Source organism: Delftia sp. DLF01 (genome assembly GCF_014852125.1).
In the GTDB taxonomy this organism is placed as follows: Bacteria; Pseudomonadota; Gammaproteobacteria; order Burkholderiales; family Burkholderiaceae_C; genus Comamonas; species Comamonas acidovorans.
On the sequence record NZ_JACVAZ010000001.1, the window covers coordinates 1,251,028 to 1,699,855 of the forward strand.

421 protein-coding genes, 5 tRNA genes, 2 pseudogenes and 3 riboswitches (2 of these 431 running past the window's edge) are annotated in these 448,828 nt (G+C 66.5%); of the genes and pseudogenes, 212 read left to right on the forward strand and 216 right to left on the reverse strand.

Annotated elements, in window-relative coordinates; all coding sequences use genetic code 11:
• From IB269_RS05435 to IB269_RS05450, 4 genes are all read left to right on the forward strand, one after another.
• Positions 1-450: the 3' end of a porin gene (locus tag IB269_RS05435; RefSeq protein WP_192366586.1), read on the forward strand. It extends 702 nt beyond the left edge of the window; 450 of the gene's 1,152 nt are visible here — the last part of the coding sequence; its start codon lies beyond the left edge, outside the window; it ends in the stop codon at positions 448-450.
• A gap of 10 nt (positions 451-460) precedes the next feature.
• Positions 461-1,519: a Gfo/Idh/MocA family protein gene (locus IB269_RS05440; protein ID WP_016451444.1), complete on the forward strand. Its 1,059-nt coding sequence runs from the start codon at positions 461-463 to the stop codon at positions 1,517-1,519.
• Between the two features lie 56 nt (positions 1,520-1,575).
• Positions 1,576-2,013 (forward strand): type II 3-dehydroquinate dehydratase, encoded by a 438-nt coding sequence (gene aroQ / locus IB269_RS05445; protein WP_016451445.1) that lies wholly within the window; start codon positions 1,576-1,578, stop codon positions 2,011-2,013.
• 84 nt (positions 2,014-2,097) lie between these two features.
• Entirely contained in the window at positions 2,098-3,351 is a 1,254-nt protein-coding gene (locus IB269_RS05450; RefSeq protein WP_192366587.1) for an MFS transporter, read from the forward strand.
• 6 nt (positions 3,352-3,357) lie between these two features.
• Here the strand turns inward: IB269_RS05450 and IB269_RS05455 are convergent, their stop codons facing one another.
• Entirely contained in the window at positions 3,358-4,014 is a 657-nt protein-coding gene (locus IB269_RS05455; RefSeq protein ID WP_012206234.1) for a GntR family transcriptional regulator, read from the reverse strand.
• A 188-nt stretch (positions 4,015-4,202) separates the two neighbouring features.
• Between IB269_RS05455 and IB269_RS05460 the strand changes: the two genes are divergently transcribed.
• From IB269_RS05460 to IB269_RS05470, 3 genes are read left to right on the forward strand one after another with little or no spacing between them, the layout of a single operon-like run.
• On the forward strand, positions 4,203-5,081 hold the full coding sequence (locus tag IB269_RS05460; RefSeq protein WP_192366588.1) for an NAD(P)-dependent oxidoreductase: 879 nt from the start codon (positions 4,203-4,205) through the stop codon (positions 5,079-5,081).
• Positions 5,082-5,128: 47 nt separating this feature from the next.
• Complete coding sequence (locus IB269_RS05465; RefSeq protein WP_097202018.1) at positions 5,129-6,115, forward strand: Bug family tripartite tricarboxylate transporter substrate binding protein; 987 nt, start codon at positions 5,129-5,131, stop codon at positions 6,113-6,115.
• A gap of 40 nt (positions 6,116-6,155) precedes the next feature.
• Positions 6,156-6,830 carry an RraA family protein gene (locus IB269_RS05470; protein ID WP_088164352.1) on the forward strand — a complete coding sequence of 225 codons (675 nt, stop codon included), beginning with the start codon at positions 6,156-6,158 and terminating at the stop codon, positions 6,828-6,830.
• Between the two features lie 55 nt (positions 6,831-6,885).
• Here IB269_RS05470 and IB269_RS05475 read toward each other — a convergent pair whose 3' ends face one another.
• Positions 6,886-7,224, reverse strand: a complete 339-nt coding sequence (locus tag IB269_RS05475; protein WP_192366589.1) for a DUF6616 family protein — start codon at positions 7,222-7,224, stop codon at positions 6,886-6,888.
• A gap of 145 nt (positions 7,225-7,369) precedes the next feature.
• On the opposite strand from IB269_RS05475, the gene IB269_RS05480 reads away from it, so the two are divergent.
• From IB269_RS05480 to IB269_RS05505, 6 genes are all read left to right on the forward strand, one after another.
• The gene (locus IB269_RS05480; protein WP_034395709.1) at positions 7,370-8,485 is read left to right on the forward strand and encodes a saccharopine dehydrogenase family protein; all 1,116 of its coding nucleotides are present in this window, start codon (positions 7,370-7,372) and stop codon (positions 8,483-8,485) included.
• Positions 8,482-9,057, forward strand: a complete 576-nt coding sequence (locus IB269_RS05485; protein WP_043821221.1) for a DUF4166 domain-containing protein — start codon at positions 8,482-8,484, stop codon at positions 9,055-9,057. The genes IB269_RS05480 and IB269_RS05485 overlap by 4 nt, the downstream gene beginning before the upstream one ends.
• On the forward strand, positions 9,054-9,443 hold the full coding sequence (locus tag IB269_RS05490) for a thiol-disulfide oxidoreductase DCC family protein (RefSeq protein ID WP_013801838.1): 390 nt from the start codon (positions 9,054-9,056) through the stop codon (positions 9,441-9,443). Before IB269_RS05485 ends, IB269_RS05490 begins: the two co-directional genes overlap by 4 nt.
• A gap of 116 nt (positions 9,444-9,559) precedes the next feature.
• Positions 9,560-11,047: a leucyl aminopeptidase family protein gene (locus IB269_RS05495; RefSeq protein WP_192366590.1), complete on the forward strand. Its 1,488-nt coding sequence runs from the start codon at positions 9,560-9,562 to the stop codon at positions 11,045-11,047.
• Between the two features lie 115 nt (positions 11,048-11,162).
• Positions 11,163-12,833 (forward strand): ABC transporter substrate-binding protein, encoded by a 1,671-nt coding sequence (locus IB269_RS05500; protein ID WP_192366591.1) that lies wholly within the window; start codon positions 11,163-11,165, stop codon positions 12,831-12,833.
• Positions 12,834-12,943: 110 nt separating this feature from the next.
• Positions 12,944-13,813, forward strand: coding sequence for a DMT family transporter (locus IB269_RS05505; protein WP_192366592.1), 870 nt, complete (start codon positions 12,944-12,946; stop codon positions 13,811-13,813).
• Between the two features lie 59 nt (positions 13,814-13,872).
• On the opposite strand, the gene IB269_RS05510 is transcribed toward IB269_RS05505, so the two are convergent.
• Complete coding sequence (locus tag IB269_RS05510) at positions 13,873-14,760, reverse strand: LysR substrate-binding domain-containing protein (RefSeq protein WP_034395721.1); 888 nt, start codon at positions 14,758-14,760, stop codon at positions 13,873-13,875.
• Between the two features lie 201 nt (positions 14,761-14,961).
• On the opposite strand from IB269_RS05510, the gene IB269_RS05515 reads away from it, so the two are divergent.
• Entirely contained in the window at positions 14,962-21,003 is a 6,042-nt protein-coding gene (locus tag IB269_RS05515) for a DUF4011 domain-containing protein (protein WP_192366593.1), read from the forward strand.
• Between the two features lie 138 nt (positions 21,004-21,141).
• Here the strand turns inward: IB269_RS05515 and ppk2 are convergent, their stop codons facing one another.
• Both ppk2 and corA read right to left on the reverse strand, forming a co-directional pair.
• Entirely contained in the window at positions 21,142-22,062 is a 921-nt protein-coding gene (ppk2, locus tag IB269_RS05520) for a polyphosphate kinase 2 (protein WP_034395727.1), read from the reverse strand.
• Between the two features lie 114 nt (positions 22,063-22,176).
• On the reverse strand, positions 22,177-23,151 hold the full coding sequence (gene corA / locus IB269_RS05525; protein ID WP_012206223.1) for a magnesium/cobalt transporter CorA: 975 nt from the start codon (positions 23,149-23,151) through the stop codon (positions 22,177-22,179).
• A gap of 182 nt (positions 23,152-23,333) precedes the next feature.
• Between corA and IB269_RS05530 the strand changes: the two genes are divergently transcribed.
• Positions 23,334-24,227, forward strand: coding sequence for an amino acid ABC transporter substrate-binding protein (locus tag IB269_RS05530; RefSeq protein ID WP_192366594.1), 894 nt, complete (start codon positions 23,334-23,336; stop codon positions 24,225-24,227).
• 31 nt (positions 24,228-24,258) lie between these two features.
• Here the strand turns inward: IB269_RS05530 and IB269_RS05535 are convergent, their stop codons facing one another.
• The 6 genes from IB269_RS05535 to IB269_RS05560 all read right to left on the reverse strand — a co-directional run bounded on the left by IB269_RS05535 (position 24,259) and on the right by IB269_RS05560 (position 30,272).
• Positions 24,259-25,626: an LLM class flavin-dependent oxidoreductase gene (locus tag IB269_RS05535; protein WP_192366595.1), complete on the reverse strand. Its 1,368-nt coding sequence runs from the start codon at positions 25,624-25,626 to the stop codon at positions 24,259-24,261.
• Between the two features lie 47 nt (positions 25,627-25,673).
• On the reverse strand, positions 25,674-26,399 hold the full coding sequence (locus IB269_RS05540) for an ABC transporter ATP-binding protein (protein ID WP_088164363.1): 726 nt from the start codon (positions 26,397-26,399) through the stop codon (positions 25,674-25,676).
• Complete coding sequence (locus tag IB269_RS05545) at positions 26,396-27,259, reverse strand: ABC transporter permease (protein WP_013801848.1); 864 nt, start codon at positions 27,257-27,259, stop codon at positions 26,396-26,398. The genes IB269_RS05540 and IB269_RS05545 overlap by 4 nt, the downstream gene beginning before the upstream one ends.
• A 19-nt stretch (positions 27,260-27,278) precedes the next feature.
• Positions 27,279-28,271: an ABC transporter substrate-binding protein gene (locus IB269_RS05550; protein WP_071956235.1), complete on the reverse strand. Its 993-nt coding sequence runs from the start codon at positions 28,269-28,271 to the stop codon at positions 27,279-27,281.
• A gap of 112 nt (positions 28,272-28,383) precedes the next feature.
• Entirely contained in the window at positions 28,384-28,689 is a 306-nt protein-coding gene (locus tag IB269_RS05555; protein ID WP_012206218.1) for an NIPSNAP family protein, read from the reverse strand.
• Between the two features lie 26 nt (positions 28,690-28,715).
• On the reverse strand, positions 28,716-30,272 hold the full coding sequence (locus tag IB269_RS05560) for a methyl-accepting chemotaxis protein (protein ID WP_192366596.1): 1,557 nt from the start codon (positions 30,270-30,272) through the stop codon (positions 28,716-28,718).
• Between the two features lie 206 nt (positions 30,273-30,478).
• Here IB269_RS05560 and IB269_RS05565 point away from each other — a divergent pair, with 206 nt between their 5' ends.
• Positions 30,479-30,742 (forward strand): VF530 family DNA-binding protein, encoded by a 264-nt coding sequence (locus tag IB269_RS05565; RefSeq protein WP_097202027.1) that lies wholly within the window; start codon positions 30,479-30,481, stop codon positions 30,740-30,742.
• A 103-nt stretch (positions 30,743-30,845) separates the two neighbouring features.
• Positions 30,846-31,346, forward strand: a complete 501-nt coding sequence (locus IB269_RS05570) for a hypothetical protein (RefSeq protein WP_192366597.1) — start codon at positions 30,846-30,848, stop codon at positions 31,344-31,346.
• Positions 31,347-31,381: 35 nt separating this feature from the next.
• Here IB269_RS05570 and IB269_RS05575 read toward each other — a convergent pair whose 3' ends face one another.
• A complete protein-coding gene (locus tag IB269_RS05575; protein WP_192366598.1) occupies positions 31,382-32,083 on the reverse strand; it encodes a pentapeptide repeat-containing protein in 702 nt (233 codons plus the stop codon).
• Between the two features lie 435 nt (positions 32,084-32,518).
• Between IB269_RS05575 and IB269_RS05580 the strand changes: the two genes are divergently transcribed.
• The 6 genes from IB269_RS05580 to IB269_RS05605 are packed head-to-tail and all read left to right on the forward strand — an operon-like array spanning position 32,519 to position 38,047.
• A complete protein-coding gene (locus IB269_RS05580) occupies positions 32,519-33,361 on the forward strand; it encodes an STAS domain-containing protein (RefSeq protein ID WP_063325645.1) in 843 nt (280 codons plus the stop codon).
• Between the two features lie 7 nt (positions 33,362-33,368).
• A complete protein-coding gene (locus tag IB269_RS05585) occupies positions 33,369-33,743 on the forward strand; it encodes an STAS domain-containing protein (protein ID WP_012206213.1) in 375 nt (124 codons plus the stop codon).
• Positions 33,733-34,137: an anti-sigma regulatory factor gene (locus IB269_RS05590; protein WP_225613965.1), complete on the forward strand. Its 405-nt coding sequence runs from the start codon at positions 33,733-33,735 to the stop codon at positions 34,135-34,137. Before IB269_RS05585 ends, IB269_RS05590 begins: the two co-directional genes overlap by 11 nt.
• Positions 34,138-34,184: 47 nt before the next feature.
• Positions 34,185-35,183, forward strand: a complete 999-nt coding sequence (locus tag IB269_RS05595) for an ATP-binding protein (protein WP_318652140.1) — start codon at positions 34,185-34,187, stop codon at positions 35,181-35,183.
• On the forward strand, positions 35,180-36,040 hold the full coding sequence (locus IB269_RS05600) for a sensor histidine kinase (RefSeq protein WP_012206210.1): 861 nt from the start codon (positions 35,180-35,182) through the stop codon (positions 36,038-36,040). Before IB269_RS05595 ends, IB269_RS05600 begins: the two co-directional genes overlap by 4 nt.
• A gap of 45 nt (positions 36,041-36,085) precedes the next feature.
• Positions 36,086-38,047 (forward strand): response regulator, encoded by a 1,962-nt coding sequence (locus IB269_RS05605; RefSeq protein ID WP_192366600.1) that lies wholly within the window; start codon positions 36,086-36,088, stop codon positions 38,045-38,047.
• Here IB269_RS05605 and IB269_RS05610 read toward each other — a convergent pair.
• On the reverse strand, positions 38,019-38,915 hold the full coding sequence (locus IB269_RS05610) for a LysR family transcriptional regulator (protein ID WP_192366601.1): 897 nt from the start codon (positions 38,913-38,915) through the stop codon (positions 38,019-38,021). The two genes, IB269_RS05605 and IB269_RS05610, sit on opposite strands and share 29 nt — an antisense overlap.
• A 140-nt stretch (positions 38,916-39,055) precedes the next feature.
• Here IB269_RS05610 and IB269_RS05615 point away from each other — a divergent pair, with 140 nt between their 5' ends.
• From IB269_RS05615 to IB269_RS05630, 4 genes are all read left to right on the forward strand, one after another.
• Positions 39,056-40,051, forward strand: coding sequence for an NAD(P)H-quinone oxidoreductase (locus tag IB269_RS05615; protein WP_097202034.1), 996 nt, complete (start codon positions 39,056-39,058; stop codon positions 40,049-40,051).
• Positions 40,052-40,216: 165 nt separating this feature from the next.
• A complete protein-coding gene (locus IB269_RS05620; RefSeq protein ID WP_043821188.1) occupies positions 40,217-40,522 on the forward strand; it encodes an antibiotic biosynthesis monooxygenase family protein in 306 nt (101 codons plus the stop codon).
• 208 nt (positions 40,523-40,730) lie between these two features.
• Positions 40,731-41,006 carry a type II toxin-antitoxin system ParD family antitoxin gene (locus IB269_RS05625; RefSeq protein WP_099733331.1) on the forward strand — a complete coding sequence of 92 codons (276 nt, stop codon included), beginning with the start codon at positions 40,731-40,733 and terminating at the stop codon, positions 41,004-41,006.
• The gene (locus IB269_RS05630) at positions 41,003-41,311 is read left to right on the forward strand and encodes a type II toxin-antitoxin system RelE/ParE family toxin (protein ID WP_192366602.1); all 309 of its coding nucleotides are present in this window, start codon (positions 41,003-41,005) and stop codon (positions 41,309-41,311) included. The genes IB269_RS05625 and IB269_RS05630 overlap by 4 nt, the downstream gene beginning before the upstream one ends.
• Positions 41,312-41,359: 48 nt before the next feature.
• Here IB269_RS05630 and IB269_RS05635 read toward each other — a convergent pair whose 3' ends face one another.
• A complete protein-coding gene (locus tag IB269_RS05635; protein ID WP_192366603.1) occupies positions 41,360-41,998 on the reverse strand; it encodes a LysE family translocator in 639 nt (212 codons plus the stop codon).
• Complete coding sequence (locus IB269_RS05640) at positions 41,995-43,356, reverse strand: MFS transporter (protein WP_192366604.1); 1,362 nt, start codon at positions 43,354-43,356, stop codon at positions 41,995-41,997. Before IB269_RS05640 ends, IB269_RS05635 begins: the two co-directional genes overlap by 4 nt.
• A gap of 90 nt (positions 43,357-43,446) precedes the next feature.
• Between IB269_RS05640 and IB269_RS05645 the strand changes: the two genes are divergently transcribed.
• The gene (locus IB269_RS05645; protein ID WP_012206203.1) at positions 43,447-44,382 is read left to right on the forward strand and encodes a LysR family transcriptional regulator; all 936 of its coding nucleotides are present in this window, start codon (positions 43,447-43,449) and stop codon (positions 44,380-44,382) included.
• Between the two features lie 2 nt (positions 44,383-44,384).
• On the opposite strand, the gene IB269_RS05650 is transcribed toward IB269_RS05645, so the two are convergent.
• The 7 genes from IB269_RS05650 to IB269_RS05680 all read right to left on the reverse strand — a co-directional run bounded on the left by IB269_RS05650 (position 44,385) and on the right by IB269_RS05680 (position 51,337).
• Complete coding sequence (locus IB269_RS05650; protein WP_097202038.1) at positions 44,385-44,759, reverse strand: cytochrome c; 375 nt, start codon at positions 44,757-44,759, stop codon at positions 44,385-44,387.
• A 159-nt stretch (positions 44,760-44,918) separates the two neighbouring features.
• Positions 44,919-45,326 (reverse strand): PRC-barrel domain-containing protein, encoded by a 408-nt coding sequence (locus IB269_RS05655; RefSeq protein ID WP_192366605.1) that lies wholly within the window; start codon positions 45,324-45,326, stop codon positions 44,919-44,921.
• A gap of 164 nt (positions 45,327-45,490) precedes the next feature.
• Positions 45,491-46,060: a manganese efflux pump MntP gene (gene mntP / locus IB269_RS05660; protein ID WP_192366606.1), complete on the reverse strand. Its 570-nt coding sequence runs from the start codon at positions 46,058-46,060 to the stop codon at positions 45,491-45,493.
• Positions 46,061-46,074: 14 nt separating this feature from the next.
• A riboswitch (yybP-ykoY riboswitch) is annotated at positions 46,075-46,258 on the reverse strand.
• An 86-nt stretch (positions 46,259-46,344) separates the two neighbouring features.
• The gene (locus tag IB269_RS05665; RefSeq protein ID WP_192366607.1) at positions 46,345-48,129 is read right to left on the reverse strand and encodes a putative bifunctional diguanylate cyclase/phosphodiesterase; all 1,785 of its coding nucleotides are present in this window, start codon (positions 48,127-48,129) and stop codon (positions 46,345-46,347) included.
• Between the two features lie 60 nt (positions 48,130-48,189).
• Positions 48,190-48,591, reverse strand: coding sequence for a BLUF domain-containing protein (locus IB269_RS05670; RefSeq protein WP_123693862.1), 402 nt, complete (start codon positions 48,589-48,591; stop codon positions 48,190-48,192).
• 249 nt (positions 48,592-48,840) lie between these two features.
• Positions 48,841-48,996 (reverse strand): hypothetical protein, encoded by a 156-nt coding sequence (locus tag IB269_RS05675; protein WP_012206197.1) that lies wholly within the window; start codon positions 48,994-48,996, stop codon positions 48,841-48,843.
• Positions 48,997-49,222: 226 nt separating this feature from the next.
• Positions 49,223-51,337 carry a metallophosphoesterase family protein gene (locus IB269_RS05680; protein ID WP_192366608.1) on the reverse strand — a complete coding sequence of 705 codons (2,115 nt, stop codon included), beginning with the start codon at positions 51,335-51,337 and terminating at the stop codon, positions 49,223-49,225.
• A gap of 188 nt (positions 51,338-51,525) precedes the next feature.
• Here IB269_RS05680 and IB269_RS05685 point away from each other — a divergent pair, with 188 nt between their 5' ends.
• Positions 51,526-52,605 carry a glycosyltransferase family 9 protein gene (locus tag IB269_RS05685; RefSeq protein ID WP_192366609.1) on the forward strand — a complete coding sequence of 360 codons (1,080 nt, stop codon included), beginning with the start codon at positions 51,526-51,528 and terminating at the stop codon, positions 52,603-52,605.
• A gap of 51 nt (positions 52,606-52,656) precedes the next feature.
• On the opposite strand, the gene IB269_RS05690 is transcribed toward IB269_RS05685, so the two are convergent.
• From IB269_RS05690 to IB269_RS05700, 3 genes are all read right to left on the reverse strand, one after another.
• The gene (locus IB269_RS05690) at positions 52,657-53,820 is read right to left on the reverse strand and encodes a GGDEF domain-containing protein (protein ID WP_192366610.1); all 1,164 of its coding nucleotides are present in this window, start codon (positions 53,818-53,820) and stop codon (positions 52,657-52,659) included.
• 330 nt (positions 53,821-54,150) lie between these two features.
• The gene (locus tag IB269_RS05695; protein WP_034395797.1) at positions 54,151-54,834 is read right to left on the reverse strand and encodes an energy-coupling factor ABC transporter permease; all 684 of its coding nucleotides are present in this window, start codon (positions 54,832-54,834) and stop codon (positions 54,151-54,153) included.
• A 164-nt stretch (positions 54,835-54,998) separates the two neighbouring features.
• Positions 54,999-55,937: a LysR family transcriptional regulator gene (locus tag IB269_RS05700; protein WP_192366611.1), complete on the reverse strand. Its 939-nt coding sequence runs from the start codon at positions 55,935-55,937 to the stop codon at positions 54,999-55,001.
• Positions 55,938-56,065: 128 nt separating this feature from the next.
• Here IB269_RS05700 and IB269_RS05705 point away from each other — a divergent pair, with 128 nt between their 5' ends.
• Positions 56,066-57,523, forward strand: a complete 1,458-nt coding sequence (locus IB269_RS05705; RefSeq protein ID WP_192366612.1) for an MFS transporter — start codon at positions 56,066-56,068, stop codon at positions 57,521-57,523.
• 6 nt (positions 57,524-57,529) lie between these two features.
• Here the strand turns inward: IB269_RS05705 and IB269_RS05710 are convergent, their stop codons facing one another.
• The 4 genes from IB269_RS05710 to IB269_RS05725 all read right to left on the reverse strand — a co-directional run bounded on the left by IB269_RS05710 (position 57,530) and on the right by IB269_RS05725 (position 61,337).
• A complete protein-coding gene (locus tag IB269_RS05710; RefSeq protein WP_013801876.1) occupies positions 57,530-58,330 on the reverse strand; it encodes an amino acid ABC transporter permease in 801 nt (266 codons plus the stop codon).
• Complete coding sequence (locus IB269_RS05715; protein ID WP_096916659.1) at positions 58,327-58,989, reverse strand: amino acid ABC transporter permease; 663 nt, start codon at positions 58,987-58,989, stop codon at positions 58,327-58,329. Before IB269_RS05715 ends, IB269_RS05710 begins: the two co-directional genes overlap by 4 nt.
• A 3-nt stretch (positions 58,990-58,992) precedes the next feature.
• On the reverse strand, positions 58,993-59,895 hold the full coding sequence (locus IB269_RS05720) for a glutamate ABC transporter substrate-binding protein (RefSeq protein ID WP_192366613.1): 903 nt from the start codon (positions 59,893-59,895) through the stop codon (positions 58,993-58,995).
• Between the two features lie 131 nt (positions 59,896-60,026).
• Positions 60,027-61,337 (reverse strand): flavin-dependent oxidoreductase, encoded by a 1,311-nt coding sequence (locus IB269_RS05725; RefSeq protein ID WP_192366614.1) that lies wholly within the window; start codon positions 61,335-61,337, stop codon positions 60,027-60,029.
• Positions 61,338-61,407: 70 nt separating this feature from the next.
• Between IB269_RS05725 and IB269_RS05730 the strand changes: the two genes are divergently transcribed.
• From IB269_RS05730 to IB269_RS05755, 6 genes are all read left to right on the forward strand, one after another.
• Entirely contained in the window at positions 61,408-62,013 is a 606-nt protein-coding gene (locus IB269_RS05730) for a TetR/AcrR family transcriptional regulator (protein ID WP_192366615.1), read from the forward strand.
• Positions 62,014-62,086: 73 nt separating this feature from the next.
• Positions 62,087-63,088, forward strand: coding sequence for an NADP-dependent oxidoreductase (locus IB269_RS05735; protein WP_192366616.1), 1,002 nt, complete (start codon positions 62,087-62,089; stop codon positions 63,086-63,088).
• A 30-nt stretch (positions 63,089-63,118) separates the two neighbouring features.
• Positions 63,119-63,823, forward strand: a complete 705-nt coding sequence (locus tag IB269_RS05740) for an SDR family oxidoreductase (RefSeq protein ID WP_046989091.1) — start codon at positions 63,119-63,121, stop codon at positions 63,821-63,823.
• Positions 63,824-63,989: 166 nt separating this feature from the next.
• Positions 63,990-64,313, forward strand: a complete 324-nt coding sequence (locus IB269_RS05745; protein ID WP_013801883.1) for an ArsR/SmtB family transcription factor — start codon at positions 63,990-63,992, stop codon at positions 64,311-64,313.
• A 40-nt stretch (positions 64,314-64,353) separates the two neighbouring features.
• Positions 64,354-64,857, forward strand: a complete 504-nt coding sequence (locus tag IB269_RS05750; protein WP_192366617.1) for an arsenate reductase ArsC — start codon at positions 64,354-64,356, stop codon at positions 64,855-64,857.
• Positions 64,858-64,959: 102 nt separating this feature from the next.
• Positions 64,960-66,246 (forward strand): arsenic transporter, encoded by a 1,287-nt coding sequence (locus tag IB269_RS05755; RefSeq protein ID WP_192366618.1) that lies wholly within the window; start codon positions 64,960-64,962, stop codon positions 66,244-66,246.
• 27 nt (positions 66,247-66,273) lie between these two features.
• Here the strand turns inward: IB269_RS05755 and IB269_RS05760 are convergent, their stop codons facing one another.
• Positions 66,274-66,654 (reverse strand): hypothetical protein, encoded by a 381-nt coding sequence (locus IB269_RS05760; protein WP_192366619.1) that lies wholly within the window; start codon positions 66,652-66,654, stop codon positions 66,274-66,276.
• Positions 66,655-67,282: 628 nt separating this feature from the next.
• Between IB269_RS05760 and IB269_RS05765 the strand changes: the two genes are divergently transcribed.
• Together IB269_RS05765 and IB269_RS05770 are read left to right on the forward strand one after the other, a co-directional pair.
• Positions 67,283-67,720: an acetyltransferase gene (locus IB269_RS05765; RefSeq protein ID WP_192366620.1), complete on the forward strand. Its 438-nt coding sequence runs from the start codon at positions 67,283-67,285 to the stop codon at positions 67,718-67,720.
• A gap of 174 nt (positions 67,721-67,894) precedes the next feature.
• Entirely contained in the window at positions 67,895-68,374 is a 480-nt protein-coding gene (locus tag IB269_RS05770; protein WP_192366621.1) for a GNAT family N-acetyltransferase, read from the forward strand.
• A 36-nt stretch (positions 68,375-68,410) separates the two neighbouring features.
• On the opposite strand, the gene IB269_RS05775 is transcribed toward IB269_RS05770, so the two are convergent.
• The 3 genes from IB269_RS05775 to IB269_RS05785 all read right to left on the reverse strand — a co-directional run bounded on the left by IB269_RS05775 (position 68,411) and on the right by IB269_RS05785 (position 70,724).
• Positions 68,411-68,851, reverse strand: coding sequence for a hypothetical protein (locus IB269_RS05775; protein ID WP_192366622.1), 441 nt, complete (start codon positions 68,849-68,851; stop codon positions 68,411-68,413).
• Positions 68,852-69,190: 339 nt separating this feature from the next.
• Complete coding sequence (locus IB269_RS05780; protein WP_192366623.1) at positions 69,191-70,300, reverse strand: alpha/beta hydrolase family esterase; 1,110 nt, start codon at positions 70,298-70,300, stop codon at positions 69,191-69,193.
• Positions 70,301-70,310: 10 nt separating this feature from the next.
• The gene (locus IB269_RS05785; RefSeq protein ID WP_192366624.1) at positions 70,311-70,724 is read right to left on the reverse strand and encodes a CopG family transcriptional regulator; all 414 of its coding nucleotides are present in this window, start codon (positions 70,722-70,724) and stop codon (positions 70,311-70,313) included.
• 206 nt (positions 70,725-70,930) lie between these two features.
• Here IB269_RS05785 and trhA point away from each other — a divergent pair, with 206 nt between their 5' ends.
• Positions 70,931-71,584: a PAQR family membrane homeostasis protein TrhA gene (gene trhA, locus IB269_RS05790; protein WP_192366625.1), complete on the forward strand. Its 654-nt coding sequence runs from the start codon at positions 70,931-70,933 to the stop codon at positions 71,582-71,584.
• Between the two features lie 259 nt (positions 71,585-71,843).
• Here the strand turns inward: trhA and IB269_RS05795 are convergent, their stop codons facing one another.
• The 9 genes from IB269_RS05795 to IB269_RS05835 all read right to left on the reverse strand — a co-directional run bounded on the left by IB269_RS05795 (position 71,844) and on the right by IB269_RS05835 (position 82,966).
• Positions 71,844-72,251: a GFA family protein gene (locus IB269_RS05795; RefSeq protein ID WP_192366626.1), complete on the reverse strand. Its 408-nt coding sequence runs from the start codon at positions 72,249-72,251 to the stop codon at positions 71,844-71,846.
• A 93-nt stretch (positions 72,252-72,344) separates the two neighbouring features.
• The gene (locus IB269_RS05800; RefSeq protein WP_223275358.1) at positions 72,345-72,680 is read right to left on the reverse strand and encodes a hypothetical protein; all 336 of its coding nucleotides are present in this window, start codon (positions 72,678-72,680) and stop codon (positions 72,345-72,347) included.
• Between the two features lie 199 nt (positions 72,681-72,879).
• A complete protein-coding gene (locus tag IB269_RS05805; protein ID WP_192366627.1) occupies positions 72,880-73,824 on the reverse strand; it encodes an FHA domain-containing protein in 945 nt (314 codons plus the stop codon).
• A 119-nt stretch (positions 73,825-73,943) separates the two neighbouring features.
• On the reverse strand, positions 73,944-76,187 hold the full coding sequence (locus tag IB269_RS05810; RefSeq protein WP_192366628.1) for a TOMM precursor leader peptide-binding protein: 2,244 nt from the start codon (positions 76,185-76,187) through the stop codon (positions 73,944-73,946).
• Positions 76,144-77,010, reverse strand: a complete 867-nt coding sequence (locus IB269_RS05815) for a class I SAM-dependent methyltransferase (RefSeq protein WP_318652141.1) — start codon at positions 77,008-77,010, stop codon at positions 76,144-76,146. Before IB269_RS05815 ends, IB269_RS05810 begins: the two co-directional genes overlap by 44 nt.
• Positions 76,985-77,770, reverse strand: a complete 786-nt coding sequence (locus tag IB269_RS05820; protein WP_013801906.1) for a BMA_0021/BMA_0022 family TOMM bacteriocin — start codon at positions 77,768-77,770, stop codon at positions 76,985-76,987. Before IB269_RS05820 ends, IB269_RS05815 begins: the two co-directional genes overlap by 26 nt.
• Positions 77,771-77,787: 17 nt before the next feature.
• The gene (locus IB269_RS05825) at positions 77,788-81,876 is read right to left on the reverse strand and encodes a TOMM system kinase/cyclase fusion protein (RefSeq protein WP_192366629.1); all 4,089 of its coding nucleotides are present in this window, start codon (positions 81,874-81,876) and stop codon (positions 77,788-77,790) included.
• A gap of 165 nt (positions 81,877-82,041) precedes the next feature.
• Positions 82,042-82,389 carry a low molecular weight protein tyrosine phosphatase family protein gene (locus IB269_RS05830; protein WP_192366630.1) on the reverse strand — a complete coding sequence of 116 codons (348 nt, stop codon included), beginning with the start codon at positions 82,387-82,389 and terminating at the stop codon, positions 82,042-82,044.
• 37 nt (positions 82,390-82,426) lie between these two features.
• The gene (locus IB269_RS05835) at positions 82,427-82,966 is read right to left on the reverse strand and encodes a DUF6886 family protein (protein WP_192366631.1); all 540 of its coding nucleotides are present in this window, start codon (positions 82,964-82,966) and stop codon (positions 82,427-82,429) included.
• Positions 82,967-83,076: 110 nt separating this feature from the next.
• Between IB269_RS05835 and IB269_RS05840 the strand changes: the two genes are divergently transcribed.
• Together IB269_RS05840 and IB269_RS05845 are read left to right on the forward strand one after the other, a co-directional pair.
• Positions 83,077-83,481, forward strand: coding sequence for a GFA family protein (locus IB269_RS05840; protein ID WP_013801910.1), 405 nt, complete (start codon positions 83,077-83,079; stop codon positions 83,479-83,481).
• Positions 83,482-83,492: 11 nt separating this feature from the next.
• Positions 83,493-84,635 (forward strand): DSD1 family PLP-dependent enzyme, encoded by a 1,143-nt coding sequence (locus IB269_RS05845; protein WP_192366632.1) that lies wholly within the window; start codon positions 83,493-83,495, stop codon positions 84,633-84,635.
• A gap of 76 nt (positions 84,636-84,711) precedes the next feature.
• Here IB269_RS05845 and IB269_RS05850 read toward each other — a convergent pair whose 3' ends face one another.
• A complete protein-coding gene (locus tag IB269_RS05850) occupies positions 84,712-85,719 on the reverse strand; it encodes a Bug family tripartite tricarboxylate transporter substrate binding protein (protein ID WP_013801912.1) in 1,008 nt (335 codons plus the stop codon).
• A gap of 204 nt (positions 85,720-85,923) precedes the next feature.
• Here IB269_RS05850 and IB269_RS05855 point away from each other — a divergent pair, with 204 nt between their 5' ends.
• The gene (locus IB269_RS05855) at positions 85,924-86,823 is read left to right on the forward strand and encodes a LysR family transcriptional regulator (protein WP_013801913.1); all 900 of its coding nucleotides are present in this window, start codon (positions 85,924-85,926) and stop codon (positions 86,821-86,823) included.
• A gap of 40 nt (positions 86,824-86,863) precedes the next feature.
• On the opposite strand, the gene IB269_RS05860 is transcribed toward IB269_RS05855, so the two are convergent.
• On the reverse strand, positions 86,864-87,646 hold the full coding sequence (locus IB269_RS05860) for an IclR family transcriptional regulator C-terminal domain-containing protein (RefSeq protein ID WP_012206162.1): 783 nt from the start codon (positions 87,644-87,646) through the stop codon (positions 86,864-86,866).
• Positions 87,647-87,816: 170 nt separating this feature from the next.
• Here IB269_RS05860 and pobA point away from each other — a divergent pair, with 170 nt between their 5' ends.
• Positions 87,817-88,992, forward strand: coding sequence for a 4-hydroxybenzoate 3-monooxygenase (gene pobA / locus IB269_RS05865; RefSeq protein ID WP_141831513.1), 1,176 nt, complete (start codon positions 87,817-87,819; stop codon positions 88,990-88,992).
• Positions 88,993-89,161: 169 nt separating this feature from the next.
• Here pobA and IB269_RS05870 read toward each other — a convergent pair whose 3' ends face one another.
• Together IB269_RS05870 and IB269_RS05875 are read right to left on the reverse strand one after the other, a co-directional pair.
• A complete protein-coding gene (locus IB269_RS05870) occupies positions 89,162-89,479 on the reverse strand; it encodes a hypothetical protein (protein WP_192366633.1) in 318 nt (105 codons plus the stop codon).
• Between the two features lie 38 nt (positions 89,480-89,517).
• Positions 89,518-91,893, reverse strand: a complete 2,376-nt coding sequence (locus IB269_RS05875; RefSeq protein ID WP_192366634.1) for a S8 family serine peptidase — start codon at positions 91,891-91,893, stop codon at positions 89,518-89,520.
• A 363-nt stretch (positions 91,894-92,256) separates the two neighbouring features.
• On the opposite strand from IB269_RS05875, the gene IB269_RS05880 reads away from it, so the two are divergent.
• On the forward strand, positions 92,257-93,039 hold the full coding sequence (locus tag IB269_RS05880; protein ID WP_043791151.1) for a 2OG-Fe dioxygenase family protein: 783 nt from the start codon (positions 92,257-92,259) through the stop codon (positions 93,037-93,039).
• Positions 93,040-93,138: 99 nt separating this feature from the next.
• Complete coding sequence (locus IB269_RS05885) at positions 93,139-93,576, forward strand: universal stress protein (RefSeq protein WP_012206159.1); 438 nt, start codon at positions 93,139-93,141, stop codon at positions 93,574-93,576.
• 90 nt (positions 93,577-93,666) lie between these two features.
• Here the strand turns inward: IB269_RS05885 and IB269_RS05890 are convergent, their stop codons facing one another.
• The 8 genes from IB269_RS05890 to rpoN form a co-directional block, all read right to left on the reverse strand.
• Complete coding sequence (locus IB269_RS05890) at positions 93,667-94,221, reverse strand: bacteriohemerythrin (RefSeq protein WP_224986183.1); 555 nt, start codon at positions 94,219-94,221, stop codon at positions 93,667-93,669.
• 110 nt (positions 94,222-94,331) lie between these two features.
• The gene (locus tag IB269_RS05895) at positions 94,332-95,315 is read right to left on the reverse strand and encodes a Bug family tripartite tricarboxylate transporter substrate binding protein (RefSeq protein WP_043825246.1); all 984 of its coding nucleotides are present in this window, start codon (positions 95,313-95,315) and stop codon (positions 94,332-94,334) included.
• Positions 95,316-95,569: 254 nt separating this feature from the next.
• Entirely contained in the window at positions 95,570-96,862 is a 1,293-nt protein-coding gene (locus tag IB269_RS05900) for a Zn-dependent hydrolase (protein WP_192366635.1), read from the reverse strand.
• Positions 96,863-96,929: 67 nt separating this feature from the next.
• Complete coding sequence (locus IB269_RS05905) at positions 96,930-100,793, reverse strand: ATP-binding protein (protein WP_318652142.1); 3,864 nt, start codon at positions 100,791-100,793, stop codon at positions 96,930-96,932.
• Positions 100,794-100,848: 55 nt separating this feature from the next.
• The gene (locus tag IB269_RS05910) at positions 100,849-101,061 is read right to left on the reverse strand and encodes a hypothetical protein (RefSeq protein ID WP_192366636.1); all 213 of its coding nucleotides are present in this window, start codon (positions 101,059-101,061) and stop codon (positions 100,849-100,851) included.
• A 1-nt stretch (position 101,062) separates the two neighbouring features.
• Positions 101,063-101,257: a hypothetical protein gene (locus tag IB269_RS05915; protein WP_012206153.1), complete on the reverse strand. Its 195-nt coding sequence runs from the start codon at positions 101,255-101,257 to the stop codon at positions 101,063-101,065.
• Between the two features lie 48 nt (positions 101,258-101,305).
• Positions 101,306-101,644 carry a hypothetical protein gene (locus IB269_RS05920; RefSeq protein ID WP_192366637.1) on the reverse strand — a complete coding sequence of 113 codons (339 nt, stop codon included), beginning with the start codon at positions 101,642-101,644 and terminating at the stop codon, positions 101,306-101,308.
• Between the two features lie 169 nt (positions 101,645-101,813).
• Positions 101,814-103,376, reverse strand: a complete 1,563-nt coding sequence (rpoN, locus tag IB269_RS05925) for an RNA polymerase factor sigma-54 (RefSeq protein ID WP_192366638.1) — start codon at positions 103,374-103,376, stop codon at positions 101,814-101,816.
• Positions 103,377-103,704: 328 nt separating this feature from the next.
• On the opposite strand from rpoN, the gene IB269_RS05930 reads away from it, so the two are divergent.
• Positions 103,705-105,288, forward strand: coding sequence for a hypothetical protein (locus IB269_RS05930; RefSeq protein WP_225613967.1), 1,584 nt, complete (start codon positions 103,705-103,707; stop codon positions 105,286-105,288).
• A gap of 18 nt (positions 105,289-105,306) precedes the next feature.
• Here IB269_RS05930 and IB269_RS05935 read toward each other — a convergent pair whose 3' ends face one another.
• The 22 genes from IB269_RS05935 to gcvT form a co-directional block, all read right to left on the reverse strand.
• Entirely contained in the window at positions 105,307-105,585 is a 279-nt protein-coding gene (locus IB269_RS05935; RefSeq protein ID WP_013801923.1) for a GlsB/YeaQ/YmgE family stress response membrane protein, read from the reverse strand.
• A 71-nt stretch (positions 105,586-105,656) separates the two neighbouring features.
• Positions 105,657-106,184 (reverse strand): hypothetical protein, encoded by a 528-nt coding sequence (locus IB269_RS05940; RefSeq protein WP_192366640.1) that lies wholly within the window; start codon positions 106,182-106,184, stop codon positions 105,657-105,659.
• A gap of 66 nt (positions 106,185-106,250) precedes the next feature.
• Positions 106,251-107,861: a sigma-54-dependent transcriptional regulator gene (locus IB269_RS05945; RefSeq protein ID WP_192366641.1), complete on the reverse strand. Its 1,611-nt coding sequence runs from the start codon at positions 107,859-107,861 to the stop codon at positions 106,251-106,253.
• A gap of 132 nt (positions 107,862-107,993) precedes the next feature.
• The gene (locus IB269_RS05950) at positions 107,994-109,064 is read right to left on the reverse strand and encodes a DNA topoisomerase IB (RefSeq protein WP_192366917.1); all 1,071 of its coding nucleotides are present in this window, start codon (positions 109,062-109,064) and stop codon (positions 107,994-107,996) included.
• Positions 109,065-109,138: 74 nt separating this feature from the next.
• The gene (locus IB269_RS05955; RefSeq protein WP_156516919.1) at positions 109,139-109,315 is read right to left on the reverse strand and encodes a hypothetical protein; all 177 of its coding nucleotides are present in this window, start codon (positions 109,313-109,315) and stop codon (positions 109,139-109,141) included.
• A 160-nt stretch (positions 109,316-109,475) separates the two neighbouring features.
• Complete coding sequence (locus IB269_RS05960) at positions 109,476-111,563, reverse strand: catalase (RefSeq protein WP_192366642.1); 2,088 nt, start codon at positions 111,561-111,563, stop codon at positions 109,476-109,478.
• A 152-nt stretch (positions 111,564-111,715) separates the two neighbouring features.
• A complete protein-coding gene (locus IB269_RS05965; RefSeq protein ID WP_012206144.1) occupies positions 111,716-111,928 on the reverse strand; it encodes a hypothetical protein in 213 nt (70 codons plus the stop codon).
• A gap of 215 nt (positions 111,929-112,143) precedes the next feature.
• Positions 112,144-113,121 carry a Ku protein gene (locus IB269_RS05970; protein ID WP_192366643.1) on the reverse strand — a complete coding sequence of 326 codons (978 nt, stop codon included), beginning with the start codon at positions 113,119-113,121 and terminating at the stop codon, positions 112,144-112,146.
• 34 nt (positions 113,122-113,155) lie between these two features.
• Positions 113,156-115,771: a DNA ligase D gene (gene ligD / locus IB269_RS05975; RefSeq protein ID WP_192366644.1), complete on the reverse strand. Its 2,616-nt coding sequence runs from the start codon at positions 115,769-115,771 to the stop codon at positions 113,156-113,158.
• A 141-nt stretch (positions 115,772-115,912) separates the two neighbouring features.
• Positions 115,913-116,911 (reverse strand): hypothetical protein, encoded by a 999-nt coding sequence (locus IB269_RS05980; RefSeq protein WP_063325598.1) that lies wholly within the window; start codon positions 116,909-116,911, stop codon positions 115,913-115,915.
• Positions 116,912-117,201: 290 nt separating this feature from the next.
• Positions 117,202-117,978 (reverse strand): SDR family NAD(P)-dependent oxidoreductase, encoded by a 777-nt coding sequence (locus IB269_RS05985; protein ID WP_192366645.1) that lies wholly within the window; start codon positions 117,976-117,978, stop codon positions 117,202-117,204.
• On the reverse strand, positions 117,975-118,886 hold the full coding sequence (pdxK, locus tag IB269_RS05990) for a pyridoxine/pyridoxal/pyridoxamine kinase (protein WP_192366646.1): 912 nt from the start codon (positions 118,884-118,886) through the stop codon (positions 117,975-117,977). Before pdxK ends, IB269_RS05985 begins: the two co-directional genes overlap by 4 nt.
• 169 nt (positions 118,887-119,055) lie before the next feature.
• Positions 119,056-119,757 carry an ABC transporter ATP-binding protein gene (locus IB269_RS05995; RefSeq protein ID WP_034398706.1) on the reverse strand — a complete coding sequence of 234 codons (702 nt, stop codon included), beginning with the start codon at positions 119,755-119,757 and terminating at the stop codon, positions 119,056-119,058.
• 8 nt (positions 119,758-119,765) lie between these two features.
• Positions 119,766-120,533: a high-affinity branched-chain amino acid ABC transporter ATP-binding protein LivG gene (livG, locus tag IB269_RS06000; RefSeq protein ID WP_034394891.1), complete on the reverse strand. Its 768-nt coding sequence runs from the start codon at positions 120,531-120,533 to the stop codon at positions 119,766-119,768.
• Between the two features lie 52 nt (positions 120,534-120,585).
• On the reverse strand, positions 120,586-121,824 hold the full coding sequence (locus tag IB269_RS06005; protein ID WP_043824703.1) for a high-affinity branched-chain amino acid ABC transporter permease LivM: 1,239 nt from the start codon (positions 121,822-121,824) through the stop codon (positions 120,586-120,588).
• A complete protein-coding gene (livH, locus tag IB269_RS06010) occupies positions 121,824-122,750 on the reverse strand; it encodes a high-affinity branched-chain amino acid ABC transporter permease LivH (RefSeq protein ID WP_012206135.1) in 927 nt (308 codons plus the stop codon). Before livH ends, IB269_RS06005 begins: the two co-directional genes overlap by 1 nt.
• Positions 122,751-122,847: 97 nt before the next feature.
• Positions 122,848-123,969 carry a branched-chain amino acid ABC transporter substrate-binding protein gene (locus tag IB269_RS06015; protein WP_013801936.1) on the reverse strand — a complete coding sequence of 374 codons (1,122 nt, stop codon included), beginning with the start codon at positions 123,967-123,969 and terminating at the stop codon, positions 122,848-122,850.
• A gap of 340 nt (positions 123,970-124,309) precedes the next feature.
• Positions 124,310-124,966 carry an RluA family pseudouridine synthase gene (locus tag IB269_RS06020; protein WP_192366918.1) on the reverse strand — a complete coding sequence of 219 codons (657 nt, stop codon included), beginning with the start codon at positions 124,964-124,966 and terminating at the stop codon, positions 124,310-124,312.
• 68 nt (positions 124,967-125,034) lie between these two features.
• On the reverse strand, positions 125,035-127,254 hold the full coding sequence (locus tag IB269_RS06025) for a PAS domain-containing sensor histidine kinase (RefSeq protein ID WP_043824706.1): 2,220 nt from the start codon (positions 127,252-127,254) through the stop codon (positions 125,035-125,037).
• 154 nt (positions 127,255-127,408) lie between these two features.
• On the reverse strand, positions 127,409-130,300 hold the full coding sequence (gene gcvP, locus IB269_RS06030) for an aminomethyl-transferring glycine dehydrogenase (protein WP_192366647.1): 2,892 nt from the start codon (positions 130,298-130,300) through the stop codon (positions 127,409-127,411).
• Positions 130,301-130,371: 71 nt separating this feature from the next.
• Positions 130,372-130,746 carry a glycine cleavage system protein GcvH gene (gene gcvH / locus IB269_RS06035; RefSeq protein WP_012206130.1) on the reverse strand — a complete coding sequence of 125 codons (375 nt, stop codon included), beginning with the start codon at positions 130,744-130,746 and terminating at the stop codon, positions 130,372-130,374.
• A 136-nt stretch (positions 130,747-130,882) separates the two neighbouring features.
• Positions 130,883-132,058 (reverse strand): glycine cleavage system aminomethyltransferase GcvT, encoded by a 1,176-nt coding sequence (gcvT, locus tag IB269_RS06040; RefSeq protein WP_192366648.1) that lies wholly within the window; start codon positions 132,056-132,058, stop codon positions 130,883-130,885.
• Between the two features lie 17 nt (positions 132,059-132,075).
• A riboswitch (glycine riboswitch) is annotated at positions 132,076-132,194 on the reverse strand.
• Between the two features lie 15 nt (positions 132,195-132,209).
• Positions 132,210-132,321, reverse strand: a riboswitch (glycine riboswitch).
• A gap of 169 nt (positions 132,322-132,490) precedes the next feature.
• Between gcvT and IB269_RS06045 the strand changes: the two genes are divergently transcribed.
• Complete coding sequence (locus IB269_RS06045) at positions 132,491-134,095, forward strand: fatty acid--CoA ligase (RefSeq protein WP_192366919.1); 1,605 nt, start codon at positions 132,491-132,493, stop codon at positions 134,093-134,095.
• A gap of 15 nt (positions 134,096-134,110) precedes the next feature.
• On the opposite strand, the gene IB269_RS06050 is transcribed toward IB269_RS06045, so the two are convergent.
• Entirely contained in the window at positions 134,111-135,028 is a 918-nt protein-coding gene (locus IB269_RS06050; protein ID WP_192366649.1) for a LysR family transcriptional regulator, read from the reverse strand.
• 98 nt (positions 135,029-135,126) lie between these two features.
• On the opposite strand from IB269_RS06050, the gene IB269_RS06055 reads away from it, so the two are divergent.
• Positions 135,127-135,618, forward strand: a complete 492-nt coding sequence (locus tag IB269_RS06055; RefSeq protein ID WP_047472921.1) for a DMT family transporter — start codon at positions 135,127-135,129, stop codon at positions 135,616-135,618.
• A 51-nt stretch (positions 135,619-135,669) separates the two neighbouring features.
• Here IB269_RS06055 and IB269_RS06060 read toward each other — a convergent pair whose 3' ends face one another.
• Positions 135,670-137,391, reverse strand: a complete 1,722-nt coding sequence (locus IB269_RS06060; protein ID WP_412523743.1) for an ATP-binding protein — start codon at positions 137,389-137,391, stop codon at positions 135,670-135,672.
• A gap of 367 nt (positions 137,392-137,758) precedes the next feature.
• On the opposite strand from IB269_RS06060, the gene IB269_RS06065 reads away from it, so the two are divergent.
• From IB269_RS06065 to IB269_RS06075, 3 genes are all read left to right on the forward strand, one after another.
• The gene (locus IB269_RS06065; protein WP_012206124.1) at positions 137,759-138,214 is read left to right on the forward strand and encodes an Lrp/AsnC family transcriptional regulator; all 456 of its coding nucleotides are present in this window, start codon (positions 137,759-137,761) and stop codon (positions 138,212-138,214) included.
• A gap of 5 nt (positions 138,215-138,219) precedes the next feature.
• Positions 138,220-138,987, forward strand: coding sequence for a DUF6597 domain-containing transcriptional factor (locus IB269_RS06070; protein WP_192366650.1), 768 nt, complete (start codon positions 138,220-138,222; stop codon positions 138,985-138,987).
• 85 nt (positions 138,988-139,072) lie between these two features.
• The gene (locus IB269_RS06075) at positions 139,073-139,435 is read left to right on the forward strand and encodes a VOC family protein (protein ID WP_043825497.1); all 363 of its coding nucleotides are present in this window, start codon (positions 139,073-139,075) and stop codon (positions 139,433-139,435) included.
• Between the two features lie 51 nt (positions 139,436-139,486).
• Here IB269_RS06075 and IB269_RS06080 read toward each other — a convergent pair whose 3' ends face one another.
• Together IB269_RS06080 and IB269_RS06085 are read right to left on the reverse strand one after the other, a co-directional pair.
• Positions 139,487-140,968 (reverse strand): amino acid permease, encoded by a 1,482-nt coding sequence (locus IB269_RS06080; protein ID WP_012206121.1) that lies wholly within the window; start codon positions 140,966-140,968, stop codon positions 139,487-139,489.
• A gap of 255 nt (positions 140,969-141,223) precedes the next feature.
• Positions 141,224-142,114: a LysR family transcriptional regulator gene (locus IB269_RS06085; RefSeq protein ID WP_192366651.1), complete on the reverse strand. Its 891-nt coding sequence runs from the start codon at positions 142,112-142,114 to the stop codon at positions 141,224-141,226.
• A gap of 93 nt (positions 142,115-142,207) precedes the next feature.
• On the opposite strand from IB269_RS06085, the gene IB269_RS06090 reads away from it, so the two are divergent.
• From IB269_RS06090 to IB269_RS06100, 3 genes are all read left to right on the forward strand, one after another.
• Positions 142,208-143,668: an MFS transporter gene (locus tag IB269_RS06090; protein ID WP_192366652.1), complete on the forward strand. Its 1,461-nt coding sequence runs from the start codon at positions 142,208-142,210 to the stop codon at positions 143,666-143,668.
• 60 nt (positions 143,669-143,728) lie between these two features.
• Complete coding sequence (locus IB269_RS06095; protein WP_192366653.1) at positions 143,729-144,541, forward strand: AraC family transcriptional regulator; 813 nt, start codon at positions 143,729-143,731, stop codon at positions 144,539-144,541.
• A gap of 76 nt (positions 144,542-144,617) precedes the next feature.
• Positions 144,618-145,004 (forward strand): cupin domain-containing protein, encoded by a 387-nt coding sequence (locus IB269_RS06100; protein WP_096916615.1) that lies wholly within the window; start codon positions 144,618-144,620, stop codon positions 145,002-145,004.
• Positions 145,005-145,071: 67 nt separating this feature from the next.
• On the opposite strand, the gene IB269_RS06105 is transcribed toward IB269_RS06100, so the two are convergent.
• The 4 genes from IB269_RS06105 to IB269_RS06120 all read right to left on the reverse strand — a co-directional run bounded on the left by IB269_RS06105 (position 145,072) and on the right by IB269_RS06120 (position 149,970).
• Positions 145,072-145,866, reverse strand: a complete 795-nt coding sequence (locus IB269_RS06105; protein WP_012206116.1) for an ABC transporter ATP-binding protein — start codon at positions 145,864-145,866, stop codon at positions 145,072-145,074.
• Between the two features lie 16 nt (positions 145,867-145,882).
• Positions 145,883-146,770: an ABC transporter permease gene (locus IB269_RS06110; RefSeq protein ID WP_034394853.1), complete on the reverse strand. Its 888-nt coding sequence runs from the start codon at positions 146,768-146,770 to the stop codon at positions 145,883-145,885.
• 123 nt (positions 146,771-146,893) lie between these two features.
• Positions 146,894-147,865: an ABC transporter substrate-binding protein gene (locus IB269_RS06115; RefSeq protein WP_012206114.1), complete on the reverse strand. Its 972-nt coding sequence runs from the start codon at positions 147,863-147,865 to the stop codon at positions 146,894-146,896.
• A 404-nt stretch (positions 147,866-148,269) separates the two neighbouring features.
• Positions 148,270-149,970, reverse strand: coding sequence for an electron transfer flavoprotein-ubiquinone oxidoreductase (locus tag IB269_RS06120; RefSeq protein ID WP_192366654.1), 1,701 nt, complete (start codon positions 149,968-149,970; stop codon positions 148,270-148,272).
• A 218-nt stretch (positions 149,971-150,188) separates the two neighbouring features.
• On the opposite strand from IB269_RS06120, the gene IB269_RS06125 reads away from it, so the two are divergent.
• Both IB269_RS06125 and IB269_RS06130 read left to right on the forward strand, forming a co-directional pair.
• Positions 150,189-150,608 (forward strand): acyl-CoA thioesterase, encoded by a 420-nt coding sequence (locus IB269_RS06125; protein ID WP_141831558.1) that lies wholly within the window; start codon positions 150,189-150,191, stop codon positions 150,606-150,608.
• Between the two features lie 148 nt (positions 150,609-150,756).
• Positions 150,757-151,338, forward strand: a complete 582-nt coding sequence (locus tag IB269_RS06130) for a GDSL-type esterase/lipase family protein (protein WP_013801954.1) — start codon at positions 150,757-150,759, stop codon at positions 151,336-151,338.
• A gap of 125 nt (positions 151,339-151,463) precedes the next feature.
• Here IB269_RS06130 and argC read toward each other — a convergent pair whose 3' ends face one another.
• Positions 151,464-152,450 (reverse strand): N-acetyl-gamma-glutamyl-phosphate reductase, encoded by a 987-nt coding sequence (gene argC / locus IB269_RS06135; RefSeq protein WP_192366655.1) that lies wholly within the window; start codon positions 152,448-152,450, stop codon positions 151,464-151,466.
• Positions 152,451-152,569: 119 nt separating this feature from the next.
• Here argC and IB269_RS06140 point away from each other — a divergent pair, with 119 nt between their 5' ends.
• Positions 152,570-153,454 (forward strand): LysR family transcriptional regulator, encoded by an 885-nt coding sequence (locus IB269_RS06140; RefSeq protein WP_017407463.1) that lies wholly within the window; start codon positions 152,570-152,572, stop codon positions 153,452-153,454.
• 54 nt (positions 153,455-153,508) lie between these two features.
• On the opposite strand, the gene IB269_RS06145 is transcribed toward IB269_RS06140, so the two are convergent.
• On the reverse strand, positions 153,509-154,468 hold the full coding sequence (locus IB269_RS06145) for a LysR family transcriptional regulator (RefSeq protein ID WP_013801970.1): 960 nt from the start codon (positions 154,466-154,468) through the stop codon (positions 153,509-153,511).
• A 125-nt stretch (positions 154,469-154,593) separates the two neighbouring features.
• On the opposite strand from IB269_RS06145, the gene IB269_RS06150 reads away from it, so the two are divergent.
• From IB269_RS06150 to IB269_RS06170, 5 genes are read left to right on the forward strand one after another with little or no spacing between them, the layout of a single operon-like run.
• Positions 154,594-155,445 (forward strand): aldo/keto reductase, encoded by an 852-nt coding sequence (locus tag IB269_RS06150; protein WP_099751594.1) that lies wholly within the window; start codon positions 154,594-154,596, stop codon positions 155,443-155,445.
• Between the two features lie 9 nt (positions 155,446-155,454).
• Positions 155,455-156,885 carry an MFS transporter gene (locus IB269_RS06155; protein ID WP_192366656.1) on the forward strand — a complete coding sequence of 477 codons (1,431 nt, stop codon included), beginning with the start codon at positions 155,455-155,457 and terminating at the stop codon, positions 156,883-156,885.
• The gene (locus IB269_RS06160; RefSeq protein WP_192366657.1) at positions 156,882-158,099 is read left to right on the forward strand and encodes a cupin domain-containing carboxymuconolactone decarboxylase family protein; all 1,218 of its coding nucleotides are present in this window, start codon (positions 156,882-156,884) and stop codon (positions 158,097-158,099) included. The genes IB269_RS06155 and IB269_RS06160 overlap by 4 nt, the downstream gene beginning before the upstream one ends.
• Positions 158,099-159,178, forward strand: coding sequence for an alpha/beta hydrolase (locus IB269_RS06165; protein ID WP_412523744.1), 1,080 nt, complete (start codon positions 158,099-158,101; stop codon positions 159,176-159,178). The genes IB269_RS06160 and IB269_RS06165 overlap by 1 nt, the downstream gene beginning before the upstream one ends.
• Before the next feature lie 55 nt (positions 159,179-159,233).
• On the forward strand, positions 159,234-160,334 hold the full coding sequence (locus tag IB269_RS06170) for an alpha/beta hydrolase (protein ID WP_192366659.1): 1,101 nt from the start codon (positions 159,234-159,236) through the stop codon (positions 160,332-160,334).
• A gap of 279 nt (positions 160,335-160,613) precedes the next feature.
• Here the strand turns inward: IB269_RS06170 and IB269_RS06175 are convergent, their stop codons facing one another.
• Entirely contained in the window at positions 160,614-161,030 is a 417-nt protein-coding gene (locus IB269_RS06175; protein WP_192366660.1) for a jacalin-like lectin, read from the reverse strand.
• 849 nt (positions 161,031-161,879) lie between these two features.
• Here IB269_RS06175 and IB269_RS06180 point away from each other — a divergent pair.
• Together IB269_RS06180 and IB269_RS29245 are read left to right on the forward strand one after the other, a co-directional pair.
• Positions 161,880-162,806: an NAD-dependent epimerase/dehydratase family protein gene (locus tag IB269_RS06180; RefSeq protein ID WP_192366661.1), complete on the forward strand. Its 927-nt coding sequence runs from the start codon at positions 161,880-161,882 to the stop codon at positions 162,804-162,806.
• Positions 162,803-163,529: pseudogene (locus IB269_RS29245) on the forward strand (type 1 glutamine amidotransferase domain-containing protein). Before IB269_RS06180 ends, IB269_RS29245 begins: the two are co-directional and overlap by 4 nt.
• 25 nt (positions 163,530-163,554) lie before the next feature.
• On the opposite strand, the gene IB269_RS06190 reads toward IB269_RS29245, so the two are convergent.
• The 3 genes from IB269_RS06190 to IB269_RS06205 form a co-directional block, all read right to left on the reverse strand.
• Positions 163,555-164,049, reverse strand: coding sequence for a MerR family transcriptional regulator (locus IB269_RS06190; RefSeq protein ID WP_065346639.1), 495 nt, complete (start codon positions 164,047-164,049; stop codon positions 163,555-163,557).
• Between the two features lie 391 nt (positions 164,050-164,440).
• Positions 164,441-164,848 carry a VOC family protein gene (locus tag IB269_RS06200; RefSeq protein WP_065346641.1) on the reverse strand — a complete coding sequence of 136 codons (408 nt, stop codon included), beginning with the start codon at positions 164,846-164,848 and terminating at the stop codon, positions 164,441-164,443.
• A complete protein-coding gene (locus IB269_RS06205) occupies positions 164,845-165,336 on the reverse strand; it encodes a helix-turn-helix domain-containing protein (protein WP_088165458.1) in 492 nt (163 codons plus the stop codon). The genes IB269_RS06200 and IB269_RS06205 overlap by 4 nt, the downstream gene beginning before the upstream one ends.
• A gap of 136 nt (positions 165,337-165,472) precedes the next feature.
• Here IB269_RS06205 and IB269_RS06210 point away from each other — a divergent pair, with 136 nt between their 5' ends.
• Complete coding sequence (locus tag IB269_RS06210) at positions 165,473-165,964, forward strand: hypothetical protein (protein ID WP_012206106.1); 492 nt, start codon at positions 165,473-165,475, stop codon at positions 165,962-165,964.
• An 86-nt stretch (positions 165,965-166,050) separates the two neighbouring features.
• On the opposite strand, the gene IB269_RS06215 is transcribed toward IB269_RS06210, so the two are convergent.
• From IB269_RS06215 to IB269_RS06235, 5 genes are all read right to left on the reverse strand, one after another.
• On the reverse strand, positions 166,051-166,659 hold the full coding sequence (locus IB269_RS06215; protein ID WP_192366663.1) for a DUF4337 domain-containing protein: 609 nt from the start codon (positions 166,657-166,659) through the stop codon (positions 166,051-166,053).
• 100 nt (positions 166,660-166,759) lie between these two features.
• Positions 166,760-166,939, reverse strand: coding sequence for a DUF2256 domain-containing protein (locus IB269_RS06220; protein ID WP_013801983.1), 180 nt, complete (start codon positions 166,937-166,939; stop codon positions 166,760-166,762).
• A 20-nt stretch (positions 166,940-166,959) separates the two neighbouring features.
• A complete protein-coding gene (locus IB269_RS06225) occupies positions 166,960-168,030 on the reverse strand; it encodes an NAD(P)/FAD-dependent oxidoreductase (protein WP_192366664.1) in 1,071 nt (356 codons plus the stop codon).
• Positions 168,027-168,659, reverse strand: a complete 633-nt coding sequence (locus IB269_RS06230) for a lipocalin family protein (protein ID WP_043821577.1) — start codon at positions 168,657-168,659, stop codon at positions 168,027-168,029. The genes IB269_RS06225 and IB269_RS06230 overlap by 4 nt, the downstream gene beginning before the upstream one ends.
• Positions 168,620-169,603, reverse strand: coding sequence for a MerR family transcriptional regulator (locus tag IB269_RS06235; RefSeq protein WP_225613972.1), 984 nt, complete (start codon positions 169,601-169,603; stop codon positions 168,620-168,622). The genes IB269_RS06230 and IB269_RS06235 overlap by 40 nt, the downstream gene beginning before the upstream one ends.
• Positions 169,604-169,862: 259 nt before the next feature.
• Here IB269_RS06235 and IB269_RS06240 point away from each other — a divergent pair, with 259 nt between their 5' ends.
• Positions 169,863-171,437 (forward strand): methyl-accepting chemotaxis protein, encoded by a 1,575-nt coding sequence (locus tag IB269_RS06240; RefSeq protein WP_192366666.1) that lies wholly within the window; start codon positions 169,863-169,865, stop codon positions 171,435-171,437.
• An 85-nt stretch (positions 171,438-171,522) separates the two neighbouring features.
• Here IB269_RS06240 and IB269_RS06245 read toward each other — a convergent pair whose 3' ends face one another.
• Positions 171,523-171,900 carry a hypothetical protein gene (locus IB269_RS06245; RefSeq protein ID WP_192366667.1) on the reverse strand — a complete coding sequence of 126 codons (378 nt, stop codon included), beginning with the start codon at positions 171,898-171,900 and terminating at the stop codon, positions 171,523-171,525.
• 548 nt (positions 171,901-172,448) lie between these two features.
• Between IB269_RS06245 and IB269_RS06250 the strand changes: the two genes are divergently transcribed.
• Genes IB269_RS06250 through IB269_RS06260 form a run of 3 tightly spaced genes read left to right on the forward strand, consistent with a single transcriptional unit; the run spans position 172,449 to position 177,026 of the window.
• On the forward strand, positions 172,449-173,756 hold the full coding sequence (locus tag IB269_RS06250) for a dicarboxylate/amino acid:cation symporter (RefSeq protein WP_043821572.1): 1,308 nt from the start codon (positions 172,449-172,451) through the stop codon (positions 173,754-173,756).
• A 46-nt stretch (positions 173,757-173,802) separates the two neighbouring features.
• Positions 173,803-175,683 carry a sensor histidine kinase gene (locus IB269_RS06255; protein ID WP_034394780.1) on the forward strand — a complete coding sequence of 627 codons (1,881 nt, stop codon included), beginning with the start codon at positions 173,803-173,805 and terminating at the stop codon, positions 175,681-175,683.
• Complete coding sequence (locus IB269_RS06260) at positions 175,680-177,026, forward strand: sigma-54-dependent transcriptional regulator (RefSeq protein ID WP_047216938.1); 1,347 nt, start codon at positions 175,680-175,682, stop codon at positions 177,024-177,026. The genes IB269_RS06255 and IB269_RS06260 overlap by 4 nt, the downstream gene beginning before the upstream one ends.
• Positions 177,027-177,073: 47 nt before the next feature.
• Here the strand turns inward: IB269_RS06260 and IB269_RS06265 are convergent, their stop codons facing one another.
• The 3 genes from IB269_RS06265 to IB269_RS06275 form a co-directional block, all read right to left on the reverse strand.
• Entirely contained in the window at positions 177,074-177,490 is a 417-nt protein-coding gene (locus IB269_RS06265) for a hypothetical protein (RefSeq protein ID WP_192366920.1), read from the reverse strand.
• Positions 177,491-177,666: 176 nt separating this feature from the next.
• Positions 177,667-178,824, reverse strand: coding sequence for an L-talarate/galactarate dehydratase (locus IB269_RS06270; RefSeq protein WP_192366668.1), 1,158 nt, complete (start codon positions 178,822-178,824; stop codon positions 177,667-177,669).
• A 43-nt stretch (positions 178,825-178,867) separates the two neighbouring features.
• Positions 178,868-179,836, reverse strand: a complete 969-nt coding sequence (locus IB269_RS06275) for a Bug family tripartite tricarboxylate transporter substrate binding protein (protein ID WP_192366669.1) — start codon at positions 179,834-179,836, stop codon at positions 178,868-178,870.
• A 229-nt stretch (positions 179,837-180,065) separates the two neighbouring features.
• On the opposite strand from IB269_RS06275, the gene IB269_RS06280 reads away from it, so the two are divergent.
• Positions 180,066-181,070 carry a LacI family DNA-binding transcriptional regulator gene (locus IB269_RS06280; RefSeq protein WP_192366670.1) on the forward strand — a complete coding sequence of 335 codons (1,005 nt, stop codon included), beginning with the start codon at positions 180,066-180,068 and terminating at the stop codon, positions 181,068-181,070.
• A gap of 4 nt (positions 181,071-181,074) precedes the next feature.
• On the opposite strand, the gene IB269_RS06285 is transcribed toward IB269_RS06280, so the two are convergent.
• Positions 181,075-181,869, reverse strand: coding sequence for an arylamine N-acetyltransferase family protein (locus IB269_RS06285; protein ID WP_192366671.1), 795 nt, complete (start codon positions 181,867-181,869; stop codon positions 181,075-181,077).
• Positions 181,870-181,965: 96 nt separating this feature from the next.
• Here IB269_RS06285 and IB269_RS06290 point away from each other — a divergent pair, with 96 nt between their 5' ends.
• On the forward strand, positions 181,966-183,459 hold the full coding sequence (locus tag IB269_RS06290; RefSeq protein ID WP_192366672.1) for a PLP-dependent aminotransferase family protein: 1,494 nt from the start codon (positions 181,966-181,968) through the stop codon (positions 183,457-183,459).
• Here the strand turns inward: IB269_RS06290 and IB269_RS06295 are convergent.
• Complete coding sequence (locus tag IB269_RS06295; RefSeq protein WP_013801997.1) at positions 183,428-184,009, reverse strand: peroxidase-related enzyme; 582 nt, start codon at positions 184,007-184,009, stop codon at positions 183,428-183,430. The genes IB269_RS06290 and IB269_RS06295 overlap by 32 nt on opposite strands.
• Positions 184,010-184,129: 120 nt before the next feature.
• The gene (locus tag IB269_RS06300; RefSeq protein WP_192366673.1) at positions 184,130-185,056 is read right to left on the reverse strand and encodes a LysR family transcriptional regulator; all 927 of its coding nucleotides are present in this window, start codon (positions 185,054-185,056) and stop codon (positions 184,130-184,132) included.
• Between the two features lie 133 nt (positions 185,057-185,189).
• On the opposite strand from IB269_RS06300, the gene IB269_RS06305 reads away from it, so the two are divergent.
• Positions 185,190-186,092: an alpha/beta fold hydrolase gene (locus IB269_RS06305; protein WP_192366674.1), complete on the forward strand. Its 903-nt coding sequence runs from the start codon at positions 185,190-185,192 to the stop codon at positions 186,090-186,092.
• 393 nt (positions 186,093-186,485) lie between these two features.
• A complete protein-coding gene (locus IB269_RS06310; RefSeq protein WP_192366675.1) occupies positions 186,486-188,039 on the forward strand; it encodes a YdgA family protein in 1,554 nt (517 codons plus the stop codon).
• Positions 188,040-188,079: 40 nt separating this feature from the next.
• On the opposite strand, the gene IB269_RS06315 is transcribed toward IB269_RS06310, so the two are convergent.
• Entirely contained in the window at positions 188,080-188,868 is a 789-nt protein-coding gene (locus IB269_RS06315; RefSeq protein ID WP_192366676.1) for an IclR family transcriptional regulator, read from the reverse strand.
• Positions 188,869-188,995: 127 nt separating this feature from the next.
• Here IB269_RS06315 and IB269_RS06320 point away from each other — a divergent pair, with 127 nt between their 5' ends.
• The 9 genes from IB269_RS06320 (at position 188,996) to IB269_RS06360 (ending at position 197,596) form a co-directional block, all read left to right on the forward strand.
• Positions 188,996-189,997 (forward strand): Bug family tripartite tricarboxylate transporter substrate binding protein, encoded by a 1,002-nt coding sequence (locus IB269_RS06320; RefSeq protein WP_013802001.1) that lies wholly within the window; start codon positions 188,996-188,998, stop codon positions 189,995-189,997.
• Positions 189,998-190,080: 83 nt separating this feature from the next.
• Positions 190,081-191,016, forward strand: coding sequence for an amidohydrolase family protein (locus IB269_RS06325; protein WP_192366677.1), 936 nt, complete (start codon positions 190,081-190,083; stop codon positions 191,014-191,016).
• On the forward strand, positions 191,013-192,011 hold the full coding sequence (locus IB269_RS06330) for a Bug family tripartite tricarboxylate transporter substrate binding protein (RefSeq protein ID WP_192366678.1): 999 nt from the start codon (positions 191,013-191,015) through the stop codon (positions 192,009-192,011). Before IB269_RS06325 ends, IB269_RS06330 begins: the two co-directional genes overlap by 4 nt.
• A 48-nt stretch (positions 192,012-192,059) precedes the next feature.
• On the forward strand, positions 192,060-192,746 hold the full coding sequence (locus IB269_RS06335; protein ID WP_047216950.1) for a diguanylate cyclase: 687 nt from the start codon (positions 192,060-192,062) through the stop codon (positions 192,744-192,746).
• Positions 192,743-193,675 carry an NAD(P)-dependent oxidoreductase gene (locus IB269_RS06340; RefSeq protein WP_192366679.1) on the forward strand — a complete coding sequence of 311 codons (933 nt, stop codon included), beginning with the start codon at positions 192,743-192,745 and terminating at the stop codon, positions 193,673-193,675. Before IB269_RS06335 ends, IB269_RS06340 begins: the two co-directional genes overlap by 4 nt.
• Before the next feature lie 70 nt (positions 193,676-193,745).
• Positions 193,746-194,750, forward strand: a complete 1,005-nt coding sequence (locus tag IB269_RS06345) for a Bug family tripartite tricarboxylate transporter substrate binding protein (protein ID WP_192366680.1) — start codon at positions 193,746-193,748, stop codon at positions 194,748-194,750.
• A gap of 39 nt (positions 194,751-194,789) precedes the next feature.
• The gene (locus tag IB269_RS06350; protein WP_192366681.1) at positions 194,790-195,746 is read left to right on the forward strand and encodes a tripartite tricarboxylate transporter substrate binding protein; all 957 of its coding nucleotides are present in this window, start codon (positions 194,790-194,792) and stop codon (positions 195,744-195,746) included.
• 4 nt (positions 195,747-195,750) lie between these two features.
• Positions 195,751-196,650 carry an amidohydrolase family protein gene (locus IB269_RS06355; protein ID WP_192366682.1) on the forward strand — a complete coding sequence of 300 codons (900 nt, stop codon included), beginning with the start codon at positions 195,751-195,753 and terminating at the stop codon, positions 196,648-196,650.
• 22 nt (positions 196,651-196,672) lie between these two features.
• The gene (locus tag IB269_RS06360; RefSeq protein ID WP_192366683.1) at positions 196,673-197,596 is read left to right on the forward strand and encodes an SMP-30/gluconolactonase/LRE family protein; all 924 of its coding nucleotides are present in this window, start codon (positions 196,673-196,675) and stop codon (positions 197,594-197,596) included.
• A 65-nt stretch (positions 197,597-197,661) separates the two neighbouring features.
• On the opposite strand, the gene IB269_RS06365 is transcribed toward IB269_RS06360, so the two are convergent.
• Positions 197,662-198,201 (reverse strand): PadR family transcriptional regulator, encoded by a 540-nt coding sequence (locus IB269_RS06365; RefSeq protein ID WP_016446262.1) that lies wholly within the window; start codon positions 198,199-198,201, stop codon positions 197,662-197,664.
• A gap of 160 nt (positions 198,202-198,361) precedes the next feature.
• Between IB269_RS06365 and IB269_RS06370 the strand changes: the two genes are divergently transcribed.
• Positions 198,362-200,383 carry an NADPH-dependent 2,4-dienoyl-CoA reductase gene (locus IB269_RS06370; RefSeq protein WP_192366684.1) on the forward strand — a complete coding sequence of 674 codons (2,022 nt, stop codon included), beginning with the start codon at positions 198,362-198,364 and terminating at the stop codon, positions 200,381-200,383.
• A 47-nt stretch (positions 200,384-200,430) separates the two neighbouring features.
• A complete protein-coding gene (locus IB269_RS06375; RefSeq protein WP_063325552.1) occupies positions 200,431-200,871 on the forward strand; it encodes a nuclear transport factor 2 family protein in 441 nt (146 codons plus the stop codon).
• Positions 200,872-200,937: 66 nt separating this feature from the next.
• Here IB269_RS06375 and IB269_RS06380 read toward each other — a convergent pair whose 3' ends face one another.
• The gene (locus IB269_RS06380; RefSeq protein ID WP_192366685.1) at positions 200,938-202,389 is read right to left on the reverse strand and encodes a catalase; all 1,452 of its coding nucleotides are present in this window, start codon (positions 202,387-202,389) and stop codon (positions 200,938-200,940) included.
• Positions 202,390-202,653: 264 nt separating this feature from the next.
• The gene (locus tag IB269_RS06385; RefSeq protein ID WP_012206070.1) at positions 202,654-203,196 is read right to left on the reverse strand and encodes a PAS and helix-turn-helix domain-containing protein; all 543 of its coding nucleotides are present in this window, start codon (positions 203,194-203,196) and stop codon (positions 202,654-202,656) included.
• Positions 203,197-203,269: 73 nt separating this feature from the next.
• Here IB269_RS06385 and IB269_RS06390 point away from each other — a divergent pair, with 73 nt between their 5' ends.
• From IB269_RS06390 to dnaE, 6 genes are all read left to right on the forward strand, one after another.
• Positions 203,270-203,977 (forward strand): CoA transferase subunit A, encoded by a 708-nt coding sequence (locus IB269_RS06390; protein WP_192366686.1) that lies wholly within the window; start codon positions 203,270-203,272, stop codon positions 203,975-203,977.
• A gap of 2 nt (positions 203,978-203,979) precedes the next feature.
• Positions 203,980-204,618, forward strand: coding sequence for a 3-oxoacid CoA-transferase subunit B (locus IB269_RS06395; RefSeq protein ID WP_012206068.1), 639 nt, complete (start codon positions 203,980-203,982; stop codon positions 204,616-204,618).
• 102 nt (positions 204,619-204,720) lie between these two features.
• On the forward strand, positions 204,721-206,085 hold the full coding sequence (locus IB269_RS06400; RefSeq protein ID WP_013802012.1) for an HD-GYP domain-containing protein: 1,365 nt from the start codon (positions 204,721-204,723) through the stop codon (positions 206,083-206,085).
• 90 nt (positions 206,086-206,175) lie between these two features.
• Positions 206,176-207,060, forward strand: a complete 885-nt coding sequence (gene imuA, locus IB269_RS06405; protein WP_192366687.1) for a translesion DNA synthesis-associated protein ImuA — start codon at positions 206,176-206,178, stop codon at positions 207,058-207,060.
• Positions 207,061-207,066: 6 nt separating this feature from the next.
• A complete protein-coding gene (locus IB269_RS06410; RefSeq protein WP_192366688.1) occupies positions 207,067-208,575 on the forward strand; it encodes a Y-family DNA polymerase in 1,509 nt (502 codons plus the stop codon).
• Positions 208,568-211,954 carry a DNA polymerase III subunit alpha gene (gene dnaE / locus IB269_RS06415; RefSeq protein ID WP_192366689.1) on the forward strand — a complete coding sequence of 1,129 codons (3,387 nt, stop codon included), beginning with the start codon at positions 208,568-208,570 and terminating at the stop codon, positions 211,952-211,954. Before IB269_RS06410 ends, dnaE begins: the two co-directional genes overlap by 8 nt.
• Positions 211,955-211,977: 23 nt before the next feature.
• On the opposite strand, the gene tsaA is transcribed toward dnaE, so the two are convergent.
• The 8 genes from tsaA to IB269_RS06455 form a co-directional block, all read right to left on the reverse strand.
• Positions 211,978-212,478: a tRNA (N6-threonylcarbamoyladenosine(37)-N6)-methyltransferase TrmO gene (tsaA, locus tag IB269_RS06420; protein WP_043821536.1), complete on the reverse strand. Its 501-nt coding sequence runs from the start codon at positions 212,476-212,478 to the stop codon at positions 211,978-211,980.
• A complete protein-coding gene (locus tag IB269_RS06425) occupies positions 212,475-212,837 on the reverse strand; it encodes a winged helix-turn-helix domain-containing protein (protein ID WP_013802017.1) in 363 nt (120 codons plus the stop codon). The genes tsaA and IB269_RS06425 overlap by 4 nt, the downstream gene beginning before the upstream one ends.
• A 352-nt stretch (positions 212,838-213,189) precedes the next feature.
• Positions 213,190-215,463 carry an AsmA family protein gene (locus IB269_RS06430; RefSeq protein WP_192366690.1) on the reverse strand — a complete coding sequence of 758 codons (2,274 nt, stop codon included), beginning with the start codon at positions 215,461-215,463 and terminating at the stop codon, positions 213,190-213,192.
• A 147-nt stretch (positions 215,464-215,610) separates the two neighbouring features.
• Positions 215,611-216,957 (reverse strand): MFS transporter, encoded by a 1,347-nt coding sequence (locus tag IB269_RS06435; protein WP_013802019.1) that lies wholly within the window; start codon positions 216,955-216,957, stop codon positions 215,611-215,613.
• A 37-nt stretch (positions 216,958-216,994) separates the two neighbouring features.
• Entirely contained in the window at positions 216,995-218,314 is a 1,320-nt protein-coding gene (locus IB269_RS06440; protein ID WP_071956142.1) for an MFS transporter, read from the reverse strand.
• 121 nt (positions 218,315-218,435) lie between these two features.
• Positions 218,436-219,314, reverse strand: coding sequence for an SMP-30/gluconolactonase/LRE family protein (locus tag IB269_RS06445; protein WP_192366691.1), 879 nt, complete (start codon positions 219,312-219,314; stop codon positions 218,436-218,438).
• A 46-nt stretch (positions 219,315-219,360) separates the two neighbouring features.
• Positions 219,361-220,293 (reverse strand): 3-keto-5-aminohexanoate cleavage protein, encoded by a 933-nt coding sequence (locus IB269_RS06450; protein WP_096916568.1) that lies wholly within the window; start codon positions 220,291-220,293, stop codon positions 219,361-219,363.
• A gap of 66 nt (positions 220,294-220,359) precedes the next feature.
• The gene (locus tag IB269_RS06455) at positions 220,360-221,154 is read right to left on the reverse strand and encodes an SDR family oxidoreductase (RefSeq protein ID WP_071956140.1); all 795 of its coding nucleotides are present in this window, start codon (positions 221,152-221,154) and stop codon (positions 220,360-220,362) included.
• A gap of 137 nt (positions 221,155-221,291) precedes the next feature.
• Here IB269_RS06455 and IB269_RS06460 point away from each other — a divergent pair, with 137 nt between their 5' ends.
• From IB269_RS06460 to IB269_RS06495, 8 genes are all read left to right on the forward strand, one after another.
• Positions 221,292-222,047 carry a GntR family transcriptional regulator gene (locus IB269_RS06460; protein WP_192366692.1) on the forward strand — a complete coding sequence of 252 codons (756 nt, stop codon included), beginning with the start codon at positions 221,292-221,294 and terminating at the stop codon, positions 222,045-222,047.
• A 64-nt stretch (positions 222,048-222,111) separates the two neighbouring features.
• On the forward strand, positions 222,112-222,339 hold the full coding sequence (locus IB269_RS06465) for an AbrB/MazE/SpoVT family DNA-binding domain-containing protein (RefSeq protein WP_012206056.1): 228 nt from the start codon (positions 222,112-222,114) through the stop codon (positions 222,337-222,339).
• On the forward strand, positions 222,336-222,752 hold the full coding sequence (locus IB269_RS06470) for a putative toxin-antitoxin system toxin component, PIN family (RefSeq protein WP_012206055.1): 417 nt from the start codon (positions 222,336-222,338) through the stop codon (positions 222,750-222,752). The genes IB269_RS06465 and IB269_RS06470 overlap by 4 nt, the downstream gene beginning before the upstream one ends.
• 12 nt (positions 222,753-222,764) lie before the next feature.
• Positions 222,765-223,682 (forward strand): pseudouridine synthase, encoded by a 918-nt coding sequence (locus IB269_RS06475; RefSeq protein ID WP_192366693.1) that lies wholly within the window; start codon positions 222,765-222,767, stop codon positions 223,680-223,682.
• A gap of 105 nt (positions 223,683-223,787) precedes the next feature.
• On the forward strand, positions 223,788-224,336 hold the full coding sequence (locus tag IB269_RS06480; RefSeq protein WP_013802028.1) for a TetR/AcrR family transcriptional regulator: 549 nt from the start codon (positions 223,788-223,790) through the stop codon (positions 224,334-224,336).
• A 1-nt stretch (position 224,337) separates the two neighbouring features.
• Positions 224,338-226,113: an MFS transporter gene (locus IB269_RS06485; RefSeq protein WP_012206052.1), complete on the forward strand. Its 1,776-nt coding sequence runs from the start codon at positions 224,338-224,340 to the stop codon at positions 226,111-226,113.
• Positions 226,114-226,142: 29 nt separating this feature from the next.
• Complete coding sequence (locus tag IB269_RS06490) at positions 226,143-227,324, forward strand: HlyD family secretion protein (RefSeq protein WP_192366694.1); 1,182 nt, start codon at positions 226,143-226,145, stop codon at positions 227,322-227,324.
• Positions 227,321-228,775 (forward strand): efflux transporter outer membrane subunit, encoded by a 1,455-nt coding sequence (locus IB269_RS06495; RefSeq protein WP_192366695.1) that lies wholly within the window; start codon positions 227,321-227,323, stop codon positions 228,773-228,775. Before IB269_RS06490 ends, IB269_RS06495 begins: the two co-directional genes overlap by 4 nt.
• Here IB269_RS06495 and IB269_RS06500 read toward each other — a convergent pair whose 3' ends face one another.
• The 3 genes from IB269_RS06500 to dsrO form a co-directional block, all read right to left on the reverse strand.
• Entirely contained in the window at positions 228,776-231,976 is a 3,201-nt protein-coding gene (locus IB269_RS06500) for a tetrathionate reductase subunit A (protein ID WP_192366696.1), read from the reverse strand. It lies immediately after the preceding gene.
• Between the two features lie 78 nt (positions 231,977-232,054).
• A complete protein-coding gene (nrfD, locus tag IB269_RS06505; RefSeq protein WP_192366697.1) occupies positions 232,055-233,098 on the reverse strand; it encodes an NrfD/PsrC family molybdoenzyme membrane anchor subunit in 1,044 nt (347 codons plus the stop codon).
• A gap of 16 nt (positions 233,099-233,114) precedes the next feature.
• Positions 233,115-233,960, reverse strand: coding sequence for a sulfate reduction electron transfer complex DsrMKJOP subunit DsrO (dsrO, locus tag IB269_RS06510; protein ID WP_012206047.1), 846 nt, complete (start codon positions 233,958-233,960; stop codon positions 233,115-233,117).
• A gap of 333 nt (positions 233,961-234,293) precedes the next feature.
• Between dsrO and IB269_RS06515 the strand changes: the two genes are divergently transcribed.
• Entirely contained in the window at positions 234,294-234,758 is a 465-nt protein-coding gene (locus IB269_RS06515; RefSeq protein WP_012206046.1) for a hypothetical protein, read from the forward strand.
• Here IB269_RS06515 and IB269_RS06520 read toward each other — a convergent pair.
• From IB269_RS06520 to IB269_RS06530, 3 genes are read right to left on the reverse strand one after another with little or no spacing between them, the layout of a single operon-like run.
• Entirely contained in the window at positions 234,743-235,144 is a 402-nt protein-coding gene (locus IB269_RS06520; RefSeq protein WP_192366698.1) for a hypothetical protein, read from the reverse strand. The genes IB269_RS06515 and IB269_RS06520 overlap by 16 nt on opposite strands.
• Positions 235,145-235,155: 11 nt before the next feature.
• Positions 235,156-235,962 (reverse strand): thiol:disulfide interchange protein DsbG, encoded by an 807-nt coding sequence (gene dsbG, locus IB269_RS06525; protein WP_192366699.1) that lies wholly within the window; start codon positions 235,960-235,962, stop codon positions 235,156-235,158.
• Complete coding sequence (locus IB269_RS06530) at positions 235,959-236,957, reverse strand: TlpA disulfide reductase family protein (RefSeq protein WP_192366700.1); 999 nt, start codon at positions 236,955-236,957, stop codon at positions 235,959-235,961. The genes dsbG and IB269_RS06530 overlap by 4 nt, the downstream gene beginning before the upstream one ends.
• Before the next feature lie 317 nt (positions 236,958-237,274).
• On the opposite strand from IB269_RS06530, the gene IB269_RS06535 reads away from it, so the two are divergent.
• The 7 genes from IB269_RS06535 to IB269_RS06565 all read left to right on the forward strand — a co-directional run bounded on the left by IB269_RS06535 (position 237,275) and on the right by IB269_RS06565 (position 243,516).
• Positions 237,275-237,937: a response regulator transcription factor gene (locus IB269_RS06535; RefSeq protein WP_012206042.1), complete on the forward strand. Its 663-nt coding sequence runs from the start codon at positions 237,275-237,277 to the stop codon at positions 237,935-237,937.
• On the forward strand, positions 237,934-239,478 hold the full coding sequence (locus IB269_RS06540) for an ATP-binding protein (RefSeq protein ID WP_192366701.1): 1,545 nt from the start codon (positions 237,934-237,936) through the stop codon (positions 239,476-239,478). The genes IB269_RS06535 and IB269_RS06540 overlap by 4 nt, the downstream gene beginning before the upstream one ends.
• 168 nt (positions 239,479-239,646) lie before the next feature.
• Positions 239,647-240,414, forward strand: a complete 768-nt coding sequence (locus IB269_RS06545; RefSeq protein ID WP_192366921.1) for a c-type cytochrome — start codon at positions 239,647-239,649, stop codon at positions 240,412-240,414.
• 17 nt (positions 240,415-240,431) lie between these two features.
• Entirely contained in the window at positions 240,432-241,463 is a 1,032-nt protein-coding gene (locus IB269_RS06550) for a c-type cytochrome (RefSeq protein ID WP_192366702.1), read from the forward strand.
• Between the two features lie 303 nt (positions 241,464-241,766).
• Positions 241,767-242,372, forward strand: coding sequence for a DUF2325 domain-containing protein (locus tag IB269_RS06555; RefSeq protein WP_063325936.1), 606 nt, complete (start codon positions 241,767-241,769; stop codon positions 242,370-242,372).
• Positions 242,369-242,872 carry a ferric iron uptake transcriptional regulator gene (gene fur / locus IB269_RS06560; RefSeq protein WP_012206037.1) on the forward strand — a complete coding sequence of 168 codons (504 nt, stop codon included), beginning with the start codon at positions 242,369-242,371 and terminating at the stop codon, positions 242,870-242,872. Before IB269_RS06555 ends, fur begins: the two co-directional genes overlap by 4 nt.
• Positions 242,869-243,516, forward strand: coding sequence for a nitroreductase (locus tag IB269_RS06565; protein WP_065347680.1), 648 nt, complete (start codon positions 242,869-242,871; stop codon positions 243,514-243,516). Before fur ends, IB269_RS06565 begins: the two co-directional genes overlap by 4 nt.
• Before the next feature lie 67 nt (positions 243,517-243,583).
• Here the strand turns inward: IB269_RS06565 and IB269_RS06570 are convergent, their stop codons facing one another.
• From IB269_RS06570 to IB269_RS06580, 3 genes are all read right to left on the reverse strand, one after another.
• A complete protein-coding gene (locus IB269_RS06570; RefSeq protein ID WP_192366703.1) occupies positions 243,584-244,471 on the reverse strand; it encodes a class I SAM-dependent methyltransferase in 888 nt (295 codons plus the stop codon).
• A gap of 147 nt (positions 244,472-244,618) precedes the next feature.
• Positions 244,619-245,236, reverse strand: coding sequence for a cysteine hydrolase family protein (locus IB269_RS06575; RefSeq protein WP_192366704.1), 618 nt, complete (start codon positions 245,234-245,236; stop codon positions 244,619-244,621).
• Positions 245,237-245,463: 227 nt separating this feature from the next.
• On the reverse strand, positions 245,464-245,970 hold the full coding sequence (locus tag IB269_RS06580) for a hypothetical protein (RefSeq protein ID WP_012206033.1): 507 nt from the start codon (positions 245,968-245,970) through the stop codon (positions 245,464-245,466).
• Positions 245,971-246,103: 133 nt separating this feature from the next.
• Here IB269_RS06580 and IB269_RS06585 point away from each other — a divergent pair, with 133 nt between their 5' ends.
• The 3 genes from IB269_RS06585 to IB269_RS06595 all read left to right on the forward strand — a co-directional run bounded on the left by IB269_RS06585 (position 246,104) and on the right by IB269_RS06595 (position 248,480).
• The gene (locus IB269_RS06585; RefSeq protein WP_192366705.1) at positions 246,104-246,466 is read left to right on the forward strand and encodes a hypothetical protein; all 363 of its coding nucleotides are present in this window, start codon (positions 246,104-246,106) and stop codon (positions 246,464-246,466) included.
• Positions 246,467-246,646: 180 nt separating this feature from the next.
• Positions 246,647-247,984, forward strand: coding sequence for a hemolysin family protein (locus IB269_RS06590; RefSeq protein WP_192366706.1), 1,338 nt, complete (start codon positions 246,647-246,649; stop codon positions 247,982-247,984).
• Positions 247,971-248,480: a hypothetical protein gene (locus IB269_RS06595; RefSeq protein ID WP_192366707.1), complete on the forward strand. Its 510-nt coding sequence runs from the start codon at positions 247,971-247,973 to the stop codon at positions 248,478-248,480. Before IB269_RS06590 ends, IB269_RS06595 begins: the two co-directional genes overlap by 14 nt.
• Before the next feature lie 143 nt (positions 248,481-248,623).
• On the opposite strand, the gene azu is transcribed toward IB269_RS06595, so the two are convergent.
• A complete protein-coding gene (gene azu / locus IB269_RS06600) occupies positions 248,624-249,082 on the reverse strand; it encodes an azurin (RefSeq protein ID WP_012206029.1) in 459 nt (152 codons plus the stop codon).
• A gap of 328 nt (positions 249,083-249,410) precedes the next feature.
• Between azu and IB269_RS06605 the strand changes: the two genes are divergently transcribed.
• Positions 249,411-249,701 carry a hypothetical protein gene (locus tag IB269_RS06605; RefSeq protein WP_043821386.1) on the forward strand — a complete coding sequence of 97 codons (291 nt, stop codon included), beginning with the start codon at positions 249,411-249,413 and terminating at the stop codon, positions 249,699-249,701.
• Between the two features lie 43 nt (positions 249,702-249,744).
• On the opposite strand, the gene IB269_RS06610 is transcribed toward IB269_RS06605, so the two are convergent.
• Complete coding sequence (locus tag IB269_RS06610) at positions 249,745-250,461, reverse strand: alanyl-tRNA editing protein (RefSeq protein WP_192366708.1); 717 nt, start codon at positions 250,459-250,461, stop codon at positions 249,745-249,747.
• 392 nt (positions 250,462-250,853) lie between these two features.
• Here IB269_RS06610 and IB269_RS06615 point away from each other — a divergent pair, with 392 nt between their 5' ends.
• The 8 genes from IB269_RS06615 (at position 250,854) to IB269_RS06650 (ending at position 266,555) form a co-directional block, all read left to right on the forward strand.
• On the forward strand, positions 250,854-253,796 hold the full coding sequence (locus tag IB269_RS06615) for a DUF4132 domain-containing protein (RefSeq protein WP_192366709.1): 2,943 nt from the start codon (positions 250,854-250,856) through the stop codon (positions 253,794-253,796).
• A gap of 70 nt (positions 253,797-253,866) precedes the next feature.
• On the forward strand, positions 253,867-256,854 hold the full coding sequence (locus tag IB269_RS06620; RefSeq protein WP_192366710.1) for a DUF4132 domain-containing protein: 2,988 nt from the start codon (positions 253,867-253,869) through the stop codon (positions 256,852-256,854).
• A gap of 23 nt (positions 256,855-256,877) precedes the next feature.
• The gene (locus tag IB269_RS06625; protein ID WP_192366711.1) at positions 256,878-259,805 is read left to right on the forward strand and encodes a DUF4132 domain-containing protein; all 2,928 of its coding nucleotides are present in this window, start codon (positions 256,878-256,880) and stop codon (positions 259,803-259,805) included.
• Positions 259,805-260,929 carry an ATP-binding protein gene (locus IB269_RS06630; RefSeq protein ID WP_192366712.1) on the forward strand — a complete coding sequence of 375 codons (1,125 nt, stop codon included), beginning with the start codon at positions 259,805-259,807 and terminating at the stop codon, positions 260,927-260,929. Before IB269_RS06625 ends, IB269_RS06630 begins: the two co-directional genes overlap by 1 nt.
• Positions 260,919-263,333: a DUF5682 family protein gene (locus IB269_RS06635; RefSeq protein ID WP_192366713.1), complete on the forward strand. Its 2,415-nt coding sequence runs from the start codon at positions 260,919-260,921 to the stop codon at positions 263,331-263,333. Before IB269_RS06630 ends, IB269_RS06635 begins: the two co-directional genes overlap by 11 nt.
• 32 nt (positions 263,334-263,365) lie before the next feature.
• Positions 263,366-264,559, forward strand: a complete 1,194-nt coding sequence (locus tag IB269_RS06640) for a VWA domain-containing protein (RefSeq protein WP_192366714.1) — start codon at positions 263,366-263,368, stop codon at positions 264,557-264,559.
• Positions 264,556-266,244 carry an SWIM zinc finger family protein gene (locus tag IB269_RS06645; RefSeq protein WP_192366715.1) on the forward strand — a complete coding sequence of 563 codons (1,689 nt, stop codon included), beginning with the start codon at positions 264,556-264,558 and terminating at the stop codon, positions 266,242-266,244. Before IB269_RS06640 ends, IB269_RS06645 begins: the two co-directional genes overlap by 4 nt.
• On the forward strand, positions 266,241-266,555 hold the full coding sequence (locus IB269_RS06650) for a hypothetical protein (protein ID WP_192366716.1): 315 nt from the start codon (positions 266,241-266,243) through the stop codon (positions 266,553-266,555). Before IB269_RS06645 ends, IB269_RS06650 begins: the two co-directional genes overlap by 4 nt.
• Here the strand turns inward: IB269_RS06650 and IB269_RS06655 are convergent.
• Entirely contained in the window at positions 266,540-267,367 is an 828-nt protein-coding gene (locus IB269_RS06655) for an isocitrate lyase/PEP mutase family protein (protein ID WP_192366717.1), read from the reverse strand. The two genes, IB269_RS06650 and IB269_RS06655, sit on opposite strands and share 16 nt — an antisense overlap.
• A 19-nt stretch (positions 267,368-267,386) precedes the next feature.
• Positions 267,387-268,556, reverse strand: coding sequence for a hypothetical protein (locus IB269_RS06660; RefSeq protein ID WP_192366718.1), 1,170 nt, complete (start codon positions 268,554-268,556; stop codon positions 267,387-267,389).
• A 100-nt stretch (positions 268,557-268,656) separates the two neighbouring features.
• On the opposite strand from IB269_RS06660, the gene IB269_RS06665 reads away from it, so the two are divergent.
• Entirely contained in the window at positions 268,657-268,983 is a 327-nt protein-coding gene (locus IB269_RS06665) for a hypothetical protein (protein ID WP_225614050.1), read from the forward strand.
• 38 nt (positions 268,984-269,021) lie between these two features.
• Positions 269,022-269,987: a hypothetical protein gene (locus tag IB269_RS06670; protein ID WP_192366720.1), complete on the forward strand. Its 966-nt coding sequence runs from the start codon at positions 269,022-269,024 to the stop codon at positions 269,985-269,987.
• A 33-nt stretch (positions 269,988-270,020) separates the two neighbouring features.
• On the opposite strand, the gene IB269_RS06675 is transcribed toward IB269_RS06670, so the two are convergent.
• Positions 270,021-270,413 (reverse strand): hypothetical protein, encoded by a 393-nt coding sequence (locus IB269_RS06675; RefSeq protein WP_225613974.1) that lies wholly within the window; start codon positions 270,411-270,413, stop codon positions 270,021-270,023.
• 283 nt (positions 270,414-270,696) lie between these two features.
• Between IB269_RS06675 and IB269_RS06680 the strand changes: the two genes are divergently transcribed.
• The gene (locus IB269_RS06680) at positions 270,697-271,026 is read left to right on the forward strand and encodes a hypothetical protein (protein WP_071956109.1); all 330 of its coding nucleotides are present in this window, start codon (positions 270,697-270,699) and stop codon (positions 271,024-271,026) included.
• 110 nt (positions 271,027-271,136) lie between these two features.
• Here IB269_RS06680 and IB269_RS06685 read toward each other — a convergent pair whose 3' ends face one another.
• The 8 genes from IB269_RS06685 to IB269_RS06720 form a co-directional block, all read right to left on the reverse strand.
• Positions 271,137-272,309: a DUF1501 domain-containing protein gene (locus IB269_RS06685; protein WP_192366922.1), complete on the reverse strand. Its 1,173-nt coding sequence runs from the start codon at positions 272,307-272,309 to the stop codon at positions 271,137-271,139.
• 56 nt (positions 272,310-272,365) lie between these two features.
• Positions 272,366-273,736, reverse strand: coding sequence for a DUF1800 domain-containing protein (locus IB269_RS06690; RefSeq protein ID WP_192366721.1), 1,371 nt, complete (start codon positions 273,734-273,736; stop codon positions 272,366-272,368).
• A gap of 48 nt (positions 273,737-273,784) precedes the next feature.
• Positions 273,785-274,342 carry a periplasmic heavy metal sensor gene (locus IB269_RS06695; RefSeq protein ID WP_225613975.1) on the reverse strand — a complete coding sequence of 186 codons (558 nt, stop codon included), beginning with the start codon at positions 274,340-274,342 and terminating at the stop codon, positions 273,785-273,787.
• Positions 274,343-274,344: 2 nt separating this feature from the next.
• Positions 274,345-274,872, reverse strand: coding sequence for a hypothetical protein (locus IB269_RS06700; RefSeq protein ID WP_192366723.1), 528 nt, complete (start codon positions 274,870-274,872; stop codon positions 274,345-274,347).
• Complete coding sequence (locus tag IB269_RS06705; protein ID WP_043821370.1) at positions 274,869-275,477, reverse strand: RNA polymerase sigma factor; 609 nt, start codon at positions 275,475-275,477, stop codon at positions 274,869-274,871. The genes IB269_RS06700 and IB269_RS06705 overlap by 4 nt, the downstream gene beginning before the upstream one ends.
• A gap of 42 nt (positions 275,478-275,519) precedes the next feature.
• Positions 275,520-275,783: a hypothetical protein gene (locus tag IB269_RS06710; RefSeq protein ID WP_192366724.1), complete on the reverse strand. Its 264-nt coding sequence runs from the start codon at positions 275,781-275,783 to the stop codon at positions 275,520-275,522.
• A gap of 209 nt (positions 275,784-275,992) precedes the next feature.
• Positions 275,993-276,066: transfer RNA gene (locus IB269_RS06715), tRNA-Gly, on the reverse strand.
• Between the two features lie 1,208 nt (positions 276,067-277,274).
• The gene (locus IB269_RS06720) at positions 277,275-277,526 is read right to left on the reverse strand and encodes a DUF333 domain-containing protein (protein ID WP_192366725.1); all 252 of its coding nucleotides are present in this window, start codon (positions 277,524-277,526) and stop codon (positions 277,275-277,277) included.
• 134 nt (positions 277,527-277,660) lie between these two features.
• Between IB269_RS06720 and IB269_RS06725 the strand changes: the two genes are divergently transcribed.
• The 3 genes from IB269_RS06725 to IB269_RS06735 all read left to right on the forward strand — a co-directional run bounded on the left by IB269_RS06725 (position 277,661) and on the right by IB269_RS06735 (position 279,766).
• Positions 277,661-277,948, forward strand: coding sequence for an H-NS histone family protein (locus IB269_RS06725; protein WP_012205896.1), 288 nt, complete (start codon positions 277,661-277,663; stop codon positions 277,946-277,948).
• A gap of 177 nt (positions 277,949-278,125) precedes the next feature.
• Positions 278,126-278,263, forward strand: a complete 138-nt coding sequence (locus tag IB269_RS06730; RefSeq protein WP_192366935.1) for a hypothetical protein — start codon at positions 278,126-278,128, stop codon at positions 278,261-278,263.
• A gap of 714 nt (positions 278,264-278,977) precedes the next feature.
• Positions 278,978-279,766, forward strand: a complete 789-nt coding sequence (locus IB269_RS06735; protein ID WP_013802150.1) for a class I SAM-dependent methyltransferase — start codon at positions 278,978-278,980, stop codon at positions 279,764-279,766.
• A gap of 60 nt (positions 279,767-279,826) precedes the next feature.
• Here the strand turns inward: IB269_RS06735 and IB269_RS06740 are convergent, their stop codons facing one another.
• From IB269_RS06740 to IB269_RS06755, 4 genes are all read right to left on the reverse strand, one after another.
• The gene (locus IB269_RS06740) at positions 279,827-280,108 is read right to left on the reverse strand and encodes a hypothetical protein (RefSeq protein WP_012205894.1); all 282 of its coding nucleotides are present in this window, start codon (positions 280,106-280,108) and stop codon (positions 279,827-279,829) included.
• Positions 280,109-280,259: 151 nt separating this feature from the next.
• A complete protein-coding gene (locus tag IB269_RS06745) occupies positions 280,260-280,526 on the reverse strand; it encodes a hypothetical protein (RefSeq protein ID WP_192366726.1) in 267 nt (88 codons plus the stop codon).
• On the reverse strand, positions 280,523-280,705 hold the full coding sequence (locus tag IB269_RS06750; protein ID WP_225613976.1) for a hypothetical protein: 183 nt from the start codon (positions 280,703-280,705) through the stop codon (positions 280,523-280,525). The genes IB269_RS06745 and IB269_RS06750 overlap by 4 nt, the downstream gene beginning before the upstream one ends.
• 161 nt (positions 280,706-280,866) lie before the next feature.
• Positions 280,867-281,277, reverse strand: a complete 411-nt coding sequence (locus IB269_RS06755) for a hypothetical protein (protein WP_013802153.1) — start codon at positions 281,275-281,277, stop codon at positions 280,867-280,869.
• 820 nt (positions 281,278-282,097) lie between these two features.
• On the opposite strand from IB269_RS06755, the gene IB269_RS06765 reads away from it, so the two are divergent.
• Both IB269_RS06765 and cyoE read left to right on the forward strand, forming a co-directional pair.
• Positions 282,098-283,297 (forward strand): COX15/CtaA family protein, encoded by a 1,200-nt coding sequence (locus tag IB269_RS06765; protein ID WP_192366728.1) that lies wholly within the window; start codon positions 282,098-282,100, stop codon positions 283,295-283,297.
• Positions 283,294-284,199: a heme o synthase gene (gene cyoE, locus IB269_RS06770; RefSeq protein WP_192366729.1), complete on the forward strand. Its 906-nt coding sequence runs from the start codon at positions 283,294-283,296 to the stop codon at positions 284,197-284,199. Before IB269_RS06765 ends, cyoE begins: the two co-directional genes overlap by 4 nt.
• Before the next feature lie 74 nt (positions 284,200-284,273).
• On the opposite strand, the gene IB269_RS06775 is transcribed toward cyoE, so the two are convergent.
• The 7 genes from IB269_RS06775 to cyoA all read right to left on the reverse strand — a co-directional run bounded on the left by IB269_RS06775 (position 284,274) and on the right by cyoA (position 291,241).
• Positions 284,274-284,810, reverse strand: a complete 537-nt coding sequence (locus tag IB269_RS06775; RefSeq protein WP_013802156.1) for a response regulator transcription factor — start codon at positions 284,808-284,810, stop codon at positions 284,274-284,276.
• Between the two features lie 29 nt (positions 284,811-284,839).
• Positions 284,840-286,141, reverse strand: coding sequence for an ATP-binding protein (locus IB269_RS06780; protein WP_013802157.1), 1,302 nt, complete (start codon positions 286,139-286,141; stop codon positions 284,840-284,842).
• A 129-nt stretch (positions 286,142-286,270) separates the two neighbouring features.
• Positions 286,271-286,984, reverse strand: coding sequence for an SURF1 family protein (locus IB269_RS06785; protein WP_065346354.1), 714 nt, complete (start codon positions 286,982-286,984; stop codon positions 286,271-286,273).
• Positions 286,985-287,055: 71 nt separating this feature from the next.
• Positions 287,056-287,496, reverse strand: a complete 441-nt coding sequence (cyoD, locus tag IB269_RS06790) for a cytochrome o ubiquinol oxidase subunit IV (RefSeq protein WP_012205885.1) — start codon at positions 287,494-287,496, stop codon at positions 287,056-287,058.
• Positions 287,497-288,129: a cytochrome o ubiquinol oxidase subunit III gene (cyoC, locus tag IB269_RS06795; protein ID WP_012205884.1), complete on the reverse strand. Its 633-nt coding sequence runs from the start codon at positions 288,127-288,129 to the stop codon at positions 287,497-287,499.
• Positions 288,122-290,128: a cytochrome o ubiquinol oxidase subunit I gene (cyoB, locus tag IB269_RS06800; protein WP_013802159.1), complete on the reverse strand. Its 2,007-nt coding sequence runs from the start codon at positions 290,126-290,128 to the stop codon at positions 288,122-288,124. The genes cyoC and cyoB overlap by 8 nt, the downstream gene beginning before the upstream one ends.
• Positions 290,129-290,194: 66 nt before the next feature.
• Entirely contained in the window at positions 290,195-291,241 is a 1,047-nt protein-coding gene (gene cyoA / locus IB269_RS06805) for a ubiquinol oxidase subunit II (RefSeq protein WP_012205882.1), read from the reverse strand.
• 298 nt (positions 291,242-291,539) lie between these two features.
• Here cyoA and IB269_RS06810 point away from each other — a divergent pair, with 298 nt between their 5' ends.
• A complete protein-coding gene (locus IB269_RS06810; protein ID WP_013802160.1) occupies positions 291,540-292,877 on the forward strand; it encodes an MFS transporter in 1,338 nt (445 codons plus the stop codon).
• 57 nt (positions 292,878-292,934) lie between these two features.
• Here the strand turns inward: IB269_RS06810 and IB269_RS29010 are convergent, their stop codons facing one another.
• Positions 292,935-293,168: a hypothetical protein gene (locus IB269_RS29010; protein WP_017403895.1), complete on the reverse strand. Its 234-nt coding sequence runs from the start codon at positions 293,166-293,168 to the stop codon at positions 292,935-292,937.
• 192 nt (positions 293,169-293,360) lie between these two features.
• Positions 293,361-293,561, reverse strand: a complete 201-nt coding sequence (locus tag IB269_RS06820; protein WP_192366730.1) for a hypothetical protein — start codon at positions 293,559-293,561, stop codon at positions 293,361-293,363.
• A 168-nt stretch (positions 293,562-293,729) separates the two neighbouring features.
• Between IB269_RS06820 and alaS the strand changes: the two genes are divergently transcribed.
• From alaS to IB269_RS06835, 3 genes are all read left to right on the forward strand, one after another.
• Positions 293,730-296,354: an alanine--tRNA ligase gene (alaS, locus tag IB269_RS06825; RefSeq protein ID WP_034394377.1), complete on the forward strand. Its 2,625-nt coding sequence runs from the start codon at positions 293,730-293,732 to the stop codon at positions 296,352-296,354.
• A gap of 88 nt (positions 296,355-296,442) precedes the next feature.
• The gene (locus IB269_RS06830) at positions 296,443-297,534 is read left to right on the forward strand and encodes an ABC transporter substrate-binding protein (RefSeq protein ID WP_013802163.1); all 1,092 of its coding nucleotides are present in this window, start codon (positions 296,443-296,445) and stop codon (positions 297,532-297,534) included.
• A gap of 9 nt (positions 297,535-297,543) precedes the next feature.
• Positions 297,544-298,794: a GGDEF domain-containing protein gene (locus IB269_RS06835; protein WP_012205877.1), complete on the forward strand. Its 1,251-nt coding sequence runs from the start codon at positions 297,544-297,546 to the stop codon at positions 298,792-298,794.
• 22 nt (positions 298,795-298,816) lie between these two features.
• Here the strand turns inward: IB269_RS06835 and IB269_RS06840 are convergent, their stop codons facing one another.
• The 5 genes from IB269_RS06840 to IB269_RS06860 all read right to left on the reverse strand — a co-directional run bounded on the left by IB269_RS06840 (position 298,817) and on the right by IB269_RS06860 (position 303,888).
• On the reverse strand, positions 298,817-299,839 hold the full coding sequence (locus IB269_RS06840; protein WP_013802165.1) for a GGDEF domain-containing protein: 1,023 nt from the start codon (positions 299,837-299,839) through the stop codon (positions 298,817-298,819).
• Between the two features lie 34 nt (positions 299,840-299,873).
• Positions 299,874-300,629 carry a tRNA (guanosine(46)-N7)-methyltransferase TrmB gene (trmB, locus tag IB269_RS06845; protein ID WP_373765413.1) on the reverse strand — a complete coding sequence of 252 codons (756 nt, stop codon included), beginning with the start codon at positions 300,627-300,629 and terminating at the stop codon, positions 299,874-299,876.
• Between the two features lie 64 nt (positions 300,630-300,693).
• Entirely contained in the window at positions 300,694-301,632 is a 939-nt protein-coding gene (gene gluQRS, locus IB269_RS06850; RefSeq protein ID WP_192366731.1) for a tRNA glutamyl-Q(34) synthetase GluQRS, read from the reverse strand.
• A 55-nt stretch (positions 301,633-301,687) separates the two neighbouring features.
• Positions 301,688-302,815 carry an NAD(P)/FAD-dependent oxidoreductase gene (locus tag IB269_RS06855; RefSeq protein WP_071956090.1) on the reverse strand — a complete coding sequence of 376 codons (1,128 nt, stop codon included), beginning with the start codon at positions 302,813-302,815 and terminating at the stop codon, positions 301,688-301,690.
• A 134-nt stretch (positions 302,816-302,949) separates the two neighbouring features.
• Positions 302,950-303,888 (reverse strand): LysR family transcriptional regulator, encoded by a 939-nt coding sequence (locus IB269_RS06860; protein ID WP_034394359.1) that lies wholly within the window; start codon positions 303,886-303,888, stop codon positions 302,950-302,952.
• Between the two features lie 133 nt (positions 303,889-304,021).
• Here IB269_RS06860 and IB269_RS06865 point away from each other — a divergent pair, with 133 nt between their 5' ends.
• The 3 genes from IB269_RS06865 to IB269_RS06875 all read left to right on the forward strand — a co-directional run bounded on the left by IB269_RS06865 (position 304,022) and on the right by IB269_RS06875 (position 305,890).
• Positions 304,022-304,723: a pirin family protein gene (locus tag IB269_RS06865; RefSeq protein ID WP_034394356.1), complete on the forward strand. Its 702-nt coding sequence runs from the start codon at positions 304,022-304,024 to the stop codon at positions 304,721-304,723.
• A gap of 44 nt (positions 304,724-304,767) precedes the next feature.
• Positions 304,768-305,175, forward strand: coding sequence for a DoxX family protein (locus tag IB269_RS06870; protein ID WP_192366732.1), 408 nt, complete (start codon positions 304,768-304,770; stop codon positions 305,173-305,175).
• Positions 305,176-305,335: 160 nt separating this feature from the next.
• The gene (locus IB269_RS06875; RefSeq protein WP_043822976.1) at positions 305,336-305,890 is read left to right on the forward strand and encodes a flavodoxin family protein; all 555 of its coding nucleotides are present in this window, start codon (positions 305,336-305,338) and stop codon (positions 305,888-305,890) included.
• On the opposite strand, the gene IB269_RS06880 is transcribed toward IB269_RS06875, so the two are convergent.
• The 4 genes from IB269_RS06880 to IB269_RS06895 form a co-directional block, all read right to left on the reverse strand.
• Positions 305,887-306,678 (reverse strand): sulfurtransferase, encoded by a 792-nt coding sequence (locus IB269_RS06880; RefSeq protein WP_192366733.1) that lies wholly within the window; start codon positions 306,676-306,678, stop codon positions 305,887-305,889. The genes IB269_RS06875 and IB269_RS06880 overlap by 4 nt on opposite strands.
• Positions 306,679-306,743: 65 nt before the next feature.
• Positions 306,744-307,613, reverse strand: coding sequence for a MinD/ParA family protein (locus IB269_RS06885; RefSeq protein ID WP_013802173.1), 870 nt, complete (start codon positions 307,611-307,613; stop codon positions 306,744-306,746).
• The gene (locus tag IB269_RS06890; RefSeq protein ID WP_225613977.1) at positions 307,600-308,463 is read right to left on the reverse strand and encodes a GGDEF domain-containing protein; all 864 of its coding nucleotides are present in this window, start codon (positions 308,461-308,463) and stop codon (positions 307,600-307,602) included. Before IB269_RS06890 ends, IB269_RS06885 begins: the two co-directional genes overlap by 14 nt.
• Positions 308,414-310,159 (reverse strand): SulP family inorganic anion transporter, encoded by a 1,746-nt coding sequence (locus IB269_RS06895; protein WP_192366734.1) that lies wholly within the window; start codon positions 310,157-310,159, stop codon positions 308,414-308,416. The genes IB269_RS06890 and IB269_RS06895 overlap by 50 nt, the downstream gene beginning before the upstream one ends.
• A 150-nt stretch (positions 310,160-310,309) precedes the next feature.
• Here IB269_RS06895 and IB269_RS06900 point away from each other — a divergent pair, with 150 nt between their 5' ends.
• The 5 genes from IB269_RS06900 to IB269_RS06920 all read left to right on the forward strand — a co-directional run bounded on the left by IB269_RS06900 (position 310,310) and on the right by IB269_RS06920 (position 315,132).
• On the forward strand, positions 310,310-310,780 hold the full coding sequence (locus IB269_RS06900; protein WP_013802176.1) for a BON domain-containing protein: 471 nt from the start codon (positions 310,310-310,312) through the stop codon (positions 310,778-310,780).
• A 100-nt stretch (positions 310,781-310,880) separates the two neighbouring features.
• Positions 310,881-312,110: a PLP-dependent transferase gene (locus IB269_RS06905; protein ID WP_013802177.1), complete on the forward strand. Its 1,230-nt coding sequence runs from the start codon at positions 310,881-310,883 to the stop codon at positions 312,108-312,110.
• Positions 312,111-312,208: 98 nt separating this feature from the next.
• Positions 312,209-313,960 (forward strand): alkaline phosphatase D family protein, encoded by a 1,752-nt coding sequence (locus tag IB269_RS06910; RefSeq protein WP_192366735.1) that lies wholly within the window; start codon positions 312,209-312,211, stop codon positions 313,958-313,960.
• Between the two features lie 112 nt (positions 313,961-314,072).
• Positions 314,073-314,882, forward strand: coding sequence for a DUF2189 domain-containing protein (locus tag IB269_RS06915; protein WP_088164523.1), 810 nt, complete (start codon positions 314,073-314,075; stop codon positions 314,880-314,882).
• 64 nt (positions 314,883-314,946) lie between these two features.
• Entirely contained in the window at positions 314,947-315,132 is a 186-nt protein-coding gene (locus tag IB269_RS06920; RefSeq protein ID WP_084027362.1) for a hypothetical protein, read from the forward strand.
• A 19-nt stretch (positions 315,133-315,151) separates the two neighbouring features.
• On the opposite strand, the gene IB269_RS06925 is transcribed toward IB269_RS06920, so the two are convergent.
• On the reverse strand, positions 315,152-315,817 hold the full coding sequence (locus IB269_RS06925; RefSeq protein WP_034398647.1) for an arylesterase: 666 nt from the start codon (positions 315,815-315,817) through the stop codon (positions 315,152-315,154).
• A 16-nt stretch (positions 315,818-315,833) separates the two neighbouring features.
• Between IB269_RS06925 and IB269_RS06930 the strand changes: the two genes are divergently transcribed.
• A complete protein-coding gene (locus IB269_RS06930; RefSeq protein ID WP_013802182.1) occupies positions 315,834-316,544 on the forward strand; it encodes an ABC transporter ATP-binding protein in 711 nt (236 codons plus the stop codon).
• Between the two features lie 24 nt (positions 316,545-316,568).
• Here the strand turns inward: IB269_RS06930 and sstT are convergent, their stop codons facing one another.
• On the reverse strand, positions 316,569-317,792 hold the full coding sequence (gene sstT, locus IB269_RS06935; RefSeq protein ID WP_013802183.1) for a serine/threonine transporter SstT: 1,224 nt from the start codon (positions 317,790-317,792) through the stop codon (positions 316,569-316,571).
• A gap of 217 nt (positions 317,793-318,009) precedes the next feature.
• On the opposite strand from sstT, the gene rlmB reads away from it, so the two are divergent.
• A complete protein-coding gene (gene rlmB, locus IB269_RS06940) occupies positions 318,010-318,801 on the forward strand; it encodes a 23S rRNA (guanosine(2251)-2'-O)-methyltransferase RlmB (protein ID WP_012205857.1) in 792 nt (263 codons plus the stop codon).
• Here rlmB and IB269_RS06945 read toward each other — a convergent pair.
• From IB269_RS06945 to IB269_RS06965, 5 genes are all read right to left on the reverse strand, one after another.
• Entirely contained in the window at positions 318,798-319,199 is a 402-nt protein-coding gene (locus IB269_RS06945; RefSeq protein ID WP_192366736.1) for a DUF1428 domain-containing protein, read from the reverse strand. The two genes, rlmB and IB269_RS06945, sit on opposite strands and share 4 nt — an antisense overlap.
• Before the next feature lie 25 nt (positions 319,200-319,224).
• Positions 319,225-319,701 carry an SRPBCC family protein gene (locus tag IB269_RS06950; protein WP_034394293.1) on the reverse strand — a complete coding sequence of 159 codons (477 nt, stop codon included), beginning with the start codon at positions 319,699-319,701 and terminating at the stop codon, positions 319,225-319,227.
• A gap of 8 nt (positions 319,702-319,709) precedes the next feature.
• A complete protein-coding gene (locus tag IB269_RS06955; protein ID WP_013802186.1) occupies positions 319,710-320,093 on the reverse strand; it encodes a VOC family protein in 384 nt (127 codons plus the stop codon).
• Between the two features lie 49 nt (positions 320,094-320,142).
• The gene (locus IB269_RS06960; protein ID WP_034394280.1) at positions 320,143-320,565 is read right to left on the reverse strand and encodes a VOC family protein; all 423 of its coding nucleotides are present in this window, start codon (positions 320,563-320,565) and stop codon (positions 320,143-320,145) included.
• A 68-nt stretch (positions 320,566-320,633) separates the two neighbouring features.
• Positions 320,634-321,137 (reverse strand): VOC family protein, encoded by a 504-nt coding sequence (locus IB269_RS06965; protein ID WP_192366737.1) that lies wholly within the window; start codon positions 321,135-321,137, stop codon positions 320,634-320,636.
• Positions 321,138-321,360: 223 nt separating this feature from the next.
• On the opposite strand from IB269_RS06965, the gene IB269_RS06970 reads away from it, so the two are divergent.
• Entirely contained in the window at positions 321,361-321,999 is a 639-nt protein-coding gene (locus IB269_RS06970; protein WP_192366738.1) for a TetR/AcrR family transcriptional regulator, read from the forward strand.
• Positions 321,999-322,844: an NAD-dependent deacylase gene (locus IB269_RS06975; protein ID WP_192366739.1), complete on the forward strand. Its 846-nt coding sequence runs from the start codon at positions 321,999-322,001 to the stop codon at positions 322,842-322,844. The genes IB269_RS06970 and IB269_RS06975 overlap by 1 nt, the downstream gene beginning before the upstream one ends.
• Positions 322,845-322,887: 43 nt before the next feature.
• Here the strand turns inward: IB269_RS06975 and IB269_RS06980 are convergent, their stop codons facing one another.
• The 3 genes from IB269_RS06980 to IB269_RS06990 are packed head-to-tail and all read right to left on the reverse strand — an operon-like array spanning position 322,888 to position 325,131.
• Positions 322,888-323,868, reverse strand: coding sequence for an aldo/keto reductase (locus IB269_RS06980; RefSeq protein WP_192366740.1), 981 nt, complete (start codon positions 323,866-323,868; stop codon positions 322,888-322,890).
• 46 nt (positions 323,869-323,914) lie between these two features.
• A complete protein-coding gene (locus tag IB269_RS06985; protein ID WP_192366741.1) occupies positions 323,915-324,523 on the reverse strand; it encodes a chromate transporter in 609 nt (202 codons plus the stop codon).
• A complete protein-coding gene (locus tag IB269_RS06990; protein WP_192366742.1) occupies positions 324,520-325,131 on the reverse strand; it encodes a chromate transporter in 612 nt (203 codons plus the stop codon). The genes IB269_RS06985 and IB269_RS06990 overlap by 4 nt, the downstream gene beginning before the upstream one ends.
• 285 nt (positions 325,132-325,416) lie before the next feature.
• Here IB269_RS06990 and IB269_RS06995 point away from each other — a divergent pair, with 285 nt between their 5' ends.
• Positions 325,417-327,237: an ABC transporter ATP-binding protein/permease gene (locus IB269_RS06995; RefSeq protein WP_192366743.1), complete on the forward strand. Its 1,821-nt coding sequence runs from the start codon at positions 325,417-325,419 to the stop codon at positions 327,235-327,237.
• A gap of 28 nt (positions 327,238-327,265) precedes the next feature.
• Here the strand turns inward: IB269_RS06995 and IB269_RS07000 are convergent, their stop codons facing one another.
• Both IB269_RS07000 and IB269_RS07005 read right to left on the reverse strand, forming a co-directional pair.
• A complete protein-coding gene (locus IB269_RS07000; protein WP_192366744.1) occupies positions 327,266-328,690 on the reverse strand; it encodes a dihydrolipoyl dehydrogenase in 1,425 nt (474 codons plus the stop codon).
• 237 nt (positions 328,691-328,927) lie between these two features.
• The gene (locus IB269_RS07005) at positions 328,928-329,422 is read right to left on the reverse strand and encodes a hypothetical protein (RefSeq protein ID WP_192366745.1); all 495 of its coding nucleotides are present in this window, start codon (positions 329,420-329,422) and stop codon (positions 328,928-328,930) included.
• Positions 329,423-329,716: 294 nt separating this feature from the next.
• Between IB269_RS07005 and IB269_RS07010 the strand changes: the two genes are divergently transcribed.
• Together IB269_RS07010 and IB269_RS07015 are read left to right on the forward strand one after the other, a co-directional pair.
• Positions 329,717-330,931, forward strand: a complete 1,215-nt coding sequence (locus IB269_RS07010; RefSeq protein WP_192366746.1) for an HAF repeat-containing protein — start codon at positions 329,717-329,719, stop codon at positions 330,929-330,931.
• 38 nt (positions 330,932-330,969) lie between these two features.
• Positions 330,970-331,167, forward strand: a complete 198-nt coding sequence (locus IB269_RS07015; protein WP_148078937.1) for a hypothetical protein — start codon at positions 330,970-330,972, stop codon at positions 331,165-331,167.
• 135 nt (positions 331,168-331,302) lie between these two features.
• Here IB269_RS07015 and IB269_RS07020 read toward each other — a convergent pair whose 3' ends face one another.
• Entirely contained in the window at positions 331,303-332,205 is a 903-nt protein-coding gene (locus tag IB269_RS07020) for a LysR family transcriptional regulator (protein WP_192366747.1), read from the reverse strand.
• Between the two features lie 134 nt (positions 332,206-332,339).
• Here IB269_RS07020 and IB269_RS07025 point away from each other — a divergent pair, with 134 nt between their 5' ends.
• Entirely contained in the window at positions 332,340-333,323 is a 984-nt protein-coding gene (locus IB269_RS07025) for a tripartite tricarboxylate transporter substrate binding protein (protein WP_192366748.1), read from the forward strand.
• A gap of 10 nt (positions 333,324-333,333) precedes the next feature.
• Positions 333,334-334,512 carry a M20 aminoacylase family protein gene (locus IB269_RS07030; protein ID WP_192366749.1) on the forward strand — a complete coding sequence of 393 codons (1,179 nt, stop codon included), beginning with the start codon at positions 333,334-333,336 and terminating at the stop codon, positions 334,510-334,512.
• A gap of 21 nt (positions 334,513-334,533) precedes the next feature.
• Here the strand turns inward: IB269_RS07030 and IB269_RS07035 are convergent, their stop codons facing one another.
• Complete coding sequence (locus IB269_RS07035) at positions 334,534-335,133, reverse strand: IMPACT family protein (protein WP_013802201.1); 600 nt, start codon at positions 335,131-335,133, stop codon at positions 334,534-334,536.
• A 196-nt stretch (positions 335,134-335,329) separates the two neighbouring features.
• Here IB269_RS07035 and IB269_RS07040 point away from each other — a divergent pair, with 196 nt between their 5' ends.
• The 6 genes from IB269_RS07040 to IB269_RS07065 all read left to right on the forward strand — a co-directional run bounded on the left by IB269_RS07040 (position 335,330) and on the right by IB269_RS07065 (position 342,296).
• A complete protein-coding gene (locus tag IB269_RS07040; RefSeq protein WP_012205835.1) occupies positions 335,330-335,500 on the forward strand; it encodes a hypothetical protein in 171 nt (56 codons plus the stop codon).
• A gap of 224 nt (positions 335,501-335,724) precedes the next feature.
• Positions 335,725-336,591: a helix-turn-helix transcriptional regulator gene (locus IB269_RS07045; protein ID WP_063325428.1), complete on the forward strand. Its 867-nt coding sequence runs from the start codon at positions 335,725-335,727 to the stop codon at positions 336,589-336,591.
• A gap of 101 nt (positions 336,592-336,692) precedes the next feature.
• Positions 336,693-338,429, forward strand: coding sequence for an FAD-dependent monooxygenase (locus tag IB269_RS07050; RefSeq protein ID WP_192366750.1), 1,737 nt, complete (start codon positions 336,693-336,695; stop codon positions 338,427-338,429).
• Positions 338,426-338,665: a hypothetical protein gene (locus tag IB269_RS07055; RefSeq protein ID WP_013802204.1), complete on the forward strand. Its 240-nt coding sequence runs from the start codon at positions 338,426-338,428 to the stop codon at positions 338,663-338,665. The genes IB269_RS07050 and IB269_RS07055 overlap by 4 nt, the downstream gene beginning before the upstream one ends.
• A gap of 67 nt (positions 338,666-338,732) precedes the next feature.
• Complete coding sequence (locus IB269_RS07060) at positions 338,733-339,725, forward strand: AraC family transcriptional regulator (RefSeq protein ID WP_043822934.1); 993 nt, start codon at positions 338,733-338,735, stop codon at positions 339,723-339,725.
• A 75-nt stretch (positions 339,726-339,800) separates the two neighbouring features.
• Complete coding sequence (locus IB269_RS07065) at positions 339,801-342,296, forward strand: YgiQ family radical SAM protein (RefSeq protein WP_192366751.1); 2,496 nt, start codon at positions 339,801-339,803, stop codon at positions 342,294-342,296.
• A 13-nt stretch (positions 342,297-342,309) separates the two neighbouring features.
• Here the strand turns inward: IB269_RS07065 and IB269_RS07070 are convergent, their stop codons facing one another.
• The 3 genes from IB269_RS07070 to IB269_RS07080 form a co-directional block, all read right to left on the reverse strand.
• The gene (locus IB269_RS07070; protein WP_013802207.1) at positions 342,310-344,772 is read right to left on the reverse strand and encodes an EAL domain-containing protein; all 2,463 of its coding nucleotides are present in this window, start codon (positions 344,770-344,772) and stop codon (positions 342,310-342,312) included.
• Between the two features lie 332 nt (positions 344,773-345,104).
• Positions 345,105-346,103 carry a CoA transferase gene (locus IB269_RS07075; RefSeq protein ID WP_192366752.1) on the reverse strand — a complete coding sequence of 333 codons (999 nt, stop codon included), beginning with the start codon at positions 346,101-346,103 and terminating at the stop codon, positions 345,105-345,107.
• A gap of 193 nt (positions 346,104-346,296) precedes the next feature.
• Entirely contained in the window at positions 346,297-347,493 is a 1,197-nt protein-coding gene (locus IB269_RS07080) for an amino acid aminotransferase (protein ID WP_012205827.1), read from the reverse strand.
• Between the two features lie 128 nt (positions 347,494-347,621).
• On the opposite strand from IB269_RS07080, the gene uvrB reads away from it, so the two are divergent.
• The 17 genes from uvrB to IB269_RS07165 all read left to right on the forward strand — a co-directional run bounded on the left by uvrB (position 347,622) and on the right by IB269_RS07165 (position 359,304).
• Positions 347,622-349,709, forward strand: coding sequence for an excinuclease ABC subunit UvrB (gene uvrB, locus IB269_RS07085; RefSeq protein ID WP_043782068.1), 2,088 nt, complete (start codon positions 347,622-347,624; stop codon positions 349,707-349,709).
• Between the two features lie 225 nt (positions 349,710-349,934).
• The gene (gene iscR, locus IB269_RS07090) at positions 349,935-350,471 is read left to right on the forward strand and encodes a Fe-S cluster assembly transcriptional regulator IscR (protein WP_012205825.1); all 537 of its coding nucleotides are present in this window, start codon (positions 349,935-349,937) and stop codon (positions 350,469-350,471) included.
• Positions 350,472-350,605: 134 nt separating this feature from the next.
• Positions 350,606-351,826, forward strand: a complete 1,221-nt coding sequence (locus IB269_RS07095) for an IscS subfamily cysteine desulfurase (protein WP_012205824.1) — start codon at positions 350,606-350,608, stop codon at positions 351,824-351,826.
• 43 nt (positions 351,827-351,869) lie between these two features.
• The gene (gene iscU / locus IB269_RS07100; protein WP_012205823.1) at positions 351,870-352,268 is read left to right on the forward strand and encodes a Fe-S cluster assembly scaffold IscU; all 399 of its coding nucleotides are present in this window, start codon (positions 351,870-351,872) and stop codon (positions 352,266-352,268) included.
• Position 352,269: 1 nt separating this feature from the next.
• Positions 352,270-352,593, forward strand: a complete 324-nt coding sequence (gene iscA, locus IB269_RS07105; RefSeq protein ID WP_012205822.1) for an iron-sulfur cluster assembly protein IscA — start codon at positions 352,270-352,272, stop codon at positions 352,591-352,593.
• 117 nt (positions 352,594-352,710) lie between these two features.
• Positions 352,711-353,229, forward strand: a complete 519-nt coding sequence (gene hscB, locus IB269_RS07110; protein ID WP_012205821.1) for a Fe-S protein assembly co-chaperone HscB — start codon at positions 352,711-352,713, stop codon at positions 353,227-353,229.
• Between the two features lie 84 nt (positions 353,230-353,313).
• On the forward strand, positions 353,314-355,182 hold the full coding sequence (gene hscA, locus IB269_RS07115) for a Fe-S protein assembly chaperone HscA (RefSeq protein WP_192366753.1): 1,869 nt from the start codon (positions 353,314-353,316) through the stop codon (positions 355,180-355,182).
• 25 nt (positions 355,183-355,207) lie between these two features.
• On the forward strand, positions 355,208-355,546 hold the full coding sequence (gene fdx, locus IB269_RS07120; protein WP_013802212.1) for an ISC system 2Fe-2S type ferredoxin: 339 nt from the start codon (positions 355,208-355,210) through the stop codon (positions 355,544-355,546).
• 10 nt (positions 355,547-355,556) lie between these two features.
• Positions 355,557-356,273 (forward strand): DNA polymerase III subunit epsilon, encoded by a 717-nt coding sequence (gene dnaQ, locus IB269_RS07125; RefSeq protein WP_034394212.1) that lies wholly within the window; start codon positions 355,557-355,559, stop codon positions 356,271-356,273.
• A gap of 42 nt (positions 356,274-356,315) precedes the next feature.
• Positions 356,316-356,390 (forward strand) — tRNA-Val (locus IB269_RS07130).
• Between the two features lie 37 nt (positions 356,391-356,427).
• Positions 356,428-356,502, forward strand: a tRNA-Val gene (locus IB269_RS07135).
• Between the two features lie 38 nt (positions 356,503-356,540).
• A tRNA-Val gene (locus IB269_RS07140) sits at positions 356,541-356,615 on the forward strand.
• 38 nt (positions 356,616-356,653) lie between these two features.
• A tRNA-Val gene (locus IB269_RS07145) sits at positions 356,654-356,728 on the forward strand.
• A 159-nt stretch (positions 356,729-356,887) separates the two neighbouring features.
• Positions 356,888-357,988, forward strand: a complete 1,101-nt coding sequence (locus tag IB269_RS07150; RefSeq protein ID WP_192366754.1) for an NAD(P)/FAD-dependent oxidoreductase — start codon at positions 356,888-356,890, stop codon at positions 357,986-357,988.
• A 202-nt stretch (positions 357,989-358,190) separates the two neighbouring features.
• Positions 358,191-358,502 carry a DUF883 domain-containing protein gene (locus tag IB269_RS07155; RefSeq protein ID WP_012205816.1) on the forward strand — a complete coding sequence of 104 codons (312 nt, stop codon included), beginning with the start codon at positions 358,191-358,193 and terminating at the stop codon, positions 358,500-358,502.
• Between the two features lie 8 nt (positions 358,503-358,510).
• Positions 358,511-358,930 carry a phage holin family protein gene (locus IB269_RS07160; RefSeq protein WP_192366755.1) on the forward strand — a complete coding sequence of 140 codons (420 nt, stop codon included), beginning with the start codon at positions 358,511-358,513 and terminating at the stop codon, positions 358,928-358,930.
• A gap of 2 nt (positions 358,931-358,932) precedes the next feature.
• The gene (locus IB269_RS07165; protein ID WP_192366756.1) at positions 358,933-359,304 is read left to right on the forward strand and encodes a hypothetical protein; all 372 of its coding nucleotides are present in this window, start codon (positions 358,933-358,935) and stop codon (positions 359,302-359,304) included.
• 157 nt (positions 359,305-359,461) lie between these two features.
• Here the strand turns inward: IB269_RS07165 and IB269_RS07170 are convergent, their stop codons facing one another.
• On the reverse strand, positions 359,462-360,508 hold the full coding sequence (locus IB269_RS07170) for a quinone-dependent dihydroorotate dehydrogenase (RefSeq protein ID WP_013802216.1): 1,047 nt from the start codon (positions 360,506-360,508) through the stop codon (positions 359,462-359,464).
• A 34-nt stretch (positions 360,509-360,542) separates the two neighbouring features.
• On the opposite strand from IB269_RS07170, the gene rpiA reads away from it, so the two are divergent.
• Positions 360,543-361,235 carry a ribose-5-phosphate isomerase RpiA gene (gene rpiA / locus IB269_RS07175; RefSeq protein WP_192366757.1) on the forward strand — a complete coding sequence of 231 codons (693 nt, stop codon included), beginning with the start codon at positions 360,543-360,545 and terminating at the stop codon, positions 361,233-361,235.
• A 21-nt stretch (positions 361,236-361,256) separates the two neighbouring features.
• On the opposite strand, the gene IB269_RS07180 is transcribed toward rpiA, so the two are convergent.
• From IB269_RS07180 to IB269_RS07205, 6 genes are all read right to left on the reverse strand, one after another.
• Complete coding sequence (locus IB269_RS07180; RefSeq protein WP_225614057.1) at positions 361,257-361,631, reverse strand: hypothetical protein; 375 nt, start codon at positions 361,629-361,631, stop codon at positions 361,257-361,259.
• A gap of 40 nt (positions 361,632-361,671) precedes the next feature.
• Entirely contained in the window at positions 361,672-362,376 is a 705-nt protein-coding gene (locus tag IB269_RS07185) for a glutaredoxin family protein (RefSeq protein WP_192366759.1), read from the reverse strand.
• 207 nt (positions 362,377-362,583) lie between these two features.
• Entirely contained in the window at positions 362,584-364,632 is a 2,049-nt protein-coding gene (locus IB269_RS07190; RefSeq protein WP_192366760.1) for a M3 family metallopeptidase, read from the reverse strand.
• Positions 364,633-364,707: 75 nt separating this feature from the next.
• Positions 364,708-365,562 carry a bifunctional methylenetetrahydrofolate dehydrogenase/methenyltetrahydrofolate cyclohydrolase FolD gene (gene folD / locus IB269_RS07195; protein ID WP_012205808.1) on the reverse strand — a complete coding sequence of 285 codons (855 nt, stop codon included), beginning with the start codon at positions 365,560-365,562 and terminating at the stop codon, positions 364,708-364,710.
• An 84-nt stretch (positions 365,563-365,646) separates the two neighbouring features.
• Positions 365,647-366,297, reverse strand: a complete 651-nt coding sequence (locus IB269_RS07200; RefSeq protein ID WP_012205807.1) for a response regulator transcription factor — start codon at positions 366,295-366,297, stop codon at positions 365,647-365,649.
• On the reverse strand, positions 366,294-368,867 hold the full coding sequence (locus tag IB269_RS07205; RefSeq protein WP_012205806.1) for a PAS domain-containing sensor histidine kinase: 2,574 nt from the start codon (positions 368,865-368,867) through the stop codon (positions 366,294-366,296). The genes IB269_RS07200 and IB269_RS07205 overlap by 4 nt, the downstream gene beginning before the upstream one ends.
• A 320-nt stretch (positions 368,868-369,187) precedes the next feature.
• Between IB269_RS07205 and aceE the strand changes: the two genes are divergently transcribed.
• From aceE to lpdA, 3 genes are read left to right on the forward strand one after another with little or no spacing between them, the layout of a single operon-like run.
• Positions 369,188-371,905 carry a pyruvate dehydrogenase (acetyl-transferring), homodimeric type gene (gene aceE / locus IB269_RS07210; RefSeq protein WP_013802222.1) on the forward strand — a complete coding sequence of 906 codons (2,718 nt, stop codon included), beginning with the start codon at positions 369,188-369,190 and terminating at the stop codon, positions 371,903-371,905.
• A 19-nt stretch (positions 371,906-371,924) separates the two neighbouring features.
• Positions 371,925-373,610: a dihydrolipoyllysine-residue acetyltransferase gene (aceF, locus tag IB269_RS07215; protein WP_192366761.1), complete on the forward strand. Its 1,686-nt coding sequence runs from the start codon at positions 371,925-371,927 to the stop codon at positions 373,608-373,610.
• 15 nt (positions 373,611-373,625) lie between these two features.
• Entirely contained in the window at positions 373,626-375,470 is a 1,845-nt protein-coding gene (lpdA, locus tag IB269_RS07220; protein ID WP_099733502.1) for a dihydrolipoyl dehydrogenase, read from the forward strand.
• Between the two features lie 147 nt (positions 375,471-375,617).
• Here the strand turns inward: lpdA and IB269_RS07225 are convergent, their stop codons facing one another.
• Positions 375,618-376,547, reverse strand: a complete 930-nt coding sequence (locus IB269_RS07225; protein WP_192366762.1) for a LysR family transcriptional regulator — start codon at positions 376,545-376,547, stop codon at positions 375,618-375,620.
• 65 nt (positions 376,548-376,612) lie between these two features.
• Between IB269_RS07225 and IB269_RS07230 the strand changes: the two genes are divergently transcribed.
• Positions 376,613-377,230, forward strand: a complete 618-nt coding sequence (locus IB269_RS07230) for a LysE family translocator (protein ID WP_192366763.1) — start codon at positions 376,613-376,615, stop codon at positions 377,228-377,230.
• Positions 377,231-377,418: 188 nt separating this feature from the next.
• Here IB269_RS07230 and IB269_RS07235 read toward each other — a convergent pair whose 3' ends face one another.
• On the reverse strand, positions 377,419-378,114 hold the full coding sequence (locus IB269_RS07235) for a hypothetical protein (protein WP_192366764.1): 696 nt from the start codon (positions 378,112-378,114) through the stop codon (positions 377,419-377,421).
• A gap of 133 nt (positions 378,115-378,247) precedes the next feature.
• On the opposite strand from IB269_RS07235, the gene IB269_RS07240 reads away from it, so the two are divergent.
• Complete coding sequence (locus tag IB269_RS07240) at positions 378,248-379,513, forward strand: CynX/NimT family MFS transporter (protein ID WP_192366765.1); 1,266 nt, start codon at positions 378,248-378,250, stop codon at positions 379,511-379,513.
• Here IB269_RS07240 and IB269_RS07245 read toward each other — a convergent pair whose 3' ends face one another.
• Positions 379,514-380,539, reverse strand: coding sequence for an FUSC family protein (locus IB269_RS07245; RefSeq protein ID WP_012205798.1), 1,026 nt, complete (start codon positions 380,537-380,539; stop codon positions 379,514-379,516).
• 193 nt (positions 380,540-380,732) lie between these two features.
• Positions 380,733-381,221, reverse strand: a complete 489-nt coding sequence (locus IB269_RS07250; protein WP_034394174.1) for an EVE domain-containing protein — start codon at positions 381,219-381,221, stop codon at positions 380,733-380,735.
• 129 nt (positions 381,222-381,350) lie between these two features.
• Here IB269_RS07250 and yghU point away from each other — a divergent pair, with 129 nt between their 5' ends.
• Entirely contained in the window at positions 381,351-382,190 is an 840-nt protein-coding gene (gene yghU, locus IB269_RS07255) for a glutathione-dependent disulfide-bond oxidoreductase (protein ID WP_097202243.1), read from the forward strand.
• 7 nt (positions 382,191-382,197) lie between these two features.
• On the opposite strand, the gene IB269_RS07260 is transcribed toward yghU, so the two are convergent.
• From IB269_RS07260 to IB269_RS07270, 3 genes are all read right to left on the reverse strand, one after another.
• Positions 382,198-382,875: a hypothetical protein gene (locus IB269_RS07260; RefSeq protein ID WP_097202244.1), complete on the reverse strand. Its 678-nt coding sequence runs from the start codon at positions 382,873-382,875 to the stop codon at positions 382,198-382,200.
• Positions 382,876-382,950: 75 nt separating this feature from the next.
• The gene (locus IB269_RS07265; RefSeq protein ID WP_012205794.1) at positions 382,951-383,208 is read right to left on the reverse strand and encodes a GlsB/YeaQ/YmgE family stress response membrane protein; all 258 of its coding nucleotides are present in this window, start codon (positions 383,206-383,208) and stop codon (positions 382,951-382,953) included.
• A 162-nt stretch (positions 383,209-383,370) separates the two neighbouring features.
• A complete protein-coding gene (locus tag IB269_RS07270) occupies positions 383,371-384,006 on the reverse strand; it encodes a C40 family peptidase (protein ID WP_012205793.1) in 636 nt (211 codons plus the stop codon).
• Between the two features lie 195 nt (positions 384,007-384,201).
• Here IB269_RS07270 and IB269_RS07275 point away from each other — a divergent pair, with 195 nt between their 5' ends.
• The 5 genes from IB269_RS07275 to IB269_RS07295 all read left to right on the forward strand — a co-directional run bounded on the left by IB269_RS07275 (position 384,202) and on the right by IB269_RS07295 (position 390,557).
• Entirely contained in the window at positions 384,202-384,804 is a 603-nt protein-coding gene (locus tag IB269_RS07275) for an isochorismatase family protein (protein WP_063325974.1), read from the forward strand.
• Positions 384,805-384,993: 189 nt separating this feature from the next.
• Positions 384,994-385,665, forward strand: a complete 672-nt coding sequence (locus tag IB269_RS07280; RefSeq protein ID WP_099733507.1) for an outer membrane protein — start codon at positions 384,994-384,996, stop codon at positions 385,663-385,665.
• 115 nt (positions 385,666-385,780) lie between these two features.
• Positions 385,781-387,667, forward strand: coding sequence for a propionate--CoA ligase (locus tag IB269_RS07285; RefSeq protein ID WP_192366766.1), 1,887 nt, complete (start codon positions 385,781-385,783; stop codon positions 387,665-387,667).
• A gap of 166 nt (positions 387,668-387,833) precedes the next feature.
• Positions 387,834-389,222 carry a phosphomannomutase/phosphoglucomutase gene (locus IB269_RS07290; protein ID WP_065346582.1) on the forward strand — a complete coding sequence of 463 codons (1,389 nt, stop codon included), beginning with the start codon at positions 387,834-387,836 and terminating at the stop codon, positions 389,220-389,222.
• 15 nt (positions 389,223-389,237) lie between these two features.
• Positions 389,238-390,557, forward strand: coding sequence for a 3-deoxy-D-manno-octulosonic acid transferase (locus IB269_RS07295; RefSeq protein ID WP_192366767.1), 1,320 nt, complete (start codon positions 389,238-389,240; stop codon positions 390,555-390,557).
• 58 nt (positions 390,558-390,615) lie between these two features.
• Here the strand turns inward: IB269_RS07295 and IB269_RS07300 are convergent, their stop codons facing one another.
• The 11 genes from IB269_RS07300 to IB269_RS07350 form a co-directional block, all read right to left on the reverse strand.
• Entirely contained in the window at positions 390,616-391,029 is a 414-nt protein-coding gene (locus IB269_RS07300) for a type II toxin-antitoxin system VapC family toxin (protein ID WP_097202247.1), read from the reverse strand.
• An 11-nt stretch (positions 391,030-391,040) separates the two neighbouring features.
• Entirely contained in the window at positions 391,041-391,301 is a 261-nt protein-coding gene (locus IB269_RS07305) for a type II toxin-antitoxin system Phd/YefM family antitoxin (RefSeq protein ID WP_097202248.1), read from the reverse strand.
• Positions 391,302-391,392: 91 nt separating this feature from the next.
• Positions 391,393-392,814: a sensor histidine kinase gene (locus IB269_RS07310; RefSeq protein ID WP_097202249.1), complete on the reverse strand. Its 1,422-nt coding sequence runs from the start codon at positions 392,812-392,814 to the stop codon at positions 391,393-391,395.
• Positions 392,815-392,816: 2 nt separating this feature from the next.
• Positions 392,817-393,494: a response regulator gene (locus tag IB269_RS07315; RefSeq protein ID WP_013802240.1), complete on the reverse strand. Its 678-nt coding sequence runs from the start codon at positions 393,492-393,494 to the stop codon at positions 392,817-392,819.
• Between the two features lie 370 nt (positions 393,495-393,864).
• On the reverse strand, positions 393,865-395,340 hold the full coding sequence (locus IB269_RS07320; protein ID WP_071956050.1) for a TolC family outer membrane protein: 1,476 nt from the start codon (positions 395,338-395,340) through the stop codon (positions 393,865-393,867).
• 90 nt (positions 395,341-395,430) lie between these two features.
• Positions 395,431-395,778 carry a rhodanese-like domain-containing protein gene (locus IB269_RS07325; protein WP_012205782.1) on the reverse strand — a complete coding sequence of 116 codons (348 nt, stop codon included), beginning with the start codon at positions 395,776-395,778 and terminating at the stop codon, positions 395,431-395,433.
• 77 nt (positions 395,779-395,855) lie between these two features.
• A complete protein-coding gene (locus IB269_RS07330) occupies positions 395,856-396,566 on the reverse strand; it encodes a protein-L-isoaspartate O-methyltransferase family protein (protein WP_099733511.1) in 711 nt (236 codons plus the stop codon).
• Positions 396,567-396,609: 43 nt separating this feature from the next.
• On the reverse strand, positions 396,610-399,837 hold the full coding sequence (locus tag IB269_RS07335) for an efflux RND transporter permease subunit (protein ID WP_123693539.1): 3,228 nt from the start codon (positions 399,835-399,837) through the stop codon (positions 396,610-396,612).
• A 2-nt stretch (positions 399,838-399,839) separates the two neighbouring features.
• Positions 399,840-401,081, reverse strand: coding sequence for an efflux RND transporter periplasmic adaptor subunit (locus IB269_RS07340; protein ID WP_192366768.1), 1,242 nt, complete (start codon positions 401,079-401,081; stop codon positions 399,840-399,842).
• Positions 401,078-401,776 carry a TetR/AcrR family transcriptional regulator gene (locus IB269_RS07345; protein WP_013802244.1) on the reverse strand — a complete coding sequence of 233 codons (699 nt, stop codon included), beginning with the start codon at positions 401,774-401,776 and terminating at the stop codon, positions 401,078-401,080. Before IB269_RS07345 ends, IB269_RS07340 begins: the two co-directional genes overlap by 4 nt.
• 403 nt (positions 401,777-402,179) lie before the next feature.
• Positions 402,180-403,148, reverse strand: coding sequence for a DNA-methyltransferase (locus IB269_RS07350; RefSeq protein ID WP_225613981.1), 969 nt, complete (start codon positions 403,146-403,148; stop codon positions 402,180-402,182).
• Positions 403,149-403,218: 70 nt separating this feature from the next.
• Between IB269_RS07350 and IB269_RS07355 the strand changes: the two genes are divergently transcribed.
• On the forward strand, positions 403,219-403,890 hold the full coding sequence (locus IB269_RS07355; RefSeq protein ID WP_225613982.1) for a hypothetical protein: 672 nt from the start codon (positions 403,219-403,221) through the stop codon (positions 403,888-403,890).
• A gap of 729 nt (positions 403,891-404,619) precedes the next feature.
• Here the strand turns inward: IB269_RS07355 and IB269_RS07360 are convergent.
• A complete protein-coding gene (locus IB269_RS07360) occupies positions 404,620-405,129 on the reverse strand; it encodes a hypothetical protein (protein ID WP_192366769.1) in 510 nt (169 codons plus the stop codon).
• Between the two features lie 138 nt (positions 405,130-405,267).
• Here IB269_RS07360 and IB269_RS07365 point away from each other — a divergent pair, with 138 nt between their 5' ends.
• On the forward strand, positions 405,268-405,615 hold the full coding sequence (locus tag IB269_RS07365; RefSeq protein ID WP_192366770.1) for a helix-turn-helix domain-containing protein: 348 nt from the start codon (positions 405,268-405,270) through the stop codon (positions 405,613-405,615).
• Positions 405,616-405,620: 5 nt separating this feature from the next.
• On the opposite strand, the gene mobV is transcribed toward IB269_RS07365, so the two are convergent.
• Positions 405,621-406,619: a MobV family relaxase gene (gene mobV, locus IB269_RS07370; RefSeq protein WP_192366771.1), complete on the reverse strand. Its 999-nt coding sequence runs from the start codon at positions 406,617-406,619 to the stop codon at positions 405,621-405,623.
• 334 nt (positions 406,620-406,953) lie between these two features.
• Entirely contained in the window at positions 406,954-408,195 is a 1,242-nt protein-coding gene (locus tag IB269_RS07375) for a site-specific integrase (protein WP_192366772.1), read from the reverse strand.
• A gap of 109 nt (positions 408,196-408,304) precedes the next feature.
• Between IB269_RS07375 and msrA the strand changes: the two genes are divergently transcribed.
• The 5 genes from msrA (at position 408,305) to IB269_RS07400 (ending at position 412,833) form a co-directional block, all read left to right on the forward strand.
• Complete coding sequence (gene msrA / locus IB269_RS07380; protein WP_192366773.1) at positions 408,305-408,838, forward strand: peptide-methionine (S)-S-oxide reductase MsrA; 534 nt, start codon at positions 408,305-408,307, stop codon at positions 408,836-408,838.
• A 114-nt stretch (positions 408,839-408,952) separates the two neighbouring features.
• Complete coding sequence (locus tag IB269_RS07385; RefSeq protein WP_225613983.1) at positions 408,953-409,450, forward strand: Fur family transcriptional regulator; 498 nt, start codon at positions 408,953-408,955, stop codon at positions 409,448-409,450.
• A 51-nt stretch (positions 409,451-409,501) separates the two neighbouring features.
• Positions 409,502-409,816 carry a hypothetical protein gene (locus IB269_RS07390; RefSeq protein WP_192366774.1) on the forward strand — a complete coding sequence of 105 codons (315 nt, stop codon included), beginning with the start codon at positions 409,502-409,504 and terminating at the stop codon, positions 409,814-409,816.
• A 122-nt stretch (positions 409,817-409,938) separates the two neighbouring features.
• Complete coding sequence (locus IB269_RS07395) at positions 409,939-410,394, forward strand: hypothetical protein (protein ID WP_063325987.1); 456 nt, start codon at positions 409,939-409,941, stop codon at positions 410,392-410,394.
• A gap of 240 nt (positions 410,395-410,634) precedes the next feature.
• Positions 410,635-412,833: a TonB-dependent receptor domain-containing protein gene (locus tag IB269_RS07400; protein WP_192366775.1), complete on the forward strand. Its 2,199-nt coding sequence runs from the start codon at positions 410,635-410,637 to the stop codon at positions 412,831-412,833.
• Between the two features lie 46 nt (positions 412,834-412,879).
• Here the strand turns inward: IB269_RS07400 and IB269_RS07405 are convergent, their stop codons facing one another.
• Together IB269_RS07405 and IB269_RS07410 are read right to left on the reverse strand one after the other, a co-directional pair.
• Positions 412,880-413,941 (reverse strand): tyrosine-type recombinase/integrase, encoded by a 1,062-nt coding sequence (locus tag IB269_RS07405; protein ID WP_192366776.1) that lies wholly within the window; start codon positions 413,939-413,941, stop codon positions 412,880-412,882.
• A gap of 282 nt (positions 413,942-414,223) precedes the next feature.
• Entirely contained in the window at positions 414,224-415,093 is an 870-nt protein-coding gene (locus tag IB269_RS07410; protein WP_192366777.1) for a pirin family protein, read from the reverse strand.
• Between the two features lie 178 nt (positions 415,094-415,271).
• On the opposite strand from IB269_RS07410, the pseudogene IB269_RS07415 reads away from it, so the two are divergent.
• Positions 415,272-415,403, forward strand: a pseudogene (locus IB269_RS07415) (LysR family transcriptional regulator); the annotation flags it as partial.
• 80 nt (positions 415,404-415,483) lie between these two features.
• Complete coding sequence (locus tag IB269_RS07420; protein ID WP_063325991.1) at positions 415,484-416,437, forward strand: AEC family transporter; 954 nt, start codon at positions 415,484-415,486, stop codon at positions 416,435-416,437.
• A gap of 37 nt (positions 416,438-416,474) precedes the next feature.
• On the opposite strand, the gene pdxH is transcribed toward IB269_RS07420, so the two are convergent.
• Positions 416,475-417,122: a pyridoxamine 5'-phosphate oxidase gene (gene pdxH, locus IB269_RS07425; protein ID WP_043796748.1), complete on the reverse strand. Its 648-nt coding sequence runs from the start codon at positions 417,120-417,122 to the stop codon at positions 416,475-416,477.
• 52 nt (positions 417,123-417,174) lie between these two features.
• Between pdxH and IB269_RS07430 the strand changes: the two genes are divergently transcribed.
• The gene (locus IB269_RS07430) at positions 417,175-417,747 is read left to right on the forward strand and encodes an NTP transferase domain-containing protein (protein WP_063325992.1); all 573 of its coding nucleotides are present in this window, start codon (positions 417,175-417,177) and stop codon (positions 417,745-417,747) included.
• Positions 417,748-417,749: 2 nt separating this feature from the next.
• Here IB269_RS07430 and IB269_RS07435 read toward each other — a convergent pair whose 3' ends face one another.
• A complete protein-coding gene (locus IB269_RS07435; RefSeq protein WP_192366778.1) occupies positions 417,750-418,313 on the reverse strand; it encodes a MarR family winged helix-turn-helix transcriptional regulator in 564 nt (187 codons plus the stop codon).
• 243 nt (positions 418,314-418,556) lie between these two features.
• Here IB269_RS07435 and IB269_RS07440 point away from each other — a divergent pair, with 243 nt between their 5' ends.
• From IB269_RS07440 to IB269_RS07460, 5 genes are read left to right on the forward strand one after another with little or no spacing between them, the layout of a single operon-like run.
• The gene (locus IB269_RS07440; protein ID WP_016451723.1) at positions 418,557-419,540 is read left to right on the forward strand and encodes a Bug family tripartite tricarboxylate transporter substrate binding protein; all 984 of its coding nucleotides are present in this window, start codon (positions 418,557-418,559) and stop codon (positions 419,538-419,540) included.
• A 1-nt stretch (position 419,541) separates the two neighbouring features.
• Entirely contained in the window at positions 419,542-421,836 is a 2,295-nt protein-coding gene (locus IB269_RS07445) for a xanthine dehydrogenase family protein molybdopterin-binding subunit (RefSeq protein WP_016447073.1), read from the forward strand.
• Positions 421,829-422,725 carry an FAD binding domain-containing protein gene (locus tag IB269_RS07450; protein ID WP_192366779.1) on the forward strand — a complete coding sequence of 299 codons (897 nt, stop codon included), beginning with the start codon at positions 421,829-421,831 and terminating at the stop codon, positions 422,723-422,725. Before IB269_RS07445 ends, IB269_RS07450 begins: the two co-directional genes overlap by 8 nt.
• Positions 422,722-423,228: a (2Fe-2S)-binding protein gene (locus tag IB269_RS07455; RefSeq protein ID WP_043820455.1), complete on the forward strand. Its 507-nt coding sequence runs from the start codon at positions 422,722-422,724 to the stop codon at positions 423,226-423,228. Before IB269_RS07450 ends, IB269_RS07455 begins: the two co-directional genes overlap by 4 nt.
• Positions 423,218-423,994, forward strand: a complete 777-nt coding sequence (locus IB269_RS07460) for a CoxG family protein (RefSeq protein WP_192366780.1) — start codon at positions 423,218-423,220, stop codon at positions 423,992-423,994. Before IB269_RS07455 ends, IB269_RS07460 begins: the two co-directional genes overlap by 11 nt.
• Before the next feature lie 21 nt (positions 423,995-424,015).
• On the opposite strand, the gene IB269_RS07465 is transcribed toward IB269_RS07460, so the two are convergent.
• A complete protein-coding gene (locus tag IB269_RS07465) occupies positions 424,016-424,654 on the reverse strand; it encodes a superoxide dismutase family protein (RefSeq protein WP_013802272.1) in 639 nt (212 codons plus the stop codon).
• Positions 424,655-424,789: 135 nt separating this feature from the next.
• On the reverse strand, positions 424,790-425,416 hold the full coding sequence (locus tag IB269_RS07470) for a gamma-glutamylcyclotransferase (RefSeq protein WP_013802273.1): 627 nt from the start codon (positions 425,414-425,416) through the stop codon (positions 424,790-424,792).
• A gap of 239 nt (positions 425,417-425,655) precedes the next feature.
• Here IB269_RS07470 and IB269_RS07475 point away from each other — a divergent pair, with 239 nt between their 5' ends.
• Positions 425,656-426,180: an OmpA family protein gene (locus IB269_RS07475; RefSeq protein WP_192366781.1), complete on the forward strand. Its 525-nt coding sequence runs from the start codon at positions 425,656-425,658 to the stop codon at positions 426,178-426,180.
• 87 nt (positions 426,181-426,267) lie between these two features.
• Here IB269_RS07475 and gloA read toward each other — a convergent pair whose 3' ends face one another.
• A complete protein-coding gene (gene gloA, locus IB269_RS07480) occupies positions 426,268-426,717 on the reverse strand; it encodes a lactoylglutathione lyase (protein WP_043796127.1) in 450 nt (149 codons plus the stop codon).
• Positions 426,718-427,049: 332 nt separating this feature from the next.
• Between gloA and IB269_RS07485 the strand changes: the two genes are divergently transcribed.
• The 3 genes from IB269_RS07485 (at position 427,050) to IB269_RS07495 (ending at position 431,526) form a co-directional block, all read left to right on the forward strand.
• Complete coding sequence (locus tag IB269_RS07485) at positions 427,050-427,706, forward strand: response regulator transcription factor (protein ID WP_013802276.1); 657 nt, start codon at positions 427,050-427,052, stop codon at positions 427,704-427,706.
• 114 nt (positions 427,707-427,820) lie between these two features.
• Positions 427,821-430,766: an ATP-binding protein gene (locus IB269_RS07490; RefSeq protein ID WP_225613984.1), complete on the forward strand. Its 2,946-nt coding sequence runs from the start codon at positions 427,821-427,823 to the stop codon at positions 430,764-430,766.
• A gap of 64 nt (positions 430,767-430,830) precedes the next feature.
• Positions 430,831-431,526: a response regulator gene (locus tag IB269_RS07495; RefSeq protein WP_081816131.1), complete on the forward strand. Its 696-nt coding sequence runs from the start codon at positions 430,831-430,833 to the stop codon at positions 431,524-431,526.
• 11 nt (positions 431,527-431,537) lie between these two features.
• On the opposite strand, the gene IB269_RS07500 is transcribed toward IB269_RS07495, so the two are convergent.
• Positions 431,538-432,326 (reverse strand): Hpt domain-containing protein, encoded by a 789-nt coding sequence (locus IB269_RS07500; protein WP_225613985.1) that lies wholly within the window; start codon positions 432,324-432,326, stop codon positions 431,538-431,540.
• 258 nt (positions 432,327-432,584) lie between these two features.
• On the reverse strand, positions 432,585-432,860 hold the full coding sequence (locus tag IB269_RS07505) for an H-NS family nucleoid-associated regulatory protein (RefSeq protein ID WP_013802280.1): 276 nt from the start codon (positions 432,858-432,860) through the stop codon (positions 432,585-432,587).
• A gap of 616 nt (positions 432,861-433,476) precedes the next feature.
• On the opposite strand from IB269_RS07505, the gene IB269_RS29300 reads away from it, so the two are divergent.
• The 5 genes from IB269_RS29300 to IB269_RS07530 all read left to right on the forward strand — a co-directional run bounded on the left by IB269_RS29300 (position 433,477) and on the right by IB269_RS07530 (position 439,713).
• Complete coding sequence (locus IB269_RS29300; RefSeq protein ID WP_225970968.1) at positions 433,477-433,653, forward strand: hypothetical protein; 177 nt, start codon at positions 433,477-433,479, stop codon at positions 433,651-433,653.
• Positions 433,654-434,281: 628 nt separating this feature from the next.
• Entirely contained in the window at positions 434,282-434,869 is a 588-nt protein-coding gene (locus IB269_RS07515) for a (2Fe-2S)-binding protein (protein ID WP_013802282.1), read from the forward strand.
• Positions 434,866-437,166, forward strand: a complete 2,301-nt coding sequence (locus IB269_RS07520) for a xanthine dehydrogenase family protein molybdopterin-binding subunit (RefSeq protein WP_192366782.1) — start codon at positions 434,866-434,868, stop codon at positions 437,164-437,166. The genes IB269_RS07515 and IB269_RS07520 overlap by 4 nt, the downstream gene beginning before the upstream one ends.
• A 17-nt stretch (positions 437,167-437,183) precedes the next feature.
• Complete coding sequence (locus IB269_RS07525) at positions 437,184-438,515, forward strand: c-type cytochrome (protein ID WP_192366783.1); 1,332 nt, start codon at positions 437,184-437,186, stop codon at positions 438,513-438,515.
• Positions 438,516-438,597: 82 nt separating this feature from the next.
• Positions 438,598-439,713 (forward strand): acyl-CoA dehydrogenase family protein, encoded by a 1,116-nt coding sequence (locus tag IB269_RS07530; protein ID WP_192366784.1) that lies wholly within the window; start codon positions 438,598-438,600, stop codon positions 439,711-439,713.
• A 4-nt stretch (positions 439,714-439,717) separates the two neighbouring features.
• Here IB269_RS07530 and IB269_RS07535 read toward each other — a convergent pair whose 3' ends face one another.
• Positions 439,718-440,344 (reverse strand): TetR/AcrR family transcriptional regulator, encoded by a 627-nt coding sequence (locus IB269_RS07535; protein ID WP_192366785.1) that lies wholly within the window; start codon positions 440,342-440,344, stop codon positions 439,718-439,720.
• Between the two features lie 142 nt (positions 440,345-440,486).
• Between IB269_RS07535 and IB269_RS07540 the strand changes: the two genes are divergently transcribed.
• The 3 genes from IB269_RS07540 to IB269_RS07550 are packed head-to-tail and all read left to right on the forward strand — an operon-like array spanning position 440,487 to position 443,461.
• Entirely contained in the window at positions 440,487-441,542 is a 1,056-nt protein-coding gene (locus IB269_RS07540) for a sugar phosphate isomerase/epimerase family protein (RefSeq protein ID WP_192366786.1), read from the forward strand.
• 39 nt (positions 441,543-441,581) lie between these two features.
• Positions 441,582-442,478: an alpha/beta fold hydrolase gene (locus tag IB269_RS07545; protein WP_192366787.1), complete on the forward strand. Its 897-nt coding sequence runs from the start codon at positions 441,582-441,584 to the stop codon at positions 442,476-442,478.
• 2 nt (positions 442,479-442,480) lie between these two features.
• Positions 442,481-443,461 (forward strand): alpha/beta hydrolase, encoded by a 981-nt coding sequence (locus IB269_RS07550; RefSeq protein ID WP_192366788.1) that lies wholly within the window; start codon positions 442,481-442,483, stop codon positions 443,459-443,461.
• Between the two features lie 17 nt (positions 443,462-443,478).
• On the opposite strand, the gene IB269_RS07555 is transcribed toward IB269_RS07550, so the two are convergent.
• From IB269_RS07555 to IB269_RS07565, 3 genes are all read right to left on the reverse strand, one after another.
• Entirely contained in the window at positions 443,479-443,688 is a 210-nt protein-coding gene (locus IB269_RS07555; protein WP_013802290.1) for a DUF4287 domain-containing protein, read from the reverse strand.
• 67 nt (positions 443,689-443,755) lie between these two features.
• On the reverse strand, positions 443,756-444,667 hold the full coding sequence (locus tag IB269_RS07560; RefSeq protein ID WP_192366789.1) for a bestrophin family protein: 912 nt from the start codon (positions 444,665-444,667) through the stop codon (positions 443,756-443,758).
• A gap of 150 nt (positions 444,668-444,817) precedes the next feature.
• Complete coding sequence (locus IB269_RS07565) at positions 444,818-445,720, reverse strand: nitroreductase (RefSeq protein WP_192366790.1); 903 nt, start codon at positions 445,718-445,720, stop codon at positions 444,818-444,820.
• A 276-nt stretch (positions 445,721-445,996) separates the two neighbouring features.
• Here IB269_RS07565 and IB269_RS07570 point away from each other — a divergent pair, with 276 nt between their 5' ends.
• From IB269_RS07570 to IB269_RS07580, 3 genes are all read left to right on the forward strand, one after another.
• The gene (locus IB269_RS07570; RefSeq protein WP_012205745.1) at positions 445,997-446,413 is read left to right on the forward strand and encodes a hypothetical protein; all 417 of its coding nucleotides are present in this window, start codon (positions 445,997-445,999) and stop codon (positions 446,411-446,413) included.
• A 102-nt stretch (positions 446,414-446,515) separates the two neighbouring features.
• Positions 446,516-447,667, forward strand: a complete 1,152-nt coding sequence (locus IB269_RS07575) for an efflux RND transporter periplasmic adaptor subunit (RefSeq protein WP_192366791.1) — start codon at positions 446,516-446,518, stop codon at positions 447,665-447,667.
• Positions 447,667-448,828 carry the 5' end (the start) of an efflux RND transporter permease subunit gene (locus IB269_RS07580; RefSeq protein WP_192366792.1) on the forward strand. 1,955 nt of this gene lie beyond the right edge of the window, so only the first 1,162 of its 3,117 coding nucleotides appear in the window; the start codon lies at positions 447,667-447,669; its stop codon lies beyond the right edge, outside the window. The genes IB269_RS07575 and IB269_RS07580 overlap by 1 nt, the downstream gene beginning before the upstream one ends.

A 448,828-nucleotide genomic window follows, 5' to 3' on the forward strand; every position in this document is an offset into this window, starting at 1 on the left:
TACGACTACGGCAAGGGCAAGGTCCAGCTGGCCTTTGTGCGGTCCAACAACAGCACGGCAGGCTCGGCGGGCAACAACACGGGCACGGTGCTGGGCAATGTGGGCGGGCTGGTTGCGGGCACGAATGCCGATGTGCGCCGCTTCTACCGCGTCTGGCAGCTGTCGGCCGACTACCGCGTGACGCCGCAGCTGCGCGTGGGCGCACTGTGGGGCCGCATACAGGATGGCTCGGACAGCGGGCGCGGCGCATCGGGCGGCGCGGTCGCGGCCTACTACGACCTGTCCAAGCGCACCATGCTCTACGCGGTGGCCGAGCAGTTGAAGAACGACCGCAATGCGGGCTTTCGGCTGGCGGCCTCGGGCGGCATGAAGCCCAACTTCACATCGGCCGACGACGTCAACGGCCGCACCATCAAGGGCGTGCAGCTGGGCGTGCTGCACCGCTTCTGAGGGGCATGCCATGGCACAGCTGCACCCGCTTCGCATTGCCGTGGCCGGCGCCGGCGCGATCGGCCAGGCGCATATCGCCGCCATCGGGGCCCAGGCGGATTGCCGCCTGTCCGCCATCGTGGACCCGGCGCCCGCAGCCCGGGAGCTTGCCCAAAGGGCCGGAGTGCCGCTGTGGCGCGACCTGGGCGAGCTGATCGCCCATGACCGGCCCGACGCCGTGGTGCTGGCCACGCCCAACCGCCTGCATGCCCCGCAGGCGGCGCAGTGCATGCATGCGCGCCTGCCCATCCTGCTGGAAAAGCCCGTCACCTCCACCGTGGCCGAGGCGCAGCGCCTGGCCGCGCTGGCCGAGCGCAGCGGCGCCCGGGTGCTGGTGGGCCACCACCGCGCCCACAGCCCGATCATGGCGCGGGCCGCAGCCCTCATCGCCCAGGGGCGGCTGGGCCGCCTGGTGGCCGTGACCGGCGCGGCCCTGTTCTACAAGCCGGACGCCTATTTCGAGGAAGGCCCCTGGCGCCGCGAGGCCGGGGGCGGCCCCATCCTGCTCAACATGATCCACGAGGTCCACAACCTGCGCATGCTGTGCGGCGACATCGTGGCCGTGCAGGCCTTCGCCTCGCATGCCACGCGCGGTTTTGCCGTGGAAGACACGGTGGCCATCAACCTGCGCTTTGCCAGCGGTGCGCTGGGCAGCTTTGTGCTTTCGGACACGGCCGCCAGCGCGCGCAGCTGGGAGCAGACCTCGCAGGAGAACAAGGCCTATGCCAGCTATGAGGACGAAGACTGCTATCTGGTGGCGGGCACCATGGGCTCGCTGGCCATACCGAGCATGCGGCTGAAGACCTATGCATCGGCCGGCCAGCGCTCCTGGAATGAGCCCTTCGACCTGGATGTGGCCGCCGTGGAGCGCGAAGACCCGCTGGTGCGCCAGATGGCGCATTTCGCGCAGGTGGCGCGCGGCCTGGCACAGCCGCTGGTCAGCGTGCACGACGGCCTGCGCAACCTGCAGATCACTGAGGCCATTGCAGAGGCTGCCCGCATGGGCGCCGCCATCGACACCACGGCGTGACCCGGGCACCACCGGCGCGCCATCCTCCATCCATGACATCAAGCCACGGAGCCTCCATGAAAAAGATCCTGATGCTGCACGGCATCAACCACAACATGTTCGGCCAGCGCGACCCTGCCCAATACGGCACGGTCACGCTGGCCGAGATCGACGCCTCGCTGCGCAGCCTGGGCAGCCAGCTGGGCTGCGAGGTGGACAGCTTCCAGACCAATTGCGAAGGCGCCATGTGCGATCGCATCCACCAGGGCTTTCGGGACGGCGTCGATGGCGTGCTCATCAACGCCGGCGCCTGGACGCACTACAGCTACGGCATCCGCGACGCGCTGGCCATGCTCACCGTGCCCGTGGTGGAGATCCACATGAGCAACATCCATGCGCGCGAGCCCTTCCGCCACCACTCGGTGTTTGCCGATATCGCCCGGGGCCAGATCTGCGGCTTCGGCGCGGACAGCTATCTGCTGGGCCTGCGGGCCGTGCTGTCCGCCGTCGCATAGGATGCATGGCGCACAACTGGCCATGTATCGTCCTTCGAACTCCCTCGCTCGACGCGCTGCATGCCGTGACCAGGCTTCATTGAGATGAACTTCGCCGATCCCGGCCCGCGCCGCTCCGTTTCCTTTCTTCTGCTGCTGCCGCTGCTGCTGGCCGCGCAGCCGGTCGCCACCGATGGCTATCTGCCGGCGTTGCCCGAGATCGCGCGCGACCTGGGCTCGGCCAGCAGCAGCCTGACCGTGTTCATGCTGGCCTTCGGTGTCGCCCAGCTGGTGTGCGGGCCGCTGGCCGACCGCTTCGGGCGCCGGCCCGTGCTGCTGACGGGTTTGGCCTGCTACACGGCAGCGGCGGCCGGCTGTGCGCTGGCAGGCAGCGCGGACGCACTGGTGGCCTGGCGCGCCGTGCAGGGCGCGGCCATGGCGGCCATCCTGGTGTGCGCACGGGCTGCGGTGCGCGACCTGTATCCGGCCCATGAAGGACCGCGCATCATGGCCCGCGGCCTCACAGGCCTGGGACTGGTGGCCCTGGTGGCGCCGATTGCCGGTGCATGGGGAGTCCAGGCCAGCGGCTGGCGCTGGGTGCTGGTGGCGATGGGCGTCTACTCGCTGGCTTTGCTGGCACTGTGCTGGCGCACTTTCAGCGAGACGCGGCAAGCGCCTGCGGAGTCTGCCCCGGTCATCGCATCCGTATCCGTATCCGTATCCGCTGGCGGTGTGCGCCAGGTGATCGCCGACCCCGGCTTTTGCGCCTGGACGGCACTGGCCGCAGCCACCTACGGCGGCATCTTCTGCTTTTTGCTGCTGTCGCCGATGGTGTACGTCGACCTGTTCGGCCTGTCGCCCGTGCTCTACGGCTGGATTCCAGCGGGCGGCTCGCTGGTCTACATCCTCGGCATCACATGGTGCCGGCGCCTGCTGTCGCGCCGCGGGCCGGTGCGTACGGTGCAACTGGGCGCTACGCTCAGCCTGCTGGGGCCGTGCATCCAGATCGCCGGCTGCGTGCTGGCGCCGAACTCGCCCTTTCCACTGCTGCTGGGGCACGCGGTGTATGCACTGGGCCATGGCCTGCACCAGCCTTGCGGCCAGGCGGGCGCGGTGGGTGGCCTGCCGCCGCAGCTGGCCGGGCGGGCCGTGTCGTGTTCGGGCTTCGCGATCATGTGCGTGGCCTTCTGCGCCGGCCAGTCGGCGGCGCAATTTGTCGATCCGACCATGCGCCACGGTGCCTGGCCGATGGTGTTGCCCATGGCGCTGGCAGGCGTTGTGCTGGTCCTCATCGCCTTTGTCTGGCTGCCGTGGCTGTACCGGGTGCGGTCAGCGCAAAGGGTTCAGCCCCGGTCATGACACCGTTTATGCATCCGCGCGGTATTCCCCCCGATGCTTCATGAACCGGTGGTAGGACATGCGCAGGTGCAGCTGCATCACCTGGCGTGCCAGCTCCCCATCCCTGGCACGTATGGCGATCACCAGGTCGCAGTGGTGGTGCAGGCTTTGCACCAGCTCTTCGGGCGTGTAGATGTAGAACGACCGCTTGATGATCGGCATGTCGATCATCGTCGCCAGCATGGTCTTGAGGCGCGGCGAGCCCGATGCCTCGATCAGCGCGTGGTGAAAATCCCGGTTGGCTGACTGCACCTCGCCAATGCCGTCGTGGCCAGCGGCAATGCCGGCCTCCATGCGCTGGTTGCTGGCCTCCAGCTCATCGGCCAGCCCCTCGCCGCCGCGTGTGGCCGCGAGGAATGAGGCGTACGGCTCCAGCAGCATGCGCAGCTGGAAGGTTTCCTCCACATCCCAGTCGCTCCACTCCGACACGCGGATACCCTGGCCCGCGCCATCGGTGGCCAGGCCATCTTCCACCAGGCGGTGCAGCGCGTTGCGCACCGGCGTGCGGCTCAGCCCCAGGTCGCGGGCAATGGGCTCTTCCTTGAGCTGTTCGCCGGGTCGGTAATGGCCGCCGATGAGCCGCTGCCGCAGAACCTCGTACGCCTTGTCTTTCACGTTTTGCACTGTGTTTGCACCAGGTGGGTGGGGATGGTGTGCCGATTCTAGGTGACGACGGAGGGGCTCGCTGCGCCGCGCTTCATTCGGAAAAATACAAAACAAGTACAAAAATACGCAGTTCTACGGGAAATCTCTATGAGTGGATCTGGGATGCACTCCATAGACTGCGCTTAATGTTTTAAATTTGTACTTTTATGAAGTTCGCAATACTGGGTGGTGGAATGGTCGGCACCTGCTACATGCAGGCCTTTGTGGAGCAGGGGCACAGCCTGGTGGGCCTGTGCGACCTGCAGCCCAACGCTGCGGTGGCCGACGCCGTGCAGGCCGCTGGTGCGCAGTTGCATACCGCGCCCGGTGCCTGGCTGGCCGAGGCCGACGTGGTGGTGAGCGCCGTGTTCGGCACCGTGGCGCGCAGCCTGTTCGAGGCCTGCCTGCCCCATCTGCGCGATGGCGTGGTGTATGTGGACATGACCACGGCCGACCCGCAGGAGATGCGCGAATGCGGCGAGCTGGCCCGGCGCGTCGCCCGGGGCAGGGCGGTGCACTTCGTGGACGTGGCCATCACCGGCGCGGTCAACCTGGGCGGCAGCAAGACGCCGCTGCTCGTGGCCGGTGGCAAGGCCGGTTTTGTACAGGAATTGTTCTTGCCCCTTGGCGGCTCCGTTCGCGTGGTGGGCGGACAGCCGGGCGATGCCGCCGCGCTCAAGCTCCTGCGCAGCATCTACACCAAGGGGACCGAGGCGCTGGCCGTGGAGTGCCTGGTGACGGCCCAGCAGATGGGCCTGCGCGAGCAGCTGCATGCCGTGCTGCAGGACATCGACGAGACACCGCTGCGCACGCTGATGGAGTCCATGGTGCGCACGCACATCCCGCACTCCGCACGCCGCCGCAACGAGGTGGCCGAGGCCCGGCAGCAGATGGCCCGCAACGGCCTGGCGCCCATCGCCTCGCCCGCCGTCGAGGCGCTGTTCGCCGCCACGGCCCGGGCGCATGCGGCGCAGCCGTTCACCGGCACCTCCACCGACGAGGCCATCGATTGGCTGGGCAGCCACGTGCTCGCCAGCCAAGCCTGATCAACGTACCCCTGCGCCAACCGACACCACCAAAGGAGACATCCGTAATGACGACCTCGACCCGACGCCGCCTGGCCCTCGCCGGCCTGCTGGCACTGACCGCTGCCGCCATGGCCCCGGCCCATGCCCAGGGCACCTATCCGCAGCGGCCCATCAGGTTCATCGTGCCCTTTCCGGCCGGTGGCGGCACCGACAACCTCACGCGGCTGGTCGGCACCAAGCTCACCGAGGCCCATGGGTGGGCCATCGTGGTGGAGAACAAGCCCGGTGCCGGTGGCAACCTGGCTCTGGACCAGGTGGCCAAGGCCCCCGCCGACGGCCTGACCCTGGTGATGGCGCAGACCGACAACGTGGTGCTCAACCCGCTGCTGTACTCCAAGCTCACCTACAACCCCGACAAGGACCTGCGCGCCGTGGCCCTGGTCGCAGCCGGCCCGGCCGTGCTCGTGGTGAATGCCGATTCGCCGTACAAGTCCCTGGACGACATCGTCCAGGCGGCGAAGAAGGACCCCGGGCGCCTGAGCTTTGCCACGCCGGGCACCGGCACCATTTCGCACCTCATCAGCGAGGCCTGGCAGAAAAGCTCGAATGTGAAGTTCACCCACGTGCCGTTTCGCGGCATGGCGCAGGCCATGCCCGACCTGCTGGGCGGGCGCATCGACATGTACATGGGATCCGTTCCCACGCTGCTGTCGCACATCCAGTCGGGCAAGGTGCGCGCCATCGGCGTGACCACCGCGAGCCGCTCCAAGCTGCTGCCCGACGTGCCGACCTACACCGAATCCGGCATCAAGGGCGTGGAGCTGGCCAGCGTGTGGGGTGTGATGGCCCCGGCCGGCACCTCCGACGCCATCGTCAAGCAGCTCAACGAAGCCATCAACAAGGTGGTGAACGCACCCGACACGGCCAGGAAGATCGCCGACTCCGGCGCCGAGCTCATCACCGGCACACCGCAGGACATGGCCAGGCTCTACGCCAGCGACCGCGCACGCCTGGCACCCATCGTCAAGAGCTCTGGCACCACGCTGGATTGAGCGGCACGGCTTTCATTCCATCCACTCTGAGTACCTCACCATGATCGGTCTTCAAATTCTGAAGCGGCAACGCGCTGTCAGCCTTGATATTGCCAGGCGCTATCTCGACGTGCCTGTTGCCAACGTCAGCGACTGCATGGCCCGCATGACGGCTGGCGGCGCGCGGTTGCGCCCCATGCACGGCGGCGGGCGCATGGCCGGCCCTGCGTTGACCATCAAGACACGCCCGGGCGACAACCTCATGCTCCACAAGGCACTTCAACTGGCCAGCCCAGGTGACGTGATCGTGGTGGATGCGGGCGGCGACCTCACCAACGCACTCATCGGAGAAATCATGGTGGGAGACGCCATGCGTCGCCAGCTGGGCGGCATCGTGATCAATGGCGCGATCCGGGACGCGGCATGGATTCGTGCTGGCAGCTTCCCGGTATTCGCCGCGGGCGTCACGCACCGCGGACCCTACAAGGACGGCCCGGGCGAAATCAATGTGCCTATCGCCATCGATGGCATGGTGATCGAGCCCGGTGACCTCATGATTGGCGATGACGATGGCTTGCTGTGCGTACCGTATGCGCAGGCGCAGGCCTTGCTGGATGCAGCACACGGAAAGCAGGTCGTTGAGGCCAGGATGGTGGCCGACATCGCTGCCGGTACCTACAGCGCGCCATGGATAGACGAGACGCTCAAGCGTCTGGGGTGCCCGATTCAGCCGTAGGGCCGGCGCTGCATCACCCATCCGGCACCCATCCGGCACCCATCGCTCGTCCGCCTCAGGCCTCGGCCAGCGCCTTCAGATGGCTTTCCAGGCCACCCGTGCCGCTGGCCGCGTTCACATGGTCGAAGTAGCCGTACCAGCCGCTGGCCTTGATGCCCGCCAGCAGGGCATCGCGGGCGGCGGTATCGGGAAAGCGCCAGATGCCCAGGAAGCGGTGCGGGCTGGCCTGGTCCAGGCCGCGCTCGGTCTCGTCCAGGGCCAGCACCTGCACACCCATGGCAGCCAGCCCGCCCATGGCGCTGGAAACCCCTTCCAGAAACTGCTGGCGCTGCGCGGCGGGCAGGGCCAGCCAGGCGGGGTTGGGGGAATAGAGCTCGACCAGATAGTGGGACATGGTGTTTCCTGGGGTTGAGGCGCTGTGCGCCAGGTGTGGTGTCGGCATATTGTATGGCGGCTAATCATATATTTTCCTGATGAAACACCTTGGAGGGAAATGCTGCCACCGCCGTCCTGGCGACCGGTCGGCCCTACACTGGCGCATGCACGAATTCAGGGTGATGGTTGTCGGGGGATATGGCTTTTTCGGCAGCCGGCTGGTGCGCCGGCTGGCACGGCAGAAGGCGCTGCACATCGTGGTGGTGGGCCGCTCGGGCGCCAAGGCACAGGCCTTGGTCGATGCGCTTTTGCCCGATGCCCATGCCGGGCTGTCCGCCGTGGCGGTGGACGCCATGGACCCGGGGCTGCAGGCCCGGCTCCAGGAGCATGGCATCCATCTCCTCATCCATACCTCAGGCCCTTTCCAGGGGCAGGACCATCGCGTGGCACAGGCCTGCGCCCATGCGGGTGTGCACTACGTGGACTTGGCCGATGGCCGCGACTTCGTCGGCGGCATCACCGCCCTGCAAGCCGCTGCGCTGGCCCGGGGCGTGCTGCTGACCAGCGGGGCCAGTTCCGTCCCCGCACTGTCCACGGCGGTGGCCGATCGGCTGGCAGGCGGCATGGCCTGCGTGGATTCCATCGACATAGGCATCAGCCCCGGCAACCGCACGGAGCGCGGCCTGTCCACGGTGGCCGGCATCCTGAGCTACTGCGGCAAGCGCCTCGCGTCCGCTGGCCCGCAGCCGGTGTTCGGCTGGTCGGGCAGCTGGCGCCACCGCTATCCCGAGCCTGTGGGGGCGCGGCTGCTGTCGCCCTGCGATGTGCCTGATCTGGTACTGCTGGCACCCCGGTATGCGGGCAAGCCTGGCGTGCGTTTTGGCGCGGGGCTGGAGTTGGCATTTCTGCACAGGGGCATGAATGCCATGGCCTGGCTGGCGCGCCTGGGCCTGGTGCGCGACTGGTCGGTGCACGCCGCGTGGCTCAAGCGCGCGGCGGACTGCTTCAAGGACTGGGGCAGCGATGCGGGTGCCATGCATGTGTGCGTGCGTGGGCGGGACGCACAGGGCTTCGTGCAGGAGCGCGTCTGGGTGCTGGTCGCCGGGTCGGGCGACGGCCCCTATGTGCCCACGCTGGCCGCCTCGGCCCTGGCGCGGAAGCTGGCGGCAGGCCAACTGCCCGCCGTGGGCGCCATGCCCTGCATGGGCCTGCTGACCCTGGAGGATTTCGAGCAGGAGGCCCGTGGCCTGGACATCCGCATGAGGGAGATCCATCCATGAGCCGGAGGCTGTCCATGTACGAGCAGGCCATGGGCGAGCGCTTTGCCCGGCTGGACCCCGCCGTGCAGGCCTTCCACCGCCTGACGGGCCGCCATGAGCTCCATGGCTGGGTCCGCACCCAGGCGCCGCAGTCCCTGGCGGCCCGGCTGCTGGCGCTGTGTCTGGGCACGCCGCTGCGCGCCAGCGAGGGGCCCATCCGCTTCGCGCTGCATGCCCAGCCCCAGCGTGAGGTCTGGACCCGCCACTTTCCCGCGCAGACCATGCGTTCCAGCCTGCGCCTGCAGGACGGGCAGATCATCGAATCCCTGGGCGCAGCGCGGCTGAGCTTCGGGTTGGAGGCCGATGGCAATCGGCTGGTGATGCGCCTGCGCAAGTTGCGCTTTCTGGGCATGGCCTGCCCGGCCTGGCTGGAGCCGCGCATCGTGGCCGAGGAGCGCGGCGAGGGGGATCGCCTGCATTTCCACATCGAGGCAGCCGTGCCCTGGGTGGGCGTGGTCGCCAGCTACAGCGGGCATCTGCAATTGCCCACGGTGCGGCAAGACACTTCAGTGCCCAAGGAGGGCGAATCATGATTGTGGTGTTCGACGGCCAATGCCTGCTGTGCAATGGCTGGGTGCAGTTTCTGCTGAGGCACGACAGGCGCGGCAGGTTCCGCTTTGCCTCCATCCAGGGCGAGGCCGGCGGCAGGATGCTGGCCGATGCAGGCCTGCGGGTCGAAGGTCTGCAGACGCTGCTGCTGGTGGATGGGGACCGTTCCTGGCAGCACACGGACGCCATCCTGCGCGTGCTCCATGGCCTGGGCTGGCCCTGGCGGCTGGCATGGGCGGCGTGGCTGATTCCCCGCCCCCTGCGCGATGGGCTGTACCGCTGGCTGGCCCGCAACCGCTACCGCTGGTTTGGCCGCAGCGCGCAGTGCATGGTGCCCGATCCGCAGGTGGCCGCGCGCTTTCTGGACTGAGCGGCTGCGGCCCGCCTGCACGCAGACGTCCACCAATCATTTCTGCTTTGCATATGCGGCAGGCGTGTTTGCGCCAAGCGGAGTCGGCCCTTAGGCTGGCGCGCTTTGCCAGCACCATGTCCAGCCCTGCCACAAGCTCCCCTTCCCAATCCGGCGCATTCGCCACTTCCCCCCAACCCGCCACGGCGTTGCACCGCGCAACGCCCGTCACGCTGGCGGCCGTGCTGGAGCAACTGCCCTCGGCCCAGGCCCGATGGGCGCGCGCCGCAGGCTTTGATGCGCAGCCGGGCCGCATCCTGCTGTTGCCCGGCATGCAGGCTGAAGTGCAGAGGGAAGGGCAGGGCGATGGCACTGCCCTCGCTGGCGTGCTGGTCGGCGTGGACCCGGATCAGCCGCTGTGGCAGCTGGCCGGCCTGCCGGCTGTGCTGCCGGCCGGCACCTATGCGCTCGCCGATGCGGATGAGGCTCAGAGGCCGCATCTGCTGCTGGGCTGGGCACTGGGCGCGCTGCCATCGACCCGCCAGGCGCGGCAGTCGGATGCGGCAACCGCTCCATCACTCGCTCTATCACTCGCTCGGTTGGTGGCAAGCCCCGATGAGCAGGCCGCCGTCGCACCAATGGCCGCAGCCATTGGCGAGGTGCGGCGGCTGGTCAACCTGCCTGCCAACCAGCTGGGTCCCGAACAGCTGGCCCAGGCCGTGGCCGACCTGGCCGCGCGCCATGGCGCGCGCTACCGGCAATGGGTGGGCGACGAACTGCCTGCCGCAGGCTTTGCCCTGGTGCACGCCGTGGGTCGGGCGGCGGCCCAGGCGCCGCGCGTGGCCGAGCTGACCTGGGGCGATGCCGCGCTGCCCCATGTGGTGCTCATCGGCAAGGGCGTGTGCTTTGACTCCGGCGGGCTGGACCTCAAGCCCGCCGCAGGCATGCGCTGGATGAAGAAGGACATGGGCGGCGCCGCACACGCCCTGGCCCTGGCCGATCTGCTGATGCAGGCGGGCCTGCCCATCCACCTGAAGCTGCTGGTGCCTGCGGTGGAGAACGCCGTGGGTGCCGGTGCGCTGCGGCCCGGCGACATCATCGAGGCCGGTGACGGCCGGCGCGTGGAGATCGAGAACACCGATGCCGAGGGCCGGCTCCTGCTGGCCGATGCGCTGCACCACGCCATTCGCAGCGCGCCCACGCCGCCCGCGCTGCTGATCGACCTGGCCACGCTCACGGGCGCTGCGCGCATGGCGCTGGGGCCGGACCTGCCCGCGCTGTTCAGCAACCATGACGGCTGGGCCGATGCCCTGCTGGCCCAGGGCCGCGCGCAGGCCGACCCGCTGTGGCGCCTGCCCCTGTGGGCGCCGTACCGCCGCATGCTCCGCTCCGACCAGGCCGACCTGCTCAACGCCGCCAGCACGCCGCAGGGCGGCGCCATCACGGCTGCGCTGTTCCTGGAGAGCTTTGTGCCGCCCGAGCTGCCCTGGCTGCACCTGGACCTGTTCGCCTGGAATCTGGAGGAGCGCCCCGGCCGGCCCAGGGGCGGCGAGGCCCAGGGCCTGCGCGCGCTGTACGCCCTGCTGTCGCAGCGCTTTGCATCTGCGCGCAGCGCATTTGCATAGGCGCAATCGGGCTTTGCGGCGGGCTGGTGGCTCCACACAATCGGCCGTCTGGTGCAGCCGGCGCGGCACCCGCCGCCGCCTTCCTGCGATCTTGTTCCGGCTGCCAGGACACTTCATGACCCAAAGACGCTTCCTGCCTCGCCTTTCCCTGCTGCGCACCCACTTGCGCACCCTGCGAACTTCCGCACTGCTTACCGCCCTGGCCGCAGCCCTGCTGTGCGCACCGCCCGCCCAGGCCGAAACCCTGCGCTGGGCGCGCTCCACCGACGCATCCACGCTGGACCCGCACGCGCTGAACAACGGCCCCAACCACAACCTGCTGCACCAGATCTACGAGCCGCTGATCATCCGCACGGCCGATGGCAAGCTGCTGCCCACCCTGGCCACGTCCTGGGCGCTGACTGCCGACCCCTCGGTCTGGGAGTTCAAGCTGCGCAAGGGCGTGAAGTTCCATGACGGCAGCCTGTTCACGGCCGACGACGTGCTGTTCTCGCTGCGCCGCGCGCGCTCGGCCACCTCGGACATGCGCTCGCTGCTGACCTCGATCACCGACGTGACCAAGGTCGATGCCTTCACCGTGCACATCAGGACCAACGGGCCCAACCCGCTGCTGCCGGCCAGCCTCATCAACATCCAGATCCTGAGCGCCGCCTGGGCCAAGGCCCATGGCGCCGAGCAACCGCAGAACGCGCTGGCCAAGGAAGAGAACTACGCCACGCGCAACGCCAACGGCACGGGGCCCTACGTCATCGCCTCGCGCGAGCAGGACACGCGCACCGTGCTGCGGCAGTTTCCCGGCTACTGGGGCAAGGGGCTGTTCCCGCTGGAGATCGACGAACTGGTCTATCTGCCGATCAAGTCCCAGGCCACGCGCGTGGCGGCGCTGCTGTCGGGCGAGGTGGACTTCGTGCAGGACCTGCCCATCCAGGACATTGCGCGCCTGAGCGCCGACCCGCGCTTTCGCATCAACCAGGCCGCCGAGAACCGCACCATCTTCCTGGGCCTGAACGTGGGCACCGCCCCGCTGGCGCATTCCGATGTGAAGGACAAGAACCCGCTGGCCGACCTGCGCGTGCGCCAGGCCTTCCAGCTGGCCATAGACCGCCAGGCCATACAGCGCGCCGTGATGCGCGGCCTGTCCGTGCCCACCAACATCATTGCGCCGCCCTTTGTGCACGGCTACGAGAAATCCTTTGGTGCCGTGGGCAAGGCCGACCTTGTACAGGCCAGGAAACTGCTGGCCGAGGCCGGCTATCCCAACGGCTTCGGCATCACCCTGCATTGCACGAACGACCGCTACCTGAACGACGAGGCCATCTGCCAGGCCATCGCCGGCTTTCTGGGCCGCATCGGCGTGAAGACCGCCGTGTCGTCCCGGCCGCTGGCCATCCAGACGGCGGCCATCAACAACCAGGAAACGGATTTCTACCTCTACGGCTGGGGCGTGCCCACCTATGACTCGGCCTATGTCTTCGACTACCTGGTGCACACGCGCGGCAAGAATGGCCGGGGCAACACCAATGCCACGCGCTACAGCAATGCCGAGCTGGACAGCCAGATCGTCTCCCTGGCCTCCGAGGGCGATGCGCGCAAGCGCGATGCCACCATCCACTCCATCTGGAGCACGGTGCAAAAGGAGCTGATCTACCTGCCGCTGCACGACCAGATCCAGACCTATGCCATGGTGCGCAAGTTCGACATCCCGGTGAATCCGTCGAACACGCCGTACTTCAAGCTGTTCAAGCAGCCCGGTGCGCGCCAGGCTGCGGTGGCCGGCGCGCAGTGATGCCCGCGCATTCATGAGCGCGATTGCGCAATCGCCGCACAGGTCTCAGCAATGCCTGCGGCCATCGCTCCTACGCTTGCACCCTTGTCAATGCAGGAGTGCAGGCGGATATGGACTGGATGGTGTTGGGGCTGCTGGCCGGCCTGGTGTTGGGGGCATATGACTTTCTGACCAAGCTGGCGCTGGGGGAAAAGTCCGTGCTGGAGGTGGTGTTCTGGTGCTCGGCGCTGGGCGCGCTGCTGTGGCTGCCTTTCGTGGCGATGGGCGATTCCTCGTCCGCCGCGCTGGACCTGCGCCAGCAGATGCTGCTGCTGCCCAAGTCGCTGATGATGGTGGCCACCTGGGTGCTGTCGTACTACTCGGTGAAGGCCTTGCCGCTGTCCATCTCTGCGGGCGTGCGTGCCAGCGGGCCGCTGTGGACGGCGCTGGGCGCGGTGCTCCTGCTGTCCGAGCAACTGGGCTGGTGGCAATGGCTGGGGCTGGCGGTGTCCATGGCCTCGTACTACCTGTTCTCCCTGGTCGGCCGGAAGGAGGGCATAGGCTTTGGCCGCAATCTCTGGGTGCTGTGCATGCTGGCGGCCACGCTGCTGTCTTCGGCCAATGCCCTGTACGACAAGCACATTCTGGCCACGCTGCGCATGGACCTGGTGGCCGTCCAGGCCTGGTCTGCGCTGCAGCGCGGCGCCCTGGCTTTGCTGCTGTTGCCCTGGATCTGGCGCGGGCTGGAGCTGCGCAGCCTGCTGGGGCGCAACTGGGCCGTGCCCGCCATTGCGCTGGCCTATGTGCTGGCCGAGTCCATCTACCTGGCCGCCGTGCAGATGGAGGGCGCGCAGATTGCCGTGATCTCGGTGCTGCGCCGCGCCAATCTGGTCATGGTGTTTGCGCTGTCGGCACGGTTCTTTGCCGAACGCCATCTGCGGCCCAAGACGGCGGCCATGGCGGGCGTGCTGCTGGGCATTGCGCTGACCATGGCGCGCTGAGGATGTGAGGGCGTGAACGTGTGAACGTGCGAAGCGTGAACGCGGGCGGCGGCGGCCGGCTATCCGGCCTCGGCCGCCACCGCACGAATCCAGTCCATGACGGCTGCGCCATGGCGCGAGACCATGGCGCGCTCGGAAGCCAGCAGGAAATAGCTCTGGCTGCAGGGGATGGCCGTGTCCGAGACGCGCACCAGGCTGCGCTCGGCCAGCAGGCGCTGGACCAGGGAGCGGCGGCCCAGCGCAATGCCTTGCAGGTTCAGCGCCGCGTCCAGCATGAAGCCCGTGTCCGAATAGCTGAGCTGGCGCTGGGCTGACGAGATGCGCAGGCCCGCGGCCTGCAGCCAGGGCTCCCAGGGTTGGCGGCTGTGCGAGAGCAGGTTGGCCCGCCGGAACAGCCCGGCCAGATCCAGGCCTTCGAACTGCTCCAGGTAGCGTGGCGCGGCCACGGCAAACCATTCGTCGTCCAGCAGGCGTTCGCAGTGGAATGCCAGAGGTGCCTGAGGAGCCTGGTGTGCAAAGCGGATGGCGATGTCCGCCTCGCCCTGCTGGAGGTTGACGGTGCGCGTGGTCGGATCGATGGCGATGGAAACGTCCGGGTGGCTGCGCTGAAAGGCCGTGAGCGACGGCACCAGCCGCAGCCGTGCGAACGAGGGCAGGGCGCTGATGCGCACCACGTCGCGCCCCTGCACCAGGCTGCCGAAGGTGGTCTCCAGCGCCTGCAGCGGGGCGCGGGTCTGCTGGTGCAGCCAGGCTCCCTCGGCGCTGAGCGTGACCACGCGCGTGGTGCGGTGGAACAGCGGGGTGCCCAGCAGCTTTTCCAGTTCGCGGATGCGGTGGCTGACGGCGCTGTCCGAAAGGTTCAGTTCTTCGGCCGCCTGCTTGAAGCTCTGGCTTCGCGCCACGGCATCGAAGGCGGCGATGAGGTGAAGGGGCGGGATGTTGCGCATGGCTGGCCGGCATCGTACTGGAGCCGGGCGCGCCGGTGGCCGGCGCCTTCATCCATGCTCTCATTTTTTGCAAACAGTGACCCCTGAAAACCGCCCATCTCGGACACGGCGCCCCATTCGCAGCGGACAATCGTCGGGCCAGGAATATGACGGGATTTCGACAGTTCCCGCCGCCTGCTGGCCAGCCAAGGACTACCGCGCATGACAGAAGACCCCCGCCGAGATTCCCCCGCAGATGCCGCCACCGCCGCCGCCCAGGCGCCGCAGACGGCCCCGCAGCTGCGCATCGGCACCGTCGCCAAGCTCAATCTCGCCGACTTCCAGAACGCCGTGCCCGCGCTGCTGGAGCTGGCCATCGTCAACGAGGGCGAGCTGCCGCTGCAGGCGCTGAGCCTGCACCTGGCCTCGGAGCCTGCCTTCATCAAGCCGCGCACCTGGCGCCTGGAGTCGGTGGCCGCGCACAGCACCTATGCGCTGACCGACCTGGATGTGGCGCTGGACGGCGCCTTGCTCTCGCGCCTGACCGAGGCCGAGCCCGCCGTGCTGCGGCTGGAGCTGCGCAGCGGCCAGCCGGCAGAGACGGTGCTGGCCCGGCACGAACACCCGCTGGAACTGCTGGCACGCAACCAGTGGGGCGGCCTGGGGCATTTGCCCGAGATGGTGGCGGCCTTCGTGCAACCCAACGATCCGGCCGTGGACCGCATCCTCAAGGGCGCGGCGCAGGCGCTGGAGTCGGCGGGCAAGTCCGGCGCCATCAACGGCTATGAACAGGGGCCGCAGCGGGCCTGGGAACTGGCCTCGGCCATCTGGACTTCCGTGCTCCAGAAGAAACTCAACTACGCGCTGCCGCCGGCCAGCTTCGAGCATGCGGGCCAGAAGATACGCGGCGCGTCCCAGGTGCTGAATGCGGGCCTGGCCACCTGCCTGGACCTGACGCTGCTGTTCGCCTCCTGCCTGGAGCAGGCGCACCTGAACCCGCTGCTGGTCTTCACGCGCGGCCATGCCTTCGTGGGCCTGTGGCTGGGCAGGCAGGAATTCTCGACCGCCGTGGTCGATGACATCACGGCCGTGCGCAAGCGGCTCAAGCTGCAAGAGCTGGTGGTCTTCGAGACCACTCTGGCCGCGCAGGGCCAGGCCGTGGCCTTCAGCCAGGCCATTGCCCAGGGCGCGCGCCAGCTGGCCGAAGAGCATGAGGACCAGTTCGAGCTGCTGGTGGACGTGCGGCGCGCGCGCATGCAGCGCATCCGCCCGCTGGCGCTGGCCCAGCCGCAGGACGCCGCGCCCGAGGCCGGGGAAGGCCAGGCCGAGCCCCGACTCACCGTGGAGCCGCCGCCCGAGCTCCTGGCGCAGGCGCAGACACGCGAAGTGCCCACCTCCCAGCTCGATCCCAAGGACAGGCTGGCGCGCTGGCAGCGCCGGCTGCTGGACCTGTCGCTGCGCAATGCGCTGCTCAACTTCAAGCCCGGCAAGAAATCGCTGCTGCTGCAGGTGGCCGCGCCCGCGCTGGAGGACACGCTGGCCCGGGGCCAGGTGCTCAAGCTGCTGCCCAGCCCCGAGCTCATGCAGGGCAAGGACCCGCGCAGCCAGCCATTGCACGAGGCGCGCAGCCTGGAAGACCTGCGCGGCGCGCACGCCGAAGAGGCGCTGCAGCGGCGCGAGGTCTTCATCGACCTGGAGCCGCTGGAGCTGGACAGCCGCTTTGTGGAGCTGTTCCGCGGCGCGCGCAATGCACTGCAGGAAGGCGGCGCCAACACCTTGTTCGTGGCCCTGGGCTTTCTGGTCTGGAGCCGGCCCGACAAGCCCGATGTGCGCGTGCGCGCGCCGCTGATCCTGCTGCCCGTCACGCTGGAGCGCAAGAGCGCGCGCTCGGGCTTCACGCTGCAGGCGCATGAGGACGAGCCGCGTTTCAACCCCACGCTGGTCGAGATGCTGCGCCAGGACTTCCAGCTGGAGCTGGGCGTGCCCGCAGGCGACCTGCCGCGCGACGAGGCCGGGCTGGACATCACCGGCATCTGGGCCCGCGTGCGCGAGGCCATCAAGGACGTGCGCGGCTGGGAGGTCAGCGAGGACGTGGTGCTGTCCATGTTCTCCTTCGCCAAGTACCTGATGTGGAAGGACCTGGCCGAGCGCGCCGACCAACTGCGCAGCTCGCCCGTGGTCGCCCACCTGATCGACACGCCGCGCGAGCCCTATCGCTCGGAGATCGCCTTTCCCGACACGCGGCGGCTGGACCAGGAGTTCGCGCCGCAGCAGGTCTTCAGCCCGCTGCCGGCCGATTCATCGCAGCTGTCGGCCGTGATGGCCGCTGCGCGCGGCAAGGACTTCGTGCTCATCGGCCCGCCAGGCACGGGCAAGAGCCAGACCATTGCCAACCTGATCGCGCAGTGCCTGGCCGAGGACAAGCGCGTGCTCTTCGTGGCCGAGAAAATCGCCGCGCTGGACGTGGTCTACCGCCGCCTGCGCGAAGTGGGCCTGGGCGAGTTCTGCCTGGAGCTGCACTCCAACAAGAGCCGCAAGCTCGATGTGCTGGGCCAGCTGCAGAAATCCTGGGACTCGCATGGCCAGGTGGATGCCGAGGCCTGGGCCGCCAAGGCCAGCCAGCTCGGCCGCCTGCGCGAGCAGCTGTCGGCCTATGTGGAGCGCCTGCACCGGCGCCACGCCAACGGCTGGACCATCTACCGCGCCATTGGCGCCGTGGCCGGTGGCGAGGCGCTGCCGCGCCTGGGATTTCACTGGCCCACGCCCCAGGCCCATGACGAAGCGGGCCTGGCCCTTTTGCGCGAGACTGCGGGCCGCCTGCAGGCCAATGCCCAGGCCGTGGGCACGCAGCATCTGAAGGACGGGCCGCTGGCCACGGTGCAGGCCAGCGACTGGTCCGTGCGCTGGCAGCAGCAGATGGTGGATGCCGCCCAGGCGCTGCACGATGCAGGCCAGGGCTTTGCCGAGGCGGCGCAGCAGCTGGGCCGGCTGCTGCGCATCGAGTGGCCGGCGCTGGGGCGCCAGGCGCGCTCGGCGCTGGGCGTGATCGCGCGCGCGCTGCCTGCGGCCGCAGGCAGCAACCTGGCTTTCTGCGTGCTGCCTGACGGCGCTCGCATTGGCGAATCCCTGCAATCGGGCCTGCAGCTGCTGGCGCAGCACGGTGATCTGTCCGCACAGATTCCGGCGCCCTGGCCGGCCGAGCTGCAGGCGCGCCTGGCCCAGGCGCTGGACCTGCTGGCGCAGCGCCGGCGCCTGCAGGCCGGGCTGGGCACGCCCTGGCCCGTGGCCCTGGGCGACGAGCTGGAGCGCGGCCTGCAGTGCATCGACGAGATCGCGGCGCTGCGCCAGGGCCTGTCCGTCAAGTACGGCGCGGGCGTGGGCCAGCTCAATGTCTCGCAGCTGCAGCGCGAATGGGCCAGGGCCGGCAAGTCCTTGTGGCCGCTGTCCTGGCTGGGCCGGCGCAAGGTGCGCGCGGCGCTGGAGGCCACCATCGAAGGCGCAGGCGAGCCGCGCGTGGCCGATGACCTGGCCGCCCTGGTGCGCATCCGGGGCCTGCGCGAGGAACTGGACCAGATCCAGCCCGGCGCCGCAGCCGACGGCCTGTGGGCCGGACACCGCACGCGCACCGACCATGCGCGCAGCGCCTTGAAGGCCAATGCGGCCCTGCTGGCCGCGCGCGCGCAGAAATCCTTCTCGCTCGATGGACTGGAGGCCGTGGCCGAAGGCCATGGCGGCGAGCGCTGGGCTGCCGAAGTGCAGCGCCTGCAGGCCCTGTACCAGATCGACCGCCAGCTCGATGGCTACCTGCTGCTGGCCGATGCCAGCCACGGCCTGTGGCGCGGCCTGGAAACCGATGCCCAGGCCTTGCAGGACGCGCTGGCCTTCGAGCGCGAGCGCCTGCAACTGACGCGGCGCGGCGGCCTGATGGCATCGCACGCCGCCGTGGCCCAGGGCCGCTGTGGCGCGGCACTGCAGCAGGCCCATGCACAGCTGGCGGCCCGCAGCGCCATCGAGGAACAGCTGCTGGCGCTGGACGAGCTGCGCTTGCGCTGCCCCGGCGTCTGGGACGGCCTGGACACGCGCCCGCAAGCCGTGGAGCATGCGCTGCGCCTGCAGGGATCGCTGCAGGCAGGGCTGACCGGGCTGGGCTGGCAGGAGGCCGAGTTGGCCCAGGCACGCCAGGCCCTGCACCAGGTGCTGGCCTTGCGCAGCGCCGAGCTGGGCGAGGGCGCCGCGATCGGCATGGCCTGCCAGCAGTTGCTGGACAGCCTGGCCGGCCTGCACGCGGCCATAGACCCCTTCAGCGCAGCGGCAGCCCATGGCGAGCCGCAGCAGCGTGCCCTGGCCCAGCGCACGGCCGAGCAGCTGGCGGCCACGGCGGGCGGCGTGCTGGCCGGGCAGGGCGGCCTGCATGCCTGGTGCGCCTGGCGCAATGCCCAGGCCGCGGCCCGCGCGGGCGGGCTGGGTGCGCTGGCCGACGCCATCGAGTCCGGCAGCCTGGAGCCGGCCCAGGCACCCAAGGCCTTCGAGGTCAACTACGCGCGCTGGTGGCTGGCGCTGGCCGTGGACGAGGACGAGGTGCTCAAGCGCTTCGTCTCTGCCGAGCATGAGCGGCGCATTGCCGACTTCCGCGCGCTGGACGATGAATTCACCTCCGTCACGCGCCAGTGGATACGTGCGCGGCTGTGCGCGGGCCTGCCGTCGGCCGACAGCATCCAGCGCAACAGCGAGTGGGGCATCCTGCGGCGCGAGATCACCAAGAAGCGCCAGCACCTGCCGCTGCGCCAGTTGCTGGAGCAGATCCCCTCGGCCGTGCTGCGCCTGACGCCCTGCCTGCTGATGAGCCCGCTGTCCATTGCCCAGTACCTGAGCGCCGAGACCAGCAACTTCGACATCGTCATCTTCGACGAGGCCTCGCAGATCCCCGTCTGGGACGCCATCGGCGCCATGGCGCGTGCCAGGCAGGTGGTCATGGTGGGCGACCCCAAGCAGCTGCCGCCCACCAGCTTCTTCGGCCGTGCCGACACCTCCGACACCTTCGACGACGACACGCAGGGCGTGGAAGGCGACATGGAAAGCATCCTGGACGAATGCCTGGGCGCCAGCCTGCCCACGCGCAACCTGTCCTGGCACTACCGCTCGCGCCATGAAAGCCTGATCGCGTTCAGCAACCACCGCTACTACGGCGGCGGGCTGGTGACCTTTCCCTCGCCCGTCACCGATGACCGCGCCGTCAGCTTCCACGCCGTGCAGGGCCGCTATGAAAAAGGTGGCGCCCGCATCAACCAGCCCGAGGCCAAGGCCCTGGTGGCCGACCTGGTGGCGCGGCTGAAGTCGCCGGGGTTTGCGCAGTCGGGTGCCACCATCGGCGTGGTCACCTTCAACTCCGAGCAGCAAAGCCTGATCGAGGATTTGCTGGACGAGGAGCGGCGCAAGGACCCGGGGCTGGAGCCGTTTTTCTCCGATGCGCTGCTGGAGCCCGTCTTCGTCAAGAACCTGGAAAGCGTGCAGGGCGACGAGCGGGACATCATGTACTTTTCCATCACCTACGGGCCCGATATCTCGGGCGCCGTGTCCATGAACTTCGGCCCGCTCAACCGCGATGGCGGCGAGCGGCGGCTGAACGTGGCGGTGACGCGGGCGCGGCAGGAGCTTCGCATCTTCTCCAGCCTGCGTGGCGAGCAGATGGACCTGTCGCGCACCCAGGCGGCGGGCGTGCGCGATCTCAAGCACTTCCTGGAATTTGCCGAGCGCGGCCCGCGCGCGCTGGCCGAGTCGCACCATGGCAGCCAGGGCGATTTCGACAGCCCGTTCGAGGCCAGCGTGGCCCAGGCGCTGGAGCGCAAGGGCTGGCGCGTGCACACGCAGATCGGCGCATCCTCATTCCGCGTGGACCTGGGCGTGGTGCACCCGGACCATGCGGGCAGCTACCTGGCGGGCGTGGAGTGCGACGGCGCCACCTACCACCGCTCGGCCACGGCACGCGACCGCGACAAGCTGCGCGAGCAGGTGCTGCGCGGCCTGGGCTGGCAGATACTGCGCATCTGGTCCACGGACTGGTGGGTCAACCCGGGCGGCACGCTGGAACGCATCCACGCGGGTCTGACCGCGCTGCTGGAGCAGGACCGGCGCAAGCGTGCGGCCGAGGTTGTCGAGGTTGCCGAGGTGCCGCAGGCGGCTGCAGTCGCCGAGGCAGAGCCAGCGCCAGAGACGCCTGAGGCGTCCGAGGCATCCGTGGAGGACGGCGAGGCGCATAAGGTCTGAAAGTCGGCCGTGCGCATGAAATGGGCACTTGCTGAAGCCAGAGACACCAAGGAAGGGCCGCCCCCGCACCGAGGGTGTCGTCCCCCTCCCCCGCAAAGCGGGTAGAGAGGGGGAAGGCGCGAAGCGCCTCAGGGGGTGTCAGTACTTGTCCGGAACGTACATGTGCTGGGGAACGGGGTTGCGTGTGTATTCGGGATTGCGCGTGCGCTCTGGCAGCACGATGGCCGGGTGCTCTATCTCTTCGTAGGGCAGCTGGGTCAGCAGGTGGGAGATGCAGTTGAGCCGGGCCTTCTTCTTGTCCACGGCCTGCACCAGCCACCAGGGCGCCTCGGCGATGTGGGTGCGCTCCAGCATGGCTTCCTTGGCCTTGGTGTAGTCCTCCCAGCGGCGGCGGCTCTCGAAGTCCATGGGACTGAGCTTCCACTGCTTGAGCGGGTCGTGCACGCGGCCCAGAAAGCGCAGGTGCTGCTCGTCGTCGGTGATGGAGAACCAGTACTTCACCAGCGTGATGCCCGAGCGCACCAGCATCTTCTCGAACTCGGGCACGGAGCGGAAGAACTCCTCGTACTCCTCGTCGGAGCAAAAGCCCATCACGCGCTCCACGCCCGCGCGGTTGTACCAGCTGCGGTCAAAGAGAACGATCTCGCCGCCCGCAGGCAGGTGGGAGACATAGCGCTGGAAGTACCACTGCGTGCGCTCGCGGTCGTTGGGCGCGGGCAGGGCGGCCACGCGGCATACGCGCGGGTTCAGGCGCTGGGTGATGCGCTTGATCACGCCGCCCTTGCCGGCCGCATCGCGGCCCTCGAAGAGGATGACCACCTTTTTCCTGTGGTGCTGCACCCAGTCCTGCAGCTTGACCAGCTCGCCCTGCAGGCGCAGCAGTTCGCGAAAGTAGGTCTGGCGGCTCACGGTGTCGGCACTGTCCAGATCGTCGCCACCGCTGCCCAGTCGGGCGTCGTCTATCTCCATCTCCAGTTCTTCGTCGTAGCTGTCGAGCAGATCGCGTTCGATGCGCTGCATCAGCGAATCATGGTGGTCGGGCAGAAGTTCGTCGTACATGGTGGGGAATCCGGGCGTCCAGGAGTTGGCGCCTGGGATGGTGGCGTGGATGTGTGACGCGGCTGTGACGGTGCGGCTGGGTGAATACCCTGGCACCGCTCGCCTTCCCGCCGCCTACAGCCACCCCGCCTTGCGGAACTTGTAGTAGAGCAGGCCGCAAACACCCAGCACGAACAGCAGTGCGGCCGGATAGCCGTATTGCCACTTCAGTTCGGGCATGTTCTCGAAGTTCATGCCCCAGACGCCGAAGAAGGCCGTGCAGATGGCGAAGATACTGGCCCAGGCTGCCAGCCGCTTGGTGACTTCGTTTTCCTCGATGGACACCATGGACAGGTTCACCTGGATGGCCGTGCCCACGGTGTCGCGCATGGTGTCGATCTGGGCGTTGATGCGGCCCAGGTGATCCATCACATCGCGGAAGTAGTCCCTGGAGCCCACGCAGATCTGGGGGACGCGCCCGCCGTTGAGCTTGCCCACGGCTTCCAGCAGGGGGGCCACGGCGTGCTTGAGGTCCATGGCGCGGCCCTTGAGTTCATACAGCTGCTTGATGTTGTCGCGCGCCGCGCCCTTGGTGAAGATCTGCTGCTCGATCTGCTCCAGCTCCACCTCCAGCGCGTCGATGATGGGAAAGTAGCGGTCCACCACCGCATCCATCAGCGCATACAGCACAAAGCCCGAGCCGTGGCGCAGCAGCTCGGGCTCGCTCTCGCAGCGCTCGCGCACGCCCAGGAAACCGCGCTTGCTGCGGTTGCGCACCGACAGCACGTAGTTGGAGCCCACGAACACATCGACCTCGCCGTGGTTGAAGTGGCCGGGCCGCTCGGGCTCGGGCTCCAGCAGGTGCATCACGGCAAACAGCGAGCTGCCGTACTCCTCCAGCTTGGGCCGCTGGTGGCCGTGCAGCGCATCTTCCACGGCCAGGGCGTGCAGGCCGAACTCCTGGCGCATCTCCTCCAGCTCGGCCGGCGTGGCGTCCGCCAGCGCCACCCAGACGAAGCAGCCGGGCCGCTCTATGTAGTTGCTGATGTCGGCGACGGGAATGTCCGCCAGCTTGGCCCCGTTTTCGTAGGCGACGCAGTTGATCAGCATGGGAGTTCCCTCGGTAATTCTGGTGCTGGTGATCCTGCCATAACGGGGGATGGGGAAAAGCCAGAGGCCAAGGTGCCGGCAAAACCGCCAGCAGCTCAGGTTTGCGCATCTGGTAACAATACGTGTATAACCTGTCACGACACTGCTGGGCGCCGCCCGGCGCTTGCGAGCCAAGGACTCAGATGATCTTTCGCCAGTGGGGAATCGCGTTGGGTGCGTTGGGCCTGTCGGCCTTGAGCGGTGTATCTGCAGCCGGTGTGCTGGACAAGGTCCAGGCCGGTGGCGCGCTGGTGATTGCGCACCGGGAATCGTCGGTCCCCTTCTCCTACATCGACACGCGCAGCGGCAAGCCCGTCGGTTACGCGCTGGATCTGTGCCTTCGCCTGGCCGAGGCGGTGCGCAAGCAGACAGGCAGGAAGGACATGAAGGTGGAGTTCCTGATGGTCACGCCCGCCAATCGCATGGCCGCGATCGAGCAGGGCAAGGCCGACATGGAGTGCGGTTCGACCACGAACAACGCGCAGCGGCGCCAGACCGTGGCGTTCACGGTTCCCCATTTCATCACCGGCGCCCGGATGCTCGTGAAGGCCGAAAGCACCATCAACGCGATGGAAGATCTCAAGGGCAAAAAGCTGGTCTCCACCAAGGGCACCAGCCCGATGGCCCTGGTGACGCAGGCCAACAGGCAGCGCCTCATGGGCATCACCATTGTGGAGGCCCCCGATCACGCGAGGGCCCTGGAGATGGTGGAGAAGGGCGAAGCCGACGCGTTCGTGATGGATGACGTGCTTCTCAACGGGCTGGCCGCTGCACGGCCCGATCCACGCGCCCTGAAGGTGGTGGGCAAGTTCCTGTCCACCGAACCCCTGGCCATCATGCTGCCGAAGGCCGATACCGCGTTCAAGAAACTGGTCGATGAAGAGATGAAGCGGATCATCACCAGCCGCGAAATCCACCCCATCTACGAGAAGTGGTTCCTGCAGCCGATTCCACCCAGCTCCACGAATCTGAACCTGCCGATCAGCTACCTGCTGCGCGACTTCTGGAAGTACCCCACGGCGGACATTCTGCTGTAGGCCTGTCTGTGCAGCCGCAGCGCCGCATCGGTCAAGCCGCAAGCGCTTGCTCCCTTGGGCGCGCGGCTGGGGCATCACCTGCCCCCGTCGCCGCCAGCTCCCCCAGCCCGAAATGCCCGCGCAGCGTGCGGCTTTCGTATTCCTCGCGGAACAGGCCGCGCTTGCGCAGGATCGGCACGACTTCGCTGGTGAACAGCTGGAACTGCTGGTTGAGTATGGGCGGCATGACGTTGAAGCCGTCGGCCGCGCCGTGCCTGAACCAGTCTTCGATGATGTCGGCCACCTGTTCGGGCGTGCCGGCCACGGCCAGGTGGCCGCGGGCGCCGGCCAGGCGCTTGAGCAGGCCGCGCAGGGTGAGGCCGTCGCGCAGGCTGGTTTCCACGTAGCCCACGGCGCGGCTGCGGGAGGCTTCGACCTTGTCGGGATCGGGGAAGTCGTCGCGCGTGAGCAGGCGGTCCAGCGGCACGGCCGAGAAGTCGTGGCCGCCAAAGCGTGCGGACAGGCGGGCCAGGCCAACCTCGATGCTGGTCAGGCTGTCGAGCTCTTCCCAGACCTGGCGCGCCTCGTATTCGGTGGAGCCTATGGCGGCGCTGATGCCGGGCAGGATCACGATGTCCTGCGGGCGGCGGCCCAGCTGCTGCGCCTGTCCCTTGATGTCGGCATAGAAGGCCTGGGCCGATTCCCGCGAGCCGTGGGCCGTGAAGATGGCCTCGGCCCATTGCGCGGCAAAGGCACGGCCCGATTCGGACTGGCCTGCCTGCACGAAGACGGGCCGGCCCTGCGGGCTGCCGGGCACGTTGAGCGGGCCGCGCGTGCGGATGTATTTGCCCTCGAAGTGGACGGGCCGGATCTGCGATGCATCGAGGAACTGGCCGGCCGCCGTGTCGTCCAGCAGGGCGCTGGCCGGAAAGCTGCGCCACAGCGCATCGACGGCGGACACGAATTCCTCGGCGATGCGGTAGCGGTCGCCGTGGTCCACGTTGTCGGCCAGTCCGAAGTTCAGGCCCGCGTTGGGCGCCCAGGAAGTGACGATGTTCCAGCCCGCCCGCCCCTTGGACAGATGGTCCAGCGAGGCGAACTGGCGCGCCAGCGTATAGGCATGGCTGTAGGTGGTGGAGGCGGTGCCGATCAGGCCGATGCGCTCGGTGCGCAGCGCCAGTGCCGTCAGCAGCACCAGCGGGTCCAGCAGGCCCGAGGTGATCTGCTGGCCGTTCTCGGGCCCGACCAGGCTGTCGGCCAGGAAGACGGCGTCGAATTTGGCGGCCTCGGCGATGCGTGCGGCATCGACGTACAGCTCCAGGTCGGTGAGCGCCTTGCGGTTGGCGCCGGGATGGCGCCAGGCGCCTTCATGGTGGCCGCGCGTCATGAGGAACAGGTTCAGGTGCAGTTGCCGAGACATGGGAGCAGTCCTTTGTTGTGTGGGTTGTTTCGCGGGCGGGGCCGGCGTCAGGCGATCTCTGTCTCGACGCCCAGGCTGCGCAGCAAGGTGGCGCGCAGCTGCATGAAGGCAGGATGGTCGGGGCGGCGGGGATGGGGCAGGTCCACGGCGTGGTCCTCGGCGATGCGGCCGTCCCTGAGCACCAGGATGCGGTCGGCCAGCAGCAGGGATTCGTCCACGTCGTGCGTGACGAGGATGACCGTGGGCCGTATGCGCTCGACCAGGCGCAGCAGCAGGCCGTGCATGCGCATGCGCGTGAGCGCGTCCAGCGCGCCGAAGGGTTCGTCGGCCAGCAGCACGTGCGGGTCGCGCAGCAGGCTGCGGGCCAGCGATGCGCGCTGCTTTTGCCCGCCCGACAGCGTGGCGGGCCAGGCGCCAGCCTTGTCCTGCAGGCCCACGTCGGCCAAGATCTGCTCGGCTGCAGGCCGCACGGCGCGCGCATCCAGCCCCAGCGTGAGGTTGTCCAGCACCGACAGCCAGGGCAGCAGGCGAGCATCCTGGAACAGCACGGAGACATTGCCCTGCGCACTGGCCGCGCCGCTGGACTGCGCATGGCCGTCCAGCCCGGCGAGCGCGCGCAGCAAGGTGGTCTTGCCCGAGCCGGACTCGCCCAGCAGGGCCACGAACTGGCCCGGGGCAATGTCCAGGTCGATGGCGTCCAGCACGTTCTTGCCGCCAAAGCTGCGCGTGAAGCGCTGCAGCCGCACGGCGCCCGGGGTGGGGTGATGGCTCATGATCCCAGCGACCTCCGGTAGGACAGCACATGCGCCTCGATGCGGCGCACCACGGCGTCGGACAGCAGTCCCAGCAGGGCGTAGATGAGGATGCCCACCACGATCACATCGGTCTGCCCCCAGTCGCGGGCGCGGTTCATGAGGTAGCCGATGCCGGTCTGCGTGTTGATCAGCTCCAGCACCACCAGCGCCGTCCAGCACAGCGACACGGCAATGCGCAGGCCCACGAAGAAGCCCGGCAGTGCGCCCGGCAGCGCCACCTTGCGGATGAATTCGGCGCGCGACAGGCCCAGGGTCTGGGCCAGCTCCACATGGCCGATGTCGATGCCGCGCAGGGCCGCGTGGGTATTGATGTAGACGGGCACCAGCACGGCCGTGAAGATCAGAAAGATCTTCATGGACTCGCCAATGCCCAGCCAGATGATGGCCAGGGGAATCAGCGCCAGCGTGGGCACGGCGCGCTTGATCTGCACCAGGCCGTCGAGCAGGGCCTCGCCCGTGCGCGTCAGGCCCGAGGCCAGGGCCAGCAGCACGCCAGCCACCACGCCCAGCAGCAACCCGCTGTAGGCACGGCCTGCCGATGCCAGCAGGTGGGGCAGCAGGCTGCCGTCTGCCACCATGCCGTAGCCGGCGACCAGGGCCTGCGAGGGCGCGGTCAGCGTCTCCGGCGACAGCCAGCCCAGGCGCGAGGCCGCCTCCCACAGCACCAGCAGCAAGCCGGGGCCCACCAGCAGCGCGCCCTGCGACAGGCGCGCGGGCACCAGTTGCACGGCGGCCCGGGTGGCGGGCGCGGATTGAGCGGTGGCTGCGGTGGCCGGTGCCAGACCGGCCGCGTTGATGTCCAGTTGCGCTTGCGTCATCGTGTGTTTTCTGGCCGGTTCATCGGTTGGCCACGATCACGCGGTCGTAGGTGGACACGAAGGAGCCGGCCGCATCCAGCCGCTGCGGCAGGCTGCCGGCGGCGTGCAGGATGTCGATCAGCTTCTGGTGGTGGGGTTGCGCCTCGGCGGCAGTCTGGAACAGCAGGTCGGACTGCGATGCCAGGATGGCCGCCGTGCTCTCCGCATCGATGCGCTGGAACTGCGTGTAGTAGTGGCGGCCCCATTCCTGCTCGTGGCCATTGCTCCACTTGCCTGCGCGCACGAAGGCGCCCAGGAAATCGACGATGGCCTGGGACTTGGCCGGGTCGGCCAGCACGTCGGGCCGTGCGTAGATGTACGAGGTGGCGGGCAGCAGCGCGCGCTCCTGCGGATCGGGCACGGGCCGCGCGCCGATCTGCTTGCCCAGGCGCGTGACATGGGGCTCCATGAGCACGGCCACGTCCACCGCCTTGGCGCGCAGCGCGTCGTTGAGTTCGGCCACGCGCAGGTTGACCAGCTTCACGTCGGCCAGCGTCAGGCCCGCGCGTGTCAATGCCTCGATCAGGAAGACCTGGCGGCCCGAGCCTTCCACATAGCTCAGGCGCTTGCCGCGCAGGTCGGCCAGGCGCTCTATGCCTGCATCGGCACGCTGCACCAGGCGGTACTGGGCGCGCTCGCGCGTGAAGGTGGCGATGATGGGCAACTGCACACCGGCGGCGCGCGCCTGGATGGGCGGCGTGTCGCCCACATAGGCAATGTCCAGCGCGCCTGCGCGTATGGCCTCGAAGATGGCCGGGCCGCCCGCGAAGTTGGGCAGCTCCAGCTGAAAGCCCAGGCGCTTGCGCTCACCGCTGGCATCCAGCAGGTGGCGCAGCAGCTCGCTCTGGTCGGCGACGACCAATCGGGTCCTGGGGTCGGCCGCAGCACGTGCGGCGGTGGTGGAAGCCAGGGCGGCAGCGGCCAGCAGAGAAGGGCCGGCCAGCAGGAAACGACGCTTGTTCACGCGCTCCATCCTCAAAAGATTGCAATGGGATGGATGCTAGTTAGCGTGCTTCAGTTGTGAAAATACCGATTCCGTATTTGCAAACGCGCGCCACGCACATGGGCGTGGCGCGGGGGGAGGTTCAGCCGAACACCGGGCGCATGAAGCTGCGCTCGTAGCTCAGGATGCAGCGCGTGTCCTCCGCGTAGCGGAAGGCGGCCTGGCACTCGGGGTCCTGCATGGACTTGATGCGGTACTCCTCGTACAGCGCCATGCTGGGGAAGCTGAACATGGCCAGCGCCACATTGTTGGCGCCTTCGGACGGCAGGAAGTAGCCGTGGTGCTTGCCGCCGAATTTCTCGACCAGCGGAATCCAGGTCTTGCCGTACTCCTCGAATTCCTTGGCCTTGAACGGGTCGATGATGTAGCGCAGGTAGCAGGTGATCATGTCTGAAAAGAGAAGGGAAGCGAAGCCTAGAGTTTGAACGATGCCGTCAGGCGGGAGAGCTTCTCCGACTCCTGCTGCAGCACCTGCGTGGCGGCCGAGGACTGCTCCACTAGTGCGGCGTTCTGCTGGGTCACGCGGTCCATGTCGGTCACGGCATGGCCCACCTGCTCGATGCCGGTGCTTTGCTCGCGGCTGGCCGAGGCGATCTCGGTCACGATGCCTGTGATGTTGCGCACCGTGGTGACCACTTCGCGCATGGTCTGCCCGGCCTGGTCCACCAAGGTGGCGCCGGCATCCACACGCTCCACCGAGGCCTGGATCAGCGTCTTGATCTCGCGCGCGGCCGAGGCGCTGCGCTGCGCCAGGGTGCGCACCTCGCCCGCCACGACCGCGAAGCCGCGCCCCTGGTCGCCAGCGCGCGCAGCCTCCACGGCCGCGTTCAGCGCGAGGATGTTGGTCTGGAAGGCGATGCCGTCGATCACGCCGATGATGTCCACCACGCGGCGCGACGAGGTGTTGATCTCGCCCATCGTGCTCACCACCTGGTCCACCACGGTGCCGCCGCGCTCGGCCACCGCGCAGGCGCCCGAGGCGATCTGGCTGGCCTGCTGCGCGTTTTCCGCGTTCTGGTGCACGGTCGCGGTCAACTGCTCCATGGACGCCGCCGTTTCCTCCAGCGAGCTGGCCTGCTGCTCCGTGCGCTGCGACAGGTCCAGGCTGCCCGTGGCAATCTCGCCGGCCGAGCGGTGGATGATGCCCGCCGTGTCATGGATGCGCGTCACCAGTTGGCGCAGCTGCTCGCTCATGCGCTGCACCGCCGCTATCACGCTGCCTTCCGGTGCGTGCGATGCCCCCTCCAGCCCGGTTTGCGACAGATCCCCGGCGGCGATGCGGTTGGCGATCGCTGCCGCCACGGCCGGCTCTCCGCCGATGGCATGGAGCACGCTGCGCGTGACCATCCAGGCAATCAACGACAGCAGTGCGCCCAGCACCGCCAGCGCCGCCACCGACTTGATGATGGTGGCGATGAAGGCCTGCTGGATGTCGTCCACATAGTCACCCGCGATCAGGTCCCAGTTCCAGGAAGTGGATCGCTTGGCATAGGCCAGCTTCTCGCTGGGCTCCTTCGCGCCGGGACGGGGCCACCAGTAGGTGAGGTAGCCGTTGCCCTGGGCAGAAGCGCCCACGGCGGCAATGCTGCGGTAGAGGTAGCTGCCCTTGGCGTCCTGGAAGCCGGCCATGTTCTTGCCGTTGATGCCCGGGCTTGCGGGGTTGTTCAGCACCACGGAATCCGTCGTGATGCTGGTGATGTAGCCCGCACCACCGGCATAGCGCAGCTGCCCCACGCGGGCAATGGCCGTGGCCTTGGCGTCTTCTTCAGGCAGCTTGCCGGCCTTGGCCTCTGCCGCAATGGCGGCAATCAGGCTGTCTGCCGAATCGACAAAGTCCCGCAGCGCCTGCTGCCGGGCCTCATAGGCCTTGCTGCGTGCCTGGTAGGCGTTGAACAGGGTCAGCGCAAGCAGCGCCAGCAGGCAGAAAACCAGCGGAGCCAGCAGTTTCTGGCGAAGGGACAGGGCAGGCATGGAAACGGGTTCGAAGAAGAGGCAGGGACGCCGTGAATGCTACAGAAACTTCCTCTTTGGTTTCATGTGTTTACAAATTTTTCCGCGCTCGCACAGTGCCGGCGCGGTCCCGTTTCTGCGGAACCTGTCCTGCCGCTGCCAACCTCGGCACGGGCGCGTGCACCGCATTGCCAGGCTTGCGGTCCATCACAAGGGAGAATCACCCCATGCAAGAAACTCCGCCCCCCGCCGCCCAGCCCCGCAATCCGCTGCACGGCGTCACGCTCGAAGCCATCGTCCGTGCACTGGAGGCCCGCTATGGCTGGCCCGACCTGGCACGGCAGGTTCCGGTGCGCTGCTTCACGCTGGACCCCAGCGTCAGCTCCAGCCTCAAATTCCTGCGCAAGACGCCCTGGGCGCGCGAGAAGGTGGAAGCGCTCTATCTGGACATGCTGCGCAAGGACAGGCGCAGGCCCGCTTCCACAGACTGAAGGCGCAAGCCGGATGCCACCGGACAAGATGTCCAGTGCGCAGGCACAGGCTGTGCCTATCATCGGCACCGTCTCCGATCCCGCAACCCTTTCAGACACCACCATGACCCAGAGCCAGAACCCTGTCGCCGTGATTGCCTCCGCCATGAAGACGCACGGCATCGTGCCTGCGGATTTCGACATCGCCTCCATCGAGGACGAGTACGCCTTGATGGCGGCACTGCGCCAGCACACCAAGGCCGCCCAGGTCAAATTGTTCGATGGCGGCATTGGCGAAGACAACGAGGCCGACGAAGACTACGTGGCCCTGCTCAAGCGCTTCGCCAAGGCTTGCGGTGGCGCCATCGGCTATGAGGGCATCGAATCCGGCATGGAGGGCGACACCGTCACGCTGCGCTTCCGATCGGGCGGCGAGGAGCACAGCTGGTCCTTCGAGCAGGACGGTGACCGCGTCAGCGAGGAGTTCCTGGACTTCATCATTGACCACTCCAAGTCCTGCACGGCGGGGGAGTTCATCAATCTGCTCGACGAGAACTCGCTGCTGACAGGCTTTGTGCCCAAAGACATCTCCAGGCTGCTGTACGAGCACGACATCGTTTACTGAGTGCGGATGGCGGTGGCGGCGCGCCCGCCTCGACTTCACATCACGCGCACGCCCAGCCCGCCCACCAGCTCGGCAGCCTGCTCATGCGAGATCAGGCTGCCCTTGAAATGCTGGCTGAGCGAGGCAATCGTCAAGCCGCGCAAGTCCGCCGAGCGCAGGTCCGCGCCATCGAACCGGGCATTCTTGAGATGGGCATCGCGCAGGCTTGCCTTGTGGAAAACGGCATCGCGGAAGTCGCAGCCGGCCAGATCGGCATCGCTGAAGTTCAGGCCCTCCAGCGTTTTCTTGCGGAAGGACATGCCGCGCAGATCGGCACCAATCAGCAGGGACTCATGAAAATCAATGCCCAGGGTTTGCGCACCGCCAAACCTGGCACCGGTCAGCTTGACTTCAAGAAAGCGCGCTGAGGCCAGCTTGGCCAATTCCCAGTTGGTGTTGTTCAGGTCGCTCTGGCAAAACAGGGCGTCCGTCAGGTTTGTCAGCCGAAAATCGGCGCGGCCCGCCTTGCAATGCAGCCAGCGGGTGCCGGCCAGTTGGCAGCTTTCAAAGCAGGTGTCGGCAAAACTGCACTCCACAAATTGCGCGCCCTGCAAATCGAGTTGATAGAGATTCAATCCATCGAATTCGCATTGCTCGAAACCCAGGCCATGAGAGGCTTCTTGTTTCAATAGCTCCGACAAACGGTCCTCATCAAAAATCTGATTGACGATGGTTTTTGTGGAAGGCTTTTTTTGCATGGTCAATATCAGGCATGGCGTATTTCAGAAAGGCTGGGCAGTGTATGGCCTTGCCGCGCCCAGGTGTGAAATGTCCTTGGGATTTTCCAAGGGCATGCATTGCGCAGTTTGACGGATGAGAAAACCTGTGAGCACACGGGTTGCGGGCTGCTTCCGGTGCCGGCTCCGCCCTCCAGGAAGGGCGGAACCGGCGTGCCCGCGTCCCCCGTGGCTGCGTACCGTGGGCTTGCTGACCAGGTCGCGGCTTGGCGGACATGCATCTGTCGAAAAACCCTTACAGGAAGATGCTATTTGATATTACAAAATGTGTCTCTCGTGGCGAGGGTGCCAGTAAATAATCTGCAGAAAACATGGTTGGCACGCCAGCTGTATTTTCACCAATGCAGTTCTCTGGCAGCCTCAACGAATAATTTATTTGAAATCCAGCAAATATCTATGACCGGAATTATCCAGCAAACACTCCAAAATGATATTGATGCCTTGATCCATGATTGGATGGCCCAGGCCAGCGTGGGTGATTCCACGCTCGGGAAGAATGCTGAAAAAGATGCGCGCGGGATTATCAACGCCATTGTGGGCGCCTTCGCTTCCGGCGCCGATCCGCAAAGGTTTTCGGACGAGGGCTGGAATCCCGCGCGGCGCCTGCTGGCCGAGCTGTCCCGCACCCGCGCCGCCCAGGGCCAGCGTGCCGGTGAAACCAGCCAGTTCATCCTGTCGCTGAAAAAGCCGCTGTTCGCACACATCCAGCGCGGGCTGTCGGGCGATCCTGCTGCGGCCATCCAGGAAATCTGGAGGGCCACCGTGCTGGTGGACAACATGGCCCAGCACACGGTCAGCAGCTTCCAGCAGGCACGCGAGGAGATCATCATCCGCCAGCAGGAAGAATTGCTGGAGCTGTCCACCCCCGTCGTCAAGCTGTGGGAGGGGGTGCTGGCCATTCCGCTGATCGGCACGCTGGACAGCAACCGCACCCAGGTGGTGATGGAGTCCTTGCTGCAAAGCCTGGTGTCGACCGAGTCGGAGCTGGCCATCATCGACATCACCGGCGTGCCCACGGTGGACACGCTGGTGGCCCAGCACCTGCTGCGCACCGTGACGGCCATTCGCCTGATGGGTGCGGACTGCATCATCAGCGGCATCCGGCCCCAGATTGCCCAGACCATCGTGCACCTGGGCATCGACATGCGCGACATCACCACCAAGGCCACGCTGGCCGAGGCGCTCAAGCTGGCCATGGGCAAGACCGGCTGGCGCATCACCCGCCAGACACAGGAGTGAGCCATCCATGGACCGCATTCCAATCCTGCGCATGGGCGATGTGCTGCTGGTTTCCATCCAGATCGACATGCAGGACCAGACGGCGCTGGCGCTCCAGGACGACCTGGCCGAGCGCATCGCGAGCACGGGCGCCAGCGGCGTCATGATCGATATCTCGGCGCTGGAGGTGGTGGACTCCTTCGTCGGGCGCATGCTGGTGACCATCTCGGGCATTGCCCGCATCCTGTCTGCCGCCACCGTCGTGGTGGGCATGCAGCCTGCCGTTGCAATCACCCTGGTGGAGTTGGGCCTGTCCCTTGGCGGGGTCAGGACGGCGATGACCGTCGAGAGGGGAATGGCCCTTTTGCGGGCCCAGCAGTCGGGAGCCACCCTTGGAACATGATCGCAGCGGCCAAATGCCGTTACAAAACGAGCAGCAGATTGTTGCCACCCGCCAAACGGTGCGCTCGCTTTGCCAGATGCTGAAGTTCTCGCTGGTCGATCAGACAAAGATGATTACCGCTGCAAGCGAGCTGTCCCGCAATACGCTGATTCATGGAAAAGGTGGCCACATGAACTGGGCCATCATCGACGTCAATGGAAAACAGGCCTTGCAATTGATTTTTGAAGACACAGGGCCTGGAATCAAGGATCTGAAAATGGCCATGACCGATGGTTTCACCACCGGCATGGGAATGGGCCTGGGCCTGCCGGGAAGCAAGCGGCTGGTGAATGATTTCAAGATAGAAACCGAGCTGGGCCAGGGCACACGAGTGAGTATCACCAAGTGGAAGTAATCCGGGGCTGGACCCATCGTTCATTTCCAATAGGCGATGCGAGCCGTGTGGGTGAGGTCAGGCGCCATGTGGTTGCACTGGCCTCCGACATGGGCTGGGGAGACGAGGACATGGGCCGTTCGGGGCTGGTGGCGACCGAGCTGGCCACCAACCTGGTGCGGCATGCCCGGGATGCTGAAATCTGGATAGCCGCGCGGCCGCCCCTGCATGACATCGAAATCATCTGTGTCGACCGCGGCCCGGGCATCGAGGACATCGCCACCGCCATGCAGGACGGGGTGAGCACCGGCTCGGGCTCGCCGGGCACGGGCCTGGGGGCCATCTCCAGGGTGGCCGACGACTTCTTCGTCGTCTCCGAAGCCACCGGCACGGTGAGTCTGGCGCGGCTGCGCGAAGGCCGCAGGGCGCCGTCGGCACTGTCGCTGCGCATGGGCGCCGTTTGCCTGGCCGTTGCGCCCGAGACCATCAGCGGCGACGCCTGGGCGGTCAGGTCGGGCGCGGGGCTGGCCGAGGTGCTGGTGGCCGATGGCCTGGGCCATGGACCGCTGGCGGGCGAGGCGGCCCGTGCGGCGGTCGATGTCTTTGCGTCGCAGAACGGGAACGGGAACGGGAACGAGAACCGGAACGGCGGTGCCGATGCCGCCATGCCGCTGGACGAGTTCGTGGCCCAGGCCCATGCAGCGCTGCGCGGCACGCGCGGGGCGGCCCTGTTGGCGGTGCGCTTCGGCGCACAGGCCGTGCACAGCTGCGGTGCGGGAAACATCAGTGGCAGGCTTTTCAATGGCGTGGCCAGCCTTTCCCTGAGCAGCCAGCACGGCACGGCAGGTGTACAGATCTCGCGGCCCAGGGTGGCCGACTGCTCCAGCCTTGACCATGGCGTTCTGGTGCTGCACTCCGACGGCGTGTCTGCCCGCTGGAAGCATGAGGACTATGCGGGCCTGCTGGGCCGGGACCCCGGTCTGCTGGCCGCCTGCCTTCTCTGGCACAACACCCGCAGCAGGGATGACGCCACCGTGGTCGTCCTCAAGGCCGAGGAAGAGCAATGAACGAAGACGATCTCAAAGCTGAACTGGAACTGTGCCGCGCCGAGATCAGGTCCTTGCGCGAGGAGCTGGACGAGACCAATCGCGGCGTGGTCGCGCTCTACGGCGAGCTGGATGTGCAGGCCGAGAAGCTGCGCAAGGCCACCGAACTCAAGAGCCATTTCCTCTCCTACATGAGCCATGAGTTCCGCACGCCCATAGGCGCCATCCGCAGCAACGCGCGCCTGCTGCTGGACCATGTGGATGGACCGCTCACCACCGAGCAGACCCGGCAGGTCGGCTTCATCCAGGAAACCGCCGCCGAGTTTTCCGAGATGGTCAACGACCTGCTCGACCTGGCCAAGATCGAGGCGGGCCGCCTGGAAATCTCGCCGGGCTGGTTCGAGATGATGGATTTGTTTGCCGCCTTGCGCGGCATGTTCAAGGCCATGGCGGACAACGTGGAGTTGAGCCTGGTGTTCGAAGAGCCCGGTGATCTGCCGCGCTTCTACACCGACAACCGCAAGCTCTCGCAGATCCTCAGAAACTTCATCTCCAATGCGCTGAAATTCACGCCGCAGGGTGAGATCAAGGTGTCGGCAGAGCTGGTGGGGGACATGCTGGTGAAATTTTCGGTGGCGGATACCGGCATAGGCATCGCCTCGGAATTCCACGACGCGATTTTCAATGACTTCACCCAGGTCGATTCACCCATCCAGAAGCGCCTGCGGGGCACGGGCCTGGGCTTGGCCCTGTCCAAGCAGCTGGCACAGCTTCTGGGGGGCTGGGTGGAAGTGCAAAGCGCCCTGGGCGAGGGCTCGACCTTTTCCGTGATCGTTCCCGCGCATCTTCCGGTCGATACCAAGGATCTGAAGGCCTGATACGGCCAAGCCGGTCTTCATCCCATCAAAAACAACAGGAACATCATGCCCAAGAACACGACTGGAATGATTCTTCCCTCATTCGACCGAAGCCTGCACACCATTCTTGTCGTTGACGACAACCCTGCCACGCGCTACTCCACGGCACGGGTCATCAGGGCGGCGGGATTCCAGACGGTCGAGGCGGAAACCGGGGAAAAGGCCATTGCCCTGTCGGAGACCGGCGTGGCCGCCGTGGTGCTGGATGTGCACTTGCCCGATATCTCGGGCTTCGACGTATGCCGCACCATCCGCGGTGCGCGGCACACCAGCCTGATTCCCGTGGTGCACCTGTCGGCCGAGTATGTGCAAAGCAACCACCAGGTGGCGGGCCTCAACGCCGGGGCCGACGCCTACATGGTGCACCCCGTGGAGCCGCAGCTGCTGATTGCCACGCTGCATGCCCTGATCCGCGCACGCCTGGCGGAAGACGGGCTGCGCCGCAGCGAGTCACGCTTTCGCGCCATCTATGATCAGGCACCGGCGGCCATGATGCTGGTCAGCGCCGACGGCCTGATCAGCGATGCCAACTCCCAGGCGCAGGCACTGCTGCAGCGCGGCATTGACGACGTGGCGGGCAAGCCGCTGATCGGCTTTGTTCCGCAGGCCGTTCGGGAAAAAGCTGCGCAGCAATTGGCAGAAGACCCCGAAAAGTCCTGGCGCGGCGAGTTCCCTATCCTCCCGGCAGACGGGCAGGAGCGCCTGATCTCCTGGAAGTTCTCCGATCCCATCGAGCCCGGCATCCGCCTGGCCGTGGCCCAGGACCTGACGGAGTCCCTGGAGTTCGAGAGGCAGCGCCAGCAGATGCTGGAGCAGGAGCAGGCGGCGCGCGTGGCCGCAGAGCGCATCAGCCGCACCAAGGATGATTTTGTCGCCGTGCTCTCGCATGAACTGCGCACGCCGCTGTCCCTGCTCAACGGGGGCACGCATTTGCTCAAGCGCGCCAACCTCAGCGAGGCCATGCTCAAGAAGGGCATAGATGCCATCGAGAAAGGCGTGAAGGCACAAAGCCGCATCATTGCGGACATCCTGGATATCTCGCGCCTGACGACGGGAAAACTCAATCTGCACCGCGAGGAGGTCAATGTCTGCTCATTGGCCGTGCAAAGCCTGGAGCCGTTGCGCGACAACGCCGCCGACAAGAACATCACCCTGCAGTTCGAGGCGCCGTCCGATGACATCATGGCGTGGATCGATGTCACGCGATTCCAGCAAATCCTGTGGAACCTGGTCTCCAACGCCATCAAGTTCTCCAATGCGCGCAGCGTGGTGAAGGTGGGCCTTGAAATCAGGGACGAAAGCCTGGTGATGAGCGTGGCGGACGAGGGCGTGGGCATCGCGCCTGAATTCCTTCCCCATGTCTTCGAGCGCTTCTCGCAGGCCTCTGCCCCCGCCACCCGTGGCCATTCCGGCCTGGGATTGGGGCTGTCCATCGTCAAGCACCTGGTGGAGCTGCATGGGGGCACCGTGCGCGCCCACAGCGAAGGCGTGGGCCGTGGCGTCACCATGCGGGTGGAGATTCCGCTGCACGAGGCAAGCGCCTCCCCGGCCGACCCGATGAATGTGCATCTTGAAAATGGCGAATCCCTGAAAGGCAAGGACATCGTCATCGTTGAAGACAATGCGGACACCAGCGAAATGCTGAAAGTGGTGCTGACCGACCAGGGCGCTACCGTCAGGAGTGCCGAGAACTTCGACCAGGCCATGGCCCTGGTCCAGGCGCAGTGGCCCAGCCTCATCGTCAGCGACATAGGGCTGCCGGGAAAGGACGGGTTCCAGCTGGTCAAGGCGCTGCGCGAAGCGGAGGCCGCGCACTTTGGCGGAACAAGACAGGTGAAGATCGTGGCGCTCAGCGCCTTTGCCCGGGAGCAGGACCGCACCCAGGCGCTGCAGGCAGGCTTTGACCACTATCTGGAAAAGCCGCTGCAGCCGCACCTCCTCATCCGGGTGCTGCTGGAGCAGGGCTGATCGTCTGGCCCAGCGCCTGGGCCAGGAACTCGGCCGTGACGCGCACCCTGGCCGTGCGCTGCAGGTCGGGGTGCATGACCTGCCAGACCTCGTAGTCGTCCGAGCGCTGGCGCTGGGGCCAGATGCGCAGCAGGCCTTCGCGCTCGCCCATGCTCACGGGCATTTCGCCCAGGCCGATGCCGGCCGCCACGGCCTTGCGCACCAGCAGGCTGGAGTTGGCGGCCATGGCAATCCGGGCCTGGCGTGCGGGCACATCGACCATGGTGGGAACGGGCCGCTGTTCCAGAAAGGGGCCATAGACCACGAGGTGGTGGCCGCGCAACTCGTCCTCTGCCGACGGCTGGCCAAAGCGCGCCACATAGGCTGCGCTCGCAAACAGTCCCACGGGCCAGGCGACCACGCGGCGCACCACCAGCTCGGGTGCCTCGGGGCGAACGTTGCGAAACGCGATATCGGCCTGGCGGCGGCCCAGGTTCAGCATGTGCGTGGACACCTCCAGATCCACGCGGATGCCGGGCCAGCGCTGCTGCAGGCGTTCTATGGCGGGCAGCAGGAATTCGGTGGCAATCGAGTCGGTGCTGGTCACGCGCACCAGGCCGGCCGGGCTGTCGTCCAGCCCCTCGATGCGCGTGCGCAGGTCCAGCGCCGCGCCTTCCATGCGCCGCGCGGCGCCCAGCGCGGCCTCGCCAGCGGCGGTGAGCAGGTAGCCATCCCTGGCGCGCAAAAACAGCTTGCTGCCCAGCTCGGCCTCCAGCGCGTTCAGGCGCCGGCCCACGGTGGCCTGGTCCACGCCCAGGCTGCGCGCGGCGGCGCGCAGGGAGGGCGCGCGCGTCAGGGCGAGGAAGATGCGGGTGTCATCCCAGTTCATGGCGGTTTTGGTGATGCAGATTTGCAGCACTGTAGAGCGAAATCGCTGCGTTTGAGCGGCTTGGAGCAGTCGTAAGCTTTGGGTATCGGACCTTCAACCCTTTTTTGAATACTCATTGCGCAATGAAAGACAGCACAAGCATGCAAGCCATTGTTTTCGACGACTTCGGCGGCCCCGAAGTGCTCGTGGCCCGCGACGTGGCCCGGCCCGAAGTCCGGCCCCATGACCTTCTGGTGCGCAACGCCGCGATTGGCGTGAACCGGGCCGATGTATCCCACCGCAAGGGCGCCTATGGCCGCGCCCACTTTGGCGAATCCGACCTCATGGGCCTGGAGATCGCCGGCACCGTGGTGGAGGTGGGCGCGCAGGTGCAGGGCTTTGCCGTAGGCGACCGCGTCATGGGCATCGTGGGCGGCGGCGCTTATGCCGAGCTGTCGCGCATCGACTATCGCATGGCCATGCATGTGCCCGAGAGCCTGTCGCTGACCGACGCCGGCGCGGTGGCCGAAGTCTTCGTCACCGCGCATGAGGCGCTGTTCCACCTGGCCAGCCTGCAGCCCGGCGAATCGGTGCTGATCCACGCGGCGGGCAGCGGCGTGGGCTCGGCGGCCGTGCAGCTGGCGCATGCGGCCGGCGCGCGCGTGTTTGCCACGGCCAGTGGCGACAAGCGGGACGCCGTCACGGGCCTTGGCGCCGATGTGTTCATCGACTACCGCAGCGAAGACTTCCAGGCCGTGGTGGCCGACAGGACGGGCGGCAAGGGCGTGGATGTGGTGGTCGATTTCATTGGCGCCCCCTACCTGGAGCGCAATATGCGCTCGCTGGGCATGGGCGGGCGCATGGTCTGCGTGGGCCTGCTGGGCGGCGCGCTGGCGGCGGCCGTGCCCATGGATGTGCTGCTGTACAAGCACCTGCGGATCTTCGGGACGGTGATGAAGTCGCGCCCGCCCGAAGTCAAGCAGGCCATGGTCCAGCGCTTCGCCCAGCGCTGGCTGCCCGCGCTGGCGGCCGGCACCATTCGCCCGGTGATCGACAGCACCTACCCGCTGGCCGAGGCCGCGCAGGCGCACCGGCGCATGGAATCGGGCCAGAGCGTGGGCAAGCTGCTGCTGATCCCTGAGCAGGCCGGGCAGTAAGGCGCCTGCCCGGCGCGCGCACCCCCTGGGCAGGAATCCTCAAGTTCTGCAATATTCCAAGTCTCCGGATGCGCGCAGCCCTGCGCGCATCCAGTCTCTCAACCAGGAGCGATGACCTCGGCCGCCCTCCGTGCCGACATCGAGCCGCCTCTCCAGGAGATATCCATGATTGTTGAAATTGCCGAACTGAGGGTCGATCCCGCCAGGCACGAGGAATTCGGCCAGGCCCTGACCCAGGCCGTGGCCGACGTGCTGTCCAAGGCCGGTGGATACCGTGGGCACAGCATTCTTGCCTGCATGGAAACGCCCGGCCGCTACGTGCTGCAGGTGAACTGGGAGACCCTGGAAGACCACACCGTGGGCTTTCGCGAGTCACCCGCCTTCGCGCAGTGGCGCGCCATCATCGGCCCGTACTTTGCGCAGGCACCGCATGTGGAGCATTTCGTGGTGAGGGATGCGCGGGCGAACTGAGCCTGGCATCTGCGGCCGCGCCGCCCGCCCTTCGTGGGCGTGGCGGGCTTGGCGGGCGCTGGGGGCGGGCTTGCATTCGCCTCATCCTCTTGCATACGCAGCGTTTCAGGGCTGGTATGGCACATCGGCAGCAATGTATTGATTTGATAACTGTTGATAAATGCGCTAGGCTTTGTTGCAGTTTCCAACCCCACGAGGAGGGCGCAGCATGATTTCTGCAGATTTGGGCAAGCAACTCGAAGGCTATGTCCAGCAGCTTGTCGACACCGGGCGGTACGGATCCAAGAGCGAAGTGTTGCGTGAGGGGGTTCGGCTGGTGCAGGACAGGGAAACCAGGCTGACTGCGCTCGACGCGTCCATCAGGCGCGGATTGGCTGATGCGGACGCGGGGCGCACAAAGCCAGCTGGTGTTGTGTTCGACAGACTGGAAGCCAAATACCGCGCAATGGCCGAACAGGCCGACAAGAACAACCAGTCCGCATGATTGTTGAATTCACGGGCAATGCGGAATGCGACCTGGAGCACATCGCTGACTACATAGCTCAGGACAATCCGCGCCGCGCACTGTCATTCGTGCAGGAGTTGCGTGACAAATGCGAAGCCCTGGCACGCAGGCCATTCGCTTCTCCCCTGGTACCCCGGTATGAAGACCACGGCATTCGTCGGCGCGTGCATGGCAACTATCTGATCTTCTACCGCGTGGCCGAGGAAGAAGAGCGGACCATCATTCTTCACATCCTGCACGGCGCAATGGACTACGCCGCTGTTTTGTTCGAAGAGGGTGAGTAGTAGTAGCAGTAGCGGGCCAGCCCGTGCGAGCAAGGGCTGCGCATGCACTCAGCCCAGCTTGTGCCGTGTCCTGAGCAGTCCCACGCCCAGCGCGATGAAGGTGCCGCCCACGATGCGGTTGAACAGCTTGGCGTGTGCCACCAGGTGGCCCTTGATCAGGGAGATGAGCAGCACGTAGCAGGCGTGCGAGATCAGGGCGCAGACCGCGAAGGTGGTGGTCAGCACCAGGTACTGCGTGAGCAGCGGCTCGCCCGGGACGACGAACTGGGGAAACAGCGCCGAGAAGAACAGGATGGCCTTGGGATTGGTCAGCGACACGCCCATGCCCTGGGCCACCAGTTGCCAGTTCCTGCGCTCGCGCCGCTGGGTGGGGGCCAGGCCCGCATCGCTGCCCAGCAAGCCGTCATTGCTGCGCCAGCGCTTGACGCCCAGCCAGATCAGGTACATGGCGCCCGCCACCTTCATGGCCAGAAATGCATGGGCCGACATGGCGAGGATGGTCCCCATGCCGATCATCGCCAGCCCGGACACCACAAAGATGCCGACCGAGCTGCCCAGCGAGCTCAGTGCCGTTCGCCTTGCGCCCACGTCCACCGAGTTGGAGATGGCCAGCAACACGGCGGGGCCGGGGGTGAAGCACATCAGCAGCGAGACGCCGCAGAAAACAAGCCAGTGGGCGATGGTCATGATCGGGGGGAGGTCGGTGGGGGAAGACAGCCAACATTCTCGGGCAATTGGGGGGTCTTCGCGGCCTTGGCGTTGCCAATGGCACCGGCCCGTGCAAACAGCTGCATGGCCCAGCCCGCGCAGGCCGCCGCACAGGCCCAGACCAGCCCCCAGCCCTGGGCCGACAGCAGATGCGGTATGGCCAGGGGCACCAGAAAGCAGACCGCAAACACGGAGGTATTGGCCATGCCCAGCGCCGTGCCCGCGCGGGCTGCGCCGGCCATCCCGGCCAGCTGCGTGTAGGCCACGCCATGCCAGGCGGACACGCAGATGCCGCAGATGCCCAGCATCACCATGAGAGCCCCACCCATCGCAGCAGACCCGGCCGGGTGGCCGGCCCAGCTCAGAACCGCAAGGCCCGTGAACAGCGCCAGGGTGAGCTGGCAGCAGGCGCGCAGAAAGGCGGGCCTGTTCCGGTGCCTGTCGGTCCAGCGGCCGCTCCAGATCCGCAAGGCCATGGAAGCCAGTTGCACGACCGACATGAGGGCCGCTGCCGCGCCCAGCCCCAACTGGGCATGGTCATGCAGGAATACCGTACCGAAGGACAGCACGGCGAACTGCGGGGCGCACAGGATGCCGATGCCAGCGGCCATGCGCCAGGCCTGCAGATCGCGCAATGGGCCGGGTGTGGTGGTTGCGGCGTGGTGCGGCGCGGCGGCCTTGCTTCGAAGCGGTGACTGCGGCGGCTCCTGAATCCACAGCGCGGCGAATGCGGCAGCCCCAAGGCACAGCGCAGCCAGCACGCCATAGACGGCGGCAAAGCCTGCATGCGTGGCCAGGCCGGTCAACAAGGGCGCGCCGATGGCGCCACCCAGCGGCACGGCGGTCTGGCGGATGCTCATGGCCAGGCCGCGCTCGCCTTCGGCAAACCAGCCCATGACTGCCCGGCCGCTGGCGCCGTTCACGCTGCCGCCCAGCAGTCCCACCAGCACCAGGCCACCAGCCAGCAACCCAAACGGCGGGATATGGGCCGGCGATGGCGAAGCCCATAGCGCCATGGCCGCCAGGGCCACGGCCGTGCCGCACAGGCCGAGCAGCAGCACCGGCCGGTCACCCCAGCGGTCCGTCAGCAATCCCCAGGGCAATTCACTGAGCGCAATGCCCAGGCCCATCAGCCCCAGCGCCAAGCCCAGCGTCCGGGTGTCCAGCTGGTAGCCCGAACGCATGAGGATGGCCGTCATGGGAATCCCGCTGAAAGCCACGGAAAACGCGGCATTGGCGATGACGCCTGCCGCCAGCACCTTCCATCGGGGGCGGGGCGGGGAGGGCAAGGGCAGGGGGCCCGGATCGGCGCCGGGTGCAGGAGAAGAGGAGGTCATGGGCGGCAGTATGTTGGGCCTCGACCATCCTGAAAATCACATAATTTCGTATCTACAATCCATTTTTTCAGCACGATTGGGGGCTTGGCAATGACACGCGTTCTCTATGACCTGGATGTGCTGCGCACCTTTTGCACCGGCGTCGAACTGGGCAGCTTTGCCCGGGCGGCGGACCGGCTGGGCCGCTCCACATCCGCCGTCAGCGCCCAGCTCAAGAAGCTGGAGTCCCAGTGCGGCACGCCCTTGCTGCGCAAGTCCGGCCGGGGGCTGGTGCTGACGGAGGCGGGGGAAACCTTGCGCGGCTACGCGCTGCGCCTGCTGGAACTCAACGACCGCGCCGTGGCGGCCGTGCGCGGCAGCGAGCTGCGCGGCCTGGTGCGCCTGGGCCTGCAGGAAGACCTGGGCGAAAGCGTGCTGCCCCATGTGCTGGGGCAGTTCGCACGTGCCCACCCGCACGTGCGCATCGAGGCCAGCGTGGCCCGCAGCGATGAGCTGCGCGAACGCATGGCCCTGGGCCAGTTCGACCTGGCGCTGCTCTGGGATGTGGGCATGAACCATGCCTGCGTGCATGGCGAGCACATCATGCGGCTGCCGCTTCAGTGGATTGGCCCGGCATCGCTGGATGCGGCCGAGGCCGGCTGGGCGCGCGGCCTCAACGGCGGGGCGCAGGGCGATGAGGCGCTGCCCCTGGCCATGCTTGAGGCGCCTTGCCCCCTGCGGGACATCGTGACGGCCGCCCTGGACAAAAAGGGCCTGGCCTGGCGCCACGCCTTCAACAGCGCCAGCCTGACCGCCGTCTGGGCCGCCACGGCGGCCGGCCTGGGCCTGTCCGTGCGCACGCCGTTCGGCCTGCCCGCCCACGTCAGGCCGCTGGATGCGCAGGCCCTTGGCCTGCCGGCCCTGCCGTCCATGGACCTGATCCTGGGCCGCGCCGCGCTGGATGCCCCGGAGCCCGTGGACCGCCTTGCGCGCATCCTGGTCGATGCAGTGCGCGAGCATGTGCGCAGGCAGGAAATCGCAATTTGAATTTATTTCTTCGTGATCAGGCCACTGAAATATTCATTCAGGTCACGAAAATCCTTCACCGTCCAGGCATGGGGCGGTACTTTCACGCCGTTTTCCCGCAAGGTCCGGGGAATCAAATCTCCATTCGGGCGAAGAATGACGGACGAGACAATCACGCCCGGATAATCATGCAGCCTTTTTCTGAAGGCGGCGGTCGTCAGGTCGGGCGTGGGAGGGTTGCTCTTGTTGGCCAGCGGGCCCGTGCCCCTGGCGTCTGCCCCGTGGCACATGGCGCATCTCGATGAATAGAGCTGCTTCCCATTGCTGTTGTCCGCAAAGCAGGGCGATGCCTGAATGACCAACGATATTCCCAATGACGCGGCGAGGAGTATTTTCATTTGCTCGTGGATTTTTTGTATGAATCTGATCCGCCGCGATCATATTGCCTTCCACGGCCACGCTGGGCGCTTGCCTGGCTGCCAGCCACGCGCCCACGAAAAAGCCCTGCAGTGCAGGGCTTGTGAAACTTGTGAATGAGGCGACAGGGCGCGCCTGGCTTACTTCTTCGCGTATTCGAACTTGGGCAGCGCCTTCAGCGCGTCCTTGGTGGCGCCGGGCAGGGTGATCTTGTTGTTTTCCACGCGGAACTGGTTCACGGGAATGGCCACGTCATGCTTGCCCATGCCCAGGAAGCCGCCTGCGCCGATGATGGCGTACGACACGGCCTTGTCGGGTGCGACGATCACATCGTCGATCTTGCCCACGGCCTTGCCTTCCTCGTTGTAGACGCTCTTGCCCAGCACGGACTTCTTCAGGCTCCAGCCCGTGGCCACGGCCTGGACTTCAGTGGCCGCCACGCCCAGCGTGGTGGTGCCCGCCACGGGCTGGGCCCAGCTGGTGGAAGCTGCACCTGTGATCAGTGCGGCGGCGATCAAACCCATCTTCAGCGTCTTGTGACCTGTCATAGAGAACTCCTGGAAAACAAAATTTGAAGCCCTCATTAGGAGCGCTGCCCAAGCGCACGGAGATCGGAAAAGCAAGCAAAGGCCTGTCAGCCAATCGAGCGGCGCGGCGAGGAGCTTGCCTACAAGCTCCCGCAACCGTGCGCTGGCGGGGTGCCGGCCCCCAATCAGATGGCGCTCAGATGCTCATACAGAATCACCGAGCCGATGCCGATCAGCAGCACACCGCCAACGGCCTCCGCCCAGCGGCCCGCAATGCTGCCCAGCAGGCGGCCGACCATGACGCCCACGGTCACCATGGCGAAGGTGGCAAAGCCGATGGCCAGGGCCACGGTGGTGATGCTCACATCCAGGAAGGCCAGGCCCACGCCCACGGCCATGGCGTCGATGCTGGTGGCGAATCCGGTGGCCACCAGCAGCCAGAAGCCGTGCCGGGCGGGCTTGGCCTCTTCTTCGCCGTCAGCGGCCTTGAGGGCGCCCAGCAGCATGCGGCCGCCCAGAACCAGCAGCAGCACGAAGGCAATCCAGTGGTCCCATGCCTTGACGTAGTCGGAAGCCGCATAGCCCAGCGCCCAGCCGGCCAGCGGCGTCAGGGCTTCGATGACGCCGAAGATGGCGCCTGTGCGCAGGGCTTCGGACCAACGGGGTTTGAGCAGGGCGGAGCCCTTGCCCACGGCAGCGGCAAAGGCGTCGGTGGACATGGCAAAGGCCAGGAGCAGGATGGATGCGGCGTTCATCTGGGAGGGGTTCTTCACGGCCGGGCAAGCGCACAACGGCACTTCACCGCTGCCCGACCTTGTGACCTGTGTCGCGGTGAAATGCCGATGGTCTCGCCAACCGAAGAACGGATGCCTGCGCCACAGCATGCAGGATGCCGAGTGTGTTGACGCAGGCGCTTGCAGGTTGCAAGCAGGCTACTCCCCAAGGGATGCGTGATTCTAGGAGCGCAGGGCGTGATCGGGGCCTATGCCCCCATCGGCATGCGGCTCTCTGGAAATGATTCGTATCTTCGTGGCTGCCGCTATTTTCCGTTGGCGTACCGATTGCGCTCTTCAACGAATTTCCTGATTTCCGACGCCTCAATGGGCCTGCTGAAATAGTAGCCCTGTATTTCATCGAAACCCAGGGAAACCAGTAAATCAAAGACTTCGGCGCTGTCAACGCCCTCTGCCACCAGGCGATAGCCAAGATCCGAGGCCATGGTCATGATGGATTTCAATACGGACAGGGCCCGTTCATTGGTATCGATGTCGCAGACCATGGACCGGTCTATCTTCAATATCTCGGCAGGCAGATTCTTGAGCGATGCAAGATTGGAATATGCGGCGCCAAAATCATCCAGTGCAACCTTGATGCCGAGTTTCCTGATCTGTTGAAGCGCCTGAACCGTGCCATGGCCTGTCAGCACATCGCTTTCTGTGCACTCGATCACGATGTTTTTCAGCGGAACGCCGTGCTGGTTGCACATGGCGTTCAGGTAGTCCGGAAAATCGACCTCATCCAGATTGCGCGGGGAGATGTTGATGGAGACCTGAAGATCGAGTTTCTCGGCTTTCCAGGCCGCCACCTGCGCCAGCGCCGTTTTGATCACGAACCGTGTCAGGCTGTGGATCAACGGCGTGGCTTCAACCAGGGGAATGAATTCGCTGGGCGGGATTTCTCCCATTTGTGGATGCTTCCAGCGTATGAGCGCCTCCAGCCCCTTGCAACTGAAACTGTGGTTGTCGAATTTGGGCTGGTACACCAGCCGCAGCTGCCCATTGCCCAGCGCATGTCCGAAGTCCCGCAGGAGCCGATAGGATCGTTGCTGGAGACTGTCCTCATTCTCCTCATAGCGGTGAAACGATCGAGCGTTGTATCCGGCCTGCTGCACGCACACCATCGCCTTGCGAATGACATCGTCCACCTCGTCCTGGTTCAGGTAGAACCGCACCACGCCTGCCCTGGGTTGAAGTTCGAACCGCAGATCGGCGCTGGTGATGGGTTTTTGCAGGTACTCCAGCAATTGGTTGACCAATGCCTCCTCATCTTCTTGCCTGCCGGCGCTGATCACCCAGGCAAACCTGGCCAGGCCCACGTGGTAGACGGTTGCGTGCGGCCCCGTCATGTCCGTGACTGCCTTGGCAATGTCGCGCATGAGCTGCTCGACATAGTTCAAGCCCAGCGCATTGCTCATTTCCAGCAGGCTGGCGTGGTTGAGCACCTCCATCAATACCAGACCGCGTGCCGATCCCGGGGCCAGAATGCAAAGGCTCTTCAGGTCCAGCTTGAGTTGCGTGCGATTTGGCAGGCCCGTGACTTCGTTTGTTTTTCCAATTCTGTGATGGTAGTGAAGTTGAGCCTGAACGATGGCGGCCATGGCTTGCAGTTGCTGGCCTTGCTCTTCGGAGAATGTCCTGGGCTGGGTATCGATGATGCACAGGCTGCCGATGGCGTGGCCGGATTCCATTATCAAAGGCACACCTGCATAGAACCTGATATTGGGCTTGTGGGTGACCAGGGGATTTTCTGAAAATCTGCTGTCCAGGTGCGTATCGGGAATCACCATGATTCCTTCGTTTCTGATGGTGTGGTCACAGAAGGCATCCGTGCGAAGGCTGCCATCCATATCCACACCCACCGGTGCCTTGAACCATTGCCTGTGCTCGTCCAGAACCGTGATGATGGCAATTGGAGCCATGAACATGCGGCTGGTGAGCTCGGTGATGCGCTGAAATTCCTTTCTGGCATTCAGGTCCAGGATTTCAGCGGTCTGCAGTCCGAGCAGTTGCTCTTTCTCGGATTCGGTAGTCCAACGGGTAAGCATCGATTTCCTGCCTCAGTGAACCCATACTATAAAACTGCCGCGCCTTTGGGGGCAAAGGGATTACTGGGCGTCCAGCAGCGGTAAAAGCTCCTGCAGTTTTTCCAGTGCGCCTGGACCTTGAAGCTCGGAGATGGTGCCCAGCGGCTCCGAGTCTTCCACGATCACATAGGCCATGGACCACTTGGCAAAACGCCTTTGATCAATGCGTGCCTGCGGAAACAGGGGCGTGAAGTTGATGTGTCTTTCATCGCGCGAGATGGACTCCACCAGCAGCGCCAGTTGCTCTGGCGGCCCTTCGACATACTGGAAGAAGCGTTCACCGTCGAAAACCAGCATGCCCGTGATCCCGGCCGACCAGTTGAAGGTGCGCGCCGCCTTGATGATCGCCGCGATGCATGTGGTGTCAGCCCCTGGGGCCAGCTGGCTGTGATAAAGGAAACATTCGAGAGAATTTTCTTGCATACCCTCCGCCTTTCTGAGTTGTTGGGCGGCGATGGTATGCGTTGCGCGAGGGGGGGTCACGTAGGTGCGCAACCCGTTGTTGCATATGTAACCAAACTGCTTGCGCCCTGGGCCTGGGCGGATGCGGGGCCCAAGGACAACAAGCCCCCACAAGCGCTGGCGGGCAGGGCTTGCGGGAGCTTGTGCAAGAGGAGCAGGGTGCTCCAGGCCTGGATTGACGTGGCCGGCCTCACAGGCGCGGCATCGCCTTCACTGCTGCTGCTTTTGCGGCAAGGGCTGGCCTATCTGTCGCTGGTTGGCCTTGGTCTGCTGCTGGGTGTAGTTGCCATCGCTGATGGGCTGGCCCATCTGCATGGGGACATACGAACGGTGATGGGACCCTGCCATGGGAATGAGCTGCTTCATGGGGAGAACTCCTGATCCGGCGGGTGGCGGCTGGGGCCGATGTCGCCGGTCTTTAGGGGTTGCGGGAGGAATGCAGCAAGTGTGTGGCGGGCCGTGAAATCCGGGTGTAGGAAAGATCGGAAGCCGTGTAGTCAAGCCTGCGCAAATGCAAGAAAGCGCTGACCTGCACGAAGGGGCAGGGCACCCCTTGGCACAGATCAGCGCTGTACAGGCCGCGCCTTGTTTGTCAGAACTTCAGGCTGTCGCTGCCTTCGGCGCGCAGCGTCCTGGCGTCGAAGTCCACCGAGAAATGGTCGCTGGGCTTGCCCGAGCCCAGGCCCTTGAGGATGGAGAACACCTGCTTGAAGCTGTACTGGAAGGGCTGGCCCACGGGCGTGCTGTCGGCCAGCTTGTCGCCTGTTTTCTGGGGCGCCGAGGTCAGGGCAGGGAAGGCGCTCATCAGCAGGCGGTACTGCTCCACGCGCTGCTTGCCCATGTCGTTCAGCGACAGGCCGCCCGCGTAGACGGTGCGGTGGAAGTCGCCGTAGAAGGTATAGGCCGACACATTGGCCAGCGCGTTGAAGTCCACGCCCGCGGCCTGGGCCTTGGCGCGGGCGGCGTTCTCGGCCACGCTCCAGTCGGCGGCCCACTGCGCGGCATTGCCGGCCACGGGGCTGCCTTGCAGGCAGCCGGCGCTGGGCTTGAACGGCACGGCAACGCCTTGCGCGGCCAGGCCGGCGAGCTGGGCGTAGGTGACCTTGGTGTCCAGCTGGGCCATGGTCAGCATCTGCTGCAGGTTGAGCTGGCTGACCAGGTCCTTCATGTCGCAGGCCCAGTACTCGTCCAGGAAGCGCAGGCGCGACAGCTCGCCGAAGTAGCGGCTGGTGAAGTCGCCATAGCTGGTGCTGGACAGAATGGCCTTGTCCCAGCGGCGCTTGGCGTCCTCGGGCTTGCTGCTGCCTTCCACGTACTTCCATTCCATCTCGTACAGCGGAAAGAGCTCGTTGAAGCGCGGCACGTTGTTCAGCGCCACGGTCTGCACGTCCACCTTGCGCGGCGTGTCAAAGCGCACGATCTTGTAGGCCGCGCCGTAGACGGCCAGCGACGGCGACTGCACGTTCACCAGGTACTTGCCGCTCTTGCTCAGGTAGTCGTTGGTGCCGTTGAAGTGCATATGGCCGCCGATGTGCAGCGGCAGGCCCGTGGCGGCCACCGCCTCGGCCGTGGCCTGCTCGGGCACGCGCGCCGTCTGGAAGGCGCCGGGCTTGAAGGCGGCCTTGATGGCATCGGTCTGGTTGGCGTAGAAGTCCATGGTCGGGTAGTGCGAGAAGGCCACCAGCTGCTTGCCCTGCGCCTTGGCGCGCGCGCTCACCGATTCGATCCACGCCATCACGCTCTTCTTGTGCGTGGTCATCTTGTTCCAGCCCGCATTGCCGGCGCCGGTGAAGCCCTTGGGCGAGTTGGGCTTGGCGGGGTCCAGCTTGTCCGGCACGAAGACGTTGGCGTCCACCGACAGCAGCCACAGGCCCTTGACGGGCTCGACCAGGTAGCTCACATCGGCAATGCTGGTGCAATTGGTGTAGCCGGCCTGCTTGAACCTGCCGCCTTCGCCTTCCTTGCAGATCTCGTAGCTGCGCTGGCCCAGCTGGGCCTGTCTGGCGGCCTCGGCATAGCTGTACTTGTCCTGCGCGTAGGTGCTGTAGGGAGTCTCCCAGTACACGTCCTTCTCATTGGGCATCAGGCCGTAGGGGGCCAGGTCGCGCAGCAGCGAGGCATAGCCTTGCTCCATCAACTGGTCGGTACAGACCACGTTGGCTTCGGCGTTCAGGCAGCCCTGGTAGTTCTTGGCGTAGACCTTGACCGTGCTGCCGTTGGCAGCCATGAAGTCGTCCTTGCCCTTTTCGTCATCGTCGTAGGGGGCGACAGGGTCATGGTTGCCGGGCGCGATGAAAAAGCGCATGCCCTTTTTCTCGTACTCGGCCAGCACGGCGCGAAAGCCGTTCACGTTCAGCGGCTGGCCGTCGTCGGAGAAGTCGCCGGGAAAGGCCACCAGCTTCACGCCCTTGGCCAGCGAATCGTCCAGCGCGGCGCGGAAGGCGAAGTAGTTCTCGTTGAACAGCCGCGTGGAAGTCAGCTGCGCATACATGGTGCGGATGGTGGCGAACATGCCATTGGCCGTGGGCACGCCCTTGAAGCTGCTGTTCTTGAGGTCGCCGTACACGTCCTGGAAGTGCACATCGGCCATGAAGGCCACGGCCTGGCTGTTCGTTCCCCCATCTGCCCTATCGCCATCGCTGCCACCACAACCCGCCAGGGCCAGCGCTGCGGCACCGGCCACCATTCCCAATTTCCAGACTTGCATTCTTCGTGTTGCGCGGGGCGCTCTGATTGACAAAGTCCGGCATTGTCTGCAGCCCATGTTTCATGGGTGTGACACGGCAACCCAGCCAGGCGTGGTAGACGGCGTCCGGCTTTTGCAGGGGGTGGGCGCGCAGCGGGCACGCCGATTGCTACGTATCCATGGCCTGCAACCACAGGCGGAGAGTGCCCATGAATTCCATGAATCACCCCTTGCTGAGGCTGGCCGATTCAACCCCCGCCCTCAGGCCCGGCAAATACACGGATTACCGTAGGTCGGCCGTCTTGCCGCAGCTGCGCAGAATCGGCGTGTTCCGCGCGCGCCGCTTCGGGGATCTGCTGTGCGCCACGCCCGTTCTGCGTGCATTGGCTGCGGCCTGGCCCAAGGCACGCATCACCCTGGTGGGGCTGCCCGAGGCCGAAGGCCTGGCGCAAAGGCTGTCTTCGGTCGATGACTTCGAGCTGTTTCCCGGCTGGCCCGGTCTGCCCGGCGTGCCCTCGGCCAAGGCCGATGAATACAGCTTCTTCCAGCGCCGCATGCGTTCGCGCCGCTTTGACCTGGTGGTGCAACTGCACGACTCGGGCCGCAACACCAATGCCCTGGTCGCCAACTTTGGCGCGCGCCGCAACGCCGGCTTTGCGGACCCCGATGACTGGGTGCCCGAGGCGGATGCGCTGCGCTTTGTGCCCTGGCCCGGGCAGGGCAGCGAAGTGCTGGGCCTGCTGGCCCTGACCGACTACATGGGCCTGCCGCGCCGCGGTCTCAAGCTGGATCTGCCGTTGAATGCCGATGACCGCGCCCGCGTCCGCCCGCTGCTGCCCGCAAGCCGCCGCTACGCCATCGTGCACCCGGGCGCGCGGCTGGCTGTACGCCGCTGGTCCGCCAGCGGCTTCGCGGCCGTGGCCGACCGGCTGGCACAGGCGGGGCTGGAAGTGGTGCTCACCGGCAGCGAGGACGAGCGCGCCCTGGTGGCATCGGTGGCCGCGCAAATGCGCCACCCCGCGCTGGACCTGAGCGGCCGCACCGACATCTGGATGCTGGGCGCGGCGCTGGCATCGGCCAGCGTGGCCGTGTGCAACAACACCACCGTCTCCATGATGGCTGCTGCCCTGGGCACGCGCAGCGTGGTCGCCTCGCAAGCCGGCGAAGTGGACCGGGGTCCGCCGCTGGACCCGCAGCGCCACCGGGTCTTCACCCCCGGCAGCGATGCGCATGCCGCCGAACTGCTGGCGCAAGCAGCGCTGGCGCTGGCGGATGAAGAGCTGGCGTGAGGCGTGCCCAGGGCCAGGGCCAGGGCCAGGGCCAGGGCACCCTCGGCGCCCTCAGTGCGGCCGCCCGGGCGCAAGCGGGACCAGTTCCATCCGGTCCCGTCCCTTGCGCTTGGAGATGTAGAGGGCTTCGTCGGCCTGCTTGAGCCAGTGGGACAGCTCCACCCCGGGCTGGTCGAACAGGGTGGCACCGATGCTCAGCGACACCGGCTCCGGCGTCTCGAACATGGTCCGCGCCTGCTGCGCGAAGGCCTGGCGCAAGTCCTGGCCCAGCGCCTGCGCTGCCGCGTGGTCGACGCTGCGCAGCACGATCACGAACTCGTCCCCGCCCAGCCGTGCGGCCAGTGCGCCGCGCGGCAGCGCGCTGCGGATGAGGTCGCTCAGGGTCAGCAGCAGGCGGTCGCCGGCATCGTGGCCGTGCAGGTCGTTGACCTGCTTGAAGTGGTCGATATCGATCAACAGCAGGGCGCAGGGGCTGGCCGCTGAGGCCTGCTCCAGCAGCTGGGGTGCGCGCAGATAGAGCGCGCGGCGGTTGTCCAGGGCGGTGAGCGGGTCGCGGGCGGCGATCTGCGCGATGCGTTCCTCGCGGCGATGGCGCTCCGTGCCGGTCATGGACATGGCGAGCAGCATGATCGCCATCACGCCTTCCACCAGCGAGACCAGGATCACCGTGCCGTGGAAATTGGCCAGGTTGATGAAGGTGTCCAGCGCCACGGCCGAGGCGGCCTTGGCGAAATAGAACAGGCCGTGGGCCAGCAGAACGAAGCGCAGCTGCGCCGCGCCCACGCCCAGCGTGCCGCCGTGCGGGCGCAGCAGCAGGCCGGCGCGCAGGCTGATGACGGCGATCAGCAGCGACTGGATGCCCAGCATTCCCCTGGACCACCACGGTCCGCTGGGCATGAACAGCATTGCCAGCCAGACGACGGCCACCAGCCACCACAGGCGCGGCAGCCGGGTGTGCGTGAACGCTGCAACGCCGGCCAGGAACAGCCAGTGCGCGCAGATCAGCAAGCCGTTGGGAAACCAGATGCCCAGCAGCACATGGCCGCTGGAGCGCAGCAGGGCCAGCACACAGCCCACGGCGATGATGGCAAACCCCCCGCTCCACAGCAGCAGCGAGCGTTCGCGCACGCTGCCCCATTCCGCAGCCAGATACAGCGCCGAGGCGGCGGCCATGGCCGTGGTGAGAACGAGCAGGGTGAAGGGATCGAGAACCATGGACGATGAAGATATCGGCGCAGGCAGGCCCCGTGCAATAGCTGCCAGGCAAGGCGCAATGCGGCGCAGGTCGGGGCCGTCGCATTGAAATGGAGCGGAGCGCGCGGGCCGAATTGTCGCAGGATGCGGGCCTTCAGGCCCTTGCTGCGCGGCAGTCCGTTGGGTGGAAGTCACGGATCGGGCGGCCCGTGAACGGGAGCCCGTTGTCTGATTTCCGGCCTGATTTCCGTGATGCAGTCGCCGTGGTGCTGGTCAGCGCGGATGCGGCTGGAGTCTTGAACAGCCCGCCACAGCGGAGCACCGAGGGTGCGGTGACCGGGAGGCCGGCTGTCAGATGGCCGCTGCGTGCAGGCGGGTATTGAAAAGCGGCCCTTGCGTGAAGGCGGCCAGACGCTTGGCCAGCCACAGCACGGCCAGGTCCACCAGGGGCTCCACCAGCACCACGCACATGTAGGCGGCACCAAAGCTTGCGACTTCGGTCATGGTGGCCAGGCTGGCGCCATGGCCGTAGATGGCCCAGAAGGCGACCCACAGCACGATGCCGCCCTGGTAGGTGGTGGACAGGGCCAGGGCCTGCCGGTAGCTGATGTCCACATAGGCCGTGCCGGCCGGAATCAGCCGGCGCGCCAGCTGGCTCACCGCATACAGCGGCACCAGCAAGGTGGTGACGTTCATGCCGTACTGCGGCAGGTCGAAGGGTGCAAAGAACAGGCCCTGGACCAGCAGGCCGCACGCCAGGCCAATGGCCGCAGCACCCGCGCCGAACATCAGCAGCAAGGTCGAGCCCAGAATCAGATGGACCTCGGATACGCCGACCGGCTCATGCGGAAACACCTCGAAGAAGCTGAACACCAGCGCGGTGGTGATCACACTGCGCACCAGCAGCGCGAGCGCGCCGCCGTTGTCGCGCAGGCTTTGCCGTGCCAGGGCGGCGGTCAGGCCGAAGGCCGCTGCGGCAGTGACGTAACTGAGGGCGATTTTCTCGGGGCTGACGACGCCGGGTTCGATGTGCATGGGAGGTCCTGAACAGGCAAGGTCCGTTGGAGAGCCGGCGGGCACCGACTGCGCAGCGGCAAAGGCACCGAGCATAGCCGGGGACGGTGTGCTGCGCCATGTTCATTTCACGCTGTAGTCACGCTGCCGCACTTCGGATAGCCATCGGTTTCACGCGCTCGCTCTCACGCCGGGCTTTCGGCCGCTTTTTCGCATGGCCAGGAATCGCTGTGCTGTTCCGCGCAGGTCTCCCGTACGCACCCGCGCAGCCACCGGTGCGCCGGATCGGCATGCAGCCTCGGGTGCCACAGGAGTGAAACCGTGATCTCCGGCACAGGGACCGGAAGGGGGAAGCTGTGCATTCCGGCACGCAGGTTCCCCGTGTGCCGTTCGGGAACACTGGCGATCAGGTCGGAGGCCCGGGCCAAGGCCAGCGCCGCTGAAAAGCCGCCAACGATCGCAACGATCTGCCGTTGCAGGTCGAGAGAACTCAAGGCTTCATCGATGGGCCCCTTGTCCTGCCCTCGCCGGGACACCAGGATATGCCTGCCGGCAGCATAGCGCGCGGGCGTGATCTCGCCCTGGCTCAGCGGGTGCCCCATTCGCACGACGCCAATGAAACGGTCTCGGAACAACGCCTGCGCACGCACCTCCGGACCTATCGTGCTCCCGACTACGCCGGTCTCCAGATCGACCGTGCCGTCGCGAAGCGGGCCGCTCCCTTTGTTTGACTTCTGCACAAAGCAAAGGCGAACGCCAGGCGCTTGCTCGCCGACGCGGGCAATCAGGTCCGGTCCGAAATTCTCCACAAAGCCTTCGCTGGTCCGCAGTGTGAACGTTCGGACCAGCTGCTGGAGGTTGGGCTGCTTGGCAGGGCGCAGAACCGCTTCCGTGTCCTGCACGAGCTGGCTGACCCGCTCGCGGAGTTCGAGCGCCCGAGGTGTGGGAACGAGGCCGCGCCCGGCCCGGACCAGCAGCGGATCGCCCGTCGTCTCCCGCAAACGCGCCAACGCCCGGCTCATCGCTGACGGGCTCAGCCGCAACCGTTGGGCGGCGCGCGCCACGTTGCCTTCCGCAAGCAACACATCCAGGGTGACAAGCAGGTTGAGATCGGGTCTTGACATGGATCGACCGTAGCACGGCGTGAGGTGACATGGCGCCAGACGCATGAATAAAGTGAAAGTGGTGCGCCTTCCGCCATGCCGGGCAGGGAACTACGCTTCCGGTAGCTCAATTTCGGGAGTCATCAACGATGAAAATCACACCAGAATCAGCCACGACAGCAAGAGATGGGATAGCCGCTGACAGTGCAGAGCAGACGCCTTCGATTCGGTGGGTGCTAGCCAGCCTTTCGCTATCGATGTTGCTGTCATCGCTGGGCACCAGCATCGCCAATGTGGGGTTGCCGACCTTGGCTCAGGCGTTCGGCGCCTCTTTCCAGCAGGTCCAGTGGGTCGTCCTCGCCTATCTGCTGGCCATCACCGCCCTGATCGTCAGCGTCGGGCGGCTCGGCGACGTCATGGGCCGCCGACGGCTGCTGCTGGTCGGCATCTTCCTGTTCACGCTGGCCTCGGTCCTTTGCGGCCTGGCGCCCACGCTCCGGCTGCTGATTGCCGCCCGGGCGGTGCAGGGTCTTGGCGCGGCCATCATGATGGCCCTCACCATGGCGTTTGTCGCCGGGACGGTGCCGAAGGAAAGGACCGGCAGCGCCATGGGACTGCTCGGAACGATGTCCGCAATGGGCACCGCTCTCGGTCCATCGCTGGGCGGCGTTCTGATCGCCGGACTCGGTTGGCAGGCGATCTTTCTCGTCAACGTACCGCTGGGTATCGTGGCATGGGTTCTCGCGCACCGTTTCCTGCCCGCCGATTGCCGGGGGGAGAAGACGGGGCGGGCCCGCTTCGACAGTCTGGGCACCTTGCTGCTGGCTGTGACGCTTGTGGCGTACGCACTGGCCATGACGCTGGGGCGCGGAAGTTTCGGTCCGCTCAACGGGGCTCTTGTGTTGACCACTGCCTTGGGGGCCGTGCTCTTCGTGCTTGCCGAGGCGAGAGCCGCATCGCCCTTGATTCGATTGGCGATGTTCCGTGATCCAGGCTTCAGCGCAAGCCTTGCCATGAATGCGCTCGTCTCGACGGTGATGATGTCGACGCTGGTGGTGGGGCCGTTCTACCTCGCCCGTGCGCTCGGGCTCAACGAAGCCCTTGTTGGCATCGTGATGGCGGTGGGCCCGTTGATCGCCATATTGAGCGGAGTCCCCTCTGGCCGTGCCGTCGATTGTTGGGGCGCGCCATCCATGGCCATCGTCGGGCTCATCGCCATGGCTGCGGGGGCATTTGCACTGTCCGTGCTTGCGGCGATGTTCGGCGTGGCGGGATACGTTGCTGCCATCGTCGTCCTGACCCCTGGATATCAGCTCTTCCAGGCGGCCAACAACACCGCCGTCATGGCGAATGTCCATCCAGACCAGCGTGGCGTCATCTCGGGCATGCTCAGCCTGTCGCGCAACCTCGGGCTCATCACCGGGGCATCCATGATGGGGACCGTTTTCGCGCTCGCTTCAAAGTCGCCCGACATCGCAACGGCGCATCCCGAGGCCGTTGCCAACGCGATGCGGATCACGTTCGCAGTCTCGGCCGTTCTGATCGTCGTTGCCCTGGCCATGGCAATGGCAGTTGCAAGCCGTGCTCTCGCGACAAGCCGTTCGTGACAAGGCTCAGTGCACCGGCCGGCTCAGCCGCCTGCTCGCCCTCGATATCGCGTAGTTCACCAGACAGTACAGCACCGCCACCACCAGGTACACAGGCACCAGCGCGTGGTAGTTGGCGATGAGCACCTTGGCGTTCTGCATGAGCTCGCCATAGGTGACGATGTAGCCGAAGGTGGTGTCCTTGACCACGATGACCAGCTGCGCGACCAGGGCCGGGACGATGTAGCGCAGGGCCTGCGGGAAGACGACGAACCGGAAGACCTGGACCTCGGTCAGCCCCAGGCTTCGCGCGGCATCGGTCTGGCCGCGAGGGACGGCCAGCACGCCTGCGCGGTAGACCTCGGCCACCACGGCGGCGGTGCTCAGGCCTATGGGCAGGGTCAGCATCCAGTAGGTGCCGAGCTTGATGCCGGCTGCGGGAAGCACCAGAAAGCACACATAGATCAGCAGCAGCGTGGGCGTGCCGCGCAGGAATTCGATGACGGCGATGCTGGGCCAGCGCACGATGCGGGGCCGCGCCAGGCGCCCCGCCAGCAGCACCAGCCCAAGGCTCAGCGCAATGACGGCGGCCATGGCCGAGGACGCCAGCGTGCCGAGCAGGCCCTTGGCCAGAAAGGCCCAGGTGGTGGGCCAGGCGAAGAATTCCCAGAACCGGGCCTCGAGCTGGCCTGCGGAATGAAAACGCCACACGACGCCCGCAGCCAGCGCAATCAGCCCGGCCGCGGCGATCAGGCTGACCACCTGCGTGATCTTCCTGGCCTGCGGGCTGGGCGCGCCAAACAGAATGTCTTCCAGAGAACGGCTCATCGCAGTATCCGCAGCTTCTTTTCCAGGATGGCGCCCACCCAGGCAATGAGCAATCCGGTGGCCACGTACAGGGCGGCGGCCACCGCGAAGGCTGCCATGCCGGCGGCGGAGTCGTTGGCGATCTTGGACACGAGCGCAGTGAGCTCCCGGCCCGCCAGCGGCACCTGGGACGCCAGCGAGGTAGACAGCATCAGCGCAATGAGCAGCGACGTCATCGGCTGCACCACCGAGCGCAGCGCCTGCGGCAGCACCACGGCCGAGATGATCTGCATGGGCCGCATGCCCAGGCTGAGCGCGGCCTCGATCTGGCTGCCGGCAATGGTGTTGATGCCCGCGCGCAGATAGTCCGCCGTGAACGCGGAGCAGACCAGGGTCAGGGCCAGGATCACGCTGGGCTCATAGTCGATCACGACATTGAGATCGGGCAGCGCGAACACGATGAAGATCAGCAGCGCCACGCTGGGAATGTTGCGGAAGATCTCGACGTAGCCCGTCAGCACGAAGCGCAGCGGCGGCAGCGGAAGAAGCCTGAGCACCGTCACGACCACGCCCAGCAGGAAGCCGGGCAGGAACGAGAAGGCGGTGAGCTTCCAGGTCAGCAAGAGGGCCTGCCAGAAGGCAGGCCCGTGGTCGGCGAGGAGCCGGGAGATGTCACCCATCGTTCAGGGCAGGGCGGGCGGCGTGGGAAGGGCCGTGCTGCCGGTGCGCTGTCCGATGGAGACGGTCCACAGCTTGGCCCAGGTGCCATCGGCTTCGATTTTCTTCAGGAAGGCGTTGATGAAGGCCACGCCGTCCGAGCCCTTGGGCAGGCCGATGCCGTAGGAATCCTGGGCACCAAAGGGCGCGCCTGCCAGCCGCGCGTCGCCGGTGCCCAGGCTCAGGGTGTTGAGCAGCAGGGTGTAGTCGGTCACATAGGCATCCACACGGCCCTGGCGCAGGGAGTCCAGCGCTTCCTGGTGGGTCTGGAACTCCTGCACGACCGCCTTGGGCGCGTGCTGCGCCAGGATGGCGGGGCCCGTGGAGCCGGCCTGCGTGGCCACCTTCTTGCCTGCCAGGTCGCTGTACGACTGCACGGTCTTGTTGCTTGCCTTGACCAGCACCCCGGCCTGCGAGGTGTAGTAGGGGCCGGCAAACGAGATCTTCTCGGCGCGTGCGGGGGTGATGGAGTAGGTGGCGATCACCATGTCCGCCTGGTTGTTGATGAGCACCTGCTCGCGCGTGGACGAGGTCACCTGTGCGAACTGGTACTTGGACGCATCGCCCAGGATGTAGCGCGTGAGCAGCTGGGCCAGGCCTGCGTCGAAGCCGCGGATCTTGCCGTCCTTCTCGTTGAGCAGGGAGAACAGATTCGAGGTCTGGGTGCTGCCCAGGCGCAGCGTGCCGGTCTGCTTGATCTTGCTGGCCCAGGTGCTGGAGGCGATGGTCGCGGCGTCGGCGACGGGGCCTTGCGCCACCAGGGCGTCAAACGCCGCTGTGTTCAGGGGCGCGCCCTGCGCAAAAAGCGATCCACTGCCCACGATCGCCAGCGTCACCACGGTGGATTTCAGAATGGATTTGATGGGCATGTGGTCTTCCTGCTTGGTCTGTGATGTAAATCTGGGGATGGCTGCCAGGGGCAAGGGCCGATTATGGCGACTCGCGGCCCTTGCTGCCGCACAAGGGCTCAGTCCCCGGTCACGCGCCGGTCATGCGCGGCTCACGTGCTGACCATGCGCCGACCGGGCGCGATGGTGGGGGCTGCGGCATTGAGCGTCTCGATCGCATAGCCGGCTGCTGCCTTGTAGCGGGCCATGAAGCCCTCGCGCTCCTCGCGCGGCAGCACCTCGTCGATATGGTCGAAGACGCCGCCGCAGCGCTCGTCCACCAGCCCCAGCAGGCCGAAGGGGCCGGCCCCGCGGTTGCGCAGAACCAGGGCCGAGATGTCCTTGCACAGCCTGTCGTCATAGGCGCGCAGCGCCTGCGGACCCACGCCGTGGTCCAGCAGCTGCGCGCCCAGCACGCGCGCGTCCACGATGGCCTGGCTGGCGCCGTTGGAGCCCACGGGGTACATCACATGCGCCGCATCACCCAGCAAGGCCACGCGGCCGTCCACCCAGGTGGGCACGGGGTCGCGGTCGATCATGGGGTACTCGAAGACATCCGTGGCGCCGCGCAGCATGGCCGGCACGTCCAGCCAGCCGTAGTCCCAGCCCTCGAAGTGGTGGATGAATTCCTCCAGCGCCACGCGCCGGTTCCAGTCGCCTTGCTGCCAGCCGCCGTCGTTGTCCACCGTGATCTCGGCGATCCAGTTGATGGTGGCCAGGCCCGTGACGGGGTCCGGCGGCGTGATGGGGTACAGCACCACGCGATGGCGCAGCGAGCCCACGCCCACGAAGGACGCACCGGTGCGCACCGGCACGCCCGGCGTGGTGCCGCGCCACATGATGGCGCCGCCCCACTGGATGGGCGGCTGCGCGGGGTGCATCTGCGCGCGCACGGCCGAGTGCAGGCCATCGGCCGCCACCAGCAGCGAGCCCTGCACCTCCAGCCGCTGGCCATCGCGGGTGTCGATGAGGGCGGTCACACCCTCGGCATCCTGCCGGTAGCCCACCACGCGCCGGCCCAGTTGCACGGCGTCGTCGCCCAGGCGCTCCCGCACGGCGTTGAACAGCATCATCTGCAACTGCCCGCGGTGCACCGCGTACTGCGGCCAGTGGTAGCCCGCCTGCAGCCCGCGCGGCTCGGCATATACCTCGTTGCCGTTGCGGCCCACCAGCGCCCATTCCCGCGCCTGCAGGCCGATGGTGTCCAGCACATCGTTGCCGAAACCCAGGTCATGCAGTTCCCGCACCGCGTTCGGCTGCAGGTTGATGCCCACGCCCAGCGGCTGCAGCTGCGCCACCGACTCGAACACGATGCAGGGCACGCCGATCTGGTGCAGCGTGAGGGCAGTGGCCATGCCACCGATGCCGCCGCCGGCAATGAGCACGGGGCGGGATGGATTGTTGTGTGAAGCAGCAGCAGACATGCCGGGATTGTCCATGCAATGGCTGCGGGCGGTTGTCCCATCTGCGGCGCGTGCATGGCGCAAACAATGTATGATGACCATCATGCGAAACACAAATTCCAGCGCCCGGGCTTCCGCCAAGGAGGCCACGCATGAGCGCATCGTGTCCGTGGCGGCGCGTGCCATCCGCCGCAGCGGCTATGGCGGCACCGGGGTGGCGGACATCATGAAGGAGGCGGGCCTGACGCACGGCGCCTTCTACGCCCATTTCGCCTCGCGCGATGCCATGCTGGCCGAAGCGGCGGGCAAGGCCTGCGCCGAGTCCTGTGCCGCCGTCGCCGACGTGGTGGCCAAGGCGCCGCCCGGCATGGTGCTGCAGGCCATGCTGGCCGCCTACCTTTCCAAGGAACATGTCCAGCGCGCCGAGGTGGGCTGCCCCCTGGCGGCCCTGGGTTCCGAGACCTCGCGCCAGGCGCCGGAGGTGCGCCGCGTGGCCACGGGCCACATCAAGGAAATGGTCGATCTCATCGCCCGCCAATCGCCGGACTGGGGACAGCCCGGTGCCCATGAGCGCGCGCTCGTCACCTTGTCCACCATGGTCGGCAGCCTGCTGCTGGCTCGGGCGGTGGACGATCCGGCCCTGTCCGACAGCCTTCGCGAAGCAGCACTCAAGCACCTGACGCCGGCCAGCCAGTGATGGCGCATGCCCTGTGCATGTGCCTGGATTTTTTTCGCCATTACATATGATGACCATCATATAAAGGAAAGCCATGAAGGCATTCATTCTGGAAAGCCATGGAGCGAACCGCGCCTTGCAGCTGGCAGACGTACCCGAGCCGCAGCTGCGTGACGACGAAGTCCTGGTCCAGGTCCATGCCGCAGGCGTGAACCAGCTGGACTCCAAGATCAAGGATGGCCAGTTCAAGCTCATCCTGCCCTATCGCCTGCCCCTGATCCTGGGCCACGACGTGGCCGGCGTGGTGGTCAAGGCCGGCCCGCGCGTGCGGCAGTTCAAGCCCGGCGACGAGGTCTATGCACGCACGGACGATTTCCGGATCGGTACGTTCGCGGAGTTCGTGCCGGTCAAGGAGTCGTCGCTGGCGCCAAAACCGAAGGGGCTCACGATGGAAGAGGCCGCCTCCATCCCCCTGGTGGGCCTGACGGCTTGGCAGGCACTGGTGGAGACAGCGAAGCTGTCGAAGGGGCAAAGGGTCTTCATCCAGGCCGGCTCCGGCGGCGTGGGCACGTTCGCCATCCAGCTGGCCAGGCACCTGGGCGCCACTGTGGCCACCACCACGAGCGCGGCCAACTTCGAGCTGGTCAGGAGCCTGGGTGCGGATGTCGTCATCGACTACCGCACGCAGGACTTCGAGGACGTCCTGCACGACTACGACGTGGTGCTCAACAGCCAGGACGGCAAGACGCTTGGCAAATCCCTGCGTGTGCTCAAGGGCGGCGCGAAGCTGGTCTCCATCTCCGGCCCGCCCGATCCCGCGTTTGGCAGAAACATCGCGGCGCCTGCATTCGTGCGGCTGGTGATGCGGCTGCTCAGCTCCGGCATCAGGCGCCGGGCGCGAGGCCGTGGCATTGACTACTCCTTCCTCTTCATGCGGGCCAACGGCGGCCAGCTGCGCGAGATCACCCGCCTCATCGAAGCGGGCGCCATCCGCCCGGTCGTGGACAAGGTCTTCGCATTCGAGTCCACCAACGAGGCCCTTGCCTATGCCGAAGCCGGCCATGCCAAGGGCAAGGTCGTCATCAAGATCCGTTGAATCTGTTTTTCCCCACCCCTGGAGTGCTCCATGAAAATTGAAAACGCTGTTGTTCTCGTCACCGGCGCCAATCGCGGCATCGGCCTGGCTTTCGCGCGCGAGCTGCTCGCCCGTGGCGCCCGCAAGGTCTACGCCGGCGCGCGCGACCCCGCCACGGTCACCCAGCCCGGCGTGCATGCCCTGCAGCTGGACGTGAACCGCCCGCAGGACGTGGCCGCCGCCGCCGCGCAGGCGTCGGACGTCACGCTGGTGATCAACAACGCCGGCATCGCCCAGCCCGGCGGCTTCATGGCGCCCGACAGCGAAGAGGTCGCCAGGCGCATCTTCGAGACCAACTTCTTCGCCGTGCTGCGCATGAGCCAGGCCTTCGCGCCGGTTCTCAAGGCCAACGGCGGCGGGGCCTTGCTCAATGTGCTGTCGGTGGCTTCCTGGGTCAATGGCGGGGAACTGGCCGCCTATTCGGCCAGCAAGTCGGCCGCCTGGTCGCTCACCAACGCCCTGCGCAGCGAGCTTGCAGGGCAGAAGACACAGGTGCTGGGCCTGCACATGGCCTATGTCGACACCGACCTCACGCGCGGGCTTGACGCGCCGAAGTCCAGCCCCGAGGACATCGTCAGCCGCGCGCTGGACGGACTGGAGGCCGGGCTCGATGAAGTGCTGGCCGACGAGCTCACCCAGCAGGTCAAGCGCGGCATGACGGCGGCCCGGCCAAGCTATCTGCCGCAGGGCGCCTGAGATCGGACCGTGCCCGGTTGCCTGCGCTTTTTCGGCAACCGGGCGCGGCGGTCAGTCATGGGTGCCCATCCGCATGGGGTGGCGTGGGTTGGCATGGGCTGGCACGATCGGTCAGCGCCGGCTGGCCTATATTTCCATATTTGTTGAAATATCGTATGATTCGCCCATGGATGAATCTGAAGTCGTCGAATCCCTGGCCGCGCTTGCCCACCCCTTGCGCCTGCGCATCTTCCGCGCGCTCGTCGTGGCCGGGCCCGAGGGGCTGACGCCGGGCGTCATGGCAGAAAGCCTGGGCGCCGCCAACACCACGCTGTCTTTCCATCTCAAGGAGCTGACCCGCTCGGGCCTGGTGACGCAGGAGCGGGCCAGCCGCAACCTGGTGTACCGCGCCGCCTATGAGCGCATGAACGGCCTGCTTGGCTTCCTGACGCAGAACTGCTGTGCAGGTGCGTCATGCGAGGTGGCCGACATGTCCTGCAAGTCCTGCTGACGCTGCTCCCCCGGTTTCCCCGCCCCGAACACTTCCTGCCATGACTTCCGACAAACCCCTGAACGTCCTGTTTCTGTGCACGCACAACTCTGCCCGGAGCATCCTGGCGGAAGGCCTTCTGAATCACCTCGGCGGCCGGCGCTTCAAGGCCTACTCCGCAGGCAGCAGCCCCCGCGACAACCAGCAGCCCCATCCGCTGGCGATTGCGGCGCTGGAGCAGGCGGGCGTGTGCACCGAAGGCCTGCGCAGCAAAAGCTGGGACGAGTTCGGCGCGCCTGATGCGCCCCCTATGGACCTGGTCATCACCGTCTGCGACAGCGCCGCCGGCGAGGCATGCCCCTATTGGCCGGGCCAGCCCGCCACCGCGCACTGGGGCTACGCGGACCCGTCGCGGGCCGAAGGCAGCGACGAAGGCCGGCAGGCCGCATTCCGCCAGACCCTGCTGGCCATGCGGCAGCGCCTGGAGCGGCTCGTCAACCTGCCGCCATCGTCCCTGGCCAGGCACGCGCTGCAGCAGTCTGCCCGCGACCTGGCCCGTGACTGAAGCCTGTCACTGACACCTGCTACCGACACCTGCCACCGACGCCCGCCACCGAAACCGCCGCGGCTCCCGCTGCCGCCTGCACATCCTCGAAGAAAACAGCACATGCTTGCGGCCCTCCTGATCTTTGCAGCCACCCTTGTCCTGGTCATCTGGCAGCCCGCAGGCCTGGGCATCGGCTGGAGCGCGTCGCTCGGCGCCATCGTGGCACTGGCCCTGGGGGTGGTGCACTGGGCCGATGTCGCCGTCGTCTGGGGCATCGTCTGGAACGCAACGGCCACCTTCGTGGCGGTCATCATCATCAGCCTGCTGCTGGACGAAGCCGGGTTCTTCGCTTGGGCTGCACTGCACGTGGCCCGCTGGGGCCGCGCAAGCGGCAGGCGCCTGTTTGCCTTCATCGTGCTGCTGGGCGCCGTGGTGTCTGCGGTCTTTGCCAACGATGGCGCCGCGCTCATCCTGACGCCCATCGTGATGGCCATGCTGGTGGCCCTGGGCTTTTCTGCCGCAAGCACCCTGGCCTTCGTCATGGCGGCAGGGTTCATCGCGGACACGGCCAGCCTGCCGCTGGTGGTGTCCAACCTGGTCAACATCGTCTCGGCGGACTTCTTCGGCATCGGCTTCAACGACTATGCATCGGTCATGGTGCCGGTGAACCTGGTTGCCGTGGCCGCCAGCCTGGGCGTGCTGTTCCTGTTCTTCCGCAAGGATCTGCCCCGCACCTACGCCTTGGAGCGCCTGCAGCAGCCATCGGCCGCCATCCGGGACCTGGCCACCTTCCGCGCAGGCTGGGTCGTGCTGGCGCTGTTGATGCTGGGCTTCTTCGGGCTGGAGCCGCTGGGCGTTCCCGTCAGCGCGGTGGCCGCAGCCTGTGCGCTGCTCTTGCTGGCCGTCGCCGCCCATGGCCGGGTCATCAGCGCAGGCCGGGTCCTGAAGGGCGCGCCTTGGCAGATCGTCGTGTTCTCACTGGGCATGTACCTGGTGGTCTATGGCTTGCGCAACGCTGGGCTGACCGGCGCCCTGGCCAGGGTGCTGGAAGTCTTTGCAGGCGGCGGCGTGTGGGGCGCCGCAATAGGCACCGGCTTTCTGTCGGCGGGCCTGTCTTCCGTGATGAACAACATGCCCACGGTGCTGGTGGGCGCCCTGTCCATCGAGCACTCCGGGGCCACGGGTCTGGTGAAGGAAGCCATGGTCTATGCCAATGTGATCGGCTGTGACCTCGGCCCCAAGATCACGCCCATCGGCAGTCTGGCCACCTTGCTCTGGCTCCATGTGCTGGCCCGCAAGGGCATGACGATTGCCTGGGGCTACTACCTGCGCGTCGGCATCGTCCTGACCCTTCCGGTCCTTGCCATCACGCTTGTCGCGCTTGCCTTGCGGCTGAGTGTGGTCTGAACGCCGGCCGGCCGGCGCGCTGGCGCATCAGCTGCTGCCGTCCTGCGCAGGCATCGGCACATTGGCGCGGCGTTCAAACAGGTGGGCCATGGCCTTTGCCGCCGCCTCGGCCGCTTCAGCGCGGCGCATCTCGGCCGCGTCTTCAAACCCGCAGCCCATGGCCTGGGCCTCGGTGCCGGCGTAGTCGGCCAGCGTCTCGGCGCTGTCGCGGATGCTTTGCAGGGCGCGGGCCACCACGTCCATGTGGCGATGGCCCTTGGGGGTCTCCAGCCAGGCCAGGGCGAGCTGGGCGATGGCGGAGATTTCTGCACAGCCTTGCTGCACTAGATGGTCCACCTGGGTGAGGGCGTTGGACAGTTGCCGCGTGGTGTGGCTGTCCGTGGTGGGGGAGGGCTGGGTGGGGTTCATGCCATGTCCCTCCGCAGTTGGCCGGGCACAAAGGGCTGGCATGAGGGAGGGGCTGCGCCAAAAGACGGCGCGCAGGCGAGAGAAACGGCGTTCATTGTTCCGTGCTCCATTGCGGATCGAATCCACAGGCCATTGCATCTGCATTGACTGATGGATTCGGTGTACCAAGCCTCGCTTTCGGAGAGGCTGTGCCGCTATACGACGGATGTTTTGAAGCATCAGCCCCGGGACAGGGGGCCGGGGCGGATGATAGCGCGGGTGGGGGAGGGGGCGAGACGTTTTTGGGGAGGCAGCTCGTAGTGGTGGAGTTGTCTGCTGCCGGCCCTAAGTCACCATTCGCGCAGTTGGTGTCGATGACAGCGATGCAGCGATTGCTGGCACTCATGCCCGTATCGTCAGCTTTCGATCACGGCCGCAATCAGTCATCCGAGCACCAAGGGTCAACCCAGCCCAGCGACGGAAGTAGCCGACGATGATCCAGGGGACTCCTAGAGGTCCGCTACTGCAGTCCATGAATAGCCACTGCCGGCACAAAGCCGGCGTTCAGCGCATTCCACAGGAGCCGAGGCGACTTCGCAGCTGTGTACCGTCATACTTCACGCAACGCTGAATCATTTGCAAAGTTGCCATGTACACACTCCGCGCATCACGTCCTGAAGATGGTGCCGCCCTGGTTGACCTTTGGCGGCGTTCCGTAGACGCCACCCATCACTTTCTCAGTCCCGATGATCGAAAGGCCATTGATGCCGAAGTGGTTGAGTTTCTACCTCATGCGCCGGTGACTGTTGCTGTCGATGAACATGACCAGCCCCATGGCTTCATGCTGATCGATGGGACGCACATGGAGGCGCTGTTCATCGATCCGGATGTCCGTGGCACCGGCATCGGCCGCCAGTTGTTGCAGCATGGATTGGCGCTGCACGGGGCATTGAGCACAGACGTCAACATGCAGAACTCCCAGGCGGTTGGCTTCTATCAACGGATGGGGTTCGTTGAAACTGGACGTTCGGCGGTGGATTCGCAGGGACGCCCTTATCCTCTTATTCACCTGCGATACCAAGGCTAGCTGGAAGCAGGCCGCTGCGGCTTGGCGAGCCAGCCGCAGCTCGCATGGGGCCTGCCTTGCAGCAGCAATCCCTTACTGTGGACTGCTGCCCCCTTGGTTGACGCTCAGATACACGGTCGGCAACCACCGTTTTGGTACGCTTTGAATTTGATGGATAGACAACCAGATACAGGCATGATTTTGAAATTTAAGCGGCTCACTGAAGTTGATCCTGCTCATATTGTTTCGCTGAACAACAATCCAGATGTGCTACGACAAATGCCGCTTGGAAGTGCGAATTTCGACCTGGCGAAAGCAAATGAATGGGCTCGGAAAAAAGATGCCCAGTGGCAGCAATACGGCTATGGGCCATGGGCGTTTGAAATTGATCAGCAATTTGCCGGCTGGGGCGGCTTGCAGTACGAGGAAGGTGATGCCGACCTCGCTTTGGTGCTTCACCCCAAATTCTGGGGAAGTGGCAAGGCCATCTATCAAGAGATAGTGAAACGTGCATTCACTGGCTTGGGGCTGAACTCCATCACAATTTTGCTGCCACCTTCAAGAACCAGAATAAAAGGAGTTCTCAAGCTGGGATTTCGGCCAGATGGCGTATTGGATATCGAGGGGACCCGTTTTTTGCGCTATCGCCTGCATGCACCCGGCAAACCCGCTTGACCAGATATTTGAGCAGCGCGTCTTGATCCCACGCGGTCATACCTTGGCGAGGAAGGCCGCCGCATCACCCGCTTCACACTTCCAGTCTGCGAAGACCCCAACCAGATTGCATTCCACGCAGTGGCAAGCGATGTAGTACCAGCGCACGTCGTGTGTGCCCTCGTACACGGAGACGCCGGACATCAGTTCGAACGTCTCGTTCTCGCACACGCACTCGTGTGCCTCAGGGGTGGCCTCTTCAACATATTCCGCGCTGTCGCCCATCAGGTGTTCCTGCCCGCAGTCGGTGCAGGTGCGGATGGCCACGCCGGCTTCTTCATCTGTCTGCAGCGCAAAAGTCCGGCACCCGCAATCGCATTTGGACGAGGCAAACCGGACGGCCTCATGGCGATTCGCAACGCTGTAGCTGCGCAGCTCGGCTTGGGTGTCGCCGGAAGTTGTCCCGTACCAGAACTCGCCCTTCTTCGTCAGTGCCATTGATACTGTTCCATTCTTCAAGTTGGGCTTCCCGGCAGACCTGACGCCAAGCTTTCCCGATCTTCTGGATTTTGCCTGAAGGCACGGTGAATCGTCGTCAAGGGGCCGGGCCGAGGTGGTCGCCGACAAGGGCTGCGGAAATCCCTGGATGCCGATTCTTGGAGATTACAGCCAGAGACCATCAAGTTCAGCTGTTGATCGCCGCCGATACTCGATGTTGAAGCTCCTGCGTCAGCTCTCAGCCTGAGACCATTGTTCGGAAACCTGCAGCTGCCGGCTGCTCCGCAGCGGTTGCTGCCGCCCAGGGCCTCCTCGCGAGCTCGCTGCCGGTGCCTCGCGTCAGCAGCCGTGAGCACGCTTGTGCGAAAGGAAGAAGCGCAGCATCTCGGCGCTGGCGTCGATTCCTCCTGGCGTGGTGTAGCTGCCCTCTGAGCTGCCGCCGGACCATGCGTGGCCTGCGCCATGCAGTTGCCAGTGCTCAATGGCGGTACTTCCGTCGGCCGCGACATAGGCAGAGCGGGTGAATCGCTGGCGGTTCGGTGCATGGCCCTGGATGACGCGAGGTGCGCCTTGGGGACTTTGCGCGATGCGTGCAGCATTCACCACGGCCGCGCCGTTGTCGTGGTGCACCGTCGTGTCGGCATCGCCGTGAAACACGATCACTGGACACACGCTGGGACCGCTGGCCGAGCCTGATGCTGCGCCTCTTCGCATCGCCTCGAGGGCTGATGGCAGATTGGACGCAGCACCGGCGGGCAAGCCCGAATGCACACCCACGGCGGCGAACAGTTCAGGATAGGTGCGTCCCAATATGTCCGCCATTGCGCCTCCAGCCGATAGTCCGGCGACATAGACACGCGATGCGTCCGCGCCATGGTCAGCCACCATCTGGCGTGTGAGGCCCGCCAGCAGTGCTGGCTCGCCCCGGCCCCGCTGCTGATGCTGGGCCTTGAACCAGTTCCAGCATTTTTGCGAGTTCGCATGCTGTGTTTGTTCAGGATAGAGCACCAATACACCAGCCCTGCGTGCCTGGTCATTCATGCGCGTGCCGGCGGCGAAGTCTTCCGGCCCTTGGGTGCAACCGTGCAGCATGAGGACGAGCGGCCGAGGCCCCGCTTCAAGTGCACTGCCTGGCGGCACATACAGCCGATAGGCCAGCTGCCGGCCTCCGTGCGAGTAGCTGCCGCGCAGCCATTGCTCGTCGCCGGAGGTGTCTGCCTGCGATGAGCCCGCAGGCACGGCGAGTTCGGGAGCATCGTCGATGAAACGGGCTTCGGCATCGACGATCCAGCCTTCTTCCCTAGGACTGGTTGCGGCGGTCTTGCCGTGGGGCGCGGGCGCGCTTTCGCCTCGCAACGTGCGCTGAATCAGCTCGGTTGCTTGCAGCAAATTGCCAGTGCGCGTCAGGCGTGTAGCCTCGCCCAGCATGTCGTGAAAAAGCTGTTTCATGGAATGGTTCTCAGGTAATGCGGCCGGCCAGAGCGGCACGAACGGCGGGGCTGGCCTGGAGCGCTCCCAGCACCGTGATGGATTCGATGGTTTCTGCGGCCAGCTGCGCAGGCACGTCCTGCGCGATGCTGGCCAAGCCCAGCACCCGGATCTGCAGCTTTTCCCCGGCAGCCTGCACCCGCATGAGATCGGCCTGGGAGAAATGCTGCATACCCAGGACCAGCATCTTGCGGGCGACGACCTGCTGCAACGCGTCCGCGTGGCTGCGCAGGTGATTGCGTATCGCTGTACGGATCAAATCACTGCGGTTTGCGTAGAAGCCTTCGGCGACCAGCAGGTCGATTTGGCCCAGGTCGACGTAGCCCAGATTGATGGTGAGCTTCTCGGATTCGCTCACGCGAGGGGTGGAGGTGGTTGTGGCCATGGAACATCCTTATGCCATCCATATGGATGGTTTGAGGATGGTTTCAAGGCCTGATGTTTCAATTTGGCGCTGCACGTCGTGTGGTGTCCGGTGGACGGGCTCTCCAGCGTGTCCGTTGCCATCATTGCCCTGTCACGTCTGGGCCGTAGGGTGGCCTAGCCGGGCCACCGCGCCCGGCGTTGCTCAGCCATGCGCCAGGAGGCTCCATGCAAGATTTGCAGGCAGGCTCGCCGCACGGCCCTTGCGTTTGGGGCCAGCCCGGCGAACGGTTCAATACCTGGAGTCATCTGGCAGCCCTGCCCGTGGGCCTGGCGGCCAGTGTGGTTCTCATCTGCGAAACGGTGGCCGGCGGCGATGCGCGCAAGATTGTGGGCGCTGTGGTGTTTGGCCTGTCTCTGGCGGCGCTGTTTGGCGCATCGGCCCTCTTTCATGGCTGTACCGGGGTGCGCAAGCGTTTCTGGCAGCGCGTCGACCACGCCTGCATTTACCTGCTGATTGCCGGCAGCCACACGCCCTTTGCCTTGATGGCGCCCCCTGGCTTGTGGGCTTGGCTGCTGCTTGGCGGCGTATGGGGACTCGCATTCCAGGGTGTGATACGTGCACTGGGTTTCGATTCGCCGCCGCGCCTGTCCCTGTACATCAGCCTTGGCTGGCTCAGCTTGGGGGGCGCGGTGCCGGTGGCCTTTGGCCATGGTGCGCAGACCCTGGCCTGGCTGCTCGCCGGCGGACTGCTCTATTCGGCAGGAACGGTGTTCTACCGTCGTCTGGCGAGCATGCGCCACGCGCACGGCATCTGGCATCTGTTCGTGGTTGCCGGCAGCGCCTGCCATACCGTCGCGGTGGCCGGTTTGCTCGCCTGACCGCCTGCCATTCATGGCTTCGACACCCCGCTGGCCGTTTTCTCGCACATTCAACAGCGGAAAGATCAAGGGGATGCCTGCATCAGCGGGTTAACAAGCACTTTGTGTGGGCAGCCATCCTCGATCCGCTTTGGCCGCAATGGCCGGTTCCGGCAGTCGCTGACATTCGCTTTGGAACGGCGAACGACCGTCCCCAGCCTGAAGCAGCCAACCCAAGCGGGCGTCGCAAACAGCCGCTCCTGGCCGAACCAGCCCCCGATCACCCCATCCCAAAATCCACCCACCCCATCCCCACCCCCCGATTCACATGCCGCTGCCCACCCACCACCAACTCCGAATCCAGCGTGGCCAAAGCAACAGAGATCCAGGAGCCCTCTGCGTAATGCGCGCTGTGCCACGTCAGCGATGAGCCGCATTGCTGGCAAAAGCAGCGCGTGATGCCGGGCGATGAGGCAAAGGAGCGCAATTGCTCCTGGCCCTGAGTGAAGACAAGGTCCTTGACCGGCACGCTGCCGTAGGTGGCGAATGCGGCGCCGTGGGCCTTCTGGCAGATGCGGCAGTGGCAGTGCGACACGGCCTTGGGGCTGGACCGCAGTTCATAGGCGATGGCGCCGCACAGGCAGCTGCCGGTCAGGGCAAGAGGGGGGCTATCCGGGGCGTTGCTCATGGTCAGTCGGGCGCAAAAAAGGCGCATGCAATTGTGCATGCGCCCCAATGCCGCGACAGGGACGCGCGGCAACCCCAGGAGTCATCCGTTTCGTCAGTCGCCGATGACCTGCAGCCCGCTGCCGTCCCCATGCGCCTGCAGGCACATTCTTCCGAGGTCGTTGAGAAAGCGCAGCACGGGCATCTCTCCCACGCAGGCGGGGATGGCGGCCATGATGTCGTTGTGCAGTTCCAGCAGCTGGTCGGAGGCCACGAACATGGCGGCGGATTCGCCGTAGTAGTGCCGCCAGAAGTCCTGCAGCAGGCCGTGGCGGGCCTTGCCTACGACCAGGGGATAGCCGTTTTCCCAGACCTGTGCGTCCATGGAAAGGCTGGCCAGGCCAGGGTCAACAGGCCGCGCGCTGGCGGGGATCAACAGTACACGTCGCATGTCCATGCTCATTTGCGTCTTCCAGGTGCGCCAGTGGACTCGGGCAACCCGGTCCGGGAGGAGGGTGAGAGGGTTCGCACCGCAGGCGGCAAGAACCGGTTCCCACTTTATTCACGTGTGCACAACAAGAAAATTACAGCTGATTACATGCGGCGAGCGATGCGCCGTGTGCCTGCCGTTCTCCGTTCCAGTTCGCCGTTCAGGTGCTGCGCGCCCCGCCTTCGATCTCGAACGGAAAGTCCCCGAAGCGCAGGCTGCCGCGCCGCCGCTCCACCAGGGCGGGCGAGGCAGCGCATTCGGGCAGGGCGCTGAGGATCTGGTGCTTGGCGCGGAAGATCTGGATGTTCACGTACGAGGGCTCCACGCCCAGCATGCGTGAGAGTGCATCCAGTTCTATCCAGCCCTGGCTTGCGGGGGCCAGGCCTTTTTCTGCGTCCTGCTGGCGCACGCGGGCCAGGGTGACCAGGGTGTAGTGGTGTATGCGTTCGCCCAGCGCAATGGGCTTGCCGTCGCTCATGACGGTCAGGCTGGCGTGCTCTTCGTTCTGGCTGACGGTGAAGCGAAAGGACACCTCCGGCGGCTTGGGCGCACGCGGGTCGAAGCTGCTTTCCCGCGTGGATTCCAGGTCGTCGCATTGCACGAATTCCCAGCTGCCTGCGGAGGTGTGGACCATGGCACCGTCCACCAGGGGCTCGGTGCCGTCGCCGGACTCCTGCAGCCAGCGGCCGTCCTCGAAGAAGACGTTGGCTTCGGGCTCCTGCGCGTCGGGCAGCAGGGTGCCGCGCGGGTTCAGGGCCAGGGGTCCGTCCTGGGGCAGTCCCGGGCCGGGGCTCAGGCAGGTGATGGGAGGTCCCAGGTCTTCCACGGTCCAGGCCGCTTCTGCGCCTTCGCCCATGCTGAGCTTGGCGCCCACCGCCAAAACGGTCCAGCGGCCGGCGACCAGGCGCACGCCGTTGAGCATGGTGCCGTTGCGGCTCTGGTCCACGATTTCCCAGGTCTGCCGGTTCCAGCGGAACAGTGCGTGGACCTGGGAGACGTCGGGCGCCTTCATGACGGTCTGGCAGACCGAGGGGTGGCGGCCGAAGGTATGCAGGGGCCGCAGCACGACGATGCGGCCGTCGAGTTGGTTACGAAAGAGGGCCATCGCCTCGAATTCTCCTTGGGGCTTGTGTGAACAGGGGGTGGGCTGGGGGCGCATTGGCCCGGAGCCGGCAGCCTGTTGCCAAGCTGAGAGAGTACATGCCCGCTGCGCGTTTCAGTTTGTCAAACGTACAGAGCCTGCGGATTCAGTTCGGATTCCTGCAGCGGCCGGCTGCGCCAGCCCAGGGCCACGGGTACGTTGCGCAGCCGTGGATTGCCCAGTTCCGGCCAGATATGGCACAGGCCGGGAATCACGACTTTGACGGTGTGCACAGGGATGTCGGGGCGCGAGTGGTCGTAGACGATGGTTTCCAGGCCCAGGCCGCGTGCGATGTCCACGCAGCGCGCAATGACCTGGGCAATGTCCGGCGGCGTGGTGTCCGGCGTGTGCCCAGACAGTGGCGCAGGCTGTTGCGGCGGCGCATCGGCGCTGTCCGCAGGGTGCAGGAAGGCCTGCAGTGGCTCGGGCACGGCAAAGCTTTTGCCGGCCGCGATCAGCTGGCTGATTTCGGTGAGGGCGCGTTCGCAGGCCAGTGCGCGGTCCAGGCTGCAGCCAAAGCCCACGGCCCATTGGCCGGTGTCAGCGTGGCGGCCCACGGAGACGACCACGGGTATGCCGAAGTCATGCGTGATGTCCAGCAGCCAGTACGACCATTGCGGGCCGCAACTGCGGTCCAGGCGCTGGCGCGTGGCCTGGTCGATGCCTTGCAGCGCAATGGCGGGCCTGCGGATCTGGCCGTACCACCAGATGGCGGCGGCGTCGCGTTCCACCAGTTCCATGAAGCCTTGGAGGATGGCCTCTTCCCGCGTGTTGCCTGCGGCGCAGCCGTTGGAGGTCCAGCCCACGTGGTGCAGGCTTTGCGCGGGCGCATGGGCCAGGCAGAAGGCCAGCGGCAGGTAGCGGCGCGCATCGGCAGTCAGGGACCAGGCGGGAGCCCACCACAGGGGTTCGCCCTGGCCGGCGCTGGCGGGCACGGCATGCGGCGGCTTGTCGGTGGCAAAGCCGGCGGTTTGCCGCTCGCTGAAGCGGGCCAGTTCCGTGGGCGCGATGCAGGGCGCGTCCAGCTCGGCGGCGGGGGCGACGATTACGGCTTCGTCGCCCTGGTGGAAGGCGGCGTAGCGTTCCACCGCTTCGCACATGGCGCTGGCGCGGGCCTGCATGGCCGACAGGCCCTTGCCCAGACACAGCTGTGTTCCTGAGCCGGCCAGGCTGGTGCTGCCGGGGGCCGGTGTTCTGAAGATTTCGCTGCGGTAGACGGTGAGTGCTTCGTCGGTCTCGGCCGTCAGCGGCGTGACCCGGGCAATCACGCCGGTCAGCGGGCTGACGTGCTGCGACAGGCGCTGCACCGTGGTCTCGGCCGGCACGCTGCGCCAGCCGCCATCGGCGCGCGCGGCATGCGTGCCGGGAACTGGCGCAATGCGTTCACGCTGGCGCAGGGCCATCAGCCCTGGCGTGCCGCAGTGCGGGCATTGCGGGCGGGCGGCCACCGGGTGGGGCTGGTCAGGCTCCAGCGTCCACACGGTTTGCGCCGCATCGGTGTGCGCCAGCAGGCGCTGCACCGTGGGCAGCAGGGCCTGCAGCCGCGTGGCGATGAGGTCGGCGCCGGCGCGCACGGGCGGGCAGCGGTCGCTGTCCTGAGGCTGGCCGTGCTTGCCGCCGCGTGCGGGATGGTTGCGTTGCCAGCGGTGTGCGAGGCAATGCCAGCAGGCCGCTGCCTGGGGTTTGAAAAGCGGTCCCGCCATGGCCTGCTCGCCTGTTGGCCGCACCAGCAGCCAGGGCCGGCCTGCGGCACGCTGGTTGGCGTCAATGGCGCCCAGGCGCGGGTCCAGATAGTCGTCGCAGAAAACGATGGTGAGCGGGGCGGGGGTGGGGGCGGGGGCGGGGGCGGGTGCCTGCGTGGCCACGGCCCCGGCAACGGCCGCAGCCCAGCGGCAGGCAGCTGTGCTGTCCAGCGCTGCAGTCAGCATGACGATGTCGATCTGCTCCGATGCCTGCAGGCGCACGGGCGGGGCCGAGAAATCCGGTTGCAGATAACCGTGGCCGTTCACGTCGCTGTGATGCACCGGCTGGACCAGGCCCTGGCGCAGCAGGGCGCCCAGGGCGTGCAGCATCTGTGCAAGCGGCGCATCGGGCGCTGCGGCGCAGTGCTGCATGAGGCTGTTGCCGGCCTGCAGCGGGGCGTTCAGCGCCAGCACGGCGGCGGAGCCCAGGGCCAGGGTGTCGCGTTCGCTGGCCAGCAAAAGGCGGTCGCCCTGCTGCACGGGCGGCAGGAATTTCTCGTGCCAGCGAAAGGCGTGGGCGAACAGGTCCGGGGCCGTGGGCTCAGGCAAGAGACGGTGCTCCGAGTTCAAGGCGGACGACGGCATAGGGGTGCTGGCCGGTGGTGGCGTGGAAGGCGGTCTCGAACAGCTGGTGCTGCTGCGAGAAGCGGGCATACAGGTGCTCTTGCAGGCTGATGCGGATGGCGGGGTGGATGCGCTCTATCTGCGCGCCGTCCGCAAAGCCCGAGACGACGGGCAGGCGCATTCCGCCCACCTGCATGGGCAGCCGCGCAAGGGCCGGGTGCACATGGTCGAGCACGACGGTGCACGGCGGGCTGCCCGGCGCGGCAAAGCGCTGGGCCAGCTGCTGCAGCATGGCCTCCAGCGCAGCCTGGGGAAGATAGGGGCAGACGCCTTCCAGCAGCACCAGAACGGGCTGGTTGCCGGGCAGGGCGGCGGTGTCCAGCCACGAGGTGTCGAGGATGGAGCAGGCGAGGTTGGCTTCAGTGCCTGCAATGTATTGCGCGCGCAGGGCGATGGCGTCGGGCAGGTCCACGTTCAGCCAGCGTGCGGTGCCGGCCTCGGGGGCCAGGCGGTTGCGCCGCGTGCACAGGCCTGCACCCAGCGCAATGCACAGGCCGGACGGATGGGCGGTCAGAAATTCGGTGGTGAGCCGGTCGAACAGCTGCGAGCGCAGCACCACGCTGCGTACAAAGGCGGGGTCGGCCGCATGGGCCTCGCTGGCCTGGGGCAGGGCGGCGGCAATGCGGCGCGCCTCGGGGTCGGAAAAAGGCGGCAGGTCCGGCAGTTCCGTGGAAGCTGCCGGACCTGCCGCCCGGGCACGTGCCGCCAGCGTCAGCAGCAAGGTGGCCGTGGCCCCTTGCAGCTGCGCCGGTGCCGTATCAGCAGGTGAAGGGGTAGGCGTCACCGGTGTTGTTGTAGGAGGTGAGGGCGATGGCCCACAGGTCCTGCTCGGCGGGTGCCACCGGGTAGTTCAGCACGATGCCGTTCTTGATGGCCGTGCCGTCTGCGCGCTGCAGGTTCCATTCGCCGCGTGCCGCATCCCAGGTGAAGGCCTGCTCGGTCTCGAAACGCACCTGGAAGTTGAACGGGTTGTTGTAGCCCAGCCATTGGCTCAGCACGGGGGCCTTGTCCTTGCCGTCGTCACGCGTCAGCTCTGCGTGGAACTCAGGAGACTGCCAGGCCAGGGCGATGGCGCGCAGCACCACGCCGCCAAAGGCCAGCAGCGAGTCCGGGCCGCCGCCGGGGATGCCCAGGCCCGTGGGCAGGGCGGCCCTGAGCGTGCCGTTGCTCGGTTCCTCGAACGAGGTGCTGACGCCCATGAAGTTGGGGAACAGCTGGTAGTAGGCGGCCAGCGCCTCGGAGGCGTGGGTCTGGGGCGCCTGGGGCAGGACGATGACGAATTCGTCGTCAGGACCGATCCAGCCGGCCGTGAGCACGGGCTTCCATTCGGCGCGCTGGGTGGGGTCGTCGCTCAGGCGCAGCGACACATCGACCTGGGGCCACTGGGTCGGCAGGCTGAAGTCGCGGTGCAGCATGGGCTGGATGTCGCGCTGCCCCAGCAGATCACGGCGGTAGGCGTCATCCTGCCAGGAGCGGGCGATGGCCCGCAGGTAGGCAAGGCGGAATGCGAGCAACGGTTCAGTATTCTGCAGCTGGGTGGTCATGTGACTTCATCCTCGGTTCAAGAAAAATGCGCCTGGCCGGGCCGGGGCCCGGACAGGTGCACGGACAGTTCAGGCCGCAGCGCGGCCAGCTCACTCAGGCGCGCGGCCACGTCCGGCCTGGCGGGTGCCAGGGCCTGCGACAGGGCCAGCGCCTCGGTTTCGGTGCGGTACTTGCCGGCGGTGCGCGCAGTCCCTGCCGCCTGGGCCAGGCTGTCCTGCACGGCTGCGTGGTCGGCGCCCATGGCCAGCAGGAAGCGGGCCTTCTTCAGGTGCAGCTCGCTGCTGTGCAGCCGTTCGTCCAGCACGTCGGCCAGGCGCAGGCATTCGTCGATCTTGTCCAGGGCTTCGGTCCAGCGCCCGCTGGCCGCCAGCATTTCGGCGACGAAGGAGCGGTAGTAGGTCTGGCAGTAGCGGCAGCCCATGTCCCAGAGCAACTGCGCCGTGCCGCTGGCGCGTTCAATGCCCTCGGCGCTGGCGCTGCCTGCGCTGTCACCCAGCGCCCAGCAGCGGATGATGTCCGCATAGCCCGAGAACGCGGGCAGGCCGTAGCGGGCCGTGATGTCCAGCAGCTCGCCCGTGGTGGCCAAGGCGCTTTCCTTGTCGCCACGTGCCTGGTGGACCAGGGCCTGGTAGAGCAGGGCCATGCTCAGGGAGGGGATGTGCGAGACCTCGTGCGCCAGGCGCACGGCGTCGTTCGCATCGGCCAGCGCGGCCTGGTCGAAGCCGGCGAACCAGCGCACCAGGGCGCGCCCGCAGGTGGCCCAGACGCGCGTGTCGAAGCCGAACTCGGCCGCATGGTGGGCATGGGCCACGGGGTCGTAGCGGGTGATGGCGTCGGTCAGCGCTTCTTCGGCCTGCTCGAATCGGCCGTCGGAGTAGTGGGCCAGGCCCAGGTAGGTCTGGGCGGCCACCAGCACGCCCGTGTCCTGCTGGCGCACGGCCTGCTCCAGCAGGCGGTGGCTGAGCTGGCGCACTTCCTCGCGGTTGCTGGCCACGTGGTGGTAGGTGATCAGCATCCACAGGTGCTGCACCTGCTTGTAGTCGGCCACCGCGTTGGCGCCGGGGCCGGCCAGCAGCTCCTGCGACAGCGCGATGCTTTCCACCACCTGGGCATGGGCCCAGCCGTGCTTGTTCATCAGCGCCTGGGTCACGTAGCTGTTGACGTCCAGCCGCGCCTCGCGCTGGGCCACGCCCTGGAGCTGGTGCAGCCAGTCGTCGATGTGGCGCGCGTAGGCAATGGTTTCATCGTTGAGCGAGCGCAGCTGCGTGATGCGCAACTGCCGCACCGCAAGCGCCACGGCCTGGGCATGGTCGCCCGCGTCTGCCCAGTGCTGGGCCACGCCTGCGGGTTCTGCGGCAACGCGCTGGGGCTGGTGCTGCATCAGGGCCAGGGCCACGTCGCGGTGCAGCAGCCGGCGCTGCGATGCCAGCATGCATTCGTAGGCCGTGTCGCGGATCAGCGCGTGGCGGAACATGAAGGCGCCGGCGCCCGCACGTTCATCGGCAATGACCAGGCCGGCCTGGCCCAGCTGCGCCAGTTCCTGCTCGACCTCGCCTTGCGGGCGTTCCACGCAGGCGCACAGCAGGCCGAAGTCGAAGTGCCGGCCCATGGTGGCGGCCAGTTGCAGCAGCGGCTTGAGCGGGCCGATGCGGTCAAAGCGGCTGACCAGCGAGTCGCGCAGGGTCAGCGGAATGGCGGCCGGCAGCCCGGCATGGCGAAAGTCCCAGACGCCGTCCTGCTCCACCAGGTGGGCATCCAGCAGCATGCGCGCCATTTCCTGGATGAACAGCGGCACGCCGTCGGTGCGCTCCACCACGTGGCGGATCACGGCGGGGCTGAGCCTGCGCGGCGCCAGCGTCTGGCGGGCCAGCTCGGTGGCCTGCGCGTCTTCCAGGCGCCGCACGTCCACGCACTCGGCCTGCAGCCCTTCGGGCGGCTGCCACTGCGGCCGCGCCGTGAGCACCAGCAGCACGCGCCGCCCGGGCAGGCGCGCTACCAGTTGCTCCAGCAGTTCGATGCTGGTGGGGTCGGCCCAGTGCACGTCCTCGACGACCAGCAGCAAGGGCTCGGCTTCGGACATGTGCAGCAGCCATTGCGCGGTGGACTGCAGCAGCAGCGCCCTTTGCATGACGGCCGAGATGCGGCTGGGCTCGCAGTCGCCCAGGGGCAGCGAGAGCCAGGCGCACAGAATGGGCAGGGCGGCCTCGGCATCGCAGCCTGCGGCGCGCAGGGCTTCGCGCATCTGCTCGCGGTGGTCCTGCGGGGGATCGGCCGCCTCCAGCCGCTGCCGTATCAGGCCCAGGAAAGGGGTCAGCGCGGTGTTGCGGTGCTCGGGCTGGCATTGCAGCACCACGGTGTTCGCGCCCTGTGTCCTGGCGTGGACGAGCAGCATGTCGGCCAGGCAGGATTTGCCGATGCCCGGCTCGCCGCGAATCCACAGCGCATTGCCCCCGGCTTCGCGGGCCCGCGCCCATGCGTCGTTCAGGCGCTGCAGTTCGGGTTCGCGGCCTATGCACTGCAAGGCCGCGTCGGACACAGGCCCTGGCAGTGGCTCGGCCGGCTGTTCCAGCTCCAGGCGATAGGTCTGCATGCCCGTGGGCTGGCCGGGCAGGCGCAGGCTGCCGGCTTTCTCGAAGCGCGCATGGCGGGCCAGCAGGCGATGGCTGCTTTCGCTGGCCAGCAGGGTGCCCGCATCGGCGATGGCCTCCAGCCGCATGGCCACGTTGACGGCATGGCCCGAGGGTGCTTCGCCGCCGACCACCACGGCCATGCCGGTGTGCAGGCCCATGCGGATTCCGAGGTGCAGTCCGTGGACCTGCTCGATGGCGGCCGCGCGGCTGCGGCTGAGCGTCAGCAGCTCCTGCGCCGTCATGCCGGCCTGGCGGGCATCGGTGTCGCTGGTGTGCGGGTAGCCGAAGAGCACCAGCATGCGGTCGCCCAGCGTGCCCGCCAGCATGCCTCCGCGCCGGGTGGCAACGTCGGAGAACAGCGTGAGTTCCTCGCGCTGCAGCAGTTCGATGTCTTCGATGTTCAGCCCCTGCGAGGGCTGGCCTGCGGTGCGTGCCGCGCTGTCCATGCCGTGGGTGTCGCTGCCCGGCCACAGGGAGACGCTGCAGCACAGCACGGTGAGCTGGCGCACTTCGGAGAACACGCGTGTGGTGGCCACGGTGCGTGTCAGGTCCGCCTGCTGCACCTGGGCGGCGGCGGGCAACTGGCCCACCAGATCGTCCAGCCGCACGCGCATGAGGTCCCTGAGCAGGGCCGCCGCCGAGTCGCTACGCTCCGCGGGCCGCTTCTTGAGCGCCTTGCGCAGCAAGGTGGCGATGGGGTGGGTGGAGATGGCCGGCGGCAGCTGCACTTCCTGCGGGCTGAGCTGGCGGTGCACGATCTCGGCCACCGAGGCGCCCTGCACGGCGGGCGCGCCCGTCAGGCATTCGAGGAACATCAGTCCCCAGGCATACAGGTCGGTGCGGGCGCTGGGCGGCTCGCCGCGCAGCTGCTCGGGCGCGCTGTAGGCCGGCGTGCCCAGGCACTCGTCGCCCATGGTGAGCTGCGAGACCTGCGGGCCGGCAAACTGCGGAATGACGGTGCCGATGCCGAAGTCCAGCACCATGGCGTGCCGCACGGCGCCCGTGGAGGTGACCATCACGTTGTCGGGCTTGAGGTCGCGGTGCACGATGCCGGCGGCATGCGCGCAGTCCAGCGCATCGAGCACCTCGGCCATGAGGCGGCCGGCCTCGGCGGCAGTCAGCACGCCCTGGCGGCGGATCAGGCTTTTGAGGGTTTCACCCGGCACATATTCGAAGACGCCGTAGACGCAGTCGCCTTGCTCGCCCTTGTCCAGCAACTGGACGATGTGCGGATGGTGCAGGGACGCGCACAGCATGGTCTCGCGGTGGAAGCGCTCCACCTGGCGGCCGCCTTCCTGCAGCCTGACGACCTTGATGGCCACCGATGCACCCGTGCGCCGGTGGCGCGCGCGGTATACGGTGCCGTAGCCACCCGATCCCAAGGTTTCCAGCAGTTCGTAATCGGGTATTTCCAGGGGGGCTGGCGCCACCGGGGTCACCGCAGCTTGCGTGGGGTTGGTGATGGCATCGTGCATTTCAGCCTCGGTTGGGGGTCCTCCTGGAGGGTATCCAGTCGTCCATTTGTCATACGGCAGACCGTGCTTTTGATACCGTTCGTTACTATAGCGTACGTCCGAATGCAATTGACTGTTTTTGCCTACGTGCTTGCCTATGGTTGCCGTCGCCGTGGCGTCCGGCGCTCAGTCCAGTTGCAGCAGTGCGCTGACGGCGGTCTGCAGCGTGTCCACCAGCTCCGGGTCCATGTAGCGGTACTCGTCAGGGATATCGAGCACATGCACGCGCTTTTGCGCCAGCAGCCGGCCGAAATCGGCCTTGAGGCGGGACTGGTGCCTTTCCTCCATCACGAGAATCACGTCGGCCCAGGCCACATCGTCGGCCGACACGCGGTGGCGGGCGCCCGCACTGGCGCCGCCCGAGCGCACCTGCAAGGCAGGGTGCCTGCGCCAGACCTGCTCTGCCGTGGGACTGCGCCACTGGTTGCGGCTGCAGACGAAGAGGACCTTGAGGCGGTTGTCATTGCGGGGCATGTTGGAAAGAGGCGTTGGTCTTTGAATGCAAGTGCTCTCAGGCCCAGCTGGCCGCATTGCGCAGCCGTATGCCGCTGGCATGCAGCGAGCTGTCCCAAACGCCGCGCAGCGGCTGCAGCGAATCGACGATGCGCAGCTCGGTGCCGCATTCCGCTAGCGCTTGCGGCAGATCGACCAGCAGGTCCCGGCGCAGGGGCTGCACGGCCTGCCGGCTGACGTACATGCCGGCGTCCTCCAGGCTTTCGAACGTATCGGCTGGCAGCTCGTACCGGTGGATCCGGGCTGCTTGCAGGCGCGCGGCCCAGGCGGTCTCCACATAGGCCACGGCCAGCGCTCCATCGGGCAGGGCGTTCAGCCATTGCGACCGGTCTTCGCTGGTGCTGTGCTCGTGCGGCCATATGACGATGCGCGGGCATTCGCGCGGAAACAGGTACAGCCGCTGATGCGTCTGGGCGATGGCCCACACCAGGGGGCCGTTGAGCCACTCCTGCCCCTGGCGGCGGGGTGCCGCCTTCAGGACCGGGCGGGGCTGGAATTGCCGGATATCTTCGTCTTCGCTGAAGTGAAAAAGCTGCATGGCGCGCAGTGTAGGGCGCCGCGGTTTGCAGGTGCTGCGCCATCGCCTATGATGCGCGGCACCTGTGAATAATCACAGCTACTTGCAACCCACGGAAAGGTCCACGCACCATGAACGGTCATTGTCTTTGCGGCGCAGTCAGCTTTGTCTCTCCCCAGGCCCGGGAAATCGGGGCCTGCCACTGTGGATACTGCCGGCGCTGGGGCGGTGGCCCCATGCTCGCGGTGCATTGCGGGCCCGATGTGAAGTTCGAGGGCGGCGAGCACATCGGCACCTATGCCTCCTCCGAATGGGCCGAGCGCGCCTTCTGCAGGCAATGCGGCACGCACCTGTACTACCGGCTGCACGCCACGGGCGAGTACTTCGTGCCGGCCGGCGCCTTCGAGTCGCAGGACTTCGAGCTGGCCACGCAGATCTACATCGACAAGAAGCCCGGCTACTACGACTTCGCCAACCAGACGCCGACCATGACCGAGGCCGAGGTCATCGCCCAATACGCGCCCCCGCAGGAATGAGGCACAGCCCCATGCCCCTGCACGATGACTCCAGCGGCCTGGCAATGGAGCCTGCCGCACGGCCTGGCGATCCGCTCGACCGGGTCGATACACCCAGCCTGGCGCTGGACCTGACGGCCTTCGACGCCAACCTGCGCACCATGCAGGACTGGGCCGACCGCCACGGCGTGGCGCTGCGCCCGCATGCCAAGGCGCACAAGTGCCCGCAGATCGCGCTGCGCCAGCTGGCGCTGGGCGCGCGCGGCATCTGCTGCCAGAAGGTGAGCGAGGCCGTGCCCTTTGTGGCGGCCGGCGTGCGCGACATCCTGATCAGCAACGAGGTGGTGGGACCCGCCAAGCACGCGCTGCTGGCCCGGCTGGCGCGCACGGCGCGCATGGCCGTGTGCGTGGACAACGCGGCCAACCTGGTGCAGTTGTCCGAGGCCATGTCGCAGGCGGGCGTGGAGATCGACGTGCTGGTGGAGGTGGACGTGGGCCAGGGCCGCTGCGGCGTCACGGGTGCCGAGGCCGTGCTGGCCCTGGCGCGGCAGGCGCACGACCTGCCGGGCGTGAATTTCGCGGGCCTGCAGGCCTACCACGGCGCGGTGCAGCACCGGCGCAGCCGCGAAGAGCGTGCGCAGGTCTGCCGGGAGGCGGCGCGCCAGGCGGCGGCATGCGCGCAACTGCTGCGCGACAACGGCATGGCCTGCCGCACCATCACGGGCGGCGGCACGGGCAGCGTGGAGTTCGACGCGGCCAGCGGCGTCTACACCGAGCTGCAGCCGGGCTCCTATGCCTTCATGGATGGCGACTACGGCGCCAACGAGTGGGACGGGGCGCTGGCCTTTCGCAGTAGCCTGTTCCTGCTGTCCACGGTGATGAGCACGCCCGCGCCGGACCGCGTCATCCTGGACGTGGGACTGAAGTCCACCTCGGCCGAATGCGGGCCGCCTGCCGTGTACGGCACGCCGGGCCTGCGCTGCGTGGCCATCAACGACGAGCACAGCGTGGTGCGCGTGGAGCCGGGCGCCCAGGCGCCGGCGCTGGGCAGCGTGCTGCAGCTGCTGCCCTCGCACGTGGACCCGACATTCAACCTGCACGACGAGCTGGTGGTGCTGCACGACGGCGTGGTGCACGCGCTGTGGCCGATTGCGGCGCGCGGGCTGTCGCGCTGACGACGGCATGAAAGAAGCCGCCGGCCTTGCGGCGCGGCGGCTTTTTTTGCGTCTGCGGCCTGCTGTGGCCTGTGGCTTACAGCTCGATCTTGGCGCGGCGGATCACGTCGCCAAAGCGCTTGTTCTCTTCGACGATGAAGGCCTTGAACTCTTCGGGCGTGGGAAAGTAGTTCTCGTAGCCGAAGGTCTGGAACTTGGGCTGGATGTCGGGTTCGCGCAGGACTTTCATGGTGTCCTGGCGGATCTTCTCGACCACGGCGGGCGGCGTGGACTTGGAGACGGCAAAGGCATTCCAGCCGGTCACCACGGCATCGGCCGGGCCGCCCGATTCGGCCACGGTGGGCACATCCTCGTAGCCCTTGAGGCGGTGGGGTGCCAGCACGGCCAGGAAGCGCAGCTTGCCCGAACGCATCAGCGGGCCGGCCGTGCCCGAGGAGCCCAGCGCAAAGGCCAGCTCGCCCGTGGCCACGCTGGTGTACAGCTGGCTGGTTTCCTTGTAGATGACGTGTTCCATCTTGGTGCCCGTCAGCGACTCCAGCAGGGCCGAGCCCAGGTGCACCGGATTGCCCACGGACCACGAGCCGTAGTTCAGCTTGCCGGGGCGCGCCTTGGCGTCGGCAATCAGGTCGGCCACGGTCTTGTAGGGGCTGTTGACCGGCACGCAGACGAAGAAGAAGGTGCGAAACAGCGGCAGGACGACTTCGAAGTCCTTGTCGATGTTGTAGGGCAGCTTCTTGAACAGGTGGGGATAGGCGGCCAGGTGGACGTTGTCCAGCTGGATGATGTCCGTGCCGTCGGTGGCGCCGCGCTTGAAGGCCTCGATGGCGATGAAGCCGTTGCCGCCGGGGCGGTTTTCCACGATGACGGGCTGGTTCCACAAGCGCGCCAGCTTGTCGGCCACCAGGCGCGAAGTGCCGTCCGGCCCGCCGCCCACGGGGAACGGATTGATGATGCGCACCTGCTTGGTGGGCCAGTTGGCGGCGGCACCCGATTGGGCACGCGCAGGCGCCAGCGCGCCCAGGGCCAGGGCGCCAAGGGCGAGGCCCGCCTGGCGGCGATTGATGCTGAAGGCGCTGTCTTTCATGGTTTGTCTCCGAGTCGCTGTTGGGCTTGCTGGGTGGCTTGGCCCTATGCCGGGAATGCACGGGCCGCTCTTGTTTTCTACGCTCTCTTGCGGGAGCGGCTGGATCATCCAGTCGCCGCATTGTGTCAGTTCGCCGCAAAGCACCTAGCCATGGCTGCCGCTAGCAGCTATAGCAAAATGGCATAAGTGAGGAGACGATAGAACATGAATTTGCAGCAGATAGAGACCTTTGTGCATGTGGCCGAGACCGGCAGCTTCAGCAAGGCGGCCGTGCTGCTGGAGACGGCCCAGCCCGCACTGAGCCGCCAGGTGCGGGCGCTGGAGACCGAGCTGCGCGAAACCCTGCTGATCCGTACCGGCCGCGGCGTGACGCTGACCGACGCGGGCCGCCGCCTGCTGGAGCACGGCCACGCCATCATGCAGCGTGTGGCGCTGGCCAAGGAGGATCTGGGCAGCCAGCGCGACGAGCCCGTGGGCCGCATCGTGGTGGGCCTGCCGCCCAGCCTGGCGCGGCGCTTGACGCTGCCGCTGATCGACCTGTTCAGCAAGGACATGCCCAAGGCCCGCCTGGCCGTGGTCGAGGGCTTTTCCATGAACATTGCCGAATGGCTGACCTCGGGCCGCATGGACCTGGGCCTGGTCTATACGCCCGAGCCGCATCCGCACATCGAGGTCACGCCCGTGCTGGAGGAGCGCCTGTGCCTGATCGGCCCGGCGCGCACCCTGGGCGGGCGCAGCGGCGTGCGCTTTGACGAGCTGTCGCAGTTCCCGCTGATCATGCCGCAGCACGGCCAGATCTTCCGCAAGCTGATGGAAGCGCAGGCCACGCTGTCCCAGGTCAAGCTCAACGTGGTCTGGGAAGTGTCCAGCGTGCCGGCCATCCTGGACCTGGTGCGCGGCGGCTACGGCTACGCCGCGCTGACCGACAGCGCCATGCGCAGCCACCTGACCGATGCCGAGCTGGTGGGCATTCCCATCGAGTCGCCCCATGTGGTGAGCACGCTGTGCCTGGCGCAGTCGGCCAAGAAAAAGGCCACGCCGCTGATCCGCAAGACCTCGCTGGCCCTGCGCGAACTGAGCCAGCAGGTGTGCGCGCCGCTCTGAGCGGCTGCAGCGACGGCGGCAGGCCGCAGGTCAGCAGGCCTCAGAGCAGCGGCCGCAGCTCCCGCGCCGCCTCCTGCAGCAGCGGCAGCAGCTCGGCCGCCATGTCGGCGGGCGCCATGCGCTGGGGCGATGTCACGATGTTGAGCGCGGCCACCGTGCGGCCCTCCATGTTGCGCAGCGGCACGGCCAGGGCCTGCACGGCCAGCTCATGCTCTTCCAGGGCCAGGCAGAAATCCTGGCGGCGCACTTCGTCCAGCACGCCTTCGAGCGCTGCGCTGTCCGTCACCGTGTGGGCGGTCAGGCGCCGCAGATCGTGCGATGCCAGCCATTGCCTGAGCTCGGCCGCAGGCAGGGCGGCCAGCAGCACGCGGCCCGTGGAGGTGGCATGGGCGGGCAGGCGGCTGCCAAGGTGCAGGCCGTGGGCCATGAGGCGCTGGCCGCGCTCGTGCAGGGCGCTGCGCGCGACGATGACCACCTCGTGGCCATCGCGCACCACGCAGGAAAACGACAGCTGGGTCTGCGCCGCCAGCCGGTAGAGCACGGGCTGGACGATGCGCGGCAGCCGCGCCGAGGCCAGGTAGCTGCCCGACAGCCGCAGCACCTTGGGCGCCAGCCAGAAATGGCTGCCGTCCGTCTCCAGGTAACCCAGGTGCGTCAAGGTCAGCAGATGGCGGCGCGCGGCCGTGCGCGTGATGCCAGAGCGCTCGGCCGCCATGGTGGCGTTCAGGCGCTGGCGCTCGGTGTCGAAGCTCTCCAGCACGGCCAGGCCCTTGGCCAGGCCGGCGATGAAGTCATCCGGGTCGATGGGAAAGGGCTGGTTCATGGGCGGGGAGGGCGGGCATGCAGGTAGTGCGCGATTGTCGCGCAGTTTGCGCGATCACCGCGCAACGCGTGCTGCAGCCCCTCGTCTTTGCGCTGCCTCAAAACTAATCTTGGGCGCAGGCCATGGCATGAACCGGCCATGACATCGAACAACGCAACGGAGACAAATCAATGCGCACCCAAGTCGCCATCATCGGTGCAGGCCCTGCCGGCCTGCTTCTCGGCCAGCTGCTGTACCGCGCAGGCATAGACAACGTCATCATCGAGCAGCGCAGCGCCGGCTACGTGCTGGGCCGCATCCGTGCCGGCGTGCTCGAGCAGGTCACGGTGGACCTGCTGGAGCAGGCCGGTGCCGACGCCCGCATGCGCGCAGAAGGCCTGCCGCACGACGGCATCGAGCTGCTGTTCGGCGGCCAGCGCCACCGCATCGACCTGCACGGCCTGACCGGCGGCAAGCGCGTCATGGTCTACGGCCAGACCGAGGTCACGCGCGACCTGATGGAAGTGCGTGCCGCCGAGGGCCTGACCACGGTCTACGAGGCCAGCAACGTGCAGCCCGTGGGCTTCGATGGCGACAGCCCCGTCGTGCGCTATGAGAAGGACGGCCAGGTCCATGAGCTGCAATGCGACTTCATCGCCGGCTGCGACGGCTTTCACGGCATCTGCCGCGCCAGCGTGCCCCAGGACAAGGTGCGCACCTTCGAGAAGGTCTACCCCTTCGGCTGGCTGGGCCTGCTGTCGGACACGCCGCCCGTCTCGCACGAACTGATCTACGCCCAGACCGAGCGCGGCTTCGCACTGTGCAGCCAGCGCAGCGCCACGCGCAGCCGCTACTACCTGCAGGTGCCGCTGACCGAAAAGGTCGAGGACTGGAGTGATGAAGCCTTCTGGAACGAACTGCGCCTGCGCCTGGACCCCGAGGCACGCGAGCGCCTGGTGACCGGCCCCTCGCTGGAAAAGAGCATTGCCCCGCTGCGCAGCTTCGTGACCGAGCCCATGCGCTTCGGCCGCCTGTTCCTTGCCGGTGACGCGGCCCACATCGTGCCGCCCACGGGCGCCAAGGGCCTGAACCTGGCCGCCTCGGACGTGGGCTACCTGTCCAGCGCCTTCGCGCAGTACTACCGCGACAAGGCGCCCGAAGGCATCGACGGCTACTCCGAGCAATGCCTGCGCCGCGTCTGGAAGGCCGAGCGTTTTTCGTGGTGGATGACCTCGCTCATGCACCGCTTTCCCGACGCGGGCGGCTTCGACACCAAGGTGCAGGAGGCGGAACTGGACTACATCGTCAACTCCCGTGCAGGCTCGACCTCGCTGGCGGAGAACTATGTGGGGCTGCCGCTGGTGTGATTCAGCAACGTTGGGTTGCTCAGAACTTTGCTATATGGTGAACGGTTCGGAAGCTAGCGAGAGTAGTCGGAAGCATCTGCCTCGCATAGCTCGAATTTTGAACGCACAGCCTATGTCAGGACGGAATAACACTTGCTGCAAGTGTTATTCCCGAATTACACAGGATTTGTTATTCCATGGTTCCATATGAAACGTCTTCGCGATCACCCCATTCTTTGCAAGCCTGTTTGCCAAAAATAGTAACGGATTTATCCTGCATCTGTGCGGCTAGAAGCATGACGTAGATGGATTTGCCTTGCGCCGTTCCCAGGTTGATTGCCCATTGATTATTATTGCCGCAGGCAGGTGAGCCTGTTTTTATTCCCGCAGTAAAAAATAGGTAATTATCCGCGTTCACGATCAAGGTAGTTACCTTGCCGGAGGATGTTCCAGCTGTTGCTGCAACGGCCTGGGTTATAAAGAAAATAGCGGCGAGGGTCTTTTTCATTTTATTCCTTTGTATTGATTGGGTTTTGCAGGCTGCATTTAATCCAGCAACAGCATGAATAGCGGAGCTATAAGTTTTTTTGTTTCATTGCCAATTTGGTAGCTGACAATTAAGCTTGTGCCCATATAGCTGTAAAAACCATGAATCATGATATGGTAATTTCCTGGCGAAGGTGATGGAAAATTGCATTGTTCATTGTTTCCACTAACCCAAGGGCGGCAGTCCCAAGTATCCAAAGTTGGCTGTTGTGCATATCTGACATAAAGATCCAAATCGCCGGAGCCACCACGTGTTTCAATTCGCAAATTCTTGGCGCCGGGTGGAATTGAAGCCGAATAGTACGCAGTCGAGTTTTGTGCGCCTGAGAGATTGGAGATTGTGATTGGAGTTACATATTTCAAAGAACCAGTGGCAGCCGGGTCAAAGGTTGCAGTAATAGTGACGCTGCTATCGGCCGTAATGGCGCAGATGCCGGTGCCAGAGCAGTTTCCGCCACTCCATCCGGAAAAAATGCTGCCAGATGCAGGAGATGCCGTGAAATTCAATATGGTGCCCCTGGGAACCGTGAAGGTGCACACGGCCTGATTGCAGGATTGTATATTGCTGGATATGGATCCCTGTCCTTGGCCCGCTTTCGCCAAGGTGATTTGCACATTCGTTTCCACGAATTTGGCAGCTACGCTAACAGTACTATTCATCATGACAATGCAAGTACCCGGTTGGCCAGTGCAAAACTGTGTCCATCCTGCGAAAGCGTATCCGGTATTGGGTGTCGCTGTGAGGGAGACATATGAGCCATGGGGGAAGCTTGCTGCGCAAGAACTGCCGCAATCTATCCCTGCTGGAGAGCTTGTAATTCTTCCCCCTCCCAATGTCTGTACGTCCAGGACATGGTATTGGGTGCTGCCACCCGTGATGCCGAGAGCGGCAGCCAGGTTGATGCGTGGCTTGATGATGCCGTTGCGGGGGTCAGCCACAGGTGTTCCTGTGTTTTTGAATGTGTTCAGTATTTCTGTGACAGTCGCACTGGGATTTTTCTGCTTCAGGATGGCCCAGCCGCCCGCAACATGGGGTGCTGCCATCGAAGTTCCATCACGGAATCCATAGGTATTGTCGAGAAGGGATGAATATACTTGAGAGCCGGGAGCCAACAGGCTGAGGAAATGGGCTGAATTGGAGTAGCAAGCGACAGAGTCTAATGCTGATGTTCCAAGGTAATTTCCTTCGCAGTTGTTGCCGGAGCCTGATCTGGCCCAGCTGGCTCCAACGCTGACTGCTGTTGAGATGCAGGCAGGTGCAGACACTCCTCCTGGATAACCGTTGTTCCCTGAGGCAACCACTGTGGCAATGCCCGCACTGGCTAATTGATCGATGATGGCCTTGACGCTGGATTGCTGGGAATCGCAGAACCCGGTGTAGTATCCTCCCCCTAGACTTACATTGACGGAGGCAATTTTGTAAATGCCTCTAAGGCTATATACGCGTTCGAGGGCTTTGATTTGATCTGCGCTGTGCGATGCGGTGCAAGGAGCAGATTTTCCTAGTCCGGCGCAAACGGAAAAATCATTGATTCTGGAGAAAACCTGTATTGCAATGATCTTTGCATCCTTCGCGACTCCAGAGAAACCACTGGTTCCAGAACCTGCAACAATGCCTGCAACATGGGTTCCGTGATCGCAGCCTTCCAAGCTGCAAGGCAGGGCAGAGTCGATGGCCGTTGACTGCGTAACCCCTCCCGGACACAGCGATTGTACGGAGCTGCCAGAGGTCGAAGAGTAACAGGCCTCGGAAACGACTTTGCCTTGAAGAAAGGGATGGCTTTTGAGAACGCCTGAATCCAGAACCGCCACGGTCTGGCCGGCGCCGCTATATCCGGATGCCCAAGCGGTATTTCCACCAATGTGGGGGACGCTGCTATACACGCTAGGGATGGCGAGCTGGTCCCGTTCAATGCTGATGACTTCGGGGGAGTTGGCCAGATCGGCCAATTCACCGGGAGTCACGGTCAGACCCATGAAGGGAATGGTCTCGAAACGGCTCACGGCGTCAGGCGTTGCCGCCAGCGAGGGAAGGCGTTGCAGCATCGACGATTGCATCAGAGCAATTTCGTCACGCTGTTGAGCCACCGCTGAGGCTGACAGCCAAGCTTCTCGAGAAAACGGTACACGCAAGCCCACGATAACCTTTACGTGGCCTGCTTGTGCTGCAGTTTCTTGGAGCCCGCTCAGAGTGGCTATCGTCGATTCATCATTACGTTGAGCAACGGGAGTGTCAGCCTGCGATGCAAGCAGTACGCGTTCCTGGGCACTGGCAGCCAGCGAGAGTGTCAAGGCCAGGCTAAAAACGGAAAAGATCCTGGCGCTGATGACGGCGAATGTTTTTCCCTTGGGATTTCTGTTGGCTGCTGTGTTCACAATGCCCTTTCTTGAGGACGGAGAAGGTACTGAAGATTTTACGGTCCGCTACTTATCCCGATTGTAGGTGACAAAATGTTTCTTGCGATGGGCTTGTGGCTTCGCTGTCTGGTTCGACAATGGCTGCGAACGGTGACCTCGAAGCCAGCCAGGTGTGCAAGACGTCATCCAATCTTTGCGGTGCAGCTGCTGCCTTTAATCTGCCTGCGTTAGGTATATCCGGTTGATGTATTGCAGCGATTGATGGGAAAAAGAAGGTGGCCTTCGATCTTAGGATGGGTGCGATCCGGTGCCCATAGCTCTGTGTAAAATTGCGCTGTAGATCGCCGCGCGGGCCGCGCACCAAGAGTAAGCTTGCCGGCCATGGCGCACATCACGTTTCCCCCTCCCTATATCGCCCCCCAGAATGCAGCGCAGTCGCTGCGCGACGCAGGCTATGCGGTGCTGCGCCCCGATGAATTCGCGGCCTGGGCAGGCGTGTCATTGACCGAGCTGCATGCGCTCGATGCCGACTGGGCCCAGCTGCCGCCCGATGCCTTCCTGAAGGACGGCGGGCGCTACCGGCGCCGCCGCCATTCCTGCTTCATCGCCGGGCAGGACGGGCTGCAGCAGGTGGAGCACCGCGCGCACTGGCAGCCGGTGGAATACAACGCCCTGCATGGCGGCATGCTGCGCATGTTCGATCCCATGCGCGACGCCACGGCGCAAAGCGCCACCTGGAGCCGGCTGCTGCTGGCGCTGGCCGGCCTGTCCGACCAGGTGTTCTGCGCCCAGGGCGATGATGTGCAGCACGAGCGCTGGTTCATCGAGTCCCACCAGTTCCGCATCGACACCACGGACGGCATTGGCCGGCCCACCCCCGAAGGCGCGCACCGCGACGGCGTGGACCTGGTGGCCGTGATCCTGGTCGGGCGCGAGGGCGTGAAGGGCGGCGAGACACGCATCTTCGAGGCCACGGGCCCCAGCGGGCAGCGCTTCACGCTGACCGAGCCCTGGTCGGTGATGCTGCTGGACGATGCCCGCATGATCCACGAGACCACGCCCATCCAGCCCGAGCAGCCGGGCGGCGTGCGCGATACCCTGGTGCTGACCTATCGCCGCCAGGGTTTCCAGGGCTCGGAGCTGACGCGTCGCCGCAAGGATTGATGCAGCTCAAGACGCTGGCGCATGATGGGCGCACACTTTGGTTCATCGACCCGGCCGCCCCCGATTGTTGACGGCGGCCAAGCACAAAGGAGAAAACGCATGTTCAAGCACATCCTGGTTCCCGTGGACGGCTCCAACAGCTCGATGCTGGCGGTACACAAGGGCGTGGAGCTGGCCAAGGCCTTTGGCAGCACGCTGACGGCGGTCTACGTGGTGGACCCCTATCCGTTCACGGGCGTGGGCGCCGACTTCGCCTACGGCCAGTCGCAGTACCTGAGCGCGGCCACGGCCGAGGCCAACACTACGCTGGACGCCGTCAAGAAGATTACCGACGAGGCCGGCATCACCGCCACCACCGTGGTGGGCGAAGGCCATGCGGTGCACGAAGGCATCGTGCGCGTGCTCGAGAGCACGGGCGCCGACCTGATCATCATGGGCTCGCAAGGCCGCCGTGGCCTGGAAAAGCTGATGCTGGGCAGCGTGACCCAGCGCGTGCTGGGCGCCGTGCGCGTGCCGGTGCTGGTGGTGCGCGAGTAATCACCGGGCCGCTCGGCCCTTTGCCGGGTGAAACGTCAACGGCTCCCTCGGGAGCCGTTTTTGTTGGTGCGCTGCAGGGGGAGAGGGCGCTCAGCGATTGAGCAGCCGTGCCAGCCAGCCCTTTTTCTTGCGCTGCAGTTCCAGCTCCTGCAGCACTTCGTTCTTGAGCCTTTCCTTCTCGGCGGCAGGACTGGACTCGCGCGCCATGCGCAGATAGGCCTTGGCCGAGTCCACGTAGCCGGTGTCTTCGTTGCGGATGTGGTTGAACAGCCAGCGCGAGAGCATGCCGTGCAGCTCGGCGGCCACGTCCTCGCCTGCATCGAAGCGGGTCTGCATCTCGATCACGCGGCGCGTGAACAGCTCGTGCACCTTCTTGTGCGGGCCGGCGAACATGTAGCCGGCGCTCTCGATCAGGCTTTCCTCGAACACGAAGTGCGAGACGGTGTAGTCGATCATCTCGCCGATGACATCGCCCAGGGCCTCACGGTCGGGCGACGAGCGCAGCTCGTAGAGCTTGTTGATGTAATCGACGATGCGGCGGTGCTGCCGGTCGATTTCTGCAATCCCGGTGTCCAGCTCGGGGACCCAGACCAGCAATGCCATGACGTTCTCCAGGAATTCGGTGATTTCCAGAGAAGTATTCACGGGACTGTCACATAGCTCCTTGATGCAGATCAGGCTGATCTGCATCAATGAAATGCGGCGTTGGCCATTGCAGGCGGTGCCGGGCATGCAGCCCTGGCACCGCAGGCATGTCACTCGATCTTGGCGCCCGAGGACTCGACGATCTGCTTGGACTGCTTGAAGTCGGCCTGGAACATCTTGTCGAAGTCGGCCACGCTCATGGACTGGGGCTCGGCGCCCTGGGTCTGGATGGCGTCGCGCACTTCGGGCATGGCCAGCAGCTTGTTCACTTCGGCGTTGACCTTGGTCACGACGGCCGTGGGCGTGCCCTTGGGCATGAACAGGCCGTACCAGGTGCTCACGTCAAAGCCCTTGAGGCCCGATTCGGCCAGCGTGGGCGTGTCGGGCAGCGAGGACGAGCGCTTGGCCGATGTGACGGCGATGGCGCGCAGCTTGCCGGCCTTGATCTGGCCGATGGCCGAGGGCACGGAGGACACCAGCAGGTCCACGTTGCCGGCCAGCGCATCCATCAGGGCCGGGTTGGAGCCCTTGTAGGGCACGTGCACCAGTTGGATGCCTGCGGCCTTCTCCAGCAGCACGCCCGAGATGTGGATGCTGGTGCCATTGCCCGGCGAGCCGTAGGTCACCTTGCCCGGGTGCTGCTTGGCAGCGGCCACGATGTCGGCCAGGGTCTTGTAGGGCGAGTTCACGCTGGTGGCGATCACGATGGGCGTGTAGGCCACGTGGGCCACGGGCACCAGGTCCTTGACGGGGTTCCAGGGCAGGTTCTTGTAGAGATAGGGGCCCAGGACCACGTTGTCCTTCTGGCCCATGACCATGTCGTAGCCCGTGGGCGCTGCCTTGGCGGCCTCGGTGATGCCGATGGTGCCGCCTGCGCCCGCGCGGTTGTCGGGCACCACGGTCCACTTGCTGACTTCGGTGAGCTTGTTGGACACCACGCGCGCGAGGATGTCGGTGCCGCCGCCGGGCGGGAAGGGCACGATCATGCGCACGGGCTTGTTCGGATAGTCGGCAGCCGCACCTTGGGCGGCTGCGGAAAAGCTCAGGCCCATGGCGGCGGCCACGGCGGTGCAGGTGATCAGTTGGCGGAACATGAAAGAAGAAACTCCAGGGTCTGATGGGGCGGTGCAACCCTCTCGCAGCGGACCGGCAGTGCCGGGCCGCCCATGCGGTGGGTTGTCGATGATCGGGGAGGGTGGTTCCGCCATCTTGCATTGGGAAACCCGCTATTTGGGCGGATTTCCGCAATCTGTGCCACAGGGGCTTCCACCAAGGAGCAGCTTGTGCCTGCTCCAGAGGGAAGCGGGCTATTTTATGCCGCCTTGGTGCCTGGCCGCAGGCCAGGCGCTCAGCCCTGCGCCAATTGCGCGTCCAGCACGCGCACTGTCTCGTACAGCACCCGGGTGCCGTCCAGCAGCTGGGCGGGTTCTATCCATTCCTCGGGCGCGTGGCTGCGGCCGTGGAGGCAGGGGATGAAGATCATGCCCATGGGGCCGGTGGGCGCCATGTAGACGGCGTCATGGCCGGCGCCACTGGGCATGCGCATGTGGGCGTAGCCCAGGTTTGCGCAGGCCTGCTCCACGCCCTGCATGACGGGCGCGGAGCAGTCCGTGGGCTGGGAGCGGCTCACGTCGGCCATCTCGGCACGCACGCGCAAGGCGGCCAGGCCGGGCAGGACTTCGGCCAGCAGTTCCTCGGGGAAGCGCTCCAGCACGCCGGCGTGGTCGCTGCGCACTTCCATCATCATCTCGACCAGGCCGGGCACGGCGTTGGAGGCATTGGGCGTAAGCGAGAGCCGGCCCACGGTGGCCACCACATAGTGGGGTTGGCCATTGAGCGCAGCGGCCTTGCGGTTGGCCGCATCGATGATGCGCGCCGCGCCCACCAGCGCGTCCTGGCGTATGTCCATGGGCGTGGTGCCTGCGTGGTCGGCCTGGCCGCGCACGGTGAAGCTCACGCGGCGGATGCCCACGATGTTCGTCACCACGCCGATGGGCAGGCCGCGCTGCTCCAGCACCGGGCCCTGCTCTATGTGAAGCTCCACAAAGGCGGCCGTGCCTCCGGCGCTGCGCAGCGGGCGGTCCAGCGCCTCGGGCCGCGCGCCGATGCGGCGCATGCCTTCGGCAAGGGTTTCGCCCTCGGGGTTGCGGGCGGACAGCATGGCGGCGTCCAGCTTGCCCGACAGCGCGCGGCTGCCTATGCAGGAGATGCCGTAGTCGCTGGGTTCTTCGGACAGGAAGTCGATCACCTCGAACGGGTGCTGCAGGGCGATGCCGTTTTCGTGCAGGCAGTGCGCGACCTCGATGCCGGCCAGCACGCCGATGATGCCGTCGAAGCGCCCGCCCATCATCACGGTGTCGCAGTGCGATCCGGTGGAGATGGGCGCGCGTTGCACCGGGCCTGGGGCAGCCGGCAGGCGGCCCACCAGGTTGCCGCCCTCGTCCAGATGGACCTGCATGCCGGCTGCCTCGAACTGCCCGCGCAGCCAGGCACGGGCCTGGACGAATTCAGGGGAGAAGGCGCGGCGCGTCCACGGCACGTCGGGCAGGGTGAAGGTGGACAAGGTCTCCACGCGGCGCCACAGGCGCTCGGCGTTGATGGGAGGAAGGTTGGGGGCGGAGGAAGCGGGCAGGGCGGTCATCGGTCTCGGTGGCGTCTGGGGCAGCTGGGATCGGGCAGCCCGAATTCTCGCGCGAAAAAAGCAGTCCTCACGGCAGGGGGCGCAGGCCCGCCAGCAGACGCTCGAGCGTGTCGAAGCTCACGGGTTTGACCAAGTGGTGGTCCATGCCGGCTTCCCGCGATCGTCTCAGGTCCTCCTCCTGACCCCAGCCCGTGAGCGCGATCAGCACGACCTGGTCGCGGCCGTGCTCTGCACGGATGCGGCGGGCGACCTCCAGGCCGTCCATGCCGGGCAGGCCGATGTCCAGCAGCACCACTTCGGGCCTGAACGCCGCGTGCATGGCCAGGGCCCCGGGGCCGTCGCGGGCAATCTCGACTTCGGCGCCCAGCAGCCTGAGCAGCATGGCCAGGGTGTCGGCCGCGTCGATGTTGTCGTCGACCACCAGGATGCGGCCGAAGGCCGTTGCATCCTCGGGCTGGGCATTCGGTGCCTGTCCCGCCAGGGGCTGCGCCTGGGTGGGCAGGGGCAGGTGCAGCCTGAATTCGCTGCCCTGGCCCTTGCCTTCGCTGAGCGCCTGCACGCTGCCGCCGTGCATCTCGACCAGGCTGCGCACCAGGGTCAGCCCGATGCCCAGGCCGCCCTGTCCACGGCGGCCGTTGCGGTCCACCTGCATGAACAGATCAAACACCTTGCCCAGCAGGGCGGGCGGGATGCCTATGCCGTTGTCGCGTACCGAGACCACGGCCTGCGCACCATCGGTCCAGGCGGACAGAACGATGTGGCCGCCGGAGTGCGAGTACTTGGCGGCATTGTTGAGCAGGTTGGAGACCATCTGCGCCAGCCGCATCGGGTCGGCCAGCAGCGATACGGGCGCGGCGGGCAGTTCCAGGCGCAACTGGTGGCTGCCTGCCTCCAGGACCGCGCCGCTGGCCGCCACCACGCCTTGCAGCACATCGTTCAGGTCCACCAGTTCCTTGCGCAACTGGACCTTGCCCGTGGTGATGCGCGAGACCTCCAGCAAGTCGTCCACCATGCGGATCATGTGGTTGACCTGGCGCTCCAGCATCTCGTGGCTGTGGCGCACGCTGTCGTCGCCGTTGGCGGTGCGCTTGAGGATTTGCAGGCCGTGGCTGATGGGCGCCAGTGGATTGCGCAGCTCATGCGCCAGCGTGGCCAGGAATTCGTCCTTGCGTCGGTCGGCTTCCTTGAGGTGGTACTCGGCCTGTTTGAGTTCGGTGATGTCCTGGATGACGGAGCAGGTGCCTATGAGCTGGCCGTCGTCATCGCGCAGCGGCGCGCAGCTGACGCGCATCCACCATTCGCGGCCATCGTCGTCGGTGTGCAGCATCTCCAGACCCGGCATGACCACTTCGCCGCGCAGCGCGCGCTTGCCGGGCCAGTTCTCGGGGGCAATGGGCTGGCCCTTGTCATCCCATCCCTTCCAGCGCGGCATGCGGTCCGCCAGGGTGGAAGGAATGGCGCGCGGCACGAAGCGGTCCATGAGCGCATTGCTCAATACCATGGTGCCGCTCATGTCGGAGACGCCCACGCCCGCAGGCATCTGGTCGATGATGGCGCGCAGCTTTTTCTCGTTGGCCTGCACGGCGACGTGGACCTGTTCGCGCACACGCACCAGCTGCAGCAGCGATGCGATGCGCGCCAGCAGCTCGCGCGCCGAAAAGGGCTTGACCAGGTAGTCGTCCGCGCCTGCGCGCAGGCCTTCGACCTGGGCCTCCTGGCCGGCCCGCGCGGATAGCATGATGACGGGAATGGCACGCGTGGTCTCGTCACTGCGCAGCGCATGCAGCAGCTCGAAGCCGTCGAGCACGGGCATCATCACGTCGGCCAGCACCAGGTCGGGCCGCTGGCGGTGGATGCTGGCCAGCGCGGCGCGGCCATCGCCCACGATCTCCACGTCATACAGCGGCTCCAGCAATTGGCCGATGTAGCTGCGCATGTCGGCGTTGTCATCGGCGCAGACGATGCGGGCACGCGGGGGCAGGGCACCACCGTGCATGTCCCGCTGCATGGGCCTGGCTTCGTCGCTGGCAGCCGGGGCGGGCTCGCCGGGCAGCCAGCGCAGGGCCTCATCCACCTGCGGGTGCGATGCAGGCGGGCGCGCGGGCCGGTGTTCGGCCGGAAGATGCGCATGCCCCCTGGGCAGGCGCACGGTGAAGCGGCTGCCTTCGCCCTCCGTGCTGCTGACCGTGACGGTGCCGCCATGCAGCCGCGCCAGCTCCTGCACCATGGCCAGGCCGATGCCCGTGCCCTCGTGTGTGCGGGCCGGCTTGCCGGGGATGCGGTGAAAACGCTGGAAGAGATGGGGCAGGTGCTGGGGCGCAATGCCCGATCCGGTGTCGGTGACGGACAGCTCCACCGCACCATCGGCCCCGCCCGCGCCGTGCGCATCATGCACATCGCGCAGCGCCACTGCGATTTCGCCTTGCAGCGTGAACTTGAAGGCGTTGGACAGCAGGTTGAGCACGATTTTTTCGTACATGTCGCGGTCCACATGGACCGGTCCGTCCAGCGGCGGGCAATCCACGCGCAGCCGCAGGCCGGCTTGCTCCACGGCCGAGCGGAACATGCTGGCCAGCTCGGCCGTGGTGCGGGCCAGGTCCGTGGGCTCGTAGCTGGCCTGCATGCGCCCGGCCTCGATGCGCGAGAAGTCCAGCAGGGCGTTGACCAGTTTTTGCAGGCGCAGCGCGTTGCGGTGGATCATCTGCGTCTGCCCGGCCGGCACCTGGCCGCCGTGCTCGCGCAGGGCATCTTCCAGCGGGCCCAGGATCAGGGTCAGCGGGGTGCGCAGCTCGTGGCTGACGTTGGAGAAGAACACGGTCTTGGCGTGGTCCACCTCGGCCAGGGCCTTGGCGCGCCGCGCTTCCTGCTCGTAGGCCTGGGCGTGCGCGACCACGCTGCCCGTGTGGCTTGCCACCATGTCGAGGAAGGCGCAATAGTCCTCATCCAGCGGACGGCGCGGGCTGACGCCCAGCACCATCACGCCCGATACCTGGCCGTCGCCCGACCAGCGCACAGGCACGATGCGCGCCAGACGCGAGGCCTCGGGCCAGGGGCCGCCGGGCAGGGACAGGCCCAGGGGCGCCAGTTCCACATTGGCGGGCTGGCCCGGCTGGGCCACCTGATGCGCCTGATGCGCCTGGTCCGTTAGGTCCGCTCGGTCCGATGGATCGGATTGCACGGCCCGGTCCAGCGGCCAGCGCGAGGGGTCGGCCGCCAGCTCCATATCCAGATCCATGCCCGTGGCGCAGAGCATCCTGAAGGCCGGGCCGCTGGCGCCTGCGCTGCCCGCGGCAGGGGTGTCCACGCATTCGTAGATGATGGCGAAGGGCACGTCGTAGGGGTTCTCGTCCAGCACGGCGCAGACTTTCTGGGCGGCATCCCTGGCGTTGTGCATGTCCAGCGTGCGTATGCCCAGGCGGTGCAGCGTCTCCAGGCGCCTGCGGCTGACGATTTTTTCCGTGGTCTCGGTGCAGGGGCAGAACACTCCCTGCACGGTGACGCCGTCATCGGCCAGGATGGGGCCGTAGGTGAAGGTCACGAAGACCTCTTCCTGCGGCAGGTCGCGGTCGAAGAAGTAGCGGGCGTCGGTGGACCAGGTGGCCTCGCCGGTACGCATCACGCCTTCCAGCATGGGGCCGATATCGCTCCAGATCTCGCTCCAGCAGTGCGCGCCGGCCTGGCCCAGCGCCTGGGGGTGCTTGCTGGTTCCCAGGAAGGGGATATAGCCATCGTTGTAGATCAGGCGGAAGTCTTCGCCCCACCAGATGGTGATGGGAAAGCGCGAGCCCAGCGCCAGGCTCACGGCGTTGCGCAGGGTCTGCGGCCAGCCGTCCGGCGATCCCAGGGGCGTGGCCGCCCAGTCGTGGGAACGCACGCGTGCCGGCATTTCGCCGCGCTGCGGCAGGAATCGAAAACTGTCTTCTGAGTTCACACTTTCTCCCACGGCAATTGCGGGTCTCGGGTCTCGGGCCTGGCCGCAGTCGCGGCTATTTTGACTTGGACTGGCCCGCTTGCCTGCCCCGGCCCGAGCCCGACAGCTTGCCGCCGCCGCTTTGCCTGTTCACGGTGGCCCAGGCGCGCTTTTCAGCTTCTTCGTGGCCCACGCCGCGCCTCACACCGTGCGTTTCGTAGCTGTCTTCGATATGCCGAGCCTGGCGCTTTTGCTTATCGGTATAGGCCGATTTGTCACCTTGTGGCATGTCACTCTCCCTTGCGCGTCTGTTCCTGCTCCGGGGACGGTGGCAGCTCGATGGGCGGCGCCGTGGTGGGCGGGTCGATGGGCTCGGGCCCGCGCGGGCGGCCGGGCTGGCGGTTGGGATCATCGGGGGCCACGGGGTCGTTGGGCGTGGTCGGCACCTGGGGAATATTGGGTGCGTGAGGCAGAGGGTGGTTCATGGTGCGTGTCCTTTTGGGGGTGTGTGGTGATGAGCGGTGGATGCCGGCTCAGCGCGCAGGCGTGGAGGTGGGGGCAGGGGCCGTGGCCGGATCAGCCTGCTGCGGCGCGGCGGAAGGCGCGGGCGGCGACACGGGCTGTGTCGCGGGAGACGGTGAGGGCGACGGTGAGGGCAACGATGAGGGCGAAGGCGTTCCAGTCGCTCCAGTGGCGCTGGGCGCATCCAGCCGGCCCTTGGGGGCCATGAAGTTGAACATCAGCACCAGGATCAGTGCGACGGCGGCGGTGAGTGCGCCTATGCGCAGGGGCCAGCGTCCGTCGCGGATGTGGTTGTTCTCGCTGCGCTGGCGTTCGAGGGGGGCATGCATTCGGCGGGGTGAGTTGTCCATGGCGGGCTCCTTCAGTCCATGAGCTTTCACCTTAGGCCGGGCGGCGGCCTGCAACTGTCGGACAAGGCATGCCCTGCGGGAGCGACAAGCCGCTGCACGGCGGTGGGGCTTGGCAGGACGGGCCGGACAGGCTTTTGGACAGGCACGCCGCTTGCCACAAAGCCAGGTTTCAGGCGTGGCGCCTGCGCCGGTCGGCCGGTTCTATGCGCAGCAGCTGGCGGTATTTGGTGACGGTGCGGCGCGCCACGACCAGGCCCTGGGCACCGAGCTGGCGTGCGATTTCAACATCCGACAGCGGCCGGGCATCGGACTCGGCCGCGATGATGTCGCCGATCAGCTCGCGGATGGCCGTGGCCGAGCAGGCATTGCCGCTGGCGCTGAGCATGGGGCGCGAGAAGAAATGCTTGAGTTCGAACACGCCCGTGGGCGTGGCCATGTATTTGTTGTTGGTCACGCGCGAGACGGTGGACTCGTGCACGCCCACTTCCTCGGCAATCTCGCGCAGCACCAGCGGCTTCATGGCCATGGCACCGAACTCCAGGAACAGCTGCTGCTTGCGCACGATGGCCTGCGCCACGTCGAGGATGGTGGAAAAGCGTTGCTCCACGTTGCGCACCGTCCAGCGCGCATCCTGCAGGTGGTCGGCCAGTTGGTTCTGGCCGCTGCGGCGGTGGCGCTGAAACAGCTGCTCGTAGACGCGGTTCAGGCGCACGCGCGGCACGACCGCGGGGTTGAGGTGCACGTTCCAGCCGTTCTGGCCCCGGCGCACGATCACGTCGGGAACGATGTAGTCCACGTGGGAGGAGCCGAAGTTCCAGCCCGGCCTGGGGTTCAGCCGACGTATGCAGTCCAGCGCCTGCGTGATCTGCGCGGGCGGCACCTGCAGCGCCCGGGCCAGCCGGGGCACGTCGCGGGCGGCCAGCGCTTCCATGTGGTCCTGCACCATGGCCTGGGCCAGCTGGCGCAGGTGGGCATCGCCGATCTGCGGGCATTGCAGCAACAGGCATTCGCCCACGCTGCGAGCGGCCACGCCGGCCGGGTCCAGCGATTGCACCAGGCGCAGGGCAATGAGCATTTCCTGCGCGTCAGGTGCGGGGCTGAGGGCCAGCAGGCCGGCCAGTTCCTGCAGCTCGGTGCGCAGATAGCCGTCGTCGTCCAGCGACTCCACGATGGCGCGGGCCATGCACAGGTCGCGCGGCGTCATCGCCATCACGTTGAGCTGGCCGTGCAGGTGCATGGCCAGCGTGGTCTCGCAGGCCGCCAGATCCATGGCCGTGCCTTCTCCATCCGCCCCCTGGCGCGCGCCGGTATGCATGTCGGCCAGCCACAGGTCGCGGTCGTCGGCGGGTTCGGTGGCGGGGCCCGGCAGGTGGTCGGCCGGGTCGGGCGGGTGCTGCGTGCCGGGGAGATCGCGGTCCATGTCCAGACCGATGCCCATGCCGAAGCCTTCATCCATGCCCGTATCGGAGGTCAGGCCTGCCTCCGGGGCCAGCCTGCCCATGCCGCCTTCCCGGTCCTCTTCACCCAGCTCCTTGCCGTCGAGCAGCCCCTGTTCATACTCGCCGTCCTGCGCATCCTGCGGGTCTTCCAGGAACGGGTTGTCCTCCAGCTTGCTGCGCACCACTGCGGCAAAGTCCAGCGAGGACATCTGCAGCATCCGCACTGCAAGCTGCAGGCGGGGAGAAAGCGTCTGGGACTGGCGTATGTCCGCCCTGAGGTGCATGGAACCCATTTCATCTCCTTGGTGCGATGACCCGAAGACGCAAGCTCCATGCCGCCATGCGGGCGGCGAATCGTCTGGATACACTTTGGGCACGAAACCTGCTGTGGTCTCCCTGCGCAGGCGGCACGGGGCCCAGGGTTTTGCCGCCGCTGCGGGGGATCGGTTCTGGAACAGCGGGGCCGGTCATGGCGTCCACGGCAGAAATTGCCGTTTGGGCGCAAGGTTTTCTGCAAACTTTGCCATGTACCAGTCCACCAGCTTCCATACGGTCCCGCCCCCGGGGGCCCAGAATTCCGTTCCACGGGAGGCGCCGCGTGATGCCCTGCCCGAAGATCCCATGTCCATACGCCTGAGGTTGGTCCTGCTGCTGCTGGCCTTGCTGGTCTTTGTGCTGGCGGCCTCGTCCTGGCTGCTGTTGCGCGCCTACCAATCCGAGCATGCGGCGCAGGAGCAGGCCGCGCGCGTCAGCAGCATGGCTGTGGCCCGTCTGCTGGACAAGGAGCCGCGCACGGCCGGCGCCGACCAGGTGCTGGCGGCCTTGCGGCCCTTGCTGGACTCCGGCTGGCCCGGCTTTCTGGTGGACAGCACAGGCCGCGCCCTGCCGGCCGGGCCCGGCGCGGCAGCCGACCTGCCTGCCTTGCCCGCCGATTTCAGCGAGCGGCTGGCGGCCAGCCTGGCGCAGGCTGCGCCCGGCGCGAAAAGTGCGGGGCAAGGCGCAGAGCAAAGCGCTGGGGAGGGCGCAGGGCAGGGCGCTTCGCAGGGCTGGCTGGATCTGCCAGATGCGCAGGGCGGGCCGCTGCGGGCCTTCTTCAGCAAGTCCGCCCAGGGATGGACCTGGGTGAGCTGGCTCCCCTGTTCTGCGCTGGACCCCGCATGCTCCCGGCCCCTGAAGGGGGTGATCTGGGTGGCCATCGTTTTGTTTGCGGTGGCGGGCCTGGGACTGGCGCGGCTGGCGCTGCGGGGCAGCGCGGCCCTGGTGTTGCCGGCAATGGGCGGCAAGGCGCAAGACCATGGGCAGGGCCAGGGCGGCGGTGATGCCGGCCTGTCCGAAGGCGCTGCGGTGGACGCTGCCCGCCTCGAAGAGGCCGCTGCCCGTCTCCAGAGCGAACGCCTGCAGGTGGTGGGGCGGCTGGCAGGCCGGTTTTCCCATGAGTTCAACAACCAGCTGGGCATTCTGAGCAACAGCGCCTATCTGATAGAGCGGCGCTCCGAAGACCCGGGCCTGCGCCTGCCCGCCCAGGCCATGCTGCGCTCGGTGGACACGGCCAGCCGCCTCACGCAGCAACTGTTGCGTTTTGGGGCGCACCATTGCACGCATGCGCTGGTGGTGGACCTGTACCGCTGGCTGCCCGGCCTGCAGGGCACGCTGGCCGTGGTGCTGGGCAAGCGCATGGCGCTGGAGGTGGCGGAGCCTGCCGAGGCCAGTCAGCCCGGCCAGCCGGCGCCGCGATTGGGCGTGCATGTGGACCCGGATGAGCTGGAGCTGGCGCTGATCAGCATTTTTCTCGCCATCCGCGAAGCGATGACCGATGGCGCGCAGGTGCACATGGCCGCCCGGCCCCTGTCCGAGCACCAGGACCAGGAGCAGGCCGCAGCTTCTCGCGGAGATGCGCTGGTGGAGATCCGCATCGAGGCCCTGGCCCACGGGGCGGGCGCCGCCAGCACCGGCTCCGGTACCGGCGAGGCGGGCGCGCCACGGCTGGAACGTGTGGAAAGGCAGGACCCGCCGCCTGTCTTCACTCCATTGAACGATGCCGATGCGGACGCCACCTGCGGCCTGAGCCTGGCGCGCCGCCTGTGCCTGGAGCGCGGTGGCGTGGTGCGGGCCGAGGGTGAGCATGGCCGCTGCCTGGCGGTCTCACTGGTGCTGCCGCGCGTGGCCATGGCGGCGCAGGACTGCCTGGCGCAAAGGCTGGACTGACAGGCTGCCTGGCCGCTTTCAGCGCGGCACGCTCCGCTTGCACAGGTTGAAGATGGCCAGCAGCGCAACGGCGCAGGCCAGAGAGACGAAGATGGACATGGAGGTGGCCGGCGCCTCCGTCTGCGCATTCATGGCCGAAGGCCCCAGCATCGGCGCCAGCAGCCAGCCGCCCAGTAGTGCGCCTATGGCGCCTATGACCACGTTGAGCAAAATGCCTTGCTCGGCCTGGGTGTTCGTGACCATGCTGGTAATCCAGCCGATCAGGCCACCCACCATCAGCCAGATGAGGAAGTCCATGGCATCGCCCTTGAAAAAAAGTTACGGTTGGTGGTCAAGGGCAATCGGCGTGCCCGGCTCCTGCAGGCCGTTCAGAGCCTTGGCTTGTCAGGGGCGGTGTCCTGGTCCGCGGCAGGGCGAATCTCTGCACGCTCCGCCTCATGGCCCGAAGGCGTCTGGGCATCCAGGCCCCGGTCGGGCGACTCGCTGACCTGGGGCAGGTCGGCGGCGTGCTCTATCAATTCCTCGATGATGAAGCGGCCATAGAGTTGGGCGCGCTCGGCGCCGGCGGCCTTCAGGGCATCGGCGGCCGTGCGTGCGGCCTCGTCGCTGTCCACGCGCACCACCAGCCAGTGGTAGCCGCGTTCGGCCAGGGCCTGGTGGGCCTTGACCAGGTTGAGCTCCTGGCCCACGGCGGCAACGGGGCTGGCCTGGCGCAGGTCTTCATCGATCTGGGCCAGCATTTCCCGGTCGGAATAGCGCTGGATGTCCTGGGCGGGCAGGTCCAGCGCCTGCAGCGCGGCCACGCCGTCATCGGCCTGCGCAGCTGTGGGAAACGAGACCACCATGTGGCCCACGGGCTTGAAGACACCGTAGGCGCGGGGAGGAGAGGAGTCCATGGGCTTGTCCTTGGTTGCACGAAGGTGCAATCAAGGTGGCAAGCCGCGTGCCTGCAAGTTTGGGTGTCAGCCGTGCTCGGCGTCCGTCTCGCCCTTTTTGCCGCCCGCATAGTCCCTGAGCCGGTTGTACAGGGTCTTGAGGCTGATGCCGAGCACGGCCGCCGTGCGTTCCTTCTGGTACTTGCACTGCTTGAGCGTGGCCTGGATGAGCAGCCGCTCGGCCTGCGCCATGGTCATGCCGATGGGCAGCTGTATGGTGGCCGGCTCGGTGTCGGGCAGGTCGTAGGTGGCGGCTGCATGCGCGTGGTCGGCGGGCGCATGCGCTGTGATTGCGGGGGTGATGGGCGTGGTCGATGGCGCTGTCAGTGGAGCGGTCATTGGCGCGCTCATTGGCATGGACCCCGCCTGCGGCATATGTGGCATTTGCGGCAGGTGCAGGGAGTGGTCGGCCGGATGCTGGGCAATGACCACGGGCGGCCGGGGCAGCCATTCCTGGCTCACCAGCGGGCCGGGCTCCATCACATAGGCGCGCTGCACGGCATTGCGCAATTCGCGCACGTTGCCGGGCCAGCTGTATTGCGCAAGCTGCTTGAGGGCCGATGCCGTGAATTGCTTGGCCTGGCCCTCGCGCTGGGAGATGGCGTCCATGAAATGCTGCGCAAGCAGCGGAACGTCGGTCAGGCGCTCGCGCAGCGGCGGCAGCTCGATGGGGAAGACGTTCAGGCGGTACAGCAGGTCTTCGCGCAGCTTGCCGCTGGCCACGGCCTCGTAGGGGCAGCGGTTGGTGGCGGCGATCACGCGCACATCGGTCTGCAGCGTCTGGGTGGAGCCCACGCGCATGAAGCGGCCGGTCTCCAGCACGCGAAGCAGCTTGACCTGCAGCTCCATCGACATTTCCGTGATTTCGTCCAGAAACAGCGTGCCCGTGGCCGCGCGCTCGAAAAAGCCCTGGTGCTGGCGGTCGGCGCCGGTGAAGCTGCCCTTTTCGTGGCCAAAGATCTCGCTTTCGATCAGGTGCGGAGAAATGGCCCCGCAGTTGACCGCCAGGAAGGGCCGGCTGCGCCGCTGGCTCAGCTCATGCAGGGTCTGTGCCACGACTTCCTTGCCGGTGCCGCTTTCGCCCGTCAGAAAGACCGTGACCGAGGTACCCGCCACGCGCTCCATCTGCTGGTACAGCCGCTGCATGGGGGCCGAGCCGCCCCACAGCCGGCCAAAGCGCCCTTCCTGCGCGCAGTAGCCGGCGCCTGGCCTGTCTTGCGGGGTGATCTGGTCGAAGGCCGCGCCCGTGAGGGTGCTGGTGCCCGTCTCCGGCAGGCCGGCCGTGGGGATCAGAAAGCGCGAAAGAATATCCTCCAGCCGCCCGATGCCCACGGGCTTGACCAGATAGTCCATGGCGCCGCGGCGCAGGGCCTCGATGGAGGAGTCCAGGCTGGCGTGGCCGGTCACCAGCACGATCTGCGAGTCCTGCGGCACCTGCTGGTCACCGAAAAGGTCCATGCCGTTGCCATCGGGCAGCTGCAGGTCCAGCAGCACCAGGCTGGGCGGCTGCATGGCCATCTGCCGGCGCGCGTCGCGCAGGGTGTGGGCCACGGCGACCGAGAAGCGGTCCACGCCCACGAGTTCGCGCATGGTCGCTGCGGAATCCGCATCGTCATCGACGATCAGCACGTGGTTCATCGCATGGCCTCCAGGGGTCCTCGCCGCAACGCGTTTTGACAAAATTTCATGATCTGCCAGTTTAAGGGCGAGCATGCGGGCGTCTTTGTCAGTCCACAGGCACAGTGTTTGCCGGGCGTGCGGGAGGCGGGATCAGGGAGGCGGCTGGCGGCTGGCGCGCCGCCCGCTGCGGGGCTGCAGCAGCCCCAGGAACAGGCATTCCTTTGCGCTCAGTCCGCGCGGGCGCCTGTCCGGTGCGGTGGGAATGTCCTGCCCAGGTTGCTCGCACAGGGCCAGCACCTGGGGATGGATGTAGAACTTGCGGCAAACCGCACAGGTATTGCCCAGGCGCCGGGCGACCTGCGTGACCAGAGCGTTCAGCGCCGCCGCACTGGTGCCTGCGCCTTCTTGCGACGCTGCCTTGCCTGCAGTCAGCGCCAGTTCCAGCGCAAGTTCCAGCGCGTACACGCTGGCATGCCAGGTGCGGAAATCCTTGGCGCTGAAATCCGGGCTGTCTGCGGCATCTCCGACATCTGCGGCATCAGCCCCATGGGCCGCAGCTTTGCCGCAAATCCTGCGGATGTAGTCGTTCACATGCTCGGATCGCACATGGTGGACTTCGCCTTCATCGTCGATGAACTGGAACAGCCGCTGGCCCGGCAGCTCCTGGCAGCGCTTGACGATGCGGGCCACGGCGCGGTCGGACACGCGGGCCTGCTGCAGCACGCCGCTCTTGCCCTTGAAGCTCAGCGTCAGCTCACCCGCATGCACCTGGGCATGGCGGTTTCTGAGCGTGGTGAGGCCGTAGGAGCCATTGCTCTCGGAATACTCGTCATTGCCTATGCGCAGGGCCGTGCAGTCCAGCAGCCAGACGATGGCGGCCACCACGGTGTCCAGCTGCGGCCGGCCAGGCTTGAGGTCGCGCGCCACCGCCCGACGGATGGCGGGCAGGTGGCGGCCAAAGGCGCGCATGCGGTCGAACTTGACCTGCTTGCGCTGTTCCTGCCACTGCGGGTGGTAGCGGTACTGCTTGCGGCCCCGGGCATCGCGGCCCGTGGCCTGCAGGTGGCCCTGGGGATCGGGGCAGATCCAGACATCCACATAGGCCGGTGGAATGGCGAGTTTGCGGATGCGCGCCAGCGCCTGGGCATCGCGCACGGGCTTGCCGTCCTGTGCCACGTAGGAAAAGCCCTTGCCGCGCCGCACGCGGCGCCAGCCGGGCATGCGGTCGTTCACATAGGTCAGGGCAGGGCCGGGGCCGTCTGCGTTCGCTGCCCTGCCCCTGGCTGGCGCGGAGCTCAGTGCACCCCCTGCGGCGGCGGTGGCGGCGGGGCAATGGGCGGGTCGGAGTAGGGCGAAGGTGCAGGGGCCGGTGGCGGGTCGCCCACGGGGGGAACCAGCGGCTCGGTGGGCGGCGGGTTGACCGGGGGCGCAACAGGCGGGGTGACAGGGGGTGCAGGTACCGAAGTGATCATGGGAAGTTGCTCCTGTAGGGGTGGCAGGCCGGGCCGGCCTTGGTGTTGCCATGGCAAGCGCCATGCCTGGACCCGGGGTAAATGGCCCGGGTACAAGGTTGGTTGAAGTCCGGCGCGATGCCATCTGGTGGCAATGATGTGGCGCACGCCGGGACGGGGGTCAGGCCAGCGTTCTCAGCTTCGCTTCGCGGGCCCAGAAGCGCTTCTTGGCGCCTTCGATGAAGGGTTCGGGCTTGTCGATGGGAAACACGCCCTCGTCCGGCGTGATGCCGGCCGTCTTCATGATGTGCTGCGTGGCCTTGCAGGCGGCAATGGCCTTGAGGTGGCCGAAGGCGTCGCGGAACCAGTCCTGCGCGGCTGCCTCATGGGCCAGCGCCTGGCCGCGCTCCAGCGTGATGATGGACACCACGGCATCGAACTGCGCGGATGGCGATCCGGCCAGCTGGCCGTCGGCCGGCAGGTGGCTGCCGTCGTCCAGCGTGGCGCCGCCGATCTTGGGCGCAATGATCTTCACGCTGGCCTTTTGCGCCACCAGCGCCTTGTGGAAGGCGGCAACGTGCCGGGCGCTGGAGCCTTCGTCCACCAGGATGGCAACGCAGCGGCCCTGCAAGGTGGGCTTCATGCGATCGATGATGCGCGTGGCCGGGCTGGGCGGCAGCTTTTGCGGGGGCACGGCAGGCTTGGCGGCAGGCGGCAACTGGGGCAGGCCCAGGCCGTCGGCCACGCGCTGTGCCAGGTCGGCGTCTATCACCTGCAGGTGGCCGACCACGGCCAGGCGCACATGCGGCGTCTGTACCTTGGACAGCTCGAACACCAGGGCGCTGGCGATGTGGGCCTGCTCCTGCGCGCTCTGGCTTTGGTAGAACATGCGCGCCTGGCTGTAGTGGTCGGCAAAGCTCTCGGGGCGGATGCGGCCCTTGGTACCCTCCTGCGCGGGCTGGGCAAAGTGCCGCAAGCCGCGGGCTGCCGAGGCGCGCGGGCTGTCGGCCTGCAGGCTGGAGGGCTCATAGGCCACGCGGCCCTTGGGCACCTCGGTCTGCATGTGGCCGTCGCGCTGGTGGTGGGCGAACGGGCATTTGGGCGCGTTGATGGGCAGCTGCGTGAAGTTGGGGCCGCCCAGGCGCGACAGCTGGGTGTCCAGGTACGAGAACAGGCGGCCCTGCAGCAGCGGGTCGTTGCTGAAATCGATGCCGGGCGGGATATTGGCCGGGCAGAAGGCCACCTGCTCGGTCTCGGCGAAGAAGTTGTCGGGCCAGCGGTCCAGCACGAAGCGGCCGATCTTGCGCAGCGGAATTTCCTCTTCGGGGATGAGCTTGGTGGGGTCCAGGTGGTCGTAGGGCAGGGCGTCTGCCTGCTCCTGCGAGAACAGCTGCACGCACAGCTCCCAGGCCGGGTAGTCGCCCGCCTCGATGGCCTCGAACAGGTCGCGGCGGTGGTAGTCGTTGTCTGCAGCCTGCAGCTTGAGGGCCTCGTCCCAGACCGTGGACTGGATGCCCAGCTCGGGCCGCCAGTGGAATTTCACGAAGGTGCTTTCACCCTGGGCATTGACCAGCCGGAAGCTGTGCACGCCAAAGCCCTCGATCATGCGCAGGCTGCGTGCAATGGTGCGGTCGCTCATGATCCACATGACCATGTGCATGGACTCGGGCATGAGGGAGATGAAGTCCCAGAACGTGTCGTGCGCCGTGGCGGCCTGCGGAAAGCCCCGGTCGGGTTCCATCTTCACGGCATGGACCAGGTCGGGAAACTTCATGGCGTCCTGGATGAAGAAGACCGGGATGTTGTTGCCCACCAGGTCCCAGTTGCCCTCTTCGGTATAGAACTTGATGGCAAAGCCGCGCACATCGCGCGGGGTGTCCACCGAGCCCGCTCCACCGGCCACGGTGGAGAAGCGCACGAAGATCGGCACTTGCTTGCCGGTTTCGGTCAGGACCTTGGCGGTGGTGTATTGCTCCAGCGAATCTGTCAGCTGGAAATAACCGTGGGCGCCTGTGCCGCGTGCATGGACGATTCGCTCTGGAATGCGCTCATGGTCGAAATGCGTGATTTTCTCGCGCAGGATGAAATCTTCCAGCAGCGTAGGGCCTTTTTCCCAGGCGGTGAGGGAGTTCTGATTATCAGGAACCGGAATGCCTTGCTGCGTGGTCAATCCGGGGTGCTGTCCGTCGGCCTGTTGCTGTAATTCTCCGCCATGGCCTGTGGGGGATTGCTTGGACGATTTCTTTTCACCAGGGGATTTCTTAGCCACGATTTACTCCTTGAAAGAAAGAGGATGGCCTGTTGTATGAGGCAATAATTATTGGAAGAGGCGATTGGCTGAACCAAAGGGCATCGTCAGCAAAGCTCTGGAGATAAAAAAAGGGCCCAGGGGGCCCTTTGCCAGTTCACGCTATCGGCAGCTTAACGCTGCTGATGGCTGCCCTGCTTTTGCTGTTCCCCTGGTTGGTTGCGCTGGGGATTGCTCTGTTGCTGCTGTTGGTTGGGATTGTTCGGGTTGTTGGGATTGCTTTGCTGCTGCTGCCCCGGATTGTTCTGCTGCTGCTGCTGCTTGTTCTTGTCGTTTTGCTGGTTGCTGGCCGTGTTGCCTTGAGGGTTGTTGGTCTGTTGCGTCATTTCCGTACTCCTTAAGTAAACAGCGATGCCGTCATCACTGCAATTTCATTGTGCGACCGTGAAAATGGCCGGCTTGTAGGATATTTGGAAGATTACTTTTGGTAAAGCATTGGAATTTGCTATGGAGTAGCTTTGTTCCATTTTGTCGGTACAAATGGATGTATTTCTTATAATGAAATTGTTTTGTAAAAAATGCAGCCAGGCCAAATATTGGGTTATTTGGCGGCGGGGCGTTTTGCAGGGGTCCTGGCCGGGGTTTTTGTGGATTTTGTCGATTTTCTGGACGCTGGCGTCTTTGCATTTTTTACCGTTGACGCGGTATTTTTTTCCTTGGCAGCGTTGGCGGATGGTCCGCCTGCGCCCTTGCCCAGGCTGTTCTTGAGCAGGGCCGTCAGGTCCAGCACGGCCGCGTTGGCCGGCGCGGCGGGTGGGGTCTCCTGTTTTTCCACGTTTTGGACATCGCCCGCATGCGCCTTGGCCTGCACGAGTTGATGGATTTCCTCGCTGAAGGAGTTGCGGAACTGGTCGGCGTCCCAGGCCTGGCTCATGTCCTTGATGAGGGCCATGGCCATGGTCATCTCGGCGCTCTTGATGCCGGCTGCCTTGGCGTCCAGCGGCGGAAGGTCCAGCTGCTCGAAGGAGCGGATCTCGCCGCCCCAGCGCAGCAGGTTGAGCACCAGCGCCCGGCCGCAGGGGATCAGGATGGCCAGGTGCTGCTTGGTCTGGATGACCACCTTGGCCACACCCACCTTGTTGCTCTTGCGCAGGGCCTCGCGCAGCAGGGCGTAGACCTTCTCGCCACGGTGCAGGGGGGCGGTGTAGTAGGGGCGTTCCAGGTAGATGAAGGGGATGTCCTGGGCATCGACAAAGGCCTCGATCTCGATGGTCTGCGTGGTCTTGGGAAAGGCGGCGGCAATCTCTTCAGCGCTCAGCACCACGTAGCGGCCTTCTTCGAATTCCACGCCCTTGACGATGTCGGCCGTGGCCACTTCCTTGCCCGTGACCTTGTTGATGCGCTTGTAGCCCACGGGCTGCATGTTGCGCTTGTCCAGCCAATCGAAGTCGATGTCCGAGCTGGCCGTGGCCGCGTACAGGCCGATGGGAATGTGCACCAGGCCAAAGCTGATGGCGCCCTTCCACATGCTGCGCGCGGAGGTGGACGGGCTGGATTTGGGGGAGGCGGCTTTCTTCATGGCGGTGCTTTCTTCGATCCCTGCAGGACGGTGCTCAACGCTGCGCCTCGAAGCCCAGCGCCTTCATGGCGCGGCCCAGGCCCACGGCGGCCGTGCCGTAGTGCTCCCAGGGGGAGTTGCCCAGGCGCAGGCGCTGGTCTACCGAGCGAATGGTCCAGTGCGCGCCGCCCGTGAGCCTGTCCAGCTCGTTCCAGGCCACGGGCACGGAGATGCCCATGCCCGGCCGCGCCCGGGCCGTCCACGCGCAGGCCGTGGTGGCGCCGAAGCCGTTGCGCAGGTAGTCCACAAAAATCTTTCCCACGCGGTTGCGCGGCCCGCTTTTGGCCACGAAGCGCTGGGGCACGGCATGGGCCAGGTGCTGGACCACGGCCTGCGAGAAGGCCTTGACGGTGTCCCAGTCCAGCAGCCGCTTGATGGGCACGACCACGTGCAGGCCCTTGCCGCCGCTGGTCTTGAGGAAGGCCGGCAGCTCCAGCTCCTGCAGCAGCACATGCAGCAGGCTGGCGGCCTCCTGCACCTGCTGCCAGGGCACGCCTTCGCCCGGGTCCAGGTCGAAGGTCATGCGGTCGGGCCGGTCGATGCGGTCCTTGCGCGCGTTCCAGGTGTGCCATTCGATGGTGTTCATCTGCGCAGCCGCCACCAGGCCTTCGCGCCGGGACACCTCCATCAGCGGGGCATGGCCGGGGTCCAGTTCCGGCGACAGGGCGGCGATGCCCTGCAGCGGCGCCTGGTCGAGGTGCTTTTGGAAGAACAGCTCGCCCTCGATGCCGTCCGGCGCCCGCACCATGGCCACGGGCCGGGACTTGAGGTGGGTGATCATGAAGGGCGCCACCGTGGCGTAGTAGCGCGCCAGATCCATCTTGGTGATGCCGGTGGAGGGATCGATGACCCGCTCGGGATGGGTGATGGTCATCGAGGCGGGCAGTCGCGCCGCCCTGGCATGGCGGGTTTGCGTTCGTGCAGCGCCAGGCGTGGCTGCAGCGCTGGCGGAAGATGCGGTCGATGGCACGTGCTGTGGCTCCTCTTTGACAATGCTGCGTGCAGGCTTGTCCGCACGCAGGCCCTGGAATACGGCATGGCGGACCTGGCCGTCCTCGGTCCACTGCGCGAACGAGACCTCGGCCAGCAGCGTGGGGCGCACCCAGTGCACCCCGCTGCCAAGGCCCCGGCTGTCCGCCAGCGGCGAGGTGCCGGTGGCAAGGCGCTCCAGGCGCTGGCGCAGGTCGGCCAGGGTGCGCCTGTTGAACCCCGTGCCCACCTTGCCTGCCGCGCGCAGCTGGCCGTCCTCGCCATGCACGGCCAGGACCAGGGCGCCCAGGCCCGTGCGCGTGCCCTGGGGATCGGTGTAGCCCGCGATCACGAATTCCTGGCGCAGGCCGCACTTGAGCTTGATCCAGTCCGCACTGCGCCGCGAGGCATAGGCACTGCCGCGCCGCTTGCCGATCACGCCCTCCAGGCCCAGCTGGCAGGCGGCGGCCACCAGGTCGGCGGGCGGGGCGTCAAAGGCCTCGCTGAAGCGAAGGCGGTCCGAAGGCGCCTTGTGCAGCAGGGCCTGCAACTGCTGGCGGCGCTGCTCCACGGGCTGGGGCCGCAGGTCCTGGCCGTCCTGCCACAGCAGGTCAAACGCGAAGAACACCAGGTGGTCGGTGCGCTCGCCGTCAAAGGCGTTTTGCAGGGACTGGAAGTCAGGGCGGCTGTCGCTGTCCAGCATCAGCACCTCGCCATCCACCCAGCCCGATTGCAGGGGCAGTGCGGCAAAGGCGCGGGCCAGGGCGGGCATTTTGGCGGTCCAGTCCTTGCCGTTGCGTGTGAAAAGGCGAACGGCGCCGTCCTCGATGCGCGCCAGCAGCCGGTAGCCGTCGAACTTGCTCTCGAAGATCCATTGCCCGGCATCTGCAGGGGCATGGTCCACCAAGGTTGCCAGCTGCGGGGCGATGCTCTGCGGCATGGACGCGGTGACGTGCGTAGCGACGGGCGTGGTGACGGGCGCTGTGGCGGTGGGCAGGGGAAGGCCGGCCACGCTGTCGGGCATGTCCTCGACCACGTTGAATTCGCTGGCAGCACGTTCCAGGCCGTCGTGCTCCTTGATCAGCAGCCAGGCGGGCTTTTTGGCGTCGTCCTTGCCGCGCATGCGCACCAGGGTCCAACGGCCCTGCAGCTTGTGGCCGCGCAGTTCGAACTTGAGCTTGCCCTTGCGATAGCCTTCGGCCGCATCGCCCTCGGGCAGCCAGGTGCCACGGTCCCAGATGATGACCTTGCCCGCGCCGTACTGTCCCGGTGGAATCTGGCCCTCGAAGCGGTTGTAGGCCATGGGGTGGTCTTCCACCTGGACGGCCATGCGCTTGTCGGCCGGGTCGTAGCTGGGGCCCTTGGGCACCGCCCAGCTTTTCATGCTGCCGTCCAGCTCCAGCCGAAAGTCGTAGTGCAGGTGGCTGGCCCAGTGCTTTTGAATGACGAATTGCAGGGCGCCCGCGCCGGGCTGCCCTGCAATCGCCTCACTGGAAGATTCTGCCGAAGGTTCCGGTGTGCGCGTGAAGTCGCGCTTTTGCCGGTACAGCGCGAGCGAGGCCTGGGGTGTCGCCGCCTTGGCCGCCCCTTTGGTGGGGCGGGCTGGGCGGGATGCCTGGGACTTGCTGCGCGTGGCCGGCATGGCGGCATCCGTCAGTGGATGAGCGCAATCAGGATGATGATGGGAATGGGAACGCCCAGGAGAAAAAGCAGTATGGATCGCATGGCAAGCCTCCGTTGAATGGATTGAATTGGATTGATTCGGTTTCAGTGCTGGGGATTATCAAAAGGCATCGCGTTGACGACCACCCCAGGTGGCGCACAGGCTGCCCACAAAAGCGCCCAGCATCAGCGAAACAAACAGCCAGAGCATGGAATGGGCCGTGGCCTTGCGTGCCTCTTCGGCTGCCTGCTTGGCCTTTTGCTTGGCTTCTTCAGCCTTTTGCTCGGCCTGCTTTATCTGCATTTGCACGGAATCAAAGGTGCTTCGCACTTTCTTTTGCGCATCTTCCACGGACATATCGGAGTTGCGCGCAATCAGCTGGGCCAGGTATTGCTCGTCGGCGGGAGACAGCTGGCCGGTGCGCAGCGACTGGGCAAAGATCACGCCGGCCTCGCGGGTGGCGCTGGCCAGGTCGGCGGGGGTGGCATTGCTGGTGGAGGTAGCGGCGCCGGAGTTGCGGAACAGGCTGCCGGTCCAGTAGGCCAGGCCCTGGGGCGAGGCATCGGCGCCCGAGGCACCGGCCATGGCTGCGGCACCGCCTGCAGCTGCACCGCCCGCGGCGCCGATCGCGCCGCCCACCACGCTGGAGGCGCTGGTGGCCACGGTCTGCGCGGCCTTGAAGGCGCCGGAGACGGCACCGCCTGCAGCGGCGCCCATCAGGGCCACCATGGCCAGCGTGGCCAGTGCCCAGGACAGAAAGCCGTGGGCCGTGTCGCGGAAGTAGACCTCGTCCGTGTGCACGCCTTGCCAGCGTGTGCGCAGCCGCCCGGCCAGATAGCCGCCCACGCCGGCCGAGGCCAGCTGCGTGAAGGCGATCCAGGCCACGGCCGTCAGGCCCAGGGCGCCGGCATCCAGGCCTTCACCGGACCATACCGACACCGACGACAGGCCCAGGCCCGTGCCCAGAATGAACAGCAGCAGCGACAGCGATGCCGCCGCCATGGCGCCGGCAAATATCGCGGCCCATGAAACGCCGCTGCGTGAGGTATCTACGGTGGCGACCGTGTTGACCACTGGCGCTTCAGCCAGGGGCGCGGATTCGGAATAGGCAATGGACATGGCCGACTTTCTTGGAGTTGAGTGCCCCATTCTTGCCAGTCGCAATAGACGCCGCTGTAGGAGGATTGGAAATGCAGGACTGGCAAACGCAGATGAAAAACGTCATCCTTTGCCAGATGACGATTTTCAAGCGAATGCTCAGGCTGGATATGGAAAATGCTGCCTGCAATCGGTAATTCTTGCAGAACATTTTCCAGGGCGGGTATTCGGATTATTCAGGTCAGTGCGGCGATGCCTTTTTCCATTGCCGGATATTCATCGCCGCATTGAAGCTGCCCTCCGGAAAATGCTCAGGGCTGGCGCACGTCGGCCACCACCTGCTCGCCAAAATCGGCACGCTGCAGCCAGCCCAGCACCAGCGCTGCCGCCTGCTCGGGCGTGGACAGCTTGCCGCCCTCCTTGAGTTGGGCGAAGTTGCCTGCATCGGGGAAGGCGGCGGTATCCGCGCTGCGCAACTGCACCTGCATGTCGGTGTCGATGACGCCGGGCGCCAGCGAGCAGATGCGCGCGCCGTGGGGCTTGAGCGCCTCGTCCAGCGCCACGCTGCGGCTGAAATGGTCCATGCCGGCCTTGGCCGCGCAGTAGGAGGCCTGCGAGGCAATGGCGCGCCGGCCCAGGCCCGAAGAAATGTTGAGCACCTTGCGCGGCACGGCTGTCCAGCCCTCGGTGGCGGCCAGGAAGGCAGCCGTCAGCAGCATGGGCGCCTCCAGCCCCACGCGCATGGCCTGGGCAATGTCGGCGGGCTGCAGCTGCGACAGCGGCGCAATCTGCGGAATCACGCCCGCGTTGTTGATCAGGGTGACGCTGGCGTAGCGCGCGGCGTCCAGGCCGGCCAGCCAGTCGCCCAGCCTGCGGGCCGCGGCCTCGGGCTCGCCCAGGTCCACGCTCCACTGCTGCAGCGGCGCGCCCGCCGTGGCGGCCGCCTGGGCCAGGTCTTCGCTGGTGGAGCGCGACAGCGTGAGCAGTTCATGGCCGGCATCGAGCAGTTGCCGGGCCATGGCCAGGCCCATGCCGCGCGAGGCGCCGGTAAGAATCGTCAGGGAAAGAAGAGGCGATGCATTGTTCATGCGGGCGATGGTATCGCTTGTGCCCGTGCTGCCGGCCCGGCCGCTGCCTGGCCGGCGACAGGGTCCGATGGCAGCAGCAGCTCGGCGCTGTGCGCCTGCCGGGTGCGCTCCAGCGCCTGCACGATGCGTTCGCAGGCACGCTCGGCCGCCTCGTGAAGGCTGGCGCCCTGCAGCCAGTGGCCGGTGAGCGCGGCACTGAACAGATCGCCCGTTCCCTTGGGCACCGCATTCACCCGCGCGTGGGTGATCACATGCACGTCATCGCGCGTGACCAGGGCCACGCGCATGCGCTGGGCGGGCTCGCCGTCCAGCTCGGGCGATGCGCTGGTCACGGCCACCCACTGCGTGCGTCCCTTGAGCAGGCTGCGCGCGGCCTGGACCACATCGTCCATGCCGCGCACAGGGCGCGCGGTCAGCCGCTCCAGCTCGAAATGGTTGGGCGTCAGCCCGTCGGCCAGCGGCAGCAGGTGGCGCTGGTAGGCCTCGACCATGGCGGGGTCCACATAGATGCCGCTGTCGTGGTCGCCGATCACCGGGTCCACCACCACGCGCAGGCCGGGCCGCTGCGCCAGCAGGCCGGCAACCCAGTCCGCCAGCAGCGTGGCCTGGGCCGGCCCGCCCAGGTAGCCGGCCAGCACGGCCTGCAACTGCCGCAGCCCGCCGCGCGCACCCAGGTCCTGCAGATAGCCCGCAAACCACTCGGCGGCAATTGCTCCGCCGTGGATGCTGGGATAGTGCGGCGTGTTGCTGAACACCACCGTGGGCACGGCCGCCGCCGCCAGCCCCAGCGCCTGCAGCGTGGGCATGGCCACGTTGTTGCCAACGCGGCCGTAGACGACCTGGGACTGCACGGACACCACGTCGATGGCCAGGGGTTGCAGCATGTCTTGGGGGGCGGGGGCGTTCATGGGCGTGTATGTAGGCAAGTGCTGATCGAGACGGCTTTTATAAGGCCTGTGTGCCGGCCCCGGGCCCCACAATCGGCCGCGCATGACCAGACCACTGTGCGATCTGCGCGTGAAAAGAAAAAGGCCCGCCAAAGGGCGGGCCCGTGGAGCGCCAGGCGCCTGTGCGTTGTCAGGCGCCCAGGTAGGCGCGGCGCACTGCGTCGTTGGTCAGCAGGTTGGCGCCGGTGTCTTCCAGCACCACCTTGCCGGTTTCCAGCACATAGCCGCGGTCGGCGATCTGCAGGGCGCGGTTGGCGTTCTGCTCGACCAGGAAGACCGTGACGCCGGCCGTGCGGATGGTCTGGATGATCTCGAAGATCTGCGCAATGATCAGCGGCGCCAGGCCCAGCGTGGGCTCGTCCAGCAGCAGCAGGCGGGGCTTGCTCATCAGCGCGCGGCCGATGGCCAGCATCTGCTGCTCGCCGCCCGACATGGTGCCGGCGCGCTGGTGGGCGCGCTCACGCAGGCGCGGGAAGAGGCCGAACACATGTTCGATGCCGGCCTCGATCTGCGGCTTGTCCAGGAAGAATCCGCCCATCTTCAGGTTGTCCGTGACCGTGAGGTCCGAGAAGATGCGCCGTCCCTCGGGCGAGACCGCGATGCCCTTGCGCATGATGTGGTGCGAGGGCAGCTGGGTGATGTCCTCGCCCTCGAACGAGATGCGGCCCGAGCTGGCGCGCGGGTTGCCACACACCGTCATCAGCAGCGAGGTCTTGCCGGCGCCGTTGGAGCCGATCAGCGAGACGATTTCGCCCTGGTTGACGTGCAGGCTCACGCTGTCGACCGCGCAGATGGCGCCGTAGTGGGTGGAGATGTTCTCCAGTTGCAGCATGGCAGGCATCAGGCTTCTCCCAGGTAGGCCTTGATGACCCGTTCATCGTTGCGGATGGCATCCGGCAGGCCCATGGCGATGGGCTTGCCGTACTCCATGACGAGGATGCGCTCGGACACGCCCATGACCAGGCCCATGTCGTGCTCGATCAGCAGCACGGCAATGCCGTACTGGCGGCGCAGCTGGTCGATCAGGCCCTGCAGGTCCTTCTTCTCCTGCGGGTTCAGGCCGGCGGCGGGTTCGTCGAGCATGAGCACGCGCGGCTTGGTGATCATGCAGCGCGCGATCTCCAGGCGGCGCTGGTGGCCGTATGCCAGGTTGCCGGCCTCGCGGTTGACGAACTCGCGCAGGCCCATGACGTCCAGCCAGTGCAGGGCGCTCTCGATCTTTTCCTCTTCGCTGCGGCGGTAGCTTGCCGTGTTGAACAGGCCCGACAGCAGGTTGACGCCCGAGCTGCGGTGCTGTGCCACCAGCAGGTTTTCCAGCACCGTCATGGACTTGAACAGCCGCACGTTCTGGAAGGTGCGCACCACGCCGTGGTTGGCCACGTGGTGGCTGCTGCGGCCCTCGATGGCGCTGCCGTCCAGCGTGACGGAGCCGCTGCTGGGCTGGTAGAAACCGCTGATGCAGTTGAACACCGTGGTCTTGCCGGCGCCGTTGGGGCCGATGATGGCAAACACTTCCTGCGGGCGCACGTTGAAGCCCACATGGTCCACGGCCAGCAGGCCGCCGAAGCGCATGCACAGGTCTTTGACTTCTAGCAAATACTCGCTCATCGCCGGCCCTTGCTGCTATCTGTTGTCCCAAAAATCATGGTGTCGGCATGCCTCATGAGCGCACCTCCACATGGTGGCGGCGCATGGGCAGCAGGCCCTGCGGGCGCCAGATCATCATCAGCACCATCACCAGGCCGAAGATCAGCATGCGGTACTCGGAGAACTCGCGCGCCAGCTCGGGCAGCACCGTCAGCAAGATGGCCGCGATGATCACGCCCAGCTGCGAGCCCATGCCGCCCAGCACCACGATGGACAGGATCAGCGCCGATTCGATGAAGGTGAACGATTCGGGGTTGACGATGCCCTGGCGCGCCGCGAAGAAGGCGCCGCCCAGGCCGGCGAACATGGCGCCCAGCGTGAAGGCGGACAGCTTGATCTTCATGGGGTTCAGGCCCAGGGAGCGGCAGGCGATCTCGTCCTCGCGCAGCGCCTCCCAGGCGCGACCTATGGGCATGCGCACCAGGCGGTTGGAGATGCACAGCGTGATCACGGCCAGCAGCAGCGCCATCAGGTACAGGAAGATCACCATGTGCAGCGAGCTGAACTCCAGCCCCAGGAACTGGTGGAAGGTCGTGCCGCCCTCGGTGGAGGGATTGCGCGTCATCTCCAGGCCCAGCACCGTGGGCTTGGGGATGCTGGAGATGCCGTCCGGCCCGCCCGTGATGCTGGTCAGGTTGACCAGCATCAGGCGGATGATTTCGCCGAAGCCCAGCGTCACGATGGCCAGGTAGTCACCGCGCAGCCGCAGCACCGGAAAGCCGAGCACGAAGCCGAACATCGCGGCGGCGGCGCCAGCCAGCGGCAGCGCTTCCCAGAAGGACCAGCCGGCCCAGTGGAACAGCAGCGCATAGGTGTAGGCGCCCACGGCGTAGAAGCCCACGAAGCCCAGGTCCAGCAGGCCGGCAAAGCCCACGACGATGTTCAGGCCCAGGCCCAGCATCACGTAGATCATTGCCAGCGTGGCGATGTCCACCGCGTTGCGGCCCGCGAAGAAGGGCCAGGACACGGCGATCAGCAGGGCGGCCAGGATCAGGCCGTTGCGGTGGCTGGGGCGTGCGTGTGGCAGCGAGGGCAGCGAGACCTTGGGCATCTTCGCCGCGATCAGCGGGCGCAGCAGCTGCACCAGGAAGACCAGGGCGCAGGCCCAGGCCACCACCGTCCAGTCGGGGTTGATGATGGTGCGGGTGCCGGCGCGCTCCAGGTGCAGGCCGAAGATGGGCGTGACGACCACGGCGGTCATCACCGTGGCGATCAGGGCGTCGCGCAGGTTCAAGGTGGGTTTGGCTTTCATCAGACCTTCTCCACTTCAGGCTTGCCCAGCAGGCCCGTGGGGCGGAACAGCAGGATCAGCACCAGCAGGCCGAAGGCCACGATGTCCTTGTACTCGGACGAGATGTAGGCTGCCGCAAAGGTCTCGGCCACGCCCAGCAGCACGCCGCCCAGCATGGCGCCGGGAATGGAGCCGATGCCGCCCAGCACCGCCGCCGTGAAGGCCTTGATGCCGGCCAGAAAGCCGATGAACGGGTTGAGCTTGCCCACGGCCAGCGCGATCAGCACGCCGCCCACGGCCGCCAGCATGGCGCCCAGCACGAAGGTGAACGAGATCACGCGGTTGGTGTCGATGCCCAGCAGGCTGGCCATGTGCATGTCCTGGGCGCAGGCGCGCGAGGCACGGCCCATGCGGGAATGGCGGATGTACAGCGTCAGCAGCACCATGAGCACGATGGCGACCACGATGATCAGGATGCGCGAGTAGGGCACATAGATCTCGAAGCCACCTTCGGCGCCGAAGCGCAGCGCGCCCGGCAGCAGCGAGGGCACGGCCATGTCGCGCGCGCCCTGGCCCAGGGCCACCCAGTTCTGCAGGAAGATGGACATGCCGATGGCCGAGATCAGGGCCACCAGGCGGGGGCTGCGGCGCAGCGGCTTGTAGGCCACCTGTTCCACCACCAGGCCGTAGACGCCGGTGACGAAGACCGACACCACCAACATCAGGCCGATGATGGCCCACACGGGCAGGCCGCTTGTCGTGCCGATGGCCGACAGCGTGACCAGGCCGATGTAGGCACCGATCATGTAGATGTCGCCGTGGGCGAAGTTGATCATCCCGATGATGCCGTAGACCATTGTGTAGCCGATGGCGATCAGGGCATAGATGGCGCCCAGGGACAGTCCGTTGAACAGCTGCTGTATCAGCTGAGGTAAGAGTTCTGACATGGTGTAATGCCGCCCCAAAACAGGAAAAGGCCTAAAAGGCCAGGATGCAGACAACCGGGACACGCGCAAGCGTGCCCCGGCCAGTCAACGAGGGGGATTACTTGGCAGCGACCGACTTGCTGCCGTCCTTGTGCCATTCGAACACCTGGAAGTCGAAGGACTTCAGGTCGCCCTGCTTGTTCCAGCCCACCGAGCCCAGAACGGTCTCGAAGTTGGACTTGTGCAGGTGGTCAGCCACCTTGGCGGGGCTGTCGCCCACGGCCTTGATGCTGTCCAGCAGCACTTGCGTGGCGGCAAAGGCGGTCAGCTGGAAGGCGCCCGAAGGATTGCGCTTCTTGTCCTTGAAGGCCTTGACCACGGCGGCGTTCTTGGGGTTGGCCGAGAAGTCTGCAGGCAGGGTCACCAGCATGCCTTCGACGGCGTTGCCGGCGATGGCATTGACTTCGGGGTTGCCCACGCCTTCGGGGCCCATCATGCGGACCTTCAGGCCCTGCTCGGAAGCCTGGCGCAGCAGCAGGCCCATTTCAGGGTGGTAGCCACCGTAGTAGATGAAGTCCACACCGGCGCTCTTGAGCTTGGTGATGACGGCGGAGTAGTCGCTGTCGCCGGCGTTGATGCCTTCGAACAGGGCCACTTCCACGCCGGCCTTCTTCAGGTCGTCGCGCACGGAGGAGGCAATGCCCTGGCCATACGACTGCTTGTCGTGCAGCACGGCAACCTTCTTGGGCTTGGCCTTGTCCAGGATGAACTTGGCGGCGGCCGGGCCCTGCTGGTCATCGCGGCCGATGGTGCGGAAGATGAAGTGGTAGTTCTTGCCGTCGGTCAGGGCCGGGGAAGTGGCCGAGGGGGTCACGACGACCACGCCTTCGTTGTTGTAGATCGGGGCGGCGGCAATCGATGCGCCCGAGCAGACGGGGCCGATCACGTAGCCGATCTTGGCGTTGACCACGCGGTTGGCGGCCACGGGGCCTTGCTTGGGTTCGCAGGCGTCATCGACGGACACCAGCTCGATCTTCTTGCCATTGACGCCGCCAGCCGCATTGGCCATTTCCACGGCGGTGTTCACGCCTTCCTTGACCATGTCGCCGTACTGCGTCAGCGGGCCGGTGGTGGGAACCACCATGGCGATCTTGATTTGCGCATGCGCTGTGGAGAACAAGGCGGCACCAGCCAAACCCAGGGCGGCGACGACGGTGTGCATGCGGAACGGAATGCTCATGAGTACTTCCTTCAACTTTGGGTAAAGCGTTCTGAAAAACGCGGTGGCTCCTGTAGGGGCGATCCGCGCAAAGAAGCACAGATTAATCTCCTGGTTACCAATGGCAACAGGGTATCCCGGGGCTGGCGCGCATGCAGGCTTTTCGCTAAGGGCTGGATGCCCTCGCAGGCCGCTTGTCAACGCCGGTTTTGGGCGACGAAAACGCCTGATGCCGACGGTGCACCCAGACGGTGCTGCATGAAACCAATATGACCGACTGCAAGAAGGGGAAACACGTACACGGAATGTTGCATTGCAGCAACGCGCCAGACGGCGCCGGTTTGCGTGTTTCTGCGGTGGATCAAAACGGCACGGCGGATTCGAAACGCAGCGTTTGGCCCGACAGGGGATGGGCCAGCTCCAGCTGGTGCGCATGCAGCAGCAGGCGCGGCGACAGGGCCTGCACGGCGGCATCGGCATAGAGCGCATCGCCCAGGATGGGATGGCCCAGCGCCGCCATGTGCACGCGCAACTGGTGGGTGCGGCCCGTCACGGGCTGCAGCTGCACCCGCGTGGTGGGTGTGCCCTGGCCTTCGGTGGCTGCGGGCATGGCGCGCCACAGGGTCTGGCTGGGCTTGCCCTGCAGGGCGTCGATGATGCGCAAGGGGCGCCGCTCCCAGTCGGCGGCTATCGGCAGGTCGATGCTTTGCCAGGCGTCGGCCTGCTGCGCGGCAGGGCGGCCGGCGATCACGGCCACATAGCGCTTGTGCACGCGTCGCTGCGCAAAGGCTTCGCTCAGGAGGCGCTGGCTGGCCAGGCTGCGCGCCATGACCACCAGGCCCGAGGTGGCCTGGTCCAGCCGGTGCACGACCAGCGCATCGGGCCAGCGCTGCAAGGCGCGGCCGCTCAGGCAGTCCTGCTTGTCGGGGCCGCGCCCGGGCACGCACAGCAGGCCGGAGGGCTTGTCCAGCACCAGCAGCTCGGCGTCCTCGTACAGGCAGGAGACACCTGCATCGATATCTGCATCGGCATCGGCGGCAGTACCAGCACCGGGGCACTCCTGCAGCCGTTCAGCGCTTGAGCCGCTCACCGTTCATTCAGGAGCCTGTGCACGGTGGCGCACAGCTCCTCCACATCATTGGGCTTGTGCACCAGGGCCCGGGCGCCAGCGGCCATGGCGGCCTGCTCGATCTCGGCGGTGATGTAGCCCGAGGCCAGGGCGATGGGCAGCAGGGGCTGGATGGACAGCGCCTCGTACACCAGGTCGATGCCGCTGTAGCCGGGCATGTTGTAGTCGGTGACCAGCAGGTCGTAGTCCTGGGGGGCGGCGCGCAGCGCCTCGGTGGCCTCGTGCGGATCGGTGAAGCCGCTGACCTGGTAGCCACGACGGCGCAGCAGGCGCTGCACGAGGAAGACCAGGGCCTGGTCGTCGTCCACGTACATCACATGCTGCTGTGCGGCCTGCGGGTCGGGCAGCAGGGCGAACTGCGGGCCGGTCGGGGTTTCTGCGGCTGCCAGCGGCTCCGGCAGGCTGGGCGGCGTTTCGGCCACGGGCGCCTGGGCAGGTGCGTACTCGGCGGGCGCCAGGGCGTCGGCCGGGGGAAAGTACAGCGTGAAGCGGCTGCCTTGTCCTGGGATGCTGTACACGTCCACGGCGCCGCCGTGGTTGCGCATGACGCCGTGCACCACGGGCAGGCCCAGGCCCGTTCCCTGGCCCACGGGCTTGGTGGTGAAGAAGGGCTCGAAGATGCGCTGCAGCGTGCGCGCATCCATGCCGGGGCCGTTGTCCTGCACGGACAGCGCCACGTAGCTGACGGGCGGCAGGCCCAGGCGCTCGCACAGGCGCTGGTCGGGGCGCACCAGGTCGGCGTCCATCTGGATCAGGCCGCGCCGCTCACCCAGGGCGTGCATGGCGTTGGTGCACAGGTTGAACAGGGCCTGCTCCACCTGCATGGCGTCGGCCAGCATGGGGGGCAGCTGCGGCGGCACATGCACCTGCAGCTCCACGGCGGGCGGCAGGGTCACGCGCAGCAGCCGCGCCGTGTCGCCCATGACTTCGCGCGCCTGCACGGGCTTGCGCTGGGGCGGCTCGTTGCGGCTGAAGGTCAGGATCTGGCGCACCAGGTCGCGCGCGCGGCGGCCGGCCTTCTCGATCTCCTGCAGGCTTTCGATGGCTGCGGCATTGCCGCCGCAGTCGGCCTTGGCCAGCTCCACGTTGCCCAGGATGGCGCCCACGATGTTGTTGAAGTCGTGCGCAATGCCGCCGGCCATGGTGCCCAGGGCCTGCATCTTGTGCGATTCGCGCAGCTGGTCTTCCAGCTCGTTGCGCTGGGCCTCGGCCTTCTTGCGGCTGGTGAGGTCGCGCGCGAACACGGTGGTGGTCTCGCCGCCGCTGTGGTGCTCGAAGGAGACACTGACCTCGACCGGAATCTCGCGGCCGCTGGCCGTGCGCGCCGTCATCTCGCCCAGCACGGCCTGCGTGGTCAGCGGTGCAAAGGACAGGGCCTGTGCCGCATCGGGCAGGAAACGCTCCAGCGGACTGCCCAGCGCGTCGTGCGGCGGGCACAGGAACAGGGCGGCGGCCGTGGGATTGAAGACGGTGATGCGCTGGTCCGAGTCCAGGCAGATGATGGCGTCCAGCGCCGAGTTGATGACCGATTCCAGCCGCCGCTCGCTCAGGAACAGCTGGTGGTTGCGCTGCTGCAGCGCCAGGCGCTCGGCCAGCAGCGGGCCCTGGTCCACCACGGCGCACAGGTACTGGGCAATGGGCGGGCCGCTTTGCTGGGGGATGGCGATGCAGGCCACGTGCAGGTCGGCGCGCAGCTGGTGCTGCTCGGTGATTTCGAAGCAGACCTCGTGGGCCTCGGTGCGGCCCAGCTCGCGTGCTGCGGAGAAGGTCTCGCGCACGCGCTCGGCGTCGTCCGGGTGCACGAAGGGCGCGAAGTTCACCAGCAGCCGGTCATGCTCGGAGGGCTGGAAGGCGCTGTGCGCCATGGCGTTGGCCTGCACCACCATGTCGTGCTCGTCCACCACCAGCAGGGGCAGGGGAATGCTGGCGAACAGGGCCTCGAAGCGCTCGGAGGCGCTTTCGGCCACGGCCTGGCTGTAGTCCAGCACGCGGTTCTGGATTTCCAGTTCGCGCTGGTAGTTGCGCAGCTCGGCCACCAGGGCCTGCAGCGGGTCGTCTTCGGGCTGGAAGAGGGGGAAGCGTTCGACGGGGGGCAGGTCGGCGCCGGGCGCCAGCAGCGCATGCAGGGGCAGGTGCTCGTCGTCGCGAGGCGGATCGGAATGGTCTGGGCTGCTCATCGCGGGCTGGCGCTGGGGAAAGCGGCACATGCCGCACAAATCCTGGTGGCCCGCGCCCGGCGTCCGGCAGATTACCGGAGCCCGGCGCGGGCAGGGCCGCAGTGTACGCGCGCCAGGCGGGGCGCCACAAGCGCCCCTTTCGGTGGCAGGTGCTTCAGCTCAGGTAAGCGTCCACGGGGATGCAGCTGCAGTACAGGTTGCGGTCGCCGTAGACGTTGTCCACGCGGCCCACCGGGCACCAGTACTTGGACTGGCGCAGGGCAGCCACCGGGTAGGCAGCGGCCTCGCGGCTGTAGGGGTGGGCCCATTCCGAGGCCAGCAGCGTCTCGGCCGTGTGCGGCGCGTTCTTGAGCGGGTTGTCGTCCTGGGGCAGGCGGCCCTGCTCGATGGCGCGGATTTCCTCGCGGATGGCGATCATCGCGTCCACGAAGCGGTCCAGCTCGTACAGGCTTTCGCTTTCGGTGGGCTCCACCATCAGCGTGTTGGGCACGGGGAAGGACAGCGTGGGCGCATGGAAGCCGTAGTCGATCAGCCGCTTGGCCACGTCCTCGGCCATGACGCCCGTGCTTTCCTTGAACTGGCGCAGGTCCAGGATGCACTCGTGCGCCACATGGCCGTGCTCGCCCGCGTACAGCGTGGGGTAGTGGTCGCGCAGCCGGGCGCTGATGTAGTTGGCGCTGAGGATGGCGGTCTCGGTGGCCAGGGTCAGGCCCTGGGCGCCCATCATGCGGATGTACATCCAGCTGATGGGCAGCACGGCCGCATTGCCCAGCGGTGCGGCACTGATGGCACCCGTGCCGCCCGCAAGGCCCGCCGTGGCATGGCCGGGCAGGAAGGGGACGAGGTCCTCGACCACGCAGACGGGGCCCACGCCCGGGCCGCCGCCGCCGTGCGGAATGCAGAAGGTCTTGTGCAGGTTCAGGTGGCTGACATCGCCGCCGAAGCTGCCCGGCGCGGCCAGGCCCACCAGGGCGTTCATGTTGGCGCCGTCCACGTAGACGCGCCCGCCGTGGTCATGCACCAGCTTGCACAGCTCCTTGACCTGGGTCTCGAACACGCCGTGCGTGCTGGGGTAGGTGATCATGATGCAGGCCAGGTTGGCACTGTGCTGCTCGCACTTGGCCGCCAGGTCCGCCATATCGACGTTGCCGTTGGCATCGCAGGCGGTGACCACCACCTGCATGCCCACCATCTGCGCGCTGGCGGGGTTGGTGCCGTGGGCGCTGCTGGGAATCAGGCAGACGTTGCGGTGCGACTGGCCCCGGCTCGCATGCCAGCCCTTGATGGCCAGCAGGCCCGCGTACTCGCCCTGGCTGCCGGCATTGGGCTGCAGGCTGATGCCGGCGTAGCCCGTGGCCTGGCACAGCCAGTCGCGCAACTGCTTGTCCAGTTCCGCATAGCCCTGCTGCTGGTCGGCCGGGGCAAAGGGGTGCACCTGGGCGAACTCGGGCCAGGTGATGGGAATCATCTCGCTGGTGGCGTTGAGCTTCATGGTGCAGGAGCCCAGCGGAATCATGCTGCGGTCCAGCGCCAGGTCCTTGTCCGACAGCTGGCGGATGTAGCGCAGCATGGCGGTCTCGGAGCGGTGGGTGTTGAACACCGGGTGCGTGAGGAAATCGCTGCTGCGGCGCAGGCCGTCAGGGATCAGCGGCTCCACGCCCTTTTCGAAGGCGGCGAAGCTGGGCAGGGCCTGGCCGTCCCGGGCGAAGATCTTCCACAGCAGCTCGACATCGGCGCGCGTGGTGGTCTCGTCCAGCGAGATGCACAGGTATTCCTTGAAATACACGCGCAGGTTGGCGCCCAGGGACACGGCACGCTCCACGATGGCCTGTGTGGCCGCACCCGTGTGCAGGCTCAGCGTGTCGAAGCTGGGCACCTCGCGCAGCGGCGCGCCCAGCTCGGCCAGGCCGCGCGCCAGGATGGCCGTGTACGAGGCCACGCGGCGGGCGATGCGCTCCAGGCCCTCGGGGCCGTGGTAGACGGCGTACATGCTGGCCACCACGGCGGGCAGCACCTGGGCCGTGCAGATGTTGGAGGTGGCCTTTTCGCGGCGGATGTGCTGCTCGCGCGTCTGCAGTGCCAGGCGGTAGGCGGGCTTGCCATGCACGTCCACGCTCACGCCGACCAGGCGGCCGGGCAGGGAGCGCTTGAACTCGTCGCGGCAGGCCATGAAGGCGGCGTGCGGGCCGCCTGCGCCCATGGGCATGCCAAAGCGCTGGGTGGTGCCCACCACGATGTCGGCACCCCATTCGCCGGGCGGCGTGATCAGGGTCAGCGCCAGCAGGTCGGTGGCCACGATGAGGGCGGCCTGCTTGCCGTGGGCCTTTTCCACGTCGGCGCGCAGATCGTCAATGCGGCCGCTGGTGGCGGGGTACTGGGCCAGCACGGCGAAGTAGTCGCCGTCCATCAGCTGGTTCCATTCCTCCAGCGAGTTGGCCAGCAGCACCTCGATGCCCAGCGGCGCGGCGCGCGTCTGGATGACTTCGATAGTCTGGGGGTGGGCATCGCCCGCCACCACGAAACGGTTGCTCTTGCTTTTGACGGAGCGCTTGGCCAGCGTCATGGCCTCGGCGGCCGCCGTGGCCTCGTCCAGCATGGAGGCGTTGGCAATCGGCATGGCCGTCAGGTCGCAGACCATGGTCTGGAAGTTGACCAGGGCCTCCATGCGGCCTTGCGAGATCTCGGCCTGGTAGGGCGTGTAGGCCGTGTACCAGGCGGGGTTCTCCAGAATGTTGCGCAGGATGACGCCGGGCGTGTGCGTGCCGTAGTAGCCCTGGCCGATGAAGCTTTTGAGCAGCTGGTTGCGGCCTGCCAGCGCCTTGAGTTCGGCCAGCGCCTGTGCCTCGGTGGCCGCTGGCGGCAGCGCCATGGGCTGGTGGCGCCGGATGGAGGGCGGGACGATGGCGTCGATCAGCGCATCGCGCGATGCCGCGCCAATGGCGCTGAGCATGTGGGCCTCGTTTTCGGGCGCAATGCCGATATGGCGGGCCACGAATTCGGTGGCGTTCTCGAGGGCGGCAAGGGGCTGGGTGGAGGACATCAGCATGGAGGGACCTGTCTCAAAAGCTGAAAAGCGCCAGGGCGGGCCCTGGCGCCCGTCCTGGCCGGAAAGTGGCGTCAGTTGCTCTGTGCGAAGGCCGTGTAGGCGGCTTCGTCGAGCAGCGCGGCCAGCTGGCCTGCGTCGCTGAGCTTGACCTTGAAGAACCAGCCTTCGCCCAGCGGATCGCTGTTGGCCAGGGAGGGGTCGTCGCGCAGGGCTTCGTTGACTTCGACGATCTCGCCGCTGACGGGCATGTAGACATCGGCAGCGGCCTTGACGGACTCGACCACGCCGGCCACATCGCCTTGGTTGAAGCTGGTGCCCACGGCGGGCAGATCGACGAACACCACGTCGCCCAGCGCATCCTGTGCGTGCAGGGTGATGCCGACGATGGCCGCGTCAGGGTTGGCGGCGTTGATCCATTCGTGGTCCTTGGAATACTGGATGCTCATGGCTTGCTCCGATAGAAACTGAAAAAGAAACCTGTGAAAGGCGGTTTGAGAAAGGTCAGTGCGCACTGTAGCGGCATGCGATGGCAGGAAAAACGAATCCGCCGAACTCGATCCACGCCAAGCGCGCAGGCTGTCCTCAACCGCGGTGATAGCGGGGCGCCACGAAGGGCGTGGCCTGCACCTGCATGGGCACGGCCTTGCCGCGCACCATGGCCTGCAGCGTGGTGCCGATGGCGGCGCTGCCCGGCTCCACATAGGCCAGTGCCACGGGCTGGTTCAGCGTGGGCGACAGCAGGCCGCTGGTGACCTGGCCGACCTTGCGGCCGCTGGCATCCAGCAGCTCCGTGCCTTCGCGCACGGGTACGCGCTCCAGGGCCACCAGGCCCACGCGCTTGCGCGTGAGCAGCTCGGGCGACTGCAGCTGGGCCAGCACGGTGGCCGCGCCGGGAAAGCCGCCTTCGCGCTCGCCACCAATGCGGCGGACCTTCTGCACGGCCCAGTTCAGGGCGGCCTCGGCCGGGGTGGTGGTCGTGTCCAGATCGTTGCCGTACAGGCACAGGCCGGCTTCCAGGCGCAGCGAATTGCGCGCGCCCAGGCCCACGGGCCTGACTTCGGGCTGGGCCAGCAGGGCACGGGCAAAGGCTTCGGCGTGGCTGGCGGGCAGGGAGATCTCTAAGCCGTCCTCGCCGGTATAGCCGCTGCGCGTGATGTACAGCTCGGCGCCTTCCCAGTCGAAGTAGCCGCCCGTCATGAACACCAGCCCGGCCGTGTCGGGCAGCAGGCGCTCCATGGCGGCTGCTGCCTGCGGGCCCTGCAGCGCCAGCAGGCCCCGGTCGAACTGGGGCTCGATTTCACAGCGCTGGCCGATGCGGGCCTGGATGTGCGCCAGGTCTTCATGCTTGCAGGCGCCGTTGACGATCAGGAACAGGTCGTCCTCGCGGCGCACGAACATCAGGTCGTCCAGAATGCCGCCCGCATCATTGAGCAGCAGGCCGTAGCGCTGGCGGTGTTCGCCCAGGCCCAGCACCTCCATGGGCAGCAGCGATTCCAGCGCCGCGCCGGCATCCGGGCCGCGCAGGCTGATCTGGCCCATGTGCGAGACATCGAACAGGCCTGCCGCCTCGCGCGTGTGCAGGTGCTCGGCCATCAGCCCCTGCGGGTATTGCACGGGCATGGAGTAGCCTGCAAACGGCACCATGCGCGCGCCCAGTTCCTGGTGCAGGTCGAACAGCGGGGTCTTGAGCAGATCGGTGGTGGAGGCAGCGGTCAAGGAGGGACTCTCTTTTCGGCAAGGGGCAAGGCACAACGCCATCCCGGAATCCCGGGATGTCCTGCCCTGCTGTCCGCTTTACCTGAGAGATTCACCCGCACCTTCCATGCGTGGGGCTTGCTCCTTCGGTGGATGGGGCACACCGCCGTGCCCTGCATCTCTCTCCAGCTAGGAACGCCTGCGGCCGTGGCGGCAGGCGGTGCCAGTCCTTTTGCCTGAGCGTTCGGGACGAACCCTGCGCCTTCGGCGGTGCCGCTGCCTGTGACCATCGCGGCCGGGCGGGCACTCTCTCCTGACCGGCGCATTCTAGCTGCGGCCAGCGTCCGCGCGGCTTCGGGATTTCCGCGGGCCGACTGCCGGTCCATGCGCTTGCCTGCATGGATGCATTTGCAAATTGCATAACTGTCTAAAAAATCTCCTACATTGAGATGCATCGATATATGAAATCTCGTGAGCGAGAAGGAAGAAGCGCACATGCAGCAGACGCTGGGAGACACATTGGCCTGGCCGGCACGTTACCTGCCGAACAAGGAAGCCCTGGTCGCGTGGGAGGGCGGCGAGCGCCGCGCCTGGACCTACGCCCAGCTCGATGCCGAAGTCAACCGCCACGCCCATGGCCTGGCCGAGCTGGGCATAGGCCATGGCGACGTGGTCGCGGCCTTTCTCTACAACACGCCGGCCTTTGCCTTCACCATGCTGGCGGCCGCGCGCCTGGGCGCCATCTTCAACCCCATCAACTACCGGCTGGCGGCGCAGGAGCTGGCCTTCATCCTCAAGGACGGTGCTGCGCGCGCCCTGGTGTTCGAGCACGAGGGCGGCGAGGTGGCCGCACGCGCCCAGGCCCTGCTCAAGGCCGAAGGCGGCGGCACTGGCACGGGCATCGAGCACTGGATCTTTGCCGACGATGCGCCGGCCGACCCGCTGCCGGTCTGGGCCACGCAGCGCCTGTCCGCCCTGGCCAGGGGCCGCAGCAGCGTGCCGCCCCAGGCCCATGTGCGCGAGAGCGACCCCTGCATCCTCATGTACACCAGCGGCACCACGGGCCGGCCCAAGGGCGTGCTGCATACGCACCGCAGCAAGCTGGCGCACAACGCCCTCATGCACCAGACCATGCAGTTCACGCGCGACGACGTGGGCCTGGCCATGGCGCCGCTCAACCACACGGCCGAGCTGCACACCAGCTTTTTGCCGCGCCTGCAGGCCGGGGCCACCCAGGTGCTGCTGCGGCGCTTTGATGTGACCGAGGCCTGGCGCCTGATCCGCGAAGAGCGCGTGAGCTTCTTCTTCGCGGCGCCCACCATGGTCACCATGCTGCTGGCCGACCCCATTGCCTCGCCTGAGCAGGCGCCCGCGCTGCGGCTGGTGGAGTACGGCGGCGCCTCCATGGCGCCCCACCTGATCCGTGAATGGACGCGCAAGGTCGGCAGCGACCTGGTCCAGGTCTACGGCACCACCGAGATGGGGCCCTGCATGTCCATCCTCCTGCCGGGCGAGCAACTCTCGCACGCGGGCTCGGCCGGGCTGCCCTCCATGGGCCATGACCTCATCGTGGCCCGCCTGCGCGAAGACAACGCCCCCACCGATCCGGCCGAGGCCTGCCTGCCCGGCGAGGTGGGCGAGATCCTGGTGCGCGGCCCCTGCATGATGGCCGGCTACCTCAACCGCCACGACGCCAACACCCGCGCCCTGGCGCACGGCTGGTACCACACGGGCGACCTGGGCCACATCGACGACGACGGCTACCTCTGGATCCGCGACCGCATCGACTACATGATCAATTCGGGCGCCGAAAACGTCTATCCGCGTGAGGTGGAAGACGCGCTGGTCGAGCATGCCGACGTGCTCGAGGTCGCCGTCATCGGCGAGGCCGACGAGCGCTGGGGCCAGATCGTCGCCGCCCACGTGGTTGCCAAGCCTGGCGCCACGCCCACGGCCGAGGCGCTGGACGCCTTCCTGGTCCACGGCGACCGCCTGGCCGCCTACAAGCGCCCGCGCCGCTACCACTTCCGCGAGGCCCTGCCCAAGACGGCCAGCGGGAAGATACAGAAGCAGTTGCTGAGGGGGGTGGTGGCAGCCTGAGGCTGCGGCCTGCGTTTACTTCTGCGCAGTACAGCACTGCGCCATCGAGTTGCGCAGCCACCGGTGCATGGCATCCCCCTGCTTGCGCACATGCCAGGCCTGCTGGTAGGCAAACCGGGGCAGCTCCAGCGGCGGAGCGAAACGGCGCAGCGTTTTGTGGCGGCGCAGGTCGCCAATGGCACGGCTGCCCACGGTCAGCACGAGGTCGGTGCCTGCCAGCACCTCCAGCGCCGCGCTCCAGTGGGGCAGGGCCAGCACCACGCGGCGGCTCAGGCCTTGGGCGGCAAGCGCCCGTTCGATTTCCTCGCTGGCGTCGGGCCGCATGGCCAGCATGACGTGCGGGCGCTGCAGCCAGTCCTGCAGTGACAGCCCGCCGCGTGCCGGCAGCACGGCCTGGTCGGCCACGCTCACGAACTGTTCCTGGAACAGATCCTGCACCTCGATGCCCTCGGGCAGGTCGGGTGCGTCGGGGAAGGGCCCCAGGGCCAGGTCCAGTTCGCCATCGGCCAGTTGGGTCAGCATCACCTCGCGCGTGGACTGGCTGATGGCCAGGTCCAGCCCGGGTGCGTGCTGGCGCAGATGCCGCATCAGCGGCGGCAGCACGATGCGCGATGCGTAGTCCGACAGCGCCAGCCGCAGCCGTCCGCGTGCGTGGGCCGGGTCGAACTCCGCCTGTGCCAGCAAGCCGTTGAGGCTGCCCAGCGCATCCGCCAGCGGTTGCACCAGGCCTTGCGCGCGTGCCGTCAGCGCCATGCGGCCACCGCGCCGCACCAGCAACGGGTCGCCCAGATGCTCGCGCAGCTGCGCCAGCGAATGGCTCATGGCCGGCTGGCTCTTGTGCAACCGCACGGCCGCACGCGTCACATGTTTTTCGGCCAGCAGGGCGTGCAGGGCCAGCAGCAGGTTGAGGTCGATCCGGCGCAGTTCATCCATGCCATGAATATAGAACGTGCAGGCAAACGATTTCCATTCATCCAGCAGATGCGAGAGCATTCAGGCATGGATTCACGAACAGGAAAAGGATGCTTTGCATGACAGGACGGAACACGATTTTGGCCATGGCCCCCGTGGGCATGGCACTGCTGGCTGGCGCCATCCTGCCGTTCCAGGCGGCGAGCAACGCCATGGTCGGGCGGGTGCTGGGCCATCCGCTGTGGGGCGCGCTGACTTCGCTGGCCGTGAGCGTGATGGTCGTCGTGCCCGCGCTCTGGGCCATGCGCGCGCCCACTCCCGCGGTGGCGCAGGCAGTCGCGGGGCCGTGGTGGCTATGGATAGGCGGCGTGCTGGGTGCCATCTATGTGGCCAGTGCGGCGGCCGTGACACCCAAGCTGGGCGCGGGCGGTTTTCTGGTCTGCGTGGTGGCGGGGCAGATCGTGGTTTCGGTGCTGGTGGACCATTTCGGCCTGATGGGCCTGGGCGCCAGGCCGGTCAATTGGTCGCGGCTGGCAGGGGTGGCGCTGATCCTGGGCGGCGTGTTCCTGGTGGTGCAGGGCGGGACGGCCCGTGCAGCGGCGGCCCCATGAGCGCCGCGAGCACGCCCTGCTTCAGCGGCGAAGGCCCCGGCCTTGCCCGCGTCAGGCGGGCATGCCCGGCGGCACGGCGGCCGGCCTTGCCGCTGGTGGACGTTCCTGGCGGGCATCTGCCGTGCCGGGCAGGAACCGGCCCAGCCGGATGACAAAGCAGGCCCCGCCTCCGGCAGCCGGCTGAAAGAACGCGTCGCCTGCGTGCAGCCTGGCGATGCGCCTCACCACGGACAGGCCCAGGCCATGCCCGTTGACGTGCCGGGTGGCGCTTGCGCGTTCATAGGGCTCGAAAACCTGTCCTGCCGCTTCGGGCGCAAGGCCCGGTCCCTGGTCGCTGACGGAAATCAGCAGGTCACCGGACGCATCGCAGCGGGCGGCCAGTGTGATGTCGCCCGCCTTGGCATATTTGATGGCGTTGCCGACAAGGTTGGAGATGGCGATGCGCACCAGGACAGGGTCGCATTGCCATTGCTGCGGGCCGTGTTCCAGATCCAGTTTCAGGCGATGCCGCCGGGACCAGCCGACGAGCTCTGCAGACTCCTCCAGGAGTTCATCCAATGGCGTCTGCTCCAGTTGCAGCCGGAACGCGCCCGCGTCCAGCCGGTCGTTGATCAGGCAGGTGTCCACCAGGGTCATCAGCCGGCGCGAGGCCCTGCGTATCTGCGACGCCTGCTCGATGAGGGAGTCCGCGTCCGTCGTCGGGAACGTCTGCAGCTCGGTCGCGGCGCCGTCCACGATGGTGAGCGGGGTGCGGAACTCGTGGTTGATCATGTTGAAGAACTGGCGCTGTTCCAGCCGCATCTCCCGCTCGCTGTGCAAGGCAGTCTGCAAGGCCTGCTGGGCCGTTTGCAGCTGTGCGGTGCGCTGCAGGACCTTGGATTCCAGCTCGCGCTCGGCCGCCTGGGCGCGTGACAGGGCCTGCATCCGCTCACTGCGCAGGGCACGCTCCGCCACCCGCGTGCGATTGGTCACCGCCATTCCCAGCAGGATGGCCTCGGAAACACGCCCGGCAAACCAGAGCATCTGGGCCGATGGCAGAGCAACATCCGGCAGCAGGCCCTGGGTTCTCAGCAGGTTCAGGATGCCCAGGGCGGAAGGCACCGCAAACGCCAGCGCGCCCGGCAGGTATTGCCACTGCCTTCGAACCACCAGCAGGTACAGCACGAAGACCGCACCGAACGATGTGGACACCAGGGCCGTGAACACCACGGCACGCGAGATCTGCGGATAGCCACCCAACAGTGCCATGCCCAGTGCGATGGCATTCAGCCAGGCCACCACGCTGAAGAGGTGCGCAGCCCAGATCCAATGGCGGCGGAACTCGAACAATTGGCTGAAAAACACCGTCGCCACCACACAGAAGCTGCAGTAGGCGATGGACAGCGCATGCTGGGGCTGGTCGGCGCCGGGCAGCCACAGGCCTTCGGGCCGGTAACGGAAAGCAGCGTAGGCAAAGCCGGCTGCCAGGAGCGCGGCGCAAAGAATGTAGAGCCTTTCCCTGAGCCAGCACCACAGGATCAGGCTCATCAGCGTGATGGCCAGGGCCGAGCCCATGTACGCGTAAAGCAGCATGGCGGCCGGCGCCATGCTCCTGCCGGGAAAGACCGCAATGCCTTGGGCGGCCTGGGGGTTGGGCAGCAAGCGGGTGAGCAGTGCCAGAAGCGCTGCGGCTGCCAGGGCCTGCACCAGGGTCTGCACCAGCCATTGCGTTGCAGCACCCGTTTGCCAGTGCTTCCGGCCGCCTTCGGTGGGGTTGTCTTGCGTGTGGATCAAGGGTCCGATTGGTTGATGTGGCGTGCGCCCATATATGTCCGCCGTGCAGGCTTGCGGGGGGCCATTGTGCACCGGCGGCCATTGCGGGAAAGCGGTGTCTGCCGTCTGCCAGGTGCCCCAATGCAACAGGCCGCCCCGCTGCGGATAAGCGGGGCGGCCTGTAACGGGCTCCTGGTCTGGATCACGCATCCGGGCGCTGGCGGTAGTCGGCGGGGCTGGGTGAATGGTTTTGCTGCGCCGGTAAGCGTGCTCCCATGCAGACAAGTGTGCGCGTTTGGCCTCAGAAAATGCTGCTTTATTTCTTCAAAACAGGCGTTGCTACAGAAAAATATTCTGCACCTGCCTGTTTTGCAGTAGATTGCCGGCCATGGACATCCTCGACAGAAAGATTCTTTCCGCCCTGCAGGCCAACGCGCGCGCCAGCCTGCAGGAAATCGGCGCCGCCGTGGGCCTGAGCGCCTCGCCCTGCTGGGCGCGCATCAAGAAGCTGGAAGAGGCGGGGGTGATCGAGGGCTATACCGTGCGCCTGAACCCGCTGGCGCTGGGCCTGGGCGATACGGTGCTGGTGCAGGTCACGCTGGACAGCCATTCGGACAACACGCTGGAGAAATTCGGCGAGATGCTGGCGACCATTCCCGAGGTGGTGGAGGCGCACCTGGTCTCGGGCGAGTACGACTACCTGCTGCGCGTCGTCGTCAAGGACACGCGCGACTACGAGCGCCTGCTGCGCGAGAAGCTCTACAAGATCAAGGGCATACGCCACAGCCAGTCCAGCTTTGTGCTGCGCACGCTGAAGAAGGCCGACCTGCCGCTGGGGGTCTGAAATCCATGCCCTCTGGCCAGGCGCCGCCGCCCGCCCCCTACCGCGAACACTCCCCGCCGCCCGCCCTGCAGCCGCACTTCCAGTGCCTGTGGAGCAGCACCGTGGCCCCGGACTATGCCGGTGGCTTTCTCGTGGTGCCCGATGGCTGCGTGGACATCGTCTGCAAGGGCGGGCGGCTGCTGGCCGTGGGGCCTGACAGGGTAGCGGCACGGCCCGCGCTGGTGCCGGGGTCCGAGGTATGGGGGGCGCGCTTCGGCCCCGGTGCGGCCAGCGCCTGGCTGGGCCTGCCCATGGACGAGATCGTGGGGCAGGCGGTGGAACTGGGCGATCTGCTGGGGCCGCGCGCGCGGGAGTGGGTGCATCGCATCAACGATGCGCAGCCGGGCGCAGGGCAGGCCGTGTTCATCCATGGACTGGTGCAAATGGGCCGCGACGCCCCAGCGCCGGACCGGCAGGCCATGCAACTATTCAGTGTGGCGGCTGCAGCCGGGCGGGATGAATCCGGTGTGCTGGCCGCCATGCGCGCGCAGCTGGACATGCCGGAGCGCAGCCTGCGCCGCTTGTGTCACGCGCAGTTTGGCTACGGCCCCAAGACCCTGGAGCGCGTGCTGCGCTTTCAGCGCCTGCTGGCCCTGGCACGGTCGGACCGGCAGGCAGGTCTTGCGGCGCTGGCGGCGGACGCCGACTATGCGGACCAGGCGCATCTGTCGCGCGAGGTGAGGGCGCTGTGCGGCATCACGCCCCGCGCTGCCCTGCAGCAACTGCTGGATTGAGTGGCCCGTCTGGCCGTTTTGTTCAAGATGCCGTGCCCCTGCGTGGCCGATGATGGCGGCCTACCGACATTCAATGGAGCATCACATGGGCATCAGGGGCAAGAACCACCAGATCGACAACATCGAGTTCAACGTGGCCGACATCGCACGCAGCAAGGCGTTCTACGGCGAGGCCTTCGGCTGGACCTTCACCGACTACGGCCCGAGCTACACCGAGTTCAGCGATGGCCGGCTGACGGGCGGCTTCACCACCGGCGAGGAGGTGCGGCCCGGCGGCCCGCTGGTCATCCTCTACGCCGACGATCTGGCCGAGGCACAGCGCCGCGTGGAAGCAGCCGGGGCCGGGGCCGTGATCAGCCGCGCGGTGTTCGCGTTCCCGGGTGGCCGCAGGTTCCACTTCACCGATCCGGACGGCTACGAGCTGGCCGTGTGGTCGGCAGAGGCCTGAAAGCCAACAGCCCGCATCTGCGGGCTGTTTTCATGGGGACTGGGCCGGGCGTCAGTCGACGTTGGAACCCAGCTGCATGTCCTTGTACTTCACGATGTGCGTGCCCTTGACCAAGCGGTAGCCGCCCCAGATCAGCAGGAACAGCGGCAGGCCGATGTAGGTGGCGACCACGCCGGTCCAGTCGATGCGGTCGGCCATGAAGGCCTCGTAGTTCTGGCCCAGCGTGATCACCATGCACAGCACGAAGGCGAAGATGGGGCCGAACGGGAACCAGGATGCGCGGTAGGGCAGCTGGTTCAGGTCCAGGCCCTGGGCCTCGAAGCCCTTGCGAAAGCGGTAGTGGCTGATGGCAATGCCCAGCCAGGCGATGAAGCCCGTCATGCCCGACAGATTCAGCAGCCAGATGTAGACCAGCTGGGGGCTGAAGATGTTGGTCAGGAAGCACAGCGCCGCCACCACGGTGGTGGCCAGCAGGGCCATCGTGGGCACGCCGCGCTTGTTGACGTACGAGAACATGCGCGGCGCCATGCGCTGGCAGGCCAGCGTGTAGAGCATGCGCGTGGAGGCGTACATGCCCGAATTGCCGGCCGACAGCACCGAGGTCAGCACCACGGCGTTCATCACGGCGGCGGCCGAAAGCAGGCCCGCGCGCTCGAAGACCAGGGTGAAGGGGCTCACGCTGATGTCGCCCAGATCATTCTTGAGCAGGTGCGGATCGGTGTAGGGGATCAGCAGGCTGATGACCAGGATGGCGAAGACGTAGAACAGCAAAATGCGCCAGAACACCTGGCGCACGGCGCGGGGCACGTTCTTGGCGGGGTTCTCGGATTCGCCGGCGGCAATGCCGATGAGCTCCGTGCCCTGGAAGGAGAAGCCCACGATCATGGCCACGCCGATCAGCGCCGAGAAACCGCCCGCAAAGGGCGCGTCGCCCTGGCTCCACAAGGCAAAGTTGCCCCAGACGCCTTCAGGCGCGCCGCCCCGCACGATGCCCAGGATCATGAGCACGCCCACGCCGATGAAGAGGATGACGGTGGTCACCTTGATGGCGGCGAACCAGTACTCGGCCTCGCCGAAGCCTTTGACCGAGATGGCGTTGAGGCCGAACATGATGGCCAGGAACAGGGCGCTCCACAGCATGCCGTTGCCGTCGGGGAACCAGTAGGCCATGACCAGCTGGGCGGCCACCAGGTCCACGGCAATGGTGACGGCCCAGTTGTACCAGTAGTTCCAGCCCAGCGCGAAGCCGAAGCCTTCGTCCACATAGCGCGCGCCGTAGGTGGCGAACGAGCCCGAGACGGGCAGGTTGGCGGCCATTTCGCCGAGGCTGGTCATGAGGAAGTAGACCATCAGGCCCACGATCATGTAGGCCAGCAGGGCGCCGCCAGGGCCGGCCTGCGAGATGGTGGCGCCCGAGGCAACGAAGAGGCCGGTGCCGATGGAGCCGCCGATGGCGATCATGGACAGATGCCGCGCCTTGAGTTCGCGCCTGAGCGCGGTGGGAGCGGCATTCTTGGAGTTGTCTGCTGCCATGGATGTGTCGATTGGTGGATCAGATCCCGCGCGGCCGCTGGCCGGCGCGGGGGCAGGAATGCAAAACAGGAAAAACAAAAGAGCCGCTGTGTCGCGGCCCCATCAAGGTGCATGCACCACGAAAAGGCGTGATTGTCCGAGAACGCTGCCATCGTGGAAAGGCAGGAGTTTAATCCCCCTTCACCCACATAAGCGGAACTGAATCCGAACCCGCTGTGTGCATGGCGCCACGCCGTCTGCGGCCCGCCTGCCTGCCTACCACTGTGTCTGCGCCAGCAGCAGCTGGGCCAGTGCCTTGATGCGCGGCGAGGCCTGGCGCGTGCGCGGGTAGACCAGGGACAGTTCGCGGGCGCGGCCCTCGTGCTGGGGCAGCAGCCGCACCAGCCGGCCCGCCTGCAGGTGCTCGCGCACCGCGAACTCCATGACCTGGGCCACGCCCAGGCCGCCCAGCGAGCCTTCCACCAGCGGGTCGCCGCTGTCGAAGGTCACGGTCTGTGGCGCAGGCCAGTCCAGCATCTCGCCATTGCCCGCCAGGAACTGCCAGGGCACGCGCCGGCCCAGGTAGTGGTTGTAGACGGCCATGCAGCTGTGCTGCGCCAGCTCCTGCAGCGTATGCGGCGTGCCGCGCGCCGCCAGGTAGGCGGGCGAGGCCACGGTCACCCAGCGCAGTGGCGGCAGGGCGCGGGCAATCATGCGGCTGTCTGCCAGCGGGCCTATGCGCACGGCCGCGTCAAAGCCTTCTTCCACCATGTCCACCATGCGGTCGGTGAAGCTGGTGTCGATCTGCAGCTGCGGATGCTCGCGCAGCAACTGCCCCAGCAGCGGCACCAGCACGATGCGGCCCAGCATGGACGGCGCCGTCATGCGCAGCACGCCGCTGGGCGCGCAGCGCCGGTCGCTGACCAGCTGGCGCGCCTCTTCCAGCCCGGCGATCAGCGGGGCGCAGCGGTCCACCAGCGCGCAGCCATCTGGCGTGAGCGAGACGCTGCGCGTATTGCGATGCAGCAGCCGCGTGCCCAGGTCTTTCTCCAACTGCGCCACGGCGCGCGAGATGCGGGGCTGGCTGGTGCCCAGCAGCGTGGCTGCCTGGGTGAAGCTGCGGCTTTCGGCCACCTTGATGAGCAGGTGCACGGCGTTGAGATCCATGGCATGTCTCCAGATTCGATTAATGCAGTTTTGCATAAGAAAAATGAAAATCTGCTGTTTATCTTCACAAGTGCATTAATTAGGATCGGCGCCATGCCAATGACCGATTCCCCCGGCGCCCTGCGCCACCCGCGCGCCGCCCTGGCGCTGCTGTCCCTGTCCCAGCTGCTGATTGCGCTGGATGCCACCATCGTCTTCGTCGCGCTCGACGCCATGGGCCAGCAGTTGCAGATGGACGCGCACCATCTGCAATGGGTGGTCAGTGCCTACAGCGTGGCCTTTGGCGGCTGCCTGCTGCTGGGCGGGCGCTGCGCGGACCTGCTGGGCAAGCGGCGCATGTATGTGGCGGGCATGGCGCTGTTCGGCCTGGCCTCCCTGGTCGGCGGCTTTGCCTCGCAGCCCTGGCAACTGGTGCTGGGCCGCGCAGGGCAGGGCGTGGCCGGGGCGCTGCTGTTTCCGGCCACGCTGTCGCTGATCAACACCTTGTATGCGGCAGGGCCCGAGCGCAACCGCGCCCTGGCCGTGTGGAGCATGGCGTCGGCCGGCGGGCTGGCGGCCGGCGCGCTGCTGGGCGGCGTGCTCACGCAGACGCTGGGCTGGAACTGGGTGCTGTGGGTGCTGGTGCCCGTGGCCTGGCCGTGTGCCATGGCGGCGCTGCGCTTTCTGCCGCCCTCGGCCCAGACCGGGCGCGCCGCGCCGGGCCAGGGCTTTGATCTGGCTGGCTGCCTGAGCGTGACCGTGGGCAGCAGCCTGCTGGTGACGGCCCTGGTGCAAGGCCCTGAATGGGGCTTTGCCAGCGCCGCCACGCTGGGGACGCTGGCCGTGGCCATGGCGGCGCTGGCCCTGTTCTGGCGCATCGAGGCCCGCATCGCCTCGCCGCTGATGCCGCTGTCCCTGCTGCGCGTGCCCAGCCTGCGCGCGGCCATGCTGCTGACCATGATCTTCATGAGCAGCTTTGGCGTGCAGTACTACTTCCTGGCGCTGTATTTCCAGCAGATCTTCGGCTGGAGCCCGCTGCAGGCCGGCATGGCCTTTTTGCTGCCCACGGCGGTCTGCACGCTGGGCATCCGCTGGGCCGAACACTGGCTGCACCGCTCCACACCGCGCGCCGTGCTCATGGGCGGCTGGGCCGCAGGCACCATCGGCCTGGCCTACATGGCCTGGGCGCTGCCGCTGGGTGGCAGCTATGTCTGGCTGGTGCCCGGCTTCGTGGTGCTCAGCCTGGGCCAGGGCGCGTGCTGGACCGCCATGTGGGTGGTGGCCGGCCAGGGCGTGGCGGCTGCGCAGCAGGGCGTGGCCTCGGGCATTGCGGCCACGGCCCAGCAAGTGGGCGCGGCACTGGGGTTGGCCCTGCTGGTCATGGTGGCCACGGCGCCGCTGGCCGGCATCACGGCGCCCGATGCGCTGCGCGAGGCCACGGCCCGGGGGCTGCAGCAGGCCGAATGGGGTGCTGCACTGATCGCGCTGCTGGGGTGGGTGGTGTCTGCGGGCATGCGCCGCGCACCGGCAAGCCAGGCCGTGCCGGGCGCGGAGCAGCCGGCCTGCTCGCCTTGAGGTCACTGGCCCGCAGTTACCATCTGCGGCTGCTTTGCACACCCCTCACCACCAACCCACATGGCAGAAACGAGCATCTCCAGCGACTGGGTCCGGCATTCGCAGCTGGGCGTTGGCCTGGAGCGCATCGAGGCCTACTTCGGCGGGCACGGCTATGCGCCCCACAGGCACGACACCTATGCACTGGGCCTGACGCTGTCCGGCGTGCAGAGCTTTGTCTACCGCCGCAGCCAGCGGCACAGCCTGCCGGGCGGTGCCATGGTGCTGCATCCCGATGAATTGCATGACGGCCACGCGGGCACCGACGCAGGTTTTCGCTACCGCATGGTCTATGTGGAGCCGGCCCTGATCCAGCAGGTGCTGGGCGGCAGGCCCTTGCCCTTTGTCGAGGGCGGGCTGTCTGCCGATCCGCGGCTCAAGGCCGCGCTGCTGCCGCTGCTGCAGGGCCTGGATGAAGACCTGGAGCCGCTGGCGCGCGACGACGCCATCTACGACCTGGCATGGGCGCTGGACGCCGTGGCGGGCCGGCGCAACGTCCGGCGCCTGCCCGACCTGGGGGCCGTGGAACGCGCCCGCGCCTGCATCCACGACGCGCTGGAGCAGGGCGTGACCCTGGAGGACCTGGCTCGGGCCAGTGGCCTGGACCGCTGTCGGCTGTGCCGTGACTTCCGCGCGCTCTACGGCACCAGCCCCTACCGCTACCTGACCATGCGCCGGCTGGACACCGTGCGGCGCCTGCTGCTGGCCGGGCAGCCCGTGGCCGATGCCGCACTGCAGGCCGGCTTCTTCGACCAGAGCCACATGGCGCGCCAGTTCGCCATGGCCTATGGCGTGCCGCCCGCACGCTGGCTCAGGCGCCTGGGCGCAGCCTGAGCTGCACGATCGTGCAAGACCGGAGGGATGGCGCTTCCTAGCATGGAGGCTTCACACGCTTTCATAAGGTCTGCCCATGACGTTCCCCGTTGAAAACCGCCCCTACGAGGCCATCAACTTCCCCGAGAAATTCAGCCGCTTCACCGGCCAGTGGAGCCCCCGCGTCGTCGCCGAGATGAACGACTACCAGTTCAAGATCGTGCGCGTGCAGGGCGAGTTCATCTGGCACTCGCATGCAGAAACGGATGAAGCCTTCCTGGTGCTGGACGGCGAGCTGCGCATCGACTTCCGTGATGGCCATGTGCTGCTGCGCCAGGGCGAGCTGTACGTGGTCCCCAAAGGCACGGAGCACAGGCCCAGCGCCGAGCGGGAAGCCCGCCTCATGCTGATCGAGCCGCGCGGGGTGCTGAACACCGGGGAGGAAGGCGGCGAGAGGACGGCGATGAACGACGTGTGGGTATAGCCAGCCCGTAGCCATCCCATGAACAAGGGGCGCCGCAGCGCCCCTTGTTCCCGGAAGTGCGGAGCGCTCAGCCCAGCAGCAGCGCGTCGTCGGCCAGCTTTTCGCCGCGCACCTTCTCGAACATGTGCAGCAGGTCTGGCACGTCCATGCGCGCACGCTCCTCGCCGCTGACGTCGAGCACGACCTGGCCCTGGTGCAGCATCACCGTGCGCTCGCCCACGTCCAGCGCCTGGCGCATGCTGTGGGTGACCATCATGGTGGTGAGCTTGGCCTCGGAGACGATGCGCGCCGTCAGCTGCAGCACGAAGTCGGCCGTGCGCGGGTCGAGCGCGGCGGTGTGCTCGTCCAGCAGCAGGATGCGCGAAGGCTGCAGCGCCGCCATCAGCAGGCTCACGGCCTGGCGCTGGCCGCCAGAGAGCAGGCCGATGCGGTCGGTCAGGCGGTTTTCCAGACCCAGGCCCAGGATGGACAGGCGCTCGCGGAAGTTGTCGCGCATCTCGGCCTTGACGGCGCGGCTCAGGCGGCGGAAGGTGCCGCGGCGCTGGGCCAGGGCCATGTTTTCCTCGATGGTCAGGTCCTCGCAGGTGCCCGCCATGGGGTCCTGGAAGACGCGGGCCACGCGCTCGGAGCGGGCCCACACGGGCAGGCGCGTCATGTCCTGGCCGGCGATCTCGATGCGGCCCTTGTCCACGGACAGGTCGCCCGAGACGGCGTTCAGGAAGGTGGACTTGCCGGCGCCGTTGGAGCCGATGACGGTGACGAACTGGCCGTCGGGAATGTCCAGCGACATGCCGCGCAGCGCCCGCGTTTCGATGGGCGTGCCGGGGTTGAAGGTGATTTCGAGTTGTTGTGCGCTCAGCATGAGGGTTCTCCGGCGATCAGGACTTGCGCTGTGCAAACTTGCGCTTCAGTTGGGGGATCACCAGGGCGACGGTCACCAGCAGGGCGGTGACGAGGTTCAGATCCTGGGCCTTGAGGCCGATGAAATCGCTGTTGAGGGCCGCTGCAATGAAGAAGCGGTACACGATGGCGCCCACCACCACGGCCAGCGTGGCCCAGACGATGCGGCGCGAAGGCAGGATGGACTCGCCCACGATCACGGCAGCCAGGCCGATGACGATGGTGCCGATGCCCATGGAAATGTCCGAGCCGCCCTGGGTCTGCACGAACAGCGCGCCGGCCAGGCCGACCAGGCCGTTGGAGATCGCCATGCCCAGCAGGATCATGGCGCCGGTGTTCACGCCCTGCGAGCGTGCCATGCGGGCGTTGGAGCCCGTGGCGCGGATGGCCAGGCCCCGCTCGGTGGCGAAGAACCAGTCCAGGCCCAGCTTGGCGAGCACGACGATCACGAACAGGATCACCGGGCGCATCACATAGTCAGCCACGCTGTCGGGCTGCAGCAGGGTGAACAGCGTGGTCTCGTTGATCAGCGGCACGTTGGGGCCGCCCATGATGCGCAGGTTGACCGAATACAGGCCGATCATCATCAGGATGGAGGCCAGCAGATCCATGATCTTCAGGCGCACATTGAGCCAGCCCGTGATCAGGCCCGCGACGGCGCCAGCGGCCGTGCCGGCCAGCGTGGCCAGCCAGGGATTGGTGCCCGTGGAAATCAGGATGGCGCAGACGGCGCCGCCCAGCGGAAAGCTGCCGTCCACCGTGAGGTCGGGAAAGCGCAGCAGTCTGAACGAGATGAAGACGCCCAGCGCCACCAGGCTGAAGATCAGGCCGATCTCGACGGCACCGAGCAATGAGAAAAGAGACATAGGAGGAGCGACAGGCGCGTGGGACAGAAAACGACTTAAAAAAAGGGCAGGGCCATGTTGCCATGGCGCCTGCCACCGTGGGCGCACTGCCCGGGTTGGTCCCGGGCAGGCAAACCCCGGGTATTACTTGATCACCTGGGCGGCCGACTTGACCAGCGCGTCGGACAGCTTGACGCCTTGCTTCTCGGCGGCGCCGGGATTCACGAACAGCTCCATCTTGGTGCTGACTTCGGTCTTCATGTCGCCGGGCTTTTCGCCCTTGAGGATGCGCACCACCATGCGGCCGGTCTGCTCGCCCAGATCGCGGTAGTTGATGCCCAGGGCAGCCACGGCGCCGCGCTTGACGGAGTCGGTGTCCGAGGCCACCAGCGGGATCTTGGCGTCCTGGCCGACCTTGACCAGCGACTCGTAGGCCGAGACCACGTTGTTGTCGGTGTTGGTATAGATCACATCGACCTTGCCGACCAGGCTGCGCGCGGCGCTGCTGACGTCCACGGAACGGGGTGCGGCGGCTTCCACCAGGGTCATGCCCAGCTTGGGCAGCAGGGCCTTGAGTTCCTTGACCACCACGGCGGAGTTGGCCTCGCCGGGGTTGTAGACCATGCCCACGCGCTTGGCGTTGGGCACGACCTGCTTGACCAGATCCATCTGCTTGTCCAGGGCCAGCAGATCGGACACGCCGGTCACGTTGTTCTTGGACGGCTCCCAGCTGGGCACCAGCTTGGCGGCCACGGGGTCGGTCACGGCGGAGAACACCACGGGCACGGTCTTGGTCGATGCGACCACGGCCTGGGCCGAGGGCGTGGCGATGGCCACGATGGCGTCAGGCTTGTCGCCCACGAACTTGCGTGCGATCTGCGCGGCCGTGCCGGTGTTGCCCTGGGCACTTTGGTACTGCCACTTGAGGTTCTTGCCGGCTTCGTAGCCAGCTTCCTTGAGCGCGGCCTGCACGCCGTCGCGCACGGCGTCGAGTGCAGGGTGCTCGACGATGGCGGTCACTGCGACCGACTTCTCGTCAGCGGCGTGGGCGCCGCCCGCGATGGCGGAAATTGCCAGGGCCAGCGCGCCCAGGGGCGCCCAAGACAAGTGCTTCATACGTGTATCTCCAACGTGCTTGTGTTTGTTCCTGTTTGCTCAGCAGAAGGCCGCACAGGACGGTCGCGGCGCTTCGCGGCAAAGTCTACTGCAGCCGCCCTGTACGCCTTGGCGTTTGGACGACCCGGTTTTCACCTATAGGTTTGTATCTAAAAATTGGCATGAAATCTGCGGGGAATGCCCTAGGTGCAACTTTTTCATGCGTGTTGGACAGGTTTGGCGGTGCAGGTTTGCGTCTTCAGGGGCTTGTTTTTGGCTTTGTCGTGCATTTTTATTGCGTGCAAGCGCCTTTCGGATGGCCTTCTATGCTTTCTGGGCCTGCATGGCTTTGACGGCGCTCAAAGAAAAAGCCTGCGCAAGCAGGCTTGGGCAGGCTTCAGAGGAGGGCCGGTGTGGCGTGCGGATCACATGCCCGCGTAGTTCGGCCCGCCGCCGCCTTCGGGTGTGACCCAGACGATGTTCTGCGTGGGGTCCTTGATGTCGCAGGTCTTGCAGTGCACGCAGTTCTGGGCGTTGATCTGCAGGCGCTTGCCGCCCTGGGCCGTGTCGTCCACGAACTCATAGACGCCGGCCGGGCAGTAGCGCTGCTCGGGGCCTGCGTACTTGGCCAGGTTGATGGCCACGGGCACCGAGGCGTCCTTGAGCGTCAGGTGGGCGGGCTGGTCTTCGGCGTGGTTGGTGTTGCTGATGAAGACGCTGGACAGGCGGTCGAAGGTCAGCTTGCCATCGGGCTTGGGGTAGTCGATGGGCTTGCACTCGGCCGCAGGCTTCAGGTAGGCGTGGTCGGGCTTGTCGCGGTGCAGCGTCCAGGGGATGTTGCCCTTGAGCACGAACTGCTCGATGCCGTTCATCAGCGTGGCCGTGGTCAGGCCCTTCTTGAACCAGGCCTTGAAGTTGCGCGACTTGTTCAGCTCTTCGTACAGCCAGCTGTTCTCGAAGGCCTCTACATAGGCGCCCAGCTCGTCGCCCTGGCGGCCCGCGACGATGGCGTCATAGGCGGCCTCGGCGGCCAGCATGCCGGTCTTGATGGCGGCATGGCTGCCCTTGATGCGGCTGACGTTCAGGAAACCTGCGTCGCAGCCCACGAGCGCGCCGCCCGGGAACACGAACTTGGGCAGGGACAGCAGGCCGCCGGCCGTGATGGCGCGCGCGCCGTAGCCCAGGCGCTTGGCCGGCTTGATGCCCTTGGACTCGTCGCCTTCCAGGTAGTAGCGGATGTTGGGATGGGTCTTCCAGCGCTGGAATTCCTCGAAGGGGCTCAGGTAGGGATTGGCATAGTCCAGGCCCGTGATGAAGCCCAGCGTGACCTTGTTGTCGTCCAGGTGGTAGAGGAAGGCGCCGCCGTAGGTCTTGCTGTCCATGGGCCAGCCGGCCGTGTGCATCACGAAGCCGGGCTTGTGGCGTGCCGGGTCGATTTCCCACAGCTCCTTGATGCCCAGGCCGTAGCTTTGCGGGTCCTTGCCGGCGTCCAGCTGGTACTTGGCAATGATCTGCTTGCCCAGGTGGCCGCGTGAGCCTTCGGCAAAGATCGTGTACTTGGCGTGCAGCTCCATGCCCAGCTGGAACTCGCCCGTGGGTTCGCCGTCCTTGCCGATGCCCATGTTGCCGGTGGCCACGCCCTTGACCGAGCCGTCGTCGTTGTAGAGCACCTCGGCGGCAGCAAAGCCCGGGAAGATTTCAACGCCCAGTGCCTCGGCCTGCTCGCCCAGCCACTTGACCACGTAGCCCAGGCGAACGATGTAGTTGCCATGGTTCTGGAAGCAGGCCGGCAGCAGGAAGTTGGGCGTGCGCAGGGCGGATTTCTCGCCCAGGAAGACCATGGCGTCATCGGTGACGGGCTGGGTCAGGGGTGCGCCCTTTTCCTTCCAGTCAGGGATCAGCTCGGTCAGCGCACGCGGGTCCATGATGGCGCCCGAGAGGATGTGGGCACCGGGCTCCGAGCCCTTTTCCAGCACGACGACGGAGACATCCTGGCCTTTTTCGGTCGCCAGCTGCTTGAGGCGGATGGCCGTGGCCAGGCCGCCGGGGCCGCCGCCAACCACCACCACGTCGTATTCCATGGCTTCGCGCGGCCCGTACTGGGCCAGGATTTCTTCGTTCGTCATCGGGGTGTCTCGCTTGGATATTGAAAAAACAGGATGTTCGGCAGACCGAACGTTCGTTCGGCTGCAGCGCAAATGCCGCAATGCGGTGGATTCTATGACGTGCGTGGACCCCGTCGTTGCTGATAGGTGACAGCGCGGGAATCCGCCCTGCTGCACAGTGACCGGGGGCTGCGGGGCATGGTGCCTTGCGGTGGCGCTACAACAAGGAGACTGCAGGCATGCGCATAGAGATTCCAGAATATAAAAAATGGGTTCACGAGATGCGATTCAAAGTGCGCTGGGGCGACATGGACGCCATGGGCCATGTCAACAACGCCATGTACTTCCGCTATCTTGAGACTGCCCGCATCGACTGGATGGTTGAAGCGGGCATGGCGCCTACGCCGGGCGGGCAGGGGCCGGTCATCGTCAATGCGTTCTGCAACTTCCACCAGCAGCTGGCCTATCCCGACGAAGTGCTGCTCAAGATGTACGTCAGCGACCCCGGCCGCACCACCTTCGAGACCTGGGGAACCATGGAACGCATCTCCGAGCCCGGCGTCATCTGCGCGGCCGGCGGCGGCACCGTGATCTGGGTGGACTTTCCCAGGCAGAAGGCCATCGAGTTGCCGGGCTGGGTGCGGGAGATGGTGGGATAGCGGCCCTGGCGCCCTTCAGATGATGTGCCTGGGCACTGCACGCCAGGCCGTGGCGCCCGGAGTGCCTGCGGGCGAGGGAGCCTCGCGGATCATCGGGTGAACGACACATGCCGTGTCGTCCATGCCCGCATTCCCCAGGAGGTTCGATATGGATTGGTTGCAAAAGCTGCTGTGCCGGCTGTTTGGCTATCGCTGCCCGTTGAGCATCGAGCTCAACGGCGACAGCATTCTCAACGGCTACGGCGTGGACATCACGCCGGTGCAGCGCATCCAGGCGGCACGCCCCTGGTGGACGCTGGATGACAGGTGCATCAACGGCCTGCGGCTGCAAAAACTCATGCTGACGTTTGCCGATGTGCCGCACAACAGCCGCGTCACGGTCATCGCCCTGGGCGCCAATGACGGCTTCGGCCTGGTCCCGCCAGACGAGTACCGGGCCGACCTGCTGGAGGCCGTGCGCATCAGCCGGGAATGTGGCTCCACTCCCGTGTTCACGGGCCTGCCCGGCATGCCGCTGGGGCGCTTTCCCGTTGAATGGACGGACAACCTGGACGCCCTGAACGCGGTGATGCACGACATCGCCACGCAACAGGGCATACCGCACGCCGGCTGGGATGCCGATTTTCGCGGTGACGAGGACCTGAACCCGGATGGCGTGCACCGCACCCAGGCCGCCAGCGACAGGTTGGCGCAACTGCTGATCCAGACGATTGACGGGCTACCGCGCTGAGCCTGCAGAGCCGGGCCGCCGAGCAGCACAGTTCAGGCCGACTGGCGCAGGACCCGCTTCGGTCTGGCTGGCAGCAAGGCGGCGGCCAGCTCGCCGCGCTCGGCAGGGCGCGCATGCCCCTTTGCTCAGAGTGGGAGGGGAATTCGCGACGGATTCGTTGAGCCGTGGAGCAGTGGCTGCAGCATCGGCTGCAGCCCGAGCATCAGATCAAGGTTCTGCACCGCCGCGCCGGCGGCGCCCTTGCCCAGGTTGTCGAACACGGCGGTCAGCAGCACCTGCTGCTCCTGCGGCTGTCCGAACACCGCGAGCCGCATCCGGTTGCTGCCATTGAGCGCGCGCGGATCGAGCCGCTGCGCATCGGCGTCCTCCTCCAGGGGTTGCAGCTCGATGCAGGGCTGGCCCTGGTACCGCGCCTGCAGCGCAGCGTGCAGGCTGCGGGCGGTCACACCAGCGGGCAGCAGCCGCAGATGCAGGGCGATGGTCAGCACGATGCCTTGCCGGTAGTGGCCATAGGCCGGCACGAACACCGGCGCATGGGCCAGGCCGGCATGCTGCTGGATCTCGGGCACGTGCTTGTGGTGCAGACCCAGGCCATAGACCTGCAGGGGCACGGCAGTCGCGGCGGCAGCGCCCTCATGGTCCAGCAGCCCTGCGCGGCCCCGTCCCGAATAGCCCGATACCGCGTGAATGGCCAGCGGGTAGTCGGGGGGCAGCAGGCCCGCGTCGATCAAGGGCCTGAGCAGTGCCAGCGCACCTGTCGGATAGCAGCCGGGATTGCTGACGCGCCGGGCATGGGCGATGCGTTCAGCCTGGCCTGCCTCCAGTTCCGGCAGGCCATAGACCCAGCCCGGCGCGGTGCGATGCGCAGAACTCGCATCGATCACGCGCACGCCGGGCCGGCGCACCAGCGCCACGGCCTCGCGCGCAGCCTCGTCCGGCAGGCACAGCAAGGCGATGTCGCAGTCGTTGAGCGCCTCGGCCCGGTGCGCCGTGCTTTTGCGCAGGTCGGCCGGCAGCTGCAGCAGGCGCAGGTCGGTCCGATCCGCCAGCCATTCGCGCACCTGCAGGCCGGTGGTGCCTTGGTCGCCATCGATGAAAACAAGAGAGGTCATGGGTTGCTCCGATTGGGTGTGGAGCGCATGTTGCAGCGCCTGCCGCATGCAGGCCAGTTGAATCTGACAAACTACGGATTCATGATTCCTGAATTGCTGGCAACCTGGGACACCGCACCATGCGCGAAATCAATCTGGACCGTCTGCGCACCCTGCTGACGGTGGCCGACCTGGGCTCATTCGCTGCCGCCGCCAAGGTGCTGCACCTGGCGCCGCCCACGGTGACGCTGCATGTGGCGCAGCTCGAAGAGCGTCTGGGAACTCGTCTATTGCACCGCGCACCGGCCGGCGTCACCGCCACATCGGCGGGCAGCCTGCTGATAGACAAGGCGCGCCAGCTCCTGGCCGAGGCTGACGATCTCCTGCAGACCGTGCAGCGCCAGATCGCCACGCGCGGGGGCCGCGTGCGCCTGGGCGCCTCCACCGGCGCACTCGCGCACCTGTTGCCCCAGGCGCTGGAAACCCTGGCCGCCCGGCATCCCGAGATCGATGTGCAAGTGGCGGTGATGACCAGCGAGGAAGCCCTGGCGCGCCTGGCCGCCGGCAGCCTGGACATCGGCATCGTCGCTCTGCCGCAGCCCGTGCTGCGCGGGCTGCAGGTGCAGGCCTGGCGCCAGGACCCCGTGCTGGCCTTCATCCCGGCCGCCTGGAAGCCGCCGCGGCACATCACGCCCGCGTGGCTTGCGGCCCGTCCGCTGATCGCCAACGACCGTGGCACCCGGCTGTCGCGCCAGACCGCCGAATGGTTTGCCGCAGGCGGCGCCCGGCCGCAGGCACGGATCGAGCTGAACTACAACGACGCAATGAAGAGCCTGGTGGCGGCGGGCTACGGCGCCGCGCTGCTGCCCCATGAGGCCGGCGCACCGCAGCCTGACCCCCGCATCACCACGCGGCCCCTGCGGCCAGCACTGTCAAGGGCGTTGGGCATCGCGCATCGCAAAAGGCCGGATGACGATGCGACGACGGTGACGATTGAGGTTTTGATGGGGATGCGGGGGCGTTGAAGGGGGAGGGGGCGCCGTGCGTTCGGGGCAATGGCTGATGTTGCTTGCGCCGCATCAAGCGCGGCCTGGTCGCCCGACTTTGCCCCGGAGCTCGCTGGGGTTGAGTACGTACTCGGGGCTGTCCACCAGACGTTGAACGGCCAAATCGATGAATGCACGGGCTCGTACTGGCTGGGACGACCTGCTTCCGAAGTAGACGAAGTAGCTGGCGTAGTCCGGCATGTGGTCCACGAGGATCGGGATCAGCTTGCCGGAGCGGATAAACGGTGCCGCGGTGACGCCCGCGAGCTGGGCCAGCACCTTGCCGGCCAGGACGGCTTGCAGCTCAAACAGCTCGTCGTTGCTGCAGATCGTCGGGGCGACTGGCTGGTCGGCGGCCTGGCCGTCGATCTTCACCCGCCACGGCAGCACTTTCCCCGTGCTCGGATGCCGATAGGCGCTGCAGCGGTGTGTGGCCAGGTCAGCCAACGACTCGGGCACACCGTGCTTCGCGAAGTAAGAAGGTGCACCGCAGATGGGCAACTGAACCGGGAACAGCCGTCGTGCAATCACGCCCTCATGGGGCGACGGGCCGAGGCGAAAGCCCACGTCCACGCGATCCTCCACCCAGTTGCCGATACGGTCGTCCAGCAGGACGTCGGGCTGGATCCCTGGATGCATATCGCAAAACTCGTCGACCAGGCGCCAAAGAATCGGCTGGAACGTGGTGCGAGGTCCCGTGATGCGCAGCGGGCCCGCAAATTCATCCCGTGCCGACTTGGCGGACTGCAGCGCTCTGTGCATTCCCGTCACGGCCGGCCGCACGTCTTCGAACAGCCGCTGTCCTGCATCGGTCAGCGACATCACACGCGTTGTCCGATGGAACAGGCGCACGTCCAGATGGGCTTCCAGCTGGGCCAATGCCTTGCTTGCCGCCTGGGGGCTGATGCCAAGGTCTGCTGCAGCTTTGCGCAGGCTGCCAAGTTCCGCTGCCTTGATGAAGGTCGTGATGGATCGAAGCTCGTTGATCGCCATGAGTGGCCTCCTCGCGGCTTTCATTGTCATTGAATTGATGCTAATTCAACAACTCAAATGCATCTATTCAGATGCCAGTCCCTTGCCTAAAGTTCGTGCCATCGAACCTCTACAAGGCAAAGCTCATGCAACACGTCGTTCTGAACAACGGTCTTCACATGCCCATGGTCGGGTATGGCGTCTTCCAGATCGCCGATGCCAATGAGTGCCAGCGCAGCGTCGTCGATGCCATCGAAGCCGGCTACCGGCTGATCGACACCGCCGCCTCCTACATGAACGAAGAAGCGGTCGGCAAGGGATTGCGCTCCAGTGGCGTGCCGCGTGACCAGCTCTTCGTCACCAGCAAGCTCTGGGTGCAGGAGGCCGGCTACGAGCGTACGCAGCAAGCCATCGACAAGTCCCTGCGTCGGCTGCAGCTCAGCTACCTCGACCTGTACCTGATTCACCAGCCCTTCGGCGACGTCCACGGTTCGTGGCGCGCGATGGAGGACGCCTACCGCGCGGGCAAGCTGCGCGCCATCGGCGTCAGCAACTTCCAACCGGACCGCCTGATGGACATCAAGGCGTTCAACGAGATTGCACCGGCGGTCAACCAAGTCGAAGTGAATCCCTTCCAGCAGCAGTTGGAAGCCGTGCCGTTCATGAGAGAGATGGGTGTGCAGGCCGAGGCCTGGGCTCCGTTTGCCGAAGGCCGCAACGGCCTCTTCCAGAACGAAGTGCTGCTCGGCATCGCCCGGCACTACGGCAAGTCGGTCGGCCAGGTGGTGCTGCGCTGGCTGGTACAGCGCGGGATCGTCGCGCTCGCCAAGTCCGTCCGCAAGGAGCGCATGGCAGAGAACATCGCCATCTTCGACTTCGCACTCAGCGACGCCCACATGGCAAGCATCGCCACGCTCGACACCAACACGAGCAGCTTTTTCTCTCACCGCGACCCGGCCATCGTCAAGTGGATGTCCGAGCGCAGGCTGGACATCTGAGTGACCGCGATGAACGCCGCGCAATCCTGCCCCATCCGCAACGAGAACAAGGTCCTGGCCATCATCGTTGCCAGCTACCTGATGATCGTCGTGGACATCTCCATTGTCATCACGGGTCTGCCCCGCATCCAGGCAAGTCTGGGCTTCACTTCGGCGCAACTGTCCTGGGTGACCAATGCCTATACGCTGGCTTTCGGTGGCTTGCTGCTCCTGGGTGCCCGCGCTGGCGACATCCTGGGCCGCCGGCGGATGTTCATCCTGGGGCTGGCGCTGTTCACACTCGCCTCCGTCTCCATCGGCCTGGCGCCTGGCGCAAGCTGGTTGCTGGTCTCCCGCGCAATTCAAGGTGTAGGCGCCGCCGTCCTTGCGCCGTCCACGCTCGCACTGCTGTCCACGCATTTCGCGGAGGGACCGGGCCGCACCCGGGCGCTCTCGCTGTACGCGGCGGCGGCCGGTGTCGGCGCAACCCTGGGCCTAGTCCTGGGCGGCCTGTTCGCTGATTTGGTGTCGTGGCGCGCAGGCTTTTTCATCAACCTGCCGATAGGGTTGCTGCTGATCGCCGCTGCGCGTGGCCACATTGCCGAGACTCGGAAGCAGGAAGGCCAGTTCGACGTGGGCGGCGCCATCAGCTCGACCATAGGGATGACGGCGCTGGTCTACGGCCTGGTTCGAGCAGCCGAAGCTGGCTGGCACGATGGCCTCGCACAGGGGGCCCTGGTCGGCGGCATGCTGATGATCCTGCTCTTCATCGGCATTGAGCGCCGGGTCCGGCAACCCATCCTGCCGCTGCGCCTGCTCACCAGCCCGCAGCGAGCCGGTGCGTACATCACGCGCATGCTCTTCCTGGGCGGCGCCGTTGGCTTCTGGTTCTTCTGTACGCAGTTCCTGCAGGGCGTGCTGCATCTGCGGCCCATGCAAGCCGGCATTGCCTTCCTGCCCGTGACGCTGCCCAACTTTGCCTCGGCCATGGCCGTGCCCGGGCTGGCCCGCCGCTTCGGCAACGAGACGCTGCTTCTCGCCGGCCTGCTGCTCGGGGTGGTGGGCCTTGCCTGGTTGGGTCAAGCGCATGCGCTATCGAGCTATTGGACGGGCATCGCCCCGCCCATGGTCCTGATCGGACTGGGCCAGGGCTTGTTGCTGGCTCCGCTGACCGCGGCCGGTGTGGCGGGAGTGGCGCGTGAGGACGCCGGTGCTGCCTCCGGCCTGGTCAACGTGGCTCACCAGTTGGGGGGAGCACTGGGGCTTGGACTGCTGGTTCTTGTCTTCGCCAGCGCTGGTTCGTCCATCGAGCAACAAGACAGTGCTGCCCTCGCGCATCGCATTGCTGCCGTCATGGACGTGGCCGCTGTGCTGCTCGGCCTGGCGCTGATCGTCTCGTGGTTCTTTATCGTCAAGCCGCACCGCCGCCATCAGGCGAAACAACAGGAGGCGCTCTCGTGAAATCACTGCTTTCAATGGCCTTGAGCGGTGCGGTGACAGCCGCTGCGGCGCAGTCAGCCGGTCCTGGCGCAATGCCGCCCGTCGTCGAAGTTCGCCCCGCGTCTGCGCAGCAGGTCAGCGTTGGATCGGCCGAGACGTTCACCGGCGACGTCCGCATCAGCTCACCCTTTCAGGCGCTGCTCCCCGGAACGGCCGGTGGAGCGACCGTCACGTTCACGGCCCGTGCGCGGACGGCCTGGCATACCCATCCGCTCGGTCAGACGCTGATCGTCACCGAGGGACAGGGCCTTGTGCAACAACAAGGCCAGCCGGCGCTCATCATTCGCCCTGGCGATGTCGTGACCATCCCGCCCAACGTGCGCCACTGGCATGGCGCCGGGCCTCAAGGCTCCATGACCCACATCGCCATCGCCGAGAAAGAAAACGGCAGCGCCGTCGCCTGGCAGGACAAACTCTGCGAGCAGGACTACCAGGCCGCCGTGGTGAGCGCAGGCCTTTCCGCGATGGCCGGCCAGAGGGCACAGCAGCCGCAGAAGCCACAGAAGCCACAGCAGGTCGTGCAGCCTGCGTCCGATTCGCTGAGCCCCAGGCAACGCGCCATTCCGCTCATCGCCGCCTTCACGGCAATCAGTGACATGCCCCGGCTGGGCATGGCACTGAACCAGGGGCTGGACGCGGGCATGACAGTCAGCGAGGCCAAGGAGGTCCTGGTGCAGCTCTATGCCTACGCGGGCTTCCCCAGAAGTCTCAATGCGCTCGGCGAACTGCTCAAGGTCGTCGAGCTGCGCAAGCAGCGCGGCCTGCAGGACGCTCCGGGTCACGACCCCAGCCGAGCCGTGTCCACCGGCCGTGAGTTGGTGCTGGCCGGCCAGGCCAATCAGGCCAAGATTTCAGGTGGACCGGTCCAGGGCCCGGTGTTCGAGTTCGCGCCGATCATCAATCAGTTTCTGCAGGCGCACCTGTTTGGCGACATTTTCGAGCGCGACAACCTCGATTGGCGCAGCCGCGAGCTGGCCACGGTCGGAGCGCTGGCTGCGACACCGGGCGCAGAGAACCAGCTGCGGTCCCACATGCGAGCCAGCCTGCGCGTGGGTCTGACCGCATCGCAACTGCGGCAGCTGAGCCAAGCGCTGGCGCAAGAGGTCGGCCCCGAGGTGGCAGCCCGCGCCAATGACGCACTCGTGCAGGCCCTCGACGCTGCATCCAAAGGCTGATGATGAGCATCACCCGCATCTTCCGCGCAGGAGCACTTGTCTTGGCTGTATCGCTGGCAGGTTGCGCCTCTCGTTCGGACAGTTCGCCGAGGCCCCTGGTCATTCAGCGCCAGGGCAGCTTCGCGGTCGGTGGCGTTGTGAAGACGGTGCCCGGCGTCTACGACAACGACAAGCCGACAAGCGCAGGGCAAAGCTTCCACGGCGATCACCTCTACGCCTTCTATCAGGTCCCGCAGAATCCGAGGCCTTTGCCCATCGTGATGCTGCACGGCGCCTTCCAGTCGGCTCGGAGCTGGGAAACGACGTCGGATGGCCGCGAGGGCTTCCAGAACCTGTTCCTGCGCCGCGGCTTCCCGGTCTACCTTGTCGATCAGCCGCGCCGAGGCAGGGCCGGCAACAGCACCGTCGCCACGACGACCGAGCCGACGCCCTACGACCAACTGTTCTTCGACCAGTTCCGTTTTGGCAAGTGGCCGAGCTATTTCGACAACGTGCAGTTCGACCGCCAGCCGGAGACACTGAACCAGTTCCTGCGCTCGGTGACGCCGAACACTGGCGCCTATGACGCCAACGTGATCGCCGAGGCGATGGCTGCGCTCTTCACCAAGACAGGCCCGGCCATCCTCTTCACGCACTCGCAGGGCGGCGGACCTGGCTGGCTGACAGCCATCAAGAGCGCCAACGTCAAGGGCGTCGTGGCGTTCGAGCCGGGCAGCGGCTTCATCTTCCCGCCGGGAGAACTGCCGGCCGACATGCCCAGCGCTGCGGGAACCCTGGCGCCGGAGGCTGTATCGGCACAAGACTTCCAAAAGCTCACCCGCATCCCCATCGTCATTTACTACGGCGACAACTTCCCGACTGAGCCCACCACCGAGCGCGGCCAGGACAACTGGCGCGTCCGGCTCGCCATGGCTCGCCTTTGGGTGGACGCCGTCAACAGGCACGGCGGAGATGCGCAGCTCGTGCATCTGCCTGAGGTGGGCATACGCGGGAACACCCACTTCATCATGTCCGACCTGAACAACGTCCAGATCGCGGACCTGGTGTCTTCCTTCCTCACCAGGAAGAGGCTCGATTGACCCTTTCGCCTGGTTCGCAAGAACCGCACAGATGTCTCAGTAGATCGGACGACCCATGACCCACGTATCCATTGACACGAAGCGCCGCGAGTTCCTGGGCACTTCGGCCATCGCAATTTCTGCAGCAGCCCTCGGAGCTACAGCCATGACCCTTCCCTCGCCGTCAACAGCGGCCGATTACAAGAAGAACCCCTTCACGCTCGTCTATGGCGACGCCATCACGCAGAACCTGCCTGGCAAGGTGAACATCCACCCGGTGAAGTACAAACTCGGTGGCTTGGACATCGTGGCCAATGTCTATACGCCGGCGAACTTCGACCCGTCAAGGAAGTACCCCGCTGTCGTCGTTGCACACCCCAACGGTGGTGTGAAAGAACAGACCGCCGGTCTGTATGCCCAACGCTTGGCTGAGCACGGCTACGTGGCGATCACGGCCGATGCAGCCTATCAAGGCGGCAGCGGCGGCCTGCCGCGTTCAGTGGACACGCCGATGAACCGCATCGAGGACATTCATGGCATGGCGGACTTCATCACCACCTACGCGGGCGTCGATTCAGATCGTCTCGGCCTCCTCGGCATCTGCGGTGGCGGCGGCTATTCGCTGGCAGCGGCGAAGACGGACAAGCGCTTCAAGTCCGTCGCAACGCTGAGCATGTTCAATTCCGGCAGGGTCCGCCGCAACGGTTTCGCAGACTCGCAGCTATCCACGATCCAGCAGCGCCTGAAGCAGGCCTCGGATGCCCGTGCTCAGCAGGCGGCCGGTGGCAAGATCCTCTACTCGGGCGATGCGGACATGACGGACGAGCAGATCGCAGCGCTGCCCTTCGAGATGTACCGACAGGGCTATGAGTACTACTGGCGCACGCATGCCCATCCCGGCTCGACCTTCAAGTACACGACGAGCAGCCTGCTGGACCTGATGCGCTGGGACGCCACTGACCAGATCGAACTGATCGAGCAACCCTTGTTGATGATTGCCGGCAGCAAGGCGGACAGCCTCTACATGACCGAGGAGGCGTTCGCCAAGGCCAGCGGTGCCAAGGACAAGGAGCTGTTCAAGATCCAGGGCGCAACCCACATTGAAACCTATTGGGTCCCTGAATACGTTGAGGCCGTGGTGGCCAAGCTGGTCCCGTTCTACGGGAAGAACATTTGACAGGGCGGGGTGAAACACTCCGATGCAACACGGGCGCGTGAAAGCGGCTGAGTCCAATGACAGTGAACGCCAATGCAGCCTGGCGGCTACTGGAGGGCCGTTCTCGCGGCTCATGGATGGGGGCCATCAACCCCTTGCTGTGGGTCAAGGCTTTGCTGATTAATGCCTGCTTAACAGCAGGGATCAATAGAACCGGTGAGCGGACTGGAATAAACATCAGCTTTATCCCGGTCCGTTTCGGTGCCTTGTTGAGGAGATGGCACCATCACCGGCTTGACACTACGCTGGAATGAAAACGCCTATCGCGTCAACATTTGTGCCGGAACGACCAAAGAATCCACCTGCTGCTTCAGTAGGAATGGGGCCGAAGGGTTTCCCTCCGTCGCCTCCGTAAGGGCCGTAGGACTTCTTGTTGGTGGTAATGGTCAGGGAATCAATTCGACTTCCGCTTCGCCCTTGTATCGTAACGATGTGCTCGTTGCTGCCAAACTCGATCACAGTTTCTTCGCCGCCCCCGCCACCATGACGTGCACCAGTGAGTTGTGTTCCGTCTGTAAGAAGCCATGTGGTTTGGATTGCATCGACCCTGGCTCCATGCCTGATCGAAATCCTCACAATTCGAACCACTTGGGTCAGATCATCGGAAAATTCGTCTCCACCCTGGCCGCCGACTTGTTGACTTTTCTTGTAAGGCATATAAATCTCCGTTGTCAATCGCCCTTGGTTTTTTGGCTTCTACGGGGCGATGTTCATAGAAGCATAAGGCTCGAAAGCCAGAAGCTGGATTCAATGATTGGCTGAATGGCGACAATGGCCGTGGGACGCTTTCAGTGCAAATGAGGTGCGGTCGACAAGAACAAGCTCTGACGTTCATTGACCAAAAGATCTCTCCGAAATGCACAAAGTCAACATGATTTGATTTCTGGATCTCAATAGCGGCACATCCAGTTTTCTTCCTGGCAGTGCGATCGTCATGGCAATATTTGCCACTTCCATCATCAGAAGTCTTCAGGTCATTCATTGCTGGCGTTTCATTCTGTCACATTGGATAAGCGGCGTCCATCGGAAGTTGTCAATTCAATCATTGGATTGAGAATGGCTTCTTCTTTTCAATGGGCGCGGTGCATTCTGATCGCGTCAAATGGCAGCAGTGCACACATTGCTGCCATTCCAGTCGTTACGGCCATTCGAGTCATTGCAGCCATTGCAGCCATTGATGTTGGTGAGCGGTGGCAGTCTCGATAAAACCGACAACTTCGGACCACAGATGAGCAACCGCAAAGGGGCAAGTCCGCCATCGCGGCTCATGCACAGGCGCTGCCGGCCCGAACCGGCCTTCACCAGGTGCACCACAGCAGGTCGCAGTGTCCAGACCCCAGGCTCCCCGGCATGATGGAGATGCCGGGGTTTCGCAGACAGCCAGCGAGCCGTCGGGTTTGTCTTTGACCTGGTATCAGGGATCTGTAGTTTGCCGCTTGACCTTCAACTCAAGTTGAAGCTTAAGCTCCTTATCCTCTCATCACAGAAGATGCTGCAAGGATCGATATGCAAACCATTTTGGGCGCCAATGGCCAGATCGCTGTGGAGCTGGCGCGCGAGCTCCACAGCAACTACACGCAGAACCTGCGCCTGGTCAGCCGCAAGCCGCGCAAGGTGAACGATACGGACGAGCTGGTGTCCGCCGACCTGATGAATCCCGCGCAAACCCTGGAGGCCGTGCGTGGCAGCGAGGTCGTGTACTTCACCGCTGGCCTGCCACCAGACACCGAGTTATGGGAGCGGCAATTTCCTGCCATGCTGCGCAACGCACTCGATGCCACGCGGGCAGCGGGGGCCAAATTTGTCTACTTCGACAACACCTACATGTACCCGCAAACCGCGCAGCGGCAGACCGAGGAAACCGCATTTGCCCCGGTGGGCCGAAAGGGGCGCGTGCGCGCCTTGATGGCCGAGATGGTGCTGGCCGAGATGCAGCGCGGCGATATCCCCGTCGCCATTGCCCGCGCGCCAGAGTTCTACGGCCCCGGCAAAACCCAAAGCATTACCAACACCCTGGTGATCGGCCCGCTCAAGGCGGGCCAGAAGGCCAAAGTGCCGGTCCGTGACGACAAGCTGCGCACCCTGATCTGGACGCCCGATGCAAGCCGCGCCATGGCAGCCATTGGCAATGCGCAAGATGCGTATGGCCAGACCTGGCATCTGCCTTGCTGGGACGAGCGGCTGACCTATCAGGCCTTTGTGAACTTGGCGGCTGCAACCTTTGGGGTTGAGCCGCGCTACAAGGTACTGAGCCACCTGGCCATGGTGGTTGCTGGCTGGGTCTCCAAGCCCGTGCGCGAACTGCGTGAACTGCTGCCACGCTACGCGCACGACAATGTGTTTGATTCGTCCAAGTTCAAGCGCCGCTTTCCCGACTTTGCTGTCACCAGCTACGCACAGGGCCTCAAGCACATCGCGCAGGAGTCTTCATGAGTACGCCACGTATCTTGCATGTCGTCACCAATGTCGCTCATTACGACGACCCTGCGCACGCCACAGGGCTGTGGCTGTCGGAGCTGACCCATGCATGGGATGTGTTTGCTGCGCAAGGGTACCCGCAGCAACTGGTGAGCCCGCTGGGTGGCGCCGTACCGCTGGAGCCGCGCGCACTCCAATGGCCGTTCTTCGATGCTTCGGCCAAAGCCTGGCTCGATGATCCCGCGCGCATGGCCCTGCTGGCGAACACTGCGGCACCTGCCGATATCGTCGCGAACGATTTCGATGCCATCTACTTCACTGGAGGGCATGCGGTGATGTGGGATTTTCCCGATAGTGCGGGGCTGCAGCGCATCACACGCAGATAGTGCGGGGCTGCAGCGCATCACACGCAGCATCTGGGAGCGAAGTGGCATCGTTGCATCGGTTTGCCACGGCTACTGCGGCCTGCTCAATACGCAGCTCAGCGACGGCTCTTTGCTGGTCGCGGGCAAACGGGTCACGGGTTTTTCATGGACGGAAGAAATCCTGGCCGGAGTGGCCCGGTCCATGCCCTACAACGCCGAGCAGGAAATGAAGATGCGCGGTGCGCGCTATCAAAAAGCCTTGCTGCCTTTTATCTCGTATGTGGTGGCCGATGGCCGCCTCATCACCGGGCAAAACCCGGGGTCGGCCAAAGCGACTGCAAAGCAGGTGGTGCAGGCTTTGGCAAGGCGCTAGGGCCGCGTTCCAAACTGGCGCAGGCCTATGCCACGCTTGCCCGCTTCTTGTGTCCTGTGCGCATGAGCTTGCCCATTTTTTCTTCGGCCGCTGCTTCAGAGGCCAGGGATTCGGATTGCTGGGCCAGTACATGGGAGAGCACGCGGCGTGCGTTGTCGTGGCAATCCATGTTGTCTGGCCGCGCTTCAATATCGGTCAACAAAGCCTGCAACTGCTTTTTGCTGGTTTGCAGCTTTTTCTCCATGGCCTTGATATCGGCAATTTTTTGGCGCAGCGCGCCCACGACGGCCTCATGGTCCCAGCCTTGCAGGCCGGGCGGCAAGAGTGCACGAATTTCATCCAGGCTGAAGCCCACGCCTTGCGCCATCGCAATCAGCTCCAGCATCTGCACCATCTCAGGCGGATAGCTGCGGTAGCCATTCGCGCCACGCTCAGCCGCTTGCAGCAGGCCGCTTTGCTCATAAAAACGAATGCGTGATGTGGACAGGCCTGTGCGTTTGCTCAGTTCACCAATGTTCATGCGCAACCTTCGACAAGGGCTCCTTGACCTTCAACAAGGCTTGAAGCTTATCGTACTCGCAAGCCCTTCGTTGCGGCGGCAATTTGCGGCGAGCGCGACGCGCCCTTGTCGAAGAATGCGTGCTGGCGGCCATTCAAGGGCCAAGACACCTACCTCGCATCGCCTGGCTTCCTTGTTCCACTGCGTCGCATGCAGATGTACGGCAGCACGAAGAGGTACAGACCGCTCAACAGCAAGAGAAAGAGCGGGGGCAGCGGCGAGTAGCTGACCCAGGAGGGAGGTTCCCCCTGCGCCCGGACAATGAAGTTGGCGATGACGGTGACCGTGAAGGCGACGGACAGCCAGCGGTGGATTTGCCGGATCCGATGGTTCCAGTTCAAGGCGGCCTCCCTTAGCGGCGCGCCTGGATCATCTTCCACCCGTTCCCCGACGGATCGCGGAAGCCTGCGTCCACGGTGCCGTACCGTGCCACGGGTTCCTGCGTGAATTCCACCCCGCTTGCGAGCATTCGGTCGTAGGCCGCGCGGCAGTCATCCACGGTCAGTACGAGGGGCGGCATGGCGCCTTTGGCCACAATCGCGCGCACTGCCTGCGCCGTTGCTGCGTCGAGCACGGGCGGGCCGGGTGTGAACAGGCCGAGCTGGAACGACGGTTGTTCCGGGTGCTGCACCGTGAGCCAGCGATAGTCGCCGTTTGCCACGTCCGTGTGGACGCGGAACCCGAGTTTGTCGACATAGAACGCGAGTGCTTCGTCTTGATCGCGCACATACAAACCAACCACTTCAACGCCTCGAATCATGGGATCTCCTGTTGTTCGGGTTCGTTTGTATCGCTTGTTGCCCGGCGTCGCTTCTCCGAAACTGCGGTCGTGAGGTCGGGGCGGTGCGCGGCGCTGACGATGCAGGCGGGCACGCGGCCCAGCTCGCGCATCGTCGCCCGGGCGCGCACCCGGACTGCGCTGGGACTGTCGCCTGTGATATCGCGGAAGGTGCGTCCGAAGGTGCCCAGGCTTGCCCAGCCTGTATCAAAGGCGATGTCGGTGATGGCCAGATCGGTTTCGCGCAGCAGCGTCATTGCCCGCTCGATGCGCCGCGTGAGCAAGTACCGGTGCGGCGGACTGCCGAAGGCCTGCTTGAACGACCGGGCGAAGTGCGCTTCGGACACGCCACTGACCTGCGCCAGTCGCCCGACAGGCCAGGCCTCGTGCGATGCGGCGTCAATGCTGTCCTTCGCGCGCAGCAGCCGGCGCAACAGTTCAGGATCCTGGTGTGCAAGGTCGTTGTTCATGCCGTCTCCGGTGCCATCGGGAAGCATTTTCGTCTCTTGGGAGTCCACGGTTTGGGAATAGACCCCTGCGCACGAACTGTATGGATGGACAGTAGAATTTCGGGCTCGATAGTTTCCACAAGGGAAGGGTCTGGACATGTCCGCAGAACTCGAACAAGAAGTCGTCTCAATCTTCGAAGACCGCCTTTGGCATCACAACGGCTGGGAGGCCCGCGTCATCAAGAATGAAGACGACGATGGCTGGGCCGTTGCCATGACCCAGGACGGCCAGGTGGAGCCAAGCCTGGTCGGCCCGTGGACCATGGGCCGCGACAAGAAAAATCCCAAGCCGCTGGACGTTTCCGCCTTCAACACGCTCGTGAAGACGGCGCACGAGGTGATGCGCCGGCATGAGCAGCATCTGGCAGCGCAGTTGCACAAGGATGTGCAGATCGTGGTGGGCGGGTCACGCGTGACCGTCTCTCTGGATATCGAGCCCGATGAGGACAATCCCAGCGCCACGCTCACCGCCACTGCTGCCGACGGCAGCGAGCTGGCCAAGGTGGGAGTCAGGCCGGACCATCAGCTCACCCGGACGTCTGCGCAAGCCTGGGCAGAGGCAGGCTACCCCCGTCCCAGCGAGGACTGAGCCGCGGGCAAGGCCGGGGAATCAGGGGGCTGCTTCACAGCTGCCTTCCAAGGCGGATATGCGGCTTTGCGGCTTTGCCACACGCTCTAGATGTGCAGCATGGCCAGCCCGCCCACGCCAAGGCCTAGCGCTGCCACGCCGAGCATGGCGTATTCCAGCCATTTCTTCTTGGTCAGCAGCGCGATGGCTGCAAGGGCAATGGCGACCTGCAGCGCGGTGGTGGCCTGCGCCCAGCGGTGATGCAGATGCATCTGCATCTCTGACTTCTCGTCCCATTGCCGGGCCTCGGCTTCCAGGCGGTCGGCATCGCGCTTGATGTCGTCCTTTTCCTTTTCGTAGCGCTCCACCTTGGCCTGGTAGGCCGCCCGCCTGTCCTCCGTGGTCGCCAGATCACGCGCGAACTCGGACAGCGATTGCTTGGTGCTCTTGGCCTGGAAGAAGGCCCACTGGTTGGCCGCTTCGGTCTTCTTGATGGCTGCGTCGTTCTTGTACAGCCCGGCATTGGCCTGGGTGGCGCCGCCCATGTACGCGAAGATGGCTCCCACCGTGGCGATGACTGCCGTGCACATGGCGATCTGGTTGGTCAGGCTGCCGCCGCCGATGCCGTGGTGGGCGGTTTGGCCATGCTCGCCATGGGCAGCATGTTCGAGTTCGTGATCGTGTGGGCCGTGGACGTGAAAGCCGCCGGAAGACATAGGTGCCAATTCCTTGATGCAATGGGGTGGCGCATTATGGGGCCGGCCTGGCGGCAATCCAGGGCTCCAGGATGTGCGGGGCGCATGGCCCGCTTGGAGGTCAGCGCCTTGGCTGACGGCCTGCAGATGGGGGAGTGGGATCAGGCGGCAGTCGCGCGGTGCGGCAGCGCTGCGAGCAGTATTTGACCTCGTCCCAATCACGTGCCCATTTTTTGCGCCATGTGAACGCAAGACCGCAGCACGCACACAGCTTGGAGGGCAGGTGGGGCTTCTTGTGCATGGCGCGGGCGTTCCTGCAGTTCAGCGCGTCAGCGTGGCCAGGGCGCGCCGGGCCAGCGCCCGTCCGCTGAGCCAGGCGCCTTCGACGCCTGCGCCGCACATCCAGTCGCCGCACAGGCCCAGGCCCGCAGGCGCGTCCCACCAGCAGCGGTTGACCAGGTGCGGCGCCGGCAGCGCATAGCGCCAACGGTGGGCAGTGACGCGCAGGCCGCCGGGCAGAGAGTCGGACAGAGAGCCGGCCAGTGGCCCGGCCAGGGCCCCGAATGCCTGCAGCAGTTGCCGGGCCACGGATTCGGCGTCCGACTCGATGTGATCCTGGCTCCACCGTGCACTGGCATGCAGCACCCAGGTCTGAGGTCCTTGCGGCACTTGCGGCCCCTGTCGCCCTGGCTTGGCGCTGTCGCGTGCCACCCAGCACAGCGGGCCATCCGTGATTTCTGCCGCATCCCAGTCCAGCGGCAGGGGGGCGTCGGTGCGCAGCATGGCCACCCAGCAAGGCTGCATGCGCGCGCTGGCAGCCAGTGCCGCCGCATAGGGCGAGACCGGCTCCAGCAAGGCTGCCGCCTGCGGTGCAGGCACTGCCAAAACCAGGGCGCAGTATTCCGATCCGATCTGCCCGTGTTCGGCACAGTGCACAGTCCAGCAGGCAGATTCGTACTGCAACTGCTGAACCGTGGCTTGCAGGTGCAGCCGTGCGCCATGCCCCTGTTGTGCAAGCCGCTGGACAAGAAACGCTGCGGGAGAGGTCATGCGCGGCACGCCCACCCAGCGGTCGGGGCCTGCATCTGCTGGCACCACGTCTTTGCCCTGCAGGCGCACTGTGCGCGGACGCCAGGCGGCGACAACGCCGTGCTGCTCCCACTGGCGCACCTCCTGCACAAACTCCGGGTCCTGGGCCGCAAACGATGGAGCGCCGTGATCGCACTGCCACGCACCCTGCGGATCCTGCGCGCGCCGCGTGCTCATGCGCCCGGATGGGCCTCGGCTTTTCTCGAAGATATCCACGCGGCAGCCAGCATCGGCCAGCAGCTGTGCACATGCCAAACCCGCCATTCCCGCGCCGATCACCGCGACGGGGGGCGCGCCGTTCACAAGGCCTCCTGGCTGTGCGCTTCCTGGTGGCGCTCATGGCTGACCCAGATCAGCGCGCCGGTATCGACGCCCAGTTCCGCGGCCTTGGCGACGATGGATTGCAGCGTCTGCGGGGGCAGTTTCGGCTCTCTGGCCAGTATCCAGCAGTACTGCGTGTCCGGCCCGAGGACCAGCGCCCAGCGGTAGTCAGGGTCCAGGGCGGCCACATGGTAGCCGCCGTAGAACGGGCCGAAGAAGGAGACCTTGAGCGAAGCCGTGTCCGGCTTGCCCGTGAACAAGGCCTTGCCGACGGCACGCTGCCACTGGCCCCGGGGCACGGAAAACCCCCGGTTCACCACCTTCACGCTGCCGTCTGCCTGCGGCGTGTACTCGGCGGTCACATCGGTCATGCCCCGCTCGAAACCATGGTCCAGCCGAGCCAGTTCGTACCACAGGCCCTGGTAGCGCTGCAGGTCGAACGGTGAGACGGGCGTGACCGAGCCGGGCGGGCGCATGCTGGCGCAACCGCTGGCCAGCAGGCCGGCGCCAAGGGCCGCTGCCAGCAGGGTGCGCCGCCTGGCGGTGAAGACGGGGCGGGGGGCGGGAAAGTTCATGCGTATGTCCTTGATGTTCTTGTCGTCTGCCGCCATCGGGCGACCAGCGGTTGCAGATCCGTGAGATGGCGCACCGGCGTGATGCCCGCGACCGGGCTGGAATAAAGCGCCGGGCATGCTCCACCGGCCCACAACTCGATGGCCGGCGGCAGGTGGCTGCGCAGCTCGCCCAGGCAAGCCTGCGCCATCGCTCCGTTGTGTGCGCTGCTGAAGCTCAGCCCCACGATGTCGGCGCGATGCGCCCGCGCGGCCTGTGCCACGTCGCCGATGGGCGTCTGGGTGCCCAGCGATACGCAGTTGCAGCCTTCCAGGGCCAGCAGGGCTTCGACCATGAGCAGCCCAAGTCCATGCATCTCCTGCGGCAGCGTGGTCAGCAACACCTTGGGCGCGGACGGCGGGGAAGGGGGGGCGAGCGAGGCGATCGCCTGCCTCAAGACGCCGGTGAGCACCTCGGTGTACAGGTGCTCTTCGAACACTTCAAAACGCCCCTGTGCCCAGAAATCGCCGACCGCCGTGGTCAGCGGGGCCACGAGCGTGGTCACGAAACCGGCCAGGCCCATGCGCGACTGGGCCAGGCTCAGGCAATGCCTGAGCTGGCCGGGATCATGGGCGGCAATGGCGTTGAGCATGGGGGCGAAGCGGTCAGAGTCTGCTGCGTTCTCTGAATTTGTCCTGGACAAATCCTTGCCCGGCGAGGTGTCGGAGCGGGCCAGCAGCGTCTGCAGGCCGTCCAGATCCACGCCCATCAGCTTGCTGGGGCGCAGTCCCGTATCCATGAGCCGCCGGATCAGGGTCAGTTGTCGAACCTGGTCTGCCGGGTAGCGGCGATCGCCTGCCGAATCCCGTTCAGGCCTTGGAAAACCGTAGCGTCTTTCCCAGACACGCAGGGTGTCCTTGGCAAGTCCGGTCTCGCGTTCGACGGCCGAGATGGGCAGCCCGGGGCCAGGCGCCAAAGGCAAGGGGTCAGAAAGTGGCGTCATTGATCTGAAGGGGACAAAACGTCCGGCCATGGCCGGGATGTTTTGAGGGATTTTGCGAATTGTCTAGGACAAAAATATGTTTTGTCCAATATATTACATAGAGAAACAAAGCGCAGGCCCGCTGGCCGCCACCCGGCAGCCGCTGGCGCGAGTGCTTTGTAGATCCCGGCCAGGAGATGACTGCCCCAGGCGCAGGCGAGGCTTCACACCATGATCGCCGCGCCCTTGTGCAGTCTTTCCGGCCACGCAGTTCGTACCGATGATCATCATGAATTTGTCCAACTGGCCACTGGCCCGCCGTCTCGCAGCTGCCTTCGCATGCGTCATCGCCATTTTTCTTCTTGTCATCGCGCTGGCCGTGAGCAGCCAGTCCCGGCTCAAGGAGGCCCAGCAATGGAACGAGCACACCTTCAAGGTCATGTCTCAGGGACAGCGCATGCTCACGGGCATGGTCAACATGGAGACGGCCTCGCGGGGCTATCTCCTGTCGGGTGACTCCCGTTTTCTTGCCCCCTGGGATGAAGGACTCAAGGAGTTCGAGGCCTCCTGGCAGGAGGCCGTACGCCTGACCGAGGACAACCCCGCCCAGCAGCGCCGCCTGGACGGTATCCGGCTGCGCCACCGTGAATTCGTGCAGGCGGTGCAGCCGCTGCAGGCTCTGCGGCGGCAAGTTCAGGATGGCACGGCGACGGTCGAGGATCTGGTTCGCGAGTTCTCCCTGGGGCGCGAGAAGGCGGCCATGGATGGGCTGCGCGCACTGCAGGCGGACCTGGTGCGAGAGGAGGAGCAGCTCATGGCCGAGCGCCTGACGCGCACCGAGTCGCTGGCGGCAATGACGCTGGCGTTCGAGCTGGGCGGCGCGCTGGTGGCCGTCGTGCTGGCCGCTCTGCTGGGGACCTGGGTCACGCGCTCCATCACCGGCCCCATCGGCCGGGCCATCCAGGTGGCACGCGCGGTGGCATGCGGGGATCTGACGCAGCGGGTGGAGGCCACCACCCACGATGAAGTGGGGACCCTGCTGCGCAGCCTCGGCGAGATGAGTGATGCGCTATCGCAGGTCGTGGCTGTCGTGCGCAGCGGCAGCGAATCCGTGGCAAGTGCAAGCACGCAGATTGCCCAGGGCAACACCGACCTGTCCTCGCGAACCGAAAGCCAGGCCAGCGCGCTTGAACAGACGGCGGCCTCCATGGAGCAGCTCGGAGCCACCGTGACCCAGAACGCGGATGGCGCGGGCAAGGCCAACGCGCTCGCGCAGCAGGCCAGCGGCGTGGCCGGGCAGGCGGGCGAGGTGGTCACCCAGGTCGTGGACACGATGAAGGGCATCAGTGAAAGTTCGCGCCGCATCGCCGACATCATCAACGTCATCGACGGCATCGCGTTCCAGACCAACATCCTGGCGCTGAACGCTGCGGTGGAGGCTGCGCGTGCCGGAGAACAAGGCCGCGGCTTCGCTGTAGTGGCCTCCGAGGTCCGCAGCCTGGCCGGCCGCAGCGCGGCGGCGGCCAAGGAGATCAAGGCCCTGATCTCCGACAGCGTCGAGCGGGTCGAACAGGGCTCTGTGCTGGCCGACCGTGCGGGGGGCACCATGGCTGAAGTGGTGACGAGCATACGCAGCGTCACCGACCTCATGGGCGAGATCAGCGCGGCTTCTGCCGAACAACGCAGCGGCGTGGCACAAGTGGGCGAGGCGGTCATGCAGATGGACCAGGCGACGCAGCAAAACGCGGCCCTGGTGGAGGAAATGGCGGCGGCAGCCACGAGCCTGCGCCAGCAGGCGCATGACCTTGTGCAGTCCGTGAGTGTTTTTCGCCTGGGGCCCCAGACGCAGGGTTGAGGCAGGGTTGGCGCTCGGTTGATGCACCGGTGAAGACACGGTGCGGGACCCTGGGAGAGCGGGCCCCTCTATAGGCGCCGGAGCATCAGCTGCTGCTGCCGTCCTGCCCGGGCACCGGCCGGCGTTCAAACAGTTGCGCCATGGCTTGGGCGGCTGCCTCGGCCGCTTCGGCGCGGCGCATCTCGGCCGCGTCTTCGAACCCGCAGCCCATGGCCTGGGCCTCGGTGCCGGCGTAGTCGGCCAGCGTCTCGGCGCTGTCGCGGATGCTTTGCAGGGCGCGAGCCACCACGTCCATGTGGCGATGGCCCTTGGGCGTCTCCAGCCATGCCAGGGCGAGCTGGGCGATGGCGGAAATCTCTGCACAGCCTTGCTGCACTAGATGGTCCACCTGGGTGAGGGCATTGGACAGCTGCCGGGTGCTGTGGCTGTCCTTGGCGGGAGTGGGCTGGGTGGTGGGGTTCATGCCTTGGCCCTCCGTGTGGAAGGGGCGGCGCCAAGAGAGGGCGCGCAGGCGAGTGCGAGGAAAACGGTGTTCATGCTTGATGCTCCATTGCAAAGCGAATTCACTGGCCTTTGCGATTGCATTGATCCGTGAATTGCATTGACAGACCTCGCTTTCGAAGAGGTTGTGCCGCTGTGTGACGGAGGTGTTTTGAAGCACCGGCCCCGTGACATGGGGCCGGTGCGGATGATAGCGCCGGCCGGGAGGGTCGGAGGCGGCAGGCCCGGCCATCCGGTTTTCCGAACGATGCAGGCGTTCCATCGTTCGGATTTCCGTGCCACCTTATGCATAAAAGTAAGGTCGATATAGGCGAATCAAGCAGTTAGCGCGGGGTGCAGGTGCCGGATGCGGCTGGCACGGTCTGTGCACTGTCAGGCGCAGGCCACGTGCATCGTGGTTGTGTATGCAGGGAGACAAGCCCGTCTTCGCTGTGGCATCCGGCCCGTGGCCGGCAGCCGTGGTGGCCGGGCTCGCTTGCAAGACCGAAATACGTCCAACGAAAAATCCGCATGAAATTCAACCGCTTGACCACCATGGTGCTCGTGGCCATGGTCCTCGGCGTGCTGGTGGGCTATGCCTGCAACAGCTACGCACCCACGCCCGAGGCCGCCAAGGAAATCGCCAGCTACTTCGGCATCCTCACCGATGTCTTCCTGCGCATGATCAAGATGATCATCGCGCCCCTGGTGTTCGCCACCCTGGTGTCGGGCCTGGCCAACATGGGCGACGCCAAGGCCGTGGGCCGCATCGGCGGCCGCGCGCTGGGCTGGTTCATCGTGGCCTCGTTCTGCTCGCTGGCCATCGGCCTGATCTATGCGAACGTGCTGCAGCCCGGCCATGGCCTGAGCGTGGCCCTGCCGTCGTCGGCCGAGGGCCTGAACCTCAAGACCTCGGCGCTGAACCTCAAGGACTTCATCGCCCACGTGTTCCCCAAGAACATCTTCGAGGCCATGGCGACCAACGAGGTGCTGCAGATCCTGGTGTTCGCGCTGTTCTTCGGCATTGCGCTGGGCAATCTGCACAACCAGGCCGCGCGCTCCATGGTGGGCCTGATGGACGAAGTGGTCCACATCATGCTCAAGGTCACCGACTACGTGATGCGCTTCGCCCCCGTGGGCGTGTTCGGCGCCGTGGCCGGCACCATCACCATCCATGGCCTGGGCATGCTGTCGGTGTTCGGCAAGTTCATGCTGTGCTTCTACCTGGCCCTGGCCACGCTGTGGGTGCTGCTGATCGTGGCCGGCTACTGCGTGCTGGGCCGTGACATCTTCCGCCTGCTGAACCTGATCCGCGGCCCGCTGCTGGTGGGCTTTTCCACGGCCAGCAGCGAATCGACCTATCCCAAGCTGATGGAGCAGCTGGAGAAGTTCGGCATCAAGCCGCGCATCATCGGCTTCGTGCTGCCGCTGGGCTACTCGTTCAACCTGGACGGCTCGATGGTCTACACCACCTTCCTGGCCATCTTCATCGCCCAGGCCTACGGCATCGACATGACGCTGACGGCCCAGATCACCATGCTGCTGGTGCTGATGGTCTCCAGCAAGGGCATTGCCGGCGTGCCGCGCGCATCGCTGGTGGTGGTGGCCGCCGTGCTGCCCATGTTCGGCCTGCCCGAGGCGGGCATCCTGCTGATCCTGGGCATCGACCACTTCCTGGACATGGGCCGCACCCTGACCAATGTGCTGGGCAATGCGATCGCCACGGCCGTGGTGGCCAAGTGGGAAGGCGCCGTCGATCCGACCGCGGCCACGGATGACGACGAGTCCCTGCTGCCCACGGACCATTCCGAGCAAGGGCGGCCCGCTGTCTCGGCCTGAGGCCCAGGCGGCGCGGGGGGGCACTGATAACATCGGTGCCTTCACCATGCCCGCCCGCCGCCCCCTGCGCCAGCTCATCCTGCTTTTGCTGTGGCTTGCCCTGAGCGGGCTGAGCGGCTGGGGTGCGTACCTGCTGGCGCAGCGGCTGGGCATCGCCGATCTGCGTGCCACGGGCATGCACCGGCTGGAGCTGTACGGCGCCAGCCTGCAGCGCGAGATCGGCAAATATGCCTTCCTGCCCGACGTGCTGGCACTGGAAGGCAATGTGCAAAGGCTGCTGGCCGAGCCCGGCGACGAGCAGCTCACCAACCGCGTCAACGCCTACCTGGAGCAGCTCAACGACCGCGCGGGCACGCTGACCGCCTACCTGGTCGATGCGCGCGGCCACGTCGTGGCCTCCAGCAACTGGCGGCGCACCGACAGCTACATGGGCGAGGACCTGAGCTTTCGCCCCTACTACCGCACGGCCATGGCCACGGGCAGCGCGCGCTTCTTCGGCATAGGCACCACGCGCGGCGAGCCCGGCTACTACCTGGCCTCCACCCTGGGCGACGACACCCACACGCTGGGCGTGGCCGTGGTCAAGGTCAGCCTGGACCAGCTGGAACAATCGTGGTCCACGGTGGAGGCGCCCGTGCTGGTGGGCGACGAGAACGGCGTCGTCATCCTGGGCACGGTCTCCGACTGGAAATTCACCACCTTGCGCACGCTGGACGAGGGCACGCGCGCCGCCTTCGACCACACGCGCCAGTACAACCGCCGCGCGCTGGAGCCGCTGGGCCTGCAGGTGCTGCGCGACCTGGGCCAGGGCGCGCGCCTGGTGCGCATTGCCCGCCATGGCGAGGAATCGCCGGGCTCGGTCTATCCGGTCAGCGGCCGCTTCCTGGCCCAGTCGCGCCAGCTGCCGGGCACGCCCTGGACGATCACCGTGCTCTCGCACCTGGAGCAGGTCGACCAGCTGGCCCAGAGCCGCGCGCTGGCCGCGGCCGTGGGCGCGGCCTTTGTGCTGCTGCTGGCCATGATGGTCAACGAGCGCCGCCGCCACCTGCGCGACCGGCTGGCCGCGCGCGAGGCTCTGCAGGCCGCGCACGACGAGCTCGAGCGCAAGGTGGAGCAGCGCACGGCCGACCTGTCGGCCGCCAACGAGGCGCTGCAGGCCGAGGTGGCCGAGCGCACCCACGCCGAGGCCACGCTGCGCGCCGCCCAGGACGAACTGGTGCAGGCCGGCAAGCTGGCCGTGATAGGCCAGCTGTCCACGGGCGTCGCCCATGAACTCAACCAGCCGCTGACGGCGCTGCGCACTCTGGCCGGCAACAGCCAGCGCTTTCTGGAGCGCGGCGATACCGAAACCACGCGCGTGAACCTGGAGCGCATGGCGCAGCTGGCCGACCGCATGGGCCGCATCACCGGCCAGCTGCGCAACTTCGCGCGCAAGTCCAGCGGCGCCAGCCAGGCCGTGCCGCTGGCGCATGCGCTGGACAATGCGCTGGCCGTGCTGGAGTCGCGCGTGGCCGAGACCGGCGCCCGCATCCTGCGCGATGACGGCGTGCCCGAGGCCGTGGCCTGGTGCGACCGCAACCGCATCGAGCAGGTGCTGATCAACCTGATCAACAACTCCCTGGACGCCATGCGCGGCCAGCCTGCGCCCTGCCTGGAGCTGGCCTGCGCCGTGGCCGATGGCCGCGCCCAGGTGACCGTGCGCGACCACGGCCCGGGCCTGAGCGAAGCGGCGCAGGCCCATCTGTTCCAGCCGTTCTTCACCACCAAGGAAGAGGGCGTGGGCCTGGGCCTGGGGCTGGCGCTGTCGGCCGGCATCGTGCGTGAATGCGGCGGCACGCTGACGGGCAGCAACCATCCGGGCGGCGGCGCCGTCTTCACGCTGAGCCTGGCCCTGGCTCCCTCCACACCCTCTGCCGACACACCATGACCGACGCCCTCAAAGTCCTGATCATCGAGGACGACCCCGACATCGTGCTCGGCTGCGAGCAGGCGCTGCAGCTCGAAGGCATCGCCTGCGAAAGCGTGGGCAGCGCCGAGCAGGCGCGCCGGCGCCTGTCGCGCGACTTCGCGGGCATCGTGGTCAGCGACATCCGCCTGCCGCGCATGGACGGCATGGCCTTCCTGCGCGAACTGGTGGCCATGGACCCGGAACTGCCCGTGGTGCTGATCACCGGCCACGGCGACATCTCCATGGCCGTGCAGGCCATGAAGGACGGCGCCCAGGACTTCATCCAGAAACCCTTCGCCCCCGAAACCCTGGTCGGCGCCGTGCGCCGCGCCCTGGAGCGCCGGCGCCTGGTGCTGGAAGTGCGGGCGCTGCGCCAGCAGCTGGACCAACGCGACAGCCTGGAGCACCGGCTGATAGGCCGCGCGCCCAACATGCGCCAGCTGCGCCAGATGCTCACGGGGCTGGCGCAGAGCGCGGCCGATGTGCTGATCCAGGGCGAGACCGGCACGGGCAAGGAACTGGTGGCGCGCTGTCTGCACGAAGCCAGCGCACGGCGCGATGGCAACTTCGTGGCCGTCAACTGCGGCGGCCTGCCCGACACGCTGTTCGACAGCGAAATGTTCGGCAGCGAGGCCGGCGCCTATACCGGCGCGGGCAAGAAGCGCATCGGCAAGCTGGAGCACGCCAGCGGCGGCACGCTGTTCCTGGACGAGATCGAGAGCATGCCCCTGCCCATGCAGATCAAGCTGCTGCGCGTGCTGCAGGAGCGTGTGCTGGAGCGCCTGGGCTCCAACACCCTGATCCCCATCGACTGCCGCGTGATCGCGGCCACCAAGGTGGATCTGCTGGAGTTGAGCCGGCAAGGGCTGTTCCGCGCCGACCTCTACTACCGCCTGAACGTGGCCACCGTCTCGCTGCCGCCGCTGCGCGAGCGGCGCGAGGACGTGCCGCTGCTGTTCGAGCACTTCGCGCTGCAGGGCGCCGCGCGCCACCAGCGGCCCGTGCCCGAGCTGACCACCGCGCGCGTGCAGCAGTTGCTGGGCTATGACTGGCCCGGCAACGTGCGCGAGCTGCGCAACGTGGCCGAGCGCACGGTGCTGGGCATCGAGACCGGCTCGCCCCCCTTCGGCCAGCCGGCCGGCACCACCGCGCAGGACGCCGCGCCCCGGCCGCTGTCCGCCGCTGTCGAGGCCTTCGAGCGCGCCCTCATCGCCGACGCCCTGCGCCGCCACGCCGGCAGCCTGGCGCGCACGGCCGAAGCCCTGTCCATGCCCAAGACCACGCTGCACGACAAGATCCGCAAGTACGGGTTGGATGGGTAGGGGCTGGTTGCCCGCCCCCAGCCCGGATTTTCGGGAAACGGCCTGGCCTACCTGGATTCGTAGGACGGGCGCAGTGCCGCAATCGCCTTTTGAATCGCAGCACGCACGGCGGGCCGGTCGATCACCTCGCCACAGTGCAGCACGGGCAATGGCTTGCCCTGTCCGGGACGGGTTTCGTCGCGCATGACGGCCATATCGCCGTTGGCGCCCTTGGTGTTCTCCCGCTGCACCTGCTCGGCAATGCCTGCCAGCACATCGATATCCCCGTGCATGCGCTGCACGACAACGGATGCCCAGGCATCTCCTTGGTCCTTGAGATAGGGCTCGGCCTGCTGTGTCAGGCAGCTTGCGATGGCATAGCTTTCAACGTCGCGCTGCACTTGCGTGCGAGCGCCACCTGCGGGATTCGTGTCTGGGGTGCAGCCGGCGATGGCTGGAACCAAAAGAAGCAAGGCCGCGCGCATCAAGTCAGCTCCCAAATTTCGTCTGTTGAGGTTGTGAGGGTCGACTGGCCCGGCCCGGCATGCGCAGCCGGTGTCTTGGTCTGGCTGTCCACAGTCCACTCCATTTAGCCAATCAATATATGTGAAAGGCCTGAGGTACCGGGTGTACCCAGGCCCTCAGCCGTTCGCAGCCGCCCTCAACCCCGCTCCCCGAACTCCACGCTTTCGCGCGTCCAGCGCCGCGCCTGCTCGCTCAGGCTCAGTCCCAGGCCCGGGCGCGTGGGTACGATCATGCGGCCATTGGCGATTTCCAGGCGTTCGTTGAACAGCGGCTCCAGCCAGTCGAAGTGTTCCACCCAGGGCTCGTTGGCGCAGATGGCGGCCAGGTGCACGTGCAGCTCCATGGCGAAGTGGGGCGCCAGGCTCAGATGGGCCAGTTCGGCCTGGGCGGCGATCTGCAGGAAGGGCGTGATGCCGCCCACGCGCGGCGCGTCGGGCATGAGGAAGTCGGCGCTGCGGTGGCGTATGAGATCGCCGTGCTCGGCGGCGCTGGTCAGCATCTCGCCGGTGGCGATCGGCGTGTCGAAGCGCGCGGCCAGCGCGGCATGGCCTTCGTGGTCGTAGGCGTCCAGCGGCTCCTCGATCCAGACCAGGTTGAATTCCTCGAAGACACGGCACATGCGCTGGGCCGTGGGGCGGTCCCATTGCTGGTTGGCGTCGACCATGATGGGCGCGGCATCGCCCAGGTGGGCGCGCATGGCCTCCACACGCCGTATGTCCAGCGCGCAGTCGGGCTGGCCCACCTTGAGCTTGATGCCGCCTATGCCGCGCTCCAGCGAGGCGCTGGCGTTGCGCTTGAGTTCATCCAGCGGCGTGTGCAGAAAGCCTCCCGAGGTGTTGTAGCAGCGCACGGATTCGCGCTGCGAGCCCAGCAGCTTGGACAGCGACAGGCCCGCGCGGCGCGCCTTGATGTCGTACAGCGCCACGTCGAAGGCCGCGATGGCCTGCACGGCCAGCCCGCTGCGGCCCACGGAGGCGCCGGCCCAGCACATGCGCGTCCACAGCCGTGTGATGTCGCTGGGGTCTTCGCCCAGCAGTTGGGGTGCGATTTCGCTGGCATGGGCGAACTGGCCGGGGCCGCCTGCGCGCTTGGCGTAGCTCAGGCCCAGGCCCCGGTGGCCGTCGCGGGTCTGGATCTCGGCGAACAGCATGGCGACCTCGGTCATGGGCTTTTGGCGGCCCGTGAGCACCTTGGCATCGCTGATGGGCCGGGCCAGGGGGAGGTAGCAGGACGACAGGCGTATCCACTGGATGCGGTCCTGGCTGGTGGTTTCGGAGAGCGCGGAAGAAGTCATGGCTGCGGGAGTGCGGTGGTTGGAAAAAGGACAGGGGCAGGCATCAGTCGATGCTGATCTTTGCGGCCTCGATGACCGTCTTCCAGCGCGCGTATTCCTGGCGCTGGAACTCGGCGAACTGCTGGGGCGTGCCGGCCACCATCTCGTAGCCGATGGAGACGAACTGCTCGCGCACCCGGGGATCGTTGAGCGCCTCGACAAAGGCCGCATGGGCCTTGTCGCGCAGCGCAGGCGGCAGGCCCTTGGGCGCGACGATGGCCTGCCAGGAGGCGACCTCCACGTTCTTCACCCCGGCCTCGGCCAGCGTGGGCAGGTCCGGCAGCACGGCCGAGCGGCGCGGGCTGGTCACGGCCAGGGCGCGCATCTTGCCGGCCCGGATGTGCTGGATCACGGCATTGATGTTCTGGAACGAGGCATCGACCTGGCCGCCGATCAGGTCGGCATGGGCCGGTGCGCCGCCCTTGTAGGGGATGTGCACGCCCTGGGTGCCCGTTTGCTGCCAGAACAGTTCGGCCGTCAGGTGGTCGCTGGAGCCGTGGCCGGCCGAGGCAAAGCTCATCTTGCCCGGATGGGCCTTGAGGTGGGCGACCACGTCGGCCACGCTTTTGTGCGGCGAGGCGGCAGGCACGACCAGCACGTTGGGCGACTGCACGGCCACGGTGATCAGGTCGAAGTCCTTGAGCGCGTCGTAGGGCAGGTTCTTGATCAGGTGGGGCACGATGACCAGCGGGCCCAGCGAGGTGACGAGAAAGGTCTGCCCGTCCGCCGCCGCGCGCTGCACGAAGGCTGCGCCGATGGTGCCCGTGGCGCCGGCCTTGTTCTCCACCACGAAGGACTGCCTGAGCTTCTCGCCCAGCCTGGGCGCCACGGCGCGCGCGACCTGGTCGGTGGAGCCGCCGGCGGGGAAAGGCACGACCAGGGTGACCGGCCTGTCTGGCCAGGCCTGGGCCGATGCAGAAAAGGCGGCGAGCGCGGCCAGGGCCAGCGCCATGGCACGAAGAATGTGATTCATCTTGTCTCCTGATTTGTGAATGACATCGTTGTCATTTCCGAGGAAATGAAAAAGCGCTGATGCCATTTTTTTGATGCAAGGATTTGCGCTTTCAGCAAAATGATATCGTTGTCATTTTGGCTGTCAATCACGATTTCTGCGATGCAGGGCAGGCTTGGCGCCCGTGCGTGGAGGGCGGTCTGCTATCTTCAGGCCCGTCCCCGATACCAGCCCGCGATCGCGCTTGCCCATGAACACACCCACACCATCCAGGCCCGCCACGCTGCACGACGTGGCCGAGGCGGCCGGCGTCTCGCTGATCACGGCCTCGCGCGCACTGGGCAATCCTTCCATCGTTTCTGAGAAGACGCGCGAGCGCGTGCGCCAGGCCGTGGAGGCCACGGGCTACATCCCCAACCTGCTGGCCGGCGGGCTCAAGTCCCGCCGCAGCCGCATGGTGGCCGGTGTGGTGCCCGCGCTGTCGGTGTCGCAATTCCTGCCCACGGTGCAGTCATTGACGGCCACGCTGGCGCAGGAGGGCTATCAGCTGCTGCTGGGCCAGACCTTCTACGACGAGCAGCGGGAGGAGGAAGTGCTCAACGCCATGATCGGGCGCCAGCCCGACGGCATTGTGATGATGGGCCTGGTGCAGTCCGACAAGGCGCGCGAGCGGCTGCGCAGGACCGGCATTCCCGTGGTGGAAACCTGGGACTTCAGCGACCGGCCGCTGGACATGGTGGTGGGCTTTTCCCACCTCAAGGTGGGCAGCGCGCTGGCCGGCTATTTCCTCTCGCGCGGCCTGCAGCGCGTGGGCATGGCCACGGGCAGCGACCACCGGGCCCAGCAGCGGCGCGAGGGCTTTCTCGCAGCCTGGGGCCGCGAGGTGCCCACGGTCACCGTGTCCGCACCCGGCAGCCTGGAGCTTGGCCGGCAGGCGCTGGGCCAGTTGCTGGCGCAGCAGCCTGATCTGCAGGCCGTGGTCTGCAGCTCGGACATGCTGGCCCACGGCATTTTGGTGGAAGCCCAGGCGCGCGGCCTGCGCGTGCCCGTGGACCTGGCCGTCTCGGGCTTCGGCAATGCCGATTTCGCGGCCCATCTGCTGCCGTCGCTGACCACCGTGCATGTGGACGGACCGGGCATAGGCCGCCTGGCCGCCGAACTCGTGCTGGCACGCTGCAAGGGCCACAGTGCCGGGCGCTCGGCGTTCGACCTGGGGTTCGAGCTGATCGAGCGGGATTCGACCCGCCGAGCTTAGAGAGTCAGCACACGGCAGCCGCCTGGCGCTCGGTCGCCAGCCCGAACAGGCTGCCCAGCACGTGCTGGATTTCATCAGGCGCCAGCTGCCTGGTCTCGGTGCCGCTGGCCGTGATGGTCTTGAGCGCGTCGCCCACCAGGATCATGCGGCCGGCCGGCTGGTGCAGCACCACCACCCGCTTTTGCACGAAGATGGCGTCCGGGTGCGTGGAGTTCAGGTAGTTGGCGGGGGCGAAATCCACCCATTCCTGGGGCGACAGGTTGAAGGCGTACTGGTTGGCCCATTCACCGTCCACGCGGGCCTGCAGCAGGTATTCGCCCTGGTCGTCCAGGCTCAGGCGGAAGGTGTCGCCGTCCTGGCGGACCTCGGTGTCCAGCACGTCCAGGGCCATGGGGGCGCGTATGCCGTAGCTGCCAAAGCCCAGGTCGCACAGCCAGCGCCGTCCCTCGACCTCGGCCACCAGGGCCATGTGGGTGCGGGGGCGGCGGGCAGGGTAGAACATGGGCCGCGCCGCCACAAAGCGGTAGGCAATGCCCAGGGCCTGCAGCGCCATGGCGAACAGGCCGTTCACCTCGTAGCAGTAGCCGCCCCGGGCGCCGCCGAGGATCTTGCCCGCAATGTCTTCGGGCACCAGAGAGACGATCTTGCCGGCCTGCACGTCCAGGTTCTCGAAAGGCACGGAAAACAGCTGCTGGCGCATCAGCGCATGCAGGGTGGCGGCATTCGCCTGGGCGGAGTCCCCGGTACTGAAGCCGATGCGGCGGAAGTAGGCCTGGAGATCGAAATTGCTGGCTTGCATGGGTTTCCTCGGGTTGCTTGATGGCTGCAACGATAAATCGGGGCCACCAATGCCTGTATAAGCAGAATCCAAGAAAACTGACCTGTACAGATTGGCATGCCCACCACCAACGAACCCTTGCCCCAGTACCGCCGCATTGCCCAGGCCCTGCGCCAGACGCTGGCCTGTGGCGCACTGCGCCCCGGCGACAGGCTGATCTCCGCCCGCAGCCTGGCCGAGCGCGAACAGGTCAGCCTGCCGACCGCATTGGAGGCGCTGCGCTGCCTGGAGGCGGAGGGTCTGATCGTGGCGCGCCCGCGCTCGGGCTACTTCGTGCGGCAGGCAACCGGCGGCGCGGCGCTGCAGGCGTCCCGCCCGTCGTCGCGCCCCGTGCCCGTGACCCTGTCGGCCCTGGCGCGCTCGCTGTTCAGCAGTCCCGACACGCGCCTGATCCCGCTGGGTGCGGCATTGCCCGATCCGGCCTGGCTGCCCACGGCCCGGCTGCAGCGCGCGCTGCAGACCGCCGGGCGCCGCCTGGACGCGCACGGGCAGACCTACAGCATGCCGCCGGGCCGCGCCGACCTGCGCGGCCAGATCGCGGCCCGGGCCGCGCAATGGGGTGCGCGCTTCGGCCCCGATGACCTGGTCCTGACGGCAGGCGCCACCCAGGCCGTGCGGCTGGCCCTGCGCGCCGTGTGCAAGCCCGGCGATGTCGTGGCCGTGGAGCGGCCCGCCTATTTCGGCAGCCTGCTGCTGCTGGAGGACCTGGGCCTGAAGGCGCTGGAGATTGCCACCGATCCCCGCGAAGGCCTGCTGCTGGAGCCGTTGGCCGAGGCCATTGCCCGCCACCGGCCGGCTGCCGTGCTGGCATCGCCCACCGTGCAGAACCCGCTGGGCGCCAGCATGCCGGTGGAGCGCAAGCAGGCCCTGGTGGCGCTGCTGGAGCGGGCGGGCATTCCCTTGATCGAAGACGATGTCTATGGCGACCTTGCCGGCGACGGCCAGCGCCCGCCGGCCTGCAAGGCCTTCGACGGCAGCGGCAACGTGCTGTATTGCGGCTCCGTGTCCAAGACCCTGGCGCCGGGCTGGCGCGTGGGCTGGATTGCGGCGGGCCGCTTCCATGCCCAGGTGCTGCAGGTACGCCTGGCGGGCGACTGGGCCGGTGCGCCGCTGCTGGAAGCCGCCGTGAGCGAGGTGCTGGCCAGCGGCGACTACGACCGGCACCTGCGCCGTCTCAAGTCCCGCGTGCAGGCCGGGGTGCAGGCCGTCACGGCCAGGGTCGAGGCCAGCTTTCCGCCCGGCACCCGCGTCTCGGCCCCGCGCGCGGGCTTTCTGCTGTGGGTGGAGTTGCCGCGCCAGGTGAATGCACTGGAGGTGCACCGCCGCGCGCTGGAGCTGGGCATTGGCGTCAGCCCCGGCCCGCTGTTCTCATCGCGCTCGGACCTGACCAACCACCTGCGCCTGAACTGCGCCAACGAGCCCACGCCGCGCCTGCTGGGGGCCGTGGGGCAGGTGGGGGAGATATGCCGGGGTTTGGTCGAGGGTGCTGCGGCGCGCCAGGAGGCACAGGCCGGCCAGCCTACTTCTTCTCGCGCGGCACGCGCCCCATGAGGAAGAACTCGGGATTGGGCTGCATGCCGGCAAAGCTGGCCATGCGGTTGGACAGGCCGAAGAAGGCGGTGATGGCGGCGATGTCCCAGATGTCCTCGTCGTCGAAGCCATGGGGGTACAGCGCCTCGAAGTCGGCCTCGCAGATTTCATGGCTGCGTTCGCAGACCTTCATGGCGAAGTCCAGCATGGCGCGCTGGCGGGCGCTGATGTCGGCCTTGCGGTAGTTGACCGCCACCTGGTCGGCTACGTAGGGCTGCTTTTCGTAGATGCGCAGGATGGCGCCGTGGGCCACCACGCAGTACAGGCACTGGTTGGCCGCGCTGGTGGTGGTGACGATCATCTCGCGCTCGCCCTTGGTCAGGCTGCCTTCTTCCTTGAGCATGAGCGCATCGTGGTAGGCGAAGAAGGCGCGCCACTCGGCAGGGCGGCGCGCAAAGGCCAGGAAGACGTTGGGAATGAAGCCTGCCTTTTCCTGCACTTCAAGGATGCGGGTGCGGATGTCCTCGGGCAGGCTGGACAGTTCGGGCTGGGGGTAGCGGGCGGTGGCCATGTGTCTTGTCTCCTGGGTGTGGTGGTTGTCGTTGCGGGCCATGTTCGCATGGCCTGCGCTGCGCGGGGTGAACGCGCATGACAGCCTGTCTGCCGCCGAGGTTGCAGATTGCGCCCGGGCTCAGGCGGGCGCCATCTCCGGCTCAGGCCGTTGTGCAAACCAGTCGCCCAGAAAGCCGGTGAGCGCGCGGATTCTGGCCGACATCTCGCTGCGCGTGGCGTGCACCAGGTAGATGTCGGCCGCAGGCAGCTGCCATTGGGGCAGGACCTCGCGCAGCGCGCCTGCGGCCAGCGGCGCGGCCACGTCCCACAGCGAGCGCTGCAGGATGCCGTGGCCGTCCAGCGCCCAGGCCAGGGCCGCAGCGCCGTCGTTGGTACTCATCACGCCGTTGACCTTGATGTTGTGCTCGCTCAGGCCCTGGCGCGTGCGCCGGCTCAGGCGCCAGCTGCCATAGGTTTCGTCGCTTTCGCGGATCACGATGCAGCGGTGGGCCTGCAGGTCGGCGGGCTGGCGCGGCTCGCCATGGGCATCCAGGTAGGAGGGCGCGGCGCACAGCACGCGGCGGTTGGGCAGCAGCAGGCGGGCGGTGAGGGCGGAGTCGGGCAGGGCGCCAAAGCGCACCACGGCGTCAAAGCCCTGCTCGACCAGGTTGACGGGCCTGTCCGTCAGCTGCAGTTGCACCTGCACCTCGGGATAGGCGCGCGCAAACGCCGACAGCGCGGGCGCCAGCCGCTGGCGGCCAAAGCCCAGCGTGCAGGCGATGGACAGCGGGCCGCGCGCCGTGGCGCGCGTGCCCGAGATGCTGCGCTCCAGCGCCTCCAGGTCGGCCAGGATGCGCGCGCCGTCCAGCAGGTAGGCTTCGCCCTCGGGCGTCAGGTGGATGCGCCGTGTCGTGCGCTGCAGCAGGCGCACGCCCAGGCGCCGCTCCAGCAGGGACAGGCGGCGGCTGACGGCGGGCGGTGTCACCCCCATCTGCTGGGCCGCAGCGGCCAGGCTGCCTTCGCGGATCAGCAGCGAGAAGAAACGCAGGTCGGAAAAGCCGTCCATGGTGGATGCGGTGGATGGTTGATTCGTAAATTGAACTGATGGATCAATGCAGTATTTTGCTATTTATGCAGCCTGGTTTACTGATTAGCATGGCAGGCTGACAGTCATGAACAACGTAGAAGGAATCTCCGGGATGCACACAGATCCATGGATGCCGGGCCTGCGCCAGCAGCGCATCACGGTCGATGACGGGGTGGAGATCAACGCCTGGGTGGGCGGCCAGGGGCCGGCACTGCTGCTGGTGCACGGCCACCCGCAGACCAGCGCCATCTGGCACCGCGTCGCGCCCCGGCTGGCGCAGCAGTTCACCGTGGTGCTGGCCGACCTGCGCGGCTATGGCGACTCCTCGCGCCCGGCCGGCGACCCCGAGCATGTCAACTACAGCAAGCGCACCATGGCCCGCGACCTGCTGCGGCTGATGGCCCGGCTGGGCCATGAGCATTTCAGCGTGCTGGCGCATGACCGGGGCGCGCGCGTGGCGCACCGGCTGGCCATGGACTATCCCGCCAGCGTGCAGCGTCTGGTGCTGCTGGACATTGCGCCCACGCTGGCCATGTACGAGCAGACCGGCGAGGCCTTTGCGCGCGCCTACTGGCACTGGTTCTTCCTGATCCAGCCCGCGCCACTGCCCGAGCGCCTGATCGAGGCCGATCCCGCCGCCTATGTGCGCGAGATCATGGGCCGGCGCAGCGCCGGCCTGGCGCCCTTCGATCCCCGGGCGCTGGCCGAGTACCAGCGCTGCCTGGCGCTGCCGGGCAGCGCGCACGGCATGTGCGAGGACTACCGCGCCTCGGCCGGCATCGACCTGGACCATGACCGCGAAGACCGCCAGCTCGGGCGCAGGCTGCCCATGCCGCTGCTGGTGCTCTGGGGCGAGGAGGGCGTGGTGCACCGCTGCTTCGATCCGCTGCGCGAGTGGCAGCTCGTGGCCGACGATGTACGCGGCCGGCCGCTGGCCTGCGGGCACTACATCGCTGAAGAGGCGCCCGATGCGCTGCTGGGCGCGGCCTTGCCATTTCTGCTGCAGGCCGGGTGAGTGCCGTCATTGAAGGCACTCGATACGGCATTCGGGCAAGCCGGCAAAGAGGGGAAAGGTGCATTCACGCCATATCCGTGACGCCATATGCATGACGCCATAGCGTTTTCCTCCGAATTCAATTGGCATGCCAATCATGTGCGGCAATGGTAAGCAATTGAAAAATCCGGGTGCCCGTCTTGCGCGGGCAATGCCGGGGGTGCAGATCCTGAAAACCGCTGCAGGCAAGGCCCGGCAAGCCCTGGGCAAGGGCCTGCGTCCATGCGTGCCTGCGACAGGAGGCATGGCTGCGTCAATGCGCAGCCCATTGCCGATCTGTGGTGAAACGCCGAACTGATACAGTCGCGCGGCCCGCCCGAGGGGGAGGGTCTTATTCATCACGGGATATTCACAATGAGCAACAAGAAAACCGTAGTGGCCGCTGCCGTGGCATTGGCCGTCGTGGGCTATGGAGGAACCACCTGGTATACCGGCCAGCGGGCCGAGGCCGGCTACAAGGAGGCCGTGGCCGAATTGCGCAAGGTGCTGGGCGAGAAAGTCGTCGTGACCGACGAGTACCACAAGGGATTCCTCTCCTCCCAGGCCAAGCTGGTGCTGCAGTGGCCTGCGGCGCAAGCCCAGGCCGCCGAGGCGGCTGAAACGGCTGACGCGGCAAAAGCAGCCGACACAGCTGAAGCGCCCGCCGCCGCAGAACCGGTCGCTGCGTCCAAGCCCGTGCGCCTGGTGGTGGACACCACGGTGCGCCACGGCCCGCTGGCCGGTGGCCGACTGGCGGCAGCGGTTTCCGAGACGCGCTTTGCGCTCGACGGCCTGGACGAAAAGAGCACGCAGATGCTGGCCAAGGCCGCAGCCCCCACGCTGACCAGCGTGCACCACTTCACGGGCGGCCAGGATGTGCGCCTGCTGCTGCCCGCCGGCGAGCTGGGCGACCAGGAAGTCACCATGCGCTGGCAGGAAATGGTGCTGGACACGGCCCTGGGCGGTGGCAGCGTCAAGGGCACCTGGCGCTGGCCCGAGGTGGCCCTGCTGGGCCTGCCCAGCCGCGACAAGTCCATGGGCGTGGAAGAGGAAGAGGGCGAGGAGGAGGAATCCGACAACGACGAGGCCCTTCCCACCCAGCCGGCCGCAGTGCCCGTGGAGCGCACCAGCATCATGCTCACGGGCCTGGAGAGCAGCTTCGAGAACAAGGTCATCGACGGCCTGTGGGGCCTGGGCCCCGGCAAGGCCAGCGTGCGCATCGCCCGCTTCGGCATGAGCAGCACGCCCGCCGAAGGCGGCGAGGCCAAGACGCTGCTGGACCTCAAGAACGTGGACGGCAGCTCGGTCATCGAGTCCGACAAGACCACGCTGGGCATGACCACCCAGGTCAAGGGCACGGGCCGCATCGGCCCCATCGATTTCGAGTCCGTGGGCTACGAGGAAAAGATCCAGCGCCTGGACATCGAGGCGCTGCGCGGCTTCCAGCGCGTCATGGTCGAGGGCTACCGCAAGGAGGGCCTGGCCAAGGCGCTGGAATCGCTGGAAGAGCAGGGCATGGGCGTGCTGATGCAGAACGCCCCGCGCCTGGTCGCGGCCCTGCCGGCCTACTCCATGAAGCTGCAGGCCACCTACCAGGGCCAGACCGGCCACCTGGAGTACGGCGCCGAAGTGCAAAGCGCGCCCACGCAGGAGCAGGTCGCCCAGGCCGGCTGGATGCCGGCGCTGCTCAAGACCTCGGCACTGCAGGCCAATGCCAGCCTGCCCAAGGCCTGGCTGGAGCCGCTGATCAAGGCATCGGGCAAGCCCGATGTCTCGGCAGAGGACGTGGAGGGCATGCTGGGCATGGCCCAGGCCACGGGCTATGCCCGCCTGGAAGGCGACAAGCTGGTCAGCGCGCTCAAGATGCAGGCCGGCCAGGTCACGCTCAACGGCAAGCCCATCGCCCTGCCCATGGGCGCGCTGCAGTAAGCGGCCATCCACCTTCCGGGCGTCGCCCCGGAAGGGGTTCTCAGGGGTGCCACTGGCTGGCGCGCACCACAGGGGCCTGTGTGCTGGCGCTGCCCGCCAGCGCATAGGACAGCTGGTTGGCCGCCGCCACCACGGTCTGCGCCATGGCTTCCAGCCGGGACTCGGGCAGGCGCGATGCCGGCCCCGAGATGCACACCGATCCCATCAGCCGCCAGTGCATGCCGAACACCGGCGCCGACACCGTGGCCACGCCCTGTTCGCGCTCGCCGATGGACCAGTGGTAGCCGCGCTGGCGGATCTGCTCGTACACCGACCCCGGCTCGCCTGAAAACGCCAGGATCACGCGCCCCGGCGAGCCCTGGTCCAGCGGCAGCCCCTCGCCCATGCGCGCATGGTGGCGCAGGGCCTGCGGCCCTTCCACGCGCACGAGGCAGGTGCGCACATTGCCTTCGCGCACATAGAAGGCCGCGCTCTCGCCGCTGGCCTGCGTGAGCGCGCGCAGCGCGGGCTCCAGCACGTTCTGCACATCGAAGCCCGCCTGGTAGCGCGCACCCAGCCAGCCTGCCGCCGGGCCCAGGCGCCAGTCCCCATCGTCCCTTTGCACCATGAAGCCCGACTGCGCCAGCGTGCGCGCCAGCCGCAGCACCGTGGTCTTGTGCAGCGCGCAGCGCCGGCTCAGTTCCGCCAGGGACAGGTGCGACTCCCCGAGGGCGAAGGCGCCAAGCAGCTGCAAGGCACGTGTGACGGCGATGACGCCGCCGTCCTTGGCCGCGCTGGCCCTGTCATCGGGTGGCTGCGCCGGGGAAGGGGTGCTGAGGGGCTTGTTCATGGTGCAAGGCATGCAATTGGTTGCGCTGTATGAAACGGCATTGTATGGGTTGAAACGTTTTCATAAAGTTCGTCCCACGCACCGCAGCCATGCGGGCGTTGGACACAACAAACGGAGACAAACCGCCATGCCGATTCCCTCGCTTTCGCGTTGCCTCAACGCACGCCTTCTTGCCGCCCTGGTGGGCGTTGCCGCCATCGTGCCCATGGGTGCTGCCCAGGCCCAAGACACCTATCCCCGCAAGCCCATCCGCCTAGTGGTGCCGTTCCCGCCCGGTGGCGGCACGGACATGATCGCGCGCACCGTGGCCCAGCGGCTGGCGGACCACAACAAGTGGACCGTGGTGGTGGACAACCGGCCTGGCGCCGGCGGCAACCTGGGCGTGGATGCCGTGGCCAAGGCCGCGCCGGACGGCCATACCCTGGTCATGGGCCAGACCAGCAACCTGGCCATCAACCCCTCGCTGTACGCCAAGCTGCCCTATGACCCGCTGAAGGACCTGGTGCCCGTGGCGCTGGTGTCCTCGGCGCCCATCGTCATGGCCGCGCCCGCCAACTCGCCCTACAAGACCTTTGACGACCTGGTCAAGGCCGCCAAGGCCAAGCCCGACGGCCTCACGCTGGGCTACTCGGGCAACGGCACGGTGGCGCACCTGGCCGGCGAACTGGCCGAGAACGCGGCCGGCATCAAGCTGCGCCATGTGCCCTACAAGGGCGCAGCCCAGGCCATGACCGACCTGGTGGGCGGGCAGATCGATTTCTACATGTCGGCCGTGCCCACGCTGCTGGGCCAGGTGCGCAACGGCAAGCTGCGCGCGGTGATGGTCACCTCGCTCAAGCGCTCCGACCAGCTGCCGCAGACGCCCACGCTGGCCGAGTCGGGCTACAAGGACTTCGAGGCCGTCACCTGGTTCGGCGTGCTGGCCCCGGCCGGGACGCCCCAGGCCATCGTGCAGCAGCTGAACAAGGCCATCAACGACGCGCTGCTGGTGCCCGAGGTGGCCGAGAAGCTGCGCTCCGAAGGCGGCGAGGTGCTGGGCGGCTCGCCCGAGAAGTTCGCCGCGCTGCTGCGCGCCGAGGTGCCGCGCTGGGCACGCATCGTCAAGGACTCGGGCGCCAGCCTGGACTGAGCCCGGGGGCAGGGGCGCCAGCCCTTTCGCTTCCTTCTCGCTCCCACCTCCCTTCCTTTCCTTTCCTCCATCGAGATCTCGCCATGGACTGCGACAGCCTTGCCGTGCCCGTCCGTTTCTCGCAGGGCAGCGCCCGGCCCCGTGCCGTGCTGCCCCCGGATGCCTGCGACTGCCATGTGCATGTCTATGACGGCCGCTACCCGGCAACCCCGGGCGCGCGGCTGCTGCCGCCCGACGCCTCGGCCGGCGACTACCGCGCGCTGCAGCGGCGCCTGGGCACCTCGCGCTGCGTGCTGGTCACGCCGTCCACCTACGGCAGCGACAACCGCTGCATGTTGGACGGGCTGGCCGCCCTCGGCCCGCAGGCGCGGGGCGTGGCCGTGATCGATGGCAGCGAAAGCGATGACCAGCTGCAGCGCCTGCACGGCCTGGGCGTGCGCGGCGTGCGGCTGAACCTGTCGCTGGGCGTGACGGGCACGGCCGAGCTGCTGGTGCCGCTGGCCCGCCGCATCGCGCCGCTGGGCTGGCACCTGCAGCTGCTGATGGCGCCGGACCTGCTGGCGTCGCTGGCCGGCGTGCTGCGGCAATTGCCGGTGCCGCTGGTGTTCGACCACTTCGGCCGCATCGCCCCGGTGCAGGCGGGGCGCCATGCGGGCCATGCGTTGCTGCTGGAGTTGCTGGAGGGCGGCAGGGCCTGGGTCAAGTTGTCCGGCGGCTACATCGTCAGCGCGCTGCAGTCGGTCGAAGACCCGGCGCTGGATGCCCTGGCCGCCAGCTATCTGCGCTGCGCGCCCGAGCGCGTGCTCTGGGGCAGCGACTGGCCGCATGTCAGCGCCTTGGCAGGCATGCAGCCCCTGCCCGATGACGCCCGCCAGGTCGACCGCCTGGCCGACTGGACCTCCCATGCCGGCGGTGCCGCCACGCTGCAGCGCGTGCTGGTGGACAACCCCCGGGCGCTGTACGGCTTCGAGACGGCAGCGCCGACATCGCTTTGCACACAAGCAGGAGACAAATCATGAACACCTTCCATCCCGCGCGCCGCGCACTGCTGGCCGCAGGCGGCGCCGCCCTGCTGGGGCCGCTGTGCAGCCCCGCCGTCCAGGCGCAGCCCGCATGGCCGGCAGGCAAGCTCATCACCTGGGTTGTGCCCTATCCGCCCGGCGGCAGCACCGATGTGCTGGGCCGCCAGGTGGCACTGCACCTGGGCAAGGCCCTGGGCAGCACCGTGATCGTGGACAACCGCGCGGGCGCCACGGGCACCATCGGCGCGGCCTACGTGGCCAAGGCGGCGCCGGACGGCCACACGCTGCTGGGCACCTCCATTGGCCCGCAGGCTATCGCGCCCCACCTCATGGGCAAGCTGCCCTATGACCCAATTGCGGGTTTCGAGCCCGTCATCACCATCGGCACCATCCCCCATTTGCTGGTGGTGGGCGCGGCCCAGCCCTTCCAGTCGGTGGCCGATCTGCTGGCCGCCGCCAAGGCGCAGCCGGGCCAGCTGGCCTTTGCCTCGGGCGGCAGCGGAACCATCTTGCAGATGCAGGGCGAGCTACTGCAAAGAAAGGGCGGCGTGCGCTTCATCCATGCGCCCTACAAGGGCGACACGCCCGCGCTGCAGGACACGCTGGCGGGCCAGGTGCAGTTCATGTTCGCCCCCGTGGCCGCCGCGCTGCCCCATGTGCAGGGCGGCAAGCTGCGCGCGCTGGCCGTGACCTCGGCGGCGCGCCTGAAGGCCCTGCCTGACGTGCCCACCATGGCCGAGGCCGGCATCGGCGACTTCGTGGTCGAGCAGTGGCAGGCCGTCTTTGCGCCGGCCAGGACGCCGGCCGCCATCGTGCAGCGGCTGAACCAGGAGATCGGCCAGGCGCTCAAGGACCCGGCCGTCGTGGCACTGGCCGAGCGGCTGGGCGTGACCCTGGTCGGCGGCACGCCGCGGCAATTGGGCGAGCTGCAGAAATCCGACTCCGCCAAGTGGGCCCAACTCATCCGCGAGGCCGGCATCAAGGCCGACTGACGCGCGCGCATCTTCCTGTTTTCCTTCACCTCATCTCACTGGACCATCATGAGCCAACTCCCAGAAATCATCCGTGACATAGAGCGCGTGGACGCCCAAGTCGTGCAACGCGCAGCAGGCTTTCAGGCCGCCATCCTGGCCGACGTGGCGGGCCGCCGCGGCACCATGCATGCGCGCGTGGCGCCCGTGCACCAGGGCATGAAGGTGGCCGGCCCGGCCTTCACCGTCGAGGTGCGCCCCGGCGACAACCTCATGATCCACGCCGCCATTGCGCTGGCCCGGCCCGGCGACGTGCTGGTCATCGACGGCAAGGGCGACCAGACGGCCGCGCTCATGGGCACGCTGATGCTCAGCGCCTGCAAGAAGCTGGGCCTGGCCGGCGTCATCGTGGACGGCGCCATCCGCGACCGGCTGGAGCTGCTGGAGCTGGACTTCCCCGTGTTCAGCGCAGGCTTCAATCCCGCAGGCCCGACCAAGTTCGTGCCGGGCCGCATCAACCACGCCATCTCCGCTGGTGGCACGACGGTTCACCCGGGCGACCTGGTGGTGGGCGATGCCGATGGCGTGGTCGTCATCGAGCGCGCCAAGGCACCCGCCATGCTGGAGCTGGCCGTGAAGAAGGTGGCGGACGAGGCCGCCCGCATCGAGGCCATTGCGCGCGGCGACACGGCATCGAAGTGGCTGCCCGCGGCCCTGCGCGCGGCCGGCGTGCTCAAGGAAGGGGAATCGCTGTGAGCACCATCATCGTCACCGGCGCCGATCTGGCGCAACAGGCGCTGGACCTGCTGGCGCAGCACGAGATCGTCTATGCGGGCAAGACGCCCACCGAAGAGGACCTGGTCGCGCTGTGCCGCGCCCATGATCCCGTGGCCATCATCGTGCGCTACGGCAAGGTGGGCGCGTCCGTGATGGACGCGGCGCCCTCGCTGCGCGTGATCTCCAAGCACGGCAGCGGCACGGACACCATCGACAAGGAGGCCGCCGCCGAACGCGGCATTGCCGTGGTGGCTGCGGCCGGCGCCAACGCGGCGGCCGTGGCCGAGCAGGCACTGGCCCTGCTGCTGGCCTGCGCCAAGTCGGTGGTGGCGCTGGATGCCCGCATGCACGCAGGCCACTGGGACAAGGCCACGCACAAGAGCCTGGAGCTGGGCGGGCGCACCGTGGGCCTGGTGGGGCTGGGCGCCATCGGGCTGCGCTTTGCGCGCATGGCCGATGCGCTGGGCATGCGCGTGATCGGCTTCGATCCCTTCGCAAAGAACCTGCCCGCCTACGTGCAGCCCGTGGACCTGGAGACCATCTGGCGCGAGTCCGACGCGATTTCGCTGCACTGCCCGCTGACCGAGGAAAACCGGGGCATGCTCGGCGCCTCCACGCTGGCGGCCTGCAGGCGCGGCGTGATCGTGGTCAACACCGCACGCGGCGGCCTGATCGACGAGGCCGCGCTGCTGGCCGCCGTGCGCTCGGGCCAGGTGGCGGCCGCAGGGCTGGACAGCTTTGCGGTGGAGCCCATGGTGGCCGGCCACCCGTTCCAGGGCGAAAAGAACTTCGTGCTCAGCCCCCATATCGGCGGCGTGACCGGCGATGCCTACGTGAACATGGGCGTGGGCGCGGCCCGCAATGTGCTGGAGGTGCTGGCCCGCGTGCCTGCGGCGGCCGGCGCCTGAGCCAGGGCAGGGGCGCCGTGCGCGCCCTTGGCCCATGCATGTGCATGCATGTGATTTGAGGAGACAAGCGATGTCGAGGAATTTCCAAGAGGTCCGCCGCCTGGCCTTGCGCGGCGGCCTGCTGGCCGCCGTGGGGCTGGCCGCGCTGGGCGCCCAGCCCGCGCTGGCGCAGAAGGACTATCCGGCCAAGCCCGTGCGGCTGGTCGTGGGCTTTGCGGCGGGCGGCCCCACCGACGTGGTGGCGCGCGCCTTTGCCGACCATGCGGGCAAGGCGCTGGGCCAGCCCTTCGTGGTGGACAACAAGCCCGGGGCCAACACCATCGTGGCCGCGCAGGCCGTGGCCGGTGCGCCGGCCGATGGCTACACCCTGCTGTTCGGCGCCACCAACCACAGCATGATCCCGGCGCTGTACCAGGGCCGCGTGAAGTTCGACGTGGTGCGCTCGTTCCGGCCGCTGTGCACGGTGGCCAGCAGCCCCACGGTGCTGGTCGTGGGGCCGGGCATGCCGGCGCGCAGCCTGCAGGAGTACATGGACCAGGCGCGCAGCCGGCCCGGCAGCGTCACGGCCGGCACGGCGGGCATGGGCAGTTCGGGCCATTTCGCTACCGAGATGTTTGCGCGGGCCAAGGGCCTGAAGCTCAACCACGTGCCCTACAAGGGCGCGGCGCCCGTGGTCACGGATCTCATGGGCGGCCAGCTCGATAGCTCCTTCGCCACGCTGGGCTCGGTGCTGCCCCAGGTGCGCAGCGGCAAGCTCACGGCGCTGGCCGTGGCCTCGCCCAAACGCGCGTCCCTGCTGCCCCAGGTGCCGACCTTTGCAGAAGCGGGCGGCGGCGCCTACTCGGCCGACGTCTGGTACGGCGTGCTCGCGCCGGCCGGCATTCCCGACGGCGTGGCCCAGGCGCTGGAGCGCGTGGCCGTGGAGTTTGCCAAGAGTGCATCGGCCGCGGACAAGCTGCATGGCCTGGGCATGGATGCCGAGTCGAGTTGCGGCAGCGCCTTCGCGCAGCGCGTGGCCAGCGAAGCGGCCTCCTATGCGCAGATCGCCCGCGAACTGAACCTGAAGGCGGATTGATTCGGCCGCCACCCCCTCGAAAAAATCTGGAGACAAGCCATGAAATTCCTTGCCGGAACCCTGATCGCGGCCTGCGCCCTGGCCGCCGCCGTGGCCCAGGCCGCCTTTCCCGAGCGTCCCATCACCCTGGTCGTGCCCTATGCGCCCGGCGGCGGCGCTGACGCGGCCGCGCGCCTGCTGGCCACGCGCATGGGCGCGCGGCTGGGCACCAGCATCATCGTGGACAACCGGCCCGGCGCCAGCGGCACGATTGGCGCGAGCCAAGTGGCCAAGGCGCGCGCCGACGGCTACACGGTGCTCTACGACGCCACGCCGTTTTCCATCAACCCGCATCTGTTTGCCAAGCTGCCCTATGCGCGCAGCGCGCTGCAGCCGCTGTCGCTGGTGCTGCTCATGCCCAATGTGGTCGTGGTCAAGGCCGACTCGCCCGTGCGCAGCGTGGCCGACCTGGCGGCCAGGGCCAAGGCGCAGCCGGGCAAGATCAACTTCGCCTCGGGCGGCAGCGGCACGGTGCAGCGCCTGGCGGCCGAGCTGTTCCGCCAGCGGCTGGAGCTGGACATGGTCCATGTGCCCTACAAGAGCGGCGGGCCGGCCATTGCCGATGTGATGGGTGGGCAGGTGGACTTCATGTTCGGCACCATGGCGGCCACCTATCCGCTGGTCACGGGCGGCAAGCTGCGCGCCCTGGCCGTGGCCGCGCCCCAGCGCTCGGCCCGCCTGCCCGATGTGCCCACCGTGTCCGAGACCGTGATTCCCGGCTACGAGGCCTATGAGTGGAACGGCATCTTCCTGCCCACGGGCACGCCCGAGCCCGTGGCCGCGCGCCTGCACCAGGCGCTGTCCGAGGTGCTGCAGGAAGCCGAGGTGCGCCAGCGCCTGAGCGACCTGGGCGCTCAGCCCATGGGAACGACGCCGGCCGAGTTCGCCGCCTTCCTCCAGAAGGAAGACGCCAAGTGGGGCGAGGTGGTGCGCAAGGGCGCCATCGTGCTGGACTGAGCGCATGGGCATGACCGACATCGCCATGGCCGTGCCGCACTCGGCCGGCACGAGCCGGCCTGCGCGCACGCTGCCGCCCCTGGCTTGCGACAGCCACATGCACATCTTCGATGCGCGCTTTGCGCCGTCGCCGCACTGGCCGCGCACGCCGCCGCAGGCCGACGTGGCCATGTACCGTCAATTGCAGCGGCGCCTGGGCACCTCGCGCGCCGTGGTGGTCACGCCCTCGACCTATGGCACGGACAACGCCTGCACGCTGGATGCGCTGGGGCTCCTGGGCGATGATGCGCGCGGCGTGGCTGTGGTCGCCCACGACGTGGCCGATGCCGAGCTGGACCGGCTGGCCGCGCACCGTGTCTGCGGGCTGCGCGTGAACTTTGTCTCGCCGCAGTCCTGGGGCGAGACCACGGCCCACATGCTGGTCACGCTGGCGCACCGGGTTGCACGGCTGGGCTGGCATGTGCAGGTCTTTGTGCAGCCTGAGCAACTGGTGGCGCTGGCTCCCGTGCTGGGCGCGCTGCCCGTGCCCCTGGTCGTGGACCACCTGGGCCGCATCGACCCGGCTGAAGGCATGGAGGGCGTGGAGGGCGCGGCCCATGCCGCGCTGCGCCGGCTGCTCGATGGCGGCAACACCTGGGTCAAGCTCTCCGGCGCCTATATGCGTTCATCAGTGGGCGGCCCTTCCTATGCCGACACGCTGCCGCTGGGCCGCGACCTGGTGCGCGCCGCACCCGAGCGCCTGGTCTGGGGCAGCGACTGGCCGCACACCACCGAGGTGCCGGGCTCCGTCAACGATGCCGACCTGGTCGATCTGCTCCAGGCCTGGGCGGGCACGGACGAGGCCATGGACCGCATCCTGGTGGACAACCCCGCAAGGCTGTATGGCTTCGACGGCGCGGCCTGACACTCCAAGAAAGACAAGCACCATGTTCCTGCTGCAAGCCCCCCAGGTCTGCGAACTCGAATCGTTCACCACCATGCCCGACGCCCTGCGCCGCCCCGAGCGCAGCGACTGGGCCGATGCCAACCGCGGTGGCGCCGTCACCGACTCCTTCCTCGAGGGGCCGGTGTTCGACGGCGCCGGCAACCTCTATGTGGCCGACATTCCCTGGGGCCGCGTGTTCCGCATCGATCCGCAAGGCGCCTGGACGTTGGTGGCCGAGTACGACGGCGAGCCCAACGGCATGAAGTTCCTTGACGAGCGCACGCTGCTGATCACCGACTACAAGAACGGCCTGATGTGCCTGGAGGTGGCCACGGGGCGCGTCAGCCCCTATCTGCAGCGGCGCAACAGCGAGCGCTTCAAGGGCGTGAACGACCTGGTCTTCGATGCCGAGGGCAACCTCTACTTCACCGACCAGGGCCAGAGCGGCCTGCACGACCCCAGCGGCCGCCTGTACCGCCTGCGGCCGGACGGCCGGCTGGATCTGCTGCTGGCCAACGTGCCCAGCCCCAACGGCGTGGCGCTGTCGCCCGACGGCCGCGTGCTGTACCTGGCCGTGACGCGCGGCAACTGCGTCTGGCGCGTGCCCCTGCTGCCCGATGGCAGCGTGGCCAAGGTGGGGCAGTTCTTCACCTCCTACGGCCCCAGCGGCCCCGACGGGCTGGCCGTGGATGACCAGGGCCGGCTGCTGGTGGCCAACCCGGGCCTGGGCCTGGTGTGGGTGCTCAACCACCGCGCCGAGCCCGTGCAGGTGCTGCGTGGCGTGCCGGGAAGCTCGCTCACCAACCTGGCCTTTGGCGGCGCGGACCGCCGCACGCTGCATGTGACGGACTCCACGCACGGGCGCATTCTGCGTGCCCGGCTGGAGGCGCCGGGGCTGGCGCTGCACGGCTTGAACAAGGGCTGAGGCGGCCGTCGCGACCGTCTCAGCCGTCGCACCGTCTCAGCCGTCTCAGTCGTCGCAACCGTTGCTCAGGGCCTGGCCGGCATGTCCAGGATCTCCCGGGCTTCCTGCAGCAGGCCTATCCACAGCTGCTCCTGCTGTATGCCGGCCTTGAGCACCAGGTGCTGCAGCCGCCGCTCGCGCGTGGGCGGCTTGTCCAGGAAATCGCGCTGCTCCAGCCGCTGGTAGACGTCCAGCTGCGCCTGGTGCAGTGCCAGCAGCCGCTGCACTTCGTCCTGCAGTCCGCAGGGGCCCACCACCGCCTCGGCACGCAGGCGGACCATCCATTCCTCGCGCAGCGGCTTGGGGTCTTCCTGCTCGGCCACCCAGCGCTTGAGCTCCTTGCGGCCCGTGGGCAGGATGCGGTACTGGCGCTTGCGGCCCCGGCCGGATTCGGCGGGCAGGGCCTCGATCCATTGCGCCTCTTCCAGCCGGGCGAGTTCGCGGTAGATCTGCTGGTGCGTGGCATTCCAGAAATAGCCGATGGAGCGGTCGAAGCGCTCGGCAAGTTCCGAGCCCGAGCAGGGGTGCTCGACCAGGGCGGTGAGAAGGGCGTGTGGCAGGGACATCGGCAACAAAGGGACTGGCGCTGGGCGCCATCTTACGGGCCTGCATGGAGGTGTGGCCAAGCGCTGCAGTCATTTCTGCAATTTTTTGCGCAACCAGTTGCATAAATAAAGAAGGCTGACTACATTCATGCAATCAGTTGCATAAAAAAGCGAGACAGGCATGACCCACTACCCCCACCTGAATGCCGAACTGGACCTGGGCTTCACCACGCTCAGAAACCGCGTGCTCATGGGCTCCATGCATGTGGGCCTGGAGGAGGCGCCCAACGGCTTCGAGCGCATGGCCGCCTTCTACGCAGAGCGCGCGCGCGGCGAGGTGGGCTTGATCGTCACGGGCGGCATCGCCCCCAATGAGCGCGGCCGGCCCATGAAGGGCGGCGCCATGATGGTCAATGAGCATGAGGCGGACCAGCACCGCATCGTCACGCAGGCCGTCCATGCCGAGGGCGGCAAGATCGCCATGCAGATCCTGCACTTCGGCCGCTATGCCTACCAGCCCGGGCTGGTGGCGCCCAGCGCGCTGCAGGCGCCCATCAACCCCTTCGTGCCGCATGCGCTGACGGGCGACGAGGTGGAGCAGACCATCGAGGACTTCGTGCGCTGCGCAGCCCTGGCCCGCCATGCGGGCTACGACGGCGTGGAGATCATGGGCTCGGAGGGCTATCTGATCAACGAGTTCATTGCGGCGCGCACCAACCACCGCGATGACGAATGGGGCGGCAGCTACGCGGGCCGCATGCGCTTTGCGGTGGAGATCGTGCGGCGCACGCGCCAGCGCGTGGGGCGGGACTTCATCATCATCTACCGCCTGTCCATGCTGGACCTGGTGGAAGGCGGCTCCACGCTGGAGGAAGTGATCGCGCTGGCCCAGGCCATCGAGGCCGCAGGCGCCACGCTGCTGAACACGGGCATAGGCTGGCACGAGGCGCGTATCCCCACCATCGCCACCAAGGTGCCGCGCGCCGCCTATGCCTGGGTCACGCAGCGCGTGATGGGGCAGGTGGGCATCCCGCTGATCACCTCCAACCGCATCAACACGCCCGAAGTGGCCGAGCGCCTGCTGGCCGAGGGCTATGCCGACATGGTCTCCATGGCCCGGCCGCTGCTGGCCGATGGCGACTTCGTGCGCAAGGCGCGCCAGGGCCGGGCCGACGAGATCAACACCTGCATCGCCTGCAACCAGGCCTGCCTGGACCATACCTTTGGCGGCAAGATCACCTCCTGCCTGGTCAACCCGCGCGCCTGCCATGAGACCGAGCTGGTGATTGCGCCCGCGCCCGCCGCCAAGCGCATCGCCGTGGTGGGCGCCGGCCCGGCGGGCCTGAGCTTCGCCGTCACCGCCGCGCAGCGCGGCCATGCGGTGACGCTGTTCGATGCGGCCAGCGAGATCGGCGGGCAGTTCAACATTGCCAAGAAGGTGCCCGGCAAGGAGGAGTTCCACGAGACGCTGCGCTACTTTCGCCGCCAGCTGGAGCTGGGCGGCGTGGACCTTCGCCTGGGCCACCGCGTGGAGGCAGCCCAGCTCATCGAGGGCGGCTATGACGAGATCGTGCTGGCCACGGGCATACGGCCGCGCGTTCCCGCCATTGACGGCGTGGACCATTCCAAGGTGCTCGGCTACCTGGACGTGCTGCAGGGCGACAGGCCCGTGGGCGAGCGCGTGGCCATCATCGGCGCGGGCGGCATAGGTTTCGATGTGGCCGAGTACCTGACCCATGCCGGCGACAGCGGCGCCTTGGCGCCCCGCAAGTTCTATGCGGAGTGGGGCATAGACACGGACTACGCCCAGGCTGGCGGCCTGGTGCAGCCGCAGGCCCAGCCCTCGCCGCGCCGCGTGCACCTGCTGCAGCGCAAGTCCACCAAGGTGGGCGACCAGCTGGGCAAGACCACGGGCTGGATACACCGCACCTCGCTGAAGGCACGCAGCGTGGCCATGGGCTCGGGCGTGGCCTATGAGCGCATCGACGACACCGGCCTGCACATCACCGTGGACGGCCAGCCGCAACTGCTGGAGGTGGACAACGTCGTGCTCTGCGCGGGCCAGGAGCCGCAGCGCGAGCTGCATGCGGCCCTGAGCGCGGCGGGCTGCAGCGTGCACCTGATCGGCGGCGCCGACGTGGCGGCCGAACTCGACGCCAAGCGCGCCATCGTGCAAGGCACCACGCTGGCGGCCAGCCTTTGAGGGCGCCGCCCGATTCCGTTTTCCACCTCAACCACCAGGAGACAAGCATGTCCCAGCCCCCGAAGAACGCCCATCCCGCAGTCGCCCGCTCCCTGGAGCTGTGGCATCGCATGGTTGCCGCCAGCGACCTGGGCGAGCTGCACACCATCGTCCATCCCGATGCAGTGTTCCGCTCGCCCATGGCGAACACGCCCTATGCCTCGGCACCCGCGCTGATGCTGGCGCTGTCCACCGTGGTCCAGGTGTTCGAGAACTTCACCTACCACCGCCAGATGGCCAGCGATGACGGCCTGGACGTGGTGCTGGAGTTCAGCGCCAGCGTGGGCGGCAAGAACCTCAAGGGCATCGACTTCATCCGTTTCGACGAGCAGGGGCTGATCCGGGAATTCGAGGTCATGGTGCGCCCCATGAGCGGCCTGCAGGCCCTGGGCACGGAGATGGGCAAGCGGCTGGGCGACAAGCTTCCCGCCTTCAAGGCCGTGGCCTGAGGGCAGGGCGCGCCATGAAAAACGCCCCCGAAGTTTCGGGGGCGTTTTGCCGTGGGCGTCAGCCGGTCAGAGCGTGCCGGCCTTCTGGCGGGCGATGGCATCGGCCACGCCCTTGCCGTAGGCCGGGTCGGCCTGGGTGCAGTGCGCTATGTGCTTTTGCACGATGTGGTCGGACACGCCGGCGATGTTGCGCGCCGTGTTCTCGAACAGGCGCTGCTGCGCATCGGGCGTGAGCAGGCGGAACAGGTCGCCGGGCTGGGTGAAGTAGTCGGCATCGTCCTCGCGGTAGTTCCAGCGGTCGGCCGCGCCGTGCAGGGCCAGCGGCGGCTCGGCGAAGGCGGGCTGCTCCTGCCACTCGCCCTTGGTGTTGGGCTCGTAGGCGATGGTGCCGCCGTAGTTGCCGTCCACGCGCATGGCGCCATCGCGGTGGTAGGCGTGGTAGGGGCAGCGCGGCGCGTTCACGGGGATCTGGTGGTGGTTCACGCCCAGGCGGTAGCGCGCGGCATCGCCATACGAGAACAGGCGCGACTGCAGCATGCGGTCGGGCGAGGGGCCGATGCCCGGCACCAGGTTGGCCGGCGTGAACGAGGCCTGCTCCACATCGGCGTGGTAGTTGCGCGGGTTGCGGTTGAGCTCCATCACGCCCACTTCGATCAGCGGGTAGTCCTTCTTGCTCCAGACCTTGGTCAGGTCGAAGGGGTGGAAGCGGTAGGTCTCGGCTTCATGCTCGGGCATGATCTGCACGCACAGCTTCCAGCGCGGGAACTCGCCGCGCTCGATGGCTTCGAGCAGGTCGCGCTGGCTGCTTTCACGGTCGGAGGCGACGACGGAGGCTGCCTCGGAATCGGTGAAGTTCTCGATGCCCTGCTGGCAGACCCAGTGGAACTTGACCCAGTGGCGCTCGTTGCTGGCGTTGATGAAGCTGTAGGTGTGCGAGCCGAAGCCGTGCATGTGGCGGTAGCCGCGCGGAATGCCCCGGTCGCTCATGACGATGGTGATCTGGTGCAGCGCCTCGGGCAGGCCGGTCCAGAAGTCCCAGTTGTTCTCGGGCGAGCGCAGGTTGGTGTAGGGATCGCGCTTGACGGCCTTGTTCAGGTCGGGGAACTTGAGCGGGTCGCGGAAGAAGAACACCGGCGTGTTGTTGCCCACCAGGTCCCAGTTGCCTTCTTCGGTATAGAGCTTGACGGCGAAGCCGCGGATATCGCGCTCTGCGTCGGCCGCGCCGCGTTCGCCGGCCACGGTGGAAAAGCGCGCGAACACTTCGGTCTGCTTGCCGATGTCGGAGAACACCTTGGCGCGGGTGTAGCGCGTGATGTCACCCGTCACGGTGAAGGTGCCGAAGGCGCCCGAGCCCTTGGCGTGCATGCGGCGCTCGGGAATCACTTCGCGGTTGAAGTGGGCCATTTTTTCCAGATGCCACAGGTCCTGCAGCAGCATCGGGCCACGCGGGCCGGCCGTGAGCGAGTCCTGGTTGTTGGCAACCGGGGCGCCTGCGGCGGTGGTGAGCTTGTGGGTCATGGTCTCTCCTTGATCGAGGGGTGGTAGCGGCGCCGGCTTGCACGCAGGCAGCGCGGCGCTTGGAAAATCAATAGCTGCGTGCTATCGAATTGCTTTTATTGTTGTTTCGTTCTATGGATGCGGCAAGGCTTTGGCGATTGGCAAATCTCAACTGCGCCATAGCCAAAAAATTTCACCGCCCCCCGCATGCGCCGTGCCGGGCATGCTTTTTGCCAAGGCATTGTGTTGCGCGGGCGGATACGGCCCGTGTAGGCCGTCGCCCTGTCAGCCCGAGACCAGCTTGTGGACCAGATCGGCGGCCGTGGAGGCGCCGTACTTGCGCATCAGCCGTGCGCGGTAGATCTCCACCGTGCGGTGGCTGATGGCCAGGGCGCGGCCGATTTCCTTGGAGGTAAGTCCCTCCAGCAGGCGGGCGGCCACCTCGCGCTCGCGCCCCGTGAGCTCGGCCTTGACGGGACGGTGGGCGCTGAGGTCCTCGAAGCTCCAGATGCCCGAGGCATGCGGGTCGCTGCGGTCCAGCGTGCGGCCCGTGACATGGCACCAGAACGTTTCGCCGTTGGCGCGCTTCATGATGCGGTTGTCCGAGTAGAAACCCCGTGCGTTGAGAATGGGCGCGATGCGCGCGCCCAGCCGCTCGTACTCGTCGGCGCTGGGGTAGAGGATCTGGAAGGTCTGGCCGATCAGCACCTCGCGCGAGGCCTCGAACATCTCGCAGACCTGGCGGTTGCAGTCGATCATGGTGCGGTTGCGCGAGATCACGAGGCCGACGGGGGCGGCTTCGAACGCCAGCCGGTAATCTATATCCATGGGCAAATCTTTACGAAAAACTACCTATGCAAGTACGTAGTATCGTAGCGCATCCAATCTGAAGGAGACATGTGTGAAAAAGCTCTACCCCTCCGCGGAGCAGGCGCTCCAGGGCGTCGTGGCCGACGGGCAATTGCTGGCTGTAGGCGGCTTCGGCCTGTGCGGCATTCCCGAGGCCCTGATCGACGCGCTGCGTGACAGCGGCGCCAAGGGCCTGACGGTGATTTCCAACAACGCGGGCGTGGACGGCTTTGGCCTCGGCAAGCTGCTGGAGACGCACCAGATCAAGAAGATGATCTCGTCGTATGTGGGCGAGAACAAGGAGTTCGAGCGCCAGTACCTGGCCGGCGAGCTGGAGCTGGAATTCACGCCCCAGGGCACGCTGGCCGAGAAGCTGCGTGCAGGCGGCGCCGGCATTCCCGCCTTCTTCACCAAGACCGGCGTGGGCACCATGGTGGCCGAGGGCAAGGAGCTGCGCGAATTCGACGGCGAGACCTATGTGATGGAGCGCTCGCTCGTGCCCGATGTCTCCCTGGTCAAGGCCCACCGTGCCGACAAGAGCGGCAACCTGCAGTTCCGCCTGACGGCGCGCAACTTCAACCCTGCCGCCGCCACGGCCGGCAAGGTCTGCATCGTGGAAGTGGAAGAGGTGGTCGAGGTCGGCGAGATCGCACCGGACGACATCCACCTGCCCGGCATCTACGTGCACCGCATCGTGCACAACCCGAATCCCGAAAAGCGCATCGAAAAGCGCACCATCACAGAAAAACAAGGAGCCTGACCATGCCGTGGACCCAAGACCAGATGGCCGCCCGCGCGGCCCAAGAACTCGAAGACGGCTTCTACGTCAACCTGGGCATCGGCATTCCCACCCTGGTGGCCAACCACACGGGTGACAAGGAAGTGTGGCTGCAGTCCGAGAACGGCATGCTGGGCATCGGCCCCTTCCCGACCGAGGATGCCGTGGACGCCGACCTGATCAATGCCGGCAAGCAGACCGTGACGACGATTGCCGGCTCGTCCATCTTCGGCAGCGACCAGTCGTTCGCCATGATCCGTGGCGGCAAGATCAACCTGTCCATCCTGGGCGCCATGCAGGTGTCCGAGAAGGGCGACCTGGCCAACTGGATGATTCCCGGCAAGATGGTCAAGGGCATGGGCGGCGCCATGGACCTGGTGGCGGGCGTCAAGCGCGTCATCGTGCTCATGGAACATGTGGCAAAGAAGAAGGACGGCACGACCGACCTCAAAATTCTTCCCGCCTGCACCCTGCCTTTGACCGGCGTGGGCGTGGTGGACCGTATCATCACCGACCTGGGAGTGATGGACGTGACGCCGCAGGGCTTGAAGCTCGTGGAACTGGCCCCCGAAGTGAGCTTCGAGGACATCCAGTCCAAGACCGGCGTGACGCTGATTCGCTGATGTTGCCGTGCACGGCCTGCCTTGGCAGGCCTGCGCAACGAGAGCCCGCCTTGCGCGGGCTCTTTTGCTTATATTTCAGATTTCGAGCCAATGGGAGCCTCTATGACGGATGTCGCGGCCGTGCGCAATCCACCGACAGCGCAGGGATGGAAGGACGAGGGCGTGCATTTCCTGCGCGCCGTCACCGACATGGCCGAGCATTGCAACGTGGTCACCGGCGAGCCCATCTTCAACGACAAGGGCGTCAAGCTCGTGGACAAGGGTGCGCGCATCGACGGCAACATGTACGAGCGCCTGGTCAAGCACAAGCTGCGCGACCCCATCGACAAGCACCTGGGCGTGGACAACCGCGTGGACGTGCTGGCCATCGAGGCCCAGGCCATGGTGCAGTGCGAGACCGTGGACCTGATGCGCCGCCTGGTGCAGTCGCTGGGCGGCACGGACCGGCTGCTGGCGCCGCTGCGCCTGATGGTGCTGCCGCCGCAGATCGCCTTCAAGCTCACGGTCATGCGCGAGCAGCGGCCCGAGCTGTTCGCCCACAGCCTGCAGATGATGCTGGTGGCCATCTACCTGGCGCTGCAAAGCGAATGGAGCGAGCGTGAATGCGGCCCGCTGGCCACGGCGGCCCTGCTGCACGACGTGGGCATGCTCTACATGGACCCGGCCTGGACCGACCCCAACTACCGGCTCACGGGCGCCGAGCGCAAGCACCTGGTGGCGCACTCGGTCACGGGCATGCTCATCATGCGGGGCGCGGGCGCGTATTCGCAGGACGTGGAAATGGCCGTGCTCGAGCACCACGAGCGCATGGACGGCACGGGCTATCCGCGCGGCGTGCATGGCGAAGCCATCTCCAAAATGGGCCGTATCCTGTTGCTGGCCGAGGTGGTCTCGGCCTTCTTCGACAAATTCCAGGACCTGCCCGGCCAGCGCCTGTCGCTGATGCTGCGCATGAACCACCGCCGCTATCCGGCCGATCTGGTCGGCATCCTGCTGCCGCTGCTGTACGACGAGATCTCGCCGGGCACGCCGCTGCCGCCGCTGCAGGCCGAGGTCACGCACAGCGTGGCAGCGCTGTCGGCCGCCTTCCAGATGTGGGACACGTTCAGCCAGGCCTTCCCCGAGCGCTGGCAGGCCATGCCCGACCACCAGGCGGCCGTCTACATCGACTCCAGCATCGGCGGCCTGCAAAAGCAGCTGGCCGAGGCCGGCCTACATCCCAGCCAGCAAACCGACCTGCTGGCCTACCTCAAGGACGATGTGCAGGGCATGAGCGAGCTGGCCCTGCTCAGCCGCGAGGCGCTGTGGCAACTGCAGGCCATCGTCAACGCCTGCCTGCGCCGCTGGCCTGCCATCAACGCCCGCACCCACGCCGTGGACACAGCGGTCGCGCAATGGTGCGAAGCCTGCATGCAGATCGACGCCACACCCCCAGCGGGCGGCGCAGCGAGAGCGCCAGCGCACTGAGACAGCCGGGCTTGCCCGGCTTTTTTACATCCGTGGATCTCTCGGAAATCAAGAGTGCTGTATATTCATACAGTATTTGAGATTTTCCCCATGACCACGCCCCACGCCTCCCAACCTGCGCAGCCCGCCCCCATGGCGGGCGCGGCGCGTGTGCTGCCTCAGTTGCAGGGCGTTTGGCGTGGCGATGGCTGGCAGCAGGCGCTGCAGCAGCGGGTCCAGCCTTCGGGCCATGCGCTGCTGGATGCGCAATTGCCGGGCGGGGGCTGGCCGCTGGGTGCCATGGTCGAGCTGCTGCAACCCGCGCATGGCCATGCCGAGTGGCCGCTGCTGCTGCCGGGCCTGGCGGCCCTGATGCAGCGCAGCGCGGGCCAGGTGGTGCTGGTGGCGCCGCCTTGCAGGCCTTTTGCACCGGGACTGGAAGCTGCGGGCGTGGCGGCGCACCGGCTGTGCTGCGTGGAGGCCGACACCCCCCCCGGCACCCCCCCCGGCGCCCACCCGGCAGGCGATGGGGCAGGGCTGGCCTGGGTCTGTGAGCAGGCACTGCGCTGCCGCGACGTGCTGGCCGTGCTGGCCTGGCTGCCAGCCGGTCTGCCCATGGCCACGCTGCGCCGGCTGCAATGGGCGGCCGCTGCGCAGGGGCGCATTCTGTGGCTGTGGCGCGAGGCCTCGGCCGCCCTGCAGACGGTGGCCTCGCCCGCGCCGCTGCGGCTGCGCGTGGAGACAGAGTTGGGGGAGCCGGGCGAAGGCGGCACGCCAGCCTGCCTGCGCGTGCAGTTGCTCAAGCGCCGGGGGCCTGCGCTGGAGCATCCCTTGAAGCTGCCCCTGCACCACTGGGCCTGGCAGGACGTGCTGCAGGCCCAGGTCCAGCGGCGCACCCGGCAGGCGGACGAGGCGCAGCGCTGGCTTCATGGACACGGGCAACTGCTGCCCGCCGAGGCGCCCGCCCTGCAGGCGGCAGCGCACACCCTGGGGTGAGATGCCATGGCACAGCCGAATCAAGCACTGCACTGGATTGCCTGGCCGCTGCATGTCGCGCAGGGCGATGGCCAGGGCAACGGCGACAGTGATGGCGAACGCAGTGCTTGCGCGCAGCAGGCCTGGTGGGCCCTGCGCTGGACGCCGCGCGTGGCCCTCTGGTACGGGGCAGGGCAGGCCGTGGCGTTGATGGAGGTGGGCAGCGTGGAGCGCCTGTGGGGCGGTCGCCAGGCCATGCTGCTGGGCCTGCTGCGCGCGCTGCGCGAACAGCAGCCCGAGGACGGTCAGGCGGGCGGCCCCCGGATGCCGTCCTGGGCCCGGGGCGCCACGGCATGGCAGGCGCTGGCGCGTCTGCGCTGGCGCATGCAGGGCGCGGATTCGCGCCAGCCCTGGCCGCCTGCCGACGCACTGCCCATCTGGACACTGCCCGCACTGGAGCCGCATGCGCCGGCCCTGGAGCGCATGGGCTGCCGCCGCTGGGGCGAACTGCGCGCCCTGCCGCGCGCGGGCCTGGCGCGGCGCATCGGGCTGCCGGCCCTGCTGGCGCTGGACCAGGCCTATGGCAGCAGCCCCCATGCGCTGGACTGGCTGGAGCTGCCCGAGCACTTTGCATTGCGCGCCGACCTGGGCTATCCGGCCAGCGACGCCCAGGCCCTGCTGCAGGCCGCCCGGCCCCTGCTGCGTGCGCTGCAGGCCTGGCTGCAGGCCCGCCACCAGGGTGTGCTGGGCCTGCAGCTGCGCTGGCACCACGATCTGCGGCGCGTGGACGGCACGGAGCTGCCGGCCTGGGAAGCGCTGGACATCCGCACGGCCCGGCCCGCCCAGGCGCTGGAGCACATGGAGCGCCTGCTGCGCGAACGCCTGGCCCGCACGCCCTGGCGCGCGCCTGCGGACATGCTGGAGCTGGTGGCGCTGGACACCGCGCCTTTCGCTGCCGATGCCGGCAGTTGCCTGCCACCGGCCGCGCCCGGCCCGGCGCCGCTGGGCGAGGCGGCAGGCGCGACAGATGGGGCAGACGCGGCCAGCGGCATGGCCTGGCATGAATGGGTGGAGCGTGTCTCGGCCCGCCGTGGTGCGCAGGGCGTGCGGGTGGCGCAGCTGCAATCGGACCACCGGCCCGAGGCCATGCAGCGCTGGACCCCGGCCTGCGAGGCCCTGCAGACCCCGCAGGCCCCGCGGCGGCCCGCGCACGCGCGCAAGGCGGCCAACCCCTGGCAGGGCCTGCTGCCGCCCTGGCTGCTTGATCCGCCCCAGCCGCTGCTCCTGCAGGGCAGCCGCCCCTGCTGGCAGGGGCCGCTGCAATTGCTGGCCGGCCCCTATCGGCTGGAGGCCGGCTGGTGGGGAGAGCCGCAGGCCGATGCGGCGCTGGCTGTGCGTGACTATTTCGTGGCGAGCAACGCGGCTGTCGGCCATGTCTGGATCTACCGCGAGCGCACGCCTGCATCGGAGCGGCTGCCAGGCATGCCGGCCCTGCTGTCGCCCGCCGCCTGGTTTGCGCAAGGCATCTATGGCTGAGCAGGACATCCTGCTGGAGCCGCCGCCCCCGCAGCTGCAGCGGCTGCAGCCCCCGCCCCAGGCCACCGGGCCGGTGTCCGGCATGGCATCGGGCCCGGGCCTGCCCGGCTATGCGGAGCTGCACTGCCTGTCGAACTTCAGCTTTCTGCGCGGCGCCTCTTCGCCCGCCCAACTGGTGCAGCGCGCCAAGGCCCTGGGCTACCAGGCGCTGGCCCTGACCGACGAATGCTCGGTGGCCGGCGCCGTGCGCGCCTTCGAGGCCGCACGCGACTGCGAGATGGCCCTGATCCATGGCAGCGAATTCGCCTGGGGGCCGCTGCGCGTGGTGGCGCTGGCGCGCGATCTGAACGGCTGGGGCAACCTCTGCGAATTCATCAGCGCGGCGCGCGCCCGTGCCGAAAAGGGCCGGTACCTGGTCGATGCCGACAGCCCCTGGCATCTGCTGCGTGAAGGCTGCGAATGCATCGTTGTGCCGCAGCGTGCGCAGCTTTTGCCCGGCGATGTGCCCGCCATGGCCGAGGCCGTGCAGGCCGCCGTGGCGCAGCTGGGGCAGGGCTGCTGGCTGGGCGTGGAGCTGCTGCTGGCGCCCGACGACAGCCTGTGGCTGCAAAGCCTGCAGGACGTGGCAGGGTTGCTGGGCCTGTCCTGCGTGGCCTGCGGCGACGTGCACATGCATGCGCGCTCGCGCAAGCCGCTGCAGGACCTGGTGACGGCGCTGCGCCTGGGCTGCGCGGTGGCCGAGTGCGGCTTCGAGCTGCACCCCAATGCCGAGCGACATCTGCGCTCGCGGTTTCGGCTGGGCGGCATCTATCCGCGCGCCATGCTGGATGCAACCTTGCAGATTGCCGCGCGCTGCGATTTCAAGCTCAGTGAGATCAGCTACCACTATCCGCAGGAAAGCGTGCTGCCCGGCATGGACGCGCGCCAGACATTGGCCTGGCATACCTGGCAGGGAGCGGCGGGGCGCTATCCCGAAGGCATTCCCGAATCGGTCGCCAAGCAGTTGAAGGATGAGCTGGAGCTGATCGCCGAATGCCGCTACGAGATGTACTTTCTCACCGTGCACGACATCGTGCGCTATGCGCGCAGCGAAGGCATCCTGTGCCAGGGGCGCGGTTCGGCCGCGAACTCGGCCGTCTGCTATTGCCTGGGCATCACGGCCGTGGACCCGAACAAGACCACGCTGCTGATGGCGCGCTTCATCAGCCGCGAGCGCAGCGAGCCCCCAGATATCGACGTGGACTTCGAGCACGCGCGGCGCGAGACCGTCATCCAGTACATCTACGAAAAATACGGCCGCGGCCGTGCGGCGCTGACGGCCGTGGTCAGCTGTTGGCGTACGCGTGGCGCACTGCGCGACGCGGGCAAGGCCCTGGGCGTGGATGCGGCGCTGATCGACGCCATGGCCCGGCAGCACCACTGGTTCAGCGATGCCGAGGACGAAGCGGCCGAGCCGGAGCCCGAACCCGATGACCCCGCCCTGGGCTGGGTGCGCTCCAAGCTGCTGCGCCTGGCCCGGCTGCGCGAGCGGCTGGGCGACGACTGCCCGCAACTGTCGCCCCAGCGTGCGCGGCTGTGGCTGGAGCTGGCCTTGCAACTGCGCGACAGCCCGCGCCACCTGAGCCAGCACGTGGGCGGCTTTGTGCTGACCGACGGGCCGCTGACGCGGCTGGTGCCCGTGGAGCCGGCCGCCATGCAGGGCCGCTCGGTCATCCAGTGGGACAAGGACGATCTGGACACCATGAATCTGCTCAAGGTCGATGTGCTGGCCCTGGGCATGCTCACCGTGCTGCGCGGCAGCCTGCACGCGCGCGCCGCGCTGCGCGGCCCGCGCTGGGAGCTGGCCGACATTCCCAAGGAGGACGCCGCCACCTACGACATGATCTGCCGCGCCGACACCGTGGGCACCTTCCAGATCGAGAGCCGGGCGCAGATGAGCATGCTGCCCCGGCTGCGGCCGCGCGTGTTCTACGACCTGGTGGTCGAGGTCGCCATCGTGCGGCCCGGGCCCATACAGGGCGGCATGGTCCATCCCTATCTGCAGGCGCGCGAGCGTCGGCGGCAGGGCGGCGAGCTGGTCCTGGAAAAGCCCGCGCTCGAGAAGGCGCTCAAGCGCACGCTGGGCGTGCCCATCTTCCAGGAGCAGGTGATGCAGATCGCCATGATCGCGGCAGATTTCTCGGCGGGCGATGCCGACGAGCTGCGCCGCTCCATGGCGGCCTGGCGGCGCAAGGGGGGCGTGCACCGCTTCGAGCGCCCATTGATCGACGGCATGCTGGCCAACGGCTACAGCGCCGAATTTGCCCAGGCCATCTTCCGCCAGATGCTGGGCTTTGGCGAATACGGCTTCCCAGAAAGCCATGCCTACAGCTTCGCCATGCTGGCCTATGCCAGCGCCTGGCTCAAGCGCCATGAGCCGGCCTGTTTCCTGATGGCCTTGCTCAATGCCCAGCCCATGGGTTTCTACACCCCCTCGCAGCTGATCCAGGACGCGCGCCGCCACGGCGTGCGCGTGCTGCCCGTCGATGTGCGCCACAGCGACTGGGATTGCACGCTGGAGGCGCCGCACGAGCGCATTGCCGGCGTCGAGCTGCCGCAGCCGGCCGTGCGCCTGGGACTGTGCATGGTGGCGCAGTTGCCAAGGACTTCGGGCGAGCGCGTGGCGCAGGTCCGCGCGCAGGCGCCGTTCAGGAGCACCGAGGACCTGGCCCTGCGCGCCCGGCTGCAGCGCGCCGAGCTGCAGGCCCTTGCGGCGGCCGATGCGCTGCAGGGCCTGTCAGGCCACCGCCGCCAGCAGATGTGGGATGCGGCGGCCCTGCAGGTGCAGCCCCCGCTGTTCGCGGGCGTGCCTGTGCATGAGGCGCCCGTGCAGCTGGCCGCCGCGCCCGAGGGCGAGGAAATCCTGTTCGACTACGCGGCCACGGGCCTGAGCCTGCGCCGCCATCCGCTGGCCCTGCTGCGTGACCGCCTGCGCCGCCACGGGCTGCGCACGGCGCTGGAGCTGCGCGACACGCTGGCGGGCATGCGCGTGCGGGCCTGCGGCATCGTCACCGTGCGCCAGCGCCCGCCCACGGCCAAGGGCACGGTCTTCATCACGCTGGAGGACGAGACGGGCACGGTCAACCTGGTGGTCTGGCCCGATACCGTCACGCGCTGGGGCGAGCCCTTGCTGGGCGCGCGGCTGCTGGCGGTGGAGGGCATCTGGCAAAGCAGCTCGGATTGGGGCGGCGGCAAGGACCCCGGCGAGCCAGCGCCTGCAGAGCAGGCCAGCCAGGAGGTGCCCGCCGTGCGCCATCTCATCGTGCACCGCGCCCGTGACATGAGCCGCTGGCTGGGCCGCCTGGGCGGCGCCGGCGTGGCGAGCCGCAATTTCCACTGAGGGCTGTTGCTGCCGCTGCAGGCTCAGGCCATGCGGTCGTCCGCGCGGATGTCGGGCATCTGGTCGATACGCTTGCCGAACCAGCCTATGCGCTCGGTCTGGCGCACATCCAGCCTGGGCACGTAGGGCTTGATGTCGAGCACGGGCGTGCCGTCCAGCATGTCGTTGCCCAGGAAATGCAGCAGCAGTCCTTCGCGCCGCACCAGGCGCACGATGGACAGGCCCAGCCGGTTGGGCCGCGCCGGGGCGCGCGTGGCGAACACGCCGTGGCTGCTGTCGTCCATGAAGGGCACGACTTCCAGCTTTTCCACGGCCTGGTGCAGGTGGGTGATGAGGATCAGGTAGTCAAAGCCTTCGATGTCGCGCAGCCCGGCCTCGAACTCGGGCAGCAGCTCCACGCGGCCGGCCTCGTCGGCCGCGCCCGCCGTCTGTATGGGCATGCCCACCGGGTCGGTGAAGCGGCTGCGCACATGGCCGATGGGGCGGCAGGCGACGGCCTGCGCCGTGGAGCCGGTCGCGCTCATGCGCTCGTTCCCTGGGGATTGAGCAGGCGTGTCAGCGCGGCGATATCGGCCGCCGCCGCCATGCGCGCCGTGGTCTCTATGGAGCGGTAATGCCTGACGATGGCTTCGCCCGTGGAGGTGAGCGAGGCGCCGCCGCCATGGGCGCCGCCGGCGCTGGTGTTGACGGCCGGTGTCTGCAGCGCGCGGTTCATCTCGTCGACCAGCACCCAGGCGCGCCGGTAGGACATGCCCAGCGAACGGGCCGCGGCCGAGATGGAGCCCGCCTCGGCAATGGCTTCGAGCAACTGCACCTTGCCGGGACCGATGGCAATGGTGCTGTCGTTGTATACGCGCAGGCGGAACTGGACTTTGGAGGACATGGGAAAAGGACTTGGCACAGGAGAAAAGCGAACGTCAAGGTTAAGCGAAATCAACGGCTTGCGCCGTCACAGGGGCTAAGGGGAAATACGCAATGCATGGATCGCTACAGCGAAGGGGTGCTCTGGCAGGGCGTTCCTGCACACGGGCCGTCGGGGCCGGCGCGCTGGCGCTGCCGCCAGGGCGCCCGCTGCCTGCGCATCGTCTGCGAGTGCATTGGCGAGGCTCTTGACCTGCCGGCGCCGCGTCTCGATGCCTGTGTGCTGCGGCGCTATTTCGTCACATTGCCACCGGGTTTGCTAGCCTTTTTGCGCCAATGCAGCGCGGCGCTTGCCGCGCATCCTGGCCACGCGTTTACTTCTTGCTGCTTTCTGCCAGCAGGCGCTGGCATTGCGCATCTTCCTCGGCGGCCGGCACCGTCAGCGGCACCAGCGCCAGGGCGGCGGGTGCCACCACGGCGGCGGCCACGGCCGCGCCCGCGCGCAGCAGCAGCGGGCCGGGCTCCACCCCTACCTTGGGCTGGGCGAAACTGCCGCGCACATACAGGGGCGTGCGCAGAGAGAAGAACTTCCACTTCAGCGACTCGGGCACGATGCGCAGGTCCATGGTCTCCTGCGCCAGGCTGATCTGTCCGGTGGCCTCGATGATGGCCTCGGGCGTGGCCAGCTTGACGTTGCGGGTGCGCGCAATGCCCTGCTTCACGGTCAGGTCGGCAACGGCGCAGTTGAGCTGCACTTCCTTGTCGGCGCCGAACAGCTTGGTGACGATGACGCTGCCCAGGTTCAGCGCGGCCAGGTCCAGGAGCTGCTTGCTGAAGCGGCCATCGCGCACATACAGACGGATGTCGCCCGAGCTGGTGCCCAGCCACTCGGCAATGGACTGGCCCCGGCCCTCCAGGCCCAGCGCGCCATCCATGCTGCCCAGGCTTTTCTTCATCAGTTCGATCTCGGGGAACAGGGCCGACAGCTGCAGCCCCTGGACCTTGCCCTGGAGGCTGGCCGTGGGCGGCTTGGCGCCGCTGTCCACCACGGCCTCGATGTCCAGCCGGCCCTTGGCCATGCCGAAGCGCAGCGGGGACAGGCGCAGCACGCCGTTGTCCATGACGGCATGCACGCTGAAGTCCTCGATGGGCAGGGCCTGGGGGCGCTCGATGCGGTCGCTCTTGAAGCGCACATCCATGTCCATGGCGTTCCATTTGCTGGTGTCAAAGCGCTGCGTGGGCAGGGCCTTGCCGCTGGCCGCCTGCCGGGTCTTCTGGCCCTGCTTGGTGGACGGTGCTCCCACCACCGGCCCCAGGTCGGCCAGGCGCAGCTTGCGCGAGGCCAGATCGCCGCTGAGCTTGGGGCGCGGCTTGCCCGATGCGTAGTGCAGCGTACCGCGCAGATCGCTCTGGCCCACGCGGCCATCGAATTCCTCGTAATCCCAGACGGCGCGCCCCGGCTCCAGGCTGCCGACCAGATGGCCATTGGTGTCGAAGGGCGGTGTGCGCGGCAGCAGCAGACCCGTCAGAGGGAACAGGTCGGCCATGCTGGAGCCGCGCAGGCGCACCTGCAGGTCCATGCCCTTGAGCGCCCTGGGATTGTCGAGAATGCCCTCGGCCCGGGCGCGCAGGCTGCCCGCATGGGCCCACAGCTTCACGGGAAAGCGTGCCTGTTCGCTTTGCAGGTCCAGCACGGGGCCGATGAGGCCCTGGGCCTCGACCGTGGCCTTGGCGATGCGGCCGGTCAGGCCGACGCGCATGCCATACGGAAAGTCTGGACTGGGCGGCTGCACAAGGCTGTCCAGACGTGCGCGCACCGCCATCTGGCGCACGCCATCGCTCCAGCCCACCAGGCCGCCGCGCAGGCTCAATTGCGCTACCTGAAAACGCCAGCGCTGCCCTGTGTGCTCGGGGCGCTTGAAGGTCCAGTTGTTGCTGCCATCCTTGCGCCGGGCAAAGACCAGGTCAGGGCCTTCCAGTTGCAGATGGTCCAGCAGCACATGCCGGCCCAGCAGCGGCCACAGCCGCAGGCTGGCCGTGGCGCGCGCGGCCGTGGCCATGGTGTCGGCGTCGCGCGGGGGTGGGGCCATTTTCTCGTCGGCCAGGACGATGCTGTCGCTGTCGATCTTGGGCGCGGAAGGGCTGGCCTGCGAGTCCTTGTCCTTGCCTTCATCCTTGTCCTTCGCCTTTCCCTTGGGCTGTTCCTTGGCTTTCTCCTCGGGCAGGCGGCCCTTGTTCAACTGGTCGGGCGGCGCAGGCAGGGCGGGCAGCTCGGCACTGCCCTTGGCCGGCTCCTGCTCAACCTCCCAGCCCTCGGGCTGGCCCAGGGTCAACTGCTCGGCCTGGACGGTAACGCCAGGAATCCAGTGACGCCAGCCCTGGTCCAGGGGCTGTGGCCAGGTCCAGCGCAGGCGCAGGTCGCCTTCAATGGCGAAGTGGCGGCCGGTGCTTTCGCTGACGCGTTCGTTGACCCAGGGCTTGGCCCGGTTCCAGTCGAAGGTGGCGATCAGGACCACAACCACGGCGAGCAGCAGCACCAGGGCCGACACCGTCCACAAAAGGGCGCGCAGCCAGCGGCGGCGGGCTGGGCGGTGGGGTGCTGGTGTGGCAGGGCTGTGGTTCGCTGTGTCGGTCGCTGTGTCTGTCATGGCGCAGGGGGCCGCTAAATGGGGTTCGGTCCATCCTATCGCCATGAAAACGCTTGCCAAGGCCCGGGACGCGCTGGCGGGCAGCCGGCAGGCCCGCATACAGGAGATTGACCTACAGCGCGGCCTGCGGCGGGGAAGGGGCCGTCATCACGGCGTCTCCTGGCCCTGGCGCAGCCGGGTGGATGCCAGGGCGGCCACCACCAGCAGGCCCGCCATGATGAACAGGCCGTTGCGCGTGCTGCCCGTGGCCTGTTCGATCATCCCCATCACCGTGGGGCCGATGAAGCCGCCCACCAGGCCGCAGGTATTGACCAGGGCTATGCCGCCCGCCAGCCCCGCGCCCGCCAGCCGCGAGGCTGGAAACAGGAAGACCACGGACTGCACCACGAAGAACATCAGCGCCGTCAGGCTGAAACCCAGCAGGCCCAGGGCTGGCGAGGCCTTGCCCGCCAGCGCGGCCACCAGCAGGCCGGCGGCCATGGTGGCCAGGCCCGCCAGCAGCATGCGCCGGCAGCGCTGCGGGTGGGTGGCAAAGCGCGGCAGCCAGGCCGCACCGATGGCGGCTGCGATCCAGGGCACGGAGTTGAGCGTGCCGATCTGCAGCGGCGAGAGCTGGCCGTAGGTGCCGATGATGCCCGGCAGGAAGAAGATCACCGTGTAGATGCTGATCTGGTGGCAGAAGTAGACAAGGATGGCCAGCCAGATCTGGCGGTCGCGCAGGCAGTCCCTGAGCGAGTGGCCCACCTGGCCGGCGCTGGCCTGCTGGTCCTGCTCGGCCTGCAGGCGTTGCAGTACCTCGCGCGATTCGGCGGCCGTCAGCCAGGGCGCGCTGGCCGGGCCGTCTGGCAGCTTCTTCCAGACCACCCAGGCCAGGGCCACGGCGGGCAGGCCCTCGATCACGAACATCCACTGCCAGCCATGCCAGCCCAGGAAGCCGTCCATCTGCAGCAGCGCGCCGCCCACGGGGCCGCTGAGGATGTTGGCAATGCACACGCCCAGCAGGAAGTAGCCGATGGCGCGGGCCCGTTCCTCGCGGCCGAACCAGTAGGTCAGGTAGAGCATCACGCCGGGGAACAGCCCCGCCTCGGCGGCGCCCAGCAGCACGCGCATCACGTAGAACGAGGTCTCTCCGGTGATGAAGGCCATGCCGGCCGACAGCAGGCCCCAGGTCACCATGATGCGGGTGATCCAAAAGCGCGCGCCCACCCTGTGCATGATGAGGTTGCTGGGCACTTCCAGCAGGGCGTAGCTCAGGAAGAACAGCCCCGCGCCCAGGCCGTAGGCGGCCGCCGAGATGCCCAGGTCCACCTCGATGTGCGACTTGGCCAGCGCAATGTTGGTGCGGTCTATGAAGCTGATCACATAGGACAGCACCAGCAGCGGCATCAGCCTGCGGAAGATGCGGGCGTTGAGCAGCGACTGCCTGTCGCCGGCGGCAGGCTGCGGCCGTGCGGGCGGCGCGTGAACAGGGGAGGGCGATGGGTGATGGACCATGGCAAATCCTTGGAAAGATGGGTGGAGGAAAGCGGAGTCAGGCGGTGGCGGTGGAGGCGGCGTTGCCGCGCGTGCCCAGCTGCAGGGCCACGCCGCCCAGCGCGCAGCCGGCCATGACCAGGAAGCACAGGGCATAGCCGCCGGGGCTGGTCCAGCCGCCGCCCAGGGCGATCAGGCTGCCCATCAGCACGGGCGCGATGCCGCCGCCCACGAACATGGCGGTGGTGATGATTCCGTTGGCCGTGGAGGTGGCCGCAGGCTGGGCGCAGTCCGAGGCCACCGCGTAGTAGATGGGCCAGACCGCATTGGCGACCAGGCCGAACAGCAGCTGCATCACCACGACCAGGGCCATGGTGTCGGCGAAGTAGAAGGCGCCCACGCTGGCGGCCATCCACAGGCCGCAGATCACCAGGGTGACGCGGCGCCCGATCACGTCCGACAGAGCCGGCCAGACCAGCTGGCCCACGATGCCGGTGAGCGTGAACACCACGCTCATGCCTGCCGATTCGGCCAGCGACAGGCCCATGATGTTGTAGAGGTAGGCGGGCAGCACCACGTTGATGCCCATGTAGACCACCTGCGTGAGCAGGGTGTTGCCAGCCGTCAGGGCGATGCTGCGGTTGGCCAGCGTGCTGCGCAGGGTGCGCCAGGCCTGGCCTTTTTCCACCTGCGCCGCCACGCTGGCCTGCGGCGGGGTCATGCCCCGGGCGGCGATGTCGGCATACAGCAGTTCCATCTTCTGCGGCGTGGAGTAGCGCGCCCAGAACCACATCAGCGGGATGGCGACGACCAGCGCGACAAAGAACACATAGCGCCAGTTCTCCTCGCCGAAGGCGTACAGCACAAAGCCGGCGACCAGGCCGCTGAGCATGGCGCCCACCGGATAGCCCGTGTGGTGGGCGCCCAGCGCGAAGCCGCGCCGCTCCACCGGCCACCACTCGGCGGTGTTGCTCACGCCCACGGGCTCGCCCCAGCCGGCGCCCAGGTTGACGCCGACGCGCAGCGCCACGAAGCCCGCCAGGCTGCCGCTGAGCGCCTTGAAGCCCGAGGCGAACGACAGCGCCGTATAGCCCAGCACCAGCGGCACCTGAAAGCGTGCGCGCTTCCAGCCCGCGCCGTAGCGGTCGCTCCAGATTGCGCCGGGAATGTCCAGCACGGCCAGGGCCAGCATCACGATGGTGGCCACCGTGCCCCATTCGTCGGCCGACAGGCCGAAGTGCCGGGAGATGGTCGGCCCCAGCCGCAGCACGATCTCGCGGTCGTAGGCATTCAGTACCCAGATCAGCCAGCAGACCAGCAGGGATACCCATGAATAGCGGTGGATCTGGCGCAGCGAAGCGCGCGGGGCCTGGGCCATGACAGTCTCCCGGGCACCAGCGGTGGGTGCCGTTTCATTGTTGTGTGGATGAAGGCGCCGCTTCGCGGGGCGGGCGGCGTTGCGGTGCGAAGGCTCCGGGCCTGCATGCCCGGCTCCGTGCTCAGGCGCCGAAGCGCTGCTCGGGCAGGCCACGCACGCCCAGCCCCTTGACGGCGAACAGCGCGCCACGGGACTGGCCGTCGCCCGGGAAACGCGGCAACGGCGGCTTGCCCATGGAGGTGACGTAAAGCGTGTCGAGCCCGGGCCCGCCGAACATCACGCTGGTCACCTTGCGCACCGGCATCTCTATCACCCGGTCCACCCGGCCGTCCGGCGTGTAGCGCACCAGCTGGCCCGCGTACACCAGGGCCTGCCACAGGCAGCCTTCGGCATCGACCGTGGCCCCGTCGGCCGCGCCGCCATCGCTGGTGTCGACCGGGGCAAAGGTCCGGCGGCCGCTGGCATGGCCCGTGGCCGTGTCGTAGTCGTAGGCCCGGATCTCGCCGCTCCACGTGTCCGAGAAATAGAGCGTCGTGCCGTCCGGGCTCCAGCACGGGCCGTTCGAGCAGATGATGCCCTCGTCCAGCACATGCAGGCTCAGGTCCGTGTCCAGCCGGTACAGCCGCGCCGAAGGCTGCTCCTCCAGGGTGTCCATGGAGCCGAAGACGAAGCGGCCCTGCCGGTCCACCTTGCCGTCGTTGAGCCGGTTGCCGGGAAGGTGGGACTCGGGGGCGACGACCAGCTCCAGCTCGCCGCTTTCCAGGTCCAGCGTGTGCACGCCGCCGTGCAGCGCCACCAGGGCCGAGCGGCCGTCGCGGCGCAGTGCCATGGAGCCAATCTTCTGGCCGACTTCCCAGGCGCGCAGTTCCCGCCCGTCGGCCGTGCAGCGGAAGATGCGGCCGTCGAAGCTGTCTATCCAGTACAGGCGCTGCAGCCCGACGTCCCACAGCGGGCCTTCGCCCAGCGTGGTCTTGAGGTCGGCGACGATATCGATCTGCATGGGAGTCTCCTGTTCGGTGGCATGGGGGCTGGCCCGGGAAGGCGATTCAGAAGGCGACGTTGGCCGCACCCTTGAGGCCCAGCATCCGGCGCGCCTCGTCAGGCGTGGCGACGTCGACATTCAGCGCCTCGAGCACGGTGCGGATGCGGCGCACCTGCTCGGCGCTGGAGGTGGCCAGCTGGCCCGGGCCTATCCACAGAGAGTCTTCCAGCCCCACGCGCACATGCGAGCCCATGGCCGCGCCCATGGTGGCCAGCGGCAGCTGGTTGCGCCCGGCGCCCAGGATGGACCACTGGTAGTTGCTGCCCAGCAGGCGGTCGGCCGTGCGCCGCATGTGCATCAGGTCCTCCGGGTGGCCGCCGATGCCGCCCAGGATGCCGAACACCGACTGCACGAACACGGGCCCCTGCACCAGCCCCCGGTCCACGAAATGCGCCAGGTTGTGCAGGTGGCTGATGTCGTAGCACTCGAACTCGAAGCGCGTGCCCTGGGCCTGGCCCAGCCGCAGGATGCCTTCGATATCGGCAAAGGTGTTCTTGAAGACCAGGTTGCGGCTGTTTTCCAGGTGCTCGCGCTCCCAGGCGTGCTCCAGGTCCTTGAAGCGCTCCAGCATGGGGAACAGGCCGAAGTTCATCGAGCCCATGTTCAGCGAGGCCAGCTCGGGCTGGAACTCGGTCACGGGCCGCATGCGCTCTGGCACCGTCATGTGCGGGCTGCCGCCCGTGGTGATGTTGACGATGGCATCGCTCTCGGCCCGGATCGCCTTGAGAAAGGGGCGGAACAGCTCAGGGTCCTGCGAGGGGCGCCCGTCGCGCGGATCGCGGGCATGCAGGTGCACGATGGCGGCGCCGGCCTCGGCGGCATCGATGGCGGCGCGCGCAATCTGCTCGGCCGTCACGGGCAGGTGGGGCGACATGCTGGGCGTGTGGATGGCGCCCGTGGGCGCGCAGGTGATGATGGCTTTGGTGCGGGTGGCCATGGAAGGTCCTTGAGAACGGTGAAAAAGGCGAGAGGAGTAGAGGGGGAGAGGAGGACGAGAGGGCGCTCAGCTCAGCGCCTGGGTCAGCCCATCGACGGCCAGCTCCTGGCCCGTGACATGGCCGGCCAGCGGGCTGGCGGCAAACACGGCCATGTTGGCAATGTCGCGCGCCGTGGCCATGCGGCCCAGCGCGGCCTGGTGCGTGTAGCTGCGCGTGACGTCTTCCAGCGGCAGGCCGCGCGCCTGCGCCTTGGCGGCAATCACATCGCGGATGCGCGGGCCGTCCACGGCGCCCGGCAGGATGGCGTTCACCCGGATGCCGTCGGCGCCCAGCTCCAGTGCCAGCGACTTGGTGAAGCCGATCACCGCCCACTTGGACGCCGAATAGGCCGTGCGGCCCGGCATGCCCAGGTGGCCTGCCGCCGAAGACAGGTTGACGATGGCCGCCTGCCGGCCCTCGCGTGCCGATTGCCGAAGCCGGGGCACGGCCAGCCGCGTGCACAGGAAGGCGCCGGTGATGTTCACATCCAGCGTGCGCTGCCAGTCGGCCAGCTCCAGCGTCTCCACCGCGCCCGTGGGGCCGGCCACCCCGGCGTTGTTGACGAGGATGTCCAGGCCGCCCAGCTCGTTGTCCACGGCTTTGAACAGGGCCTGCACCTGCAAGGCATCCGACACATCGGCAAGACGGCCGCTGGCGCCGGGCAGGGCGGCAGCCAGCGCATCCAGGCTGGCCTGGGCCACGTCACAGACCATGACGCGCGCGCCGGCCTCGGCAAAGGCGCGGCTGATTTCCAGGCCGATTCCGGCGGCGCCCGCCGTCACCAGGACGCGCTGGCCGGCCAGAAGATCGTTTTTCCACATGCGGGGACTCCTTGGGAACTCAAACAAAGGTGAAGGGATTCGGGTTGGGTTTGGATTTTGTATCTGTGATCACAGATCAAATATGGTGAATACCCTATGCGGCATGACAGCGGCGGCGCCGCGCTACCATCGCCGCCATGGCCATCAACGAACTAGTCACCCCACTCAAACGGCAGACCCTCAGCAGCGATGTCTATGCACAGCTCAGGGAATTGCTGATCACGGGCCAGATGATTCCGGGCGAGCAGATCTCGCTGCGCACCACGGCCAGCGCGCTGGGCGTCAGCGTCATGCCCGTGCGCGAGGCCGTGCACCGGCTGGTGGCCGAGCAGGCGCTGGAACTCACGCCCAACCGCGCGCTGCGCGTGCCCTTGATGACGGAAAGCGCCTTCCGCGAGATCACGCGCATCCGCGTCAACCTCGAAGGCCTGGCCACGGAGCAGGCGGCCCGGCAACTGCCCGCCGCCGAGCTGGAACGCATCGCCGCACTGCAGGACCGCTTTGCGGCCGAGATGGCCAGCGCCTCGCCGGACGGCGCGCGGCTCATCGCCTTCAACAAGGATTTCCACTTCGCCGTCTACAGCGCGGCCGGCATGCCCATGCTGCTGCAGATGATCGAGGCGCTGTGGCTGCGCATAGGTCCCATCCTCAACCACGACATGCGCTCGGGCTCGCGCCGCGTGAGCGAACAGGTGGCGGTCGGCCACCATGCGCGCCTGGTCGAGGCCCTGCGGCGCGGTGATGCGCCAGCCGCGAAGGAGGCGCTGCGCGGCGACATCGAAAGCGCGGCCGACTACATCGTTTCGGCGGGCGTGCTGGTGACGGCGGACAGCGGGTTGAACGGCGTGAGTGGACTGAGCGGGCCAGCCTCGCCAGGTGAAGAAGCCCGGTGAGACACAGAGGAATGAGGTAAGGAAGTAAGATTTCCGTGTTTTCTCTCATTTGCAGGAGCCGGCCATGCTTGCCAAATTGACGTCGAAGAACCAGATCACCCTGCCCAAGGCCGTGGTGTCCGAGGTGGAGGCCGCAGAGTATTTCGAGGTGGCCGTGGAAAACGGCCGCATCGTGCTCACGCCCGTGCACGTGCAGCGTGTCCAGCGCGCACAGGCCGTCCGCGACAAGCTGCAGCAGATGGGCATCACCGAAGAGGATGTGCAGGAGGCGACCTCCTGGGCGCGCAAATGATGCGTGTCGTCCTGGACACCAACGTCGTGCTCTCGGCATTGCTGTTCACGTCCGGCCGTCTTGCGTGGATACGCCGGGCCTGGCAGCACCAGCAGCTGAAGCCCCTGGTCTGCAGGGAAACGGCCAGCGAATTGCTGCGTGTGCTCGCCTACCCGAAGTTCAAGCTGTCAACGGCCGAGCAACAGGCCTTGCTGGAGGATTTCCTGCCCTGGGCCGATGTCGTCACACTGCCGCAGCCCTGGCCTGCATTGCCGCTGTGCCGGGACGACAAGGACCAGGTGTTCCTGGTGCTGGCGCATGTGGGCCGGGCCCAGGCGCTCATCACCGGCGACGGCGACCTTCTGGCGCTGCGAGACAGCTTTCCCGGCTTGATCGTGACGCCCGATGAGTGGGCAGCGCTGCACAAGCGCTGAGGGCAGGAATCCATGCACAACGCCCACGACCCCAAGGTTCTTCCCATACGCGACGGCGTCAGCCCCAGCTGCGTGGTGCTGCCCAGCCAGGGCGGCGGGTTGCTGATCGATTTTCTGGCCGAGCGCCTGCCGGCCGTGGCGCGCGAAGACTGGCTGCGGCGCCTGGCGCTGCGCGAGGTGGTGGACGAGCATGGCCGCGCCGCCGATGCAGGCACGGCCTTTGCGCCGGGCCTGCGCTACTACTACTACCGCGAGCTGCAGGCCGAGCCGCCCATTCCCTTCGAGGCCGAGGTCCTCCACCGCGACGCGCATCTGCTGGTGGCCGACAAGCCGCATTTCCTGCCCGTGGTGCCGGCCGGCAAGTACCTGCAGCAGACGCTGCTGGTGCGGCTCAAGCGCGAGTTCGACCTGCCCGAGCTGTCGCCCATCCACCGCATCGACCGCGACACGGCGGGTCTGGTGGTGTTTTCGGTGCAGCGCGCCACGCGCGGCATCTACCAGGCGTTGTTCCGCGACCGCGCCATCCACAAGGCCTACGAGGCCGTGGCCCCCTGGCGCGAGGACGTGGTTTTCCCGCGCACGCATGAAAGCCGCATGGAGGAAAGCGGGCATTTCTTCCGCATGCACGAGGTGGCCGGCGCGCCCAACACCCGCACCCACATGCAGGTGCTGGAGCAGCGCGGCCCCTGGGCGCGCTACCGGCTGGAGCCCGAAAGCGGCAAGCGCCACCAGCTGCGCGTGCACATGGCCGCCCTGGGCCTGCCGCTGTGGGGCGACGGCTTCTATCCCGAAGTGCATGACATGCCCGAGGGCGACTACTCGCGCCCGCTGCAGCTGCTGGCGCGCAGCCTGGCGTTCACCGATCCTCTGGACGGCCAGTCGCGGCGCTTTGACAGCCGCCGCCAGCTGCTGCCGCTGACCGACCTGTAGAGGCTTTTCCACTACCGGAAACCGTTGGTTTTTTGCCCATGGCCCCGCCATGGGATAGGCCGGTTGCGGACATTTAACGGACAACTTTGTCCGATAATTGTCCGCATGACTTCCAAAAGACCCAGTGCCGATATCCGCCGCGCCCAGTTGCTGGACGCGGCCGATGCCGTGTTTTCCGAGCATGGCGTGACCGCGCCGCTGGACCTGGTGGTCGAGCGCGCCGAGGTCGGCCGCGCCACGCTGTACCGGCAGTTTCCTGACCGGCGTGCGCTGATGCTGGCGCTGCTGGAGCGTTCGCTGGACAACATGCGCCTCGCGGCCGAGGCCATGGCCGAGGATGACGATGCCTTCTACAAGCTGCTGTCGCGCCTGGCCGAGCGCATTGCGGTCTCGGCCCCCATCACCGATTACTGGCGCACGGTGGAGCGCGGCGACGAGGTCATCGCCCAGGCCCGCGTTGCCATGTGGCAGATCTTTCGGCCGGCCATGGACCGGGCCGTGGCCTGTGGCCATTGCCGCCAGCCGCTGACGCAGGCCGAGCTGTCCCTGGTCTTCGGCATGCTGGGCGCCTCGCTGCGCGGCGAGACGCCGCAGCAGCGGCGCACCCTGGCGCGCAAGGCGCTGCAGATCGTCTGGCAAGGCCTGAAGGCCTGACATGGCCACCACACCCACTCCACCGGGGCCCGTGCTGCCCCCGTCGCCCCCCGTCGTCTACCTCAAGCCCCCGCCGGACTGGGAAGAGCATGAAAAGCCCAGCCTGCCGGGCTCGCCGTCCATGCCGCTGCACCAGCCGGCCGTGCGCGCCGCCTATGGCCTGATCGCCGTGCTGGTGGCGTTGACGGGCGGCCTGGGCAATGCACTGTTCACGGCCAACCTGCCCACCATCCAGGGCCAGATGGGGCTGACGTCTTCCGAGGCCGCCTGGCTGACCGGCGCCTACGTCATGCTCAACATGACGGCCAACCTGCTGGTCTACAAGTTCCGCCAGCAGTTCGGCATGCGGCTGTTCGCCGAGATCGGCCTGGGCCTGTATGCGCTGCTGACGCTGCTGCACCTGGTGCTGGGCAGCTACACCAGCCTGCTCATGCTGCGCGCGGCCAGCGGCCTGGCGGGCGCCACCTGCAGCACGCTGGGCACGCTCTACATGCTGCAGGCTGCGCCGCGCAAGCATGTGCTGAAGATGCTGGTCATCGGCGTGGGCCTGGGACAGATCGCCACGCCGCTGGCATGGATCCTGTCGCCGGGCCTGCTGTTCAACAGCGAGTGGCACAACCTCTACCTGTTCGAGGCCGGCCTGGCCCTGATCTCGTTCGCGGGCGTGGTGGTGCTCAAGCTGCCGCCGGGCGTGCACATCCGCAGCTTCGAGCGGCTGGACTTCCTGACCTTCTTCCTCATGGTGCCCGGCGTGGGCCTGCTGATCGCCGTGCTGGTGCAGGGCTACAACCACTGGTGGCTGGACACGCCCTGGCTGGCCTGGATGCTGATCGGCTCCATCGTCCTGCTGAGCGTGGCGCTGTACATCGAGCATCACCGCCGCAACCCCATGCTGCAGACGCGCTGGTTCGTGCTGGCGCCCACGGTGCGCTTCGTGATCGGTGCGTTGCTGCTGCGCTTTCTGACCACCGAGCAGACCTATGGCGTGATCGGCATGCAGCGAATGCTGGGCATGACGGTGGACCAGATGCAGCCGCTGTTCATCGTCATCCTGCTGGGCACCATCGCGGGCATTGCCGTGTCGGCGCTGACCTTCGGGCTGGAGAACATGGGCAAGCAGATCGTGGGCTCCATCGTGCTGTTCGCGCTGGCGGCCTGGCTGGACCACAGCCGCACCAGCCTGGCCCGGCCCGAGGACTTCTTCGGCAGCCAGTTCCTCATGGCCGTGGGCGCGGGCCTGTTCATGGGGCCGCTGATGCTGATCGGCGTGGTGCAGGGCCTGAAGTTCGGCGCGCACTACATGCTGACGGCCATCGTCACCATCTCCATGACGCAGGCCATGGGCGCGCTCATGGGCTCGGCCCTGCTGAGCACCTACCAGATGCACCGCGAGCAGGTGTATTCGGCCGCCATCGTGGCCGATGTCGATCCCACCGACCCCATCGTGGCCGACCGCCTGCGCCTGCAGCAGCAAAGCCTGGCCCGCGTCATTGCCGACCCGGCCCTGCGTGCGGCCCAGGGCACGGCCCAGCTGGCGCAGGCCGCACGCCGCGAGGCCAATGTGCGCGCCTACAACGACGTGTTCGCGCTCACGGCCGGCGTGGCCGTGCTCTACCTGCTGTGGATGCTGGCCCTGGCCGGCCGCGCACGCCAGCGCGCCTTCGTGGAGCGCATGCGCGCCGCCGCTGCCGATGCCTCGGCCATGCGCGGCACCGATGCCGCCGCGCCGCAGGACGCGCCGGGCCAGCCGCCCACCCAACCCGTCGCCCGCGCCTGAAACCGTTCGCCCAGAGAAAAGACAACAACATGAGTGACTCCGAAAATACCAATGGCGGCACGGCCGCCTCTGCCTCGCCTGCGCCGGCTCCCGCTGCGGCGCCTTCACCTTCGCCATCGCCCAAGCTCATCAAGCCCTCGCTGCGCAGCGTGCTGGTGATGCTGGTGGTCGCACTGGCCGGCGTGCTGCTGGTGCTGCGTGCCTGGAACCTGTTCCCCTTCGCGGGCACCGTGGTCAGCACCGACAACGCCTATGTGCGCGGCGCCGTCACCGTGCTTGCGCCCCAGGTCAGCGGCTATGTGACCGAGGTGCTGGTGCAGGACTACGAGAACGTCAAGGCCGGCCAGCCCCTGGTGCGCATCGACGCCCGCACCTACGAAGCCGCCCAGGCCCAGGCGCAGGCCCAGCTGGCCAATGCCCGCGCACAGCTGGCCAATGCCGACCAGACCCAGGCCCAGAACCGCGCCACGCTGGGCGCCAGCCGCGCCGGCCTGGCGGCGGCGCAGGCCGAATCCGACCGCGCCGCAGCCGAGCTGCAGCGCGTGCAGGCGCTGTCCGAGCGCGGCTCCGTCTCGCTCAACGAGCGTGACAAGGTGCGTGCCACCGCGCGCCTGGCGGCCACCAACGTGGCCAAGGCCCAGGCCGACATCGAGATCAACGCCCAGAAGATCAAGGCCACGACGGTGAACCGCGCCTCGCTCGAAGCCCAGGTCCAGATGGCCGAGGCTCAGCTGCGCCAGGCCCAGATCAACCTGGACAACACCGTGGTGCACGCGCCCGGCGATGGCCAGGTCAGCGAGGTGGGTGTGCGCCGGGGCCAGTACGTCACGGCCGGCTCCCAGCTCATGTACGTGGTGCCGCACACGCTGTGGGTGGTGGCCAACTTCAAGGAGACCCAGACCGCCCAGGTGCGCATAGGCCAGGCAGTGCGCTTCAGCGTCGATGCGCTGGGCGGCGCCCACCTCACGGGCCGCGTGCTGGAGATCGCGCCGGCCACGGGCTCGGAATTCAGCGTGCTCAAGGCCGACAACGCCACGGGCAACTTCACCAAGGTGGTGCAGCGCCTGCCGGTCAAGATTGCAATCGATCCCGACCAGGAGCTGGCCGCGCGGCTGCGCGCGGGCATGTCGGTGGTGGTGCGGCTGGATACGGCGCAGCCTGAGCCCCAACCCGCACAGCAACCCGTACCCCAACCGGAGGCCCGCCCATGACCGCCCGCGCACTGGCCATGGCCATCGCCTGCGCCACCGCGCTGGCCGGCTGCAGCGTGCCGCCGCTGAACACCGCGCCCGAAGCGGCCCGGCCCGCCATGCCCGCCCAGTGGAGCGGGGCAGGGCAGGAGCCGGCCGCCGCCGTCCAGGCATCGTGGTGGCAGGCCTTTGGCGATCCGCTGCTCACGCGCTGGGTGGAACTGGCCCAGTCCCGCAACAACGATGTGCTGCTGGCCCTGTCGCGCGTGGATGAGGCGCGGGCCAACCTGGATGTGGCAGGCGCTGCGGGCCTGCCACAGCTCTCGGCCACGGCCGGCGCCTCCACGGGCCGCAGCCTGGGCGCGCGGGGCCTGGCGCACACGCGCTCGGTTCAGCCCGGCCTGCAGGCCAGCTGGGAGCCTGATCTGTGGGGCCGCATCGCCCACCTGGAAAAGGCCGCCGCCCTGCGCCTGCAGGCCAGCGAGGCCGACCGCGACGCCGTGGCCCTGGCCGTGGCCGCCACCACGGCCCAGGCCTATGTGGGCCTGCGCTCGCTGCAATCGCAGCTGCAAGTGGCCCAGGCCACGGCCCGCTCGCGCGAACAGGCCCTGCGCCTGGCTGACGATCAGGCGCGCGTCGGCTACACCTCGCAGCTGCAGCTCACCCAGGCGCAGGCCGAGCTGCAATCCGTGCAGCAGGCCGTGGAGCAGCTGGAGCTGTCGCTGGCGCGCCAGCGCACGGCGCTCCTGCTGCTGGCCGGCGGCGAGGGTGACGAGCAGGCAGCCGCGCTCATGGCAACAACCGACGGCCAGTCCGCTGCGCTGGGCGCACCGCCGCCCGCGCCGGCCGCCGGCCTGCCTTCTGCCTTGCTGCAGCGCCGCCCCGACATTGCACGGGCGCAGCTGCAGTTGGCGGCCGCCGACGAAAGCCTGGCCGTGCAGCGCACCGCCTTCCTGCCCCAGGTCTCGCTGACGGCCAGCGCCGGCAGCCTGCTGGTCAACGCCCTGCAATACCACCCGGCCACGGTCTGGGCCCTGGGCGGCAGCGTGCTCGCGCCGCTGTTCACGGGCGGCCGGCTGCAAGGGCAGTTCGACGCCGTGACCGCCCAGCGCGACCAGGCCGCCTATGCCTACCGTGGCGTGGTGATCAAGGCCCTGGCCGATGTGGAAAACGCCCTGGTCGGCACCCGGCGCCTGCAGTCGCAGTGGCAGCACGCCAGCGAGCGCGAGGCGGTGCTGCAGCGCTCCCTGGGCTTTGCCAAGGACCGCTACGAGGCCGGCTACGCCAGCTACCTGGAAGAGCTGGACGCACAGCGCAATCTCTACCAGGCCCAGCAGGAAGTCATACGCCTGCGCCAGAGCCAGCTGGAAAACGCCATTGCGCTGTACCAGGCGCTGGGCGGCGGCTGGCAGGCCGCCACCACACCAGGCGCTACACCCGTCACTTCACCCGTCGCCAGCCCCGCCCGCTGATCAGACCTTCTCGATGCGCGCAGGCAGGCCCTGGCGCACCGTGGCGCCGGACACCCAGTCCACCCACACGTTTTTGCAGCCGGGCCGCGTGGGATCGGCAAAGCCCAGGTCATTGAGGTTCACGCCATTGGCATGCTCGGCGTTCACCGGCATGGGCTTGCCGTCGATGCTGTGGCGGCCCGCGCCCAGTTCGCGGTGGCCGTAGCCGTGCTCGATGGCCACGGTGCCCGGCATCACGCCGTCGCGCACCATGGCCACGGCCGTCACCGCGCCGCCCGGCGTGCGGATGCGCACCGTGTCGCCGTTGGCGATGCCCAGCCGCTCGGCGTCATCGCGGTGCAGGGACACCGGGTTGTGCGGATGCACCTGGCGCAGCCGCGAGACGGCAATCGACATGGAACTCATCAGGTTGGACTTGTAGGAGGTCAGCAGCAGCGGCCATTGCTGCTCGCCGAAATGCGTGCGCATGGCGCTGCCGTCGGCCAGCCGTGCCGGATACCAGGTGGGGCAGCCGCTGTAGCGCTCGCCCGTCATGGCGTGGCGCATGCGGGCCAGCTCCTCGCTCCAGACTTGCAGGGCAGGCGCGTGGGCCTTGCGGGTGTGGCCGTCCTTCCAGGCGTCCTCGATGCGGTCGAAGCGCCCGCCGCGCGTCAGCAGCATGGCCACCTGACGCCATTCATCGTCCTTCAGGCGCTGGCGCAGCGCGGGCACCAGCCTGTCCACGCCGGTGATGGCGATGTCGTCATCGCTGGCCGCCGGCACGGGCTTGCCGCCTGCCCAGGCCACGTTGGCCAGGGCATGGATGAAGAAGTCCTCGGCCGAGCGCAGCGCATGGGGCTGGCCCTGGGCGTCCTTGATGGCGGCCTCGCCAAAGCCGGGCAGGCCCAGCCGTTCTGCCACGGCGAAGAGAAAGCTCTCCACATTCACGGGCTGGCCGCCGGCCGTGCGCGCCACGGCGGGCTGCACCACGGGCCAGCGCACGGTGGAGCTTTTGGCCACCACGTCGGCCCAGGGCGCCGAGATGCCCCAGCTCTCGTAGGTCACGGTATCGGGCACGATGAAATCGGCCAGCGCGCTGGTCTCGTTGATGAAGGGGTCGATGGAGACGATCAGCGGCAGCTTCTTCGGGTCCTTGAGATCGTCCACCAGCGCATTGCGAAAGCCCGCAATGCCGTAGACGGGGTTGCTCATGTGGTTGATCCAGGCCTTGGCGCGATAGGGGTAGCCGGCCAGCGCGCTGGCCAGCATCTCGCTGGACAGGCCGCCCACGGCCGGGTACCACGGGGCCTGGGCGGCGGGGTAGTCCTTCGCGCCCTCGGGCTGGCCCTCGCGCTTGCGCTGGAATTCCGCGCTTTTCTCGTAGGGCTGGCGGTGGCGTGACAGCGCCAGGCCGCGCGGCTTGACCTTGCCGTCGAAGTTGGCGAAGTCGTAGCGCGGGCCCGGGCCGAAGGGGCCGAACGGGCCGGCATCCAGCACCAGGCCGCCTTGCACGTTGAGGTTGCCCACCAGGGTGTTGAGCATGCTGATGGCGTAGGCGGTGTAGAAACCCGCGCCGCTCATGGTGCCGCCGTGCGCATCGGCCACGGCGCGCTTGCCATGGCTGGTGAACTCGCGCGCCAGCGCCTCGATCTCGCCGCGCGCCACGCCGCACAGCGCCGCGTACTCGTCCAGTGTCTTGAGGCTGGCCTGCTCATGCAGCTTGGCCAGCGAGGAGCAGACCGACAGCTCGGGGGCCTGGTCCGCGCCTTCGGCCTTCAGGCCGGGCACGGCCACGCGGGTGCGCACCATCAGCTGTGCAGGCTCGGCCTGGGTGTGCGGCGCCAGGCTGCCATCGGAACGCTGCACCACGAACACATCCTGGGCCGGCTTGCCGTCTTCGGCTGGCGCGGGCAGGGCCCAGCCCAGGTCGGCGCCGCGCAGAAAGCTGCCGTGGCGCGGGTGGCCGGGCTCGTTGACCAGCAGGTGCGTGGCATTGCTCCAGGACGCCTCGCCCGCCGCCTGCATGGCGGCCGGGCCGGGTTGGGCGAGAAAGCCCGTGTCATGGCGCGCCTCGTCCAGGATGACGCGGATCAGCGCCATGGCCAGGGCCAGGTCGCTGGCCGGCTTGACGGCCAGCCAGCGGTTGCCGCTGCCCGCAGCCAGGCTGGACGAGGTCGGCAGCACGGGCGAGACCACCACGTAGCGGAAACGGTTGTCCTCGCGCGAGCGGGCCTCGGCCAGTTCGCGGCCCTGGCGCTGGAAGGGGTTGCCGGACTGCGCGGGCGCCGCGCCGATGAACAGCCCGAAGCTGGCATGGCTCCAGTCCGGCTTGCCGTGCGGCATGCCGGGCAGGTCGCCCAGGGCCGCTGCCGCGCCCACGCGAAAACTCTGGCCGCAGTAGGCGCCGTGGTTGCTGACGTTCACGGTGCCGAAGGACGGCCCTGCAAAGCGGCGCAGCAGCTGGGCGCGGCCTTCGTTGGAGGCGTCGGTCACCAGCAACTGGTTGGAGCGCGGGCCGAACTCGGGGTTGTCGGCGTCCAGCGGCGTCTTGGTGTCCCAGATGGCGCGCAGGCCCTCGACCTGGCCTTCGCCGAACAGATCGCCGCCCTCGCAGACTTCCTGCACCAGCTGCTCGAAGGAAATGCTCTGCCAGCGACCGCTGCCGCGCGGGCCCACGCGCTTGAGCGGGGTGAGCACGCGGTGCGGCGCACTCTGGTGCTCCAGCATGGACGAGCCGCGCGCGCAGGACGTGGCCCGGCCCTCCAGGCCCAGCTCCTTGCCCAGTTTGGCGTAGACCTCGCGCACGGGTTCTTCCATGGCGGCTGGCCGCGTGGTGGCCAGCGGGTGGTAGGGGTTGCCTGCCACGCGCAGGATGCGGTTGCTGGCGGTATCGACACGCACGCGCACGCCGCACTGCGTCCAGCAGCCCAGGCAGCTGGAGGGGCTGACCACCTGGCCGGGCTGGGTGGTGAGCGCGCCCGTGGCCGGGTCGATGCGGAACTCCGGCGTCAGCGAATTGCCGCGCGTGGCGCTGGCCGTGGGCGTGCCCGAGCTGCCTGTCACCAGGCCTTTGGCGCCACGTGCCAGCGTCTCGCCGTAGCCGGCCGCAAAGGCGGCCAGCCCACCGGCGGTGAGTCCGCCGCGCAGCAGCAGGCGGCGGCGTGTGGCCTCGGCATCCAGGGAATCTTGGGGAGCTTGGGGGAGTTTCTTCTTGTCGGTCATGAAAGGCTTTCTGTGGCGCGGCCGGCCGGTGGCGGGCCGCGCTCCGTGAATGGGTGAGGGGTCGTCAGGGCGGCGGTGTCAGACGGCGCGGGCCGCGGCCGAACGCGCGGGAAACAGCTCCAGCGCCCAGGTGGCCAGCGTCACCAGCGCGATACACAGGCCGGCCACGCCCAGCATGCCCAGCAGGCCGTCGCCGCCCAGCGGCATGTGGTAGATGTACAGGCCCGCGCCGTACTTGGGCACGCCTTGCACGCCCATGAACAGCGCCCAGCGGAAGGCCCAGGCCGCGGCGGCCAGGCCCAGCCCCAGGGCCAGCGTGTAGCGCGGGCAGGCCATGCGATGCCCACCCCGCACCAGGGCCCACAGCAGGGCGGCACCGGCCCCGGCCGAGCCCAGCATGCTCAGGCGCCAGACCGGAAACTGCTGCCACAGCTGCAGCGCCGCCTGGAAGGAGCGGCCCTGGCCCAGCCAGCCGGCAACGGCCCAGACCGCCACCATGGCCAGCAGGCACAGCGCCAGCGCCAGGCCCAGCACGCGCAAGGCCTGCAGGGCGCCGGCATCGGGGCGGTGGCGGGCGGGCAGAAAGCGCGCCGTCACCAGCATGCAGCCCACCGTGGCCAGCCAGCCCGTGAGCGCCAGGTTCAGCGGCACCCACAGCGTGTTCCACAGCGGGCGCGAGCGCACGGCCATCAGCTCGGCGCCGGTATAGGCGGTGATGGTCAGCGCCGACACGGCCAGCAGCGGCGCCAGCCAGCGCAGCCACTGCGGCCGGCCCAGCCACCAGGCCAGCACGAAGGCCAGCGCCAGCCCCACGAAGACCGGCAGCAGCAGGGCGCCCACCGACATCCACGACCACGGCGTGAAGTGCGCATAGAAATGCCAGAAGCGCGCAGGCTGGTGCAGGTCGGCCAGCAGCGACACGGGCGCCGCGATGGCGCTCACGGCCAGCACCAGCACGGCGGCCGGCAGCAGGCGCGCCATGGCGCTGCCGCGAGGCGCCCAGGCGCAGGCGGCGGCCAGCAGGGCGGCGCCCGTGGCAATGCCGGCCAGGAAGAAGTACTGCACGGCCCAGGGCAGCCAGGCCGATTCGTAGGCGGGGGTCAGGAGTTCGACGATGTGCATGGGGTGCTCCTTGCGTTCAGTGGGAAGTGACCAGCCGCACGCTGGCCTGCCCGTCCACGCCGTCGACGAAGGCGTCGGGCAATCCCAGGTAGTACACATGCGGGTCCGTGCCCATGGCGGGCTTGAGCACCTTGAGGTCCTTGGCGTGCTCGCGCATGCGCTGGCGGATCTCGCTGCCCTCGTCGTTGAGGTCGCCGATCACGCGGGCGCCGCCCACGCAGCTTTCCACGCAGGCCGGCAGCAGGCCGGCTTCCAGGCGGTGCTCGCAGAAGGTGCACTTGTCGGCGGTCTGCGTCTCGTGGTTGATGAAGCGCGCGTCATAGGGGCAGGCCTGCACGCAGTAGCCGCAGCCCACGCAGCGCTCGTTGTCCACCAGCACGATGCCGTCGCTGCGCTGGAAGGTGGCCTGCACCGGGCAGACCGGCACGCAGGGCGGGTTGTCGCAGTGGTTGCACAGGCGCGGCAGGTTGAGCATGGCCGGCGGCAGGTCCTCGTTGCCCGCATGCTGCACCTCGTACTGCAGCACCGTGGTGCGGAACTGGCCCAGCGGCGGCAGGTTCTCCATGGAGCAGCTCACGGTGCAGGCCTGGCAGCCTATGCAGCGGCGCAGGTCCACCAGCATGCCGTAGCGCCTGCCGGCCTCGCCGGGGCGGCGCGGCGGTTGAAAACCGGGGGTGCCGGGCGCGGCCGCCGCCACGGGCAGGGCCACGGCCGCCATGGCGGCGGCCAGCAGATCCTGCAGGAAGCCGCGCTTGCCTGCGGCGGGCTGTGCATGGGCGGCGGTGCGGGCGGGGATGTCCTGGGAGGAGGGCTTGCAGCTGCAGTCGTTGCAGCCGCTGCCGGCGCGGGATGTTTTTGGCATGGCCTGTCTTTCATCGTCCTGCGGCCACGGATCGTGGTCGCTCAAACTCAATAAAGCATTAAAAATATGCTTTTTATATTGAATTTAATATATGAAATTCAGGGCCTTGGTGGCTTGATGTGAGTCAAGCAATGGGCTTGCAAAGTGCCACCGACTGCCTGCCATGGACAGGCGCCCAAGGCAGTCCATAGCGTGTGGCGCGGGGATTAAGACGGGGTTAACAGGGTGACTGCATTCCTCGGGAATGCGGGGCGCGTATCGGAAATCACCCTCTTGTTTCCGTGCGCGGCCCCGGTCTACGCTGCTTGTGTCGCCACTGCCAAGGAGTTCTCCATGAACCATGCCCTGAACAGCCTTGCTTCGGAACTGGACCTTGCCGCCGAAGCCGGCGAGCACCTGAGGCTGCAATTCACACAGGCCTGCGTGGACCGCATCGCGCACCTGCTGGAAGACCCGGACGTCATCCGCTGCGCACAAGGCCTTCGCCGCTACCTGGACGGCCAGATCGACAGGCAGGAGCTGGACCGCCTGGCCCGCGAGGCCGCCAGCCTGGCCAACCACCACCAGGGATCACGCTCCCTCGACGGCTGCGGCCATGCCGCCGTGTCCGCCACCTATGCCACGGCCCATGGGCTGGCGGGCCGGGCGCTGCAGGCGGCCGACTATGCGGCCTACGCCATGGTCTATGGCGAGGGCGGCCACGGCGCCGTCACGGACCGCGAGTCCTTCGAGCCTGAATACCAATGGCAGGCCCGCTGCCTTGCCTCGCTGGCGCAGGCCGCTCAGCAGCGCACGTAGCACCAGGCCGACTGCTGCAGCAGGGCCAGTGACTCGATGCCGCCCTGCGGCAGCACGCGCATGCCGGCAGGCGCCTCGCGGCCCAGCTTCCTGAGCGTGTTCGGGCAGACCAGCGCATGGGCCAGGGCCTCTGCATCCAGATGCTGCGGCGTGCCCGGCGCGGCGTCCAGCAGTGCCTCGACGGCCGGGCCGTTGATGACGATGCGGACCTCGGCACCGGGCCGGTCCTGGCGCAGGTTGGCCAGATTGCTGCGTGCACGGGCCAGGGCGCCCGGTGTGGGCGCATGCAGCACGATGCGCAGCGGCGGCGTATCCGGCCGGGCGGGGAACAGGTCGCTCCAGTCGCTGGAGGCGGTGGAAGCGGCGGGAGAACGGCTTGTGCTCATGGTCGTCCTCGTCATTTCCTGCCACGCGGCCCCATGACCTCTTCCAGCAGGCCCGGCGGCAGGCCGGTGCGTACCTGCACCACTCCCTTGTCATCCTTCCAGACCAGGGCCGGCGTGGCACGCAGGCCCCAGGTGGACATCAGCGAGGCATGGTTGGCCAGCACCTGCCGCGTGGCCTGCGGCACCGGGGCCAGCGGCGTGGCGCCCGCGCCCTCTGCGCTGGCGCGGCCGGCCTTGGCATAGGCGCGTGCGTGCTCGGCCAGAGCCTGCTCGGGCTGGCGCGCGGTCAGCAAGGCGGCGGCCTTGCCCTCGCTGCTGGGCTTGAGGATGCCGACCAGAATGTGGCGCAACTGCACTTGGCCGCTCTCCACCCAGGGCCGGGCATCGTTCCACAGCTGGTTGCAATAGGGACAGTTGGGGTCGGTGAACACATAGACCGTGCGCGGCGCGTCGGCGCGGCCATCCGGTATGGACTGGGCGCGCTGCACATCGCTCCACAGTTGCTCGCCCATGGGCTTTTGCACGGCGGCCTGCAGGGCCTGGGCGTTCACGTCGCGGCCCTGGGCGTCGATCACCGTGCCCAGCACCCAGTGCTTGCCGTCAGGCATGCGGTAGATGGGCACGGGCTGGCGGTCGCGGTAGGCGGCCCAGGCCTTGAGTCCGCCCACGGCCGGCAGCGGGCCCACCAGGGTCAGTCCCTGCTGGGCCAGAAACTCCTCCGATGGCAGCTCGGACGCCGCAGCCGGCAGGGCCAAGGCTGCCGACAGGGCCAGGGCTCCTGCCAGTGCAGGCAGGGAAAACAGGGGGGAAGCGCTCATGAACATTCCTTCAGATGCTGGGCCAGGCTGGCGCGCGACAGCTCGCCCATGCGCATGCCGCACAGCCTGCCGTCGGCGCCATAGAAATAGGTGGAAGGCAGGCCCCGCTGGCGCCAGTGCCCGCCGGCCTGCTGCTGCGGGTCGAACAGCACCTGGGCCAGCGGCAGCGGGGCTGCTGCCTGCTCGCGCCGCAGGTAGCCCATCACGGCCTCGGCTGACTCGCCCTGGTTGATCCAGATGAAGCGCACATCGGGCCGCTGCTGCTGGGCCTGGGCCAGCACCGGCATCTCGCGCCGGCAGGGCGGGCACCAGGTGGCCCAGAGGTTGATGACCATGGGCTTGCCATCGGCCTGCTGCAACTGCTGCAGCGAGACCGGCTGCGCCTGCCCGTTGACCAGGGTGAAGGCCGGCAGGGCCGGTGCATCTGCGGACGGCAGCGCCTGCAGCAAGCTGCCCAGCACCAGCAGGGCCGCCCCCGCGCCCAGCGCCAGCCCTGTGGCGCGGCGCAGCACCGGGGAGCGGCGGCTGCGCCACAGCATGTACAGCAGCGCGGCCAGCAGGCCGGCCCACAGGTTCCATCCCCCGTCGCGGATATCGATGATGCGGCCTGCGAAGGCCGGCATCCCGCTCCAATCCCAGGGGGCCGGCGCGACCTCGGTCCACCACTGCGCGACATAGGCCAGGCGCGCCACCAGCAGGCCGGCCAGGGTGCTTTGCCACAGCAGCGCATCCACGGCCTGGCCCGTGCGCCTTTCGTTCCTGCGCGCCAGCCACTGCGCCAGCAGCCAGGCCAGCATGGCCACCACCACGCCCGTCGGCAGGGCCAGCGGCCCCAGCGCCAGGCTGGCAGGCAGGTGCAGCCAGGCGCCCAGCGCCGATAGCGCTGACGGCCCGCCAGGCTCTGCCGCTCCGGCAAGAACAGGCGAAGGCGCCAGCAGCAGACCAGCAAGCAAGGGCAGGAAGGACGAAAGAAGAGGGGATGACCGGAGGTGCATGGAAGGGAGTTTCAGCCATGCAGGCTGACAGGTCGTGGATGCTGGCAGCGGGGAATTAACGGGGGGTTAACGGGTGGGTAACGGGTGGGCAACGGCCCTTGCGCCATCAGACCCGGCACAGTGCGGGCTGCCACGATGGCGCCTGCCCGGAGGTTGCCGGCAAGGCTGCAATCATCGGGCCGCATTCTTGTACGCGTGCCTGCGAGATTCGGCATGCTGGCGCACACCTCGCTACAAATCTGCGATGCTCAGTCGCTTTTCGTTCCCGACTTGGATACAGATGGCGGGGCCTGGCGCCAGGCCCTGCGGACAACAACATGCATGTTCTCTTGGTGGAAGACAACGCGCTGGTGGCCAGCGGCGTGCGAGCCGGCCTGCAGCTGCAGGGCTTCGGCGTGGATACCGTGGCCTCGGCCGGGCAGGCGGATGCGGCCATCCGTTCCTCGCATTTCGATGCCTGCGTGCTGGACCTGGGCCTGCCTGACGAGGATGGCCTTTCGCTGCTGGCGCGCTGGCGCGGCCAGGGCCTGCAGGTGCCCGTGCTGGTGTTGACGGCGCGCGATGCCGTGTCACAGCGCATCGAGGGCCTGCAGACCGGCGCCGACGATTACCTGGTCAAGCCCTTTGACCTGCACGAACTGGCGGCGCGCCTGCATGCGCTGCTGCGCCGCGCGGCCGGCCGCAGCGTGGACTGGATCGAGCTGGGCGAGGTGCGCATCAACCCCGCTGCCGGCCATATCCAGCGCCAGGGCCGCACGGTGGAGCTGTCGCGCCGCGAGTGGTCGCTGCTGCGCGCGCTGCTGCAGTCGCCGGGCCGCATCCTGAGCACCGAGCAACTGCGCGACAGCCTCTACGGCTACAGCCAGGATGTGGAGAGCAATGCCGTCAACGTGCATGTGCACCACCTGCGCCGCAAGCTGGGCCATGAACTGGTGGAGACGGTGCGCGGCGAGGGTTATCGCCTGGGCTTGCACCCATGATGCGCAGCCTGCGCGTGCGCCTGCTGGCATGTCTGTGCCTGGCGCTGTGCACGCTGTGGGGCGGGGTGGCGGCCTGGATGTTCTCGGACATGCGCAACGAATTGCGCACCGTGCTCGATGACCGGCTGATCGCCTCGGCGCGCATGGTGGCAGGCATCGTCCACCAGTTCCGGCCTGCCCGGGAGCTGCCGCAGGACTGGAGCCCCATGCTCAACGTGATCGCGCGCGACGGCGTGGCCTGCGAGGTCAGCCTGGTGCGCGGCGAGGTCCAGCCCGTGCGGCCCGAATCGGCCCTGCCGCAGGTGCTGGCCAAGACCGAGGGCAGTCCCGTGTTTCCGCAGAGCATGCCGCTGGGCTTCTCGACCATCATCAAGGGCGGCAAGCCCTGGCGCACCTATGTGCTGGAGGACCACGGCGTGCGCATCGCCACGGCCGACCGCATCGATGTGCGCGAGGGCCTGATCCACGGCTTTGCCTACACCATCGTCCTGCCCTTCGTGCTGGCGCTGCTGGCCAGCATGGGGCTGATGTGGTGGGCCGTGACCCAGGGCCTCAGGCCGCTGGAGGCCCTGCGGCGCGAACTGGCACGCCGCCCGCCCGGCGACGACTCGCCCGTGGCCCAGGGCCTGCAGACGCGCGAGCTGGCGCCGCTGGTGGGCACGCTCAACCAGCTGCTGCACCGCGTGCGCGCCGCCATCGACCGCGAGCGCCGCTGGAGCGACGACGCCGCCCATGAGCTGCGCACGCCGCTCACCGCCATCAAGACCCATGTGCAGGTGGCGCAGATGGCGCTGGCGGCGCCCGGCATGCCTGCCGGCCTTCTGGCGGCGCCGCCCGGCTCCATGGCCCGCGATTCGCTGGCCCAGGCGGGCGAGGGCGTGGAGCACCTGCAGCACACGCTGGAGCAATTGCTGCTGCTGGCGCGGCTGGAGCAGCATGAACCTGGCGCTGCCTCCGTGCTGGCCTGCGGCGATGCGCCTGCCGATGCGCTGCAGGCGCTGGACAAGGCCTGGCAACTGGCTGTGAATGCCGTGAGCGCCCAGGCCCCAGCGCCCGCGCTGCGCACATGGCTGGACAACGGCCAGCCCGTGCAGGACTGGCCGCTGGCCATCTCCGAGCCCTTGCTGGTCTCGGCCCTGCGCAATCTGCTGGAAAACGCCCTGCGCCATGCGCCGCAGCATCCCGTGGAGCTGGCCGTGCGCCCCATTGGCGCCATGCCGGGCAAGACGCAGCAGCCGGGCACAGGCTATGTGGAGTTCACCGTGGCCGACCACGGCCCGGGGCTCAGCGCCGAGGAATGCGAAGAGGCCACGCGGCGCTTTTGGCGCAAGCGTCCCCAGGAGCATGGCAGCGGCCTGGGACTGCCCATCGTGCAGCGCATCGCCGAATGCGCAGGCGGCTGCCTGCTGCTGCAGCCGCGCAGCCTGTGGCGGCCCGAGGAAGGCCAGGCCAGCGGCTTGGTCGCGCGCCTGTACCTGCCGCTGGCGGGCGGTCCGGGCCCGCAGGCCCCTGCCGCCGGCCCATTAGCGCTGGCCCATTAACGCCGGCTTAATCTCGGTTCCGTATCGTGCGGGCCTGGCTGGCCAGCCCTGCGGGCATTGCGCCTTGCGGGGCGGCGGCCGGTATCCCTATTCGATCCTGTCCGCCGCAGCCGTGCGCTCCTGGGTGCGTGGCGCGGACGCATGGCAGGGCAAATGCCTCTTCCCACGATGATCCGCATGAACAAACAGACCCTGTCCCGGTCGTGCATCGCCATCGGCATCTGCATGCTGATGGGCAGCGCCTGGGCGCAAGACGCCGCGCCCAAGGCACCAGCGCCCGCAGCAGCGCCCACAGCTGCGGTGCAAGGCAGTGCAGCAGCCGGCCAGAAAATCGCCCAGTCGGGCACGCCCCAGGGTGCGGCGGCATGCGCCACCTGCCACGGCGCCAAGGGCGAGGGCATGGCGGGCTTTCCGGCCCTGGCCGGCCAGCACGCCGGCTATCTGGCGCGCCAGCTCCAGCACCTGGCCGACGGCAGCCGCCAGGCCCCCGTGATGGCGCCCATGGCCAAGGCCCTGTCGGCCCAGGACCGCGCCGACGTCTCGGCCTATTACGCCAGCCTGCCGCTGCCCATCCAGCCCGTGCGCGGCCCCCTGCCCAAGGGCAAGGACGATGACGGCGCCTGGCTGGTCGAGCGTGGCCGCTGGGCGGACGGCATTCCCGCCTGTGCCCAATGCCACGGCCCGGGCGGCGTGGGCGTGGGCGCCGATTTCCCGGCCATCGGCCACCTGACGGCCGACTACATGCAAAGCCAGGTCGCCGCCTGGAACAAGGGCCAGCGCGAGGCCGGCCCGCTGGGCCTCATGGGCAAGGTCGCGCAAAAGCTCTCGCCCGCGGACATCCAGGCCGTGGCGGCCTACTACGCCCGCCTGCATGGCACCAGCACCAGCTCCAGCACCAGCACCGCAGCCACGGCCTCCGCGCCAGCCAAACCCTGATGGACCGGGAGCCGAACATGTCCGACACACAACCCACCCGCGCCTCTCAAAACTCCAATACCGCCGAGTACGTCGTCGTCGCCTGCCTGTTCGCCGGCCTGGCGGGCGCGCTCGCCTATGGCATGTACATCAGCCAGCCAGACATGCCACCTGCGCCGGCCCGCGCGGGCGCGGTCCCCGCTGCGGCTGCCACCGCTGCCAGGGCCGATGCAAATGCGAATGCCCAGGTCACTTCCCAGGCCGTGAAAGTGGCTGCCGACGGCGGCGCCTTCACACCCCCCGGTGCCCGCGACATTCCCGACACGCCCATGGGCGAGTGGATTCGCCGTGGCGAGGCCATCTTCCTGCGCACGCCGGCCAACGCCGTGGGCTTTTCGGGCAACACCCTCAACTGCGTGAACTGCCATCTGGACGCAGGCCGGCTCAAGGGCGCCGCACCCATGTGGGGTGCCTACCCGCTGTACCCGGCCTACCGCAAAAAGACCAACCACGTGGACACCTTTGCCGAGCGCGTGCGCGGCTGCTTCATGTACAGCATGAACGGCAAGGCCCCCGACGACGGCCACGACATCCTCGTGGCGCTGGAGGCCTACGCCTACTGGATGGCCCAGAAGGCGCCCACGGGCGAGAAGCTGCCGGGCGCGGGCTTCACCAAGGTGGGCAAGGCCGCGCAGGAGCCCAGCTTCGAGCGCGGCGCCAAGGTCTACGAGGCCAAGTGCGCGCTGTGTCACGGCGCGCAGGGCCAGGGCCAGGAAGCGGGCGGCGTGACCGTGTTCCCGCCGCTGTGGGGCAAGCAGTCCTACAACTGGGGCGCGGGCACGCACGAGGTGGACAAGGCCGCCAGCTTCATCAAGGGCAACATGCCCTACGGCAATCCCACGCTGGACGACCAGGAAGCCTGGGACGTGGCCACCTACATCAACAGCATGGAGCGCCCCCAGGACCCGCGCTTCACCGGCAACGTGGCCGACACGCGCAAGCAGTTCCACGACACTCCGTTCTCGCTGTACGGCACCGAGGTCAACGGCCGGCTGCTCAAGGGTCTTTGAGCAGGTCGGACAGGCAACGGCGGGCCGGGCGCAGGCCTGCGTTGCCGTACATGGCAGGGCGCTGACGGCCACCCTGCAAGCGCATCTGCGCCGGTGCGGCCTTTGCACCAGACGGCGTACGGTCATCGGTTTGACGGCCGGCATTTCATGATTTAATAAGAATCATTCTCACTGATTTGCCAGCGCATCCGGCTTGCACCGCAGCACACCGCCTTGCCGGCAAGCCAGGCCCGTGCCGCACAGGGCCATGCGCAAAGGCCTTCGCGCGACCACCGCGCAATGCTCAGGTTTGCCGAGGAAACCATGACCCAGACCTTGGACGACATTCAGCAACTGGCGCATGAGCACCAGGTGCTGCTGCGTGGCTACGGCCACGCCCAGTTGCGCAGCAGCGAGCTGCTGTGCCTTCAAGCCCAGGAAATAGAGAGGCTGCAAAGGCTGGTGATCCGCCAGCGCGCGGCCTTGATGGCCAAGGAAACCCAGCTGCTGTGGGCGCGCGAGGAGCGCGAGGCGCTGGAAAAGGCCATTCCCGGCCTCTCGCGCCGCGTCACGCTGGCACGGCGCGTGGAGTCGCTGCTGGTGCGCGTGCAGGACCTGTTGCGCGAGCGCGCACGCTGGCAGCGCCAGACGGCCGCGCCCGTGGCCCAGCCCGCCATGCCTGCGCGGGAGCCCGAGCAGGACGCCGAAGCCTTCGAGGCCAGCCTGCGCGAGGCCGATCTGGTGATCTGCCAGACCGGCTGCCTGAGCCACGGCGAGTACTGGCGCGTACAGGACCATTGCCAGCGCACGGGCAAGACCTGCGTGTTGGTCGAGCAGCCCGATGCGCTGCGCATCGTCCGCATACACCGGGGTGCCGAAGGCGGCGACAACCCCGCCATGACACTGACACACGGAGACACCACCGCATGACACGCAGCAAGATGCCCCTGAGCCCGGGCGGCGAACCCGAACTGCGCAGCGTCGGCCTGAAGGCCACGCTGCCGCGCATGCAGGTGCTGGAAATCTTCAGGCAGAGCGCATCGCGCCACCTGCATGCCGAGGACGTGTTCCGCCTGCTGGCCGAGCGGCGTGCCGAAGTGGGCCTGGCCACCGTCTACCGCGTGCTGTCGCAGCTGGAGGCCGCAGGCCTGCTGCTGCGCCAGACCTTTGAAAGCGGCAAGGCGGTGTTCGAGCTCAATGAGGGGCCGCACCATGACCACCTGATCTGCCTGCAGTGCGGGCGCGTGGATGAATTCAGCAACGACCACATCGAGGCGCTGCAGCACCAGGTGGCCCAGGCCCACGGCTACCGCCTGGCCGACCACCGCCTGGCCCTGTACGGCCATTGCGGCGCGTGCTCGCAGCTGCCACCCGAATCACCGGCACAGCCCGTGCAGGCAAGACAGCCTGCGCTGCAGGACAACGAATGAGCACCAACGACAGATCCCTGACCCCCGAGCAGCGCGCCGCGCTGGACCTGCTGATGTCGCGCCAGTCACGCTGGCCGCTGCAGGAGCCGGCGCCCGGCCCCGGCGTGATCGACACCGTCATCGACGCGGCCTTGCGCGCCCCCGACCACGGCCAGCTGCGCCCCTGGCGCTTCGTGCTGGTGCAGGGCGATGCGCGCCATGCGCTGGGCGAGGTGTTCGTGCAGGCAGCCAAGGCGCGCGACCCGCAGGCCGACGCCGAGCGATTCCGCGCCAAGGCCCTGTCGGCCCCGCTGATCATCGCGCTGGGCGTGCACCTGCAGCCCGAGCACAAGGTGCCTGAAAGCGAGCAGCTGCTGGCCGGAGGCGCTGCCGCCATGAACATGCTCAACGCCCTGCACATCCTGGGCTTTGGCGGCTTCTGGGCCAGCGGCGCCAACAGCCACGATGCCCGTGTGCGCGAGGCCCTGGGATTCGAGCCCCATGACCGGCTCGTCGGCCTGCTGTATGTGGGCACGCCCGTCTCGGCCGGCCGCGAAGCCCTGCGGCCGCCGCGCAACCGCTTTGTGCGCGAATGGCAGCCCGGGCAAGACCTGGTGCAAGGCCTGGCCCTGGCCCTGTCCTCCAGCGCGGCCGACGAAGGCTGATCCTGGTTCCCAGAAACAAGGATGCCCGGCTTGACCGGGCATCTTTCGTTGCGGCTGCGCAATCGGCCTAAGCCGCCGTCTCGACCGACTTCAACTGGTAGATGGCATAGAAGTGCACGCCAAAGGTCCAGCGGAATGCCGGCCCCACCAGCGAGTAGGGCGGGCCGTAGCCTTCCATCACCTGGTGCGCGGCCACCAGCTGCAGGCGCGGATGGGCTTGCGCCAGATCGGCCTCGCGGCGCAGGCCCCAATGGAACTGGGCCTGGGTGAGCCGGACCGAGGGGTGCTGGCTTGCGCGCCCGGCGGCCAGCCAGCACATGGCGTCGAACACCAGTTCCGAACCCGGCGGGCTGCATTGCGCAAACGTGGTCCACAGCGCCTGTATCTGCTCTTTTTGCAGGTACATGGAAACGCCTTCGGCCATCATGAAGACGGCAGGCCCTGACCTGTCGGCCGGCAGTCCCAGCCGCTGCCACCAGTCGGCGTCGACCAGGTCGAATTCGCGGATCTCCTGGCGCTCCGATTGCCAGGGCAGCAACTGCCTGCGCAGTGCGACCACCGGCCCCAGGTCCGCATCCGTCATGTGCATCTGCCCGTTGTCCAGCCATTGGAAATAGTCGCTGAGGCCGCAGCCCAGGTTCACCACATGGCCCTGCGGCTGGCGCCGGAGAAAGTCCTGCGCCAGCGCGCGAAAGCAGTGCGTGCGCGCCAGCACGCCGTAGATGCTCTGCCTGTCCTGCAGCCAGCGGCTGCCGTCGTCGCCCAGCTGGGTCAGGGTGTCCAAGGCATGGGCATCGCTGACGGCCATGCCCGGAAACAGCCGGTCGCCCAGGGCGCGGGCGGTCAGCGGAATGCGCAGCGTCTCGCTGACGTCGGACAGTTTTTCCTGCCGGGGCGTGGAGGGCGGCGCATCGGTGAAAGCCGGGCCGGCCGACGGTGCAAGACGTTCGGGCATTGCTCGCTCCTGTGGTGCGCTGCAGGCCAGCATGCCAGGCCTGCGCACGTCATGAACCAGTTAACGGAAATCATTCATATTGGCTTGATGCAAGGCTGCCACGGCACGACACGTGACGCTGCCATGGCCATCATGCGCGAAGTCCGTTCAGAACCGGCAGTCCGCAGTCTGCACCAGTTGCGCAAAGGCGCCGCCCAGCGTGCGGTTGTGGTGGCCGATGATGAGCCCGGCCTGCAGCAGCGGCGAATCGGTGGTGGTATGGGCATCCGCCACCAGCACCGGGCGAAAGCCCAGGCCGGCTGCGGCACGGCAGGTGGTGTCCACGCAGAACTCGGTCTTCATGCCGGCGATGACCAGTTCGGCAATCCCGGCTTCGGCAAGCCAGGTGGCCAGGCCGGTGCCCTCGAAGCAGCTGGGCCGTGTCTTGTCGAAGACGCGGTCCCGCTGCGCATCGATGCCCAGCTGCGGCAGCAGTTGCGTGAGCGGGCTGCCCGGGGCGATCGGCGAGCCTGCAGGGCCGGTGTGGCGCGCAGCGAAGATGGGCGCGCCGGCTTCACGGGCGCGGGCGATCAGTTGTCGGGTGTTCGCCAGCACGCGGTCCTTGTCGAACGGCGCATCGCTGCCGTTGAAAAGGCCTTGCTGCATGTCGATGACGAGCAGGGCACGCCGTGGGGCGTCCGGTGCGGCCGTCGAGGATGGGGAGGAAGCGGCGGAAGGGGCGGAAGGGGCGGATGGGGCGGAAGCGGTGGAAGGGGGAATCTGCATGAAGTCTCTCCGGTGATGCCCTGGATGCACGGAGAAACGCAAAGGCCCCGTCCATCGTGGGCGGGGCCTTGGGGGATGGTGGCTGCCTTGCGGCGCTCAGGTATCCGTCCACGGTCCGCCGTTGGCGGTCGTGGTGGTGGTGGTGAGGCGGTGCGTGGCAAAAACCATCCGCGCATCCTGAGGCCGGCGATGCGGCCTGTCAACCCTTGCGTGCGCGGGCCTGGCCCTCACGACTTGTTGACCTTGTGGTCCTCGCCCTTGGCTTCTTCCATGGCCTCGGGCTCCAGCTCCTCGGCGGAGCGATTGAGGTGGATGAAGGCGCCCCAGCCCAGCAGCAGGACACCCACGGCGCTGACCAGGGCGGCGGGGTAGAGCAGGTGGGCGGGTTCTTCCTGCGTCTTGAAGGCAGCGACCAGGGCCTCCACAGCCAGCGCGACGACCAGCACCACCAGAAAGCGCGAGAGAAAGCGGCGCACGCGCGTGGGGCCGCTGATGTGGGCCTCGCGTATGACTTCCTCTTCGGTGATGGTCTGGGCGATCTGCAGTGCAACCACGCCGGAGGCCAGGATGCCCAGCGCCTCGACGATGCGCAGGCCCGATTCGCCATCCACGCCATGCGCCATGGCGTTCCAGCCCTTCAGGCCCGCGATCCAGAGCAGGGCCACGGCGGCCAGCGAAAACAGCAGCGCGATGAGGGCGTGCAACACGGTGAAAAGGGTATGGATGGCTTTCATGGCAGAGGGCGGAGAGTGGGCCGTGGCGCATGTTTCCACGGCTGCGGCGCGCCGCTTGTAGGAAGCGGCGAACAGCGGTGGACAGGCGGCCTGCCTGTCTGCGGGTCACGGGCATGGATAGAATCCGAGGACCATGTCCAGATGGTTCATCGCGGTTTTCTCCCTGCACTTTGTCGTCAGCGTGGCTTTGTCCACGCTGGGGCTTGCGCCATGGCGCGCCCTGCCGCACGAGCCATGCGAGCCGCCCGGTGTCCACCCGCGCGCGGCCTGCGCCGGCCCGGAGCGCGCGGCGGCGCCGCGGGTGGACACGGTCTCCCTGCTCGATGACTTCGACCACGCGCTGATGGACGATCATCAGGACCTCCCCGATGTCGTGCACGCCGTGGACGGCATGCCGGCGCCCCGCCTGCAGGCCGGGCGCCACATCACCGCCAGCCTGCGCGAAGGCCCTTGGCGCAGCCTGGCACCGCCCGACCGGCCTCCCCGGGCAGCCTGATCCCCCATTGCCGTTTTTCTGACCTGCAGTGCCCTGCGCCTGCGGTGCCTCTGCCGCTTCGGGACCCTGTCCTGAATGCCCGGCTGCCGGGCTGGCCCCTGGCTTTCCTTCTTCCCGGACCCATCGCCGCATGGGCCCTTTCTGCCGCAGCTGCGGCTCCCGGTTCCCACAACACGCATCATGGAAATTGCCATACTTTTTGCGCTGATCCTGCTCAATGGCGTCTTCGCCATGTCCGAGATCGCGCTGGTGACGGCGCGCAAGGCGCGCCTGCAAAAACTCATTGACGAGGGCGATGCCGGCGCCGCCGCCGCCGCGCAGCTGGGGGCCGACCCCACGCGCTTTCTGTCCACCATCCAGATCGGCATCACCTCCATCGGCGTGCTCAACGGCATCGTCGGCGAGGCCGCGCTGGCCGCCCCCCTGGCCGAGTGGCTGCAGCGCCTGGGCGTGCCCGCGCCCTACGGCGGCTACACGGCCACGGCGCTGGTGGTGGTGCTGATCACCTATTTCTCCATCGTCGTCGGCGAGCTGGTGCCCAAGCGCATCGGCCAGACCTACCCAGAGACCTTTGCGCGCCTGATCGCACGCCCAGTCAACTGGCTGGCCCATCTGACCAAGCCCTTCGTGGTGCTGCTGTCCGTGTCCACCCATGCGCTGCTGCGCCTGCTGGGCGTCAAGGAAAACAGCGGCAGCGCCGTCACCGAGGAAGAGATCCACGCCATGCTGGCCGAAGGCACGACGGCCGGCGTCATCGAATCGCACGAGCACACCATGGTGCGCAACGTGTTCCGCCTTGATGACCGCCAGATCGGCTCGCTCATGGTGCCGCGCAGCGACGTGGTCTGCCTGGATGCGGATGCGCCGTTCGAGGACAACCTGCGCGTGATCGAGCAGTCCGACCACGCGCGCTTTCCCGTGGTGCGCGGCGGCATGGACTCCATCATCGGCGTGCTCAACGCGCGCCAGTGGCTGTCGCGCGCGCTGCAGGGCAAGGAGCAGGGCCTGACGGACCAGCCCATGCAGACCGCGCTCTATGTGCCCGAGACCATCACCGGCATGGAACTGCTGGAGAGCTTTCGCCTGTCCGACGTGCACATGGCCTTCGTGATCGACGAGTACGGCGAGGTCCAGGGAATCGTCACCCTGCAGGACCTGGTGGAGGCCATCACGGGCGAATTCCAGCCCCGCGATCCGCGCAACTCCTGGGCGCTGCAGCGCGAGGACGGCAGCTGGCTGCTGGACGGCCACATCCCCGTGCCCGAACTCAAGGACCGGCTGGAGCTGGCCACCGTGCCCGAGGAAGAGCGCGGCCGCTACCACACGCTGGCCGGCATGGTCATGCTGCTCACGGGCCGGCTGCCGTGTGTCACCGACACCGTGCAATGGGAAGGCTGGCGCTTCGAGGTGGTGGACATGGACGGCAAGGCCATCGACAAGGTGCTGGCCATGCGCGTGGACGTGTCGCTGCAGGTGCCGGGTGGTGAAGACGGCGGTGCGGCCCATGCCGCGCGCTGAACGCCGGGGCCCTCGCGGCGCATGGAAACTGCTGGCATGCGCGGCGGCCGTGGTCTTCATGGCCGCCTGCCTGGACGGCGTGCAGGGCTACCCGCAGCAGCAGGCACCCATCATCAGCCCCTACGACATGACCCAGGAGCAGCGGCTTGCCGAAATGAACGCCATGGGCGCGGCCGGCCATGCCGACCATCGATGGACCTACGAACTGCGCCCCGGCTGCGTGCTGCGCGTGGACCTGGACGGCCCGCAGGGCCCCAGGCCTTCGCATGACATCGCCCTGCTGGGCAGCGTGGTGGCCGTCACGGCCCAGCGCGAACGCGGCAGTTTCCGCGTGGAGCTGCAGCCCGGCGACGGCCTGCAGGCCGCGCGCTCCCTGGTGCTGGAAAGCGCCAGATGGGCCGACGCCAGCTGGACCCAGCTGCTGCTGCGGCTGATGCAAAAGGGCTGCGTGGAAATGCAGGGCCTCTCGCATGGCCGGGCCGCAAGCCGGCACTGACACTGACGTTGAAGGCGGCATCGCCATGGCACGGAGCGCGGCAGGCAAGCCGCTTCGCGCGCCCTTGAAAACAAAAGGCGGCACCGAAGTGCCGCCGGTTTGAACGCGGGACGAGAGCCCCGCGCACAAGGCAGATCGCCGGCTTACTTGGCCAGCGTCAGCGTGCCCTTCATCAGCGCGGAGTGGCCGGGGAAGGAGCAAAAGTAGCTGTAGGCCTCGCCGGCCTTCAGGGCGGCGGTGGAGAAGGTGACGGAATCGCTCTCGCCGCCGCCGATCACCTTGGTGTGGGCGATCACGCGGGCATCCTTTTCCTTCACGAAGTCCTTGGCCGCACCAGCGGCGATGCCGTCATTGGCCACGGGCTGCAGGTCGGCCGTCTTGCTCAGCACCCAGTTGTGGCCCATGGCCGTCTTGGGCAGCTTGCCCACATGCTTGAGCTTGACCGTGAACTGCTTGCAGCTGGCGGGCACGCTGATGGTGGGCTTGTTGAATTGCATGGCGTCATTGCCTTCGATCTCGACGGCGCAGTCGGCGGCCAGCACAGGCGCGGCGACGGCAGTCATTGCGAGGGCCAAGAGGACGGGCTTCCATTGCTTTGCCATTGTTTTCTCCTTGAAAAGCGGGTGAGGTGGCTGGCATCCGAGGGCCATGGACCGGCAGGCGGTCTGTCGCCATGGATGCTTTGTATGGCTGCCCCAAGCATAGACAGGATCGGGGGCGGCAGGTTGATTTGAATCAAGTCAAAAGAGTTCGAAGACTTGCGCTTGGAGCATGCGGTATGGCGTCGCGCATGCAGGGCATGCATTCGGGCTGCCGCAGGAAAACGGTTTTGCCGCCCGTGGTCTTTTGGCGACGGGCAACCCCACAGCTCGCATGCCTCTACTCACGTCAGTCACATTTGGGTACGATTGCGGGAAATAGAGGGAATGTATGAGATTGCTTGTTTTCATAGGCTCGATCATCGGCGCCATCTTTCTGCTGACGGCGTTCTTCGTCGACAGCTCCCATCAACAGGCGGCGCTGGCGGCCATGGCCTGCGCCAGCGTCCTCATTCCCTATGTGCTGTTCAGATTGCACTCGATCGCCGTCGAGCATGACCAGCTCGACCAGATCCTGCAACTGGTGCGAAAGTCCGGCAGCCAGGGCGAGGGGCTGGCCCAGGGAGGCGATGGGCCCCCTGAGGCGAGCGGGCCCGTGGCGCCCAGGTCCTGGATGTCCTGAGGCCTGGCATCGACAGGTCTGGCATCGACAGGTTTGGCAGGCGTCAGGCGAACTGCACCACCACGCGCCGGTTGGTGCGGCTTTTCTTCTCGATCTTGGTGACTGCGACCGTGCCTATCTCGGCCGTGCTACGCACATGCGTGCCGCCGCAGGGCTGGCGGTCCAGGCCGGGGATGTCGATGATGCGGATCGTGGAGGTGCCGCCTGGGGGCGCGGCGCCTGCGGTGCGCACCAGGTCGGGCTGTGCAGCCAGTTGCTCGGGCGTGATGCGGTCCACGTTCACGGCATGGCTGGCGGTGATCAGGGCGTTCAGGCGCTCCGTCAGATCGGTCTTGTCCAGCGTGGACTCGGGCAGGTCGAAATCCAGGCGTGCCGAGTCCGGCGAGATGCTGCAGCCCGTCACGGGCACAGGCACCAGCACGCCCAGCAGGTGCAGGCAGGTGTGCAGGCGCATCAGCCGGTGGCGCCTGTCCCAGTCAATCACCACCTGGACACGTTCACCCACCTGGGGCGGGGCATCGGTCTGCAGCACATGCAGGATGCGCTGCCGGTCATCGGCATAGACGGTGTCGATCAGCGCCAGGCTGCGGCCGTCGGCCAGGGTCAGCGTGCCGGTGTCGCCGGCCTGGCCGCCGCTGCGGGCATAGCAGACCGTGGCATCGAGCTCGATGCCTTCGGGGCTGACGGCCGTCACGGTGGCTTCGCAGCGGTCCAGGTAGGCGTCGTCGTCAAAGAGCTTGTGCGTCTGGGGCAGGGGCATGGGGTGTCTCTGGGGTCATGTCGTGGTCCATGGTATCGGCGGCATGGCAGGGCCGGGCAGTACGCCTGGGCGAAAAGTCCCCAGTACAGTCCATGGCCCGCAGCGGTGGCAGTCGCCTGCTTGACAGCCTGTCAAGTGGCGGTGCCCGCGACCTGACAAGATCGGCGCCCGCACCGCGTGCGTGCCGGGGAACAATGGCGTGGCCGTTGCGGATGGCGCTACAGATTTTTCCAAAGCTGACGACATACGCAGGGCATGAATCTGTGAGTTTTCCGAGGGACTGTCCGGATGGATCAAGAACTTCTGCTTCCGTCCGGTGCAGGCTCCACCCCCGTCTCCATCCCGGCAGGCCCTGGTTTGCGGCTGCCCACATTGTTCATCTCCTCATCTTTATGAGCACTACCGATCTTCACGCGGCTTCCCTGAGTGATCTCTATGACCGGCTGCATGAAAGCCTCAGCGACGAGGCCTTTGCCGCCGAACTCGACTCCCGCCTGCATGACGGGCGGGCCGACGAGGTACGCACCTTCCTGCGCGGCTGCGAGGAGCGTTGTCTCAACATCCTGGGGCATCTGAGCGGCAGCGACGCACCCTGGTCGCGTGACGGCGATCGCTGGCTGGCCTTTGCGCGGCTCACCGTGCCGCGCGGCCATGTGCTGTCGGGCCGCAGCGAGGAGCTGACCAATGCCCATGTGGCTGCCGAAGTGCGTATGCTGGCCGAGCAATGGCTGGCCCACGCCCGCAGCGCCGACCTGCCTGTGTACAAGGGCATAGGCTTGGTGCTCGGCAGCCTGCTGCCCTGGCTCAGTTATCCCGGCATGCCCTATGAAGAGGTGACGTCCACGCTGGACTGGGCGCTGGCGCTGCGCGAGGAGGCCGGGTTCCGCCGCAACCATGAGTACCACGCGGCCTGGAAGCCCCTGGTCGCCCAGTTGAACGATGCCGATCTGCTGCGCTACGCCGCCGTGGGCGGCAAGCTGTTCGACGATGTGCTGGACCACTACCGCAACGAGCGCCAGCCCAGGCAGCCCAAGGGCCAGGGCTGGAAGGACTGGCTGCCTTTTTTTGCCGAGCATCCCCAGCTCTTCGACAAATCCTACATAGATGATCCCGACCTGATCGGGCAGCGCTGGGCCAGTGCCGGCGCGCCCCGGCGAGAGGAACTGGCCGCGCTGCTGCTCAGCCAATTGACCTACTCCCAGCGCGCCGAGCGGACGAGCGCATTGCAATTGCTGGACCGCCTGGTGGCCGAGGATCCCGCGCCCTTTGCCAAGCAGCTGCGTGAGAACGGCCGCTACCAGATCAGCCTGGCGCTGGCCATGCATGTCATGAAGCACGACGATGCCGCCTTGCTGCCCCTGCTGCTGCCGGCCATTGCCCAGCGCTGCGACCGCGAGGACGAGCTGCGCCGCTACCGCAGCGTGATCCGCGAACTGGTGACCCGCCGCCCGGCCGATCTGGCCGAGGTGCCTGTCAAGGATCTGGTCAATGTGCTGCCCGCGTTCGACACCGCCAGCCTGAAGGCTACGCTGCCCACCTTGACCCCGCTCATCGCAGGCAGCAGCGCCAAGGGCCTGCGCGCCGCCATGGCCGGCCTGGCCGCCCATATTCCGCTGGCCAGCTTGGTGGATGCCGGCTGGCTGAACAAGCCGCCCAAGAACCTGCTGCTGACCTGCCGCGACGTGCTGCTGGCCCATCCCGACCCCGCTGTCGGTCCCTTGCTGGCGCAGTTGCTGGCCGGCGGCAAGCTGGATGCGGCCTCGGCCAGCAGCGTGCAGCAGCGGCTGCAGCAGTTGGGCCTGACAGGGCAGGGCGCCTCGACATCGGATGAAAGCCAGGCAGATGCCGCATCGCCAGCGTCTGCCGCTGGCGGCGTGGACCTGGAAGCCCAGCTCGCCTCCATCAAGCGCCTGAGCGCGGCCATCAAGCCCTTTGACACGCCCGAGCTGCTGGCGCTGTGCGCGCCGCTGTCCGAACACGCGGCCCGCGTGCTGCTGCATGTGTCCGCCATTGCCGAAGGCGGCTTGCCGCCGCTGGCCGGCGAGCTGCTGGCGCGCATTCCGGCCGACAACCGTGCCCGCCTGGCGCTGGCCCTGGTGCAGCAATGGATTGCTTCCGAGGGCGAACCCAAGCAGCGCTGGGCGCTCAGGCTGCTGCCCGGCCATGCCGATGACCGCGTGGTCGATGCGCTGGTGTCCGCCGTCCAGGCCTGGAACCGCCCGCGCCTGCAGCGCGCGGCCGCCGCCGTGGAGCATCTGGGCGAGGTGGACAGCCTCTACGCTCTGCTGCGCGTGCAGGAGATCTCCGAGTCGCGCTCGCTCAAGGACCAGGTGCAGCGCACGGCGCGCATCGCCCTGCGCGCTGCCGCTGCCCGCCGCAAGATGAGCGTGCCCGAACTCTTCGACGAGCTGACCCCCGACTTCGGCCTGGGCCAGGGCCTGACGGTCACGGTCGGGCCGCAGAGCTACCGCGTGGAGCTGCAGGGCGATCTGAGCCTGCGCGTCATCAACGACAAAAACAAGGCCAGCAAGACCATTCCTGCGGTCAAGGACGAGGCGCTCAAGCCCGAATGGGAGGCCGCCACCGCGCAGCTCAAGACCCTGGCCACCAGCCTCAAGACCGTGGTCAAGCAGCAGGCGCCGCGCATGCTGGCGGCCCTGGTCAGCGGCAAGCGCTGGCCGCTGGATCGCTGGCAGCGGCTGTTCGTGGCCCACCCGCTGCTGCGCATCGTGGGACGCAGCCTGATCTGGCGCGCAGAGGATGCGCCGGGCCTGGCGCGCACCAGCTTTCGCCTGGCCGAGGATTTCTCGCTGGTCGATGTGGAGGATGAAACCGTGGCCCTGCCGGCAGGCTGCAGCATCAGCCTCTGGCATCCGGCCACGGCCCAGCCCGGCGAGCGCGAAGCCTGGCAAACCTACATGGCCGACTATGAGCTGGAGCCCCTGGTTGACCAGCTGGGCGCCTGCGCCGAGCAGCCCGCGCCAGGCCAGTTCAAGAACGGCATGCTGCTGCCGCCCGCGCCGATCACGCTGGCGCAGGAGCAGCTCGGCGGCCTGCTCAAGAAGTTCGGCTACCGGCCCGGCCCCGTGGGCGATGGCCCCAGCATCAATGAGCATGTGTGGCGCCTGCCCGCGCTGGAGCTGAGCCTGGAGCTGTCGCACGGCTATTTCCCGCCCTACCTGGACCTGGGCCTGCCCGTGGCCGTGGAAGGCCTGCGCGTGCACGACCTGAGCAAGGAATACGGGGCCAGCGCCGACCCGGCGCGGCTGCCCAAGCCGCTGCTGGCCACGCTGCAAGGCCAGTGGCTTGCCCTGGCGGCCAAGGCGGCTGCTTGAGCCTTTGTGAACCTTTGCTCCCTTGAAACGTTGGCCGCCCGACCGCCCATCACCCAAGACTCCACAGACCATGAGCAACAACGAGACAGCAGCGCTTCCCCTGCAGGCTTTGTACGAACTGCACACGGCCGCGCCGGCCGGGCGCGAGGGCATGCCGGCCTTTGCCGCCGAACTGGCAAAGCGCCTGGCCCAGGGGCGTGATGCCGAGGTGGCGGACTTCCTGCGCGACAGCAGCAGCCTGTGCCAGGAGCGGTTGCACCAGCTGCCCGGCGAGCATGCGCCCTGGCAGCGCGACCACGCGCTGTGGCTGGCGCTGGCGCACATCAGCCTTCCGCTGGGACAGTTCTATGGGGGCAACTCGGGCGTGCCCCGGCGCAGTGCCGAGCTGACCGCAGAGCTGACGGCACTGGCCCGCGCCTGGCTGGATGACTGGGGCAGCCGCACCCACCAGCCCTGGAGACTGCGCGATGGCTACGACCTCGTGCTCAGGCAGGTGTTTGGCGTGCTGGGCCATGAAGGCATGTCCAGTGCCGAGATCATCGGCCTGCTGCGCTGGGCGCGGGAACTGAGCGCAAAGGCCGGCATTGCGCCCGGCGCGCAGTACTACTGCCACTGGCAGCACCTGCTGCACCAGCTGCCCGAGCCCGAACTGCTGGCCATGGCCATCGAGGACGGCGGCGGCCAGCTCAGCCGCGACATCGTCCAACGCCAGCTGCCGCTGCAGCGCACGCGGCCTGCAGCGCAGCGCTGGGCGCTGTGGCGGGATTTTTTTGCGCAATTCCCCGCCGTGCTTGACCAGCTGCGCCTGCCCGAGCCCGTGCTGATTGCATCGCGCTGGGAGACGGCCGATGCCGCGCGCCGCGACCTGCTGGCCCAGGACCTGTTCAAGGCCCTGTGCTTTGCCTCGGACGATGACTGGCCGCATGACCGTGTCCTGGTGGAGCGCATGCTGCAGACCGATGCCGCCCCCCTGGCCGCCTGGTTCAAGCAACTGGGCCACCTTGCGATCAATCCCGCCGTGGCGCAGCGGCTGTGGGACGCCCGGTGGCCGGCCCTGCTGCCGCTGCTATTGCCGGCCTGCGCAGACGGCTGCAAGCACGAATCCGACCGCGCCGGCTACGCCCCGGTGGCCGAAACCTTGCTGGCCGATCGCCCTGGCGACCTGGCCCGGCTGGCCGCCGGCCCGCTCACGCACCTTCTGCCCGCGCTGCGCGTGGACACGCTGCAGCGGCTGCTGCCGCAACTGGGCAAGGCCGCCTCCAGCAGTGCCTCCAAGGGCTTGCGTGCGGCGCTGGCCCAGGCCCTGTCTGCCTTGCCCGTGGATGCGCCCCAGGCCGCCGGCTGGCTGGCCAAGCCCAACAAGAACCTGGTGCTGGCCTACCGCGATGTGCTGGTGGCCCATCCTGATCCGGCGTCTGGCAGCCTGCTGTCGGCACTGCTGTCCGGTGGATTGCTGGAGGTGGCCGAGCAAGGCCCGGTGCAGGCGCGCCTGAAGGATCTGGGTGCCGCAGCCCCGGTTGCGGACGCAGCCAGGCCACCTGCCGGCGAGGCCGCGCCGGCAGGCAGCGATGGTGCCGGCTCCCTGGCAGAGCTTGAAGCCCAGGCCGCCAGCCTGCAGCGCCTGTCGCCCGCCATTGCCGCGCTGGACCAGCCGGCGCTGCTGGACCTGCTCGCGCCCCTGTCCGCCCAGGCCGCGCGTGCGCTGCTGCACCTGGCGGCCACCAGCCCGCAGGAGCTGCCGGCGCTGGCCCACCAACTGCTGGCTCAGGCCAGCGCCGAGAATCGCGTGCGGCTGGCTCTGGCCCTGGTCCAGCACTGGGTGGCTGCCGATGGCGCGCCCGAATCGCGCTGGGTGCTCAAGCTGCTGCCCGGCGCGGCGGACGATCGCATCGTCGATGTGCTCTCCTCGGCCGCCCTGGCCTGGCACAAGACGCGCAAGGAGCGTGCCGTGGTCGCGCTGCAGCAGCTAGGCCGGCTCGACACGGTCTATGCCCTGTCCTGCGTGCAGGCCCTGGCCACCGGCAAGACGCTCAAGCCCAGCGTGCTGGCCGCTGCACAGGCCGTGCTGGCCGAGGCCGCCACGCGGCGCGGCATGGCGCTGGCCGACCTCAGCGACGAGCTGACCCCGGACTTCGACCTGGGCCGGGGCGTGCAATTGCAGGTGGGCGCGCAGACCTATGACGTGCTGCTGCAGGGCGACCTGTCGCTGCGCCTGCGCACGCCGGCCGGCAAGCTGGTGCGCAGCCTGCCGGCCCTGGCCGACGAGGGGCTGCGCACGGAGTGGGATGCGGCCGCCGCGCGGCTCAAGACGCTGTCCAAAGGCATCAAGGCCGTGCTGCAGCAGCAGGCGCCGCGCCTGCAGTCCTGCCTGATGCTGGGCCGGCACTGGCCGCTGGACACCTGGCGCCGCCTCTTCCTGGAGCACCCGCTGCTGCGCGTGGTGGCACAGGGCCTGGTCTGGCGGGTGGAGCCGGCGGCCGGCCAGCCGTTCAGCCTGCGCATTGCCGAAGACCTGTCCCTGGTCGATGCCGAGAGCGACGCGGTGCCACTGCCGGCCGAGGGCCGCATCGCCCTGTGGCACCCCGCGCAGGCCACCGAACAGGAGCGTGCGCAGTGGCGTGAATGCCTGGCCGACTACGGCCTCAAGGCCCTGATCGAGCAGGTCGATGCACCCGCCGACCTGCCGCTGGCCAGCCAGTGGCAGCAGGAACTGCTGCAGCCCCTGGCACCGATACGGCTCACGCAGCAGGCGCTGGACGGCCTGGCAGGGCCATGGCGCTTTCATGCCGGCCCTGTGTGCGATGGCCCCGGCATCTACCTGCACCTGCGGGACTTTGCCGTGCAGCGCTGGCGCGTGGAACTGCTGCACAGCGCGGCCATGCCGTACTACGAGCCCGGCCATGAGATCGACATCGAAGGCTTTGCCCTGCGCGACATGGCCGCCGACCGCCTGCTGCCCCCGGCCGAATGGCCGCTGCCGCTGCAGGCGTCGCTGTGCGCCATGCTCCAGGCCCTGGCTTCGCGCGCTGCAGCCGCAGCAGCTGCAGCCCAGGTTTGACTCCCTCCAGAACCCCTGAATCCATGACCTCTTCGACCCTAGAACACACCGACCAGGCCACGCTGGAGGAACTGAGCGCCTCGCTGCCGCCCGCCGAACTGGTCCAGGTGCTGGCCAGCCGCATGCGCGCGGGCCGGCATGACGAAGTGGGCGCCTTCACGCGCAAGGCCTTCGACGACTATTCCAACCCCATCCGCGCCCTGGGCAACTTCGATCTGCCCTGGACCCATGACCATGAACTGTGGCTGGCCTTCGCGCGGCAGACCATCCCCTTCGGCCGCAGGATTGACGGCAGCCTGGACGGCGACATTCCACGCCACAGCCCCGAGCTTGCGGCCGAGTTCGAGCAGATGGCGCGCGCCAGCCTGGCCCGTCCACCTGCGCCGGACGGCGACAACGACTACCGTGAAATCCGCATCCTGGACATGTTCGGCTGGCTCTGGTACCCGGGCATCAGCCGCGAACGGGTGATGCAGCTGCTGGACTGGGCCGCAGAGCTGAACGTCCAGTCCGGCGCCAGGTATGACAGAGTCGACTGGAAGCTGCTGCTGGGCAGCCTGGACGACCAGGACCTGATGGAGCTGGCAGAGCGCGGCGGCGCGCTCTATGCCGACATCCGCGATGTCTACATGACGCGGCACAGCGACGTTCCGCACCCGCAGCGCTGCGCGCCCTGGTACGACTTCTACCGCCGCCATCCCGACTGGTTCGACGACAAGCCCATCAACGAAGACCCGGGCCTGATCGCGCTGCGCTGGGACCTGGGCGCCGATGCCCAGCGGCGGCTGGAACTGGTCAACCTGCTGCTGGGCAGGGCGGACCGCGAGCCGGCTGACTACTTCATCCCCATATTCGAGCGCCTGGTGCGGGAGGATGCCGCGCCCTTCGTCGCCTGGATCGAAGGATGGCAGCCCAAGTACCACTTCGATGCGGTGGTCGCCCGCCAGATCTGGACGGCACGCTACCCGGAGCTTTTGCCCCATCTGCTGCGCAGCATATTGCAGAAATCGCGCATTGAGCCCTTCATCGGCCTGCTCAACCAGATGCTGGCCGAGCAGCCCGACTATCTGCGCGAGATTCCCACCGTGCGCCTGGCCCCGCTGCTGGCGCAGCTGGACCCGGCCATGCTGCATACCCGGCTGCCTCTGCTGGGCGAACTGCTGGCGGCCAGCAGCTCGCGGGCGCTGCGCGAAGCGGTGGCGCGCTTCATGCAAGGGCTGGATGCGCAGGCCGTAGGCGCTGTCTTCGAGTCCAACGCCTGGCTGCAGCGGCGCGAGAAAGCGATGCAGCTGGCCTGCCGCGACATCCTGCTGGCCCATCCCGATCCCGGGGTCGCGCCGCTGCTGCAGGCGCTGCTGCGCACGGGCCTGGACCTGGGCTCCGAAAGCATGGTCGAGGGCCGGCTGCTGGCCCTGGGCGTCCCCGTGCCGGGCGCTCTGACCGTGGAGCAGGGTGAGGAGGGCCGGGTCCCGCTCGATGCGCTGGAGGCCCGCGTGGCGCGCTTCAAGCGCTTTTCCAGCAGCATCAAGGCCTACGACCAGCCCGAGACCCTGGCCCTGTTCGCGCCGCTGTCCGAGCATGCGGCCCGCACCGTGCTGCATCTGGTGGCCACAGCCGAGGAAGAACTGCCGCCGCTGGTGGAGCAGTTGCTGGCCCATGTGCCGGCCGAAAGCCGCGCCCAGCTGTCCCTGCACCTGGTCAATGCCTGGGTGGCCCTGGAGGGCGAGCCCAAGGCGCGCTGGGCGCTGCGCCTGGCTACGGGCCATATCGACGACCGCCTGGTGCAGACCCTGGTGGCCGCCGTGAAGGCCTGGGGCTGGAGCAAGAAGCTGCGCGCCATCATCGCCGTGGAGCAGCTCGGTGCGCTGGACACGCTGTATGCGCTGTCCCAGGTCCAGACCCTGTCCACCTCGCGCAAGCTCAAGGACCTGGTGATTGAAGCCACGCATGACGCGCTCAAGGCGGCCGCCCAGCGCCGCGGCCTGAGCCTGATCGAGCTGTATGACGAGCTGACGCCCGATTTCGGCCTGGGCGGCGAAGGCCTGGTGCTGGAGGTGGGCCCGCAGCGCTACCGCCTGCAGCTGCAGGGCGACCTGAGCCTGCGCGTGGTGGGCGACAAGGGCAAGGCCTCCAAGACCCTGCCTGCGCTCAAGGACGAATCGCTGCGTCTGCAGTGGAATGCGGCCCAGGCCGAATTCAAGACCGTTGCCGCTGGCGTCAAGGCCATCGCCAGGCAGCAGGTGCCGCGCCTGGGTACCGCCTTCATGACGGGACAGCGCTGGTCCGTCCCGCGCTGGCGCAGATTGTTCCTGCTGCATCCCCTGCTGCGCATCGTGGGCCGCAGCCTGATCTGGCGGCTGGAGCAGGGCGCGAGCTTTCGCATTGCCGAGGACTTTTCCCTGCTCGACGCCACCGACGATGCCGTGGAGCTGCCAGACGACGCACAGGTGCTGCTCTGGCATCCGGTCGATGCCGCAGCGGGCGAGGTTGAGGCCTGGCGCACCTGCCTGGCCGACTACGAGCTGCAGCCGCTGATCGACCAGCTGAACGCAGGCGCACAACTGCCCGAAGCCGGGCAGTGGAAGAACCATGCACTGCACCCCGCCGGCCCGCTGCAGATACGCCAGGGCGCGCTGTCCGGCCTGCTGGCCAAGTGGAACTACCGCCCCGGCCCCGTGGGGGACGGCCCCGGCATCTACGAGCACAAGCTGGACCTGGCAGGCCCGCAGCTGTACATCGAACTCCACCACGGGCGCTACCTGCCGTTCATGGACCTGGACAACCGCGTGGACATCACCCATGCCGTGGTCTATGACAGCAGCCATCGCGGCGAGGATGGCCGCTGGCCCCGGCTGCAGCCGCAGCAGTGGCCGCGCGCACTGCAGGCCACGCTGATGGCGCAGTTCGCGGCCATCGCCGCCAAATCGGCCAGCACCAAAGAGAGCGACTGATGGCCACCAAACGCATTGCAGCTGCCACCCCGGAGCCTGCCGCCCAGCGGCTGCCGGCCGAGATGGCCCACGCCCAGGAACTCGCGGCCCTGCAGGCCGCCGACCAGGGCCCGCGCCCCGACGGCTGGCGCCTGAGCCCGCGCTCCGTGCGGCGCTTCATCCTGGGCGGTGCGGAACCTGACGGCGGCGGGCCGGCCATCGCCCGCAAGATCCACGGCAACGATGCCCTGGTCGAGCGCGCCATCGTCACCCTGGCCGGCCAGCGCGGCCTGATGCTGGTGGGCGAGCCAGGCACGGCCAAGTCCCTGCTGTCCGAGCTGCTGGCCGCCGCCATCAGCGGCGACAGCAAGCTCACCGTGCAGGGCGGTGCCGGCGTGGTGGAAGAGCAGATCCGCTATGGCTGGAACTACGCCCTGCTGTTGCGCGACGGCCCCGGCCCCGAAGCCCTGGTGCCCGGCCCGCTGCACCGCGCCATGGGGGAAGGGCGGCTGCTGCGTTTCGAGGAAATCACGCGCTGCTCCACCGAAGTGCAGGACTGCATGGTGCCCGTGCTCTCCGAGCGGCTGCTGCAGATTCCCGAACTCAAGCACGAGCAGCCCTGGCTGCTGGCACGGCCGGGCTTCAATGTGATTGCCACGGCCAACCTGCGCGATCGCGGCGTCAACGAGATGTCGGCTGCGCTCAAGCGCCGCTTCAACTTCGAGACCATGCGCCCGCTCGAAGGCGTGGCCGCGCAGGCCGCGCTGATAGGGCAGGAGGTGGACCGCGCACTGGCGCAGCAGCGCATCGGCACCACCGTCGCGCCCGATGTGCTGGCCCTGCTGGCCACGGCCTTCCAGGAGCTGCGCAGCGGCAGCGTGGAGGGCACGGCCGTGGAGCGGCCGGGCACCGTGCTGTCCACGGCCGAGGCCATCGACGTGGCCTTCAACGCCGCCTGCCAGTGCTGGTACTTCGGGCAGGAGCAGGTGGGTCCGGCCCACTTGGCGCGCCACCTGCTGGGCACGGTGATCAAGGACGACGACGAGGACCGGCGCCGTTTCGCCGAATACCTGCGCGTGGTGGCACGCCAGCGCGCAGGGCAGCCGCAGTGGCAGGACTTTGTCGCAGGCGGCCGTGAGCACTGACGCTGCCGCGTGGCTGGCGCCGCTGCCGCAGCTGCGCCTGGTGCCCGTGCGCCACCACAGCCCGCGCTGCGCCCACCACCTGCGCGCGCTGATGCACGAGTTCAAGCCCACCCACGTGCTGATCGAAGGCCCGGGCGAGCTCGATGCCCTGCTGCCCGCGCTGCAGCACGCCCAGGCGCGTCCCCCGCTGGCCGCCTACCTGCATGCGGCCATGGCCGGGCCCGGCGCGGCCGAGCAAGACTGGCGCTGCCGTTGCTACGTGCCCTTTGCCGCCTTCTCGCCCGAATGGGTGGCCCTGCGCGAGGCGGCGCGGCTGCGCAGCGCCGTGCGCTTCATCGACCTGCCCTATGCCGACAGGCTGGCGCAGGCCGCGCAGCTGGACTACTTCGCCTGCGCGCCCGAACCCCTGCTGGCCGACGAGCCCGCGCGGCGCGCGCCCGACGTGCTGGCCGGCCTCATCCAGGCCAGCGGCTGCCGCGACTTCGACGAATGGTGGGACCGGCATTACGAATCTGGCAACGAGGACGCCTCGCCCCAGGCGTACTTTGCCGGCGTGCTGGCCTTCAGCCAGCTGTTGCGCGAGCGCGAGCAGGGCGCGGGCGGCAGCGGCATGGATGCCGAGGACGTGGCGCGCGAGGCGCACATGGCCGCCCAGGTCAGCGCGGCCCTGGCCGAAGGCGGGCGCTGCCTGGTGGTCTGCGGCGGCTTCCATGTGCCCGGCATCGTTGCCGGCCTCTCGGCCCCCGCCCGGCCTGCGGACGCCAAGCCCGCCATCGATGTGGGCGTGCACCTCATTGCCTACACGCTGCAGCGGCTGGAGCGCGCCAGCGGCTACGCGGCCGGCATGCCCATGCCTGGCTACTACCAGGGCGTTTGGCAGGCGCTGGAGCAGGGCGCTTCGCAACCCGATGCCCAGGCCTGGCCCGAGATGGCGGCGCGCACTGTGAACAGCCTGCGCGCCCGGGGCATGCCCGCCAGCCTGCCCGATGCGGCCGAGGCCGTGCGCCTGGCCCATGGCCTGGCCGCCTTGCGCGCCTGCCGCGGCGGCCGGGCCGAGCTGCTGGAAGCGCTGGACAGCGCCGTGTTCAAGGAGCATGCCCTGGCCCTGCGACCGCAGCCCATGGTGCAGCAGACCGGGCAGCAGACCGGCCAGCAGACTGGTCAATGGCTGCTGGACGCCGACGACTACGGCCAGTTGCCACCCAACGCGCCCGCCGCCCCGCTGCTGGTCGATGTGCAGGCCTTCTGCCTGCGCCACCGCCTGCCCGTGCGGCCTGCCGCACCCGTGCGCAAGGAGCTGGACATCTACCGCAGCGCGCGCCACCGCCGGCTGTCGCAGGGGCTGCACCGCCTGTGCTACCTGGGCGTGCCCTATGCGCAGCGCCTGGCCGGGCCGGACTTCGTGGCGGGCACGGGCCTGGCGCGTGTGCGCGAGGTCTGGACGCTGGGCTGGCAGGTCGAGACCACGGTGGCCCTGACCGAGGCCATGTGCCACGGCTCCAGCCTGGAGGAAGCCGCGGTGCACCTGGTGCGCGAGCGCCTGGCGCAGACGGCCCACACGGAGCCCGCGCAGCGCGTGCTGGAAGTGCTGGTCATGGGGCTGGACGGCATCGCCCAGCAGGTGCTGGACACCGTGCAGGCCTGGATGGAGCGCAGCCACGACGCGCTGGCCCTGGCCCGCGCCACGGGCTGCCTGGCCCTGGCCTACGAGGCCCGCCATGCGCTGGGCGGCGTGGGCCTGGCGCGCCTGCTGCCGCTGCTGCGGCGCTGCTTTGCCCAGGCCTGCCTGCGCCTGCCCTGGCTGGGCGAGGGCGATGCATCCCAGCAGGCACAGGCCCTGGATGCCCTGGCCGATCTGCACGGCATGGTCTGCCGCCACGCGCCCTGGGCCGACGCCGGCCTGTTCCACGATGCCTGTGCCGCCTTGCATGAGGCAGGCGCCGACAGCACGCCTGCGCGCGTGCGCGGCGCCACCGCCGGCATCCTGAGCATGGCCGGCCGCTGGCAGATCGCGCAGACCGATGCCGCCCTGCGCGCCATGCTGGGCCTGGCGCAGGTCGATGCCGCCGCCATGGGCGAATACCTGCAGGGCTTTTTGCGCGTGGCCAAGGGCTGGCTGCTCAGCCATCCGCCGCTGCTGCGCCTGCTCAGTGACGGCATTGCGCACTGGCCGGAAGACGCCTTCCTGGCCGGCCTGCCTGCCTTGCGGCTGGCCTTTGCCCAGCTGACCCGCGCCGAACTGCGGCAGCTGGCCGGGCGGCTGGCGGGTCTGTCGGGCGCGGCCACGCCACCTGCCGCAACCACGCTGGGCCAGGTGCACCTGCCATCGGACGAAGCCCTGGCGCACAGCCGCGCCCTGGCGGCCCAGGTGAGCCGGCTGCTGCAACCCTGGGGACTGTCATGAGCCGGGAAGATCCGCCAATGCACGAGCCGCCAATGCAGGAACAGGCAATCGATGCCGCCACCCTGCGGCGCTGGCGCCTCATCCTCGGGCCCGAGGCCGCCCAGCCCCTGGCTGCGGCGCAGCCGCTCGATGACGCAGATGCACGCCGCGACGCGGCACTGGACTATCTCTACCAGCGCGAGCATCGCCTGCGCGAGCAGGCGAACACCTCGGGCACCAATGCGTGGCAGGGCGGGGGCGGGCAGTCCGCGCGCCAGGGCGGCAGCGGCGTGCCGGAGCCGCAGGCCGTGCACTGGCTGGGCGAGGTGCGCGATCTGTTCCCGCGCAGCGCCGTGGAAACGCTGCAGCGCGATGCGCTGTCGCGCTATGGGCTCCATGGCCTGCTCAGCGATCCCCAGGTCCTGGCCGAGGCCACGCCCAGCATCGAACTGGTGGCCGCCTTGATGGCGGTGCGCACCAGCCTGCCCCCCGAGGTGCTGGCCGAGGCCCGCCGGTTGGTGGCGCGCGTGGTGGCCGATCTGCAGGCGCGGCTGTCCTCGCGCGTGCACTCGGCCCTGGGGCGGCGGCGCAGGCGCCGCAGTAGCCGGGGCCAGGGGCAGATGAGCGATCTGGACTGGCCGCGCACCCTGCGCCACAACCTGCGCCACTACCAGAGCGAGGAGCAGGTGCTGGTGCTGGAGCGCCTGTTCTTCAGGGAGAACGAAGCACAGCGCCTGACCTGGGACCTGTGGCTGGTGGTGGACCAGAGCGGGTCCATGCATGAATCCGTCATCCACAGCGCCGTCATGGGCAGCATCTTTGCGCGCGTGCGCGCCCTGCGCACCCATGTGCTGCTGTTCTCCGATGCGGTGGCCGATGTCACCGGCCAGCTGCATGCGCCCGAAGAGCTGCTGCTGGGCGCGCAACTGGGCGGGGGCACCAACATCGGCGCGGCCCTGGCGCATGTGGCCGGGCAGCTTGCCGCGCCGCGCCGCAGCGTGATCGTGCTGATCACCGACCTGTACGAAGGCCATGACGAGGCCCGCGTCATCGCCGAGACCGAGCGGCTGGTTGCCAGTGGCGCCCGCGTGCTGGTGCTGGCTGCGCTGGACCGCCGCGCCCACCCCGACTATGACCGCGACCTGGCCGCGCAACTGGTGGCGCGCGGCGCCCAGGTTGCCGCCATGACGCCCGACCATCTGGTGGATTGGCTGGCCCAGGCCATGCAGGGAGGGCGGCCCTCATGATGCAGGAATGGCTGCGTACCCTGGACGATGACGCCATTGCCGACTGGGCCAACAAGGGCCTGCTCAAGCGCGGGGCCAAGGCCCTGGCGGCGGCGGATGCAGGGCAGTGGGAACTGGCGGCCAACCAGGCCCGCGCCGACATCGAAGGCCATGCCCAGACCCTGGCCGGCGCGGGCTTTGCCACGCTGCAATGCAGCTGCCCCGCCTTTGGCCCCTGCCACCATCTGTGCGCCTTGCTGCTGGGCCTGCGGGCGCGGCTGGCCCACGAGACCCCGGACGATGGCATGGCCCAGGCGCCTGCTGCCCCGTGGCTCGACGGCGATGCCGGCGCCGTGGCCCAGGCCTTTGGAATGGCCGCCCAGCGCAAGGCCCTGCGCTGGATGGCGCAGGGCTTCGAGGCAGTGCTGGAAGAGGCCCCGGCCACCCTGATCGGCGAACTGTCCAACCCCGACGAAGTCACCGTGCGCCTGCCGCGTGCCGGTGGCCTGGCGGCGGCCAGTTGCAGCTGCAAGGCAGCGGCCTGCGCCCACCGCGCCCTGGTGGCATTGCAGGCCCGGCGCCTGGCGGGCGCACCCATGCCGGAGCTGCCGGCGCATGCGCTGGAAGCCGGCGCACAGCAGCGGCTGACCCAGGCGCGCCAATGGCTGACCGGCTGGGTGCTGCAGGGCCGTGCAGGCATGAGCCCTGCCTTCCTCGACCAGGGCGAAGCGCTGGCCACCGAACTGCGCCAGGCCGACCTGCCGCGCCCTGCCAGCGTGCTCAACCTGCTGGTACGCGCCTTGCGTGACGAGCGCGCAGGGCGTGCCGGTGCGGCCGAACGCGTGGCGCCCTTGCTGGCCGCGCTGTGGATGCTGCTGCGCGGCCTGGCGCAACAGCCCATGCCACGACCCCTGAGCGAACTGGCGGGCGTGCACAGGCGCAGCTACCGGCGCGTGCAAGGCCTTTGCCTGCACGCCGTGGCAGCCGAGCTATGGCATGCGCGCGGCGGGCAGCGCGGGTTTTCCGTGCATTTGCAGGACGCGGCCAGCGGTCGGTATCTGACCTGGTCCGCATCGCGCGCCGAAGGCTTCGACCCGGAGTGGGAGCCGGCCGGGGCGCTGGACTCGGAAACCCTGGGCGGCCTCACCGCAAGGCAGCTGCTGCAAGGCCCCCATGTGCTGCTGGACGGCTGGGCCAGCGACGATGGCCGCCTGTCGGCGCGCGATGCCACGCGGCTGGCACCGGCCCAGGCGACCGGCCCGCTGCCGACCCGGGCGACCGGCGCACAGCCGGTGGCCGACGATCCCCAGGCCCTGCTGCAGCGCCATCTGCAGGAGCTGCATGCCGACCCCTGGCGCCAGCAGCCGCCCCTTTGGGCACGGCTGCAGGTGGCCGGCAGCGGCCTGGCGCAGCGTGACGAGCTGCTGCAGCGCTGGACGATTGCATTGCAGTCGCCGGTGCCCGGGCCTTCCCTGTCCCTGGTGGGCGATCTGCACGGCATGCAGGGCAGGGCGGGTGAGGCATTGCGCAAGGAACTGGCGCGCGGCCGCGTGCTGCGGGAAGTCTTTGGCCGCGTGGAATTCGTGGCAGGGCAGTTGCAGATTGCCGTGGCTTCCGTGCGCTGGCGGGACAGCGCGCACTGGCACCATCCCAGCACGGCCTGGCCGGCGCCGCTTGCCGAAGTCGGTGTGGAGAAGGCGCCATGAGCAATTCAAGCAAAGCAAGCAACGAGAGCACCACCGCGCCGCTGCGCCATTGGCTGGCACAAGGCCAGGTCTGGCTGGCCGACATGCAGGCCGCAGGCCTGGCAGGGGCGGGCATGCCGCTGCTGGCCGCCGGCCGCGCCTGGGCCGACGAGGGCGCGCTGCTGGGCTGGGGCGCCCTGGCAAGGCAGATGGACGGCGTGCTGGACCCGCAGCTGCCGCCGGCGGAGCGCGCGGCCGCCCTGCTCGATATCGCGGTCTGGGTCATGACCGCGCAGCGGCTGCAGGCCGGTGCGGATCAGTCCTTGCCCTGAAAAAAGCCATTGAGTTCGGCGCCCGGCGTGGCCTGGGCGAACGCGTCGAAGCGCCCCGTCTCGGCAATGGAGCGCGCCGCATGCAGAAAGCCGCCCCAGGCTGCGCGCGCCAGTGCGCCGCCCACGCTGATGCGGCGCACGCCCATGGCCTCGGCATCCTGCAGGCTCCATTCGCTGGCCCCTCCGATCAGCAGATTCACCGGCTTGGGTGCCACGGCCGCCACCACGGCACGGATCTGCTCGGCGCTGCGGATGCCGGGTGCGTACAGGCAGTCCGCGCCGGCCTCGGCATAGGCCTTGAGCCGGGCAATGGTGTCGTCCAGATTGGGCCGGCCCACGAAGAAATTCTCCGCACGCCCGACCAGCAAGGTGCCGCCACCGGCCTCGTCGATGGCGGCACGGGCGGCGCGCAGCCGGGCCACGGCTTCCTCGATGCTGCGCAAGGGGTTGGCCGCATCGCCTGTCGAGTCTTCGATGGACAGGCCCGCCACGCCGGTGTCCACGGCCATGCGCACGCTTTCGGCAACCTCCTGCGGACCCAGGCCGAAGCCGCTTTCAAAGTCCGCATTCACGGGCAGATCGGTGGCTGCGACCAGGCTGCGCAGATGCTCCAGCGTCATCTCGCGGGAGATGGCGCCATCGGGCTGACCCAGCGACCAGGCATGGCCCGAGCTGGTGCTGGCCAGCGCCTTGAAGCCCAGGCCCTGCAGCATGCGGGCGCTGCCCGCATCCCAGGGATTGGGCAGCACAAAGCAGCCCTGGCGGTGCAGGGCGTGGAAGGTGGCGCGTTTTTGTTCGGTGGTGGGGGTCATGGGGCACTCCGTTGCGGGGTCAGGGCGCTGGTGGAAACAGCAGGGGCCGGGCCGCCAGGGACGGCAGCACGCAAGCCACATCATGGGCGCAGTCCGGCACCACGACGAAGCGGCGTGGCCGCTGCGGCGCCAGCAGCTCGCGCTCGTAGGCCGCGAAGGCGTGGCCTCGCTGCAGCCGGAACGGGCCTTGCAGCATGGCGGCGCAGGACTTGTCGAGGATGGGATAGAACGCGCCCTTTTCCGCGCTGCTGTCCAGGGCGCCTTCCAGGTAGTCGATCTGCGCGGCCGCATAGCGGGCCCGCGCGGCAGCCGCATCGCGCCCTAGGTGGCCGGGCAGGTCCTGCAGGCCGTACTTCCAGCGGTCATGGCCCGGGCAGGCGCTGGCGGCGGGCGGCACCTGGAAGACATAGCTGCACGCTCCCGGAAACGCCGAGCCTGTGCCGCAGGCTGCCCAGTCGGTGCTCTGCCCGGCCATCTGCGGCTGTGGCCGCACGGGATCGAAATACAGCCAGGTGCCCGGGTCGGCGATCACGTAGCGCAAGGTCACGGAGCCCGGTGCATCGGCTGCAAAGGCCACGCTGTGCTGCAGCATCTGCGCCCCTGCCGAAAACCCCGCCAGGGTCACGCTGCGCAGGCCGGGCCAGCGCTGCACGAGCTCGGCCACCAGCGCATCCAGCGCGGCGAAAGAACCTATCGGATGCGGCCCCAGCGAGGGCTCGCCGGCCAGCCAGCCCGCGCAGGTCCATACCGCGTCTGCGCTCCCGGCTGCGGGCACGCCACGGCTGTGGCAATGCGCAGCCTGATCCTCGGGCACCTGGTACAGCGGGGCGATGACCAGGGTGTCCTGCAGCCGCTGCGCGCCTTCGGCGGCCCGCAGGCCGGCCTCGAAGCTGCGGTTGGCATCGCGCGGATGCCCGTGCATCACCACCAGCGCGGACCGGGGCATGGCGCCGTGGCTGGCCCCCGGCGCCTGCGATGCGTAGTAGCGCATGCGCCCCGCGTCGCCCGGCAGGTTGAAGGATTGCAGGCAGGCGATGTCGGCCCGGTGCCTGCAAACGGAAGCATCGGCGGATGCAGTGGCAGACGCAGCCGCGGTGACAGGTTCGGGAGCTGGCGCTTGCGCCAGCGCCTCGACCGAGATCGCCAGAAACAGCAAAAGCAGGGAGCGCAGAGGACGGATGGACGGCATGTGCGGGACGTCATTCGCAGGGGTGGGTCGGCCTGCTAGTATGCGGGCGGCCGCAAGCCATGGCCTGGCTTGTTTCTCAAGACCCACTCCCTTGTCGCATATGCCACTTCTGCCGCGTTTCAGCCTTGTCCTCGCCTGTCTCGCACTGCCGGCCTTCGTTCACGCCGCAGACTTCGACAAGAAAAACTGCACCTACAAAGGCATCCGCCTCTACGGCAAGGTCCAGATCGTGCACTCCTTTCCCGACATCAAGGTGCAGGCCACCAGCTCTTTCCCGGACCTCAAGGTCAAGGTGGTGGACTCCTTTGCAGACAGTTGCGGGGAGTGGAAGATCGTCACCTCCTTCCCCGACTTCAAGGTCCAGATGGTCAATTCCTTCCCGGACCTGAAAGTCGACATGGGCAGCTCGTCGCCCGGCGTGCGATAGCCGCCTGGCGCTGTCCAGCATTGCCCCATCGCAGCACCGTGACCTCCTCCACATCCGACGAATTCGAAGCCCTGCACGACCAGGCCTATGCCGACATGGAATGCGGCGCGCTGGCCGAGGCCGCCCAGGCCTTCGAGGCGCTGGCAGCCCACATGCCGGACAACCGCCACTACCACTACATGCTGGGCCTGGCGCGCAAGTACCAGCGCGATTGGCAGCCATCGCTGGACCACAACCTGCGCGCCATTGCACTGGCCGGCGAAGACGATGAAGCCAGCCTCTGGAATGGCGCCATCGCGGCCACGGCGCTGTCCGACTGGACCACGGCGCGCAGGCTGTGGAAGGCCTGCGGCATCCAGGTGCCCGGCGAGCAGGGCCCCATCGAGGGTGACTACGGCGTGGCCGTGGTGCGCCTGCACCCCTGGCAGGGCGGCGAGACCGTGTTCATGCGCCGCATCGACCCCGTGCGCGCCCAGTTGCTCAACGTGCCGCTGCCCGAAAGCGGCCATCGTTTCGGCGACATCGTGCTGCACGACGGCGCCTCCACCGGCCAGCGGTTCAACGGCCAGCGCGAAGTGCCGGTCTTCAACGAGCTGCAGCGGCTGGAGCCCTCGGCATTCCAGACCTTCGTGGTCTTCATCACCTGCGCCAATGCGCAGGACTTGCAGGAATTGCTGGGTACCGAAGCCCCGGGCATCGGCTATGCCGAGGACTGGACGGCCAGCATCCGCCACTACTGCATGCGCTGCAGCTACGGCACGCCCCACCAGCATGCCGAGGCAGCTTCGCCACGCGAGGGCGAACCGTCCTGGCAGACCGATCGCAACCTGGGCATCGCCGCAGTGGACCGCGCCGCCGTCGATGCCGTGCTCAACGCATGGCAAGCCGGTGGCGCCGGGCGCCGTATCGACGCAGTGCAGACCCGCGAACTGCCCGTGCCCGACGAGGAAGAAAGCTGGGCCTGGTGGGTAGGGCCCGAGGGCGCGGAGGATGAGGCGCCGTAGCTGAGCAATGCGAGCGAGCATGGCCCGCATCGATCACCGAGCCTGTGCGCGGGCCCCCTCAAGTCCGGGCGCGTGAAGCCGGACCCTTAAGCCTTCCGACACGCTGTAGCGAGGAATGCCGTGCCCCTCATACCGCCGCATCAGGCCAAGAAAGCGGTGCTTGAGCTGCATGGCCGCGCTGAACTCTTCCCAGGCGATCAGCGCACAGGGTGAGTCGCCGTAGGTACTGCAGATGCGCACCTGGCGCTGGTCCGGCTCCATCTGCGCCCAGCCGTCCTCGCGCAGGCTGACGGCGCGCACCTGAGGATTGCGCAGATCCAGAAGCTCGGCGAGATAGGGCTGGTCCAGGTCGTTGAGCCAGTGGTAGTTGAAGAAGTGGTGCATCACGTCCAGTGCATCGGGCGAGCCCCTGGCTTCGAGATCCATGTGCATCCGTGCGAAGCCATCGCAGACGCTCATGCCCCGCACGCGCACGGCGCTCAGCTGGATGTCTTCGGTGGTGTTCTCGCAAGAGAGGGTGTACTACATGCTGCCTGGTGAGGTGGGACGGATACGGTGCTTGCCAATGTAGCGTGCACGGCCCCGGATGGACGATGGACTTGCTTGATCCGCGACGGATTGGCCTTGGCCGTGCGTTGAAGTGATGTGGCAAGCCGGCATCGGCTTTCTGCAAGCAACGTCCGTCCACATCCTTTCAAGGAGAAACACCATGTCCCTGCGCAAAGCCTTCATGCTCGTCATTGCCACTGCTTCGTTGGCAGGCCTTGGCAGCGCCGCATCCGCCGCCACCTGGGACCAGGCCCATCCGCGCCGTGCCGAGGTCAACGGCCGCCTGGCCAACCAAGACCGCCGCATCCACAACGAAGTGCGCAAGGGCGAGATCAGCCATGGCCAGGCGGCTGCGCTGCACCAGCAGGACCACAAGATCCGCCAGGAAGAACGCCTCATGGCCAGCCAGAACGGCGGTCATATCACGCGCAGCGAGCAGCATGTGCTGAACCAGCAGGAGAACCAGGTCAGCCGTGAGATCGGCCACTGAGCAGGCACTGAGCGGCCACCGGTCAGATCTCGCCAGATCTTGCGCACATGGCACAAGGGCCGGCCGCCTTGAGGCGCCGGCCCTTTTTCATGTTGGCGTGCGGCCCGCGTTCAGGCCCTCAGCAATGGCGGCAGCGACGGCGCCGGGGCACCGCCTGGCAGGGCATGGCCTTGGGGGAACAGGTTGCGCGACAGCCGCTGCGGGTCGATGCCGAAGCACTCGCCGGCGGCCGAGGCAATCAGCGCATCGACGCTGGTGGTCGGTTTCAGATCCCGGTTCTCCAATAGCTGGCCGGGCTGCAGGCCAGGCCAGTCGGCCAGCACGCGGCCGCCCTGAACCGCGCCGCCCATCAGCATGGCGACGGCGCCTGTTCCGTGGTCGGTGCCGCCGGTGCCGTTGGCCGCAGCCGTGCGGCCGAACTCGGTGGCCACCAGCACCACGGTCTGCGACCAGGCATTGCCCAGGCCGTCATGCAGCGCCGCAATCAGTGCATCGAGGTTCTTGAGCTGGGCTGCCAGCCGGTTGTTTTGTGCACTGTGCGTGTCCCAGCCGCCGGTTTCGATCATGGCGATGCGCGGCCCGTCCTGGCGGGCAAGAAAGCCGGCTGCCAGCTTGCCCAGGCTGGCGCCATCCAGGCGCGGCCGGTTGTTGCCACCGTCCATGGCCACGCCGCGCGTGTCCATGGCGGAAGTCCAGAGAGCATGCAGCTGCGCATCTCCCTCGTAGAGCCTGGCCACGCGCAGCAGCAGGTCGTCACTGGCCTGGGGCAGGGAGGAAGGCGCGTAGGAGGCCACTTGCGCCGGCCCGCGCAGCGCCATGGGCACGGTGGGCGCGAAGGCAATGGCCTCTTCCCGGTGCGGCAACTGGGCGACCAGGCGGTTGAGCCAGCCGTCCTTGACCTGGTAGGGCGCGCTGCCTCCGGTTTCCAGCACGTTCTGGCCGTCGAAATGCGAGCGGTCGCTGTAGGGCGATGCGACCGCGTGCACGAACAGCGCCTGGCCCTGGGCGTAGAGCCTGCCGGTCTCGGCCAATGAGGGATGCAGCGCGAACATGCCGTCCAGCCGCGTGGCCGCAGCTGTGTCCACGGCGATGGCGCCACGCAGCCGGGCGTAGCCGGGGTCGGCATAGGGAATCAGGGTCTCCAGCCCGTCGGCCGCGCCGCGCTGGATGATGAATACGAAGCGGCGCTCGGTGGCTGCACGCGCCAGCGCCAGGTGGGGCGCGGCCAGTGCCAGGCCGGTGCCTGCGGCCAGCAGGCCCAGGAAATGTCGGCGATTGCGCATGGCCATCGTGCTGGTCGCGATGTTCGTGGCGGTCGTATGGATCGTGGTCATGGTGTTCACCTGCGCAGGAAGTCGGGCGAGACCAGCAGCAGCGCGAGTGCGCCGCTGCCGCTTTCGGATCGGGCAATGGCCTCGGCCGTGCCCGCGCCCAGTGCATCGCCGGGCAGCAATCGGGGTGCCAGCGCGCGCGCATCGACGCTGTTGCCGGCCTGGGCTGCGAGCCGCTGCGCCAGCTCGACACGGCGCACCAGCGCATCGGGCGCAGCCCAGCTGGCGGCGATGTCGTCGTAACCGGCCGGCGAGCCGGGCCGCCACACCGGCTGGCCGAGCTGGTTGAGCAGGCCGGCGGCCTGAGCACCCTTCAACTCGCGCCGGCCCAGTGCGCGCATGGAAGAGACGGCCCATTCCCAGGGTGTCTTGAACTTCGTGGCTGGCGCGGCCCAGGGTTCTGGCGACTCGATCAACGCGCGGTAGACGGCCGGCAGGTCCCCGCCGCTGCGCTGGTAGGCGGCCGCAAGGCGCTGCACCAGCGCGGGCGGCGGATCGTCGGCGACGAAGTGCCGTGCCAGCTTGGTCGCGACATGGAGCGCGGTAGCGGGGGAGGCCGCCAGGTCGCGCAGGATGGCCAGCGCCTGCTCCTGCCCGCCTGCGGCATAGCTGCGGCCCAGCAGGCGGCGCGGTCCGGGCTCGTGCAATGCCGGGCGGTACTGGAAGCCGGCGCTGGCGGCCGGGCTGCCTGCGTCATTGCCAAGGCTCCAGCCGGTGAGCGCGCGGGCGAACTCGGTCACGTCCTGCTGGGTGTAGCCGCTGCGCACGCCCAGGGTGTGCAGCTCCATGATTTCCCGCGCCAGGTTTTCGTTCAGGCCGCGTGTCTTGTCCGGGTTGCGCCGGGCGGCGCGCTGTGCAGCGGGGCTGGCGGGTCCCACCGACTGGGCCTGGTCCAGATAGACCAGCATGGCCGGGTGGCGCACGGCGGCAAGCAGCAGGTCCTCGAATCGGCCCAGCACGTGCGGGCGTATGGCCTCGGCCTCGTAGGCGCCGACCAGGTCGAGCACCACGGGCTTTTCCACCGAGACCGCGAAGTGGTTCGACCAGAAATGCACCAGGCGTTCCACAAATGGCGCGGGTGTGTCGATGGCGCTGGCCAGGCGCGCGTTCACTGCGTCCAGGTAGCCGTTGCGTGCGCCACGGCGCAACTGCTGGCGGGCGGCGGCGCGCTGGTCTTCAGGCAGGCTGCGCAGCTCGCGCTGCCGGGACTGGTAGTCGGACAGCAGCGCGTCCGTGTCCGTGTGACCGGCCCAGGCAGGGGGCTGTGGCTGGTAGCGCGCGAGCTGATCCAGCAGCCAGCGCTGCGGGTCGGCGGGCAGTGCGTCGTCAGGGCGGGCTCCCAGGCCGAAGCGGTTCAGGGCGATGGCGGCAGAATTCATGGCTTCACCTCGAAAAATCGCGGGCGTGGCAGGCGTGTCCTGTGCTCCTCAGCGCCTGGCCGGGGATGCGGGCACATGGAAGGGGCCTTGCTGCGCTGCCAGCCCCTGCACCAGTGTCTGTCGCTCGGCCGGCGTGAGCTGGGCCGCGAAGTCGACCACGTGCGCCTCCACGCGCTCGCGCACCGCCGTGTCGGCGGCCCGGGTGCGTGCCAATGCAGCCTCGACGGCAGTGCGATCGAACTGCGGCGCAGCCAGCAGGCGAACCACCTCGGCGCGGCCTTCGCGGCTGCCTTGGGTCAGCGCAGCAGCCTCGCGCCGCACTTCACGCAGTCCTGTACGGAAAGCCTGGCGCCGCTCGGGCGGCAGGCCGTCTGCGGCAAAGCGCAGTCCGCGCGCAGTGGCCGGGGAGCCGCCTGCCGGTGCTCCGGTGGGCGTTCCTGTCTGCGTGGATGTGGCTACCGACCTGGCCTCGGCCTGGTGTGCCCACCAGCGCCAGGTGCCACCGGCAATGCCGCCCACCAGAAACAGATTCAGCAGGGCAGAGGCCCACAGCCAGCGGCGCAGGTGCGTCGTGCGGGGGGCATCGCCGATGGGGGATTCGTTCATCGTCATTCCTCGCTTCCTTCCACCAAGGCGCCGCCCGTGTCGAAGGCGGTGCCCGGCCACCAGCCGCCTTCGGACTGTGCCGGCCGGGCCGTGGGCAAGGCCGTGCCTATCAGCAAGGCCACGGCCAGAGCGCCTGCGGCCACACCGGCCAGGCCCGCACCGGTGATGCTGGCGCCGGACCACCAGCCATGCCAGGGCTTGCGGCCGCTGGCACGCACCGGCCGTGCGGGCGCAGTACCACGGGGCTGCGGCCATGCATGCGGCGATGGTTGGCCGGGCGCAGTCGCCATGCCTGGGCGAGCTTTCAAGCCGGCCAGCACCGCGCTTGCCAGCGCTGCGCTGGGGGGCGCGACGGCATGGCTGCCCAGCAGCGTGTCGAGTTCGTTTGCACGGGCGAGCAAGGCCCGGGCCGCAGGCGCAAAGGTCGGCTGTTCCATCAGCGCGCGTGCCGCAGCCTGCTCCTGTGCCGGCCAGCGCCGCAGGTCGGCGCCCCAGGCGTCGGCCAATTGTTCAAAGCGATCTGGCGTCATGGTGGTGATCCTCCAGGTTCTGCGGGTGCGGCGATTGTGCTCGTGCTTGCGTCCTGCAGGCGGGCGCGCAAGCTGCGCCGCGCACGGGCCAGCAGGCTTTCCAGGGCATCCACGGAGACGCCCATGAGTGCTGCCGCCTCGGCCTGGGGCAGCGCCTGGTAGTAGTGCAGCACCAGCGCCTCGCGCTGGCGCGGCGGCAGTGCATCCAGGGCAGCGGCGACTCGGGCGCTGTGCTGCGCGTGGTCCAGCTGCTGCTCCGGTGTGGGCCCGGGGTCGGCGAAGGCGGCGGCTTCGGCGTGCTCGTCCAGCGCTTCTTCGCGCCGCACCGCGCGCCGGCGGAGCCGGTCGCGGCACAGGTTGAGCACCACCTCATGCAGCCAGGTGTCGAAGCGGGCCTGCCCCGGCCGCCAGTGGCCCACCTGCTGCCAGGCGCGCACCAGGCCTTCCTGCGCCACCTCTTCAGCCTCTGCCCGGCTGCCCAGCAGGCGCTGGGCCAGACCCAGCATGCGTGGCAGCTTGCGCTCCACCAGTTCGCGGGCGGCCTGCGGCTCACCGCGGGCCAGTCTCGCCAGCAGGTCGGCATCCGGGTCATCGATTTCAGCCAAAGGGCATCGGTGTAGTGGCGGGGTCAGCCAGCGTCGCGCGGCTCAACGCCAGCCGCGATGCCAGCCGTAGACCGGATGGTGCCAGCCCCAGCCGTAGCGCGGGTGGTATTGCCACACGAAGCCGACGCTGGGCATCGGATAGGCAGGCGCCACATAGGCGACGCCCGGCGGCACCACATAGGGGCCGGGCGCCACGGGCGTAACAGGCGCTACCACGCAGCCGGCCAGCGCGGCCAGGCTGCCGGCGGCAAGCGCCAGCGCAAGCGGACGGACGGCGCGGCGAACAGTCAAACGCAATGAGGACATGAAAGACTCCTGCATCGGCCACATCAGGCGGCCTTATTGCGTTCAACGCGCGGGCAGCACGGATCCGTCGCGGGGGAGCGAAAAAATGTCGCGGAGAAAAGCGGGGGAGAGGTCGGAGGCGGGAGAGATCGGGCCCGCGCGGAAGGCGGTCCGTGGGATATCGGTGGCGGATGTGTATCCGGGACTGATGGGCTTTGCTCCAGGAAATCTGGAGCGGGCGAAGGGAATCGAACCCTCATCATGAGCTTGGGAAGCTCAGGTCCTGCCATTGAACGACGCCCGCTTCTACTGGTGGATCAGCATCTTACGCGATGCCGGCATTTGACCCAATGCGGAGCGGTCCGCATCTTCAACATCCTGTCCTTCATGCCGCACCGGCACAAGCCTCTGCTGAACCTTGGTGCCGCTGGCACTTCGCTGTGCGCACTCGATGCATGCCCGCCTTGCATCTCTGCAAAGCGTGCCGAAGCCGCAAGAAACGGCCCCCACAAAAAAGAAGCCCGTCAGCGGTGCTGCGGGCTTGTGAATGCCTGCGAAGTGCAGGCATGAGGAAGAAAAAGTCCGGTGCCCTTTTCAGGGCATGCCTATGAATTCCAGGAGGAGAACCATGAGTCAACCATAGGCCCGGCTGTTAACCGCATTTCAGCTCGTGACGGGGAACATCGGCCCTGCCAGCGTGGAGATGTACAGCGAGATGAGGGTCACCACGGACCAGAAAAATGTGAGGAAAATATGTCGCATCACAATCTCCTTCAAGTCATTGAACAAGTGCGCGAACCGCCCGAATGCAAGCCTTCGCAAAACGTCGGAAGGGGCCGCGAGATCTGGTGCTGCGCAACTGAATGAGCTGGTAGCTACCCCTTACCGGAAAGGCATCCAGGAGACTCCGGTGGTAGCGGGCATCAGGGTCCGGATTGAAAGACTCACTCGGTACGACTTGACTCATGCTTATCTCCATCAGCAGGGCATTGCGGGTCTCGGGACTGACGCTATTTCAACTGCTTGTGAGGCTTCCCTGTGCGAGCCAAGTCAGGGTGCTCATGTAGGTCGAGCATGCCCCGTATATATGAGTTCTTTCGACACGGTGTCCGCTTGGAGCTGCGGCCGTTGAAGGGGCAACGAAAAGGGCCCGCAAGCGGCGAAGCTGCGGGCCCTGGAAGAAAAATGCCGATGCCGTGGGGGCGTGCCTGGGAAAGGGATTTGAGAGGGAGGGAGGAGAAAGCTCCCAGGCTCGGCGGAATCCGTTGCCGGCCAGTATGCAGACCTTTCCTGAAGAAAAGCTTTACGTCGTGTAAAGAAGTTGCAGGTCTGCTGTGTGAAGTCACCCCGGATGGTCAAGTGCTGCGCGCTGATTTACCGCCGGAGGTCGCACGGGATTTGGACGAGGCACGCCAGTAGGTTGTGACCCTGATGGCCACGGAGGTGGAACTGCAGCAGGTTGACGGTGGGGCGTTAACGGCTTGCTTGTGTTTCGTGCAGAGCACTATCCCACTACTTGGCCGGATGGTCCTTGCGGTACAGCGTCCACTCTTCCATTTCCGTCCCGTTCGGCAGCACGCAGATGCCTTCCTGACCCTGGGGCGTCTTCTCCATCCGAACTTGTCCGCCGATTTCACCGCAATAGACCGATGCGGGATTGGCCATGCCCACGGAGGGTGCCAGCTTCTGTTGGGCGCATGCGCTGAGTGCCAGTGCCACCAGGGCCACCAGCGCGATTCCTGAGAGTTCCAGTGCGTTGTTCATTGCGCCACTCTATACCTCTGGAGGTTGAGAGTGTTGTTGCGTCCGCAACCTTCGGTTTGCGATGCAAAGGTATGTCAGTGCGGCATTTTGTGCATAGAATGCTGACTCGCTAGCATACAACCCAAGAAAAGTCCATGACACCTGATTACAAGACGCTCCTGCAGCAAAAGGCAGAGATCGAAGCACGCATTGCCGAAGTCCTGAAAGCCGAAAAAGGCGGGGCCATCGCCAAGGTTCGCGAGCTCGTCCAGCAATTCCAATTGACCCAGGAAGATGTGTTCAGCACGGGCAAGCGCAAGTCGCCCGTCGGTGCAGGCGTGCCCAAGTACCGTGATCCGTCCACCGGCGCAACGTGGACCGGCCGGGGCAAGCCTCCTGCGTGGATCAAGGATGCAGTGGACCGCACTGCCTTCGAAATCTGACCAACAGCCCGCACCCGCGGGCTTTGTCTTTTCTGGCCACTTGCGCTCAGTAGGCCCACGGCAGTTCACAAGCGTCACCTTGCGCCAAGGCCGACGCCCTTGTCATGCTCTGCGCTGATTGCCTTAGCTGTGCTTGTCCGACAGGGCTGGTCCCGGGCGGCGACCATGCTTGAGGCCATGAACACACCTACTCCCAACACCCCCGGCCAAGTGCCCACCTCGTCGTCCCGCAACCGGTTCGCCACCAAGCGAACCATGTACATCGTTGCCGCTATCGTGGCTGTGGCACTGGTGATCATGTTTGTGCCCTGGTAGGCGCGCATCGACGTCCCGCTCCCGCCCCCCCCCGCTCATGTCCGCGAGGGCATGAGAAAGCCCGCCATCTGGCGGGCTTTCGTTTTGGGGAATCGCTTGCCTCAGTGCGCGTGGTGCGCCGTGGGTGCTTGCGCCGGGGGGAGTTGGGCCAACTTCTGCGAGCAGTCGCTGCATACATGCCACGCGTGGAATTGGCGGGCTCCTGTGGCGGGTTTTTCCTGTTCGCACTGGATGCAGAAGACGGCGGGGGCCAGGTCCATGAGCCGGATCGGCTCTCGGCCTTTCTTGGGACTACGCATAGCTCTCCTTCAAAGTGTTGCTCCTCGGTATCCATTGGGCGCCGGGGTGGTAAAGGCCGGTCGTCAGCGGGCGCGCCATGGCGCAGCAGAAGCCAGCGCCATCGAGGGTGCGTGTTCAACTTACAGCCAAGCCGTCTCACGGTTGTGACTTCCGCATGACCGTGTGGGGAACGCGCCGCAGTGGTTTGACAGTGCAATTTGCGCAGTCTTAGAATTTGCATCTTCCATCCCTGCGACCGCTGCGAGCCTGACATGAACCTGTGACGCCTTCGGACCCTTGTCCGACCGATCCCCCCGAAGCCCATTCCCGGCCCACGGCGGACGCCCGCGTCACCACCTGCATGCCCGTTGACTGCTCCGCGTTTTCTGAACGCAACCTCGCGTCGCCGTGCGGCCTCTTTTTGAAAGAGTGCCCATGACAGAACCCATCGACATCCTTGCCCACAACACCGCTGCCTGGAACCTGCAGGCAGCGAAAGACTGCGACTGGTCGCGCCCGGTCGACAGCGCAGAAATAGCCCGGGCCCGTGCCGGAAGCTGGCAGGCGCGGCTCACGCCCGGCCCCTTGCCAGCGGGCTGGCTGGATGATGTGCGCGGCCTGCGCATCCTCTGCCTTGCCGGCGGCGGCGGCCAGCAGGGGCCCATTCTTGCGGCGGCGGGCGCGCAGGTCACCGTGTTCGATGCCTCTGCCGGGCAGCTTGCACAGGACCGTCATGTGGCGCAGCGCGAAGGCCTTGCGCTGACCTGCGTGCAGGGCGACATGCGCGATCTGGGCGTTTTTGCAGATGCCGGCTTCGATGTGATCTTTCATCCCATCTCCAACCTCTACGTGCCTGATGTGCGGCCCGTATGGCGTGAATGCGCGCGGGTGCTCGCGAAGGGTGGGCGCCTTCTGTCCAGCTTCTGGAATCCGGTGGTCTTCGTGGAGGACCGCGATCCCGCGTTGCGCGAGCAAGGGCTCATGCGGCCTGCGCGGCGCCTGCCGTATTCCGATGTGGTGGATTTGCCGCCCGCAGCGCTTGATGCCAAGCGGGAGCGCAATGAGGCGCTGGTGTTCGGCCATACGCTGGCCGATCAGATCGGCGGCCAGCTGGATGCGGGGCTGGTGCTGACGGGCTTTCATGAAGACTGGCAGCCCCATGCCCGTTTTGTGATCGAGAAGTTCGTGCCGACCTTCATTGCGACACGTTCGGTGAAACTCTGAAGGTACTGCTGCCTGGCCTTGCCGCCCTCAGGTCGGCCTTAGGTCTCCCTCAGGTCGCCCTCAGGTGCGCAAGGCCGGCGTCCAGGTCTGTTGCTGGGCGGGTTCGGTCACGGGCTGCGCCGGCTTCGGTCGGGGTGCTGGGCCCTTGGCCTGAGACGATGGCTGGGCCTGCCGTGCTTGCTCGGCGCCGGATTTGGCCAGCAGCATCATCACGGCCATGCAGATCAGCGTCAGCATGAGCACCACGCAGATGGGACCCAGATCCACGGAGGCGATGTCCAGCCCCTTCAGCGACTGCCAGCGTTCTGAGCGTACTTCCAGTGGTTCTTCGGGATCGGCCATGGCACCTCCACTGCGTTGAGTGTGGACACATGCTAGGCGTAAGTGAGCATGCAAACAATATGGGGACTTCGCCAGGATGTGAGGGTATACAGCAGCCCCGGCTCGGTTGGCTTCACGCTTGAAGGCTCTTTCCGCTGCTGCCGTGTGACAGCTACTTGACCCACATCAACTGCACCGCCACGGCCAGGGCGATGGCCAGCAGCCCCAGCAGCACGGCCATTGCCACGACGGTGACCGCCCTGCGGCGCTTTGCCTTGCGGGGGTTGCGCAAACGGGGCGGGGTGGGAGGGGGCTGCGTGGCATCCAGCGCCGCAATTCTTGCCAGCCAGTCTTCGGCTGTGGGCAAGGTGGGGGTGGGCGATGCGGAGGGTGAGGCGGGGGGCGATGCGGGTGGTGAGACGGGCTTGCCACGGTTCATGGCCCCAGCTCCTGACGCATCTCTTCAAGCACCTGCACGGCGCCCTGGATCATGGCCAGCCTGTGCTGCAGCGCAGCCTTTTGGGCCTGCAGCCGGTCCAGCTGCTCGGCAACCAGCGCCTCGTCGGCCCGCAGCTTCTTCAGCCGCTCCTGTATGGCCTCCATTTCCGGGGCGCTCATCTGCCAATCCTCCAGCATCGAAGGGCGCCGAGCGTGGCCCGGACCCTTCTCACAATTCACACGAATGCCGGCAATTATCTGTGCGCCTTAGTGATTGGCTATGAATGAATTGACATAGATTGTCATCGACCGGCGCAGAAGGCCGAAGGCTGTGCAGTTGTTCAAAGCAGCCAGGTCCTGTTGGGCCGGTTGCCGTCGATTTCCACAAGTCCTGCGTCCTGCAGTATGGGCAGGATGTAGGTGATCACCACGGCTGCGTTGTCGTTGGCCTGTTTGGCCGCAAAGCCCAGAAAGCCGGGCCGGTGCTGGCTGGAGGCCACGATGCAGGGCCGCTCGGCGCCGTGATGCTCCTGGGCCAGATGGCGCAGCACGGCGCCGAAGGCTTCCCGCCTTATGCGCACCGTGTTGCCCTTGTGCGTTCTGACTTCCAGGCCGCTGTCGCTGCGGCGGATGACAGTGAAGGACGCGGTGCGTCCCTTGTCGGGCGTCTTCAGGGGCTTGTCCTGGGCGATGCCGTCCCAGAAGGCATTGAAATCGTTGTTGGAGAGCACGCGCACGAAAAAGAGGTCCATTGCCTGGAGGTTTTCTTGGACGTGGAGTCTCCCTGGCTTCGACTGGCCGAAGATGAGCAAATCTGAGCAGTGCCGCTCAATGCGCGAGAAATTTGAGGAAGATCCGGCCTTGCCGCGTTCTGACCTCGGTCCCTTCGATAAAGCCCATCAGTCTGGCCGAACCGTCCATGGAGTACAGCGCCGGTCCATCGATGCGGTAGATGGGCCTGGTCCCGCAACGGACGAATTCATCGCCTTCGACACGCCCGATTTCGTTTCCGTGCCCATCAAGCACAGTCCACGAGCCTCCTGCAATCATGGCCTCACCCGGCAGTTGCCGGTTCCCAAGTGAAACCACCAATCTAAGGAACGCGAGGTGTCTGAATCTGAGCGAATCTGAGCAGTCGTGTAAAGCTGGGCCGCCGACGTCTTGGGCAGGGTCCTGTGGAAATTCGTGTGCGCCAGGCTCAAGCCGCATCGCACCGGCCAAAAGAAGCTGGCTGCGATCTAGGGGCACTGCATGCGTGGGCGATTGAGCGGTTCGCAGCCAAGTAGAATTGTTTCATATCAAAGACATGCTGCTCTGAAAGTTGCAGCGACCGGGCCCGCTTGGCGGGCCTTGTGCATGGGGCGCGGTCCCGCAGCCGGTATCTGGGTGCATGTCCTGATTCTCTGTAGGCCCGGCCTGCGATCCAATCTCGCGCATGGGGCTGAGCCTTCTCGTCAAATTGCTCTCATTTATGAAGATCTGCTGTCGCCAACCGGATGCGCCTGCGGCATTGCCTTTCGGCTTGCCCGGGGGCCATGCCGTGTGGTGCACGCCGCGCTGCGGAGGGCGGGCGTGAGCGAGCAGGCGCTGTACGATCTGGCCCCCGTTCTGGAGCTGATGCTGCTGGGCCTGTTGCTGGCACTGGGCCCCCTGGCCTGGGTGTGGCTGCGCAACCGCAGCGGCGGCTCGCTCAAGCGGCTGCAGGCGCTGTCGGTGCTCACGCTGTTCCTGACCTTCGATCTGGTGCTGTTCGGCGCCTTCACCCGCCTGACCGATTCCGGCCTGGGCTGCCCCGACTGGCCGGGCTGCTATGGCAGCGCCAGCCCCATGGGCGCCCGCGCGCAGATTGCCGAGGCCCAGGCCGCCATGCCCACCGGGCCGGTGACGCATGGCAAGGCATGGATAGAGATGGTCCACCGCTATCTGGCCACCACCGTGGGCGTGCTCATCATCGCCATGACCATCATGGCCTGGCGGCGCGCGCGGCGCCTGGGCAGGGCGGGTGGCGCAGGCGCCGAGCGTACAGGGGCGGAGGGCACAGGCGGTGCCCTGAGTCCGTGGTGGCCCACGCTGGCGCTGTTCTGGGTCTGCCTGCAGGGCGCCTTTGGCGCCTGGACCGTGACCATGAAGCTTTTCCCGGCCATCGTGACCCTGCACCTGCTGGGCGGCACGGGGCTGCTGGCCTTGCTGTGCGTGCCCGCCGTGGGGCTGAGCCGTGCTGCGCGTCGGCAAGAGGCGACCGTGATTTCAACTGCGCTGCGCGCGGGGCTGTGGCTGGGCCTTGCGCTGCTGGTGCTGCAGGTGGCGCTGGGCGGCTGGGTCAGCACCAACTATGCGGTGCTGGCATGCAGCAGTTTCCCGACCTGCCAGGGAAGTTGGTGGCCGGCCATGGATTTTTCGCAGGCGCTGCAGATCTGGCGGCCGCTGGGGCTGCTGCAGGACGGCAGCAACATCAGCTTTGCGGGCCTCACGGCCATCCACTATCTGCACCGCCTGGCGGCCTATGTGGTGGTGGCTGCGCTGGCCGGGCTGTGGTGGCGTTTGGGTGAGGTGCCCGCACTGGCGTCGCAGCGCCGCGTGCTGGGTGCGTTTTTGGTGCTGCAGGTGCTGACAGGCCTGTCGAACGTGGTGCTCGATTGGCCGCTGGTGGCCGCGGTGCTGCATACGGGCGGCGCAGCTGCGCTGGTGACCGTGATTGTTTGGTGCCTGGCGGCCAGCCGCCCGGGCGCACTGCGGGACGGTCTGCCGGTTGCCCGTGGAGAGATTGCATGAGTAAACAAGCTTCCCTGAGTGTCGAGCCCTCGCGCTGGACACAGTTCTATGCCCTGACCAAGCCGCGTGTGGTGCAGCTGATCGTGTTCTGCGCACTGATCGGCATGGTGCTGGCCGTGCCCGGCTGGCCCAACGCCGACCAGTGGCTGCACATGGCGCTGGCCTGCCTGGGCATCTGGCTGGTGGCGGGCGCGGCTGCCGCCTTCAACTGCCTGGTGGAGCGCCATATCGATGCGCGCATGAAGCGCACCTCATGGCGGCCCACGGCGCGCGGCGAGCTGAGCAGCCAGCAGGCGCTGGCCTTCTCGGCCATCCTGTGCACGCTGGGCGCGCTGGTGCTGTTGCTGTGCACCAACCCGCTGACCATGTGGCTGACGCTGGCCACCTTCGTGGGCTATGCCGTGATCTACACGGTGATCCTCAAGCCTGCCACGCCGCAGAACATCGTGATCGGCGGCGCCTCCGGTGCCATGCCGCCCGTGCTGGGCTGGGCCGCGATGACGGGCCAGGTCGGTCCCGAGGCGCTGATCCTGTTCCTCATCATCTTCCTGTGGACGCCGCCCCATTTCTGGGCGCTGGCGCTGTACCGCGTGGAAGACTACCGCCAGTCCGGCCTGCCCATGCTGCCCGTGACGCATGGCAGCGAGTACACGCGGCTGCAGATCCTGCTGTACACGGTGATCCTGTTTGCGGCCTGCATGCTGCCCTTCATGTACGGCATGAGCTCCTGGCTGTACCTGGTGGTGGCCGTGGTGCTGAGCGTGGGCTTCTGTGTCTATGCCTTTGCACTGTGGCGCAATTACTCGGACCAGCTGTCGCGCAAGACATTCCGCTTCTCGCTGATCCACCTGAGCGTGCTGTTCCTGGCGCTGCTGATCGATCACTACCTCTGGCTGGGCTGATGGCCTGAGGGCCATGGCCGCGCAATGAAAAACCGGGCCCTTGAGGCCCGGTTTGCCTTTTGTTGCCTGCCGCCTTACTTGATCTGCCGCTTTTCCAGCTTGCGCGCCAGCGTGCGCCGGTGCATGCCCAGGCGGCGGGCGGCTTCGGAGATGTTGAAATCGCTCTCGGCCAGGGTTTCGTGGATGTGTTCCCACTCCAGCGTCTTGATGGAGGTGGGGTTGCGTGATAGTTCCACGTCGGTGCGGCCTTCGAGGCGGCCGAAGGCGGCCTCGATATCGTCGGTGTTGGAGGGCTTGGCCAGATAGTGGCATGCGCCTAGCTTGACCGCCTCCACCGCCGTGGCAATGCTGGCATAGCCGGTAAGCACGACGATCAGCGCCTCGGGGCTGTGCTGGTGCAGCATCTGCACGCAGCTCAGGCCCGACGCGTTGCCCGCCAGCTTGAGGTCCATGACGGCGTATTGCGGCGAGTGCGTCTGCAGCAGCTCGCGCACTTCCTCGGCGCTGGCGGCCTGCAGCACGCGGTAGCCGCGCCGCTCGAATGAGCGCGTCAGCGTGCGCGCAAAGGTCGCATCGTCTTCAACCAGCAGCAGGAGGCGGGAGCTGTCCATGGGCGATTCGGGTTCCTGTGGGCGCCGCTTCAGGCGCCGGGTTCAATGGCAATCGATGACAGGGGCAGGCGGATCTCCACCTCACTGCCCCGCGGCGGGGTGTTCCTCACCTGAACGCGTCCGCCCAGCGAGCGCGCCACGTTGAGCACAAGGAACAGGCCCAGCCCCCGGCCCGGGCGCTCCGTCTTGGTGGAGATATGGCGCTGGCCCAGCTGTTCCAGCACGGCGGGTGCAAAGCCCGGTCCCTTGTCGCGCACGGTGATGCACAGCATGCCGGTGCGCACGGCCAGGTGCAGCGCCACATGGCGGGGGGAGGCTTCGGCCGCATTGTCGAGCACATTGCAAACCATTTGCTGCAACGCGGTATCGGAAAGAATGGGGAAGTCCTCGTCGGCCTGGACATAGTCGAAATGCTCCACGGCGTGGCGTGACTGCCAGTGCGCGACCACGCCGTCCATGAAGGCGCGCAGCGTGGTAGCCTGTGGCGCATCGGCGCGGGTCTCGCCGGCCGACATGAGCACGCTGGAGACGATGGACTTGCAGCGCAGCAGCTGCTGCTGCATTTCCTGCAGGTCGGCCAGCAGGTCGGGGTCTTGCGTGATGGCGGGCATGCGCTGCCAGTCGCCCAGGATGACGGACATGGTGGACAGCGGCGTGCCCAGCTCGTGCGCCGCGCCCGTGGCCAGCAGGCCCATGCGCACGATGTGCTCCTCTTCGCTGGCACGCTGGCGCATGTTGGCCAGCCGTGCGTCACGCCGGCGCAGGTTGGAGACGATGCGGCGCAGGAAGACGACCAGCAGCACCGTGGTCAGCCCGAAGCTGATCAGAATGCCGCTCACGTACAGGCCGGGCAGCCCGTCCGGTCCCGCCGCGCCAATGGGCAGGGGCCAGTGCACGATGGCCAGCACCAGGGTGCACAGCGAGGTGCTGGCAACGATGATCCAGGCGTGCACGGGCCTGAGCAGCACGGCGCCCAGAATGCCCTGCAGCAGGAACAGATAGATGAAGGGATTGCTGGCGCCGCCGCTCAAATACAGCTGTATGGCCAGGGCGAGCACGTCGGCCAGCAGGGCCAGGAACAGGTTGCGCGCCGAGATCTGGCGGCGGTGGCTGCGGTACCAGTAGATGTAGCCAAGATTGGTGAAGACGCTGGCCATCAGCACCAGGGCCATGGCCGGCAGCGGCAGGGTGATGCCGAAGCCGTAGTGCACCAGGGAGATGGTGATCACCTGCCCGACCACGGCAAACCAGCGCAGCTGTATCAGCAGCTGCATGTTCTGGCGTTCGGTGGTGCGCTCGACGCGGAACAGGGACTCTGAAGGCGAATTCACGCGGGCGATTGTGCGCTACCGCAGGCAGCCGTGGCGCGGCAGGGTCTTGTAGAGGACTGGCGTAAAAAAGGCCACCGATGTCATCGGTGGCCCTGTTGCCTGCAGCGACGGCTTTACGGCCTTGCGGCCTTACGGCTTGCTGCTTGCCTGCCGGTCATTGCGCCTGACCAGCCAGGCCGCGCCGACCACCATCAGCGCCAGCCCGTACCAGGTCAGCGCATAGACCAGGTGGCTGTTGGGGAAGCGGATCACGGTCATGCCCGGGCGCGGCCAGGTGCCGTCTGCCACGGGCTGGCCCGGCAGGCCTGCGTCGATGAAGTAGGGGGCTGCATGGTCCAGGCCCTGGGCCTGTGCAATGGCCGCCACATCGCGCGAGAACCAGCGCTGCTGCGCGGGATCGTTCTCACGCAGGAAGCCGCCGCGCGGCTCGCTGATGCGCAGCAGGCCGGCCACCGTCACCGGGTCCTGGGGCGCCTGTGCGGGCTGATCCTGCCAGCGCGCGCGCTGCGCTGTGGGAATGAAGCCCCGGTTCACCAACACCTGGTTGCCGTCGTCCATCTGCAGCGGCGTCAGCACCCAGAAGCCGGCGCCCAATTCGGTCACGGCCTGGGTCAGCACGGTCTTGCCGGCCAGCCAGTGGCCGCTGGCCTGCACGGCGCGGTACTCGTGGTCGGCGGCCGTGATCTGCGGCCATTCGGCGGGCGGGGGCAGGGCCGCGGGCGCGGCGTGCACGCGCTGGTCCACGCGCTCTATCAAGTCCAGCTTCCAGGCACGGCGCTGGACCTGCCAGCTGCCCAGGAAGATGAAGCCCAAAAACAAGGCGATGCCCACCGAGATGAGCATCGCCTGAGCGAGTGGGCCACGCCGGCGCGATGCGCCGGCGTGGCTGGAGGGCCCGGAGTTTCCGGATGCGGTCAAGGCGTGACCGAGGCCGGAGCCGTCTGCGCGGCAGGGTCGGCCGGCATGGTGTGCTGGGGCATCATGTTGGTGTTCATGTGGAACATGACCCACAGGGTGCCCGCAATGCCGATGGCCACGAAGACCACGGTGAAGATGGTGGACAGCAGGGTCCAGCCGCCTTCGATCTTGCCGTTCATGTGCAGGAAGAAGACCATGTGGACCAGGATCTGCACCACGGCGAAGCCGCCGAGCACCATCACGGCCGTTGCACGGTCCGAGATGACATTGCTCATCACCAGCCAGAACGGGATGGCCGTCAGGATGATCGAGAGCACGAAGCCCCACATATAGCCCGAGAACGTGCTGTGCGGGCCTGCGTCGTGGTGGTGATCGTCATGGCCGTGATGGTCGTGGTGACCGTGGCCATGGCCGGCGTGGATGTCGTGTGCAGCCATTTACAGCACCCCCATCAGGTAAACAAAAGTGAAGACGCCGATCCAGACCACGTCCAAGAAGTGCCAGAACATCGACAGGCACATCAGGCGGCGGTTGTTCTCGTGCGTCAGGCCGTGCTTGTTGATCTGGATCATCAGCGTGACCAGCCAGATCAGGCCGAAGCTCACGTGCAGGCCGTGGGTGCCCACCAGCGTGAAGAACGAGGACAGGAAGGCGCTGCGCTGCGGGCCTGCGCCCTCGTGCAGCAGGTGGGAGAACTCATAGAGCTCCAGGCCCAGGAAGCACAGGCCGAACAGGCCGGTGATGGCCAGCCACAGCTGGGTGCCGCCCAGCTTGCCCTGCTGCTTTTGCAGCATGGCGAAGCCGAAGGTGATGGACGACAGCAGCAGGAAGGCCGTGTTCATCGCCACCAGGGGCAGGTCGAACAGCTGGGCGCCCGTAGGGCCTGCAGCGTAGTTGCGGCCCAGCACGCCATAGGTGGCGAACAGCGCTGCAAAGATCAGGCAGTCGCTCATCAGGTAGAGCCAGAAGCCCAGAGCGGTGCCGTTTTCGGGATGGGGCTCCTCGGCGAGGTGGTACTCGCGCGGGGCCAGGGCGGCAGCGCCGCCTGCGGTGTAACGGGTATCAGACATGACGTGCCAGCTGTTGTGTGCGCAGTTCTTCCGTGGCCGCGACTTCTGCGGCGGGGATGTAGTAGTCGCGCTTGTAGTTGAACGTGTGGATGATCGACGCCAGCACGGTGGCGGCGAACGACGCAATGGCCAGGGGCCACATGTGCCAGATCATCGCGAAGCCGAAGACCGTGGACAGCGCTGCGATCACGACGCCGGCGCCGGTGTTGGACGGCATGTGGACGGGCTTGAAGCCGGTCAGCGGACGCTGGTAGCCGTGCTTCTTCATGTCCCACCAGGCATCGATCTCATGCACCACGGGCGTGAAGGCGAAGTTGTACTGGGGAGGGGGCGAGGAGGTGGCCCACTCCAGCGTGCGGCCTTCCCATGGGTCGCCGGTCACGTCACGCAGCTGGTCGCGCTTGAAGTAGCTGACCACCAGCTGGATCAGGAAGCTGCCGATGCCCAGTGCCACCAAGCCGGCGCCCAGGGCGGCGATCACGAACCAGATCTGCAGCGAGGGGTCCTCGAAGTGGTTGGCACGGCGTGTCACGCCCATCAGGCCCAGCACGTACAGCGGAGTGAAGGCGACCCAGAAGCCGACCAGCCAGAACCAGAACGAGCACTTGCCCCAGAACTCGTCGAGCTTGTAGCCGAAGGCCTTGGGGAACCAGAAGTTGATGCCGGCGAACACGCCGAACACCACGCCGCCGATGATCACGTTGTGGAAGTGGGCGATCAGGAACAGGCTGTTGTGCAGCACGAAGTCGGCCGGGGGAACGGCCAGCAGCACGCCGGTCATGCCGCCGATGGCGAAGGTGCACATGAAGCCCACGGTCCACAGCATCGGCACCGTGAAGCGGATGCGGCCGCGGTACATGGTGAACAGCCAGTTGAAGATCTTGGCGCCCGTCGGGATCGAGATGATCATCGTCGTGATGCCGAAGAAGGTGTTCACGCTGGCGCCGGAGCCCATGGTGAAGAAGTGGTGCAGCCAGACCAGGTAGGACAGGATGGTGATACACACCGTCGCGTACACCATGGAGGTGTAGCCGAACAGGCGCTTGCGGCTGAAGGTGGAGACGATCTCCGAGAAGATGCCGAAGCAGGGCAGGATCAGGATGTAGACCTCGGGGTGGCCCCAGATCCAGATCAGGTTCACGTACAGCATGGGGTTGCCGCCCAGCTCGTTCGTGAAGAAGTTCGTGCCGACGTAGCGGTCCAGCGACATCAGCACCAGGGCTGCGGTCAGGATGGGGAACGAGGCCACGATCAGCGCGTTGGTGCACAGGGCGGTCCAGGTGAAGACGGGCATCTTCATCAGGTTCATGCCGGGTGCGCGCATCTTGATGATGGTCACGATCAGGTTGATGCCTGACAGCGTGGTGCCGACGCCGGCCACCTGCAATCCCCAGATGTAGTAGTCAAGCCCGACCCCGGGGTTCTGCGCCCCCAGGTTGGACAGTGCCAGCCAGCCGGAGGTGGAGAACTCGCCCAGGAACAGCGAGATCATCACCAGCACGGCGCCGCCCGTGGTCATCCAGAAGCTGAAGTTGTTCAGGAACGGGAAGGACACGTCGCGGGCGCCGATCTGCAGCGGCACCAGATAGTTCATCAGGCCTGTCACGAAGGGCATGGCCACGAAGAAGATCATGATCACGCCGTGTGCCGTGAAGATCTGGTCGTAGTGGTGCGGAGGCAGGTAGCCCAGGTTGTCGCCGAAGGCCATGGCCTGCTGCAGGCGCATCATCAGCGCGTCGGCAAAGCCGCGCAGCAGCATGACCAGACCGAGGATCATGTACATGATGCCGATCTTCTTGTGGTCGATGCTGCACAGCCAGTCGCGCCACAGCGGGCCCCACAGGCGGAACTTGGTGAGCAGGCCCAGCACGGCAAGGCCGCCGAGCACCACGGCGATGAAGGTCGCCAGCACGATGGGCTCATGCGCCATCGGGATGGAGTCCCAAGTGATGCGTCCCAGCAGCCAGTGGGCCTGTGCCGGGGAGGTATGTTCAGACATATCGAGTCTCTTAGGTCGTGATGGGAGCGGGCGGCGGTCTGGCCGTCGTCCGCGTCCGCTAACTGCTTATTGCTGCGCAGCGGCTGCGGAGCCGTCGCGCTGGTCCAGGAAGGCCACGACGCGGTCGGCGTTTTGCACCGTGCACACATCCTGGGGCAGGTTCATGCCCACGGCCTTGAGATAGGCTTCGCCGCCGGCAGCGTCGATGGCCATCATGTGATGCATGCACATCTTGCCTTCTTCGACACAGCGGTTGAGCACCTTGTCGTACAGGCCTTCGTCCACCGTGGCGAAGCGCTCGACCGGGTTGCGCTCGCTGGGCTTGACCAGGTTCAGGTAGGTATCGCGCGTCAGGGCCTTGCCTTCGGACTTGGCCTTGGCAACCCACTGATCGAACTCTTCGTTGCTCAGGCCATGGAACTTGAACGTCATGCCCGAGAAGCCGGCGCCGCTGTAGTGCGATGCCAGGCCGTGGAACACGCCGGGCTTGTTGATCACGGCGTTCAGCTCGGTCTGCATGCCGGGCATGGCATAGATCATGCCGGCCAGGTCAGGCACGTAGAAGGAGTTCATCGTCGAGGTGGCGGTCAGCTTGAAGTGGATGGGACGATCCACGGGAGCGGCCAGCTCGTTGACGGTGGCGATGCCTTTTTCAGGGATGAAGAACAGCCACTTCCAGTCCATGGCCACGACCTGCACCTCCAGCGGCTTGACATCGGTGCTCAGCGGCTTGGTGGCCGAGACGCGGTCCAGCGGACGGTAGGGGTCCAGCTTGTGGGTGCTGATCCAGGTGATGGCGCCCAGCGCGATGATGATCATCAGCGGCACGGACCAGATCACCAGCTCCAGCGTGGTGGAGTGGTGCCATTCGGGGTCGTAGTGGGCCTCGGTGTTCGACTGGCGGTATTTCCAGGCGAAAAGCAGCGTGAGGATGATCACCGGGATGATGATGATCAGCATCAGCAAGGTGGCCGTGACCACCAGGTTGCCTTGCTGCGCGGCGATGTCGCCGGCGGGGTTGAGCACGACGGCTTTGCTGCAGCCAGTGAGACTGGCTGTCAAAGCGGCCGCGGTGAGCCACGCAGGCCCACGGAGTTCCTTGATTTTTAGCATGCTAGGGGCGCAACAAGAGCGCGTTTACATAGAAACGCGGATTACAAGATCCGGGCAAATGTATTACGAAGTATAAATTTGTCCATTGGACATTTTGTCCAACGTCAAGGAGAACCCGGGAACTTTCTGCTACCTGGGCGGGTGCACGGCAGGCGCCTGGCGGTCCGGAGGCCGCATTTTCGAGTCGCGCGCAGCAGGACAAACACCGAGGCCGGTCGAGGTGGAAACCGCCTTGCGCCAGATCAAGCGAGGGCGTAGAACAGAGCTGTCAGTGAGACGAGACAAGGAGCATCCATCTATGAGCGGCCTCGACACAACTGCAAGCTTCCCCGGCGGAAGCTATGAGAGCAAAGAATCTCTGTCCCGCGCCGACACCCACGAAGATGTCACGCCCAACGAAATCGCCGTCGGCGTGATCATCGGGCGATCCTCGGAGTACTTCGACTTCTTCGTGTTCGGCATCGCCTGCGTGCTGGTCTTCCCGGCACTGCTGTTTCCCTACCTTTCCAAGCTCGACGGCACGCTGATGTCGTTCGCCATCTTCTCGCTGGCCTTCGTGGCCCGGCCGCTGGGCACGGCGCTGTCCATGGCCGTGCAGCGGCGCTGGGGGCGGGCGACCAAGCTGACGCTGGCGCTGTTTCTGCTGGGCGTGTGCACCGTGGGCATGGCCTTCCTGCCCAGCTACCAGCAGGCGGGGGTGAACGCCATCATCGTGCTGGCGCTGCTGCGCATAGGCCAGGGCATTGCGCTGGGCGGCTCGTGGGACGGGCTGCCGTCGCTGCTGGCCATGTCGGCGCCCAAGAACCGGCGGGGCTGGTATTCGATGATGGGCCAGTTGGGCGCGCCGCTGGGCTTCGTGCTCGCGGCAGGGCTGTTTGCCTTCATCTACGCCCATGTGGGAGCCGACGAGTTCCTCAGCTGGGGCTGGCGCTATCCCTTCTGCGTGGCCTTTGCCATCAACGTCGTGGCACTGTTTGCCCGGCTGCGCCTGGTCGTGGGCCAGTCCTACACCGAACTGCTGCAGCAGCGTGAGCTGGAGCCCATGGGCGTGCTGCCGCTGATGCGCGACGAGGGACGCAACGTGGTGATCGGTGCGTTTGCCGCCCTGGCCAGCTTTGCGCTGTTCCACCTGGTGACCATCTTCCCGTTGTCCTGGATCTCGCTGTACTCTGACCAGTCGGTGACCCATGTGCTCGGGGTGCAGATCGTGGGCGCCTTCTGTGCGGCTGCCGCCATCATGGTCTCGGGTTGGCTGGCCGACCGTGTGGGCCGGCGCAACACGCTGGGCACCATGGCCTGCCTGATCGGCATCTTCAGCTTCCTGGCGCCCTGGCTGCTGGGCAGCGGAACGATGGGCAACAACGTGTTCATCATCGTCGGCTTCATCCTGCTGGGCCTGTCCTATGGCCAGGCGGCAGGCACGGTGACGTCCAACTTCCCCTCACGCTATCGCTACACGGGTGCCGCGCTGTCCTCGGACATGGCCTGGCTGGTGGGCGCGGCATTCGCTCCGCTGGTGGCCCTGGGCGTGTCCTCGCGCTTCGGACTGGTGGCGCTGGGGATCTATCTGCTGTCGGGCGCGCTGTGCACGCTGGCGGCGCTGGGCATCAACCGCGCCATCGAGACGCGCGACTGAACGGACCCTTGCAAGCCAAAGGCCGGCTCTGCCGGCCTTTTTCGTTGTGACTTCGCCTCAGGGGTTTTCACCGTAGCGCTGCTTGAAGTCGAATTCAAGCCTGTCGCAGTCCTGAACCGATTCAAACTGCTGCGTCTTGCGCTCGGCCTCTGGCCGCGCGGTTTCCTTGCGGCAGATCTTGATGGTTTCGCGCTCCACCCAGCGCGCCTCGCCTTCGGGCGTGGACAGCAACTGGCCAGCCAGCATGAGCACAGCGAAGAAGGCCACGGGCAGGCCGATGAGCCAGGGCACGATGCGGCTTTTTGGCGGCTTGGGCGATTTCGGCGGTGTTGGCGGTTTGGCCGGATCGGATCCGTTGGCGCTGGCAGCGGTGGCCGGTTCGCTGGAATGAGGCTCGGGTGTCTGTGGTTGCGCCATGGTGTGCTTGCTGTGGTTCCGGCTGGCGATTATCCAGGCTGCTCATCGCGCGCAGTCTGAGCGGGATCAGGGAACGGCGAGATCGCCTGTGCTACCCATCTCCCCCATCTCCTGCACCAGCCATTTCTCCAGCGCAAGAATGTCGGCCCTGCGGCCCGGATGGGGCGCCGCCCACAGCTGCAGGCGCCGTGGACCGGCCAGTCGCGCGCCGCTGTTGCGCTCGCATGTCAGCGATCCGGCCAGTGACGGGCTGGAGATCGTGCTCAAGGGCGGGCAGATGGGAGGAGAGGCCTTCTTTGGCCACGTGCGTGATGGAGGCTAGGCAGGGCTCGCTGCCGCAACCATGGGGCAAACCTATAATGCGCGTTGGTCCCGACGGGACACCCTCCCACCAGGGACAGCGCCCCGCGTGCGCGCTCCGAACTCCTAGACACCATGAGCACACCCACTTTCACCGTTGCCGACATTCGCAAGAGCTTTCTGGACTTTTTCGCATCCAAGGGCCACACCATCGTGGAGTCGAGCCCCCTGGTGCCCGGCAACGATCCGACGCTGATGTTCACCAACTCGGGCATGGTCCAGTTCAAGGACGTGTTCCTGGGCACCGACAAGCGCCCCTACAAGCGCGCCACCTCGGTGCAGACCTGCCTGCGCGCAGGCGGCAAGCACAACGATCTGGAAAACGTGGGCTACACGGCCCGCCATCACACCTTCTTCGAGATGCTGGGCAACTGGTCCTTCGGCGACTACTTCAAGCGCGAGTCGCTCAAGTGGGCCTGGGAGCTGCTGACCGAGGTCTACAAGCTGCCCAAGGAACGCCTGCTGGCCACGGTCTACGCCGAGGACGACGAGGCCTACGACATCTGGACCAAGGAAATCGGCCTGCCGCCCGAGCGCGTGATCCGCATCGGCGACAACAAGGGCGGCCGCTACAAGAGCGACAACTTCTGGATGATGGCCGACACCGGCCCCTGCGGCCCCTGCTCGGAAATCTTCTACGACCACGGCGCGCACGTGGCCGGCGGCCCTCCGGGCAGCCCTGACGAAGACGGCGACCGCTTCATCGAAATCTGGAACAACGTGTTCATGCAGTTCGACATGGACGAGCAGGGCAACGTCAAGCCACTGCCCGCGCCCTGCGTGGACACCGGCATGGGCCTGGAGCGCCTGGCCGCCATCCTGCAGCATGTGCACAGCAACTACGAGATCGACCTGTTCCAGGCGCTGATCAAGGCCGCTGCGCGCGAGACGCACATCGCTGACATCGAGACCCCCTCGCTCAAGGTGATCGCCGACCACATCCGCGCCACCGCCTTCCTGGTGGCCGATGGCGTGATTCCCTCCAACGAAGGCCGCGGCTACGTGCAGCGCCGCATCGTGCGCCGCGCCATCCGCCACGGCTACAAGCTGGGCCAGAAGACCCCGTTCTTCCACAAGCTGGTCAAGGACCTGGTGGCCGTGATGGGCGATGCCTATCCCAAGATCCGCGAGCAGGAAGCGCGCATCACCGAAGTGCTGCGGGTCGAGGAAGAGCGCTTCTTCGAGACCCTGGCCAACGGCATGGAAATCCTGGACGCGGCGCTGGCCGGTGGCGCCAAGGTGCTGCCCGGCGACGTGGCCTTCAAGCTGCACGACACCTACGGCTTCCCCCTGGACCTGACCAACGACGTCTGCCGCGAGCGCGGCCTGAGCGTGGACGAGGCGGGCTTCCAGACCGCCATGGAAGAGCAGAAGAACAAGGCCCGCGCAGCAGGCAAGTTCAAGATGGACCGCGCCCTGGAATACACGGGCGATGCCAACGCCTTCACGGGCTACCAGAAGCTGGCCGAGGCCGCCAAGGTGGTGGCACTGTATGCCGAAGGCAGCGCCGTGCAGGAACTCAAGGCCGGCCAGAGCGGCGTGGTCGTGCTCGACACCACGCCTTTCTACGCCGAGTCCGGCGGCCAGGTGGGCGACCAGGGTGTGATCAGCACCACGGGCGCACGCTTTGCGGTCGAGGACACGCTCAAGATCAAGGCCGATGTGTTCGGCCACCACGGCGTGCTGGAGTCCGGCAGCCTCAAGGTGGGCGATGCCGTGCAGGCCGAGGTGGACACGCAACTGCGTGCCGCCACCATGCGCAACCACTCGGTCACTCACATCATGCACAAGGCCCTGCGCGAAGTGCTGGGCGACCACGTGCAGCAAAAGGGCTCGCTGGTCAACGCCGAGCGCACGCGCTTCGACTTTGCCCACAACCAGCCCGTGACCGCTGAAGAGATCCGCGAGATCGAACGCCGCGTGAACGCCGAGATCCTGGCCAACACGCCCACCGATGCGCGCGTGATGGACATCGAATCGGCCAAGGCCACGGGCGCCATGATGCTGTTCGGCGAGAAGTACGGCGACTCCGTGCGCGTGCTGGACATCGGCAGCAGCCGCGAACTGTGCGGCGGCACCCACGTGCAGCGCACGGGCGACATCGGCCTGTTCAAGGTGGTGGGCGAAGGCGGCGTGGCCGCTGGTGTGCGCCGCATTGAGGCGGTGACCGGCGAGAACGCGCTGGCCTACCTGCAATCGCTGGAATCCACGGTGGACCAGGCCGCCGCCGCGCTGAAGGCGCCGACGGCCGAGCTGAACACCCGCATCGGCGGTGCGCTGGAGCAGATCCGCGCGCTGGAGAAGGAAGTGGCTGCGCTCAAGGGCAAGCTCGCTTCCAGCCAGGGCGACGAGCTGGCCGGCCAGGCTGTGGACGTCAAGGGCATCAAGGTGCTGGCCGCCAGGCTCGAAGGCGCCGATGCCAAGACCCTGCGCGACACCATGGACAAGCTCAAGGACAAGCTGGGCGCCGCAGCCATCGTGCTGGCCGCCGTCGATGGCGACAAGGTGCAACTGGCCGCAGGCGTGACCAAGGCCGAGACCTCGCGCATCAAGGCTGGCGATCTGGTGAACTTCGTGGCCAGCCAGGTCGGCGGCAAGGGCGGCGGCAAGCCCGACATGGCCATGGCCGGCGGCACGGACGCTTCGGGCCTGCCCGCGGCGCTGGCCGGTGTGCAGGCCTGGGTGGCAGAGCGCGTCTGACCCAGCTGCGCGGCAGATGATTCCTGCTGCCCCTTCTTCGGGACGCCCCGGTGGACTCCACCGGGGCGTCTTGCCGTGGGCGCTGCGTATGACCTACATGGCCTGGGTGATGGGCGTGCTGGCGCAATCGGCCGCTGCCGCCGCGCAAAGCGTGGTCTTCATCAACCCCGGCCGGTCCGATGAGCGCTACTGGACCACGGTCAGCGAGGCCATGCAGGACGCGGCCAGCAGCCTGGGCATGCAGCTGCAGGTCCGCTATGCCCAGCGCGACCACCTGCGCCCCATCGAGATTGCGCGCCAGATTGCCGCCTTGCCCAAGGCGCAGCGTCCCCGCTACGTGATGTTTACCAACGACTACAGCGTGGCGCCTGAAATCCTGCGCACGCTGGAGGCCGCAGGCATCGACAGCTTCATGGCCTTCAGCGGCGTGCCCGAGACATTGCGCGGCCAGACCGGCGTGGCGCGAGAGCGCTATCGCCACTGGCTGGGCAGCCTGGAGCCGGGCGCCGAGGAGGCCGGCTACCTGACCGCCAAGTCACTGTTCGCCGCTGCGCGGGCATCGGGCCAGGCGCGTGCGGCCGATGGCCGGCTGCACATGGTGGCCATTGCCGGGGACCGCTCCACGCCCTCCTCGGTGGAGCGCAATGCCGGCATGCGCCGTGCGGCGGCCGAGGCCAGCGACGTGGTGCTGCAGCAGGAAGTCTTTGGCGAATGGCGCCGCGAACGCGCCGAGCAGCAGGCGGCCGTGCTGTTCCAGCGCTATCCCGAGGTGCGCCTGGTCTGGGCGGGCAACGACGAGATGGCCTTTGGCGCCATGCAGGCCTGGCGCGCACGGGGCGGCTCGCCGGGGCGTGACGCCTTCTTCAGCGCCATCAATTCATCGGCCGCCGCCATGACGGCGCTGCGCACGGGCGAGCTGTCGGCACTGGCGGGCGGCCATTTCCTGACCGGTGCCTGGGCCCTGGTCATGCTCTACGACCATGCGCACGGCACCGATTTCGCCTCCGAAGGGCTGGAGCAGGTGCGGCCCATGTTCACGCTGCTGGACAAGTCCCAGATCGACCGCTACGAGCACAGGATCAGCGCGCCGCTGGCCCCTCTGGACTTTCGCAGCTACAGCAAGCACCTCAATCCCCGGCTGCGGCGCTACGGATTCGAGCTCAAGCACCTGCTGCGCTGAGCGCCTTCCATGCCCCGCTTCCGTTCGATCGCCTCCCTGCTGATCCTGCGCATCATGCTGCTGGCCGTGGCCTGCATGCTGGTGTTTGGCGGCGCCCACGCCTGGTGGGAGTACCGCAAGGGGCAGCAGGAGTTTCGCCGCTCCATGGAGACGCTGGTGGCCAACAGCATGATCTCGCTGTCCGCCGCGCTGTGGGACATCGAGCCGGCCCTGGTGCGCGAGCAGGTGCAGTGGCTGGGCAAGCTGCCCCTGGTGGGGCATGTGCAGCTGCGCGTCACCTCCACGGGCGAGATGTACGAGGCGGGCGAGCCCAGGGATGGCCGCGCGCCTGCCGTGTCCATGCTCATTCCGGCACCCCGTCACAGCCAGTCCAGCCTGCCGCTGGGCGAACTGCAGGTCTGGGAGAACCGGGGCCACTACCTGGAGGTGCTGCGCGACTCCACGCTGCGCGTGCTGCTGGGCTATGCGCTGTTCACGGCCCTGGTCTGCCTGATGGTGGCCTGGGTGATGCGCAGGGAGCTGCGCCAGCCGCTGCAGCAGATTGCGGGCTTTGCGGCCAACCTCAAGCCCAATGAGTTGTCGAGGCCCTTGGTGCTGGAGCGGGCGCGGCGCGGGCAGCGCGACGAGATCGACATGGTGGTGCAGGGCTTTGGCCAGTTGCAGCATGACCTGCGCGGCCACATCGAGCATCTGGACCTGCTGGTGGCCCAGCGCACGGCCCAGCTGGAGGAACTGGTGGAAGAGGTCAAGCGCATGTCGCTGACCGATGCGCTCACCGGATGCCTCAACCGCCGCGCCATGGACGAGCGCCTGGCCTCCGAGGTCGCCCAGGGCCAGCGCCTGGGTGCGGCCCTGAGCGTGATGTTCGTGGACGTGGACCGCTTCAAGCAGGTCAATGACAGGCACGGCCATGCCGCAGGCGATGCCGTGCTGCGCGAGGTGGCGCTGCGTTGCCGGCACGCACTGGAGCGGGAGCCTTCGGCGCAATGGATGGCGCGCTATGGCGGGGAGGAGTTCCTGATCGTGATGCCCGGTGTGGCTGCGGCCCAGGCCTGGGCGCTGGCCGGGCAGCTGCGCGAGGCCATACGCTCCACGCCCATACAGGTCCATGGCCTGGAGCTGGCGGCGACGGCCAGCTTTGGCGTGGCGCAACTGCAGGGTGCCGAGAGCGCGCAGGAACTGCTGCAGCGCGCCGATGCCATGCTCTACGAGGCCAAGCACGCCGGGCGCGACTGCGTGCGCGTGGCCGGCCTCACCTGAACGGCACGGCGCCAGGGCCGGCTCAGAACAGTTCGATGTCGTTGCTGTTCACCTGGGGTGCCAGCAGCCCCTGGGTGATCAGATCACCGTAGTACCAGGTCTGGTTGCGGCCGTGCTCCTTGGCGTGGTAGAGGGCCTGGTCGGCATGGCCCAGCACCTCCACGGGTGCGCCCGTGCCCATGGCGGCAAAGCCCGTGCTCACGGTGATGCGGCCGACCTGGGGGAACTCGTAGCTCTCTACGTCGTGGCGCAGGCGCTCCAGCGCCTTGCGGGCATTGACCAGGCTGACCGAGCGCAGCAGCACCACGAATTCCTCGCCGCCGAAGCGGAACACACGGTCCTTGGCGTCGAAGCAGCTGCGCAGGATGTTGGCGACCAGGATCAGCACCTCGTCGCCATACAGGTGGCCAAAGCGGTCGTTGATGCGCTTGAAATGGTCGATGTCGATGGCGGCCAGCCACTGGCCGGGAACGTCTTCCGTGGCCACGCCCGGCATGGCCATCGGCGCCTCCTGCAGCGACAGGCGCAGGAACTGCTCGTCGAAGGTCTTGCGGTTGAGCAGGCCGGTCAGCGCATCGCGTTCGCTGTAGTCCAGCAGGCTCTGGTAGTTGTGATAGACGCCGAAGATGCCCTGGATCACATCGAGCCGGCTGGGCGAGAAGGCCGTGGACTGCGTGATCTCCAGGCAGTGGTAGGCCGTCTCCTGGCGCCACAGCGGCAGCCACAGCACGTGCTGGCCATCGGGCTGCACGGCCGAGGCGATGAGGGCGCGCTGCTGCAGCGCCTGCTGCAGCGCGGGCATGGAGGCCAGCTCCACGCTTTGCGGGTCGTACAGGGCCTCGGCATCGGTGGACATGACCTGATCGCCCTGGCTCCAGGTGCGCGCACGCACGCAGTGCCTGCCGTCGGGCATGGCGAACAGCTCCAGCGCCCGCACCTGCACCACGCCATTGAGCTTGAACAGGGTGGACAGCACCGAGATTTCCAATCGCAGATGGTCCCTGTGGGCCGTCATCTCGACCAGATTCTGTAGCAATGGCTGCATGCGAGGCCTTGTATTGGAAGAGGGCGCGACCGGCTCAGCGGCGCTCAAACACCAGATCCCACACACCGTGGCCCAGGCGGATGCCACGGTTCTCGAACTTGGTCAGCGGCCGGTAGTCGGGCTTGGCGGCATAGCCTTCGGCCGTGTTGGCCAGCAGGGGTTCCGCGCCCAGCACCTCCAGCATCTGCACCGCATAGGGCTCCCAGTCGGTGGCGCAGTGGATGTAGCCACCGGGACGCAGCCGCCGTGCCAGCTTGGCCACCAGAGGCTCCTGGATCAGGCGGCGCTTGTTGTGCTTTTTCTTGTGCCAGGGATCGGGGAAGAAGATGTGGATGCCGTCCAGGCTGGCCTCGGGCAGCATGTTGTCGATGACTTCGACGGCGTCGTGCTGCAGGATGCGGATGTTGGAGATGTCCTGCTCGCCAATGCGCTTGAGCAGGGCGCCCACGCCGGGCTCGTGCACCTCGCAGCACAGGAAGTTGTCATCGGGGCGCACGCGCGCGATGTGCGCCGTGGCCTCGCCCATGCCGAAGCCGATCTCCAGGATCAGGGGGGCCTGGCGGCCATAGGTGGCCGAGGCGTCCAGCGGCGCGGCCTGGTAGTTCAGCACGAAGCGCGGCCCCAGCTCCTCGAAGGCCTTGGCCTGGCCTGTCGTGGTGCGGCCGGCGCGGCGCACATAGCTCTTGATGGTCTTGGGATGGGCCACGCCCTCGGGCGGCTGGCCGGTACGGGCGGCCGCAGGTGTGGAGGGCGAAGAGGAATCGTGCGGCGCACCGGGGGCAGCGGACATGGTGTTCGGGGTATCGCCGTCCATGGACTGCTCGGCTTGGGGGGAAGAAATTGGGTTCACGGGCTCAATTGTATGTATGGCGCCAGCCCCTGACCCAGAACTGCAGCGCTTCGCCCAATGCGGCCTGGGGTGATGGCTGGGGCAGTCCCAGATGGGCGGCTGCGGTGCGCAGCGCGGTCACGGGGGCGCTCAGGTCCAGTGCAGGGGCGCCGTGCTGCTTGGAAAGCTTTTCGCCGTCGGGCATGAGCACCAGCGGCGTGTGCAGATACTGCGGGTGATCTATGCCCAGGGCGCGCTGCAGCAGCATCTGGCGGGGCGTATTGTCGGCGAGGTCGGCGCCGCGCACCACATGGGTGATGCCCTGCAGGCCGTCATCGACGACCACGGCGAGCTGGTAGGCCCACAGGCCGTCGGCCCGGCGCAGGACAAAGTCGCCCACGCCGTGGATCACATCCTGCTGCTGGGCGCCCAAGCGGCGGTCCTGCCAGTGCAGCACGGGGTCGTGGCGGGTGAAGCGGTCCAGCGCAAAGCGCCAGGCCCGGGCGCTCTTGCCGTGCAGGCCGTCGCGGCAGGTGCCGGGGTAGGGCCGCTCCACATGACGCTCATGGGCCCAGCCCAGGTTTTCCCAGGCTGCCTCGATGTCCTTGCGCGTGCAGCCGCAGGGATAGGCCAGGCCGCCGGCCTTGAGCCGCTCCAGTGCGCTTTCGTAGAAGGTGTGGCGGCGGGACTGCCAGACGGGCTCTTCATCCGGCAGCAGGCCGCAGGTGGCAAGCTGGTTCAGGATGGCGGTGTCGGCACCGGGCTGGCAGCGCGGAGGGTCTATGTCCTCGATGCGCACCAGCCAGCGGCCGCCATGGGCGCGTGCATCCAGCCAGCTGGCCAGCGCCGCCACCAGGGAGCCGGCATGCAGCAGGCCCGTGGGTGAGGGCGCAAAGCGGCCGACATACGGGGATGGGGCGGGTGCGGAGCCGGTTTCGGCGGATTCAGGGGCGGCGGGAATCATCGGGGCCGGATGTTAAGGCCTTGCGCCGCCCCCTGCCAGGACCTGGTGGCCTGGTTCAGTCTGCAACCAACGCCAGGGCCATTTCCAGCCCTGAGACAAAGGCATCCTCCACGCGGCGGCCAATGCACCAGTCGCCGCACAGGCCCAGGCCCGCATCCTTGTTGCGCAAATGGCTGCGGCCCAGCGGCGACAGGGTCTGCGCATGGGGCCAGAGGTAGACGCTGGCATGGCGGGGAGGGATGCGGATGCGCGTGATCTCGCCAAATGCCTTCTGCATCTTGGCCAGCACGCGCGGGGCGTCGTCGGCGCGGTGCTCCTGCGACCATTGGGGGCTGGCCAGCACGGTCCAGCGTTCGCTTTGGGAGCGGCCCGGCTTGGAGGATTCTCGTGCCACCCAGACCGCGCGCTCATGCGTGGTGCGGGCCGCATTCCACTGCGGTCCCAGGGTGGACAGGCCGGCCTCGGTGGCCATGGGGTAGGACAGCGTCAGCGCCCAGCAGGGCGCCATTTCCACTGCCGCCATGCCCTGCACCAGCGACAGGGCCAGGGGCGTGGTCTGCAGCAACTGGCGCGCCTGGGGCGCGGGCAGGGCGAGTATCACTTCATCGAAGCCTGCGCGGATCTGCGTGGTCGGCTCGGTCGTCTCCACATGCAGGCTCCAGCCCTGCGATCCGGGCTGGCGTTCGAGCTTGGTCACGCGCTGGCCGAGGTGCAGGCGGTCGGCATCCCACAGCGGCGCGGCCCAGGCCAGCGGCAGGGCCTGCATGTCGGGCGTGGCCACCCAATGGGCTTCGGTGGGTGCGGGGGCGGCGCTGGACTGGCGGCCCTGCGCATCCAGCACGCGCAGCGTGCTCACGCTCCAGGGGCGGCACAGGCCTGGCACGGTCTGCAGGGCCAGCTCGAAGCGCTTGTCGCGCACGGTGAAATACTGCGCGCCGATGTCGAAGGCGCCATGCGCGGCGTTGACAGAGCGCATGCGCCCGCCCACCTGGGGCAGCCGCTCGTAGACATGGACATCGTGGCCGGCCTGCATCAGCGTGCGTGCGCAGGCCAGGCCCGCCATGCCGGCGCCAATCACGGCAATGCGGCGTGCGCCGGCCTTGGGGCGCGCCTTGGAGGCTTCGGGGGGCTTGGTGGCCTTTTTCTTGACCGTGGACTTGGAGGCAGCGCGGGAAGCGTTCATGGAGCAGACCTTTGCGGGCAGTGGCAGATTCCGGGAAGCATGTCCTTTCCGGCCTGCTCCACCGCAGTGGCGTGGCAGGCCGGGACCTGTAACCACTCTACACCCGCGAAGACCGCCCGGCGGCGTGCGCCAGCTCAATGTCGGTGATGATTTTCCATGAGAGCGCGGCGCGTGGCGGGGCTCTCCAACTGCTGCAGCCACCACTGCAGCGCGCGCGGCGGAACCTGCTGCGGCGGGCAGGACCATGCGTAGTGCATGCGCACGTTGCGCGAGGGCCGGGCGACCTGGCGCGTCACCAGCAGGCCGGCCTGCACATACACATCGGCCATGAAATGGGGCAGGAAGCCGCAGCCTATGCCGCGCACCTGGGCCTCGATCTTGGCCTGCATGGAGTCCACGGTGAAGATGTCCTGGCCGCTGAGCAGGCCCATGCTGGCGCTGTCACGCAGGCCTGAATCGGCCACGGCGATGATGCGGTGCTGCAGCAAGGTGGCGTCGGTGATGGGCTCGGGCGCCGTGGCCAGCGGATGGTGGGGCGCCACGGCAAAGACAAAGTCCAGCTCGCCCAGCTCGCAGGCCTGCAGGCCCGCCACGTTGCTGGAGTTGACGGCCACGCCGATGGCCAGGTCGGCGCGGCCCGAGGTCAGCGTCTCCAGCGTGCCGGTGAGGATGCCGTCGCGCAGCTTCAGCCGCGTGGGTGGCTGCATGGCGTAGAAGGCCTCGACCAGCTCCAGCATCGGCGTGCGCGCCACGGCACCATCGACCACGATGGTCAGGTGCGGCTCCCAGCCCGTGGCTACGCGGCGCACGCGGTGGGCCACGGTGTCGATCTCATGCAGCAGGCGCACCCCCTCGCGCAGCAGCTCCCGGCCGGCCTCGGTGGGCTGGGCGTGGCGCGAGCGGCGGTCGAACAGCAGCACGTCCAGCGCATCTTCGATCTGGCGCACACGGTAGGTCAGGGCACTGGGCACCAGGCCCAGCTGGCGTGCAGCGGCGGCAAAGCTGCCGGCCTCGGCAATGGCCTGGAGCATGGCCAGGCTGTCGGGGGTGAGCACGTCACGGGGGCTGGGCATGGGGCGTTATGGCTTCAAAAGCTTTGAATGATGCCATCAATCCTGCTGCGCCTTGCCTGCGGCAGCGGCTTCTACAGTGGAGCCATCGACGCAAGAGTTTCGAAGATCTGACACGTTGGAAAGGGACAAAAACATGATCGCCCTGCGCAAATCCCGGGAACGCGGCCATGCCGACCATGGCTGGCTGCGCTCGCACCACAGCTTCTCGTTTGCGGGCTACCACGATCCGCGCCACATGGGCTTTGGCAACCTGCGCGTGATCAACGAGGACCACATCGCCCCGGGCACGGGCTTCGGCTCCCATGGCCACAAGGACATGGAGATCATCAGCTACGTGCTCGAAGGCCGGCTCTCGCACAAGGACAGCATGGGCAACGAGCAGACCATCTCGCCCGGCGAGGTGCAGCGCATGAGCGCCGGCTCGGGCGTGGTCCACAGCGAGCACAACCATGCGCCGGGCCAGACCACGCATTTCCTGCAGATCTGGCTGCTGCCCAGCGAGACGGGCATAGCGCCCGGCTATGCGCAAAAAGCCTTTGCCGACGAGGAAAAGCGCGGCCGGCTGCGCCTGGTGGCCTCGCCCGATGGCGCCGAGGGCTCGGTCAGCGTCCATGCCGATGCCCGGCTGTATGCCGGGCTGTTCGACGGCGATGAGCAGGCCGAGCTGGAACTGCCCGCCGGCCGCAAGACCTATGTGCACCTGGTGCGCGGCGCGCTGAGCGTCAATGGGCAACGGCTGACAACGGGCGATGCGGCCCTTGTGGAGAATGAACCGCGACTGCGCCTGCACGACGGGGAACAGTCCGAGGTCCTGGTGTTCGATCTGCAAGCCTAAGAGCGTGCACAGCACGCTCTGAAGATTCACGAGGAGTACCCATCATGTTGAACCGTCTGAGCAACCCGCTGGCGCTGGCCGGCCGCATCCTGATCGCGCTGATGTTCGTGCCTGCGGGCTTTCAGAAAATCGGAGGCTTCGCCGGGACCGTGGGCTATGCCGCATCGGTAGGCATGCCCATGCCGCAGATCGGCGTGGCCATTGCCCTGGTGGTGGAGATCGTCGGCGGCCTGGCCTTGCTGCTGGGCTGGTGCACGCGCTGGGCGGCCCTGGTGCTGGCGTTCTTCACGCTGGTGGCCAGCTTCTTCTTTCACGCCTACTGGAGCGTGCCGGCCGACGCGGCCATGATGCAGCAGCTGCTGTTCTGGAAGAACATCGCCGTGACTGGCGGCCTGCTGGGCTTTGCCGCCCACGGTGCCGGCGGCTGGAGCGTGGATGCGCACCGCCATTGAGTGGGTCGGGCATCGTTGGCCATGCCCTGATTTTTGTTAGGCTACTGTCTTGAGTGGGCCCCGCAGCAGCGCTGCGGGGCCCTTTGGCGTGGATGGATTGATGAATGCGGCGCTGGCTGGCCTGTGGCTGCGCAGGGCGTCTGAGGATTGGATTTCTTGTATGGCAGATATCGTGGTGGTCTACCACTCGGGTTACGGACACACCCAGCGCATGGCCCAGGCCGTGGCCGACGGCGCAGGCGCACGCATGCTGTCGATCGACAGCGACGGCCAGCTGCCTGCGGGTGGCTGGGAGTTGCTGGCGGCGGCAGACGCCATCATCTTTGGATCGCCCACCTACATGGGCGGGCCGAGCTGGCAGTTCAAGCGCTTTGCCGATGCCTCTTCCAAGCCGTGGTTCGTGCAGGCCTGGAAGGACAAGCTGTTCGCCGGCTTCACCAACAGTGCCAGCGTCAACGGCAACAAGCAGACCACGCTGGATTACCTGTTCCAGCTGGCCATGCAGCATGGCGGCCTGTGGGTGGGCAGCGGCATGCTGCCGTCCAACGCGCGCGCCGCGCAGCGCAATGACCTCAACTGGATAGGCGCCTTCAGCGGTGCCATGGCGCAATCGGCCTCGGATGCCTCGGCCGCCGAGATGCTGCCGGGCGACCTGGAGACGGCGCGCGTGTTCGGCGAGCGCGTGGCGCAGCAGGCGCTGCGACTGAAGGCCTAAGCCTTGCCTGGCGGGCTTGTGGGCTGTATCGGCTCCAGCGGCTCTGCCGGAGCCAAGGGCGTGATGGCCAGGTCTGCACCCACGGCCCGGCGCTCGTCAAAGACGAAGCAGCCGCCGTCATAGAAGGCGCCGTCGGTTTCCTCGAAGTACTTGAGGATGCCGCCTTCCAGCTGGTAGACATGCTCCAGGCCCTCGTCCCGCATCAGGATGGCGGCCTTCTCGCAGCGTATGCCGCCCGTGCAGTAGCTGACCACGGTCTTGTCGGCCAGCTCGGCCTTGTGGGCGCGCAGCGCGGGCGGGAATTCGGTGAACTTGGTGATGCGCCAGTCGATGGTGTCCTTGAAGGCGCCGGCATCGACCTCGAAGTCGTTGCGCGTGTCCAGCGTCACCACCTCGCGGCCCTCGTCATCGTGGCCCTGTTCGAGCCAGCGGCGCAGCGTGGCGGGGCTGACCGATGGCGCGCGGCCCTCTGCCGGGCGGATGGTGGGGTGGTCCATGCGGATGATCTCGCGCTTGACCTTGACCAGCATCTTGCGAAACGGCACGGTGTCGGACCAGCTTTCCTTGGGGGCCAGGTCGGCAAAGCGCTCATCGGCGCGCAACTGGTCAACGAAGCTGTGAACCGCCTGGGCGGGGCCGGCCAGGAAGAAGTTGATGCCTTCCTCGGCCAGGAGGATGGTGCCCTTGAGCGCCAGGGTCTGGGCGCGTTCGGCCAGGGTGTCGCGCAGCGCCGCTGCATCGGGCAGCGGCGTGAACTTGTAGCAGGAAATATTGAGGATGTCGGACACGGGCAGGCAGGCGGGTGCGGCACAGGCCGCGGATTGGATCGGGGCGCCGGCGAGAGGCGGCCCGATCAGCCGCCCGACACCAGCAGGGCCTTGATTTTATTGGCCAGCTGGGCCACTGCCAGCGAAGCCGGTGCGCCGGGCATGGATTGCAGCAGCAACTGGCGGCGCATCACCGCCTCGCGCACGGCCGGGTCGGACGGAATATCGCCGAGGTGCGTGAGCCGCAATGGCTCGCCGGAGGCCGTGTTGACAAAGCGGTTGAGCACCTGCTGCAGCTGACCCGTGATGGCGCGGCCATCTCCGGGGCGTGCCGCCTGGTTGATGGCCAGGCGGATCTGCTGGCGCTTTTGCTGGATGGCCAGCACCTTGATGGCTGCATAGGCATCGGTCAGCGAGGTGGGCTCGGGCGTGGCGATGACCAGCACCTCGGTGGCCATGGACACGGAGAACAGCACCACGTCCGAGATGCCTGCGCCGGTGTCCAGCAGCACGATGTCGTAGCGCGGGGCCAGTGTCTCGATGGTGTGCGTGAACTGCTGGCGGATCTCGGGCGTGAGCCGCGAGTACTCGATCATCCCGGAGCCGGCCAGCAGCACCGAGTAGCCGCCGGGCGCGGGCAGGATGGCTTCCTCCAGCGAGGAACGGCCGGTGAATACATCGTGCAGCGTGACCTTGGGGTAGAGGTTGAGCACCACATCCAGGTTGGCCAGACCCAGGTCGGCGTCAAGCACCAGGACCTTGAGGCCATGGCGTGTCAGCGCTGCGGCCAGATTGGCCGAAACGAAGGTCTTGCCCACGCCGCCCTTGCCGCTGGTCACGGCGATGATGTGTCCGCGCGGCTTGGCGCGCACGGCATCGCTCATCGGAACGGCAGCGGGCAGGGAGGGGTGGGGAATGGCGTTGTCGCTTACCACCTGGCTATCAGCGGAGTCCATCTTCGGGGTCCACATCGGTTGCAATATCTGGATTCAGCCCATTGTCAAACGGGGACGGGGCATACAAAGGTCCGAAAAGCAGGCTTTTTTCCTCCGCGCTTACCGTACTGTCAGGTTGTTCTTCAATGTGCACGCGGTTGCGGCCGGCAGATTTGGCCAGGTACAACTGTTTGTCGGCACGCTCGGTCCACAAGGTTGTGGTGCTGCGTATCCACTGCAGCGCATATGCGCCGCCGATGCTGATGGTGATCTGCAGTGTCAGCGTGGGTGAGATGACGACCGGCATGCGCTCGATGGCGCTGCGTATGCGTTCGGCCACGGAGACACCGAAGGTCGCAGGGCAGGCGGGCAGCACGATGGCGAATTCCTCTCCTCCGTAGCGGGCCAGCGTGTCCATGGGGCGCACGCAATTGGTCAGGGTACGGGCCACCGACTGCAGAACCCGGTCGCCCACGATATGGCCGTGCTGGTCGTTGATCTGCTTGAAATGGTCGATGTCCAGCATCAGCATCAGGGCCGCTTCGCCAGACCGCGCCACGCGGTCGATCTCGCGCTCGGCAATGGTGCGGAAATGGCGGCGGTTGGCCAGCCCCGTGAGCGGGTCGCGCAGCGACAGCGAGCACAGTTCATCGATCAGCGCCTGCAGATATCGCGTCGGCGAATCCGTGGGCAGATGGACCGCCCCACCAGCGTGGGTAACCAGCGCGTGGGCTGTGGCCAGGCGCAGGTCGCGCAGGTATACGGATTGGTGGGATGCGGGGGCAGTCACGGAGGGCTGAATGAAAAGCCAGTGAAGTGTATCAGTGTGTAGGCTCGATTGTCGCCGCGCCGGCATCGACTTTTGCGCCATCGGTGGTAACAGATGTTGATCCTGGTGCAGGCAAGAAAGGCGGCAGGGCAAGGGAGGCGAGGAATTCCGCATCGGTGCGGTACAGCCGCAGATGCGGTCCGCGGTGCAGGGCGCCCGCCCGCAGCAGCACCTGTTCGGCCGGCAGCTTCAGGCCCACCACATGCAGCACGCCGCTGCGCTTGGCCGCCAGCAGTTGCAGGCGCACGAAGGTCTCCACGCCCGTCACGTCGATGCGGTTGATGGGCTGGGCCAGCAGGCACAGATGGTGTGTCTCCGGGCGCAGCGCCCATTCGTCACCGATACGACGCTCCAGGGCCGAGGCCGAGCCGAAGTCCAGCTCGGCATCCATGCGCAGGGCCAGCAGGCCCGGCGCCAGCGGCGGCAGTTGCCAGAGGTTGCGGTCGCGCAGGCTGCCGTCGGGATGCTGGCCCACTTCGATGATGCGCGGATGCAGGCGCTGGTAGAGGAAGTAGCCCAGGCTCAGCACAATGCCCGCGAACACGCCCCAGTACATGCGCGGCGCCGTGACGATGGTCAGCAGCAGCGTGGCCAGCGCAATGCTGCCCTCCACGCGCGACACCTTGAACAACTGCAGCAGCACGCGCGGCTTGACCAGGTTGACCACGGCCGTGATCACGATGGCCGCCAGCGCCGCCTTGGGCACGTGGTACAGCGCCGGGATGAACCAAAGCACCACGATGACCACCAGCAGGATGGAGAACACGTTGGACCAGCCCGTCTTGGCGCCGGCCAGCAGGTTCACGGCCGAGCGCGAGAACGAGGCGCTGGTGGCAAAGCTGCCGAACAGGCCCGCGCTGATCTTGGACAGTCCCTGGGCGACCAGGTCCTGGTTCTCGTTCCAGCGCGTGCCGGCCTGCTGATGCTCCACCTGGGCGCTGGAGGCCGTCTCCAGAAAGCTCACCAGCGAGATCACCAGCACCGGCATCACCAGGGCGCCGAACTCGTCCCAGCTCAGCAATCCCGGCAACTGGAAGCTGGGCAGGCCTGCCGGCAGGTGGCCGACCACGGCACCACCGTCATCGGCAAAGTCCGTGGCCCAGCTGATCAGGCCGGTCAGCGCAATGATGAAGATGGCCGAGGGAAAGGCCGCGCGCCAGCGCTTGGCCAGCACCAGCAGCGCAATGCTGGCAATGCCGTAGAGGATGGACTGCCAGTCGAAAAGCTGCAGCGAAGGCGTGTTCCAGACCGCGCTCCAGGTCGAACGCAGTCCCAGCAGGGTGGGCAACTGCGAGGCCAGGATCAGCAGCGCTGCCGCCTGTGTGAAACCCGTGAGCACGGGCGAGGTCACCAGGTTGAGCAGCCAGCCGGCGCGCATCAGGCCCAGCGACCACTGCACCAGGCCCGACAAAATCGCCATCCAGGCGGCCAGGGCCACCCAGTGCGCGGAGCCGGGCTCGGCCAGGCCCGTGAGGGAGGCGCCGATCAGCAGGGCACTCAAGGCCGTGGGCCCCACACCCAGGCGCGGCGAGCCGCTGAACATCACGGCCACCAGGGCAGGGACGATGGAGGCGTAAATGCCGGTGATCAGCGGCATGCCGGCAAGCGCTGCATAGGCCACGCCCTGGGGCAGAAGCATCAGACCAACGGTGAGACCTGCCCAGAACTCCCCGCGCAGCACGGCTGCCGAGGGTTTGGGCCATGCCAGGAAGGGAAACCAGCGCGCCAGGGAATGCATGGCCGCTATTGTCATGCTAACTGGATGGTGCCGGGATGTTCGGGCTTGTCCTACAGGCGCTTGCGTCGGCGTCGTATGGGTTTGTCCCAGGGCCATAAATAAAGTCGAGGCCTGTGTTGACCGCCTCACAACTATTCAAGGAGTAACCGCATGACTTTCATCACCCAACGCTGCTGCCACATCCTCGCCGTGTCCGCCCTGGCCTTCGGCCTCGCCGCATGCGGCAAGACCGAAGACACTGCCGGTCAGAAGCTCGACTCCGCCGTCCAGCAGTCCCAGCAGGCCGCGCAAAGCGCAGGCCAGAAGATCGACAACGCCATGAGCAGCGCCGGCACCAAGATCGAGGAAGGCGCGATGAAGGCCGAAACGGCCACCAACAACGCCATGAGCCAGGCAGGCGCCGCGCTCGACGATGCAGGCATCACCGCCCAGATCAAGGCCGACCTGATCAAGGAACCCGATATCTCCGCGCTCAAGATCGACGTGGACACCAAAGCCGGCGCCGTCACGCTGACCGGCTCGGTGCCCAGCGATGCGCTCAAGATGCGCGCCGGCGACATTGCCAAGGCCGTCAAGGGCGTGAACAACGTCAGCAACATGCTGGAGATCAAGGCCAGCTGATCGCAGCCACCGGCTTTGCTCCCCCAATGAAAACCAGGCGCTTCGTCCGCCTGGTTTTTTTATGCCTGAACGCCGTGGCCCAGCGCATAAGATGCGCTGCATGAGCACACCCGACCTGCAGATCAGCACCCATCTCATCCACCATCCCTACCAGCCGCCCGAAGGCTTTGTCGCGCCGCAGCCGCCGGTGCACAAGGCCTCGACGGTGATCTTCGAGAACGTGGCGGCCATGCGCCGCCGCCAGTGGCTGGACAAGAGCAGCTACACCTACGGCCTGCACGGCACGCCCACCACGTTCTTGCTGGAAGAGCGCCTGAGCGCGCTGGAAGGCGGCCTGCAATGCCTGCTGGTGCCCAGCGGCCTGGCGGCCATCGCCACCACCTCCCTGGCCCTGCTGCGCACCGGCGACGAGATGCTGCTGCCCGACAACGCCTACGGTCCCAACAAGACCCTGAGCGAGGGCGAGCTGGCCCATTTCGGCGTGCGCCACCAGTGCTACGACGCCATGGATGTTGCCGACCTCGAAGCCAAAATCACGCCCAAGACGCGTTTGGTCTGGCTGGAGGCGCCTGGCTCGGTGACCATGGAGTTCCCTGACCTCATCGCCATGGTGCGCCTGTGCCGCGCGCGCGGCATCACCACAGTGCTGGACAACACCTGGGGTGCGGGCCTGGCCTTCAATCCCTTCGACCTGCTGGGCGACGGCTCGCACAGCCTGGGCGTGGACGCCACCGTCCATGCGCTGACCAAGTACCCCAGCGGCGGTGGCGATGTGCTCATGGGCAGCATCATCACGCGCGACCAGGCGCTGCACATGCGCATCAAGCTGGCCCATATGCGCCTGGGCCTGGGCGTGGGCGGCAACGACACCGAGGCCGTGCTGCGCTCGCTGCCCAGCATTGCGCTGCGCTACCACGCACAGGACCGCGCCGCGCGCGAGCTGGCGCGCTGGCTGCAGCAGCAGCCGGCCGTGGTCCAGGTGCTGCATCCCGCGCTCGAGGGCGCTCCGGGCCACGAGAACTGGAAGGCCCTGTGCGGAGCCGCCGGCGGCGGCGAGGGCGTGGCGGCCGGCCTGTTCAGCGTGGTCATCGACCCGCGCCACGGCCAGCAGGCCGTGGACCGCTTCTGCGACAGCCTGCGCCTGTTCAAGATCGGCTACAGCTGGGGCGGCCCCATCAGCCTGGTCGTGCCCTATGAGCTGCCGTCCATGCGCAGCTGCCCCACGCCCCAGCTGCGCAGCGGCACCGTGGTGCGCTTTGCCATCGGCCTGGAGGCTGTGCAGGACCTGCGTGCCGACCTGGAGCAGGCCCTGGCCGCCGCGTTCGCATAGTTGAGCGCCAGGCGCCGGTGACATGCGCCTGTCACCGGCAGCACCGATGCTCGTTGGCTTCATACCATCCCACGGGGGCCTCCAGGCCCTGGTCCAGCATGAAGCACAAAGAGAGCATCACCAATATCCTGCAGCACGCGAAAACCGCGTCCAATGGGTCCGGCATCGTGGCCAGCCGCCGCCATTTCGTGCGCGGCATGGGCGCATCGGCTCTGGCGCTGCCACTGGCCGGCTGCGGCGGCTCCGATGGCGACAGCAGCATTCCCGTCGAGTTCCGCCACGGCGTGGCCAGCGGCGACCCGTTGAGCGACCGCGTCATCCTCTGGACCCGCGTGACGCCGCCCCAGGGCCATTCCAGCGATATCGAGGTGGAGTGGGAGCTGGCCTCGGACGCCGACTTCAAGACCATCGTGGTGTCGGGCAAGGCCATGGCGCGCGCCACCCAGGACTTCACCTTCAAGGCCGACGCCACGGGCCTCAAGCCGGCCACGCGCTACCACTACCGCTTTCGCTGCCAGGGCATGACCAGCGCCACGGGCCGTACGCGCACCCTGCCCGTGGGCGCGGTGCAGCAGGTCAAGCTGGCCGTGTTCTCCTGCGCCAACTACCCGGCGGGCTACTTCAATGTCTACGCGCATGCCGCGCGCCAGGGCGACCTGGATGCCACCGTGCACCTGGGCGACTACATCTATGAGTACGCACGCGGAGGCTATGCCAATGGCAAGGCCGAAGCCATGCAGCGCCAGAGTCTGCCGGCCAACGAAATCGTCAGCCTGGCCGACTACCGCCAGCGCCATGCCCAGTACAAGAGCGATGCCGACCTGCAGGCCCTGCATGCGGCGGCGCCCATGATCGCCGTCTGGGATGACCACGAAATCTCCAACGACACCTGGATGCACGGCGCCGAAAACCACCAGCCGGCCACCGAGGGCGATTTCGAACTGCGCAAGGTGGCAGCGCTCAAGGCCTATCACGAGTGGATGCCCACGCGCAACGCGCAGCCGGAGATCATCTACCGCAGCTTCGCCTTCGGCGACCTGCTGGCGCTGCACATGCTGGACACGCGCGTCATCGGCCGCGACAAACAACTGGACTACGCCGACTACTTCACCGCCCAGGGCCTGGACGCGGCACGCTTCACCTCCGACATGGCCAATCCTGCGCGCCAGCTCATGGGCGCCACCCAGACCCAGTGGCTGGGCCAGCAGCTGGCAGCCTCGCAGGCCACCTGGCAGGTGCTGGGCCAGCAGGTCCTGATGGGGCGCATGGAGCTGCCGGCGCCCTTGCTGATGGACATCCTCAGCCCCGGCAGCGGTGTCTCGCTGCCGGTCTACGCGGCGCTGCTGGCCAAGGCGCAGGCGAACCCGGCCAGCCTGACGGCGGCGGAAAAGGCCATCCTGGCCCAGCCCAGCATCCCCTACAACCTCGATGCCTGGGACGGCTACGCCGTGGCACGCGAGACCGTGCTGGCCACGGCGCGCAGCCTGGGCAAGAACCTGGTCGTGCTGGCGGGCGACACCCACAATGCCTGGGCCAGCGAACTGCGTGACCGCAGCGGGCAGGCCGTGGGCGTGGAGTTCGCCACCTCGTCCGTCAGCTCGCCGGGTTTCGAGGAATACCTGTCGGGCCAGGACCCGGCCCAGCTGCGTGGCGCGCTGCTGCAATTCATCTCCACGCTCAAGTACTGCGATACCTCGCGCCGTGGCTACATGATCGTCACGGCCACGCCGCAGGCCTGCCAGGCCGAGTGGATCTACGTGGACACCGTGTTCAGCCGCCAATACCAGGCTGTGCGCGATGCGGCCTGGAAGGTGCTGCCCGGCCAGCCGGGCAAGCTGGTTCAGGCCTGAGTGCAGATTTGGGCACAGACCTGGGGGTCTGGGCGGGCCTCGGTAGTTTCCGCCATGGCAGCAGTGCCATGGCTGCGATAACTTTGGACTCGCTGATCCAGGAGGTCCAGGCATGCAGGCATCCCCCGCTCCCGAGAAAGCTTCCGACAACCCGGCCGGCATGCTGCAGGTGCAACTGCTGCGCATGGCCGATCCCTGGCGCTGGCTGGCCCTGGGCTGGCGCGATCTGCGGCGTGCGCCCGGCGTGGCGCTGTTCTACGGCCTGTGCTTCTGGGCCATGGCCCTGCTGATCGGCTGGGTGTTCCGCGCCAGCCCGGAATACAGCATGGCCATGGCCAGCGGCTGCCTGCTTATCGGCCCCTTCCTGGCCATGGGCCTGTACGACACCAGCCGCAGGCTGGAGCGGGGCTTGCCGCCCCAACTGAGCAGCTCGCTGACCTGCTGGGACACGCAGATGGGCAGCATGGGCATGCTGGTCATGGTGCTGCTGGTGCTGGAGATGCTCTGGGCGCGCGCCTCCATGGTGGTCTTTGCCGTGTTCTTCGATACCGGCATGCCGACCACGGCCGGCATGCTGCAGGCCGTGGCGCGGCCCGAGAACTGGGAATTCCTGGCCATTTACCTGCTGGTCGGCGGCGCATTCGCGGCCCTGGTGTTCGCCAGCATGGTGGTGGCGCTGCCGGCCATGCTGGACCGGGGCAGCGACGCACTCACGGCCTGCATCACCAGCATGCGCGTGGTCGGCCTGAACCTGGCCGTCATGCTGCAGTGGGCCGCGATCATCACCGTACTGGTGGCGGTTTCCCTGTGGTGGTATGGCGCGGGCCTGCTGCTGGTGGGGCCTTTGCTGGGTTGTGCCAGTTGGCATGCATACCGTTGCAGCGTGGGCGATTCCGCCGTGCCTGCGTCCACCATATCCTGAGGTTTTCCTGGCATGCCCCGTCTTGCGGCTACAGTGGGGCTTGCAACAACAGAGGAGTCCACCTGTGGCGACACCCAATTACGCCTATGAAAAACGCCAGCGCGAACTGGCCAAGAAGCAGAAGAAGCTAGAGAAGGAGAAGGCCAAGGCTGAAAAAAGACCCGACGACCATGAGGGCGGCGGCTCAGAAGGTAATGCGCAGGCATCTCCTGCAGCAGCCCGTCCCGGCGAGGAAGGCCGCAGCAACTGACACCCTGCCTGCCCTGAGCTCAGGGCAGCAGCTTGCTGAGCTGGGGCCAGACGTTGTCCAGCATGCGCGGCTGGGCCTTGGCCGTGGGGTGGATGCGGTCGGCCTGGAACCACTGGGCTGAATCGGCCGCATCACCGATGCCGGCCAGCAGGAAGGGCACCAGCGGCACCTTCTGCTCCTGCGCCACCTTGGCAAACAGCTGCTCGAACTGGCGCGTATAGCCGCTGCCATAGTTGGGCGGCACCTGCATGCCCACCAGCAACACCTTGGCTCCGGCATCCCGGGCCGCGCGCACCATGGCGTCCAGATTGCCCTGCGTGCTTTGCAGCGGCAGACCCCGCAGCGCATCGTTGCCACCCAATTCGATCACCACCACCGATGGCTTGTGCTGCTTGAGCAAGGCAGGCAGGCGAGAGCGGCCGCCCGAGGTGGTCTCGCCGCTCACGCTGGCGTTGACCAGCGGCACATTCTTGGGACTCTCCTGCAGGCGCTTTTGCAGCAGTGCCACCCAGCCCGTGCCACGGGCCAGTCCGTACTCGGCACTCAGCGAGTCGCCCAGCACCAGCAGCGGGCCCGTCTCGGCTGCCCACGTGGACGTGGCCGTCCAAGTACCCAGCAGTCCGAAGGCCAAGCCGGCCGATATAAAGTGGCGGCGTCGGCGCATTGCGCGCAGCTTGTCTTGCATCGTCTTCCCATCCTCCATGTCACAAAGCACTGCCCAGCCCCTGATCGAAGTCGAGCATGTCTTCAAGTCGGTCAGCGATTCGACCGGAACACTGGATATTCTGCGGGATATCGATCTGCGTTTTGCCGCAAGGGAAACCGTGGCCATCGTCGGTGCCTCGGGCTCGGGCAAAAGCACGCTGCTGTCCATTCTTGCCGGCCTGGATACGCCCACGCGCGGCACGGTGCGGCTGCAGGGCCAGGACATGTTCGCGCTGGATGAGGATGCACGCGCCGCCGTGCGCGCGCAAAAGCTGGGCTTTGTCTTCCAGAGCTTCCAGCTGCTGGGCAATCTGACGGCGCTGGAGAACGTGATGCTGCCGCTGGAGCTGGCGGGCAGCCGCGAGGCCCGCCGCCGCGCCACCGAGATGCTGGAGCGCGTGGGCCTGGGCCAGCGCCTGGGCCACTATCCCAAGCTGCTGTCGGGCGGCGAGCAGCAGCGCGTGGCGCTGGCCCGCGCCTTCGTGGTCGAGCCCGCCGTGCTGCTGGCCGACGAGCCCACGGGCAGCCTGGACTTTGCGACCGGCGAAACCATCATGGAGCTGATGTTCGCGCTCAACCGCGAACGCGGCACGACGCTGGTCATGGTCACCCATGACCGAGCCATCGCCGCGCGCTGCGAGCGGCGTGTGACCATCGAGGCCGGCCGCGTTGCCAGCATCGAAGAGGGGCAGGCGCTGGCGGCCTGATCGGACGCCAGCAAGGGGTGGCGCTCAGGCCGCCACGGCCTCACGGCGCCCGGCTGCCTCGCAGGCAGCTGCCGTGAAGATCACATCGGTCGAGGAGTTCAGCGCGGTTTCGGCCGAGTCCTGGATCACGCCGATCACAAAGCCCACGCCAACCACCTGCATGGCCAGATCGTTGGAGATGCCGAACAGGCTGCAGGCCAGCGGAATCAGCAGCAGCGAGCCGCCGGCCACGCCCGAGGCGCCGCAGGCGCACACCGCGGACACCACGCACAGCAAGATGGCGGTCAGCAGATCCACCTCGATGCCCAGCGTATGAGCCGCAGCCAGCGAGAGCACGCTGATGGTGACGGCGGCGCCGGCCATGTTGATGGTGGCGCCCAGCGGGATGGAGACGCTGTAGGTGTCCTCATCCAGGCCCAGGCGCTTGGCCAGCGCCAGGTTCACCGGAATGTTGGCGGCCGAGCTGCGCGTGAAGAAGGCCGTCACCGCGCTCTCGCGCAGGCAGGTCAGTACCAGCGGATAGGGGTTGCGACGCGTCTGTGTCCAGACGATGAGCGGGTTCACCACCAGGGCCACGAAGAGCATGCAGCCCAGCAGCACGGCCAGCAGGTGCGCGTAGTCCAGCAGCTTTTCCAGGCCCGACTGGGCAAAGGTGCCGGCCACCAGGCCGAAGATGCCCAGCGGCGCCAGCCGGATCACGCCCTGGATCACGCGGGTGATGGCCTGGCCCAGGTCCTGCATCACGGTGCGCGTGGACTCCGAGGCATGGCGCAGGGCCATGCCCATGGCCAGTGCCCAGGCGAGGATGCCGATGTAGTTGGCATTCATCAGCGCACGCACGGGGTTGTCGAAGGCGCTTTGCACCAGGGCCATCAGCACTTCGCCAATGCGCCCGGGCGCGCCCTGGGCCGGGGCGGCATCCTTGAACTGGATGGTGGAAGGGAAGGCCATGCTGGCCGCCACGGCGACCACGGCCGCCGCAAAGGTGCCCAGCACATACAGCCACAGGATGGGGCGGATCTGCGTGGCCTGGCCAGGCCGGTGGTTGCTGGTGGCCGAGACCACCAGCAGCAGCACCAGCACGGGCGCCACGGCCTTGAGGGCGGAGATGAACAGCGTGCCCAGCAGGGACACGGACTGGGCGGCCTCGGGCCAGAGCCAGGCCAGCAGGCCGCCAGCGACCAGGCTGATGGCGATCTGGCCGACCAGGCTGGTGCGGGCAAGCCGGGCGAAGAGGGCTTTGAGCATGATGGTTGGCAAAGAAAAGGAAAAAACTCAAGCGATGGAAAAATGCAAAGCGGCATGCCCGTGGCTACGGTGCATGCCGCAATGTGCAGGGCTGCTGGAAGGCGGCCAAGCCGCGCAGTGTAGCGGCTACGTAAAAACCACAGGAGCCGTTGCGCGCAGACGGGCTTCGCAAGGCGGGGCCCGGGGCACCGCTCAATTGGCGGGATAATTGCGCCCCATGTCGTCCCCCAAAGTTCTCTTCGGCTTCCACGCCGTCGGCGTGCGCATGAAGACCGCGCCCCAATCCATCATCGAGGTCTACTACGAGGCCACGCGCCGCGATGCGCGCATGCGCCAGTTCCTCGACCGCGCCAAGTCGGCTGGCGTCCGGCTGATCGAGGCCGACGGCGAACGCCTTGCCAAGCTGGCTGGCAGCCATGGCCACCAGGGCGTGGCCGCGCGCGTGGAGGCGGTGGCCCAGGTGCATTCGCTGGACGAATTGCTGGAGCAGCTGGAGGCAGACGGCATCAGCAAGCCGCTGCTGCTGGTGCTGGACGGCGTGACCGATCCGCACAATCTGGGGGCCTGCCTGCGCGTGGCCGATGGCGCCGGCGCCCATGCGGTGATTGCGCCCAAGGACCATGCGGTAGGCGTGAACGCCACCGTGGCCAAGGTGGCCAGCGGCGCGGCCGAGACCGTGCCCTATTTCATGGTCACCAACCTGGCGCGCACGCTCAATGAGCTCAAGGAGCGCGACATCTGGATCATCGGCACCAGCGACGATGCGCCCAAGACCCTGTACGAGGTGGACCTCACGGGCCCCACGGCCCTGGTGCTGGGCGCCGAAGGCGACGGCATGCGCCAGCTCACGCGCAAGACCTGCGACGAGCTGATCGGCATCCCCATGATGGGCGCCGTCTCCAGCCTCAACGTGTCCGTGGCCAGCGGCGTGTGCCTGTACGAAGCGCTGCGCCAGCGCGGCCAGGGCACCACGCCTGCCGTTTCTGCCGCCCCGGCTGACCAGATCTAGGCCGGCGCGCCGCTGGCGCCCGCACTTGCACCTTCGGCCGTGCCCAGTTCCACCACGCTCTCGAAGCCGCCCCAGAACATGCGCTTGGCGTCGAAGGGCATGGTGGCCGGGTCCATGGAGGCAATGCGCGGGTCCTTCATGACGGCGGCATTGATGCGATCGCGCTCCGCGCGCGACGCATAGATGATCCATGAGAAGAACACGATCTCGCCTTCCTTGAGCTGCACGGCCTGGGGAAACGAGGTCAGCTTGCCCATGGGCACGTCATCGCCCGCGCATTCCCAGTACTGCAGCGCGCCGTACTCCATCCATACCTTGCCTGCGGCCTGCGCCACCTCGCGGTAGGCCTGCAGGTTGGCCCGGGGAACGGGCAGCACGAATCCGTCGATGTAGTGCATGGCTCTCTCCTGGTGAAATCCGGCTTCAGAGCCGGGCTGCGAGCTCGGCCAGCTGGTCAGTGCACTGGCCCCAGCCGGTGTGAAAACCCATGGCTTCGTGCTGGGCGCGGTCGGCAGCACTCCAATGGCGCACCCGGGCGGTATAGCGGGTCTGGCTGCCTTCGGGGTCAAAGCTGACGATGCCCGTCATGAAGGGCTTGTCGGCAGGCACCCAGCCTTGGGTGAATGCGTCGGTGAAGACCAGGCGGCGGTTGGGAATGACTTCCAGATAGACGCCGCTGCCGGGCATCTCCTGGCCTTCAGGGCTGCGCATGACGATGAGGCTGTGGCCGCCGGGCCGCACATCGTTGTCCACGCGGGACACGCTCCAGGGGCTGGGCGCAAACCATTGCTGGATCAGCGCGGGTTCGGTCCAGCAGCGGTAGAGCCTGTCGGCGGGAATGTCCAGCAGGCGCGTGAGCACCAGGTCGTTGGCGTGTTCGGGAAGGTCTTGTGCTGTCATGGCGCTCCTCATTGCATGGAATGCAGGCCGATTCGGTTGCCCTCGGTGTCCACCACGACGGCGCAGTGCCCGTGGGGGCCTATGGAGAATTTGGCCTGCTCGATGCGCCCGCCTGCGGCCTCGACGCGGCCCTGTTCGATGGCACAGTCCTCGCAGCCGAAATAGACCAGGGTGCCGCCGCCGCCGGAAGGTGCGCCGTCCATCCGCACCAGCATTCCGCCCGCGCCGGGGCCTGTCATGTCCATCGGAAAGGACAGCATCTCCTGGCTGTCGGAGCCATCTGGCGCCGGCAGATGCTCCAGCTTGCCCTGGAAGACGGTTTCATAGAACCGGCGCGCACGCGCCATGTCCTGCACATGGATCTCGAACCAGACGACGGGATTGGCGTTCATGAAGACTCCTTCTTGGGTGACAGAGGCAATGTGTGTCGGCCGGCCTTGTTCAGGCCTCGCCCTTGACGTTGACCATCCATGGTGTGTTGAAGCGGTCCGTCACCATGCCAAAGCCCGGCGACCAGAACGTGGCCTGGAAGGGCATGGTCACCTTGCCGCCTTCGGCCAGCGCGTTGAAGATGCGGCCGCCTTCGGTGGCGTCGTCCACGCCGATCGAGATCCACATGCCCTGGGCCTGCTGGTAGCCGCCGCCACCGCAGTTGTCGGTGGCGTCCGAGGCCATCAGCGCCTGGTCCTTGATCTGCAGGTGGGCATGCATGATGAGCCCCTTGGCGGAATCGGGCATCTGCTCCATGCCCGGTGTCTCGCCAAAGGTGCTCTGGTGCACGATGGTGCCGCCGAACAGCCTGGCGTAGAAGGCAAAGGCCTCGGCGCAGTTGCCGTTGAAGTTCAGATAGGGAATGAATTGCATGGAATGCTCCTGAAGTGGTTGGTGGCGAGGGGAGGGGGAGAGGAGTGGGAGGATGGGCGCAGGAGGCCTCAGCGGCCGTCATGCGCGCGCTCAAGAGCGGCGATGTCCAGCTTTTGCATGCCCAGCAGGGCCTGCATCACGCGCTGGGCGGCGTCCATGTCGGGGCCCCCCATCCAGCCCGCCATCTGGGCCGGAACGATTTGCCACGACAGGCCATGGCGGTCCTTGAGCCAGCCGCATTGACGCGCCGCCGGGTCGCCGCCCTCGGACAGGGCGCCCCAGTAGTGGTCTATCTCGTCCTGCGTATCGCAACTGACCATCAGCGAGACGGCCTCGTTGAAGCGGAACATCGGGCCGCCGTTGAGCGCCAGAAAGGGCTGGCCGTCCAACTCGAATTGCACCGTCATCACGCTGCCGGCCGGCCTGCCGTGGATGTCGTGGCCGGCTTCGCCATAGCGGGCAATGGCCGTGATGCGGGAATCGGGAAAGACTTCCGTATAGAAGCGCGCCGCCTGCTCGCCCTGGTTGTCAAACCAGAGGCAGGGCTGGATGCGGCCGGTGTGCAAAGCCATGCTTGTCTCCTTGGTGACGGTGAAAACCGTTTTTGCCGTTCGATGCCGGCTTTTTATCGATTTCTGCCCGGCGTGTGTACGCCGTTCACATATGCTAGGGACTAAAATGGACGCTGTCCACATCAGGCGTTGTCAGCTTCGGTGTCAAGCTGTAAATCGGCGGGGCAGGGCTGTCGTCCCTTATGTGTGACGTGGTCATGCAGAAAAAAAAGGAATCAAAACAGTGACGCAGCGACGTGTCAGGCGTGAGTCATACCACCATGGCGACCTGCGCCAGGCCCTGGTCGAGGCTGGCCTGGCACTGGCGCGCGAAGGCGGTCCCCAGGCCATCGTGCTGCGCGAGGCCACGCGGCGGGCGGGCGTGGCGCCGAATGCGGCCTATCGTCACTTTGCCAACCGCCAGGCACTGTTTGATGCCGTGCGCGCTGCGGCCCTGGGCGCACTGGCCGCGGCCATCGAGGCCGAAATGGTCCAGGCCCGTGCCCTGCCCGATGCGCTGCAGCGCTCACGCGCCTTGCTGGCTGCCGTGGGCCGGGGCTACCTGGGCTTTGCCCAGACGGAGACCGGCTGGTTCCGCACGGCCTTTGCCTCTGTCGAGTACGACGTGGACCTGCCGCCCGACACCACGCGTGCGGCGGCCATGGGCCTGAACCCGTTCGAGCTGCTGGGCTACGCGCTGGACAGCATGACCGAGGCCGGCGTGCTGCCGCCCGAGCGTCGTCCCCAGGCCGAGTTCCTGGCCTGGTCGGCCGTGCACGGCATGGCCTTGCTGGTGATCGACGGCCCGCTGCGGCGTGCCACACCCGAGCAGCGTCGGGCGCTGGCGCTGCGCCTGCTGGAGATGGTGGAAAAAGGCATTTGATGCGCCCTGGGGCGGCGCTGCCGCACAATGGCCTGCTTTTTTTCCTTCGCCCTCCAATGCCCGACGAACCTTCCCCCACTTCGCTGCCTGCGGCTGCCGCTGAACTGCCCGGCCAGCGCGAGCTGCACGAGCTGCGCGAGCGCATCGCGCATGCAGCGCACATCGCCGTGCTCACGGGCGCAGGCGTCAGTGCCGAGTCCGGCGTGCCCACGTTCCGCGATGACAAGAACAGCTATTGGGCACAGTTCAACCCGCAGGACATGGCCAGCGAAGCGGGCTTTCGCGCCCATCCGCAGCGCGTGTGGCAGTGGTATGCGCACCGGCGCGAGGCCGTGGCGGCAGTGCAGCCCAATGCAGGCCACCACGCGCTGGCGCAGTGGGCCTTGCAGCACCCGGGCCGCATGACCCTGGTCACGCAGAACGTGGATGGCCTGCACCAGCGCGCGGGCAGCCCCGGCGTGCTGTGCTTGCATGGCGAGTTGATGCGCGACCGTTGGCTCGAGCGGCCCCGCGCCTGCTGCGACCTGGCCGGGCAGAACCCTGGCGAGCCTCCGCAGTGCCCTGTTTGCGGCAACCTGGTGCGCCCGGGCGTGGTCTGGTTCGGCGAGTCCCTGCCCATGGGCATATGGCAGGCCGCCGAGGCTGCCGTGCAGCGCTGCGAGGTACTGCTGGTGGTCGGCACCTCGGGCGCCGTGTATCCGGCAGCGGGGCTGGCCCGAATCGCGCGCCGGGCAGGCGCGCACGTGGCCGTCATCAACCTGGCGCCTTCCGAGCTGGATGACGCAGCGCACCAGTGCCTGCGCGGCCCATCGGCCCAGATCCTGCCCGCGCTGCTGGCGGGCTGAGAGGCCCCGGCCAGGGCGGGCAGGCTGCCCTGGCCTGCGCAGGTCAGTCCCTTGCGCCTTCTTCCTGACTGGCCTGGTTGAGCTCGGCCACGTCCTGAGCCGACAGCTGCAGGCGCGTGGCCTGCACCAGTTGCTGCAACTGGGCCAGCGAGGTCGCGCTTGCGATGGGCGAAGTCACAAACGGGCGCTGCATCTGCCAGGCCAGGGCCACGCACGCGGGCTGGCTGTTCAGGCGCGCAGCCACCGAGTCCAGGGCCTGCACAATGCGCAGGCCGCGCGGGTTCAGGTAGGTGGCCACGGTCTTGCCGCCGCGCGCACTCTTGGCTGCGTCTTCGCTGCTGCGGTACTTGCCCGTCAGAAAACCCGCTGCCAGCGCATAGAAGTTGATGATGCCCACCTGCTCGGCCGCGCACAGCGGCGCCAGATCGCGCTCCAGCACGGCGCGGTCGTACAGGTTGTACAGCGGCTGCAGGCTCTCGTAGCGCGGCAGACCCAGCGCGGCGCTGGTGCGCAGGGCCTCGGCCAGGCGCGGCGCGCTGTGGTTGGAGGCGCCAATGGCCCGCACCTTGCCTGCGGCGATCAGGTCGGCAAAGGCGCCCAGGGTATCGGCCAGCGGCACGCTGGCGTCGTCGTCATGCGACTGGTACAGGTCGATGTAGTCCGTCTGCAGGCGCTGCAGCGAGGCATCCACGGCCTGGCGGATGTACTCGGGGCGCAGGCCCACCCGGCCCTCGCCCATGTCCTTGCCGACCTTGGTGGCCAGCACGATGTCGGCGCGCCGTCCGCTGCGCTTGAGCCATTTGCCGATCACGGTCTCCGACTCGCCGCCCGCATGGCCCGGCGCCCAGCGCGAGTACACGTCGGCCGTGTCGATGAAGTTCATGCCGGCATCCAGCCAGGCGTCGAGCAGCGAGAACGACGTGGCCTCGTCCACGGTCCAGCCGAAGACATTGCCGCCAAAGCACAGCGGCGAGACCTGCAGGCCGCTGCGGCCCAGGGAACGAAGGGAAGGGGCTTGCGCCATGTACGGCTCCTTTTGACGAAAAAACCAGGGTAGTCCTCAGGACCTCTCAGATCCAGCCCAGCGCACCCAGCAGCGCGCCCGCGCCCAGCAGCCACAGCAGGTGGATGCGCGTGCGCCACACCAGCAGGGCGCAGGCCAGGGTCAGCAGCCACAGGCGCCAGTCCTGGGCCGGGCGGCCGCTGGCGCTGCCCAGTAGCCAGCCCGTGGCCAGCAGCAGCCCGATGACCAGCGGCCCCATGCCCTGCTTGAAGGCACGCACGCCGCGCCGGTTCCTGTTGCGCTGGCCCCAGCGCGAGGCCTGCCAGGCCAGCACGGAGCTTGGCAGCAGGATGCCGACCATGCAGATGGTCACGCCCAGCGCGCCAAAGGTCCATGCCAGCGGCCCGGTGCCCCCGCCCGCGTTCAGGCCCAGGTTCCAGCCCAGCAGGGCGATGAAGAGAACATTGGGCCCGGGCGCCGCCTGGGCGATGGCGATGGAGCTGCTGAACTGCGCCTCGCTGAGCCAGCCGTGGCCATCGACCAGGAAGCGGTGCATGTCGGGCGCCGTGGCAATGGCGCCGCCTACGGCCATCAGCGACAGCGTCAGGAAATACAGCAGCAACTGCAGCCAGTCGGCGGGCTGCAGGTTCAGGGCGATCTGGTGGGCGGCGTTCATGGGGCGAGCTTTCTCCAGGTCAGCACGCAGCCGGCACCGCCGACCACCAGCAGCACCCAGGCCAGCGGCACGCGCAGCACGGCCATGGCAATGAACGAGGCCAGCGCCAGGGCCGCGCTGCACCAGCGCCCCAGCGGGTGTCGGCTCAGCGTGCTCGTCAGCTTCAGCCCCATGCCCGCCACCAGGCCGGCCGCGACGGCGCCCATGCCGCGCAGCGCCCCGGCCATGGCGGGGTGGTCGGCCAGCTGCGAATAGATCACGGTCAGCGTCAGCACCAGCAGCATGGGAAAGCACAGCATCCCGCACACGGCGACCACGGCGCCACGCCAGCCGAAGTAGCGCTCGCCAATGGTGATGGACAGGTTGACCACATTGGGCCCGGGCATGATCTGGGCCACGGCCCAGTCCTCCACGAACTCGTCGTTGGTCAGCCAGCGCTTTTTCTCGACCAGCTCGCGCTGCACCACGGCCAGCACGCCGCCAAAGCCCTGCAGGGCCAGCCAGGTGAAGGACCAGAACAGGTCGCGCAGGTTGGCCGGGGCGGGGCGCTGGGTAGGCGCATCGGCGGTGTCGTGTGGCGGGGAAGCCTGGGGCGGCGATGCGGGCATGTTCTGGCTTGTGTCTGGGCCGCCCGGGCAGGGCCCGGGGACGGCATCGCTGTTGTCATGGGGTGGAACCGTGCGGGCCGATCCTGTCTCCGTGCCTGCCTCGGGGTGGCACGCACGGAATATTAATCCTGCGCAGCGGCCTCGTCGGCAGCGGCCCCATCGGCAACGGCGATGGGGGCATTGCAAGCGCAGATGGCTTGCTGCCGGCATGCACCCGGGCCTGCCCGCCGGCCTGCCTGAACAGGAGTAGATTCTCTCCACCCACACAACCCGAGGATCTCCGGCATGGACATGGATTGGAGCAAGGCGCTGCAGGAAAGCCTGGTCTGGCTGGCGGCGGCCTCAGTGATCACCGTCGTGGCTTTCGCGGCCGTGGCGCTGCTGCTGGTTCGATTCACCCGCTGGGGTCGGCAGTTCTGGCAGCTGGCCGGCCCGTTCCTGCACCCCAGAAACAGCTGGTGGCCGCTGCTGGTGTTCATGCTGCTGCTGGTGCTGGCCCTGGTCTCGGTGCGCATGAACGTGCTGTTCTCCTTTTGGTACAACGGCTTCTACAGCGCGCTGCAGGAGCTGGACCAGAAGGGCTTCTGGCGATTCCTGGGCATCTTCGCGGTGCTGGCCACCATCCATGTGATGCGCGAGCTGTTCAACTACTACGTGAACCAGGCGTTCCGCATCCGCTGGCGGGTCTGGCTCAACGAGCGCGTGACCACCGACTGGATGCGCGGCGACGCCTACTACCGCAGCCACTTCCTGGACGAGCCGGTGGACAACCCCGACCAGCGCATCGAGCTGGATGTGAACACCTTTGTCTCGAACTCGCTGACCCTGGCGCTGGGTGCCGTCAGCGCCGTGGTCTCGCTGGTGGCGTTCACGGGCATTCTCTGGGGGCTGTCCGCGCCCATTGCCGTGGCGGGCGTGGAGGTTCCGCGGGCCATGGTCTTTGCGGTCTACGTCTACGTGATCATCGCCACGCTGATCGCCTTTCGCCTGGGCCAGCCGCTGATCCGGCTGAACTTCCTGAACGAGAGGCTGACCGCCAACTTCCGCTATGCCCTGGTGCGCGTGCGTGAATATGCGGAGAACATCGCCTTCTACCAGGGCGCGGCCATCGAGCGCAACACGCTTTTGACGCGATTCTCGGCGTTGATCGCCAATGTCTGGGCCCTGGTCTACCGCAGCCTGAAGTTCGACGGCTTCAACCTCACCGTCAACCAGGTGGCCGTGGTCTTTCCCTTTTTGCTGCAGGCGCCGCGCTTTTTCAGCGGTGCCATCAAGCTCGGTGATGTGATGCAGACCTCGCAGGCCTTTGGGCAGGTGCAGGATGCGCTGTCCTTCTTTCGAACCTCCTACGACACCTTCGCCCAGTACCGCGCTGCGCTGGACCGCCTGTGCGGCTTTCTGGATGCCAATGCCCAGACCCGCGAACTGCCCCAGGTCGTCCACAAAGAGCAACCCGGCGCCCTGGACATCGAGGACCTGCAGGTCAGCCGCCCTGATGGCCACCACCTGCTCAGCGGCCTGCAACTGAAGCTCATTCCCGGCCAGGCGCTGCTGATCAAGGGGCCTTCGGGCAGCGGCAAGACTACCTTGCTGCGGTCCATTGCCGGCCTGTGGCCGCACGCCGAAGGCACGGTGGGCCGCCCTGGCGGCCACCAGGCGCTGTTCCTGTCTCAGCGCCCGTATCTGCCGCTGGGTGACCTGCGCACGGCCATTGCCTATCCCGCCGATGCCTCGCCGCAGGACGACGAGCGGCTGCAGCAGGCGCTGCGCCAGGTCAGCCTGGCCCATCTGGCCGACAAGCTGGATGTGAACCAGGATTGGTCCCGCATCCTGTCGATTGGCGAGCAGCAGCGCCTGGCCTTTGCCCGCGTGCTGTTCAACCGGCCCGCCATCGTCTTTCTCGATGAATCCACCTCGGCCATGGACGAGGGCCTGGAGCATGCGCTGTACACCCTGCTGCGCGAGCAGATGCGCTCGACCATGCTGGTGAGCGTGGGCCACCGCAGCACGCTGGCGGGTTTCCATACCCACGCGCTGGCGGTCGATGGCAATGGCGGGTGGACGCTGTCGGAAGGAAGCGCATCGCAGAGCGCGCCCCGGGCTTGATCCGCGTGCGGCCCTGGGCCGCGCGAGATCAATCGTCCATGGGCAAGGGAGCACAGTTGCCCAGGTCGGAGGGCGGCTGCTCGCGCAACTGGCTTACCGCGTCGCGCAGGGCGGTGCGCAGGCCCTCTTCCAGCACGGGGTGGTAGAAGGGCGTGCGCAGCAGCTCGTGCACGGTCAGTTGCTGCTGCACGGCCAGGGCCAGCAGATGGGCCAGATGCTCGCCGCCCGGTGCGCACATTTCCGCGCCCAGCAGCAGGCCGCTGGCCGGGTCCGCATAGACGTGAAGCAGGCCCGCGTTGCGCTGCGCAGCGCGTGCACGCCCCTGGTGCGCGAAATCCACGCGGCCCACCACGAAGTCCTGCCCCAGCAGCGCCTTCATGGGCTGGCCCACCACGGCTGCCTGGGGCGAGCTGAAGACAATGGACAGCGGCGTGCGCCGCTCGAAGCAGGCCACGTTCTCTGCCATGGCGTTGGTGCCGGCGATATGGCCTTCGTCCACGGCCTCGTGCAACAAGGGGCGGTCGCCATTGGCATCGCCCGCGAGGAACAGCGGCAGCTCGCCGACCTGCAGTGTCTCGCGGCTCACGGGCGGCTGGCCGTGTTCGTCCAGTTCAAGGCCCAGCGTCTCCAGGCCCAGGCCTTCGAGTTGCGGGCGTCGGCCCATGGCGGCCACCACGTGGTCCACGACAATGCGGGTGTCGCCTGCACGCACGACGATGCTGCTGTCCGGGCCCTTGCTCAACTGAACTTCATGGTCGGTGATCACCGTCATCTCTTTCTCAAGCAGATGCCGCAATGCGTCGGTGACATTCGGGTCGGACAGGCCGGCAAGCTTCGGGCCGCGTCCCAGTGCGGTGACCTCCAGTCCCAGCCGCGCCAGCGCCTGTGCAATCTCCACGCCCAGCGGACCCAGGCCGACGACGGCCACGCGCGGGCCCAGCGTCTTGCGTTCGAACAAGGTGTCCGTGGTCAGGATGCGCTTGCCAAAGCGCTTCCATTCCTCCGGCACCACGGGGCTGGAGCCCGGAGCGAGGATGAGCTTGCGCGCAGCCAGCACCTTGCCGTTGACCTCGATCCGATTGGCTGCCAGCAGTCTGGCACGCCCGTCGATGGCCCGCCAGCCCAGGCCCTCCGTGGCCTTGATCGTGCTTGCCACGAACTCGTCGCGCAGCTTGCGCACGCGGCGCAAAACGGCGGGCAGGTCCAGCTGCAGCCCGCTCGCGCCGCGTATGCCGAAGGTATCGAAGTGATGGCGTGCATGGAAGGCGTTGGCCGCCTCGATCAGCAACTTGGACGGCATGCATCCCACCCGCGCACAGGTCGTTCCCCAGGGCCCGTCGTTGACGATGGCGAAATGCTCCGTGTGCTTGCGCACCTCGCGCAGCGCCGACAGTCCGGCCGAGCCGGCACCGACGATGATCACGTCGAGGGCGGTGGTGGGTGGGTTTTTCATGCTGTCTGATTCCTTTGACTGTGGCACCAGGTCCCGTGGAGGTCTCCGCTGCCGGTGGATGTGCCGAAAGGTGTGCCGACGGGAGTGCCGACTGAAGTGCCGACAGATGGTCGAGATGACTGCCTCGCCTGCCATGGGACATGCGTGCCAGTCTGCATGCTGGCGCTCGCGGCAGTCGTAGGCGAAGGGCCGAAACCGCTGCTGGACATTCAGGGCCCGGACCCTGCCGCGCAGGGACTAGCCGGATGCCCAGTGTTGCCATGCCGCGTCCGTGCGGCTGCCTGATGCGCGGACATCCGCTTCCCGCGCAAAGCGCCTGAGGGATGTCTCGGTAACCCTCAAATGGCTGACACGGCACAAGCGGCTTTGCGCCGTCTGCAGCCAGCGGCGCAGGGACCAATGAAGCTGCGCCATCACCCCGCCGTGCACCTGTGCGCTGTGCAGGCGCAGGCGGCCATCGAGGATGAAGGCCTTCACCGACCGTGCGGACAACTGCAGGTCCTCGCAGACCTGCCGCAGCCCGACGCCCTCGCGGACCCGGGTGCTCAGGCCGCGCCTGTGCATCTGGCAGCGAACGGAGCGTTCGCTGCGGTTCAGCCGGCGGCAGATCACCTGCACGGGCAGGACGCCGGCCCAGCGTTCGAGTGCAAGCAGTTCTGCGGGACTCCAGCGGCGGCGAATTGCGCCATTCGGCCATGCGCTGTCGGATGTCAGGCAGTGTTTGATTGCCATGGAAAGCTCCCATTCATATGGCGCTGCGCTGTGGCATGGCCTGAATCCCGGATGCCGATGAGACAATTATTGATGGGGGATTCTTTTGCAAGCTTTTGATTTTGTTGATTGTTTTTGTTGTTTTGATTGCTGCTCGGATGGACGACTCCATACCGCGATACCTATCGTGGGGCCGGGATGCGGATCACGGAAATAGCGTCTGCACCGGCGCGCATATGCCAAGCCCCATGCGGATTTCCTGTTCGGCACCCGATTTCCATGAACGACTTCTTTGCTTTTTCAGGAGAACCCTTCATGCGCCTTCAGCCAAAGCATTTGAATTTTTCCGTTGCGTGCCTTGCGTTGCTGGCACTGCCGGCCGCGCAGGCCCTGCCCATGCAGGACGTGGGCACGTCGGCAGGTCCGCAATGCGTGGGCCTGGACATCAACAACAGCGGCCACGTCGTGGGCGCCTGTGCAGAGAGCGACGGCTCGTCCGCAGGCTTCGTGTCGCTGGCGCCGGGCAGTGCGGCAGACCTTGCACGCCTGTCGCCGGGGCGCAACTGCAACGCGGCAGCCATCACCAACAGCGGCCAGGTGGTGGGCAGCTGCCTGGACGGCAATTCGGTGTCCGTGGGGGTGTTCTGGAATGCGGCCACGCCCGCCACGGTGCAGACACTGCAGCCGCTGACGCTCGATGTGCGCAGCATGCCCACGGCATTCAACCAGGGCGGCTATGTGGCTGGCGTCAGCCTGAGCGGCAGCAACACGGCCCGCCCTGTCATGTGGCGCAACAATGAAACCACGGCACGCGCGCTGCCGGCGGGCCTGCTGGGCCTGAACAGCACCAACTGCGTGCCGTCCGATGTGGACAATTTCGTGGTGGGCGGCAACATGCCGGGCATCGTGGGCAACTGTCCCGACAACAGCGGGCATCCGCGTCCTGTCTATTGGTCTGCCGCAGTCCTGGGCGGCTATATGGCCACGGCCCTGAACCTGCCTCTCAATGCCGTCTTCTGCCGCGCAAAGACCGTCGTCAATACCCGCATCATGGGCTATTGCGATTTTGGTGCCCAAGGTGGACGCACCGTCGTCTGGCTCAACTCGTCCTCCAGTCCGCAGGTGCTGTCCATATCGTCACCGCCCGCGCGAAACAGCGGCGTCGATCTCAACATCCTCGGCGAGGTGATTGGGCACTACCAGATGGCAGACGGGCGCAGCATGCCCTATTACTGGAACAGCCAGACCGGTGTCATCCGCGATATTCCTCCGCTGTCTGGCGGCATGAATGCACGTGTGGTGGATATCGGTGACAACGGAACGGTGGCGGGTCGCAGCGAGCTTGGCGATGGAAGCTCCCACGCCATCACCTGGACGCCAACGGGCGGCACGGTGGACCAGGGAACCCTCGCGGGCGGTGAGAACAGCACTGCCTCGGCGTTGAGCCAGGATGGCTGCTATATGACAGGCAAAAGCGAAGTCACCCAGCTTGCGACGCACGCTTTCATACAGAACCTGTGTGCGCCATGAAAGCCTGAAATCATTTCAAATCCAAGAAAGGTGATTTTATGAAAAAGCGATATGCAAGATTTACAGCGGCAGTGTCAGTTGCCATTGCGGCTTTTTGGTCATGTGGAGTCCAAGCAAATAGTATAGGGATGTGGTCATTGGAAAATCCAATTTACTCTTTTGGTGGACATTCTTCATTGGTTGGAATGGGTAAAGATGTCCAGCAAAAACTGATCGATGATCATTTTCTGTTTTGAGCACAACTGCCTTCGTTTCAAGCCGATTTCGCATATCCCTGGTGGCCGACCCAAGACCGCCGCTGAAGCGCTGCCTGTGGTCCTTGTCGGCCCTTGCAGAGGCCTCAGCCCGGCCGGGCAGGGCAGAGGCCTTGCCTATGCGACGGCTGGAGGGCCATCGCACATCAAATCGACCATCAGGCCTCGCAGGATTGCCAGCGTCGGCGCCTCGCTGCGCTGACGCAGCGTGACCAACCCGAAGCGGGCGGTGCTGCGCATGGGCGGGTCCATGGGCAATTCGGCCAGGTCCGGTGCGACGGCGCGCACGGCCAGCAGCACGGTGTCGCTGTTGCGCGCAACGTCCACGAGGCTGGGCAACTCTTCGCACTGCAGTGTGACGAACCGCGCCGGGTGTGCTGTGGCGCCATAGGTCTCCACCAGCAGCCAGGCCACCTGGTCGCTCAGCGGGGTGGAGGCGACGGGGTAGCGCTGCACATCCTCGAAGCGCAGCTCCCGCTGCAGGCGGGCGAGTGGATGGTCGGTGCGGCACATGAAGGCGGCGCGCATTTCGTGCACGACGTCCAACGCAAGGTCGGGTGCGGGCCGCAGCGCGCGCAGGTCGACGACCAGGGCATCGAGCAGGCGCTCGCGTAGCGAGTGCACCAGCAGATCGGTGCTGCCGCGCGCCACCTCGGTTCGCACGCCGGGGTGGTGCACGGTCATGTGCTGCAGGAACGGCGTCATCAATATTGCGCCGGGGCCCGATCCCAGGCCCACACGCACGGTGCCGGCCGCACCCTCGCGCAATTGGCGCCCCCTGTCACGCAGCTCGTCGGCCTCGGTCACCAGGGCGCGCGCCCGTCCCAGCATCTCGCGGCCGAAGGCTGTGAGTTCGCTGCGGCGGCCGATGCGGTCGAACAAGGGTATGCCCAGCTCCTGCTCCAGCGCGCGCACGCTGCGGCTGAGGGCCGGCTGTGTCAGATGCATGGCCTCGGCCGAGCGGCTGAAGGAGCCGGTCTGCGCCACCGATATGAGATGCCTGAGCTGCACCAACGTCATGATTTTTCGCGCCCTGAAGTCTGCATGAAACTCATGCTAATGCAGCCAACAATGCATTGGACGTTCGATGACCCGGCTCCTAGGATGCCGCGTATCCGGCCGACCGAGCCGGAGCCATCCACCAAGGAGACATGATGAGATTTTTGTTCCAGCGCGTTTGGCTGACGGGCGCCGGCCTGTTGCTGAGCGCGGGCCTGGCCTGTGCGCAGAGCCCGTCCTCCAGGCCCGTAAGCCTGATGGTTCCCTATCCGGCCGGCGGCCCTTCGGATGCCATTGCCCGCATCTTCAGCGTGCCGCTGGCCAAGGCGCTGGGCCAGCAGGTCATTGTGGAGAATCTGGGCGGCGTGAGCGGTGCCATGGCCGCGCAAAAGGTGCTGGCAGCGCCGCCCGACGGCCACTACGTCTTCCAGGGCTCGCCCAACGAGGTGATCCTGTCGCCCCTGGCCAATGCGGCCGTGCGGCTCAAGGCGGAGGATTTCCGCCTGGTCCATCCCGTGGCCGAGGCTGTGATGGTGTTTGTCGCCCGCAAGGACCTGGAGGCCGGCAACGTGGATGAGCTGATCGCGCTGGCCCGCAAAAGCGCCAGCCGGCCGCTGTCTTACGGCAGTGTCGGCATTGGCTCGCTCTACCACCTGATTCTGGAGAAGGTGCAGCAGGACGCCGGCATACAACTCATGCATGCGCCCTACAAGGGCAATGCGCCGCTGCTGCAGGACATAGGCAGCGGGCAGGTCGATTTCGCTGTGCTCGTCTACAGCGCTGCCATGGGCGCGCTGGCCGAGCAGGGCCGGCTCAAGATCCTGGGCCAGCTGGGGGAGCAGCGATCGGAGCTGCTCAAGAATGTGCCCACGGTGCGAGAGGGCCGGGAGCTGAAAAACTTCGCCTACAAGACCTGGACCAGTTTCCTGGTGCGCAAGGACACGCCGCAGGAGGTGGTGCAAAGGCTGCACCAGGCGATAGGCGCCATGCTCAAGGACCCGGGCGTGCGCGAACAACTGGCCCTGCAGACGCAGCTGGCCGCGGCGCCCATGTCGCTGGCCGAAGCCGCGCAGTTCTATGAGGCCGAGACCGCCCGCTACCGCAGCATTGCCCGTTCCATCCGCCTGCAACCCCAGTGAGATGCCGCACATGAACACCCTTCTGGACACTTTGCGCGGCTCGGCCGCAGCCTTCGTCGATGTGCGCCGCGACATCCACAGGCACCCCGAACTGGGCTTCGAGGAGCACCGCACCAGCGCCCTGGTCGCGCAGCAACTGGAGCAATGGGGATACCAGGTGGAGCGCGGCCTGGGCGGCACGGGCGTGGTGGGGCGGCTGGTGCGCGGCAGCGGCAGCCGGCGCCTGGGCCTGCGCGCCGACATGGATGCGCTGCCCATCACCGAGGCCAATGCCTTCGCCCACGCCAGCACACATGACGGCGTGATGCATGCCTGCGGGCATGACGGCCATACCGCCATGCTGCTGGCGGCGGCCCGGCATCTGGCCGAGCACGGCGGCTTCGACGGAACGCTCACGCTGATCTTCCAGCCTGCGGAGGAGGGCGGCGGCGGTGCCCTGCGCATGATGGAAGACGGGCTGTTCGAGCGCCACCCCTGCGACGCCATCTTCGCCATGCACAACATGCCGGGCTTGCCCCAGGGGCGGCTGGCGCTGCGCGAGGGCGCAGCCATGGCGTCCTCCGACTACGCCACGCTCACCCTCATCGGCGTGGGAGGGCACGGTGCCATGCCGCACCGCACGGCCGATCCCATCGTGGCGGCCGCCAGCATCGTCATGGCCTTGCAGACCATCGTCTCGCGCAACATCGATCCGCTGCAGATGGCGGTGGTGACCGTGGGCGCCATCCATGCGGGCAAGGCCAACAACGTGATTGCCCACAGCGCTGTGCTGGAGTTGAGCGTGCGTGCGCTGGATGCCGATGTGCGCAGGCTGCTGGAGCAGCGCATTCGCGAACTGGTGAGTGCGCAGGCCGAGAGCTTCGGCGTGCAGGCGCAACTCGAGTGGCGGCCCGGCTATGCCGTGCTGGTCAACACGCCCAAGGAGACGGACTTCGCGCGCCAGATCGCGCTGGAGCTGCTGGGCCCGGAACATGTCACGCTGCAGGCGCCACCCTTGCCGGGCAGCGAAGACTTTGCCTTCATGCTGCAGCGCGTGCCAGGCAGCTATCTGCTGATTGGCAATGGCGAGGGAAGCGAGCAAGGCGCCTGCATGGTGCACAACCCGGGCTATGACTTCAACGACGACAACATCGCCGTGGGCGCCGCCTATTGGGTGCTGCTGGCGCAGCGGTTTCTGGTGGCCGGTTGAACTGCTTGAGCCCGGCGCATCTCATTCGCCGGGGTGGACTTCCATCCAGCCCACGCGTCCTTGACCGCTCTCGTTGAGGCGGCTCACAAAGCCTTCAGCCTGCGACTGCGGCAGGCGCAGATCGAACTGCACCAGCGATCCATGCTCGACCTGGAGCAGCTCGGCGCCTGCTGCATCGATCTCGCGGCGCACCAGGCCTTCCAGCGCATAGGGCACGGCGCAGCGCAGCGATTGCATGCGCTGCAGTGTCACTTTCTCGGCGGTCAGCAGGGCCTGGGCCACGGCATCGGTGTAGGCGCGCACCAGGCCGCCTGCGCCCAGCTTGACGCCGCCGAAGTAGCGCACCACGGTGGCCAGCACGCCTTCCAGGTCCTGGTGGCGCAGCACGTCCAGCATGGGGCGGCCTGCCGTGCCGCTGGGCTCGCCGTCATCGACGGCTGCCGACTGGCCGCCTGCCAGCAGCGCCCAGCAGACATGGGCGGCGCCGGGGTGCTCGCGCCATAGCGCATCGACCACCGCCTGGGCGCTGGCGCGGTCGGCCATGGGCTGCACGCAACCGATGAAGCGGCTTTTCTTGATGATGAGTTCGCTGTGCGCGGGCGCGCGGAGTGTCTGTGGCATGGAGGGCGGCAAGCTTACCCGATCGTCCCTGGTCCGGTGTTTGGCGCATGGATTCATTACGCCTTTATTACGAAGCGCTACACATTTGTGAGCATGCGTACCTTGTGTTATTTCAGCTTCAGAGGGTTGCATCCAGGTTTGTCCTACAGAAATCGTGAAAGATTCGCAGTAAGCTTTCTGTCAAGGAGGCGCAACCATGAACACCCCACCTTCCCGCGATCCCGTTCTCACCGAACACACCTTTGGCCGCGATCATTTCAGTCCCCCGCCCATGGCGCTGGAGCAAGCTGGTCAGGACCATGAAGCCGCTGGCGGCGGCATTCCTCTGGATCTGGACCAGCGCATCCGCAACGTCGGCGAATGGTGATGGCAGGTGCCGCCTGGCCAAGGGCCTGCAGCGGCATCAGTGCTGTCAGGTCCGGCTGGACCGTGCAGCGGCCCGCCGACAGGCGGTGACCCTCAAGCGAACAGACCGCGAACCAGGCGCAGCAGGCTCTTGCCTCGCTGCGCTGGATTTATCATTTCCAGTTCCACATACCCACCCAGGCCGGCTGCGCGAAGCGCCGGCCTTTTTGCATTCCTGCAGGAACCATGAGCACTGACACAGCCCGCAGCCATTGGCTGCTGGCGCCTGCCTCCGCCAGCGACGCCAGCCTGCCCGTGCCCCTGGGCGATGTGACGGCGCTGCTGGAGCAGGTGGGCCGCTCCAGCGCCAGCAGCGACGAGGTGGCCGGGCAGTTGCTGCATTTGCTGGGCCGGCACGTGCCGCTGGCGCAGTGCACCATCTTCTCGTTCCAGGGGCGATCACGTCCGCGCATCGTGGGTTTTGGCGACCGGGCACGCACGGGGGCGCTGCCCATGATTTCGCAGGACTACAGCGAGCGCTTCTATCCGCTCGACGGCGCGCAGCGCGTGATGCAGGCGGAACTTGCGCGGCAGCAGCGCGACCCCCAGGCTCCCGCGCGCGTCTGGCTGCACCGCCAGCGCCCCTGCGATGTCAGCCATCCCGAGTACCGCCATGTCTGCTATGGGTTGCCGCGCCTGGTGGAGCGGCTCTCGCTGCTGACCCTGCAGCCTGGCGCGCGGTGGCTGGCGGTGAACCTGTACCGGGGCGAGGAGCACGGCTGCCTTGATGCGCAGTCCATCGCACGCATCGAAGCCTTTGCGCCCCTGGTCATGCAGGCCATGCGCCTGCACTATGCGGGCCAGGCACTGCAGGACGATCTGGCGGGGCTGGTGCTGGCGCGCCTGGCCGGGCGCTTTGCCCATCTCACGCAGCGCGATCTGGACGTAGTGCGCTGCGTGATTGAGGGGCTTGATGCCGAGCGGCTGGCGCAGCGCCTGGGCATCACCGTGTCCAGCGCGCGCACCTATCTCAAGCGGGTCTGCGCCAAACTGGGCGTGCAGGGGCAGCGTGAGCTGTTTGCCTTGTTGATGGCGCCCGAGGCGCTGTCCTGAGCCCCGGAGGCGGGCGCCGCAGTCTGTCCCCATCTGGGGACATCGCAATAGCCGGTGCTGCCTACACTGCGCCCTGAACAAGACGCACGACGGAGACCCCCATGCACCAGCCCCATGCCCAGCCCAGGCAGTCCATCTACTACCGCTATCAGGTGCATCGGCCCTGGCTGCCATCGGAGCATCCGGGGGTGCAGCGGCACCCCGTCGTCATCGTCGGAACGGGGCCGGTAGGCCTGACCACGGCACTGGAGCTGGCGCGCCACGGGCAGCGATGCGTGTTGCTGGAGTCCGAGCTGCAGGTTTCCGAAGGCAGCCGCGCCATCGTCTTCACGCGCCGCTCCATGGAGATCCTCCAGCAAGTGGGCGTGGCCGGGCGGGTCAGCGACAGCGGGCTGCCATGGCGCTTTGGCAACTCCTTCTACCGGGGCCAGCGCGTGTTTCGCATGGAAGCACCGCACAGCGAGGACGACCGCTTCTTCCCCATGACCAACCTGCAGCAGCAGTACCTGGAGGAGTACCTGGTCGATGCCGTGCTGGCCCATCCGCTGATCGAGTTGCGCTGGGGCAACCGCGTGGAGCGGGTGGAGCAGGCTGGCGAAGGCGCGGCTGCAAAAGCGCGGCTGCAGGTGGACACGCCCGAAGGGCCGTATGCGCTGGAAGCCGACTGGCTGGTCGCAGCCGATGGCGCACGCTCGGGCATACGCACGGCCATGGGCCTGGTCATGGAAGGGGCGTCATACGAAGGCCGCTTCGTGATTGCCGACATCCGCATCGACCTGCCGCTGCCCACCGAGCGACTGGCCTTCTTCGATCCGGTGTGGAACCCCGGCAATACCATCCTCATGCACCGCGAGCCGCACGGCATCTGGCGCGTGGACTACCAGTTGCCTGCGGGCGAAGATCCGCAGCAGGCACTGCAGCCCGAATCGCTCAAGGCGCGCATCGACGCGCAACTGGAGATGATCGGCTTTGGCGGCACGCCCTGGGAGATGGACTGGAGCTCGGTCTACTCGGCGCGCGCGCTGACCTTGCCGGACTACGTGCATGGCCGCGTGGTCTTCACGGGCGATGCGGCCCACCTGCTGCCCATCTTCGGGGTCCGCGGCGCCAACACCGGTTTCCAGGACGCCCAGGCCCTGGCCTGGCGCCTGGCCCTGGTGGCGCGCGGCGTGGCGCCGGCCCGCTTGCTGGACAGCTACAGCAGCGAGCGCGTGGGCGCGGCGCGCGAGATTGTCGAAGAGGCCGGCAAGAGCACGCGCTTCATGGCGCCGCCTTCGCGCGGCTTCCGGCTGCTGCGCGATGCCGTGCTGTCGCTGTCGCTCACCCAGGCCTTCGTGCGCCCGCTGTACCACTGGCGCACATCACGCCCCCATGAGTACGCCCGCTCGCCCCTCAACAGCAGGGACGACGACAACCATTTGTTCAAGGGCGGCCCCGCCCATGGCGCGCCGCCGCAGAACGTGTGCCTGGCGCCGGACGACTATCTGCTGGACCACCTGGGCGGCGGATTCGACCTGCTGTATTTCACCGATGGCTCGGCCGTGCCGCCCGCGTTGAGCGAGGTTGCCCGCGTGGTGCGCGGCCGCGGCGTGGGCCTGCGCATCGTGGCCATCTCCAGCCAGGCGCAGCCGCAGCCAGTTCAGGGCGCTGACCTGACCCTTTCCGATAGTCAGGGCCGCTGCCGCGAACGCCATGGCGTGCCCGCCGATCCACCTTCTGGCGCCGCCTACCTGCTGCGGCCCGACCAGCATGTCTGCGCACGCTGGCTGGCGCTGGATGCGCGGCGCCTGCAATCCGCACTCGACAACGCCACCTGCACGCAAGGAGCCCAGGCATGAGCCAAGCACACACATCGCCCGACACGCTTGAATCGCCCGGCACCCTGGATATCGCCGGTCTTGAGGCCGTCTACGACCAACTGGCCACGGCCATTGACGCGGCAGGCCCGCAGCAGTCCGAGCTGTTTCTGGTCAAGCTGGCGCTGCTGGCTGCCGAGCGGCTGGGCAGCGCCCGGCAGTTCTCCGAGCTGGTGCAGGCGGCGCAGCAGGATCTTCAGCCTAGGGTAAACAGCTAGCCCTGCCGGGTGGTTGCGTGGCCGGCGCTGGCTAACATCGGCCCGGAATCAAGGATGCCACGACCCCATGGATGTGCTGAGCGAAGTTCTCGATATTTGCCGGTCAGAGCGCGCCGTGACGGCGCGTTTTGCGCTGACCGCGCCGTGGAGCCTGAAGTCAACGGGCGTCACGGGCGCCATGATCCGCATGGCGCGCGGCGCGCCTTACTGGATACAGGTGGAGGGCATGCAGCCGCTGCGGGTCGAGCCGGGCGACCTGGTCATGCTGCCCATGGGCGCGGCACATGTGGTGGCCTCGGACCTGGGCATGGCCTGCGAGCTGTTCTCGCGGCTGATCTCCCGCCATGCCGAAGGCCCGCAGGACGAAAATCCGCTGGTCTTCAGCCATGGCGGCGGGGGCGAGGCGACCGACATGTTTTCGGCCCTGCTGTGGTTTTCAGCCTATTGCCGGCATTCGGTGTTCCGCATCCTGCCGCCGCTGATCCATATCCGCGCAAGCGATCTGCCGCTGGCCGATTGCCTGGCCGCCACCATGCAGTCGCTCACGCTGGAGACGCTGGCGCGGCGTCCGGGCTGGCGCCTGTCGGCCGCGCGCATGGGCGAGCTTTTGCTGGTCAACATCCTGCGCGAGCACCTGGCGCGCGAGGCCGCCGTGGGTGAAGGCTGGCTGCGGGGCCTGGGCGATGCCTGCATTGCCCGCGCCATCGTCTGCATGCACCGGGAGCCGCAGCGCAGCTGGAGCGTGGAGACGCTGGCGGCCGAGGCCGGCATGTCGCGCACCCGCTTCAGCATGCGTTTCAAGCAGCTGGTGGGCGCCACCCCCATCGGCTACCTGACGGCGCACCGCATGGCGCTGGCCGCCCAGCAGATGGAGGCCGGCGGGCTGTCATCGGCCCGCATCGCAGAGAACGCGGGCTACGACTCTCCCAAGGTGTTTGCGCGGGCCTTCCGCCGCTGGTCCGGGCACACGCCCAAGGCCTATCTGGCGCAGGAGGCCGCAAAGAGGTCGGGCTGGCAGCAGCAGGAAGGCCGTATCAGAGGGCTGGAGCAAGACCCTTAGCCAGCAGGGTTGAGTGCCGAAACGTACACTGGCCGGTTCCTTCCGCACAGGCTCCCAGAAGCCGAACCGCCCATCATGAACGCCCCCGTTGACGTTTCCTTTTTCCATCGCGCTGCCAAGCCGCTGACCAGCTACCGACCGTACTGGGCCAAACGCTTCGGCACGGCCCCGTTCCTGCCGATGAGCCGTGCCGAGATGGACCAGCTTGGCTGGGACAGCTGCGACGTGATCCTGGTGACGGGCGATGCCTATGTGGATCACCCCAGCTTCGGCATGTCGGTGATCGGCCGGGTGCTGGAGGCGCAGGGCTTTCGCGTGGGCATCATTGCCCAGCCCGACTGGCAGAGCGCCGAGGCCTTCAAGGCCCTGGGCCGTCCCAACCTGTTCTGGGGCGTGACGGCGGGCAACATGGATTCGATGATCAACCGCTACACGGCCGATCGCAAGATCCGCTCCGACGATGCCTACACGCCGGGTGACGTGGGCGGCAAGCGCCCCGACCGCGCGGCCATTGTCTACAGCCAGCGCTGCCGTGAGGCATACAAGGACGTGCCCATCGTGCTCGGCGGCATCGAGGGCAGCCTGCGCCGCATCGCCCACTACGACTATTGGAGCGACAAGGTGCGTCGCTCCATCGTGGTGGACAGCAAGTGCGACATCCTGCTGTACGGCAACGCCGAACGCGCCCTGGTCGAGGTGGCCCACCGCCTGGCCGCTCGCGAGCCTGTGGAAAGCATTACCGATGTGCGCGGCACGGCCTTCTTCCGCCGCGAGTCGGAAGCGGGCTGGTTCGAGCTGGACTCCTCCGTGGTGGACGAGCCCGGCGTGGTCGAGCCCCACATCAACCCCTACATGACCACCAGCGAGCAGGCCGAGGCCCAGGGCCAGACCTGCTCCAAGGAAGAGGGTGATGCCGCCGCGAAGCCGGACGGTGCCTCGGTCGCCGCCGTTCAGACCATCCAGTTCGTGCCCAATCCGTCGCTGCGCGGCAAGGGCAAGCAGCCGCCGCGCGACAAGACCGTGCTGCGCCTGCCCAGCTACGAGCAGGTCAAGGCCGATCCCATCCTCTACGCACACGCCAACCGCGTGCTGCACCTGGAGACCAACCCCGGCAACGCCCGCGCCCTGGTCCAGGCCCACGGCGAGGGCGTGACCGCGCGCGATGTGTGGCTTAACCCGCCCCCCATTCCGCTGACCACGGCCGAGATGGACTGGGTCTTCGGCCTGCACTATGCACGCAGCCCCCATCCCAGCTATGCCGACGCCAGCGGCAGCCATGAGGGTGAGACCAAGATCCCGGCCTGGGAGATGATCCGCACCTCGGTCAACATCATGCGCGGCTGTTTCGGCGGCTGCACCTTCTGCTCCATCACCGAGCATGAGGGCCGCATCATCCAGAGCCGTTCCGAGGAGTCCATCATCCAGGAGGTCGAGGACATCCGCGACAAGGTCAAGGGCTTCACCGGCACCATCTCCGACCTGGGCGGCCCCACGGCCAACATGTACCGCCTGGGCTGCAAGAGCCCCGAGATCGAGGCCGCCTGCCGCAAGCCCAGCTGCGTGTTCCCCGGCATCTGCCAGAACCTGCACACCGACCACGCCCCGCTGGTCAAGATCTACCGCCGCGCGCGCAATCTGCCGGGCATCAAGAAGATCCTGATCGGCTCGGGCCTGCGCTACGACCTGGCCGTGAAGTCGCCCGAGTACGTCAAGGAGCTGGTGCAGCACCATGTGGGCGGCTACCTGAAGATTGCGCCCGAGCACACCGAGTCCGGGCCGCTGACCAAGATGATGAAGCCCGGCATCGGCAGCTATGACCGCTTCAAGCAGATGTTCGAGCAGTTCAGCGAGGAAGCGGGCAAGAAGCAGTACCTGATTCCGTACTTCATCGCGGCCCACCCGGGCACCAGCGACGAGGACATGATGAACCTCGCCATCTGGCTGAAGAAGAACGGATTCCGCGCCGACCAGGTGCAGACCTTCTATCCCAGCCCCATGGCCACGGCCACGGCCATGTACCACTCTGGCCGCAACACGCTGACCAAGGTGCGCCGCGAGATGCGCGACGTGAACGAGGAGTCGGTGGACATCGTGCGCGGTGAAAAGCGCCGGCGCCTGCACAAGGCGTTTCTGCGCTACCACGACCCGAACAACTGGCCGCTGCTGCGCGAGGCCTTGAAGGCCATGGGCCGTGCCGACCTCATCGGCAACGGCAAGCAGCACCTGATCCCCACCTTCCAGCCCCTGGTCGATGGCGGCTACCAGAGCGCGCGCCGCAAGAACAGCACGCAGGGCACGGGTGTGGCCGCACGTGCCGTGGTGTCCCAGCAAGGCAAGGCCTACGCCCTCAACAAGGCCGGCGGCAAGAATGCCGGGCCGGGCAAGGTGCTGGCAGAGTCGCGCGAGCCTGCGGGCGATGTGCGTTTCCGTTCCAGCCAGCCCCAGCCGGGCCGCATGCTGACCCAGCACACGGGCCTGCCGCCGCGCCCCGGTGTGGGCGGTCCTGCCCGTTCTGCGGGCGCTGCCGGTTCAGGCCGCAAGGCGGCGCCGGGCGGTCGCAAGCCGCGCTGACGCGCCTTTGCCTCTAGCTGGCGGCCGGCGCCAGCGTGCCCTGCCATTCGCGGCGGGCGGCCTGGGCGCCGCTTTCAAAGTAATGCGTGTCCAGCGGCACGGGCCGTGCCAGGGCAAAGCCCTGTGCATAGTCCACGCCCACGGCCTGAAGGGCCTGGGCGATCTCGCGGGTTTCCACATACTCGGCCACGGTGCGCTTGCCCAGAATGTGGCCTATGCGGTTGATCATCTCCACCATGGCGTGGTTGCTGGGGTCCTGGAGCATGTCGCGCACAAAGCCGCCGTCGATCTTCAGATAGTCCACGGGCAGCTGCTTCAGATAGGTCAGCGAGGACATGCCCACGCCAAAGTCATCCAGCGCAAAGCGGCAGCCCAGGGTGCGCAGGGCCTGGATCAGCCTGGTGGCACTGGACAGGCTGGCGATGGCGCTGGTCTCCGTGATCTCGAAGCACAGCAGCTGCGGCGCAATGCCATGCGTGCTCAGCTGTTTCTGCACGAAGTCCAGCAGCCCGTCGTCATCCAGGCTGGGGCCTGACAGGTTGATGGCGCAGGTGTCGATGTGGCGCAGTGCGGCCGGATGCTGGGCCAGCGTGGCCAGCGTTCTGGCGATCACCCAGCGGTCCACCGTGGGCATGATGCCGTAGCGCTCGGCAGCAGGAATGAAGGTGGCCGGCGAGATGATCTGGCCCTGCTCGTCGCGCAGCCGCAGCAGCACCTCGAAATGCAGGCCCCGCTGGCCGTCGGGCTGCAGCGGTGCAATGCTTTGGGCGTACAGGCAAAAGCGCTCCTGCTCCAGCGCCATGCGTATGCGTGTCACCCATTCCATCTCGCTGACGTGGCGGGTGTACTCGCCATCGTCGCTGCGGTAGACGTAGATGCGGTTGCGGCCGCGCTCCTTGGCGCGGTAGCAGGCCATGTCGGCCATGCGCAGCAGGTCCTGGGCCGACTGGACCTCGCCGCCGATGTGCACCAGGCCGATGCTCAGCCCCGTGCGCAGCACCTGCTTGCCCCAGTGCACGTGCAGGGCCTCGGTCGCCTGGCGCAGCTTCTCGGCAATGCGCAGGGCGGGCTCGGGCGGGCAGTTCTCCAGAAGAACGCCGAATTCATCTCCGCCCAGCCGCGCGAGGGTGTCGGTCTCGCGCAGGTTGTGCAGCAGCAGGCGGCTGACCTCGCACAGCATCTCGTCGCCCGCCGGGTGGCCGCAGGTCTCGTTGATGAGCTTGAACTGGTCCAGGTCCATGTACAGCACGGCCGAGGGCCGCAGCCTGTGCTGGCCCTGGTTGAGCAGGCGCTGCAGCCGGCGCTCGAACTCGACGCGGTTCTCCAGCCCGGTCAGCCCGTCGTGGCTGGCATGCCAAGACAGTTGGTCCAGATACTGCTGCTCGCGCGAGACATCCCTGAGCACGATCACCGCACCGGCCGGGCGCTCCCCGCCGCCGCTGATGGCCGACCCCATGAGCTTGACCGGCACGATGCTGCGGTCATGGCGCCGCAGCCAGCGCGTGTGCTCCTCGCGCAATTGCTGGCCCGACAGCAAATGGGCCAGCAGGCTTTCCGCGGTCTGGGTGGTGTCGATGCTGTTGAAATGCAGGCCCTTGGCCAGGTGCTGGCCCTTGAGCTGCTGCTCGCTGCTGCCCAGCAGGCCCAGCGCGGCGGGGTTGGCATAGTCCACCACGCCCTGGGCGTCCGTGGTGATCACGGCGTCGCCCAGCGAGGCCAGCGTGGTCTGGGCCCTTTCCTTTTCCGTCAGCAGGTCGTTTTGCACCTGCTGGCGCTGCTGCAGCATGCGCCGCGTATGCCAGAGCGCCACCAGGATCAGCGCCACACCCAGCACCAGATGGATGCCCTGCAGCCACATCACCATCTGCCGTGAACTGCGGCCCAGCGAGGCGCTGAACTGCTGGGTGGCCGGTGTGACGCCGGCGTTGATCTGCTCGATCTCGCGCTTCCAGGTGATGGCGTCCTCGGCGCTGACGCTGCCCACGGCGTGGCGCTGCTCTATCTCCTGGGCCAGCCTGTCGAGCTGCTGCAGATACTGATCGCCTTGTTTCCAGTAGCGATAAGGCTCTTCCAGAAGCTCGACATGGCGGAAGGTCTGCATGAGCCAGATCAGCGCCTCGGCATCGTCAGGGTGGTTGCCTCCCAGAAGAATGCCGGCACGCGCATCCTTGACCCTGGCTGGCACATCGTCCAGCGCCATGCGCGCCTGCCAGTCGCCCGCGGGAATGGCCATGGCCTGCTCGAAGCGCGCCATGTCGCGCGCCGAGCCGCTGTCCACATAGCGGCTCAGGGCGTAGATGGCGTCCTTCTGTGCCTTGGACCACAGGCTTTCTCCGGCCACGAAGGCGCGCACGGCAGACACAAGGTACAGGCTGCCGCTGGCCATGACCACCAGCACCACGACCACCAGCACCAGGGGCCAGATGCGCTGCACCAGCTGCAGTACCGGCACATGGGCTGGGGGCTGGCTTTGCATGGGTGGAGCCGGGGAGGGTTGGCCGTGTGGGCGGCTCAGGCGCTGGCGCCAATGCGCCGCAGAACTGGCGCCGTATGGCTGGGTGGCTGACGCGTCCCGGATATCCGGGCGGTTGATGGATGTTCTCGAACCATGGGGCTGCCTCCAGATAAGCCGATTATGGGTGTTTCCAGATGTGTTCGGGTTGTCCGGTTGTATGCGCAACTCCGATTTAAGAGGAGCGGGCTATTACGGTAAAGAGGGTCATTGGCCGCAGCGTGCCCGCACGCTGCGGCCAGCCATGACCTGCGCGGCTTGTAGGTTGCGGGCAGGTGGTGCTTTTAGGTGTCCGCCTACAAGCGAGGCTGTGCCTGGGGTGGGCCGGGAAGAGGGTGCAGGGGCAGATCGTGCTGCGCGGCCAGGTCTGCCAGCTCGGCGCAGGACAAGGAGGCCAGGAAGGCTTGCAGGGCTGCATGCATGGCGGGGCTGCGCATGCTGGCGATGCTGCCATCGCCATTCACCGACGCCACGGCGCACAGGCGGGCCGCGAAATGCGGCTCCAGGGCCGCCACGGCCACCGATCCATCGGCGCAGGCGTAGACGCGATAGCCTGCGTGCGCACCGCCCACATCGCCGTCGGGCCGGGTCAGGCCCCAATGCCAGGGCAAAGCCAGCCACTGCGCGGCCTGGGCCAGGCCTGTTTCCTGGAGACTGCCGTGGCCGCTGCGCTGGCGCAGCAGCCAGGCCTTGAGCACGGCTTCGCTGGCCATCAGCGCACCGGCCATGTCGGCAAACAGGCTGGGTGGCATGGCGCCGCCCTTTACCAGCCCCGCCTCGGCCTGGTAGGTCAGGTCATGGCCCGGCACGTCGGCCAGGGCTCCCGCGCTGCCGACGATGCGCACCAGCGACAGCTGAGGATGGCGCTGCTGCAGCGACGCCCAGTCCAGCCCCAGCTTGGCGAGTGCGGCGGGGCGGAACGAGGTGAGCAGGATGTCGGCCGCATCCAGCGCATCGTGCAGCGCCGCCTGTCCTTCCTCGCTCTTGAGCTGTGCCTGCCACACCGCAATGCCCTGGTGCATATCGGCATAGGCTTGCGGGCTGTAGTGCGCCATCGGGTCTGCACCGGCCACACCGGCTGTACCGGCCGCACCGGTCGCAGCTGGCTGTGCAGACGGAGGCTCCAGCTTGCTGCACTGCGCGCCCATGGCGGCACAGCGCATCAGGGCGGCGGGGCCGGGCAGATTCAGGGCCAGGCTCAGGATGCGCACGCCCGACAACGGCAGCCCGTTGGTGGGGGAAGAGGAGAGGGGCGCGTGTAGCGCAATGGGTTCAGGAGGCGCGTGATCGGGCATGGGAATGGAGCGTCTCGTTGTGCATTCGGTGTTTCAACTGCACGCATGATCGCACCCATGCCTCCAAGGGCCTGGCGCATACCGGACGGTGAGGATGCAAAAGCCGCCCGGAAAAAGAAAATGCCGCCAGGGCAATGCACCGTTGGCGGCATGTCTGCAAACCCGGCGCATGGCCGGGCAGCCGGGGTGGGGGTCAGACCACCTTGGCGATCGACTGGCAGACGTAGTCGATGTTCTTGCTGTTGAGCGCGGCCACGCACATACGGCCCGTATCCGTGCCGTAGACGCCGAACTCGGTGCGCAGGCGCACCATCTGGTCCTTGCTCAGGCCGGAGTAGCTGAACATGCCGATCTGGGTGGTGATGAAGCCCATGTCCTGCTGGACACCGGCAGCCTTCAGGCCGTCAACCAGCTTCTGGCGCATGGCCTTGATGCGCACGCGCATCTCGCCCAGTTCCTTTTCCCACAGTGCGCGCAGCTCGGGGTTGTTCAGCACGGCGGCCACCACGGCGCCACCATGGGTGGGCGGGTTGGAGTAGTTGGTGCGGATGACGATCTTGAGCTGGCTCAGCACGCGGGCCGCTTCTTCCTTGTCGTTGGCCACCACCGACAGCGCGCCCACGCGCTCGCCGTACAGGCTGAAGCTCTTGGAGAACGAGGTCGAGACGAAGATGTTCAGGCCGGCGGCCACGAACTTGCCGATCACGGCGCCGTCTTCGGCAATGCCGTGGCCAAAGCCCTGGTAGGCCATGTCGAGGAAGGCCACCAGACCCTTGGCCTTGACGGCGGCGATCACCTGGTCCCACTGCTCGGCCGTGATGTCATAGCCGGTCGGGTTGTGGCAGCAGGCGTGCAGCACCACGATGGTGCCGGCGGCGGCCGCGTTCAGGTCGGCCAGCATGCCTTCGAAGTTCACCTTGCGGTTGACTGCGTCGTAGTAGGCATAGGTGCCCACTTCGAAGCCTGCATTGGTGAAGATGGCCTTGTGGTTTTCCCAGCTCGGGTCGGAGATCAGCACCTTGGCGGCGGGGCTGATCTTCTTGAGGAAGTCGGCGCCGATCTTCAGGCCGCCGGTGCCGCCGATGGCCTGCACCGTGGACACGCGGCCGGACTTGACGACGTCGGACTCGGCGCCGAACACCAGGCCCTTGACTGCGGCATCATAGGCAGCGATGCCGTCGATGGGCAGGTAGCCGCGGGCCGTGGGCTTGTCCATCATCGCCTTCTCGGCGGCCTGCACGCATTCGAGCAGGGGCAACTTGCCGTTGTCGTCGAAGTACACGCCCACGCCCAGATTCACCTTGCTGGGGTTGGTGTCGGCAGCGAACTGCTCGTTCAGACCCAGGATGGGGTCGCGGGGGGCCATTTCGACGGCGGTAAACAGAGACATGAAGCGTCCTTGGGATGTCTTGGGAGGTGGAAAAAACGCGGCTAGCCCCAAGCTACGGTAGGCTTTCGGGTTAACCCATGAATTCTAGCGATCTCGCCGGCCGATACTCACTTTTGCGAACCCACGTCATGCACGAAGTCTCTGATTCCTCTCCAGCACCCGAGGCCTCCGGCCAGTTCGTGCATTTCGCGGACTCCCCCTTCGAGCTGTTTCAGCCCTATCCGCCGGCCGGCGATCAGCCCGCCGCCATTGAAAAGCTGGTCGAAGGCATCCAGGACGGCGAATCCTTCCAGACCCTGCTGGGCGTGACGGGCTCGGGCAAGACCTTCACCATGGCCAACGTGATTGCCCGCCTGGGCCGCCCGGCCATTGTCTTCGCGCCCAACAAGACGCTGGCAGCGCAGCTGTACAGCGAATTCCGCGAGTTCTTTCCCAAGAACTCCGTCGAATACTTCGTCAGCTACTACGACTACTACCAGCCCGAGGCCTATGTGCCCCAGCGCGACCTGTTCATCGAAAAGGACAGCGCCATCAACGAGCACATCGAGCAGATGCGGCTGTCGTGCACCAAAAGCCTGATGGAGCGGCGCGACGTGGTCATCGTCGCCACGGTCTCGGCCATCTACGGCATCGGGGAGCCCGAAAGCTACCACCGCATGATCATGACGCTGCGCACCGGCGACCGCATCAACCAGCGCGACGTTATCGCGCAACTGATCCGCATGCAGTACCAGCGCAATGACCAGGACTTCAGCCGGGGCAAGTTCCGCGTGCGCGGCGACACCATCGACGTCTTCCCCGCCGAGCATTCCGAGCTGGCCATCCGCATCGAACTCTTCGACGACGAGGTCGAAAGCCTGCAACTGTTCGACCCGCTCACGGGTCGCGTGCGCCAGAGCATTCCGCGCTTCACCGTCTACCCCAGCAGCCACTACGTCACGCCGCGCGACAAGGTGCTGGCCGCCGTGGAAACCATCAAGCTGGAGCTGGCCGAGCGGCTCAAGCAACTGGTGGGAGACGGCAAGCTGGTCGAGGCCCAGCGCCTGGAGCAGCGCACACGCTTCGATCTGGAGATGCTCACCGAGGTCGGCCACTGCAAGGGCATCGAGAACTACACCCGCCACCTCTCAGGCGCCGCACCCGGCGAGCCGCCCAGCACCCTGACCGACTACCTGCCCGGCGACGCCCTCATGTTCCTGGACGAGAGTCACCAGATGATCGGCCAGCTCAACGCCATGTACAGCGGCGACCGCTCGCGCAAGACCACGCTGGTGGAATACGGCTTTCGGTTGCCTTCGGCGCTGGACAACCGGCCGCTCAAATTCGAGGAATTCGAGCAGCGCATGCGCCAGGTCATCTTTGTCTCCGCCACGCCAGCAGACTACGAGAAGACCCACTCGGGCCAGGTCGTGGACCAGGTCGTTCGCCCCACAGGCCTCATCGATCCTGAAATCGAAGTACGCCCGGCCACCAATCAGGTGGACGACGTGCTGCAGGAAATCCGCCTGCGCGTCGAACGCACGGAGCGCGTTCTCATCACCACGCTGACCAAGCGCATGGCCGAGCAACTCACCGACTACCTGAGTGAAAACGGCGTCAAGGTGCGCTATCTGCACTCCGACGTGGAAACGGTGGAGCGTGTGGAGATCATTCGTGACCTGCGCCTGGGTGTCTTCGACGTGCTCGTGGGCATCAACCTGCTGCGCGAGGGGCTGGACATCCCCGAAGTCTCGCTGGTCGCCATCCTCGATGCCGACAAGGAAGGCTTTCTTCGCGCCGAACGCAGTCTCATCCAGACAATCGGCCGCGCCGCGCGCAACCTGCATGGCAAGGCCATCCTCTATGCGGACCGTGTCACGGAGTCCATGAAGAAGGCCATCGGCGAGACCGAGCGACGCCGTGCCAAGCAAATAAGCTTCAACGAGGAAAACGGAATCGAACCCAAGCAGATTGTCAAGCGGGTGAAAGACCTGATTGATGGTGTCTACAGCGAAAAAAGTGGCAAGGAAGCGGAACGCCTGCAGGCCAATCAGCTCGAAAGAGCGCGTGTCGAGGACATGTCCGAAAAAGATGTGGCCAAGGAAATCAAGCGTCTGGAGAAGCAGATGCTCGAACATGCGCGCAGCCTGGAGTTCGAACAGGCTGCGCGGGTGCGCGATCAGCTGGCGCTGCTCAAGGAGCAACTGTTCGGGGGCTCATCCGTGCAGGTTTCCTGAGGCGGCGCCTGGTCTGAAGCCCGTTAGCTCCTGTTACCCGACAAAATTGATGGGGAATGTGGTACACTAAGGGTCAACACTCAACAACAACAAAAACTTCGATGAAAAGAAGGGCTCTGAACCTTTTGAACAGGACGGAGTAAGGGCGGAGACTGTGCCCAACTCCAGTCAAATCGCTGGAGCGGGTGTTTCTGTAACGTACAAGCCTGACTGAAGGAGCTCGTAATGCGTCTCACCACCAAAGGCCGTTTTGCGGTCACTGCCATGATCGATCTGGCCCTGCGCCAGAACAATGGCCCTGTCACGCTGGCAGCCATCAGCCAGCGGCAACAGATTTCCCTGTCGTATCTGGAACAGCTGTTCGGCAAGCTGCGCCGCCATGAACTCGTCGAGTCCACCCGTGGACCCGGCGGCGGCTACACGCTCGCCCGCAAGGCTGGCGACATCACCGTGGCCGACATCATCGTCTCCGTGGACGAACCCATTGACGCCACCCAGTGTGGCGGCAAGGAAAATTGCCTGGGCGAAGCCGGCCGCTGCATGACGCATGAGCTGTGGGCCGCACTGAACCAGCGCATGGTCGAGTTCCTCGATTCCGTGACGCTGCAAAAGCTTGTGGACGAACAACTGGCCAAGGGCATCCAGATCGAGGACAAGCCCGTGGTGCGCCGCGCGATTTCCACGGCTCCCGTGGTCAAGCCCATCCGTGTGAATGCCCCGAACTCGGTATTCGCGCTGGGCAACGCCTTCGCCAAGTCCTGATCGACTTTTGACACCCTGAGGGCAGGGCGCCGCCGCGCATGGCTGTGTGGCGCGGTGTTGCCCGCCTGGATGGATTCACCGGAGTTCATCGCCTTCCCGTTTTTTGCCAGCCTGAACCTTGATAAGAGCCAGTCATGGACATGACCCCGCATTTCCCCATCTATCTCGACTATGGCGCGACCACCCCCGTGGACCCTCGCGTGGTGGACGCCATGATTCCTTGGCTGCGTGAGCATTTCGGCAACGCCGCATCGCGCAGTCATGCCTGGGGTTGGGAAGCCGAGGAGGCCATCGAGAAGGCCCGCGGCCAGGTCGCAGACCTGATCGGCGCGGATCCCCGTGAGATTGTCTGGACCAGCGGTGCCACCGAGTCCATCAACCTGGCCATCAAGGGCGCGGCGCATTTCTACCAGGGCAAGGGCAAGCACCTGATCACGCTCAAGACCGAGCACAAGGCCGTGCTCGACACCATGCGTGAACTCGAGCGCCAGGGCTTTGAGGTGACCTACATGGACGTGCAGCCTGATGGCCTGCTCGACATCGAGGCATTCAAGGCCGCGCTGCGCCCCGACACCATTTTGGTCAGCGTGCTCTTCGTGAACAACGAAATCGGCGTCATCCAAGACATTCCCACCATCGGCGCGCTGTGCCGTGAAAAGGGCATCCTGTTCCATGTGGATGCCGCGCAGGCAACGGGCCGCGTGGAGATCGACATGTCCAAGCTGCCGGTGGACCTGATGAGCATGACCGCGCACAAGACCTATGGCCCCAAGGGCGTGGGTGCCCTGTATGTGCGCCGCAAGCCACGTGTGCGTCTGGAAGCTCAGATCCACGGTGGTGGCCATGAGCGCGGCATGCGCTCGGGCACGCTGCCTACGCACCAGATCGTCGGCATGGGCGAGGCCTTCCGCATTGCCAAGGAAGAAATGGCTGAAAGCAACGCCAAGGCCTACGCGCTGCAGCAGCGTCTGCTCAACGGCTTGAAGGATCTGGAGCAGGTCTTCATCAACGGCAGCATGGAGCACCGTGTGCCGCAGAACCTGAACATGAGCTTCAACTTCGTCGAAGGCGAGTCGCTCATCATGGGCATCAAGGGTCTGGCGGTGTCCTCGGGATCGGCCTGTACGTCGGCCAGCCTGGAGCCCAGCTATGTGCTGCGTGCACTTGGCCGCAGCGACGAACTGGCGCACAGCAGCCTGCGCATGACGATCGGCCGCTTCACGACCGAAGAGGAAATCGACTACGCGATCAGCACCATCCGCACCAATGTGGTCAAGCTGCGCGAACTCAGCCCGCTGTGGGAGATGTTCAAGGACGGCATCGATCTCAGCACCATCCAATGGGCGGCTCACTGAGCATTGGCCGGCACGCGAATCAAGTATTGAAGAGGTAGACATCATGGCTTATTCCGACAAAGTGGTAGACCACTACGAAAATCCCCGCAACGTGGGCTCGTTCGACAAGAACGACGAATCGGTGGGCACCGGCATGGTCGGCGCTCCTGCCTGCGGCGACGTGATGAAGCTGCAGATCAAGGTCAACCCCGAAACCGGCGTCATCGAGGACGCGCGTTTCAAGACCTATGGCTGCGGTTCCGCGATTGCCTCGTCTTCGCTGGTGACCGAGTGGGTCAAGGGCAAGACGCTGGATGAGGCGGCTGCGCTGAAGAACAGCCAGATCGCCGAAGAGCTGGCTCTGCCTCCCGTCAAGGTGCACTGCTCCATCCTGGCCGAAGACGCCATCAAGGCAGCAGTCGATGACTACCGTGCCAAGCGCACTGCGGTGGTGGCCGCCTGATATGGCGATCTCGCTGACCGATTCTGCGGCACGCCACGTGAGCCGCTACCTGTCGCGCCGCGGCAAGGGTATCGGCGTGCGCCTCGGGGTCAAGACCACGGGCTGCTCTGGCCTGGCCTACAAGCTGGAGTATGTGGACGAGCAATTGCCCGAGGACGTGATCTTCGAGGACCACGGCATCAAGGTGCTGGTCGATCCCAAGAGCCTGGCCTATATCGACGGCACGGAGCTGGATTTCGTGCGTGAGGGCTTGAACGAAGGCTTCAAGTTCCACAACCCCAACGAGCGTGATCGCTGCGGTTGCGGCGAGAGCTTTCGCATCTGACCGGCATCTGCCGGGCGGCCGGGCTTTTGTGGCCTGGAGGCATGCCCGGCAGACCCTGATTTCTTCTACTCCCTCAAGAGGCCGCCTTCGCTTCGGTGCTGGCGGCTTTTTATCGACATGAACCTGCAATCGGACGATTTCGAGCTGTTTGCGCTGCCGCGCCAATTTGCGCAGGAGCGCAGCACCATTGACGCGCGCTGGAAGGAGTTGCAGCGCGAGGCCCACCCTGACCGCTTTGCTTCGCAGGGAGCCGCCGCGCAGCGCGTGGCCATGCAATGGTCGGTGCGCATCAACGAGGCCTATCAGCGGTTGAAAGAACCACTCAGGCGCGCAGCGTATCTCTGCGAATTGCTGGGTGCACCCGTGCGTGCCGAGGACAACACGTCCATGCCCACCGCCTTTCTGATGCAGCAAATGGAGTGGCGCGAGGCGTTGGAAGAGGCGCAGGACGAGGCCGCCCTGGATGCGCTGGACGACGAGGTGCTGCAGGCGAGAAAGAGCATGCTGGCTGAATGCGGTCGTCAGCTGGATGAACTGCACGATGCGCAGGCGGCTGTGCAGCAGGTCAGAGCCCTCATGTTTGTTGCGCGATTTGCGCAGGACATAGAGCGTCGCCGCGATCAACTGGGACAATAACCCGCGATCCGCACCTCCCACGAGAGACCCTCATTCACAAGGCAGGCCGGCCGGCCCGGACCTGCAATTTCCCCGAGTATTTTCATGGCGCTTTTGCAGATTTCCGAACCCGGTCAGTCCCCCGATCCCCACCAGCGGCGCATTGCCGTGGGCATCGATCTGGGCACCACGCATTCGCTGGTCGCCGCTGTCCGCAATGGCGTGGCCGAATGCCTGCCGGATGACCAGGGCCGAGTGCTGCTGCCTTCTGTCGTGCGCTATCTGCCCCAGGGCCGTCGTGAGATCGGCCACGCCGCCCAGGCTGCACTGTCTACCGATGCGGGCAACACCATTGCCTCGGCCAAGCGCTTCATGGGCCGCACGCTGGCTGACATCGATTCGCCGGAAAAGCTGCCTTACCGCTTTGCGGAGCAGGAGGCCGGCCGTGGCGTGATCGGGATCGAGACCGTCGATGGCACCAAGACAGCCGTGGAGGTCAGTGCCGAAATCTTGGCCATGCTGCGTTTCCGTGCCGAAGACACCTTCAATGACGACATCCATGGCGCCGTCATCACCGTGCCCGCCTACTTTGACGATGCACAACGCCAGGCCACCAAGGATGCGGCAAAGCTCGCCGGCATCAACCTGCTGCGCCTGATCAACGAGCCCACGGCTGCAGCCATTGCCTACGGCCTGGACAACGGCTCCGAAGGCGTATACGCCGTCTACGACCTGGGTGGCGGCACTTTCGATATTTCTATCCTGCGTCTGTCCCAGGGTGTGTTCGAAGTCGTCTCCACTGGCGGCGATTCGGCCCTGGGGGGTGACGACTACGATGCGGCTTTGGCCGAGTGGGTGGCCCAGCAGACCGGCGTGGTTCCCCAGACGGCCGAAGACAAGGCGCGCTGGCGTATGGCGGCACGCCTTTGCAAGCAGGCATTGACGGATGCACAGGTCGCAACGCTGACGGCCGAGCTGTCTGCCGGCGCTGTGCATTTCGATGTAAAGCGCAGCGATTTCGATGCGAGCACGGCCCATCTGACGGCACGTTCGCTGGCGGCCGTGCGCCGCGCGCTCAAGGACGCAGGGCTGGCGCGCGACGAAGTGCAGGGCGTGGTGCTGGTCGGCGGTTCCACCCGCATGCCCCAGGTGCGCGAGGCCGTGACCGAGTTCTTTGGCCGCGATCCTCTCATCAACCTCAACCCCGACGAAGTCGTCGCGCTGGGGGCTGCCATTCAGGCCAACCAACTCGCTGGCAACAGCTCCAGCGGCGACATGCTGTTGCTCGACGTGATTCCTCTGTCCCTGGGCGTGGAGACCATGGGCGGCCTTGTCGAGCGAATCATCAGCCGCAACGAGACCATTCCCACAGCCCGTGCCCAGGACTTCACCACCTACAAGGATGGTCAGACGGCCCTGGCCGTCCATGTGGTGCAGGGCGAGCGCGACCTGGTGGCGGACTGTCGCAGCCTGGCGCGTTTCGAGCTGCGCGGCATCCCGCCCATGGCGGCCGGCGCGGCCCGCATCCGTGTGACCTTCACCGTGGATGCCGATGGCCTGCTGTCGGTAGGCGCCAAGGAGCAGACCAGTGGCGTCGAGGCCCATATCCATGTCAAGCCTTCTTACGGCCTGTCGGACGACGAGGTTGCCCGCATGCTGCAGGACGGCTTTGCCACGGCCCAGCAGGACATGCAGGCCCGCGCACTGGTGGAGGCACGTGTCGACGCCGATCGCATGCTGATGGCCACCGAGAGCGCTCTGCAGGCCGATGGCGATGTGCTCGCCGCGGACCAGCGCGCAGCCATCGATGCGCTGATCGACGCCCTGCGCGCCAGCGTGGGTTCCGAGGATGCCGCCGTCATCGAGGCCGCGACACAAGCGCTGGCCAAGGGCACGGAGTCCTTCGCCGCCGAGCGTATGAACCGCAGCATCCAGCAGGCCCTGGCCGGCAAGAGCGTGCAATCCCTTTCCTGATTTCTGATCCGACAGCAGATCCGTCATGCCCGTTATCAAAATACTTCCCCACGCCGAATACTGTCCCCAGGGTGCCGAAATCGAGGCGCCTGCCGGAACCTCGATCTGCGAGGCCCTGCTGGACAACAACATTAAGATCGAACATGCCTGCGACATGAGCTGCGCATGCACCACCTGCCATGTGGTGGTCAAGGCGGGCTACAACTCGCTGAACGAGGCCGAGGAAGAGGAAGAAGACCTGCTGGACCGCGCCTGGGGTCTGCAGCCGCAGTCCCGCCTGTCCTGCCAGGCCATCCTGGCACGCGAGGACGTGACCATCGAGATTCCCAAGTACTCGCTCAATCACGCCAAGGAAAACCACTGAGGGCCAGCACATGTCGCGTCAAATCATTCTCGACACTGAAACCACTGGCCTGTCAGCCGACAACGGCGACCGGCTCATCGAGCTGGGCTGCGTGGAGATGGTCAACCGCAAGCTGACTGGCAACAACCTGCATCTGTATTTCAATGCGGGGCGCGACAGCCATCCGGACGCGCTGCGCGTGCACGGCATCACCACCGAATTCCTCAAGGACAAGCCGCGCTTCGAGCACAAGGTCGAGGAGATCTGGGAGTACCTGCAGGGCGCCGAGCTCATCATCCACAATGCGCCCTTTGACCTGGGGTTCCTGAACAAGGAGTTGGAGCTCGCCAACCGCCCGCCGATCCGCCAGTGCGTGAGCGGGGTCATCGACACCCTGGTCATGGCCAAGGAGATGTTCCCTGGCAAGCGCAACTCGCTCGATTCGCTGTGCGATCGCCTGGAGGTGGACAACTCCGGGCGCACGCTGCACGGCGCCTTGCTGGATGCGGAGCTGCTGGCCGATGTCTACATCAACCTCACGCGGGGCCAGGAGGCCCTGTTGATGGCGGAAGAACCTGTCCAGTCCGAGGGTGGGCTGGTCGTGGCGCAGGTGGATCTGGCCAGCTTCAAGCTGCGCGTGGTGCACGCCAATGATCAGGAGCTGGCCGCACACGAGGATGTGATGGTGCAGATGGACAAATCGAGCGGCGGCAAGACAATTTGGCGCGGCTTCGAAAATCAGTCCTAGAAGTTATGACATAATCTAAGTCTTGTCGCAGTAACGACATATGGGTGATTAGCTCAGCGGTAGAGCACTGCCTTCACACGGCAGGGGTCACATGTTCGATCCATGTATCACCCACCATTTTTTCCAAAGAAGTTGGCCTAGCAGCCAGCTTCGCGGGTGATTAGCTCAGCGGTAGAGCACTGCCTTCACACGGCAGGGGTCACATGTTCGATCCATGTATCACCCACCAGTTTTTTCCAAAGAAGTTGGCCTAGCAGCCGGCTTCGCGGGTGATTAGCTCAGCGGTAGAGCACTGCCTTCACACGGCAGGGGTCACATGTTCGATCCATGTATCACCCACCAGTTTTTTCCAAAGAAGTTGGCCTAGCAGCCAGCTTCGCGGGTGATTAGCTCAGCGGTAGAGCACTGCCTTCACACGGCAGGGGTCACATGTTCGATCCATGTATCACCCACCAATCAAGCCCTCCTGAAATCTGTTCAGGAGGGCTTTTCCATTTCCGCTCGGTGCATGGTTCTCAGGCCCTGGAAATTCCAATGCGTCCAGATGATCTGTGGCGCATTCGTGTCTGACGCCGTCTGATAATCGGCTGCTGGACGGCGAAAGGGCAGACAAGATGAGCGAACAGGTCGATTGCGTGGTGGTGGGTGCGGGCGTGGTGGGGCTGGCGGTGGCCAGGGCGCTGGCGTTGCAGGGCAGGGAGGTCATGGTTCTGGAGGCGGCTGAAGCCATTGGCACGGGCACCAGCTCGCGCAACAGCGAGGTCATCCACGCCGGCATCTACTATCCCGAAGGTTCCTTGAAAGCCCGTTTGTGCGTCGAAGGCCGGCAGCGTCTCTACGCCTACTGCGGTGAACGCGGCATTGCCCATCAGCGCTGCGGCAAGCTCATCGTGTCAACGGATGAGGCGCAGCGCGGCCAGCTCCAGACCATTGCACGCAAGGCCGAAGCCAATGGCGTCCACGACCTGCGCTGGCTTGAAGGCGCCGAGGCACGTGCCATGGAGCCCGCGCTGCACTGTGCGGCGGCACTGCACTCCCCCAGCACCGGCATCATCGACAGCCACGCACTGATGCTGGCCCTGCAGGGCGATCTCGAAAACGCAGGCGGCATGGTGGTCTGCCATGCCGAGGTGCAGGAGGCAGCCATCCATCCAGGCGGCGTGTGGCTGCGCACGGCCGATGGGACGGAACTGACGGCCCGCACCCTGGTCAATGCGGCAGGTCTTCATGCGCCATTGCTGGCGGCCCGTTTGCAGGGGTTTCCGCAGCAGTTTGTTCCGCAGGCCTTCTATGCCAAGGGCAACTACTTCACGCTGTCCGGGCGGGCACCGTTCTCGCGCCTGATCTATCCCGTGCCCGAGGCAGCGGGCCTGGGCGTGCATCTCACGCTGGACATGGGTGGCCAGGCCAAGTTCGGCCCCGATGTGCAGTGGGTCGAGAGCCCAGGTGATCTGCAGGTCGATCCCGTGCGCGCCGACGCCTTCTACGCGGAGATCCGCCGGTATTGGCCGGGTCTGGCCGATGGCGCGCTGGTGCCCGGCTACGCCGGCATCCGCCCCAAGATCAGCGGCCCCGGCGAGGCCGCCGCAGACTTCGTGATTCAGGGGCCTCAGACCCACGGCGTTGCGGGCGTGGTGCAACTGCTGGGCATCGAGTCACCGGGATTGACCAGTTGCCTGGCCATTGGCGCGCACGTGGCGCAATTGCTGGCCTGAGGATCTGCCGGTTCACGACACACGGCCACGGCAGGCCTTGTCTGACAAGGCTCAGGCCCCCTCGCTTCCCGGAAGCCCCGGAACAATTGGATAAGATGCTTGCATGTAACAAGGGCCTTGCCCATGTTGCGTGACAGGTATCGGGCGACATGATTGCCTGCTCCCCGCTGTATTTGTTTTCACCTCAATAGAAAGGCTCATCATGACGAAATCGATCACTGACACCGTCTCCACCGCACAAGCCGATCTTGAAAAACTGGTCGGCGACCTGCGTGGTCTGCTGTCTGCCAAGGAGCTGGATGCCGTGCCGGAAATCCATATGCTGCGCCAGCGTATCGATGATGGCATGTCCAATGTGCGTGAGTCCGCGGTGCGTGCGGCGCAGGAAGCGGCCCGCCAGGCCAAGGATGCCGCCTACGCTGCCGATCGCTACGCCCACGATGAGCCGTGGCGCGTCGCAGGCGCGGCCCTTGCCATGGGCGCCTTGCTGGGCTTCCTGCTGGGTCGTCGCTGATCAGCGGCATGCCTGACCAGAAAAGGATGCCTGTGAATTGGATTTCCCTTCTGGGTTTGGATGCCTGGGTGGCGCGCTGGCGCGCTTCCGTGATCGAGCTGGCCATTGCCGCAGAAGACCGCACGGATCTCGCGCGGCTTGAATGGGCCGAGCACAAGCGCAGCATGCAGACGGTGGTCGTGATGCTGATTGCGCTTGCTGGACTCAGCGTCGTGGTCATGCTCACGCTGTCGGTGGCCTTGCTCGTGCAGTTCTGGGACACCGAGCACCGCGTGCTGGTGGGCTGGCTGGTGGGCGGTGGCTGGCTGGCGGTCTGGGCCATTGCCCTGTGGCAATTGCTTGCTGCCGTGCGCCGCCTGGCCCGCCCCTTCATCCTTACCCGCAACGAGCTGAGCCAGGACTGGCAGGCGCTGAAGAAGAGGCTGTAGCCATGGTCGATGCTTCCAACGCTTCCCCGTCCCGCAACGCTGTCACGCCACCCGCGCCCACGGGGCTCAATGCGGAGCTCTGGTTCACATCCACCGTTGAGCAGCAGCAGGTGATGCAACGCATTGCCCAGCAGCGCGAGCGCCTCAAGGCGCGCTCTGCGGCCGTGGCCCAGGCCCGGGCATTGAGCCGCTCTGCCACCCATGTGCAGCCCGATGCACCGCTGGTGGAGCGTGCCATCACCTTTGCGCGCCTGCATCCTGTGGCCGTGGCCGTGGCGGCCGGTGCCGCACTGATGGTGGGCCCGCGCAAGCTGCTGCGATTCGGTACCACCGTCATGCCCCTGATCCTGCGCTGGCAGCAGCGCAGGGGTTGAGGGCCGAGAAGCCTGCTTCTCTCCCAAAGAAAGAAAACGCCCGGCATGCCGGGCGTTTTCGCGTTCTGCGTTCAGTGCGCCAGCACTGGCTGTGTGGTGTCTTGACTCAGCTGCCTTGGCTCGAAACGGCCAGCCAGCCACCTGTCTGGCACGGGCCTCAACGCAGCTGGGCTATGGCGCGTGCGGTCTCGGGCACCAGGGCAGGGCCTCGGTAGATCAGGCCGCTGTAGATCTGGACCACGTCGGCGCCTGCGCGGATTTTGCTGACGGCATCTTCGCCGCTGAGAATGCCGCCCACGCCGATGATGGGGTAGCGGCTGCCCAGGGCGGAACGCAGCTGGCGGATGACCTGGTTGCTGGCCTCCAGCACCGGCGCACCGGACAGGCCGCCCGTTTCCTGCGCGTGGGGCAGGCCCTTGACGGCTTCCCGGCTGATCGTGGTGTTGGTGGCGATCACACCATCCATGCCATGGCGCTGCAGTGTGGCGGCGATGACGCCGACCTGCTCTTCATCCAGGTCGGGTGCGATCTTCACGAACACCGGCACCCGCTTGCCATGCTGCGTGGCCAGTTGCTCGCGGCGCTCGGCAATCGCACCCAGCAGGGCGTCCAGCGCTTCGTCGCTTTGCAGGGCGCGCAGGTTCTTGGTGTTGGGCGAGCTGATGTTCACCGTCACGTAGTCGGCATGCGGGTACACGCCGTCCAGCGCCTTGAGATAGTCGCTGGTGGCATCTTCGATGGGAGTGGTGGCGTTCTTGCCGATGTTCAGCCCCAGCAGCATGGGTTTGCCCTGGGCGCGGGCCTGCGAGCGCTTGACGTTGCTCAGGAAGGCATCCAGGCCTTCGTTGTTGAAGCCCAGGCGGTTGATCAGCGCATTGCGTTCGGGAATGCGGAACATGCGCGGCTTGGGGTTGCCCGGCTGCGGGCGGGGTGTCACGGTGCCCACCTCGACGAAGCCGAATCCCATGGCGGCCAGCGCGTCGATGCAGCGCGCGTTCTTGTCCAGACCCGCTGCCATGCCCACGCGGTTGGGGAACTTGAGGCCGGCAAGCTCGACGGGGTCACTCACCATGGGCTGTGCCCACGCCTGCTGCAGGAGCGTGTTCTGCCCCTTTGCCATCAGGTTCATCGTGAGATCGTGGGCGGATTCGGGGTCCATGCCGAAGAGAAAGGGACGGGTCAGGGCGTAGGGGATCAGAGACATGGGGATAATCAAAGGATTACCTGGATTTTCCCTCATGACGACATCTGCTGCCTCTTTTTCCCAAGATGAACTCAAAGCCCTGGTCGGGCAAGCCGCTCTGGCCTATGTGGTGCCCGGCGAAATCGTCGGCGTTGGCACCGGCTCCACGGTCAACAAGTTCATCGATGCACTGGCCACCATCAAGGACCAGATCCCGGGCGCCGTGTCCAGTTCCGTGGCAAGCACCGAGCGCCTGAAGGCGCTGGGCATCAAGGTGCTGGATGCCAACGAAGTCGCCAGCCTGTCGGTCTACATCGACGGAGCCGACGAGATCGACGGCCGCGGCTACATGGTCAAGGGCGGTGGCGCCGCACTGACGCGCGAGAAGATCGTCGCTGCGCTGGCCGAGCGCTTTGTCTGCATTGCCGATGCCTCCAAGCGCGTCGAGGTACTCGGAGACTTTCCGCTGCCTGTGGAGGTGATTCCCATGGCGGCTGCCCAGATTGCGAACCGCTTCAAGGCCATGGGTGGCTGCGCCGAGATCCGCATGAAGGACGGCGCGCCCCTGGTGACGGACAACGGCCAGCACATTCTTGATGTGCGCGGCCTGAAGATCGCAGAGCCTCTGGCCTTCGAGTCCGACGTCAACCAATGGCCTGGCGTGGTGACCGTGGGAGTGTTTGCGCACCAGAAGGCATCGGTCTGCCTGCTGGGCACGCCCGAGGGCGTGCAGACGCTCAACTATTGAGCGAAGACCTTCCGGCCTCGGCTAGCCGAGGCTCTCGAACGCCACGGCGCCTGTGATCCACGCGAGCAGGGCCAATGCACCCAGGCACAGCGCGCGCAACGAGGCTTGCGCGCGCTGTTTTTTTATGTGCTGAATGAGCCAGGTGATGGCCGCCAGCCCGGCGTAGATGGCAAAGAAGCCAGCCGTCGTCATGTAGTAGGCCAGGCGGTTGAGGCCATTGCCCAGGCCTCCGTCATGCATGAACCACAGCGTGATCAGGCAAGGCACCAGCGCCAGGCTGGCCAGCCTGAAAGGCTCGCGCCATGAAGGCCTTGCAACCAGGGTCCACGCGATGAGCGCGGGCAAGCCGGCAAGCGTGGCAAGCCTTGCCATGGTCCAGACCACATCGGACAGCATGGAATCCACTGTCGGGCTCCTGATTGCGGCAGGCGCTTGCCTAGAAGCTCAGGCCTGCGGGGTTGTCGTTGGTGCGTGCACCAGGCGTTGGGGCGGGCATGGGGGTGCGCCGGCTGCCCGGGTCCTCGGCAGCGGCGGGTGCTGCTGCGGGCGCCGATGCCGTCGCCGATGCAGCGGGCGTAGGCGTGGTCAATGGCTGTGCCGATGGCCGCTTGTACTGGGCCGGCAGTTGCGAGGTCGCAGGATAGCCTGCGGCATCCAGGTATTGGGTCCATTCGCTGGACGAGAAGCCGCTCAGGAACTGCTTGCCAACGGTGGCAAACGGCAGGCTGTTCTGGCCGCTGAGCTTTTGCATGGCAGCGGCGTCCGCCTCGGTCTGCACCAGGCGTTCGGCATAGGGAATGCCTCTGGACTGGAGCAACTGGCGCGCGCTGTCGCAGGGCGCGCAGTCGGGCGAGGTGTACAGCGTCACCGGAAAGCGGCCGGCGATCTGGCGCAGCGCATAGGGCAGGTTGGCATTGCTGTCAGCGGTGCCCGCGACTGACGGGGCCGCAGGGGCGGCAGGCGCTGCCTGCTGCTGGGCGCTTTGGGCCGGGCGGTCCGAGAAAGTGACTTTTCCATCGGGGCCGACGATGCGGTACACCTGCTGCGCACCGGCCGGCAGTGCGGCGGCAAGGCAGGCGAGGGCGAGGCATGGCATCAGGTGGCGCAGGGCGCCGCGGCCAAGGCTGGTAGAAGACTGCATGGACGATCTCGGTTTCGGAAGAAGGGTTTCGTGCCGGGGGCCACCACTCGTCGGATGGATGCCCGCACAGGAGTGCCTGCAAGCATAGCGTGCCATTCATCCTGGGCCATCTTCTGGAGCCACAGGATGTGGCTGCGCGCATCCGATGGGGTGGCCGGGCCAGGAAAAAGCGCCCCGTCGGGGCGCTGCAGACCTGGGGCCGGGCTCTCAGGCCTGGGCCATGCCCTGGTGGCGCAACAGCGCATCCAGCTGGGGTTCGCGGCCACGGAAGGCCTTGAACGACTCCATGGCCGGGCGGGCCCCCCCGGCCTCCAGAATCGCCTCACGGTAGCGGCGGCCTGTCTCGGGGTTGGGGGTTCCATCGGCCAGCATGGTTTCCTCGAAGGCCGCATAGGCATCTGCCGAGAGGACTTCAGCCCACTTGTAGCTGTAGTAGCCGGCTGCATAGCCGCCTGCAAAGATGTGGCTGAAGGTGTGGGCCGAGCGGCTGTAAGGGGGCGACGGCAGCACGGCCACCTCGGCGCGCACGCGGGCCAGCAGCGGCATGATGTCTGCCTTCGGATCGTGCTCGGTATGCAGCAGCATGTCGAACAGCGAGAACTCGATCTGGCGCAGCGTCTGCATGCCCGACTGGAAGTTCTTGGCTGCGATCATCTTGTCGTACAGGGCGCGCGGCAGCGGCTCGCCGCTGTCCACGTGGGCGGTCATGTGCTTGAGCACTTCCCATTCCCAGCAGAAGTTCTCCATGAACTGGCTTGGCAGCTCCACGGCATCCCATTCCACGCCCGCGATGCCCGAGACGTCGCGCTCGTTGACCTGGGTCAGCATGTGGTGCAGGCCGTGGCCGGTTTCATGGAACAGCGTGATCACGTCATCGTGCGTGAGCAGGGCCGGCTTGCCGTCAACGCCGGTGGCAAAGTTGCAGACCAGGTGAGCGACCGGCGTCTGCAGCCTGTGGTTGTCAGGGCGCAGCCAGCGGGTACGCACATCGTCCATCCAGGCGCCGCCACGCTTGCCCGATCGCGCCGGCTGGTCCAGGTAGAACTGGCCGACCAGCTCGGGGCCTTGCGGCGTGCTGCGCTCGATGCGGTAGAACTCGACGGCGGGATTCCAGACCGGCGCCGCGTCGCGGCGGATGGCCACGTCGAACAGCGTCTCGACGATCTTGAACAGGCCGGCCAGCACCTTGGGCGCAGGGAAGTACTGCTTGACCTCCTGCTCGCTGAAGGCATAGCGTGCCTCCTTGAGCTTTTCGGAGACATAGGCCCAGTCCCAGGGCTGGGGATCGGCCAGGCCCAGTTCATCGCGTGCGAAGGCGCGCAGGTCGGCGACATCCTTCTCGGCATAGGGGCGGGCCCGGTGCGCGAGATCGCGCAGAAAGTCGATCACCTGCTGTGGCGAATGCGCCATCTTGGGAACCAGCGAAATCTCGCCGAAATTGCGGTAACCCAGCAACTGCGCCTCTTCCTTGCGCAGGGCCAGGATCTCCGAGATGTTGGCCGTGTTGTCGAAGCGGATGGCATCGCCCTCGGCCTGGTCGGAGGCGCGTGTCACATAGGCGCGGTAGAGCTTCTCGCGCAGCGCACTGCTGGCCGCAAACTGCATCACGGGCAGATAGCAGGGCATCTTCAACGTGAGCTTGAAGCCTTGCTTGCCTTCGGCCTCGGCGGCGGAGCGGGCTGCCTGGCGCACATCCTGCGGCACGCCGTCCAGCTCCTCGGCCGTGGCGTAGTAGGCGAATGCATCGGTGGCGTCGAGCGCGTTCTCGCTGAACTTCTGCGTCAGTTCGGCCGAGCGTTCCTGGATCTTGGCAAAGCGCAGCTTGTCCTCGCCCCGCAGCTCGGCGCCGGAGAGCACGAAGTTGCGCATGGCATGGTCCCAGGCCGCACGCTGCTCGACATTGAGCGTGGCGGGGTCAATGGCCTTGTACTTGGCGTACAGGCGCTCGTCGGCACCCAGACGCGTCCAGAATTCGGTGACCTTGGGCAGGGACTCGTTGTAGGCGGCGCGCAGCTCGGGCGTATCGGCCACGCTGTTGAGGTGGCTGACGGCGCCCCAGGCCGTTCCCAGCTTCTCGGTGGCGACATCGAGCACGGCCGAGATCGAATCCCAGCGCGCCGGAAAGTCGGGTGCCGTGACGGTCTCCAGGGCCTCTGCGGCCCCGGTCAGCAGGATATCGATGGCCGGGCCGACATCGGCAGGGCGTATGCGATCGAACAGGGGCAGGTCGGGGGATTCGAGGAGGGGATTGCTCATGCGTGTCAGATGCCGTCGGGTGCATTGAAATCAAGCGGCTCTCCAGGGAGCCGCCCGATGCTTGTCAGCTCCTGGTCAGCCGGCGGCGCGCTCGGCCGCCTCCATGGTGTTGACCAGCAGCATGGTAATCGTCATGGGGCCGACACCGCCGGGTACGGGCGTGATGAAGCCGGCCACTTCCTTGACGCCGTCAAAGTCCACGTCGCCGCAGAGCTTGCCTTCGTCGTTGCGATTCATGCCCACGTCGATGACCACGGCACCGGGCTTGCACATGTCGGCCGTCAGCACGTTGCGCTTGCCCACGGCGGCGACCACGATGTCGGCCTGGCGCGTCATGGCGGCAAGATCGGCCGTGCCGCTGTGGCAGATGGTGACGGTGGCATTGGCGGCCAGCAGCATCATGGCCATGGGCTTGCCGACGATGTTGGAGCGGCCGATGACCACGGCGTGCTTGCCGCGCAGGTCCTTCATGCCGATGGATTCGAGCATCTTCATGCAGCCGTAGGGGGTGCAGGCCTTGAAGCCGACCTCGCCCACCATCAGCGCGCCTGCACTGGCCACGTGAAAGCCATCCACGTCCTTGAGCGGCGAAATGGTCTCGATGACCTTGTGGTCGTCGATGTGTGCGGGCAGCGGCAGCTGGACCAGGATGCCGTGGATGCTGGGGTCGTTGTTCAGCGCCTCGACGCGGGCCAGCAGTTCGGCCTCGGTCATCGAGGCATCGTACTTCTCCAGCACCGAATGAAAGCCCGCGTCCTCGCAGGCCTTGACCTTGTTGCGCACATAGACTTGGGAGGCAGGGTTGTCGCCGACCAGGACCACGGCCAGGCCGGGCGTGGTGCCGCGGGCCTTCAGGGCGGTGGCGCGCTGGGCGACTTCGGCACGCAGTTGGCGGGAGAGGGCGTTGCCGTCGATGAGTTGGGCTGTCATTGCAGTGAATACCAATAAAAATGCTGCTAGGGCTTGTTGATCAAGCGCTAGCAGCTCTTTGAAAAAAAGCGGTGGTGTCTTGGCTTATCCGGCGACGGCTGCCTTGGCCGCTGCAGCGGTCTGGCCCTGGCCCAGGGCGATCTTGAGCAGATCGGCCACGGTGTTTGCGTTGAGCTTTTCCATGATGTTGGCGCGGTGCGCCTCCACCGTCTTGATGCTGATGCCAAGATCGTCGGCGATCTGCTTGTTCAGCCGGCCGGCGACGATGCGCTCCAGCACTTGGGCTTCACGGCTGGTCAGCTTGGCCAACAGCGCATCGCGGCTGGCGGCCTGCTGGTGGCCGGCAAAGGCTTCGCGGGCATGGTCCAGCATGCGCTCGACCAGGTTCAGCAGTTCCTCTTCGTTGAACGGCTTCTGGATGAAGTCCAGTGCGCCCTTCTTCATGGTGTTCACCGCCATGGGCACGTCGCCGTGGCCGGTGATGAAGACGATGGGAAGGGGGGACTTGCGTTCGATCAGGCGGTCCTGCAGTTCCAGGCCCGTCATGCCGCCCATGCGGATGTCGACGATGAGGCAGGCGATCTCGCGTGGGTCGTAGCGCGAGAGGAAGGTCTCGGCCGAGTCGAAGCAGCGCACACGATAGTCCTTGCCCTCCAACAACCATTGCAACGAATCACGAACCGCTTCGTCGTCATCAACTACGTACACAGTGCCTTTTTTCGGGATCAAGCTCATGCAATCGTCCTTGTTGTGGGTTCAATGGTCGCTGCCGGCGTTGTCGCGTCGCCCGGCGGGGCCAGCGGCAGCCAGAATGAAAACCGGCAGCCGACAACCTCGGAACCATTGTAGAGGTTCTCGGCACGCATCCGGCCCTGGTGGGACTCGACAATGCTGCGGCACAGATTCAGCCCCATGCCCATGCCTTCGCTCTTGGTGGTGAAGAAGGCCTCGAAGAGGCGTTCCAGCACCTCCGGCGGCAGGCCCTTGCCGGTGTCCTGCACGTTGAATTCGATGACGCGCTGGTCCTCGATGGTGCGTGGCACCACGCGCAGTTCCACATTGCGCTGGTGGCTGGGGCGGCCCGATTGCTCGATGGATTCGGCGCCGTTCTTCATGAGGTTGACCAGCACCTGCTCGATGAGGATGGTGTCGGCCATGATGGCCGGCATGCGCTCGGCCACGTGGTAGGTCAGCTGCACATTGCGGCGGCGCAGCTCGATCCCGGCCAGCTCCACGGCCTCGCTGACCATGTCGGTGACCTGGGCCAGGGTGCGGTTGGGCTCGCTGCGCTTGACGAAGGAGCGTATGCGCAAAATGATCTGCCCCGCGCGCTGCGCCTGGTGGGCGGTTTTCTCCAGCGCGAACTTCATCTGCTCTTCGGTCAGCGTGCCCTTTTCGAGCCGGGTGAGCATGCCGCTGCAGTAGTTGCTGATGGCGGTCAGCGGCTGGTTGAGCTCATGGGCGACGCTGGAGGCCATCTCGCCCATGGTGATCAGGCGGCTGACGGACTGGGCGTGCTCGGCCTGGCGATCAGCCTGCTCCTCGGCCAGGCGGCGCGGCGTGATGTCGGTGGCGATCACCATCTGGGCCAGGCGGCCGTCCACCCAGCTCAGATAGCGCGATCGCACTTCCAGCCACTTGCCCAGTTCGGGCAGGTAGATCTCGGCGTTTTCGCTGCGTGCGCTGGTCAGCGAGTCGGTGGGCAGGCCCATGAGGCCGTCCTCGTCGTCCATGCCTTGCGGCTGCGAGCGCACGGGCAGCACGCCGGCCTGGGCGACGAGCTGCAGGTGGCCGTCGGTCTGTGAGCCAAACCATTGCCGGTACAGCTTGTTGGCGAACAGCAGCTCGGCGCTGCCCAGGGGGGCGACGGACACCGAGGCGTCCAACGCCTCCAGCACGATGGTGAAGCGCTCATAGGAGGCCGACAGTTGCTCGCGGATGCGGTTGGGCTCGGTGATGTCGGTCATGGACGACATCCAGCCCGTGTGCTGGCCATGGGCGTCGATCAGCGGCGAGACATACAGGCGCGCATCGAACTGCGTGCCGTTCTTGCGCTGCACGCGCACCTGAAAACCGCCGACGATGGTCTTGCCCGAAAGCTCTTCGCGCAGCTTGGAGTGCAGGTTGTCGTAGTCGTTGTCGGGCCAGTAGGAGTAGGGCGGCATCTGGCCTACCAGCTCTGACTCGCTCCAGCCCGTCATCTGGCAGAAGGCGGCATTCACATAGGTGATGCGGCCTTGCAGGTCCAGCGCGCGCATGCCGGTGAGCACGGAGTTTTCCATGGCGCGGCGGAAGTTGGTTTCCGCGACCAGGGCCTCCTGGGCGCGCTGGCGGCGGCGCGTGTGGCGCCAGGTGGCCAGCAGCAGCCATGCCGTCATCGCACTGAGCGTGCCCACAAGCCAGAACAGGCCGCTGCCGACCACGCCCAGCGAGGTGCGATAGGCCTGGGCACGCAGCACCAGGCTGTTGCCGACGGGGGCGACGGGTGCCTCGTCCTCGTTGGCAACGGTGCGCCAGCGCAGCAGTTCGGTGGCGGTCTGCTTGCGCGGCGTCAGCGGCGTGCCGGCCAGCACCTGGCCCCGGCTGTCGAGCATGGTCATGGCGTAGCGGGCCATGATTTCGGTGGGCGTTCCATAGCGCAGCAGGCTGTCGATGGAGTACTCGCCCAGCAGCTCGCCGATGTAGCGGCCGTCCTGTGCCAGCGGCACATGCAGTTGCAGCAGCGGCGCGGCTTCCCCCTTGTGGGCCAGTCCCTGCACGTAGATGGGTTGCTGCATCTCGCGCGCGAGCTGGTAGGCCTCCAGCGCGTCTCCGGCGCGCAGCACTTCACGCGGGATGCGCAGCTGCTCGCTGCTGACGGTGGGGGCGGACTGGCTGGCCAGGATGCGCCGCTGTGCATCGATCCAGGTGATGGACTGCAGTTCCGGGTACTGGCTGATGAGTGCTTCGGCGCGGCTGGCGAAGTCGGACTCGCCCAGGTCGTGGTTGCCGATGTCGCGCGCCATGCGCATCAGTTGCTCCTGGCGCTCCAGCAGGCGCAGGCGCACGCGTTGCTGGGCATATTCCACGTCGCGGTGCAGCGCTTCCTTCTCGCGGTCGATCTCCTCCATGCGCAGGTACCAGAAGGAGGCCACGATGGCCGCCATGAACATCAGTACGGCCGCGAGGGGGGCGAGCGCCGCGAAGCGGTCCTGGCGCGTGGGGGAAAGACTGCGCCACCAGCTGCGCCACCAGCGCACTGGCGCGGCCACGCCTGCCATGGGGGCAGGGCTGTGCGTGCCGTGCTCGGAAGGGGAGGATTGCATGCGCCCAGTGTAGGGGAGAGTCTGACTGTTTTTAAGGAGTATTGGAGTCGCCACGGAGGCGCTTCGGCGACGTTCTTTGGGGTCTTCACTGTATGTGCGTTTGCAGCAAAATTTCAAATTATGAAATCAAAAAGCACCATTTGAAATTCGAAAAAAGTATGCGACACTCGCCGAGCATTGAGGCAGTGAATCGGTATTTTCAAGTTCGCCAGACAGGGTCTGTGCCGCGCAAGGCGTGGTGAACTACCCGCCTGCGTTGGCGCGCTGCGCCGCTCACTGGTTCGACCCCAAGACGCTACCTTCTGCAAGGAGACATTCCCATGACAGCTCAGACTGACCCGCAAGGCAATGCAGGCGTTCCCGCCGGCCTGGACCAACAAGAATCGCGCGAATGGATGGACGCCCTGTCGGCCGTCATCGACCGTGAAGGCGCCGAATACGCGCACAAGCTGATCGAGGACCTGCTCGAACACGCACGCCAGAACAGCGTGGACATGCCTTTCTCGGCCAACACCGGCTATGTGAACACCATCGAGACCTCGCAGGAAGCCCGCTGTCCCGGCAACCTGGAAATCGAAGGCCGTCTGCGCGCCTACATGCGCTGGAATGCCATGGCCATGGTGGTCAAGGCCAACCGCCTGCACCCGCCCGAAGGCGGTGACCTGGGCGGCCACATCGGCTCCTTCGCTTCGCTGGCCAACATGTTCGCGGCCGGCTTCAACCATTTCTGGCACGCCGAAAACGAGAACCACGGCGGCGACTGCCTGTACATCCAGGGCCACGTCTCGCCCGGCATCTATGCCCGCGCCTACCTGGAAGGCCGCATCTCCGAAGAGCAGCTGCTGAACTTCCGTCAGGAAGTGGACGGCAAGGGCCTGTCCAGCTATCCGCACCCCAAGCTGATGCCCGAGTTCTGGCAGTTCCCCACGGTGTCCATGGGCCTGGGCCCGCTGATGGCCATCTACCAGGCGCGCTTCCTCAAGTACCTGCATGCCCGCGGCATTGCCGACACCGAAAGCCGCAAGGTCTGGGTGTTCTGCGGCGACGGCGAAATGGACGAGGTCGAGTCGCTGGGCGCAATCTCGCTGGCCGCCCGCGAAAAGCTGGACAACCTGATCTTCGTGATCAACTGCAACCTGCAGCGCCTGGACGGCCCGGTGCGCGGCAACGGCAAGATCATCCAGGAACTCGAAGGCGAGTTCCGCGGCTCCGGCTGGAACGTCATCAAGCTGCTGTGGGGCAAGGGCTGGGACGAGCTGCTGGCCAAGGACAAGGACGGCGTGCTCAAGAAGATCATGGCCGAGTGCAACGACGGCGACTACCAGTCGTTCAAGGCCAATGACGGCGCCTACGTGCGCAAGAACTTCTTCGGCCGCGATCCGCGCGCGCTGAAGATGGTCGAGCACATGAGCGACGACGAGATCTGGAACCTGCGCCGCGGCGGCCACGATTCGCAGAAGGTGTATGCGGCCTTCCACGCCGCCAATTCGCACAAGGGGCAGCCCACCGTGCTGCTGGTCAAGACCGTCAAGGGCTTCGGCATGGGCAAGATCGGTGAAGGCAAGAACACCGTTCACCAGACCAAGAAGCTGGGCGACGAGGACATCAAGGCCTTCCGCGACCGTTTCAACATTCCCATTCCCGACAGCCAGATCGCCGACCTGCCTTTCTACAAGCCGGCCGACGACACCCCGGAAATGCGCTACCTGCACGAGCGCCGCAAGGCCCTGGGCGGCTACCTGCCGCACCGCCGCGTGAAGGCCAGCGAGCAATTCACGGCGCCTGCGCTGGATACCTTCAAGGCCATCCTTGAAGCCACGCCCGAAGGCCGTGAGATCTCGACCACCCAGGCCTATGTGCGCTTCCTCACGCAGCTGCTGCGCGACAAGGAAATCGGTCCGCGCGTCGTGCCCATCCTGGTGGACGAGGCCCGTACCTTCGGCATGGAAGGCCTGTTCCGCCAGATCGGCATCTACAACCCCGCTGGACAGCAGTACACCCCGGTCGACAAGGACCAGGTGATGTACTACCGCGAGGACAAGGCCGGCCAGATCCTGCAGGAAGGCATCAACGAAGCCGGCGGCATGAGCAGCTGGATCGCGGCAGCCACGAGCTACAGCACGAGCAACCGGATCATGATCCCGTTCTACGTGTACTACTCGATGTTCGGCTTCCAGCGCATCGGTGACCTGGCCTGGGCGGCCGGAGACATGCAGGCGCGCGGTTTCCTGCTGGGCGGCACTTCGGGCCGCACCACGCTGAACGGCGAAGGCCTGCAGCACGAAGACGGCCACAGCCACATCCTGGCCAACACCATTCCCAACTGCGTGAGCTACGACCCGACCTTCGCCCACGAAGTCGCCGTGATCATGCAGGACGGCCTGCGCCGCATGGTGCAGAACCAGGAAAACGTCTTCTACTACATCACGCTGCTCAACGAGAACTACGCCATGCCCGGCCTCACGCCCGGCACCGAGCAGCAGATCATCAAGGGCATGTACCTGTGCAAGCCCGGCCAGAAGGTGCCGGAAAGCGGCCTGCGCGTGCAACTGCTGGGTTCGGGCACCATCCTGCGCGAATCCTTCTTCGCCCAGGAACTGCTGCTGGCCGACTGGGGCATTGCCGCCGACGTGTGGAGCTGCCCGAGCTTCAACGAGCTCACCCGCGACGGCCAGGACGCCGACCGCTGGAACCTGCTGCATCCGCTGGACACCCAGAAGGTGCCCTTCGTCACGCAGCAGCTGCAGTCGCACAATGGCCCGGTGATCGCATCCACCGACTACATGAAGGCCTACGCCGAGCAGATCCGCCCCTACATGCCCAAGGGCCGCACCTACAAGGTGCTGGGCACCGACGGCTTCGGCCGCTCGGACTTCCGCCGCAAGCTGCGCGAGCACTTCGAAGTGGATCGCCACTACATCGTGGTTGCCGCACTGCGCGCGCTGGCCGAAGAAGGCAAGATCAACGCCACCACCGTGGCCGAAGCGATCGCCAAGTACGGCATCAAGGCCGACAAGATCAACCCGCTGCACGCTTGAGTAAGAACGGGAGACACATATGGCATTGGTAGAAATTCAAGTCCCCGATATCGGTGATTTCGACGAAGTTGCTGTGATCGAAGTGCTGGTCAAGGCCGGCGATCAGATCAAGGCCGAGCAATCGCTGATCACCGTGGAGTCCGACAAGGCCTCCATGGAGATCCCCTCCAGCCACGCCGGCGTGCTCAAGGAGCTGCGCGTCAACATGGGCGACAAGGTCAAGCAGGGCAGCATCATTGCCGTGGTCGAGTCGGCGGAAGCCGCTGCCCCGGCACCTGCAGCCGCCGCACCGGCCCCCGCCGCTGCAGCCCCGGTGGCTGCGCCTGCACCGGCCGCTGCTCCCGCTGCCGCGCCTGCGGCCTCGGGCGCCGCCACGCAGATCGACATCAAGATTCCCGACATTGGCGACTTCAAGGACGTGGCCGTGATCGAGATGCTGGTCAAGGTCGGCGACACCGTGACGGCCGAGCAATCGCTGTTCACCGTCGAATCCGACAAGGCCTCGATGGAAATCCCGTCGCCAGCGGCCGGCACCATCACGGCGCTGACGCTCAAGATCGGTGACACGGTCAACGTGGGCGACGTGGTCGGCCAGATGAGCGTGCAGGGCGCTGCCGCGCCTGCAGCCCAGGCTGCGGCCCCGGCACCTGCTGCAGCAGCCCCTGCACCGGCAACTGCTGCCCCGGCCGCTGCAGCTCCGGTGTCTGCCGCTGCAGCATCGGCTCCCGCCGCTGCACCTGCGCACAACCCGACCGTGGCGCCCACGGGCAAGCTGCCCCATGCATCGCCCTCGGTACGCAAGTTCGCCCGCGAGCTGGGTGTGCCGCTGGACGAGGTCAAGGGCTCGGGCAACAAGGGCCGCATCACGGCCGACGACATCCAGGCTTTCACCAAGTCCGTCATGGCGGGTGCCGTGCAGACCAAGGCCCAGGCCGCGACCGCCCCCAAGGGTGGCTCCGGCGGCGGCGCAGGCCTGGACCTGCTGCCCTGGCCCAAGGTGGACTTCTCCAAGTTCGGCCCGGTCGAGCGCAAGGACCTGTCGCGCATCAAGAAGATCAGCGGCGCCAACCTGTCGCGCAACTGGGTCATGATTCCGCACGTCACCAACAATGACGAGGCCGACATCACCGACCTGGAAGCCTTCCGTGTCTCCACCAACAAGGAGAACGAGAAGAGCGGCGTCAAGGTGACCATGCTGGCCTTCGTGATCAAGGCGGTGGTTGCGGCCCTCAAGAAGTTCCCCGAGTTCAATGCCTCGCTGGACGGCGACACCCTGGTCTACAAGCAGTACTTCCACGTCGGCTTTGCGGCCGACACGCCCAACGGCCTGGTGGTCCCCGTGCTGCGCGATGCCGACAAGAAGGGCATCCTGCAGATCAGCCAGGAAATGGGCGAGCTGGCCAAGAAGGCCCGCGACGGCAAGCTCGGCGCTGCCGACATGCAGGGCGGCTGCTTCTCGATCTCGTCGCTGGGCGGCATCGGTGGCACGAACTTCACCCCCATCATCAACGCCCCCGAAGTGGCCATCCTCGGCCTGTCCAAGGGCCAGATGAAGCCGGTGTGGGATGGCAAGCAATTCGTGCCGCGCCTGACGCTGCCGCTGTCGCTGTCCTATGACCACCGTGTCATCGACGGTGCCTCGGCCGCGCGCTTCAATGCCTTCCTGGGCCAAGTGCTGGCGGACTACCGCCGCATCCTGCTGTAAACGGAGGCCCGACACATGGCAATCATCGACATCAAGGTGCCCGACATCGGCGACTTCGCCGAAGTGGGCGTGATCGAACTGCTGGTCCAGCCCGGTGACACCGTGGCCAAGGACCAGTCCCTGATCACCGTGGAGTCCGACAAGGCCTCCATGGAGATCCCCTCCAGCCATGCCGGCGTGGTCAAGGAGCTCAAGGTCAAGATCGGCGACAAGATCGCCGAAGGCGGCCTGATCCTGACGCTGGAGGCCGCTGGCGAGGCGGCCGCCGCACCCCAGGCGGCAGCACCGGCCCCTGCAGCGGCGGCTCCGGCCCCTGCCGCTGCAGCGCCCGCAGCATCGGCTCCCGCTCCGACCGCAGCCAGCTACGCTGGTGGCGCGGCCGATTACGACTGCGACGTGGTCGTGCTCGGCGGCGGTCCTGGCGGCTACTCGGCAGCCTTCCGTGCGGCCGATCTGGGCCTGAATGTGGTCATCGTCGAGCGCTACAAGAGCCTGGGCGGCGTCTGCCTGAACGTGGGCTGCATCCCGTCCAAGGCGCTGCTGCACGTGGCCGCCGTGGTGGACGAGGTCAAGCACCTGGAGGTGGCCGGCGTCAAGTTCGGCGCGCCCGAGGTCAACATCGACCAGCTGCGCGGACACAAGGACAAGGTCATCGGCAAGCTGACCGGCGGCCTGGGCCAGATGGCCAAGATGCGCAAGGTCACCGTGGTGCGCGGCTACGGCAACTTCGTCGGCGCCAACCACCTTGAGGTGGAAGAGACCACGGGCGACGGCCAGGAAAAGACCGGCAGCAAGAAGATCGTGCAGTTCAAGCGCGCCATCATTGCCGCCGGCAGCCAGGCCGTGCACCTGCCCTTCATGCCCAAGGACCCGCGCGTGGTGGACTCCACCGGCGCGCTGGACCTGGCCAGCGTGCCCAAGCGCATGCTGATCCTGGGCGGCGGCATCATCGGCCTGGAAATGGGCACCGTCTACTCCACGCTGGGCGCACGCCTGGACGTGGTGGAGATGATGGATGGCCTCATGCAGGGCGCCGATCGCGACCTGGTCAAGGTCTGGCAGAAGATGAACGCGCCGCGCTTCGACAACATCATGGTCAACACCAAGACCGTGGGTGCCGAAGCCACGCCCGAAGGCATCAAGGTCAGCTTTGCGCCTGCCAAGGACGGCATCACCGTGCCCGAGCCCCAGGTCTACGACCTGGTGCTGCAGGCCGTGGGCCGCACACCCAACGGCAAGAAGATCGCTGCCGAGAAGGCCGGCGTGGCCGTCACGGACCGCGGCTTCATCGAAGTCGATATCCAGATGCGCACCAATGTGCCCCACATCTTCGCCATCGGCGACGTGGTGGGCCAGCCCATGCTGGCGCACAAGGCCGTGCACGAGGCCCATGTGGCCGCCGAAGTCATCGCCGGTGAACTGCAGGGCAACAAGGAGCTGGCTGCCAGCGCCTTCAATGCCCGCGTGATCCCCAGCGTGGCCTACACCGACCCGGAAGTGGCGTGGGTGGGTCTGACCGAGGACCAGGCCAAGGCCCAGGGCATCAAGGTCAAAAAGGGTGTGTTTCCCTGGACGGCTTCGGGCCGCGCCATTGCCAATGGCCGCGACGAAGGCGTCACCAAGCTGCTGTTCGATGACAGCCCCGAGGCGCACGGCCACGGCCGCATCCTGGGTGGCGGCATCGTCGGCACGCATGCGGGCGACATGATCGGCGAGATTGCGCTGGCCATCGAAATGGGCGCCGATGCCGTGGACATCGGCAAGACCATCCATCCCCACCCCACGCTGGGCGAAAGCCTGGGCATGGCGGCCGAGGTGGCGCACGGCTCCTGCACGGACCTGCCGCCGCAGCGCAAGTAAGCGCAAGGCCTGGCGTTCAGGCCTGGCAAGAACAGAAAGGCAGCTTCGGCTGCCTTTCTGCTTTGGGAGACGAAGATAAGGACACAGACATCAGCCCGGACACCGGTCCAGACACAGGCACGGGAAAGGGAAAGGGAGTAGACCTGTTCAGGCCTGGGCGCGCAGCCACTGCAGCAATTGGTCGTGCACGCCATCTGGTGTGGGCGGAGCGGGGGACAGCAGGCAGTAGCGCGAACCGTCCTCGACAAAGCCCATGGGCGCTGCCAGCACGCCGTTGGCGATGTCGTCGCGCACCAGTTGCCAGGGTCCGATGGCCAGTCCCATGCCTGCCACGGCGGCCTGCAGGCTGAAATAGAAATGGTCGAACTGCAGCTGGGATCCCGACGGCGGCGGCTGGCCGCTGTGCTCGGCCCAGGTGGACCAGGCCCCCGGGCGGGTGCGGCTTTGCAGCAAGGGTGCCTCCGGGCGCAGCCCGGTGGCATGCCCCTTGTCGGAGCGCGTGCACCACTGCGCCAGCCGCTCGGGTCGGCAGACCGGGCCTATGCGCTCGGCAAACAGGGTCTCCGCATGACAGCCCGCTGGCGGAGAGAAGTCATCGCGCCGTATGGCCAGATCGATGCCGTCCGCGAAAGAGAAAGGCCCGCCGCCCGCCATCAGGTGCAGCTGCAACTCCGGGTGCTGTTCCTGGAACTGGGGCCAGCGCGGGATCAGCCAGCGCATGAGCAAGGTGGGCTCGCAGGACAGCACCCAGCGGCGCGCCTGCTGCGCGCGCGAGCGCAACTCCTGCGTGGCCTGGCGCATGCGCTCCAGGCCTTCGTGCACGGCCTGGGCCAGGTGGCGGCCCGCCTCGGTCAGGAAGACGCGGCGGCTGCGGCGGTCAAACAGGGTCACGCCCAGATCGTCCTCCAGCAGGCGCACGGCCCGGCTGATGGCGCCATGGGTCAGGTGCAACTCTTCTGCTGCCTTGCTGAAATTCTCCCGCCGGGCGGCCGCTTCGAAGCAGCGCAAGGCCTGCAGCGACGGCAGCCGCTTGCTCGGGGTGTGTGAGTTGAGTTCACCAACTGTGTCAGAAAACATCGTTATGTATTTTCATGGAAGGCCAATACTATCCGGCGCGTTGCATTGAATCGAATGGATAACCGATGACCGAATGGATAGCTGTAGTCACCATTACCTTGCTGGCCGTCATCAGCCCAGGGGCGGATTTCGCGATGGTCACACGCAACAGCCTGCTGCGCTCGCGCCGCGCGGGCCTGCTCACGGCGCTGGGCATTGGCCTGGGGGTGCTGGTCCATGTCGGCTATACCTTGCTCGGGGTCGGACTGCTCATGCAGCAGTCCACCTGGTTGTTCGACGTGGTCAAGCTGCTGGGTGCAGCCTATCTGATCTATCTGGGCGTGACCATGCTGCGCAGCCCCCGGGAGGGCGATTTGCCCAGCCAGCCCGTGGCCGCGCTCTCCGACATGGCGGCACTGCGCACGGGCTTTCTGACGAATGCGCTCAATCCCAAGACCACGGTGTTCGTGGTCAGCCTGTTCCTGCAGATCGTGGGACAGGACACGCCGCTGGCCACGCAGCTGGCATATGGCGGATTCATCTCGCTGGCCCATGTGGCGTGGTTCTGCATCGTGGCGCTGTGCTTTTCCGCCCAGCGGGTGCGTGCGCGGCTGCTGGCCGTGCGGCATTGGATAGACAGGGCCTTTGGCGGCATGTTGGTAGGGTTTGGTTTGCTGCTGGCAACGGCCAAGCTGCGGCTGTGACGTGGTGATGGTCTGACAGGAATTGGTGGGGGAGGACGGGCAGGCAGGCGGCTGCTGCCCGGCATGCGAGGCCTGCGGGGTGCCATCTGGTACCTCGCAGGCCTGGCTGTTTCTGGCGAGTGGCATGTTCGCCCGGCAAGCGGGCCGGCGTCCCAGTGGTTTGCGGTTCGACCCTGCACGGCAGGTGTTCATGGTGGGGGCGTGCCATCGTCTCTATGGTGAACGCCGGCGCCAAGGCCTGCTCCCATGCCCAGGCCGCCCATGCCTGCGGCGCCCATTCCTGCGCCACCACCGCCACCGCCCTTGCTTGAAGCGCCGGATTCCGCGCCACCTTTGCGCGCCCCGCCCGCCGTGCCGCCGGGACGCGTGGGACCCTGGTTGGGAACGCGCAGGCTGTCGGGGATCGGCTCCAGATCCAGCGCTTCGCGGATGAAGGCGCGCAGCGAAGTGACGAGTGCCGCAGTCTCGACAGGCTGGCCTGCCACCATGTCCTGGGCCGCCTGGGCGGCCATGCGCACCTGGTCCTGCGTCCCGAGCAAGATGACATCGGACAGCGCGGCTTCGACCGCATCGCGAATGCGCCGTTGGCGCTCGCTGCCAAAAGCCGGTGGTGCATCGGTGTCGTCGGCGGTGGGCCTGCGCATATCGCGCAGGTGCAGGGGATTCACATGCAGCGTGCCCGTGAAGGAGCCGCCCAGCGTCTTGTAGGCGGCGATAAGCGACTTCAGGCGTTCATTGATCTGGCGGTTCTCACGCTCGCGCCGCTTTTGCACGGTCTGCATGAACAGCAGGCGAATGCCCATCATCAGGCAGGTGACCAGCAGCAGGCCCAACACCGTGGACAGCAGCGAAGACCAGGAGCTGAAATCTAGTGATGAGCGCATGCGCAAGGCCTCGGGAGTTGATCCAGGCCTTCAGTGTGCCTCCATACAGACGGGTCGGCGGGTAAGAAGAGTGCTGTTTGCAGGCGCCGCTTGGCCTATGCTTTCGATACTTCACACATCAGCTACAGGGCGCATGGCATGCGCCCCCGGGAGACAGCATCCAGTGAAAACAACGAAGCAGGGGGTGCATCCCTCATGGATCGTCGTGGCGGCCGGCGTCAGCGCGGCTCTGCATGTAGGCAAGCTGCCGCCGGCTGTGCCGGTGCTGCAGCAGCAATTGGGCCTGTCCCTGCTGCAGGCCGGCTTTCTGCTTTCCACCGTGCAGGTGGCCGGCATGGTGCTGGGCCTGGTGGTGGGTCTGGGTGCAGACCGCTGGGGGCTGCGGCGCAGCATGCTGGCAGGCCTGCTGCTGATGGCGGGTGCCAGCGTCCTGGGCGCCACCGCTACGGGGTTTGCAGCGCTGCTGGCCTTGCGTGCCGTGGAGGGACTGGGCTTTTTGCTGGTGGCCATGCCGGGGCCGGGTCTGATCCGGCGCTGCGTGGCGCCAAGCGATCTGAGCGCGCGCATGGGCTGGTGGGGCACCTATATGCCGTTGGGCAGTGCCATCGGCTTGCTGCTGGGGCCGTGGGTGATGGCCTGGGCATCCTGGCCCGCATGGTGGTTGCTGTTGGGGCTGATCTCGGCGCTCGCATGGGTCGCCGTCTGGTGTGGCGTGCCGGCAGACAGGCCGGTGCAGCTTGGCGCGTCGGTGGCGGGCGGTGGCTGGCGTCCTCGCCTGGCGTTGACCCTGCGCAGCCGCGGACCCTGGTGCGTGGCTGTGGCCTTTGCCGTGTATTCAGGGCAGTGGATGGCCGTCATCGGCTTTCTCCCCACGGTCTATGCTGAGGCTGGCCTGGGCGCCGCATTGTCGGGGACGCTGACGGCCGTGGTGGCGCTGGCCAACATGGTGGGCAATGTGGCCTCGGGCCGTTTGCTCCAAGGCGGCTGGAGCGCCACGCGCGCCTTGCGCCTGGGCTTTGGCTGCATGGCGGCGTGTGCGCTGCTGGCCTATCTGCAATGGCAGGGGCAACCGCTGGCGCCGTTGTGGCTGCGCTTTGTGGCGGTGGTGTTGTTTTCGGCGGCGGGCGGGCTGATTCCGGGCACGCTGTTTTCCATGGCAGTGCGGCTGGCCCCCGATGAGTCCACGGTATCGACCACGGTGGGTTTCATGCAGCAATGGTCCAGCGTGGGGCAGTTTGCAGGCCCGCCTCTGGTGGCGGCCGTGGCCGTGCAGGCGGGCGGATGGCAGTGGACCTGGGTGGTGACGGCGGCCATGTGCGCCATCGGCTGGTGGCTGGCCGGCGCGATCGGGCGCATCAGTGGTGCGGGTGCAGCGCCGCGCGGGCGCGCTGCAGTCTGATCACGCGTCGCGCGAGCCTATCAACGCCTTCAGGGCCTCTTCCATCTGCTGCGCATGGTCCAGCGCGGGCAGCCAGGCCTGGGGCACCGGCTGGGCGGGTGCCTGGGGAGCGGATGCGGCCAGTTGGGCCAGGGCGTCATCGGGCTGCAGGGCCACCACGTTGCCGTTGGCGGACAGCTGGCGGCAGGCATCGACCAGCCATTCACAGTGCAGCACGATGGCGCGCGGCATGAGGCCACTGTCATGCGACATGCCGCGCACCAGGCTTTCGCCCAGCAGCAGTGCGCTGGCATACAGGCGCACGGCGTGGCGGTCATAGCGCCCGGTGATGGTCTGCAGCCCCGCGCCACCCAGGCGGCCGCGCAGGGACCAGCGGCTGGCGCTTTGCGCCTCCACCATGGCTGCGCGCAGTGCGCTCAGCGCATCGCTGCTGCGCGTGAGCTGGCCCAGCGCGACGGTGGCATCGGGCGTGTCGTGGGTGGCGGTGGCGCGCAGAGTGGCTTCCAGCCCCTCGGCCAGCTGGCCCAGCAAGGCGCTTGCCGAGCGCGACACGGCGCGCAGCGGATTGGCCGTGAAGATCACCTGGCTGAACATCAGGCCGACACCGGCGCCTACCAGTACGTCAACCAGCCGCGTCTCGCCCGCGGCGCTCGGCCCCATGCTCAGCACCAGCACGACGGAGACGCCCGCCTGTATCGGGACGACCGGCGGCTGCCCGAGCATGGCGGCCAGAGACAGGGCGACCAGCGAGGCCAGACTAAGCCGCAGCAGCGGAATGGTGTCGGGCAGCAGCCAGGCCAGTTCGCCGACGATGATGCCGATGGCGCAGCCCAGCACCAGACCCCAGGTCTGCTTGAGGTGGCTGGGCAGTCCGGGCGCCAGGCAGACCAGGGCGGTGACGGCGGCAAAGACGGGTTTGGGGTGGCCGAGCAGGTAGTGGGACAGCTCCCAGGCCAGCATCGCACCCAGGGAGGCGGCGATGGCGTCGCGCAGCGCCAGACGCAGGCGACCGGGCGCAGCGGCCATGCCGCTCTTGGGAGTTCCAGGGGGTGTTTTTGCTTTTGCTTTTCGCCAACGCACGAAGATTCTCCCTCCAGCATGCGAAATCCAGGTTCGCAAATGCCCAAAAGCATAGCGGCCGGTCCAGGTCCGGCGTGCAGGAGAGAAGCTTCTTGCTTGTAAGAAAGCAGCCCGCGGCGGGGCGGGGCGGGTCGGCAGCTCAGGCGGGTTGGAGCAGGCCTTCGATGAAGGCCCATTCCTCGGGCGTGACCGGCGTGATCGACAGGCGGTTGCCCTTTTGCAGTACACGCATGCCGGCAAGCTCGGGATGCTCGCGCAGCTCGGCGATCTGCAGCGTGCGTGTCTTGCGCAGCGCCTGCACGTCCAGCGTGAGCCAGCGTGGCTTGTCGGGCGAGGACTTGGGGTCGTAGTAGGGACTGCGCGGGTCGAACTGCGAGGCATCGACGCGCAGGTTGCCTGCAATGCGGGCGATGCCGTAGATGCCGGGCTCGGCGCAACTGGAGTGCCAATACAGCACCCCATCGCCCACCTGCATGGCATCGCGCATGAAGTTGCGCGCCTGGTAGTTGCGCACACCGTCCCAGGCGATGGTGGCCTGCGGTGCGGCCAGCGCGTGGTCTATGGAGAATTCGTCTGGCTCGTTCTTCATGAGCCAGAACTGGCGGGCGGAGGTGGGGGCGGCAGTCATGCCGCGATTGTGGCAAATCCCCGGGCGCCGTGGCGGCGTTCCGCGCACGCCGGCAAGAGCGCGCCGGTGACGGGACAATCACTTTCAGCCGGGCACCTCTCCCCAGCCCGCGAACCACAGGAATCCTGCATGACCGACAGCTCCACCTATGTCCCGCCCGCCGTATGGCAGCCAGCGCCTTCGGGCGGCACCTTTGCCAACATCAACCGCCCGGTCGCCGGTCCCACCCATAACAAGGCATTGCCGGTGGGGCAGCAGCCGCTGCAGCTGTATTCGCTGGCTACGCCCAACGGCGTGAAGGTCACCATCATGCTGGAGGAGCTGCTGGCGCTGGGCCATGCCGGCGCGGAGTACGACGCGTGGCTGATCCGCATCAGCGAAGGCGACCAGTTCTCCAGCGGCTTTGTCGAGGTCAATCCCAACTCCAAGATCCCGGCGCTGGTGGACCGCAGCGTCGAGCCGCCGGTGCGCGTGTTCGAGTCAGGCTCCATCCTGCTGTACCTGGCCGAGAAGTTTGGTGCGCTGCTGCCTGCCGAGCCCGCTGCGCGCACCGAGACGCTGAACTGGCTGTTCTGGCAGATGGGGTCGGCACCTTACCTTGGCGGCGGTTTCGGACATTTCTATGCCTATGCGCCCGAGAAGTTCGAGTACCCCATCAACCGCTTCACCATGGAGACCAAGCGCCAGCTTGATGTGCTTGATCGCCAGCTGGCCCTGCATCCGTTCATTGCGGGTGCGAACTACAGCATTGCCGATATCGCCATCTGGCCCTGGTATGGGGCCCTGGTGCTCAACGAGGTGTATGGCGCGGCCGAGTTCCTCTCAGCCCATGAATACACGCATGTCATGCGCTGGGCCAGGGAGATTGCCCAAAGGCCGGCCGTGCTGCGGGGCCGCCGCGTGAACCGTACCTGGGGAGATGAAGCCACCCAGGTGCCCGAGCGCCACCAGGCGTCGGACCTGGGCTGATAGCCGTCTACTGGGAGCGGCCCCAGGGGCCGCGATCGGGCTGGCGCCAGAAGCGCGGGCGCTTGCCGGAAGGCTCGGGAGCGGGCTCGGCCTCGCGCCCGTCCTTGTCGGTCCTGTCGGCCTTGTTAGCCTCTTCCAATTGCTGACCTGTTTGCTCGACCTTGCGCGCCGTGCGATCAAGCCGCGAGGGAATGTCGAGTTCTGCATGCTCGACCACACGAATACAGTCCTGGATATGGCGCTCGCCCAGATAGCGCAGCGTGGCATAGCCCAGCGCTGCCGCTGCGGCCTGGCCTGCCAGCGGCACGTACTTGGCGGCCTGCGTGGCCGTCATGCGCATGCCGGCCGCGCGCGCCAGGCGCACCACCATGTCGCGCGTGATCAGCTTGCCGATCAGCACCGAGCCCACCATGGCCACGGCCTTTTGCACCTGCTCGCGCTTGCCGGGTTCCAGCTTGTCCAACTGTTCGGGCGTGAGGCCGAATTCGCGGTTGATGCGTGGCAGCAGCCGCGCCAGCAGTGCCGCATCCACCAGCCAGTCCAGGCCCGGAATGGGCAGGCTGCTGGCCGCTGCGCCGACCAGCGCACGCCGGTGCAGCAACTTGCGCGCGCTCTCGGCCGCCTGCGCCACATCTTGGCGCGGTGGTGGAGGGGGAGGGGTTTTGTCCGATGTGCGAAAGATCATGCGTGCCAGTGAAGACGGGGCAGATGTCGATCAGGAAAATGCGCCAGCCGGCGGATGCGGCTGGCGCGCAGGGGGTCAGCGTGCGCTCTTGCTGCGCACCAGACTGTAGATGAAGAGGATGACGATGGCGCCCACGATGGAGGCGATCCACCCTGCGGGCTGCCCGGCCTCGTACCAGCCCATGGCGACACCGACGTAGCTGGCAAGAAACGATCCTGCCACGCCGAGCAGGATGGTCATGATCCAGCCAAGGCTGTCATCGCCGGGTTTGAGTGCCCGCGCCAGCAAGCCAACGACCAGGCCAACGATGAGGGTACCAATCAAGGACATCATGCTTTTCTCCGAACTGAAGCTTCCATGCCGCGACTCTAGGGCCCGGCACCGAGTGGCCCTGTCGGACAGCATCTCAACCTGGGACGAAGCCAGAGCAGGGCCCTGAAAAACAAAACGCCTGCATGTGCAGGCGTTTGTGGATTGGCGCAAAAGACGCTGCGATCACTGCAGCTGGCTTGCCTGCATCTGCAGGGCCAGAGCGGCCTTGCTGGCGTCAAGGCCCAGGCCGTCGGCGTCCTGCACGCGGCGGGCGCCATCGAAGCGGCGGGCCCAGTACGCGCTTTGCATGCTTTCCACGCGAACCTGCGCACCGGTGCGCGGTGCATGAATGAAGTTGCCGTCGCCGACATAGATGCCGACATGGCTGAAGGTGCGGCGCATGGTGTTGAAGAACACCAGATCACCGGGCTTGAGTTCGTTCTTGTCGATTTTCTCCGTGGCCTGTGCCTGCTGGTCAGCGCGGCGCGGCAGGACCTTGCCCAGGGTTTCGGAGTAGATGGCGCGGACGAAGCCGCTGCAGTCGAAGCCGGTCTCGGCACTGTTGCCGCCGCGGCGGTAGGGAACGCCGATGAAGCCCATGGCGGTCACGACCAGATCGGAGGTCTTTTCGGCGACGCTTTGTCGTGCTTCCTTGACGAAGTCGGAAGTGCGTTCCGCCATGTGGTGGCGGGCTTCGCGCAGCTGCGAGATGAGGCTGCGGTTGACCAGCAGCTGGTTCATATCGTCGTCACGCATTTCGGGCGGAGCCGCGTGTGCCGTGACGCTGACAAACAGGAGTGCAATAAGCCATCGGGACATGGGGCGCGAGATTACCACGCAAAAACGTAGGACAAATTCGATAAGACCCCCGAAAGCCTGGGTTTTTGAGTTACCTCAGGAATCCGGGCTGCGCGGCAGGGAGCGCACGCAAGCTGCGACAATGGAAAGCTTTCCCTTTTGTCCTCTATAAGAAGGGCGGCCCGCGCCGCCCCATATTCCCAAGAAAGATCCGCCATGCTGCTTGAAGCCACCGACTCCCAGCTCGTACTCGTCGATTACCAGGAGCGCCTGATGCCGGCCATCTTCGAGGGACCGGCAGTTCTGGCCAATGCCGTGAAGCTGGCGCGCCTGGCGCAGCTGGTGGACGTGCCGGTCTTCGGTACCGAGCAGAACCCCTCGCGCCTGGGCGCCAACGACGCCGAACTGCGCGCGCTGTGCGACCGGACCCTGTCCAAGATGCATTTCAGCGCCGTGGCCGAGGGCCTGGGCGAGTGGCTGCGTCCTCCTGCACGGCCCCAGGGCGGCAATGCACGCAGCCTGCCCAAGCACCTGCAAAAGCCCCAGCAGCAGGCGCCCGAGCGCAGCATGGTGGTGATTGCCGGCTGTGAAGCCCATGTCTGCCTGCTGCAGACGGCGCTGGAGCTGCTGGAAGATGAGTTCGATGTCTGGGTCGTCACCGACGCCTGCAGCTCGCGCACCGAGCGCAACCGCGATGCCGCCTTCGACCGCCTGGCCGGAGCAGGTGCCGAGCTGGTTACCACGGAGATGGTGGCCTTCGAGTGGCTGCGCAGCTGCGAGCATCCGGCCTTCAAGGAGCTGCTTGCCCTGGTCAAGTAAGGCACGGGTTCCTGGGTCCGCCGTATTGGGGCGCTCTTTGGAGCGCCTTTTTTCATGGTGACCTGTCTGTTCTCGGGAGGCGGGCCGTCGCTGCACCGCGTAGTTCTACGGAGCTGCGTGCGTAGCCGGCCGAATAGGCGCGGGCAGGGCGTTTTTCTACAGTGGCGGCATTCCCCCAAGAGAGACTGTATGAAGCACGTTCTGACCTTCACCGCCCTGATCCTGACCGCCTCGGGCAGCGCTTTGGCTGCCGACCATTTCTATGGCGCCGTCCGCATCAACTCCGCCAACTACAAGGCCCACGATATGGACTCCAGCGCCCGCCCCGGCTTGGGGCAGTTCGTGCCTGGCGACGACAGTCGCCGCGCTACAGGCGGCTCTCTGGCCCTGGGTTATCAGCTCCCGTCGGACTGGCGCCTGGAAGCCGAGTACACCCTGCCCAGGAGCAACGAATTCACCAGCGGCTCCACGCGCTTTCCCACGAGTTTCAATCACCACAGCATCCGTTCTCAGCGCCTGATGATCAATGCGTACAAGGATTTCCCCCTGAACGCGCAGTTCTCCGTGTACGGCACGGCGGGCCTGGGCCTGGCCCACCTGCAGTCCAGCGGCTGGCAAGGCAATCCGAATCGCCAGTACTTCAGCGATTCCCAGAACAATCTTGCCTATGCGCTGGGCTTTGGCGTCAGCTACTCGCCGATTCAAAAGGTCAGCATCGACCTGGGCTACCGCTATGTGGGCATGGGCAAGACCCACAGCGGCGCCAACAACTTCACCAATGTCCGTGGCCTGCAGGATGAGCAGATGCGCGCCAAGCTGAGTTCCAGCGAGATCTCGGTCGGCCTGCGCTACAGCTTCTGAGTTTGAAGGGGCCTGTCTGCCCGCGCAGCGCGGAGTTGTCAGCTTTTGGCAAGCGCATTATGAATAATTATGAATTCAGAAGCCACCAATCCATGACAACGACAGGAGACAGACAATGGCCCCGCGTTTCGACGATTTCCACCGCCGCTCCATCGAGGAGCGCGATGCCTTCTGGGCCGAGCAGGCCCGCCGCATCGACTGGCATGTGCCGCCCCAGCGCATCTGCGACTACGACAATCCGCCGTTTGCAAGGTGGTTTGTCGGGGGGCAGACCAATCTCTGCCACAACGCCGTGGACCGGCACCTGGCCGAGCGCGCCGACCAGAACGCGCTGATCGCCATCTCCACCGAGACCGGCACGGAAAAGGTCTACACCTACCGCGAACTGCATGCCGAGGTGCAGCGCATGGCCGCCGTGCTGCAGTCGCTGGGCGTGCAAAAGGGCGACCGCGTCCAGATCTACATGCCCATGATTGCCGAGGCGGCCTTTGCCATGCTGGCCTGCGCGCGGCTGGGTGCCATCCATTCGGTGGTGTTCGGCGGCTTTGCCTCGGCGGCGCTGGCCTCGCGCATCGACGATGCCGAGCCCAAGGTCATCGTCAGTGCCGACGCGGGCTCGCGCGGCGGGCGCGTCGTGGCCTACAAGCCCTTGCTGGACGAGGCCCTGCAACTGGCCAGCCACAAGCCAGCGGCCGTGCTCATCGTGGACCGTGGCCTGGCGCCTGCGCCCATGCGCGCCGGCCGTGACCACGACTGGACCAGCCTGCGTGCGCTGCACGCCGACGCCCAGGTCGCCTGCACCTGGGTGGAATCCACCGACCCCAGCTACACGCTCTACACCAGCGGCACCACGGGGCGCCCCAAGGGCGTGCAGCGCGATACGGGCGGCTACACGGTGGCGCTGGCCGCCAGCATGCCGCTGATCTTCGGGGCCGAGGCAGGGCAGACTTTTTTCTGCACCAGCGACATCGGCTGGGTCGTGGGCCACAGCTACATCATCTATGCGCCGCTGATCGCAGGCATGGCCACCGTGCTCTACGAGGGCCTGCCCATACGCCCCGACGCAGGCATCTGGTGGAGCATCGTGGAGAAGTACCGGGTCACCCACATGTTCTCGGCGCCCACGGCCATCCGCGTGCTCAAGAAGCACGATGCCGAGTACCTGCACCGCCACGATATCTCCAGCCTCAAGGCGCTGTGGCTGGCCGGCGAGCCGCTGGACGAGCCCACGGCGCAGTGGATCAGCCAGGCCCTGGGCAAGCCCATCATCGACAACTACTGGCAGACCGAGACCGGCTGGCCCATCCTCACGCTGTGCAACGGCGTGGAGCAGCAGACCACGCGCTTCGGCAGTCCCGGCAAGGCCGTCTATGGCTATGACGTGAAACTGATCGACGAGGCCACGGGCGAGGAACTGCTCGGTGCCGGGCAAAAGGGCGTGCTGGCCATCGAGGGACCGCTGCCGCCGGGCTGCATGCAGACCGTCTGGCGTGACGATCAGCGCTTCGTCAATACCTACTGGAAGAGCATTCCGGGCCGCATGGTCTACAGCACATTTGACTGGGGCATTCGCGACGAGGACGGCTACTTCTTCATCCTGGGCCGCACGGATGACGTGATCAACGTGGCCGGCCACCGCCTGGGCACGCGCGAGATCGAGGAATGCATCTCCGCCCATCCCCAGGTGGCCGAAGTCGCCGTGGTCGGCGTGGCCGATAAGCTCAAGGGCCAGGTGGCGCTGGCCTTTGCCGTGCCCCGGACGGCGCTGGAGGGCGAGGCCGAGCGCTCGGCGCTGCAGGCCGATGTGATGAAGCTGGTCGATGCACGCCTGGGCGCCGTGGCCCGGCCCTCGCGCGTGGTCTTCGTCAGTGCGCTGCCCAAGACGCGCAGCGGCAAGCTGCTGCGCCGCGCCATGCAGGCCGTGGCCGAGGGTCGTGACCCGGGCGACCTCAGCACCATGGAAGATCCGGCCGCGCTCGCCCACGTGCAGCAGCAGCTGTGAGGCAGGGCACGCGCCGCAACCGCTTGCAGCCGGGGTGACGTGCGCCGGCGCCTCTGCCTGCCGCGCCTACAAGCCTGCCGCGCCTACAATTGCGGCTTGGGCCGCAGCCGGGCCAGGTTCCGGGCTGCGGCGCCCTGTTTTCAACCGACGAGAAAGCGTTTTCGACGTGCAGGTCGCATCTTCCATCTTCAAAGCCTATGACATCCGCGGCATCGTGCCGTCCACGCTCAACGAGGAGGTCGCGCTTGGCGTGGGCCGCGCCTTCGGCATGGCGGCCCTGGCGGCCGGCGAGACCGTGGTGGCCGTGGGACGCGATGGCCGCCTGTCGGGACCCTCGCTGTCCGCGGCGCTGATCGCCGGCCTGACCGAGGTCGGCATCGAGGTGATCGACATCGGCCTGGCCACCACGCCCATGCTGTACTACGCGGCCAGCACACTGGCGCGCTCTGGCATCCAGGTCACGGGCAGCCACAACCCCAAGGACTACAACGGCTTCAAGATGGTGCTGGCCGGCCGCGCCATCTACGGCGAGGAAATCCAGGCGCTGCGCCGCCGTGTCGAGAGCGACGACTGGACCCTGACGGGCACCGGCAGCGTGCGCCGCGCCGATGTGCAGGCCGACTACCAGGCGCGCATCGTGGGTGATGTGAAGCTGGCGCGCCCCATCAAGATCGTGGTGGACTGCGGCAACGGCGTGGCCGGTGCCTCGGCGCCCGGCATCTTCCGCGCCCTGGGCTGCGAGGTGATCGAGCTGTTCTCCGAAGTGGACGGTGAATTCCCCAACCACCATCCCGACCCCAGCAAGCCCGAGAACCTGCGCGACGTGATCGAGGCGCTGCGCACCTCGGACGCCGAACTGGGCCTGGCCTTCGACGGTGATGGCGACCGCCTGGGCATCGTCACCAAGGATGGCCAGAACATCTTCCCCGACCGCCAGATGATGCTGTTCGCCAAGGACGTGCTCTCGCGCGTGCCGGGCGGCAGCATCGTCTACGACGTGAAATGCACGCAGCGCCTGGCGCCCGCCATCCGCGAGGCCGGGGGCGAGCCCGTGATGTTCAAGACCGGGCACTCCCTGGTAAAGGCCCGCATGAAGGAACTGGACGCGCCGCTGGGCGGCGAGATGAGCGGCCACATCTTCTTCAAGGAGCGCTGGTATGGCTTCGATGACGGCACCTACGCGGGCTGCCGCCTGCTGGAGATCGTCAGCCGCGAGGCCGACCCCAGCGCCTTGCTCAACGCGCTGCCCACCAGCTTTTCAACCCCTGAACTGAATGTGGCCTGCGCCGAGGGCGAGCCCCATCGCCTGGCCGCCGAACTGCAGGCCCTGGCCGCCGAGACCTTTGCCGCACCGGCCCAGGTCAGCACCATCGACGGCCTGCGCGTGGACTGGGCCGATGGCTTCGGCCTGATCCGCGCCAGCAACACCACGCCCGTGCTGGTGCTGCGCTTCGAGGGCCAGACCCAGGAGGCGCTGTCGCGCATCGAGGCGCAGATGCTGGCGCTGCTGGAGCGCGTCAAGCCCGGCGCGCAGGTTGGCGGCGCCGCGCACTGATTTGCGCGCCAGGCGATGACTTCACGCTCTCCCACGTCCTGGGCGCGCGCGCTGTACAGCGCCGTGACCTGGGCGGCGCAGCCGCTTCTGCGCCGCAAGCTGCTGCGCCGCGCCGAGGCCGAGCACGTCTATGCCGAGCACATTCCCGAACGCTTTGGCCGCTACCAGCCGGCCACGCTGGGGCAGGACGGGCGCGGGCAGTGGGTCTGGATCCATGCCGTATCGCTGGGCGAGACGCGTGCTGCCGCCATCTTGCTGACCGCGCTGCGCGAGCGCCTGCCCGGCATGCGCCTGCTGCTGACCCATGGCACGGCCACAGGCCGCACCGAAGGCCGCCGGCTGCTGCAGCCCGGCGACCTGCAGGTCTGGCAGCCCTGGGATACCTCAGCGGCCGTGCGCCGCTTCGTGCAGCAATTCCGGCCCGCGGTCGGCGTGCTCATGGAGACCGAAGTGTGGCCCAACCTGGTCGCCATCTGCCGCGAAGAAGGCGTGCCGCTGGCGTTGGCCAACGCACGGCTCAGCGACAAATCACTGGGCCAGGCGCTGCGCGTGGCGCCGCTGGCGCGGCCCACCTATGCCGCCCTGGCCGCCGTCTGGGCGCAGACCGAGGACGATGCCCGGCGCCTGCGCCTGCTGGGTGCGCCCGTGCGCGGCGTGCTCGGCAACCTGAAATTCGATGCGCGTCCGGACGCTGCGCTGCTGGAGCGCGCCCGGCAATGGAAGTCCGGCCTGTCCCGCCCTGTGGTGCTGTTGGCCAGCAGCCGCGAGGGCGAGGAGGCCATGCTGCTGTCCGCCCTGCGCACGCTGGGGCCGGCAGGCCGGGCCGTGCAATGGCTGGTCGTGCCGCGCCATCCGCAGCGCTTTGACGAAGTGGCGGCGCTGCTGGCTGGCGGCGGCCTGCATGTCTCGCGCCGCAGCCAGTGGGTGGGTGGCCCGCCCTGCGGGGCTGCGGCGGATGACATCGACATCTGGCTGGGTGATTCGCTGGGCGAGATGGCCCTGTACTACGGCCTGGCCGACGCCACGCTCATGGGCGGCAGCTTTGCGCCGCTGGGCGGCCAGAACCTCATCGAGGCCCTGGCCTGCGACTGCCCCGTGGTGCTGGGGCCGCATACCTTCAACTTCAGCGAAGCCTCGGACCTGGCCTGCGAAGCCGGCGCCGCGCTGCGGGCGCCCGACATGGCACATGGACTGCGCCTGGCCGTGGACCTGGCCCGGGACCGACAGGCCCACGCCCATGCCGTGGCCCAGGCGCGCGGCTTCCTGGACCAGCACCGCGGGGCCGCGCAGGCCACGGCGCAGGCGGTGACCGGGCTGTTGCGGTCGCTTGCCTGATCCTCCTGTGCCAGGGGGCGGGCAGGCAAGACTGCGCAGCAAAAGGGCTTTTGCCCGTTCAGCGAAAGGGCGACTCAAAGGGGTTGACAAGCGCCACGCCAAAATCCGCGAAGTCGCGAATGTTGCGTGTGGCCACGACCAGCCTGTGGCGGATGGCCGTGGCTGCAATCATTGCGTCCTCATACAGCGCATCGGAGCGCCCGTGCATCAGCCGGGCCCAGATGCGGAAGGTCTCGGCATCCATCGGCAGCACGTTGTAGGAGGCGGAGACCAGATCTGCCCAGCGTTCGATTTCCTGGGCCTTCTCAGCATCCTGTTGCCGGGTCAGCTCTATGCCCGCCTGGATTTCGCCCAGGCTGACCGCGGACAGATGGAGCTCCGGCTCAGGCAGGGATTGAAGCCAGGCCAGGACGGCTCCGTGGGGCCTGGGGCGCCGCAGCTCTGAAATGATGTTGGTGTCCAGCAAATACATTTCTGGCGCACTCAGTTGCCGGGTTCGATGGGCCTGCGGTGTGCCTGGCCGCGCGGCGGGATCAGCAGGTCTGCGCGGCCCACTTCCGAGAGCAGCAGTTCCTTGAGCGAAGCAGGTTCGGCAGCGGGATGCAGGCGGCGCCACTCTTGCATCGGAACGAGCACGGCAGTGTCTGCGCCACGCCGGGTCAACACTTGCGGGCCATCGGTCAGGCAGGCTTCGAGAAGCTCGTTGAAGTGGTCTTGGGCATCTTGCACAGGCCAGGATTTCATGATTGCGCTCCTTCGCTCACGGGTTACGGGCCCAGTCTAGTTCCTGGACTGTTGGCTCTGCAATCCTGGGCCCATGCACGCATCAAGGGCCCTATCCTTCCTGCAGCACCGGCAGGCTCACACTAGCCAGCAGCCCTCCATCATCCGCACTGAGCAGCTCGATGCTGCCGCCGTGCCGCTCGGTCACGGTTCTGGCGATGGCCAGGCCCAGGCCGCTGCCGCTCTGGCTCTGGTCGGGCACGCGGAAGAAGCGGTCGAAGACACGCTGGCGCCAGGCCTCGGCGATGCCCGGGCCACGGTCGCGCACCTGGAGCACGGCCTGGTCGCCCTGGCGCTGCAGGCGCACGCTGATGGTGGCGTGCGCGGGGCTGTATTTGATGGCGTTGTCCACGAGGTTGTCGATCAGCGAGACCAGGCCTTCACGTTCGCCCATCACGCTCAGTGGCTCGCTGGCTTCCAGGGCCAGTTCCACCGGGCGGCGGCAGGCCAGGGCGTCGAGTGCGGCGAGCCGGTCTTCCAGCAGCAGGTCCAGGCGCAGCGGCTGCATGGCCATGCCGGGCGCTTCGGTCTCGCTGCGCATGAGTTGCAGCAGCTGGGCCACCATGCGGCTCGCGCGCTGGTTGCTGCGCAGCAGGCTGTCCATGAGTTCCTGCTGGCGCGGTTCGCTGCCAAGGCGCAGCAGGGCCTCGACGTTGACGTGCATGGCTGCCAGCGGCGTGCGCAGTTCGTGGGCCGCATCGGCGATGAGGTTGCGCTCGCGCTCGCTGCTGGAGCGCACGCGGGCCAGCAGGGCGTTGATGTCCTGCACCAGCGGCCGCAGCTCGGCGTGTGGCGGCGCATAGGTGAGCGCGCTGAGGTCGTCGGGGCCACGCGTGGCCAGCTCGTCGCCCACGCGGCGCAGCGGGCGCAGCGCCGCGCGTACCGACCACCAGGCAGGAAAGGCCAGGAAGGGCAGGCTGATCAGCAGCGGCAGCAGGTAATAGCTGCGGGTGTTGAGGGTGATCAGCAGTTCCTTGAAGGACGGCAGCATCAGCGTGACTTCGGTCTGGCCCGAGGCCGAGCGCAGCGTGCTCATGCGCCAGGTCTGCCCTTCGAAATCTATGTCCTCGACCGTGTCCAGCACGCGGTTGCGCAGCGTGGGTGCCGGCGTGGGCGAGCGGTACAGGAGCTGGCCGCGCTGCCAGACCAGCAGCGTGGGCGTGAAGCGGATGTCGTCGTCTCCGTCGCCGTACTCATGGCGCAGGGCCGTGTCCAGCGCGGCCAGGCTGTGCTGCTGGCGGTCCGGAAGGTCGGCCAGGTCCTCGGCCACTGCCATGACAAGTTCGTAGACAGGCTTGCTGACCAGCAATTCATTGTGGAAGTGGGCCATGTAGATGGCTGCCACCAGCAACGCGGTCCAGATCGCGGTGAGCACGCCCATCTGGGCCAGTAGCATCCGCCGGCCAAGGGTGGGCCGCAGCCAGCGGCGCCATCTCGGGCTGGCCTGTTGCCCCTGCAGGGTGTGCGATGTCATGGTCAGGACAGGGGGGCCATCGGCTGCGAGTCGATGACATAGCCAATGCCGCGCACCGTGCGTATGAAGCCCGGCCCGATCTTGCGGCGCAGGTTGGAGACATGGACCTCCAGCGCATTGCTGCCGTTGGCGCTGCCGCCCGGGATGACTTCCTCCTCGATGCCGCTGCGCGTGACCACGCGGTCCATGCGCCGCAGCAGCAGGGCCAGCAGGTCGAATTCGCAGCGGGACAGCTCGACGTTCTGGCCTGCAACGCTGACACGGCGCGTGGGCTCGTGCAGCGACAGGCCGCGCAGATGCAGCGTGCCGTCGCCCTGCCCATAGCTGCGGCGTGCCAGGGCGCGCACGCGTGACACCAGTTCGGCCAGGGCAAAGGGCTTGACCAGATAGTCATCGGCGCCGCTGTCCAGGCCGTGCAGCCGGTCGTGCAGGCTGTCGCGTGCGCTCAGGATCAGCACGGGCAGGCGGCGCCATTCGCGGCGCAGGCGCGTGAGCAGGCTGATGCCGTCGCCATCGGGCAGGCCCAGGTCCAGCAACACCATCTCGAAGCTTTGCTGCTCCAACGTGCGCAGCGCATCGGACAGGCGGCGCACCCAGACCACGTCCATGGCGTGATCGCCCAATGCGATGCGCACGCCATTGCCCAGATCCAGATCGTCCTCCACCAGCAGCAGTCTCATCGTGTGTTTCCTGTGCCGCTCCCATGCCGTGGACCGGCGCCTGCGGGAGGGCTGCCGCGAGTATCGGTCAAGGCGGGGACGATGCGCTTCAGCATCCCTTCAGGAAAGCCGGGGCAGGTCTTCAGGCTGGTTTGCCACAGTGGCCCGCTCGACAACTCCCACGAAGGCAAGGCACGCATGCCAAGACTCTCCCGCTGTTCCTTGCTGAGTCGTCTGGCGGCGCTGTGCGCGCTGGCTGCCTGGATGCTGGTCGTGGCGGGTTTGCGTGCCTCGGCTTTGCCAGAGCACAGGACTGCTGCGCCAGGCGCGCGGCCCGCGGCGGCCGGGCATCAGCCCGGGGCAATGCCGGCCGTGCGGGCGCTTCAGGGATTCAAGGGGCTGGCGCGCGGAGCGACAGCGCATCGATGGCGCGCAGGTCGTCGTCGCTGAGCGTGCCGGCGGCCTGGCGCAGCTTGAGCTGGCCCAGCAGCACCTGGTAGCGCGCCAGGGCCAGGTCGCGCTGGGTCTGGTAGAGCTGGCTTTGCGCGTTGAGCACGTCGATGTTGATGCGCACGCCGACCTCGTAGCCGAGCTTGTTGGCGTCCAGCGCGCTTTGGCTGGACGCCAGCGCGGCCTCCAGCGCCTTGACCTGTGCCTGGCCCGACTGCACGCCGAAGAAGGCCGTGCGCGTGCTCTGCTCCACGTTGCGCTGGGCGTCGTCCAGCTGTGCCCGCGCCTTGTCTTCCAGCGCCAGGGTTTCCTTGATGCGGTTTTGAACGGCAAAGCCGGCAAACAGCGGCAGGTTCATGACCACGCCCACGCTGGCGGCATTGGTGCGGTAGCTGGTGCCGATCTGCGGTGTGACCGAGCCATTGGGATAGCGGTTGACCACGTAGCCGGCCTGCAGGTCCACGGTGGGCTTGTGGCCGGCCTCGGCTTTCTTCGTTTCCAGCTGGGCGATGTCCAGCGCCAGGCGGGCCTGGCGCAGCTGGGGCTGGCCTTGCAGTGCGGTGTCCACCCAGGCCTGGGCGTCGGAGGGCATCAGGGCCGGCAACTGCAGCGGCTGGGCCAGGGGGCGGGGCACGGTGCCCACGGCGCCAACGATCTGGTCCAGCACCAGGCGCTTGACGCGCAGATCGTTCTCGGCGGCGATTTCCTGCGCGCCGGCCAGGTCGAACCGTGCCTGGGCTTCGCGCGAGTCGGTGATGGTGGCCGTGCCGACCTCGAAGTTGCGCTTGGCGAATTCCAGCTGCTGAGCAATGGCTGCCTTCTGTGCCTTGACCACGGCCAGGCTGTCCTGGGCGCCGAGGACATCGAAGTAGGCCTGGGCCACGCGAACCAGCAGGTTCTGCTCGCCGCTGTCCAACTGGGCGCGCGCCACGTCCACGCCGCGCTGGCCCTGGTCGTAGGCGATCTTGTTGGCCGGACGGTACAGCGGCTGCTGGGCGCTGAGCTGCAGGTTCTGCTGGGGCGAGCGAAAGCTCCCTGGCAGCACGCTGACTTCCACATGCGAGGTGTTGGCACCGGCCTGCAGACCCACGCTGGGCAACAGGCCCGAGCGTGCCTGCTCGGCGCGGCTGGCGGCGGCCTGGGCGTCGGCCTGCTGGGCCTGCCACTGGGCGTCGTAGCCGCGGGCCTTGGCCACCAGTTCGGACAGGTTCTGGCCCGTGGCCGCTGAGGCTGTCAGAGAGGGCAGGGCAGACTGCGGGGCCGCAGGGGCGGGCGCAAGGACGGCTGGGGCAGGAGCCTGTGCCAGGGCCGAGCCCATGCCCGCCGCGCACAGCAGCAAGGCCATGTGGCGCAGGGGCCAGGCGTATGGGCGGGTCAGGGCGGAAGCGACAGGGGCAAGGGGCCGAAGCAGGGGCATAGAGGTCCTCGAATCAAAACACAGTCGTCACGAAGCACCGGGGACGGCTGGTGTACCGCCGTGTCCCGGGTTTCTTTTGCGTGTTGCCGCTCAGTAGCGCGGCACGCCTGGGTCGCGCTCGCGCGACCAGGCATCGATGCCTCCGCTGATATTGGCCACGGTCTCGAAGCCGTTGTTCATCAGGAAGGCAGCGACATGCATGCTGCGTGCGCCGTGATGGCACAGGCAGGCTGTGGGGTGATCCGGATCGAGTTCCTGCAGGCGCGAGGGAATCTCGCCCATGGGGATGCAGCGCAGCTCGAAGCCCTCGGGGCGTACGCTGGCCTGGGCCACTTCCCAGGGCTCGCGCACGTCCAGCACCAGGGGCAGGGCATCGGAGCCGCTGGAGTGCTGGTTCAGCCAATCGTTGAGTTGCGCGGGAGGCACTTGGGGAAGCATCGGAAAGATCCTTGCGGAATGAAGTGGAGTTGCCGCAGCGGCCGAAATCCTCTGGACCCCGGCCGCCGTGGCGGATTTCAGAACGTGAAGCGCGAAGGCTCTTCGAAGTTGGCCAGGCGTGCGGTCACCACGTCCCAGGGCTGGCTGGTTTCGAACTGGTGGCCGTTCTTTTGCACCAGCGTGAAACGCATCATGGGCAGTTGGCCGACGATGGCTGCCAGGCGGCCGCCGTCGTTGAGCTGGGCCAGCAGGGACTGGGGCACCTGGGCGACCGAGCCGCTGAGCACGATGGCGTCGAACTGGCCCAGAGCGGCCGCTGCCGTGGCGCCATCGGCCAGCTTGACCTCGGCATTGGTGATGCCGGCGCCCAGCAGGTTCTCGCGGGCCATCTCGGCCAGCTCGGGGACGATTTCCAGTGTCACGACTTCCTTGGCCTGGGCGGCCAGCAGGGCGGCCATGTAGCCCGAGCCGGCGCCGATTTCCAGCACGCGGTCGGTGGGCTTAATCTTCAGGTCCTGCAGCATGCGGGACTCGATGCGCGGGGCCAGCATGCACCAGCCCTTGGCGGCGGCTTCCTCGGCCGGGGCGACCAGGGGGATTTCCAGGTCCATGAAGGCCAGGCCGGCATGCTCGGGCGGCACGAAATTCTCGCGGTGCACCTTGCCCAGCAGCGCCAGCACTTCTTCATCAAGCACGTTCCAGGGGCGGATCTGTTGCTCGATCATGTTGTAGCGCGCGTGCGCTTGGGCGCTGTGGTGTTCGGGCAGGCTGTTCAGGGGCAGGCTCATGGGGTATCTCCGGAGAAAGACTTGTCAGGACAAACCTTTGATTCTACGAGTCTCGCGGCGGGGTGGGGGCGCTGGCGGCGCCTTGGCCGGGTGCCGCGTCGTGCCGGTTGCCGTTCCACAGGCGCCGCAGCCACTGGGAGAAGTCGTCAAGGTAGCAATAGACCACGGGCACGACCACCAGGGTCAGCAGCGACGAGGTGACCACGCCGCCGATCACCGACTGGCCCATGGGCGCGCGCTGCTCGGAGCCTTCGCTGAGTGCGAAGGCCAGCGGCACCATGCCGAAGATCATGGCCAGCGTGGTCATCAGAATGGGGCGCAGCCGCACGCGCGCCGCCAGCAGCAGGGCCTGCTCGCGCGGCAGGCCGTCGCGGATCTGGCCGGTGTCCGGGTCGCTGTGCGGCCCGCGCGCGCGGATGGCGAAGTCCACCAGCAAGATGGCGTTCTTGGTGACCAGTCCCATGAGCATGACCACGCCGATAATGGAGAACATGGACAGGGCCGAGCCGAACATCATCAGCGCCAGCACCACGCCGATCAGCGTCAGCGGCAGCGAAGTCATCAACGCCAGCGGCTGCAGGAAGCTCTTGAACTGGCTCGCCAGGATCATGTAGATGAAGATGATGGCCAGCGCCAGGGCGGACACCGCATAGCCGAACGATTCGTTCATGCTCTTGGTGGCGCCGCTGAACTGCGTGCGGTAGCCGGGCGGCAGGGCGATGTCGGCCAGGGCATTGCGGATGTCGGCCGAGACCTCGCCGCTGGAGCGCAGGTAGACATTGCCGCTGAAGGCGACCTCGCGCGTCATGTCGCGGCGGTTGATCTGGCTGGGGCCGGTGGCGGGCGTGACGGTTGCCACCTGGTTCAGCCGCACGATGCGCATGCCGCCGTCGCCCGAGGTGGAGGGCAAGGCGAAGGGCAGGCGCTCCAGGTCCTGGGGCGTGCTGCGCGACTCGGGCGCCAGGCGCACCTTGACGTCATAGGTCTGGTCGTCGCTGGCGCGCCAGTTGCCCACGGTCTGGCCGGCCACCCAGGTGCGCAGAGCGGCGGCCATGGAGCCTACCGACAGGCCCAGGTCGGCGGCCGCATCGCGCCGCACGGTAATGTCGATCACGGGCTTGTCGGGCTTGAGGCTGCTGTCCAGGTCCACCAGTCCGGGAATGCCGCGCAGGCGTTCCATCACCACGCGGTTCAGGCGCTCCAGCTCGCCCAGGTCCGGGCCCTGCAGCGAGAATTCGACCTGTTTTTGCCCGCCCACGGGCTCGCGCTGGCCCACATGGGTGACGGTGATGCCGGGCACGCTTTGCAGCTGCTCGCGCAGCACGCCCGACAGTTCATCGCCGCTGCGCTGGCGCAGGTGGCGGTCCAGCAGGCGGATGTAGATGCTGGCGTATATCTTGCCCTGGGCCGTGCCGGTGTTGATGGTGGCCAGCGTGTAGCGGACCTCGGGCAGGGCGCGGATGATGGCATCGACCTGGCGGGCCTTGGCCTCCGTGGCCTCGATGGACGAGCCCACGGGCGTGTTGAAGCTCACCGTGGTTTCCGAGAAATCGGCCTTGGGCACGAATTCCGTGCCCAGCAGCGGCACCAGGAAGATGCTGGCCACGAAGATGGCCAGCGCTGCCGCCAGCGTGGTGATCTTGTGGCGCAGCGCCCAGCCCAGCACGTCCTGGTAGAAGTGGGACAGCGAGTCGGTGGCGCGCTCGAACCAGGCCGTGACCCGGCCCAGCGTGCGGTCGTAGAGGCTGTTGCCGCGCTTGTCGCCATGGGCGTGGATGGTCGGGTCATGCCAGACGCTGGAGAGCATGGGGTCCAGCGTGAAGCTCACGAACATGGAGATCATCACGGCCGCCACGATGGTGATGCCGAATTCGTGGAAGAACTTGCCGATGATGCCGCCCATGAAGCCGATGGGCAGGAACACCGCCACGATGGACAGCGTGGTGGCCAGCACGGCCAGGCCGATCTCCTGCGTGCCGTCGAGCGCGGCCGCATGCGCGTCCTTGCCCATCTGCACGTGGCGCACGATGTTCTCGCGCACCACGATGGCGTCGTCGATCAGCAGGCCCACGCACAGCGACAGCGCCATCAGCGTGATCATGTTGATCGAGAAGCCGAACCAGTACATGAACAAAAAGGTGCCGATCAGCGCAATGGGCAGCGTCAGCCCCGTGATCACCGTGGAGCGCCAGGAGTTCAGGAACAGGAAGACGATGAGCACCGTCAGTGCCGCGCCCTCGATCAGCGTCTGGCGCACGTTGTTGACGGCCACGCGGATGGGGCGGGCGCTGTCGGCAATCGGCTCCAGCCGCACGCCGGCCGGCACTTCGGCGGCGATCTCGCGCAGCGTGGCGTTCAGGCCGTCCACGACTTCGATGGTGTTCTCGTCCTGGGCCTTCTGCACGGACAGCAGCAGGGTGCGGCTGCTGTTGTACAGGGCCACGGTTTCCAGTTCGCCCGCGCCATCCTGCACGCGGGCCAGCTGGCCCAGCCGCACGGGCGCGCCGCCGCGCTGGGCGACGATGATGCGCTCGAAGTCCTGCGGGCGCTTCATGCGTGCGTCGATCTGCACCACGCGCTCCTGCTCGCGCGAGCGGATGGCGCCCAGCGGCAGGTCCTGGTTCTCGCTGCGCACGGCGTTCACGATCTGGTCGGGCGTGATGGCGTAGGCTTCCAGCGCCTCGGGCTGCAGGTAGATGTTGATCTCGCGCGGGGTGGCGCCCACCAGGTTGACGGCGCCCACGCCGCGCACGTTCTCCAGCCGTTTCTTGAGGACCTGGTCGGCCCAGCTGGTCAGCGCGACGGCATCGGGCGCCTTGGCGCCGGCATCGGCCTGGGGCAGCACGGCCACGGACCAGATGGGCGAGCTGGCCGGATCGAAGCGCAGCACGCGCGGCTCCTTGACCTCGTCGCGCAGGGTGGGGCGCACCGAGGCCACCTTCTCGCGCACGTCTTCGGCAGCGCGGCGGCCATCGACATGCAGCTGGAATTCGATGATGACGACGCTGGTGCTTTCATAGCTGCGCGAGGTCAGCGCGTTGATGCCGGCAATGGAGTTGACGCCTTCCTCGATCTTCTTGGTGACCTCGGACTCCACGATCTCGGGCGAGGCGCCCGGATAGTCCACCGTGACCACGACCACGGGGAAGTCCACATTCGGGAACTGGTCCACCTTGAGTCGCTGGTAGGAAAACACACCCAGCACCATGAGGGCCAGCATGAGCATGGTGGCGAACACAGGGTTGGCCAGGCTGACGCGCGTGAACCACATGGTCAGCGGGCTCCGGGGGCTGGCGCAGCCTGGGGTTGATGCAACGGTTGCAACGGTTGCAGCTGCACGGCCGTGCCTGCGCGCAGGCCGCCCACACTACCGGCCAGTACCCTGTCACCGGCCTGCAGGCCGGTGGATACAGCGATCCAGGTGGCGCCATCCTGCGCGCTCTGGCTGCCCAGCGTGACCGGGCGGTGCTGCACGCGCAGCAGGGTCTTGTCCGCTTCGGACCCGCCCGCAGGCTGCAGCAACTGCACATAGGGTTGGGGCTGGTCGGTGCGCACGGCGGTCAAGGGCACGGCCAGCTGTTCGGTCTGCCCCGTGACGATGCTGCCCTGCAGGTACAGGCCCGGGCGCACAATGGGGATGGATCTGCCGGCGGCGCCTGCGTTGACCGGTGCAGCCTGCACACGCAGATAGACGGCCACGCTGCGCGAACCTGCCTGGGCGCTGGGGTTGATGCGCACCACGCGCGCGGGCACGGCGGCCACATCGTCGCCCGCGCCCTGAACCTGCAACTGGGCCTGCTGGCCGACCTGCACGCGCACCGAATCGGCGGGCGCCAGCTGGGCCACGACTTCGAGGTCGGACGGATCGACGATCTCCAGCACTCGCGTTTCCACGCCCACGCGCTCGCCGTCCTGCACAAGACGCTGCGCGACCTGCCCGTCCATGGGACTGCGCAGCACGCTGTCGGTCACGCTCTTGCGGGCCACATCGGCGGCGGCCTGGGCGGCGGCCAGGTTGGCGCGTGCGGCATCGAGATTGGATTGGGAGGTGGCCAGCGCCGTGGTCGAAATGAAGCCTTGCGTGACCAGGGCCTGGTTGTTGTCGTGCTGGCGCTGGGATAGCTGCAGCTGCGCCTGGGCCGCGTCGGCCTGCTGGCGGGTCTGGCGCCAGCGGGCCTCGACCTCGGTGGCGTCCACGCGGGCCAGTTCCTGGCCCTTGCGCACGCTGTCGCCCTCGCGCACCTGCAGGCCGCGCAGCTCGCCGGCCACATAGGCCTTGACCACGGCGCTGCGCACGGCCTGCACCACGCCGCTGACGGGCACGGTCAATTGCAGCTGGCGCGGCTGCAGCTGCACCACTTCCTGCGGACCCACGCGCACCGGCATCTCGCGCGGCTGGGTGGCTGCGGCGATGGCGCTTTGCTTGCTGTGCCGGGTGGATGCGGCGCGCCATACGCTGGCGCCGATGGCGATCAATAAGGCCAGGCCGATCAGCCAGCCGGTGCGACGCTTCATGGTGTGGGCGGGGAGGAGGGTGGTGTGGTGGCTGCAAGGGGCTGGCACATGCCATGCAGCAGGTAGTCGATCTGGGATTCCAGAAACTGCTCGGGATCGAAGTCACCATGGGGCAGGCAGCCGCCCAGCGAATGCTTCCAGATCATCAGAAACATCATCGGGGCGACCACGCAGTGCACGGACAGGTCCAGATCCATGGGCCGGAACTCGCCGCGCTCGACGCCGCGCTGCAGGATGCGCCGGATCAGCTCATGGCCTGGAAGAACCACTTCCTGGTGGTAGAACTGAGACAGCTCGGGAAAATTGCCCGCCTCGCTGAGCATGAGCTTGGTGATGCCCGACGCCTTGGTGCTGCCGATGCGTTCCCACCAGGACTTGAAGCAGTAGCGCAGCAGATCGGTTGAAGGTGCGCAGTAGTTGTCGAGCTCTTCGCTCCACTCGCCGAAGCGGCCCGCGATGCTGTGGCGCACCACGGCCTTGAAAAGCTCCTGCTTGCTCGCGAAATAGAGGAACAGCGTGCCCTTGGAGACCCCGGCGCGGGCGGCGACTTCTTCGACGCGGGTGGCGGCGTAGCCCTTTTCCACGAAGAGGTCGAGTGCCGCTTCCAGCAACTCGCCGGGACGCTCCTGCTTGCGGCGGCTGCGCTTTCCGGAAGGCTCGGCGGGGGCGGGTGAAGAGGCGGGGGAGTCGGTCACGGAAAATTAATGACTGATGGGTTAGTTATCGTAACCGCAGAACCGTTCGTCGTCACCTGGCTTGTGCATGGGCTAACCTGTAGGAGCGACGGCTTGCATGCATTGCGTGTGGTCATTTTTTCGATTTCTTCACAGAAAAGGCGCATATGGCGACTGAAACCATTTATCTGGGCGGCGGCTGTTTCTGGTGCACGTAATCGGCAAAAACTCACTTTCTCCTATGAGAAGTCATCATAGTAGCGTGATTTGGGTGAATTTTTAGGCAAATTTTGGCAGTTTGCCTAGGCTGTAGCCACCCCACTGGCACAGTGAACGCGAGTCCCTAACCCCAGCCGGGAGGCGTAGGACTTGACAAAACAAGAAAAAAGCCTGCAAGTTGCAGGCTTTTTTGTTTGATATCAAGCTATTCAAATCGAAATTTAGAAGCCTCAAGATACTCTTCTACATTATCAACTCCGATCCACTTTCTATTCAAGTTGTCAGCTACAAATCCCGTGGTCATTGACCCTCCAAATGGATCAATCACGGTATCACCTTCATCAGTCAACATTTTAATAAAAAATTCTGGCAACTGAGACGGAAAACGTGCAGGGTGAATTTTCATTCCAGCCGCCTTGCACTTTTTTGTATAACCATCGTTGCTTGAATTATTCCCCATTTTCAACATATCAAGAGGAATTTCATCTTCAATAACATTAGGCGGAATTGACCCGCCGCTATGAATTTTGTCCCAAGACTCATTAATATTGTGTCCGGATGGGCGTGTGGTGGTTTTAACGCCCCTTGCATTAAGTCGCAGCATATCTTTTGAATATGGCCTAAGGACTTTGCGATTATCAGCTTTAGGCCAAGGCGTTTTAGAGAACCACCATACATATTCAACAGCATCTTTGACCCGAATTCGGCGTACTGTCACCCATTCAGCCGGCACAGGCATCTTTGCTGGGTTGTACCAGAAGGTCTCTTGTGCCAAGTGCAGTCCCAGATCCTCCACCAGCGCAGCAACCAGCTTAAAGTGATAGATGCTGCGAGTTGGTTGCCCCTTCTGCCATGTTCCACCAATGTTGAGAACAAAGCTACCATCATCGGTTAGGATACGCTTGATCTCCTTGGCAAATTCCATGAACCAAGCGACATAGTCTCCTTGGCTCACATTGCCATATTCTTTTTTAAAATGAAGGGCATACGGTGGCGACGTAAAGACCAAGTTAACTGACGAGTCAGGAATTTTTTTCAGAACTTCCAATGCATCAGCATGGAGGACTATTCCCGTTCGAGTTTTAAAAAAAGGCTTCATGCCCTTGACCAGCTCCGTAGGAGGTTTCAGATCAAAGGTGAACAAGCTCTCTTGTTCCTTAGTTGTTGTACTCATCTAACTGCATCCTAATCTTTAACAGACGCCAGAGTCTGGCGCGCTTCGAACTCCAACGCAAGGCCCAATCGTGACACCAGAAGAGATAAACAGGATCATCAGTTCTCTGTCTTGGCAAGAACAGCAGCAACTTCAAGCTGAACTGAGAAAAATCCACCCCATACATCCGCTCGAAAACCAGTGGCATATTTCAGCGGAATTTATATTGGAAGCAATTTCAAGAAGTCAGGATATTACAAAGCGTGGAGTGCGTGGCATTGTTGCCGAACTCACATTTTTAAATTATATCATAATTCCAATGGAGCGATTAGGTTGGACAAATATCCCCTTGATTGGGGACCTTCCTTATGATGCTCTGATACAACACTCCAGTGGCAGGCAAATAAAAATTCAAGCCAAAAATCAGCGAATGAAACTTGGCCTCCCGCTATATGCTACTGAGCAATCGGCGCGGAAGTTTGCAGGATTTCCAGGCTGGTGGGTTGCAGAATGCCAGAAAACTAGATCAGGCATAGATGCTGAAGGTTTAAGTACACGCCCATACAGATTTGGTGAATTTGATATATTGGCTGTTTGTCTTCATCCGTCAACAAATGATTGGTCACGATTTATGTTTACACCAAGCGTTCGGCTCTTTCCTAGGCCAGCAGCCCAAAATTTAATTGAAATATTTCAACCAGTGCCGCCCTTAAAAACAGGATATTGGACGGATAATCTAGAAGAGTGCATAGGCTGGCTTTAATTTTTCAGTCAAAAAATTAAATGGAGCGAATTTGGTCGCCGCTCCATTTATTCCGTTTCACTACATCTCTTGCAGAGTTAGTGCTTCGCTAGCCGAATATTGGTGCTTCGCCATATTATTATTATAATTTCATGGCTAAATCTTATCTTGTATTTTCAGAAACCGTCGCCGGTTCCTGAAAATAGCTTGCCCTAACCCAAAAATAATTATTTTTCGGGGTTGGCTATTTTCAGTTTCCGGCATTTTCAGAGCTATTAAATCTCCGCGCCATATATCCTGAGTGAGAAGGGCGATCTCTCAACTTTTTACAATTCATGGTATTTGCCACCACCTATGCCGCGTTTGCTTAAGCTTACGTGAGACTGTGCATAGAACCCGCTTTAGTCTCTTCAGTCTGCCTTTTGTTTATTTGTAGCAGCCTTGTGTTTGTAATCTTTTATTCGGGTGTTGGGCTTGCAGCGCTACATTTCTGTAGGTGGGATAAATTTAATTTTGCTGACTTTCCACTCTACCAACTAGTCCGAAGAAATTACTGACTAGTTGAAAACCGGGAAACCGCGAGGTTCGACGTACATCAACTAGTGACATGAACAACTAAACAAATATTATAAAAAATGTCAAGCATTAAAAAAGCCACCTGATTAGGTGGCTTTTTCATTTGTCGTCATTTTTGATGATGCCGTCAAACCTCGCAGTCTTATGATCGCAGATTTTATTTAAAAGTCAAGTTTACTTCCAAACAATCCCAGAAGCATCTTTCAGTTCTTTCACAATGGCTTCTGCAAGTGAGAGGGTAATGTATTTTGAGATGTTGACTTGAGTTCCGTGCGTGTCAGCATAAACGAATGCTGCAATTTTATCGCTCTCTGCTCCCGGATAGTTGATTGTGCCAATCTGGCCAATCTCCTTAAATGGAAGATTTTTTCCATTAACCACCAATCCGGAATTTGGTTTCACCAAGATTGTGGTTTTCAAATTGGCTGCAAAATTCATCACAAAAAACCACAGTGCAAATGCAACAACCAGCCAAGTGATCACGGCAGTACTATTATTGCTTTTGCCGAATGCCAATACCATAGGAGAGGTAACAGCGCAAGATGCAGGCAGAAGAGCAAACACCCCCAGAAGAGCAAAGCTTTTTGCTGTCTTGGCACCAAATCGTTTTGATTTAAAGCTCAGTTCAAACGAACCATCTGAATTGACATTCTTCTCATAGCCTTTTTTGAAACTGCTTTCCATTCTGAACCCTTGAAATTGATGTTTAAGTCGATACGCTAAATTGCCTCGAAAGTCAACCTAACAGGTTGATTCCAACGCATCAAGACCTTCCCGTCAAGAGGTTGCCTGTCAACCATGCAGGTTGACTAGGAGATTGATGTGAAAGACGTATCAGAACAACAGCTAGCCAAGGCGGTAGGAGCTGCGATCAGCAAGGCAAGGGTGCAGTGTGGGTTGACCCAGGATCAGGCAGCAGAGGCTCTAGAAATCGGTCCTGAGGCCATCTCCAGGATGGAGCGCGGGGTTGTGGTTCCATCACTGGCCAGGTTGGTTGAATTTGCAGAATTATTTAAATGTCCTGTAGAGACATTTTTCAACAAAGCCACTGGATTGACTGATGACAATGCAAACGCCATTGCTCAGCATTTGAATAAATTGAGTAGGGCAGACAGGCAGTTTGTGCTTGAGCTTGTGGAAAAGACCTGTGAGCATTTGGCCAGAAAATAAAATAATTATTTTATTTTCAGCTTCTCAGTAGTGATGGATTTTTTGAGTAACTGATTTTCAATCAAGGCATTGGATAGATTTTTCTGTAAATCTTTATTATCCAACTGCAATTGGTCTAGCTGCTGGATGGCTTTGGTTTGCCTGGTGAGCTTTTCCAACAAAGCTTCTTTCTCACTTTCAAGCTTATACTGCATCTTTTTTGCAGTATCTTCAGCACGCTGCCATTCAGTCAATATTCTTTTGGCTCGTTGGATAAGTTTATTTTCATAAACTGTACTGGCAAATAATCTGGCAACTCTTGCAGTAATTTTTGCTTCCTGCTCTTTCAAATAAGTTTCAGGTTGCAGGATATTTTTAACCGTAGGTGCATCCAGCTTCACGGCCTTCTGTAGATTTTCATTATTAACTTTGGCTGGCTGCTGAATTTGTTCGTAGAACTTCTGTACCTGCTGATGTGTAGCCCTGGAGCCTTTGGCGCCACGTTGCAGCCCAAAAATATTATTGTGGGTGGCATACCTGGTCTGTAGCTCATTCAGTGCGTTCCTGGCCCCATAGAAGCTCTTGCAGTTCAGCTTACCTTTGCCATCAATGGGCACAACGTAAGCTTCTATGTGTGGGGTTTTCTCATCCATGTGCAAATACATGCAGAGAATATTTTTCTCACCATGTGCTTTTTTCATGAACTCAACTTGAGCTTCGCACCATTTTTTTAATCGCTCGTCTCTTTCATTTTTTGCACCTTCGTCAAAAAATTCCGGACTCGCAGTTAGTAAAAACTCAACTGCAATCACCGCATCTTTTCTTATTTTGCTTCCAGCAGATTTGTACTCTTGCAAAAAATTATCAGCTACGGCTGAATAATTTTGTTGCCCATAGAGTAATTTGTTGAGCTTGAATTTTGCAGGATCAGCGTTGGGTGTTTCACGCTTCCTGTAGGTGTGATTTTCTCTGGATTGCAGGCTGGCTATTGACTTGTGTTTCTTTATTCTTATTATGCTGTGCATGGTGGTTTTGCCTTCAGGTTATTCTTATTCTGTATTTATCTTAGGGTTTTATTTGGCGTTGTAAAGATCCCCCCTTCCGGGTGGAACTCACTCCACCTTTTTCACTACGTTCTCAAAGGTCAACACTGCGTGTTGGCTCGCCCGGTGGGACTAATACAAAATACAAACAGCCAACAGCCTTCCGAACATAAAAAAAGCCGCCTACTGGCAGCTTTATTTTAAATTCGGCCTTCTTTAAAAGACCCTGTTTTTCACCTTCGGTGCTCTGGCTTCGCAGGTGTTACTTTCGAATTTCAAGTGTATGTAGTAACGCTTCAAGCCTTGACCACGGCTCTTATTCTTTCTGCTCTGGCTTGGTGTTACTTTTATTCAAATTGAAGACAATGTTGTAATAGCCTTTTGTGATCTGTGGTGAGCTATGCCAATTTTTCACTGCCTGATATTGGGTGGTTGGTTCAACAGGTTCTGCGTTTACATGAAGCTCTTCAAACTTTTTGATGGACTGAATGCCAAGAATTTCAGTTGCCAAAATAGTATTGTCATGCCCAATTTTGGTCAGCAGTCTTGAAATATTAGTACGCCTCAAGTCATGAAAATGAATGTGATCAAGTTTTGTCTTTTGCATAATCTCCCGGAAAACTCGGTCATATCCACCAATGGTGTATTTGAAAAGTTTTTCTGAACTGGCTGGTTTCAGTTCTTCAAAAAACTTTTTTGCCTCTTTTGTCAGATAGACTTTCCTGGGCCTGCCTGATTTTGTGTGAATCAGTTGAATGTAATTTTCTTTGATCTGGGATGGCTTGAGGGTCAAAATTTCAGAACGCCTCATGCCAGTGAGCAAAGAAGCTTGAGCCACCAGCAACAACTCTTTGTTATTTTTGGCTGAAAGTGCGGCAAAAAATTTTGCTTCATCTTCAGGTGTGAGTACAAATTCCCGTTTGGATATCTGGTTTTTCAAAAGGTCCCGGTCATACTGGGGCACAGGATTTTGGATATCTGCAAGATCTTCATTAAAATATTGAAGCTTCCTGAAGATGGTGGAAATGTAGGAAAGCTCCCGGCTCACTGAGATTGGCTTCACAAAATGCAGGCGGCTTTTAATATAATTATTGATGTCAATTGCCTTGATTTTGCGAACATCAAACCCACCGAAGAACCTGTAGACCTTTGAATCGATTTGAGTATCAATATTGAGGTCATCTTTTTCTGTGGGACTCAAACTCCTATCCAGAACACTGGCATTTTTAACTGTTTTCAGGAATGAAAGTTTATTATTTCGGTTGCGCTGCTCAAGTTCTGTTTTGCATTCGCTAGACAAATAATCTTGAATGTACAGGTCTACAAAGTAGCCAAAGCTAAAATCACCATAGGTTGGTTTTGATTTGCGTTGCTCTTCAGTAATACTATAAATAAGCTCTTTGCCTTTTTGGGCTCTGGAAAGAGCCAGAAATTCCTTGGCCTCATCCAAGCTTTTAAAGTACTTATCTGCCTTAAAATCCTTACGAGTGATGCGTACCCGGAAGTACCGGCTATCCTTGTAAGTGACCTGTTGCACCCCACGTGGAAGGTTGCTCATGCTGGTTCCTTGGGCAAATTTGTAGGTGAATTTTTAGCGATTCACCCTATATTAGGTGAAATTTGAGAGGCGGTCAAAGTGTATAAGTCATTGATTTATAAGGAAAAATATGACTGAAACAATCACTTTGGGTGGTGGATGTTTTTGGTGCACCGAAGCCGTTTTCGACCGCGTGCGCGGCGTGAGCGACGTGCAAAGCGGCTACGCCAATGGCGATCTGGACGATCCCAGCTACGAAGACATCTGCACCGGCGAGACCGGCCATTCCGAGGTCATCCGCGTGCAGTTCGATCCAGCCGTGATCCCGCTGCGCGACCTGCTCACCGTGTTCTTCGGCACGCACGACCCGACCACGCTCAACCGCCAGGGCAATGATGTGGGCACGCAGTACCGCAGCGGCATCTACACCACGAATGAGCAACAGGCCGAAGTGGCGCGCACGCTGATTTCCGAACTCACGCAGGCCGGCGCCTACGACGCGCCCATCGTCACCGAGGTGCAGCCCCTGGCCAGCTACTGGCCGGCAGAGGACTATCACCAGGACTACTTTCTCAATCATCCCAACCAGGGCTACTGCGCCTTTGTGGTGGGGCCCAAGGTGCAGAAGTTCCGGGGCGCCTTTGCGCGCTGGGTCAAGCCGTGAGCGGGTGGCGGCGCGTGATGTAAGCGGTTGTGATTCGCAGGCATAATGCAACCCGGTTGCGATAATGCCGCCTGGCTGCCCTGCCGTGTTCAGCGGCCTGACCTTTCATCACCCATGTCCTTGCCGATCCCCACTTCCCTGCCCATACCTGCCGGCATGCGTTCGACGCGTGCCACGCGGGCCGTGCTGGCGATGTGGGAGTCGCGGGCCGACGCACTCCTGAGCGAAGCCGATGTGGAAGCGGCCCTGCACGCCCAGGGCGTGCAGGTCAACCGCGTCACCGTCTACCGGCTGCTGGATCGCCTGGCGGCAGCCGGTGTGTTGCGCCGCAGCGTGGATGCTGCCCGCGTGGCCCGCTACGGCCGGTCCGTGCCGGGCGCGGCCAGGCAGGCCGATGCCGCTGCGCATTTCGAATGCGCGGATTGCCACAGCGCTTTTCGGCTGGGCGGCGAGGGCGGTGGGGGCGGCGAGCCGCTGCAGGCCGCTTTGCTGCAGCTGCGCCAGGCGCTGGCCGCCAGCGGCCTGCAGGGCCGGGCCATCGATGTGGCGGTGACAGGGCTGTGCCAGGACTGCAGCAGTGCAGGGCCATCCCGAAATGCTCCGTCTGCCTGAGGCGATCGCCCTAGCCCCTTTCTTCTCTTGCATAGCTCTTCAGGATTTCGCATGACCCTTGCACCGTTGCGCTCCGTTTCCTTGATCCTGGCCGCTGTCTTCCTGGCCACAGCAGCCCAGGCACATGACCACGACCACGACCACGCGAAAGCCCAGGCGGACGCCAAGGCACAGGGCGCCTCGGCGCCGCTCGATGCCCATGCCCGGGCCGACATGGAACGCCATCGCGCCATGGCCAAGGCCCACGAAGCCGCCGCGCAGTGCCTGGCCGCCGGCCGCGACCATGAACAATGCCAAAAGCAACTGCAGGCCGATTGCAAGGGCCTGGCGCTGGGCAAGTTCTGCGGCATGCGCCATGCGCATTGAGTGCGGTCCTGCGCGCCGTGTGGCGCCGTGAGCAATCGCCAGTCTTTGTGACGGGATGGTGAAACCTGCCCCGCAAATTGGCGCATACACTCTGCGCTGCCCATCCAGTCCCTGATCCCTCCATGCCCTTGCAACCCCCGGAACGTCACTTGCCAGCGCAGGCCTCAAGGCTTGCGTTGCGCGGCGCCGTGCCGGGTCGGGCCTGGCTGGTGGCCTGGCTGCTGGTCTGGTCCATTGCCCTGGCGCCGTTGCTGGGCCAGATGCACCGCGTGGTACACGCGGGCGGCCTGGCCGCAGCCACGCTCCATGGCCCGGTGGAGGTGGTTGCCACTTCCTGCAATGCACCTGTCGATTGGGTCCATGCGCTGTTCTCGGGCCACGGCCCGGCGGATTGCCAACTGCTGGACCAGTTGCACGAAGGCATGGCGGGGCCGCCATCCGCCGTGGTGCTGCCGCCTTTCTGGGGCGAGCAGGCCGAACCCGTCCAGCCGGTCGTCGTGCGCGATGGCCGCATGCTGGCGGCCTTTTTCGATGCGCGGGGTCCCCCGCATCCCATCACTGTCTACCTGGCGGCTTGAATCTCCGGGACTGGCGCTGCATGCGCCTGTCCTGCACAGCCGTTTGGCCGCGCCTTGCTGCATTGATCGCAACAAGGCGCCGCGCCCAGGTCCGGCAGTTCCTTGAATGCATATCCGATCGGATGGCCGCATGCGCCTGCAGGGCGCGCCGTGGCCGTCCGCTTCCGACGCCATTTTTTGCAGCGCCCGGATTTCCACGCCCCGCAGGGCCGTGGCCGGCCGCTGCCGGGAAGACCAGTGATGAGAGTGACAACAAAGCAATACCACCAGGACGCCAAGGCGCAGGGGGAGAGGACGAAACTGCGCCCGCTGCTGCAGCAACTGCTGCTGGCAGGCGTGCTGGGCCCGGCGACGGGCGGCCTGGCCATGGCGGCAGAGCCTGCCGACCCCGTACCCGCAGCAGGGCCCGCAGCCGCAGCTGCTGCCGAGGCGGGCGCGCCGCGCAGTGATGCCCCCGTGCTCAATGAGGTGACGGTCAAGGCCAGCGGCCTGGGCCTGACCTCGGCCGACATGTCCACGCCGGCCACGGTGCTGGAAGGCGACGTGCTCATGCTGCGCCAGGCCGCCACGTTGGGCGAGACGCTGGACGGCGAGCCCGGCATCCACGCCAGCCATTTCGGCGCAGGCGCAAGCCGGCCCATCATCCGCGGCATGGACGGCCCGCGCGTGCAAATCCTCAGCGATGGCTCCGAGCTGCACGATGCCTCCACCATCAGCCCTGACCATGCCGTGGCCAGCGAGCCCATGCTGGCCACGCAGATCGAGGTGCTGCGCGGCCCCTCGGCGCTGATCTACGGCGGCGGTGGAGCCATGGGCGGCGTGGTCAACATCCTGGACGACAAGATTCCCACGTCCATTCCCAAGAACGGCATCACGGGCTCGGCCCAGCTGCGCGGCAGCACCGGCGCGGGCGAGACGGCGGGCGCTTTCTCGCTGACGGGCGGCGCCGGCCAGCTGGCCATCCACGCCGAGGGCATGGCGCGCGATGCCGGCGACTACCGCGTGGGCAGCGGCTGGGCGCCCAACGGCCAGTCCCAGGGGCGCGTGGGCGGCAGCTTCAACCGCACGGACACGGGCAGCCTGGGCCTGTCCTGGATCGGCACGCAAGGCTACCTGGGCCTGGCCTACACGCGCCAGACCGCGCGCTATGGCCTGCCGGGCCACAACCACAGCTTCGAGGGCTGCCACACCCATGGCGACCATCTGCACTGCGGCGGCCATGACCACGGCGACGAGGACGGACATGACCATGGCGGCGACGAACACGATCACGACCATGGCAGCGTGCCGGTGGTCGATCTCAACAGCGAGCGCTGGGATCTGCGCGGCGAATGGCGCAATCCGACGGCTGGCATCGCGGCGCTGCGCGTGCGCGGTGGCTGGACCGACTATCGCCATGACGAGATCGAAGGCGGCCAGGTCTCGACCACGTTCAAGAACCGCGCCCATGACCTGCGCGTGGAGGCAGAGCTGGAGCCCATCGCCGGCTGGCGCGGCGTCATCGGCCTGCAGACCGTGCAGCGCAAATTCAGTGCCGAGGGGGAGGAGGCCTATGTGCAGCCCACCGAAACCCGCCGCAACAGCATCTACCTGCTGGAGGAATACCGCTGGCAGGACTGGCGCTGGCAGGCTGCGCTGCGCCACGAGCGCCAGACCGTGGACGCCCAGCAAAGCGGCATCTCGCGCAGCCACAGCGGCACATCGTTCTCGCTGGGCTCGGTGTGGAAGTTCACCCCGGGCTACAGCCTCTCGGCTTCGCTGACGCAGGGCAACCGCCTGCCCACGGCCGAGGAGCTGTACGCCAACGGCCTGCACATGGCGACTTCCACCTACGAGCGCGGCAATGCCGACCTCAAGCGCGAACGCTCGCAGGCGCTGGACATCGGCCTGCGCAAGACGGCGGGCGACACCACGTTCAGCGTCAATGCCTTCCACCATCGCGTCAAGGGCTACATCTACGGCGCCACGCTGGACGAGCATGACGGCCTGCAACTGCTGCAGTACACCCAGGCCGATGCACGCTTCACCGGCGTGGAGGGCCAGGTGCGCCAGAAGCTGTCGCGCCAGTGGGGCGTGACCCTGTTCGGTGACGCCGTGCGTGCGCGGCTGGAAGACGGCTCCGCCTTGCCGCGCATCCCCGCGGCGCGCGTGGGCCTGCGCGTGGACACCTTCTACAAGGGCTGGGATGCCCAGGCCGAATGGGTGCAGGTGCTGCGCCAGAACCGCGTCACCGCCTATGAGACCGAGACGGACGGCTACGGCATGCTCAACGTCTCTGCCAGCTACACGCTGCGCACCTCGGGTGGCATGCCCTGGCAGTTCTTCATCAAGGGCTACAACCTGACCAACCGCCTGGCCTTCGCCCACACCTCGTTCATCAAGAACGCTGCGCCGCTGATGGGGCGAAACATCACGGTGGGCGTGAAGGTGTCGTTCTAAGAACGCACTCCAGGGCGAACTGCCCGCTGCGCTCCAGCGCCGTCTGCTACAGGTAATGCTGCAGATGGCGCAGGGCGCGCGCGCTGTCAACGCCTATCCACTGCACGACTTCGGTCTCGGCACGGCCCGCGCGCAGCCACTGCACGATGGCCGTGTTGCGCAGCACCTGCGGGCCGACACGGTGCAGCGGCGCCTGCTGCGCCGAGGCAGGCTGCGCGGCATGGGCGCGCTGTATCAGCTGTGAAACCACATGGAACAGCACGCGCACCGACAGCGGCTGCCCCTCACGCGAATAAAAGACCGTGGCATCGGGTTGAACGGCCTCCGGCCCGCGCTGGCCGGCGCTGAAGCCTTTCCAGTCCTGCAGCGCCTTCACCACCGTTTCCGACAGTTCCAGCGTGCGCTGCTGCGCGGCGCGTGCGCCATCGATATGCAATTGACAGGGGAGGCCATCGCCTGGTCCGGCGCATTGCACATCGCGCCAGCACAGGCCGCGTACCTCCTCGGGCGCCAGCGCCAGCTCGTACAGCAGCAGCAAGATGGCGCGGTCGCGCGCCGACTGAAAGCCGTCGGCCATCGGTATGTGGCGGGGCAGGGCATTCCACAGCGGCGCGGGAAGGCAATGGCCCTGGCCGTCTTCGGCAGGTGGGCGTTCCTGCGGCGCCAGCCCTGCGGCGGGATTGGCGCTGACCCATCCATGGTCCAGCGCATGGTCGTAAATGCGTTCCAGCAATCGCCAGTAGCGCCTGCGCGTGACCTCGCTGATGCGGCGGCCGGGCTGGTGGCCCGACAACTGGCCTTCGCGCGGGCGCAGGAAATTCTGGACATCAACGGCGGTGGCCTGTTGCCAGGCGCGGGCCTTCGCCTTGACTTTGCCTTTCGGCGGGGCCGGGGAGGGGGGGCCTTCTTTGGCTGACATGCCGGCATCGCCCAGGCTGCGCAGCCAGGCACGCCATACCTTTTCGTAGCCGCTGTCGGGTGCCGTGTCCAGGGCATCCCAGCCCTTGGCGCCCTCGGTTTCCAGCCAATGCCGGAACAGGGCCAGCCCGTCGGGGACAGTGGACGGCGGCTTGCCGGCAGCGGGTGCCTGAGAGGGTGATGAAGTCATGGGCGTTGAGAACAAAACGAGCCAACCAATGGAGTTGTTCAATGTAACTTACATGAAGTCAAGCGGCAACCTTGTTATCGACTGATGAACACCAGTGGCGACAAGTCGCCAGAAAAAGGGCCGTTCGGCTTGGATTCGAGTCCTTGGCACGTCTCTAGAGTGTGTTGTGCACTTTCAAGCACCCGCGCTGGCTCTGCGCGCTGGTGATCGCAAGCGCTGGTCCAGGGGAGGCAAGGGGAGGGCAGAAGGCGGCCCCTGTCCTGAAGGCAGGGGCCGCCACGGTCAAGCCGCCATGCGCCCGAATCGGCCAGCGTTGAAGTCGGCAATGGCCTCGCGGATCTCGGCCTCGCTGTTCATCACGAACGGGCCGTGGCCCACCACGGGCTCTGCAATGGGCTCGCCCTCCAGCCACAGCACGGTGGCGTCGTTGTTGGCCTCCAGGCGCACCAGATCAGCCTCGCGATCGAAGTGCACCAACTGGCCTTCGCGAACAACCTCGCCGTCGTTGACCAGCACCGTGCCATGCAGCACGACCAGGGCCAGCGTATGTCCGGGCTTGGCGCGCAGCTCGGTGGTGCTGCCGGCTTTCAGGCGCAGATCCCAGACATTGATGGGCGTGAAGGTGCGCGCCGGCCCCTGGCTGTTGCCAAAGGCTCCGGCAATCACCCGCACCCGGCCTGAGCCGCCTGGCAGTTCCACGGACGGGATCTGTCCATCCACCAGGGTCTGGTAGCCAGGCGCAACCGACTTGTCCCTGGCGGGCAGGTTCACCCACAGCTGCACCATCTCCAGCCGCCCGCCGCGTTCGGTGAACGCATGGGAATGGAATTCCTCATGCAGGATGCCCGAGCCGGCCGTCATCCACTGCACGTCGCCAGGGCCGATCAGCCCGCCAGCACCGGTCGAGTCCCGGTGCTCGACTTCGCCCTCATAGACGATGGTCACGGTCTCGAAGCCGCGGTGCGGATGCACGCCCACGCCGCGAGGCTGGGCAGCCGGCTCGAAGCTGGCGGGGCCTGCGTGGTCCAGCAGCAGAAAGGGGCTCAGAGCCGCACCATGGTTGCCATAGCTGAACAGCGAGCGCACGGGAAAGCCGTCGCCCACCCAATGGGCACGGGGAGCGCTGTAGACGCCGAGCATCTTCTTGAGCATTTGCTTCTCCTTGGGAATCGTGGCTGCCGCAGCGTTAGCGCCAGCCACTTTTTGCACATGGGAGAATCTTAGGATTTGAACGATGAATGCGGTAGATAGCAAAATTTGCCTTCATCGTCCTGAATAAAGAACAATGACCATGCTGCGTGTGCTGGCCGAAAGGGCGCAGTGCCTGGTCGTCCTGCCCGGCTGGGAGCCGCGCCGCGAGCTGATCCATGCGGTGTACGCATCCTGGCGCGGGCAATTGCCCGCCGTGCGGTTGCTCATCGACCATCTGGCCCAGGCCTTCGAGGCCCTGGAAGAAGCCTGAATGAGGCAGGGCCTGGCCTGCGGCGCATAATCTGCGCGCGCCGCCAACCTGCGCAGGCGCAGCTTTCCGATCCCGCTTCAGTGAACTCTCCCGTCTTTGCCTCCCTCATCCCCGTCATTCTTTGCATTGGCGCAGGTTTTCTCGCCGCCCGCCTGGGCTGGGTGCGGGCCGCCGCCATCAAGGATTTGTCCAACCTCGTTTTCCTGGTGCTCACGCCGGCGCTGCTGTTCCGCACCATGGGCGCGGTGCGGGTGCAGGAGCTGGACTTTCAGCCCGTGGCGCTGTATTTCCTGGCGACCGCGCTGATCTTCGGGGTGTCCATGGTCCTGGGCGGTTTTTCCACGCGTTCGGCCGCGCGGGGGCTGGCCAATATGTTCAGCAACACCGTCATGATCGGCGTGCCGTTGGTGGGGCTGGTCTACGGGGAGGACGGATTGGTGACGCTGTTCACCCTCGTTTCGCTGCACGCGCTGATTCTGCTCACGGCGGCCACCATCGTGTTCGAGCTGGCCGAGGCCCGCGAGCACCAGCGGTCGGGCCAGAGCGCGCCGCGCCCCATGTGGCGCACGGTGCTGCAGGCCGTGCGCAACGGCATCGTCCATCCTGTGCCGCTGCCCATACTCGCCGGCCTGCTGTTCGCACAGACCGGGCTGGCTCTTCCTGGCGTGGTGGATCGCTCCCTGCAGGTCTTGGGCCAGGCGCTGGGCCCCATGGCGCTGCTGCTGGTGGGGGTGACCCTGGCCTATACCAAGGTGGGGCAGAACCTGCGCGAGGCCGTGGGCATCGCGCTGGTCAAGAACCTGGTGCATCCGCTGCTGCTGCTTGCGCTGGCCTGGGCCTTCGGCCTGGGCGGCCTGCCAGTGGCCGTGATGTTCACGGCGGCTGCATTGCCCGTGGGGGCCAACGTGTTCCTGTTCACGCAGCGCTATGGCGTGATGCAGGAGGAGGTGTCCGCCAGTATTGCGGTGTCCACGGCGCTGGCCTTGCTTACCGTGCCGCTGATGCTGTGGCTGGCCCAGCGTCTGCTGGGCTGACGGTTTTCAGCAGGAGCAGCGCCGGCAATCCAGGGGATCAGGGCGCCAGGCGTTGGCGCAGCCAGGTTCCAGATTCCAGCTGGTAGCACAGGCGGTCATGCAGGCGGCTCTTGCGGCCTTGCCAGAATTCCCAGCGTTCGGGCACGAGCCTGAATCCGCCCCAGTGCGGCGGGCGCGGCGGGTTCAGCAGGAATTGCGCGCCGTACTTGGCCGCATTGGCCACCAGCACGCTGCGGCCGCTGATGACCTGGCTTTGCGGACTGGCCCAGGCACCGATGCGCGAGTCCAGCGGGCGGCTGTTGAAGTAGGCGTCGCTTTCGGCATCGCTGACCTTTTCCACGCGGCCCTCGATGCGCACCACGCGCTCAAGCTCCACCCAGTGGAACTGCAGCGCTGCAAACGGATTGCCCGCCAGTTGCTGGCCCTTGCGGCTGTCGTAGTTGGTGTACCAGACCAGGCCGCGCTCGTCGTAGCCCTTGATGAGCACGATGCGCGTGCTGGGCCGCAGGTCGCCGCCCACGGTCGCCAGCGTCATGGCATTGGGCTCGGGCACCTGGGCGCTCAGGGCTTCCTGCAGCCATTGGTCAAACTGCTGCAGCGGATCGGCCAGGGAGGCCGATTCGCTCAGTTCCGCGCGCTCGTAGCTTTTGCGCAGATCGGCGATCGAGGTGGAAATGCTGCTCATGGCCAGCATTGTGCCTGCGCCCGACCTCCCATTTGCTGCGCTAGAGTTGCGCATGCTCAGAGACTTCAAAGGCCGCCCCTGCGTGATCATCCTCGCCTCGGGCCGTGGCGAGCGTTTCCGCGCGTCGGGCGGCACCATGCACAAGCTCGCCGCGCCGCTGGGCGGCAGCACCGTGCTGGAACACACACTGGCCGCCGTCCGCGCCAGCGGCCTGCCCTGGCATCTGGAAGATGCGGGCCACCCCGGAATGGGCGATTCGCTGTCTGCGGCCGTGCGTGCCACAGCCGATGCGCCAGGCTGGCTGGTCTTGCCGGCCGACCTGCCGCTGGTGAGTCCACAGACCTTGCTGAAAGTGGCCGATGCATTGCATGCAGGGGCCCGAGCCGCCCAGCCTGTCCATCAAGGCGAGCGTGGACATCCCGTGGGTTTCGGCGCCGCATGCGGCGCGGCGCTCATGGCGTTGAGCGGAGAGAAGGGCGGGGCGCCTGTGCTGAAGGCGCTGCGCGAAGCCGGACATGTGGTTCAGGTCGATGTGGACGATGCTGGTGTGCTCACCGACATCGATACGCTGGACGATCTTGCGCGCGCTGAGGTGTTGCTGCAGAACCGGCCTGAAGTGGGCTGAATTCAGGCTTCGCCGTCTGCCGTAGCGGGGCCGCCGGTCGCTGGGTCGGCTTGGCTGCCTTGGCAATAGCCGCGCAGTTTGAGCAAGGCCCGATACATCACCTCCCGTTCCTCCTGCGTCAGCGCCAGCAGAGCAGCGGCTTGGTGTTGCCGGGCCACGGGCATCACCTCGTCATGCAACTGCCGGCCCGCAGGCGTGATGGAGCACAGGATCTTCTTGCGTGGAGTGGAGCCTTGCGCCAGCAGGGCCACCAGGCCGCGTTCCTCGAGCAGCCGCAGCGCCCGGCTCACCAGGGCCTTGTCCGAAGTGGATTGAACCACCAGCGCGCTGAACGGCAACTCGCCTGCATGCGCGACAAGGGCCAACAGCCGCCACTCCGAAACCGTCAAGCCCGCCGTATCGGCATAGGGCACGGTGATGGTGCGCCGCAGCGCATTGCCCACCTGGCTCATCAGCGTGGTCAGAAAGGCATCGACGGTCAGGCTGCTGCCTGCCTCGTCAAGGTGGGTCCAGGGATTGCCTGCGGGCGTGCTGGGCACGGGGAGAGGAGAAGGTGGGATGGACATGTTCCCATCAATTGTTTCACAGGCTGCCTGATGTTTGTGTTGTGGAATTTCTTTAGATAAATCAATAGAGGTCAATCGGTGTTTTCGGTAAGTTGATTCATCAACTTACTGGAGAAAATCGTCATTGATTCTTTTGAGGATCAATGTTTCATGAGTGAATCGTTTGGATTCATCCCATAGCCAGCCCCAGCTGCCATGCCCGTATCTGACCGATGCATGTCCGCGCTTTCAAAGGAGCCAGTGATGACACCCCATCGTCGGCAAGGCCTGACCATTGCAGCATTGGCTTTTGCCACCGCCGTCTGTGGTCCGGCATTTGCACAGGACTACCCCGCCAGGCCGATCACCGTGGTGGTCGCCTATCCCGCAGGTGGTGACACGGACGCCATGGCGCGCCTGTTCGCCGAAAAGCTCACGGTGCGTCTGCGCCAGCCCGTGGTGGTGGACAACCGGCCCGGGGCGGGCGGCACCGTGGGCAACAACCTGGTTGCGCGGGCCGTACCCGATGGCTACACGCTGCTGTTCACGCCCAACCCCTTCACCATCGCCCCCATGGTGATGAGGCTCCCTCCTGCCGCGACCTATGACCCCTTGAAAGGTTTCACCCCCGTTGTGCAGACCGCCAGCCAGGCCGTGCTGCTCGTGGCCCATCCCTCCACGGGATTCAAAAGCGTGGCCGACATGGTGGCTGCGGCCAAGGCCGGCAAGACGCTCAGCTACGCCAGTCCCGGCGCAGGCTCGCCCATGCACATAGGTGCCGAGTGGCTGAACCGCGCTGCCGGAGTGAGCATTCAGCATGTGCCCTATCGAGGCGTGGCACCGGCCGTCAACGATGTGGCAGCGGGCCATGTAGGACTGGCCTACGTCACGCTGGGGCCGGTGGCCCAGTACATCCAGGCGGGCAAGCTGCGCGCGCTGGCCGTGACCGACCCGAAGCGTTCGCCCCTGCTGCCCGATGTGCCTTCGCTGGCGGAACTGGGCTACAGGGACATCGCCGCGGGTGCCTGGAATGGCTTCTTCGCGCCCAAGGGCACGCCGGCCGCCGTGGTGCAGACCTTGAACACCCATCTCAACGAGATCCTCAGGATGCCGGAGGTGGCGGCAAAGATGGCCACCTTCGGTGCCGTGCCCGTGGGCGGGTCGCCGCAGGTGCTGGCCGATGTCAACGCTGCCGACTACGAGCGCCTGGGCAAGGTGATCCGCGAACTCGGCATCACCGCTGAATGACATGAATACCTCGAATTCCACGCTGGGCCGCGAGACGGCCCAGGTCACGGCGCTGTCCAAGGTACTAGGTCGTGCCCAGTACGCGGGCGACCTCAAGCTGCCGGGCATGCTGCATGCCAAGCTGTTGCGCAGCCCCTATCCGCATGCGCGCATCGTGCGCATCGACATTGCTGCAGCGCGTGCGCTGCCCGGTGTGAAAGCCGTGCTGACCGGGGCAGATGCACCGCGCACGCCCTGGGGCGTGAGCCACAAGGAGCGGCGCATCCTGGCCGACGGCCTGGTGCGCTTTGCGGGGGAAGAGGTGGCAGCCGTGGCTGCCGCCACAGAAGAGATCGCCCGCGATGCGCTGGACCTGATCGAGGTCGAGTACGAAGAACTGCCCGCCATCCTGTCGCCCGAGGAAGCCCTGGATGAAGAAGCGCCCGGCGTTCATCCGGGCCGGGGCAACATCGCCCACGAGATCCGCTTCGAGCGCGGCGATGCCGATGCCGGATTCGCCGCAGCTGATCTGGTTCACGAAGCCACGTACACCACGCATGCGCAGTACCCGGGCTACCTGGAACCCATGGCAACCCTGGCCTCCATCGACGCCGATGGCCGCCTGTTGGTACAGACCTCCACGCAGTCGGTTTTCCTGGCGCGTGCCCGGCTGGCGGCGGCGCTGGAGCTGCCGGTGTCCGCCATCCGCGTGGTGCAGGCCACCACGGGCGGCGGCTTTGGCGGCAAGATCGTCGAGGACGACAACCAGCTCGTGGCGGGCCTGCTGGCCCTGCGCACCGGGCGGCCCGTGCGCCTGGTCAACAACCGGCTGGAGGACTTCCTGGCCTGCTGCTCCAGCGTCCCTGAGCGCATCACGCTCAAGCTGGGCATGGCGCGTGATGGCCGCATCCTCGCCAAGCAGGTGCACATCGTTGCCGAGTGCGGTGCCTATGCGGGTCTGTCGGCCGAGGTCATGCACGTCAGTGCCATGCGTAGCGACAACATGCACAGGCAGGGCAACGTCCGATCGCACGCTACCCTGGTCTATACCAACAACCCGCCGCACGGCGCGTTCCGCGGCTTTGGCGGTACGCAGATGCTGTTCGCGCTCAACAGCCACATCCACATCATGGCCGAGCAACTGGGGCTGGATCCGGCCGAAGTCCACAAGCTCAATGCAGTGGAAGCCGGCGACGTGACAGTGCATGGCTGGAAGATCGGCAGCGCCGGCCTCAAGGAGTGCATAGACCAGGCCACCGATGCCATCGACTGGCGCGGCAAGCGCGCCCGCCCCCGCCAGGCCCTTGGCGCCCGCCGCAGGGGCGTGGGCATGGCCGCGGCCATGCATGTCAGCGGCAACCGCACCATGGGCAACTGGGACGGCTCCACCGTGGTGGTGCGCATCCATGAGGATGGCCAGGTGCTTGTGCTCAGTGGCGAGTGCGACATGGGCCAGGGCGCGGCCACCATGCTCAGCCAGATCGTCGCCCATGAACTCACGCTGCCGTTGTCGCAGGTCCGCGTGGCCGCACCCGACACGGACAGCACCCCCTTCGCCATAGGCTCGCTGGCCTCGCGCGTGACCATGGCTGCAGGCAATGCCGCCATAGGTGCCGCGCAGGCGGCCCGCAGCAAGCTGCTGGCCCTGGCCGCCGTCGTGCTGGAGGCGCAGGTCGACGACCTGGAGCTGGCCGATGGTCAGGTGCGCGTGCGCGGCACCGACCGTGCGGCAGGCATGGCCGAGCTCGCACGCCAGCACATCTGGCGCCATGGCGGCGAGGGCATACAGGTCAGCCACACCTGGGATGCCCAGACGCAGATGCACGACGCCCAGCTGCACGGCAACATCGCGCCGGCCTATTCCTTCGCGGCCCAGGCAGTGGAGGTCGAGGTCGATACGGAAACCGGCCAGGTCCGGGTGCTTGACAGCTATGTGGCCGACGACTGCGGCAAGGCGCTGAACCCCGTCGCCATCCACGGGCAGACCAACGGGGCCACCGTCCAGGCCATGGGCTGGGCCCTTTACGAGCAACTGCACCTGGAAGGCGGGCGCCTGGCCAACGGCAACTTCGCCGACTACACCATGCCAACGGCCGACGCCGTGCCCTTGCTGCGCGGCGGCTTTGTCGAGTCCAACGACCCCAACGGCCCCTATGGCGCCAAAGGGGCCAGCGAAACCGCCATCCTGCCGGGAGCGCCTGCCATCGCCAACGCCGTGTACGACGCCATCGGCGTGCGCATATGCGATCTGCCGATCACGCCCGAAAAAATCCTGGCGGCGCTGCGCGCACGCGCCGAGGAGGGCCGTCATGCATGACTTCGACTTCCTGGAGCCCACCTCGGTGGCGGAGGCCAGCCGGTTGCTGGCCGAACTGGGCGAGGACTGCCGCGTGATCGCCGGTGGCACGGCCTTGATGCTGGGCATGCGCCAGCGCATGCTCGCGCCCACGCACCTGGTCTCGCTGGCTGGCATCGATGCGTTGCGCGGCCTGGACTTCGACCCGGTGCGTGGCCTGCGTATCGGCGCCCTGGTGCGCCATGCCGAACTGGCGGCCTCGCCGCTGGTGTCGCATCACTATCCTGTCCTGGCCGGCATGGCTCAGCGCATGGCCAACCCGCAGGTGCGCAATCAGGGCACGGTGGGCGGCAATCTCTGCTATGCCGACCCCTCCACCGACCCGCCCGGCTGCCTGATGGCATTGGGCGCCCAGATCGTGCTGGCCAGCGCAAGAGGCGAGCGCCTGTTGGACATCGAGGACTTCCTGGTCGACTACTACGCCACGGCGCTGGAAGGCGACGAGATCGTCAGCGAGATCCGCGTGCCGCCCATGGGGCAAGGAGACGACCTGCGCAGCGGTGTGTACACGCGCTTTCTGCGCACAGCGGCCGAACACCGGCCGCTGGCCAGCGTGGCCCTGGTGGCGCACACCGCCGGGGGCATCTGCCGCGACGCGCGTCTCGTCGTGGGCGCCTCTACGCCCATACCCGTGCGCCAGCGGCGCGCCGAGGGCTTTCTTGAAGGCCGTGCCCTCACCTGGGCCTTGGCGGCCGAGGCGGGTGACATCGTCGCGGCCGACATCACACCGGTTTCGGACCTGCGCGGCTCGGCGGATTTCCGCCGAGAAATGGTGCGCGTCAACGTGCGGCGCACCGTGGCCGAACTGTTTGGCCTGGACCTGGCACTGGAACAAGGAGAGCTGGAATGAGCCGACATCGCATCGAATGCACCGTCAACGGCGAGCCCTGCAGCGTGGACGTGCCTGCGCGCCGGTTGCTGTCGGATTTTCTGCGTGATGACCTGCACCTGACGGGCACCAAGCGCGGCTGCGAGACGGGCGTGTGCGGCGCCTGCTCGGTGCTGCTGGATGGCGAAGTGGTGAAGTCCTGCCTGCTGCTGGCCGTGCAGGTCCAGGGCCGCGCGCTCACCACCATCGAAGGCCTGGCCGACCGTAATGCTGGGGGTGCGGGCGCAGACCCGTCACAACGGCTGCACCCGCTGCAGCAAAGCTTCATGCAATGCGGCGGCCTGCAGTGCGGCTACTGCACACCGGGCTTCATCATGGCCGCCTGCGATCTGCTGGGGCGTAACCCCCTTCCCGGCGCGGACGAAGTTCGCCATGGCCTCAACGGCAACCTGTGCCGTTGCACGGGCTACACCCAGATCGTGGAATCGGTCCTTGTGGCCGCGGAGAAAATGCATGGAAATTGAGAAAACCCTGACTGTTTCGGCCTCGCGAGAGCGGGTATGGGCCTTGTTGCTCGATCCCCAGGTCATGGGAGGTGCCGTGCCGGGCATGCAGTCCATCGAAGTGGTCAGCCCCACCGAATACGTGGCGGTGATGCACCAGAAGATCTCCTTCATCAGCGCCAGATTCAAGCTGCGCACACGCATCGTCGAGCAACGCGCTCCCGAGTATCTGCGCGTGGAAGGAACGGGAGAAGACACCTCGGTGGCCAGCTCGCTCAAGCAGCGCAGTGAAATCTTCCTGAGCGCCACGCCGGATGGAGGCACCGAACTGCGCATCAAGATCGACGTGGACCTGCTGGGCCGTCTGGGCGCCTTCGGCCTGAGCGTGATGAAGACCAAGGCCGACCGAATATGGGAGGAGTTCGGTAACAATCTGGCCGCGCGGCTCGAAGGCGGGGGAGGGGAGCCCGCTGCGGGCGAGGCGACCATGCGGGCGCCTGCACCTGTCGCGCCCGCGCCGTCCTCCGAGCCAGCCAGCGAAACGGTGGTGCAAGCCCGGAATTCGCCAGCACCAGCGCCAGCTTTGGAGCTCTCCTCCACGGCCCAAGACCTGCGGGGCCGTGGCTGGTGGGGGCGGCTAATCGGCAGCTTGAGCGGTGAAGGCAGCGCGGGCGCTGCCGACACCATTCATGTCGAGCTGCGCCGTGGCGATACCACGGTCAGCGTCCAATGGCCGGGCGCGCGCGCCGAGCAGTGCGCGGCGTGGCTGAGCGACTGCCTGCGCTGAACGCAGACCCGGCCGAGCACATCAACCGCGCGTGATCACCGCACAGGCCAGGCGCGCGCCCGAGTTGCCGGTGGGTTGCGTGGTGTAGTCGTCCGGGTCCTTGTGCACGATCAGGCCACGACCCACCACGCTGTTGGGGCCCTGGTCCAATGCCAAGCCGCGCGACACGAAGTCGATGCTTGCCATGCCTTGCGCATCGGATCGCAGGCTGGGCAGGTCGCCCGTGTGATGGGTCGAAGAATCGAAGCGGCCATGGGCCTGGCCGGTCGGGTTGAAGTGGCCGCCTGCGCTCAGGCCGTCAGGGCTGGAGCAATCGCCTTTTTCATGGACGTGAAAGCCGTGCTCGCTGTTCGGCGCCAGCCCCTGGACGGAGCCCTGCACGCGCACGCTGCCATCGGCCTGTGCCGTGAACTGCAGGCTGCCGCTGACCTTGCTGCCTTGCGTGGGCTGCAGCTGGGCCATGGCCACATTGCGGGAGGCGGGCGCTGTCGTGACGGCTGCCGGGGTCGAGGCGGAGGCTGCGGCAGGAGGCTTGGGCTGGCTGCCACAGGCGCCCAGGGCCAGCACCATGCCGGCAGCCATCAACAGCTTCACGGCGGTGGACGGGGTGGAGGGCTGCGAAGTGGCGGCGTGGCTGGATTGGGAAGCGTTCAAAGGCATGGCGGCAATCTCCTGTTTGGAATGGGAACTGAAAAAGTCACGGGGGCGCATGGCGCGCAGCCGCCATCATGCAGCGTGCGATGCGGCGGCCATGTCGGAGAGCGCAGCGTTCTGTGGCCGTGCGCGGCGATGGCGTCAAACGGAGCCTTGCCGCGCGCCTGCGTCGGGCTGGCCCGCGTAGCTGAGCAGGCGTTGCAAGGCGCGGTCCCGGATGCCGAGGCGCTTGAGCTCATCGAAGGTTGCGCGCGCATAGTCATGCGTGCTGCCGTAGATGCCCTTGGCCTCGCTGAAGATGCGGCGATAGTCTTCGGGCGCCAGCTCGCCCGTGTGATTGGGGCTTTGCCGGGACAGCGTGAACGCCAGCGCCTGCACCGTGCCCTGGCCGGTGCGGCAGGGCAGCCAGCGGGGGTCATAGACGGCATTGGCCATCTCGCGCTGCCACAGCTTTCTCATGACGTCATGGCCGTGGTGCCGGGGAATGCGGAACACCATGCCCTGGCAGCTGCCGCCGGACAGCATGCCAAAGACCAGACCAGGGTTCTGGGGCGTGCCGCGGTTGATGGTGCTCCACATCTTCAGCGCCCGGTGCCAGCCAAAGACACGCGCTGTGCGGCGTTCGCAGAAATCGAAATCCGGCCGCCAGATCAGCGAGCCGTAGCCAAAGATCCAGAGGTCATCGCTCCCACCCCATCGGTGCAGCGCCTCGTCCAGCATGGGCTGTGACTCTCGGCGGGCGAATGAAAATTCTGGCAGGGCGGACATGGGCGCGACAGCATGAAAGAACAATGACGTTTTAACGCCTGGACGCCCAAACGGTGCACAAGCGCGTGCTTTGCCCTTGCAGGGCTGGTCTTCTGTCTCCGCCGCACCACAGTTTTTGCCAGCCGTCAGCGCGGGGTTTGGGCGTGGCACGGGGCCCTCGACGGTGGCCCTCTACAATCCACCGGTTTTTCGCAGTCTTTCTGGTTTTCATCCAACAGCTCATTCACGGAGAGTGCTTCATGTCCTTCAGTCATTCCGACGACGACAGCCAACAACGTTTTGCCCTGGGTTTCCTGTTCGCGCTGATTGCGCTCGTCGTCTCCACGGTCGTTGGCGTCGTCGTCTACCAGCGCGGCATTGCGCATGGCCCGACGAAGATGGCAGGCGGCGCTTCCCCTGTGGCAGCAATGGTGCCCGTGGTCTTGGAGGAAGATGTGGCCCGCGTCGTTGTCGAAAACGGCGTGGTCAAGTTCTACTTCGCATCGGCCAAGGCCGAACTGGCCGCGGGCGCCAATGAAGCGCTGGCCGACGTGGTCGCCGGTGTGAAGGGCGGCAAGCGCGCCGTGATCTCGGGCTACCACGACGCCACGGGCAGCGCCGAACTCAACGCCGAACTGGCCAAGAAGCGCGCCCTGGCAGTCCAGGCCGCCCTGTCCGCTCTGGGCGTGGCTGAGGAAAAGGTCGAACTCAAGAAGCCCGAGCAGCTGCAGGCTGACGGCAGCAACGCCGAAGCCCGCCGCGTGGAAGTGATCCTGGTGGACTGAGCCTCAGCCTTGCCGCTGTAAACGACCAAAAAGAAAAGGCCCGGAGCGTCAATCGCTCCGGGCCTTTTCTTTTGATGGCTGCGTGGATCAGGAATTGCGCAGCGGGTCGAACTTCGCGTCACCGTCAGGCTGGGTCCCGGCATGGGCTCGCGAATTCTCTTGTATGAGTTCGATCTTGTAGCCGTCCGGATCCGTCACAAAGGCAATCACCGTGGTGCCGCCCTTGACGGGGCCTGCCTCGCGCGTCACGTTGCCGCCGGACGCCTTGATCTTCTCGCAGGCGGCATACGCGTCCGGCACGCCAATGGCGATGTGGCCATAGGCCGAGCCCATGTCATAGGCCTCGGTGCCCCAGTTGTAGGTCAGCTCGATCTCGGCTTGGGCCGGGTTGCCGCCCTCGAAGCCCAGGAAGGCCAGGGAGTATTTGTACTCCGGGTTCTCGGAGGTTCGCAGCAGCTGCATGCCAAGAACCTGTGTGTAGAAATCGATGGAGCGCTGGAAGTTGCCAACGCGCAGCATGGTGTGGAGGATTCGCATCCCTCGATTGTGCCGGGATTCCGCCATCTCTTCAGCCGCCCGCCAGCGCCGCAGTGATCTCATCGCGCACAGGTCTGGCGCCTTCCCGCAGATCGGGCACTTCAGGTCCCGACGGCATCTGGCCCGAATCCATTCAACCATTGATTCAACTGTCTGTTGAATTCTAGGAGTGGGGCCTAGGACTGGTACCCGATTTTTCGGCAATAAATCTTGCAAATCAGACAAATCTTAGATTTTTGGATTGAAAAATCAGACAAATCCAATTAAATCCTAGTAGCCGGCTGCCTAGAATAGGAATGTTCTTCGTGCGAATTATCTTAATTTTTTGAGTCATGAAAAATTTCGTCTTGCGGATATTAATTGCCGATGACCATCCGGCAGTTCTGGCAGGCATAGAAAGTGTTTTGGAGGATAAGCATGAAATAGAGATTGTAGGTCGAGCGAAAAACTCCACGGAAATCATAAGCTTTCTGAAGAAAAACGAATGTGATGTTCTGGTAACTGATTACTCCATGCCCGGTGGAACCTACGGTGATGGTCTGGTGATGCTGAATGTCATTCGGAAAAGATTTCCAAGTGTCAAGATCGTCATGCTGACAATGATCGAGAATATTGGAATCATCAAATCTCTTACCAACCAAGGAATCTACAGAATTGTCCATAAAACGGATTCTTTGGGAAGTCTGCTGCCCGCCATCTACGCTGCATACACGGATGGTCAATTCATATCTCCCAGTGCAAGCAAGCTGCTGGGAGGAGAGTGGCTGGGCGCGGTGCGGACATCGATAGAACTCTCAAAACGGGAAGAAGAGGTTCTGCTTCTTTTCATCTCTGGCATGACGGTGTCCGAGATAGCAAAAAAGCTCTATCGCAGTATCAAGACGGTCAGCACGCACAAGGTGGCTGTCATGAACAAGCTGGGTATACGCAAGGACATTGATCTCATTCGCTATGGAATTGAGATGGGCTGGATTGACGTAAGAAAATAGGTGCAGAAATGCAGCGTCATTGCCGCAGACGATCCGACCAAGCTCCATGCCATCCGCAGCTTTCTTGCAAAGATTTCTTTTATTACATGAGGAGATCCACAGCCTGATCGATGGTTGTATCTTGATGCCCAGATGGAAATATATAAAAAAGAGGCTGGAGAAAAGGAAGAGCTCCACCTTCTGACCAAATACAACAAGACACTGCTTTTTGGCGGTGGCCTGGTTTTCTCTCTTCTTATCATTGTTTTGGCAATGCTTGCGGCCCTGTTCGAGCTCAATGACTTCATGGAGGAAAGAAGAGCAGTATTCCAGAGCAAGAGAACCCGGGTTTTGGTGGAAATAGAAACAAAGCAAGTGATTATGATGCGAGGAATCATTGCATCAGAGTTGCTTTGGGGGCAGACGCACACATCTCATCCCGGTGTCTTTGCCGGGGCAGATGCTGTGATGGCAGGGGTGAGTCCTGTAGTATTGCTTGAGAATAAGATCAACAAGAATGTACACAAGCACTACAGAGATATGTTGGGAGAGCTGGCATATTTGGCAAATTCCAGCTTTCTTCAAAATGGAAGAGCAATATCTGCCTATGTCTTCAGCCCGGACAGATCGTTCATAGGCGTCCTTGTGCCGCAGGTGCCAAACGAGCATGAGCGAAAAGACATGCTCTTGAAACTCAGGGAACAGATTTCGACTTTGCCTGAAGATAACGGCACCATCATTCCGTCCGTCCAGCTGCGTCATCCCATATGGCTGCCTCCGAGTAAAAGCATTCTGACCGGGGAGATGTCATTTCAGATTGTTGTCTCGGCTTTCCAAGATGGAAAGCCATTTCTCACGGTGGTGAGCGACATGCCGACTCAATATATTGAGAACCTTATGCAGCAAGGTGAAGGCAGGAACTCCTTGTTTATTATTGATTCTCAAGGCAACGTTGCGTTGGGTGGGGGGGAGATCGGCGATGCAATAGGGGATTTTTTTGATATCGAGGCGTCGAAATTTCACGGAGGTCTGATAAGTAGATATATTTTGAGCAAGTATGGTGCCGTCTATAGGAATGGATATTTTTATTACTATTCGAGGATATCAAATACGAACATGATACTTCTCCAGGTGTTTTCCTGGAAAGATGTGTATTTAAATGGGAAGTCCCTTGTATATTTGCTGTTTTCATTGATATTCATCATTTTTTTCTGGTGTTTTTTGATATATTTTTATGATAGGGTTTTTATTCCAATATATGGAAAAGCCAAGAATGTGTTCGACACGGAACATCTGAGCCGCACCATCATTGCCATGGCGCCTTATGGACTTGGTCTTCTTGATTTCAAGGAAAAGAAGATGCTGTTGGAAAACAGCATGATGTACAAGTACAAAGAAAGCATGGTGTTGGATGATAAGTCTTCTGGTGAGCGGTTGATTGAATATTTTCTCAGATTCTACGGTGAGAAATATCTGAGTGGAAAAAAGACTGAATATTTTCCGGTAGTCAGCGAAGTCGTGATCTCTTACAACGGAACAGTTGCAGAGCTTTCAGTGATCATGGTGAAGGCCAAATATCAGGGGCGGCATGTCCTGCTGTGTGGATTTGCCGATATCACTGCGCACAAGCAGGTGCAAAGAAATCTGGAAGATGCCAAAAAGGCGGCAGAAGAGGCGAACCAGGAAAAATCTTCTTTTCTTGCTGCCATGAGCCACGAGATACGCACGCCACTGAATGCAATATTGGGCAATCTGGAAATACTGGGAAGAAGCTCCATGTCAGAAGAGCAGCAAACCAGGCTCACCACCATATCATCTTCATCCCATTCTCTTTTGACCCTGCTGAATGATGTTCTCGACTTCTCGAAGATCGAGTCTGGTCAGATGAGTGTGGAATTGGCCAGCTTTGATCTCAAGTCTGTGATCCGGCAGGTGGCTGCCATTTACAAACCTTTGGCTGCGGAATTAGGTATAGGATTTTCCTTGATCATTGACCATTCGCTGAGGGATGGATATATAGGCGATGGGGAGAGAATAAAGCAAATCCTCAACAATCTTCTCAGCAACTCCTTGAAATTCACCAAGGCCGGCAAGATTGACGTATTTGCATCAGACAGGGCCGGTGAGCTCAAGATCAAAGTGTCAGATACCGGGATAGGCATTCATCCCTCACAGCACCCCTTCATCTTTGATGCATTCAAGCAGGCAGGCTCGGATATAGCGGCGGAATTTGGTGGTACGGGGCTGGGCCTGACGCTGTGTCAGCGTATGGCACATCTCATGGGCGGGGAAATCAGGTTCTTCAGCGTGCCGGGAAAGGGCAGCATTTTCGAATTGACCTTGCCCGCATGCCACGCCCAGCCTGTTCCTGCTTCCTTGGGTTGGGACGATGGCGATGTCATGCTTGCAGACGATGAAAGCGCAGGTTATTGCGCAAGGATTCTCATCGTCGATGATCACCCGGTCAACAGGCTGCTGCTTCTGGATCAGCTGAAAATCCTCGGCTTCAAGGCGGAATCTGCAGAAGGCGGGGAATCCGCATTGCGAATGATGTCGCAGAATATCTATGACCTGGTTCTTACGGACCTGCAAATGCCTGGAATGAGCGGTTATGCACTTGCTCAGCGCATCAAGCAGAATTATCCGGGAGTTCCTGTGGGAGCAATAACGGCACATGCAGGCAAGCAGGAAAAATTCAAATGTGCGAAATTTGGCATCGCAGATATTCTTGTCAAGCCGGCCTCCTTGAAAAACATCAAGGAATTCATTGGGAAAAATATAGGAAAGTCTGGCAAGGGTGTCGCTGAAGCTGCGGAAGTTCCGGGCAGCAGATTGCCTTATCGTGATGTATTGATTTCAGCAACCGAAAGCTCATTGGCTGCGTTGAAAAAGCATTTGCTGCAAGGGGATCTGATGGCTGTGCACCGTGAAATTCATGCCATGAAAGGGTCATTTGCGGTGGCTGGGCTGAAGGATAGAGTGGAAGATATGGACCGATTATCATCTCTTGTCAATATGCGGCACCTCCGTGCAGTGGATGATGCCCTGACTGACCTGCTGGAGAACCTGAAAGATATCTGATGAGCCATGGTGCAATGATGCTGCACTGAAACGATTGTGTTTATTCCGTTGATGGTGCCAAATCATGTTTTCCAATATGAATCATAGAAAAGATTTGAATATATCCGTACTGCTGGCTGATGATCATCCTGGAATCATCTCAGGCATCCGGCATGAGCTGTCTTCCGAGCTGGAAATCCTGTTGAAAGCCAGTGTGTCAAACTCAACCGATCTGGTGAAAAAGTTGGATGAGGGTGGCTTTGACGTGCTTGTGTCGGATTACTCCATGCCTACGGGTCAATACGGAGATGGCTTGAATCTGTTTGGCTATATATCCAGAAGATTTCCTAACCTGGGTTTGGTGGTTCTGACCATGCTGGACAATTCGGCCATTCTCCAGGCGCTGGGCAAGGTGTCGAACATCAGCATCGTGAGCAAGGCGGACCCGGTGCTGCATCTGGTTCCAGCCATCCATGCCGCCTATACAGGAGGCACCTACTTCTCTCCCGCCATTTCCGAGCGACTGGAAAAAATGAATGCGGGTGTCATGGGAGGCGAAGGAAAATCACCGGGGGTGCTCAGTCCCAAGGAATCGGAGGTGGTAAGGCTTTATGCGGCCGGTTTGCGTATCGACGAGATTGCGGCCAAGCTGAACAGAAGCAAGAAAACCATCAGTACCCAGAAAGTCAAGGCCATGCACAAGCTTGGAATTGAACGAGACATTGATCTGATGAAGTATGCCCTTGAGTGCGGATGGGTGACCTCATCGAGATCTCAATGACGGCCGGTTCTCTATCTGCCGTTCAAGGTCCGGATTTCTTCCAGGAGCTGGTCAAGCTGCAGTTCCAGCGCCAGCAGCGAATGCGCATGGTGCATCAGCCCATCATGGTTGATGCCGTTTTCCAGGCCGGCGCAGCGTATTGACAGCTCAGTCAGGTCAAAAAATCGCAGTGAACCGGAAAGATTGTGCAGCTCTCTTTGCACATCCTTGCGATTCTTGCTGGATTTGATGATCGCCAGCGACGAACGTGCAGACTCCAGAAAGGCCGTTCTGATGGGGGCCGGGATCTGTTGAAAATGGGCGACGTCATCGGTCGACGAAATGCGGCCGCTGTTGGCAGGCCGGGGCTGAACGGCCAGTTGCAGTGCATCAAAGAGGCCTTGCAGCGAACGCCAGGAGACTTCGATGATGCGGGCGTTGATCACCTTGGGTTGCAAGGGGTGATCAGCCTCGCATTCGATGATGCTTGCAGCTCCTGCCACCAGGCGGTTTTCATCCTTGGGATTCCAGGACGTTTTCGATCCGCAAAGCACAACAACCTGGAACTTCTGAAGGCGATCCTGGCGAATGGCCGTGGGATGGTGGCAGGCGGTGGTCGCCAGGCCCCAACTTTTGAGGTGTGGGAGCAGATGGGCGTGCAGTTCATCGGATGACGAGATGAACAAAACCTGCTCGCCTGAAAATGACAAAGCGGAGGAGGGGGGCTCTTCTGTGGTGGTTATCGATTCGGCGGCAGTCGAGAACGTTTCAGAACGGTATGGTGTGGGTGCACTGTCCAAGGTGGATGTCTGTTTTTTCATGGGTGGCCGAGCATCTGGAGCCGGCATCTGCAGCCAGTCACTCGCTGGAGGCTTCAGATCCGGCTGGAAGATTGGACCACGGCATCCATCCATGGTGCATGTTTAAGGACATGTCCATAGAGCATTCTTGTTTCACCTGCGCGGCGCCTGGCCTTGGAAGCCCAAGCCGGGAATTCATGTGTGGCAGCAAGTGCCGCCAGAATGAAAAAAGCCTGCAGAGAACTGCAGGCTGTTTTCATGGAGGCGTTTATCCAGGCTTCAGATGGCGAACTGGGCGCGATCCTTGTCCTTGATCCAGGCGGGGGGCTTGCCACGGCCGGTCCAGGTGTCACCGGTTTCGGGATTGCGGAACTTGGGGGCCACGGTGGAGGGGGCACGGCGTGCCGTGAAGATGTCGTCGGCAGTCAGGCCGTAATCCTGAACCAGACCGCGAATCTTGGCGATCACATCACTGACTTCTTGCTTGCGTGCTGTCTGGATCTGGGCCTCGAGTGCCTCGCGCTGTGCCAGAAGTTCTTTGTATGTGGTGTTCACGGTAGTTTGCCTTTCATGGATTGAAGCGCGAATATTAACGGTTTTTTAAGAACAAGTTTGCATGCTTTCGATCATTTTCTCCTATGACTGCCATTGGCCCTCCTGACCGTGTTCAAAATGATCGGTCAACGCCAGGTAAAGGCCATGTAAAGAGCTGGCAGTTATGGAGCGCTGTATGTTCCGGAGCCCTTCAAAATCCTGTATGTCCTCGCTTTCAGGTTTGAAGCGCGGTGGTTCACAGGAGTGAGTGACCGGCTGCGAAGGAGTTTGGGCTTATTGAAGGGGATGTGAAAGGCGATGCCGTGATCAAACTGCACCGCACATTGGAAATTCTTGAAGTCCAGTCTGTACGCTGTTTGCCAGCGGCTTTTTGCGTGGGGTTTGGGGGAGGATGGCGAGCGGACTGCAAGCGAAAGATGAGGGTGTTGGTGTTCCCGTGACATCCTTCGCAAAAGACACGCGTTCTTGCCTACAAAACTGTTTATTCATACAGTATGATGCAGCCATGAGCATCGATCAGATCGCCTTCGCACTCCCCGCAGTCCTTGCCGTCTGGCTGTCGCAGTCTCGTTCCGTTGCCCTGCGGCGGTGGGCCTGCCTTCTCGGCCTGGGATGCATGCCTTACTGGATATATGTGGCCCTGTTGGCCGGGCAGTGGGGCATGTTGGCCTTGGCAGGCGCCTTTGCGTTGGGCTGGCTCAAGGGGCTTTGGGTGCACTGGCTGGCACCTCGTCGGCGTGAGGCCGTGGGCTCGGGCCTGGGCACCATCCAGATCACGCCGGGTACCCGTTGACGGCTGGGCCGCTGGTCCGCGCCTTGTGTTCATCGATGCTGCAGGCGGGCGCGTGTTTTACGGGCGCTGTGCATGGCGTGCTCGGGAATTTCAAGCGTTCTCACTGGAATTTGATGCAGATAAAAGCCGAGTGTTTTGCTTGGTTGGTGTGATGGCCGGGCCGATGCGCCGGCTGCCAGGGTGGCCCGCTGTCTTTATGCCCAGCCGTGCATGGCTGCAAGACTGGGCCGGGGCCGTGATGCAAGGATTTCTGCCCTTTGTGCACTGTGGTGGTGCGCATCTTTCGGGGCTTGGTGCAGGTTTCCGGATCGGCTGGTAGCGCTGTGTTTTTGTGGATATTTCCGATCTGTATGGTGAGTTATGTGAGCAAAAAGCCACGGAGTTTGCGGGTCTGTGCAGGTCCTTGGATGGACGCCGGCTGGCAGTGATGGGCAAGTCCGAGGCATAGAATCGTTTGCATACAACAGGCAGTCATCTATCAGAGTTGCCTCTAAAAACCACGTGAAAACAGCCCACCCCGTTGGCGGTGGGCTTTCTTTTTCGGGCTTGGCTGCGGCGAGCCCGTCGCCTGATTTTTCAGTGCGCACCTATGGTTTGCACCTGTTGTCAACCACAAGGTTTGCACACGATGAAATTCACTCTCAACCAACAAGAGGTCGAGATCCAGGGCGTGAGCCCTGAGACGCCGCTGCTTTATGTGCTGCGCAACGACATGCAGCTCAACGGTCCCAAGTTCGGCTGCGGCCTGGGCGAATGCGGCGCATGCGCCGTGCTGATCGACGGCAAGGTGGCCCGCTCCTGCTCCGTTCCCGTGAGCGTGGTCCAGGGCATGAAGGTCACGACGCTGGAAGGCCTGTCCCAGGATGCGACCCAGGCCGAGCACGCCCGCGTGGCGCGTGACTGGGAAGCAGCCCATCCGGCCGCCGTGCCGGGGATGCCTGCCGGCAAGCCCGCAGCCGATGCACAGGGCAAGGCCGTCTACCGACTGCACCCTGTGCAGCAGGCTTTCATTGACGAGCAGGCCGCCCAGTGCGGCTACTGCACCAACGGCATGGTCATGGCCCTGGTGGCCTTGTTCGACCACAAGCCCACGGCCACCGACGAGGAAGTCACCCAGGCCCTGTCCGGCCACCTGTGCCGCTGCGGCACGCATGTGGAAATCATGCGTGCGGCTGCTCGCGCCCGCGTGCTGATCGCCCAGGGAGGTGCAGCATGAGTGCATCCAACCCCCTTCAACTGACGCGCCGCAACCTGCTCAAGCTGGGCGGCATGGTCATGGTCAGCTCGGTGGCGGCCGCTGGCCTGGTGGCCGAAAGCACGGGTACGGCGCCCGCCGTGGCCGGCGCCTTCCCCATTCTCCCCATTGACCGGGTGAGCAGCTTCATCGCCATTGGCGCGGACGGCAGCGTCACGGCCTACCACGGCCACGTGGACCTGGGCACGGGCATCCGTACCTCGCTGGCGCAGCTTGTGGCCGATGAGCTCGATGTGGAGTTCGAGCGCATCACCATGGTGCTGGGCCACACAGGCCGCACGCCCAACCAGGGCCCGACCATTGCCAGCAACACCATCCAGGTGGATGCCATCCCCATGCGCAAGGCCGCCGCGCAGGTGCGCCAGCTGCTGCTGGGCCTGGCTGCCGAGAAGCTGCAGCAGCCCGTGTCCGCACTCACCACGTCCAAGGGCGCGGTGGTGGCCAAGGGCGGTCGACGCATTGGCTACGGCGAACTGGCCCAGGGCCAGGACCTGAACATTGCGCTGGACAAGGAAGTGCCGCTGCGCACCGGCGGTTTCAACTACATCGGCAAGTCCGTGCAGCGCGTGGACATTCCGGCCAAGGTGCTGGGCGCGCTGGCCTATGTGCACGATGTGCGCGTGCCCGGCATGCTGCACGGCCGCGTGGTGCGCCCGCCCTATGGCGGTGCCGATGCGTCGGCACCTCTGGGCAGCAGCCTGATTTCGGTGAACGAGCAGTCGGTCGCTCATCTGCCGGGCATCGTCAAGGTGGTGGTGCAGGGCGATTTCGTGGGCATCGTGGCCGAGCGCGAAGAGCAGGCCATTGCCGCCATGCGCCAGCTGGAGGTGAAGTGGAAGGACTGGGCCGGCGTGCCCGACCTGTCGCTGAACGCCATGCACGACACCCTGGTCAAGCACGAGAAGACCGACCGCATGCTGCGCGAGGACGCGGGCATTGACGAGGCCTTCTCGGGCGCCAAGAAGGTGATCGAGGCCGACTACGTCTGGCCCTACCACCTGCATGCCTCCATCGGCCCGTCCTGCGCCGTGGCCGAGGTGTCCGCCAGCCAGATCCAGGTCTGGACCGGATCGCAGAACCCGCACGACGTGCGCAAGGACATCGCCACGCTGACCGGCATGGCGGCCGACCAGATCAATGTGACGCGCCTGGAAGCCTCGGGCTGCTATGGCCGCAATTGCGCGGACGACGTGGCATCCGACGCCGTGCTGCTGTCGCAGGCCGTGGGCCGCCCGGTGCGCGTGCAGCTGATGCGCGAGCAGGAAGCCGCCTGGGAGCCCAAGGGCACGGGCCAGCTGATCCGCGTGCGCGGCGGCCTGGACGAGAACCATGCCGTGCTGGGCTACGAGCTCAAGACCTGCTACCCGTCCAACGACGCGGCGGCCCTGGCCCTGATCCTGACGGGCAAGGTGCCCAACAAGCCCAAGGTGCTGCAGATGGGCGACCGTACGGCCATCCCGCAGTACGAGTACCCCAAGATGCGAGTGGTCTCGCAGGATGCGGCGCCCATCGTGCGCGCGTCGTGGATGCGCGGCGTCTCGGCCCTGCCCAACGTCTTTGCCCATGAGTGCTGGATCGACGAATGTGCCTACCTGGCCGGTGAAGACCCGCTGGCCTACCGCCTGCGCTACCTGAAGGACCCGCGCGCCGTGGCGCTGACGCACGCTGCGCACAAGCAGGCCGGCTGGCAGGATGGCCCGGCCCACCGCAACCCCGCGCCGGCCGACCAGCGCCTGGTCAAGGGCCGCGGCTTTGCCTACGCCCGCTACTACCACAGCAAGTTCCCTGGCTACGGCGCGGCCTGGGCCACCTGGATCTGCGACGTGACCGTGGACCGCGAGACCGGCGTGATCAAGGTGGACAAGGTCTTCGTGGCCCATGACTGCGGCGAGATGGTCAACCCGGCCGGCGTGCGCCACCAGGTGCACGGCAACATCATCCAGTCCACCAGCCGCGTGCTCAAGGAGTACGTGACCTTCGACAGCAAGGGCGTGACCTCGCTGGACTGGGGCGGCTACCCCATCCTGCGCTTTGACGAGCTGCCCGAGATCGACGTGCAACTGGTCGAGCGCCCGGGCGAAGACCCCATGGGCGCGGGCGAATCCGCCTCCGTGCCCAGCGCCGCCGCTGTCTCCAACGCCGTGTTCGACGCCACCGGCGTGCGCCTGCGCGAAGTGCCGTTCACCCCGGCACGCGTGCTGGCCGCACTCAAGGCACAGGCTGCCGATGCAGCCCCGGCCGACAAGGCACAGAACTGAGAGCGGAGGACTGGAACATGCACACACTCAAGAAAATCACCCTCGGCGTAGTTGGCCTGGCCGCCGTGGCCGGCGCCGCCTTCTGGCTGGCCACGGGCCGCAGCGAGATCGCTCCTCTGCAGCAGATCCCGGTGCAGGAATTCAGCCAGCAGCAGATCGACCAGGGGCGCCGCCTGGCGCACATGGGCGACTGCGCTGTCTGCCACACGGCACCGGGCGGCCAGCGCAACGCAGGCGGCCTGGCCATGCCCAGCCCCTTCGGCACCATCTACTCGACCAACATCACGCCCGATGCCGAAACCGGCATCGGCCGCTGGTCGTACGAGGCCTTCGAGCGCGCCATGCGCCATGGCGTGGACCGCGAGGGAAACTACCTGTACCCCGCCTTCCCGTACACCGCATTCACCCGCGTGACCGATGAGGACATGAAGGCGCTGTACGCCTTCCTGATGACCGAGCCGGCTGTCTCCAACGAAGCGCCCAAGACCGCGCTGAACTTCCCGTTCAACGTGCGCCGTGGGCTGGCCCTGTGGAATGCGCTGTACCTGGAGCTGGGCGAGCAGCCCGCGCCCGCCAACCAGTCGGGCGAGTGGATTCGCGGCGCCTACCTGGTCGAAGGCCTGGGCCACTGCGCCGCCTGCCACTCGCCGCGCAACCAGTTCGGCGCCGAGAAAAAGGGTGCCGACCACCTGGCCGGCGCCTTCATCGACGGCTGGGATGCGCCCGCGCTCAACGACAAGGCCGTGGCTCCGCTGCCCTGGACGCGCGAGGACCTGGTCCGCTACATGCAGACCGGCTTCTCGGAGCGCCACGGCGTGGCCGCCGGCCCCATGGCGCCCGTGATCGAAGGCCTGTCCCACCAGTCGGCCGAGGACATCAACGCCATGGCCACCTACCTGATGTCGTACCGCAAGCCCGTGCCAGACGCCGCTAGCGCAGGGGACGCCCAGGCCCTGGTGAAGGAAAAGACCGAGGTTGCCAAGCTGCCGGTCGACGCCCAGGGCTACCGCCTGTACCAGGGCGCCTGCATGGCCTGCCACCGCGCCGACCCCAGCGGCGTGCTGGCCGGCAGCAGCTTCGGGGTGCGTCCCCAGCTGTCGCTGAACACCAACCTGTACAGCGACTCGCCGACCAACGCCATCCATGTGGTGCTCAACGGCATCACGCAACCGGCGCGCCCGCAGCTGGGCACCATGCCCGCCTTCCGCCACAACCTCAGCGACGATCAGATCGCCACGCTGCTCAACACCATGCGCAGCCAGTACGGCCTGCAGCCATGGCCCGGCCTGAGCGACAAGGTCAAGGCCCTGCGCGAGGAAACACGCCCCGGCAAGGTGGCGGCGCACTGAGCCTGCGCTGCGTCATCTGCGCAGCCTGTGCGCTGCGCTAGGATGGCAAGGGACCGCTGTGCCCACAGCGGTCCCTTTTTTTATGGTGACCCGCAAGATGACAAGCCACATACCCGATTTCCCCCTGCTGACCGGCGCCAACCGCCAATGGCTGGATGCACGTGCCCAGGCGCTGGATGCCGGCAACGGCGAGGCCACGGCCGCCGTCGTGCCCTATCTGGCCGAAGCCGGGCTGCTGGGCCACGGCTTGGCTGATGCCTTGGGCGGGCAGGGCGGCCGCGCCGGCAATGCCATCGAGGCGATTGCCCAGGTGGCCGCGCACTCCATGTCCGCCGCCTTTGCCTTCTGGGGCCAGCGCGTGCTGATCGAGATGCTGGCGAACACCGGCAATGCGGCCCTGCGCGAGCGCTGGCTGCCCGCGCTGCTGGCGGGCGAGGCGGCCGGTGCCTCGGGGCTGTCCAACATCATGAAATTCCTCAGCGGGCTGGAGGCACTCAACATCCGCGCCACGGCCCGGGAAGGCGGTGGCTGGCTGCTCAACGGCAGCGTGCCCTGGTGCACCAACCTGCGCGGGCCGCGCTTTCTGGCCGCCATTGCCGTGGCGCGTGACGACGGCGCGCCGCCCATGATCGTGGCCCTGCCGTCCGACCGGCCGGGCCTGGAGCGCTCGCCGGATCTGGAGTTGATTGCCCTGCGCGGCACCAACACCGCCGCCTTGCAACTCAAGGACGTGGCCATCACCGAAGACGATCTGCTGGCCGAGCGCGCCGGCGGATTCCTGCCGCGTGTGCGGCCGGCCTTCCTGGGCATGCAATGCGGCCTGTCCATCGGCCTGGCGCGCGCGGCCTGTGCGCAGGCCGCCTCGCGCATGGGGCAGGGCGGGCATGTGCTGCAGCAGCCGCTGGACGATACGCGCAGCCATCTGGAGCAGGCGGTGGCGGCACTCAAGGCCGGTGTCGAGGCCGGCGATTTCGCGGAGGCGCCCGAGCGGCTTTTCGCGCTGCGCCTGGCCCTGCACGACTGCGTGCAGCAGGCCATGCAGCTGGAGCTGCAGACGGCCGGCGGCCGGGCCTACAGCCTGGATGCGGACGATGGCTTTGCCCGCCGCTGGCGTGAATCGGCCTTCATCCCCATCGTCACGCCCAGCGTGATCCAGTTGCGCGCCGAGCTGCAAAAACTGCAAAAGCTCGGCGCCTGACGGCTCAGTCCGCCTTGGCTGCGGGCTGCAGCGCCGGCTCCAGCGCCGTGTCCAGCAGCAGCAAGGCGGTCTCCACCGCCGCCAGCAGCCGCTGGCGCGGCACGTCATCGCGGGCCTGCACCGATATGCCGTGCAGTTGCGTGGCATAGAAATCCCCCAGCGCCTGCACATCGGTGCCGGCGCGCAACTCGCCTTCATCCAGCGCGCGCTGAAGGCGGTCGATCAGGGACTGCGTGCGCTGGCGGCGGTGTTCGGCCAGCCAGGCGGCGACTGCCTCGTTTTCCTCTGCGCAATTGGTGGCGGCGGTGACCACCATGCAGCCCAGCGGATGGGCATCGTCCGTATAGGTGGCCACGGCATCGCGCAGCACGCGGGCCAGGGCGTCGCGCACACGCGGCTCCTGGGCCATGGCGCGGTCGGCAAAGCCGCCATCACCGGCCTCGTAGCGCTGCACGGCCTCGCGGAACAGGTCCTGCTTGCTGCCGAAGGCCGCATAGATGCGCGCTGACGCAATGCCCAGCGCCTGCACCAGGTCGGCCATGGACGTGCCCTCGTAGCCGCGCCGCCAGAACGCCAGCATGGCGCGCTCCAGCGCCTGGTCTCGGTCAAATTCCCTGGGTCTTCCGGCCATCTTCCTCATCCTTCTCAACAGTCAGGGCGGCATCTTAGCGGCGCCGTGATGCTGTCTTGCATCGGCTTCGCAAAAGCAGCCGCGTTGGCGTGATACTATTCTTTGTCGATCAACAAACAATAGCTCAACGCAAGGAAATCACATGCAGACCATCAAGGGCCCAAGCCTTCATCTGGCGCAATTCGCCGACAACAAGGCACCATTCAATTCCCTGGAAGACATCGCACGCTGGGCGGCCGGCGTGGGCTTCAAGGGCCTGCAGATTCCCGCCTGGGACCAGCGCCTGTTCGACGTGGCCACGGCCGCCAGCAGCCAGACCTATTGCGACGATGTCAACGGCATGCTGGCCTCGCACGGCCTGGTGGCCAGCGAGCTGACCACGCACATCTTTGGCCAGCTCGTGGCCGTGCACCCGGCCTACGATGCCATGTGCGACAGCTTTGCGCCCGAGGCGCTGCGCGGCAATCCGGCCGCACGCACGGCCTGGGCGCTGGAGCAGCTCACGCTGTCGGCCAGTGCATCGCGCCGCATGGGGCTGAGCGACATGGGCACGTTCTCGGGCTCGTTCGTCTGGCCCTATCTGTTCCCGTTCCCGCAGCGCCCGGCCGGCCTGATCGAAACCGCCTTCGAGGAGCTGGCGCGCCGCTGGCGCCCCATCCTCGACGCCTGCGACGAGCAGGGCGTGAACCTGTGCTACGAAATCCACCCCAGCGAAGACCTGCACGACGGCACCAGTTTCGAGCGCTTCCATGAACTGGTGGGCCAGCACGCGCGCTGCAAGATCCTGTTCGATCCCAGCCACTTCGTGCTGCAGCAGCTCAACTACCTCGACTACATCGACATCTACCGCGAGCACATCCGCATGTTCCATGTGAAGGATGCGGAGTTCCTGCCCAGCGGGCGCCAGGGCATCTACGGCGGCTATTCCTCGTGGCTGGAGCGGGCAGGGCGCTTCCGTTCGCTGGGCGACGGTCAGGTGGACTTCAAGGCCATCTTCTCCAAGTTCGCCCAGTACGACTACCAGGGCTGGGCCTCGCTGGAATGGGAGTGCTGCCTCAAGGACCAGGAAGACGGTGCGCGCGAGGGCGTGGACTTCATCAACCGCCACATCATCCGCGTGACCGACAAGATCTTTGACGACTTCGCCGGCGCCCCCGTGGACCAGCGCCAGATCAACGCCATGCTCGGTATCGCCTGAGCACGCCCGCAGCCAAAGAACCTCAAAAAGAATCCAACAATGAACGCTTTCACATCGAACGCCCTGCGCAAGCAGGAAGACCAGGCCTGCGAGTTCTCGCACGACTACGTGCGCATCGACGGCCGCCGCATCCACTGCATCACGGCCGGGCAGGGCGCGCCCGTGCTGCTGATCCCGGGCTGGCCCCAGACCTGGTATGCCTGGCGCCACGTCATGCAGGCGCTGGCGGCGCAGGGCTTCCAGGCCATTGCCGTCGATCCGCCGGGCACGGGCTTTTCGGACCGGCCCGACACCGGCTACGACACGGGCTCCATCGCGCTGACCCTGCACCGCACCATGCTGGCGCTGGGCCATGAGCGCTACCAGGTCGCCGGCCACGACGTGGGCATGTGGGTGGCCTATGCGCTGGCCAGCGACCAGCCGCAGGCCGTGCAGTCCCTGGCGCTGACCGAGGCCGTGATCCCCGGCCTGGCGCCCGAACCCAGCATCTTTGCGCCGCCAGACCAGAACATCTTCCTGTGGCACTTCATGTTCAACCAGCTGGCCGACCTGCCCGAGACCCTGATCGCGGGGCGCGAGCGTGCCTACCTGGAGTTCATGTTCAACCGCTGGTCGCTGCGGCGCGACCGTGTGGCCGTGGACGTCTATGTCGATGCCTATGCCGCGCCCGGTGGCCTGCGCGGCGGCTTTGCCTACTACCGCGCCATTCCCGAAACCATTCGCCAGAACCGCGAGCGTGCGCTGCGCCCGCTGGCCATGCCCGTGCTGGCCATTGGCGCCGAGCACGCCACGGCCGATGCGCCGCTGGCCACGCTGCGCGGCCATGCCGATGACCTGTCGGGCGTGATCGTGCCGGGCTGCGGCCACTTCATCATGGAGGAGGCTGCCGAGCCCTTCATCGCCGAGCTGCTGCCCTTCCTGCAAAGGACGCTGTGACCATGGGCCTGGACACTGACATTGCGCGCTATCTCGCCGAGCTGGCGCAGGCAACCCAGGCCGTGGCCCCGCCCACGCCGCCCACGCTGGCGGCGCTGCGCGAGGCCACCGACGCCGGGCTGCGCGCCCTGCATGGCCCGGCTGAGGCCGTGGCCCGTACCGAAGACTTCACGCTGCCCGCGCGCGACGGTGCGCCGCTGCGCGTGCGCATCTACCGGCCGCTGGCCTCGGACACACCCACGCCCCGGCCCGCCCTGGTCTTCGCCCACGGCGGCGGCTGGTGCTTGGGTTCGCTGGAGGTCTACGACAACCCCTGCCGCGCGCTGGCCATGGCAACGGGCGTCGTCGTGGTCTCGGTGGACTACCGGCTGGCGCCCGAGCACCGCTTTCCCGTGCCGTTGCATGACTTCTGCGATGCCATTGCCTGGACCTTTGAGCAGGCCGATGCGCTGGGCCTGGATCGCAGGCGCATCGGCGTGGCCGGAGACAGCGCGGGCGGCAACCTCGCGGCCGCCGCCTGCCTGCTGGCGCGGCAGCAAGAAGGCTGGGGAGCGGCGGGCGCACCGGCCATCGCCCACCAGCTGCTGCTGTACCCGGCACTGGACGCGGCCATGGATTCGCAGTCGTTCCAGCAGTTCGGCGAGGGCCACTACCTCACGCGTGCGGCCATGGAGTACTGCTATGGCGCGTACCTGGGCGATGCGGCACCGGGGCGGCACGAACTTGTCTCTCCGCTGCGCGCGGAACACCTGGCAGGCCTGCCCCAAGCCACAGTGATCAGCTGCGAATACGACCCGCTGCGCGACGAGGCCGAAGCCTATGCGCAGCGGCTGGCGCAGGCCGGTGTGGCGGTGCAGGCCGTGCGCCTGCCCGGCATGGTGCACGCCTGCATGCATATGCTGGGGCTGGCGCCGGCATCACGCCGCCTGTTTGACGAGGCGGGTGCCGCCGTGCGCCAGGCTTTGGGCACGGCCATCGGCTGAGGGTTGCTGGCTGCAGGTCAGGCCTGTGCCAGGAACACGGCCACCAGCGCATTCGCATGGCCGTGCCCCATCTGGTGCTGGGCCTTGAGCCAGCCCACCAGTTCCATGTGCTTGCGGGTGTCCTGCTGTTGCAGCAGGTCCATCCAGTGCGCAATCGGCTGGCCGTAGGTCTTCTCGATGGAAGGGAAATACGAGGCCGGTCCCTTGACCTTGCTTGTCTCCGTCATGGCGCTTGTCCTTTTTCTGTGATGCGGGTGGCAGATTGTGCCGCCGGCGCTGTCCGGGCCGGCAGGGTCAGGTCAGAAACAGCACATCCTTGTGCTGCGGCGCAGGCGGCAGCACCTCGCCGGTCAGCTCGCGCAGCGTGGCCTCGATCATCTGCGACATGGCGTCCAGCGCCAGGTCGTTGGGCGCCGTGCCGAAGGGCTCCTCCAGCTCGGCGCCCAAGGCCTCCAGCGCGAAGAAGGTGTAGGCGATGAAGGCCACGATCACCGGCGTCATGAAGCCGATGGAATCCACCAGGCCGAAGGGCAGCAGCAGGCAGTACAGGTAGATGGTGCGATGGATGATCACCGCGTAGGTGAAGGGAATCGGAGTGCCCGCAATGCGTTCGCAACCGCCCAGTGCCTCGCCCAGCTTGCACAGCGGCGCCTCCATGGCGGGCACCAGCACCGGCTGCACGCTGCCATCGTGGCGGCGCGCCTGCAGCCATTCGCCGGCCATGAGCAGCAGCACGGCAGGCTTGAAGCGCGCCGTGGACAGGCGTTCGCAGTCGGCGGCGGGCAGCAGGCGGCGCATGTCGGCCGCGGCATCGGTGCCGCGCAACTGGTGGCGCAGCGCGTGCACGAAGGCCGCCAGCACCATGGCCAGAGCCGGGGCGTGCTGCGGCGCGTCCGTCAAGGTCCGGGCCTGGCGTACCAGGGTGCGTGTCTCGTTGAGCAGGGTGCCCCACAGCGTGCGCGCCTCCCAATAGCGCGCGTAGCTGGTGCTGTTGCGAAAGCCCAGGAAGATGGCCAGCGTCAGCCCGATCAGCGAAAACGGCACGAAGTTCAGCGGCACCTTCCAGGCGAACAGCTGGCCATGCAGTGCTGTGACCAGCACGGCGAACAGGGTGGCGGCCATCAACTGCGGCAGGATGTCGGGCAGCACCGAGCCGCGCAGCACGAAGAGCATGCGCAGCCAGTGGGGGCGGGGCCGGATGATCATGAAAGCTTGTTCCGTGATGGAAAAGAGGGCGCAAGAGGGTGCAAGAGGACGCAAGAGGGCGCAGCAGCCCCGCAACTCTAACCGCCCCGCGCAGTCAGTGCGCCACCTGTGCGCCACTTGTGCGCCACCCTGCACGCGCTGGCTGCGGCTTCAAAGATCGCTGCCGTGGCTGTCGTGGTTGCCGTCTGGCTGGAGAAGGGCCTGTGCCGTGACCGCTGCTGCCTGCTCCGCCTGCCATGCCGTGCGCATGGAAGAGGGCGCCACCGTTGCGCGCGGGGATGGCTGGCTGGTGATGGTGCCCAGGCTGATGAAGCCGGCCAGGTGCTCGCCCTCGCGCAAACCCAGCGCTGAATGCAGGGCCGGGTCAAAACAGCGCTCGCCACTGAGCACGATGGCACCAAAGCCCAAATGGTGGGCGGCATTGAGGAAGTTGCCCAGTGCCGCGCCCGCAGCCAGCCATTGCTCACGCACCGGCACGCGCGAGCGCGGCCGGGGCGAGATGATGAAGGCGATCAGCGCCGGGGCGCGCGTTGCATGCTCGCGCGCACGGCGGATATCGTCGGCCGGGGCCAGTGGGTCGCGGCGCAGTTTTTCCTGCTCGAACAGGCTGGCCAAGGCCTCGCGCTGGTGGGCGGGAAACTCCAGAACCCGCCAGGGGTGCAATGCACCATGATCTGGTGAACATAGCGCCGCCTCGATCATCAGGTCCATGTCGCCGCTGTCCGGGCCCGGCATGGCCAGCCGCCTGGGCGAGATGGAGCGGCGCGCCAACAGGGGCGCCAGGCCTGCCCGCTTGCGCGTGTCGGCAAAGCAGTGCTTGAGTGCATCCACCGCCTGGGCGAACTGCCGTGCCCAGGCCAGCACCTGTTCGCCCTCCGGCGTGAACCCCTGGAAGGGTCGGCCCGCGCGCACCAGCGCGTGGCCAAACTCCGCCTCGGCCGAGCGTATGGCCTGGGCCAGCGTGTTGTCGGAGATGCCGCAGGCCTGCGCTGCGCGCGCCCAGTCACGCTCGCGGTCCAGGGCCAGCAGATGGGGGATGTATTTTTGCGTCAAGTCGGTTCTCCAGCACAGCCCGGCGGACTCCGGCGGGCTCCGAGGGGGCGAAGTGCTCCATGAATGGCTTCGTTATATCCGAAAAAATACAATGAAATCCGTCACTCCAGCTTGAACCGAGGCCTGGTGCGGCTTGCGGGCCTGCCGCGATGGCGGGGGCTTGCTTTGGTATGTGACAGGTGCATGGTGCCCTTGCCGAACTGCGGGATTGAACCGATTGCGCAGGCACCGGCACTACAATCTCCGGCCATGTTGCATGCCATCCGGAGCCTATCCATGCGGAGCGCCTTGCTGCTGCTCATCATGGTGGCGCAGCTGCTGATACCGCTGCTGCACAGCCATTTCGGCACTCCGAACCAGGCCGGCCTGCACATCCACGCGGCGCCGTCGCGGGTGGCCGACTCGCATTTCCACCTGTTCGTGGCCCACGGCTCCTTCACCGATGTGGATGAAGACCATGTCGAGCCTTTCGAGGTCGATGTGCAGGACGCCATACAGCCGCTGGACCTGCTGCCCATGCCTTTGCTGGCCGTGGTCGGCCTGGTCTTGCTCACCCTGGGCCTGCGTGCCGCGCGCATGCGCTGCATTGCGCCCCGGCCCGCCCTGCCGCTGCAGCCCATGCGCCTGAGTCCGCGCTGGCGCGGGCGCGTGATACGGCCTTCCCCCGCCCAGGCACCGCCCCTGGCTTCCTGACCTCCCCGGCCTGGTCCACAGGCCCGCCTCAGTCCTTCTTCGCCCGCGCGCCGCGAACCGCCTGCGCGTCGACGGCGTTCGTCTTTTTTCCCGGAGTCAGGAATGATGTTTTCCCCATGGCTGCTGGCCGGCGCATTTGCGCTGCCAGCCGTCGGCATGGCCGCCCAGGCCCAGGTCGCACCCGCAAGCCCGCCCAATCCCCCGTCCGGACCCACATCCGGATCTGCATCCACGCCCACATCCGTTGCCTTGTCCGCCGAACAGGCACAGGCGCTGGGCGTGCGTTTCGAACCCATTCAGGCGGCACAGCGCATCGAGGTCTCGGCCCACGCTCGCGTCGTGCTGCGGGCCGATGCCCAGGCCGTGGTGGCCGCCCCCTATGCGGGCGCGGTGCCGCGCGTGCTCGTGGCCCTGGGCCAGACGGTGCGCACCGGCCAGCCGGTGGCGGTGTTCACCAGCCCGCAGCTGTATGAGGCGCGGCGCGCGCTGCTGGAGGCCGAGTCCCAGTCGCGCCTGGCACGCCAGGCCCTGGCGCGCGACCAGGCGCTGCATGAGGACGGCATCATCGCCGCCAGCCGCTGGCAGGCCACGCAGGCCCGCGCCGCCGAGGCCGCGGCCATGGCCCAGGCGCGGCGCGCCGAACTGGCCGCCAGCGGCCTGCAGTTCGTCGGCAACGAGGTGCACCTGGTGGCGCCCCGCGCAGGCCTGGTGACCGAGGTGCTGGCGGTGCCGGGCGCGCGGGTGGAGGCCTCGGCGCCGCTGCTGCGCGTGGCCGACCCCACGGCGCTGGAACTGGACCTGCTGCTGGGCCGCGAGGTGCCGCTGCCCGGCGTGGGCGACCGCGTTCAGGTGGCGGCGCGCGGTGCGCAGGGCAAGGTGGCTGGCATGGCCCCGGTCGGTGATGGATCGGCCGGCATGCGGGTGCGCGTTGCGCTGGAACGCGCTGGCGACCTGCGCGTGGGCGAAAGCGTGACCGCGTCGCTGGCCCTGGCTGGTGCGGACGCCGGGCCTTCCGGTGGATCTGCCGGTGGCTCTGGCGGTGCACGCCTGCGCGTGCCCGCTGCGGCGCTGGCGCATTGGAACAACCGCACCGGCGTCTTTGTCGCCACCGGGCAGGGGGCACGCTTCATGCCGCTGTCCGTGGAGGCCAGCGACGAGGCCACGGCCGTGGTGCGCGGCACGTTGCCGCCCAAGGCGCGCATTGCCGTGACGGGCATTGCCGCTCTCAAGGGCCTGCTGGGCGGGGGTGAGTGATGCTGGCGCGCCTCATCGATTTTTCGCTGCGCCAGCGCGCGCTGGTGCTGATGGCCGCCTGCGCGCTGGCCCTGGCCGGTGCCTGGGCCTATGTGCACCTGCCCATCGATGCCTTCCCGGACATCTCGCCCACCCAGGTCAAGGTGATCCTGAAGGTGCCCGGCATGACGCCCGAGGAGGTGGAGCAGCGCGTCTCCACGCCCGTTGAGCAGGAACTGCTGGGCCTGCCGCACAAGACCATGGTGCGCTCGGTGTCCAAGTACGGCATCAGCGACGTGACCGTGGATTTCAGCGAGGGCACGGACGTGTACTGGGCGCGCCAGCAGGTGTCCGAGCGGCTGGCCGGCCTGCAGCGCGAGCTGCCCGCCACGGCCGAAGGGGGGCTTGCCCCCATCACCACGCCGCTGGGCGAGATGTTCATGTTCACCATCGACGGTGAGCAATGGTCTCTGGCCGAGCGCCGCCATGTGCTGGACTGGGTGATTCGCCCTGCGCTGCGCACCGTGGCTGGCGTGGCCGACGTGAATGCCCTGGGCGGCATGGTGCGCGGCTACGAGGTGATCCCCGACCCCGCCCGGCTGCGGGCGCGCGGCGTGACGCTGGACCAGCTGCGCCAGGCGCTGGAGGCCAACAACCGCAACGACGGCGCAGGCCGGCTGGACCGCGGGGAAGAGCACTGGGTGGTGCGCGTGGAAGGCGGCGTGCGCGGGCTGGACGACCTGCGTGCCATTGTCGTGGCGCCCGCCCATGAGGGGCGCGTTGCCGCCACCGTGGGCGATGTGGCCACCGTGCGCCTGGGCGAAGCCACGCGCAACGGCGCCGTCAGCCGCGACGGGCGTGGCGAAGCCGTGCAGGGCCTGGTGCTGGGACTGCGCGGGGTGGATGCGCGCAGCCTGGTGGACGCCGTGCAGGCGCGGCTGGACGAACTGGCTCCCCGGCTGCCCAAGGGCATGAGCACCCAGGTCTTCTACAACCGGGGCGACCTGGTCTCGCGCGCGGCGGGCACCGTGGTGCGCGCCCTGGTCGAGGCCAGCGTGCTGGTGCTGGTCACGCTCTACCTGTTCCTGGGCGGGCTGCGGGCGGCCCTGGTGGTGGCGGCCACGCTGCCGCTGTCCATGCTGGCCACCTTCCTGCTGATGCGCCATGCGGGCCTGACGGCCA

Coding starts and splice junctions, on each gene's coding strand:
- IB269_RS05735 (WP_192366616.1), top strand. CDS start 62,087: ATGAAGGCATTCATTCTGGAAAGCCATGGAGCGAACCGCGCCTTGCAG.
- IB269_RS05530 (WP_192366594.1), top strand. CDS start 23,334: ATGATCTTTCGCCAGTGGGGAATCGCGTTGGGTGCGTTGGGCCTGTCG.
- IB269_RS06080 (WP_012206121.1), bottom strand. CDS start 140,968: ATGGCAGCAGACAACTCCAAGAATGCCGCTCCCACCGCGCTCAGGCGC.
- IB269_RS06350 (WP_192366681.1), top strand. CDS start 194,790: ATGAAATTCCTTGCCGGAACCCTGATCGCGGCCTGCGCCCTGGCCGCC.
- IB269_RS06095 (WP_192366653.1), top strand. CDS start 143,729: ATGGCAGAAACGAGCATCTCCAGCGACTGGGTCCGGCATTCGCAGCTG.
- IB269_RS05915 (WP_012206153.1), bottom strand. CDS start 101,257: ATGAACCACCCTCTGCCTCACGCACCCAATATTCCCCAGGTGCCGACC.
- IB269_RS05940 (WP_192366640.1), bottom strand. CDS start 106,184: ATGGACTCCTCTCCTCCCCGCGCCTACGGTGTCTTCAAGCCCGTGGGC.
- IB269_RS05950 (WP_192366917.1), bottom strand. CDS start 109,064: ATGCCCGGCTGGCGCCGCGTGCGGCGCGGCAAGGGCTTTTCCTACGTG.
- IB269_RS06300 (WP_192366673.1), bottom strand. CDS start 185,056: ATGGACGGCTTTTCCGACCTGCGTTTCTTCTCGCTGCTGATCCGCGAA.
- IB269_RS05850 (WP_013801912.1), bottom strand. CDS start 85,719: ATGAAAGACAGCGCCTTCAGCATCAATCGCCGCCAGGCGGGCCTCGCC.
- IB269_RS07230 (WP_192366763.1), top strand. CDS start 376,613: ATGACCGAATGGATAGCTGTAGTCACCATTACCTTGCTGGCCGTCATC.
- IB269_RS07150 (WP_192366754.1), top strand. CDS start 356,888: ATGAGCGAACAGGTCGATTGCGTGGTGGTGGGTGCGGGCGTGGTGGGG.
- IB269_RS07360 (WP_192366769.1), bottom strand. CDS start 405,129: ATGGAAAGCAGTTTCAAAAAAGGCTATGAGAAGAATGTCAATTCAGAT.
- IB269_RS06605 (WP_043821386.1), top strand. CDS start 249,411: ATGAGATTGCTTGTTTTCATAGGCTCGATCATCGGCGCCATCTTTCTG.
- IB269_RS05605 (WP_192366600.1), top strand. CDS start 36,086: ATGCCCAAGAACACGACTGGAATGATTCTTCCCTCATTCGACCGAAGC.
- aroQ (WP_016451445.1), top strand. CDS start 1,576: ATGAAAAAGATCCTGATGCTGCACGGCATCAACCACAACATGTTCGGC.
- IB269_RS05995 (WP_034398706.1), bottom strand. CDS start 119,757: ATGCTGCAACTGGAGAACATCTCCACCCACTACGGCGCCATCTGCGCG.
- IB269_RS06445 (WP_192366691.1), bottom strand. CDS start 219,314: ATGCAGATCGATATCGTCGCCGACCTCAAGACCACGCTGGGCGAAGGC.
- IB269_RS05555 (WP_012206218.1), bottom strand. CDS start 28,689: ATGATCACCTGCTACCTGCGCTACATCATCGACCCGTTCAAGGCCAAG.
- IB269_RS06270 (WP_192366668.1), bottom strand. CDS start 178,824: ATGACTTCTTCCGCGCTCTCCGAAACCACCAGCCAGGACCGCATCCAG.
- IB269_RS07225 (WP_192366762.1), bottom strand. CDS start 376,547: ATGTTTTCTGACACAGTTGGTGAACTCAACTCACACACCCCGAGCAAG.
- IB269_RS06830 (WP_013802163.1), top strand. CDS start 296,443: ATGACCTACATGGCCTGGGTGATGGGCGTGCTGGCGCAATCGGCCGCT.
- IB269_RS07375 (WP_192366772.1), bottom strand. CDS start 408,195: ATGAGCAACCTTCCACGTGGGGTGCAACAGGTCACTTACAAGGATAGC.
- IB269_RS05895 (WP_043825246.1), bottom strand. CDS start 95,315: ATGTTCCGCCAACTGATCACCTGCACCGCCGTGGCCGCCGCCATGGGC.
- IB269_RS06280 (WP_192366670.1), top strand. CDS start 180,066: ATGAACACACCCACACCATCCAGGCCCGCCACGCTGCACGACGTGGCC.
- IB269_RS06295 (WP_013801997.1), bottom strand. CDS start 184,009: ATGGCCACCGCCCGCTACCCCCAGCCCGAACTGTCCAGCCTGCCCGAG.
- IB269_RS05980 (WP_063325598.1), bottom strand. CDS start 116,911: ATGTCCATTGCCTATTCCGAATCCGCGCCCCTGGCTGAAGCGCCAGTG.
- IB269_RS05800 (WP_223275358.1), bottom strand. CDS start 72,680: ATGCGACGTGTACTGTTGATCCCCGCCAGCGCGCGGCCTGTTGACCCT.
- IB269_RS07160 (WP_192366755.1), top strand. CDS start 358,511: ATGCCTGACCAGAAAAGGATGCCTGTGAATTGGATTTCCCTTCTGGGT.
- IB269_RS05620 (WP_043821188.1), top strand. CDS start 40,217: ATGATTGTTGAAATTGCCGAACTGAGGGTCGATCCCGCCAGGCACGAG.
- IB269_RS05450 (WP_192366587.1), top strand. CDS start 2,098: ATGAACTTCGCCGATCCCGGCCCGCGCCGCTCCGTTTCCTTTCTTCTG.
- IB269_RS07575 (WP_192366791.1), top strand. CDS start 446,516: ATGATGTTTTCCCCATGGCTGCTGGCCGGCGCATTTGCGCTGCCAGCC.
- IB269_RS06430 (WP_192366690.1), bottom strand. CDS start 215,463: ATGACAGACACAGCGACCGACACAGCGAACCACAGCCCTGCCACACCA.
- IB269_RS05860 (WP_012206162.1), bottom strand. CDS start 87,646: ATGAACCAGCCCTTTCCCATCGACCCGGATGACTTCATCGCCGGCCTG.
- IB269_RS06680 (WP_071956109.1), top strand. CDS start 270,697: ATGTCCCTGCGCAAAGCCTTCATGCTCGTCATTGCCACTGCTTCGTTG.
- IB269_RS06565 (WP_065347680.1), top strand. CDS start 242,869: ATGAGCACCAACGACAGATCCCTGACCCCCGAGCAGCGCGCCGCGCTG.
- IB269_RS06025 (WP_043824706.1), bottom strand. CDS start 127,254: ATGAGCAGCCCAGACCATTCCGATCCGCCTCGCGACGACGAGCACCTG.
- IB269_RS05535 (WP_192366595.1), bottom strand. CDS start 25,626: ATGTCTCGGCAACTGCACCTGAACCTGTTCCTCATGACGCGCGGCCAC.
- IB269_RS05490 (WP_013801838.1), top strand. CDS start 9,054: ATGATTGTGGTGTTCGACGGCCAATGCCTGCTGTGCAATGGCTGGGTG.
- lpdA (WP_099733502.1), top strand. CDS start 373,626: ATGGCAATCATCGACATCAAGGTGCCCGACATCGGCGACTTCGCCGAA.
- IB269_RS07165 (WP_192366756.1), top strand. CDS start 358,933: ATGGTCGATGCTTCCAACGCTTCCCCGTCCCGCAACGCTGTCACGCCA.
- hscA (WP_192366753.1), top strand. CDS start 353,314: ATGGCGCTTTTGCAGATTTCCGAACCCGGTCAGTCCCCCGATCCCCAC.
- IB269_RS06190 (WP_065346639.1), bottom strand. CDS start 164,049: ATGAACATTGGTGAACTGAGCAAACGCACAGGCCTGTCCACATCACGC.
- IB269_RS06990 (WP_192366742.1), bottom strand. CDS start 325,131: ATGCCCGCATCGCCGCCCCAGGCTTCCCCGCCACACGACACCGCCGAT.
- cyoB (WP_013802159.1), bottom strand. CDS start 290,128: ATGTCTGAACATACCTCCCCGGCACAGGCCCACTGGCTGCTGGGACGC.
- IB269_RS06915 (WP_088164523.1), top strand. CDS start 314,073: ATGCAGGCATCCCCCGCTCCCGAGAAAGCTTCCGACAACCCGGCCGGC.
- pdxK (WP_192366646.1), bottom strand. CDS start 118,886: ATGAACGCCCCCGCCCCCCAAGACATGCTGCAACCCCTGGCCATCGAC.
- IB269_RS06330 (WP_192366678.1), top strand. CDS start 191,013: ATGAACACCTTCCATCCCGCGCGCCGCGCACTGCTGGCCGCAGGCGGC.
- IB269_RS06495 (WP_192366695.1), top strand. CDS start 227,321: ATGACCGCCCGCGCACTGGCCATGGCCATCGCCTGCGCCACCGCGCTG.
- folD (WP_012205808.1), bottom strand. CDS start 365,562: ATGACAGCCCAACTCATCGACGGCAACGCCCTCTCCCGCCAACTGCGT.
- IB269_RS05655 (WP_192366605.1), bottom strand. CDS start 45,326: ATGACAGGTCACAAGACGCTGAAGATGGGTTTGATCGCCGCCGCACTG.
- IB269_RS07025 (WP_192366748.1), top strand. CDS start 332,340: ATGAGATTTTTGTTCCAGCGCGTTTGGCTGACGGGCGCCGGCCTGTTG.
- IB269_RS06015 (WP_013801936.1), bottom strand. CDS start 123,969: ATGAGCATTCCGTTCCGCATGCACACCGTCGTCGCCGCCCTGGGTTTG.
- IB269_RS06370 (WP_192366684.1), top strand. CDS start 198,362: ATGACCCACTACCCCCACCTGAATGCCGAACTGGACCTGGGCTTCACC.
- IB269_RS05565 (WP_097202027.1), top strand. CDS start 30,479: ATGCAAGAAACTCCGCCCCCCGCCGCCCAGCCCCGCAATCCGCTGCAC.
- IB269_RS06755 (WP_013802153.1), bottom strand. CDS start 281,277: ATGGACCTCTTTTTCGTGCGCGTGCTCTCCAACAACGATTTCAATGCC.
- IB269_RS06855 (WP_071956090.1), bottom strand. CDS start 302,815: ATGAACGCTTCCCGCGCTGCCTCCAAGTCCACGGTCAAGAAAAAGGCC.
- IB269_RS06085 (WP_192366651.1), bottom strand. CDS start 142,114: ATGGATCTCAACGCCGTGCACCTGCTCATCAAGGTGGCCGAAAGCCGC.
- gcvT (WP_192366648.1), bottom strand. CDS start 132,058: ATGGCGTTGTGCCTTGCCCCTTGCCGAAAAGAGAGTCCCTCCTTGACC.
- cyoE (WP_192366729.1), top strand. CDS start 283,294: ATGAGTAAACAAGCTTCCCTGAGTGTCGAGCCCTCGCGCTGGACACAG.
- imuA (WP_192366687.1), top strand. CDS start 206,176: ATGACCACGCCCCACGCCTCCCAACCTGCGCAGCCCGCCCCCATGGCG.
- IB269_RS06100 (WP_096916615.1), top strand. CDS start 144,618: ATGACGTTCCCCGTTGAAAACCGCCCCTACGAGGCCATCAACTTCCCC.
- IB269_RS06170 (WP_192366659.1), top strand. CDS start 159,234: ATGACCCACGTATCCATTGACACGAAGCGCCGCGAGTTCCTGGGCACT.
- IB269_RS06310 (WP_192366675.1), top strand. CDS start 186,486: ATGAGCAACAAGAAAACCGTAGTGGCCGCTGCCGTGGCATTGGCCGTC.
- IB269_RS07545 (WP_192366787.1), top strand. CDS start 441,582: ATGAACGCTTTCACATCGAACGCCCTGCGCAAGCAGGAAGACCAGGCC.
- IB269_RS07500 (WP_225613985.1), bottom strand. CDS start 432,326: ATGAAAAAACAGACATCCACCTTGGACAGTGCACCCACACCATACCGT.
- IB269_RS05465 (WP_097202018.1), top strand. CDS start 5,129: ATGACGACCTCGACCCGACGCCGCCTGGCCCTCGCCGGCCTGCTGGCA.
- IB269_RS06205 (WP_088165458.1), bottom strand. CDS start 165,336: ATGAACAACGACCTTGCACACCAGGATCCTGAACTGTTGCGCCGGCTG.
- IB269_RS07330 (WP_099733511.1), bottom strand. CDS start 396,566: ATGAGCCTGCCCCTGAACAGCCTGCCCGAACACCACAGCGCCCAAGCG.
- IB269_RS06475 (WP_192366693.1), top strand. CDS start 222,765: ATGCACAACGCCCACGACCCCAAGGTTCTTCCCATACGCGACGGCGTC.
- IB269_RS05720 (WP_192366613.1), bottom strand. CDS start 59,895: ATGCCCATCAAATCCATTCTGAAATCCACCGTGGTGACGCTGGCGATC.
- IB269_RS06385 (WP_012206070.1), bottom strand. CDS start 203,196: ATGGATATAGATTACCGGCTGGCGTTCGAAGCCGCCCCCGTCGGCCTC.
- IB269_RS05640 (WP_192366604.1), bottom strand. CDS start 43,356: ATGACCTCCTCTTCTCCTGCACCCGGCGCCGATCCGGGCCCCCTGCCC.
- IB269_RS06615 (WP_192366709.1), top strand. CDS start 250,854: ATGAGCACTACCGATCTTCACGCGGCTTCCCTGAGTGATCTCTATGAC.
- IB269_RS06325 (WP_192366677.1), top strand. CDS start 190,081: ATGGACTGCGACAGCCTTGCCGTGCCCGTCCGTTTCTCGCAGGGCAGC.
- IB269_RS07570 (WP_012205745.1), top strand. CDS start 445,997: ATGCGGAGCGCCTTGCTGCTGCTCATCATGGTGGCGCAGCTGCTGATA.
- IB269_RS06345 (WP_192366680.1), top strand. CDS start 193,746: ATGTCGAGGAATTTCCAAGAGGTCCGCCGCCTGGCCTTGCGCGGCGGC.
- IB269_RS05650 (WP_097202038.1), bottom strand. CDS start 44,759: ATGAAAATACTCCTCGCCGCGTCATTGGGAATATCGTTGGTCATTCAG.
- IB269_RS05550 (WP_071956235.1), bottom strand. CDS start 28,271: ATGGAGCGCGTGAACAAGCGTCGTTTCCTGCTGGCCGGCCCTTCTCTG.
- IB269_RS06075 (WP_043825497.1), top strand. CDS start 139,073: ATGGGCATCAGGGGCAAGAACCACCAGATCGACAACATCGAGTTCAAC.
- IB269_RS06365 (WP_016446262.1), bottom strand. CDS start 198,201: ATGTCCCTGCCACACGCCCTTCTCACCGCCCTGGTCGAGCACCCCTGC.
- IB269_RS05500 (WP_192366591.1), top strand. CDS start 11,163: ATGACCCAAAGACGCTTCCTGCCTCGCCTTTCCCTGCTGCGCACCCAC.
- IB269_RS07015 (WP_148078937.1), top strand. CDS start 330,970: ATGAAAAAGCGATATGCAAGATTTACAGCGGCAGTGTCAGTTGCCATT.
- IB269_RS07400 (WP_192366775.1), top strand. CDS start 410,635: ATGAGAGTGACAACAAAGCAATACCACCAGGACGCCAAGGCGCAGGGG.
- IB269_RS05665 (WP_192366607.1), bottom strand. CDS start 48,129: ATGCTTACCCGTTGGACTACCGAATCCGAGAAAGAGCAACTGCTCGGA.
- IB269_RS06315 (WP_192366676.1), bottom strand. CDS start 188,868: ATGAACAAGCCCCTCAGCACCCCTTCCCCGGCGCAGCCACCCGATGAC.
- IB269_RS06105 (WP_012206116.1), bottom strand. CDS start 145,866: ATGCTGAGCGCACAACAACTCGAAATCACCTTCAACCCCGGCACGCCC.
- IB269_RS05955 (WP_156516919.1), bottom strand. CDS start 109,315: ATGATCACTTCGGTACCTGCACCCCCTGTCACCCCGCCTGTTGCGCCC.
- IB269_RS05505 (WP_192366592.1), top strand. CDS start 12,944: ATGGACTGGATGGTGTTGGGGCTGCTGGCCGGCCTGGTGTTGGGGGCA.
- msrA (WP_192366773.1), top strand. CDS start 408,305: ATGACTGAAACAATCACTTTGGGTGGTGGATGTTTTTGGTGCACCGAA.
- IB269_RS06255 (WP_034394780.1), top strand. CDS start 173,803: ATGCCCGCCCGCCGCCCCCTGCGCCAGCTCATCCTGCTTTTGCTGTGG.
- IB269_RS07530 (WP_192366784.1), top strand. CDS start 438,598: ATGGTGACCCGCAAGATGACAAGCCACATACCCGATTTCCCCCTGCTG.
- IB269_RS07045 (WP_063325428.1), top strand. CDS start 335,725: ATGAGCACTGACACAGCCCGCAGCCATTGGCTGCTGGCGCCTGCCTCC.
- IB269_RS06555 (WP_063325936.1), top strand. CDS start 241,767: ATGACCCAGACCTTGGACGACATTCAGCAACTGGCGCATGAGCACCAG.
- IB269_RS07285 (WP_192366766.1), top strand. CDS start 385,781: ATGGCCCCGCGTTTCGACGATTTCCACCGCCGCTCCATCGAGGAGCGC.
- IB269_RS06650 (WP_192366716.1), top strand. CDS start 266,241: ATGAGCAATTCAAGCAAAGCAAGCAACGAGAGCACCACCGCGCCGCTG.
- IB269_RS07320 (WP_071956050.1), bottom strand. CDS start 395,340: ATGCCCCTGCTTCGGCCCCTTGCCCCTGTCGCTTCCGCCCTGACCCGC.
- IB269_RS06380 (WP_192366685.1), bottom strand. CDS start 202,389: ATGACCCACAAGCTCACCACCGCCGCAGGCGCCCCGGTTGCCAACAAC.
- dsbG (WP_192366699.1), bottom strand. CDS start 235,962: ATGAGCGCTTCCCCCCTGTTTTCCCTGCCTGCACTGGCAGGAGCCCTG.
- mobV (WP_192366771.1), bottom strand. CDS start 406,619: ATGCACAGCATAATAAGAATAAAGAAACACAAGTCAATAGCCAGCCTG.
- IB269_RS06240 (WP_192366666.1), top strand. CDS start 169,863: ATGATCATCATGAATTTGTCCAACTGGCCACTGGCCCGCCGTCTCGCA.
- IB269_RS06865 (WP_034394356.1), top strand. CDS start 304,022: ATGATCGCCCTGCGCAAATCCCGGGAACGCGGCCATGCCGACCATGGC.
- IB269_RS06435 (WP_013802019.1), bottom strand. CDS start 216,957: ATGGTCCATCACCCATCGCCCTCCCCTGTTCACGCGCCGCCCGCACGG.
- IB269_RS06575 (WP_192366704.1), bottom strand. CDS start 245,236: ATGCAGATTCCCCCTTCCACCGCTTCCGCCCCATCCGCCCCTTCCGCC.
- cyoD (WP_012205885.1), bottom strand. CDS start 287,496: ATGGCTGCACACGACATCCACGCCGGCCATGGCCACGGTCACCACGAC.
- IB269_RS06520 (WP_192366698.1), bottom strand. CDS start 235,144: ATGAGCACAAGCCGTTCTCCCGCCGCTTCCACCGCCTCCAGCGACTGG.
- IB269_RS06275 (WP_192366669.1), bottom strand. CDS start 179,836: ATGAATCACATTCTTCGTGCCATGGCGCTGGCCCTGGCCGCGCTCGCC.
- trhA (WP_192366625.1), top strand. CDS start 70,931: ATGCAAGATTTGCAGGCAGGCTCGCCGCACGGCCCTTGCGTTTGGGGC.
- IB269_RS05900 (WP_192366635.1), bottom strand. CDS start 96,862: ATGACCGCCCTGCCCGCTTCCTCCGCCCCCAACCTTCCTCCCATCAAC.
- IB269_RS06125 (WP_141831558.1), top strand. CDS start 150,189: ATGCGCATAGAGATTCCAGAATATAAAAAATGGGTTCACGAGATGCGA.
- IB269_RS05685 (WP_192366609.1), top strand. CDS start 51,526: ATGAATTCCATGAATCACCCCTTGCTGAGGCTGGCCGATTCAACCCCC.
- IB269_RS05540 (WP_088164363.1), bottom strand. CDS start 26,399: ATGAGCCATCACCCCACCCCGGGCGCCGTGCGGCTGCAGCGCTTCACG.
- fdx (WP_013802212.1), top strand. CDS start 355,208: ATGCCCGTTATCAAAATACTTCCCCACGCCGAATACTGTCCCCAGGGT.
- IB269_RS06995 (WP_192366743.1), top strand. CDS start 325,417: ATGGACATGGATTGGAGCAAGGCGCTGCAGGAAAGCCTGGTCTGGCTG.
- IB269_RS05835 (WP_192366631.1), bottom strand. CDS start 82,966: ATGCAGCTTTTTCACTTCAGCGAAGACGAAGATATCCGGCAATTCCAG.
- iscA (WP_012205822.1), top strand. CDS start 352,270: ATGGCGATCTCGCTGACCGATTCTGCGGCACGCCACGTGAGCCGCTAC.
- IB269_RS06695 (WP_225613975.1), bottom strand. CDS start 274,342: ATGAACGAATCCCCCATCGGCGATGCCCCCCGCACGACGCACCTGCGC.
- IB269_RS05840 (WP_013801910.1), top strand. CDS start 83,077: ATGAACGGTCATTGTCTTTGCGGCGCAGTCAGCTTTGTCTCTCCCCAG.
- IB269_RS05600 (WP_012206210.1), top strand. CDS start 35,180: ATGAACGAAGACGATCTCAAAGCTGAACTGGAACTGTGCCGCGCCGAG.
- IB269_RS05690 (WP_192366610.1), bottom strand. CDS start 53,820: ATGGTTCTCGATCCCTTCACCCTGCTCGTTCTCACCACGGCCATGGCC.
- IB269_RS06425 (WP_013802017.1), bottom strand. CDS start 212,837: ATGTCCTCCAAAGTCCAGTTCCGCCTGCGCGTATACAACGACAGCACC.
- IB269_RS06580 (WP_012206033.1), bottom strand. CDS start 245,970: ATGAAAGCCATCCATACCCTTTTCACCGTGTTGCACGCCCTCATCGCG.
- IB269_RS06550 (WP_192366702.1), top strand. CDS start 240,432: ATGTCCGACACACAACCCACCCGCGCCTCTCAAAACTCCAATACCGCC.
- IB269_RS07460 (WP_192366780.1), top strand. CDS start 423,218: ATGGAAATTGAGAAAACCCTGACTGTTTCGGCCTCGCGAGAGCGGGTA.
- IB269_RS06740 (WP_012205894.1), bottom strand. CDS start 280,108: ATGGCCGATCCCGAAGAACCACTGGAAGTACGCTCAGAACGCTGGCAG.
- tsaA (WP_043821536.1), bottom strand. CDS start 212,478: ATGAGCGCGACCGGCTCCACGGCGCAGGCCGTCGCCTGCCGCCCCATC.
- rpoN (WP_192366638.1), bottom strand. CDS start 103,376: ATGGGTTCCATGCACCTCAGGGCGGACATACGCCAGTCCCAGACGCTT.
- IB269_RS07250 (WP_034394174.1), bottom strand. CDS start 381,221: ATGACTGCCGCCCCCACCTCCGCCCGCCAGTTCTGGCTCATGAAGAAC.
- IB269_RS06305 (WP_192366674.1), top strand. CDS start 185,190: ATGCACACAGATCCATGGATGCCGGGCCTGCGCCAGCAGCGCATCACG.
- IB269_RS07540 (WP_192366786.1), top strand. CDS start 440,487: ATGCAGACCATCAAGGGCCCAAGCCTTCATCTGGCGCAATTCGCCGAC.
- IB269_RS05770 (WP_192366621.1), top strand. CDS start 67,895: ATGATTTTGAAATTTAAGCGGCTCACTGAAGTTGATCCTGCTCATATT.
- IB269_RS06640 (WP_192366714.1), top strand. CDS start 263,366: ATGCAGGAACAGGCAATCGATGCCGCCACCCTGCGGCGCTGGCGCCTC.
- IB269_RS07170 (WP_013802216.1), bottom strand. CDS start 360,508: ATGTCTCTGATCCCCTACGCCCTGACCCGTCCCTTTCTCTTCGGCATG.
- IB269_RS07560 (WP_192366789.1), bottom strand. CDS start 444,667: ATGATCATCCGGCCCCGCCCCCACTGGCTGCGCATGCTCTTCGTGCTG.
- IB269_RS05715 (WP_096916659.1), bottom strand. CDS start 58,989: ATGGGTGACATCTCCCGGCTCCTCGCCGACCACGGGCCTGCCTTCTGG.
- IB269_RS06175 (WP_192366660.1), bottom strand. CDS start 161,030: ATGCCTTACAAGAAAAGTCAACAAGTCGGCGGCCAGGGTGGAGACGAA.
- IB269_RS06450 (WP_096916568.1), bottom strand. CDS start 220,293: ATGGCCACCCGCACCAAAGCCATCATCACCTGCGCGCCCACGGGCGCC.
- IB269_RS05475 (WP_192366589.1), bottom strand. CDS start 7,224: ATGTCCCACTATCTGGTCGAGCTCTATTCCCCCAACCCCGCCTGGCTG.
- IB269_RS07465 (WP_013802272.1), bottom strand. CDS start 424,654: ATGCCTTTGAACGCTTCCCAATCCAGCCACGCCGCCACTTCGCAGCCC.
- IB269_RS07065 (WP_192366751.1), top strand. CDS start 339,801: ATGAACGCCCCCGTTGACGTTTCCTTTTTCCATCGCGCTGCCAAGCCG.
- IB269_RS06500 (WP_192366696.1), bottom strand. CDS start 231,976: ATGACCGACAAGAAGAAACTCCCCCAAGCTCCCCAAGATTCCCTGGAT.
- IB269_RS06710 (WP_192366724.1), bottom strand. CDS start 275,783: ATGTCCTCATTGCGTTTGACTGTTCGCCGCGCCGTCCGTCCGCTTGCG.
- IB269_RS06620 (WP_192366710.1), top strand. CDS start 253,867: ATGAGCAACAACGAGACAGCAGCGCTTCCCCTGCAGGCTTTGTACGAA.
- IB269_RS07005 (WP_192366745.1), bottom strand. CDS start 329,422: ATGGCAATCAAACACTGCCTGACATCCGACAGCGCATGGCCGAATGGC.
- IB269_RS05985 (WP_192366645.1), bottom strand. CDS start 117,978: ATGAACAATGCATCGCCTCTTCTTTCCCTGACGATTCTTACCGGCGCC.
- IB269_RS07325 (WP_012205782.1), bottom strand. CDS start 395,778: ATGCTTCCCCAAGTGCCTCCCGCGCAACTCAACGATTGGCTGAACCAG.
- IB269_RS05880 (WP_043791151.1), top strand. CDS start 92,257: ATGGCGCACATCACGTTTCCCCCTCCCTATATCGCCCCCCAGAATGCA.
- IB269_RS06745 (WP_192366726.1), bottom strand. CDS start 280,526: ATGAACCGTGGCAAGCCCGTCTCACCACCCGCATCGCCCCCCGCCTCA.
- IB269_RS06675 (WP_225613974.1), bottom strand. CDS start 270,413: ATGGATCTCGAAGCCAGGGGCTCGCCCGATGCACTGGACGTGATGCAC.
- IB269_RS06440 (WP_071956142.1), bottom strand. CDS start 218,314: ATGGCCCAGGCCCCGCGCGCTTCGCTGCGCCAGATCCACCGCTATTCA.
- ligD (WP_192366644.1), bottom strand. CDS start 115,771: ATGCCGGCCACGCGCAGCAAGTCCCAGGCATCCCGCCCAGCCCGCCCC.
- IB269_RS06050 (WP_192366649.1), bottom strand. CDS start 135,028: ATGGATGAACTGCGCCGGATCGACCTCAACCTGCTGCTGGCCCTGCAC.
- IB269_RS06685 (WP_192366922.1), bottom strand. CDS start 272,309: ATGCGCAATCGCCGACATTTCCTGGGCCTGCTGGCCGCAGGCACCGGC.
- IB269_RS06595 (WP_192366707.1), top strand. CDS start 247,971: ATGCCGCGCGCTGAACGCCGGGGCCCTCGCGGCGCATGGAAACTGCTG.
- IB269_RS06165 (WP_412523744.1), top strand. CDS start 158,099: ATGATGAGCATCACCCGCATCTTCCGCGCAGGAGCACTTGTCTTGGCT.
- IB269_RS05625 (WP_099733331.1), top strand. CDS start 40,731: ATGATTTCTGCAGATTTGGGCAAGCAACTCGAAGGCTATGTCCAGCAG.
- IB269_RS06890 (WP_225613977.1), bottom strand. CDS start 308,463: ATGGCGCAAAAGTCGATGCCGGCGCGGCGACAATCGAGCCTACACACT.
- IB269_RS05935 (WP_013801923.1), bottom strand. CDS start 105,585: ATGGACTTCCTCATCTGGCTGATGGTGGGTGGCCTGATCGGCTGGATT.
- alaS (WP_034394377.1), top strand. CDS start 293,730: ATGAGCACACCCACTTTCACCGTTGCCGACATTCGCAAGAGCTTTCTG.
- IB269_RS07410 (WP_192366777.1), bottom strand. CDS start 415,093: ATGCTCAAGAAGATGCTCGGCGTCTACAGCGCTCCCCGTGCCCATTGG.
- IB269_RS06655 (WP_192366717.1), bottom strand. CDS start 267,367: ATGACCCCCACCACCGAACAAAAACGCGCCACCTTCCACGCCCTGCAC.
- IB269_RS06210 (WP_012206106.1), top strand. CDS start 165,473: ATGTCCGCAGAACTCGAACAAGAAGTCGTCTCAATCTTCGAAGACCGC.
- IB269_RS05580 (WP_063325645.1), top strand. CDS start 32,519: ATGACCGGAATTATCCAGCAAACACTCCAAAATGATATTGATGCCTTG.
- IB269_RS06110 (WP_034394853.1), bottom strand. CDS start 146,770: ATGTCTCTTTTCTCATTGCTCGGTGCCGTCGAGATCGGCCTGATCTTC.
- IB269_RS06540 (WP_192366701.1), top strand. CDS start 237,934: ATGATGCGCAGCCTGCGCGTGCGCCTGCTGGCATGTCTGTGCCTGGCG.
- IB269_RS07080 (WP_012205827.1), bottom strand. CDS start 347,493: ATGTCTCTGTTTACCGCCGTCGAAATGGCCCCCCGCGACCCCATCCTG.
- IB269_RS07040 (WP_012205835.1), top strand. CDS start 335,330: ATGAACACCCCACCTTCCCGCGATCCCGTTCTCACCGAACACACCTTT.
- IB269_RS06360 (WP_192366683.1), top strand. CDS start 196,673: ATGTTCCTGCTGCAAGCCCCCCAGGTCTGCGAACTCGAATCGTTCACC.
- IB269_RS06925 (WP_034398647.1), bottom strand. CDS start 315,817: ATGCAAGACAAGCTGCGCGCAATGCGCCGACGCCGCCACTTTATATCG.
- IB269_RS06045 (WP_192366919.1), top strand. CDS start 132,491: ATGCAGCAGACGCTGGGAGACACATTGGCCTGGCCGGCACGTTACCTG.
- IB269_RS05765 (WP_192366620.1), top strand. CDS start 67,283: ATGTACACACTCCGCGCATCACGTCCTGAAGATGGTGCCGCCCTGGTT.
- IB269_RS07245 (WP_012205798.1), bottom strand. CDS start 380,539: ATGGCCGCTGCGCCCGGTCGCCTGCGTCTGGCGCTGCGCGACGCCATC.
- IB269_RS06490 (WP_192366694.1), top strand. CDS start 226,143: ATGAGTGACTCCGAAAATACCAATGGCGGCACGGCCGCCTCTGCCTCG.
- IB269_RS07555 (WP_013802290.1), bottom strand. CDS start 443,688: ATGACGGAGACAAGCAAGGTCAAGGGACCGGCCTCGTATTTCCCTTCC.
- cyoA (WP_012205882.1), bottom strand. CDS start 291,241: ATGCTAAAAATCAAGGAACTCCGTGGGCCTGCGTGGCTCACCGCGGCC.
- IB269_RS05480 (WP_034395709.1), top strand. CDS start 7,370: ATGCACGAATTCAGGGTGATGGTTGTCGGGGGATATGGCTTTTTCGGC.
- hscB (WP_012205821.1), top strand. CDS start 352,711: ATGAACCTGCAATCGGACGATTTCGAGCTGTTTGCGCTGCCGCGCCAA.
- gcvP (WP_192366647.1), bottom strand. CDS start 130,300: ATGCTGATGTCCTCCACCCAGCCCCTTGCCGCCCTCGAGAACGCCACC.
- IB269_RS07030 (WP_192366749.1), top strand. CDS start 333,334: ATGAACACCCTTCTGGACACTTTGCGCGGCTCGGCCGCAGCCTTCGTC.
- IB269_RS05730 (WP_192366615.1), top strand. CDS start 61,408: ATGATGACCATCATGCGAAACACAAATTCCAGCGCCCGGGCTTCCGCC.
- IB269_RS06700 (WP_192366723.1), bottom strand. CDS start 274,872: ATGACGCCAGATCGCTTTGAACAATTGGCCGACGCCTGGGGCGCCGAC.
- IB269_RS06250 (WP_043821572.1), top strand. CDS start 172,449: ATGAAATTCAACCGCTTGACCACCATGGTGCTCGTGGCCATGGTCCTC.
- IB269_RS06905 (WP_013802177.1), top strand. CDS start 310,881: ATGAGCACACCCGACCTGCAGATCAGCACCCATCTCATCCACCATCCC.
- IB269_RS07335 (WP_123693539.1), bottom strand. CDS start 399,837: ATGTGGTTCACGCGCGTCAGCCTGGCCAACCCTGTGTTCGCCACCATG.
- IB269_RS06810 (WP_013802160.1), top strand. CDS start 291,540: ATGAGCGGCCTCGACACAACTGCAAGCTTCCCCGGCGGAAGCTATGAG.
- IB269_RS05485 (WP_043821221.1), top strand. CDS start 8,482: ATGAGCCGGAGGCTGTCCATGTACGAGCAGGCCATGGGCGAGCGCTTT.
- IB269_RS07475 (WP_192366781.1), top strand. CDS start 425,656: ATGTCCTTCAGTCATTCCGACGACGACAGCCAACAACGTTTTGCCCTG.
- IB269_RS06590 (WP_192366706.1), top strand. CDS start 246,647: ATGGAAATTGCCATACTTTTTGCGCTGATCCTGCTCAATGGCGTCTTC.
- IB269_RS05725 (WP_192366614.1), bottom strand. CDS start 61,337: ATGTCTGCTGCTGCTTCACACAACAATCCATCCCGCCCCGTGCTCATT.
- IB269_RS07385 (WP_225613983.1), top strand. CDS start 408,953: ATGTCCTTGCCGATCCCCACTTCCCTGCCCATACCTGCCGGCATGCGT.
- IB269_RS06320 (WP_013802001.1), top strand. CDS start 188,996: ATGCCGATTCCCTCGCTTTCGCGTTGCCTCAACGCACGCCTTCTTGCC.
- dnaQ (WP_034394212.1), top strand. CDS start 355,557: ATGTCGCGTCAAATCATTCTCGACACTGAAACCACTGGCCTGTCAGCC.
- IB269_RS05705 (WP_192366612.1), top strand. CDS start 56,066: ATGAAAATCACACCAGAATCAGCCACGACAGCAAGAGATGGGATAGCC.
- IB269_RS06155 (WP_192366656.1), top strand. CDS start 155,455: ATGAACGCCGCGCAATCCTGCCCCATCCGCAACGAGAACAAGGTCCTG.
- IB269_RS06115 (WP_012206114.1), bottom strand. CDS start 147,865: ATGAAGCACTTGTCTTGGGCGCCCCTGGGCGCGCTGGCCCTGGCAATT.
- IB269_RS05825 (WP_192366629.1), bottom strand. CDS start 81,876: ATGCACGATGCCATCACCAACCCCACGCAAGCTGCGGTGACCCCGGTG.
- IB269_RS05945 (WP_192366641.1), bottom strand. CDS start 107,861: ATGAACCACGTGCTGATCGTCGATGACGATGCGGATTCCGCAGCGACC.
- IB269_RS07495 (WP_081816131.1), top strand. CDS start 430,831: ATGTTTTCCAATATGAATCATAGAAAAGATTTGAATATATCCGTACTG.
- IB269_RS07275 (WP_063325974.1), top strand. CDS start 384,202: ATGCTGCTTGAAGCCACCGACTCCCAGCTCGTACTCGTCGATTACCAG.
- IB269_RS07055 (WP_013802204.1), top strand. CDS start 338,426: ATGAGCCAAGCACACACATCGCCCGACACGCTTGAATCGCCCGGCACC.
- IB269_RS06610 (WP_192366708.1), bottom strand. CDS start 250,461: ATGCCCCTGCCCCAGACGCACAAGCTCTTTGACGACGACGCCTACCTG.
- IB269_RS06750 (WP_225613976.1), bottom strand. CDS start 280,705: ATGAGCGCCCCGGAAATGGAGGCCATACAGGAGCGGCTGAAGAAGCTG.
- IB269_RS06985 (WP_192366741.1), bottom strand. CDS start 324,523: ATGAACGCCGCCCACCAGATCGCCCTGAACCTGCAGCCCGCCGACTGG.
- rlmB (WP_012205857.1), top strand. CDS start 318,010: ATGTCGTCCCCCAAAGTTCTCTTCGGCTTCCACGCCGTCGGCGTGCGC.
- IB269_RS06480 (WP_013802028.1), top strand. CDS start 223,788: ATGACTTCCAAAAGACCCAGTGCCGATATCCGCCGCGCCCAGTTGCTG.
- IB269_RS06870 (WP_192366732.1), top strand. CDS start 304,768: ATGTTGAACCGTCTGAGCAACCCGCTGGCGCTGGCCGGCCGCATCCTG.
- IB269_RS06945 (WP_192366736.1), bottom strand. CDS start 319,199: ATGCACTACATCGACGGATTCGTGCTGCCCGTTCCCCGGGCCAACCTG.
- corA (WP_012206223.1), bottom strand. CDS start 23,151: ATGCTGATCAACTGCGTCGCCTACGAAAACGGGGCCAAGCTGGCGGAC.
- IB269_RS06840 (WP_013802165.1), bottom strand. CDS start 299,839: ATGCAGCCATTGCTACAGAATCTGGTCGAGATGACGGCCCACAGGGAC.
- IB269_RS07075 (WP_192366752.1), bottom strand. CDS start 346,103: ATGCCCGATCACGCGCCTCCTGAACCCATTGCGCTACACGCGCCCCTC.
- fur (WP_012206037.1), top strand. CDS start 242,369: ATGACACGCAGCAAGATGCCCCTGAGCCCGGGCGGCGAACCCGAACTG.
- IB269_RS06665 (WP_225614050.1), top strand. CDS start 268,657: ATGCCACTTCTGCCGCGTTTCAGCCTTGTCCTCGCCTGTCTCGCACTG.
- IB269_RS06930 (WP_013802182.1), top strand. CDS start 315,834: ATGTCACAAAGCACTGCCCAGCCCCTGATCGAAGTCGAGCATGTCTTC.
- IB269_RS05755 (WP_192366618.1), top strand. CDS start 64,960: ATGCTTGCGGCCCTCCTGATCTTTGCAGCCACCCTTGTCCTGGTCATC.
- IB269_RS07550 (WP_192366788.1), top strand. CDS start 442,481: ATGGGCCTGGACACTGACATTGCGCGCTATCTCGCCGAGCTGGCGCAG.
- IB269_RS07180 (WP_225614057.1), bottom strand. CDS start 361,631: ATGCTGTCCGATGTGGTCTGGACCATGGCAAGGCTTGCCACGCTTGCC.
- IB269_RS06375 (WP_063325552.1), top strand. CDS start 200,431: ATGTCCCAGCCCCCGAAGAACGCCCATCCCGCAGTCGCCCGCTCCCTG.
- IB269_RS06120 (WP_192366654.1), bottom strand. CDS start 149,970: ATGACGAACGAAGAAATCCTGGCCCAGTACGGGCCGCGCGAAGCCATG.
- IB269_RS06130 (WP_013801954.1), top strand. CDS start 150,757: ATGGATTGGTTGCAAAAGCTGCTGTGCCGGCTGTTTGGCTATCGCTGC.
- IB269_RS06230 (WP_043821577.1), bottom strand. CDS start 168,659: ATGGCGGCAGACGACAAGAACATCAAGGACATACGCATGAACTTTCCC.
- IB269_RS07050 (WP_192366750.1), top strand. CDS start 336,693: ATGCACCAGCCCCATGCCCAGCCCAGGCAGTCCATCTACTACCGCTAT.
- IB269_RS06245 (WP_192366667.1), bottom strand. CDS start 171,900: ATGAACCCCACCACCCAGCCCACTCCCGCCAAGGACAGCCACAGCACC.
- IB269_RS07440 (WP_016451723.1), top strand. CDS start 418,557: ATGACACCCCATCGTCGGCAAGGCCTGACCATTGCAGCATTGGCTTTT.
- IB269_RS07240 (WP_192366765.1), top strand. CDS start 378,248: ATGGCATGCGCCCCCGGGAGACAGCATCCAGTGAAAACAACGAAGCAG.
- IB269_RS07450 (WP_192366779.1), top strand. CDS start 421,829: ATGCATGACTTCGACTTCCTGGAGCCCACCTCGGTGGCGGAGGCCAGC.
- IB269_RS05750 (WP_192366617.1), top strand. CDS start 64,354: ATGACTTCCGACAAACCCCTGAACGTCCTGTTTCTGTGCACGCACAAC.
- IB269_RS06485 (WP_012206052.1), top strand. CDS start 224,338: ATGGCCACCACACCCACTCCACCGGGGCCCGTGCTGCCCCCGTCGCCC.
- IB269_RS07295 (WP_192366767.1), top strand. CDS start 389,238: ATGACTTCACGCTCTCCCACGTCCTGGGCGCGCGCGCTGTACAGCGCC.
- IB269_RS05645 (WP_012206203.1), top strand. CDS start 43,447: ATGACACGCGTTCTCTATGACCTGGATGTGCTGCGCACCTTTTGCACC.
- IB269_RS07315 (WP_013802240.1), bottom strand. CDS start 393,494: ATGAGACTGCTGCTGGTGGAGGACGATCTGGATCTGGGCAATGGCGTG.
- IB269_RS05470 (WP_088164352.1), top strand. CDS start 6,156: ATGATCGGTCTTCAAATTCTGAAGCGGCAACGCGCTGTCAGCCTTGAT.
- rpiA (WP_192366757.1), top strand. CDS start 360,543: ATGACGACATCTGCTGCCTCTTTTTCCCAAGATGAACTCAAAGCCCTG.
- IB269_RS06090 (WP_192366652.1), top strand. CDS start 142,208: ATGCCAATGACCGATTCCCCCGGCGCCCTGCGCCACCCGCGCGCCGCC.
- IB269_RS06355 (WP_192366682.1), top strand. CDS start 195,751: ATGGGCATGACCGACATCGCCATGGCCGTGCCGCACTCGGCCGGCACG.
- IB269_RS05695 (WP_034395797.1), bottom strand. CDS start 54,834: ATGCACATCGAACCCGGCGTCGTCAGCCCCGAGAAAATCGCCCTCAGT.
- IB269_RS06570 (WP_192366703.1), bottom strand. CDS start 244,471: ATGCCCGAACGTCTTGCACCGTCGGCCGGCCCGGCTTTCACCGATGCG.
- IB269_RS06150 (WP_099751594.1), top strand. CDS start 154,594: ATGCAACACGTCGTTCTGAACAACGGTCTTCACATGCCCATGGTCGGG.
- IB269_RS05775 (WP_192366622.1), bottom strand. CDS start 68,851: ATGGCACTGACGAAGAAGGGCGAGTTCTGGTACGGGACAACTTCCGGC.
- IB269_RS06965 (WP_192366737.1), bottom strand. CDS start 321,137: ATGGCTTTGCACACCGGCCGCATCCAGCCCTGCCTCTGGTTTGACAAC.
- IB269_RS07405 (WP_192366776.1), bottom strand. CDS start 413,941: ATGACTTCATCACCCTCTCAGGCACCCGCTGCCGGCAAGCCGCCGTCC.
- IB269_RS07280 (WP_099733507.1), top strand. CDS start 384,994: ATGAAGCACGTTCTGACCTTCACCGCCCTGATCCTGACCGCCTCGGGC.
- IB269_RS05545 (WP_013801848.1), bottom strand. CDS start 27,259: ATGACGCAAGCGCAACTGGACATCAACGCGGCCGGTCTGGCACCGGCC.
- IB269_RS06180 (WP_192366661.1), top strand. CDS start 161,880: ATGCAAACCATTTTGGGCGCCAATGGCCAGATCGCTGTGGAGCTGGCG.
- IB269_RS05910 (WP_192366636.1), bottom strand. CDS start 101,061: ATGCCACAAGGTGACAAATCGGCCTATACCGATAAGCAAAAGCGCCAG.
- IB269_RS05845 (WP_192366632.1), top strand. CDS start 83,493: ATGCCCCTGCACGATGACTCCAGCGGCCTGGCAATGGAGCCTGCCGCA.
- IB269_RS07455 (WP_043820455.1), top strand. CDS start 422,722: ATGAGCCGACATCGCATCGAATGCACCGTCAACGGCGAGCCCTGCAGC.
- IB269_RS06220 (WP_013801983.1), bottom strand. CDS start 166,939: ATGCACAAGAAGCCCCACCTGCCCTCCAAGCTGTGTGCGTGCTGCGGT.
- nrfD (WP_192366697.1), bottom strand. CDS start 233,098: ATGCACATCGTCGAACTCCTGACCCCCGCCTACGAATCGGCCTGGCTG.
- IB269_RS06285 (WP_192366671.1), bottom strand. CDS start 181,869: ATGCAAGCCAGCAATTTCGATCTCCAGGCCTACTTCCGCCGCATCGGC.
- IB269_RS07020 (WP_192366747.1), bottom strand. CDS start 332,205: ATGACGTTGGTGCAGCTCAGGCATCTCATATCGGTGGCGCAGACCGGC.
- IB269_RS06950 (WP_034394293.1), bottom strand. CDS start 319,701: ATGACAGCACAAGACCTTCCCGAACACGCCAACGACCTGGTGCTCACG.
- IB269_RS06720 (WP_192366725.1), bottom strand. CDS start 277,526: ATGAACAACGCACTGGAACTCTCAGGAATCGCGCTGGTGGCCCTGGTG.
- IB269_RS07190 (WP_192366760.1), bottom strand. CDS start 364,632: ATGAGCAATCCCCTCCTCGAATCCCCCGACCTGCCCCTGTTCGATCGC.
- IB269_RS07435 (WP_192366778.1), bottom strand. CDS start 418,313: ATGTCCATCCCACCTTCTCCTCTCCCCGTGCCCAGCACGCCCGCAGGC.
- IB269_RS06460 (WP_192366692.1), top strand. CDS start 221,292: ATGGCCATCAACGAACTAGTCACCCCACTCAAACGGCAGACCCTCAGC.
- IB269_RS05820 (WP_013801906.1), bottom strand. CDS start 77,770: ATGACCACCCAGCTGCAGAATACTGAACCGTTGCTCGCATTCCGCCTT.
- IB269_RS05760 (WP_192366619.1), bottom strand. CDS start 66,654: ATGAACCCCACCCAGCCCTCCCCCACCACGGACAGCCACACCACGCGG.
- IB269_RS07340 (WP_192366768.1), bottom strand. CDS start 401,081: ATGAAGCGTCGCACCGGCTGGCTGATCGGCCTGGCCTTATTGATCGCC.
- gloA (WP_043796127.1), bottom strand. CDS start 426,717: ATGCGAATCCTCCACACCATGCTGCGCGTTGGCAACTTCCAGCGCTCC.
- mntP (WP_192366606.1), bottom strand. CDS start 46,060: ATGAACGCCGCATCCATCCTGCTCCTGGCCTTTGCCATGTCCACCGAC.
- IB269_RS05560 (WP_192366596.1), bottom strand. CDS start 30,272: ATGCCTGCCCTGTCCCTTCGCCAGAAACTGCTGGCTCCGCTGGTTTTC.
- IB269_RS05830 (WP_192366630.1), bottom strand. CDS start 82,389: ATGCCCCGCAATGACAACCGCCTCAAGGTCCTCTTCGTCTGCAGCCGC.
- IB269_RS07310 (WP_097202249.1), bottom strand. CDS start 392,814: ATGACATCGCACACCCTGCAGGGGCAACAGGCCAGCCCGAGATGGCGC.
- IB269_RS07265 (WP_012205794.1), bottom strand. CDS start 383,208: ATGATGTCCTTGATTGGTACCCTCATCGTTGGCCTGGTCGTTGGCTTG.
- iscU (WP_012205823.1), top strand. CDS start 351,870: ATGGCTTATTCCGACAAAGTGGTAGACCACTACGAAAATCCCCGCAAC.
- IB269_RS06200 (WP_065346641.1), bottom strand. CDS start 164,848: ATGATTCGAGGCGTTGAAGTGGTTGGTTTGTATGTGCGCGATCAAGAC.
- IB269_RS07525 (WP_192366783.1), top strand. CDS start 437,184: ATGCACACACTCAAGAAAATCACCCTCGGCGTAGTTGGCCTGGCCGCC.
- IB269_RS07205 (WP_012205806.1), bottom strand. CDS start 368,867: ATGCAATCCTCCCCTTCCGAGCACGGCACGCACAGCCCTGCCCCCATG.
- IB269_RS05440 (WP_016451444.1), top strand. CDS start 461: ATGGCACAGCTGCACCCGCTTCGCATTGCCGTGGCCGGCGCCGGCGCG.
- IB269_RS07270 (WP_012205793.1), bottom strand. CDS start 384,006: ATGTCCCGATGGCTTATTGCACTCCTGTTTGTCAGCGTCACGGCACAC.
- pdxH (WP_043796748.1), bottom strand. CDS start 417,122: ATGAGCAGCATTTCCACCTCGATCGCCGATCTGCGCAAAAGCTACGAG.
- IB269_RS07185 (WP_192366759.1), bottom strand. CDS start 362,376: ATGCAGTCTTCTACCAGCCTTGGCCGCGGCGCCCTGCGCCACCTGATG.
- IB269_RS06875 (WP_043822976.1), top strand. CDS start 305,336: ATGGCAGATATCGTGGTGGTCTACCACTCGGGTTACGGACACACCCAG.
- IB269_RS05700 (WP_192366611.1), bottom strand. CDS start 55,937: ATGTCAAGACCCGATCTCAACCTGCTTGTCACCCTGGATGTGTTGCTT.
- IB269_RS07520 (WP_192366782.1), top strand. CDS start 434,866: ATGAGTGCATCCAACCCCCTTCAACTGACGCGCCGCAACCTGCTCAAG.
- IB269_RS05495 (WP_192366590.1), top strand. CDS start 9,560: ATGTCCAGCCCTGCCACAAGCTCCCCTTCCCAATCCGGCGCATTCGCC.
- IB269_RS06515 (WP_012206046.1), top strand. CDS start 234,294: ATGAACCATGCCCTGAACAGCCTTGCTTCGGAACTGGACCTTGCCGCC.
- IB269_RS06735 (WP_013802150.1), top strand. CDS start 278,978: ATGACAGAACCCATCGACATCCTTGCCCACAACACCGCTGCCTGGAAC.
- IB269_RS06660 (WP_192366718.1), bottom strand. CDS start 268,556: ATGCCGTCCATCCGTCCTCTGCGCTCCCTGCTTTTGCTGTTTCTGGCG.
- IB269_RS07445 (WP_016447073.1), top strand. CDS start 419,542: ATGAATACCTCGAATTCCACGCTGGGCCGCGAGACGGCCCAGGTCACG.
- IB269_RS05460 (WP_192366588.1), top strand. CDS start 4,203: ATGAAGTTCGCAATACTGGGTGGTGGAATGGTCGGCACCTGCTACATG.
- iscR (WP_012205825.1), top strand. CDS start 349,935: ATGCGTCTCACCACCAAAGGCCGTTTTGCGGTCACTGCCATGATCGAT.
- IB269_RS06625 (WP_192366711.1), top strand. CDS start 256,878: ATGACCTCTTCGACCCTAGAACACACCGACCAGGCCACGCTGGAGGAA.
- IB269_RS06900 (WP_013802176.1), top strand. CDS start 310,310: ATGACTTTCATCACCCAACGCTGCTGCCACATCCTCGCCGTGTCCGCC.
- IB269_RS05920 (WP_192366637.1), bottom strand. CDS start 101,644: ATGGACAACTCACCCCGCCGAATGCATGCCCCCCTCGAACGCCAGCGC.
- livH (WP_012206135.1), bottom strand. CDS start 122,750: ATGTCAGAACTCTTACCTCAGCTGATACAGCAGCTGTTCAACGGACTG.
- IB269_RS06960 (WP_034394280.1), bottom strand. CDS start 320,565: ATGCAATTCATTCCCTATCTGAACTTCAACGGCAACTGCGCCGAGGCC.
- IB269_RS06055 (WP_047472921.1), top strand. CDS start 135,127: ATGACAGGACGGAACACGATTTTGGCCATGGCCCCCGTGGGCATGGCA.
- IB269_RS05515 (WP_192366593.1), top strand. CDS start 14,962: ATGACAGAAGACCCCCGCCGAGATTCCCCCGCAGATGCCGCCACCGCC.
- IB269_RS05585 (WP_012206213.1), top strand. CDS start 33,369: ATGGACCGCATTCCAATCCTGCGCATGGGCGATGTGCTGCTGGTTTCC.
- IB269_RS05630 (WP_192366602.1), top strand. CDS start 41,003: ATGATTGTTGAATTCACGGGCAATGCGGAATGCGACCTGGAGCACATC.
- IB269_RS06885 (WP_013802173.1), bottom strand. CDS start 307,613: ATGGACTCCGCTGATAGCCAGGTGGTAAGCGACAACGCCATTCCCCAC.
- uvrB (WP_043782068.1), top strand. CDS start 347,622: ATGCACGAAGTCTCTGATTCCTCTCCAGCACCCGAGGCCTCCGGCCAG.
- IB269_RS06860 (WP_034394359.1), bottom strand. CDS start 303,888: ATGCCCAGCCCCCGTGACGTGCTCACCCCCGACAGCCTGGCCATGCTC.
- IB269_RS07430 (WP_063325992.1), top strand. CDS start 417,175: ATGCTCAGAGACTTCAAAGGCCGCCCCTGCGTGATCATCCTCGCCTCG.
- IB269_RS05670 (WP_123693862.1), bottom strand. CDS start 48,591: ATGCAAGAAAATTCTCTCGAATGTTTCCTTTATCACAGCCAGCTGGCC.
- IB269_RS07305 (WP_097202248.1), bottom strand. CDS start 391,301: ATGAAATCCTGGCCTGTGCAAGATGCCCAAGACCACTTCAACGAGCTT.
- IB269_RS06265 (WP_192366920.1), bottom strand. CDS start 177,490: ATGCGCGCGGCCTTGCTTCTTTTGGTTCCAGCCATCGCCGGCTGCACC.
- IB269_RS07350 (WP_225613981.1), bottom strand. CDS start 403,148: ATGAGTACAACAACTAAGGAACAAGAGAGCTTGTTCACCTTTGATCTG.
- IB269_RS06645 (WP_192366715.1), top strand. CDS start 264,556: ATGATGCAGGAATGGCTGCGTACCCTGGACGATGACGCCATTGCCGAC.
- IB269_RS06630 (WP_192366712.1), top strand. CDS start 259,805: ATGGCCACCAAACGCATTGCAGCTGCCACCCCGGAGCCTGCCGCCCAG.
- yghU (WP_097202243.1), top strand. CDS start 381,351: ATGACCGACAGCTCCACCTATGTCCCGCCCGCCGTATGGCAGCCAGCG.
- IB269_RS06775 (WP_013802156.1), bottom strand. CDS start 284,810: ATGGACAGCTCCCGCCTCCTGCTGCTGGTTGAAGACGATGCGACCTTT.
- IB269_RS06730 (WP_192366935.1), top strand. CDS start 278,126: ATGAACACACCTACTCCCAACACCCCCGGCCAAGTGCCCACCTCGTCG.
- IB269_RS05615 (WP_097202034.1), top strand. CDS start 39,056: ATGCAAGCCATTGTTTTCGACGACTTCGGCGGCCCCGAAGTGCTCGTG.
- IB269_RS07060 (WP_043822934.1), top strand. CDS start 338,733: ATGGATGTGCTGAGCGAAGTTCTCGATATTTGCCGGTCAGAGCGCGCC.
- IB269_RS05810 (WP_192366628.1), bottom strand. CDS start 76,187: ATGCCGTCGTCCGCCTTGAACTCGGAGCACCGTCTCTTGCCTGAGCCC.
- IB269_RS06070 (WP_192366650.1), top strand. CDS start 138,220: ATGCCCTCTGGCCAGGCGCCGCCGCCCGCCCCCTACCGCGAACACTCC.
- IB269_RS06005 (WP_043824703.1), bottom strand. CDS start 121,824: ATGAAAGCCAAACCCACCTTGAACCTGCGCGACGCCCTGATCGCCACG.
- IB269_RS06975 (WP_192366739.1), top strand. CDS start 321,999: ATGCGCCCTGGGGCGGCGCTGCCGCACAATGGCCTGCTTTTTTTCCTT.
- IB269_RS06535 (WP_012206042.1), top strand. CDS start 237,275: ATGCATGTTCTCTTGGTGGAAGACAACGCGCTGGTGGCCAGCGGCGTG.
- sstT (WP_013802183.1), bottom strand. CDS start 317,792: ATGCTCAAAGCCCTCTTCGCCCGGCTTGCCCGCACCAGCCTGGTCGGC.
- gcvH (WP_012206130.1), bottom strand. CDS start 130,746: ATGAGCATCCAGTATTCCAAGGACCACGAATGGATCAACGCCGCCAAC.
- IB269_RS05680 (WP_192366608.1), bottom strand. CDS start 51,337: ATGCAAGTCTGGAAATTGGGAATGGTGGCCGGTGCCGCAGCGCTGGCC.
- cyoC (WP_012205884.1), bottom strand. CDS start 288,129: ATGTCTGATACCCGTTACACCGCAGGCGGCGCTGCCGCCCTGGCCCCG.
- IB269_RS05785 (WP_192366624.1), bottom strand. CDS start 70,724: ATGGCCACAACCACCTCCACCCCTCGCGTGAGCGAATCCGAGAAGCTC.
- dsrO (WP_012206047.1), bottom strand. CDS start 233,960: ATGCCAAAAACATCCCGCGCCGGCAGCGGCTGCAACGACTGCAGCTGC.
- IB269_RS07235 (WP_192366764.1), bottom strand. CDS start 378,114: ATGCGCTCATCACTAGATTTCAGCTCCTGGTCTTCGCTGCTGTCCACG.
- argC (WP_192366655.1), bottom strand. CDS start 152,450: ATGACCTCTCTTGTTTTCATCGATGGCGACCAAGGCACCACCGGCCTG.
- IB269_RS07035 (WP_013802201.1), bottom strand. CDS start 335,133: ATGCCACAGACACTCCGCGCGCCCGCGCACAGCGAACTCATCATCAAG.
- IB269_RS07200 (WP_012205807.1), bottom strand. CDS start 366,297: ATGAGCTTGATCCCGAAAAAAGGCACTGTGTACGTAGTTGATGACGAC.
- trmB (WP_373765413.1), bottom strand. CDS start 300,629: ATGTCCGCTGCCCCCGGTGCGCCGCACGATTCCTCTTCGCCCTCCACA.
- IB269_RS06395 (WP_012206068.1), top strand. CDS start 203,980: ATGCCGTGGACCCAAGACCAGATGGCCGCCCGCGCGGCCCAAGAACTC.
- IB269_RS05780 (WP_192366623.1), bottom strand. CDS start 70,300: ATGAAACAGCTTTTTCACGACATGCTGGGCGAGGCTACACGCCTGACG.
- IB269_RS06335 (WP_047216950.1), top strand. CDS start 192,060: ATGAGCCAACTCCCAGAAATCATCCGTGACATAGAGCGCGTGGACGCC.
- IB269_RS07390 (WP_192366774.1), top strand. CDS start 409,502: ATGACCCTTGCACCGTTGCGCTCCGTTTCCTTGATCCTGGCCGCTGTC.
- livG (WP_034394891.1), bottom strand. CDS start 120,533: ATGAGCGAGTATTTGCTAGAAGTCAAAGACCTGTGCATGCGCTTCGGC.
- azu (WP_012206029.1), bottom strand. CDS start 249,082: ATGGCAAAGCAATGGAAGCCCGTCCTCTTGGCCCTCGCAATGACTGCC.
- gluQRS (WP_192366731.1), bottom strand. CDS start 301,632: ATGATTCCCGCCGCCCCTGAATCCGCCGAAACCGGCTCCGCACCCGCC.
- IB269_RS06410 (WP_192366688.1), top strand. CDS start 207,067: ATGGCACAGCCGAATCAAGCACTGCACTGGATTGCCTGGCCGCTGCAT.
- IB269_RS07485 (WP_013802276.1), top strand. CDS start 427,050: ATGAAAAATTTCGTCTTGCGGATATTAATTGCCGATGACCATCCGGCA.
- IB269_RS07535 (WP_192366785.1), bottom strand. CDS start 440,344: ATGGCCGGAAGACCCAGGGAATTTGACCGAGACCAGGCGCTGGAGCGC.
- IB269_RS05675 (WP_012206197.1), bottom strand. CDS start 48,996: ATGAAGCAGCTCATTCCCATGGCAGGGTCCCATCACCGTTCGTATGTC.
- IB269_RS07395 (WP_063325987.1), top strand. CDS start 409,939: ATGCCCTTGCAACCCCCGGAACGTCACTTGCCAGCGCAGGCCTCAAGG.
- IB269_RS05795 (WP_192366626.1), bottom strand. CDS start 72,251: ATGAGCAACGCCCCGGATAGCCCCCCTCTTGCCCTGACCGGCAGCTGC.
- IB269_RS07010 (WP_192366746.1), top strand. CDS start 329,717: ATGCGCCTTCAGCCAAAGCATTTGAATTTTTCCGTTGCGTGCCTTGCG.
- IB269_RS05745 (WP_013801883.1), top strand. CDS start 63,990: ATGGATGAATCTGAAGTCGTCGAATCCCTGGCCGCGCTTGCCCACCCC.
- IB269_RS06690 (WP_192366721.1), bottom strand. CDS start 273,736: ATGAATTCTGCCGCCATCGCCCTGAACCGCTTCGGCCTGGGAGCCCGC.
- IB269_RS06215 (WP_192366663.1), bottom strand. CDS start 166,659: ATGTCTTCCGGCGGCTTTCACGTCCACGGCCCACACGATCACGAACTC.
- IB269_RS06140 (WP_017407463.1), top strand. CDS start 152,570: ATGCGCGAAATCAATCTGGACCGTCTGCGCACCCTGCTGACGGTGGCC.
- IB269_RS06895 (WP_192366734.1), bottom strand. CDS start 310,159: ATGCATTCCCTGGCGCGCTGGTTTCCCTTCCTGGCATGGCCCAAACCC.
- IB269_RS05855 (WP_013801913.1), top strand. CDS start 85,924: ATGAATTTGCAGCAGATAGAGACCTTTGTGCATGTGGCCGAGACCGGC.
- IB269_RS05805 (WP_192366627.1), bottom strand. CDS start 73,824: ATGGCCCTCTTTCGTAACCAACTCGACGGCCGCATCGTCGTGCTGCGG.
- dnaE (WP_192366689.1), top strand. CDS start 208,568: ATGGCTGAGCAGGACATCCTGCTGGAGCCGCCGCCCCCGCAGCTGCAG.
- IB269_RS05710 (WP_013801876.1), bottom strand. CDS start 58,330: ATGAGCCGTTCTCTGGAAGACATTCTGTTTGGCGCGCCCAGCCCGCAG.
- IB269_RS06530 (WP_192366700.1), bottom strand. CDS start 236,957: ATGCACCTCCGGTCATCCCCTCTTCTTTCGTCCTTCCTGCCCTTGCTT.
- ppk2 (WP_034395727.1), bottom strand. CDS start 22,062: ATGTACGACGAACTTCTGCCCGACCACCATGATTCGCTGATGCAGCGC.
- IB269_RS06955 (WP_013802186.1), bottom strand. CDS start 320,093: ATGAACGCCAATCCCGTCGTCTGGTTCGAGATCCATGTGCAGGACATG.
- IB269_RS05575 (WP_192366598.1), bottom strand. CDS start 32,083: ATGCAAAAAAAGCCTTCCACAAAAACCATCGTCAATCAGATTTTTGAT.
- IB269_RS06835 (WP_012205877.1), top strand. CDS start 297,544: ATGCCCCGCTTCCGTTCGATCGCCTCCCTGCTGATCCTGCGCATCATG.
- IB269_RS07070 (WP_013802207.1), bottom strand. CDS start 344,772: ATGCAAAGCCAGCCCCCAGCCCATGTGCCGGTACTGCAGCTGGTGCAG.
- IB269_RS06455 (WP_071956140.1), bottom strand. CDS start 221,154: ATGTGGAAAAACGATCTTCTGGCCGGCCAGCGCGTCCTGGTGACGGCG.
- IB269_RS06470 (WP_012206055.1), top strand. CDS start 222,336: ATGATGCGTGTCGTCCTGGACACCAACGTCGTGCTCTCGGCATTGCTG.
- IB269_RS06260 (WP_047216938.1), top strand. CDS start 175,680: ATGACCGACGCCCTCAAAGTCCTGATCATCGAGGACGACCCCGACATC.
- IB269_RS06910 (WP_192366735.1), top strand. CDS start 312,209: ATGAAGCACAAAGAGAGCATCACCAATATCCTGCAGCACGCGAAAACC.
- IB269_RS06585 (WP_192366705.1), top strand. CDS start 246,104: ATGTCCAGATGGTTCATCGCGGTTTTCTCCCTGCACTTTGTCGTCAGC.
- pobA (WP_141831513.1), top strand. CDS start 87,817: ATGCGCACCCAAGTCGCCATCATCGGTGCAGGCCCTGCCGGCCTGCTT.
- IB269_RS07155 (WP_012205816.1), top strand. CDS start 358,191: ATGACGAAATCGATCACTGACACCGTCTCCACCGCACAAGCCGATCTT.
- IB269_RS05510 (WP_034395721.1), bottom strand. CDS start 14,760: ATGCGCAACATCCCGCCCCTTCACCTCATCGCCGCCTTCGATGCCGTG.
- IB269_RS29300 (WP_225970968.1), top strand. CDS start 433,477: ATGCCTTACTGGATATATGTGGCCCTGTTGGCCGGGCAGTGGGGCATG.
- IB269_RS06065 (WP_012206124.1), top strand. CDS start 137,759: ATGGACATCCTCGACAGAAAGATTCTTTCCGCCCTGCAGGCCAACGCG.
- IB269_RS06725 (WP_012205896.1), top strand. CDS start 277,661: ATGACACCTGATTACAAGACGCTCCTGCAGCAAAAGGCAGAGATCGAA.
- IB269_RS07515 (WP_013802282.1), top strand. CDS start 434,282: ATGAAATTCACTCTCAACCAACAAGAGGTCGAGATCCAGGGCGTGAGC.
- aceE (WP_013802222.1), top strand. CDS start 369,188: ATGACAGCTCAGACTGACCCGCAAGGCAATGCAGGCGTTCCCGCCGGC.
- IB269_RS06545 (WP_192366921.1), top strand. CDS start 239,647: ATGATCCGCATGAACAAACAGACCCTGTCCCGGTCGTGCATCGCCATC.
- IB269_RS05885 (WP_012206159.1), top strand. CDS start 93,139: ATGTTCAAGCACATCCTGGTTCCCGTGGACGGCTCCAACAGCTCGATG.
- IB269_RS07260 (WP_097202244.1), bottom strand. CDS start 382,875: ATGATCTTTCGCACATCGGACAAAACCCCTCCCCCTCCACCACCGCGC.
- IB269_RS06980 (WP_192366740.1), bottom strand. CDS start 323,868: ATGGCGCAAGCCCCTTCCCTTCGTTCCCTGGGCCGCAGCGGCCTGCAG.
- IB269_RS06145 (WP_013801970.1), bottom strand. CDS start 154,468: ATGGCGATCAACGAGCTTCGATCCATCACGACCTTCATCAAGGCAGCG.
- IB269_RS05635 (WP_192366603.1), bottom strand. CDS start 41,998: ATGACCATCGCCCACTGGCTTGTTTTCTGCGGCGTCTCGCTGCTGATG.
- IB269_RS05930 (WP_225613967.1), top strand. CDS start 103,705: ATGTCCATACGCCTGAGGTTGGTCCTGCTGCTGCTGGCCTTGCTGGTC.
- IB269_RS07300 (WP_097202247.1), bottom strand. CDS start 391,029: ATGTATTTGCTGGACACCAACATCATTTCAGAGCTGCGGCGCCCCAGG.
- IB269_RS07095 (WP_012205824.1), top strand. CDS start 350,606: ATGGACATGACCCCGCATTTCCCCATCTATCTCGACTATGGCGCGACC.
- IB269_RS06235 (WP_225613972.1), bottom strand. CDS start 169,603: ATGACGCCACTTTCTGACCCCTTGCCTTTGGCGCCTGGCCCCGGGCTG.
- IB269_RS07470 (WP_013802273.1), bottom strand. CDS start 425,416: ATGTCCGCCCTGCCAGAATTTTCATTCGCCCGCCGAGAGTCACAGCCC.
- IB269_RS06785 (WP_065346354.1), bottom strand. CDS start 286,984: ATGCTCATCTCGGTGGGCATCGCCTTGTTTTTGGGCTTCATCTTCCTG.
- IB269_RS06290 (WP_192366672.1), top strand. CDS start 181,966: ATGCCCACCACCAACGAACCCTTGCCCCAGTACCGCCGCATTGCCCAG.
- IB269_RS05970 (WP_192366643.1), bottom strand. CDS start 113,121: ATGAAGAAAGCCGCCTCCCCCAAATCCAGCCCGTCCACCTCCGCGCGC.
- IB269_RS05610 (WP_192366601.1), bottom strand. CDS start 38,915: ATGAACTGGGATGACACCCGCATCTTCCTCGCCCTGACGCGCGCGCCC.
- IB269_RS06465 (WP_012206056.1), top strand. CDS start 222,112: ATGCTTGCCAAATTGACGTCGAAGAACCAGATCACCCTGCCCAAGGCC.
- aceF (WP_192366761.1), top strand. CDS start 371,925: ATGGCATTGGTAGAAATTCAAGTCCCCGATATCGGTGATTTCGACGAA.
- IB269_RS06400 (WP_013802012.1), top strand. CDS start 204,721: ATGACGGATGTCGCGGCCGTGCGCAATCCACCGACAGCGCAGGGATGG.
- IB269_RS05570 (WP_192366597.1), top strand. CDS start 30,846: ATGACCCAGAGCCAGAACCCTGTCGCCGTGATTGCCTCCGCCATGAAG.
- IB269_RS07000 (WP_192366744.1), bottom strand. CDS start 328,690: ATGAAAAACCCACCCACCACCGCCCTCGACGTGATCATCGTCGGTGCC.
- IB269_RS05870 (WP_192366633.1), bottom strand. CDS start 89,479: ATGAAAAAGACCCTCGCCGCTATTTTCTTTATAACCCAGGCCGTTGCA.
- IB269_RS05965 (WP_012206144.1), bottom strand. CDS start 111,928: ATGACGCAACAGACCAACAACCCTCAAGGCAACACGGCCAGCAACCAG.
- IB269_RS05740 (WP_046989091.1), top strand. CDS start 63,119: ATGAAAATTGAAAACGCTGTTGTTCTCGTCACCGGCGCCAATCGCGGC.